Source organism: Pantoea sp. KPR_PJ (assembly GCF_041386365.1).
Taxonomy (GTDB): domain Bacteria; phylum Pseudomonadota; class Gammaproteobacteria; order Enterobacterales; family Enterobacteriaceae; genus Pantoea.
In genome coordinates, this window is record NZ_JABMIK010000002.1 from 1 (window position 1) to 461,373 (window position 461,373).

The window sequence follows — 461,373 nt, forward strand, 5'->3', positions numbered from 1 at the left end:
CCGAGCGGCCAAAGGGAGCAGACTGTAAATCTGCCGTCACAGACTTCGAAGGTTCGAATCCTTCTCCCACCACCATCCTTGCATATATATCCTGATCGCCTCCCTGACTTTCTCTTTTCCGTGACGATATAAAGAAGAATGAGAAGCACCGCCCCAGGGTTCGGGTCGAGCATAGCGAGACAGCAGGCACTCTCCCCTCCCCCATGACTTTTTCATAAAAACTCGCTACCATCCGGCGCAACATTTGCGAACAGTGGTCTGTGCCATGAAATTTGTTTCATTTAACATCAACGGGTTGCGCGCCCGTCCTCACCAGCTTGAAGCCTTGGTCGCACAGCATCAGCCTGATGTGATCGGTCTTCAGGAAACCAAAGTTCACGACGATATGTTTCCTCTCGAAGAGGTGGCTAAGCTCGGCTATAACGTCTTCTACCATGGTCAGAAAGGCCATTACGGCGTGGCGCTTCTGACAAAAGCAGAGCCTGTCTCTGTACGGCGCGGTTTTCCCGGCGATGATGAAGATGCGCAACGTCGGCTGATCATGGCGGAAATTCCTAGCCCAATAGGTGATATCACCGTGATTAACGGCTACTTTCCTCAGGGAGAAAGCCGCGACCATCCCACTAAATTCCCGGCAAAGGAAAAGTTTTACCGCGACCTGCAGGACTATCTGGAACAGAGCCTGCCTGCGGATAAACCCGTATTAATCATGGGCGATATGAATATCAGCAGCACCGATCTGGATATTGGCATTGGGGAAGAGAGCCGCAAGCGCTGGCTGCGTACCGGCAAGTGCTCTTTCCTGCCGGAAGAGCGCGAGTGGATGGATCGCCTGCTGCAGTGGGGGCTGGTCGACACCTTCCGAGCGAAGAACCCCGACATCGACGATCGCTTTTCCTGGTTCGATTATCGCTCAAGGGGCTTCGATGATAACCGCGGGCTACGTATCGATCTTTTGCTGGCCAGCCAGCCGCTGGCTGAACGCTGCGTAGAAACCGGTATCGATTACGGCATACGCAGCATGGAAAAACCCTCCGACCATGCTCCCGTCTGGTCAACCTTCCAGCTGTGACGCTCAGGCGTGGCATTGCGCCACGCCGCTTACTTCACTATTTTCCAGATCAGAGGATGGGTGCCGAGCACCTTTTCGTCACGTGCACACTGCAGTAACACACCCTCAGATTTGACTATGGCGCCCTCGCTGTAGCTGCGATTATCAAAAATACAGCACAGCTGGCAGCCGGGCGCGCTGTTTTGCCCCTGCGTCCAGACGTCAGGTGGCATGTCGACGACCACATCCGCACTGGTGCCCGTGCTGTAACCCTGCTGCTGTGCGTGTTGTGGGCTGGCCAGCGCCGATCCGCTGATTACAGCCGCGACAAACCACAAGCCGGCGCAATAACGCATTATTCACTCTCCTTAACTTTTCGTTTTGTCGTCCGCCTGGGACGCTTTTTCTGCCCTGAAGTGGGCAGACCACGAAAGGCCATCGCGCTGGTCTGCTCACGCGCCTGATGGATAAGTCCCGTTAGCGTGCTGACCAGTGGCTGCATAAATTCATCGTAGCGGCACGCTTTTTCACTGATACGCGTCAAAGTCGATTCCCATTGCGCTGTCATGTCGGGGCGCGCCGCCATTTCTGGCAGCGAGTGAATCAGTGCTCGCCCTGCCTCCGTTGCATTGATATAGCGTCCCTTTTTCACCAGAAAGGCGCGACGAAACAGCAGCTCAATAATGCCCGCGCGCGTGGCCTCTGTCCCTAAACCATCGGTTGCACGCAGCACTTTCTTTAATTCTTTATCCTGCACAAAGCGGGCAATACCGGTCATTGCTGACAGCAGCGTGGCATCGGTAAACGGGCGCGGGGGCTGCGTCTGCTTTGCCAGCACCTCACCGCGTTCGCAAAGTAACTCGTCATCTTTTGCTACCACTGGCAACGGCGTGCCGTCGTTTTCTTCGTCACGCTCTTTGCTACCCAGCAGCGCGCGCCAGCCAGCTTCAGCAAGAAAGCGAGCCCTGGCAACGAATTTTCCGCCAGCAATATCCAGCTCAATCACGCATTTGCGAAAAATGGCGTCAGGGCAGAACTGCATCAGATACTGGCGCGCAATGAGCGCATAGACGTTCTGCTCATTATCCGTCAGGCGCACCGCACTGGCGCGTGCTGTTGGAATAATGGCGTGATGCGCATCAACTTTTTTGTCATCCCAGCAGCGGTTACGACGATCAACACTGAAATCCTCTGGCGGCGTCATCTCGCTGGCGTGCGCCTGAATCGCCTTCAACACAGCATGACGACCGGAAAAATGCTCCTCAGGCAGGTAACGGCAGTCAGAGCGGGGATAGGTAATGAGCTTATGGGTCTCATAGAGCTTCTGACAGGTATCCAGCACCGTTTGCGCGCTGAGCCCGTAACGCTTTGCTGCCTCAATCTGCAGGCTGGAGAGCGAGAATGGCAACGGCGCGCCCTCCCCCTCGCGCTTGTCGTTATAGCTGGTCACCAGAGCAGGCTGACCTGCGATACGGGCAACAACATGGTCTGCCAGCGCCCGGTGCAGCAATCGCCCCTCTTCATCCTGCCAGGGTTCACAGGCATCGCTGGGCACCCAGCTGGCCACGAAGCGTTGCTGGTCAGCGGTCACAATGTGCGCTTTTACTTCGAAATAATCTTTTGGGATGAAGTTTTCAATCTCTTCATCGCGGCGCACGACCAGCCCCAGCACTGGCGTTTGCACGCGCCCTACCGACAGCACACCGTCGTAACCGGCATTGCGGCCCAGCAGCGTCCAGGCACGCGTCATATTGATACCGTAGAGCCAGTCAGCGCGCGCGCGCGCCAGCGCCGAAACGCACAGCGGAATGAACTCACGGTTTTCGCGCAGGCGACTGACCGCGCGCTCAACGGCTTGCGGGTTGAGATCGTTAATCAGACAGCGCTGTACCCGACTGCGTTTTTCCGCTGGCAGCTGTAAATAGTCCAGCACTTCATCCACCAGTAGCTGCCCTTCACGATCCGGGTCGCCTGCGTGTACCACTTCGCTGGCCTGCTTCAGCAGTTTTTCTACCACTTTCAGCTGTTTCGCAACCGAAGGGCGCGGCTGCAGCTGCCATTTTTGCGGGATAATGGGCAGATCGGCCAATGACCAGCGCGCATAGCGGCTGTCATAGCTGTCCGGCTGCGCCTGCTCCAGCAAATGTCCGACACACCACGTCACTATCTGGTCGTCGCCGCAGGCAATAAAACCGTCACCGCGGCGATGAGGTTTGGGTAACACATCGGCAATCGCACGGCCAAGGCTGGGTTTTTCCGCTATAAACAAACGCATGGGTCAGAGAAATCCTTTACTTCAGGGTGAAAGTGCCGCGCGGCTGATGCATCTGCGGCGCAGCGCTATCTTAGTCGTTTCCCGTGAAGGAGGTAAGCACTGGCGGGCGACTTGTGGATCGGTCGCACAAGATCCATTCAACCCGCCAGGGTACCCTAAAAGAGAGGAATAATCTGCTAGAAATAGCTGACAAAAGGTGTGGTGTCGGGAGGGATAACCGTGGTGCTTGATTTAAGCTGCGGCGTGCCAAGGTAGAGAAAGCCGACGATCGCATCCTGCTCGCGGCAGTGAAAGGCGCTGCGCACGCGCGTATTATCGGTCCAGGGACCGCTGCGCCAGATGCCGTTAAAACCCTGTGCCAGTGCCGCCATCTGCATTGCCATTACTGCACATCCTGCCGATACCACCTGCTCCCAGCGAGGCACCTTTGGATGCGCCTCGCAGTGGGCAACAACGGTAATAATCATCGGCGCACGGAACGGTGAGCGCGCCGCTTTATCGATCGCTTTATCATCCAGCTGTGCCTCGCGCGCTGCCTCTTCCAGCAGGGCGCTCAGCCGGTCGCGCCCCTCATTTTCAACAATCACAAAACGCCAGGGCTGCAGGGTGCCGTGATCGGGCGCACGCATACCGGCCCGAATAATGTTCTGCAAGCTTTCACCGGCAGGGGCAGGGTCGGCCAGACGTGAAGCCGAGCGGCGATTGACCAGTAATTCAAGTGCATCCATGATTTTCTCCTGATGTCATAACGCGTTGGCTAATCCTGGCACAGCCTGATCTTTTGTAACAGTCCGCCACGATTTCCTGCTGACATTTATCACGCTGCTCTTTAGGATGAGCACGTCATGGAAGGCGTAGCCGTGCGGCGACCGCTTTCCGCTAGCGAATATGGAGAGTCTAATGCGCACATTGTGGCGAATGATTGCCGGTCTGTTCCGATGGACATGGCGAGTGCTGAATTTTATCAGGGAATTTATTCTTAACCTCTTCCTGATCTTTTTGATTCTGGTGGGCGTCGGCATCTGGCTACAGGTCAGCGGTTCCGGCAACAGTACCCCGGTGCAGCAAGGCGCACTGAAAGTGGATCTGACCGGTGTGCTGGTAGACAAGCCTTCAGTCAGCAACAGGCTGAGTAAGCTGGGCCGTCAGCTGCTGGGGGCAAGCAGCGATCGCCTGCAGGAGAATTCACTGTTTGATGTGGTCGACGCTATCCGTCAGGCAAAAAGTGATAAAAACATTACCGGCATGGTACTGGATTTACGCGATTTTGCCGGTGGCGATCAGCCCTCCCTGCAGTATGTCGGTAAAGCGCTGCGCGAGTTTCGTGACAGTGGCAAGCCTGTTTTTGCACTGGGCGACAGCTACAGCCAGGCACAATATTATCTGGCCAGCTACGCCAGCAAAATTTATCTTTCTCCGCAGGGTACCGTTGATTTGCACGGCTTCGCCACCAACGGCCTCTACTACAAAACCCTGCTGGATAAGCTGAAGGTCAACTCCCACGTCTTCCGCGTCGGCACCTATAAATCGGCGGTTGAACCCTTCCTGCGTGACGATATGTCGCAGGCTGCACGCGACGCCGACAGCCGCTGGGTGGGCCAGCTATGGCAAAACTATCTCAATACCGTGGCAGCTAACCGTCAGATTACGCCTAATCAGCTGTTTCCCGGCGCAGCCGCAATCATCGCTGGTCTCCAGGCGGTAGGGGGCGATACCGCTCAGTATGCGCTGAACAATAAGCTGGTTGATGTGCTGGATAGCCGGGCGGCGGCTGATAAAGAGCTGGTGAAAACGTTCGGCTGGGACAAAGCCAGCAACGATTATCACAGCGTCAGCATCTATGACTACAATGTGAAACAGCCTACACATCAGGATGGCAATATCGCGGTCATTATGGCCAGCGGTGCCATTATGGATGGAGAAGAGACGCCGGGTAATGTCGGTGGCGATACTACGGCATCCCAGATCCGCGATGCACGTCTTGACGCCAAAATCAAAGCGATCATCCTGCGCGTTAACAGCCCTGGCGGCAGCGTAACGGCGTCTGAGGCTATCCGTGAAGAGCTGGCTGCCGCACACGCCGCCGGCAAGCCGGTTGTGGTCTCGATGGGCGGTATGGCCGCTTCAGGAGGATACTGGATTTCCACCCCGGCAGACTACATTGTTGCTAACCCCAGCACCCTTACCGGCTCCATTGGCATCTTTGGTGTTATCAATACGCTGGAGAACAGCCTGGACAGCATTGGCGTACATACCGATGGCGTGGCGACGTCACCGCTGGCGGATGTGGCCTCTACCAAGGCACTGCCAGCGGAAGTGCAGCAGTTGATGCAGCTGACGATTGAAAACGGCTACCGTAACTTTGTTGGCCTGGTCGCTGCCTCTCGTCATAAAACGCCGGAAGAGATCGACGCCATCGCGCAGGGTCACGTCTGGACCGGTACTGATGCCAAAGCTAATGGCCTGGTTGATGCACTGGGCGATTTTGACGATGCAGTTAAAAAAGCGGGCGAGCTGGCGAAAGTGGCCCATCCTGAGCTGACCTGGTATCAGGATCAGCCTGGCGTATTCGATATGCTACTGGGTCAGGTCAGCGCCTCTGCGCAGGCTCTCTTGCCGTCAGCACTAAAAGCCTGGCTTCCGGCCCCCGCAGTTGACATGGCGGAGGCGCTAAAACAGCAGCCCGGTTTGCTGAATACGCTTAACGATCCGCAAAACCGCTACGCATTCTGCCTGAACTGCGGCAAAGTGCGATAAAGCTCGCAGCCCGGTCATCGATCGGGCTGCTTTTCCCCTGCTTTCCCCTTATACTGCGCGTTTTACGGCAAGTCTGAGTTTCTGATGCAAAAGAAAAATATCTATGTTGCCTATACTGGCGGCACCATCGGTATGCAGCGTTCTGCACAAGGTTACATACCGGTTTCAGGTCATCTTCAGCAGCAGCTGGCAAACATGCCTGAATTTCACCGGCCTGAAATGCCGGATTTTACGATTCATGAATACCATCCGCTGATCGACTCATCCGATATGACGCCTGAAGACTGGCAGTCTATCGCTGAAGATATTCGACAAAATTATGATCGGTACGATGGTTTTGTTATCCTGCATGGAACCGATACCATGGCGTTCACCGCCTCGGCATTGTCGTTTATGCTGGAGAATCTGGCAAAGCCGGTTATCGTCACGGGTTCACAGATCCCGCTGGCTGAACTGCGCTCTGATGGTCAGCAGAATCTGCTGAATGCGCTTTACGTCGCGGCAAATTATCCGATTAACGAGGTAACGCTGTTTTTCAATAACCAGCTCTATCGCGGCAACCGGACGACGAAGGCACATGCAGATGGCTTTAACGCGTTTGCATCGCCTAACCTTTCCGCTTTGCTGGAAGCGGGTATTCATATTCGCCGTCTGAACACACCGCCTGCTCCTCAGGGCAACGGTCCGTTAAAGGTGCACACCATTACCCCGCAACCTATCGGCGTCGTGACAATCTACCCCGGCATTTCAGCGGACGTGGTGCGCAACTTTCTGCGTCAGCCGGTAAAAGCCCTGATTCTGCGCTCCTATGGCGTAGGCAACGCGCCACAGAACCGTGAGTTTCTGGCGGAGCTACAGCAGGCCAGCGATCGCGGGATAGTGGTGGTGAATCTCACCCAGTGTATCTCAGGCAAGGTCAATATGGGCGGCTATGCCACCGGTAACGCGCTGGAACATGCGGGCGTGATCAGTGGATTTGACCTCACAGTGGAAGCTGCACTCACCAAGCTTCACTTTTTGCTGAGTCAGGCGCTCTCCTGTGACCAGATTCGCACCAGGATGCAACAAAACCTGCGCGGTGAACTGACTGAAGACTAAAAACGGAGAAACCTGTTATGAAGCAGGCCCTCATCATCATTGATATACAGAACGACTTCTGTCCGGGCGGCCCAATGGCGGTTCATGAAGGCGATATGACCGTACCGGTTGCTAACCGTTACGCCAGAGAATTTCGCGCACGCGGCGAATGCGTGGTAGCGCTACAGGACTGGCATCCTGCCAATCATGGAAGTTTTGCTTCCGTTTCAGGTGAGCCTGTCTATACGCTGGGAGAGCTTAACGGACTGGCGCAAATCTGGTGGCCGGATCACGGTATTCAGGGATCGGCCGGTGCCGAACTGCATCCCGGTCTGGATCGCAGCCTTATCGACGCCATCTTTCATAAAGGTCAGGACGTGGACGTCGACAGCTACAGCGCCTTCTTCGATAATGGCCATCGTCGTAAAACCGAGCTGGACAGCTGGCTTCAGGCGCGCGGCATCACGCATCTGGTGATGCTCGGTATCGCAACGGACTACTGTGTTAAATACAGCGTACTTGACGCGCTGGAGTTAGGCTATCAGGTGACGGTAGTCAGCGAGGGTTGTCGCGGTGTTAATCTGAACCCGGACGACAGTGAGATTGCCTTTGCTCAGATGAAGGCGCAAGGCGCCGTTATCGCGTGAGTAAGACAAGAAAAAGGCCGACATGCTGTCGGCCTTTTTCTTTAGTGCAGATTGATGCGTGTCACCTCTGAATCGATGCCAAACTCTTCCTTTAGCTCTCTTTTCGATTTGGTCACCATCTCTCCCCCTTTGCCAATGGTCATATGCTGGGGAGTCTCGTTATGGCGCGCCTGATATAACATCACCAGCTGCATGCAGTTGTCACGCTGCGCCTGCGTCAGGGCCACGCCATCCGGCCATTTACCGGTCTCCACCGCCGTCGCCAGCCGTTCATACACGTCCGGTGTCATTGCCTCAACCATGGCTTCAAGTTGCTGTTTCATCGCTTACCCCTGCGTTTCTTCGCCCTGCTCATCCGTAAAACTCAGCGAAGCTGAATTAACGCAATAGCGCTCGCCCGTAGGCTGAGGACCGTCCGGAAAAACATGCCCCAGATGCGCGTCGCAGCTGTTACAGCGGATTTCGACACGGTGCATGCCGTGGGAATTATCTTCCAGATAGCGAATAGCCTCATCGCTGACGGGCTGATAAAAGCTTGGCCAGCCGCAGCCCGAGTCATATTTGGTTTCTGAAAGAAACAGTGGCGCATTACAGACCAGACAGTGATAGATACCTTCCTGCTTGTTATGCAAAAGCGCGCCGCTGAAAGGCGGTTCAGTGCCATGATGCTGAGTAACATAACGCTGCATTTCAGACAACTGCGCAATTTTTGCTTCGGATGCGGTTTCTTTAGCCATTTGAGTGGTCCCGGAGAGTGTCATTCTGAAAAAATCGACTAATATTCTAACAAACGAATAACATTAACGGGATTTTTTTCGTGCTCAGTTGTCTGACTTTCCTCTCACAGCGCAGAATTGTGACCCTGATCACCTTTTGCTAATGGTATCCCTTTATATTCAGCAGTCGGGTTTGTGCATGGTTTTAACACGCCTGTTGCGCAAGCGGTTGCGCAACAAATTATTCCTGTTGAGCGGATTGACCTGTCGCAACTATTGACACGATTCCGCTTGACGCCTGGTAAGGTTTTTGTAATTTTACAGCCAACCTTTTATTCACTAACAAATAGCTGGTGGAATATATGACTATCAAAGTAGGTATCAACGGTTTTGGTCGTATCGGCCGTATCGTCTTCCGTGCTGCTCAGCAGCGTTCTGACATCGAAATCGTTGCGATTAACGATCTGTTAGACGCCGACTACATGGCTTACATGCTGAAGTACGATTCAACGCACGGCCGCTTCGACGGCACCGTTGAAGTTCAGGACGGCGCGCTGATCGTTAACGGTAAAAAAATCCGTGTTACCTCTGAGAAAGACCCGGCTAACCTGAAGTGGGATGAAGTAGGTGTTGACGTGGTTGCTGAAGCAACCGGTATCTTCCTGACCGACGAAACCGCACGCAAACACATCACCGCAGGCGCTAAAAAAGTTGTGCTGACTGGCCCGTCTAAAGACGATACGCCGATGTTCGTGCGCGGCGCTAACTTTGACAAATATGCTGGCCAGGACATCGTCTCTAACGCCTCCTGCACCACCAACTGCCTGGCACCGCTGGCAAAAGTTATCAACGACAAATTCGGCATCGTCGAAGGTCTGATGACTACCGTTCACGCAACCACTGCGACCCAGAAAACCGTTGATGGCCCGTCTCACAAAGACTGGCGCGGCGGCCGCGGCGCATCTCAGAACATCATTCCGTCTTCTACCGGCGCAGCAAAAGCGGTCGGCAAAGTTCTGCCAGAGCTGAACGGTAAACTGACCGGTATGGCGTTCCGCGTACCGACCCCGAACGTTTCTGTGGTTGACCTGACCGTTCGTCTGGAAAAAGCAGCATCATACAAAGAGATTTGTGAAGCGATTAAAGCAGCTGCTGAAGGCGAAATGAAAGACGTGCTGGGCTATGTTGAAGATGACGTGGTGTCTACCGACTTCAACGGCGAAGTGCTGACCTCTGTGTTCGATGCTAAAGCAGGCATCGCGCTGAACGATAACTTCGTTAAACTGGTTTCCTGGTACGATAACGAAACTGGCTACTCAAACAAAGTACTCGACCTGATCGCGCTGGTTGCTAAATAAGCACACCGGTTATGACAGGCAACAAGGGCGACTTCGGTCGCCCTTTTTTTCGTGACAACAGGAAGGATTCGGTGATGCAGGATAAAATCTTCTCTCTGCCCGTAGTGAAGCAAATCTCCCCCTATCTGTCGCAGCGACAGCTGGGCGATCTGCCGGTGATTGTGGTAAGCCATCCCCAGCTGCGCGCGGCAGTTACGCTTCAGGGGGCGCATCTTATCGCGTGGCAGCCAAGCGGAGAAAAGCCGGTTATCTGGCTAAGCGAAAAATCACTCTTCTCTGCTGGCAAAGCGATTCGCGGCGGTGTCCCAGTCTGCTGGCCGTGGTTTGGTCCGCAAGGCGAACCGGCGCACGGTTTCGCCCGAAACCAGCCCTGGACACTTTCGGCGCACGATGAGAATGACGAGAGCGTGATGCTGACATTTGTGCTGGAAAGTTCTGCCCAGACAAAAAAACTCTGGCCGCATGATTTCACGCTTTTTGCTCGTTTTCGCCTTGGCAGACACTGTGAAATTGAACTGGAAGCGCACGGCAACTTTAGTGCCACTGGTGCTCTGCACAGCTATTTCCAGGTTGCCGATATTGCGGGTGTAGAGGTAAGCGGTCTGGGCGAGCACTTTATCGATAAAGTTGATAACAACCGCGAAGGCCGCGCAAGCGAAAACCAGACCTATCCGGGTCGCATCGATCGCATTTTTACCCAGCCTGAGGCCTGTTCATTAATCCATGATAAACAGGGGCAGCGCACCATCGAAGTTTACCACCATCACCAGAGTGATGTGGTGACATGGAACCCTGGCGTTGAGCTCTCTTGCAGCATGGCGGATATGCCCAACGACGGTTATAAAACCATGGTCTGTGTGGAAACGGCGCGGATCGCTAAGCCAATGGTGAGTGCAGGCGAAAAACCGGCGCGTCTGGCGACGACTTTCCGCCTGCGGCAGAAAGCGTAGCGACTCTCTGACCTGTCGCCGCTGGGGGCTGTCGTGAATGCATTCTAAACGACATCCAGCGGCTGCTTGCTCTGCGGCGGCGGAAAGGCCCGATTGATCCGGGCCAGCTCATCGTCGCTCAGTCTGATCTGCAGTGCAGCAGCATTCTCTCTGACGTGTGCCTGTGAACTCGCTTTAGGGATGGCAATAATGCCCTCTTTACGTATCACCCAGGCGAGTAGCAACTGCGCTACGCTAATGCCCTTCTGCTGTGCAATCTCCACCAGCGTTACGTGGGTAAAGAGCGTCTGACGCAGCCTGCCCGCTTGTGCCAGTGGACAATAGGCCATTACCGGCATCTGGCGCTGCTGGCATTCAGGCAGCAAATCATACTCGATACCGCGTGAAGCCAGGTGATAGAGAACCTGATTGGTTGCACATTGATTGCCACCCGGCTCGCTCAGAAGCTCCTGCAAATCGTCGACATCAAAATTTGAGACGCCCCAGCGCAGGATTTTGCCCTGCTGCTGAAGTTTCTCCATCGCACGAATCGTCTCTTCCAGTGGCACATTCCCTCGCCAGTGAAGCAGATAGAGATCAAGGCGGTCGGTACCCAGTCGATGCAGGCTGCGCTCACATGCCTCAACCGCATCTACCTCGCCAGCATTCCAGGGATAAACTTTTGAGACCACAAAGGCGCGGTCGCGGCGTCCACGCAGCGCTTCCCCCACGACTTCTTCAGCTCCGCCTTCAGCGTACATTTCTGCTGTATCGATCAGCGTCAGTCCGCAGTCCAGCCCCGCCTGTAGCGCTGCCACCTCTTCCTGACGGCGCAAAGCATCCTCACCCATAAACCAGGTGCCCTGACCTACTGCGGGTAGTGTCACGCTATCGTCAAACGCGATCAGCTTTTCCATCGGTGTGCTCCTGCAACAAATTAGGGCACCATTTTGGTGCTGAGGTTAAAAAATTGCCCGGTCAGCGAATGGATCAGAAGGTATAACTGAACCCTGTCCAGAGCGTCGTCTGACCACTCTTATCAATCATCGGGCTGTCTTTGATTTCACTGTCAAAGCGGGTATAGCGTCCGACCAGGCTGACATTCCACTGTGGCGCAACCTGATAACTCGCGCTTAACTCCACATAGGGAGACCAGCTGTCGTCAGGCTGATAACGGCTGATGCCAGTGCGCGCCGCTTCATGGCTTGATACACCATAGTAGTAGCGGTTCTGATTCGCGCTATTCCACATAGCACCAATGCCTGGCGTCAGGCTAAAGTCGCCAAATTTAAAGCGGTAGAGGTAGGTTAAATCCCAGATAATGCCGTTACTGTTGTTTAGCACATCGCCCAGCAGCGCGGTACGCAGGATGCCCCAGTCAGCCATATGGCTGTAGGTTGCCCCTCCCATCAACGTCATGCGACGCTTGTCGAGACCTTTCATATCGCCCAGGTCATTATCGTCCGGATCGTACTGCTGCGGTGAACCAAGCAGCGTTAAAGAGAGTTGGTTTTCTGGATCCTTCCAGAGGTAATAGCCGCCCTGCAAACTGCGGAACCAGAAATTTTCACCCTCATAGTTGATGACAGGGATCGGCAGATAACGATCCTGCCCTCCCCGGTAGGGAGACTGGGCATAGATCACTGATGCACCAACAGAGAGCGATTCGGCAGCAGCAGTATTAGCGAAAAAAATACAAGGAATAATGGCGGTAAGCGCTTTAAGTTTGAATTGGTTCACAATTAATTTCTTCCATAAATATAAGAATCACCAGGAAGTTTAACGATTTTTGCTCACCGGTTTAACCTTTATCTGAGGTGCATTTCAACGAAGCGGCTGAAGGCGGCACATCTGCCGGATTCTTCTCTCTTTTCCCCTCACGAAACCCAAGACTGGCTTTGCAACAATCTGACTTTGTTATTGATATATCGCCAAATAGTAAAATTATGCGGAGGAAAATTCCTGAATGCCTTCTACAGTTAAAAGTAAGCCGTAAGTATCAGTACGAGCAGAGTAACCACAAGAAGTGTGTATCCCGATAACAATACATCAGGTTGGCATAAGGGTTGCTGTACTCAAATGAGAATATCTTCCGGGAGCTGCAAGAGCCTCTAATTACGCTCCTTTACCTGTGCTAAAAACGAAAGGACGGGCATCGCTATGAATATATTCGATCATTATCGTCAGCGTTATGAAGCTGCCAAGGACGAAGAGTTCACACTGCAGGAATTTCTTGCCATCTGTAAGCAGGATCGCAGTGCATACGCCAACGCCGCAGAGCGACTGTTAATGGCTATTGGTGAGCCAGTAATGGTCGACACTGCTCAGGAGCCACGCCTTTCCAGAATATTCTCTAACCGTGTGATGGGCCGTTATCCGGCCTTTGAAGAGTTCTATGGCATGGAAGAGGCCATTGAACAAATTGTCTCTTATCTGAAGCATGCCGCTCAGGGGCTGGAAGAGAAGAAACAGATTCTCTACCTGCTGGGACCCGTTGGGGGGGGTAAATCCTCGCTAGCGGAACGCCTGAAATCGCTGATGCAGCGCGTGCCTGTTTATGTCCTGAGCGCCGATGGAGAACGCAGCCCGGTCAACGATCATCCACTCTGCCTGTTTAACCCACAGGAAGACGCCAACATTCTTGAAAAAGAATATAACGTGCCGCGTCGTTACCTCGGCACCATCATGTCACCCTGGGCCGCCAAACGCCTGCATGAATTTGGCGGGGATATTACCCGCTTTAAGGTGGTCAAGGTCTGGCCATCGATTCTGGAACAGCTGGCTATCGCTAAAACCGAGCCTGGCGATGAGAACAACCAGGATATTTCTGCGCTGGTCGGTAAAGTGGATATCCGCAAGCTGGAGAATCATGCACAAAACGACCCTGATGCCTATGGCTATTCCGGTGCGCTCTGTCGTGCCAACCAGGGCATCATGGAGTTCGTTGAGATGTTCAAAGCGCCGATTAAGGTGCTGCATCCTCTGCTGACGGCCACTCAGGAGGGGAACTATAACGGTACGGAAGGGATCTCAGCGCTGCCGTTTAACGGCATCATTCTTGCGCACTCCAATGAATCGGAGTGGGTGACGTTCCGCAACAATAAAAACAACGAGGCTTTCCTTGACCGTGTTTACATTGTTAAGGTGCCTTACTGCCTGCGGGTATCCGAAGAGATCAAGATCTACGAAAAACTGCTCAATCACAGCGAACTGGCAACCGCGCCCTGTGCACCGGGTACGCTGGAAACGCTGGCGCGCTTTTCCATCCTGTCGCGCATGAAAGAGCCAGAAAACTCGAGTATCTACTCGAAAATGCGCGTGTATGATGGCGAAAGTCTGAAGGATACCGATCCAAAAGCGAAGTCCTGGCAGGAATATCACGATTATGCGGGCGTGGATGAAGGCATGAACGGCCTCTCAACCCGATTCGCCTTTAAAATCCTGTCGCGTGTCTTTAACTTTGACCATACCGAAGTAGCGGCTAACCCGGTGCATCTCTTCTACGTACTGGAGCAACAGATTGAGCGTGAACAGTTCCCGCAGGATCAGGCAGAGAAGTATCTGGAACACCTGAAAGGCTACCTGATCCCGAAATATGCTGAGTTTATCGGCAAAGAAATTCAGACGGCCTATCTGGAGTCCTATTCTGAATATGGTCAAAACATCTTTGATCGCTATGTGACCTACGCCGACTTCTGGATTCAGGATCAGGAGTATCGCGATCCGGATACCGGCCAGCTGTTCGATCGTGAGTCATTAAATGCTGAACTGGAAAAAATCGAGAAACCGGCCGGGATCAGTAACCCGAAAGATTTCCGAAATGAGATTGTGAACTTTGTGCTGCGTGCACGCGCGCAAAACAATGGTCGCAATCCAAACTGGACCAGCTACGAGAAACTGCGCACCGTAATCGAGAAGAAAATGTTTTCGAATACCGAGGAGCTGCTGCCGGTTATCTCGTTCAATACCAAAACATCCACGGATGAACAGAAAAAACATGATGATTTTGTCGATCGTATGATGGAGAAAGGCTATACCCGCAAACAGGTACGCCTGCTGTGCGAATGGTATCTGCGTGTACGCAAATCGTCATAATCACACCACGTAAGCACGTTGATGCGCAGACATTAACACCGATAAGGTCGGGCAACAGCCCGACCTGCTTACAACGTTTGGGGGAATTTTATGGCCTATTTCATCGATCGGCGACTCAACGGTAAGAACAAAAGCGCAGTCAACCGACAGCGCTTTTTGCGCCGTTATAAGTCGCAAATCAAGCAGTCGATCTCCGAGGCCATCAATAAGCGTTCGGTGACCGACGTCGAAAGTGGCGAATCTGTCTCAATCCCGATAGATGACATTAACGAACCTGTTTTCCACCAGGGGCGCGGCGGCAGTCGCCATCGCGTTCATCCCGGCAACGATCATTTTGTTCAGAATGACCGTGTTGAGCGGCCACAGGGAGGTGGCGGCGGCGGCGGTAGCGGCCAGGGCAACGCCAGTCAGGACGGTGAGGGTCAGGATGAATTTGTTTTTCAAATCTCCAAAGATGAATATCTCGATCTGCTGTTCGAAGACCTGGCTCTGCCTAATTTGCGTAAAAACCAGCATCGCCAGCTTAACGAGTACAAAACGCATCGCGCCGGTTTTACCTCTAATGGGGTGCCTGCCAATATCAGCGTTGTACGCTCGTTGCAAAACTCGCTGGCACGCCGCACCGCCATGACCGCAGGCAAGCGACGCATGATGCATGAGCTTGAAGACGCGTTAAGCGCCGTTGAGAAAGCGGAACCGGCTCAGCTGCTGGAAGAGGAGCGTCTGCGCAAAGAAATTGCCGAGCTGCGCGCGCGGATTGAACGAGTGCCCTTTATCGACACCTTTGATTTGCGCTATAAAAACTTTGAAAAGCGGCCCGAGCCCTCCAGCCAGGCGGTAATGTTCTGTCTGATGGATGTCTCGGGCTCGATGGATCAGGCCACCAAGGATATGGCGAAACGTTTTTATATTCTGCTCTACCTGTTCCTCAGCCGGACCTACAAAAACGTCGACGTAGTCTATATTCGCCACCACACGCAGGCAAAAGAGGTGGATGAGCAGGAGTTCTTCTATTCGCAGGAGACAGGCGGCACCATCGTTTCCAGCGCGCTAAAGCTGATGGATGAGGTGGTGAAGGAGCGTTACGATCCTGCACAGTGGAATATCTATGCTGCGCAGGCCTCGGACGGTGACAACTGGGCAGATGATTCGCCGTTGTGTCACGAAATCCTGGCGAAAAATATCCTGCCGGTCGTGCGTTACTATAGCTATATCGAGATCACCCGACGCGCGCACCAGACCCTGTGGCGCGAGTATGAGCATCTCCAGTCGGTATTTGATAATTTTGCTATCCAGCACATTCGCGAACCCGAAGATATCTATCCGGTATTTCGCGAGCTGTTTCACAAACAGGCGGCAGAAGCCTGAGTTCTCAAGCCGGTCGCTGACCGGCTTTTTTTATCTAATCGCCCGAATATCTGCTAAAATACCCGCCCTAAATCCCCTTGACGAACAACGCCTTTTTTCTGCACATTAAGCCTGAGCTTAAACAAAAAAATCAATTCGTAAGATTTAAGCCTGCGCAAAGATAACCTACTGATTACGCATAGTCTTTTTCCAAATGCACAGTACTTCCTCGCGCCAGCCTTCTATTAAACGTCGTAACCGCAGGAGAGCACATTGAACCACAATATCGTTTACAGTCTTTTTATTATCGGTTCTGTACTGGTTGCGTCGAGCATCTTACTCAGTTCTTTTTCCTCGCGTCTGGGCATTCCCATTCTGGTCATCTTTCTGGCGCTGGGCATGTTGACCGGCGTCGACGGCATTGGCGGCATCGCTTTTGACAACTACCCTGCTGCCTATCTGATTTCAAACCTGGCGCTCGCCATCATTCTGCTGGACGGCGGCATGCGCACAAAAGCCAGCTCATTTAAGGTTGCCCTGGGTCCGGCACTTTCTCTGGCAACGGTAGGGGTGATGATCACCGCGGGTCTGACCGGGCTGGCCGCAGCGTGGCTGTTTCGCCTTAACCTGATGGAAGGTTTCCTGATTGGTGCCATCATCGGTTCTACCGATGCCGCAGCCGTCTTCTCCCTGCTGGGGGATAAAGGGCTGAACGAACGCGTCAGCTCGACGCTGGAGATCGAATCGGGCAGCAACGACCCCATGGCGGTATTCCTGACGATCACGCTAATTGAGATGATACAAAAAGGTCAAACCGGGCTGGACTGGATGTTCCTCGTGCATCTGGTCCAGCAGTTTGGTCTGGGCATCGTACTGGGACTGGGTGGCGGCTGGGCGCTGCAGCAGTTAATCAACCGCATCAGCCTGGCCACCGGCCTCTACCCGCTACTGGCGTTGAGCGGCGGCATTCTGGTTTTTGCTCTGACCACCATGCTGGAGGGCAGCGGTATACTGGCCGTGTATCTGTGCGGCTTTCTGCTGGGCAACAGTCCGATTCGAAACCGCCACGGCATTTTGCAAACGTTTGACGGCATGGCCTGGCTGAGCCAGATAGGCATGTTCATTGTGCTGGGATTGCTGGTAACGCCTTCCGACCTCTGGCATATCGCCGTGCCGGCAATGATCCTGTCGCTGTGGCTGATCCTGGTGGCACGCCCGCTCTCTGTGCTGGTGGGCCTGCTGCCGTTCCGCAGCTTTACCGGACGTGAACGCATCTTTATCAGCTGGGTCGGACTGCGCGGTGCGGTGCCGATTATTCTTGCGGTCTTTCCTATGATGGCCGGACTGGAAAATGCCTCGCTCTATTTCAATATCGCCTTTTTCGTGGTGCTGGTCTCTCTGATGCTCCAGGGGACATCGCTGGGATTTGCTGCCAGGAAAGCCAAAGTGGTTGTTCCGCCAACTGCCTCACCCATCAGCCGCGTCGGGCTGGATATACATCCCGAAAACCCCTGGGAGCAGTTTGTTTATCAGCTCAGCGCCGATAAATGGTGTGTCGGCGCAGCGCTGCGCGACCTGCAGATGCCGCGAGAAACGCGTATCGCCGCGCTGTTCCGTGATAATGCGCTGATGCATCCTAACGCCAATACGCGTCTTAAAGAGGGAGATGTGATCTGCGTGATTGGCCGCGAGCGCGATCTTCCCGCACTGGGCAAAATGTTCAGCCAGTCACCGCCGGTTTCGCTGGATCAACGTTTCTTTGGTGACTTTATCCTGGATGCTGAGGCGCGCCTGCGCGATGTGGCGCAGATTTATGGTCTGGAGCTGGATGACGAAACGAACGATCAGCAGTCGCTGGGCCAGCTCGTCATGAGCATGCTGGGGGGGACACCAGTGGTAGGCGACCATGTGGAGTGGAACCAGCTTACCTGGACAGTGGCAGAGAAAGAGGATAATCGCATCGTAAAAATTGGGGTGCGCGTCGCTGAAGAGCGGGAATAATCCGACGTCTGCTGGCTCGAAATTTCGACGGAAACGACTATGCTCATTATTTAACCCAGAGAGCGGGAGTAAATTATGGGACACGTCGTTAAAATTGGTCGCTATGAAATTATTGATGCCGAACTCGACAGCGATAATATCCAGACCGTCAGCATTCCCTGCCAGACCAATCCCGGCCTGAGTTATCAACTTGATGGCTGGGATCACGATACAAGCGTACCGGCATGGATTGATGGTGAGCCGGTGGATCTGCAAATCGCGCACTATGATAAACAGCAAGACCAGTGGGTATTAAAAAAGCCTGCCTGATGTTCACTTCATTTCCGCCAGCGATCCTCTCTGGCGGTAATTCTGAAAATCACTCTTAAAACATTCACTTATTTAAATGCGCCTCGCCATTTTTTCAATCTTATCAATGAGTTATACTGGTTAAACTTTAGGCAGAATCAGGTTTTTAGGATTTTTTCCGTATTAACGCCGTCATACTTCTCCTGCATACTCTAATTCGTTGCTGCAGATTTTCGTGATAACTATCACGCAATTTTTATATCTCCTCACTGCAGCCCGTATGGCTCTAACGACTGAAAGAACTGGAACCTTCTGTGGGTTTTTCAGTAGTCCACTCCTGAGCGCGTACTTGATTCTGGTCAGGCCATCTTTTACTTAAGAAGAAAGAGAGCAGGTGTTATGGCAAGTACACTGGTAATGAATGATGCAAGCCGCTCATGGAGCGGTACGCGAAAAAATATTCTGGCAAAATTAGCGTTGAGCTTTTCCGATCTCATTGCCCTTAATTTGTCTCTGTTTTTGTCAGCGGCAACGATTCAGGGCATCTGGGGCGATCTGGATGCCTTTATTCCTCCCCATCAAATCGAATATCGTTTTATCGCGCAGTTCGCGCTCTCTGTTTTGTGCACCGCCTATTTTTGGATGCGCATGCGTCACTACACCTACCGCAAACCCTTTTGGTTTGAACTGAAAGAAGTGGTTAAGACCCTGCTTGTGTTCTCGCTGCTGGATTTGGCGTTAATCGCCTTTTCAAAGTGGGATTTCTCGCGCATGGTGTGGGTATTTAGCTGGGGCTACGCGCTGATCCTTCTGCCGCTAATGCGCGCTGTGGTCAAGCGCGCCATCAACCGCGCCGGGCAGTGGCAAAAAGAGACCATCATCATCGGGTCAGGCAAAAATGCCATGGAAGCCTACGCTGCGTTACAGAGCGAGGAGATCCTCGGTTATAACGTGCAGGCGTTCATCAGCACCGACGATGACACTTCTCCTGCATCTGTAAATGGTGTCCCGGTGATTCACCAAAAAGATATCAACTGGCAGACCATCGACCGTGACAATGTCCAGTTCATCGTGGCAACCGAATTTGAACAGCAGGCGGTACGTGATAACTGGCTCAAATACCTGTCCAAAATGAATTGCCGATCAATATCGGTTATTCCCACCCTGCGCGGCGTTCCGCTCTATGGCACCGACATGTCATTTATTTTCAGTCATGAAGTGATGATCCTGCGCGTCAGCAACAGCCTTGCGAAACGCTCTTCCCGCTTCCTGAAGCGCTGCTTCGACGTGGTCGTTGCCTCTCTGCTGCTGCTGTTTCTGGCTCCCGTCTTTGGTCTGCTCTGCTATATGGTGAAACGCGACGGTGGCAATGCGATTTATGGCCATGAGCGTATTGGTCAAAACGGTCAGAAGTTTAAATGTCTGAAATTCCGCTCAATGGTTACCAACTCTAAAGAGGTGCTTGAGCAGTTGCTGGCCACCAGCGCGGAGGCACGTGCGGAGTGGGATAAAGACTTTAAGCTGAAGAAAGATCCGCGCATCACTCGCATTGGCGGCTTCCTGCGTAAAACCAGCCTGGATGAGCTACCGCAGCTGTGGAACGTTATCCGGGGTGAAATGAGCCTGGTGGGACCGCGTCCGGTTATCGAGGCGGAGCTGGAGCGTTACGCCGGCGATGTCGACTACTATCTGATGGCCAAACCGGGTATGACGGGCCTCTGGCAGGTCAGCGGTCGTAATGATATCGACTATGACACACGCGTCTACTTCGACTCCTGGTATGTCAAAAACTGGGCGCTGTGGACCGACATTGCCATTCTGTTCAAAACGGCGGGTGTCGTCCTGCGTCGCGACGGCGCCTATTAGTACTTTCCGATGCCTGCGGTCCTGCGGGCATCGCATTTTCCCCTTTCTTTTTCATCTCTAACTCATTACCCTTCCGGCTTGTTTTAACAGGATGTTTACCTTCTGGTCTTTATGCAAAAATTTACCCTGATATTGCTGAGCCTGGTGCTGCTGGCACCGCTCGGCATCGATCTCTATCTCCCTACGCTGCCGGACATTGCGCTCGGCCTGAATACACCGGTCAGCCTGGTTCAGACTACGATTCCCGTTTTTCTGCTGGTGATGGGGCTGGGTCAGCTGGTGACGGGTCCCCTGGTGGATAACTTTGGGCGCAAACCCATCGCTCTGGCGGGCCTGCTGCTCTACATCACCGGTAGCGCTGTAGCGGCGACCGCCACCAGCTGGCCGCTGTTTCTCTCTGCACGACTTATCCAGGGCTGTGCGGTGTGCTGTAGTGCCGTGGTGGCATTCAGTGGCGTCCGCGATCGACTGCAAGGCGATGATGCCGCTCGCGCCTACGGCTTTCTTAACGGGGCGTTAAACATCGTTCCTGCGCTGGCCCCCCTGCTGGGTGGATTGCTGGCCAGCGCTTTCGACTGGCGAGCGCCCTTCTGGTTTTTGTGCGCCTACGGCCTGCTGATCGCCCTGATCGTGCTGCTGTGGCTGCCAGAGACGCGTCCTGCCAATACGCTGCGGGTCAAGGGCCTGCCGCTGGCGCAATATAGCGCGATCCTGCGCCAGCCGCGCTTTCTCGCTTTTGCCTTCGCGAATGCGGGCGCGCTTGGCATGGTTCTTACCTATGTTTCGCTGGCACCGCATGTGCTGATGACCGAAGGCGGCCTGACGCCGCTGCAGTTCTCCTTCGCCTTTGGTGCGAACGGATTCTGGATTATGCTGGTAAGCGCTTTTGTTAATAAAACCATTCGCAAAGCGGGACGCCCGTTCTGTCTGGCGATGGGGTTTGTCACCATGCTGGCAGGCGCACTGCTGTTACTGGCGGGAATGCAATTATTGCCGGAGAGCATACAGACGCACTGGGCGCTCTATATGCTGCCGGTCGCTGTCTCGGTGGCGGGCCTGGCCTTTACGGTAGGCCCGGCTACCAGCTATGCGCTGGAGCCCTACCAGCAGCAGGCTGGCGTGGCGGCGGCACTACAGGGTTTTATCCAGATGGCGGGGGGTGCGGCGGGCAGCCTGCTGATTGTCATGCTGCCCGTGGCGGAAAAAAGCGCGCTGGCGTTGATGATGCTGGCGGGTGCCACGCTGGCGCTCATTGCCTGGCGCTGTAGCAGAAAAATGCACGGTGCGCTGACCGCGCTTAAATAACCTTGACCGGCACGCGAGGTGCGAGCGCGCACATCAGCTCATAGCCCACCGTGCCGGCAGCTTTGGCCACCTGATCAATTTTCACCTGATTGCCCCACAGCTCGACTTTCGAACCAATGCCCGCCTCAGGGCACGGGGTGAGATCAACCGTGATCATATCCATCGATATTGCCCCCACGACCTGCGTCGTCACGCCATCAACAGCAATGGGTGTGCCGCTCGGTGCATGGCGAGGATAACCATCCGCATAGCCACAGGCCACTACCCCGATGCGTTGCTCCTGGCGTGCCCGATACCGGTAGCCATAACCCACGCCGTCGCCAGGGCTGAGCTGCTGAACAGCAATAATTTCGCTGCCCAGCGTCATAACGGGTTTCAGGCCGGTGCTGGCAATATCCTGCCACTCGCCGCTCGGCGATGCGCCATAAAGGATAATACCGGGACGTACCCAGTCGTAGTGAGCTTCAGGATGCCACAGCGTGCAGGCAGAGTTAGAGAGCGAGCGTGGGATATCCAGCCCTTCCGCCGCACGCGCAATGCGTTGCAGCGGCGCGATCAGCCCGTCCGGATTCTCCGCATCGGCAAAGTGTGCCATCAGGGTAATATCGCCGGTATTGGATAACGCGCGCAGCTTCTGGTAAGCACTGTGCGCCTGTTCCGGGCGGAATCCCAGTCGATTCATTCCGCTGTTAACCTTCAGGTAGATGTCCACCGGAGCGGAAAGCTCTGCTTCCGCCAGTGCTTTAATCTGCCAGTTGCTGTGCACGCTGGTGGTAAGACGATAACGATCAATCAGTTGTAAATCGTCTGGGTGGAAAAACCCTTCCAGCAGCAGGATCGGTTTACGCCATCCGCTGTCGCGCAGCAGGATGGCTTCTTCCATATTGAGCAAGGCAAAACCGTCGGTCTGCGCCAGACTCTCCCAGACGCGAGCCAGGCCGTGCCCATAGGCGTTGGCCTTAACGACCGACCAGATGTGCGCGTCAGGTGCGGCCTGACGGACGACGGCCAGATTATGTGCCAGCGCCTGCCGATCGATAGTGGCGAAAACTGGACGTGACATACTTCCTCTCCCTGAAGGTTAACGCGTGGCATTCGCGTTGCGTAATGGTGATGATGAGGGCGTAAAACCAGGCAGATAGCGGAACACCGACAGATCGTCGGCAGCAATCGCCGGGCTTTTACCGCTCATCACGTCGGCCAGCAGCTGACCGGAGCCGCAGGCCATGGTCCAGCCAAGCGTGCCGTGTCCAGTATTAAGATAGAGATTACTGAGCGGTGTCGGCCCGACAATCGGCGTGCCATCTGGCGTCATTGGACGCAGACCGCTCCAGAAGCTGGCCTGTTCAATATGACCGCCTTCAGGATAAAGATCCCGTACGACCATCTCCAGCGTTTCCCGACGTGCCGGTAACAGTTTGTTGTTAAAACCAACAATTTCGGCCATGCCGCCGACGCGGATGCGGTTGTCGAAGCGCGTCACTGCCACTTTATAGGTCTCATCCAGGATGGTTGAGACCGGGGCCGCATCGGGATTTTTTACCGGGATAGTCAGGGAATAGCCTTTGAGAGGATAAACCGGAATGTCGAGGATATGTTTCAGCAGTGCCGTGGAGTAGGAGCCAAACGCGACCACATAGCTGTCACCTTTGATCACCTCATTACCGCATTTTACGCCATAAATACGGTTACCTTCGCGCAGCAGTTGATCAACGGGCGTGTTAAAGCGAAATACCACGCCCGCGTCCTGCGCCATTTTGGCCAGCTTCTGCGTGAACATCTGGCAGTCGCCGGTCTCATCGTTCGGCAGGCGCAGCCCCCCCGTCAGCTTGTGATGGGTGGCCGCCAGCGCCGGCTCCACGCGCGCCAGTTCACTGGCGTGCAGCAGTTCATAAGGCACGCCCGCGTCGCGCAGCACTTCGATGTCTTTGCTGGCGCTGTCAAACTGCTGCTGGGTGCGGAACAGCTGTAAAGTGCCGCCCTGCCGTCCTTCATAGGCAATGCTTGTCTCTTCGCGCAGCGCTTTGAGGCAGTCGCGACTGTACTCCGCGATACGCACCATACGGCTTTTGTTCTGCTGGTAATGCTGCATATCGCAGTTGCGCAGCATATTCCACATCCATTCCAGCTGAAAACTGCTGCCGTCGAGACGAATGGCCAGGGGCGCATGCCGCTGAAACATCCATTTAACCGCTTTTAGCGGGACACCCGGCGCGGCCCAGGGCGCTGCATAGCCCGGCGAGATTTGCCCCGCATTGCCTGCGCTGGTCTCAAGCGCCGCATCGGGCTGGCGATCCAGTACCGTTACCTGATGTCCCGCGCGGGCCAGATACCATGCGCTTGCCACGCCCACTACACCACTACCCAGAATCACTACGTGCATATCGCCCCCACCGGCAAGTCCAACAGCATAATTCACTAACATCCAGGCCAATATCAGCGCATTAGCACCTGTCGATAAAAGCCCTTACCCAGTTAACGTATTTCACATGTTTTTCACTTTTTCGAACACTAAAATCTTTTGCCAGAGACCAAATCAGTAACTTATGCGCCTTTTATCCCTTTCTTAGCAGTTAATCATAGCGCACCCGGCAATAATCACTTATTTCAGTAGAATAAGCCGACGCCATACAATCCACTTATAAACAGCACTTTATCCTGTTTTTTATGGCCAAAGTCACATATCAGCCCGGCAAACGCTTTTAGCGTTATTTTCAGATGATTTTGTGCCGAATAATTCGTTTGAGTTCCGCTCTCGGATAAGCGACAGTGGGCTATCATTGAAGTGTTCACTCCGTTTTTGGGGTTCTCTTTCTTAGGGATGAGCCTTGAAATTACCGGAAACGGCTGCTCGCATCGGGCAAGCCTGTTTGCAAAACAGAGGTGCGCTATGACGACAATCTTTGACGATCCGATTAAGGACAGCAAACGACTCAACGATGGACCGGACTGGACATTTGAACTCCTCGATGTCTACCTTGCGGAAATTGACCGCGTCGCCAAACTCTACCGACTCGATACCTATCCCCACCAGATTGAAGTGATTACCTCTGAGCAAATGATGGACGCCTACTCCAGCGTGGGGATGCCTATCAACTATGCCCACTGGTCGTTTGGCAAAAAGTTCATTGAAACGGAGCAGCGCTATAAGCACGGCCAGCAGGGACTGGCGTACGAGATTGTTATTAACTCTAATCCCTGTATCGCCTATCTGATGGAAGAGAACACCATGACCATGCAGGCACTGGTCATGGCACACGCCTGTTACGGTCATAACTCCTTTTTCAAAAATAACTATCTGTTCCGCAGCTGGACCGATGCCAGTTCAATCGTCGATTACTTGCTGTTTGCGAAAAAATATATTTCCGACTGCGAAGAGCGCTATGGCGTTGAAGAGGTTGAGCGACTGCTGGACTCCTGTCATGCGCTGATGAATTACGGCGTTGACCGCTATAAACGTCCACAAAAAATTTCGTTGCAGGAGGAGAAGGCACGGCAGAAAAGCCGCGAAGAGTATCTGCAAAGCCAGGTCAACACGCTGTGGCGCACCCTGCCGCGCCGCGAGAAAGAGACCGTGCATGTAGAAGCGGCACGCTACCCGTCCGAACCCCAGGAAAACCTGCTCTATTTTATGGAAAAGAACGCCCCACTGCTGGAGCCCTGGCAGCGTGAGATTTTGCGCATCGTGCGCAAAGTCAGCCAGTATTTTTACCCGCAGAAACAGACGCAGGTGATGAACGAAGGCTGGGCTACCTTCTGGCACTACACCATCCTTAATCATCTTTATGATGAGGGCAAAGTGTCAGAGCGCTTTATGATCGAGTTTCTGCACAGTCATACCAATGTGGTGTTCCAGCCGCCCTATAACAGTCCCTGGTACAATGGCATCAACCCCTATGCGCTGGGTTTTGCGATGTTCCAGGATATTAAACGTATCTGCCAGTCTCCGACGGAAGAAGATCGCTACTGGTTCCCTGATATCGCCGGTTCCGACTGGCTGGAAACGATGCACTTTGCTATGCGTGAATTTAAGGACGAGAGCTTTATCAGCCAGTTCCTTTCGCCCAAGGTTATGCGCGATTTCCGACTGTTTACCGTGCTGGATGATGACCGCAATAACTATCTGGAAATTGCGGCCATCCATGACGAGGCGGGTTACCGTGCTATTCGCCAGCAGCTTTCGGCGCAGTACAACCTCAGTAATCTGGAGCCAAACATCCAGGTCTATAACGTGGACCTGCGCGGCGACCGCTCGCTGACGCTGCGTTACGTGCCACAGAGCCGCACACCGCTCGACAAGAGCCGCCGTGAGGTCATGAAGCACGTGCATCGGCTGTGGGGCTTTGATGTCAATCTTGAGCAGCAAAACGAGGATGGCAGCGTTGAACTACTGGATCGCTGTCCGGCACGCGGAAATGGGCTGTAAGCAGTGAACACAAAAAAACCGGACGCTGTCCGGTTTTTTTTTACATTAGCGTTTGCTGCCGAGATCGTCCGGCATGCTTTTCTGCATGCTGTGCCAAATTTCGCCGCTGCGGCGGCCATATTCACGCACCGCATCCACAATCTTCTCCTGCGCCGGTTCATTGACGCACAGCACCTCAAGTTGCGCATAAAAATTACGCGCCAGCTCACGGGCTTCCGGATTTGAAAAGTAGTAACGGCCCACGCGCGTATAAAGCCCTTTCAGGCCATTCAGGATCAGCCCATAGATTGGGTTACCCGAAGCAAACGCGAGCCCGCGAAACACGCGGTAATCAAGTTCGGTATAGGCGTCTGCCTGATCTTCCACACCCGCCACACTCTCCAGCACCGTGCGCGCTTTATCGGGATGATGACGCAGTGCCCGACTGATAAAAATGGAAGCGATATTGGTGCGCACTGACAGCAGGTTATCAATCAGCACCGGCACGCTGTCATGATCCAGGCGCGCCAGCGTTTCAAGAATGTTCAGACCGGAGGTTTCCCAGAAATCATTTACGCGGGTCGGTTTACCGTGCTGGATAGTCAGCCAGCCATCCCGCGCCAGGCGCTGCAGCACTTCACGCAGCGTTGTACGGGTTACGCCGATTAGTTCAGAAAGCTCACGTTCAGCCGGAAGGATTGACCCAGGAGGAAAGCGGCTATTCCAGATGCTTTCAATAATATACTCTTCAGCAAATCCCGCGGGGCTCTGCGCCTTTATGACCATAGCGATGTTTTCTCGTTGCTTTCTTTGTCGAAATGGCACTCATCATACCAGAGGCCCAGAAGCTGTTATAGCCTGCGCAAGGATTAAAAGCGCGCGCTGGCGCAAAAAACAGCAGCCACGCGCACACCTGTCACCCGCAGTTGCGCCTGCGGGGTTAGCTGATTACTCTTTTGCCCATCCTTTTTTCAAGACAGGGCATCAGCCATGGAGATGACTTTCGGCCAGGCGTTACATCGCAACTTTCTCGGGCAATCACCCGACTGGTATAAAACGCTGATTCTGGCGTTTCTTATTATCAACCCACTGCTTTATTTCTTTGTCAGCCCCTTTCTGGCCGGATGGCTACTGGTTGCCGAATTTATTTTTACCCTCGGTATGGCGCTCAAATGCCATCCGCTGCTGCCGGGGGGATTACTGACACTGGAGGCGATCGCGATTGGCATGACCAGCGCCGGGCAGGTGAAACAGGAGCTGGCCGGAAACCTTGAGGTTCTGCTGCTGCTGATCTTTATGGTGGCCGGTATTTTTTTTATGAAGCAGCTACTGCTGTTCGTCTTTACGCGGCTGCTGCTGTCGCTGCACTCTAAAGTGCTGCTGAGTCTGACCTTCTGTCTTGCTGCCGCCTTTCTCTCCGCGTTTCTGGACGCCTTAACCGTTGTGGCCGTGGTGATTAGCGTCGCCACCGGCTTCTATCAAATCTATCATCGCGTCTCATCGGCATCCGGCTATGCTGCGGAGGAAGGGCGCGCCACGCTGGAGCAATTCCGTGCTTTCCTGCGCAGCCTGATGATGCAGGCAGGCATCGGCACCGCGCTGGGTGGCGTGATGACAATGGTTGGCGAGCCGCAAAACCTGATTATTGCCCATGCAGCAGGCTGGGATTTCATCAGCTTTTTCCTGCGTATGGCCCCGGTTACCGTCCCTGTGTTGCTGTGCGGTATTGTGACCAGTGTACTGGTAGAACGCTTCCGCCTTTTTGGTTACGGTGTCACGTTACCGGATGAGGTGCGGGCTATTTTGCTGGAAAACGATCGTGAAGAGCGCGCAAAGCGCACGCGTCAGGAGCGACAAAAATTGTGGATACAGGCGCTGACGGGTCTCTGGCTCATCGTCGCACTGGCATTGCATCTCGCTGAAGTGGGGTTAATTGGACTTTCGGTGATTATTCTCGCTACCTCGCTGTGCGGCGTCACTGATGAGCACACCATCGGTCAGGCTTTCACCGAAGCGCTGCCTTTTACCGCACTGCTCACCGTGTTTTTTGCCATCGTTGCCATCATCGTCGAGCAGCAGCTTTTTGCCCCGCTTATTACCTTTGTGTTACAGGCCGAACCTCATGCCCAGCTGAGCTGGTACTACATTTTTAATGGCCTGCTCTCTTCGATCTCTGACAACGTATTCGTTGGTTCGGTGTTTATCAATGAGGCAAAACACGCGTTTAGCCAGGGCGCTATCGATTTGCAGCAGTATGAACTGCTGGCTGTTGCCACTAATACCGGCACTAACCTTCCCTCAGTTGCCACGCCAAATGGTCAGGCGGCCTTTCTGTTTCTGCTGACTTCCGCTCTGGCCCCGCTGATTCGGCTCTCATATGGACGTATGGTCTGGATGGCACTTCCCTTTACGCTGGTTATGTCACTGGTAGGTTTTTTTTGCATTCACTGGCTACTGGTGCCCTTTACCGAGATCGTCACACAATGGGGGTGGCTTGCCGCACCTGCTATGTAAATTACTGCCCTGGATCAGCTTAACGGGTTTTTGGCTATGATTTTCACTGGTATCAGGCTGGCACCGACCTGCTTTTGGTTTACACTGCGTGGCATTAATGTTTACAGGGAAAGCAAGATGTTGCGATATCTTAATCAGTCATCCCGCGGCCGTAGCGCCTGGCTTTTGCTGGCGCTGACTGCGCTGGCGCTGGAGCTGGCCGCACTGTGGTTCCAGCACGTTATGGGGTTGAAGCCGTGCGTAATGTGTATTTACGAGCGCTGTGCGCTTTTCGGCGTAATGGGTGCGGGGATAGTCGGCGCTATCGCGCCTAAGACGCCTTTACGCTGGGCAGGAATAGCGATCTGGATTTACAGTGCTTATGAAGGGCTGCGCCTTTCATGGGAACACACCATGATGCAGCTTCATCCCAATCCGTTTACCATCTGCGATTTCGCCGCGCGTTTTCCCGCATGGCTGCCGCTGGATAAATGGCTGCCTTCTGTCTTCGTCGCCAGCGGAGACTGCGCGGAACGAAGCTGGACTTTCCTTACCCTGAGTATGCCACAGTGGATGATCGTGGTATTTGCCGCTTACCTGATCGTGGCGCTGGTCATACTGATTGCGCAACTGTTCAGGCCGAAACGCCGGGATCTCTTCTCTCGCTGAAAAAAAAACAGGCTGCTGACGCAGCCTGTTTCCTTATCCGTTGCGGTCCGGGCGATCGATAATATGATCCTCCCAGTCGCGCACCTCGCTTTCCCGCACGGCGATATAGCGCACCGAAATACGCTGTGCATGCATAGCGGCCTTCGAACCACTCCGCAGCGGGTGCCATACCGGTAACCCTTTTCCTTCCCCCAGCAAACGATAGGCGCAGGTGCGCGGCAGCCAGTCAAAGCGGGTCAGGTTTTCACGGGTCAGTTTGATGCAATCCTCTTCAAGCTCGAAGCGACGCTCGTAGTTGCGACACTGACAGGATTTGATATTGAGTTGATTGCAGGCAACGTTGGTGAAATAGATCTCATCCGTGTCGGCATCCTGCAATTTATTAAGGCAGCACTGGCCGCATCCATCGCATAAGGACTCCCACTCGTCATCGTTCATTTGATCGAGGCGTTTCGTCTGCCAGAAAGGAAGTTCACTCATGATAGCTGCGTCCAGATTAATCACAAAAACCGCACCTTATATCGGGTCAGGCGCGGTGTTGCAAGTTTTACAGCACGCGCGTGCTGATGCCGTGTCCGGCTAGCGACACCTCCAGCGTGTCACCGGCGCGCACTGGCCCCACCCCTTCAGGTGTACCTGTTAACACCACATCGCCTGCACGCAGGGTGAAAAACTGGCTCATGTGGGCGATAAGGGGCAGAATTTTATGGATCATCTCCGAGGTCCTGCCGTGCTGACGTACTTCGCCGTTAACAACCAGTTTTAGTTCGGTATCCTGCGGATCGCCTGGAAACTCTGCTGAGGGAATGAAACCCGACAGCGGGCAGGCGTTATCAAACCCCTTCGATTTTTCCCACGGCTGCCCTGCTTTTTTAAATCCGGCCTGGAGATCGCGTAGCGTCAGATCCAGCGCAACGCCATAGCCAGCAATGGCTTTGGCAACGTGATCCTCGCTGGCCTGTTTTAGCGTAGCGCCAATCAGAACCGCGAGTTCTACCTCATGATGAACCTCACCAAATGCGGAAGGTATCGAAAGCGGCTGGCGCAGGTCGCAAATTGCAGTTTCCGGCTTGATAAAAATGACCGGCTCTGCTGGCGTAGCGCTGCCCATCTCCTTGATGTGTTTCGCATAGTTGCTGCCGACACAGACCACTTTGTTTACCGGAAAATCTAACAAAGCGCCCTGCCAGTTACGATGCTGATACATGCTAATCCCCTGCTTTGATGTGATGTTATGCCAGCCCTGCCGGCGCGTTTGGGTTTGCGATGCAGCGGATCCTTTGTCCGCCCTGTTAGCAATAATAAGATGCTTTAACAAAGATTAGTGTGCGTAAATTGTCAAAAAAGCACCAATATATGCTGCTGGAGCGGTGGATTTATCACCAGGGGCTCAGCAATGCAGAATAATAGCCAGTAAAAGGCGCGATAATCGCGCCATTATTTTACTTCAATCGTTATATATAATTAGACTGAATATGCAGGAAGCACTGAGTATATTTACAGATGAATCTGAATTAATCTTTTTTTGTCGACTCAAGGTGAACTTTCAACAAATTTTCCACTGGCGGTGGGATCTGCAAATAATAACCTTGATCGCTAAGTGCCTGTTTAACTTTATTGATGTCTGCGTTGGCCAGCTTCTCACGGCCGTCGAGCTTTAGCACCATAGCCAGCTGAGGCTTGCCGAAACCGCGCAAAAGCGCTTCAGGGACGCGGCTAAAATCGTCCTTTTTTTCAACATAAAGATAAGTCTGGTCACGGGTCGGGCTTCTGTAGATCACACAAAACATATTTTTTACTCGAATAAACCTGGATGGTGGCTTGCCTGGAAATAACAGTAACTATAACATGCTTGCAGAACTTCGAATATTCACCGGATGGACTGAAATGCTGATTTTATCGACGTTTGTTCGCCGGGAGAGAAAACAGGACTGAGTGGGACAGATGTCGCAAACGCCAATCGAATTCAAAGGTAGCAGTTTTACCCTGTCTGTTGTTCATCTGCACCATCCCGAACCTGAGGTGATTCGCAAGGCACTGCAGGACAAAATTGACCAGGCACCCGACTTTTTGAAAAACGCACCGGTGGTGCTCAACGTCGCAGCGCTAAACGGCAACGTGAACTGGAAGCAGCTCCAGCAGGCGATTGCTGCGACGGGATTACGCATTGTTGGCGTCAGCGGCTGTAAAGACGACGCGCTGAAGCGCATGATTGCGCGCGCCGGGCTACCGGTGCTGGCGGAGGGGAAAGAGAGTAAAAAACGCAGCGAAATGCCCGCACCTGAGGCCCCACCTGCAGCGCCTGTTGAACCCCTGGCCAGTAAAACGCGCATTATTAACACGCCGGTCCGCTCTGGACAGCAAATTTACGCGCGCAATGCCGATCTGATCGTCACCAACAGCGTAAGCGCCGGTGCCGAACTGGTCGCTGACGGCAACATTCATATCTACGGCATGATGCGAGGACGCGCGCTGGCTGGCGCTGGTGGCGATCGCAACAGCCAGATTTTTTGTACCAGCCTGGCAGCAGAGTTGGTCTCAATCGCTGGTGAATACTGGATCATGGATCAAATCCCGGCGGAATTTTTTGGTAAAGCCGCACGCCTGTGTCTCACAGAGGGCGCGCTGACTATCCAGACACTTAATTAGGCCCCTTTTCTTCTGTTAAGGAAATCAATATTTATGGCACGCATTATTGTAGTTACATCCGGTAAAGGGGGCGTTGGCAAGACCACGTCAAGCGCGGCCATCGCCACCGGTTTAGCGCAAAAAGGCAAAAAAACGGTTGTCATCGATTTCGATATCGGCCTGCGTAACCTCGATCTGATCATGGGGTGTGAGCGCCGCGTAGTATACGATTTCGTTAACGTCATTCAGGGTGACGCAACCCTGAATCAGGCTTTGATCAAAGACAAGCGCACCGAGATGCTGCATATCCTGCCCGCTTCACAGACGCGTGATAAAGACGCGCTGACTCGCGAAGGCGTCGAGAAGGTACTGAACGATCTGGCTGCGATGGATTTTGACTTTATCGTCTGTGACTCCCCGGCAGGTATCGAAACAGGCGCGCTGATGGCGCTCTATTTCGCTGACGAGGCGATTATCACCACTAACCCGGAAGTTTCGTCCGTACGCGACTCCGACCGCATTCTCGGCATTATTGCGTCGAAATCGCGCCGCGCCGAAAACAGTCAGGAACCGGTCAAGGAACACCTGCTGTTAACCCGTTATAACCCTGGCCGCGTTAATCGTGGCGATATGCTGAGCATGGAAGATGTGCTTGAGATCCTGCGTATTCCCCTGGTGGGCGTCATCCCGGAAGACCAGTCGGTACTGCGCGCCTCTAACCAGGGCGAACCAGTGATCCTCGACACGAATTCCGATGCCGGCAAAGCCTATGCTGATACCGTAGATCGGTTACTCGGCGAAGAACGTCCCTTCCGCTTTATTGAAGAAGAGAAGAAGGGTTTCCTGAAACGCCTGTTCGGGGGATAAACCATGGCATTACTTGATTTCTTTTTATCCCGGAAGAAGAACACTGCCAACATAGCCAAGGAAAGGCTGCAAATCATCGTGGCAGAACGCAGGAGGGGCGACAGTGAGCCCCACTATCTTCCGCAGCTCAAACGCGACATTCTGGAAGTGATTTGCAAATATGTGAAGATCGATCCAGACATGGTTACCGTGCAGCTCGACCAGAAAGGAGACGATATTTCCATTCTGGAGCTAAACGTAACACTGCCGGAAACGGAAGAAGCAGCCAAATGATCCTGACCGCTTCCTGATGTTCCCCTGCGGCTAAGCAGGGGAACGTTCAGATCAGAGCTGAGCCAGAATAGCGTCGATGCGGGTTTTAAACAGGTCGCCGCGCCAGCCTGCCAGCAATTCCGGCACGCGCGTTTGTGGCTTCAGTCCCCAGTGCTGACTTAATACCTGATTAATCTGGCGACGCGAGGCGAGTAACTCCTGGCTAAATCCGGTCTCCTGACTCACCTCCTGCACCAGCGCTTTTATCGCCTTAAATACCGACTTGTAGTGCGGGTGATCAACCAGATTACCTGGCGGCTGCGGCAGGGACTCATCCGGCAGCGCCTGCGCCTCGGCGACCAGCGCCAGCAGAGTTTTGCCGTGAAAGCGAATCTCATGCCCTGACAATCCCAGATGATCCAGTTCGCCCATTGAACCCGGCATAAAGCGTGCCACCTTCCACAGGTTCTCTTCGCGCACCACAAAATTAACCGCCATATCTTTCTCGCGTGCGAGGGTCAGACGCCATGCTGCCAGCAGCTGTAGTGCAGCCAGCTGGCGGGGGCGTAACTGCCAGGCATTCGTGATATCGCGCCAGGCCTCCTGCGGCTGCAGCACGTCCAGGCGACGCTGGCAGAGTTGTTCGCACTCGCTACGCGCGGCCGCCATGTTGCCTGCCTCATCGGTCATTACCATTAGCTGATGCGCAATGGGTAGCAGATAGTGCACGTCCGCCGCGGCATAGTCGCACTGACGCTGCGTCAGCGGGCGCGCCAGCCAGTCTGTGCGGGATTCACTCTTGTCCAGCACCGTCTGGGTAAAATGCGCCACCATTGCGGCAAAGCCCCACGACAGCGGCTGACCACAGAAGGCGGCCAGAATCTGCGTATCGATCATCGGCTGCGGCAGCACGCCAAAGCGGTGCAGAAAAACCTCAAGGTCCTCTCCACCTGCATGCAGAAACTTCGTTACACGCGTATCGCCTAGCAGGTCGATAAACGGAGTCCAGTCACTGATATTCAGCGGATCGATCAGCACCAGCTGTTCGCCATCAAACAGCTGAATCAGCCCCAGCTGAGGATAGTATGTACGGGTGCGGACAAACTCGGTATCCAGCGCCACGGCCGAATGCTGGCGAGCCTGCTGGCATACCGTAGCCAGTTGGTCATTTTGGTCGATCAGGGAATAGTTCACGTCTTGTCTTCACCGCAACACACTACGCGCGGCGCTCCATATCATCTTCAATAAAAACGCCGGACTATGCCGGCGTTCAACCAGAATCATTGCCACAACTCAGCCTGCGCTGGGTCTGGCTTCATCACGCAGTTCGCGTCGTAAAATTTTGCCTACGTTGCTTTTGGGCAACTCTTCGCGAAACTCGATTATTTTTGGCACCTTGTAGCCTGTTAGCTGACGCCGGCAGTGATCGAGCAGCTCCTCTTTTGTCAGGGAAGGATCTTTTTTCACAATGCAGACCTTTACCGCTTCGCCTGACAGATCGCTGGGTACGCCAATCGCCGCCGCTTCACGCACTTTGGCATGCTGCATCAGGACATCTTCAATCTCATTAGGGTAAACGTTGAAACCCGAGACGATGATCATGTCCTTTTTACGATCGACGATCCGAATAAAGCCTTGCGCGTCAACGGTAACAATATCGCCGCTAAGGAGCCAGCCATTTTTCAGCACCTCAGCAGTAGCATCTGGACGCTGCCAGTAACCCGCCATCACCTGCGGACCGCGAATGCACAATTCCCCTGGCGTGCCCGGCTCAACGTCGTTACCCTGCTCGTCAACCACACGGACATCGGTTGAGGGCACAGGCAGACCGATACTACCGGTATGCTCGGTAATGTCGTAAGGGTTGACAGAGACCAGCGGCGAACACTCCGTCAGTCCATACCCCTCCAGAAGATAATGACCGGTAAGCTTCTCCCAGCGCTCTGCCACCGCTTTTTGTACCGACATACCGCCGCCTGCTGACAGCCGCAGTGTGGAAAAATCAAGCTGGTTAAACTGAGCGTCGTTGAGAAGAGCATTAAAGAGCGTGTTGACGCCGGTTATTGCCGTAAACGGATATTTCGCCAGCGTTTTTACAAACCCGGGAATATCGCGCGGATTGGTGATTAACAGATTCTGGCCACCCAGCTCAAAAAACAGCAGGCCGTTCACCGTCAGGGCAAAAACGTGATAAAGCGGCAGCGCGGTGACGACAAACTCTTTGCCGTCACGCAGCAGCTTGCCATAGGTCGCTTTGGTTTGTTCCAGATTTGCCTGCATATTACGGTGAGTCAGCATCGCACCCTTGGCAACGCCTGTCGTACCGCCGGTATATTGCAGAAACGCGAGATCGTCATTGTTTACATCTGGCCGCTGATAAGGCAGTTCAGCTCCCTGCTGCAGCACATGACGAAGCGACACCGCACCAGGCAGATGGTATTTCGGTACCATCTTTTTAATATATTTAACCACGAAGTTGACCAGCGTGGCCTTCACTGGCTTAAGCTGATCGCCAAGCCGGGTAAGAATAACGTGCTTTACCCCGGTCTCTGCTACCACTTTTTCCAGCGTGTGGGCGAAGTTGGACACGATAACAATCGCACTGGCTCCGCTGTCGTTAAGCTGGTGCTTCAGCTCACGCGGCGTATAGAGCGGATTGACATTAACGACGACCATGCCTGCACGCAGCACGCCGAACAGCGTAACCGGATACTGCAACAGATTGGGCATCATCAGCGCCACGCGGTCGCCTTTTTTCAGTCCCAGCTCGGTCTGAAGATAGGCGGCAAACGCACGGCTTTTTTGCTCAAGCTGACGATAGGTAATGGGCTGCCCCATATTGATAAAGGCGACCTGCTCGCTGTATCGCTGTACGGCCTGCTCAAAGAGGTCGACCAATGAGGTATAACGATCCGCATTAATCTCGGCAGGCACATCCTGCGGATAGCGCTTCAGCCAGACCCTGTTCAAGGCTTCACCTCGATTTTCATATTTTTGTTCCATTGCAGCCTCACCCCGCCCACCTGTTAACAATATTTTAACTCATTGTACCAGTTTCACCGATTTGGCTAAGCGAGGTTGCGAAGCGCATCACTAATTTTTACACGCCTGTTTGCGGCAATAAAATGCCCGGTCGCGACAGCCGCGACCGGGCCAGAAAACGATCAAAAAAACATTACTCGGTCAGGATAGTGTCAACCTGAGCCGGTCCGCTGTTCATGCCCCAGTAGGGATTCGGCCCCCAGTAGCCCCGGTGGTGTCGTGTCGGGCCATAATAAATCCAGGGATCCATTGGCTGAGGCGGCATCGTCACTTGCTGAGTCAGGTGCCAGCGCTGATACCCGCTTACGTCAACCACCACGAAGTTATAGCTTGCCGCGCCAATCGTACCTTTCTCTGTTCCTTTAATGGTGCCCAGCACGGTAACGTACTGGTTATTCACGTCGATCGGGTCAACAAAGTTATTGATATCGGCATAGATGCGTCCCACTGAGGCTGCCCCCAGGCGCGGACGTGCGCTGTCATCCAGCGGCTGCGTGGCAATTTCCAGTCGGGTTTTACCGTTGAGGTTGGTGACCTTAACCACTTTGCCGCCGAAGCGTGACTCCTGGCCAACATAGAGCGCAGGATCGTTCATGACGCGAACCAGATCCTGCTGCGGAAGCGCTGAGCCTCCCTTTATGGCATCCGGCACCGTGACGCAGCCACTGAGTAGCAGCGAACAGGCTAACAAAACACCGGACATCCCTTTGTGACATACAGACATAGGCATTCTCCTGAAAGATGTTTGTTAGACTGGTGCCGTCGCAATAAGTTGCGGGGTTATCAGCGCCCTGGCAACTTTTTCCATGCCACTTCATTACGCAAATAGGTCGGCTCAGCCTGGTCTGGCTGAACGGTGTCGCCGCGCTGCCATGCCTGCTGCGCCAGCGGCAGCATATCTTCCGCCGCGGGCAATTCAACGCCGCTCGCTGTCAGCGTCAGGGCATGCCCCTGCTGCAGCTGCGGCCACGCCTGCCAGCCGGTTCCAGCGGTGAACCACTCGCCTTCCAGCCTCTGCATCCGCGCCAGCGCTGCTTCAGGCGACAGCACGCTTTCGCTGGCCTCGCCCTGCCATACGCCCTGCGCGTCGCGTTGATATTCGGCCCAGTAGACCTCGCCCATGCGCGCATCAATCGCCGCCAGCACGCGCGTTGCGCCCTGCTGGCGCCAGGCCCCCTGCGCCAGTGTCGCCAGCGTCGAAACGCCAATCATCGGCAGCATCGCGCCCAGCGCCAGTCCCTGCGCAATGCCAATGCCAATACGCACGCCGGTAAAACTGCCCGGCCCGCGGCCAAACGCCAGCGCATCGAGCGCCGTCAGTTCTACCTTTTGCTCCCGCAACAGCTCTTCAACCAGCGGTAAAATGCGCTGGGTATGGTCGCGCGGCGCAATCTCAAAACGGGCATCAATTTGCTGCTGGTTAAGCAGCGCGGCTGAACAGGCTTCTGTCGCCGTATCCAGCGCCAAAATTCGGGAAGACATAACAACCTCGGGTCATTCAAAAACGGCGCGCATGTTAGCACAGCCAAAAGAAAATTACTGTTTCGCCTGCTGCGTGAAGGCGATAGCGCGCGCCAGATCGCGGGTGCGCGGTGTAGGCGGCAGGCTGTTCAAAAACAGGGCGCCATAGGGACGCGATACCAGCCGCTGATCGCAAATAACCAGCACGCCCCGATCGTCCGTATCACGAATAAGGCGACCGACTCCCTGCTTAAGGGTAATGACCGCCTCCGGCAGCTGAACGTCACTGAAGGGATCGCCGCCGCGCAGACGGCAATCTTCCATTCGCGCTTTCAGCAGCGGATCTTCTGGTGAGGTAAAAGGCAGTTTATCAATAATCACCAGCGACAGCGCATCGCCGCGCACGTCGACCCCCTCCCAGAAGCTGCTGGTTGCCACCAGCAGCGCGTTACCCGCCTCAGTAAACTGTTTCAGCAGCTGACCTTTGCTGGTTTCGCCCTGCACCAGTACCGGCAACGTCATGCTGGCACGGAACTCCGCCGCCAGCTCACGCATCATCAGATGCGAGGTGCAAAGAAAGAAGCAGCGCCCGTTGTTGGCATCAATGAGCGGCTTCATCATGCGCGCCAGCTGACGCGCGCCACCCGGCCGGTTGGGTTCAGGCAAATTGCGCGGCACACAGAGCAGCGCCTGACGCGCATAGTCAAACGGACTGTTCAGGATCAGCGTTTTTGCCGTGCTGACGCCCAGCCGATCAGCAAAATGGTGCATCTCTTCATTAACGGCCAGCGTCGCAGAGGTAAAGATCCATGCCGCTTTTCGCGCATCCATGACTTCCCGGAAGCGTTCTGAGACAGAGAGTGGCGTAAGGGCAAGCGTAAAATGACGCGAGGTACATTCATACCAGTAGCTGTAGCCCGGTTCATCAATTGCGCGCAGCCGTTTAAGCCTGCCGCGATAGAGCGCCGCACGCTCAAAGGCCGCGTCCAGCAGCGCGGAGCGGCCGAGAGACATTTTGATCACGTCGTAGCAGAGTTCAAGGGCATCATCGAGCAGCGTAAACATACGCTGCACGTTATTGTCAGCAAAGAGCTCGCGCAGGTTGCCGCGATAGCCAGGCTCGCCCAGCGTCAGGCGAAAATCCTGCGCACACTGCGCGAGGCGATCGGCAGATTTTTGCAGCTGTTGAACATCACGCACCTCAGTGCGGTAGGCAATAATGATATCTTTCGCCAGATCGAGCAGCTGTCGGCTGGAGAGCTGCTGGCCGAAATACTGGCTGGCGATATCGGGGATCTGGTGCGCCTCGTCGAAAATCATTACGTCAGCTTCAGGGATCAGTTCCGCAAAGCCGCTCTCTTTGACCACCAGATCGGCCAGAAACAGATGGTGATTGACCACCACGACATCGGCATCCATCGCGCGCTTGCGCGCTTTTACCACAAAGCACTCTTTATAAAGCGGACAATCGCTACCAAGACAGTTATCGTTGGTACTGGTAACCAGTGGCCAGATGGGGCTGTCCTCGGTCACCCCACCGCAGCTGCTGATATCGCCATCAACGGTCTGTGACGACCAGCCGCGCAGGGTCACTAAATCAGTGAGCGCCTGCGCGCTGAGATCGCCACCCGCCATAGCATGCTGTTCCAGCCTCTCCAGGCAGAGGTAGTTGGAGCGCCCTTTCAGCAAGGCTGTTTTACCGGTAAAGTTCAGCGCTTTCGCAATCGTGGGCAGATCGCGGCCGTAAAGCTGGTCCTGCAGCGCTTTTGAACCGGTTGAGACAATCACTTTCTTTCCCGCGCGTAGCGCCGGTGCAAGATAGGCGTAAGTTTTACCCGTTCCGGTTCCTGCTTCTACCACCAGCTCGCCGCCGGCATTGACGGCTTCTTTCACCGCCTGCGCCATTTCACGCTGCGCCTCGCGCGGCCTGAAGCCCGCAATCGCCTGCGCCAGCGCGCCATCTACTGCAAAATCGTCCGCCACACTTCCTCACCCGTTCCGGCAAAAACACTGTAATTATGTCAGTATTCCGTCACTGGCTCCACAACAGATGACAGCGCGCCCCTGCTTGTGCCAGGCTATCAGACAGAAAATAAAGGAGAAATCATGACAATTACCCGTATCGACCCTGAACATCGTATGTCTGAGGCCGTAATTCATAACGACACCGTCTATTACACCAGCGTGCCGGAGAATCTTGACGCCGATGCTGAGGCACAGACCGCTAACGCACTGGCCGTTATTGATGCGCTGCTGACGCGTGTCGGCTCTGATAAGAGCAAAATCCTTGATGCGACTATCTTTCTGGTTGAAAAAGCGGACTTTGCGGCCATGAACCGCGCCTGGGATGCCTGGGTATCACCTGGCAATGCGCCCGTACGCTGTACCGTGCAGGCCGGTCTGATGAACCCGAAATATAAGGTCGAAATTAAAATTATTGCGGCGCTGTAATCGCCGCATCGGGCGTCAGACCTCTTCGTCCTCGTCGTCGAAACGCGCCCGGATCTGCTCACCCTGATGCGTCTGGCGGATCTCCTGCGCGACCTGCGCAATCGCCTGTCCACTGGACATGCCGCCAGCCATCAGCTCCTGGATACGTTCAACCGCCTGCTGCTGCTGCTCATGGGAAAGTGCCGGTAAACCTGTAAACATAATTCACTCCTGATTGTAAGGCGGGCATTATTCCATGCGGAACAAACAGGTGCCAGCCGGGAAAAAATATGCCAGGCTAGCGCCCTCATTGACGTCTGAATCTCGCTGGATAATGGTCTCAACGCTCAGTCTACACTATACCCCGGATGCGCTCAGCGCGCGTTTCGCGCTGCTGTCTCATTTGCCCTGGGCCATGCTGCTCACATCTGGCCACGCCGATCATACGGATAACCGCTTCGATATTTTGACTGCCGATCCTCGCGCGACTCTGCTCACGCAGCACGCTGTCACCACGGTGGCAACAGCCGATGGCGTGCAGCACTCCGGAGACGATCCGCTACAGCTGCTGCAGCAGCAATGCGATGCGCTGGGGTCGTCTCCTGCTCCCCGTGACGATTTGCCCTTTCAGGGCGGCGCGCTTGGCCTGTTTGGTTACGATCTTGGCCGCCGCTTCGAAACGTTACCGCAGCAGGCGGCCGATGACCTCGCCACGCCAGATATGGCCGTCGGGATTTATGACTGGGCGCTGATTGCCGATCATCACTTACAGCGCCTGACGCTGGTATCCCTCGGTGATGTACAGGCACGGCTGCGCTGGCTGATGCAGTGGCCCGATCGCGACGCGGTCCCCTTTCGGCTGACCAGCGACTGGCAATCGAATCTCAGTTACAGCGACTACGCCAGACGCTTTCACGCCGTGCAGGCCTATATACAGGCGGGTGACTGCTATCAGGTTAATCTGGCGCAGCGCTTTCAGGCGAGCTATCAGGGCGATGAATGGCTGGCGTTCTGCCGTCTGAATGCGGCGAACCGCGCCCCGTTTAGCGCATTTTTACGTCTGCCTGACAGCGCTATCCTCAGCCTGTCACCGGAACGCTTTCTGTCGCTGAACGGCGATCGCATTGAAACCCGGCCGATCAAAGGCACGCGGCCGCGCTCAGCAGAGGCGGAAACCGATCGCCTTGAAGCCCTGGCGCTGGCTCACTCCGCAAAAGATCGGGCTGAAAACCTGATGATTGTCGATTTGCTGCGCAATGACATTGGCCGCGTTGCGGTCCCTGGCTCGGTCAGCGTACCAGAACTCTTTGTGGTGGAGCCGTTTCCGGCGGTGCATCATCTGGTCAGCACCATACGCGCCCGCCTGCCAGACACTCTGCACGCCAGCGATCTGCTGCGCGCCTGTTTTCCCGGCGGGTCGATCACCGGTGCGCCAAAAATCCGGGCAATGCAGATCATCGATGAACTGGAACCGCATCGCCGAAACGCCTGGTGCGGCAGCATTGGCTATCTCAGCCTGTGTGGTCGCATGGATACCAGCATTACCATTCGCACGCTGATCGCTGAACGGCAGCAGCTCTTCTGTGCTGCGGGCGGCGGCGTAGTAGCCGACAGCGAACTGGACGCGGAATATCAGGAAACCCTGCATAAACTCAGCCGCATTTTGCCCGCGCTTTCTGGAGAGACCGAATGACGCCGCTCACGCTTGACGCTTTCGTCACCCGTTTTATGCTGCAACAGCCAGAGAAGCCGCAGCGGCGTCCGGCTGGCCGCCAGGCGGCCGTGCTGGTGCCAGTGGTTGCGCGCGACGCGCCCGGCTTACTGCTGACGCGTCGCTCGCGTGAACTGCGCAAGCATGCAGGTCAGGTCGCGTTTCCAGGCGGCATGCAGGATGAGAGCGATATCTCGCTGGTCGCCACCGCGCTGCGCGAGGCGCAGGAAGAGGTGGGCATCGATCCCGCTGAGGTAAAGGTCATTGGTCAACTCGCCCCGGTTACCAGCAGCACCGGTTTTCGCGTTACGCCAGTGGTTGGCATTATCTCTCCGGAGATCAAACTGCAGATTAACCCAGATGAAGTAGAGAGCGCCTTCGAAATGCCGCTGGAAGAAGCGCTGCAATTAAATCGCTATGCTTCGCTGGAGACAGAGCGTGCCGGACTGCGCCATCCGGTCTGGCTGTCGGTCTATCAGGACTACCTGGTCTGGGGCATGACCGCCGGCATTATTCGATCGCTGAGTCAGCAAATCGCGTTCTAGCGCCCGTTTTTATCTTTCAGCTGACATACCATGTCCCGTGGCATTGATAATGCCAGGATAACTATTTCTCGTCTGAATAATTAGTTTATTTCATGCGAAAAGAGACTTATTTCCCCTGCCCGACGATTACTATTAGCGCCATAAACTGCCCCGGCAGTAATAATAATTTATTTGTGAGGAGTGTCGCCTGTGATTAGCGTTTTTGACATGTTCAAAGTGGGCATCGGCCCATCGAGTTCCCATACCGTGGGACCGATGAAAGCAGGTAAGGAGTTTGTCGACCTGCTGACTGAACAGGGCAAACTTCAGGCGGTGACGCGCATCGCTGTGGATGTCTATGGCTCACTGTCACTGACGGGTAAAGGTCACCATACCGATATCGCAATCATTATGGGTCTGGCAGGGGCCTCCCCGGCCACGGTTGATATCGACAGCATTCCCGCTTTTATCCGGGACGTTGAGCAACGCGAACGGTTGCTGCTGGCAAACGGCGCGCATGAAGTCGATTTCCCGCGCGAAGGCGGTATGGTATTTCGCAGCGAAAACCTTTCGCTGCATGAAAACGGCATGCGCCTGCTCGCCTTCGCGGACGATCTGCTGATCCTGAGCAAAACCTACTACTCCGTGGGCGGCGGCTTTATCGTTGACGAAGAGCATTTTGGCCAGTCAGCCCTGGATGAGGTGAGCGTGCCCTGGCCTTTCCACTCAGCTAAAGAGCTGCTGGCGCACTGCCACGAAACCGGCCTGTCCCTTTCCGGGCTGGTGATGAAAAATGAACTGGCGCTGCATTCGCGCGATGAGATCTACGCCTACTTTACGGACGTGTGGCAGACCATGCAGGCCTGTATCGATCGCGGACTGAATACCGAGGGCGTGCTGCCAGGTCCCCTGCGCGTGCCACGTCGTGCTGCGTCGCTGCGGCGCTTGCTGACCTCTTCCTCTAAGCACTCTAACGATCCCATGAACGTGATCGACTGGGTCAATATGTTTGCCCTGGCGGTTAATGAAGAGAATGCTGCGGGCGGACGCGTCGTCACGGCCCCAACGAACGGGGCCTGCGGTATCGTGCCTGCCGTGCTGGCCTATTACGATCACTTTATCGAAACCGTCACGCCCGATATTTTTATTCGCTATTTTCTGGCCTCCGGCGCGATCGGTATCCTTTATAAGATGAATGCCTCGATTTCCGGCGCGGAAGTAGGCTGTCAGGGTGAAGTAGGCGTGGCCTGCTCAATGGCTGCCGCTGGGCTGGCTGAGCTGCTGGGCGGCAGCCCGGAACAGGTTTGCGTCGCGGCCGAGATTGGCATGGAGCACAATCTTGGGCTGACCTGCGATCCGGTGGCGGGTCAGGTGCAGGTGCCCTGCATCGAACGTAACGCTATCGCGTCAGTGAAAGCGATCAACTCGGCCCGTATGGCGCTGCGCCGGACCAGCGAGCCACGCGTGTCGCTCGATAAGGTGATTGAAACCATGTATGAAACCGGTAAAGACATGAACGCCAAGTATCGCGAAACCTCTCGTGGCGGACTGGCCATTAAAGTTCAGTGTGACTAACGCTCTTGCACTGTCTACTTTTCGTTCAGTTGTGGGTGAACAAGTTTTCAGACCTACCTCATCACGCAGAATAACGATAGAGTAAACTTTCACGCGACCTTTTCAGGTCGCGTCGTTTTTTCAGAACCGCTTTTTTATGAAGCATGGCTAAACCTTAGCTGCGCCATGCCGATAACAGTCCCGTTATCCGGGCTTTAATTGAGTATGTGGAAGGTGGTTACTGATGCTTTTGGCCCAGCAATATGTTGGACAGTTTCGCCGTAAGCGATTATTCGTCGCGTTGGTGATCGCCGCTGTGGTGCTGATTCTGACGCTGGCTTTTCGTTTTATCGAAGAAAAATCGCGTATCGAACAGCAGTCGCTCGATTTCGCCGATAACGCTATTCAGCGATTTGACCGTATGTTTTCACCGCTTGACGTGTCGGCGAATAACACGCTGGGGCTGGTTGGCGTGCCCTGCCAAAACGTGCGCTTTCCCCTTATCGAGAAAATATCAGCGCTGCAAACCGTACGGGCAATTTTACTGGTTGATAACGACACCATTTATTGCTCAAGCATCTATGGGCCACGTGCCATTCCCTTTAGCCAGACCTATCCTGAGCTGGCGATTAATAATCAGCGCATGATGCTCTCTACCGATAATTATCTGCTGAAGGGGTCGCCGATTCTGCTGCTGTGGACGCCTAAATCGCTCGATAATCGCTCCGGGATTTTGCAGGTCATAAATATTGAACTCATGAGCACTTACCTGCTGGAACCACAGCTGCCGTGGGTGGAGCGCGCCATCTTTAACGTCGGCGGAGAGAGTCTCGAATATGGCAATCCGCTAATCGAACCCGCGATGCCATCAGACGATGAAGTCAGCTACGATCAGGCTTCACTGCGCTATCCTTTTACCATTACGCTGTATGGCCCTTCCCCGTCCCGGCTGGCCATGGCCACCCTGCCTTCGCAGCTGCCGCTGGCGCTGCTGTTGAGCTTGCTGATTGGCTATATTGTCTGGCTGGCAACGGCAAACCGCATGAGCCTGAGCTGGCAGATCAGCTACGGGATCACCGCAAATGAATTTATGGTCTACTGCCAGCCCTTGATCAACGCGCGGAGCGGTAACTGTGACGGCATTGAACTGCTGCTGCGCTGGCATAATGCGCGTCAGGGCTGGATCCCGCCTGACGTCTTTATTCCGCTGGCGGAACGGCAAAACCTTATCGCACCGCTGACGCGTTTCGTCATCGACAAAGCAGTGGCGCAGCTGCCTAATTTACCGCAGTGCCCGTCGTTCCACGTTGCCATCAACGTGGCCGCCAGCCATTTTCGCGATCGTGCCATCGTCGACGATTTACAACAGCTCTGGTGGCCAGCCCACCCGCTGCCGAAACTGATCGTGGAGCTAACGGAACGCGACGCGCTGCCCGTAGTCGATCAGAATGTCATTGCGCAGCTGCACAGCATTGGCGTGCGGCTGGCGATTGATGATTTTGGCACGGGCCACAGTTCACTCTCTTACCTGAAAGATTTACAGCCGGATGTGTTGAAGATCGACAAGATTTTTACTGCGGCTATTGGCACCGATGCGATTAATGCCACGGTGACTGATATGGTGATCTCTCTGGCGCAGCGGCTGAACATCAGCCTGGTAGCCGAAGGGGTCGAAACCGCTGAGCAGGCCGACTACCTGCGCGAACGCGGTGTGGATCTGTTGCAGGGATATTTTTACGCGCGCCCGATGCCCATTGAGGATTTTCCTGCCTGGCTGATGCAGCATCAGGCCTCCCTGACCGCATAAGCGTCAGTCTTCTGTCTGTGCGTTATGCAGAAGGCAGCCGCTGACAATCAGCGTCTCGCGAAGCAGAAATGACAGAAGCGGCCCTGAGCGATCAGACAATCGCTTCTGCTGTTTTCCTCCTTGCCTGTCCCGGCAAAGTAAAACGGCGCCGCAGCGCCGTTTTTTTACTAGACCTCGTCTTCATCCTCGTGCGGCTTATCTTTGGTGACGCGCACCAGATCGACACGGTAATCGGTCGCCTGAAGAATAGTGAAGTGCAGCGGCGGCAGATCAATAACGTCGCCAGGCAACGGCAACTGCCCTTTCTGGCCGATCAGCAACCCTGCCAGGGACGCATGATCTTCATCTGGATTCACCAGATCGTTTACATCAAACAGCTGCTGTAGCGAATGGAGGTCGGTTCCCCCCTTCACAATCCAGCCATCGCCATCAGCGACAATATCCGGGGTTTCATCTTCATCCGGGAACTCGCCAGCAATAGCTTCCAGCACGTCGAGCGGGGTAATCAGACCCTGCACTACGCCGAACTCATTCGTTACGATAACAAAGCTGCCTTTGGCACGACGCAGCACACCAAGCAAGTTGATCGGGTCCAGCGTCTCCGGGACGACAATAGCCGGCGAGGTGGCGGCAAAGGTTGCCACATCCATACCGTGCTCAATCGCCACCAGCAGCTCCTTCGCGCGCACCACGCCGATTATCTCATCCAGCTCCCCTCGACAGACCGGGAACAGGCTGTGCGGCGTATCCAGTAGCTGAATACGGATCTCATCCAGCGGACGCTCCGCGTCTACCCAGGAGATTTCACCGCGCGGCGTCATAATGCTGCGGATAGAGCGCGAGGCCAGCGTCAGCACGCCATTGATCATATAGCGCTCTTCATCCTTAAAGGCCTCCTGCGGGATAGCCACAGCCAGCGGTGACTCTTCACTGATGGCCGGCTGCGCCGGACGCTGACGCCCGCCCATCAATCGTAAAATTGCCTCGGCGGTTCGCTCGCGCATCGGGCGATGCGCCTGATGACGCATAAAATTGCGGCGCGCAATCTGGTTAAACAGCTCAATCAGGATCGAGAAACCAATCGCTGCATAGAGATAGCCTTTAGGAATATGGAAGCCAAACCCTTCTGCCACCAGCGACAGACCGATCATCAGCAGGAAGCTGAGGCAGAGCACCACAACGGTCGGGTGCGCGTTAACAAAGTTGGTCAACGGCTTAGAGGCCAGCAGCATCACACCCATCGCAATCACCACCGCCGTCATCATCACCGGCAGATGGTTGACCATTCCCACCGCCGTGATAACGGCATCAAGTGAGAAGACCGCATCCAGTACCACAATCTGCATCACCACGGCCCAGAAGCTGGCGTAGCTGCGGTTCCCCTGCTGCTCCAGCTGACGGTTTTCCAGCCTCTCATGCAGCTCCATCGTTGCCTTGAACAGCAGGAAAAGTCCGCCGATCAGCAAAATCAGATCCCGGCCTGAGAAGCTAAAGTCACCTACGCTGAACAGCGGACGCGTCAGCGTGACCATCCACGATATCAGCGACAGCAAACCCAGGCGCATAACCAGCGCCAGCGACAGGCCAATCAGCCGGGCTTTGTCACGCTGCTTCGGCGGCAGTTTGTCGGCAAGAATGGCAATAAACACCAGGTTGTCGATGCCAAGCACGATTTCCAGTACGACAAGCGTTAATAAGCCGGCCCAGATTGAGGGGTCGAAGAGAAATTCCATCATTGACTCCTGAACGAGAGACAGATTGAACGATATCGTGTCAGCATCTTCAGACGTGACAGAGAGGCAATCGGGTGAAATACAGAAACGCCGTCAGGCGTGGGAGAAAGCGCAGCAGCGCGCATCAAAGTGATTAAGCGACGTCGGTGACGATCCATAAAGGTGGGCTGAAACCCGTTACTCCTGAGTAATAAACAGATCGCTAATGTATCAGGACGGTAAAATAGGTCAAAAAATTTTCTTTCATTTACAAATGATTCAACCTTTATCCCTTGGTAAAAAATCACCCTGCTTTCCTGCTGGGCCGTCCGATTACTGACAACCGTCACATAAAATATTTTTTCGCGCACTAAAATAAATCGCGACTCACCGGTTCAGGTAACACGCCTGAAAATGACCTGCTTATACAGATGATTTGACTACGTTGTCAGCGGATAACCGTAGCGATAACGCATAACGTTTCGTCGACTCCAGGCGAATCTCTCTAGCAAACGGAGGTAGCAAGTGACCATTGCAATAGTAATTGGTACACACGGCTGGGCAGCCGAGCAACTGCTGAAAACGGCAGAGATGCTGCTGGGCGAGCAGGATAATGTGGGATGGATCGACTTCGTCCCTGGTGAAAATGCAGAAACACTTATTGAGAAATATCAGACGCAACTGACAAAGCTGGAGACGTCGAAAGGTGTACTGTTTTTAGTGGATACCTGGGGTGGCAGCCCGTTTAATGCAGCCAGCCGCGTCGTACTGGATAAAGAGAATTACGATGTTATCGCCGGGGTTAATATTCCAATGCTTGTCGAAACGCTGATGGCGCGCGACGACGATCCCGACTTTGCCGACCTGGTGGCGATTGCCGTTGAAACTGGCCGGGAAGGCGTTAAGGCACAAAAAACCCCACTCTCCCCGCCGCCTTCCTCCCCTGCCGCGGCACCAGCCGCAACACCGCCCCAGGCCCCGGCTACCCCGCTGGCCCCAGGCGAACATATGAAAATCGGTCTGGCGCGTATCGACGATCGCCTGATTCACGGTCAGGTAGCCACACGCTGGACCAAAGAGACCAATGTTTCGCGCATTATCGTGGTGAGTGATGAGGTAGCAAAGGATCACGTGCGTAAAACGCTGCTGACGCAGGTGGCCCCGCCAGGCGTTACGGCGCACGTGGTGGATGTCGACAAGATGGTTCGGGTGTGGAACAACCCTAAATATGGACGCGACCGCGTCATGCTGCTGTTCACCAACCCGACTGACGTGCTGCGCGTGGTGGAACAGGGCGTGGAGATTAAAACGGTGAATATTGGCGGCATGGCGTTTCGCCAGGGGAAAACCCAGGTCAACAATGCTGTATCGGTCGATGAAAAGGATATTGCTGCGTTCCGCAAGCTGAACGAACGCCATATTGAGCTCGAAGTCCGAAAAGTTTCCAACGATCCAAAACTGAAAATGATGGACCTGATTGCGAAGGTCAACGCGTAAAAAGCTGCCGGCTGCGCCTGTAGGCCAGTTCACGCTATCCTGCTGAGGAGAAGGGATATGATGGAAATAACCTCGCTACAAATTCTTTTAATATTTATCGTGGCCTGTATAGCGGGTATGGGGTCGATTCTGGATGAGTTCCAGTTTCATCGTCCGCTGGTGGCCTGTACCCTGATTGGGGCAGTACTGGGCGATATGAAAACCGGCATCATCATTGGTGGTACGCTGGAGATGATCGCCCTGGGCTGGATGAACATCGGGGCGGCTGTCGCGCCCGATGCGGCACTCGCCTCAATTATTTCCACTATCCTGGTCATTGCCGGAGGCCAGAGCGTCGGTGCCGGTATCGCGCTGGCGATTCCGCTGGCTGCGGCCGGTCAGGTTCTGACGATTATCGTGCGTACGATCACCGTGGCTTTCCAGCACGCAGCTGACAAAGCCGCAGAAAAAGGTAACCTGACAGCAATCTCCTGGATACACGTATCCGCGCTGGTGCTACAGGCGATGCGTATCGCCATTCCCGCGCTGATCGTGGCGATTTCTGTCGGCACCAGCGCCGTTCACACCCTGCTCAGCTCCATTCCTGAGGTCGTCACCAATGGTCTGAATATCGCTGGCGGTATGATTGTCGTGGTGGGCTACGCGATGGTTATCAACATGATGCGCGCGGGCTACCTGATGCCCTTCTTTTACCTGGGTTTTGTCACGGCCGCCTTTACCAGTTTCAATCTGGTCGCGCTGGGGGTTATCGGTGTGGTAATGGCCGTGCTCTATATCCAGCTGGCACCAAAATATAACCGTGTGGCAGGCGCACCTGCGGCGGGCCCGGCAAATAACGATCTCGATAACGAACTCGACTAAGGAACAGGTGACAACATGGTTGATACATCAACAACGCAAAAGAAACTCACCCCGGGTGACGTGCGCGCCGTGTTTCTGCGGTCTAATTTGTTCCAGGGCTCGTGGAACTTTGAGCGTATGCAGGCGCTGGGCTTCTGCTTTTCCATGGTGCCGGTCATTCGTCGTCTCTATCCGGAGAATAACGAAGCGCGCAGACAGGCAATCAAGCGCCATCTGGAATTCTTCAACACGCATCCTTACGTCGCTGCGCCAGTGCTGGGCGTGACGATGGCGATGGAAGAACAGCGCGCTAACGGCGCAGAGATTGATGATGGTGCAATAAACGGGATCAAGGTGGGCCTGATGGGCCCGCTGGCAGGTGTAGGTGACCCTATCTTCTGGGGAACGGTGCGCCCGGTTTTCGCTGCGCTCGGTGCCGGTATCGCAATGAGCGGCAGCCTGCTCGGGCCACTGCTGTTCTTTGTTCTGTTTAACCTGGCGCGTTTGCTGACGCGCTATTATGGCGTGGCCTATGGCTATCGCAAAGGGATTGATATTGTCAGCGACATGGGCGGGGGTTTCCTGCAGAAACTGACGGAAGGGGCGTCCATCCTTGGCCTGTTTGTCATGGGGGCGCTGGTTAATAAGTGGACGCACGTTAATATTCCGCTGGTGGTATCACGTATTACCGATCAGACGGGCAAGACCACTGTGACCACCGTGCAGACCATTCTCGACCAGTTAATGCCAGGCATTGTGCCGCTGTTGTTGACCTTCGCCTGTATGTGGTTACTGCGCCGGAAGGTCAACGCGCTGTGGATTATCGTGGGCTTCTTTGTGATTGGTATTTTTGGCTACTGGATCGGCCTGCTTGGCCTGTAGTCCCCTCTCTGCCGGGCGTGCTGCGCCCGGCAGTTTCTCTTGCTGGAGACAGTGATGACTCTCACGGATGGCCTTATCGCGCTCTGCATCGCCGCGCTGCTGCTCTTTGCCCTCTATGACGAAGCGATCCTGCCGCGCCGTAAAGGGCCGACGCGGCTACGCGTGGCACTACGTCGCAGACATAAAATCGACAGCCTGATTTTCATCGGACTACTGGGCATTTTATTATGGAATAACGTCACGCATCAGGGGCCACAGCTGACCACCACCCTGCTGATGGTACTTTGCTTTTTGGCGTTCTGGCTGTTCTGGCTGCGCCGCCCCACGCTGCTAATGAAAAACGCAGGGATGTTCTACGCGGGCGCCTGGGTCGATTATGCCCGCATTCAGCATATGAATCTTTCTGAAGATGGCGTTCTGGTGATGCAGCTGGAAACGCGCCGCCTGTTGATCGCCGTACAGCAACTTGACGATCTGGAACGCATTTATCATACGCTGATCGAGGCGCGCTAATCGCGTCGCCACAGTGTCAGACGAAAATCAGCATCGCATTCAAAGTTTTTTGACGCCTGAAGTTCCCCCCACACGGAGGGCCTGGCTCGCCAGGCAAAAGGTGTCATCTGCAGCAGCGTTGCTGCGGCCTCCCCGCTCAGGTTCATGGTGTAGCGTAACGACTGGTGACTCTCTTCACTGAAGCCGTCGTAACGCTTCTCTTCCGGTAAGTGGGGCTGCACTTCGCGGTAAATAAGCGCTTTAAACTGTTGCAAATGCCAGGCACCGGGCGTGACGGTCAGCAACACGCCACCGGGCCTGATAACCCGCGTCAGTTCAGCTTCATTGCAGGGCGCATAAATACGTATCACCGCATCCAGCGAGGCATCGGCAAACGGGAGCCGCTGGCTGGATGCCACGCAAAACTGTACATCCGCATAGCGTTTTGCTGCCAGACGAATGGCATTCTTAGCAATATCGAGTCCGTAAACCCGTGCGCCCAGCGCACTGAGGGCCGAGGTGTAGTAACCCTCACCGCAGCCGATATCCAGCAGCGCACTGGCATCGGGCAGCCTCTCACGCAGCAGCGCAACAACACCGTCACGCAGCGGCTGATAGTGGCCAGCCTGCAGGAATTCGCGCCGTGCCTGCATCATCTCTGCGCTGTCGCCAGGCTCACGCGAGCCTTTATGCTGAACGGGCAACAAATTAATATAGCCTTCTTTCGCCTGATCGAACTGATGGCGATTTTCACAGCGCCAGCTGCGGTTTTCCGGCTGCAAAGCGTGGTGGCACAGGGGACAAATCAGCGACATACGGACTCCATTAACAAGACGCGCCGCAGTGTAACCCGTTCGCTGACGTATCGAAAGCGCAATGAAAAAGCCCCGGTCAGATGACCGGGGCTTTACAGATTCGTTTTCAGTGGTGCATGGCACCGAGCTGGCACGAAATCAGATAGCGGTTACGTTGACAGCAGCCGGGCCTTTCTGGCCGTCCTGAATTTCGAACTCAACGCTTTGGCCTTCAGCCAGAGTTTTAAAACCATTGCCCTGGATTGCAGAGAAGTGTACGAACACGTCTTTGCTGCCGTCAGCAGGAGTAATAAAACCAAAACCTTTAGACTCGTTGAACCACTTAACCTGACCTTTAATCTTTGCCATTTTGCAAATTCCTTAGAGTGTTTATTTTGCCCGGAGGCTGACCTACAGAGAAACCAGAGACGTTACTGCATGAGGCACTAATTAAGGTTCGGCAAGGAAGCGGTATTCAACGTCAACGTTTTTACTCGTAACTTCTTTACTGAAGATGCCATACATAAACAGAACTGTACCTCGTTTGACCCACGAATTGTTATCACATATTCGTAAATTAATGGCAAGGCATTTTTAATCGGCCATGGATATAGTGCACAAAATTTGCGAAGCCCAGATGCACTTTGTTCACTTTGGTACATAACCTGACCGTTAGTAGCCTAAAAAGCATTATCCATCAACTTACCAGCGATACGAATAACTGTAGCGGATACTGCATTCCTCGTCCAACCTGTACAGTGTAACAGTTTAATCTGCAGAAAAAGTATTGCATAAATATGGCGTTAATTTTTTCTAACCCAGGCGGCAAAATTTAAACACTAACGTTTTTTTCTTTCACCGGGCGCGATGCAACATCTTTGCCTGGCACCAGCGGCAATTACTTTTGCACCAAAATCAGGAAAAAAAATTCGCTGTGCGCTAAATAAAAGCAGAGCAATATAAATTGCTTATTACCATTTATTCTTTGATTCTGATTAAAACATCTCATGATACTCCAGCGCTGCTACAGGGATTACGCTCGTGCTTTAGGATTTTTCCTGGTCAATATTCTTCAGGCCCCGGCTCTCGCCTATTCTCCACGGCCTAAAGGTGCCCTTATCCTCTCCCCTGCGCTTAATTGCGCGCATTAATTCTGCTGGAGGTTCATCAAGCGATTCATCTGCCAGTTCGAATACTCCCCAGTGAACAGGAATGGTTAAGGGCTGACCGATATGCTGCCACAGCGATACCGCCTGGTCAGGATCCATATGGCTGGTGGCCATGAACCATTTTGGTGCATATGCGCCAATCGGCAATGCTGCCAGGTTAAATGGACCCAGCCGGCGAGCGATCTCGGTCAGATTATCGGAATAACCGCTGTCGCCAGAGAACCAGAAATTCAGCGTCTCGCTGCGAATGACCCACCCACACCACAGCGAGCGATTACGATCGTAGAGCGTGCGCATGCTCCAGTGGCGCGCCGGAACAGCAGTCAGCGTCAGCCCGGCATCATGGTGGCTTTGCCACCAGTCGAGCGGCGTGATATGCCGCGCGCCGCGACGCCTCAACCAGTTTTCCATGCCCAACGGCACCACAAACGTGACCTCAGGAAAACAGCGAATAATACGCTTAACGGTGGCGAGATCGAGGTGATCATAATGATTATGCGAAATCAGCACATAGTCGAGTCGCGGCAGCTGGGGGATGCGCAGCGGTGCGGGCGATTTTCGTTTGGGGCCAGCAAACGGCAACGGTGACGCGCGCGTTGAGAGCGCCGGATCGATCAAGACGTAGCGCTGGTTCAGGCGCAGCAGCATCGCCGCATGGCCCAGCCACCAGACGCGGTCGTCACTGCCGGAAAGATCGGCAGGATGCCACCAGCGCGCGGTAAACTCTTCATAGCCCGCCTGGGGCGGAAAGGGTAAACCCTGCGCCTTACGTGCTTTACGCCAGCGCTCAACATCACCTGGCTGACGCGGGTCGGGCTCAAGATTGCGGAAACCTTCTGGGGTATGGTGCGCCTTACTGGCATCATACCAGGGATTTTGCCAGGCCATGTCGCCTCGTTGCGGTAATAAGGAAGATTAACGTTCCGGGATCAGGCGAATAAAATCGCGCTTCTCTTCAGGGCTCTGCTGATCTTGCGCACTGCTCTGGCTCTCAACCAGCTTACGCAATAGCGTATTCTGTTTTTTCTGCTCATCCAGGAGCTGATTCAACAGCGCAATCTGTTCGCTGGCGCGCACGCTGGCGCGATTCACAAAAAACCAGGCGATCAACGCCATAACAATAATGATTGCCAAAACGCCATAGTTAAACAGCGGAGCGGAGGATGCGGCTAACTCATTCATAACTGCCTCAACATCGAATATCTGTCTGTCGGGACGATTCTACCTGCTGCGAGTAGCGCTGACCAGGCGATGCGTAAGAATGCAGAATTCCCTGAACAGGTCGTTTTAAGCAATCTCTGATCGCTTCGGCAGGCAAAGCGAGGCAAGCTACTCATATTACAGGCAGCAGCAAAATGAGGACAGCTGCGTTGTGTATCACATGGAGACAAAATGAAACTGATTTTCCGGACGATGATTCTGCTTGCTGTGATCTGGGTTGCTATGCTGTTTACCGGCTATGGCGTGCTAACTGGCAGCACAAAAAACGCTGCCGGTCTTGGCCTGCAGTGTAGCTACCTGACGGCGCGAGGTGTGATTACCGCTCAGTATCTGCATACCGACAGTGGGGTAATTGGCGTGACGGGATGTCCACTGCTCAGGAAGAGCGCCGAGGTGATCGATAACTGAATGAAGCGGGCTTCTGCCCGCTTGTACTCAAAATGGGTAGTGGTGGTAGCCCATCTCATCGGACAGAGTGCGTGCCGCACGATGCAGCATGGCAACATAGTCGCTTTTTGCCTCTTCAGAAAAACGAATCGTCGGGAACGAAATGCTCAACCCGGCGATAACCACACCAAAGCGGTCAAAAACCGGCACGGCAATGCAGCGCAGCCCTTCTTCCTGCTCTTCATTATCTTCGCCAAATCCCTGCGCCTTTACCTGGTCCAGCACCTCAAGCAGCGCCTCGCTGCTGGTAAGGGTATTTGCCGTACTGCGCTTGAATTCAACCTCTTTCAGGATGTCATTCACCTCTGCCCGATCGCGCCAGGCAAGCAGCACTTTGCCAATTGCCGTGGTATGAAGCGGATTGCGGCGTCCGATGCGTGAATACATGCGAAGATTGTAGAGAGAGTCAATTTTATGAATGTAGACGATACTGTCCTCTTCCAGCGCCCCAAGGTGAATTGTCTCCTTTGTCAGCCGGGACAGCTCGCGCATCTGCACGTCAGCGCTGCGGATAAGATCCACATTCTGTAACGCTTTCGCACCCAGCTCAAACAGCTTCAGGGTCAAAGAATATTTCTCACTCTCCCCTTCCTGGGTCACATAGCCCAGCGATTTCATGGTCTGTAAAAAGCGATAAACGGTGCTCTTTGACATCATGACGCGCTGTGCCAGTTCCGTAATGCCGTGATCGCGCTCTTCACCAAGCGCCTGCAAAATGCCGAACACCTTCATTACGGAGGAGACGGCATCAGGTTGTTTGTCGTTTTCACTGGCGGCCATAGAGCACCCTTTTTGAAATTGTTTTAATAAAATCGGAACAGAAGACCAATATAGCGCGTCGCCCCGTGCTCTACCATTGCCTGTCACCGCTGAAGAGAAATCATGCATTATTTTCGCTTAAAAACGATGCGTTTTCACAGCGAATTCATTAGCATGGTGATATTCACCCTCTTTATTTATTCAATTATGTCTCCGACCCCTTATCAGGACGGGCTTCCCGTTCCACAGCGTTACGGCGCGATTTTTACCATTGCGCTGGGCATTATGATGGCCGTGCTTGATGGCGCGATCGCTAACGTGGCGCTGCCGACAATAGCGCGCGAACTGCACGCCAGCCCGGCAGAGTCTGTCTGGATTGTTAACGCTTATCAGATTGCGATTGTTGCGTCTCTGCTGTCGCTCTCGTTTCTTGGCGATATGCTGGGTTATCGCCGCGTTTATCAGGTCGGGCTTGGCCTGTTTATTCTTACCTCTCTGTTCTGTGCCCTCTCCTCTTCCCTCTCCATGCTTACGCTGGCACGCGTGCTGCAAGGCTTTGGTGGCGCGGCACTGATGAGCGTGAACACGGCGCTGATCCGCATCATCTATCCACAGCGCTATCTGGGACGCGGCATGGCGATTAACTCGCTGGTGGTGGCGGTCTCCAGCGCCGCCGGGCCAACGGTTGCCGCAGCCATTCTCTCCATCGCCAGCTGGAAATGGTTGTTCCTGATTAACGTGCCGCTGGGCGTGATCGCGCTGTGGCTGGCGCTACGCTTCTTGCCGGATAACAGCCAGAAAGCAAAGTCGCAGAAGTTCGACGTGCCGAGCGCCTTAATGAACGCTCTCTTTTTCGGCCTGCTGATTTACACGCTGACCGGCTTCTCTCAGGGGCAAAACCTTACGCTGGTGCTGGCTGAGGCGATCGTGCTGGTGGTGGTGGGCGGCTTCTTTATCCGTCGACAGCAGCGCATGACGGTTCCCCTGCTGCCTGTGGATCTGCTGCGAATCCCGCTTTTTAGCCTGTCGATCTGCACTTCAATCTGCTCTTTTTGCGCGCAGATGCTGGCGATGGTCTCACTGCCCTTTTTCCTGCAGAACGTGCTGGGCCGCGATGAAGTCGCCACCGGTTTGCTGCTGACGCCCTGGCCGCTGGCGACCATGGTGCTGGCACCGATTGCGGGACGGCTGATTGAGCGCATTCATGCAGGCCTGCTGGGTGGGCTGGGGCTGGCGCTGTTCGCCGCCGGGCTGTTCCTGCTGGCCATGCTGCCAGCGCAGCCACAAAATGCGGATATCATCTGGCGCATGGCGCTGTGCGGTGCCGGATTTGGTCTGTTCCAGTCACCCAATAACCATACCATTATCTCCTCCGCGCCGCGCAATCGCAGCGGCGGTGCCAGCGGGATGCTGGGCACGGCGCGCCTGCTGGGTCAGAGTAGCGGGGCCGCACTGGTGGCGCTGATGTTTAACATGTTTGATCAGAGCGGCACGCACGCCTCGTTGATTCTGGCTGGACTCTTTTCCAGCCTTGCCGCGCTCTTCAGCCTGTCACGTCTGTCGCAGAAGCGCGCCACGGCGCAGTAATAAAAAAGGCGACTCCGGGGAGTCGCCTTTTTATCAGCCTGACGCTTACTTCAGATACTGACCGCTACGCAACGCTTCGATGCGCTTGTCCAGCGGTGGGTGTGACATAAAGAGTTCGCTCAGCGACTTGTTTTTACCGTTGATACAGAACGCCATCATGCTGCTCGGCTCCTGCGGCTCGTAGCTGGTTTTCAGGCGCTGCAGGGCGGCAATCATTTTCTCCCTGCCCACCAGCTTCGCCGAACCTGCGTCAGCGTGGAATTCACGATGGCGTGAGAACCACATAGTGATAATGCTGGCAAGAATACCAAACACCAGCTCCAGCACCGTTGCCACCGCAAAGTAGACCAGTGGATTACCGTTGCTGTTCTCTTCGCCGTCGCGATTGCCTGACAGGAAGCCGGACGCCACCTGCGCGATAATACGCGAGATAAAGATAACGAAGGTGTTCACAATGCCCTGAATCAGCGTCATCGTCACCATATCACCATTGGCGATGTGCGCGATCTCATGCGCCAGCACCGCTTCGGCTTCATCGCGGCTCATGTTTTGCAACAGACCCGTGGAGACCGCGACCAGCGAGGCGTCGCGCCGCGCGCCGGTCGCAAAGGCGTTGATATCTGGCGCATGGTAGATAGCAACCTGCGGCATAGCGATACCCGCCTGCTGTGCCTGCTGGCTCACTGTCTGCATCAGCCAGCGTTCCGTTTCGTTACGGGGTTGTTCAATCACTTCACCACCGACCGAGCGCAATGCCATCCACTTCGACATCAGCAGTGAAACAAACGCACCGCCAAAGCCAAACAGGCCTGCCATAATCATCAGGCCCTGAACACTGCTTGACCGGATCCCTGTCAGGCTGAGGATCAGCCCAAAGACCAACATCACAGCCAGGTTGGTCACCAGGAAAAGAGCAATACGCATCATAAAGGTTAATCTTCCTCAGTTGTTCACGCGCTTGCTGCGCGGATCCCTATCCTAGGGTCATCACGGCGCTTTTCAAGCGACCTTAATCTTTAAGTGCCTAAAAAGACATAACTTTACATTTAGTCATGCTTCCGCTGGCTGCGGCGTTTTCCGCTGCCTGTTTTGCAGACAGCCGCCAGATTACAGGCAAAAAAAAGCACCGCGGTGCGGTGCTTTTTAAACCTCTGACGTTACTGTGCAGCAGGCGCAGAGGAAACGGATTGTGACTTATCCAGCTGGGCCAGATCGTTGGCGATTCTGACCGTCTCATCCAGGTAAGGATCGGGCTCTTTATAATCTTTCGGCAGATCGTCCAGGCTCTTCAGCGGCTTTTTACCTTCCGCCTGATAGCGGGCGTTAATGCGTTCCAGACGCAGCGCATCCTCTTCGTGGTTCTCTTTCTCGCGCTGGGCCAGATTGAGCGACACGATGTTACGCTTCTCTTTCATGGCGTTAAAACGCGCAATATCTTTCATGATGTACTGGAACTCACGATCTTCAGCAATGCGCGCTTCGTGCTGCTTCGTCAGCTGGCCTACCAGCGGCTTCACGTCGCCGGTTTTACTGTAGGTAGCAGCATTAATGCTGTCCCACGGCAGCGCATTATCTTCGAACTTCTCACCGGTTTCCGCCGCTTCCACACCGGTCGGCATCAGCAGATCGGGCGTCACGCCTTTACGCTGTGTGCTGCCGCCATTGATGCGGTAGAACTTCTGGATGGTGTAGGAGACCGAGCCCAGCGCAGGCCACTCCGGACGCAGCATCTGATCGTAGATGCGGTTCAGCGAGCGATACTGCTGAACGGTTCCTTTACCAAAGGTCGGCTCGCCAACAATCAGCGCACGACCGTAATCCTGCATCGCTGCAGCGAAAATCTCAGACGCTGAGGCACTAAAGCGGTCAACCAGCACCACCAGCGGGCCTTTGTAATAGACGACGCCATCGTTATCGCTGTCTTCGCGCACGCGGCCATTATTGTCACGCACCTGCACAACCGGGCCGCTGGGAATAAACAGACCTGAGAGCGACACCGCTTCGGTCAGCGCGCCGCCGCCGTTGGTACGCAGATCGATCACCACGCTGTCAACGTTCTGCTTTTGCAGTTTTTGCAGCTGCACTTTGACATCATCCGTCAGGCCAACGTAGAAGCCCGGGATATCCAGCACGCCCACTTTCTGCTTGCCGACGTTATGTACGCTCATCTTCACCGCGCGGTCTTCCAGGCGGATCTTTTCACGCGTCAGGGTCACCGTACGGGTTTTGGTCCCCTTGCCTGCAGGCAGAATTTCCAGGCGCACCTTGCTGCCTTTCGGCCCTTTGATTTTGGCCACCACATCATCAAGACGCCAGCCAATAACATCTTCCATCGGTTTGCCGGGCTGCCCTACACCCACAATGCGATCGCCCACGCTAATCGCCTTGCTCTTCGCAGCCGGCCCACCGGCTACCATTGAGTTAATCACCGTGTAGTCGTCATCCATTTGCAGGACGGCACCAATGCCTTCCAGCGACAGGCTCATCTCGGTGTTGAACTGTTCGGTATTACGCGGCGACAGATAGCTGGTATGGGGATCAATCTCGTGCGCAAAGGCGTTCATCGCCAGCTGGAATACATCTTCGCTGTTGCTCTGCGCCAGGCGGCGGATAGCGAAGTTGTAGCGCTTGGTCAGCACATCGTGAATTTCTTTATCGTCTTTACCGGTCAGCTTCAGGCTCAGCTGGTCATATTTAACCTTTGCATCCCACAGCGCATTAAGCTCTGCCTGATCTTTTGGCCAGGGCGCTTTAGCACGGTCAATGTCGATGGTGTCGTTGCCGGTAAAGTTCATCGGGCGGTTCAGCACATTGAGCGCGTACTGGTAGCGCTCGAAACGGCGTTTTTGCGCCAGATTATAGAGATCGTAAAACAGATCCAGCTTGCCACTGCGCAGCTCATCGCCGACGGTGGTCTTTTTGTCGGCGAACTGCGCCACATCGGATGCCAGCAGCACGTTATGGCTGTAGTCCAGCATATTCAGATAACGGTCGAAAATCTTCGCTGAAAACGCCTGGTCAAGATCGAACTGACGATAGTGAGAGCGGGTAAAGCGAGAAGTCACGCGTTCGCTGACGGTGGCATCCTGCGGATCTTCGTGAAGCTGGGGGATTTGATCGGCGCGGGTGATGTTCTCTGCGCCAAATGAAGGGCCTGCCAGAAGCAGGCCCATAATCATACCGATTTTTAACAGGGTGTTCATGCCGGGGTCAGCCTCCGTTTCAGAACTGCAAGTGTTCTGCGCGCACAATCATTGCCATGCCGGAAGCGAGCTGGACCCGAACGCCGTCTTTTGACACTTCAAGAACGGTTGCGTCCATTGCACTTTTGCCTGCTTTGACTTTGATATTCTGGCCTGGTTGCAAAGTTGAGGTATCGGTGATGGGTTTCGCCTGCGCAGCCGGACGCGGAGCTGGTTTACGCGCCTGCGCATTCGCACGTGGAGTCTGAGGACGTGCTTTACGCGGCGCATCACCTTCGGCAGGTTTACGTGCGGCAGGACGACGCGGACGGCGTGGTTCTGCGCCCTCTTCACCGGCTTCACGTTTTGCTGCTTTCTGCTGTTCGCGCTGCGCCTGAACGCGCGCTTTCGCCTCTTCGAGCTGCTGACGTGCGTGCTGCACATGCTGTTCATCCAGCACGCCGCAGGCATTGCCATCGAGATCGACACGCGTTGCACCGGCTTTGATGCCGTAGAGATAACGCCAGCTCGAGGTATAGAGACGCAGTGCTGAACGCAGCTGGGTCTTGCTCAGACTCATTTCGCCTTGAACGCGCTCCACCAGATCCTGAAAGATACCGATTTTGAGCGGACGCGCTTCACCTTCGGCGCTAAAGCAGTTTGGAAAACGTTCCGCCAGAAAGGCGATCACTTCTTTACTGCTATTCAACTTGGGTTGATTTTCCATGAAATTTCCTGATTACAACGGGTTTGCCGACCAGAGCAGGCATGAACAGGCGACATTATAATGACAACATCGCCAAATGCCATGCGATCCAGTCGATTAGCTGTGCGTCAGCTGCAAAAATTTTTCGATGTCGCTGTTCGCCAGCACGTCGCAAAGCCCATCGGTCAGTGCAACCAGCCCGGCTTCATCCTCGCTGTCAAAGCGATTAAACACGGTGCTGTCGATATCGAGAACACCTGCTACCATGCCGTTCACTTTCAGAGGAATCACGATCTCGGCATTACTGGCAGCGTCACAGGCAATATGACCGGGAAACGCATGCACGTCATCGACGCGCTGCACCTTATCTTCCGCGATGGCCGTACCGCATACGCCTTTTCCAACCGGAATACGCACACAGGCAATTTTGCCCTGGAACGGCCCGAGCACCAGCGTATTGGCTTCAGTCAGCAGGTAGAAACCCGCCCAGTTCACGCCCTCAAGGCGTTCGTATACTAGCGCGCTGAAATTACCCAATGCAGCAAGAAACGATGTTTCGCCTGCAAGTAAAGCCCGCATATCGCGATTCAGATCGGCATAAAAGGCAGCTTTGTTCATTATTCAACCATTACCATTAACATCAGGACGGCTATGATTAACCGCCCGTTAAAATAAGCACTAAATATCCAACGCCACAAGGTGAATCATAGCGTTAGTTGCTATAACCTTAGATTTTTGTGGATCGAAACGTGGGACCTTTTCAGGACGTCCATCAACGTGAAAACGTTTATTACCCCACGCCGCATCCGGTCACAGCGATAATATTTGGGCGAAACCAGCGTCACCCTATGAAAATTCACGCGATCAGCCAGCCATTGCCTCACGCACGTTATCAGCGTTGTCCGCAATGCGATACCCTTTTTTCCTTACCGGATGTGAAATCGCATCAGTCTGCCTATTGTCCACGCTGCCATGCACAAATTCTCAGCGGGCGCGACTGGTCGATGGGCCGCCTGACGGTGATGGCCGCGATGATACTGGTGCTGATGCCGTTTGCTTTCACCCTGCCGCTGGTCGATATCCGCCTGCTCGGCATGCGTATTAACGCCAGCCTGCTGGGCGGGGTCATTCAGATGGCGGAACAGGGCAATGTGCTGACCGCCTCCATGGTCGCCTTCTGCACTATCGGTGCGCCAGCGGCGCTGGTCGCGGGCATAGGCTATTTGAGCCTGGGTCAACGGCTTGGCATGAATCTGCGACCGGTGTTGTTGATGCTGGAAAAGGTGAAAGAGTGGGTGATGCTCGACATCTACCTGGTCGGCATTGCGGTCGCCTCAATCAAAGTGCAGGACTACGCCTCGCTGGAAACAGGCTACGGGCTGGTCGCGTTTCTGACCGTTACGGTGCTGAGCCTGCTGACGCTGATCCACCTGAATGTTGAGCAACTGTGGGAGCATTTTTATCCGCAAAAACAGTGTGCGTTCCCTAACCCCCGGCTTCAGGTCTGCCTTAACTGCCACCATACCGGCGAGCCGGATAGCCGTGGTCGCTGCCCGCGCTGCCACACGCCGCTCGATTTTCGCCGCCGCCACAGTCTGCAAAAATCCTGGGCGGCGCTAATCGCCTCTGTGGTATTGCTGATACCCGCTAACCTGCTGCCTATTTCCGTGGTCTACGTCAACGGCTCACGCCGTGAAGATACGATTTTTTCTGGGATCCTCGGCCTCGCCTCCGGCAATGTCCCGGTGGCGGCAGTGGTGTTTATCGCCAGTATTCTGGTGCCTTTTACTAAGGTGCTAGTGATGCTTACGCTATTGTTAAGCATCCACTTCCGCTGCGAGCAAGGGCTGAAAACCCGCATTCGCCTGCTACGTGTGGTGACCTGGGTTGGCCGCTGGTCAATGCTGGATCTCTTTGTGATTTCATTAACCATGTCGCTGGTCAATCGCGATCAGCTACTGGCTTTTACCATGGGACCTGCTGCGTTTTACTTTGGCGCAGCGGTTGTCCTGACCATTATGGCCGTTGAGTGGCTCGACAGCCGCCTGCTTTGGGATGCACATGCAACAGGAAACGCCGACTACACCGACTAATGCGACGCTGCGCAGCAAACGTAAGGTCTCGCCCTTCTGGCTTCTGCCGATTATTGCCCTGCTGATCGCGGGCTGGCTGCTCTGGACTAACTTTGAGGAGCGCGGCACGGTGATCACCATCAATTTTCAGACAGCTGACGGGATTGTGCCGGGACGCACACCGATCCGCTATCAGGGCGTGGAGGTCGGTACCGTGCAGAGCATTAATCTGAGCGACAACTATCGCACGATTCAAATCAAGGCCAGCATCAAAAGCGATATGAAAGATGCGCTGCGCGAAAAGACCCAGTTCTGGCTGGTGACGCCGAAGGCATCTCTGGCGGGCGTTTCCGGGCTGGATGCGCTGGTAGGCGGCAACTATATCGGCATGATGCCGGGCAGCGGCGAGCCGCGTGAGAACTTTATTGCGCAGGATACCCAGCCTAAATACCGCGTAAACACAGGCGAGCTACTGATCCATCTGCATGCGCCGGATCTGGGCGCGCTCAATTCCGGTTCACTGGTTTATTACCGCAAAATTCCGGTCGGCCGGGTTTATGACTACAGCATCAATGGCAAGACGGATGGCGTGACGATTGATGTGCTTATCGAACGCCGCTTCAATAACCTGGTAAAGGCTAACAGCCGCTTCTGGAACGTCTCTGGCCTGAAAGCCGACGTCAGCCTGAGCGGAGCAAAGGTCGAGCTGGAGAGCCTGGCGGCGCTGGTCAACGGCGCTATCGCTTTTGATTCGCCAGAAGATTCTCCCCAGGCGAAAACTGACCAGAACTACCGGCTTTATCCCGACCTGGCGCGCAGCCAGCGCGGGGTGGTGATTAGCCTTGACCTGCCCAGTGGCGATAATTTAAAGGCCAACCGCACGCCGCTGATGTATCAGGGGCTGGAGGTGGGTACGCTGACTCAGCTGAACCTGCAAAATGGCGGTAAGGTAACAGGCGAACTGACGCTCGACCCCTCGGTGGTGAACCTGATGCGCAGCGGCACACGCATCGAGATGCGCAGTCCAAAGGTAAGCCTGACCGACACCAATCTCAGCAGCCTGCTGACCGGCAATACGCTTGAGCTGGTGCCGGGCGAAGGTGAGCCGCAGACGCATTTTACCGTGCTGCCGGCCGACAAATCACTGTTGCAAAAACCTGACGTGTTAACGGTAAAACTTAGCGCGCCGGAAAGCTATGGTATCGATGCCGGTCAGCCAGTCATGCTACACGGCATGAAAATTGGCCAGGTGATTTCGCGTGAGCTTAATGAGAAAGGTATCCAGTTTGTTGCGGCAATTGAACCCGACTATCGCAGTCTGGTGCACGGCGACAGCAAATTCATCGTTAACAGCCGCCTCGACGTGAAGTTCGGCCTCGACGGAATGAAGGTGCTGGGTGCCAGCGCACGCGAGTGGGTCGATGGCGGTATCCGCCTAGAGCCTGGTAATAAGGGCGAGGTTAAGCCTGCCTATCCGCTCTTTGCTGATGCCGAAAAAGCGGAAGAAGGGATTATCGGCAACCGCCCCTCCACGACGCTGATGCTGACGGCAACCAGCCTGCCGGACGTGCAGGCTGGTTCGGTAGTGCTTTACCGTAAATATGAGGTGGGTGAAATCGTTGACGTAACGCCGCGCGCCAGCGCGTTCGATATCGCTGTGCATATCAAGCCGGCGTACCGCAAACTTTTGACCAGCGAAAGCGTGTTCTGGGCCGAAGGCGGTGCGCGCGTGCAGCTTAACGGCAGCGGCCTGACCGTGCAGGCGTCACCGCTGAATCGTGCCCTGCGCGGCGCAATCAGCTTCGACAATATGAGCGGCGCCGCGAATGCTAAAGGCAGCAAGCGCACGCTCTATCCGTCAGAAACCGCCGCGCGAGCGGTAGGCAGTCAGATTACGCTGCACACCTATGACGCCAGCAAACTGGCCAGCGGGATGCCTATCCGCTACCTGGGCATTGATATTGGCCAGGTTGAATCGTTATCGCTGAATCAGGATAAGAATCAGGTGGTGGCAAAAGCCGTGCTCTACCCAGAGTATGTGCAGGACTTCGCGCGCAGCGGCAGCCATTTTTCCGTGGTTTCCCCAGAAATTTCCGCAGCGGGCGTTAATCATCTGGAAACCCTGTTGCAGCCTTACATCAATGTCGATCCCGGCAAAGGCCGCCCGGCACGTAATTTTGAGGTTGAGGAGAGCACCATCACGGACTCTCGTTACCTGAACGGTCTGACCATCTATGTGGACGCTACCGAAGCAGGCTCGCTGTCGATCGGTACGCCCGTCCTGTTCCGCGGTGTAGAAGTAGGCACGGTGACCGGCACCTCGCTGGGTAATATGGCGGATCGCGTGCAGGTTGCGCTGCGCATCAGCAAGAAGTATCAGCATCTGGTGCGGAACAACTCGGTATTCTGGCTGGCCTCAGGCTATAACCTGGATTTCGGTCTGATTGGCGGCGTGGTGAAAACCGGGACTTTCCAGCAGTTTATTCGCGGCGGTATTCAGTTTGCCACACCGGCCACGGTGCCGCTGGCACCGCAGGCAGGTGCGGACAAGCATTTCCTGTTGCAGGATGAAGCGCCGAAAAACTGGCGTAGCTGGGGCACGGCCATTCCCGATCCGCAACAGTAATCTTCTGGGGCCGTCTGCAAGCTTTGCAGACGGCCAGTCGAGTCGGGCAAGGCGCGTTACCATACACGCCATCTTCACCGAATAAACGGTGCGGGAGAGGCTCAAAACAGCGGCTTTACCGGCTGGTATGCCGCCTCCTCCCGCGCCGGCGGCTTATCTGTCCGCAACCAATTCGTGCTACACTGCCGCCCTTGTTTCTGACTTAACGTTTCGACTGGAACCTGCCCGTGGCCGACCTTTTCCCCTCTGATTTCCTGACTCTCATGCGCGATGCGCTGCCGGATGATGCCGAACTGCAACGTTTTATCACCATCAGCCAGCAGCCGCTGCGCCGCACGATCCGCGTTAATACGCTGAAAATCAGCGTGGCCGATTTTCTTGCCCAGACGGCAAACTATGGCTGGCGGCTGACGCCGGTTCCCTGGTGTGCAGAAGGTTTCTGGATCGAGCGCGACGACGAAAGCCTGCCGCTGGGCAGCGTGGCCGAGCATCTGAGCGGGCTGTTTTACATTCAGGAAGCGAGTTCTATGCTGCCCGTCAGCGCGCTGTTCGACGGCGCGCCCGACGCTCGCCTGGTGATGGATATGGCCGCCGCCCCCGGTTCGAAAACCACGCAGATCGCGGCGCGCATGAATAACCAGGGCGCGATCCTCGCCAATGAGTTCTCCTCCAGCCGCGTTAAGGTGCTGCATGCCAACATTAGTCGCTGTGGCGTCAGCAACGTGGCGCTCACCCACTTTGACGCTCGCGTCTTTGGGCCCGCTCTGCCGGAACAGTTTGATGCCGTGCTGCTGGATGCCCCCTGTTCCGGTGAAGGCGTGGTGCGAAAAGATCCTGACGCGCTGAAAAACTGGACGCTGGGTAGTACCGAAGCTATCGCCGTGACTCAGCGCGATTTGATCGACAGCGCCTTCCATGCCCTGAAACCGGGCGGCGTGCTGGTTTATTCAACCTGTACGCTAAACCGGGTTGAGAATCAGCAGGTGGTGGCCTGGCTGCTGGCACAGTATCCCCAGGCGGTGGAAATTCTCTCTCTTGACGGCCTGTTTACCGATGCCGCAGCAGCATTGACGCCAGAGGGATTTTTGCATGTGTTCCCGCAGCTTTTCGACAGCGAAGGTTTTTTTGTCGCGCGTCTGCGCAAAACCGCTTCGGTTCCGCCACCTGCTCAGCCGGGCTATAAGCTGGGTAAGCTGCCCTTTACGCCTCTGAATAAAAAACAGACAGCAGAGATAACCAGCGCAGCGGCATCGGTTTGTCTGCGCTGGGGCGCCGAACTGACTCTGTGGCAACGCGATAAGGAGATCTGGCTGTTTCCAGCAGAGATTGCTCCGCTGCTTAACCGCGTGCGCTTCTCGCGTATCGGTCTGAAGCTGGCAGAGACGTTTGCCAGGGGCTATCGCTGGCAGCATGAGGCGGTGGTTGCGCTGGCCAGGCCTGATGCCAGACGGGCGTTTGAGTTAACCGCCGATGACGCGCTGACATGGTATCGCGGCCGGGATATTTTTCCTGACGTGCCGCTTCAGCAGGAGGAAATGATTGTGACCTACCAGCAACAGCCGATTGGGCTGGCAAAGCGCGTAGGCAGCCGGATTAAAAACAGCTATCCCCGCGAACTGGTGCGCGACGGTCGTCTGTTTAGCTGACCCCTACTGTAACTGCACCAGCGTCAGCCGGTTGCCAAAGACCGCACCGGTATCGATATAGTGCAGATTGCCTCTCTCCAGAGGCCTCTGGAGCGGCGTATGACCAAAATAGAAATCGTCTGCGCCCTCTATCCTCTCTCTCTTACCCGACTGCAGCCGGTTAATGCGTTTCCGGCTCCACACCACCTGATGCCAGTCAACCGGTTGCTCCCATGCATAGTGATCTGACGGATAGTCAGCGTGCGCCACAATTACAATGCGATCGGCAAGTTGCAGATGCAGGATCAGCGGCAGGTTGTGCAGCGCTTTAAGCATATGGCGTGCGGTAATCAGCGCAGCCCCCTTAAGCTGATAAAACCATTCCCCCCCGTTTATCATCCACAACATGGTTTCGTGACAACGTAACGCATCAATTGCCATTTCTTCATGATTGCCACGTACACAGCGGAACCACGGCTCCGTTATCAGCGCCAGGCAGCCGCAGCTGTCAGGCCCGCGATCGATTAAATCTCCCACGGAAATCAAAAGATCCTGTTGTTTATCGAACCCCTTTTCCAGCAGCATGGCGTCAAGCTGCGCGCGGCAGCCATGGAGATCACCCACTATCCATATGTTTTGCCAGTTTTCACCGTTAAGATACTGGTAGTGCATTTTAATTCCGTCTGTTAACAACAGGTTTATTTATCTCGGGTTAAAGTATAACCGCTCACAGCTTCAGGGAGGCATGATGAATAGCCGTAAACAATTTCTCAGCATGCTGGTCATCCTCTTTATTGGCAGTTTGCTGCTTCTTGAGTCGCTGGCGCGCCTCGTACATCTGCTTGTGGTTGGCTGAGCACGCTTACCCGAATACTGTCTGTTTGTTTCTCAGAATTTTCGCAAAATTCGCCGCATAAAGCGCCATCTGCTACCGATTACTGTTCAGATATCAGGATGTTTCTGACTGACTAAACTACGCTAATGTGCAGTTTCAGCCCGTCCACGTAGTGGAGCAGATACACACAGCAAAGAGGGATGGCTGATTACCTCTGTCAGGAGAATAAAAAATGATCGCTGATACGCTTAATGACGTGAGTTTTAATCTTGATTCTCTCGAAAACGCAGCATTAGAAATTTGTAAAACCAAAGGTATGTTGGGCATGCTGTTGGCTTCCGTCTCAACAGAGATTCAGGAGTCTTATTTTCAACTGTTACGCGAGTCTGGCTTTGATGACGAGCTCGTCTGGCTGCAGCAGGTACTTGAGACTAAATGAGTCACTCAGTTAACCCCAGCGCCCGCTGGGGTTTTTCATTTCCTGACCCCGCTAAGCCTTTTTTGCTGGCTTCAGGCGTCGATGTAAAAAAAAATTTTTCTGACTCCAGTTTAGTGTGGCACTAAATATATCTTCGACTGGTGATGCCACTGTTCAGATTTCAGCGATCGAGCACCCCGCAGCAACGGCGGTTTTTGCACGGTGTCGGGTCACGCGGCCATCAGGGTTTTAACGCGGGTGGCACGGTGCCGGAAAGCGTTTGCTCGCTCTGCGCGCCAGACCCCGGTCGGGCATAGCCCAGCAGCGGCTCGTCACCCAGCGGCTCCGGTTTTTCTTTCGCACTGAACTGACCTTCACCGTCAAACGAAGGTCCCTCACACCAGCGCCCTTTTGGCAGCGGTTTGTCCAGCGAGGTATTGAGTGCATAGTAGGCGTGCTCATGCGCTTCTTCGGACTGCGGGAAGCTGTTAGGGATGGGCAGTGACGCACTCAGCCCTCCCAGATCCTCAATCACTGCCAGCCACTGCTGCTGGTGCATGGTGTCACGGGCAATCAGGAAGGAGAGAAAATCCTTCATCCCCGTGTCTTCCGTCAGATTATAAAGGCGCGTCGCCAGTACACGACCGGTCGCTTCTGCTGCCACGTTAGAGAGCATATCCGCCGCCACGTTGCCTGAAGCATAGATATGGCTCATATCAAAAGGCACGCCGTTGGCATTGACCGGCAGTGCTGCCAGACCGGATGAAAGAATATGACGCGGGTTCATGCCGCCCAGCACCGCATTGACCACCGGATCGCTGGCGGAGGCTTCCTGACAGGAGAGCGGTGCCCCTTCCAGATTTAGCGCGACCGCGTGCGCCAGCATCTCAATATGCGCCAGCTCTTCGGTCGCGGTGGAGATCAGCAAATCGCGGATACGCGCATCGCCACGTGCGCCCATGGCCTGGAAAAAGTACTGCATTGCCACGCGGATTTCCCCTTCAACGCCCCCGATGGCCTGCTGTAATAACATAGCGAATTCCGGGTCCGGTTTATCAACGCGTACGGGGTATTGCAGTTTTGAAGAGTGATGAAACATAATTATCTCCTGGCGTTTTTACGAGAATAAGCCAGACAAGCCTGGAAGAGCTTTAATAAAAAGAAAAGCGTGGCCGTAAATCATCAGCAAAAATATAAGCGGCAAAAAATCGCAGCTTACCCGAAATATGAACCATTTAGGCTGGATAAAATAATTGCAATTTTTTTTGCCGACCGGCGTTTTGCCCCTGCAACAGTTAACCAGATTGATGAGCTGCTGCAACGCGCTGCTTCAGCCAGCCTACAGATAGTATTTTTCCCGCGATGAGAAAGTCTGGTTTTTAAGCGGACCGTTAAATCGCTGACAGATATCCTGCAGAGGGGCCGTAATGACCACCTGGCCGCATTATTCACCCGATTTGTGCTACCAGTAAACAGGCCAGATGCGGTTGTGATAAAACCAGAAAAAACACTGCCCCTGTTCTCCACTGACGCGGCAAACGCTGGATGAGTGCACGTCGGCGCAGCACCGGACAACAGGCCTGACGTTTCCCGGTCAGGCCTGGCTAACTGCTGGCAGCCGGACGAGTATCAAAGAGTGTGGGCAGAGAATGGTCTTGATGCTCTCTGTTAATTTTTTCCAGCTACATTACGTGCCGGTAATGCGTGCAGGCGATCTCTTTATCCCGGTTTAGGGCTGATTTTACGAACGCCGCTATTTCTACAATATAAAGCGGTCAGGCTGCCTGAAAATTCTGCCCCGCTTTACCCTTCTTACCGGAAGGTCAGTCGCGTTATTAAAATTGTGACGCCTCAATAAAAAATGGTCACGCTCTGACAGACAGAATTTGCCTGGCGCTGACGCAGCATATCGGCAGATAACATTGCTGCATGCGGTTGATTCAGCGAGAACCGTCTGCTGACTGCCGGTCTGAGGGCCCACCGTAGGGGCAGAGGCGAGGAAAAACGTTATTGAAAAAACCGATAAGATATGTAAAAAGTTCTCAGCCACTTTCTGTAAAAAAAGCAGAAATTACTTTTTTCTTTGCCGTAAGGAGATATTCATCTCTCAGGCTAACAGACGATGAAATAGCGAACGAGGCCCCTGAATAATAGTGGCGAGAGACAAAACAAAGAGGAGAGAACATCAGCGCGCGGTGACTTTTACGCTCTCGAAAAAATGAATAAAAAAAGACCGAACACGATTCCTGTATTCGGTCCAGGGAAATGGCTCTTTGAGAGCCGTGCGCTAAAAGTTGGCATTAATGCAGGCGATGACGCCTTGCAACTTAATGTTAGACCACGTCTGTGGAAATGCCAGCGGACGGCACGACCCGGTGGATCCGCAGGATAAGATTGTGATCCTGACGGCATAATCCGCATAAGACGGCGCGAAACTGGATCGCGCCATTCGGCGTATTATTTATCGCACAGCGCCTGGGTGCGATCGATAATCGGCTGCAGGCTCATCATTTGACCAGGGTGCGCTTTATCTTCCGCCTGAATCACTGAGATCGGCTGCGCTTTCACCTGGCCGGACTGCACGCGCGCTTCCGCTTTATCATTGAGCGGATACTGCATCAGCGTGCTGGGATTTATCGCAAACAGTGAACCATCTTTTTCGCAGGTCAGCATCACCTCTTCACGGCTGAATGGCCATGCTGCCTTACCAACTTCAAACCGGCTCACGGTAATAATCTGCGCCGCCAGCGCCTGGCCGCAGACAGTCAACAACAGTACTGCGGGGATCACTTTCTTCAGCAAAATAGCCTACCTTTTTACTCAGTCAAAACGGGTCAAACTCAGGCTGGCGACAGCGTGGCAAAAACGCTGACCAGGCCCACCACCACGCATGCCAGCAGCAGTTCAAGCTGCGTCATGCGGATAAAACAGTGTTGCGCGCCCTTTCCCGCCAGGCGAAACCGCGGCACCAGCAGGTAACGGTTGATCAGAGCAATGCCTGCCATGATGCCCACCAGCACCACCTTGACGGTTAACAGCGCGCTATAGCGCGAGCCAGTCCACTGACCAGGCCAGCCGACAATCAATAGCGTGTTGATAATACCGGTGAAAAGCGCCAGCGCAACGGCCAGATGCCCGTAGCGCGAAAAACGCATCATGGCGCGAATCGCATCGCTGCGACGATCGATCTGCCGTGCCTCACGCATCAGGATCAGTAAAGGCAGCAGCCCGCCTGCCCAGAAGGCCGCCGCGATCAGATGCACGGCATGATTAACTGGCTGCAGTATACCGGACATGCCGTCGTGCATCGCGGCATGTCCGGTGAGCGCCATGCAGCCCAGCTGAAACAGTGCCCCCGACAGCCACACCTGCTGGCGACGCGCGTGACGGAGCACCCCGCCCAGCAGCGTGATGGCGGCAATGCCGGTCTCCCATTGCCACACCGCGCCAAAGCGCGTGGCCAGCACCGCCAGCCAGATGTCACCGCTGAACAGATTGCGCCAGTCACCGCTCATCAGTACCAACTGCACCCCCAGCATCAGCAGCGCGCTCAGCAGCGCCAGCCAGACGCAGATCAGCATCACATGATGCAGCCGCTGCGCCAGCAAGGAGCGATAGCGACGCGGCGCCAGCAGCACGGTATAAAACGCGCTGCCTGCCAGCAGCATGACGGCGGCAAAGTGCAGCGCCCGTAGCAGAATCCACAGTGAGGTCACAGCTTACTTCACGCGAAAGCGGTAGCTACCCTGGGTTTTATGACCGTCAACGGAAAGCACGTGCCAGTTGACCTGATAGTCACCCGCGGCCAGCGGCGCGTTAAGGGGCAGGATCAGTCGGCTGTGCTGCCCGGCATCCAGCTGCGCTTTTCCGATGGCCACTTTCTGTTGTTGTGAATCAAGAAGCGTCACCCCGCTGAAAGCCGGCTCCACCTCTTCAGTAAAACTCAGGGACAGCGTCTGCGGTGAGGCGTCAACCTCGGCGTTTTCAGCCGGCTGTGACGATTTCAGATGAGCGTGCGCCAGCGCCGGCTGGCTCATCAGCCACAGCGAGGCGGAAAGCAGCACAGCCGCGCCTGAAAAAATCGTTCTTTTCTGCATGGGATCATCCTTTTAGCCACCGTATTCACGGCAAACGTGGCGCAAGGATACGCTCAGGCTTTTAAGGTGTCGAGGGCCAGCGATGCTATCCTTTGCCCTTGATTCAGACGGGGATAAGCTATATTTTTGCCACCTGCCTTCAGGAGATCCCCATGAGTCAAAACCTCGCCCAGCTTTCTCAGGAAGAGAAAGATAAAGTCAACGTTGATCTGGCCGCTGCGGGCGTGGCGTTCAAAGAGCGCTACAATATGCCGGTAGTGGCGGAAATGGTTGAGCAGGAACAGCCAGCAGCTCTGCGCGACTGGTTCCGCCAGCGTCTGATGCACTACCGCCAGGCCTCGCTGAACTTCTCTCGCCTGCCCTACGAACCTAAGCAGAAGTAAATCATGCTACGCGTAATTGATACCGAAACCTGCGGTCTGCAAGGCGGCGTAGTCGAAGTGGCATCGGTCGACGTCATTGACGGCCAGATTGTCAATCCTATGAGCGACCTGATCCTGCCGGATCGTCCCATCAGCCGCCAGGCAATGGCAGTGCACCGCATTACTGAAGCGATGGTAGCCGGTAAGCCCACCATTGAAGAGGCAATTGGCCGCTATCATGGCAGCCCCTTTTATGTCGCCCATAACGCCAGCTTTGATCGTCGCATGCTGCCGGAAATGCACGGCGACTGGATCTGCACCATGACGCTGTCGCGTCAGCTCTGGCCGGGCATAAAATATGGTAACCAGGCGCTACGCCACAGCCTCAAGCTGGAGGTTACGCCGCCTGCCGATTTGCACGCTCACCGCGCGTTATACGACTGCTATGTGACCGCCGCGCTGCTGATCCGCATTATGGCAGTATCCGGCTGGAACGCCGCGCAAATGGCACAGCGCTGTCAGCCTGCCAGCGTTGCAGGGGATGTGTTGCCTTTCGGGAAATATCGCGGGGAAACCGTTGCCGCGATTGCGCGTAAAGATCCCCGCTACCTGCGCTGGGTGCTGGAAAACGTACGCGATCTGCGCCCACCGCTGCGGCAGGCGCTGCGTAAATACCTCAGCAACGATCAGTAATCGCGCTGCGGCGGCAGGCTACCCTGCGCCAGCGCGATCAGGAACGTCAGCTCCAGCGCGATCCCCTCATAAGATTTGTAACGGCCTGACTTGCCACCGTGGCCCGAATCCATATCGGTGCAGAGCATAAGCAGATTGTTGTTAGTCTTCAGCGCACGCAGTTTCGCCACCCACTTCGCTGGTTCCCAGTATTGCACCTGTGAATCGTGCAGCCCGGTGGTCACCAGCATATGCGGGTAGGCTTTGGCCGCCACGTTGTCATAGGGGCTGTACTGGCGCATATAACCGTAATAGTCCGCGTCGTTGGGGTTGCCCCACTCGTCATACTCCCCGGTGGTCAACGGAATCGACTCATCAAGCATGGTGGTCACCACATCAACAAAAGGCACCTGCGCCACTACGCCGTGATAAAGCTCGGGTGCCATATTGATCACCGCCCCCATTAACAGCCCGCCCGCACTGCCGCCCATGGCGTAGAGATGTTCAGGCTGGCCAAAGCCTTTTTTCACCAGCGCCTGGGTGACATCGATAAAGTCAGTAAAGCTGTTCATCTTGTTGAACAGCCGCCCGCCATCATACCAGCGCTGCCCCAGCTCGCCGCCGCCGCGTACATTGATCAGCGCATAGACGAACCCGCGATCCAGCAGGCTGAGGCGGCTGACGCTGAAGTCAGCCTCCATATTGCTGCCATAAGCACCATAGCCGTAGACCAGCATAGGATTGTTGCCGCGCTGAAAGTGTTTGCGATGATAGACCAGCGACACCGGCACCTCAGTGCCGTCACGCACCGTGATCCAGTGGTGTTCGCTTTTATAATTGTCCGGGTCAAAGTTACCTACCGCACTCTGCTTAAGGATCCGCCGCTCCCCCGTATCCATATCCAGCTCAAACAGCGTGGTGGGCGTTGTCATTGAGCCATAGCCGTAGCGCAGCTTGCTGGTTTCCGGCGAAGGATTGTATGCCAGCCAGGTAACATAGGTCGGATCGTCAAAGGCAATACCGAAGCCCTCTCCGGTTTTCCAGTGGATTTGTCGCAGGCTGGTCAGACCGCGCTGGCGCTCCTCGACGACCAGCCAGTCGCGAAACAGCTGAAAATCTTCTACTACCACGTGATCGCGCGGCTTTATCAGCGTTTCCCAGCGCGACTCATCCAGCCAGCGCGTGCGGTAGAGTCCAAAGTTTTTTCCTTCTCGGTTCGAGCGGAGATAAAACTGATGATCGTAGTGATCCAGACTGTATTCATGATCTTTGCGGCGCGGCAGAAAGATCTGCGGCGTGGCATCGGGGAAGCCAGCATCAATCAGCAGGATCTCGCTGGTATTGGTGCTGAACAGCGCAATCAGTATGAAGTGCTCGGATGTGGTTTTGTGCACGCTGAGATGGTAGGTATCGTCCTGCTCTTCATAAACCAGCTGGTCATCACTTTGCGGCGTGCCAAGTTCGTGACGCCAGACCTGATAAGGCAGCAGCGTCTGCTCATGCTTGCGCACATAGTAAAGCGTGCGTGAGTCATTGGCCCAGGCAATGCTGGACGAGGCGTTGTTTAACACCTCTGGATACCAGCTGCCCTTCTCCAGACAGCGAAAACGGATACCGTACTGGCGTCGGGACAAAAAATCTTCTGCCAGCGCCATGACGTTATTATCGGGGCTGATGTTAAGCGATCCCATGGTATAGAACTCGCTGTGTGACGCGCGCTGATTGGCATCGAGCAGCAGCGTCCACTCATCCGTCACGGCACGATCAGCGGGCTGGCGATAATAGGCAGCGTATTCGTTGCCACTTTCATAGCGGCTCTGATAGCGATAGCCATTGTGCACATAGGGCACTGAGTGATCCTGTGGCGGCAGGCGGTCGACAATCTCTTTCAACACCCGATTCTGAAGTGGCTGCTGTGTAGCCATGATCTGCTTGCCGTAGTTATTCTCGGCACGCAGGTAGTCCAGCACCTCTTCATTTTCACGTTTGTCGTCGCGTAACCAGTAGTAATTATCTACCCGCGTGTCGCCGTGCAGCGTCATTTCATGCGGAATTTTCTTTGCGATGGGGGCCTGCATGCGGTGTCTCCCTGTTATTCGTCTCCTTTAAGGGTGGCATCAGGTCGCAGGGAAGCCAAATTTTTGTGCGTAACACCTTGTTATTGCGGCCGCGCGAGGCGGCCGCGCTCCCCTTATTCCAGGGTAAGCTGCGCTTTTTTCTCGCGCAGGTCATTCTCAATGCCGTCGCGCACATCCTGCGGGATCTTCAGCGCATCCCCCAGCGCTGTCAGATAGCTACGCTCCATAAAGTGGTCAACGTCAATAGCGGCGCAGCTCAAAAAATAAAGTTCCAGCGCCTCCTCTTCGTTTTTAACGTCGGCGGCCAGCCAGCCGGGATCGAGCGGACGATTGATGGCTTTCTGGATCAGCGCCTCCGCTTTTTCTCCATAGCCCGACTCATGAATGCTGCGCTCAATAGCGGCACGCTCTTGATCGTCAATATGACCATCGCTTTTGGCAGCGAACACCAGCGCCGTAACAAGGCGTTCGGCGCGCTGATCGACCGGTGTCTGAAACTCACCAAATCCCGCTTCATTCTGATGTGTTTCGCGCACGCGCTGCTTGTACTTGTTCCACAACACGGCTCCGGCCGCCGCGCCGCCGCCAATGATTAACGCCTTGCCGCCATATTCGGTCAGCAGCTTGCGCGACTTTTTACTGGCGATCAACATGCCTGCCAGGCCACCCAGCGCCCCGGGTGCCAGCATATCGCTTAACCCTCCGCCGCCGCCGCTGGGGCTTTTCTTTGTCAGCAGTGACTGTAACTGTTGCAAGAGGTTGTTCATTGCCTGCTCCATGAATGGTCGATAAGAGCTTTACTCTGCCCTACCGGACGTCAGAAAACGTCAAGCTGAGAAAAAAGAGGCAAAGCGTCAGATAGTGAGAACGCAAACGTTTTCGTTTATACTGCGCGCGCATTTTGACTACAGGTGGAATTATGACGACTCTTGGAACTGCCCTGCGTCCGGCTGCGACGCGTGTCATGCTGTTAGGCTCAGGTGAGCTGGGTAAAGAAGTGGCGCTGGAGTGCCAGCGGCTCGGTGTGGAAGTGATCGCCGTCGACCGTTATGCCGATGCGCCTGCCATGCATGTGGCGCACCGTAGCCATGTAATTAATATGCTTGACGGTGATGCTCTGGCCGCACTGATCGCGCAGGAAAAGCCTGACTTCGTCGTGCCAGAGATCGAAGCGATCGCCACCGAAAAACTGGTTGAGCTGGAGCAGCAGGGCCAGCGCGTCGTGCCGACTGCGCGCGCCGCACGTCTGACCATGAACCGTGAAGGTATTCGCCGTCTGGCTGCGGAAGAGCTGTCGCTACCTACCTCCAGCTACCGTTTTGCCGACAGCAAGGCCAGCTTCGAAGCGGCGACCGATGAAATCGGTTTTCCCTGTATCGTAAAACCTGTTATGAGCTCCTCCGGCAAAGGCCAGAGTTTTATCCGCGACGCGAGCCAGCTTGAGCGCGCCTGGGAATATGCTCAGCAGGGCGGGCGTGCAGGCGCTGGCCGCGTCATTGTGGAAGGCGTGGTAAACTTTGATTTCGAAATTACGCTGTTGACCGTCAGCGCGGTTGACGGCCTGCACTTCTGCGCCCCTATTGGCCATCGCCAGGAAGATGGCGACTATCGCGAATCCTGGCAGCCGCAGCAGATGAGCGAGCTCGCACTACAGCGCGCGCAGGCGATTGCCGGAGAGGTGGTTAAGGCGCTGGGCGGTTATGGGCTATTCGGCGTTGAGCTGTTTGTCTGCGGCGACGAGGTCATCTTCAGCGAAGTGTCGCCGCGTCCGCATGATACTGGCATGGTCACACTGATTTCGCAGGATCTCTCTGAGTTTGCGCTACACGTGCGCGCCTTCCTGGGTCTGCCAGTCGGCGGCATTCGCCAGTATGGTCCCGCCGCGTCAGCGGTCATTCTGCCGCAGCTGCACAGCCAGAACGTGCAGTTCATCAACGTAGAGGCCGCGCTTGGTGCAGGGCTTCAGCTGCGCCTGTTCGGCAAGCCAGAAATCGCTGGTTCGCGTCGTCTTGGCGTCGCGCTGGCAAGCGGTGAGAGTACAGACGATGCCATTGCACGCGCGATTGCCAGTGCTGCAGCAGTAAAAGTAGAAGGGTAAAAATAAGGCGGTGAGCGCCCTGCCCACCGCCTGCTGTTATTTCGCGCCGTCAACCGCTTCACGTGCCAGACGCGTAATGCGATCCCAGTCGCCCGACTCCAGCGCGTCGTTGGGCACCAGCCAGGACCCGCCAATGCAGAGCACACTTTTCAGCGCCAGATAGTCACGATAGTTGGCCGGTGAAATGCCGCCGGTTGGGCAGAAGCGCACCTGCGGAAAAGGGCCACCGATCGCCTGAAGCGCTTTGACGCCGCCGTTCGCCTCAGCCGGAAAAAATTTAAACTCCCGCAGGCCATAATCCATTCCGGTCATCAGCTCCGATACGGTGCTGATACCCGGGATCAGGGGAACCGGGCCATCTACCGCTGCCTTAAGTAGCGGCTCAGTAATGCCAGGGCTGATAATAAATTGCGCGCCCGCTTCAGTGACTTCCTGTAGCTGCTGAGTGTTAATCACCGTGCCTGCGCCCACGATGGCTTCCGGCACCTCTTTGATCATCAGGCGTAGCGCCTCCATCGCCACAGGGGTGCGCAGCGTCACTTCCAGCACGCGAACGCCGCCGGCTACCAGCGCTTTCGCCATGGGCACCGCATGCTCCAGCTTATTCACTACGATCACCGGTACTACCGGTCCAGTGGTCAGAATCTTTTCAGCACTTGTCTTCCAGTTCTTCATCAGTTCCCCTTGCTTGTCCATACCGGCGAACGCCGCGCGGCGTGCCATCAATGCGTGACTACCATACAGGATTGCATTCTGAATCGTCCATCCGCCTTCGCCTGTTTTTGAAACTGCGGTTCATTTTTCTGTAGCAGCGCACATAAAAAAGCCCGCACGCGGCGGGCTTTTTGAGCACTATTCGAACTCGTTCCAGGAACGGCCATCTCGGGTGATCATCGCCACGGAAGCAACCGGCCCCCAGGTGCCTGCCTGATAAGGCTTGGAAGAGTCACCGTCGGCGGCCCATGCGTCGATAATCGAGTCGACATAGGTCCATGCGGCTTCCACTTCGTCGCGACGCACGAACAGCGCCTGAATGCCGCGCATGGTCTCCAGTAACAGACGCTCATAGGCATCCGCCAGGTGCGACTGGTTAAAGGTTTCGGAGTAGCTCAGATCCAGCTTGGTCGTTTGCAGCTTGTGTTTATGGTCAAGCCCTGGAACCTTGTTGAGGATTTCAATATCTACCCCTTCATCAGGCTGCAGGCGAATCGTCAGTTTGTTCTGCGGCAGCTCAGAGTAGGAGTCTTTAAACAGGTTCATCTCAGGGTTTTTGAAGTAAACCACAACTTCAGAACATTTGGTCGGCAGGCGTTTACCGGTACGCAGGTAAAACGGCACGCCCGCCCAGCGCCAGTTGTCAATGTCGACGCGAATGGCAACAAAGGTTTCGGTCGAGCTCGACTTGTTAGCCCCCTCTTCTTCCAGGTAGCCCGGCACTTTCTTGCCCTGTACGAAGCCAGCGGTGTACTGGCCGCGAACCGTTTTGTCGCGCACGTTAGTCTGGTCGATACGGCGCAGTGAGCGCAGCACTTTCACTTTTTCGTCGCGGATAGCGTCAGCGCTGAGATCGGACGGTGGTGACATGGCGATCATGGTGAGGATTTGCAGCAGGTGGTTCTGGATCATATCGCGCATCTGACCCGCCTGGTCAAAGTAGCCCCAGCGCCCTTCGATACCCACCTCTTCGGCCACGGTAATCTGTACGTGGTCGATAGTACGGTTGTCCCAGTTGTTGACGAAAATCGAGTTAGCAAAGCGCAGTGCCAGCAGGTTGAGCACCGTCTCTTTACCGAGATAGTGGTCAATACGGAACACCTGACTCTCATCAAAGAACTCACCTACCGCATCGTTAATCTCTTTCGAGGTCTCCAGTGAGGTACCGAGCGGCTTCTCCATCACCACGCGCGCCGGTTTTGCATTTAGCTTCGCGGAGCCCAGACCTTTACAGATTGCGCCGAAGGTACTTGGTGGCATTGCAAAATAGTTGATGGTGGTGCGCTTTGTCTGGTCAAGCATCTTGCCCAGCTTAGGGAAATGGGTGGTATCGTTAACGTCGAGGTTGCAGAAGTCGAGACGGTTGCTGAGTTTGTCCCACAGCGCTTCGTCAATCTTCTCCTTCATAAAGGTTTCCAGCGCTTCACGTACCACTTTGGTATAGGCTGCTTTATCCCATTCAGCGCGGCCTACGCCAATAATGCGCGTTTCCTCATGGATCTGGCCCGCTTTTTCCAGCTGATACAGTGAAGGCAACAGTTTCCGGCGTGCAAGATCGCCTTTGGCACCGAATATCACCAGATCGCATGCCTGGGCTGTTTGTGTTACCGCCATTTTCCTCTCCTCGTTGCAGGATGATCCGGCTGGAGTTTTCATCCTCATCCACCGGGTCCATGTTGTAATTTTCTTTCAGCACAATGTACTTATTTCAGGAGGTCAGGTAAACCGACTCTGTGCTGGTCCGCAGAGTTAACTCTGTACGGAATAAGGCGTGCTGGTGTGTTACGGCGTGCGTTTTTTATCCGTTAAGTGTTGCTGCCTGTGTCAGGCAAAACCTGGCCCGGCGCAAAGTATGACAACATTTCTCGCTGCGGATTTATCCGCACTTGCGCGGAGTCATGGCACGCAGGGTATATTCAGGCTTTTATGCCCGCAGCGCCAGCCATTGCAGGCATCGACAAAAGTGATAACGGTCATCATGTTATGAATATGCTGGAAAAAATTGAGGCGCAGCTGGCTGCACTCAGCAAATCGGAAAGGAAAGTCGCCGTGCAGATCCTTGCCGCACCGCAGGAAGCGATCCATTCCAGTATCGCTCGGCTGGCGCGCGCGGCTGATGTCAGTGAACCCACGGTTAACCGCTTTTGTCATCGGATCAGCACGCGTGGCTTTCCCGATTTTAAGCTACAGCTGGCGCAGAGTCTGGCAAAAGGGCCAGGCTGGGCGAGTCGCGACGTTAAAGAGAATGACAATGTGGAGGATTACAGCCACAAGATATTCGATTCGGCGCTGGCAGGTCTGGAACGCGTGCGCAACCAGCTTGATTTAGCGCTGATGCAGCGGGCAGTAAAAGCGCTGTCGCAGGCACATAAAGTAGCGTTCTTTGGGCTGGGCGCCTCCGCGGTGGTGGCGCATGACGCCTTTGATAAATTTCTGCGTTTTGATCTACCGGTTGTCTGGTCTGAAGATATTGTGATCCAGCGCATGAGTTGTATAAATAGTCATTGGAACGACGTGATTGTTTTAATTTCACATACTGGCCGCACAAAAAGTATGGTAGAACTGGCTCGCCTTGCGAGTGTAAACGGTTCCACCGTGATAGCCATTACGTCCCCTGCTTCGCCACTGGCTGCCATGGCCACACTCGCCATAACGCTTAACGTTCCGGAAGATACCGATGTCTACCTGCCGATGGTTTCCCGTCTGACGCAACTGACCGTTATTGATGTACTGGCGACCGGATTTATCCTCGAACGCGGTGGGGCCTTCCAGGAGAACCTGAAGCGGGTAAAAGCGGCCTTAAAAAATTCACGTTTCGATAAACACACCACCACGGAAAGCAGAACACAGCAAAAAAATTAACATCACATTCACAATGTGAGTCGTATCACAGGCTGTCCTTCAGTTAGAATAATAACCACGCCCTGTCCACTTTAGGGGATACGCAAATTTGTCAACGGAGTCCTTCATGTCAAGACGTCTCAGAAGAACCAAAATCGTTACAACCCTCGGCCCGGCTACAGACCGCGATAACAATCTGGAAAAAATCATTGCCGCAGGCGCAAACGTTGTGCGACTCAACTTCTCGCACGGTACACCGGAAGATCATCAGCTGCGCGCAAACAAAGTCCGCGAAATTGCGGCGAAACTGGGCCGTCACGTTGCCATTCTTGGCGACCTTCAGGGCCCTAAAATTCGTGTCTCAACCTTCAAAGAAGGCAAGGTTTTCCTTAACGTGGGCGACCGTTTTCTGCTCGATGCCAGCCTGAGCAAGGGCGAAGGTGATAAAGAGCGCGTCGGCATTGATTATAAAGGCCTGCCGGAAGATGTGGTGCCGGGCGACATTCTGCTGCTGGACGATGGGCGAGTACAGCTTAAGGTGCTGGAAGTTCAGGGCATGAAAGTGTTTACCGAAGTGACCGTTGGCGGCCCGCTCTCCAACAATAAAGGTATCAACAAACTGGGCGGCGGCCTCTCAGCTGAGGCGTTAACCGAAAAGGATAAAGCGGACATTATTACCGCTGCGAAAATTGGCGTTGACTATCTGGCCGTCTCGTTCCCGCGCAGCGGCGAGGATATGAACTACGCACGCCGCCTGGCTCGCGAAGCGGGCTGCGAAGCGCAGCTGGTGGCGAAAGTGGAACGTGCTGAAGCGGTGGCGACACAGGAAGCGATGGATGACATTATTCTCGCGTCTGATGTGGTAATGGTTGCGCGCGGCGATCTCGGCGTTGAAATTGGCGATCCTGAGCTGGTCGGCATCCAGAAGGCGCTGATCCGCCGCGCGCGTCAGTTGAACCGCACTATCATCACCGCTACGCAGATGATGGAGTCAATGATCACTAACCCGATGCCTACGCGTGCGGAAGTCATGGATGTGGCTAACGCCGTGCTCGACGGCACCGACGCTGTGATGCTGTCGGCGGAAACCGCTGCGGGCCAGTACCCGGCAGAAACCGTCTCGGCCATGGCGAAAGTCTGTCTGGGTGCAGAGAAGATCCCGAGCGTTAACGTCTCTAAACACCGCCTGGAAGTCACTTTCGATAATATCGAAGAGGCGATAGCGATGTCGGCAATGTATGCGGCCAACCATCTTCAGGGCGTGACCGCTATCATTACCATGACCGAGTCTGGCCGTACGCCGCTGATGACGTCGCGTATTACGTCGGGCCTGCCGATTTTTGCTATGTCACGTCACGAGCGCACGCTGAACCTGACCGCGCTCTATCGTGGCGTGACGCCGGTATTTTTCAACAGTGATAACGATGGCGTGGTGGCGGCGCACGACGCCATCAACCTGCTGCGCGACAAAGGTTTCCTTGTCTCTGGCGACCTGGTCATTGTCACCCAGGGTGACGTAATGGGCGCCACTGGCACCACTAACACCAGCCGGGTGCTGCGCGTCGACTAACGCCGCGTCGCGTCTCTGCTGTTTCGCTGTAAAAACGCGACTGCCTGGCGGTCGCGTTTTTCTTTTTTTTAAGGAGTCTGGATGCCCCGCTATCAACCCGTCAGTAAGCTGACAGCGCGTTTGCTGCTGTTTCCGCTGGCGCTGGTGCTGTTTGAATTTGCTACCTATATCGCCCACGACATGATCCAGCCCGGTATGCTGCTGGTGACGCAAGAGTTTAACGTCGGACCTGAGTGGGTTTCTACCTCACTGACCGCCTATCTGCTCGGCGGCGTGGTGTTGCAGTGGCTGCTTGGTCCGCTCTCTGATAAATATGGCCGTCGCCCGGTGATGTTGGGCGGCATTCTCTTTTTTATCCTTGCCTGCGTGCTTACCAGCTGGGTGGGTTCCATCGAAGAGTTTGTGGTGCTGCGCTTTATTCAGGGCATTAGCCTCTGTTTTATTGGCGCAGTCAGCTATGCCGCCGTTCAGGAGGCGTTTGATGAGGCGCTGGCGGTGCGCGTGATGGCGCTAATGGCCAATGTCGCGCTGCTGGCACCGCTGGCGGGTCCACTGGCGGGAGCAGCCTGGCTTACCCTGGCTGGCTGGCGCAGCATGTTCTGGCTGTTCGCCCTGCTCAGTGCTTTTGCCTTTTTGATTCTGTGGCGCGTGATGCCGGAGACCGCGGGCGATCGCAGTCACTCGATTGCGCTACCGCAGCTGGCGCGCACCTATCGGCAGCTGATCCGGGACCGGATGGTCATGCTGGGGTCATTTGCGATTGGGCTGGTATTTATCCCGGTACTGACCTGGGTGGCGCTTTCGCCGGTGATCCTGATGCATGAGGAACAGCTGTCGCGCCTGCAGTATGCACTGCTCCAGCTTCCGGTCTTTCTGGCCATGATTATCGGCAACATTACGCTGGGCAAACTGGCCGGGCGCGTGCCGATTGAGCAGCCGGTCAGATTTGCCGCCTGGCCCATTCTTATCGGATTGAGCGTTGCCCTGCTGGCGAATCTCCTCAACAGCCACAGCTATCTGCTGCTCACTGCCGGATTGAGTCTTTATGCCTTTGGCGCGGGTATGGTGAATGCCGGGCTTTATCGTCTGACCCTCTATGCCAGCGACGCGGGTAAAGGCAGCGTGGCGGCAATGCTGGGGATGATCAGTATTCTGACGCTGGCCGTGGGCATTGAACTGGCAAAAAGCGGCTACTTCAGCGGTGGCACGCTTTGGTTCAGCCTGATCAATTTTATCAGCGGCGTGTTGTGGTTTGTGCTGATAACGCTGTTTCTGCGCGAACGCAAACGGCGTGCGCAGGTGACGGCGCTCTCCTGAGCCGGCGTGAAAGTCGCCGCACCCTGCTAAACAGAAAGGGCCGCAATGGCGGCCCTTTTACTACTTACGCGGATAGAGTTCTTTGCGCTTATAGGGCTCAATATCCCCCTCTTTGCGCGTCTTGAGCAGTTTTAAAATCCAGGTGTACTGTTCAGGATGGGGGCGCACAAACACTTCTACCTCTTCGTTCATGCGGCGCGCCAGCGTAGTGTCATCGGCCTCCAGCAGATCGTCCATGGGTGGACGCACGTAGATTTCCAGCCTGTGCGTCTCGCTGTTGTATACCGGAAAAAGCGGCACCACGCGGGCGCGGCATACCTTCATCAGGCGACCCACTGCGGGCAGCGTTGCTTTATAGGTTGCGAAGAAATCGACAAACTCGCTGTGCTCGGCCCCGTGATCCTGGTCAGGCAGATAGTAACCCCAGTAGCCCTGACGTACCGAACTGATAAAGGGTTTGATGCCATCATTACGCGCGTGCATTCGTCCACCAAAACGGCGTCGCACGGTATTCCAGACGTAATCGAGCAGCGGATCGCTCTGATTGTGGAACATCGCGGCCATCATCTGCCCCTCTGAGGCGAGCAGCATGGCGGGAATATCTACCGCCCAGCCGTGAGGCACCAGAAAAATAACATTCTGCTTTTCCGCCTGCATCTGATCGATGATTTCGCGGCCATGCCACTCGACGCGCTGGCGGATACGGGCCGGATCGCGCATACCCAGTTCAGCCATCATGGTCATTGCCTGCGGCGCGGTCGCGAACATGCGGTCGACAATATCGCTGCGCTCTGTTTCGCTTAGCTCCGGCAAACAGTAATAAAGATTGATCAGCGCACGACGACGGGCACCCTTAGCCAGTTTCCCTGCCATTTTTCCCAGACCACCCAGCAGCGGATCGCGTACGCGGGCGGGCAGCATCGCCATACCAGCCAGTGCGCCGATGGCCAGCCAGCTTCCCCAGTATTTGGGTTTCAGGAAAGAACGTTCAAAAACGGGAATAAATTCAATATGCTTTTTTTTCGGGTTTTCCATGCACACGCCTCAATCAATGACGCGCTAATGATAGTGGCGGCAGGCAAATTTGCAATCCCTGCGGCAGCGCCGAAAAAAAACCGACGCACAAGGCGTCGGTTTCAGGAACCCGTTTCGGCTCAGTTTACTGGAAACTCAGCTGCGGCAGACTGGATTTCACCTGCGCCATATAATCACTGCGATCTTTGCCGGTCAGACCTTCCATCCGCGGCAGTTTCGCCGTCAGCGGGTTAACGGCCTGATTATTAATCCAGATTTCAAAGTGCAAATGCGGGCCGGTAGAGCGACCGGTGTTGCCCGACAGCGCAATGCGATCGCCACGCTTCACTTTCTCGCCCGGCTTGACCAGCACTTTTTTCAGGTGCATATAACGCGTCATATACTGGCGACCGTGGCGAATTGCGACATAATTGCCTGCCGCCCCGCCGTTTTTCGCGACCACCACTTCGCCATCGCCGACAGCCAGCACCGGGGTGCCTACCGGCAGCGCAAAGTCGACGCCTTTGTGCGGCGCAATACGGCCCGTGACGGGATTAAGACGACGCGGATTAAAGTTAGAGGAGACGCGATACTGCTTTACGGTTGGGAAACGCATAAACCCGCGTGCCAGGCCAGAACCGTTGCGATCGTAGAACTTGCCGTCTTCGGCACGGAAGGCGTAATAATCTTTGCCGCCGGAGCGCAGACGCACGCCGAGCAGCTGGCTCTGGGCGCTCTTGCCGTCGAGCATTTCGCGTGACATCAGCACGCTGAACTGATCGCCGGCGCGCAGTTTACGAAAATCCATCTGCCACTGTAGCGCTTTGATGACGGCGCTGGCTTCGTTGCCGGTCAGACCGGCGCGCTGGGCGCTGGCGGCAAAACTGCCGCGGACTTCACCTTTAAGCACCCTGTTCTGCCACTCGCCTTTTTGCATCTCCGACTGCATGGTAAACGCGCCATTGTTGCCGCGCTGGTAGGTACGCGTTTCTCGGCGGTTGATTTCCCATGTGAGAGACTGCAGGCCACCGTCATCGGTCAGGGTCCAGCTCAGCTGCTGGCCAACCTGCAGATTGCGCAGCGCTTTATCGCTGCTTACCAGCGCGTTGATATCGCCCATCTCAATGCCATATTGATTCAGGGCACTGCTCAGCGTGTCGCCAGCGGAAACGGTATATTCGTGCGTCCCGGCTACGTCCGGCACATCCTGGTCGATATCGTCCGCAGGCAGCTCTTCTTCCGGTTCGGTGGTGGTTTGATCGATGGGTTCACTGGCTTCAGGCAGCAATGTACGCAGCTGGTTTTTATCCAGTTCGATGCTTTTAACGATCGGCATCGCATCGTCGGCAGGGTGATAGACATAGGGCCGCCATACAGCGACGGCCAGTGTAACCACGGTTAATGACCCCAGCATAACGCGGTGGGGGCGCGGCAAATTATTAAATGCGAGGGCGACAGAGCGGGCTATCTGCTGCACTTTTACCTATTCCTCATGCTCCATTCAGGCAGCTCGCATACTGGCCTGACAGCTGTGAAAGGAATTTCACGTAGCTGTCCTGACTAAGGCTGATATTTGTTCCCAGCGGATCGAGCGTACCTTTACGTACCCTGGTTCCACGGGCAACCGCATCGATGACGGCTGGCCTGAATTGTGGCTCAGCAAAGACGCAAACGGCCTTTTGCTCAACCAACTGTGTTCGTATTTGATGCAGGCGCTGTGCGCCCGGCTGAATTTCGGGGTTTACGGTAAAATGCCCGCTGGGCGAGAGGCCGTAGTGTTTCTCAAAATACGTGTAAGCGTCATGAAAAACGAAATACCCTTTGTTGCTGACCGGCGCAAGCTGCGCACCAATGTGCTTGTCGGTATCTGCCAGTTCGCGCTCGAACTGCTGTAGATTAGCGTCAAGTTTGGCTTTGCTTTCGGGCATAAGTTCCAATAATTTTCCATGGATTGCAACCGCCGCCAGCCTTGAGATTTGTGGTGACATCCACAGGTGCATATTAAATTCACCGTGATGATGGTGATGTGCCTCCTCATCATGGGCTTCCGCACTTTCATCTGCCTGCTCGCCATCGTGGTGATCGTCGTCGTCAGCTCCCTTCAGCAGCAGTGGCTTAACCTGCTGCATGGCCGCGATTTCAAGATTTTTTTGCGCCGGTAAATCTGCCGCAGGCTTGCTCATGAAGGCTTCCATTTCAGGGCCGACCCATACGACTAAGTCCGCGTTTTTAATGCGTTTTATATCTGAAGGGCGCAGCGCGTAATCGTGCTCTGACGCCCCATCCGGCAGCAGGATATCGACGGGCGTGACGCCGTCGGCAATTGCGGCTGCAATAAAGCCCAGAGGCTTAACGGAAGCGAGGACGTTTGCTTGCGCAGGAAGGGCAAGAGAGGTAGTTAGTGCTAACGCAGTAAGGGTAAAAATTTGGCTCTGTTTAATGTGTAACATAATGCGTCATTCCATCGTGACCTTGTGATGGGATGTGATATTATAACATTCGAAATTCAGTGCAACCTGTAAATAACATGTCATCACTTGTCACGCTTGAAAATATCTCAGTGCAATTTGCACGACGACCTGTGCTGTCGGGCATCAGCCTGAAGCTGATGCCCGGACGCATACTTACGCTGCTTGGACCTAACGGCGCCGGAAAATCGACGCTGGTGCGCGTGGTGCTGGGCCTGCTGGCGCCGACGTCCGGTCAGGTGCAGCGCAATAGCGGGCTGCGCATCGGCTACGTGCCGCAAAAGCTGCATATCGATCCTACGCTGCCCGTAACCGTTGAGCGCTTTATGCTGCTGACGCGTGGTGCCAGGCGCGCCGAGGTACTGCCTGCGCTAAAGCGCGTGCAGGCGGGCCACCTGCTGAAAGCCCCACTGCAAAAACTGTCAGGCGGTGAAACACAGCGTGTGCTGCTGGCGCGCGCCCTGCTTAACCAGCCGCAGCTGCTGGTGCTGGATGAGCCAACCCAGGGCGTCGACGTTAACGGCCAGGTCGCGCTCTACGATCTGATTGACCAGCTGCGCCACGAGCTGAACTGCGGCGTTCTGATGGTGTCCCATGACCTGCATCTGGTAATGGCGAAAACCGACGAGGTGCTCTGCCTCAACCACCATATTTGCTGTTCTGGCACCCCGGAAGCGGTATCGCAGCATCCGGAGTTTATTGCGATGTTTGGTTCGCGCGGCGCACAGCAGCTGGCCATCTATCGCCATAACCATAATCATCGTCACGACCTACAGGGACGTATCGTTTTACGCAGAGGACAGGGTCCATCATGATTGAGTTGTTACTACCGGGCTGGCTGGGCGGTGTCATGCTGGCGCTGGCCGCGGGTCCGCTGGGTTCGTTTGTCGTCTGGCGTAAAATGTCCTACTTCGGTGATACGCTGGCGCACGCTTCGCTACTTGGCGTTGCCTTTGGTCTGCTGCTCAATGTTAATCCCTACTATGCGGTGATCCTGGTGACCGTCTGCCTGGCGCTGGGTCTGGTATTTCTGGAGCGCCGCCCTCATCTGGCGATCGATACCCTGTTGGGCATTATGGCGCACAGCGCGCTGTCGCTCGGCCTGGTGGTGGTCAGCCTGATGTCGAACGTGCGCGTGGATCTCATGGCCTATCTGTTCGGCGATTTGCTGGCGGTTACTCCAGCGGATTTGTGGGTGATGGGAGCAGGGGTGATGGTGGTGCTGGCGGTGATGGCGTGGCAGTGGCGCGCGCTGCTTTCGATGACCATCAGCCCGGAACTGGCACAGGTTGATGGGGTCAATATTCAGCGCACCCGGCTGATCCTGATGCTGGTAACGGCGCTGACCATTGGCGTCGCGATGAAATTCGTGGGCGCGCTGATTATCACCTCGCTGCTGATTATTCCCGCTGCAACGGCGCGCCGCTTTTCGCGATCCCCCGAACAGATGGCGGGACTGGCGGTCATTGTCGGTATCATTGCCGTATCGGGCGGACTCACCTTTTCTGCCTTCTATGACACGCCCGCTGGCCCGTCGGTGGTGCTGTGCGCCGCGCTGCTGTTTATCCTGAGTATGGCGCGTAAGCCCGCCGTCTGATTACTCGTCGCGCGCCATACCAAAGTGGCGATAGGCATGCTGCGTGGCCATCCGGCCGCGCGGCGTGCGCTGAATAAAGCCTTGCTGGATCAGGAAAGGCTCAATCACATCCTCAATGGTCTCCCGCTCCTCGCCAATAGCCGCCGCCAGGTTATCCAGTCCCACCGGCCCGCCAGTGAACTTATCGATAATTGCCAGCAGCAGCTTGCGGTCCATATAGTCAAAGCCTTCACTGTCGACGTTGAGCATGTCGAGCGCGCTGGCAGCCACATTACCGCTCATCTCACCGTTCGCCCGCACTTCAGCAAAGTCGCGCACGCGACGCAGCAGTCGGTTAGCGATACGCGGCGTACCGCGTGAGCGCTGCGCCACTTCCAGTGCGCCTTCGTCACTCAGCGGCAGGCCCAGGCAGGCTGCGCTACGGCTGACGATATGCTGAAGGTCAGGCACGTTATAAAACTCCAGACGCTGCACGATGCCAAAACGATCGCGCAGCGGCGAGGTGAGCGAACCGGCGCGCGTGGTGGCGCCAATCAGGGTAAAGGGCGGCAAATCGAGCTTAATAGAGCGCGCAGCCGGTCCCTCACCAATCATGATATCCAGCTGATAATCCTCCATCGCCGGATAGAGTACCTCTTCAACCACCGGCGACAGGCGATGAATTTCATCAATGAACAGGACGTCATGCGGCTCAAGATTGGTCAGCATCGCGGCCAGATCGCCCGCCTTTTCCAGCACCGGACCAGAGGTGGTGCGCAGATTAACGCCCATTTCGTTAGCGACAATGTTTGCCAGCGTGGTTTTCCCCAGCCCCGGCGGACCGAAAATCAGCAGGTGGTCCAGCGCATCGCCGCGCAGTTTTGCCGCCTGGATGAAAATTTCCATCTGTTCGCGCACCTGCGGCTGCCCCACATACTCAGCGAGCAGCTTAGGGCGGATCGCACGGTCAAGACTCTCTTCTTCGTTATAACTGGCGGCAGAGACCAGACGGTCGGCTTCAATCATGACTTACCTCAAATGGCGGCGCGCAGTGCTTCACGGATCAGGGTTTCGCAGTCTGCGTCAGGCTTGCCAACCTTGCTGATCATGCGGCTGGCTTCCTGCGGTTTATATCCCAGCGCAACCAGTGCCGCAACCGCTTCTGCCTCAGCGTCGTTGCTTTCCGGTTCCGCATTCTGGGTAGTGAGCGTAAAGGCCGTTTCGCCCGAGAAGAGATCGCCGTGCAGCCCCTTGAAGCGATCTTTCATCTCTACCACCAGGCGCTCGGCGGTTTTCTTGCCGACGCCAGGCAGCTTGATCAGCGCTGCGATCTCCTCTTTTTCTACCGCCGTGACGAACTGCTGCGCCGACATGCCGGAGAGGATCGCCAGCGCCAGCTTGGGCCCAACGCCGTTGGTTTTAATCAGCTCGCGAAACAGCGCGCGTTCTTGTTTATTGTTGAAGCCGAACAGCAGCTGTGCATCTTCACGCACCACAAAGTGAGTAAAAATTACCGCTTCGTGGTTGAGTTCAGGCAGCTCATAAAAACAGGTCATTGGCATATGCACTTCATAACCCACGCCGTGCGCTTCAATCAGCACCAGCGGCGGCTGCTTTTCCAGAATGTTGCCCCGTAAACGACCTATCACCTGAACGCTTCCTTAATTGATGAATGTGGCGGGATTTATAACATAAAAAAGGCTGGATGAATATCCAGCCTGAAAGGAGATGCGAAGCGGGTGTCAGCCTGAGCGCAGACGCCCCCGCGTCAGCAACAGTTTGCTGTCGCTGACGCGCGTGGCGTTCTGACTGACGTGGCAGTGCGTGATAGCAATCGCCAGCGCATCGGCGGCATCCGCCTGCGGATTAGCAGGCAGTTTGAGCAGCGTACGCACCATGTGCTGCACCTGGCTCTTCTCTGCCCCGCCGGTGCCGGTAACGGTCTGCTTAACCTGACGCGCGGCGTACTCAAATACCGGCAGATCCTGGTTTACAGCCGCCACGATGGCTGCTCCACGCGCCTGGCCCAGCTTGAGCGCCGAGTCGGCATTTTTCGCCATAAAGACCTGCTCAATGGCGAAATAGTCCGGCGAAAACTGAGTGATGATTTCGCTAACGCCAGCGTAGATAAGCTTCAGCCGCGCCGGTAACTCTGTGGTGTTAGTACGAATACAGCCGCTGCCCAGATAGGTGAGCTGGCGGCCGGTCTGACGGATTACACCGTAGCCGGTCACGCGCGAGCCGGGGTCAATGCCCAGAATTATCGCCATGCCCTGTCTCCGGTGGGTAGAGCAAACAAAAACGCCATTACAGCGTTTCCGCCACCTCATCAGAAATCTCGCCGTTATGGTAGACTTCCTGCACGTCGTCGCAGTCTTCCAGCATGTCGATCAGGCGCAGCAGCTTCGGCGCGGTTTCGGCATCCAGTTCAGCTTTGGTTGACGGGATCATCGAGACTTCAGCGGTATCCGCTTTCAGCCCTGCCGCTTCCAGCGCGTCACGCACCGTGCCCAGCTCTTCCCAGGCGGTAAAGACGTCAATGGCACCGTCATCATAGCTGACAACATCTTCCGCGCCCGCTTCCAGCGCCGCTTCCATCACGCTGTCTTCATCCTGACCCGGCGCAAAGGAGATAACGCCTTTTTTGCTGAACAGGTAAGAAACAGAGCCGTCGGTGCCAAGGTTGCCGCCGGTTTTGGTGAAGGCGTGACGCACTTCACCCACGGTACGGTTGCGGTTGTCGCTCAGGCACTCGACCATGACGGCGGAACCACCCGGACCGTAACCTTCGTAGATGATGGTTTCCATGTTGGAATCATCTTCGCCGCCCACACCGCGCGCAATAGCGCGGTTCATGGTGTCGCGCGTCATGTTGTTGGACAGGGCTTTGTCCATTGCCGCGCGCAGACGCGGGTTAGAGCCGGCATCGCCGCCGCCAAGTTTGGCCGCGGTAACCAGCTCACGAATAATTTTGGTGAAAATTTTGCCGCGCTTAGCGTCCTGAGCCGCTTTGCGGTGCTTGGTATTCGCCCATTTACTATGACCAGCCATCTTGCATATTCTCCGATCTTTGACCTCGCACGGGCTATCTTGCTGGCGATCTCGCCTGTCGGCAGCGCTTGCTCCCTGACGTACCCTGGTACGCTCCGGTTGCTGCGCGCTGGCGGCAGCCGACCTCACCGTGCCGATAACGCCCGGCGTATTGAGTTTGGTGGTGCCATTCTGTCAGATTGCACCCGGTTTTATGATTCAGACTGCCGTCGGAACAGACGCGACAGGCAGCTAAACAAATTCTTCAATCGCCTGGCGGTTACTCCAGGACTTGGTCAGGGCTGCTGCAGCGGCGGGATCGAGCCAGCGCGCGGCGAGATGCTCGCTGAGCGCCGGCTGGCGTTCTGCGGGCAGCGCCAGTCGGAACCAGTGTTCGCGATTGTGCGTCACGCCCGGCGCGTAGCGATGGCGGTAATGCGGAAAGATCTCAAACTCGATCTCTTTCTGGCAGTCCACCAGCGCCAGTTGCTCGCCCGCCACATCGATGGCCAGCTCTTCCAGCACTTCACGCTGCGCCGCCTGACGCGGCGTTTCGCCCGCTTCCAGACTGCCGGTCACGGATTGCCAGAAGCTCTCATCATCACGCCGTTGCAGCATTAACACCCGGCCGGTGTCCTGGGCGAAAATGACCACCAGAACCGATACCGGGTGTTTATAGCCCATTATTGATTCTCTGACTTTTCTTTTTTCGGTGCGATCTGAATGCCCAGATCTGCCAGCGCAGCCGGATTGGCTTCGCTTGGCGCTTCGGTCATCAGACAGGCCGCCGCGGTGGTTTTCGGGAAGGCAATCACGTCACGGATGTTCTCGGTGCCGGTCAGCAGCATGGTCAGACGATCCAGACCAAACGCCAGGCCCGCATGCGGCGGCGTACCATATTTCAGGGCATCAAGCAGGAAGCCAAACTTTTCGCGCTGCTCGTGCTCGTCGATGCCCAGAATGGAGAATACCGCCTGCTGCATTTTTCCGCTGTGGATACGCACAGAGCCGCCACCCACTTCATAACCGTTAATCACCATATCGTAGGCGTTTGCCACCGCGCTGATCGGATCGGCCGCCAGCTCTTCCGCAGACATCTCTTTTGGTGAAGTAAACGGATGGTGCATCGCAGCCAGACCGCCTTCTTCATCCTCTTCAAACATCGGGAAATCGATCACCCACAACGGTGCCCAGGCCTTCTCATCGGTAATGTTCAGGTCACGGCCCACTTTCAGGCGCAGCGCGCCCAGCGCATCTGCCACCACTCTGGCCCGGTCAGCACCGAAGAAAATCAGGTCACCGTCGGCCGCGCCGGTACGGGTCAGGATCGCTTCCACGATCTCAGCATTAAGGAACTTGGCAACCGGACTCTGGACGCCATTGAAGCCCTCAGCGCGCGCGTTCACCTTCATCCACGCCAGCCCTTTCGCGCCGTAGATCTCAACAAATTTGCCGTACTCGTCGATCTGCTTGCGGCTCAGCTGGGCACCGCCCGGCACGCGCAGCGCGGCAACGCGGCCTTTGGCATCGTTGGCCGGACCAGCAAACACCTGGAATTCGACGTTTTTCAGCAGGTCAGCCACGTCCACCAGCTCCATGGGGTTACGCAGATCGGGCTTGTCGGAACCGTAGCGACGCATCGCTTCTGCAAAGGTCATCTGCGGGAACACGCCTAAATCAACCCCCTTCACTGCCATCCACAGCTCGCGGATCATGCGTTCGTTAATCTCACGCACCTGTGGCGCGGTGAGGAACGAGGTTTCGATATCAATCTGAGTGAACTCTGGCTGACGATCGGCACGCAGGTCTTCATCGCGGAAACACTTAACGATCTGATAGTAGCGATCGAAACCTGACATCATCAGTAGCTGCTTGAACAGCTGGGGCGACTGCGGCAGCGCATAGAATTTGCCTTTGTGAACGCGGCTTGGCACCAGATAGTCGCGCGCGCCTTCTGGCGTGGCTTTAGTCAGCATCGGCGTTTCGATGTCGAGGAAGCCTTCGTTGTCCATAAAGCGGCGCACGAAGCTGGAGATTTTCGCGCGGGTCTTCAGGCGCTGGGCCATTTCCGGGCGACGCAGATCCAGATAGCGGTATTTCAGACGCGCTTCTTCGCTGTTAACCTGGTTAGAGTCGAGCGGCAGCGGCTCGGCGCGGTTGATGATGGTCAGCGCCTCGGCAAAAACTTCGACGTCGCCGGTGGCCATCTCAGCGTTTTTGTTTTTCTCGTCGCGCGCGCGGACGGTGCCTGTGATCTGAATGCAGAATTCGTTGCGCAGCTCAGATGCCAGCTGAAAAGCCTCCTGACGATCGGGATCAAAGAACACCTGCACGATGCCTTCACGATCGCGCATGTCGATAAAAATCAGGCTTCCCAGATCGCGACGGCGGTTGACCCAGCCGCAAAGAGTGACTTGCTGACCCACATGAGACAGATTGAGCTGTCCGCAATATTCTGAACGCATAACGTATCCTTTTAACTTCGCCGCTGCTGCCTGGCAGCATCAGGCCGCGTAACCATTTGAGATGCTGCCGCAAAAAAGGCGGCCATTATAATGGAAAAAGGCAGGCACGATAAGTAGAGCCGCGCCAAACCCCCTATTTCATTGCCGCTTTTTCGTCCCCGGGGTAAACAGGCTACCCTGTAAAACAACATCAACGGTTAAGGAGAAGGTGTGACGCTTCGTATTGGACTGCCGCAGTGGCAGCATCCGCACTGGAAACGCTGGGGTATTGAAAGCCTGGCTGATTATGCCCGCCTGTTCCACTGCGTGGAGGGCAACACCACGCTCTATGCGCTGCCAGCACCGGAAACCGTGCAGCGCTGGCGTGATATGACGCACGATGATTTTCGCTTCTGCTTTAAATTTCCCCAGACCATCAGCCATCAGGCGCAACTGCAACAGACGGACGACCTGCTGAGCGACTTTTTGCGCCTGCTCGACCCGCTGGCTGACCGCATTGGCCAGTACTGGCTACAGCTGCCTGCCGCATTCTCACCGGCACAGCTGCCCGATCTCTGGCGCTTCCTGGATACGCTGCCGGGCCGCTTCAGCTATGGCGTTGAAGTGCGCCACGCTGCGTTTTTTGCCAAAGGTGAGGCCGAGCGTGCGCTTAATCAGGGCCTGCAACAGCGCGGTGTCAATCGTGTGGTGTTAGACAGCCGCCCGGTTCACGCCTCTACCTCGCAAAGCCCGGCCGCGCGGCATGCGCGTCAGCAAAAGCCGCGCGTGCCGCCACATGCCCTTCGCACCGGCTCGCGCCCCATGGTGCGTTTTGTGGGCAGCGACGATGTTGATGAGAGCGAGCGATTTTTTCAGGTCTGGCGCGAAAAACTGGCACAATGGCAGGCAGAAAGCGATCCGCTGTTGTTTATCCACACGCCAGACATGGGCCAGGTCTTCCCGCTGGTGCGCCGTCTGTGGCCGCAGCTGCAGGCCATTGACGCCGGTATTGGCAGTGGACCCGCCTGGCCTCAGCAGGAGTCGCTGTTCTGACAGACGAGGATAAAGATGATTAGTGCATTATATGTGGTACTGGGCGTGTTGATAATAATGAAGTTTGCGCTGGACGTGGTGCGCTTTCGCCGTCACTACCGGGTCGCCTTTGGCGACGGCGGATTTCACGATCTGCGGGTGGCGATACGTATTCACGGCAACGCCGTTGAGACCATTCCGCTGGCGCTGCTGCTGTTGGTGATGATGGAGATGAACGGCGCAGATATCTGGATGGTGCACCTGACCGCACTGCTCTTTTTTTTGGGGCGCGTTATTCATGCCCAGGGGCTGCGCCGTAGCGCGCTGGCCGGCCGCAAATACGGCATGATGCTCACCCTGTTTGCGCTGTGCGGCATGGCGGTATTTAATCTTATCTATCTCCCCTGGGATCTGGTGTTAACGCTGCATTAACCGGCCGCGGGCGTAAAGGATGCAGCCCGCCGCACTTTCTGCCAGAATAGCGCCCTTTCCGATGTCTTTCCGGATTTACTATGTCTGACCGCGATACGCTATTTTCCGCGCCCATTGATAAACTGGGCGACTGGACCTTTGACGAGCGCGTGGCTGAAGTCTTCCCCGATATGATTCAGCGCTCCGTGCCCGGCTACTCAAACATTATTTCGATGATCGGCATGCTGGCCGAGCGCTTTGTCACGCCTGAAAGCCAGGTGTACGATCTGGGCTGCTCGCTTGGGGCCGCCACGCTTTCGGTTCGCCGCAATATCCGGGTGCCCGGCTGCACCATCATTGCCGTGGATAACTCGCCGGCGATGGTCGAGCGCTGCCGCCGCCACATCGATGCCTTTCGCGCCGATACCCCGGTAAAGGTCATTGAGGCCGACATCCGCAATATCGCCATCGAGAACGCCTCGCTGGTGGTGCTTAACTTTACGCTACAGTTCCTCGATCCCCCTGCCCGCCTGCAACTGCTGGAGAAGATCTGGCAGGGTCTGCGGCCTGGCGGCGCGTTAGTGCTCTCTGAGAAGTTCAGCTTTGAGGACGCCGAGGTTGGCGAACTGTTGTTCAACATGCACCATGACTTCAAACGCGCCAATGGTTACAGCGAGCTGGAAATTAGCCAGAAGCGCAGCATGCTGGAGAATGTGATGCTGACTGACAGCGTGGAGGCGCATAAGGCGCGGCTGAAACAGGCGGGCTTTGCCCATGCGGAACTCTGGTTCCAGTGCTTTAACTTTGGTTCGCTGGTGGCGTTAAAATGATTGAGTTTGGCCGTTTTTATCAGCACATTGCCACCGGACCGCTCGCCAGCTGGCTGGAGGTTCTGCCTGCGCAGATTGCCGCCTGGCAGAAAGAAAACCTGCACGGCCTGTTCCGTAACTGGGAAAAGTCGGTGGACCATCTGCCGCTTTTGCAGCCGCAGCATCTGGACCTGCTCCACAGCGTCAGCGCCCAGCGCGACGATCTCAGCGAGCGGCAGCGTCAGGGCATTGAAAAATTGCTGCGCAACCTGATGCCGTGGCGTAAAGGCCCCTATTCGCTCTACGGCACGGAGATCGATACCGAATGGCGCTCTGACTGGAAGTGGCAGCGCGTTGTGCCACATATTTCGTCACTGGCGGGTCGTACGGTGCTGGATGTCGGCTGCGGCAGCGGTTACCACATGTGGCGCATGGTCGGCGCGGGTGCGCAACTGGTGGTCGGCATCGATCCCATGCAGCTCTTTCTCTGCCAGTTCGAAGCGGTACGTAAACTGCTGGGCGATGACCGCCGCGCGCACCTGCTGCCGCTCGGCATTGAGCAGTTGCCGATGCTACAGGCGTTCGACACCGTATTTTCAATGGGCGTGCTCTACCATCGCCGATCGCCGCTGGACCATCTGCTGCAACTGAAAAATCAGCTGGTGAGCGGAGGCGAGCTGGTGCTGGAAACGCTGGTAATCGCGGGCGATGAACAGGATGTTCTGGTGCCAGGCGAACGCTACGCGCAGATGCGGAACGTTTACTTTATTCCCTCGGCGCTGGCGCTTAAAAGCTGGCTGGAGAAATGCGGCTTTGTTGACGTGAAAATTGTGGATTATGCGCTGACGTCAACCGAAGAGCAGCGCCGCACCAGCTGGATGACCAGCGAATCGCTGGCTGAGTTCCTCGATCCGCAAGACAGCAGTAAAACGGTGGAAGGCTACCCTGCGCCGCTGCGCGCGGTGCTGGTCGCCACGAAACCCTGATGCTTAGCGGCGAGAGAGCGCCAGCTTCGCCGCAAAGCTGATAAATACCATGCCCGTCAGGCGGTCCATGATTTTGAGCACCGCCGGACGGCGCAGGTGAGCAGCAAAATAGTGGCTACCGCCGATTAATACTCCATTCCATAGCAGGCCAATGGCAATATGCATCAGCGCCAGCAGCGTGCACCAGAGCGGCACAGAGGCACCCGCTGGAATAAACTGCGGCAGAAACGTGACGTAAAAGACGCCCATTTTAGGGTTGAGCAGGTTGCCAAACAGGCCCCGGTTAAAGCAGCTCAGGTAGCTTTGCGGTGCCGTTTCGCGGCTTGTCTCCTCCTGGGTCTGCGCGCGTGGATAAAGCAGCAGTTTCAGACCCAGGTAGAGCAGATAGCCGGCACCCGCCCATTTTAACAGGTTGTAGGCCAGCTCCGACGCCAGCAGCAGCGCGCCGAGGCCAAACCCCACCGTCACGCCCCATATCAGGCAGCCGAAATTAATGCCAAGCGCCGTCACGCTGCCGCGTCGCCAGCCCTGAACGGCGGCGGTTCGCAGCACCAGCGCGGTATCAAAACCCGGCGTCAGGGTAAGAAGGGTGATAGCGAACAGAAAAGAAAACAGTAAAGTAGCCGTCATGATCATCTCCCTGAAAGTCGAGCGCTTACCCTGGCAAATGTTGCCCTGATTAACAATCGCTATTCCGCTTCCGCGGCACGATCCCAGTACTGATATTGATAGGCAGCGCTGAGATGGCGTTCAATGGTGCCTTTATCAAAGACCTCTGTTTCATGCAGATAACTCAAGGTGCAGTTGCCCACCTCATCCCACAGCTGACACTCGTCAACTGAACGCAAGGTGCTGACCGGGGTCGTCGACGTTCCGTGCAGCCGCCACTCTCGGGCACGGTTGTCATAGGTATAGCGATCTTTGCTGCGCGCCGTTATGGCGCTGATAACCTGCCCTTGCGGATTCCAGCGCCAGCTGCTTTCGCCATTGGTCAGCGCATCGGTACCGCGAGAGACGCTTTTCGCCAGCCGCAGCTGGGCGTCATAGCGATAGGTGGTGTCAGTAAAGCCGCTTTTGCCCATGCTGGTAAATTTATCGGACGCCGTCACGATGTTACCGTGCCGGCCAGTCAGCCAGTTAATGGTGCCCTGACGGTTGTCGACCACCTGCTCCTGCCCCTCTTTCAGCACCTTGACGCTATAAGCGTATTCCGCTACCCAGCCTCCCTGCACGCGTGCAATATGCTGCTCCATGCTCAACGTGACATTGTGCTCTTTTTTGTCAAAGGTGACATCAGCGACCAGCAGGATACCGCAGGCATCAAACTGACCCAGCACGCGCTTCTGCGAATCGACATCTTTACCAAACTCGCCGGCAATGACCTGGCGCACCGCCCCCTTCGCGGCACCCCCCAGCATTATCCAGCTGTTGCTGCTGGCTACCGCTTTGCTGTACGGGCCGCAGCTCGCCGCCAGCAGTGCCGGGCTGACCAGCCACGAACCCAATGCAACCGCCGCCATCAGAGCGCGTTTCATGATTTAACTCCCAGAGATCTCAATAACCTGAGTGTAACTGCACTGGCGGGATCTGGCGCGGGAATGCCGAAAAATGGACAAAAAATACCCCAGCAAGATGGCTGGGGTTTGGTACTTGCAAACATCACGTCATAAGGCGTGCTGCGCGGCAAAATCTCTGGTGATTCAGGCTACCCTGACGGTATTGAGCTGCATCACGCTTTTCATGGCTTCCACCACATCACTATCCACGCAGTAGCGGCTGAACTCATCCATTTCGGCGTCGGAACACATGGAAACACCGGCTTTTCGGTAGCGCATCGGTGAGGTCACGAGGCGGCTGGCAGAGCTGTGAACCTCGCAAAGTCCACTGTCCAGGAACTTTTGCAGGTTGCTGAGGCGTACGCCAGCACCAGCCATAATGATTGGACCTTCGCTCTGTTCATTAAGTTCCTTTAATAATGCAATTCCGTTTTCCGCGCTCTGCTGCTGGCCCGAAGTCAGGATGCGGGCCACGCCGAGCGCCGTTAACTCTTCCAGCGCACGGTTCGGGCTATGGCAGAGATCAAAGGCACGATGAAACGTCACCTGCAAACCGTCGCACAGCGCCATAATCTGCCTCATACGGGCCCGGTCAATATGGGCATCCTCATCCAGCATCCCCACCACCAGCCCCGGAAAGCCCATGTCACGAATTCTCGCCACGTCAGATTTCATGATTTCAAACTCCCGCGCGGTGTAGCAAAAATCACCGCCGCGCGGTCGGACAATAGGATGAACGGGAATGGATATTTCACGCCGTGCCGCCTCCAGAGCGCCGACAGACGGAGTCAGTCCACCTTCACGCGGTGCCGCGCATAGCTCCACGCGATCGGCACCCGCCTGCTGCGCAGTCATGGCGCAATCCACGCCGTAGCAGCAAATCTCCAGTAGTGTCATTACTTCCTCCGTTACATGACGTCTGGCTCGACACAGGACTATCAGTTAGTCTGGCAATGAAAATCAGTTTACGTGGAAAACAGAACATGGCATTTAATTTTGACCAACGGATAGACCGCTGTCACAGCGATAGTCTTAAATGGAACAAATACAGTGACCGGGACGTGCTTCCACTGTGGGTGGCAGACACTGATTTTCGTTCACCCGACTGCATCATCGACGCCATTAAAACCCGCGCCGATCATGGTGTTTTTGGCTATGGCAGCCGCCCCACAGGACTGATTGACGCGGCGATTGCGCGCTTTGAGCAGCGCTACCAGTGGAAGGTAGAGCCTGAGTGGATTGTGGTACTGCCTGGCGTGGTAAGCGGGCTGAACCTGGCGATGCGCACTTTTACCCAACCTGGTGAACGATCCCTGTCTCCCTCTCCCATTTATCCGCCGTTTCGCGGTGCCGCAAAGCTGGCAGAGCGTGATCAGATCCACCTGCCGTTAACGCTTCAGTCAGGACGCTGGCTGGCGGACTTCAGCCAGGTGGAATCGCAGCTTAACGGCAGTGAGCGCTTGCTGTTGCTCTGCAATCCGCAAAACCCTGGCGGTACGGTCTACCGGCGCGACGAGCTTGAAGCGCAGCTGGCATTTGCCCGCCGGCATGATTTGATCGTCTGTTCTGATGAGATCCACTGCGATCTGCTGCTGGAGCCGGGGCTGAGGCACATTCCCTTCGCCAGCCTGAGCGAAGATGCCGCGCAGCGCAGCATTACGCTGATTTCGCCGTCGAAAAGCTTCAATATTGCCGGACTTGGCGCATCGCTGGCGATTATTCCTGATGCAACACTACGCGCGCGTTTTAAACAGGCGCGCTACGGTATTGTCCCCGACGTCGATATTCTGGCACTGGTGGCCGCTGAAGCCGCCTGGCGCGACGGCGAGGCATGGTTGCAGGCGCAGCTCGATTATCTGCGCATCAGTCGCGATCGCCTCCACGCCGCCGTCAATGCTCTGCCGGGATTATCGATGGTGCTGCCTGAAGCGACCTATTTAGGCTGGATAGACTGCCGCGAACTGGCGGTGGCCAGCCCGGCGCTCTATTTTGAAAAGCATGGGCTGGGTTTTTCACCAGGACGCGATTTCGGCGACGATGGTTTTGTGCGTTTCAATTTCGGCTGCACGCACGCCACGCTGGACGAGGCGATCACACGACTGCGCGCAGCGGTTTCCGCTCGCGCTTAGCACCGCTCGCTGGCGACGATCTCCTCCAGTCGCCACGGGTGAAATTTAATCGTGGTCTGTCCGTCAGTCACCGCCAGGGTTGGATTGGGCAGTCGCTCGTTCTCACCCTGTGGCGAACTGGTTTTAAAGGAGAGACCGGGCTGCGTCAGCGCCTCGTCACTGAGCAACGCCATTGCACGCACGCCCAGCGTCTCGGGCGCGCCACGCAGCACAATCTCCACATGCTCGAACCCCTCATGAGGGTAGCGCTTCTCCCCCGGCCAGGGCAACTCGACCACGTCCAGCGCCACGCCATTGAGCCGCAGAGGCTGATGCAGTTTGAACAGGCAGACAGGCCTGCCGTTAATCATGGCCTGAGAAAACTGCGTGCCGATTTTTGCCAGTCCTTGCTGCCAGCGTTCAGCCGTGGTGTTTTGATGGCAGCGCACCGCAATGTGATCGACTTCGTGCGTGGATAAGTTTAATCCCAGGCGTTCAGCAAAAAGCTGTAACGAAGTAGCAAAGCGCGCCAGATCGCACTCCAGATCCTGTAATTCGGGGGGAAATCTGGTTTCAGACGCCATAAAACCTCTCAGGTAGTTTACTGTTTTTAATCAAAGAAATGTCGCGCCAGCGCTGAATCCGGCGCGATATAATGATAGGAATCATCCGATTTGCCCGTTATTTTGTCAAAAAACCGCTAAAACACTTCTTTTAATTCGGATTTATCCCCTCTTCAGGTCCACTGCATGCTGGATGAAAAGGTGGTAAATATTTGATCTAAATCAACTTCATTAGTACAATAAGATAAATCTTATTTGGCTCCCAAATGATTGCAGCCACTCCCCCTTTCTTATAAATTTGACCTAACACATCTACAAGGAATGGCTTTATGTTTATGCTCATTGTTGTCGCAGTCCTGATCGCACTGATGGGATTTGCAATTTCCCGCCACTGGAAGGTGCGAGAAGACAAAAGCGTTAAAAACCCACGCCGCCATCTTCGCCGTCGTTAATTTCTCCTCCGGGAAACCGGCCTGACGCCGTTTCCCCGCTTCTCCCTGCGCGGCGAGTGCTGACGCAAGGTGACATTTCACGTATACTTCTCCTCTTCTTTTTTTCCATTCTGCGCGGCCTCCGGGCGCACTGGCAGAAGGATGACAACGGCTCGCTGTCCGGCAGACGAGCCTTTTAGCACATGAAGGTAACGCGGTGAATATTCAGGCTCTTCTTTCCGAAAAAGTCAGTCAGGCGATGATTTTAGCCGGTGCAGCGGCAGACTGTGAACCCCAGGTTCGTCAGTCCGCTAAGATCCAGTTTGGGGATTATCAGGCAAACGGCATTATGGCCGTCGCGAAAAAGCTGGGTCAGGCTCCGCGACAGCTGGCTGAAAACGTCCTCACCCATCTTGACCTGAACGGGATTGCCAGCAAAGTTGAGATCGCAGGCCCGGGCTTTATCAATATCTTCCTGGATCGCGACTGGCTGGCTGCGCAGGCGAAACAGGCGCTGACGCTGCCGCGTCTGGGCGTCGCTGCCGTAGAGCCGCAAACCATTGTTGTTGACTACTCTGCGCCCAACGTGGCGAAAGAGATGCACGTGGGTCACGTTCGCTCTACCATCATTGGCGATGCCGCAGTACGCACGCTTGAGTTTCTCGGCCATAAGGTTATTCGCGCTAACCACGTGGGCGACTGGGGAACGCAGTTCGGCATGCTGATCGCCTACCTGGAAAAGCAGCAAAACGAGCATCATGAAGAGATCGCGCTGGCCGATCTTGAAGCTTTCTATCGTGAAGCAAAACGCACTTATGACGAAGATGAGGCTTTTGCCGAGCGCGCGCGCGCCTATGTCGTGAAGCTTCAGGGCGGTGACGAATATTGCCGCACCATGTGGAAAAAGCTGGTCGATATCACCATGGGCCAGAACCAGAAGGTTTATGATCGTCTGAACGTGACCCTGACCCGCAACGACGTGATGGGTGAAAGCCTCTATAACGATATGCTGCCGGGCATCGTTGCTGACCTGCGAGCCAAAGGGCTGGCGGTCACCAGTGAAGGCGCAACCGTTGTGTTCCTCGACGAATTCCAGAACAAGGAAGGCGAGCCGATGGGCGTCATCATTCAGAAGAAAGATGGCGGCTACCTCTACACCACCACCGACATTGCCTGCGCTAAATACCGCTATGAAACCTTGAACGCCGATCGCGTGCTCTATTACATCGACTCTCGTCAGCATCAGCACCTGCAACAGGCGTGGACCATCGTGCGCAAAGCGGGCTATGTGCCGGAGTCAGTGCCGCTGGAGCACCACGCCTTCGGCATGATGCTGGGCAAAGATGGCCGTCCATTTAAAACCCGCAGCGGTGGCACCATTAAGCTGACCGACCTGCTGGAAGAGGCGCACGATCGCGCGCTGACGCTGGTGCGTGAGAAGAACCCCGAGATGAGCGAAGCCGAGCTGCAGCAGCTGGCGGAAGTGGTCGGCATCGGCGCGGTAAAATATGCCGATCTGTCAAAAAGCCGCACCACAGATTACATTTTCGACTGGGACAACATGCTGGCATTTGAAGGCAACACCGCACCCTACATGCAGTATGCCTACACGCGCGTGCTTTCCGTCTTTCGTAAAGCGGGCGTCGACGTCGACAGCATTGATGCGCCGCTGATGATTACTGAGGATCGCGAAGCGCAGCTGGCAACGCGCCTGTTGCAGTTCGAAGAGACCATTACTCAGGTAGCTCGTGATGGTACGCCGCACGTCATGTGTGCTTACCTGTACGATTTGGCCGGTCTGTTCTCTGGCTTCTATGAGCACTGCCCAATCCTCAGCGCGGACAATGAGGCGACGCGTCAGAGCCGCCTGCAGCTGGCTGCACTGACGGCAAAAACGCTGAAGCAGGGTCTGGACACCTTAGGCATCAAGACCGTCGAGCGTATGTAACAGACAAAACCCCGCGGACGCGGGGTTTTTTATTTCAGGCGGTGAAACCGCCCGCGTTATTCCAGACATGGCTCAACGAGAACATACGCGCCTGGCCATGCAGCCGCAGGGAGTTTTGCGCTTCCAGCCGGGTTAGCCGATCGTTACGCCTCTGTGCGCGTTCGCCATTTTTAGTTCTGATAGTTCACCATGACTTCGCTACTCAGCACCCGCAGGCCGGGTGGCAGCGCGCCCCTGCCCGCTACGCCAAAGAGCATGTAGAGCGTCTCGCCCGCATTGAGATGCGCCAGCTCACGCGTCGCGCCGCTGCCTCCCTCTAGCGTGGCGCAACGCTGCACGCCGCACAGCCTGACCTGTAGCCCGGACGGGACCGGTCCGGTCAGCTGATAGCGCCAGTTAATGACGCTGACTGCACCCGCCGTGCCCGGCGGCGCGACAAGCGGCTTTGATTTCATCCAGCTGCCGCGATGGCTGAGTGCCGGGCCGCTGGCGCTGGCATGCCATGCGCCTGACGCGGCATGAAGCGGCAGCGATACCATCAGCAGCAGCGTGACCATTCCACCTTTCACTACTTGCCTCCAATAGTAGCCGTCATACGGATATTGCGGTTATCGGTCAGCTCCATATTAGAGAGCACCACCAGCTGCGACAGATTGCGACGCAGGAAACGTGCCAGCAGCGCGCGCAGCGGATGGTTAACCAGCAGCACCGGCGGCGCACCCAGCATCTCCTGGCGCTGGAGCGCGGCCTGCGACTGCTCCAGCAGCCTGTCAGCCAGGCCAGGCTCCAGACCGCCTCCCCCCTGTAACGCCTGTAACAGCAGACGCTCCAGCGTGGTATCCAGACCGATTACCTGCACTTCGCCGTTGCCCGGGAACCACTGTTGCGTAATCGCACGGCCCAGCGCCACCCGCACGACGCTGGTCAGCTCCTGCGGATCGCTTTGTACCGGCGCATGTTCCGCCAGCGTTTCAATAATGGTGCGCATGTCGCGAATAGAGACGCGCTCCGTCAGCAGGTTTTGCAGCACTTTATGCAGCGTGGTCAGGGAGATTACGCCCGGCACCAGATCTTCCGTCAGCTTTGGCATCTCCTGGCTTACGCGATCAAGCAGCTGCTGTGCTTCCTGGCGACCAAACAGCTCGCTGGCGTATTGCCCAATCAGGTGGTTGAGGTGCGTCGCCACAACGGTGCTCGCCTCAACCACGGTAAAGCCCTGAATTTGCGCCTGCTCTTTCAGTGCGCTGTCGATCCAGATCGCCGCAAGTCCAAATGCCGGATCAACCGTTGCTTCGCCCGGCAGCGTGCCCGCCGCCGTGCCGGGGTTAATGGCCATCCAGCGGCCAGGATAGGCATCGCCGCTGCCAATCTCCACGCCTTTCATCAGGATCCGGTAGCGCGCCGGCGGCAGCTCCATGTTGTCGCGGATGTGCACCACCGGCGGCAGAAAGCCGACATCCTGCGCCACTTTCTTACGAATGCTGCGGATACGTCCCAGCAGCTCGCCGTTTTGAGTACTGTCGACCATGGGGATCAGGCGATAGCCGACTTCCATGCCGAGCGTGTCCTCAAGCTGCACGTCGGTCCAGGAGGCTTCGGTGTTGGCTGGCGTATCGGCAGGTTTGATCAGGCTGCTGCTGGCGGCTTCCGGTTTGTTCTTCGCGTCCATTTCACGGCCGCGCATCCACCAGGCCAGGCCCAGCAGCGCGCCGGTAAAGAGCAGGAATACAAAGTTCGGCATCCCCGGCACCAGGCCCAGCAGACCCAGCACGCCTGCGCTCAGCAGCATCACGCGGGGGTTTCTGAACAGCTGACTCACCATCTGTTCGCCGACATCCTGATCGGTGCCCACACGGGTCACAATGACGCCCGCAGCGGTAGAGATCACCAGCGCCGGAATCTGCGCCACCAGACCGTCACCAATGGTCAGCAACGTGTAGGTCTCACCGGCATGGCCAATATCCATGCCGTGCTGTACGACCCCCACCAGCAGGCCGCCGATAACGTTGATCACCATGATAATGATGCCGGCGATGGCATCACCGCGAACGAACTTGCTGGCACCGTCCATTGAGCCGTAGAAATCAGCTTCCTGGGTAACTTCATTACGTCGCTTTTTCGCTTCCTCTTCACCTATTAAACCGGCGTTAAGGTCGGCGTCGATCGCCATCTGTTTGCCCGGCATGCCGTCGAGCACAAAGCGCGCGCCAACTTCTGCGATACGCCCCGCTCCTTTGGTGATAACCATAAAGTTAATCACCACCAGGATGACAAACACCACAATACCGATAGCGAAATTACCGCCCACAAGAAAGTGGCCAAAGGCTTCTACTACGTGACCGGCTGCGCCTGCCCCTGTATGGCCCTCCATCAGAATAATACGCGTGGAGGCGACGTTCAGCGCCAGCCGCAGCAGCGTGGAAAAGAGCAGAATGGTTGGAAAGGCGGCAAACTCAAGCGTACGCTGAGTGAACATCGCCACCAGCAGCACCATGATTGAGAGCGCAATATTAAAGGTGAACAACAGATCGAGGATAAAGGCGGGCAGCGGCAGCACCATCATCGACAGGATCATCATGATCAATACGGGACCGGCAAGCACCTGCCATTGCGTATCTTTCAGGTTGTTGGGTAAACGCAGTTTTGCGGCCAGGTTAGCCATCGTTTTGCTTCTCTCCTGCAAAGTCCAGTTCTGCCGGAACCGGCAGGTTTTTTGGTTTGTTTGGTATCAGGCCGCCTTCACGCTTCCAGCGACGTAGCTGCCAGACCCAGGCCAGCACTTCCGCCACCGCCGCGTAGAGTGCGCCGGGGATCTGCTGTCCAATCTCGGTATGCCGATAGAGGGCACGCGCCAGCGGCGGCGCCTCCAGCAGCGGAATACGGTGCTCAGCGGCAATTTCACGTATCTTCAGGGCAATGTCGCCCGCGCCTTTCGCCACCACTTTCGGCGCGCTCATTTTCTTATCGTTATATTGCAGAGCCACCGAGTAGTGTGTCGGGTTGGTGACAATCACATCGGCTTTAGGTATATCGGCCATCATGCGGCGGCGGGCGGCGGCACGCATGGCCTGACGAATACGCCCTTTTACGTGCGGGTCCCCCTCCTGCTGCTTGAATTCGTCGCGGATCTCCTGACGTGACATGCGCAGCTTTTTGAAATGGCTGTAGAGCTGCCAGAACACGTCGTACCCCACCATGGGGATCAGGCCGAGGATCACCAGCGCGGAGCAGGCGGCAATCATCTCCAGCCCGTGCATCAGCGCGTTGATCGGCGACTGACTAATCAGGCGCAGCATTTCTGGCCAGTGTGACCAGATGTACCAGCCGCCCACGCTGCCTACCAGCAACGCCTTGAGGATGCTCTTGAACAGCTCAGTCCAGGCCTGAGCGGCAAACATGCGCGAAAATCCCGGCAGCGGATTGAGCTTTTTGAAATCCAGCTTGATCGCTTTGCCGCTCAGCACAATTCCGCCCAGCAGCATGGGGGCTGCGATTGCCACCAGCACCAGCCCGCCCAGCAGCGGCAGCAGTGCCATTACCGCCTGACCGATCAGGCTGCTGATATGACCAATAATGAGCTTGCTGTCGTTGACCATACTGTGATCAAAGCGCAGCCCGGAGGCCACCATCGCCGCCAGCTGGCGCGCCATCAGCGAGCCACCCAGCCAGATAATCATCAGTCCCGCCAGCAGCATCAAAACCGAGGTCAGCTCGCGGGAACGCGGGATCTGCCCCTCTTCACGCGCTTTTTCAAGTCGGTGGGGGGTGGGCGATTCTGTTTTGTCCTCGTCGCTCTCTTCAGCCACGACAAACCTCAGTGGAAGGGAATTCTGAGCACAGGATGCCAAACTATGAAGGGGTTAAAGCGAGGATTAAGCGGAGAAAAAGCGAGTTAATTTCGCCATAAGGCAAACGCAGAACGATCGGGTAGCGGATCGCTACCCGATCGGGGCGGTAAACCGGGGTCAGAAGCCCAGGCTGTCCAGCAGGTCATCGACCTGATCCTGATTCGCCACCACGCCCGGTGCATCGGCATGGATCTGCGGACCGTTCAGCAGGCTGGTGCCCTCCTGACGCCTCTCAGCGCTCACTTCTGGCATGTTTTCCAGCAGCACCATCAGCAGCTGACGCTCAATCTCCTGGATCACATCCATCATGCGCTTGATAACCTGACCGGTGAGGTCCTGGAAATCCTGCGCCATCATAATTTCAAGCAGCTGTTTGTTCGTGAAGGACGTATGCCCAGGCACGGCGGTGAGGAATTCGCGCGTATCCGTCACCAACTCACGCGCATCGGCCAGTTCAATCGGGTTTTCAAACCATTGGTCCCAGCGCCCTTTTAGCTGCGTGGCTCCGGCTTCCATTTTATCCTGATGCGGTTGCGCCGCTTCAACGCAGTTTAACGCGCGTTCAGCCGCCTGCGCCGTCATCTGCACCACATAGTCCAGACGGTCGCGGGCATCAGGGATCGCTTCCGCCGCATCGGCAATGGCTTTATCCAGACCCAGTTCGCGCAGACTGTCGCGCAGCATGCGCGTCAGCGAGCCAATGCGAGCAATGATATCGTGTGCCGAGACATCCTCAGTTGGTTTCGGAAGGTCGCTCATCACATCTCCTTACATGCCCAGTTTTTCGAAGATCTTGCCCAGTTTCTCTTCCAGCGTAGCGGCGGTAAATGGCTTAACCACGTAGCCACTGGCACCGGCCTGCGCGGCCGCAATAATGTTCTCTTTCTTCGCTTCCGCCGTTACCATCAGTACCGGCAGCTTGCCCAGCGCCGCGTCAGCGCGAATGGTTTGCAGCAGCTGCAGGCCATCCATATTCGGCATGTTCCAGTCAGAAATCACGAAGTCGAAACCACCCGCCTTCAGCTTGCCGAGGGCGTCTACGCCATCCTCTGCTTCTTCGACGTTATTGAAGCCCAGCTCTTTCAGCAGGTTACGCACGATACGACGCATCGTGTTGAAGTCGTCCACCACCAAAAAGCGCAAGTTTTTATCAGCCATAATTACTCCTGTGTTATCTCGCCCGGCAGGACGGGCCTGTTAAATACGCAGTGCCTGTCCGGCGCTAATTTTTGCCAGCATATGCTGGCTGATGTTGCCTAAATCCAGAACTTCACTCACCCCGCCGCTGGCGATCGCTTCGCGCGGCATACCAAAGACCACGCAGGAGGCTTCACTCTGCGCGATGGTCCAGGCACCAGCGCGATGCATGTCCAGCATCCCCGCTGCGCCATCGTTACCCATGCCGGTGAGGATCACGCCAACGGCGTTTCGTCCCGCATTCACCGCCACCGATTTAAACAGCACATCCACCGAAGGTTTATGGCGGTTCACCGGCGGTCCCTCATTGAGTTTCACCACATAGTTCGCCCCGCTGCGCCCCAGCTCCATATGCATCGCACCCGGCGCGATATAGGCATGCCCCGGCAGAATACGCTCGCCATCTTCTGCCTCCTTCACCGTAATCTGACAGAGCTTGTTGAGACGCTCGGCGAAGGATTTGGTAAAGCCCGGCGGCATATGCTGGGTGATCATCAGCGCCGGACTGGTCGGCGGCAGCGGCTGTAACACGTGGCGAATCGCTTCGGTGCCGCCCGTGGAGGAGCCGATAGCAATCAGCTTTTCACTGCTGAGCAGCGGCCCCGCCTTCAGCGCCACTGGCGCAGGCACTGACGGGCGCGCGTGCAGTTGCGCACGGGCTGCGGCGCGGATCTTGTCGGCGATCATCTGGCTGTAGGCCAGCATTCCTTCCCGGATGCCGAGCTGCGGCTTGGTGACAAAATCCACCGCCCCCAGCTCCAGCGCGCGCAGGGTGATCTCTGAGCCTTTTCCGGTCAGCGACGACACCATCACGACCGGCATCGGCCGCAGTCGCATCAGCTTCTCCAGAAAGTCGAGGCCATCCATGCGTGGCATTTCAACATCCAGCGTCAGCACCTGCGGGTTGTATTGTTTGATTAAATCACGCGCGACCAGCGGATCGGGCGCGGTTGCAACCATCTCCATGTCGGGATGGCTGTTGATGATTTCGGTCATCAGCTGTCGCATCAGCGCGGAATCATCCACGCACATTACGGTGATTTTGCTCATCATCTTTCCTTCGTCAGTCCATAGACGGTTTGCCCGCGCAGCCAGAACTCTTTGCTGATCTGGCTGAAGTTTTCTGAGTGACCGGCAAACAGCAGACCGCCCGGCTTCAGCAGGGGAACAAAACGGCGCAGAATCTTCTCCTGGGTCTCTTTATCGAAATAGATCATTACGTTGCGGCAAAAAATCGCATCGAAGGGCCCCGGCAGCGGCCACTCGTTCGCCAGCAGATTGAGCTGGGCAAAACTGACGCTGTTCGCGAGCTCAGGACGCACGCGCACCATGCCGGTATGGGGACCGGTGCCGCGCAGAAAGAAACGTTGCAGCTGCTGCGGCGACAGGGTGCGCAGCTCCTCCTGGCGATAGACGCCGGAGACCGCTTTTTCCAGCACCTGGGTGTCGATGTCGCTGGCGTGCACCTGAAATTTGCCCGGCCCGGCCCCCAGCGTTTCCGCCAGGGTCATAGCGATTGAGTAGGGCTCCTCGCCGGTCGAGGCCGCTGAACACCAGACGCTAAAGCTCCCGGCACGCTTGCGCGCATGCTCCGCCAGAATCGGAAAGTGATGCGCCTCGCGGAAAAATGCCGTCAGGTTAGTTGTCAGCGCATTGATAAATGCCTGCCACTCTGCGCTGTTGGCATCGTTTTCCAGCAGTGCCAGATAACGACCAAAATCGTCAATGTTCAGCGTGCGCAGGCGGCGTACCAGGCGGTTGTAAACCATTTCGCGCTTATGGTCGGCCAGCACAATGCCAGCACGCTGATAGATCAGCTGACTGATACGACGAAAGTGTGTATCCGAGAGCGGCAGGCGCTGCACCATCTGTGAGAGCAGCGTTGTCGCGTCGGTTTGATCCAGTAACGTCGATTTCTTCATTTCAGGTCACCTGGCACTCTATTTAACTCGTTAAATTCTGCTGCTGTGCCGGGCGGCGCTGCGCTGCCGCCGCCCGGCTCTCCAGGCGATTAAAAGGTTTCCCAGTTGTCGTCATTGCGGACGACAGGGGCACGGGAGGCCGTTACCGGCGCATCCAGATGCGGATTTTTCACTGCCATAGTTCTGTTAACGGCCTCAGCGACAAATTCTTTACCGATATTGAACACAGAAACGGCCTGTTTCAGTCGGCTGGCCTGATCTTCCAGCGATGCCGCCGCCGATGCGGACTCTTCCACCAGCGCAGCATTCTGCTGCGTGACGCGATCCATCTCGGTTACAGCCAGACCGACCTGGTCGATGCCGCGGCTCTGCTCGTCTGACGCCGAGGCGATTTCGCCCATAATGTCGGTAACGCGCGTTACCGCATTAACGATATCGGTCATGGTCTCGCCCGCGCTCTCCACCAGCACAGAACCGGTATCTACGCGCGCCACCGAATCTTCAATCAGCGCCTTGATCTCTCTCGCTGCTTGCGCACTGCGCTGCGCCAGGCTGCGGACTTCGCCTGCCACCACGGCAAAGCCGCGGCCCTGCTCACCGGCACGCGCCGCTTCCACCGCCGCGTTTAGCGCCAGGATGTTGGTCTGGAACGCAATCCCGTCGATCACGCTGGTGATGTCAGCAATCTTCTTCGAGCTGCCTGCGATCTCGCTCATGGTTTTCACCACGCCGTCGACCACTTTGCCGCCCTGCTGCGCGGTTTCGGACGCGTTCAGCGCCAGCTGTGACGCCTGACGGGCATTTTCGGCATTCTGCTTCACGGTCGCGGTAAGCTGCTCCATGCTGGCTGCGGTCTGCTCCAGCGAGGCAGCCTGCTGCTCGGTGCGGGAAGAGAGGTCGTTATTGCCCACGGCGATTTCGCTGGCACCGGTGTAGATAGCGTCTGCGCCGTCGCGCACGGTAGAGACGGTACGCATCAGTTCCTGCTGCATATGCTGTAGCGCCTCAAGCAGGTCACCCAGCTCATTGCGCACGGTGAAGGCGATTGGCTGCGTCAGGTCGCCGCGTGCAATATGACGGATATGCTCAATGCTCTGCTTCAGCGGGCCGATCAGCGAGCGGCGCATCACCGTCCAGACCAGCAGGCTGACCAGCAGCGTGATAAGCACCATGCTGATTGCCATGAAAATAGCGTGTTCATAGGCGGTGTTATTGGCGTCGATGCCCTGTTTCGCCAGCACCTGGTTGTAGTTCAGCCAGGCGGTGTAATCCTTTTCAAACTTATCCTGCAGACCCTGCGTAGGCTGGTCGACAAAGCCCTTAAAGTTACCCGCGCCGAGAAACGCCACCAGTTCGACCAGTGCGTCACGATAGGCTTTGTAGTTGGCCTGAAGCGTCAGCACGTTCTCTGCGGTTTTACCCTTTTCCGACAGGTTGGCGTTAAAGTCGGCAAATCCGCGATCGGCTACCTTCAGCTCCTCTGTGGCCAGCGTCATCAGCTCGGCCACGGTTGCGCCAGAGCCCGCCTGCTGGCTGTCCAGCAGATAACGGATCCCGGCGCGGTTCAGCGTATTGCGCGCCTGAACCAGGGAAACCCATGAGGTGCCCATCGCCTGCTGCAGCGTCGCAAGTTTCTGATTATAGGCAAAATTTTCTTTGTCGGCTTTCACCGTGTTAAAAAAAACGCCTCCGGAAAAGAGCTGTAGCAGGACAAACAGCACCAGCACACTCAACAGACCGGAGACAACGCGTACTCGATTAAACATAAACACCTCATTGGTTGGCATATCGTTTTATTTATCGGCGCCAGTAAAGAGATCTTTATCTGTTCAGAAAGGGGTTGGACCAGCGACACGCATGCAGCGGCAGGAGGAACAGCGAAAAGGATACGGAAAAGTAAACAACAAGCCCCTTCGCCCGCGTCCCTGCGGGCATCGACATGAACGTCAGAACGTTTCCCAGTTATCGCCATCCGCCGACACGGCCAGCGTTTTTTTCATCGGGGCGGCGGGTAACGAACGCGCGGGCAGATGCTGCGCCTGCGCGCCGCGTGGAATATTGAACAAGGAAACCGATTCGCTGAGACGGCTCGCCTGGGCTTCCAGCGAGGCGGCCGCCGATGCGGACTCTTCCACCAGCGCAGCGTTCTGCTGCGTGACGCGATCCATTTCGGTAACGGCCTCGCCCACCTGGTCAATGCCGCGGCTCTGCTCGTCCGACGCCGAGGCGATTTCACCCATGATGTCGGTGACGCGCGTGACCGCACCGACAATGTCGCCCATGGTTTCGCCTGCGCTCCCGACCAGACGCGAACCGGCATCGACGCGGTTGACGGAGTCGTCAATCAGCGACTTAATCTCTTTTGCCGCCTGTGCGCTGCGCTGCGCCAGGCTGCGCACTTCGCCAGCGACGACGGCAAAGCCGCGTCCCTGCTCACCGGCACGCGCCGCTTCCACCGCTGCGTTCAGCGCCAGGATATTGGTCTGGAAGGCAATGCCGTCGATCACGCTGGTGATGTCGGCAATCTTTTTCGAGCTGCCCGCAATGTCGCTCATGGTTTTCACCACGCTCTCCACCACCCTGCCGCCCTTCTGCGCGGTTTCCGACGCGCTCAGCGCCAGCTGCGACGCCTGGCGGGCGTTTTCTGCGTTCTGCTTCACGGTCGCGGTAAGCTGCTCCATGCTGGCCGCCGTCTGCTCCAGCGAGGCCGCCTGCTCTTCGGTGCGCGCTGAAAGGTCGTTGTTGCCTGCGGCAATCTCGCTGGCTCCGCTCAGGATGGCGTCGGAACCGTCGCGCACGTTGCTGACGGTGCGCACCAGCGCCTGCTGCATCTCCTCCAGACCCTGGGCGAGCTGACTCATCTCATTGCGCCCTTCTACCGCAATCGGCCGGGTAAGATCCCCGGCGGCAATGGTACGAATGTGCATCAGCAGCTGATGCAGCGGCTGAATCAGCACCAGACGCAGGCCGAACCAGCAGGCAACCACCACGCCGATCACCAGCAGGGCCACCGCCGCCAGCAGCCAGATCATGAGTGTGTAAGCGCGCTGATTCTGCGCCGCACCCTGCTCAGCCAGCAGGGTCTGCCTGGCCCGCCATTCGCTATAGGCAGCCTGCATACTGGTTTGCGTCTGTTCGATATTGAAACGGAACATGCCTTCCAGATCGCGTGCCTTGAGACGATCCAGCATGCCGGTCAGACCGTCGTGATAGAGGGTATACTGGGCCTCCAGCCGATCGCGCAGCGCCACGTCCATTCCCGGCGTGGCGGGCAGGTCGTAATAGATTTTAAAGTCGCGTTCAGCCTGCGCCAGCTGCTGTTCAGTCTGTTTAATCAGCTCATTAAGGTGGCCGCCGTTGATCTCGGCAGCGGTACTGCTTTGCAGACGCAGCATGCCGCGGTTAAGAGTGATACGCGTCTGGTTCAGCGCAATCCAGGCATCGGTCATTGCCGTGACGTTACTGGTCGAGATCTTTGCCAGCGCAAAGGCATCTTTATCTTTTTGCAGGGCGGACCAGAACAGCCCTCCCGACGTCAGCTGTAGCAGGCTGAAGATAGCCAGCACGGCGATCAGGCTGGTCACCACTTTGATGCGTTTCAACATATATTCTCCCCAGAAGTCATTTAAAAACGTGCAGCCTCTCTATCGGCGTGACTTCAGTGGAACTGAGCATTTTTAACTGTTTTTACAGTTATGTAGCTATTGAAAGCAGAAATTTACATGACGCAACCAGGCCGGACATGACGTCCGGCCGTAACAGTGTGGCTTCAGGTTCAGAACGTTTCCCAGTGCGCGTCACTGGCGGGCACGGTCAGCGCCCTGCGCGGCGCGGCGGCGACCTGGCTCAGCGCCGGTGCGGCGATCTGTACATGACGCGTGCCGCCAGCGGCCGCGGCGCGCGGGATCGTGAATACGGCAACCGACTGGCTCAGGCGACGCGCCTGCGATTCCAGCGACGCCGCAGCGGCAGCTGACTCTTCTACCAGTGAGGCGTTCTGCTGCGTCACGCGATCCATTTCGGTAACGGCCTCGCCCACCTGGTCAATGCCGCGGCTCTGCTCGTCCGACGCCGAGGCGATTTCACCCATGATGTCGGTGACGCGCGTGACCGCACCGACAATGTCGCCCATGGTTTCGCCCGCGCTCCCGACCAGACGCGAACCCGCATCGACGCGGTTGACGGAGTCGTCAATCAGCGACTTGATCTCTTTTGCCGCCTGCGCGCTGCGCTGCGCCAGGTTGCGCACTTCGCCAGCGACGACGGCAAAGCCGCGTCCCTGCTCACCGGCACGCGCCGCTTCCACCGCTGCGTTCAGCGCCAGGATATTGGTCTGGAAGGCAATGCCGTCGATCACGCTGGTGATGTCGGCAATCTTTTTCGAGCTGCCCGCAATGTCGCTCATGGTTTTCACCACGCTCTCCACCACCCTGCCGCCCTTCTGCGCGGTTTCCGACGCGCTCAGCGCCAGCTGCGACGCCTGGCGGGCGTTTTCTGCGTTCTGCTTCACGGTCGCGGTAAGCTGCTCCATGCTGGCCGCCGTCTGCTCCAGCGAGGCCGCCTGCTCTTCGGTGCGCGCTGAAAGGTCGTTGTTGCCTGCGGCAATCTCGCTGGCTCCGCTCAGGATGGCGTCGGAACCGTCGCGCACGTTGCTGACGGTATGCACCAGCGCCTGCTGCATCTCATGCAGGCTGGCCGCCAGCTGGCTCATTTCGTTGCGGCCGGCGACCTGAATCGTCTGGGTCAGGTCGCCCTGCGCAATCTGCTGAATATGGGCAATATTGTTATTCAGCGGAGTAATCAGCACGCGACGCAGCCCGATCCAGCAGAGCACGATCGTGACGGCCACCAGCGCCATGAGGGTGCCCAGAATCCATACCATACGCGTATAGGCGCTGGCATTTTTCTCCACGCCGATCTGCGTGAGTTGTGCCTGGTTAGCGCGCCAGTTGGTATAAACATTCAGGAAGGCACTCTGACTCGGCGCCACCGGCACATGGCCGGCTTCGTTCAGATCGTTGGCGACCAGCGCTGTCTGCATCTGGCTCAGTGCGCTGGCGTAGGCTGTATAGGCCTGCATAAGCTGCCCGTTTAACACCGCGTTTTGCCCCGGTGTATCCGGGATTTTTTTAAACAGCTCAAAGTTTGTTGCCGCCGCTTGCTGAAACGTTGCGCTGTCGGTAAACAGCGAGGCAATGTCGGGCGCTTTGCCATCCAGCTTGCTGTTAGCGATGCGCAGCTGGACGCGCGTCAGCACCACGCGGCTCTGATTGAGGCTCATATAGGCGTCGTTCAGCGCCTGCAAATTCTTGCTGGCAAGCTGGGAAACGCTGAAGCTGGTTTTATCCTCGCTTAACGCCGAGAAAAACACGGCCCCTGAAAACGCCTGGAACAGGCCAAACAACAGTAAAACCAGCAGTAAACTGGTGACTACGCGAATTTTGGTTAACATAGTGGACTCTGAAAGATTAGGGGGATAAAGCAGGATGGTTATCGGCGGGAAGCAGAATTAATTTAGCGTTCAGAAGCGGAAAATATTATCTTTCTTTTTGAATTTAAAGGAAAAAGTAACGAGCCGCTTTCGCGACTCGTTACCGCAGAAGATTATGCGCTGCGCAGCGTATCCATCAGCGCCATCTCTTCACTGCTCAGCAGTTTCTCAATGTCGACCAGGATCAGCATGCGTTCGCCCAGCGCGCCCAGACCGGTGAGGTACTCGGTCGACATCGTAACCGCAAATTCCGGTGCCGGGCGGATCTGATCCTGCGTCAGCGACAGTACGTCAGAGACGCCGTCAACCACGATGCCCACGACGCGCTGCTCCAGGTTGAGCACGATCACGACAGTGTTATCGTTGTACTCTACGTCCGGCTGAGAAAACTTCACGCGCAGATCGATAATCGGCACGATGACGCCGCGCAGGTTGGTAACGCCCTTGATAAACTCCGGCGTGTTGGCGATGCGCGTGACCTGATCGTAGCCGCGGATCTCCTGCACCTTGAGAATATCGATACCGTATTCTTCGTCACCCAGCGTAAATACCAGGAACTCCTGGCCGACGGTTTCGCCAGCAATTTTGGTCACGGTTGCCATTCCAGTCATGTTTCTACCCTTTTGTTATGAGTCAGGCGGCCGCGCCGGCCACACGTTTTTCACGGTTGAGTGATTGCAGCGCCGACACGTCGACAATCAGTGCGACACTGCCGTCGCCGAGGATGGTGGCGGCAGAGATGCCGGGCACCTTGCGATAGTTGCTCTCCAGGTTCTTTACGACCACCTGGTGCTGACCAATCAGCTGATCGACCAGCAGCGCATAACGCTTGCCCGCGCTTTGCAGGATCACCACGATGCCCTGCGTGGCTTCGGTTTTCGCGCCCTGCACGTCAAAAACGTTCCAGAGTTCGACCAGCGGCAGGTATTCGCCGCGGACTTCCAGCACGCACTCCCCGCCAGCCAGCGGCTTCAGCTCTTCGCTGCGCGGCTGCAACGACTCCATCACGGCATTAAGCGGCAGAATGAACACTTCATCCGCTACACGCACCGACATGCCATCCAGAATCGCCAGCGTCAGCGGCAGCAGAATACGGATAGTGGTGCCTTTGCCTTGCTTCGAGGCAATCTCCACATGGCCGCCCATTTCCTGGATGTTTCGCTTCACCACATCCATGCCTACGCCCCGACCCGAAACGTCGGTAACCTGCTCAGCGGTAGAGAAGCCTGGGGCGAAAATCAGCATTCCGACCTCTTCGTCGGTCATATTTTCGCTGACCGGCAGGCCAGATGAGAGCGCTTTTGCGAGAATACGCTCGCGGTTCAGGCCAGCGCCATCATCAGAAACTTCGATACAGATATTGCCGCCCTGATGTTCCGCCGACAGCGTCAGGTTACCCGTGGCAACTTTGCCTGCCGCCAGGCGTTTTTCCGGCGACTCGATGCCGTGGTCCAGACTGTTACGCACCAGGTGCGTTAACGGATCGATAATGCGTTCAATCAGGCTTTTGTCGAGCTCGGTGGAACTGCCGAGCAGCGTCAACTCCACCTCTTTACCCAGCTTGCTGGCCAGATCGCGTACCAGGCGCGGGAAGCGACTAAAGACATACTCCATTGGCATCATACGAATCGACATCACCGACTCTTGCAGATCGCGTGCGTTGCGCTCCAGCTGTCCCATGCTGTTCAGCAGATCGCCATGCGCAACAGGATCAAGCTCACCGGAGCGCTGTGCCAGCATGGACTGAGTGATCACCAGCTCGCCCACCAGGTTGATAAGCTGATCGACCTTCTCTACCGCTACGCGAATGCTGCTGGATTCGCTGGTTTTTGCCGGTGCAGCGGCGCGTTTGGTCTCGCGCTTCGTCACTGGCAGTTCGCTCACGCTGGCGCTCTGCACCGGCGCAGCTTCGACGGCAGGCACGGCTTCAGCGGCCGGTTCTGCCGTCGCGGCCCCCGCTTCCGGGAAGCGAATCTGTGACTCTTCAATGACGAAGCAAAGCACCGCCACGATGTCATCTTTACTGACGCCATCAATGCTGGCTTCCAGTGAATTACTGCCCTTTACCACATTGCTCAGGCTGCCAAGATTGCCCAGCTCTTCCTGCAGCAGATCGACCTCTTTCTCTTTCAGGCCGACGAGCTGCACGCGCAGGCCACTGCTCACCGGCGCGGCTTCAACGACCGGCGCGGCAAGCGGCGCGGTGATCGGTAGCCCTTTCGCCTCTAACGCCAGCTGGCGCAGCGCCTCGCAAATGTAGGTAAAACTTTCCGCGTTCGGCTCTTGCGCGGTTTTATAGGCATCGAGCTGTTCCTGCATAATATCTTTGGTTTCCAAAAACAGGTTGATGATGTCGGTGCTGAGCTGCATCTCGCCGCGACGAGCACCATCCAGAATGTTTTCCAGAATATGAGTAGTTTCCTGTAATACCGTAAAGCCAAAGGTTCCGGCACCGCCTTTTATAGAATGGGCGGCACGGAAGATGGCGTTTAGCTGCTCGGCGTCAGGTTCCTGGGGATCGAGTCCCAGCAGGTGCTGCTCCATATCGGCTAACAGCTCATCGGCCTCATCGAAAAACGTCTGGTAAAAATCGCTGATGTCCATGCTCACGGGATCACCTCGGCTGTGAGGGGGCTGCTGTGTTTACCGGGCTGCTGCTGACAGGCACAGGCGGCGCGGTAATCTTTTCAATGGCCGCCGGATCGCTCACCTGTACGGCGTCGCTCTCGGCGTTCTCTTTTTCAATCGCTGCTTCGGTGTCGTGGTTCAATACCAGCAGGCTGATACGGCGGTTAACGGCATCGTTGCCGCCGCGGTTTTTTAGTTTCATGGTGTCGGCCATACCCACCACGCGCAGCACTTTGCTGCCGTCGAGGCCGCCAATGACCAGCTCGCGGCGCGAGGCGTTAGCGCGATCGGCGGAGAGTTCCCAGTTGCTGTAGCCGCGATCGCCGCTGGCATACTGAAAGTCGTCAGTGTGCCCCGCCAGGCTGATGCGATTGGGAAGATCGTTCAGCACCGGAGCAATCGCGCGCAGAATGTCGCGCATATAGGGCTCAACCTCGGCGCTGCCGGTTTTGAACATCGGCCGGTTCTGACTGTCGATGATCTGAATGCGCAGCCCCTCCTCCACCATGTTGATAATCAGGTGCGGGCGCAGTGTTTTCAGGCGCGGATCGGCCTCAATGAGCTGATCCAGCTTTTCGCGCAGGCGATTCAGGCGAATATCGTCCAGCTTGCGCTTCTGCGCATCCATATCGACGACTTTCTTCACCTCACCTTTGATGCGCGTTGCATCATCGCCACCGCCAGGGATAGGGCTTTCACTGTCGCTGCTGCGCTTGCCGCCGGTCAGAGCGACCTTCAGCGGCGTTTTAAAATATTCTGCAATTTGCACCAGCTCCTGCGGGCTGGAGATGGAGATCAGCCACATCACCATAAAGAAGGCCATCATTGCCGTCATAAAGTCGGCATAGGCAATTTTCCAGGAGCCGTGGCTTCCCTCGTGGCCTTTATGCTTGCGCTTTTTGACCACAATTATGGGACGGTTGCTGTTCTTCATGCATTTTCGTCCGAGGTCTGTTTCGCGGGATTCTTCGCGTTACGAACATGCTCCTCCAGTTCGCTGAACGAGGGACGCTCGGTCGAATAGAGCGTCTTGCGGCCAAACTCTACCGCGATTTGCGGCGCGTAGCCGTTCAGACTGGAGAGCAGCGTCACCTTGATGCACTGCATCATTTTGGTGGTTTCTGAACACTTCTGGCGCAGCACCGACGCCAGCGGTGAGATAAAGCCATACGCCAGCAGGATACCGAGGAAGGTGCCCACCATCGCATGGGCGACCAGCGCACCCAGTTCGGCGGCCGGACGATCGGCCGAGGCCAGCGCATGCACCACGCCCATAACGGCTGCGACGATGCCGAAAGCGGGCAGGCCATCACCAATGGCGGATAAACTTTGCGCTGGCACTTCACACTCGTGTTCGTAGGTCTCGATCTCTTCATCCATCAGCGCCTCAATTTCAAAGGCGTTCATGTTGCCGCTGACCATCAGACGCAGATAATCGGTAATGAAATCCACCAGCTGTTTATCGGCGAGAATGCGCGGATAATTAGCAAATATTTCGCTCTGTGCCGGATCTTCAATATCGCGCTCCAGCGACAACATGCCCTGCTGGCGTGATTTGGCCATCAGTCGATAGAGCAGCGCCATCAAATCCATATAGAGGGCTTTGTTATATTTTGAACCGCGCATCAGCTTTGGCAGCGCCTTTAACGTCTTTTTAATCGACTTGCCGTTGTTGCCGACTAAAAAAGCGCCAATTGCGGCACCGCCGATAATTAACAGCTCTGAAGGCTGATAAAGCGCGCCAAGATGGCCACCCACCATCATATATCCACCCAACACGGATGCGACAACGACGATATAACCCAATAAGATCAGCACAAGAACATCCTTACGTCCGTAACGTGTTGGTGGAAGTTAAGCCAGAGAGCCGCAGGCGTTATTCAAATCGTGGGCAAAAAAAAAGCAGCGGGGGTGACCCGCTGCTGGATGGCTTTCCACGATGGGAACAAACTTAAACGGCGCGTTTAACCTGTTCATCCAGCAGTTGTGGAAAGGTATCGGCAGAATCTGCAGAAAGTTTACGTCTTTTTACCGCGCGTGATGGCGGCTGGCACAGGCTGCAAACGAAGCTGCCCGCCGGCTGATGCGCATGATTAATGAAACTGCCGTTGCAGCATCGGCAGTCAGCCAGTTCCAGCATCCCACTTTCAACGAATCGCACCAGGGTCCATGCACGCGTTAGCGCCAACAGCGGGCCCTCGTCCGATTGCGGACACTGCTCAAGGTAGAGACGGTAGGCTTTGATCACCGCATCCACACCTGTCGCCATGCCGGTTTTCAGCATAAACTGCCAGGCGTTACAGAACATGGAAGCGTGAATATTTTGCTCCCAGGTCATAAACCAGTCGGTGGAAAACGGCAGCATCCCTTTCGGCGGTGGGCTACCACGCAGTTCTTTATAGAGCTTGATTAAGCGACCGCGGCTCAACTGAGTTTCGCTTTCCAGCATTTGCAAACGCGCACCCAAGGTAATTAACTCCATGGCGAGCTGAATATCACGCGCTTCCTGGACAATGCTTTTTTCGGACATTTACATCGCCCTCTTTTTCGCCGGCACTTCTTCTTTAGAAACGTTACGCAGTAAACGGCTGGATAATAAAATACCGGTGTGGATTTGCTGAAGATCATCCACGCGAGATTCCTGCGTCAGGCGATTAATCGTCTCGTGATCGTTAAAGCGAAACTGGCAAACCAGCTGATTGGTTTCCGCTAACTTTACCATTTCTGGCAAGGTTAATTGCGATAATGCGTTCGCCATCTCTTCGTCAATTCCGAGGCGAAACATTGCAGAAGCTTTTTCCTGGTTAATTAAGCGCTGCGCAAGCAGTAAATAAGACAGATTGATATCATAAATATGTTTTAGTAAATCAGTTGTACCCATTTTTCCATCCTGACAAACGCGACGTAATTTCATCGCAGAAAAAAGTTCTGCGCTTCTGGTTGCTGGTTGGTAATTCTAAAGATGGCAAAAATTTACAGCCAAAAACCAAACGTACTCTGAAGTCAGCTTCATGACCCTGGGGATAACCCTTTTGCACCAGTGAAACCTCAGGACCATTCTTTTTTTTATTTATTGCGATCTTCCGTGACGTTTTTTTACTTTTTTTAAGACTATTCCTAAAACAACGCAAATCTATCCCGTCTGATTTCCACATACAACGACAGAGGCGCGAAATTTTAGATAAAGTGTGATCTACATCACACTTTTAAGGCAAATTTTTTCGCAAACCCTTCAGCGATGCTTTTACTTTGTCTGTTTATTAACCATTTCTGCTTGATGACTCGCCTGTTTCGTCCTAAAAAGGGGCTTATTAGCCTGTAACAAATGATGTCTCTCTGGTCATTGCGGCGGGTTGATCTTTTATTTTTAACATTGCCTTTATTGCCCTATATGGACCTGATACAAGCGACAGATTCAGCATAATATGCTGAAATAAAGCCACCCTATTCGTTTTTAAATTAATTACTTAGGGCAAATTTTTCCTGGAGGGCGTAAGCGAAGCGTTAAGAAGGCAAAGGAAGAATTGACGCCTTTTAGCAACGTAGCGTTAATGCTTTAGCGTGGTTGTCAGGTGAGGGTCAAAAGGTGTAACAGGCAATTACATAAGAAAAATAAATGAATGGAGAATTTGACAGTTTTGGGATTCAGCACTATCGGCAGCGCAGCGTCAGACTTTAGGCTTTCGCGCACAAAAAGGGCGATTTTTGTTACGAACGTTGAATAATGCGGCAGTTCAGCCATTGGCATGAGGTGAGATCAGACAGAGAAAGCGTTAGCCATGCTGGACAGATGTCGCTTTCTCAAGAAAAGCCAGGCGGCGACCACCGGGCGTGGTCGCCGTTTCGATCAGGCAAGCTTTGGAAAGGTCGCGACTTTATTAACGGTGCCATGGTCGTCGCTACGCGGCGCAATAGCCCACAAGTCTTTCAAAAAGCTCTCACGCCAGTGGGTAATGTCGTGCTTACGCAGCACCGCCATCATATCGTTGTAGCGTGAAATTCGCTCCGTACGGGACATGGTCAGCGCCTTGTTAAGTGCGGCAGCCACTTCGTCACGGTCATAAGGATTGACGATCAGCGCAGAGGTCAGCTCATTCGCAGCACCGGCGAAACGTGACAGCACCAGCACGCCCGGATCGTCCGGGTCCTGTGCCGCGATATACTCCTTGGCGACCAGGTTCATACCGTCACGCAGCGGCGTGATCAGTCCGACATCGGTTAAACGAAAAATCTTCATCAGCAGACGACGATCAAAATGCTGATTAAGATAGTAGAGCGGCGTCCAGCCCAGCGTGCCATATTTGCCATTAATGCGTCCCGCCTCGGTCTCCAGCTGATGTCGGATATCCTGGTACGCCTGCACGTCACCGCGCGAGGTCGGCGCAATCTGCGAATAGCGGATTTTACCGCGATGCTCCGGATAGTTTTCCAGCAGCGCTTCATACGCCAGAAAACGCTCTGGCAACCCTTTCGAGTAGTCGAGACGCTCACAGGCGATAATGTTTTTCGCGTCACCCAGCTCGCGCTTCATCGCCGCCATTTTTGGCGGGAGCGGGCCTTCCGCCATCTCTTTGATGCTGTCTGGCTCAATACCGATCGGATAAACCTCGGTCATAAAGGTATTGCCGAAGGCGCGATGTTTTTTCTCACCTTTGTTTTGCAGCTGCGTCAGCTGGCTCAGGCTGTCAAGGAAAGCCACACGATCGGATTCGGTCTGAAAGCCCATCAGATCGTATTCGCACAGCATCTCCAGCAGCTCTTTATGCGGCGGCAGCGCGTTGAAAATTTCCGGCGTCGGGAACGGGATGTGCAGGAAGAAACCGATGCGGTTACTGATGCCCTCTTTACGTAGCGCGGCGGCAAAAGGCAGCAGATGATAGTCGTGGATCCAGAGAGTGTCATCAGGCTTCAGCAGCGGCTTCAGCCGTTTCGCCAGCATCTCGTTGACGCGGCAATACCCTTCCCAGGCTTCACGCTGGAACTGCACCAGGTCAAGGCGATAGTGAAAAGCGGGCCAGATAACGGTATTAGAAAACTGGCAGTAATAGAGATCATAATCGTTCTGGCTCAGCGGCAGCGCGGCGTAAGAGATGCCGTCATGCTCAACCTGCTGGAGCTCATCTTCCTCTTCCCCGGAAAATTCACTGATTTCCCCGTTCCAGCCAAACCACAGGCCTCCGGTGGTTTTTAACGCATCAAGGATGCCGACGGCGAGGCCGCCTGCGCTGGCTTTTTTCCCATCAGGAATGGCGATTCGGTTAGATACGACCACTAAACGACTCATAACCTTTACTCCTTACCGACGTTGTCTTGCTTTATTTGTAATAGTAATCGTTCCAGCCAGGCATAAACTGCCTCGACATCTGGCAGACGATAGCGCGCCTGACTGGAGCCTTGTCCGATCTTTACGGAGATGCCCTGCATGGCATTGACCGCAAGAAATCCCTTCTCGTCCGTCAGATCGTCTCCAACAAATACCGGAATACGTCCGGTAAAAGGTGTCTCCCGCATAAAGGCGCGCACTGCTTCGCCTTTATCAACTCCCTGCGGTTTAATCTCCACTACGCACTTACCCGGCTGAAGCGCCAGCGCGGGAAAACGTTTTACAGCCTGTTCAGCTAAATCAAGCACATCCTGTTCATGCTGCATGGCCTGGCGGTAATGCAGCGCGAAGGCCATCCCTTTGGTTTCCAGCAGGGTACCTGGCCACTGCGCCATCGCCTGCTGTAGCTGTTGCTGTAGCGCGTCAGCTACCTCAGCATCCAGGCTGATCTGATGCATCTTGCCCTGTGCATCGCGGCGCTCAGCACCGTGTACGCCCGCTGCGGGCGCAGTCAGCGGCGCGGCCAGCGCGTCAAGCTGGCTAACCGGTCGACCGGAAACCAGCGCCAGCGCGCCATGGCAGAGGGAAGCGAGTTCTTGCAGCTGCTGGCGCACCTTTTCAGGAATAAAAACGGCGTCCGGCTGCGACTGAATAGCGGCAAGCGTGCCGTCTACGTCAAAAAAGAAGGCATAAAGACCGCCGCTTAGCGCAGGAAGCGAGGCATGTTCATTCGCCGCTTGGGTCACTTGTCTTCTCCTGTGGTTGATCCGGGCGCGTGCGATTTGCGGCTTGTCAGGTCAGAGGCCTGGCTCGGCAACGCGCCATTAAGGGATGTTTTCATCAAGAGAAAGGCTGTGGGAGCGGCAGCCTGAGCGACTGTACGCGGGTCAAAATGCGGAACAAAAACTGCGGATACCAGCATGTTACATCGGGTAAAACGCTACAGCGTTTTAAAACCACCACAGACCTGTCAACCTGGCTGAAAACATCGTCGCGATTAAGTGTAGACGGCATTGCGACTTTTGCCAGTCAATGCGGGTTTTTTAGCGTATTGGCAGCAGATTATTCTGCGTTTGCCGCTACGATAACCTGCTGCCGACCCCCTGCGGCACAAGGGCTGACAGCGTTAAGGGAAGCGGCGAAAAAAACCGGCCAGCCTGACAGCCCAAAAGCGTCAGCAACGCTTGCCCTCTCCTCGCGACGTGGGCTGTATACTGGGGCAATGGAGCATAAAACAGGAGCGCAGCATGTTTCAGGTATCCGATACGCCAGACGGCGAAATCATTGACGTTATCTCCGTTCAGTCTCAGGTGATGTACGGCAGCGTTGGCAACAGCATTGCCGTGCCTGCATTACGCCGTCATGGGTTACAGGTCGTGGCGGTGCCCACCGTGTTGCTGAGCAATACGCCCCACTATGCCAGCTGCTACGGCGGCGAAATTCCGCAGACCTGGTTTGAGGGCTACCTGACCGCTCTGGCGGATCGTAACCTCGACGTCACGGCGCGCGCGACAATACTGGGCTATCTGAAATCAACGGACAAAGCGACTACGCTGGCACGCTGGCTGCGGCAGATGCGCGAGAAAAACCCACAGATGCCGGTGATTATTGATCCGGTGCTGGGCGATGACGACAGCGGCTTCTATGTCGATCCCGCGCTGACCAGGCACTATCGCGAGCAGCTGGCGCCGCTTGCAACCGGCCTTACGCCAAATCGCTTTGAACTGGGCTGCCTCTGCAATGCACAGCTTGAGAGTGATACAGAGATTGTCGATGCCGCGCGTTCACTGTTAAACACGCAGACCCGGTGGGTTGTTGTCACCAGCGCCACCCGTGACGACGCCCGTCAAAGCATGCAGGTATTTTGCATCACCGCCGATGAGACATTTATTGCTGAGCATCCGCGCTATGACGATCCCCCGAAAGGTACGGGCGACCTTTTTACCGCGGAACTGACCGCTGGCCTGATGCGCGGCGCAACGCTCAGTCAGGCGGTAGATCAGGCCAGCCGCTTTGCACAGCAGTCGGTGCTGGTTACCCGTACCCTGGGACGACGGGAGTTACAGCTGGCCGCTGCTGGCCCCCTGTAAAAACCCCCGGGCTTCCTTTATGGTAAAGCGACCTCTACCTGTCTTAGCAGAGACTCTTCAATGTACAACCACACCTGTAAAATCGTTGGCGTGCTCAGTGATGACTTTAGCCACCCTGACACTGCCGCCCGGCTCAGTGAAGTTAACCGCCAGCTCAGCGCACGCGGCTGTGCTGCGCTGCTGGTTGATACCGCTGCGGAAGATCGCGCCAGGTCGCTGCTGCCGCTGCTGAGCGCCGCCCTTCACCTTTCCGGCAGCTTTACTCCCGCCTTTCGCACGGCCGCAACGTCCATTCCGCTTATCGCTCTGGCAGAGCTTCAGTCAGACGGCTTTGCTGCCGGTGCTGAAGTGGGTCAGTTACTGCTGGCGCAGGGCCACCAGCGTATCGGCTATCTGCATCAGGCCGTCGGCAGCGATCCTGCACGCGTGGATGGCCTGAGCAGCGCGCTGGCGACCGCAGAGAGAGTGCTGCATCAGCAGCTGGTTGCCGGAAAAGGCCAGGACCGGGAGAGCGGCTATCAGGCGATGCTGGGCTACCTGAAACGTGCGCGCGCGTCGGAACGTATTCAGGCGCTGTTTTGCGATAACGATCTGCTGGCGTTTGGGGCGCTACAGGCGGTGCGGGACTTCGGTCAGGGCGCGCATGTGGCCGTTGTTGGCTTCGGCGACAGCGACGAGGCTGCCGCGTCAACCTGGCATCTGACCAGCTGGGCACAGCCGCGCGCGTTGCAGATCGCGGAAGCGCTAAACCGCCTGTTGCTGAACCGTAAGGACGAGCGCGGTGCCTGGCAGCAGGGTGAACTGCGGGTGCGCCACTCCCATCATGGTAAAGCGGTGCCGGGCGAGATGGCCCAGTGCGGCTGCGCGATCCGTCACTGATAACAGACCCGCGCTGCGCGGGCCTGTGTTTAACGAAAGCTATTTACGCGCCAGCGTTATGCCGTTAGTTTTATTCAGCGTAATCTGCGCGTTGTACTCTTTTGGCAGTCGGCGAGCCTGATAGAATACCCGGTGCCAGTAAGGATTGGTGAGGGCGGAGCGTATCACCCCCTGGCTTACAGAGGCGTGGAAAAAGTGCTGGTCGGTATCGTAGAAGCCAACATGCATGCCGCCGCCAATGCGGAAAAAGACCAGATCGCCCGGCTGTAAATCGCGCGGCGCAATGCGTTTCCCCATCTTCAACAGTTCAGTGGTCGTTACGCGATCCATCGGCAGGTTAAAACGATCTTTTAACGTGCGCCAGACAAAACCCGAGCAGTCAACGCCAGAGAGTTCAGTCCCGCCCCACTGATACTGTGTGCCGTGCCACGTGTGCATTTGATCGTGCAGCGCCGCTACCACCGGGATCAAATCGGGCTGATCGCCGAGGCTCTGCTCATCGATCTGGGTGTGATTTTGTGCGGATGTGTCACTGGAATGGCGGGAACAGCCGCCGAGTAAAAAGGCAGACGCTAACACAAGCGTCAGCAGCGGTCGCAGAGTCTTCATCGTGTGGGGTGAAACCCTTAACAGGTGGCGTGGTAGAGGACTTATAGCCTAATTCCGACCTTCACTAAACCTGCCCTGCGGCCGCTTTACGATAATTTACAAAAGAAGCGCTGCTCGCCAGTTTTTCGTTGATTTTATAACAAATAATGGCGCTCAGCGTGCTGCTGTCAGCGATTCAATAACGTGGGTCAGATGCTGAATCACCTGCTGGGCCGCACGCGAAAGCTGTCGTGCGGGTGCGCAGCAGAGCGCCAGCGTCAAAGGGCGAACGCTGCTGTCGCGAAGCGGCACAAAGCAGAGCGTTCCGCGATCCACCTCATCCATTACGTCCAGCAGACTCAGTATGCTGATACCGCTGCCCTGCCTGATCAGGGATTTTATCAATCGTATGTCATTACAGGTGATGACATTTTCCGGCTGCAGGCTGTGTCGGCGATAAAGCATCTCAACTCGCTCGTGGACCACCAGCGGTGCGCCCGCCACAATATGTCGCTCTGCGCTGAGCTGACCGGCAGAGAGCGTGGTGTGGTTACCGAGCGCATGGCCGGCGGGCAGCACCACACCAATCGGTAGTTCGGCAAAGGCCATTACGCTCAGCCCCGCCTGCCCCTGTGGATCCAGCATCAGCCCGGCATCCAGCTCCGCCAGTCGTACCTGCTCACCAATCTGCGTGCTGTCGTGTACGCTGAGATCGAGCCGTAGCCAGGGGTGCGACTGCGCGATGTGCGACAGCGCATCGGCAATCGCCCCTTCGTTCAGCGCCTGAATCAGGCCAAGACTCACGTGCCCGCGCCGCAATCCCTGAATCTCATCAAACCGCTGACGGGTTCGCTGATATTCGCGCTGCCAGCGCCGCACATCATCAAGCAGCAGCTCACCGGCACTGGTCAGGCGCATACCGTCGGGCAGGCGTTCAAACAGCCGCATACCCAGCTCCTCTTCTGCCTGCAAAATCTGTCGGTTTATTGCCGAAGCGGAAACGTGCAGCTGCTCGGCAGCCTTACGCAAACTGCCACTGCGCGCCACCTCAAGAAAGTAGTGAGAAAACCGTGAAAAAGGGAGCATGTTTGACCTGTTCTGTTTTACGCAACACATCGCTGAAAAAACGATGATGGATCGCCGCGCCCTGCTCTGTCCACAATGTTCTCATCCTGTTGCTATTGAAGAAGAGTTACTGCTATGAAACAGCCCTCGCCTCCTGCTCACTGCACTTTTGAACCCGACGACTGGCTGCGTCTGGCACGCTGCTGGCATCCGGTCGCGCGCCTGTGCGACGTTGGTGCTGCCCCTGCCAAAGCGGTACTGCTGGATGAACAGCTGGTGATCTATCGTATTAACGATCAGATCGTGGTGGCAAAAGATGTCTGTCCGCATCGCGGCGTGCCGCTGACGCTCGGCTTTAACGATGAGCACGGCATTATCTGCCCTTACCACGGGCTGCGCTTTGGCGAAGATGGCCGCTGTAACCGCATTCCCTCCAGCCCGGATCAGCCGATACCTGCCAAACTCAACCTGATCAACTTCCCGGTGGAGGTACGTTTCGGACTGGTCTGGGTTTGTCTGGCTCCGGATGCGGAAAACCCTGCTCCGCTGCCAACCATGCCCCACTGGCACGACGACGGTTTTCAGCAAATTACCTGCCCGCCCTTTGACGTCGCAGGATTTGCCGGACGCCAGGTGGAGGGCTTTCTTGACGTCGCCCATTTTGCCTGGGTGCACACTGAAACGTTCGCCGACGCCAGCAATCAGGCGGTGCCGCCCTATAACCCGGTGGAGACCGACTATGGCTTTGCGGTGGACTACTGGAGCTCGGTCTCTAACTACGCGGCGGGCTCCGATCGGCAGGCACCGGAAGGCTTCCAGTGGCTGCGCCATTTTGAGATGCATCTGCCCTTTACCGCAACGCTGACGGTCCATTTTCCCGATGATGCCCGTCTGGTGATTATGAACGCGGCCTCGCCGGTCTCGGCGCGTAAAACGCGGATGTTTGCGCCGATTGCGCGCAATTTCGATCTGCATATTTCAGTAGAGGAAGTACACGCCTTTAACCACCGGGTATTTGAGGAAGATCGGCTGATGGTGGAAACCCAGATGCCGGAGCGTCTGCCGCTCGATTTGACGCTGGAGGCCCATATTCCTGCCGACCGCAGCTCCATCGCCTACCGTCGCGGCCTGAAGAAACAGGGCTACGGCGAATTTTTCCTGGTATAGAGGGCAGAAGAGATGACGACCTTTACGGTGACTGTTGACGGGCTGTCGCGCCAGGGGCGACACGCCATTGCCGTGAGCCTGGTACGTGAAGACGGCGAACCGCTGCCGCGCTGGGAGGCGGGTGCGCACATTGATCTGCATCTGGGCAACGGACTGATACGGCAATATTCGCTTACCGGCTCGCCCGCACGGCAGGATCGCTATCTGATTTGCGTTGCCCTGGCTGTCGCGTCACGCGGTGGTTCACGTGCGGTCCACCAGCAGCTGCGTCTTGGCCAGCGGCTGACCGTTTCCACGCCGCGCAATCTGTTTCCGCTGGTAGCCGCGCAGCGCGTCGTGCTTGTCGCTGCCGGTATCGGCCTGACGCCACTGCTGGCTATGGCGGAACAGCTGGAGGCTGACGGCGTGCCGTTTTCCCTGCACTACTATGTGAAGCAGCGTGAAGATGCTGCCTTCGCCCGTCGGCTACTGCATCCTTTCCGACATGGCTATAGCGAGCTTTTGTGCAGCGCCGATGGCAACAGCCCGCGCCAGCATTTGCCTGAGGCGATGCGCTCACCGACGCGCGACACTCATCTCTATCTGTGCGGCCCGCAGGGCTTTATGACGCATATGCAGCAGCAGGCGAAGTCGCTGGGCTGGCAGGCCGGGCAGGTACATTCAGAGGCATTTGCGGCGGCGCTACCGCCTGTGCAGGCAGAGAGTGAGAGCTTTGTGGTCACGCTGGCCTCGTCCGGTGCCAGCTGGCCCGTCCCTGCCGACAAAACCATTGCCCGCGTGCTGCTGGAGAACGGCGTCGATGTGCCGCTGTCGTGTGAAATGGGACTGTGTGGTGCCTGCCTGACGCCGGTGCTCTCGGGCGAAGCCGATCACCGCGATACCGTTCAGTCAGAGGCGGAAAAGTCCGCTCCGCTTCAGCATATTGCGCTGTGCTGCTCGCGCAGCCGCAGTAAAGCGCTGGTAATTGACCTGTAGCTTCTACACTTAATGGTATCGCCCCGATACAAGGAGATGCCATGAGTCAACGTTTGCACAAAACCGCCTTTCCGGTTAGCAAGGCGCGTAAATATCTTGAGCCCGGGCCGGTGCTGCTGCTCAGTTCGCAGTTTGAAGGGCACAGCGACATCATGACGCTTGGCTGGCATACGGTGCTGGAGTTCTCGCCGTCGCTGGTGGGCTGCATGATTTCCGGCATGAACCACAGTCATGCGCTGATTCGTGACAGCGGTCAGTGTGTGCTTAACGTCCCCTCCGCCGATTTAATTGATAAGGTCGTGGCAATCGGTAACAGTCACGGCGACAGGCTCGACAAGTTCGATGCGTTCAGTCTGACCCCCGAACCGGCCAGCGTGGTCAACGCGCCGCTTATCGCGGAATGCTTCGCCAGCTTTGAGTGTCAGCTTTATGACGACTCAATGGTCAATAACTACAACCTCTTTATCTTTGAAATCGTTAAGGCGCACGTCGCCGACGAGCCTGAATTTCCCCCCACGCTGCACTATACGGGCGAAGGCCGTTTCACCATCATGAGCGACCGGTTACTGGATCGCAGCGGCCAGTTTAAACCTGAGATGCTGATTTAGGCCACGGGCGTTGATTCTCACCTGCGGCGGGTTGAAAAGCGGCAGCGCCATCCCTACTCTCTCTTTTCACGACCTCGACAGGAGTTAAGCATTATGGCAATCGAATACGCAGTGATCGCAGGCGGCTGTTTCTGGTGTACCGAAGCGGTATTCAAAGATGTGATCGGCGTGGAGTCGGTTGAAAGCGGCTATACCGGCGGCGCGCGCCCTCACCCGACCTATGAGCAGGTATGCAGTGGCGCAACCGGTCATGCAGAAGCGATTCGCGTGGGTTTCGATCCGGAAAAAGTCAGCTACGGTGACCTGCTGGACATCAGTTTTGCGACTCACGATCCTACCCAGCTTAATCGCCAGGGCAACGATATCGGTACTCAGTACCGTTCAGCGATCTTTCCGGCCACGCCAGAGCAGGAGGCGGAAGCCGTCGCGGCCATTGCGCGCGCGCAGCAAGATCATCAGGACCCGGTGGTCACCACCATTGAGCCGCTGAAAGAGTGGTATCCGGCCGAGGCCTACCATCAGGATTACTGGGATGGCGCGGGCCAGCGCAACGGTTACTGCCTGGCGGTGATCCCACCCAAATTACAGAAGCTGCGCAAAAGCTTCGCTAACCGGGTCAAGAGCTAATAGCCTGGCAGCGCGTCGCCCGCTGTCGCGCGCCGATCTCAGCCCCACGTAAGTGGGGCTTTTTTTATCAGGCGGCCGAGCGGTTGCGTTTTAACCCAATCAGCGTCGGGAAGATAAACAGCGACTGTCCCAGACCCCGGTTAGTTACCGACCATACCGCAACCGAACAGAGCGAACAGATACCGACGATGGCCACCGGATAGAGACAGGCCCAGAGCAGAGAGAACCAGGCGTGCTCAAACAGGTGATGACGCTGGGCGAAAAGGATCGCCGACATGCCAAAGAACTCGATAAAAATGCGGTGGATGACATAGATCTGTAGCGTATTGCGCCCCACCCAGTTCAGGAAGCTCATGCGAAAGTGCTGATTAAGCCAGCGGCAGGCCGCCACGCTCACCAGTATCGCAATCACACACATAAACAGGCTTTTATCCAGACCCATAATGACATGAATACCGGCCAGCGCCGCCAGCACGGCCCAGGGAACAAGGTTTTCGCGACGCCATTCACTGAGGCGCAGCATCGCGGAACTCCAGAACACCCCCAGCAGGAAGAACAGGAAATATTGCGCAACGCTTTGCGGTCCCCAAAAAGGAATAATTTTCTCAACCGCAAGGTAATTCAGCGCAACCGCCACCACCAGCAGGGCCACTTTATACTGGCGGAAAATTTTGGCGCAGAGGAAATATAAGCCCAGCCCGTAGAGATACCAGGAGGTGCTCATGGCCATAAAGGTGAGTTTCAAAAACTCAAACAGTGAGCCGGCATAGGCAGCGTTCAGGTTCTGAGAAATGCGCTGGCCGGTTATTTCGGTAGAGATACCGACAATTGACCACCACTGAATAAATCCCCACAGAATATAGAGGTAAAACAGATTGGTAATGCGACTGGTAAACACACGTTTCCAGGGACGGTTAAGTATTCCGTTGGTTGCCAGTAGCCCGGAGACAAAGAAAAAGGCGGGCATACGCAGCGGTGATAATACGGTATTAAACTGCACCCATATTTCAGCCGGAAGCCAGCCGGCAGAGAGGTACTTCAGCGTCCCTTCAAAGCCCGGCAGCACGGTGTGATAGAGCACCACCAGTAATATACAGGCTCCCTTAAGGGTATTTATCCACAATATTTCATCGGGTTTAGTCTCGCTCATAACCGGACTCCTGCTGTGTAGGTCAGAAATTCAAAACGAAAAGAGAGATTTGAAGTGACGTTTTTAGGATTATCCAGCGATTATTCTCGATTCCCCTGCCGCTGACTCTAGCGAAACTCTTAAAAGTTTTGCGCTGGCCCTGAATGAACAAGGCTTTACACGATTCGGCATTTCTTTACGTTCAGACCACATCGCACCTTTTTTAGTTTGCTGTTAATCACTAAGGAAAGAAAGCAACAAATTATGACAGGACTTTCCCGGAAAAATAAATAGGAGTAAAACCGCCTCACCAAAACCACAAATTGATATACCCCACCAATTTATTTTAACCCTCTGCCCCAAATGGTTTAAGGAATAATAAAAAATTATGATAAGCGAAAAAAAGCAATAAATAATGGCGCTGTCAAAGAGGCCGAAAATAAATAGCGCTGGCGGTTGACGGCGTATGCGCCTGCTTGTTGCCTGCATCTCCCGCACCAGCCGTAATACAAGACGGAGATCCTTCGATGCGTTACCAGCAGGAGAGCCGCGGTGCAGCGGCCCGCGGACTCCGCAGCCGCGGGCAGAGAAACAGCGTGCGCTCTGGCCTGTAATTCGATAGTGGCCCTGCCAGCAGCGAAATCGTCTTCCACAGCGCCACGCCACACAGCGGCATCCGCAGCACGCTGGCCCAGTCAGACGCCCTGCGGCCAGACCAGCCGTACTGCAACGCCAGCTTTCGCCTGTCGAGTGCCAGCAGTGTGCTAAAAATGCGACACAGCGCGCAGAGTTACCGCCTGCTGCGGGCCACGCCAGGCCAGGCCAGCGCCTGTTAAACCGCTGACAGCGCACACGCCAGAACAGGGTACGCGATACGATAGTCAGCAGGCAGGCGCAAGGATTTTTGTTGCTTCTGGTAAAGGTAAAGCGCCCCCGGAGAGGCGCTGGCATTACGGGTTGAGGAATTTGTCGAGGAACTGACGCGTGCGCGCCTGCTGTGGGTTGCTGAACAGCGCTTTCGCTGCGCCCTGCTCTACAATACGCCCCTGATCCATGAAGATGGCACGGTCTGCCACGTCACGCGCAAAACCCATTTCATGGGTGACGATGACCATGGTGCGTTTCTCCTCTGCCAGGGCGCGAATAGTGCTGAGCACCTCGCCGACCAGCTCAGGGTCGAGCGCCGAGGTAGGCTCGTCAAACAGGATCACTTCCGGACGCATTGCCAGCGCACGGGCGATAGCCACGCGCTGCTGCTGACCGCCAGAAAGCCGACGCGGGAAACTGCTCTCTTTGCCCGTCAGACCGACCTTCTCCAGTAGCGCCCTGGCGCGCGACTCCGCTTCTCCTTTCGGCTCGCCTTTGACTATCACCGGCCCTTCAATGATATTTTCCAGCACCGAGCGATGCGGAAACAGATTGAAGTTCTGGAAGACAAAACCAACCTGCTGGCGCAGCTTACGCACCTGCTCCTTCTGCCTGGTCTGCGCCAGCCTGGCGTCGATAGCGACCGCCCCTACCTTGATGGTGCCGCTGTCCGGCGTTTCCAGCAGGTTGATGCAGCGCAGAAGCGTGGTTTTGCCCGATCCGCTGGGGCCGATGATCGCCACGACTTCACCTGATGCCACTTCCAGATCGATACCGTGCAGCACCGTCTGGCCGTTAAAGGTCTTCACCAGTTTGCTGATTTCAATGGCGCTCATTTCGCCTCCTCATCCTGACGGTTGACGTGCCTTTCCAGCCGGTTTTGCAGCGCCGACAGCACCGTTGCCATCACCCAGTAGATGAGCGATGCCGCCAGATACATGGTGAACACCTCCAGCGTGCGTGAGGTGATCAGCTGCGCCTGACGGAACAGCTCTGGCACCTGGATGGTGGCAGCCAGCGAGGTGTCTTTAACCAGGCTGATAAAGCTGTTGCCGAGCGGCGGCAGCGCAGTACGTGCCGCCTGTGGCAGGATCACCCGGCGCAGCGTCTGCCAGCGGGTCATGCCGATACTCGCGGCCGCTTCCCACTGTCCCCGCTCAATCGCGGCAATAGCGCCACGCAGCGACTCCGAGGCGTAAGCAGCCGTATTCAGCGACAGACCGATCATGGCGGAGGGCACAGGATCCAGCTCAATACCGAACTGCGGCAGGCCATAGTAGATCATAAACAACTGGGCGATCAGCGGCGTGCCGCGAAACACCGAGACGTAGAATCGCGACAGCAGCGCGATCGGCCAGAAGTGTGACAGCCGCATTAACGCCAGCACGAAGCCGAGCACCAGGCCAAAGAACATCCCGCCGATGCTCAGCTGCAGCGTAAAGATCGCGCCTTTCAGTAAAAAAGGTGCTGAGTCCAGCACCAGCTTGAGGCTTTCCTGCATTACCTGGTCACATCCGCGCCAAACCATTTTTCAGACAGTCTGGTCAGTGAACCGTCTTTCTGCATCGCAGCAATCGCCTGATTGATAGCGTTCAGCAGATCCTCATTGCCTTTACGCAGCGCCACACCCGCTTCCAGCCGCGAGAACGGCGCGCCAGCAACGGCCATGGTATCACCGGTTTTCTTCACCAGATCCAGCGCAGCCAGACGATCCACCAGGATCGCATCCAGACGATTTGAGCGCAGATCCTGATATTTAGTCGGATCATCATCGTAGGTGCGGATATCCACGCCCTTCACGTTGTCGCGCAGCCACTGCTCATAGTTGGAGCCCAAACCTACACCCACTTTTTTACCGGCCAGATCCTCGGGTTTGGTAATGGAACCCGCTTTGGCTTTCAGCGTCAGCGCCTGCACGCCAGAGATGGTGTACGGCGTGGAGAAGTCATACTTTTTCTTACGCTCGTCAGAGATGGTGACCTGATTGATCACCACATCGATACGCTTTGAGTCCAGCGAGGCCAGCATGCCGTCCCATTTGGTCGGCTGCAGTTTGGCTTTGACACCCAGATGCTGTGCCAGCTGCTGGGCGAATTCAACTTCAAAGCCGGTCAGTTTGCCGTTTTCATCCTGAAAGCTAAACGGTGGATAGGTGCCTTCCAGACCGACGCGCAGCTCACCTTTATCTTTTACCTGCTTAAGCAGATCTTCAGCTGCGTGCGTCCTGATGTTGACACCGGCAAGCAGTGCCACCGCCATCACGCTCATCGCCAGATGGCGACCAACACGAGAAAAATTCATATTTACCCCATTTATTAGTATGTGATGTGTGTGTTTACAGGCGTCACAGCCGTGGTGCCTGGTCTGGCTAAATAACTCGCGAAGTATAAACGTTTTTTTTCTGCCTGCTCAGACCGAAGGATGATAAGCAAATAACGCCGGTGCCCCACCAGTATGCACAAACAGCAGCGGCCCTTCACGACGAAAACGGTTCTGGCTGATGCCGTCCAGCAGGCCAGCCATCGCTTTGCCAGTGTAAACCGGATCGAGCAGAATGCCTTCCAGCCGCGCCAGCAGTTTGACTGCCTCCATGCCCTCTTCGTTTGGCTCACCGTAGCGCGGCGCAAAGTAGTCATCCCACAGCGTAACCGGCGCGCTGCTGGTCACTTCCAGCCTGCTAATCAGCTGCTGCCGCAGGCTGTCAACGACCGGCATCTGCTGCTCCACGCTGCGCGAGACGGTAACGCCGACCAGCTCGGTATTGGGCAGTAACTGCTCCAGCCCGACCGCCAGGCCGGCGTGGGTACCGGCGCTGCCGGATGCCACCACGACGGCGGCGAAATCGACCACGCCCTCGCACTGGTGCGCAATTTCCTGGGCACACTCAATATAGCCCAGGGCGCCAAGCCAGTTTGATCCGCCGACCGGTACAATGTAGGGGCGAAAACCCTGCGCCTCCAGGCGCTCCGCCTGCTCGGCCAGCTGTGCCGCAGGATTCGATAGCCCCTCCACCAGCACGGTTTCACAGTCAAAGAGATCCAGCAGCAGCCGGTTACCGTTACTGAGGTAGTTTTCTGCCTGGGTGCCAATAGGATTTTCCAGTAGCGCAACGCACTTAAGACCGAGTTTAGCCGCCACGGCGGCAGTCTGGCGCACATGGTTAGACTGAATGGCACCGGCGGTCAGCAGGACGTCAGCGCCCTCGCGCAGCGCGTCAGCGGCCAGAAACTCCAGCTTTCGCAGCTTGTTGCCGCCCATGGCAATCGGCGTGACATCGTCACGTTTTATAAAGATATCCCGGCCAAGATAGTCGGAAAGACGCGGCAAATGCTCCAGGGGCGTCGGTGCACCCAGCAGTTCAAGACGGGGAAACTGATGAAGAAGATGTAAAGACAATGTGGCCTCCGGGGCTGTCACAGTAATCTCTACAGTGTTACAGAAGTTGCGTCAGGGATCATCTGCGGCAACAGGGAAAAGACGAGGTTGCGGCGAAGGATGCGATCGCCGCGTGATTTTTAGCGGCAGGCAGCCTGACCGCACGGCTCTCTGGCTGTCACACCCGGACCGACGATCGCTGAACCGTCCCTGCTGTTGCAGAGACGTCCAGATGAGCTGCGCCCACGTGCTAGCTGCGCTGCCACCCCAAAAACTGGTCATATTTACGCAGCGCGATGCGGTAGTTGTTATTACCGGCATCGGGCAGATCTTGCGCCAGGCACTCGTGCCAGCTGTTGCCGCTTAAGCGATCAGCCGGGAAATTTTTAGCCTTAAGCATATCGTCCAGGCGACGCAGCCGAACCACATATTCGCGGATCGTGCTGTGGCTCATTTCCGTCTGCTCAAACAGGTATTGTTTGAATGCCATAATGTCGAAGTAATTAGGATGCGTATTGCAAAAAATATCACTGCAAAAACGGCACAGCGCAGTCAGTTCTGGCTGTAATTTCAACCACAGTGGCTCATCAATCATCTGGTCCATGCGCGCAATGGCCTCTTTGTTGATGATCTGACCGCGAAAGACCAACGCCATGCGGTCCAGCACTTTGCCACAGTGTGAACAGTGGCTTTGGCTATGTTTGTAGTCTTTAAGATAACGGCTTAAAGGTCTGGCTTTGGATTTGGCTCCCATTGCTGAGTCCCCGGTTTTATTATTTTTAGTCGCCAGGAACTGAGACCCTCAGCGCGCTCCCGTAAGTCGGGCACGCAGGCGTTTGATGGCCTGACTGTGCAGTTGACTGACGCGTGATTCCCCCACGTCGAGCACCGCTCCAATCTCTTTCAGGTTCAGTTCTTCCTGGTAGTACAGTGTCAGCACCATTTTTTCGCGATCGGGTAAGGCTTCGATCGCGTCAATGACGCGTTCACGCAGATTCCCTTCCAGCAACTGATGCAGCGGATTAGCTTCTTCGTGCCCTTCCGTGACCAGCTCCGCACTGTCGCCGTGTTCTTCCCGATACTCGTCGTAGGAGAAAAGCTGGCTGTTATTGGTATCGAGCAGGATCTGCCGATACTCCTCCATTGAAACATTCAGCCGGTCAGCGACCTCCTGCTCGGTGGCCGCACGCCCCATCATCTGTTCGACCTGATGCATTGCACCTGCCACCTCGCGCGCGTTGCGGCGCACGCTGCGCGGTGCCCAGTCGCGGCTGCGAAGCTCATCCAGCATTGCGCCACGGATGCGCTGCACGGCGTAAGTGGTGAATGCTGTCCCCTGCAGCGCGTCGTAACGCTCCACAGCATTCAGCAAGCCAATGCCACCGGCCTGCAGCAGATCGTCAAGCTCAACGCTGGCTGGCAGACGCACCTGCAGACGCAATGCTTCGTGGCGCACCAGCGGGACGTAGCGCTGCCAGAGCGAATGTTTATCCATCACGCCTTCGGCGGTATAGAAATCGTTCACGTTGACTACCCTGCGTTAATGAAGTTATCGGCAGGATTATCCAATTCTGTAGGGGGATCGATTGGCTGAATAGGCGGGCAAAAGCGAGGTTATTTCATTTTTGTTATGTCAGAGAGCGGTTTGTTCCGCTCTCTGAACAGCGTTTAGCCGCTTACGCGCAGACGCTGCCGCGTGGCAGGCGGCACACGGTCCCAGAGGGCGCAGATCTGCCCGTCCAGAGAAGCATAATGATCAAACACCTTTTCCCCCAGTTTTTCACGGTCAAAGCGCAGACGCCCCTCTGGAAGCTCAATGAAAAGTAAACTGTTATCAAACAGGGCATGCAGATCTTTGCGCAGGCAGAGGCCATTATCTGTACTGTTATCGCGGAAATAGCTGCCATCGGCGCTCTTTGCTGAATCAATATGGGCTGCATCAATCCAGCAGGAGGCCACCTGCTCGCTCAACGGCAAACCGGTGATCACACAGGCGCCATAGCGCTGTCGCACACGGCTGGAAAAGAGGTGCTGCTGGGTACGCACCCAGACCTCACGCCTGACGCGCCTGCCTGCCTCTTCCGCCGCCTCCACAGGCCGCGCGGCGGGAGCAAGCTGAAGCACAAACTCTATGCTGCGCGGCGATTCCAGCACCGGCACCAGACCGTTAAAAAGCTGCCAGCGCACCTCACCTGACCGGTTATCCGGCTTCAGTCGATACCCCTTCGCGGCCAGCTGCATCTTTAATGCGTGACTGTGAGGAGAGAGCAGCTCCGCTACCTGCATCTCCCCTTCCACAATCCAGCTGTCGCCTGTGAGCGGCTTGCGAAATACCCAGAACGAAGCGTGCAACTGCCGGGCATGACTGAGCCGATCAAAGTAATGCCTGTAGTCATTGTCACCTGCGATAAAGAGAAACTCATCCAGATCGCCGTTGATGCGATCGTGGGCGAAGAGCGCCCGCACCCGCGTCGCCTCATTACCGCGCGAGGGATTCAGCATTCCGCCTGTAGTCAGGCCGGCTTCATCCGGGTTATGCCTACGCCAGCGCAGCGCAATCTCACTGAACGGCAGCGTCTCGCCTTGTTGAAACATTTGTCTTCCTTACTGATTAGTGTCCGGCGCTGGCCAGATAGATCCGTGTTTTTTCTGGCACCCGGTGCCAGAGTTTGCAAATTTGCCCATCGAGCAAGGCGTAGTCCTGTTGCAGCGTCGCCTCTTCCATTGCCTGTTGCTGAAAACTGACCTGCCCGGTTTGGGCATCGATCTTCAGTAATTTACTGATAAACAGGCGCTGCAAATCGCTGCGCAGAAAGAGGCCATTATCCGCGCTGTTATCGCTAATCAGCCCCTCTTCGTTTTCTGCCTGCGAGATGTAGCAGGTTTCCACCCAGGGAAAGGAGGCGTTATCTGCCACACGCGTGCCGGTAATCACGCAGCCGCCGTAGCGAGCCTTGACCGCTGCCAGAAACTCCGCCTGACTGGCGCGCTGTAGCACGCTGGCTTTAACGCGCCGTCCCACCTCCATCCCCGGCATCACTGCCGTCGGGACGGTATGCTGCGGCGTGCTCAGTACCACCATAAACTGAATGCGGCGCGAGTTCGGAAAGCAGGGCTGCGACTGCGGATCGAAGAGCTGCCAGTAGGCATCCTGCTCATCCTCACGCATCAGCACCAGCTGATAGCCACGGCTGGCAAGCAGCTGGTGTGCGGTGGGCGAACGGGGATCGATCATCGCGTAAACCCGGCTTTCGCCTGTTACCTGCCAGAGGTTGTCGCGCTGCGTCGCTTTGCTGCGGCGAAAACAGGCGAAAGAAGCCTGCGTTTTCATGTAGTGCTCAAAACGGCGCAGGTAGTTCTTACGCTCGTTATCGTCAGAGATAAAGAGCAGATCCTCCAGCGGGCTGTTGCTCTCCTCGCTGGCAAAGACCGCGCGGATGCGCAGCGTGCGATAGCTGGTAGAGGGGCTGAGCAACCCGCGCACGGTCAGCGCTTTTTCATCGGGATGCTGCTGCGCATAGCGCAACGCAATCTCTTCAAAAGTGAGCTGCTGACCCGGTAACAAGTCATAGTTGAAGCGCATAAACACTCCAGAAATAAAAGCAATCAGGCAAAAAGCGTGGTGGTGTTGTAAAAGGTTATCGGCAGGCTGGCGGGGATCTGTAACAGTATGGGATCAACATCGGCGCGCAATGGCGCCAAATCAATAGCTGTACGCCTGTGCACCTACAGCTATGGCTGTTGTTGTTACGTCAGCAGATAAATCAATGAAAGGTCGTCATTGACCTTACCCTTGTCTATCTCGTCAAGAAAGGCCTGCTCTGACAGGCGATCGTGTTTTGTCAGTGAGTGATAGCTGTAGATAATATTGATCATATCATCTTCAGTCATCGCGCCCTGCTGTTCAGCGCAGGCAGCCAGGAGAGACTTTACTAAAAACCATTCGGCGGTCAGAAAATAGAGGCTGGCCAGATTGCCGGGCGTATTAAGAGCAGGAAAGCCGTCGCTATAGAGGCGGTATTGCATATAGTTACGCATAATATGGGGACGTTCGACCAGCCAGGGTAACACGTTTTCTTTCCAGACGCGGTCGAGGCGCTGCATAAATGCATGAACATCACCTTCATCCTGCATGTCGGTGAGCATCGCATATAAGCGATCAGCGTAGCGCTCCCATGTTGCTCCCCCCCGGGCAGCCCGTTTCTGCCTGAGATAAGCCAGCAGGCGAAGCAGTAACTGCCACTGTAGCCGATAGTCTGGCTTAATGTTGTCGAGGCACGTCTGGATCTCGCCGCTCTCAAATGCGTGTATAACCGAGAGCGCGTAGGCTTCAGTTTTCGCATACTTCTCCGGATCGTTTTCCTGCTTATCCAGACAGAGAAACAGCTGTGCAATCCCGTATAACCCCTGCTGCACATGAGGGCCGCAGCTGAGCAGAATATGGCTACAGAGCAGATTAATAAAGCGTGTTTCCTGATTTAGCGCCGGTGCAGAAAAACCGCGCGCGCGCAGCAGGGTACGTTCTCTGAGCAACATCGCATCGCTGTTCAGCAACAGGTTTTTCACCGCCTCTGGGCAGGATAACGTCAGCGTCTGCCTGACTTCATAGCGGGTGACTTTTTTTATTCGGGGATAATTAGCGCAGGTAGGACTTAATTCACTGGCTCCCAGCACGGAATGAATACGACATAACCTTTCCTCATCCATAAAGGCACAGTCGCCCTGTTGCGAAAAACGTATTTTGCCCCAGTGAGCGTAGCTCTTTTTCGTTTTAATAATATTGTCTTTCGCAATGGCCCTGATGTCAGGATGTTTGCTGTTTAAATAATTTTTAACTGTCGGCTTGTCCAGAATGATATTCCAGCCTTTACAGCAGTGTTCACGACACGCGCTGCCAGTACATTTGAAGTCGTTAAAAAAAACGGGTTCGAGCAGTGAAACCTCTTTCATAACCTTCCCTGCCGTTGCTCAAGGTGTAAAAAACCAACCGGCAGAGCATAGCAAACTTCCTCTGTGCGCTATGGTTGCAGCAGCAGACACTCATGCAGGTTTTTCGGGGCATAAAAAAACCCCGCCGGAGCGGGGTTGTCAGGCTGTTCACCCGAGGGCGATTAGCCCTGCAGCAGAGACAGAACCTGCTGCGGAACCTGGTTAGCTTTCGCCAACACGGAGTTACCCGCCTGCTGGATGATCTGTGCTTTAGACATGTTTGAAACTTCGGTCGCGTAGTCAGCATCCTGAATACGAGACTGGGCTTCAGACAGGTTGGTGGTGGTGTTGTTCAGGTTGGTTACCGCTGAATCCAGACGGTTCTGAATCGCACCCAGTGAAGAACGGAACTTGTCGATGCTGCTGATAGCTGCGTCCAGAGCCGCCAGCGGATCAGAGGTCGCAGTACCTTCGCTGGTTGCGTCAGTTGTCAGTTTACCGTCAGCGGTAACGTTTACTGCCGCACCAATAGTCGGAGAGTAATCTTTGTTAGTGTCAGTCGCAGACGCATAACTTGCTACGGTTACCGCGCCGTTATCTTTGTTAACGGCATAAGATACGGTGTAGCTAGCGACGTTAGTAATAGCACCTTTATCATCCTGATACGTTGCGTCAGATGATTTACCAGTTGCATCGAAGGCCAGCGTTTTATTCATCACGCCAGAATTCATTGTAATGGAAGATGTTGCGGATTTAGTTGCAGCCACAACCACATCAGAGCTTACTGTTGCTTTGTAAGAAACGATGCCAGACGCAGCAGGAGTACCACCTGCTGCAACGGTATAGTCGGTGCCCTTAAAGCTCAGAGATGCACCGTCGGCATTTTCACTCGCAATTTTAAGCAGTGAAGTCATGTCTGCAGCAGTGGTGCCGGTTGCATTGTTTGTCGTCAGGTTGCCACTATCATCTACATATGCAGCCTTGCCACCGATGGTGATGTTGCCTGATGAATCAGTGTCGAAGTTAACTGTGCCAGTTTTAGTAGTATAAGTACCACTTTCAGTTTTACCTGGATCTGCTTTCAGGCTAGCAGCTAATGCATCACGATTACTTGTTTTATCCGTCTCAGTAGCGCCAGCAGTAGTTTTAGTGGTGCTGAAGTTACCAGCTTTGGCATCATAAGTGTAAGTCGCACCGCCAACAGTCACTGTATCACCCGTAGACAGCTTGCTGATTGCCGCGTCAGTGGTCAGTGCCTTATTGGTGGTGGTCAGGTCATAATTGCCTGTGGTTGTGTTTAGCGTTGCGCCAGCTGAGTTCAGGTCACTAACAGTTGCAGCTTTGTTAGTGATGGTTCCGCTGCCGTTTACGTTAAAGCCGTTCAGACCCAGAGTTGAAGAGTCAATTTTCTTCAGGTCGATAGAGATGGTCTGGCCATCGTTGGCGCCAACCTGGATTTTCATGGTGCCGTCTTTTGCCAGCACGTTCACGCCGTTGAACTGGGTCTGACCTGATACGCGGTCAATTTCGTCCAGACGGGATTTGATTTCGTCCTGGATGGAGTCCAGGTCAGACTGGCTGTTGGTGCCGTTCTGAGACTGTACGGTCAGTTCACGTACACGCTGTAAGTTGTTGTTGATTTCAGACAGTGCGCCTTCGGTGGTCTGCGCAGCAGAGATACCGTCGTTAGCGTTACGTGCAGCCTGGGTCAGGCCATTGATGTTAGAAGTAAAGCGGTTGGCAATCGCCTGACCAGCAGCGTCATCTTTTGCGCTGTTGATACGAAGACCAGAAGAGAGACGCTCAATTGAGGTAGACAGAGCAGACTGGTTTTTGTTGATGTTGTTCTGAGTGATCAGCGAGAGGCTGTTGGTATTAATGACTTGGGCCATGATAAATATTCCTGTTAATCAAGTCTTTCGGTTAAGGTGTGGGCTTCAACCCGCCGGCTTCAGCGCCGTCAAAGTTGTTATCGTCTGCCCTTAAACAACCTTTAGAATTTTTTTAGGACCAGGCGGGATTTTTTTCCTTCAACCTGTCACGCTTACCTTTATCGCCATCAGCCGCCACTTCTTTAGTCTTTATTCACCGCTTTTCTAGCGACAGAAATACCCCCCTCTCTGTGCGCTATTCGCGTTATCACACGTGCATCAATAACTTTAAACTTTTCTCATTCGCCGCCGATAACCCCGGTATTCATTCTCCGTGTCGACATGATAAGGAAACAAGCATGGCAAGCATCTCTACCCTGGGTGTCGGTTCAGGCCTGGACTTAAGCAGTATTCTTGACAGTATGCAGACGGCAGAAAAAGCCGCTCTAAAACCTATTTCTGCCCAGCAAAGCTCTTTTACTGCAAAGCTGAGTGCCTATTCCACGTTGAAAAGTGCCCTGACGACCTTTCAGACGGCCAATACCAAGCTCAATAGTGCGGACCTGTTCACCGCAACAACGGCGACCAGCAGCTCCAGCGCCTTTAACGCCACGACCTCTGGCAGCACTGTGGCCGGTAAATACAGCATTAGCGTGTCGCATCTGGCGCAGGCGCAAACGCTGACGTCAGATATCGTAAAAAGCAACAGCACTGCACTGGGTGACAGCGCAGCCAGCAGTCGCACCATGAGCATTACGTTAAAAGACGGTTCCAGCAAAGACATTACTCTGTCCAGTGAACAAACATCGCTAACCGGGATGCGCGATGCCATTAACGGCGCAGACGCCGGGGTGACCGCCAGCATTATTAAGGTTTCAGACGGCAGCTATCGTCTCTCCATTACCTCAAGCGAAACGGGATCAGCTAACGCTGTCAGTACGATTAAGGTGACAGGCGATGATACGCTGCAAGGCATTGTTGGCTACGACGCCAGCACCAGCAGTAATGGAATGACCGAAAGCGTCGCTGCGCAAAATGCGAAGCTAACGGTCAACAACGTTGATGTTGAGAGCAGCAGTAACACCATTAGCGATGCGCTGGAAGGCATTACCCTCAACCTGAACGATACGACCACTGGCAACCAGACGCTGACAATCACGAACGACACTTCAAAAGCGAAAACGGCGATAACCGACTGGGTGTCTGCTTACAATACGTTGCAGGACACCTTTTCGAGCCTGACGAAATATACCGCTGTTGATGTAGGCTCAGATTCGCAGAGTAGCAGCAATGGCGCCCTTCTCGGCGACAGCACGCTGCGCACCATCCAGAGCCAGCTAAAAAGCATGCTGACTAACACCGCCAGCTCTTCAACCTTTAAAACGCTGGCACAGATAGGGGTCACCTCCGATCCCACCACGGGCGAGCTGGAGCTGGATGCTGACAAGCTCAGCAGCAGCCTGACATCCAACATGTCCGGCGTAAAAGAGATGATTATTGGCGACGGCAAAACCACCGGGATTGCGACCAGGGTTGCCAGCAACCTGACCAGCTGGCTCTCCAGCACCGGCATCGTCCAGTCGGCCACCGACGGCGTGAGCAAAACGCTGAATAATCTCACCGATCAGTACAACAAGGTGAACGATCGCATTAATAATACGATTGCGCGCCTCAAAACCCAGTTTACGCAGCTGGATGTGGTGATGAGCTCACTTAACCAGACCAGCAGCTACCTGACACAGCAGTTTGAGTCGTCAAGCAGCTCCAGCTCCAAAAACTGATTTTAATAAGGAGTGATGATGTATACCGCAAACGGTACCCAGGCTTACGCGAAGATCGGCGTTGAAAGCGCCGTGATGAGCGCCAGCCAGCAGCAGCTTATCAATATGCTGTTTGATGGTGCGCTCAGTGCGCTGATTCGTGCCCGTCTTTTTATGCAGGACGGCAATATTGAGGGCAAGGGCCTTTCCCTGTCTAAAGCCATTAACATAATCGAAAACGGGCTCAAGCAGGGTCTCAATGAAGAGAGCGGCGATGAGCTCACCACCAACCTGCTATCGCTTTACGCCTACATGGTGCGGCGGCTTCTGCAGGCAAATATTCGTAATGACGTGGAGGCCATTGTTGAGGTCGAAGCGCTACTGCGCAATATTGCTGATGCCTGGAAAGAAGTGGCTTCGCCTCAACAACTGATTCAGGACGCCGTTTAATGATACTTGCACCGCAGCTGATTGCCATTTACCAGCAGTTACTCGATCTCAGCCAGCAAATGCTGCGTCTCGCCACTCAGGGCGAGTGGGATGATTTGATCAAAAAGGAAGTGGATTACGTCAGCGCGGTGCAACGGCTGGCGCGAACAACCGAAGCCGCCTCACCTTCCGCGCAGGCACAGGAGCAATTGCGTCCCGTGCTGCGCCATATTCTTGATAATGAAGGTGAAGTGAAGCGCCTGCTACAGGAGCGCATGAACGAGCTGGCTACGCTGGTTAACCAGAATACGCGCCAGCAATCAGTGCTCAGCGCCTATGGTAAACAAGGCAGCGTGATGGTACCCATGGAAAACTCACCACTTCCCTGATCCTGAAACGCACCGCGTCAGTGAAAATAATTTTTCTGCCGGTGCGTCTTTTTTCTACCGTGCTCCATACTTGCTTTTCCTTACCGCTGGAGCGCAGCAGATGCAAAATCCAACTTTATTGCAATTCTTTCACTGGTATTACCCGGACGGCGGCAAACTCTGGCCTGAAGTGGCAGAAAAAGCGGCCTGGCTGAGTGAAATTGGCATTACGATGGCCTGGCTCCCCCCTGCCTATAAAGGCGAATCGGGCGGCTATTCCGTCGGTTATGACAGCTATGATCTCTTTGACCTGGGAGAGTTTGACCAGAAAGGGAGTGTCGCCACCAAATATGGTGATAAACAGCAGCTTCTGGCAGCCGCGGATGCCCTGCGCAGCCATAATCTGGGTCTGCTACTGGATGTGGTGGTAAACCATAAAATGGGCGCAGATGAGAAAGAGCATATCCGCGTTAACCGCGTTAATCCTGACAACCGGGATGAGATAAGCGAAGAGGTCATCGAGTGTGAAGCCTGGACGCGCTTCCGTTTTCCCGCGCGCGCGGGCGAATACTCAAAATTTATCTGGGACTATAAATGCTTTAGCGGCGTTGACCATATCGAAAACCCGGATGAAAACGGCGTCTTCAAAATTGTGAATGATTACACTGCCGATGGCTGGAACGATCAGGTCGACAGTGAGCTGGGTAACTTCGACTACCTGATGGGCGCGAATATCGACTTTCGCAACAATGCCGTGCGCGAAGAGTTAAAATACTGGGCGCGCTGGGTTCGGGAACAGGTGCCCTGCACCGGCTTTCGCCTTGATGCAGTAAAACATATCCCGGCCTGGTTCTATAAAGAGTGGATCGACCATATTCAGGAGGTCGCTGACGAACCGATGTTTATCGTCGCCGAATACTGGTCGTTCGAGACCGACAAACTGCTGGAGTATATCCAGCAGGTCGACGGCAAAACCATGCTATTCGACGCGCCCTTGCATATGAACTTTCATCAGGCGTCAACCCAGGGCAGCGACTACGATCTCAGCCAGATCTTCGCTAACTCACTGGTACAGGCCGATCCCTGGCACGCCGTCACTATCGTTGCCAACCACGATACCCAGCCGCTACAGTCGCTGGAAGCGCCAGTCGAAGCCTGGTTCAAACCGCTCGCCTATGCGCTGATTCTGCTGCGCGAACAAGGCATCCCGACAGTATTTTATCCCGATCTGTTTGGGGCAAGCTATGAAGACGAAGGGGGTGACGGCGAGACACACCGCGTAGAGATGCCTGCTATCGCAGAGCTGGAGCCGTTGATTCGCGCACGTCAGTCTTACGGCTGGGGGGCGCAAACAGACTATTTCGATCATCCCAACTGTGTGGCATTCAGCCGCAGCGGCACCGCTGAGCAGCCCGGCTGCATCGTCATCATGTCAAACGGTGAGGAAGGTGAGAAAAGCGTGGCGATGGGCGAAGGCTTCGCGGGTAAAGCATGGCGCGACTATCTGGGCCACCGCGATGAAACGCTGACCGCAGATGACCAGGGCACGGTAACGGTGCGCTGCAACGGCGGCAGCGTTAGCGTCTGGGTCATCGCTGAGTAATGCGTAACGCCTTATTCCATCATCGCTGGTGGAATAAGGCATAAAGATTACTGCTTTTCTTCGTTCGCCCGGGTAATGGCGGACTTCAGGATTTCCGGCTCAATATTTTGAATAACGGCTGCGTTTGGCTGCTTCGTCACTTCCTCCAGCGCCTGCTGGCACTCCACCGTCGGACGTTCAACTTTGCGCAGCGTCAGACCGTCGTAGTGCAGCTCACCTTCATCCAGTTCCAGCGGCATCACGCGCGACTGACGATTAACGTTAACGTAGTCGCCACCAAGCAGCGTGAGTTTGCCCGGTTTGGCAATGACACGCATCCACTGGCGACAATCAAGCGTGCTGCCGTCAGCGTTAACGATCAGGCTCCCCAGCGCTTTATCGCTGCGTAATCCACTTTGTGGCCCCACCGTTTGCCAGTTACCCTGCAGGCTGGCGGGTGCTGGCGTTTGCACCGCATCCTGATAACTGTTGATTTGCGCACAGCCAGCCAGCGCCAGCGTGACCATCAGCATCCACTTTTTCATCTTTAATCCCTGAGATCGGTTCAATGGCGGCTAAGTTATAATTTTTCGCCTGCTTTCCGCAAGCTATCTCCGTCTGCGTTCGCGTTCCGTCCCCCATTTTTTTCCTCTTCACATGCCGGACAGAGATCCCTGACAAGGCCAGGGCGGTAAGTTACACTGGCGCGCTGCACCACTGCACTGATTCAGGAAACGTTATGAAAACGCCAGAAGCTTATTACGCGCAGGCGCGCGACATGTTTTTTACCGCCCATGCTGATTTCCAGGCCGCACTTGATGAGCTGACCGAAAGCGACGCCCGTCACGCCAATATGTCATTGCGTCAGCTGCGTGAATGGCACGCTGAACGCATTTATGCGGCCTTTCTGCGTCAGAAAAACCTCGACGGGATGATTTTCTCTATCCAGCTGGCAGAGCCTGACAAAGCCGTTGCCGCCGAAGCCATTGAAAATTACCTAAAATCTCATGCCGAGTCGCTGGGAATGACCTGGGAAGAGTTCTGCATCAAGAATGAACTTTGAGCGGCAAAATGTGAGCACACCTCCAACCAGTGAAATAAATCAGGATAAAATTGTACAACACACGAATAGTTGTATAACTTTAACCTACGACTTTGGTCGTGATTGTCCTTGAACGAATGGTGCGCTTGCACCGCCTCTGGAGGTGTTTGCTGGATTTCCACCTCCAGAGGTTTAATTTTTTCTACGTTATCATTCCCTTACTCCAGATCACCTCTTCCTGCCGTCCGATTTCCTCTTTCAGCATGACTTTGCGTCTTTCGCCGAAAAAAAAGCGTTTGCCCGCGTTGAGGTACTTGTCACTGGTTGTATTTACAGTATGATGTGCCAGCGAACTTCTTCCCTGTATGGAATAACAGTATGTTTGTGGAATTGATTTACGATAAGCGTAATGTCGCCGGCCTGCCTGGCGCGCGCGAAATGATTTTACGTGAGCTGGAAAAACGCGTGCAGCGGGTCTTTCCGGACATTGAGGTGCGTGTTAAGCCCATGGAGCGTAACGCTATCGAAACCGATATGAGCAAGAATGAAAAAGCGACGCTGGCACGCATCATTGAAGAGATGTTTGAAGAAGCAGAAATGTGGCTGGTGGCCGACTGATGCGACGGCCACCGGATGGAGCAGGATTACTTTTCCTGCTCGCTGTGGTTGATGGCAATTTCCATATCCTGGATCGCGGACTCTAAATCTTCCAGCAGCGTGCCCTGTTTGTTGAGCAGTGCGTCAATGCGTCCGGCAAACTCTTCATCTTTATATTCGCCAGCATCAAACGCGAGCCAGTGACTGGAGAGCGTTTCAGTATTGGTCTGCGCATAGTGGCGCATCTCTTTCAGCTGCGAGGTGACATCGCGCAGGTAGTCAGTTTTGCTTTTCGTTTCGACTGAATCACTCATACTGTTTTCCTTTTGCTGTTTTAACCAATGAATATCTCGCGTGAATGATTAAAGATAGTCGCTTATAACGAAGCCGCACCAGGAATATTCGGAAGTGTTACACGCTGATGCCCCGCATCAGACCGTAATAAAGAAGGAGACGTCCTGTCTCCTGTCTGGCTACTGCACCTTTCAGCGCAATTACAGATATTTGCGTGCCAGGGTGAACAGCTCGTCCCGGGCGGCATCACCGAGATGCTTAATGCCCTGCTGCACGAAATCAAACGCGGTTCTGAAATCTTTTACACCTGCGCTAAGGTCGTTTTGCACGCTTTGCGCCTCAGGCTGGGCTGCGGGTTCAGGTGCTTCACTTATAGATGCAGCGACTGGTGCCTCGCTTGCAGACTCAGCGACTGGTGCCTCGCTTGCAGACTCAGCGACTGATGCCTCGCTTGCAGACTCAGCGACTGGTGCCTCGCTTGCAGATACAGCGACTGGTGCCTCGCTTGCAGACTCAGCGACTGGCGCCTCGCTTGCAGACTCAGCGACTGGTGCCTCACTCGCAGACTCAGCGACTGATGCCTCGCTTGCAGACTCAGCGACTGGTGCCTCGCTTGCAGACTCAGCGACTGGTGCTCCACTGGCAGATGCAGCGACTGGTGGCTCACTTGCAGGCGCAGACAGCGGTGCGGGCGGCTCGTCAGCATTGCTGACCGAACTGGCCCCCCCGGCAGGGGCATCCGCCAGGGATGCCTGCGCCTCGGGCTGCGCCGGGGCTGCGGACGGTATCTCGGCCTGCACCCCGGTTTCAGCAGGCTGCTCTGCCGCCGACGCATCGCTCCCGGCAGGCTGCTGCGCATCAGGGCGATCGTCCCCGGCCTGAGCAACAGGCGGCACCTCTTCGGGAGTCTCAGAAGCAGACGGCGGTGGCATGTGCTGCGCCGTTGCATCTGCTGCCACATGCGTCTCTCCTGGCGTTTCCTCTGACGTTGCGGGTGCCACTGTCGAGGGCGAAGATAAGCGCTGCAGCTGCGGATCGGTCGGTACATTGCTGTCCGGTATAGCAAATTGCGGTAGCGCGGCGTCACCAGTCTGAGCGGTTGCGTTAATCATGCTGGTATCAGTCATAGCAGACTCCTTAGTGATGATAAACGATCGGAGGGCGTGATAGCCTTTCCCAATCAGGTTAAAAATTCGCATAAGGCTCTCCTCTTACTGCTTTACAGGGGGCTCATCCTGTATCACTACCCGCTTCACCTTGTCGGCGGTCTGCTCGGCAGTCCGATCGGGTAAGGCATCCAGCTTGTGCTGTAGCGCAGTGACCTGCTGTGCCAGCTTATCTACCTTGGCTTCACGCCTGGCAGCGGCATCGAGCGAAGCATGACGGATCTCTTCTACGCGGCGATTAGCAGCGCTATTTACGTAGAGGAACAAAATGGTCATCAGAATGCAGAGCAGTGACATGCCCAGCATCAACACGCCCAGCATCACTTTGCGTTTATGTCTCAACGGTCTGACTTCACTGTGAATCTCTGCCATCGCTGCGATCCTCCAAAGTAGTAATCAGTTTGTCGATTTCGTTGCGAAATTTGCTGTTATGGTCGGCGTCAGTCATCACCACCAGAATGCCGAGCGCGTTTTTGATTAAGCGCAGATCGGTTTCCAGAGTGGATATCCGGCGCAGATTGGCGTCATGGCGCGTGCGCAGATCATCATTTTCCTGTCGGAGCAAGGCATTACTCTCTTTCAGCAACAAGACCTGCTCTTTATAACTGGTTATGATTTCACCACCTGCGCGATTGCTGGTAACAATTGACGCGATACCTGCAATCAGCGGCTTCCAGAAAAGCGCGGCAGCGCCGCCGCCAAGCACTAACGCGCCAACACTGGTAATCAAACTACTCTCCATGCCTCACCTCGTAGCCTCAGGGGTAATCGCTGTTGACGACAGGCGTAAAACGCTAAGCGCCTTCCTCGCCGAAACTTAAGATTGCTTAAATTAACAGCTTAAGTATACTTAAGTCTGGCTCTCAGGAGATGTCAAGACAATGCAAAAAGAATCCACGGGTGAACGCATCCGCCTTCGCCGTAAATCACTGAATCTCACTCAAAAAGCAGTGGCCGAAAAAATTTCGGTCTCCCATGTTGCAATATCTCAATGGGAAAAAGAGGAGACGCTGCCGCGCGGTGAAAATCTGCTGCGACTGGCGGAAGCGTTAGGTTGCGCACCGGCATGGCTTGTTGACGGTGAAGGACCGATTTTAACTGTACACAGCCAGGCACAGGCAGGCATGCCGGTGCTGGCGAGAGAACAACTGTCTGGCTGGCTGGCGGATGCCTCGCAGATTGAGATTGCTGAACGCGTGCAGACCGAGCAGCCCTGCTCTGCCACCAGCTTTGCGTTCAGGCTCTGGGATAATGCGCTGTCGCCACAGTGTTTGCGAGGTGATTTGCTGATTATCGATCCCGACCTGTCACCGCTGCCAGGCGATCTGGTACTGGCATTGATGGAGGGTGAGGATTTTATCATGCGTAAATACCGCGCACGCGGTATTGACCGTTTTGAGCTTGTCCCGCTCAATGAAGACTATCCGCTGCTCTGTTCGTCGCAGCAGACGCTGGCAATTAAGGGCGTGCTTATTGAATGGCGCCGCTATCGTGATGCAACGAAGCAGTGACAGTTAGGGATTTACTTATTGTTCCTGCGGTTGTCAGCTAAACAGTCGGGTCTTGATCAACCTGTGGGTTATTCCACGTAACGATTTTCACCCGCCATGTGCGGGTCTTTTATTGCGTAATAAGAATTTCCTGTGACCCACAGCTATTTATTCATTCCCATGTAACCAGTCGAGTGAGACTATGACCCTGCGCTTTGCGCATACCCAATACGTAATGTGTACGAGAGTTCTGCTTTAACGAACTTGCCCGCTTTCGGCGGGCAATTTTTTAGCGAAAATGCCAGAGTAAAGCCGTCCGCAGACGGCTTTGACGCTAAGGATTCGGATCGTCATCCTCCGGGAACTCCGCGTCTTCGGGCAGATCCTCTTCATCCTCACCGGGAATGTCCTCTACGCTGCCTGGCACCTGACCGTCATCTGGAATCGGATCGATATCATCGGGACGTTCTGACATATACACCTCCGTTTACCCCATTTGGGTACATAACCAGTTTAGCGCAGTGCCTGTTGATATCGGTCCATGAATGGTTGAAACGTGAGCAAAGCGCGAAAGTGCAAAGATTGTAACGTTGCCGTTTGGCTTATCAGACAAGGCCTGTTCTGACGCAAGCCTTTATTTACGTCAGTAAATGTAGAGTTTTATTGACAGATCGCGGATTAGCTTCTTGAATTAAATAAAAGCAAACCTGACGTAATAATATAAGGAATATGATTATGACTGAACTGTTACATATTATCTCGGTAAGTGCGATTGTGGCTGGCATCTATTTGATTGAGTAGATAAACAATAACCAGAAGCATACGTCTCACGTTAATTCACCAGGTAATGGATTTATTTCCTGAAAGGGTAGCGTTAGCTGTTCATTAGCCATCGTCACTGAATGTTATTAGTACAAAATCAGGGGAGCCGCCTGTATTGCACCGGCCCACCCTGTCTGTTCAGAGATTAGTGGTGCAACATTTCGTCAACGACCTGCTCTTGCGTCAGCTGATAAGGATAATAGGTCGGCCAGTTATCCATCTCTTTTAACAATGCCTGTTGCGAGATATTGCCGGTGAAAATGTGGAAGTGGCTCGATTTACGCGGAGCGATAATATGGTCGCTGAACTGCACATATTTTGGGGCTTTGCTGCTGGCGTCACGGCACTCAAACAGATAGCGCACCCCTTTTTTGCCGGATGTATAATTTAAAATCTGGTGTCCTGCATAATTGTAGTGGCATGATGCCATGCTACTGCCCCGATAAAATGTAATCACGCCATTTTCAATTTCCAGCCGATTTATCTCTGTCGCATAACCCTTGCGATAATACTCTTTGATCTGCTGGACCGTCTTATGCCCGTCTCTCGCAGCTTTTTTCTGAAAGACAGGGTCAAGCTTGCCTTGCTGAAGTAAAGGGTAAACGGATTCCCATACGCCATCCCAGTCAGCAAGGGTACGATCCTTGACGTTCATATCATCAAATACGCCTTCTGCCGCCTTTTGCTCAATTTCTGACAAAGCAGGACCATGCGAATGGTGCCCATGTGCCATTACCTGGCCGCAGCACGCCATCACACTCAGAGCCAGTAACATCTTTCTTGTCGTCAACATCTTACCCTCCATGAAAACAGGCGGAAAATGTTATGATATAACATTTCTTATTGCAAGATGTGTGCGACAACCTCTTACGGTGTAAAGCGCTCAGACAGCGTTATTTCGCTGGCTGTGAGAGAGCACATTTTACGTTGCGTAATGCTTCAAGCTGCGAGAGGCGTGATTTCGCTTTCTCGCTGGCATTATGCCTGGCCAGGCCATTGCCAATACCAAAATCGCCCAAAAATCCCATTACGGTGCGGTAGTCAAAGCGACTGGTTTGTTTGATCTCCTGTTGAATAGCATGTGTTCTGGCGATCTCAAAATTAAGCGCCTGGCAGTTAAGGGTGACCGCCTCTTCGTTAGTGACTTCGGGTGCTTGTGGATACTGTTTGGTAGCGCATGCTGTCAAGCAAAGTGAAATTGCTGTCAATTTGCAGGCATTAGAAAAAGCACAAGGAATTGTAAGAAAACGGATTGTTAACATCAGGTTGAGAGATCCATAATTTTTGCCCAGCATCCAAAAGTAAGCTAGCTTGCATCTGCAGATTAATGTGAAGTAAACATTGGCCCTACTATAGTTCCTGCTCAAAACTGTCAATGGCATGAAAAGAGGTTGCTTTTAAGCTCAATTTCTCTTATCCAACTGAGTTGCCTTACTGAAAATTATTGTAAACAATCTTATTTATACAAGTCTAATTACATTCCAGGGATCACCTGCAATTTATAATAAAATTAAGTCACTATAAAATGAAATTTTAAAAAAACGCTCCACCAAAATTGTGATTAACACAACCATTCTTTTCTAATTTACTAATTAGAAAAGCAGAAAAAGCATTGATATCTTAACAAATACACTTACTAAAATAGTTTATCACTTCAGGTGCCTTTTTTACGATAACTCACTGTATGAAAATAGAAATTTAGTAAGAGATGGGATTTTACAAGTAGAAGGTTTCATTTCGGAGCAATAATGACGTGTACAGTAATTGCCTGAAAGGGTGCTTAACGCCCATGAGAAGAGATTAAAAATTAAGATGCTGCCTTATCAAAAAATAAACTAACAGCTTTTTAAATAAACATGATACTTTTGGGAAATCCGGAATTAAAAATTAGATTCCTTTAGATTGTCGCTTTCCAGATCATTTAACAAACAATCTTGTGCCTGCTCTAATAAAAACAGTGAAATTTTAATCACTGCATGTGTTGCAATCGATTATTTTAACAAATTACTTTTATTAGAGCGAGGGAGAAACTTTAGGAAGTTCTAATGGTAAATGCAGACCGAAAATCCTGATTCTGTAGCGCCTTTTTGGGAGAACAAAAAACTTAACTCTATCCTGTGCAGCCCGGAAAGCATCCCATCATTCTTTGAGGCTATTTTTTGGAATTGAACGAGTTTCTCTTAGAAGATGGCTGACTAAATCATCGAGAACAGGCGAGGCGACATGACTTTGTTGTCGAGATTTTGCTACCTCTATAGCTGCACGAACAGAAGCAATGCTATTCCGTTGGATAGCATAATCTTGTGAAGGCATTGTCCCGTGAAACCAGAATTGAACGTTCATTACATGTCCTTTTTGTAAATTTCCCTTACATATTACACATAAGAACATTCCGATTGAAGTGAATTTTTTTCACGCCTGACTAATTCTTAATCTGAAGTTGCTAAATGTGATCGGCGACGGAGATGCTATCAATCATGATATAATTATAAAAATAAACTATTACTGACACAACTAAACCGCAAAGTTACTATAAGAGTTGTGCAACATAACGATGTGTTATTAACTGTCAGATATGAACTGATATTTTACATGGTGAGCTTAATCCTTGTTAAAGATGAGCCGCTTATAATTGGTTATGACAAAGATAGAGCAGCGTGTCGTTGCCACGGTTAATCTCGTGGGCAGCCTCGTTATAACGCTCTTGCAGCTCATCTACTGTCACGCCGCTCATCGAAGTCCGATTGTTGAAATCGACCTCTTTGTCAAAGCTAATGTTCTACTGACGAGCTGCGTTCTTCAGGGATGATTCGCCAGTCCACATTCGACCTTCTCAAGGCTGACGCAGGCTTATATCCCGAATCAAGGAAACCGATAGCATCATCCGACATATCGCCGATAGTCAGCACACGGTCGTTGTGCAGATCGTTGAATATCAGCTCATCTTTAAAACCGTATTCGCACCATGTGCGCTCATGTTTCGCATTCAGCCTTATGCCGAGATTAAATGCCATGGCGCTCGCACAGACAAACCTGCTGTCATTCAGCGCGTGATTGACGGCGAGCGTCAGTTTGTCAGTCATAGTTTGTTCGTAGCTGGGATCCAGGTAATAAAAAAGGCTACGCTAGCAGCCTTTAGTTTTCTTATTAGAAAATGAATTTTAATGTAAGGATCCTGTCGCAAAAGACTATGAGACCCTCAGCATTTAATTTTCCATCCAAATAAAGCCGGTGGTTTTCCAGGATACACGTCCAATACAAGACCACGGTTTTATTAGCATGCAGCAAATCTTCCGTCATAATCCATACATTATTACCTCCAGAAAGTAAATTATTGCGTTTTATTTCATTATCTTTGTATTCTTTACGCAACTCTTCTGAGGCTAATCTGCCAGGCGACTGTAATAAAAGATATTTATAGTCAGAAATCGATAGTTTGAAAGCCATTTTAGCTTTTAATTCATCCTGCTTTTTCCACCTAAACACTGCCCATACAGCGATAATTGCAGCCGCAGCAGGAGCAATAGCAGAGGCAGCTGACCAAAATGTTGACCAACTTATATCACACATAAAATATCCTTTTACTCAAAAAGGCTATGTTACGCTATCAATTAAGTATGTTCTTTATCGATTTCTTTGCAGACGCTTGGGGATCAGTATTCCTATCGTCTGAAGTTTGCGCTTAATGTGCCCATTAAGAACATAGCGGATGCCCTCCCAGCAGTGCTCATCACCATAAGCCAGCTTAGGCAGTACCTCACCAGTAAAGCGATCAGTTTTGTATAACCCTATACGGACATCACGCGCAACGTTCTAGCATCGTGGGTGGATAATGATCTCATCAACGCCGCAAAGGTGGGCAATGCCATCCTTAATGCTGCCCTGCCACCTCTCAGCAGTTGAGATGTTGAAGCCCTGCAGTGAGATAGCTGATCGTTTCAAATCGTGCAGAGCCTGCTTTAGTAGGCCATTCACGAGAGCCGGGTATTGTGTCGTAAAGCGCTTATCAGTGATGCTGCCGTCGCGTTCTGGGTTCCATGTTGCCCATATTTCAGAGTCATCCTCTCCGACAGTTGGGTCAAGCTTTTGCCATGCGATTTCACTGACAGTCTCGGCCTCATCAACCGAGCCCTGCAAGATGCGTGCTTTCGACTTTATACTGTCGAGATTATGCCGCAGTCCTGCAAAGGCGTACGTCACCAATTTGTCGATAGCGCGGATGTAATTCTCGCCCGTATCAAAGTTGGAAGCCAGCCACGGCACTAACAGGATTGCCTGCTTAACCTCCTGCATGCTCGATGCTTCAAGCAAGTTCATAGATGCACGCGCGCAGAAAATTACGCCGCTCTCCCCATTCATCATCGCCTGATATGCCTCAGGAGTGTTATCAGGGCAAAAGCGCGCGTTTTGGCGCTGTCTCATCCGCCATATAAGCAACGGCAGCGTTTGTGTGAAGAGGTGAAAAGTGGAGCAAGCCTGGCTGATATGGGAAGTTGACAGCTTCACTTATGGTTTTGGCTCAACAGAGAGAAGCTGAATTGTCGTCGGCTTAGTTGCCATGCTGCTATCAGATGATTTGTGATCGATTTCCTGACTGACTTTGTCGCCGTATTTCTCCGGGTTCATGCGGGCTAATGCCCACTTGCGCGTATCGATGCGCAGCCGTGCTTTACCTACTGCAGCGGCCTCTTCGGCAACACTGTCGGCTGTGTCGAATATCTCCTCGAAAATTGCCTCAGTGCGCGTCTCGGTTGCTTTCGCGTATGGGTCGTAAAACTCGTCATGTTGAGTCAGCCAGCGTTATACGGTGGCCTTGTTCGGCATATCCTGGCGCTCACAAACTTTACGCAGGCTGTCACCATCGGCAAGCAGTGAACAGATGTCAGCAGCTACCTTTGGTAGATAATCAGAAGAACGACCATTTTCAGCTTAGGTCGCCATGCGCTCTCACCTCTCTTGCAAGAGACAAAAAATCTCCACAGGTATTAACCACTACAAGAGAAGCGACACATTTCCGTGTTGCCCATTGTTAAACTAACCCTTAAGGAGAACATTGTGAAATTAGAAATGAAACTGGCATTGATTGATTCGGCTAACGCCTTTGCACCAACCATCCAGGAAATTATTATTTGGCTTCTACGTCGCTAACCGGCAGATGCTCCATCATCAGCACATCATCCGGCACGAGGTATACCCATGTCCCCTCTTCCTGAGCAGTACTTATGAAGCTGCCTGGGTCCTCAAGCATGACTCATCCCTCTCTGGATCTGTTGCATATAAGCCATTAAGATAATCCAGGACTTTTACTAAAGGAATGATATGAAGCATTTGTTCATCATCTTAGGCGCATTCGCATTGAGCGCTTGTTCCAACACCCCTGTTCCAACAAACCAGGCAAATGAAGTAACAGGCTCTAAGCTATTAACCACCATATATTCATCCCCAACTGACAATACAGGCACGCTTATAGTCAAGCGTGATTCTGGAAAAATGGGGAGCTTGTGTACTGTTCACGTATTTATTGACGGCATCCCGCTGGCTAACCTTGAGTCAGAAGAAAAAGTAACTTTCCACTTGTCTCCTGGTAACCATATCCTTAGCGCAAACCCCAAAGGTGCTTGCCCCGGCGGTCTTAGTGAGCTAACTACGGATGTGACTGCCAAGAAAACGCAGGTTTTTAGGGCTAGCTTTGCAAGCGCTGGTGATTTTAGTTTATCGCCCACAGCCTTCTAATGTACTTCGTCAGCGAGATGACTCTGCCAGCCTTAATTTGCCGCTCGCTCAGTGATGCCAACATAACTTACGCCATGCTTCTCAAATACAGTGCGTATGGAAAAGGAACCAGCCTGGGAAGCCAATGTGATGGCCTCTCAGTCTGGTTTTGCCATAGTTACTCTAAGAAAAACCGCCCAGAGGTGGTTAATGTGAATTTACAGACCAATCAATGGCATTTCAGGCAGATCGCTTTTAAAGCCCTGGGCTGTTTTATGATCCACCACAATGGTTACCTGGATAAAATTACACTCATGAAAAGTGCAGTTAATGAATTTTAATACTCCATTCAAATGCACGCCCTTGATATTCTGCGGTAGAGCGACCAACTCTCCACAATAATTAAAGCTGGAATTTGATATACCTCCTGAACCGCCAACCATGATAGCCATCGGTCCTACAAGCGTGCATCTTCTAAAAGTCTTATGCATTTGATTATCATTACATGGCAACCTTAGCTCTTCAAGATTTATGACCTTTCCTTCAAAATTTTCAGCCAGAGGATTAACTTTATCTGATGATACTGTCAATTTAGAGAAGTATTCTTCTTTTGCTTTTTTTGACAACGTGCTTTGATGCAAAAGTCTCAGGACGTAGAAGAGGGTTACTATAAACATAAATATTATCAAATATCCTAAAACGCCTGACCTGGCTAAATAAGGTTGAGCTTTTGATAACCAAACCGTCACTGTTGTACCGCTTACAACAGCCACTAGCGTAAAAATCTTTTCCAAAATTGAATAAGTTGAATCAAATTTCTTTAAACCGCCACTCAAAGAGTTCCTCATCTTTTCTCCCTATACGCTGCTTTTTAATTTGACAATTTTTACCCTGGCCAGATGGAGTATGGAAAGCACTTTTTATTGAATAGAAAGATGCAAGCTTTTACGGCGTGGAAAATCTGCGTTTTGGCCTGGGAGGATACAGACCCAGAAGCGAAGACAATAACCGTTTCGCGAAACCTGACGCCGCAGGGTCTGTTCACCCCGCCGAAAACGGAAGCGGGCAACAGGGCAATAAGCATGATCGATGCAGCTGCAAAGATTCTCCGCAATCAGCGTGAGCTGACCAGAATGTATCCTCAGACACCCTTCACTTTTCATACAAGGGAGTATGGTGAGCGGATCGAGGACCAGAAAACATTCGTCTTCAACGCCAGCCTGGATTCAGTAAACGGAAGGTCAGGCGCTTACTATTCAGCAGAATCGCTAGGTCAGACAGGGAACAGTGCATTAAGGCGTGCAGGCCTTCGTCACCGAAAAGCATATCAGTCGAGGCATACGTTCGCATGCCAGGCGTTGTCGGCAGGCGTATACCCGAACGACGTTGCCGCGCAAAGGGGTCATTCAGATGCGCAGATGGTGTATCAGGTATACGGATCCTGGATGAAGGAAAATGATGAAGCACAAAGGAGCCTGCTCAACGAGAAACTGAACGAGTTTGTGCCATCCCTGCCCTGCACCAAGATCCCCTCCAGCCAGCCCCCCCGTAGCCTGCTCAGGTCGGCGCGGTATGCCTCTGCCCCGTCACCGGGGCTTTTTTATGTAATTTTTCTTAATTTATTGCGAATTTATGTATGCTCGCTTAACATCTCGGCATATCAGATTGCATAAAAGCGTCAAGTTATATGCATAAAATATTTTTCCTGAGGACATCTCATTGAATGACGTAAAAAAGCTGGATGCGCTAACTTCACTGCGCTTCTTTGCTGCCGCTATGATAGTGATTGGACACTCCCATCCTCTCTTCGGATCGCTGGGTATCGCTACTCACTACTCCCTGTCTCAGGGTGTATCCTTTTTCTTTACTCTCAGCGGATTTATCCTCGCATATAACTACAAATCACTGCCTGACTTTCAGTCTGCGAAGCGCTTCCTCGTAAATAGATTTGCACGAATCTGGCCCTTGCATTTTGTGACCATGCTAATATGGATAGCGCTAATCACTCCTTCAATGACCCATGAATTTGCAAATACAAATGATGGAATTCACAAGCTAATTTTAAACTTATTTTTGATTCAGTCATGGTCATTTACAGCACCAAACGTTTTATCTTTTAACGGTGTTGCGTGGAGTATATCTACCGAGGCATTTTTCTACGTTACGCTATGTTTCATTTTGATGAACAAAAAAGTGAACATGCCGTTCGCAATCATTATTTTTTCCTTTGTTGCTTATTCATTCATTTTTATATCTACCAAGGCTGGAATTTCGAATGACGATGGCGGGCCAGGTATCACTATGTTCGGCGCGTTATATGCAAACCCTCTAGTTAGGATTATTGAATTTCTTTTCGGCGTTCTTTGCTTTAGCATTTACCAGTCGTTAAGCAAAAGGCTGGACCAGATTCCTTCAATCATCTGGTTCGCTATAGAAATCCTGATGTTCGCGTTAATCATCAGATTACTTCAGGAAGTTGCTGCCCCAACCAAAATCTATAATAGCTGGGGTCCGGGTGCCGCCTACTACGTTTATAAAGAAGGTATCTGGCTTTTTTGGGGCGCTCTTATCATCATTTTCTCTAAAAGCACTGGCCTAATCTCTAAGCTGCTTTCCTTCAGGCCTATTGTGTTTCTTGGAGAAGCAAGCTTTGCCCTATACCTGTGTCACGCAATCATTATTAATATGGCGTACAAGTATCCGAATTTTTTTAAATCATTCGGAGCGTTTGACGCCCTGGCATTTTGGGCAATCTGTATTGCGTCAGCTTCTGCATTGCATATTTTTGTTGAGAACCCCTGCCGAAAACTAATTGTTGGCAAATTCGGACGTAAATCAAAACCAGTCGAAGTGGCGGGAGGGCGAGTTTAATATGTTTCTTATAAAGTGTCTCGTAAGGCTGGCCGCTGCAATAAGCCTTGTTTATATGATAGGGATGTTTGCGCGTGATGATGTTAAGCAGGGCATGCTCATAACAGAGATAGCGATGATTGCAATCTGGGTAAGCTCAGAAATAAGCTGGAAAAAGAAAGGAAAATGAAAAAGGCCGCGAAAGCGGCCTTTTTACTTTATGGCGTTCTGTAATATCCGCTCACCCTCATAACTACTGGTGCAACAAGGTTAGCCAGTGATCTGGAGTTGTCGAAATTTAGCATTCTGACATTGTTACTATCAGTCTGAATTAAGCCAAGAAGCATTTTACCAGCACCAACATTGTCACCGCTACTTTCTGTTCTGCCGATGATGTTAGCTATTGCTCCAGGTTTTGCAGGATAAGGTATTGTGAATATTGGGTTTCCCGCATTATTAACAGTCGTAATACGGATTGTAGCTTCGAAGAATATCGTATCTCCCTTTTTATTGAAAGTTGCTGTCACACTACCTGTAGGCGTCCCATCCTGACCAGAAAGAACTGGGTTCCAGATTTGAACAATTTCAGGCTTATTGTCATATATATCAACGTTGTAACATGTTGATGCATCATAGGCTGCCGGAATGTTGGTGCCGATATTTTTCGCACCAGCAATGACAAGCTTGCTGTTACCCGTCTTACCTATATACATGGATCGGTTAAGGCTGTTGTCCAGTGGCGCTCCATTAAATACCGGATTTATCACGTGGACATTACCAATCGTGGCGTTAGGATACAGATGGACGCCATCACTGGTGATGTTTCTGAACGTCGCAGACTTAATCATCAAATCAGTGAATGTTGCCGCACCCGCCACGCTTGTATCAAGACACATAACCCCATATTTATCGGAGTTATAAAAATAATCCGAATCCATTTCTAGGTTATACACATTGGCAATCTGCACACAGTTTGCAGGTACGATAAGAGATGGCGTGGCAGGTGCGCCGCTTATCAGACAGCGCCTCTCCTGGGTGGCCCACTCCAACTGCGAACAATGGCGCGGGCGCCGGAACGAGCGGCAGGCAGGGAGGAATGAACCTTCAGTCAGAGGCTCAACTGACAGGATGGCCAACGCCGCAGGTTTCGATGATAACCAATTGCACCAACGTTCAGATGAGCGGAGACGGGCGACAAACACCCAACAAGATAGGATGGGCTGCGTCGTTAGCGGGCTGGCCAACTCCTATGGCGGGGACTCCGGCACAAAACGGCAACAGCGCATCAGGGAATACGGACAGCAGCAGGAAAACAACAGCTCTATGTGGCGCTCAAATTCAGGGATCGGGAATCGACGTGAAAAAACCGATGCCGGAACCTCAGCTTCTAACGGCTTCTGGCGAGATGCTGACTGGCTCTTCTGCAGGGATGGAAAGTGGCGGCCAGTTGAACCCGGCACATTCCCGCTGGTTAATGGCGCTGCCCAAAGAGTGGGACGACTGCGCGCCTACGGGAACACTATCAACACGGAAGTCGCTAAAGGCTTCATAGAGGCATATATGGAGATAGATGATGCGTAACTATCCGATGCCGGTTGTGCCGGCAGAGTTGAGAGAGCCGCGGATCCGCTTCCTGTCCGACCGGGAAGCACGCATTGAATTTTCGCTGGAGATGTACTCGCAACTGCATGACCTGGGTGAAGCTATCGCGCTGGCAGCACTCACATAGGAAGCGGAGGCACCATGCTTATCGGCTTCGTCATCGTAATTGTCTCTGCCCTTCCCGCTCCGGTGTCGGAGCGTATCTACCCAACCATTGAAGCCTGCGAGCAGGTAAAGGCCCGGCTGCATGAGCGCCGGCCCTTGGTGCAATTAGAGTGCGCCGAGGTGCGACGGTAGCTGACTTATTCTTTATTGCGCTTATTTCTTTTTTCAGAATCAAACTGCTCTTTTTTTATTCCAACTTCTCGGCCCCAGATGTAACCAACAAACAAAGCAGCAACCACCATGAACTGTAAGAAGTGATACTCCCAGGTAGATATTCCAATCATAGAATTAGCCTGTAATAGATGATATTTTCAGCAGCACAATATCTAATGATATTATCTAAAGGCATTTTTAATGCCACACAATCTCGCAGCACGCAGTAAAGAAGAGCGCGATAAGGTCAACGTCGATCTGGCCGCATCAGGCGCCGCCTACAAAGAGCGCATGAACATGCCGGTTATCGCTATGGAAGTGGAATTGCAGCAGCCGGAAGAGATGCGGGAATATTTCCGCGAACGGTTGCAGCACTACAGGAACGCCTCGCTGCAGTTCCCGCGCGGCACTGACCCGGTTTATCAGAAAGAGGATAAGGTTTGAGTTGGCATCACGAAGATTATATAGACCTTATCTCAGCAGCAGGAACTTTTGGTGCCGCTGTAATAGCAATGATTTCAGCAATTCAAAGTCATAAAAGCGCGAAAGAATCAAGGCTGCTACAGAAGGACTTAATGGCTCGACAGGAAGAATTGCATAATTTCGAGAGAGAGAAGCATCTTTACGAATTGCTGCAGGCCGATGCGGAAAGAGCTAACGATAATGCGAGGCAAGGATATCCTTCTGAACTTAGTTTTTCTAAAGCATCGAATGTAGCTCATTCTCTGGCTTCTGCCAGAAGCAGAATCTTAGAGGTATCGGCCGATGATAAAAAGCTCACTTCAAAATACATAAGGTACTTCCGCGATCAGCTTACAGAGGAAGTTAATGCCTATATGTCTGACATGGTGCCGGCTTCAATAGACCCGGAAGAGCCAACCATGGAGCAAATAGAGGTAAGTTCATTATGGACGGCAAGTAGAAGATTTTTTGAGTTTAGATATTGTGATGATGAAGACCTTAGTGACGAAGAAGATTAACAGAAACCTGCTCCGGCAGGTTTTTTTACGCCCAAAGGAAACCAAAATGCATATTGAAATCGGTGACAAATACACAATCGAAGGCGGCGCGAACGACTTCATTCTGTACGTGAAAAACGTCGTTAAGCATGGCAAAACAGCCGGGCAGGAAACGCAGCAGCGACTCGGATACTACTCGAAATTAGAGCACCTCATCCGCGCACTGATTAACCACGAAATCCGCACCGGCGAAGCCAAGACCCTGCAGGAAATGCAGGAACAGATTAGTTACATATCTATCTGGTGTGAGAAGGCATTCACGGAGGTGGCAGCATGAACTTTCCAGACCCAGCAGATGAAGCCGCAGAACGCGAGCAGCAGTTGATTGAGATTGTCCTGGCTAACCGGCCCAAGCCCACGATGACCTACACCGGCCTTTGCCATAACGGCGATTGCGGAGAGAAGACCACGAAGGGTTTCTTCTGCTGCAGCGAGTGCCGGGAAGACTATGAGCGCATTGAGCGAGCTAAGCAGCAACGCAAGGTGGCATGACAGCAGTTGCAGAGAACGTGCTAAGGGCCGTAGCGCGTAAGTGCAGGAGCGAAATCATCAGCGCCATAGAAGGCAGGCCCAAGAAAGAGCACGACCGCATCATTACCACCCTTCTCGACAAACACGCAAAATCAATCACCGCCCTGCCGCCTATACGTTTCCAGCAAAGCGCTGGCTTAGCTATTACGTGCGGCAGGTGGATAAGGAGATAAGACAGTGAAAACTGCCTACATAACCAAGTACGCCCTTACCTTCGGAATTTATAGCACCAAGGGCGAAGTAAGTGGCGACATGTTTATTCAGAAAGCCCGAGAGAATGGAAGGCTTGGCCAGTATTTTCATGGCTATGAGTGGCACCTGAGCAAAGAAGAAGCCCTTGCGCATGCAGAGGAGATGAGGATTCGGAAGCTGACATCTCTGGATAAGCAGGCAAAGAAAATTTCTCAACTCAAGTTCGATATCAAGTAACCCCCACCCACCCTATTCACTATCGCGCTCTAACAGGTCAGATCAAATCAGCCTGTTTTTTGGTGATTTCCACACCTATGCGATTGATAAATATAGTTAATCAAGGGTGATCAAAGTGAACATATGCAAGAACGCTTACGACCACCCAACTGTATGTTTTAAAAAGATAATTACCAAAACCTTCCATTTTTACGATCGCGCTCTGCGTGAGGAGTTGGTATGCCTGAAGTTAGCATATTGGATATGTGCTGTGGCTCGCGCATGTTCTGGATGGATAAGCAGGATGACCGCGCGGTGTTTACTGACCGACGCGCTGAGCAGCATGTTTTATGTGACGGACGCACACTGCAGATTAGCCCGGATATCATCGCTGATTTTCGCGCGCTACCGTTCTCTGACAATACCTTCGCTCAGGTCGTGTTTGACCCGCCTCATCTGCAGCACGCAGGTGAAAACAGCTGGATGCGTAAAAAGTACGGCGCTCTGGATAAAACAACGTGGCCAGACGATATACGTGCCGGATTTGCGGAAGCATTCAGGGTATTGCGGCCACACGGCACGCTGATATTTAAATGGAACGAGACGCAGATTCCTGTCAGCAAAGTGATCGCACTTACCGACCAGAAGCCAACCATATGGCAGCGTACTGGCAAAGGCGACAAGACGCACTGGGTTCTCTTTCTGAAGCCTGCAACATGAACGCCATCCACGACATATCCCCGGCGAGTTCCTCATATGGCTCGCCTTTTTAATTTGCATCGTGCTGGCTCTGTGCTGGCCGTATAAGGAGTAGGTATGGAAAACGTTGTGCAGTTGATGCCGAGCAAATGGGTATCTGAAGCTGTGCTGATGACCATCACTGGCATGAAGAAAAATACCATCAAAACGGCTCGTGAAGTGTCATGGATGGAGGGACGTGAATATAAGCACGTCTCCCCCGATGGTGCGCCGCGGGATAACAGCATGTGCTTTTATGACTGGAAGGCGATCGAGAAGTGGATTGATAACCAGCCGGCAGCGATTCCGCGACGTAAATCTGCTTAAATGCAGATCCCTTTCAACAGGAGACAGGAAAATGTCTGGATATCCAACAGGCGTGGCCCCCAACAAAAACCATCTTCGGATCTGGTTCATGTATGAGGGGCAAAGACGGTGGGAGGCGCTCGGTGTACCCGACACGCCGAAGAACAGGAAGATGGCCGGCGAGCTGCGCAGCAACATCGTGTACCGCATAAAGACAGGGACATTTGATTACCGAAGCCAGTTTCCCGACTCGCCGCTGTTTAAGAACGAGATAGAGTCTTCGAAACCAGTAGCAATAAGGGATGTGGCGGATTTATGGCTAAAACTGAAAAAACCAGACTGGGCGAACAGCTCGTATGTGACGACCGAGCGTCGGGTGAGGGTCACACTGGACAACATCGGGAACAGCCGGGACATCAGGTCAATAATGCAGAAGGATCTGCTTAAACTGCGTATCGAACTACTGAACGGAAGTTATTTTACCGGCAGGAAGATGAATATAGAGAAGAAAGGCAGGACGGCGGCCACGGTCAATTCCAGCATGTCCGATCTGAAAGCCATCTTCGCCTTTGCTCACGGCAACGGATATATAGAGGCAAACCCGATGACTGGAATCAAACCTCTTAAAAAGTCCAACAAGCGGCCGGACCCAATCACGCGCGAAGAGTTTCCACGCCTCATAGCGGGGTGCTCTACCCGGCAGAACGCCAACATGTGGTCGCTGGCGATCCTGACAGGAATGCGCCACGGGGAAATCTGCGCGCTTGCCTGGGAGGATATAGACCTCGAAGCGAAGACTATAACCGTGTCACGAAACCTGACGCCGCAGGGTCTGTTCACACCGCCGAAGACGGAAGCGGGCAACAGAGTCATATGCATGATCGATGCCGCAGTAGAAGTTCTCCGCAACCAGCGCGAGCTGACAAGAATGTATCCTCAGACACCGTTCGCCTTTCATACCAGGGAGTATGGTGAGCGGCTCGAGGACCAGAAAACATTCGTGTTCAACGCCAGTCTTGATTCAGTAAACGGCAGGTCAGGCGCTTACTATTCAACAGAGTCGCTAGGCCAGATATGGAACGGTGCATTAAGGCGTGCAGGCCTTCGTCACCGAAAAGCATATCAGTCCAGGCACACGTTCGCATGCTGGGCGTTATCGGCAGGCGCCAACCCGAACTATGTCGCCGCGCAAATGGGTCACTCCGATGCGCAGATGGTCTATCGGGTTTATGGTGCCTGGATGTCAGAGAACAACACGGACCAGCTATCACTCATCAACACGAAAATGAGCGATATTGTGCTACATACGTGCTTCGCTAAAGTGGCAGTATAGTTATTTCTAGTATTATCAGCAAGTTACCCGCTTAAACCTGCATATTCATAATATCTGTATACGCCGATACCAGCTTGTTCCGCACCTGAATTCCCATCTGCATCGAGACAGAAGACTTCTGCATATCCACCATCACATCGTTCAGCGCGATGCCTGGCTTGCCCATTTCAAAATCCTGCGCCTGGGCGCGCGCGGTGTTCTGCGTGTCGCTGATTTTATCCAGCGCGGCTTTCATGGTGGCGGCGAAATCAACCGGCTGGGTTGTTTCACTGCTTCTGTTGCTGGCCTGCAGTGACGTCAGCTGGAGCTGCTGTAAAACACCATCAATTGCCTGAATGGACATGCTGTTACCTCATCGGGAGTCATAGAACAGATTTCAACGCCCAAAAAGTTAACACGTTGTCAATGAGACAAAGGCGCTAAATAACTGCAAAAAACCCGGCTTTTTCGCCCATCGAATTTTTCGTTTAAGAAAATAATGCCATGCATTGAAGTGGAGTTTCTTTTTTTACGCAGTGTCAGGGAGTCTGTTTTGTCACAACAACCCACCCGGTCAATTATGTCAGGCAGGAATCGGTCATGAATGCGAGTGCAGCCGCCACACAGGATCCAGCAAAAAAAGGCTTCAGTGACCTTATCGCTCGCCTGCGCGCCAATCCGCGTGTTCCCCTTATCGTTGCCGCCGCCGCCGCTATCGCCATCGTGATGGCGCTGGTGCTCTGGGCGAAAACGCCGGATTACAGCGTGTTGTATAACAATCTCTCTGATGAAGATGGCGGCGCGATTGTTACCCAGCTCACCCAGATGAATGTTCCCTATCGGTTTGCCGATAACGGCGGTGCGCTGATGGTGCCGGCGGAAAAAGTACATGAACTGCGTCTGCGTCTGGCACAGCAAGGGCTGCCTAAAGGCGGCTCGGTGGGTTTTGAACTGCTGGATAAAGAGAAATTCGGCATCAGCCAGTTCAGCGAGCAGGTGAACTACCAGCGTGCGCTGGAAGGTGAACTGGCGCGCACCATTGAAACACTGGGCCCGGTAAAAACCGCGCGCGTGCATCTGGCGATGCCTAAGCCGACGCTGTTCGTGCGCGAGCAGAAATCGCCTTCTGCTTCAGTCACCCTGAATTTGCAGCCTGGCCGCGCCCTGGATGAAGGGCAAATCCAGGCCATCGTCCATATGGTCTCCAGCAGCGTGGCAGGTTTGCCCGCGGGCAACGTCACCGTGGTGGATCAGAGCGGTCGCCTGCTGACGCGTTCCGACAGCGAAGGCCGCGATCTCAACGATGCGCAGCTGAAGTACACTGCGGAAGTGGAAGCGCGCTACCAGCAGCGTATTGAAGCAATCCTGAACCCGATTCTGGGCCAGGGCAACGTGCATGCGCAGGTCACCGCTCAGATCAACTTCGACAAAAGCGAACAGACCGACGAGAAGTATCAGCCCAACGGCAATCCGAACAACTCAGCGGTGCGCTCGCGCCAGACCAGCACCAGCGATCAGACCGGCAGCCCTTATCCCGGCGGCGTGCCGGGTGCTCTCTCTAACCAGCCCGCGCCTGCTAACACCGCCCCGATTAATGCACCCAATGGTCAAAACGGTCAGAACGCGCAAAACGGCCAGCAGAATGGTGCTAACAACGGCAGCACCACCAGCACGGCGAACAGCAGCGTACCGACTAACTCGCGTCGCGACGATACGGTGAACTACGAACTGGACCGCACTATTCGCCATACCAAAGTGAACGTGGGCGACGTGCAGCGCCTCTCTGTTGCCGTGGTCGTCAACTACCGCAGCGACGACAAAGGCAAGGCCATCGCGCTGAATGAACAGCAACTGAAACAGGTTGAAGATCTGACGCGTGAAGCGATGGGCTACTCACAGCCGCGCGGCGACAGCGTCAACGTGGTTAACTCCGAGTTCACCGTCAGTGACTCAGGCAACGGCGACCTGCCCTTCTGGCAGCAGCAGTCGTTCTTCGATCAGATGATGAATATCGGCAAATGGCTGCTGATCGCCCTGGTTGCCTTCATCCTCTACCGCAAAATGGTGCGTCCGCAGCTGATGCGTAAACGCGAAGCGGAAAAAGCAGCGCTGGCTGCTGCCGAACAGCGTGCCGCCGCCGAGCAAGAGGAAGTGGCCTACAGCGTTCAGCTCAGCAAAGATGAACAGGATGCCGAACGTAAGTCTACCAACCGCATGAGCGCCGAGGTGATGAGCCAGCGCATCCGCGATATGTCCGAGAACGATCCGCGCGTCGTCGCGCTGGTTATCCGCGAATGGATGAGTAAAGAACTATGAGCCTGACCGGAACTGAAAAAAGCGCCATTCTGATGATGACCATCGGCGAAGAACGCGCCGCCGAGGTGTTCAAACACCTCAACCAGCGTGAAGTGCAGCACCTGAGCGCCGCGATGGCAAACATGCGCCAGGTGTCGCACAAGCAGCTCACCGAAATCCTGCGTGAGTTTGAGACCGACGCTGAGCAGTTCGCGGCGCTCAGCCTTAACTCCAATGAGTACCTGCGTTCCGTGCTGACGAAAGCGCTGGGCGAAGAGCGCGCGGCCAGTCTGCTGGAAGACATCCTCGAATCCCGCGAGACCACCAGCGGGATGGAAACGCTCAACTTTATGGAGCCGCAGGCGGCCGCCGATCTTATCCGCGACGAACATCCGCAGATCATTGCCACTATTCTGGTGCACCTCAAGCGTAGTCAGGCGGCCGATATTCTGGCGCTGTTTGACGAGCGCCTCCGTCACGATGTGATGCTGCGTATCGCCACCTTCGGCGGCGTGCAGCCTGCGGCGCTGGCGGAGCTGACCGAAGTGCTCAACGGGCTGCTTGATGGCACCAACCTCAAGCGTGCGAAGATGGGCGGCGTGAGAACCGCAGCCGAGATTATCAACCTGATGAAAACGCAGCAGGAAGAGGCGGTTATCGAAGCGGTACGCGACTTTGATGGTGAGCTGGCACAGAAAATTATCGATGAGATGTTCCTGTTCGAGAACCTGGTGGAAGTGGACGACCGCAGCATCCAGCGTCTGTTGCAGGAAGTGGAGTCCGAGCAGCTGCTGGTGGCGCTGAAAGGTGCCGAGCAGCCGCTGCGCGAGAAGTTCCTCAAAAATATGTCGGCGCGCGCCGCCGATATCCTGCGCGACGACCTTGCCAACCGTGGCCCGGTGCGTATGTCGGCAGTGGAAAACGAACAGAAAGCGATCCTGCTTATCGTCCGTCGACTGGCGGAGTCGGGCGAGATGGTGATTGGCGGCGGCGAGGAAACCTATGTCTGATGCTTTTTCCGCCCGTCCGTGGCAGCTGTGGCAGCCTGAAGATTTAGGTCGCAGCGACGAGCCGGAACCGACACTGACGGCCGAGCCAGAGCCCGCGCTGTTTGAATCAGACGTGGACGAGCAGCAGCTGCAGTTTGAGCGCATGCAGCAGCAGGCGCGCAAAGAGTCGCAGGCTCAGGGCTATAACGAAGGCCATCAGCAGGGGGTCGCGGAGGGCCAGAAAGCGGGCTATGACGCGGGCTACCAGCAGGGGATGGCCGATGCCCAGCAGCAGCAGGCACCGCTACAGGCACGCATGCAGCAGCTGGTCACCGAGTTCCAGCATTCGCTGGAAGCGCTCGACAGCGTGATTGCCGCGCGCCTGATGCAGCTGGCGCTGGAAGCGGCGCGCCAGGTTGTCGGTCAGGCCACCACGGTAGATGGCAGTGCGCTGCTGCGTCAAATTCAGCAGCTGTTGCAGCAGGAGCCGATGTTCAGCGGCAAGCCACAGCTGCGCGTCCATCCTGACGATCTGCAACGCATTGAGCAGACGCTGGGTCCAACGCTCGATCTGCACGGCTGGCGTTTACTGGCTGACAGTACTCTGCATCCTGGCGGTTGCAAACTCAGCGCTGAAGATGGCGATCTTGATGCCAGCGTGGCGACGCGCTGGCAGGAACTGTGCCGCCTTGCTGCACCAGGAGAGTTTTAATGACCTCCAGACTCTCCCGCTGGCTGGGCGCGCTTGACGCCTTTGAAACCCGCATCGCCCAGGTGCAGCCGGTGCGACGCTACGGCCGTCTGACGCGTGCCACGGGCCTGGTGCTGGAAGCAACCGGATTGCAGTTGCCGCTTGGCGCGACCTGCGTGATTGAGCGCAACGACGGAAAAAACCTGACCGAAGTCGAAAGCGAAGTGGTCGGCTTTAACGGCCAGAAACTCTTTCTGATGCCGCTGGAAGAGATCGACAACATTTTGCCAGGCGCACGCGTCTATGCGCGCGACAGTGGCCACAGCGGTAAACAGTTGCTGCTCGGCCCTGAACTGCTTGGCCGCGTACTCGACGGCAGCGGTAAACCGCTCGACGGTCTGCCCTCGCCCGACACCGGCTACCGTGCGCCGCTGATTACGCCCCCGTTTAACCCGCTACAGCGTACGCCCATCACGGACGTGCTGGATACCGGCGTGCGTGCCATTAACGCCCTGCTCACCGTTGGCCGCGGCCAGCGTATGGGCCTGTTCGCCGGTTCCGGCGTGGGCAAGAGCGTGCTGCTCGGCATGATGGCGCGCTACACCCAGGCCGATGTAATTGTGGTCGGGCTGATCGGTGAGCGTGGCCGCGAAGTAAAAGACTTTATCGAAAATATTCTTGGTGCCGAAGGCCGCGCACGATCGGTGGTGATTGCTGCGCCTGCTGACGTCTCGCCGCTGCTGCGTATGCAGGGCGCGGCCTACGCCACGCGCATCGCCGAAGATTTCCGCGATCGTGGTCAGCATGTGCTGCTGATCATGGATTCCCTGACGCGCTACGCCATGGCACAGCGTGAGATTGCACTGGCTATCGGCGAGCCGCCCGCCACCAAGGGTTATCCCCCCTCGGTGTTTGCCAAACTGCCGGCGCTGGTTGAACGCGCTGGTAATGGCACGCACGGCGGCGGCTCTGTTACTGCTTTTTATACCGTTCTGACAGAGGGCGACGATCAGCAGGATCCCATTGCCGACTCGGCGCGCGCCATCCTGGACGGCCATATCGTGCTGTCGCGCCGTCTGGCTGAAGCGGGCCACTATCCGGCAATCGATATTGAGGCCTCCATCAGTCGCGCCATGACCGCACTCATTGATGATGAACACTACGCGCGGGTGCGCCAGTTTAAACAGCTGCTCTCCAGCTACCAGCGCAACCGCGATCTGGTCAGCGTGGGCGCCTACGCCGCGGGCAGCGATCCGATGCTGGATAAGGCAATCCGTCTCTATCCGCAGATGGAAGCCTTTTTGCATCAGGGCATTTTTGAACGTAGCCACTACGACGACGCCTGCCTGCACCTGCACGCACTGTTCGGCTAGCGGCGGAGGAGTCAGCGATGAAAAGCGCCAGTGCCATCGACACGCTGCGCGATTTAGCGGAGCAGGATCTGGAAAAGGCGGTGATTCACCTCGGCGATATGCGCCGCGGCGTGAGTCAGGCCAGCGAGCAGCTCACCATGCTGCTTGACTATCAGGACGAGTACCGTAACAAGCTCAATAACGACATGTCCGGCGGCATTGCTACCACGCGCTGGACCAACTATCACCAGTTTATTCAGACGCTGGAAAAAGCGATTGAGCAGCACCGCGCCCAGCTCAATCAGTGGAACCAGCGGCTTGAGCAGGCGCTGGCGAACTGGCGTGACAAACAGCAGCGTCTCAACGCCTACCAGACGCTGATCAGCCGCGCGGCAGACAGCGCATTACATATGGAAAACCGTCTCGATCAGAAACGGATGGATGAATACGCCCAACGGGCCGCATTGAGGAAAGGCGAATGATTACGCTGCCACATGTTGTCACCCGCGCCAGCGCGCAAGGTGATCCAGTCAGTTCAGATTCTGCTGACATTCTGCACAGCGTTAAATCGCTGCCGCACGATTTTTTGACCGAACTGGGCAACCAGCTGCTGACGCTGGCGAAACAGCAGGGAACCCGTATCCAGCCCGCTGAAAGTGCAGAAGAAAGTCCCGGTGAGGCGGCCCCTGCAGGCCCGCTTAACGCGCTGCTGGCCGCTTTTGAAAAAGCTGCCCCCCTGGATGGGTGCCTGACGCCGGAAAATATTAAAGCCGCCACCAAATCAGCCGATGATAAAGAAAAAGAGCGCGTGGCAACCGTCAACAGCAGCGACGCACAAACCCTACAGGCCCTGTTTGCCATGCTGCCGGTGACGCCAGCGGCGCAAAACAGCGTGACAGCACCGGCCAGCCCGGCGACAGCCAGCGGGGAAGCGCGTCGCAGCATGCTGACCACACTAAGCCAGGCGATGAGCAGTTCGCTGACGTATGGCGCGCCACAACAGGCGGAGAGTCCGCTCCAGGGTGACGCAACAAAAGCCGCTGCTGCGCTGCTGACCGCCATGCCGGGCGCTGCAGCAGGCAACACCGGCAGCGCACCGCTGACGCTGGACAGCCATTTCCAGCAGGTAGTCAGCAGTTTCAGCAAACCGGATGAGAAAACCGCATCCCTGACGCAGGCTGACAGCACCACGCTAACCAGTGCGCCGCTCAGCAGCAGCACGGCCCCGCTGATGATGCAGACCGCATCGGCCACCACCAGCACGCCGTCAACGCCGATGCTGAACGCCCAGCTGGGCAGCGATGAGTGGCAGCAGGCGCTAAGCCAGCAGATTGTGATGTTCAGCCGCAACGGCCAGCAAAACGCTGAACTGCGGCTGCATCCGGAAGATCTGGGCGCTATCCAGATAAGCCTGAAGCTGGATAACGACCAGGCGCAGATCAGTATGGCCTCCAGCCACAGCCACGTCAGGGCCGCGCTGGAAGCCGCCCTTCCCCAGCTGCGCACCGCGCTGGCGGAAAGCGGCATCAACCTGGGTCAGAGTCAGGTAAGCAGTGACAGCTTCGCGCAGAGCCAGGGCTTCCCGCAGCAGCAACAGCAGGAGGCACGCCGCGACGGACAGCACGGCACCTTCTCTCTCCTCCAGGATGACGATAGCGAAATCACGCCGATCGCCGTTCCTGCCGCCCTACAGGCGCGCATCCTCGGCACCGGCACTGTCGATACCTTTGCCTGACAGCGACAAACGTTGAAGGTAAGCGTAAAACCCGCGTCTTTTCTTCCCATTGTTTGACTTAAGACGCGGGATAATCTGTCCAGCAAACCGAGAGGTTTGCCCAACATTCACAGGAAGTTACTGCAAAAATGTCTGATAACGCGAAAGCAAAAGGCCGCAAACGTTCACTCTTAATTCCGGTGTTACTGATCGTAACGCTGGCCGCTTGTAGCGTGGCAGGCTATGCAGTCTGGCGAATGATGAATAAACACGAGAGCGATAAACCGGAAGCGGCAAAAGTCGAACCGCCGCCCGCGCCCGTCTTCTTCGCGCTTGATACCTTTACGGTCAACCTGGTCAATCCCGACAACGATCCTGACCGCGTGCTGTACGTCGGCTTTACCCTGCGTCTGCCGGATGAGGATACCCGTCGTCGGTTAAATGATTATCTGCCGGAAGTGCGTAGCCGTTTACTGCTGCTGCTCTCACGTCAGAGCGCCGCCGCGCTGGCGACGGAACCGGGTAAGCAGGCGCTGATTGAACAGATTAAGCAGGTGCTGTCACCGCCGCTGGTGAAAGGACAGCCTGCACAGGTGGTAACCGATGTGCTGTTTACTGCCTTCATTTTGAGGTAAATCAATGGGCGATAGCATTCTCTCCCAGGCTGAGATTGACGCGCTGCTCAACGGCGACAGTGACAGCGCGGTAGATGAAAAGAGTCAAAGCGGGCCGGAAGGCAATATTCGCCCCTATGACCCTAACACCCAGCGTCGCGTGGTGCGCGAGCGCCTGCAGGCGCTGGAGATTATTAACGAGCGTTTCGCCCGTCATTTTCGTATGGCGCTGTTTAACCTGCTGCGCCGCAGCCCGGATATCAGCGTCGGTGCGATTAAGATTCAGCCGTATCATGAGTTCGCCCGCAACCTGCCGGTGCCAACCAACCTGAACCTGATCCACCTGAAACCGCTGCGCGGCACGGCACTGGTGGTGTTTTCGCCCAGCCTGGTGTTTATCGCCGTGGATAACCTGTTTGGGGGCGATGGCCGCTTTCCGACAAAGGTGGAAGGCCGTGAGTTTACCCATACCGAACAGCGCGTCATCCGCCGCATGTTAAAGCTGGCGCTGGAAGGCTACAGCGACGCGTGGAAGGCGATTTATCCGCTGGAAGTAGAGTATGTGCGCTCAGAGATGCAGGTGAAGTTTACCAATATCACCACCTCTCCGAACGACATCGTGGTTAACACGCCGTTTCAGGTAGAGATTGGTAACCTGGTCGGCGAGTTCAATATCTGTATTCCTTTTTCGATGATTGAACCGCTGCGCGAACTGCTGGTTAACCCGCCGCTGGAAAACTCCCGCACGGAAGATAACCACTGGCGCGAAAACCTGGTGAAGCAGGTACAGCATTCGGAACTGGAACTGATTGCCCACTTCGCCGAGACCTCGCTGCGTCTGTCACGCATTTTGCAGCTCAAGCCCGGTGACGTGCTGCCCATTGAGAAGCCGGAACGCATTATCGCGCACGTCGATGGCGTGCCGGTGTTGACCAGCCAGTACGGCACCATGCACGGCCAGTATGCCCTGCGTGTTGAGCATTTGATTAACCCGATTTTGAATTCGCTGAATGAGGAACAGCCCAATGAGTGACAGCAATAAACCGTCCGACGACATCTCCGCGGACGATCTGTGGGCTGAGGCGATGAATGAGCAGGCCGTGTCCAGCGCGCCGCAGGCTGACGACGTGTTTAAAACGTTCGAAACCAGCGCCGCTGCCGGTTCGCTGCAGGACATCGATCTGATTATGGATATTCCGGTCAAGCTCACGGTTGAACTGGGCCGCACCAAGATGACCATTAAAGAGCTGCTGCGCCTGACGCAGGGATCGGTGGTCTCACTGGATGGCCTGGCGGGTGAGCCGCTGGATATTCTGATCAACGGCTACCTGATTGCCCAGGGCGAAGTGGTCGTGGTTAACGATAAGTATGGCGTGCGTATCACTGACATTATCACGCCCTCTGAACGCATGCGTCGCCTGAGCCGTTGAGCATGATGAATAGCCAGTCCCACACGCTGCAATCCGCCGCGCCGGCGGCACCGGTCATCTCTACCGGTTCCGCATTGACCCAGGTCAGCAGCGTGCTGGCCGCGATCGTCCTGCTGATCTTCGTCTGTGCCTGGCTGGCGCGCCGTCTTGGCTTTGCGCCGAAAACGGTGAGCAATCAGGCGCTGAAGGTCAGCGCCAGCGTTCAGGTTGGCCAGCGCGAGCGCGTGGTGATTGTCGATACCGCCGAGGCACGCCTGGTGCTGGGCGTGACGGCAGCGCAGATTACCCATCTGCACACGCTACCGCTGCCGCCCGACGCGCCCGCGCCAGCGTCCGCAGCACCGCAAGATTTTCGTCAGCTGTTACAGAACCTGGTCAAACGTCCCGGAAAACCTCAATGATGCGTCGACTGCTTTCTTTTCTGCTGCTGGTGCTGGCACCCGCCGCACACGCCCAGCTTCCGGGTCTGGTCAGCCACGCCATGGCTGACGGCGGACAGAGCTGGTCGCTGCCGGTACAGACGCTGGTTTTCATTACTTCACTGACCTTTATTCCGGCCGTGCTGCTAATGATGACCAGCTTTACCCGCATCATTATCGTCTTTGGTCTGCTGCGCAATGCGCTGGGCACCCCCTCAGCCCCGCCGAATCAGGTGATGCTCGGCCTGGCGCTGTTTTTAACCTTCTTTATTATGGCGCCCACCTTCGACAAGATTTACGACGAAGCCTATTTGCCGTTTAGTCAGGACAAGATCAGCATGGATGTCGCGCTGGAGAAAGGTGCGCAACCGCTGCGTGACTTTATGCTGCGCCAGACGCGTGAAGCTGATCTGGCCCTGTTTGCCCGACTGGCTAACAGCCCGGCGATCGAGGGGCCAGAAGCCGTGCCGATGCGCATTCTGCTTCCGGCTTACGTTACCAGCGAGCTGAAAACCGCCTTTCAGATTGGCTTTACCGTTTTTATTCCGTTTTTGATTATCGATCTGGTGGTGGCGAGCGTGTTGATGGCGCTGGGGATGATGATGGTGCCTCCGGCCACTATCTCGCTGCCTTTCAAACTGATGCTGTTTGTTCTGGTGGATGGCTGGCAGCTGCTGGTCGGATCACTCGCACAAAGCTTCTATTCCTGATTATTCCGATTCCCTGGAGAACACGATGACGCCAGAATCCGTAATGGTGATGGGCCAGGAAGCCATGCGCGTTGCGCTGATGCTTGCCGCACCGCTGCTGCTGGCAGCGCTGGTAAGCGGTTTAATTATCAGTCTGCTGCAGGCCGCTACCCAGGTTAACGAACAGACGCTCTCTTTTATTCCCAAGATTCTGGCGGTTGCGACCACCGCCGTGATTGCGGGTCCCTGGATGCTGAGCCTGGTGCTGGATTATATCCGCACCCTGTTCACAAACCTGCCCTATATCATCGGCTGATGGTTACCCTCGACAGCAGCCAACTGGTGCACTGGGTCAGCCAGTTTTTCTGGCCGCTCGCACGCATGCTGGCGTTGTTCGCTACCGCGCCGCTGTTAAGCGAACGCGCCATCAGCAAGCGCGTAAAAGTAGGTCTTGCCGGGCTGATTACCTGGTTAATGTTACCGACGCTGCCTGCCGTTGAGGTCACACTTTTTTCTCCGGCTGGCTTCTGGCTGCTGCTGCAACAGATGCTGATTGGGATTGCGCTGGGGTTGACCATGCAGCTGGCCTTTGCTGCGGTGCGTCTTTCAGGAGAAGTAATCGGCTTACAGATGGGGTTGTCGTTCGCCACCTTTTTTGATCCAGGCAGCCGACTCAACATGCCGGTACTGGCCCGATTTCTCGATATGCTGGCGATGCTGCTGTTCCTGACTTTTAACGGTCACCTGTGGTTGATTTCTTTACTGGCGGACAGTTTTCACACGTTACCCATCAGCGGGCAGCCGCTTAATGCCAATGCCTTTAACGCGCTGGTCAAAGCAGGGGGATTAATTTTCCTTAATGGCATGATGTTAGCGCTACCCTTAATCGTTTTACTGCTACTGGTAAACCTGGTACTGGGTTTGTTAAACCGTGTTACACCACAGCTGTCGATTTTTGCCGTAGGCTTCCCGATTACCTTAACAGTGGGTATTTTAACCATGGGGCTAATGATGCCGCTGGTTGCGCCCTTCTGTGAGCACCTGTTCAGTGAAGTCTTCGATTTGCTTGCTCAGTTCCTCTCAGAACTGTCCCACCCCTGAAGATTAAGTATCTTACTATCTTGCTTAAGTGATACTTAAGCCACCTAAAACATTCTGTGCATTTTTCAAACCAGTTTTTCCAGAAATCAACTAAGGAAATTCTGATAAGTGAGCGCTGGCTCTGAAAATTATTCTTATTAAACCCGGCATCAAGTATTTTATTTCTCAGATTCCGGCTGCAACTAACTCGGTGGAATCGTTGACGAAATCGGCAACAGATTGTTTTGTAACAAAAAAAATCCTTTAACGATTTTTCTTGTCAGGACCTTCTTTTTCCGGCATTGTCAACACTCGCTAAAACGTCACACTTTCGTGAACTAAATGTTTTTAAGAATCGTCCTATCAGCATTGACAGTGTTATGCGCGATAGTGACGAAGCTCTCAAAACAGGGTGTTATGCACGCTTATTGCAAACCGCCAGCGATTCCCGCTATCACTGGAGGGATAAATGACGTTAAGGCAGCACAAAAAATAACTTTGCAGAAACGGGTCAGGGAAGAATACTTTTGGCAGGCGTATGGCCTGTCGCCAGACTGCTGAGCAGAATAAAAAAGTGTCTTAGAAATCTCTCTCGTACCGCAACGCGTAATTCATCGTTGATTTAAACGGATAACAAATTGGTGAGGGTCGCTAAACATGCCAACGATTATTATGGATTCATGCAACTACACACGCCTGGGATTATCGGACTATATGTCCTGTAAAGGAGTCAAAAAGAAAAATATCTTTTCTGTCTCCGATATTGATCAACTACAGCAGCGCTGCGAACAGTTAAAACCTGGCGTAGTGTTTATTAACGAAGAATGTTTCATACATGAATCGGATTCCAGCGACCGCATCCGAAACATTATTACACAGCACCCTGAAACACTCTTTTTTATCTTTATGGCAATATCTAATATCCATTTTGAGGAATACCTCTACGTTCGTAAGAACTTGATTATTACGTCAAAATCGATAAAAACAACGACGCTTGATTCGCTACTCAGCACATATTTGCAGAAAAAACTTAACGCCTCGACGCGTATTTCATCGGGACTGGATGTTCACCCGCTGACATTAAGCCAGACGGAATCAAATATGCTGAAAATGTGGATGTCAGGACATGATACCATTCAAATTTCAGACAAGATGCAAATAAAAGCCAAGACCGTTTCGTCACACAAGGGAAATATCAAGCGTAAGATTAAAACCCACAATAAACAGGTTATTTACCATGTGGTGCGCTTAACGGATAATGTTACTTCTGGTATCTATGTCAATGTAAGATAATCACTTCCAGAAAGAACCGGCCGATCAGGCCGGTTTTTTTTCGCCATTTTTGCGAGCGAGATCGCACTCACTTCCCTAACCCTTTCCTGTTCTTTGCCGATGTTAGCCTCATAACCCCGACATGAGAGCAAGGATATGAATAACTCACTGGATTCTTCTGCGTCGTTCAAGGCTGGCCTGTGGCGCAACCTGCGTCTGGTTCCGCTTTTCAGCATGATTTTTGGCGGCATCCTGCTGCTGTTTGCCCTCTGTATTGCACTGGCCAGCTACTTCCTTATCCAGAGTAACCAGTCTTTAAAAGATGCGACCGATGAAATTCAGGTTCGCATGGGCATCTCAAACAGCTCCAACCATCTGCGCACCGCGCGTCTTTATATTATCCAGGCCGGTGCAGCCGCCCGTATAGGCGAAATGGATGAATTCAAAGCCAACATTGCGGCGACGGAAAAGCGTATACAGCAGGCAAAAGAGGGTTTCAGGATCTATCTGGATCGCAAGGTAAAAACGCCTGAAGACATGGCGCTCGACGCCCCGCTCACGACACGCTTCAATGACTATATTGAAAAAGGCCTGATACCGATGATCAATGCCGGTAAACAGGGCAGCTTTGAGGGCATTATTGCGCAGGAGACCGACGTGACCCGCAGGCTTGATAACGCCTACAATGAGATACTGTTACAGGCGATAAAGCTTCGCACCCTGCGTGCCGACGCTATTAATGCGAGGGCAGAGCATCAGTCGCGCATCGGCTTTATTGCTATGGCCGTCGCCTTTGCCGCCGCGCTGCTGCTGACCCTGCTGACATTCGTTTTTCTGCGCCGGGTGATTATTCAGCCGCTGCGTCAGTCAGTCACGCGTATTGAACGTATCGCCCAGGGCGATCTCACTGCGCCGCCTCAGCCCTGTGGGCGTAGCGAAATTGGTACGCTGTTACACAACTTGCAGCTTATGCAGGAGTCTCTGGTGAAAACCGTCGGCACGGTACGCGAAGGCGCGGTGGCCATCTACCAGGGATCGGGCGAAATCTCGGCAGGCAATAGCGATCTCTCTTCCCGCACAGAACAGCAGGCTGCCGCGCTGGAGCAGACTGCGGCCAGTATGGAACAGCTCACCGCGACGGTAAAACAGAATGCTGAGAATGCGCATCATGCCAGCCAGCTGGCGGCGGATGCGTCAGGTAAAGCCCGCGGCGGCGGCGAACTGGTGGGCGGCGTGGTGAAAACCATGACCAACATCTCCGGCAGTTCGAAAAAAATCGCGGAGATTACCAATGTGATAAACAGCATTGCTTTCCAGACCAATATTCTGGCGTTGAATGCGGCAGTCGAAGCGGCACGTGCCGGTGAACAGGGCCGCGGGTTCGCCGTGGTCGCCAGCGAAGTGCGAAGCCTGGCACAGCGGAGCGCTCAGGCAGCAAAAGAGATTGAGTCGCTGATTGCAGAGTCGGTAAATCTGATTAAGGAGGGTTCTCATCAGGTAGGCGAAGCGGGCGAAACGATGGGTGAGATTGTGGAGGCCGTTCGTCGCGTGACGGATATTATGGCGGAAATTGCCGCCGCTTCAGATGAGCAAAGTCGGGGCATTCAGCAGGTAAGCCAGGCGGTGACGGAAATGGATAACGTCACCCAGCAGAACGCCTCGCTGGTGGAAGAGGCATCAGCCGCGGCGGCATCGCTGGAAGATCAGGCAGGCAAACTGACGCAGGCGGTGGCGGCCTTCCGCTTGCAGGATGCACCCGCGCGCCCGGCGGCTGCATCCACGTCGGCCCTGCGTACCCCGCTTCAGACGCCGCGTCCAGCGCTGGCAGCCGCACGTCATGATAACTGGGAGACTTTTTAGGTAAAGCCCCTCCCTCACGCGTCTGGACGGTTTTCAGCGACGGCGTAGCCGCCAGAGAAAAAGGAGCCTGCTGGCTCCTTTTCTGTTCCTGCCTGCTGGCTTTCCGCTCTGGTTACAGCCGTGCCGGGGCGCTGTCCGACTGCCAGTGTCGCGGTTATTCCGCCTGGTAAGGCTCAACAAAGACGCCTTCCGGGTGATCGCCTTCATTGAAAAACCAGATGCCCAGCGGATAATCTTCCAGCGACACCAGATACATAATCCCTTCGTTAAAGGGTTCAACGGCGAGGATGGTACCGAGGCGGCGCGGGCCGCCATCGGTCTTAACGGTAACGCGGTCATTGACCTTCATGCACGTTTCTCCTGATGAGTTTCCTGCGCATCAGTGTAAACGAAGAGGTCCCTCTCAGCGACGCGCAATAACCCAAACGGCATGCACGATGCCCGGAATATAACCGCACAGCGTCAACAGGATATTCAGCCAGAACGCGCCGCCAAAGCCGACCTGCAGGAATACACCCAGCGGGGGTAAAAGAATCGCAATGATAATGCGTAACAGATCCATGATCTCTCCTTGTTGCGTTATGTTTTAACCGTGTGACTAACTATAGACGATGGCACTGATTACAAAGGGAAAATCAGGTAAATTTAGGTAAGCAGTCACTTTTTCACTTTCTTAACGTTCCGCAACAAGCATTCTGACAGACCTCTCTTCTATACTCTTCTCACTGCATCACCCCCAAAGGTGCAGTCAACTTAGAAAGTAACAAGGATTTTGCCCGCGCAGCGCGGGCTTTTTTTCATTACCCTGCTTTCCCTCTCCTCCCTTCCCACTCTTCCCTGAGAGCTATACTTACGTGATCCGTCGCACTCTGCGGCTGGAGGGCAGGACCATCCTTTTTTGCTAAAAGGAGAACGAAGATGACTCCTACAGACGATCGCGGCGTAGCTGCTCAGCAGAGCGAAAAACCCGACGTTGATCTCCTGCTGGATACGCTCGAGCGCAACAGGCTGGAAACGGTGCCAAATGCCACGGAAGCAGATAACAGCCGCCATCTCAGTACCGGCGGCCGTGCCTGGGGAAGCAGTATTGAACTGGCCGATGAGTATGAGCTTGATATTCGCGACTGCAGTTGTAATGAGATGAACCGCTAAACCTGAAACAAAAAAACCCGGCAGGGAGAGCCGGGTAAATATCGCTAAGTTCGTTACATCAGGAAATTCTTGACACTCTGGCAGAGTACGCCTGTATGGCGTCAATACAAGCATTCATCATGCACAAGCCTGCAACTTATTTAGCTAAAGCAGCGCAGATGTTACCGGTAATGGCCCGTGCGGAGCGGCCTGGCCAGACGCACTCTTTGTGCACTTCTCATGCGGTTGCCGCTGCGTTTTAAGAATAATCCTGGAAATGCGGCGCGGCGGGTGAAAAGCAGGCGTAATACGCATTCAACTATAATACTGAAAACCCGCCAGTTAATGTCGCAAGGAGCCTGTTATGCCCAGTTTGCAACAGCCGCTGTTAATCATCACCGATCTTGATGGTTCCCTGCTCGACCACCACACCTATCGCTGGGATCCCGCCGCTGACTGGCTGGATGAGCTGCAACGCCATCAGGTACCAGTGGTGCTCTGTTCCAGTAAAACGGCCGCAGAAATGCTGCCGCTGCAAAAAAAGCTCGGTCTGACGAGCCTGCCTTTTATTGCTGAGAACGGTGCCGTCGTGCAGCACTCTGCCGAGCGGCGCCTCCGCCTCCCTTCAGACAGTCCTGACTACGCCAGCCTGTGCCAGAGGCTGGGCGACTTACAGCGCCACTTTCGCTTTCAGGGCTTCCACGACTTTAGCGATCCTCAGGTTGCCGCCATGACTGGCCTGAGCGAGAGCGACGCTGCGCTGGCTCGTCAGCGGGAAGCCAGTGAAGTCATAGTCTGGCGCGACGATGAGGCGCGGCTGGATCCCTTTCGTGATGCCCTTTCTCAGCAAGGACTCCAGCTGACGCAGGGCGGCCGTTTCTGGCACGTAATGCCCGCAGGCAGCGGCAAAGGCGAAGCGCTGCGCTGGCTGCTTAAACAATATGAAAACCCACCCACAACGGTCGGACTTGGCGACGGTCCCAATGATGCGCCCATGCTCGACGCGGTAGATTATGCTGTGGTGATTAAGGGCTACAGCAAAACGCCGGTTACCCTGACCAGAGCGGATACGCAGCGCGTTTACCCGACGGCACATCACGGCCCGGAAGGCTGGAAAGAAGGCCTCGACTATTTTCTGACCCCATAAGACCAGGCCGCCCCCACAATTCATAAAAGGATAGCGCGATGAGTGATTTTTATCAGAATGGCGTGATTACCAATTTCCACAATTTAACTAATCGCAGCGTTGAATCGCTGGAAAAAGAGATGGTGCGCTTCGCGCGTAAACGCAAAATGGGGCTGATTTTACCTTCGCTCTTCTCCGAGCTGGAAGGTCCGGCACTGAGTCACATTGTCGATGAACTGGCTAAAGTCCCCTATCTTGATGAAATTGTAATTGGCCTGGATCGCGCCGATCGCGATCAGTTTCTCTTTGCGCGCGAGTTTTTTTCGCGCCTGCCACAGCGGCATCGCATCTTATGGAATGATGGCCCGCGCCTGAAAGCTATCGACGCCGAACTGGACAAAGAGGGGCTGTCCCCCTCGCAGCCGGGTAAGGGGCGGAACGTCTGGTTCTGCACGGGATATACCCTTGCGTCAGATCGCACCCAGTGTGTGGCGCTGCACGACTGCGATATCGTTACCTACGAGCGCGGCATGCTGGCGCGCCTGCTCTATCCGCTCGCTAACCCTGCCTTCCAGTATGAATTCTGCAAAGGCTTCTATGCGCGCGTAGCCGATGGCAAGCTCAACGGCCGCGTCGGACGTCTGCTGGTCGGTCCGCTGCTGCGCTCGCTGCAAAAGGTCTATGGTCATTCAGAGTATCTCGACTATCTCTCCAGCTTTCGCTACCCGCTCTCCGGCGAGTTTGCGATGCGTACCCATGTGCTTAACGGCATTAAGATCCCTGGCGACTGGGGGCTGGAGATCGGCGTGCTGTCAGAAATTTACCGCAACTACACCACGCGTCAGACCTGTCAGGTGGAGATTGCCCATCATTACGATCACAAACATCAGCCGCTGGCGGAGGATGACGGCACTGGCGGCCTGAAACGAATGAGCGGCGATATTGTCCAGTCGCTGCTGCGTAAACTGGCCACAATGGGCGTGCCGCTGACCAGCGACTCTTTCCGCGTACTGAAAGCAACCTACTACCGCAACGCGCTGGATGTCATGGAAATTTACAACCATGAAGCCGCGATGAACGGGCTGAAGTTTGACCAGCATACTGAGGAAGCAGCGGTAGAGATGTTTACTCAGGCAATCCTTGAGGCGGGCCAGGCTTTTATTGAACGGCCTAACGACAAACCCTTTATTCCGAGCTGGAGCCGCGTACAGTCCGCTTTTCCTGACATTCTGCAACGCATTTACCAGGCGGTAGAAGAGGATAATGACGGTAACGTTTAGCCCGCAGAGATAACCCGGTTGCGGCCACGACTTTTCGCCAGATAGAGTCGTCGGTCCGCTTCCGCATGCAGACGCTGCACCTGGTAATCCTGCTGCTCTTCGCTGCTGGCAATACCTGCAGAGAGGGTCACGCGAAACGCGCGGCTGGCGCTGACCAGAATGGTTTTGTCCGCCAGCCGTTGACGCATCCGCTCCGCCACGTTTTCAGCCTCTGCCAGTGACGTTTCCGGCAGCACCACGCAAAACTCCTCCCCTCCCACGCGGCCGGCCACATCATTTCGTCGCACCGTCTGGGCAATAATGGCAGCGACACGCATCAGTGCCTGATCGCCCGCCTGATGTCCCCAGGTGTCGTTGACCGATTTAAAATGATCGATATCGAGCTGAATCACCGCCAGCGGCGCGCTGAGTTGCTGGCAGCGAGCGGCTTCGGCCCTGAAGCGTTCAAAGAAGGCGCTGCGGTTAAGCAGCCGCGTCAGGCCGTCATAGCTGGCGCGATATTCAAGCCGGGCGGAAAGATCGCTCAGACGTTGCACCAGACGCACAATGACCTGATGTGCCAGCACCAACAGCAGGACAAAGAGCAGCCACATAGTGAGCATAAACAGCATGGCGCGCCCTAAATCCTGCCGCAGCCCCTGCGCCAGGGTTTGCTGATTCAGCAGGTAACCATCCACGTTTTTCAGCCTGCTCCAGCTGATAAACTGATTTTCCAGCCGCAGCGCGCCCTGTGGCTGGCGCGCCATCTGTGCATGCAGCTGCCGCTGAGCGCGCGCGCTTAAGGCTTTGCTGCCTGCTGCATTCAGGGAGGCAACAGGCTGCTGCATGTTGTCCAGCAGCAGCACGCTGCCCTGTAAGGCGCTGTGGCGCATTTTACTGAGCAGCGCGGCAATACGCGGCTGGGTAAAGTCCATTGCCAGCGCGCCATACCAGTAATCGTTGCTGATAACAGGCGTGCTGACCGTCAGCATCGGGCCTTCATCCTCCGCGCCCTGATAGACGCCAGACCAGTGAAGCGGTGAAGGCTGAGGTTGCGTTGCCATGTTTCTGAACCAGGGGCGCAGCACCATGGTCGCGTAGCTTTGAGAAAGTGTGGTCAGGTCATGAGGCGGGCGCGAGCTGATATAAAAACCGGCGCGTGAGGTGTACCAGAAGCGCGAATGAAAATCTGTCTCTGCATCGCTGAACTGCATGATGAAGCTAAACTCCACTGCCGCGCGCAGTTCATCATCAAGCCGGGCCGGATCGCGCTGTAGCAGCGTATCCTTCGCCAGCCAGCTGTCGCTGACGCCGTTAATCGGCATGCTGCGAGGCAGATCCAGCCGCAGTTGCCAGGCAGGCTGATACCGCAGCCGCTGAAAATCGTTTAACACCTGTCGGGCGTGCTCCGCCTCAAGCGGATGCGCCAGCGCGTAAGTAAACATGCGGCGGTAGTAGATGATGCCGTCCAGGCTCTCCTGAAACTGCCTTTCCAGCCCGTTCTGCATATCCACCAGTGCGGCGCGCTGCCTGTCTTCATAATTGATTTTAAGGGTCTGCAGCTCACGCCAGGTTAAAAAAGAGGAAAAGAGAAAAACGGCCAGAAACAGAAGGTGAACACGCAGCACAGGACGTAACGTACGGACAGAAAGCGGCAAAACAGCCATCAGCGACGATGCTCCAAATGACAGGGATGGAGCGAGTATAGCAGGCGGGCAGAATGAAAAAATGCGTGAAATCACGGGGGATGAACTTGCGCATCCCCGCTGAAGGGAGCTTAGCTGGCGAGTGGCGTCTCGCGGGATAAATGGCTCAGCTCATCCTGATGGAACGCTTCGCGTCGCACAGCATAACCGTCATACCAGCGGCACTCGACCATGCCACTGGCATAGCCCGTTACCACCATGGCAGGCCCGCCCTCTTTATGCTGAACTTCATCGCTAACCGTAAAGCCCATGTTTCGCCCTCCTTTTTGCCGTTAACAGAACCTTTTTATCTATAGCAGCCATCCGGACATCCTGCCTGTTAACACATGCAAAAAAAGCGCAAATTCAGACTAAAACAGCAAGAAATGTTGAAAATAAAAAAAGCGGATAAAAATTCTTATCCGCTTTTAGTCTCTGAAGGGCTGAAATCAGATTTTGCACCCTTCACAGTCGGCTTCATCGCCTAAGTCGTCAGGCACTTCGTTGACTTTTTCTGCCGCTTTCGCTTCTGCCTGCTCCAGCTGCGCATCAATATCAAATTCAAACATATCGTCGTTCATGGCTTATCCTCCAGACGTCACATCATATGGCAGTGCGCTTTATACCGATTTCCCGCGCAGTTTAGCAATCAGATTCACTACCAACAGCACAATCGACCCAACGATAAAGCCGATGACCAGGCTGGCACCATTGCTCAACAGGCTCGCCAGCAGCCCGCTCATATCACCGGTGATGTGTTCAATCAGATGGTGCAGCGGTGTCAACCCATGAACAATAATGCCTCCGCCGACCAGGAACATGGCCAGGGTGCCAACCACCGATAAAATTTTCATTAGCCAGGGCGCAAACCCAAGCAGAAAGCGGCCAGTACCCTGAGCCAGCGCAGAAGATTTCTCGTTGAGCCAGTAGCCTAAATCATCAATTTTCACAATGGCGGCAACAATACCGTAGACGCCAATCGTGACCAGAATAGCGATACCGGCAAGGATCAGCACCTGATTCAGCAGCGGCGCATCAGACACAATGCCGAGCGTGATGGCCACAATTTCGGCGGAGAGGATAAAGTCCGTGCGCACCGCACCCTTGACCTTGTTCTTCTCAAACTCACGCGGATCCTGCTGTGCCAGTTTGTCCAGCCGCTGCTGGCGCGCTTCCGGGCTTTTTTGCTGCTTGTCATGCTGCAGGCTGTGCAGCACTTTCTCCACCCCTTCGTAGCAGAGATAGGCACCGCCGAGCATCAGCAACGGCGTGATCAGCCAGGGAGCAAACGCAGAGATCAGTAGCGCCATCGGCACCAGAATCAGTTTATTAAGAAACGAGCCTTTGGCAACACCCCAGACCACCGGGAGCTCGCGATTCGCTTTTACGCCTGTAACCTGCTGCGCATTCAGCGAGAGATCGTCGCCCAGCACGCCTGCCGTTTTTTTTGCCGCCACTTTACCCATGACGGAGATGTCATCCAGAAGTGTCGCAATATCATCTAATAGTGTCAGTAAGCTGGATCCTGCCAAAATCTCTTCCTTATTCCGGTTCGTTATGTTGACAACAGGGACAGCGCTCCAGCGTCGCGGCGGTAATCTCAGCGATGCCGTCGCACTCCCACTCGACACGGACCGCGCCTTTCAGCTCGCCTGCATGCAGGTATTTGCTGACCGGGCTTTCCGTCATGCCGGTAATCTCCTCCGTAGCGACCAGGGTATCACCCACATAGATGCGCGCCGTCGCCTGCGTATTAACCATGCGTTCGTCACGCAGTTGATAAAGGCGTTTTACCGTCAGTTTTATACTGCTCATACAGAACTCCCGATCGCGAAGGAAGGCGAAATCTAACCCGGTATGGCCTGCAAAGGCAAGGCAGCCTCAGCGTGGACGATAGTGCTGAATGCCGTTGTGATCGATTTCAGCACTTTGATCCATCACCAGCAGCCACTCCTCTACCCGCTCCTGCAAATCGTTATCGCTGAGCCGCAGCTTATTGCGTAGCGCACACTCCCAGATTATCAGCACCTTCCAGCCGCTCTCCTGTAACTGGCGCACATAGCGATTGTCACGCTCGACGTTGCTGTTGATTTTGCCCGTCCAGAACTCCGTACGCGTGGCCGGTACTTTAAAAAGATAGCAGTGATGGTGATGCCAGAAGCAACCATGCACAAAGATAATGGCCTGCTGCTCCGTGAGTACAAAATCGGGGCGACCCGGTAAGTTTTTATCCTGTACGCGATAGACGAAACCGCGATCTTTAAGCAGCTGCGCAACCCGCAGTTCAATTGCGGTATCTTGCTGGCGTATTGCCCGCATATTTTTGCTGCGCGTTGCGCTGGAGTGTACATCAGCCATGGCGTCTCCTTTGAGGCTTCATCTATCAACTTTAGCCTGACTCACTAAAAGCGAAAGTTACCGCTGCGGTTAAGCACGCGTTCACTCAGCCTGCAAAGGTGAGTTCTGCACGCGCAGCGTGCCTGACGCATCGCCCGCCAATTTCTTCGTAGCCGCAGGAGTGTTAGCATAGCCCGCTCACTGTTAAGGAAAAACGCATGCTTGCTGATGACGCTACCGCTCTGTCGGAACCCGCTTCTCCCCTGATCTCTGCTGACAGCGCCCACGCTGACCTGATGCAACAGGTGCTGGCTATCTACGCCGCGCGCGATTTAGCAGCCAAACTACATCAGGCAGGTTTCCGCGACTGGACGCCGCAGCAGCTGACGCGGCTGCGTCAAAACAAGCGCGCACTCCCACCGCTGAGCGATGGCGAACTGACGCTGTTGCGCAGCCTGCTGCCGCAGCGTCCTGCACATTACGACGATCCGCTGTTTCGCTTTATCGACCTGTTTGCCGGTATCGGCGGTATTCGCCGCGGTTTTGACGCGATCGGCGGCAAGTGCGTTTTCACCAGCGAGTGGAACAAAGAGGCGATACGCACTTATAAGGCGAATCACTACAGCGACCCCCAGGAACACCGTTTCAACACCGATATCCGGCAGATCACCCAGCCCGCCGACCTCAGTGATGAAGCGGATATCTATCGCCATATCGATGCTGAGATCCCTGACCATCAGGTGCTGTTGGCGGGTTTCCCTTGCCAGCCTTTTTCGCTGGCAGGCGTCAGCAAAAAGAATGCGCTGGGCCGCGCGCACGGCTTCGAGTGTGAGGCGCAGGGCACGTTGTTTTTCGACGTGGCGCGCATTATTGCCGCAAAAAAACCGCCAGTCTTCGTGCTGGAAAACGTTAAAAATTTAAAGAGTCACGATAAAGGGCGCACCTTCGCCATTATCATGGCGACGCTGGACGAGCTGGGTTATGACGTTGCCGATGCTGCGGCCAGCATGCCAGATGCAAAAATTATCGACGCGCGTCACTTCCTGCCGCAGCACCGCGAGCGCATTGTGCTGGTCGGGATTCGCCGTGATTATGCATTCAGCAAATCGCTTTCGCTGCGCCAAATCCAGCAGTTCTACCCGGCAACCGTGCCGAGTCTGCAAAGCCTGCTGGAGCCCGAGCCAGAGGAAAAATACATTCTCTCAACGCAGCTATGGCGCTATCTCTATAACTATGCCAAAAAGCATAAGGCAAAGGGCAACGGCTTTGGCTTTGGCCTGAACGATCCGCTTAAGGCTGACGTCTGCGTGCGGACCTTGTCGGCGCGCTACTACAAAGACGGTTCGGAGATCCTTATCGATCGCGGCTGGGATACAGCCCTGGGCGAAACGGACTTCAGCAATGCCGCCAATATTGCCCGGCGTCCGCGCCGACTCTCACCGCGAGAATGCGCACGCCTGATGGGTTTCGAAGCACCCGGTGAACACCGTTTTCGCATTCCGGTTTCCGATACACAGGCCTATAAACAGTTTGGTAATTCGGTGGTGGTGCCGGTGTTTGCCGCCGTGGCGCAACTGCTGCTGCCTTTTATCCAGCAGATTAATCGCCGGTAACAGAGCCAGCATTGAGCTTGGTCACGCGCCTGATGCTGTTTTACACGAATGCGCCTTACGGTCACTGTGCTGTCACGCTACCAGCGCATACTCGCGTTTATTTCAGGGTTGCACCGGGCCCGCTCTTCTCACGCTTATTTAGGGTTTCCCACGCAGCCCGCCCGGATTTCCCGGCGGGCTCCGCAGCCTGCACCGTGACGCGGACGAGCGCCATACGTCGCTTTAGCCTGACGCTGGCCTGAGTACACAGCAGGCAGCAAGACTGGCACAGAGCGTACAGCCGTTTCACCGTAATCCGCCTCAGCGCTCGCCCATAAAAAAACCCGTCTTGCGACGGGTCGGGTTTATTTCTTCTTTTTGCCCTGCTTCTTCAGCAGCGCGCGGAGTTGTTTGACCTCATCCGCTGAAAACATGTTTGACGCGGTCTCCTGCGTATCCTGATTATCGACCGCAGAAGCGGCAGGCGCCTGAAGACTCTCCTGCAGGCGCTGAACAATCTCCTGACTCACAGAGATCTGATTGTCTGCCGCCAGCTGTTTAATGTGTTCCTTAAGTGCCGCATCCATTTTAATCGTCAGATTTACCGTATCGGTCATACCTACACTCCCGTTGTTATTTTTTCACAACCTAACGGAAGTAACTTTCGTTTAACATACTGTCATAAAAATTTAATATTGACCGCGAGCCGACGTAAAGTCGCGCAGCACTGACTCATCAAAGCTGGTCAGATTACCCTGTAGCTCTGCGCAGAGCTTGGCCATGTAGTGCACCAGAAAATCGGCGTTGTGCTGTGCCAGTGCCCTGCCCGCTTCCGTTTGCATTGTGTCCGGCAGCCGCAGCAGCTTTTTCTGGAAATGATCGAGCGTCCAGTTAACATCGTTTAGTTCGCGCATCTTGCCCAGCGGATCGTCATTATCGAACAGCGGCCGGTTCAGCGCGCCCGCGGTGTAAAAGACGCGCGCCAGTCCGATTGCGCCCAGCGATTCAAGCCGATCGGCATCCTGCACAATTTTTGCCTCCAGCGATTCAGGCGTAATCGCTGCGCTGAAGCTGTGGGATTTAACCGCATGGGTGACTCGCGGAATCAGCGCAGCGGGAAAATCGGGAAAATCCTGCGTCAGGATGCGCGCCGTCTCTTCCGCTGCATAGGTCGAGGCGAGGTGGCGTTCGGGATGGTTTTTCGGCAGATTAACCACGTCATGGAAATAGCAGGCTGTCATGACCACCAGCGGGTTAGCATCGCTGCCCGCCATAATGCGCTGGGCGCTCATCCAGACGCGGCGCAGGTGCGCAATATCGTGCGCTTTATCGTCATGAACCCAGTTGATCTGAAACCAGCTTTCAAAGCGCGTTTGCCAGAGTGAGAGCGACATGGCTTTTCTCCCTGTTAAGGTTTGGCTACGAGCCTCTGCAGGCCGTATACAGTGGGACGCCATCTTACCGAGTGGCTGATGACAACTTTTTGACACAGGGTGAATTAACTGCGCTGTCATAAAACCGGCCCAGAAATAAATGAGACCGGGATCAAGTTATAGCGTTTATTCAAGCTATTTCCCAGACCTTAACAAACTTTCAGCATTTCCCCATAGAATTTATCTTAAGTGAAACTTATTAATATTTCTGTACCCGCAGCGGCAGCGAGCCGGGTGCATCTCGCCCTTACCGGGCAGAGCCCTTTATCCCCGACTTGAAAATTTTTGCTTTGTGAAGGTGAAAAAATCTGAAAAGGTTTTCAATACGGCCGATATAACGTACTGTATCCGGGCTATACCAGGTAAGGAACCACTTCATAGACTCGGTCTGGTGCGGTTTTTGCATTTTCGCTTTTTGTTAACGCAAACGTGCCGCGTTACCTCAATGTTGAAGGTGACAAATAATTAAGCAGATTGATATAAAACCACCACGCCTGCGCGCAGGCACAAGGCAGCTGTATTACGCGTATCAACCGGGTTCTATTTATATTCAGAGGTAATCCATGAAAGAACGGCCGATTCTTTTTTCCGAACAGCGGGTTCGAGCCCTGTTAGTTGGCCAGCAAACCCAGACCCGGCGCATCATGAAAACGCAGGCTTTTGGCCCGGGCCAGGATCATCATGAAGGCGTACACGCTTTTGACGTTAACGCTAACCACCTGCATGGCTACAAACTGATGTCGATGTCAGATATCAGTCAGCACTGCCCCTATGGCAAGCCGGGCGATATTTTATGGGTGCGTGAAACCTGGCGCGGTCCTATCGTGCCGGAGAACGACCTGGCAGAGTATGAACGCGATCCGGCCCCGTTTCGGTTGCCCGCCTTTTGTCAGTATCGTGCTGACAACAACGAGCTGGGCCATCATGCGCAGGGCGGACCCGAAGCAGACCAGTTCGGCTGGCAGACCGCCATTCATATGCCACGCTGGGCCAGCCGCATCAATCTCTGCATTACCGCCGTGCGCGCCGAGAAGATTCAGGATATCAGCGAAGATGACATCATGGCGGAAGGGGTGCAGACCGACTCACACTTTCTGAACAACTTTTTCACCATGAACATGAATGCGGAATCGCCCAAAGAGGCCTACCGCAAAGCCTGGCAAAAGCAGTATGGCGCGACCAGCTGGGAGGTGAATCCCTGGGTCTGGGTCATTGAATTTAGGCGTGTCGAGCGCGATTAATATCGCTTTGCGGACTGTATCACAGACAAATTGCAGGCTAAGCGGTTGAATAGACAGCTTTCACCCCTGTAGCCAGATTAAGGTGCCAGCGCCCGCTTCGGATGCTGGCATTTTTTCTGGCGCGTCAGGCTAGCGCGGATAACTCGTCAGGAAGTATAGCGATGTTCAAATGGCCGTGGAAAAACGATAACCGCACCTCTCTTGCTGACTTGCCCTGGCGACAGGGTCTGGCACAGCCCGTCTTCAGCTGGCTGGATGAAGAGGAACAGCAGGCGCTGACAGCGATGGCGCAACGCTTTCTCCAGCAGAAAAAGCTGGTGCCGCTGGAGAATGTCGAACTGGATGCGTTACGCAGCGTGCGTATCGCTCTGCTCTTCTGCCTGCCGGTGCTGAAGCTGGGCCTGGAGTGGCTCGATGGTTTTCACGATGTACTGATCTATCCAGAGCCGTTTGAAGTCGCCGACAGCTGGGAGGATGAACAGGGGCTGGTTCATCACGCCGCTGCACTCCACGCCGGGCAGAGCTGGACACAGGGCCCGATTGTACTTAACTGGCTGGATCTTCAGGATGCATTTGACCTCTCCGGCTATAACCTGGTGATCCATGAAGTCGCGCATAAGCTGGATGCGCGCGGCCGTGGCTATACCAGCGGCATTCCGGTGATCGCCCTGCGTGACGTGGCGCAGTGGGAAAAAGATCTGCGTGCCACCATGGAGGAGATTGAAAATGAGGTCGAACTGGTGGGGGAACAGGCGGCCACCATCGATCCCTATGCTGCCAGCGATCCGGCGGAGTGCTTTGCCGTCCTTTCCGAATACTTTTTTACCGCGCCGCAGTTGCTCTACGAGCGCTTTCCGGTCATGTATCACCATCTGAGCCAGTTTTATCGCCAGCATCCGCTACCGCGTTTTGAGCAAAATTTACCCCACCCTGCTTAATCTGCGAACGCATTGCTGCAAAGCTAGCCAGTTGAATGATAATGTGTTTTCTGCTGTTGACAGCTCAGGGCACTGCCATTAATATGCGCCCCATCGAAACGATTCCTCTGTAGTTCAGTCGGTAGAACGGCGGACTGTTAATCCGTATGTCACTGGTTCGAGTCCAGTCAGAGGAGCCATATTAAAGAAGCCCGCTCAGGGAAACCTGAGCGGGCTTTTTGCTTTACGCTGTCTGCCGGACAATCTTTCAGGATGTCACCGATTATCATCCTGAAGGATTTCCCGGTAACGGTCTGACGGTTACCGCGTCAAATTATTGCTACCCCACCGGTGACCGCAATCGTCGCCCCGGAAATATAGCTTGCTTCATCGCTGGCCAGCATTACATAGGCGGGTGCCAGCTCAGCCGGCTGTCCCATACGCGCCATCGGCACCTGACTGCCAAAGCTCTCTACCTGCTCCGGTGGCATAGTGGCCGGGATCAGCGGCGTCCAGATGGGGCCGGGTGCGACGGCATTGGCGCGAATCCCCCTCTCTGCCAGCAGCGCAGCCAGACCGCCGGAAAAGTTGACGATGGCCGCTTTGGTCGCGGAGTAGGCCAGCAGTTTTGGCTTCGGCTGATCGGCATTAATCGAAGCGGTATTGATAATCGACCCGCCCGCTGGCATGTGCGGCACCGCCGCCTTACAGATGTAGAACATGGCGTAGAGGTTGGTTTTCATGGTGCGATCAAACTCATCGTCGTCCGTCTCTTCCAGCGAGTTGCGCGTCATCTGGAATGCGGCGTTATTCACCACGATGTCAATTTTGCCAAAGCGCTCAACCGTCTGCGCGACAATGCTGCGGCAATGTTCTGCCTCAGTGACGTCGCCTGCGATCAGCAGGGCCTGCTGGCCCGCCTTTTCTATCCAGTCGGCCGTCTCTCTGGCATCCTGATGTTCATCCAGGTAGGAGCTCACCACGTCTGCCCCTTCCCGTGCATAGGCGATAGCAACGGCGCGGCCTATCCCGGAGTCTCCCCCGGTGATAATGGCGGTTTTCCCCTTCAGGCGACCCGATCCCTGATAGCTGGTTTCACCATGATCCGGTTTTGGCTCCATTTGCAGAAACGTGCCGGGCCACTTCTGCTGCTGCGCCTGATCAGGCTGTTGTGGACGGTCTGTCATACGCTCTCCCCCGTTGAGTGACGGTTTTACTGTCGACTATGGCGCTGAACGGTTATCAGCACGAGCAATAAGTGTAGCAGTCACAGCAAAATCGCAAGCCTCAGATTTAAGCGTAACGGATTGAAGAAAAAAGAGTTTCATACCCGAATGCCTGCGCAGTGCGCCTGGCGCAGGCTTGCTCTCTGGATAAGCGAATCGGTTACAGTAGATCGTCCCAGTTCATAAGCAGCTTCGCGGGCAGCGACTGCGCCAGCAGCGACTCATCGGGCGTCCAGCTCTCCCAGTGGCGGAATGCGGCGAAGTTCAGACCGGTCAGCGACTCCAGCGCGCTAACCGTAACGCGATACTCATCCACATCAGGCCGCGGCGTCACCAACGGATGCGGCAGCACGCGGCGCGGCTCATCCAGCAGATCCGCCTGACTGACCAGCAGCGCGGTTGCCTGCGGCTGGCCTGTTTTGCCAATACGCAGTACCACCTTCCAGAACATCAGCGGCACCTTCCACTCCGCATACTGCCGCCACTGATCGTTCAGCACCGGCCCGGTCAGGACGCTGATCTTGCGCTTCGAGGCCAGCACGCCTGATTCCAGAATGTAACGCTCAACGCCCTGCCAGTATTTCAGGCTCTGATTAAAGCGAAAATGCTGCGGGGAGCAGTTGGTAAAATGGAAGGTGTCCTTGTTGGCGCGTACCGCTTCTGCTGCTGTTCCCCAGGTAGGATCGCTGCGTCGGGTGAGATGTCCACGATCGAACCAGCGGCTGTACTCGCTGTAAAAGCGCTGTCCGGTGACGTAGCGGCTGTCGATACGGCTCTCGTCCACCCAGCGATCCGCCTCCTCCAGCAGCGATGGCTGACCGCTGGCACGGTCAATGGCCAGATAACGTGCGCCGTCGATATTGGTGGCTGTGAAAAAGGCGAGACGGCGCTCGGCGTTCATCAGCAGCGAGAAATGCTCATAGTCGAGCTGCGCCTCTGCTCCCGCTCTTCCATCGCGTAGCGGCGCAACCTCGGCCGCACGCGGGGAAATGATTGTCGCCAGATCAACAGGTGCACCCGCAAGAAAATCACGCTGAAAGCCGTCCCGGTTGCTGTAGTGGGTATCGGGTGAGGTCGCGCCAGGTGAGAAGGTGGCGGCGCCCGCAGTCAGAGCCTGCATTAACTGCGCCTGCTGCGCCTCTGGCAGCGACGGCAACGTCCCCTTTAGCCAGTCGATAATGGCGCTGATGCGAATGCCTTCATTGACCCAGCCGCTGTCGCTGTCGACGCCGCCGTGATGCAGCGCTATCAGCTGCCAGCCGTCATTAAAGACAGGTGCGCCAGAGGAACCGCCGTCGGTATCAGCCGCGTAGTGCAGTAGCTGCTGGTGGCGTGCCAGCAGCGCATTATTGCGCAGGGTAAGCTGCTGTGGCGCACCGCCGGGATGATGGATAAGGTTGAGGCTGATGCCCAGCGCATGCTTGTCATTACGATCGTTAAGCGCAATCGGCTGGGGAAATTCGCCGCTGCCAGCGACGGGTTCGCCCAGCGCCACCAGCGTACAGTCCAGGTCACTGGTGGGGCTGGTCAGAAAGAAGCGTTGCGCATCCAGTGTCCAGGTGATGCCGTCATCCAGTTCACCGCTTTCCGTCCGCCGCCAGCCGAACTGCACCGTTACGCGTCCCTGTTCCAGCGGCTCCGGCAGCAGGTGATGGTTGGTCACAAAAAGCCCGCCGTGCGTAAGAAACCCGCTGCCTTTTGGCACACCATCTTCCCGTAGCAGCCCTACGCCGCGTGCGTTATCCAGACCCTGCTGTAAAAAAGCGACCGGCAGCAGATCGTTGCTGTCGCCCACGATCACCCCCTGCCGCAGATGCTGCTGAAAAGCATAGCGCCGGGCGCGGTCGGGATTGGGCTCAGCCGGATTGCCCTGCGCCAGCGCAAGGCGGGTCTGCTCGCGCTGCTGTGCGGTCAACGCCAGCCGCGACTTAATCAGCGCAGCACGCTCCTGGTCGATCATTTGCGTCTCCATGATAAAAAGGACTCTGCCCTGTTAAGCATAGCCGCTGTCGCTGAAGGCTTCCCGCCCTCAGGCCTCTGTCGGGCACGCACGACACGAACCCAACAGGCATAAAAAAGCCCGCGTCACTGTGCGCGGGCTTGAGTAATAACAGGGACCGCTACTTTTCATGATAGCGGTGCACGGAAGGATAATATTCAAAGCCGTAAAGCTGGCTGACCGGGATCAGCAGGTCAGGCGCCAGACTGGCCTCGGTCTCAGGATACTCCGTGCTCACAGGGGCAAGGAGAGCATCGAATCGCTTTTTCCACAGTTGCAGTAGTGCTGTCACTAGTCAGGCCCTCATCATGTCAGGACCTCAGTTAAGCGCGTTCACCGCCACAACTGAACCATGAATTTTTGCAGTGCAATCCCGGAAAACAGATAACTCCGGCGTGGTCACGGCTGCTGTTTCACCATCATCTTGCGATAGTTATCCAGCCACTTGCCACTCTTCAGTCGCCACCAGAAGCAGACGCCGCGTACTGCCCAGTCCAGAAACATCCCAAGCCAGACGCCGACGACGCCCATACCGAGCATGATCCCCAGCACGTAGCCGACGACCACGCGCGCGCCCCACATGCTGAACATCGAGACATACATGGTATAGCGCGCATCGCGTGCGCCTTTTAAGCCTGCAGGCAGCACCCAGGAGGCCGCCCAGATCGGCATAAAGGCGGCGTTCAGCCAGATAAGATGCTGCGTCACGCTAATGACGTCAGGATCGCGGGTGTAAAAGCGCGCCAGCACCCCGGAGAGCGGCACGGTCATAAAGGCCAGTGCACAGAGGCAGAGGCTTGCCAGCCAGAACACGTGCCTGATCTGCCGTTCTGCCTGATAGACCTGATTTCGCCCCAGACGCGTCCCGGTGATAATGGTCGAGGCTGATCCCAGCGCATTGCCCGGCAGGTTAATCAGTGAGGCGATAGAAAACGCAATGAAGTTACCGGCAATGGCGTCAGTGCCCATGCCCGCCACAAATACCTGCGTCAGCAGTTTACCGCCGTTGAACAGCACCGACTCAATACTCGCCGGTACGCCGATCCCCAGCACCTCCATTAAAATTTTGCGATCCCAGCGGCGGAAATAGCTCGGCAGACTGATTTTTAACGAAGCGTTAAAGCCGATCATCAGCACGTAGATAACGCCGATGGCACCGATATAGCGTGAGATGGTCAGCCCCAGCCCTGCGCCGATAAAGCCCAGGCCATCCCAGGAAAAGGCGCCATAGATCAACACGCTGCTGATAACGATATTAAGAATATTCATTCCGCCGTTAATCAGCATCGGGATTTTGGTATTGCCCGCTCCGCGCAGTGCGCCGCTGCCGATCAGCGCAATCGCCGCCGCCGGATAGCTCCAGGCCGACACCTGCAAATAGCTCAGCGCCAGCTCTTTCACTTTTGGCTCTGCGCCACCGGCAATGAGATCGATGATCAGATGTCCCCACAGCTCGATAGCAAACACCAGCAGCAGTGACAGCACCGTCATCAGCGCCAGCGACTGGCGCGTGGCGGCGCGGGCGCGCTTGCCGTTGCGCTTCGCCAGACTAAAGGCCACCACCACCGTAGTACCCAGATCGATAGCGGCAAAGAAAGAGATAATGATGATGTTGAAACTGTCTGCCAGCCCAACGCCCGCCATCGCCTCTTTGCCCAGCCAGCTCACCAGGAATGTGCTCAGGACACCCATCAGCATCACGCAGAGGTTTTCGATAAAGATGGGCACTGCCAGTGGCGTGATCTCACGCCAGAACAGCGTGCGATAGAAGCGACGTTTGGGATACCACGCCGTGCGCTTTATCGCCTGCATCATTGCTACGCCAGGATTTTGCAAGGGAATAACCAAATCAGAACAGATTGGACAGGAGTTCTAATGATGAGTGCGCTTAGCGGTTTATGCAAAGCGTTTCCCTGATTTTTCAATCATTATTACACTCTTTTATCGCCGTTTACCGTAGCGGCGGCTGCACCGCCCAGATAGGCGCTGCGCACGTCTTCATTATCCAGCAATTCCCGGCCGCTGCCGCTGAGCCGGATCTCCCCGTTCACCATCACATAGCCGCGGTCGGCGAGCGCCAGCGCGTGACGGGCATTTTGCTCCACGAGAAACAGCGTCATGCCCTGTCGGGTCAGCTCGCGCAGAATGGCAAAAATCTGTTTGACGACAATAGGCGCAAGTCCAAGGCTCGGCTCATCAAGCAGCAGCAGTCTGGGACGACTCATCAGCGCGCGGGCTATCGCCAGCATCTGCTGCTCGCCCCCGGACAGGGTCATCGCCCGCTGTTTACGCCGCTCCAGCAGGCGCGGGAACAGCGCGTACATGCGCGCCAGATCGCTTTTCTGATGTTCACTGCCGATGGCGATGGTGCCCATCTGCAAATTCTCCTCCACCGTCATATCGGCGAAAATGCGTCGGCCCTCCGGTGCCTGGGCAATGCCGCTGGCGGCAATAAAATGGGTGGAGCGATGGCTGATCGGCTCCCCCTGAAAATAGATTTCACCCTGTGCAATGCGCGGCTGACCAAAAATCGACATCAGCAGCGTCGATTTTCCTGCGCCGTTAGCACCGATTAGCGCGACGGTTTCGCCCGGATAGACGCTGAGTGATACCTTTTTCAGCGCCTGCACCGGACCGTAAAAGAGATCGACCGCCTCAAAGGTTAACATTGGCTCAGCCATGAAGTTCCTCCTCCTCTGCGCCCAGATAGGCGGCAATCACGCGCGGGTCCTGCTGTATCTGCCGCGGCGTGCCCTGTGCGATAACGTCGCCGTGATCGAGCACCACGATATGATCAGAGATCGCCATGACCATCGGCATATCGTGCTCAATCAGCAGCACGCTAATGCGGTGATCGGCGCGCAGGCGATGCAGTATCGCGCTCAGCGCCTCGGTTTCAACCGGATTGAGTCCCGCGGCGGGTTCATCCAGACAGATCAGCTCGGGCTGAGTGCACATGGCACGCGCAATCTCCAGCCGTCGCTGCTGACCATAGGAGAGCGTGCCCGCCAGCCGGTTAGCGGTGGCGGCGAGGTCGACCATCTCCAGCCAGTAAAAGGCGCGATCCAGCGCGCGATTTTCCGCCTCGCGATAGCTTCGGGTGTTGAACACACCCGCCAGCAGGTTTCGGTTTGCCAGCATATGCTGCGCCACCAGCAGATTCTCAATCACTGACATCTCACGGAACAGGCGGATATTCTGGAAAGTCCGCGCCAGTCCGGCGCGGTTCACCAGGTGCGCGCCGCCGAACATTTTGTACCAGATACGTGAGCCAAGCTGTGCAGGCCGCAGCCAGTCCTGCGGCTCAATTTTCTGCCCGAGTATCTGGATGACGTCGGTGCTGCGAGCCTGGGCATTGAGCAGGATACGTCCGCCGCTGGCGCGGTAAAACCCGGTCAGGCAGTTAAAGACGGTGGTTTTTCCCGCGCCGTTGGGGCCGATCAGCGACGTGACCGAGCCACGCTGCACGCGCAGACTCACGTCATTCAGTGCCCTGATGCCGCCAAAGCGCATCATCAGGTGTTCCACCTGGAGGATGGCATCATTCATGGCGTACTCCTTTGCGCGGTACCACGCCGACACGACTGGTGCGCACCAGGCCGCGCGGTCGCCAGATCATCATTACCACCATCAGTATGCCAAACAGCAGCACGCGGTATTCAGCGAAGCTGCGCAGCAGCTCAGGTGCTACCGTCAACACAAATGCCGCCAGCACCACGCCGAGCGTCGATCCCATTCCGCCCAGTACGACAATCGCCAGGATCAGCGCCGATTCAAAAAAGGTAAACGAAGTGGGATTAACAAAGCCCTGATAGCTGGCAAAAAAGACGCCTGCGATGCCCGCAGTGGAAGCGCCCAGCATAAACGCCGACAGCTTGACCAGCACATGGTTAAGGCCCATTGCACGGCAGGCGATCTCATCTTCGCGCAACGCTTCCCATGCGCGGCCGACCGGCATACGCGTCAGGCGGTGCTTGATAAACAACACCAGCGCGACGACCAGAACCAGTACGACATAGAGAAAGATAAACTTCATATTGGGGTTATAGTCGAGGTGGAAAAATTCGTGGTACGGCACGCCGCCTTCGCGCGCGCGGCGGCCAAACTCCAGCCCAAGAAAGGTAGGCGACGGCACAGACACGCCGTTCGGCCCGCCGGTAAAACTCAGCCAGTTGGTCAGCACCAGACGAATAATTTCGCCAAAGCCGAGCGTCACAATCGCCAGATAGTCGCCGTGCATGCGCAGTACCGGAAAACCGAGCAGCGCACCGGCCAGTGCCGCCAGCAGCGCAGCCAGCGGCAGCATGCTCCAGAAGCCCAGCCCAAGATACTGATAGCCAAGCGCCAGCCCGTAGGCACCGATGGCGTAAAAAGCCACGTAACCGAGATCGAGCAGTCCCGCCAGGCCGACAACGATATTCAGGCCCAGCCCAAGCAGAACGTAGATCAGGCCGAGGATTGCCACGGTCAGCAAATATTTGCTGGAAAGAAAAGGAAAAGCGAGCGCCACGACCAGCAGCAGCGGCAGGATCCAGCGCAGCCGCGAACGGTATCCCGGCTCGCGCACGTAGACGCCATCATCGGCGCCCTCAAAGCGTCTTAGCAGCGTTTGCCCACCCGCCGTTTGCAGAAACAGGCTAAGCAGCAGCCGCCCCACCATGACGATCGCAACCAGCAGCGCCACGCGCATCGGTGCCAGATCAAAGCGGTAACCTTTTAGCACGACGCCCACTACCGGCCCGAATACCACCAGCGCTATCAGCCCGGCCAGCAGCGTATCGCGTAGCGCCTGACGAATCTTCAGAGAGTCACTCATCGTTGCGCCCTCATACTTTTGCCACCAGCGGACGGCCAAGTAATCCCTGCGGCCGGAAGATTAAAATCACCACCAGCAGCGCGAACGAGAAAACGTCTTTGTAGTCAGAGTTGACCAGCCCGGCGAACTGCGCTTCCGCTACGCCAAGCAGCAGTCCACCCAGCATCGCGCCAGGCAGCGATCCGATGCCACCCAGCACCGCCGCCGTAAAGGCTTTGATACCGATGATAAAGCCAGCATAAAAATCAAAGGTGCCGTAGTTCATCGTCACCAGGACGCCCGCCAGTCCAGCCATTGCCGCACCGATAACAAACACCAGTGAGATGACCCGATCGGTATTGATGCCGAGAATGGCCGCCATGCGTCGATCCTGCTGCACCGCACGACAGATGCGCCCCAGCCGGGTGTACTGGATAATCCAGGTCAGCAGCGCCATACCGCAAAAGGCCGCCACCAGGATAAAGACCTTAGTCCAGGTGATCTGCACGATGCCGCCGTCAAATTCGACGCGCAGTACACCGGTAAGCAGCGTGGGCACCCCCTGCTGATTGGGTCCCTGACTCAGCTGGACGTAGTTTTGCAGGATCAGCGACATCCCGATGGCAGAGATCAAGGGCGCGAGGCGGGTTGAATGACGCAGCGGTCGGTAGGCGATGCGCTCAATCGTCCAGCCATACACCGCCGTCACTACCACGGTGAAAAGCAGCGTGCCGAAAATCAGCAGCGGGAAAGAGTGCACACCAAAAAAGGAGAGCAGCGCCAGGCCGATGGCGCAGAGATAGGCGGAAATCATATAGACCTCGCCGTGGGCGAAATTGATCATGCCGATAATGCCGTAAACCATGGTGTAGCCGATGGCAATCAGCCCGTAAACCGCGCCCAGCGTCAGGCCGTTGATCAGTTGCTGAAGTAAGAAGGCATCCATAATAAAGTCTCTGCGCAACGCGGGCCGTGCAGCGGCGACCCGCAGAGGAAAGCCCCGCCGCGCGGGGCAGCCAGGGGGCTTACAGCTGGTGGTATTTGCCTTTATCGTCCCACTGATAAATGACGTAATCAGAGACTTTCAAATCGCCTTTACTGTCCCAGGCTTTTTTACCCATAACGGTGGGCACATCGTGTGATTTCAGCCACTCACTTGCCTTTTCGTTGTCTTTGCCTGCGCCTTTATAGGCGGCAGCCAGCGCCTGGACAGAGGCATAAGCGTAGAGCGTATAGCCTTCCGGTTCGAAACCGCCCTGACGGAATTTTTCAATGACCGCTTTGCCGTCGGGGATCTGGCGGGGATCGTTACCAAAGGTCATATAAATGCCATTGGTATACTGCGGCCCGCCTGCGGCAGTCACCAGTTCCTGCGTCACAATGCAGTCGCCAGAGAAGAAATCAGCTTTTACCCCCTGCTCGCGCATCTGGCGCACCAGCGGTCCCGCTTCCGGATGGCAGCCGCCGAAGTAGACCACGTCGGGACTGGCCTGCGCGATTTTTGTCACCAGCGCGTTGAAGTCTTTTTCGCCGCGCGACAGCCCCTCATACATCACCTCTTTCACGCCGCGCGTCTCCAGCGCCGCTTTGGTTGCGTCGGCCAGCCCCTGACCATAGGTGTCTTTATCGTGGATCACCGCAACCTTTTTCGCCTTCAACTTGTCGATCATAAAATTGGCCGCAATTGCCCCCTGCTGATCGTCGCGACCGCACATGCGAAACAGGGTTTTCATGCCGCGCTCGGTAATCTGTGGGTTAGTGGAGCCTGGCGTGATCGACAGCACGCCCGCATCGTCGTAGACCTCTGACGCAGGCATGGTGCTGGATGAGCAAAAATGGCCGACAACGGCCATCACTTTGTCCTGATCGACCAGGCGGTTTGCCACCGCCACCGCCTGCTTCGGCTCGCAGGCGTCATCGCCCTGAACCAGCACAATTTTTTCACCGTTAATGCCCCCGGCGGCATTGATATCTTCAGCCGCCTGTGACGCCCCTTTCCAGTACTGCGCACCATAGGTGGCATTCGGCCCGGAAAATGGCCCGGCGACGCCGATTTTGATCTCTGCCTGCGCACTGAGCGCGGCGCTGAAACAGCCTGCAATCACGACGTTTAATGACAACTTGATCATTTTCTGAGACATGCTGTCTATCCTCAACACAGTTAGTTTGCGTTTGCCCGACCACGGCGCAGGAGTAATACATGTTGTTTTTCAGGTTCAGGAAAGTCATGTGCGGCTGCGACAGCCGACATGTATCGCAAGCAAGAACCTCGCCAGAACGGATCAGATAGCAAGATTTCGCTGAAGGAAGGTGGCAACGCCAGCGACAGCGCACGACGTCACCTTCTGGTTCATTTAAACGTAGGCGGGGATTGGCAACACGCCAGCACCCTGTTGGTGCATAATGCGGTTGATCACAGATTCTTGCCCTGCGACAGCGGCAAACCCGCTAAGCTGTGGGTGAGGTCACTTATTACCAGGAGAGCGAATGCCTACACAACGGAAAAGCCTTAACCGCCAGCAGGCGCTGGACGAACTTGAACGCCTGTACGACGACGCCGTGAATGCCCTGCGCGCCGCCATTAAAGTTTATACGGAACAAGGTGAGTTACCCGATGCCGCCGCTCGCCATGAAGGGTTATTTGTTTACCCTGAGTTGCGCATTACCTGGCGCGGTGAAGGCCCGCAGCAGAATCGCACCCGTGCCTGGGGACGCTTTACCCATACCGGCAGCTACAGCACCACCATTACGCGCCCGGCGCTGCTGCGCCACTACCTGAGCGAACAGCTGGCGATGCTGGAAAAAGAGTATGAGGTGGAAATTCAGGTGGGGCCATCCAGCCAGGAGATCCCCTATCCTTACGTTATTGATGGTTCCGATCTGTCGCTCGATCGCACCATGAGCGCCAGCATTGCGCGACATTTTCCAACCACAGAGCTGTCACAAATTGGTGACGAGACCGCCGACGGCCTGTTTAATCCAGACGCCATTTTCCCGCTGTCGCATTTTGACGCGCTGCGCACCGACTTCTCTCTGGCACGCCTGCGCCACTATACCGGCACCTCGGTCGAGCATTTCCAGCCCTTTGTGCTGTTCACCAACTACACGCGCTATGTTGATGAATTTGTGCGCTGGGCCACCGAGCAGGTGCGCGATCCCAATAGCGATTATGACAGCCTGGCCTGCGCAGGCGGTGCGGTGATAACCGTCGATACGGCTGAAGACGATGCAGCTATGCTGGATCTGGCGTGGAAAAAGCACCAGATGCCAGCGTGGCACCTTACGTCGCCAGGGCGACGCGGCATTACCCTGGTGAATATCGGCGTTGGCCCGTCCAACGCCAAAACGATTTGCGATCACCTGGCGGTCATGCGCCCTCACGCCTGGCTAATGATTGGACACTGCGGCGGCCTGCGCGAAAGCCAGCGCATCGGCGATTATGTGCTGGCCCACGCCTACCTGCGTGACGATCATGTGCTCGACAGCGTGTTGCCACCCGATATTCCGGTGCCGAGCATTGCCGAGGTGCAGCGTGCACTCTATGACGCCACTAAAGCGGTGAGCAATATGCCGGGAGAAGAGGTCAAACAGCGACTGCGTACCGGCACCGTGGTCACCACAGACGATCGTAACTGGGAGCTGCGCTACTCCGCTTCGGCGCTGCGTTTTAACCTGAGCCGTGCGGTCGCGGTTGATATGGAGAGCGCCACCATTGCCGCGCAGGGTTACCGCTTCCGCGTTCCTTATGGCACGCTGCTGTGCGTATCGGACAAGCCACTGCACGGTGAAATTAAGCTGCCGGGCCAGGCGAACCGCTTCTATGAGGGGGCTATCTCTGAGCATCTGCAAATAGGGATCTGCGCGGTAGAACTGCTGCGCGCCGAGGGTGACAAGCTGCATTCACGCAAGCTGCGTACCTTTAACGAGCCGCCGTTCCGCTAACCGGCAAAATCACGGGATAACGTTTCCGTGTATTTTCGTCACCCGATGCAGTAAAGCGGGATCCACTCCCGCTTTACCAGGTCAGATGCAAAAAGCGGGAGCCGCTCCCGCTTTACCAGGTCAGATGCAAAAAGCGGGAGCCGCTCCCGCTTGACTATCTCAACAGCCAGAACTCTCTCGCTACCCAGCCAAGTACGGCTAACACCGCTGGCACCAGCAGCGTCCAGGTAATACGATCGTTGAGATGATCAAACTTGTCATCAATACGCACAAACTTTTCATCTATACGCTGGAACCTGTCATCTATGCGCTCGAACTTTTCATCCATGCGCTCGAGCCTGACATCTATGCGCTCAAACTTTTCATCCATGCGCTCGAGCCTGACATCTATGCGCTCAAACTTTTCATCCATACGATCGAACCTTTGATCTATACGCTCAAATTTTTCATCGCTATGTCCATCCCTGTCGTCATTGCGTTTTAAGGCCTCATCAAGACGCACATTTATCGCATTAATCCTTCCGGCCTGTTCACTATTCTGCTTTTCAATCCGGGCAAACCCCTCCAGCATTTCGCAGCGCAGTTTAAACTGCCCTGTCCACAGCGCTTCCACATCTCTCTTCGTCGCAAAATGCTGCGCGCGTTCGGTCAGCACAGCCAGTTCCGTTTTAATCTGATGGGTATTCTGCTCAAGCCGATCAACACGTTGGGTGAGCCGTTCCATGGGATTACCTCCTGACAGCTGAAGAGGGAGTAAAAGCGGGGGCTGATAGCGGGGTTCATAATGTGATGCCTGTTCCATGAGGATCTGCTCCCTGGCGCGTTATCCATTCTGTTGCTGACGCCTGCCCGCACCGTTGGAAATTTAACCAGCTTTTCGCTCAGATAACATTCCACGTTTCGCTAATTTGTCAAAAATTAGCCAGCAGATTGCGCAGCCGCGTTGCTTCTGAGTGACATCATCGCCGCAGCAGGAACGCGTTAACACCTTTTCTGACACATTCTGGAAGCCAGTACGCAATCCTTTCTGAAGAAACACGAAATGCGCGCAAGCGATATCGCCTGACGCGCAGAGACAGGAGCAAGGGGGCGCAGCCTGTCGCTGCGCCAGCGGAAGGGATCAGGCGCTCAGCCAGCCAAGCTTGATGACGAACAAAATTGAGAGGATAACCAGCGCCGCGTTAATTTCTCTGGTGCGACCACTCAGCAGTTTCACCACGGTCCAGGTAATAAAACCGAAGGCAATTCCGTTGGCGATTGAGTAGGTCAGCGGCATTGTCAGCGCGGTGACGGTAACCGGCGCCGCGGTCGTCACATCTTTCCAGTCGATTTCAGCCAGACCAGAGGCCATCAGCACCGCAACAAACAGCAGCGCCGGAGCAGTGGCATAGACCGGCACACTCCCCGCCAGCGGCGAGAAAAACAGCGCCAGCAGGAACAGAATCGCAACAACAATGGCGGTCAATCCGGTTCGTCCGCCTGCACTCACCCCAGCGGCCGATTCCACATAGCTGGTGGTGGTTGAGGTGCCCAGCAGCGAGCCAAACAGCGCAGCAGCACTGTCTGCTACCAGCGCGCGACCCATTTTCGGGATGTTGCCCTGCTCATCGGCCAGGCCAGCGCGTTTGGTTACGCCCAGCAGCGTGCCGGTGTTGTCGAATACGTCGACAAACAGAAACGCAAAGATCACGCTGACCAGGCCGACATTAAACGCCCCGGCAATATCCAGCTGCATAAAGGTGGGGGCAATCGAGGGGGGAGCAGAAAAGACGCCGGCAAAAGGCGACAGGCCGATACCCATTGAGATAAAGGTGATCAGCAGAATGCCGATCAATACTGCACCGGTGACGCGACGGGCTTCCAGCGCGACAATCACCACAAAGCCGAGCAGCGCCAGCAGGGGGCCGGGCTTCGTGAGATCACCCAGTCCCACCAGGGTCGCCGGGTTATCCACCACAATGCCAGCGCCTTCCAGCGCAATCAGCGCGAGAAACAGCCCAATACCGGCGGCAATACCCGCACGCAGGGGCAGCGGAATGCTGGCAATAATCCACTCGCGGATTTTAAAAATCGACAGCGCAAAAAAGATTACCGCGGAGAGAAATACCGCACCCAGTGCAATCTGCCAGGTGTAGCCCATGTGCAGCACAACGGTGTAGGTAAAAAAGGCGTTAAGGCCCATACCTGGCGCCAGTGCAATAGGATAGTTGGCAATCAGCCCCATTAACACCGAACCGATCGCGGCGGCCAGGCAGGTGGCCACGAAGACAGCGCCTTTATCCATTCCGGTCGCGCCCAGAATGCTGGGATTGACAAAGAGAATGTAGGCCATCGCCAGGAAGGTGGTAATGCCCGCAACCACTTCGGTTCGAACCGTTGTGTTGTGCGCTTTTAGCTTGAACAGTTTTTCTAACATCATCATCTCTCAAGAGCGGAGACGGCACGAATGCGCGTTCTCACTTGCCAGTGTGGGTTACATGCTGATTATTGTGTTACTCACGCGCAGCGGGCCGCTGCATGCTGACGGCCGCTGACGTAACGCCCTGTTTCTGCGTCAGACCTGAACAGATAGCAAGCACTGTGCCACACTCAGACGCAATCGTTTACTTCGCCAGCCCTGGCAATTTCTAAGAGAAATCTGAACCAAATCGAGGCGCGATTATGGTGCATTGCCCCGATGCTGCGCAATCGTTTTCATCTGCGCTGATCGCTCATTAAAATTCTGCGTTACCGCACGCTTCAGCAATCGCAACCGCGATATCGCTCACGTTTCCGTTGCGCGGCAGCGCGGCACAAATCGCCCCGTGTACAATCTTGTTAACCTTTTATTAACTTTGAGGTCGTGCGGTATGAAACCCGCCATTCTGGTTATCGACGATGATAAAGCTGTCTGTGAACTGCTGCAGGATGTGCTGAGCGAACAACAGTTTTGCGTTTACTGCTGTCACTACGGGCGAGATGCACCGGCACTACTGGCACAGTATCCCGATATTGCGCTGGTAATGCTGGATATGATGCTGCCAGACACCAACGGCCTGCTGGTTTTGCAACAGCTACAGCGTCAGCGTCCGGATCTGCTGGTCATGATGCTGACGGGAATGGGCTCTGAAGCAGAGATGGTGGTTGGACTGGAAATGGGTGCGGATGATTACATAGCCAAGCCGTTTAACCCGCGCGTGGTGGTGGCCAGAGCGCGCGCGGCGCTGCGGCGCGGCGGGCGTGTACCCCAGCCGGAGGCCGCAAACCCCTGCTGGCGCTTTAATGGCTGGCAGCTGGATGAGTCACGCTGCCAGCTGTTTAATCCGCAGCATGAACCGGTTCCGTTGACACAGGGCGAGTATGCGCTGCTGCGTGCGCTGCTGCGCCACGCACGCAAGGTGCTGACGCGCGATCAGCTGCTGGAGCTGACGCACGGTGAAAGCCTTGACGTGTTTGACCGCACCATCGACGTGCTGATCATGCGCCTGCGCCGCAAAATTGAAACCCACCCGCACCAGCCGGAGCTGATCCGCACCATACGAGGGCTCGGCTATGTCTTTTCCGCTGATGTCGTACGACCGGAAACGGTCCGGCTGTCAGCCTGAACAGGCCGCAGCCGAACCGCCCGGGACTATTTCACCGTCCAGCCTTTGTAGCTGCCAACGTTGTTGCGATCGATCAGCGTAACCGGGATCAGGACCGGCTTATCGGGGGCCGGTTTGCCCTGTAAAATGTCATAGCCAATCTCGACCGCTTTCGCCGCCATTACCTGGGGATCCTGCGCGGGCGTGGCAACAAACAGCGAGTTCTTACGCTTCAGGGCCTCTTCGCCATCGGGAGATCCATCGACGCCAACAATAAAGAATTCGTTACGCTGCGCCTGTTTCGCTGCCAGATCGGCACCGATCGCGGTTGGATCGTTAATAGCAAATACCGCATCCACTTTTGGGTTGGCTGACAGCAGCCCGGTCATCACCTCCAGCCCGCCTTCGCGGCTGCCTTTCGCATTCTGATTCCAGGAGAGCAGCTTGATCTCGGGATGGCGCTTCAGCTCGGTCATGCAACCCTCCACACGGTTCTGCACGGCGGAGACTGGCGGCCCGTTAATGATCAGCACATTGCCCTTCTCTTTCAGGCGATCGGAAATATATTTACAGGCAATCTCACCCGCCTGGGTGTTGTCTGAGGTAATGGTTGCGTTGGCTCCGTCAGCCGCCACGTCCACTGCCACGACCACGATCCCGGCGTCACGCGCACGTTTTACCGCAGGCGCGATGCCTTTGGAGTCCGCAGCGTTAAGGATAATCATGTCGACCTTTGCCGCAATAAAGTTGTCGATTTGCGCTACCTGCTGGCCGAGATCGTAGCCGCTGGAGACCAGCGTCACGTTGACCTTATCCCCCGCCAGCTCGTGCGCCTTCATCTCTGCGCCCTTGGTAATCTGCACGAAAAACGGATTGGCGAGATCGCCGACGGTGACGCCGATAGATTTAAGCTCTTTTGCCTGGGCGACAGAGGCGCTGAACAGCGTCGCCGCCAGCAGCCCGGTTACAATCGGATTGAAACGCATAGACCTTCTCCTGCTGTTATTAAAATCGCCAACGGCTGAATGGCGGAGGGTAAAGAAGCGATGTGCCGCGATCAGGAGACGTGATGCCGGGTGCGATATTTGTCGATCAGCACCGCAATAATAATCACCGCGCCCTTGATCACCAGCTGCCAGAAATAGGAGACCCCCATCAGCGTCATGCCGTTATTGAGCGTGGCAATGATCAGCGCGCCAATCAGCGTGCCGGTAATGGTGCCGATACCGCCGACAAAGCTGGTGCCGCCAAGGATGACTGCGGCAATCGCGTCAAGCTCATAGCCCACGCCGAGGTTGCCGTTGGCGCTATAGAGGCGTGACGCTGACATCAGCCCGCCCAGTCCCGATAACAGCCCGCTCATGGCATAGACAAACAGCAGCACAGCGCTAACCTTGATGCCGGTCAGCCGCGCCGCCTGCATGTTGCCGCCAACCGCATAGATGTGCACACCCAGCGTGGTGCGGCGCAGAATAAACCAGCAGATGGCAATGACCGCAAAGGCGATAACAATCAGCCAGGGGACCGGCCCGAGATAGCCGTTACCTATCCACTCAAAGCTGATATCGGAGTTAATCACCGTCGTGCCGTTCGCCAGCAGGTAGGCGGCCCCGCGCAGCGCCGTATAGGTACCAAGCGTCACGATAAAAGGCGGCAGTCCCGCCCAGGCGACCAGGATGCCGTTAAACAGCCCCATGACCAGTCCCGCCCCCAGCGCCATGGGAATAGTCATGCTGGCGAGCATGGGATCGAGTGACGCCACCATGGCAACCACCGCCGTGGTGCCCAGCATGGAGCCCACCGACAGATCGATCCCGCCGGTAAGGATCACAAACGTCATGCCAGCCGCCAGCACAATATTGATCGACGCCTGCCGGGTAATATTCAGCAAATTGGCCTCGGTGAAGAAATTGGGCGCAATCACGCCAAACACCACCACAATCAGCACCAGAATGGGCAGAATGCCAACGGTTTGCAGCAGATCGGCCATCAGCGCCCGTTTAACGGTGGGCGACTTTGCGCCCGTGCTCTCTGTCGTCACAGTTTTCTCCTTATCGCTCTTCAGGTGACGCAACGTGTGCCCCGGTGGCCAGCGTCATAATATTTTCCTGGCTGATTCTGGCCTGCTCCAGCTCGCCTGCGAGGGTGCCTTCCCGCATGACATACACCCGGTCGCTCATGCCAACAATTTCTGGCAGCTCGCTGGAGATCATCAGGATTGCCACACCCTGCTGTGCCATCTGGTTCATCATGCGATAGATCTCACTTTTTGCGCCGACGTCGACGCCGCGCGTCGGCTCATCAAGGATCAAAATGCGTGGGCCAATAGAGACCCAGCGTGAGATCAAAAGCTTCTGCTGATTGCCGCCGGAAAGCCCGCCGGCACGGACCTGCGCATGAGGGACGCGGATATTGAGCGTGGCGATGGCGTCGCGGGCAATTTTCTGCCCTTTCCGACGGTTCAGCAGGCCATAGCTGGCGTCGCGCTCCAGCGTCGCCATCACAATATTCTCCTGCGCCGCCATCTCCAGAAACAGCCCCTGCTCTTTACGGTTTTCCGTCAGGAAACCGATGCCGCGCGCGATGGCGTCACGCGGTGACTGAATGGTGACCTTCTGACCGTCAATCCAGATCTCTCCCCCGGTCGGTTTACGCACGCCGAAAATGAGCTGCGCCAGTTCGCTGCGCCCTGCGCCAACCAGCCCGGCCAGCCCCACGATCTCTCCGGCGCGCACCGCCAGGCTACTGGGGCGCACCTTGCCGCCGTCAGTCAGGTGATTCACCGCCAGCCGGATCTCGCCAAAAGGAATGGTGCGATCTTTATTAAACAGGTCGCTGAGTGAACGTCCCACCATCATACGCACCAGTTCACTGGCGTTCAGGTTGTCCCGGGTCAGGCTGCCCACATACTGCCCGTCGCGCAGCACGCTGACGCGGTCTGAGAGCTCGTAGACCTCTGCCATACGGTGGCTGATATAAATGATCGCCATCCCTTCTGCGCGCAGGCGCTTAATCAGTGCGAACAGCTGTTCAGTCTCGCGATTGCTCAGCGCTGCGGTGGGCTCATCCATTACCAGAATGCGGCTGTTGCGATGCAGCGCACGCGCGATCTCCACCTGCTGCTGCTCTGCAATGCTAAGGCGACTGACGCGGTCAGTGGCGTTGAACTGTGCGCCGAGTCGGTCAATCACCTGCTGCGCCTCATCAGCCATCTGGCGGCGGCGTATCAGCCCGCCGCGCGCGATTTCACTGCCGAGAAAAATGTTTTCCGCCACCGTTAAGTTGGGCGCAAGATTGATCTCCTGATAAATCAGGGTAATACCCGCCGCCAGCGCCTCTTTCGGCCCCCTGATGTTATAGGGCTGCCCGTCGATCAGGATCTCACCGCTGGTCGCGCTGTAGGCACCCGCGAGGATCTTCATCAGCGTACTTTTCCCGGCGCCGTTTTCGCCCATTAGCGCATGAATTTCACCGGGATAGACCGTGAGATCGACGCCTTTGAGCGCATAGAACTGACCAAATCGCCGCTTGATATCGCGCATTTGCAGAATCGGGGTGGCTGTCATGGGTCGCTCCAGATAACCGTGGTAATGGCTGAGTAAAGCAATGCCAGATAAATGGAAAATGTCAGAGCCCGTTCATATTTGTCATAAACGACGCCAGACTGCGCCCTATACTCGCCTCATCACGGCGGGCGCGGAGGCGTGGAATGCGGCATGAACATCCCTGGCAGGCGGGCGCACGCGGTCGCCTGCTGCTGTTCAACCTGCTGGTCGTCTGCGTCACGCTGATGGTGAGCGCGGTGGCAATTCTGGGCTTTCGCCACGCCGGACGGATCCAGGAGCAGGCGCAGGCGCAAACTCTGGCCGATATGCGCGCCAGCCTGGCACTGGCACGCGATACCGCCAGCGTGGCGACGGCAGCCGTACGGCTGTCGCAGGTGGTGGGTGCGCTGGAATATCAGAGCGAATCGCAGCGCCTTGAGCAGAATCAGCAGGCACTGCAGCACTCGGTGGCGCTGCTTGCCTCTGCGCCGCTGGCCTCCCGCCAGCCCGAACAGGTGGCGCGCATTCGCGCGCGCAGTCTGATGCTGGAGCAGACCATCACCCGACTGCTGATTAACGGTCATCAGCGCCATCTCCAGCGTAACGCCCTGCTCAGCGGCCTGTGGCAGTCACAGCTGCTGCTGGAGCATATCAACCGCCTCGCCCTCAATGGCCGCCCCGTGGCATCGCTGCGCCAGCAGACCGGGCACCTGATTAACGCGGCGATCCGCACGCCATCACCGATTGCCGTGGTCGATCAGCTACAGCAGGTGATGACGGCCTGGCGACCTGACTCAGGCAATGCGGTGCTGGATAACACCATTTCACGGCTGATCGCAACGCAACAGTCACTGATCCCGCTGGCGGATCGGCTGGCCGAAAACGATCTGGCTATCGCTTATGCCACCTACCGCATCAAGGCGCTGGTGGCGATGCTCAATGACGACATTACCGCCTGCGTCCAGCAGGTGGCGCAGCAGAGTGAGATGCGCAGCGCCGCAACCCACCGCGAACTCAACTCGGTGATCCTGTTTATTGCCCTGTTCGCCCTGCTGGCGCTGGCAATCACCGGCTATGCCGGGATCTATATCTATCGCAACCTCGGCTCGAGCCTGACCGCGATTGCCGATGCCATGACGCGGCTGGCGCAGGGTGAAAAACAGGTCCGGGTGCCTGGCCTGCAGCGCCGCGATGAGCTGGGCGATCTGGCGCGCGCCTTTAACGTCTTTGCGCGTAATACCGCTTCGCTGGCGCACACCTCGCGTCTGCTTAAAGAGAAAAGCAGCCAGCTTGAATCCACCTTTCTGGCGATGCGTGACGGCTTTGCCCTGTTTGATAACGGTGGCGAACTGGTGGTATGGAATGCACAGTATCCGCAGCTGCTCGGCCTGCCAGATCAGGCGCTGCATCGCGGCCTGCACTATCGCCAGCTGCTACAGCGCGTCGGCGTGAAGTTACAGGATCCCGGGGAGCCGCAGGAGGTACGGCTGGCAGATGGGCGCACGCTTGAGCTGCGCTTCAGCCCGGTGCCGCGCCGGGGTATTGTGAATACCGTGCTGGAGCGCACCGCGCGCAAAGCGCTGGAGGAGGCGCTGGTGCACAGCCAGAAAATGAAAGCGGTTGGCCAGCTGACCGGCGGCATTGCTCACGATTTTAATAATCTGCTGGCGGTGATCATTGGCAGTCTTGCGCTGACGCAAGGCCAGCTGCCGCCCGGAACGCTGGCAAACCGTATCGATCGGGCGCGGCAGGCGGCCGATCGCGCTGCCCTGCTGACCCAGCGGCTGCTGGCTTTTTCGCGCAAGCAGTCGCTGCATCCGCGTGCCGTGTCAGTGGTAAAGCTGGTAGACGATCTGCAAGGTCTGTTACAGCACTCGCTGCTGCCCGGCCAGCATCTGGTGACGGAGACGCAACCGCCCGGCTGGCTTGCCTGGATTGACGCCAGCCAGCTGGAGAACGCGCTGATGAACCTGGTGGTTAACGCGCGTGATGCGATGCAGCAGCAGCCCGGCGAGATCCGCCTGCGCATCAGCAATCAGCAGCGGAACGGGCGCGAACGGGTGGTGATTGAGGTCATCGACAACGGCTGTGGCATGACGACCGAGGTGCAGGCACAGGTGTTTGAGCCCTTTTTTACCACCAAAGAAACCGGCAGCGGTAGCGGACTGGGCCTGTCGATGGTCTATGGTTTTGTGCGTCAGTCGGGCGGGCAGATTGAAATTGACACCGCACCTGGCGCGGGTGCAACCGTGCGTCTGCTGTTGCCGCGTGCGCCGGAGCACGCAGTCACGCCCGTTTCCGCACCGCCGGTCGCTCCGCCCGCCCCGCGCGATAAGCTGATACTGGTGCTGGATGATGACGCGGCGGTGCGCCAGACGCTTTGCGAGCACCTGCACCAGCTTGGCTACGTGACGCTGGAGTGCACCAGCGGGGAAGAGGCGCTGACGCTACTGCGCCAGACGCCTGATATCGATCTGTTGATCAGCGATCTGATGCTGCCTGGCACGCTCAATGGCGCGGATGTTATCCGTCAGGCACAGCAACAGTGGCCGCATCTGGCGACGCTGCTGATCAGCGGCCAGGATCTGCGTCTTCAGCCGGTGGCGCTGCCCCTGTGCGAACGGCTGGCCAAGCCCTGGCAAAGCGCGCAGCTTGCAGCGGCGCTGGGCCGCGCCTGGCAGCGCAGCGAACGCCTCAGTCGCGCACGGCAGGCTGCCGGGGTGGCACCGCCTTCCCGCTAATATTGCACTTGCGCAGGCGGCTGGGGAACTCATCCATGATCGTCACCGCCCTCACCAGCATCAGCCCCCTTTCCGCCGGGGAAAGCCGCGAGAAGCGTGGTGAAAAATGTGCGCTTGCCCGTGCTGCGCCAGCGCCGTGGCGCTGCGCTGCTGCCGCACGGCAGGCCACTGCTGGCGTTGCGTTGTGCTTTCCATCAGTGCTCCAGGGTCAGTTCCGTTATGTCGCCGCGCGTCAGGCTGACGGCGTACTCTGCCAGCGTACCGTCGCGGGTTTTATTGAGGGTACGCACGCAGAGCAGCGGCGCGTGCAGGCCCGTGTCCAGCAGGCGGCACTCTTTAGCCTGAGCGCGGCGCGTGCTAATACGCGTCTGGCTGCGCATCAGCTGATGGCCGCCCTGCCTCATCAGTAAGTCGTGCAGCGAACCGCTGCTGACGTGCTGTAGCGTGGGCCACCCGCACAGATTCGGCAAGCGCCGCAATAAATCCGGCTGTGTGGTGGGTACTATGCTGAGGGTTACAGATGGCAGCAGGGTGACTGCGTCATGACACGCCCATGAAACTGCCGCGTTCAGATGCACAGCCTCAGGGCGCGTTTTATTAGCACAACTAAAGGGTCGGAGCCGTGTCGCCGGGAAGTGAAGCGTGCGGCTGGCAGCGGCTTCGCTTCAGAGCCTGTGCCGTGCAGGAGAGAGGATTTCTGCTAGCTTAATAACTGAACATCCTTGTTACGTGATAAATGAAAATGATTAACAGCGTGAAACTTTCTGCCGGCTTTCGTCGCAGTTTTATCCGCGAAGTCCTGCTGCCGCTTATGGCAATCCTGCTGCTGACCTTTGCCGGGGCGGGCACTGCCCTTTTTCTTGGCACGACGCTGACCAACCAGGAGGCGAAAGCCCAGCAGCAGCGCATGATCGAGGCCTCATTCAGCCAGAGCCTGGCGGAACATCAGCGCCAGCTACTTAGCATGTCACGCTGGGCTCCCCTGGCGTCGCATCTTACCACCTCCCCCTCCGACCGGCGCTGGCTCAATGACAACGTCGGCCGCTGGCTGTATGAGATGTTTGGCCATCAGCTGATTATGGTGCTGGATGAAACCGGGCTTCCGATGCAGGTCTGGCGTGAAGGGCAGCCGCTGACCGCTCCTGCAGAAGATCCTACGGTGCAGGCGGTATTAGCCAGTGCGCTGCTGCGAGGCCAGTCGCAGCAGGAGGAGGCAGATTATGCGCGCGTTGAGGGGCGTGCGGCGGCGCTGGCAATCGGGGATGTTACGCGCGAAGCGACACGTCTTAAGCTGGTCAGCCTGAAATTTCTCGACGATGGCTACCTTGCCGGGCTGGCCGAGCGCAGCCAGCTCAAGGGATTGCACTTTTCTGACCTCAGCGCCGTAGCCGATACCCCCGCACGCTTTCTGCTGACCTCGCGACAGGGCGAGGAGGTAGGCTATATCAACTGGGACCCGATGCGTCCCGGCGCGCAAATGCTCCGCGCCATCGCCCCCTCAACCGGTATCGCGGTACTGATCGTTATGCTGCTGTGTCTCTATATGCTGCGCCGCCTCTGGACATCGTCACGTGATCTGTCGCAGTCGATGATCAGGCTGGGTGCCAGTGAAGCCCAGGCGATGCACCTGGCCTTCCACGACGTGCTGACCGGCCTGCCCAACCGCGCGCTGGTTGAAGAACGGCTGACGCAGGCGCTGGCGCTGGCGACGCGTCATGAGCAGCGGGTGGCGCTGCTGCTGATCGACCTCGACCGCTTTAAAAATATCAATGATACCTACGGCCACCACGCGGGTGACGAGCTGATTATCGCCGTCGCCCATCGTCTCTCTACGCTGCTGCGCCCCAGCGACACCGTCGGACGCATTGGCGGCGATGAATTTATTGTTGTCATGCCAGAAGTGGAAAATATCGGTCAGGTACAGGCGCTGGCGCAGCGCATTCTCGACGCGCTTAGCCAGCCCTATGCGCTTTCCGGCGGCGAAGTCTGGAGCGGTGCCAGCATCGGCCTGGTGTTAGCCCCCAAAGACGGGCTGGATCGCCAGGAGCTGGTGCGTAAAGCTGACATCGCGCTTTATGAGGCAAAAAGCAGCGGACGCGGCAAATACCGCCAGTTTGAGCGGGTTATGGATGAATCGATCCGCACGCGTCAGAACATCGCTGCCGATCTGCGCGTGGCGCTACAGGACTACCGGGGACTGGCAGTGTGGTATCAGCCGTTGATGGATATCGAGGGCAAAAATATGGTGGGCGTGGAGGCGCTGTTGCGCTGGAACCATCCCACGCGCGGCGCGGTCCCTCCCGCTGACTTTATCGCCATCGCGGAAGAGACCGGGCTGATTATCCCGCTGGGCGAATGGGTGCTGCGTGAAGCCTGCGCGATCCAGCAGCGCTTTCCCGCGCTGATGGTGGCCGTTAACGTCTCACCGGTGCAGTTTCGCGCCACCGGTTTTGTTACGCGTATGGTGGAGATTGTGCGTGAAAGCGGTGGCGATCCGCAGCATATCGAGCTGGAGATCACCGAAGGGGTATTGATTGAGGATGAGCATGAAGCGCGCGCCATTATTATCGCCCTGCGCGAGGCCGGTTTCCGTATCGCGCTGGACGATTTTGGCACCGGTTACTCCAGTCTGAACTACCTCAGCACCTTCCCGGTCGACAAGATTAAAATTGACCGTTCATTTACTCAGTCGCTGGGCGTGGCGGAGAACTCCGTGGCGATCATTGAGTCAGTGGTGAAGCTGGGCCATGCCATGGGGCTGACGGTGACGGCCGAAGGGGTAGAGACGCCCGGTCAGATGAGCGCGCTGGCCGACGCAGGGTGCAACCAGCTTCAGGGCTATCTCTTTAGCCAGGCGCTGCCGTTTGAGCGCCTGGGCGACTGGATGCGCTGATTAAGGGCAGCACTGAGTGCCCAGGCGCCGCCTCTCCTATTCCGGAAAGTCGGTCTCGACAGCGGTTTGCTTCCAGGCTTCGATCTGCGCCAGGCGCGCTTTCAGCTTCGCCGTAACCGCATCATAGCCCCATGCTCCCAGCACCAGATGACGTGGAGGCGTGGCGTGCTCAGTAATGGCGATCATCGCCTGCGCCGCGCGCGCCGGATCGCCCTTCTGCGTGCCGCTGTTCTCTGAGGTTGCCTTCATGCGCGCCGCAGCAGTTTCTGCATACTCCGGCAGCCTGCTCGGCGTCTGATGCAGTGAGCGGCCAGCCCAGTCGGTACGGAACGGACCCGGCTCGACGCAGGTGACGTGGATGCCCAGCGAGGCGGTTTCCAGTGCCAGCGCATCGGACCAGCCCTCCACCGCGTGCTTGCTGGCCGAATAATAGCCGGAGCTGGCGAAGCCGATAAGGCCCGCCACCGAGGTGATATTAATAATATGGCCGCGACGCTGCTGGCGCATAACAGGCAGCACCGCACGCGTCAGGGCAAACAGGCCAAAAACGTTTGCATCAAACTGATCGCGGATCGCCTGCTCTTCCGCCTCTTCCACCGAGCTCTGATAGCCATAACCGGCGTTATTGACCAGCACGTCGAGGGTGCCAAATTTCTCCAGCGCTGCCTTTACCGCGCTGTCGATACTCTCTGCCCGGGTGACGTCAAGCGTCACCGCCAGCGCATTGCTGTGGCCCGCGACCAGATCGGCCACTTTGGCGGTATCGCGCGCCGTCACCACTACGTTAAAGCCGCGCGCTATCGTCTGCTGCGCCAGCTCGCGACCAAAACCTGTTGAACAGCCTGAAATAAACCACACCGGATTGTTATCTGTCGCCATGGGTTGCTCCAACATAATGGGTGGTAAATCACCTGAGCCCGGCGCTGACCGCCCGGGGAAAGTGAAGGATAAGGGTAGTGGCCCGCTGGCGGACCACTTAACGCTGAGTGCGCCCTACTTTTTATGCAGCAGCTGGCTGGCGGTATCGCTGATTATCTGCGCCGCGCCGCGATCCCCTTTTGCCATAGCACTCATAAAGGCTTTCGCCTGTTTAAAGGTGATGTGCGGCGGCAGCGGGGCCACTTCAGGATCGGTTTTCACCTCCAGGACCACCGGACGATCGGCACTGAGTGCGCGTCGCCACGCGTCCGCCAGCACGTCCGGGTTATCGACAAAGATGCCCTGTAAGCCCAGCGATTCCGCAAACTGCGCGTAACGCACATCTGGCAGCTGCTGCGTCGCCTCAAAGCGCGCGTTGCCCTCCATGACGCGCTGCTCCCAGGTAACCTGGTTGAGGTCCTGGTTATTGAAGACGCAAACGATAAGGCGTGGATCGGCCCACTGCTGCCAGTATTTTTGAATAGTGATCAGCTCCGCCATATTGTTCATCTGCATTGCGCCATCTCCGACCAGCGCCACCACCGGTTTGTCTGGCTGAGCAAATTTGGCGGCAATGGCGTAGGGCACCGCTGCTCCCATACAGGCCAGCCCGCCAGAGAGTGAGGCGCGCTGGCCCTGCCTGACGCGGTAGTCGCGGGCAAACCAGTTAGCACAGGAGCCGGAATCGGAGGTCACGATGGCATTATCCGGCAGCTGCGGCGACATCTCCCAGACCACGCGCTGGGGGTTAACCGGATTCGCGGGGGCATGAGCGCGTTCTTCCATCACCTGCCACCAGTCACGCACCTGCACCGCAATCTCCTCCTGCCAGCCGCGATCCACTTTATGCTCCAGCAGCGGCAGCAGGGCGCGCAGCGTTTCCGCCGCGTCGCCGTGCAGATTCACTTCGCACGGGTAGCGCAGGCCGAGCATTGCTGGATCAATATCAATCTGCACCGCACGCGCCTTGCCCTCCTCCGGCAGGAACTCTGTCCAGGGGAAACCGCTGCCGATCATCAGCAGGGTGTCGCAATGCTTCATCATCTCCGAGGAGGGTTTGGTGCCGAGCAGGCCGATAGCGCCGGTGACAAAAGGCGCATCGTCCGGCAGCACATCTTTGCCGAGCAGCGCCTTGGCGACGCCCGCCGCCAGCACGTTGGCGGTCTGCACCACCTCTACCGCTGCACCGCGCGCGCCCGCACCAATTAAAATAGCAACCTTTTTGCCGGCGTTAAGCACGTCGGCGGCCCGCTGCAAATCCGCCTCGTAAGGCACCATTCTGGGGCGCTGATAGCCGGGGCCAGAGTGGGTAAAACCGTGCAGGTGTTTGGGGGCTTCCCACGGCTCATCCTGGATATCTTTTGGCACGATGACCACTGCCACGCCGTTCTGCGCTTTGGCAATGCGTACGCCGCGGTCGATTAAGTGACGCACCTGCGCTGGCGCTGCCGCCTCCTGCACAAAGCTGGCGACGTCGGCAAACACGCGGTCGAGGTTCATCTCCTGCTGATAGCTGGCACCGCGCGCGGTTGCCTCTGCCTGCCCGGCAATCGCCAGTACCGGCGCGTGATCCATTTTGGCATCATAAAGACCGGTAAGCAGATGGGTTGCGCCCGGGCCGCCGGTAGAGAGGCAAACGCCCAGCTCGCCGGTAAATTTGGCATGTCCGGCCGCCATAAAGGCCGCCATCTCTTCGTGGCGCACCTGGATAAATTCAATGCCGTCGCCCTTCTCATTAGCACGCTGAATGGCGCCCAGTACCCCGTTAATGCCGTCACCGGGATAGCCGTAAATACGCGTTACGCCCCACTCTTTCAGCCGCTGCACAATGAAATCGCTGGTTTTCATGCTCATCGTTGTCGCCTCCTTAAAATGCCGTGTCAGAGAGTAAGGGTAGACGACAATCTGGCTTCTCCGTCGACCAGTGCGTGACGGGCAGCCGCGCAGCCGCCCGTCACGCCTGCCGAGGCAAACGCCGAGCGGTTGCGGTTGCGCACGATCGGCAGGGTTTCGTAAGACGCGATCGCAAAGGCCATTTCCGTTGCCAGCCTCCGTCGATGATAACGTCACACAGCCAGCCGGACCGGGTGTAATCCGTCATCAGTCGGGCAAAACCGAACTGCGCCCTGCCGCTTACCGATTAAACGGCAGTGAAGCGGCAACGGCCCGCGCGCTCCGGGTACGCCTGCCCTTTTGCCCGGCAGGATTGCCCGACAAGCGGAAAGGGATCCATGCAGATTGCGCGGACGCCGTCAGATGGCGAGGGTAGCGGCGTTGCGCTGCCAGGCCGTGCCGGCAATCATCAGTGAGGCCATCAGTTGCTTCTGGTCACGCGAATGGATAGTAAGGGCAGTGCCCTGTCGGACACGGCCAAAAGGCAGGCATTTACCGCACGGATGCGGCGAAAAAAGCACAAATAAAATTTTATGCTGCAGGGAAAGCGCAGCGCGCCTGGCGATAAAAAGCCCCGTAACAGGGCTGCACCCTCAGCGTGGCGACTCAGGCCGGGGCACTACAGCGCACTCAGCACATCATTTTGCCGGGTAATCAGCGAGCGCAGCGGCACGCTGCTTTTCATCACGGGGGATTTGATGACGATATAGCTGAAATATTTATCGATGCCGATCTGCGCATCCAGCATCTTCTCAATCACTTCCTGATAGTGCTCAATGCTGCGGGTGATAAAGCGCAGCAGATAGTCGTAGCCTCCGGTGATCAGGTGGCACTCCATCAGCTCATCCACGTCGCGCAGCGCGCTTTCAAACTTCATAAAATCTTCCCGGCGATGGCCTGAAAGAGTGACTTCCGTAAAAACCGTGACCGAATCGGTGATTTTGGTGAGATTGATATGGGCTTCATAGCCGGTGATAAAGCCCGCCTGCTCAAGGCGTTTAACACGTTGCAGACAGGGGCTGGGTGAAAGTCCCACGGCATCGGCGAGATTCACATTGCTGATGCGGCCATCTTTTTGCAGTTGCACCAGGATGTTGATATCAATGCGGTCAAGTTTCATTAAGCCGTTCATATCACCCCTCATCGTTAACCCATTGTGCAGGACGTGCTGATGGTATAACACGCTTCACGCCGACAACGCCAGCGTTACCGCGTGTGCTATCCACCAGGTAAAATGATAATTATTCCAGCAATATCAATGAGGAAGATGACGTTAGCCCAGACGACCGGTGGCACGCGCCAGCGCAATGTCAAAGATGTGCAGCGCCTCCTCCAGCTGTGAATCGGTGGTAACCAGGGGCGCCAGGAAGCGCACCACGTTACGCTGAACACCGCACTTGATCAGCAGCAGCCCCTCCTGACAGGCGCTGTCGAGGATCTTCTGCGTCAGCGCAGCGTCCGGCCTGCCGGTTTCAAAATCGAGGATCTCCACTGCCAGCATAAAGCCGAGGCCGCGCACGTCGCCAATGCAGGCGTACTTCTCCGCCAGCTGCTGCAGGCGCGCATGCAGCTGCTCGCCCAGCGCGCTGGCGCGAGCCAGCAGACGATCATGCTCCAGCAGATCGAGTACGGCCAGCGCGGCGGCACAGGCCAGTGCATTACCGCCATAGGTGCCGCCCAGCCCGCCTGGCGTCGGCGCATCCATGATCGCCGCTTTGCCCACCACGCCGGAGATCGGCAGGCCGCCGCCAAGACTTTTCGCCACCGTGACCAGGTCAGGTTTGATGTTGAAATGCTGAAAAGCAAACATCTTGCCGGTGCGGCCAAAACCGGTCTGCACTTCATCGCAGATGAGCAGAATACCGTGCTGCCCGGTGATGCGGCGCAGCGCCTGCATAAACGCCGGACCGGCAGGCAGAAAGCCGCCGTCACCCTGTACCGGCTCAATAATGATGGCCGCCACGCGTTCCGGCGCGATCTGCACGGCAAACAGCTGATCCAGCGCCTTCAGGCAGTCGACTTCCGAAACGCCATGCAGCGGATTCGGGAACGGCAGGCGATAGATATCGGACGGGAAAGGACCAAAGTTCTGCTTGTAGGGCTGACTCATGCCGGTCAGGGTTACGCCAAGCAGCGTGCGACCGTGAAACGCACCGTCGAAGGCGATCACGCCAGGGCGACCGGTGTAGGAGCGCGCAATTTTAATCGCGTTCTCTACCGCTTCCGCACCGCTGGTAAAAAAGACACTTTTACAGGGTTCACCCCCGCCGACCAGTCGGTTGAGGCGCTGCGCCAGCTCGATATAGCCCGGATAGGCGGCCACCTGGAAACAGGCGTGCGAAACCCGTCCGAGCTGGCGCGTTACCGCATTCACTACCGCCGGGTGATTATGTCCCACGTTCAGCACGCCGATCCCACCGACAAAGTCGAGATAGCGATTGCCCTCAACGTCCCAGACTTCGCTGCCTGATGCCCGTTCAATCACCAGCGGATGTGCGGTGACAACCCCGCGCGGCACATGCTGCTCGCGCGCATCCAGCAGTAAACTGTTATCGGAATACGTCTGCTGTCCGGCCATGACATTCTGCATTTTCATACCTCGTCCACGTAGCGTTCGGTTGGCTCAAGTATCGCAACCCGTTGGTTAAGCTTGCTGCCGTTATGGGTAGTGCGGCGGCATTTCCTGTCAAAATTGTCGTTCTTTCAGCAGGGAAATTTCTTACGTCCGTGCCCGTCGGGCGATCGCCGTTAATACCCGGAACGATCGGATCGCGGTTAACGTTGCAGGCGGCGTGGTGCAGCGGCGGGGAGGACGCGGAGTGGCGTCTCAGTGTTCTCCTCCGCTGCCGGGCTAACGGTGCGCACGATGCCGGTCATTGATGCCTCCGCCGGGATCATATTGTGTGAAAAGCTGCCCTGCATGCGCGTTACGCTCAGCAGCCCCGGCTCACAGGCATCAAGGGAACGCGCACGATCTCGCTGGTGCGCTGCTCCTGATAGCGCAGTTCAGGCCGGGTATGCCGCGCGCGCCGCAGCGCAATAAGAGCGCCACTGCTGATCAGTAACCTCGCGCACGGTCGATCAGGCCAGTCATTGGCTCGCCACGCTGATAGCGGCGCAGATTTTCCAGCAGCGCGGCGGCGGCGCTGATGGTTTGCGTCTGGCTGGCAATGTGCGGTGTCAGCCAGATGGCAGGGTGATGCCAGAAGCGATGGGACGGCGGCAGCGGTTCGGGATCGGTAACGTCAATTACCGCGGCGCTCAGCAGACCGCCGTCGAGCGCCGCCAGCAGATCCTCATGGTGAAGCTGTGCGCCGCGTCCCGCCTGCACCAGCGCTGCGCCGGGAGGCAACTGGCTGAAAAGGTCGCGGTTCAGCAGGCCGTGCGTCTCCGGCGTTAAGGGCAGCAGGCAGACCAGAATGTCGCTGCGCGCCAGAAATGCGTCTCGCTGCTCTGCGCCATAAAAGCAGGCAACGCCGTTGAGCGCGCGCGGGGTGCGGCTCCAGCCTGCACAGTCAAAGCCGAGCGACACCAGCTGAGTGAGCGCCGCCTGGCCTAGCTCACCCAGTCCCATCACGCCGACGCGCCGCGTGGCGGCAGGCCTGACGCTGTGCGGCTGCCATCGCGCTTCGCGCTGCTGTTGCAGGTAGCGCGGCATATCGCGGTGAAGAGCGAGCACCGCAAAGGTGACATATTCCACCATGCCCTGCGTCAGACCCGGCTCAATCATGCGCACGACCGGTAACCCGGGCGGCAAGGTGGTGAGGTCAAACTGGTCCGCGCCCGCCCCCACTGACATCAGCAGTTTCAGGTTGGGAAAGGTCGCCATCATGTTTTCCGGCGGCTGCCAGGCGATTACTATCTCTGTCTTCTGCGGATCGCCGGTTTCCGGCCAGAGATAGAGCTGAATATCAGGCGCATGCTGCGCCAGCCACGCCTGCCACAGCGCACCGCGTTGTGGGTCCGATTTATAGAGGATCTGCATCAGGCCATCGCCTGGGTCATCAGGCCAAACGCCTGCAATCCGCCCGCTGGCGGCGTCCAGGGGGTGCCGCGCACCATGGTGGTGGGGTTATCGACCTGCTTCAGCCCCAGGGTGGCAAGCCAGGATGACAGCGGCAGCGCGGCATCAGTATCAATACGCACAAACTCGCCGCGCAGCCCCTGCATAAGCGAGGCGACCAGCGCCTGCGCCACCGGCAAATCCCGCGCGATAATCGGGCCTATCGCCCAGCCGTATCCAAAGCGACGCAGGCTGGCAAAGCCATAAATCTGCTGCTGCTCATCAGCCAGCAGCACGGTCTGATGCTGGCTGATAAGATGCGCAATCAGCTGCGGACGCAGCATGCCGTGTGCCTGCCGATCGAGCGCGGTAAGGGTGGCGATCTCCTGCGGCTGTGCGCGGCGCAGCGTTAAGCCTGCTGGGATCGCCACCGGCGGCACCGTTTCCAGCGCGCGCGTCTGGTGCTGATGGATCTGCCCGAGGGTGACAAAGCCGAGCTTTTCATACAGTCCTTTACCCATTTCAGTGGCGTGCAGCCGGACGTTGTAGTCAGGCACTTTTTCCAGCAGGGTCAGCATCAGCTGTTTGCCCAGCCCGCGTCCCTGCTGCTGGCTATCAACAATCACCAGCCCGATAGTGGCAGCGCGATCGCCCCAGCGCCAGAGCACTGCGCTGCCCAGCAACTTGCCCTGCTCCTCGATCACCACGCCCTCACCCAGCGACAGCGCCTGCTGCCAGTCCTCAGGGCGGTGTGGCCATTTCAGCTGCTGCGTCAGGTGATAGCCCTGTTGCAGATCCTGCGCGGTCATCGCGCGAAAAATAAGACTCATGCGGTGCTCCTTACATCATGTCAGGCGTTTCATTTGTGCCGCCGTTGGTCAGACGGCGGTAGCCACAGGGGTCGGGTCAACACCGTGTGTCGCGGTTCGGCGAGGGACAAACCGGTGCGGTAGCCCTACTCTGCCCTGAGGATCTCTTCATGTTCATCCAGCCATCCTTGCCGCAGCTCCGGCACGGCACGCTTCAGCCGTTCAAAGTAGAGCTCGCTGGTCGGCTTGTCATAATCTTCCCGCGCCAGCTGGGTCACGATACGGCCTGACTTCATCACCACAATCTGGTCGCATACTGCGCGCACCGCATGCATATCGTGACTGATAAAGAGCACCGACAGGCCCAGCTCACGCCGCAGCTCGCCGATCAGATCGAGCACCGCTGCCGCCACCACGGTATCCAGCGCCGAGGTCACCTCATCACACAGGATAAGATCCGGCTCCGCTGCCAGCGCGCGTGCCAGACTGACGCGCTGCTTCTGACCGCCAGAGAGCGCCCATGGACGTCGCCACAGCACGCTGCGCGGCAATTTCACCAGATCGAGCAGCTGGTGCAGCCGCTGAGTCAGCGCCTGACCACGCAGGCCGTGAAACAGCATCAGCGGCCGCGACAAAATTCGCTCGACGCTGTGCGCCGGATTGAGCGCGGTATCCGCCATCTGAAACACATACTGAATGCGGCGCAGTTCATTGTCAGGCCGTTTGTGCATATCGCCCGCAATATAGTGGCCATTAAAAAGGATATGGCCGTTACAGGGGGCGTTAAGCCCGGCGATGGCGTGTGCCAGCGTGGTTTTGCCCGATCCCGACTCACCGATAATGCCGATCGCCTGCCCTCGCCAGAGTTGCAGATGTATATCCTCAAGGATGCGGGTCTTCGGCTGACCGTCTTTGCCGCGTGGGCCGTAGCCTGCGGCGAGATCGCGCACCTCCAGCAGCGGCTGTTGCGCCGCACGGGTCGCTGCCCGCCACGGGCTGGGGCGCGCCTGCTGCTGCGCGGCATTCATAAGCTGGCGCGTGTAGTCTGCCTGAGGCGCGCCAATCAGCCGCTCGGTGGTACCATACTCCGCGATCTGGCCGCGCAGCAGCACCAGAATGCGGTCCGCCATCTGCGCCACCACGGCAAGATCGTGGCTGACGTAGATGGCCGTGACGCCGCGCTGTGCCACCACGCGGCGGAAGGCTTTCAGCACCTCCACCTGCGTTGTGACGTCGAGCGCCGTGGTCGGCTCGTCCAGGATCACGACATCAGGATCGCCGATCAGCGCCATTGCCGTCATCAGACGCTGTAGCTGACCGCCGGAAACCTGGTGCGGCCAGCGGTCGCCTATGGTGTCGGGGTTGGGCAGCGCCAGCTCGCGGAACAGCGCCACCGCCCTGGCCTTTGCCGCTTTGCGCGTCAGGGTGCCATGAATGACCACAGGTTCGATCACCTGGTCGATAATCTTCATGCCGGGGTTAAACGAGGCCGCCGCGCTCTGGGCGATATAGGCCACTTTGTTGCCGCGGAACGCGCGCAGCTGCTGCGGGCTGAGGCTGTTCACGTCCACGCCCGCTACGTGAATATTGCCTTCGGCGATACGGCAGCCGTGACGCGCATAGCCCATCAGCGCCATCGCAATGGTGGTTTTGCCGGAGCCCGATTCGCCAATCAGCGCCAGCACCTCGCCTTTCTGCACGGTAAAACGAATATCTGATACCAGATTGATCGGGTCGCCCTGGTCACTCTGCGCCGTGACGCGCAGCTTTTCCACCGAGATCACCGGCATAGCGGTATGTGGCATCACATTCATACGCCCTCCTCTGCCAGCGTCAGCGGACGCATCTGTTGCAGACTGTCGATAAACAGGTTGGCACCGATGGTCAGGCTGGCAATGGCCAGCGCCGGCATCAGCACCGCAGGCGAGCCGTCAAACAGCCCCTGAATGTTCTCGCGAACCAGCGTGCCCCAGTCTGCATAGGGCGGCTGTACGCCGAGGCCGAGAAAGCTCAGCCCGCTCAGCAGCAGGACGATATAGACAAAGCGCAGGCCAAAATCCGCCAGCATCGGATGGACCATATTGGGCAGGATGTCATGGAGGGCGATATACCAGCGGCTTTCACCCCGCAGCCGCGAGGCACGCACGTAATCGCTGTTGCGCAGGCTGCCCGCCAGGGCAAAGGCGATGCGAAACGCGCCCGGCCAGAAGGTAAAGATGGCGGTCAGCAGCAGCATCGGCAGTGACGAGCCAAACACCGCCACGATCATCAGCGACAGCACCTTACCCGGCAGCACCAGCATGGCATCGTTGACGCGGCCCAGGATCGCCTCCAGCCAGCGCCCTGTCACTGCCGCCAGCAGCGCCAGCAGCGTGCCGATCAGGCTGGCCCCAATGGCCGCCCCCAGCCCTAACCCAATTGAGAACTTCGCGCCATACAGGATGCGGCTGAGAATATCGCGCCCCAGCGCGTCGGTGCCGAGCCAGTTGTCGGCGGTAAAGCCGCCAGAGAGCGGGCCGCCGCCAATGTCCTCAATATTGTGCGGTGCCAGCTGGCTGCCAAACATCGCCATCAGCAGCCAGAACATCGATACCAGCAGGCCCAGCCGCCCGGCGATCGACAGCGACTGGAAGAAACGGACGGGAAGTAATCGGTTCATGCGCTTCTCCATTTCGGGTTAAAGGCGATGGTAAGCACGTCAGCCAGCAGCAGCAGTACCAGGTAGCAAGCGGCAAACAGCATCACGCAGAACTGCACCACCGGCAGGTCGCGGTTGCTCACCGCATCCACCAGCTGGCTGGCGAGGCCGGGATAGCTGAAAATGGTTTCAATAATGATCACACCGCCAAACAGGTAGGAGAGGCTGAGAGAGATAGCGTTAGCAATCGGGCCGACCGCGTTAGGTAAGGCGTGGCGCAGCACGGCACGCAGCGGCGAGACGCCCTTCAGTAAAGCCATTTCCAGGTAGGGGCTATTGAGCTGGTCAATAATGGCGGCGCGTGTCATGCGCGCCATCTGTGCCACCAGCACGCAGCAGAGCGTCAGCACCGGCAGCGCGTAGGCCTTCAGGTAGCTGACCAGATCCATGTCCGGCGAACCAAAGGACATCGCTGAGACCCAGTGCAGCTTCACGGCAAAGATCAGTACCGCCAGCGTCGCCACCAGAAACTCCGGCACCGCCACCATCGCCATGGTGGTGACCACCAGCGCACGGTCCAGCAGCGAGCCGCGCGTCATCGCGGCGGCGATGCCGATAATCAGTGCCAGCGGTACGCAGATCAGCGTGGCGATCGCCGCCAGTTCAAAGGTGGCCGGCACGCGCTGCGCCACCAGCCGGGTGACCGGCAGATGACTGGCAAAGGAGGTGCCAAAATCGCCCTGTAGCATCCCGCCCAGCCAGTTGACATAGCGCAGCAGCAGCGGCTGATCCAGCCCGAGCTGCGCGCGCAGCGCCGCTACCGTTTCCGGCGTGGCGTTTTGCCCGAGGATCATCTGCGCCGCATCGCCAGGTAGCAGGCTGGTGATAAAGAACACCACCGCCGAGACAATAAGTAAGGTCAGGATGCCCGCGCCGATGCGACGGGCAATCAGGAACATCATGTATCGGTTCATCGGCGTTCTCCCGTATCAAGAGGGTCAGGCTGAGAGCCAGGCGAATTTGTGAAAGCGATAGCCCATCATCATGCCGGATGGCCAGGCTTCGACGCCCTTCACCTTTTTGCTGAAGCCGTCGGTGGAGCTGATAAAGGTCGGAATAAGGGTGCCGCAGTGGTCATAGATCAGCGTCTGCATATCGCCATACATCTGCTTGCGCTTCGCCTGGTCGCGCTCTCCGCGTGCCGCCATCACCAGCTGGTCGAACTGTGGGTTTTTCCAGCCCGACTCGTTGTTGGGCGCGCCGGAGAGATAGAACTGTGAGAAGAGCATATCGAGCGTCGGGCGCGGGTTAATGGAGCCATATCCCACCGGATCTTTGGTCCAGTGCGTTGACCAGTAGCCGTCATAGGGCACCCGACGCACCTTGACGTTGATGCCAGCATTGCGCGAGACCTGCTGGATCAGCTGCCCCCCCTCCACCGCCCCTTCGATGTTAGGGGTGGTAATGATCTCCACCGTCGCGCCCTTCATTCCCGCCTTTTCGATATGGAAGCGGGCCCTTTCAACGTCAAGCGGACGCGGTTTCAGATCGGCGTTATAGAGCGGATGCCACGGTGGCACTGGCGTGTCATTGCTGACATCGCCATACCCCTGCAAGACGGTTTTCACCAGCATGTCGCGCGGCTGCAGATATTTCAGCGCCAGCACAAAATCTTCGTTGCTGCCCGGCTTGATGTCGGTGCGCACAATCAGGTTGGTGTACATACCCGATTTGCTCTCCAGCACGCCAAAATCGCTGCTGGCCTTAATGCGCTTGCAGTCACTGGCGCTCAGCGTAGCGACAATATGCAGGTCGCCCGACATCAGCGCGTTGACGCGCGCCGCCTGATCGGTCACGCCCAGCAGCTCAACCTCATCGAGATGCGGCAGCCCCGGTTTGAAATAGTGAGGGTTTTTCGTACCGACCGAACGCACGCCTGGCGTGAACTCTTTGCAGATATAGGGCCCGGTGCCTGTCCCCCTGGAGAAATCTTTCGTGCCGTCCTGCACGATAAGAAACGGCGGTGCGGCAAGGATATAGGGCAGATCAAAGTTCGCCTGGCTCAGCACCAGCTGCACTTCGTTGTCATTGACCGCGCGGAGGGTGGCGAACTGCTCGGCAATTTTAAAGGCGTTAGAGGCCACCGCCGCATCTTTGTGGCGGCTGAGGGAATAGACCACATCTTTTGCGGTCAGCGGCTTACCGTCGTGGAACGTGACGCCGCTGCGCAGCTTGATCTGCCAGGTGACGCCGTCGCTGGAGTCGAGCGATGCCGCCAGCGCGGGCAGCGCTTTCAGATCCTTATCCAGCTCGGTAAGGCCGTTATAAAACATGCACTGGCGCGTATAGTCGCCGCTATTGTTGGCTTTGGCGGGATCCAGGGTATCAGTGGCGGAGGCATTAGACATCGCAGCGCGTATCTTGCCGCCTTTGACCGGCGTGTCGGCGGCGACGGCCAGCCGGGGAAACGCCATGATACCGCTGCTCATTACCGCTCCGGCGGAGAGCATTTTCATCAGAGCGCGGCGTGACAGCGTGCCTTCGGTCAGCATGCGCGTCAGCGCGTTGTTATCATTTTTACTCATCTGCGAGCCCTCAATAAGCGTTTAAAGTCAGCCCCTGCAATGCAAGCATTAAGAGAAACGATCTTTGGCTTTGTAATAGAGCCCGGCCAGCGGTAAAAACCACGGCTTGCCGTGATAGCCGGGCAGTGCGGGCCAGGCGTCGCGCTGCCAGGGATTGCGGTTAGCTTTCTCCGCGATCAAATCGGCCATCACGGCCCCCATCCATACCGACATCTGCGTGCCGTGGCCGCTGTAACCCATGGCGTAGAAAACGCCGTCGTGCTCGCCCGCGTGCGGCAGACGATCGGCGGACATATCCACCATCCCCCCCCAGCAGTAGTCGATACGCGCCTGCGCCAGCGTCGGAAACAGGCTGGCCAGCGTGCTCTGGAGGATCTCGCCGCTGCGTGAGTCAGACGTCGGGTTGCTGACCGCAAAGCGCGCGCGGCCGCCAAACACCAGCCGACGGTCAGCGGTGGTACGAAAGTAGTTACCGAGGTTGAGCGAGGTAACATAGGTGCGATCCTGCGGCAGTACCTCGCGCAGCTGCGCCTCGCCCAGCGGTTCCGTCACCACGATAAAGCTGCCGACCGGCACAATGCGGCGCTGGAACCAGCGGAAAGGCCCAGCGTTGGAGCAGCCGGTTGCCATCAATACTTTGTCGGCCAGAATCTCGCCCTGAGCGGTCTGCACGCGATGGCGATAGCCGTTGAGCCGCGTCAGGCCGGTCACGGCGTGAAACGGGAAGATTTTTGCGCCGCTGCGCGCCGCCGCTTCCGCCAGGCCTGTGCCAAACTTGCCCATGTGCATCTGGCCGCCGCGCTTTTGCAGCAGGCCGCCGTGGAAGGCATCGCTTCCTACCTCGCGGCGGATTGCCGCGCTGTCGAGCAGTTCGATCGTCGGGTCAACGGTGCGGCGCATCAGCGCGTACGCCTCGCGCAGCCCGGCAACATGCGACGCCTTGCTGGCGAGCTTGAGCTTGCCACACAGGCGGAAATCGCAGTCGATCTGCTCCTCATGCACCAGCTGTTCGACATAGCTCACCGCATCGTCGTAGGCGCGGTAGAAGCGCGTTGCTTTCTCGATGCCCTGGCTCGCCACCAGCGAGGCAAAGTTTTGTGCCACGCCGGTGTTGCAGTGGCCACCATTGCGCGCCGAGGCCTGACTCATCATCTCGCCGCCCTCCAGCAGCACGACGTCAAGGCCGCTGCGCGCCAGGCTCAGCGCCGCCGAGACGCCGGTAAAGCCGCCGCCAATCACCACTACGTCGGCACGCGACGGCAGCGCGGTCTGCGCCGCACCGTGAAACCGCGGCGCAGTGGCCTGCCAGAACGATTCGAGTTTCATCGCACACTCCTCAGAGTCCAACCACGGCGGGCAGCTCGCCGATAGTGCTGATTTCGGTGTAGCCGTAGTAAGGATTTGCCGGTTCATGTCCGCGGTTAACCCAGACTTTGTGCGTAATGCCGAGATCGTGCGCCGTCATCAGGTCATAGCGGAAGCTGGAGGAGACATGCAGGATTTCATCCGGGCGGCAGTCGAGCTGTTGCAACATATACTCAAAACCTTTCATCTGCGGCTTATAGGCCCCTGCCTCTTCAGCGGTAATCGCCAGATGGATGGGGGCCCCCAGACGCGGAATATGGTGCGCCAGTAGATCTTTCATCGAGTTGCTGAGCAGCACCAGCGGAAACGCCGTTGCCAGCTTTGCCAGTCCGGCGGGCACGTCAGGATGCGGCCCCCAGCTGGCGCAGTCGGTATAGATAAAGTCGCTGTCCGCCTTGTTCCACTCGATGCGCCACTTTTTGCAGGTGCGCTGTATCGCATTACTTACCACATCGTAATAGGGCTTCCACGCACCCAGCACTTCATCCAGTCGGTAACGGGCAAAATCCGTCGTGAATGCCTGCAGCCTGTCAGCCGCTACGCGATCGCTGAAGCAGCGAGCCGCCGCGCCCGCCATGTCAAAGTTAATCAGCGTGCCGTAACAGTCAAAGGTAATGAATTTCGGTTTAAACAGAGCCATGACGCGACCTCGTTTCTGTCTGGGAGAATTAAAAATCGATAAGTACGCTTTTCTGACGCTGGCAGGCCTGAAACGCCTGCCGCCCCAAATCCTTGCCGATGCCGGAGCCGAGAAAGCCGCCGGTGGGGATAATGAAATCGCCGGAGCGACCGTAGCGGTTGATCCAGACCGTGCCGGCGTCGATTGCCCGTATGGCGCGCAGCGCGCGCGGCAGATTCAGGGTATGCACCCCTGCGCACAGGCCGTAGATATCATGCGCCGCCAGCTGTAGCCCCTCCTCCTCGCTGTCGAAGGTCTGCACCGTCAGCACCGGCCCAAAGATCTCCTGCTGCACCGCCGGACTCTCCTGCGTCAGATTGCACAGTAGCGTCGGCTGCCAGAACCAGCCGTCGTCGGTATCACTGAACCGTTCGCCGCCTGCCAGCACCTCTGCGCCCTGTGCTTTGGCAGCGGCGATCACCGAGGCAACTTTGTTGCCCTGCCGCTCATCAATCAGCGGCGCGTAGCGGCTCTTGCTGTGCCAGGTGACACCCGGCTGCACGTCGCGGCACAGGGCAGTAAGGCGATCCAGCAGCGGCGCAGCGATGGCGCGCTGCACAATCAGGCGCGTGCCCGCTACGCAGGCCTGCCCGCCGTTAGCGGTAAACCCGCGCAGGATGCGCTGGGCGACGACCTCAATGTCGCCCGCGTCATCAAACACCAGCTGCGGGCTTTTGCCCCCCAGCTCCAGCGTCACGGGCTTCATGCCGTGCTGCGCAATGTCGCTCATAATACGCGCCCCGGTGACGGTCGAACCGGTAAACGACACTTTACGCACCAGCGGATGGGTTACCAGCGCGTGCCCCGTCACCGCGCCACTGCCCTGTACAATATTGAGTATGCCTGCCGGCAAGCCAGCGTCGACCGCCAGCTCGGCCATGCGCACGCTAGAAAAAGGCGTCAGTTCAGAGGGTTTCAGCACCACGGCATTGCCTGCTGCCAGCGCCGGGCCGCATTTCCACGACGCCATCGACAGCGGAAAATTCCACGGCGTAATGGCGCCAATAACGCCCCAGGGTTCGGCAATCAACATGCCGAGGCTGCTGTCGCGAGTGGGAAAAAGGTCACCGCTGTATTTATCAGCGCACTCGGCATAGAAGCGAATGGCTTCAGCGGTGAACGGAATTTCATGCTGCATAACGTCGCTGATGGGACGCGTTGAGCCGAGCGCCTCCAGTTGCGCCAGCAGGCTGTCCTGCTCAATGAGATCGGCCCAGCGGCGCAGCACGCGGCCGCGATCGCGCGGCGCGCAGCCTGCCCAGCCGCTGGTTTTCAGCGCGTGATGCGCAACCTGCACCGCGCGATCCACGTCGGCGGTTTCGGCTTCGTGCAGCACGGCATAGACCTTGCCGTCTGACGGGCGCTTAACGGCAAATGCCGCGCCCTGGGTCTGGAAGGAATGACCATCAATATAATGACCAACCGGAAGCGAGACTTTTTCAGGGTCGAAACTTAACATGGATAAATCCTTATTTGTTACACCCGTCAACCGCAAGGGAATTAGCGCGTTAGCAGCACTGATATTCCAGGATAATAAGCGCATGCAAAAAGGTAATGCAGAAAGTATGCCAGTCGGACAAAAAATAAAAATGCGTTTAAAACGGCGCAAAAAAATTTTCTGCCGTATTGCCACCAGAAATTTTGCGTATTTGCCGCACAAATAAGCAGATGATTTAGCTGATAAAATTATTGCATTGCGCTGGTGCAGCGCGTGCGAAACTTGCACTAAAATGGCGATAAGCGGGAAAATATGATGCAGCGCACGCAATAAAAAACGTTGGTTGAATGGCGACAAATGCCTGCTTTAAAAAAGTAAAAACGATGAGAATTAATTCAGGCTGCCAATATAAATGTTTTTGTTTCAGATACTCTGCAATACCCTGACGCGATCCTTCGCGCCCTGTTCCCGATAATGTCACGCCGCTAATGAGATCGCCCCGGTGTAATCCCCCATGCCAGCTTCCTGCAATTCCGCCACGCGCCATGCACGACGGTTATTTTCAGTGAAGAAACAGGCGCTCAGGCCAAATGGCGTATCGGTCGCCTCTGCCTCCTCGTGGAAGATAAACAGGGGTGCCACCAGGCCAAAGGTCTCTTCATAGGCGACAAGGAGAAAAGCACGAACGATCATTTGTGGCGAGCGGTCGATGACGCTTTCATCCGGACGCTGATGAAATCAGATGCGAAACTGACGTCGGCACTGGCGCGCAACGCGGCTGCCGGTCTGCCGCCAGTTGACGTGGCGGCGAATCAGGACCGGCTGCTTTATCTGCTGGCGCGCATGATAAACGTCTCGCGCATGTATGAAATCGGCACGCTCGGCGATAACAGCACGCTGTGGCTGGCGCGAGCCCTGCCGCAAAACGGTAAGATCGTTATGCTGGAGTTTTCGCCTCAGCATGCGCAGGTGGCGCGCGAGAATGTTGCCGCAGCGGGCACAGAGCATCAGATTGCGCTGCGGGTCGGCGCGGCGCTGGAGAGCCAGCCCGCCTGAAAGGCCCGTTCGATATGATCTTTATGGATGCCGATAGACGCAATAATCTGCACCGGGCGCTCTGGCTGGCACGCGTCAGCAGCGTGATTATGGGCGATATCGTGGTGCGTAGCGGACAGATTGCAGATCCGCACGCTACCGGTGAGCACCTGCAGGGGCTGCGGCGCTGTCTGCGCGAAACTGGTGGCAGCCTCCCTCTGACGGCCACCTCGCTGTAACCCCCCTGGCAGCAAAGGCCGGGAGGGTCTGCAGCTGGCTATCGTTGAATCGCTGCCAGATTAAATTTCGAAGTCGATAACCGGCTCTTCTTCATTCTGGTAAGAGAGCGCCTGACGCTTGATCTCTTCCAGCGATAGGTTGGCGTTACACAGTTCCATAAACTGCCAGACATAGTTGCGTTGCAGCTGACCACGCTTCAGGCCAAGCCAGACCGTGTTGGCATCAAACAGATGGCGCGCATCAATACGTACCAGTGCATCATCCTGCTCTGTTTCACACGCCTGATCGGCCAGAATGCCGACGCCCAGCCCCAGCTCAACGTAGGTTTTCACCACATCAGAGTCCTGCGCGCTCAGTACAATGTCTGGCTTCAGGCCCGCGCCCTGAAAGGCACGGTCAACGCGAGAGCGACCGGTGATGCCCTGACGATAGGTAATCAGCGGATAGCGGCTCAGGGTGCTGAGCGTCACTGGCTGCTGCTGCACCAGTTCATGCTCGCGGGGCACCAGCAGCGCATGGTGCCAGCTAAACCACGGGAAGGCGGCCAGGCTGCCGTTGTTGACCAGCAGCTCACTGGCGATGCCAACATCCGCCTCCCCCGCCAGCAGCATGGCAACAATCTCCTGCGGCGATCCCTGATTCAGTTCCAGGCGTACATTGGGATAGAGCTGGCGGAACGCCTTGATCACCCGCGGCAGGCTGTAACGGGCCTGGGTGTGCGTGGTGGCAATCGTCAGAATACCGCTGGTTTCGTTGGTGAATACGTCCGCCAGGCGACGCACTTTTCCCGCCTCGTCGAGGATACGCTCGGCGATGGTCAACAGTGCTTTCCCCGGTTCCGTCATGCCCAGCAGGCGCTTGCCGCGACGGATAAAAATCTCTACCCCTAGCTCATCTTCCAGATCGCGAATATGACGACTGACGCCCGACTGCGAGGTAAATAGCGTGTTTGCCACTTCCGTCAGATTGAAATCGCAGCGCGCGGCCTCACGGATGATTTTAAGTTGCTGGAAATTCACGATATTTACCTCCCTTTACGAAATTGTTAACCTCGATGGTAAGAAGGTTTATAGATAACAACAAATAATAAAAAATTCCCTTTTATGCGTATGAGGAATATAAACAGGGGCGCGTGAATTATTTACCCTGCGGACTACGCCCTGACAGGGAGAGGTAAACACGTCAAAGCAAACCTGACGCCGCCTTAACTACGCTCAGTCGGCAGTGGTGCCGTAAGCGAAGCTGGCCTGCGTGGGCTTCAGAGAGGTTGAGGCAGCCAGAGGACAACACGTGGCGCGGGTTTTCAGGGAGCGGCAGAGCGGCCCTGCGGGCCGCTACTCCGCTATCATCCCACCAGCAACAAAGGACGCTCTTCCATCTGCGGCCTGTTGAGCAGCGACAGCAGAATATCTTTTACCGCCTGCGCAGACGGTGAGAGCGGCAGGCGGGCCGACACGTTCAGCGACAGCGGCAGGTTGAGCGCCGGGCTGTTGATACGCGCCATCCACGCCTGCGTGGAGCCAACCAGTGAACGCGCGGCGGACTCCGGCAGTACTGTTACGCCCATACCGCTGGCCACTGCCGCCGTCAGCATCGACAGCGATTCAATCTCACCGATAATGCGTGCACTCAGACGACGCAGCGAAAACGCTTCATCGACGCGTTTGCGCACCGCGCTGTAGTCACGCGGCAGGAACAGGTTCATCTGCGCGACCTCTGCCAGATCCACTGACAGACCGGGACAGTCCGTCGCGCCGACCAGATAGAGCTCTTCTTTCATCAGCGGCAAACTGGTGATGCCTGCCGTTGGCGCACGATCGTAAAGGACGGCCATATCCAGCTGGCCGCTCATCACCTTCTCATTCAGCGAGCTGCCGCTGTTCTCGTGCAGGTAGACCAGAACGTCCGGGTGCTGCTCACGCACCGTTTGCAGCAGCGGCATCGTCAGCGAAGAGGCTGCGGTACCCGGCGCAAGGCCAATTGAGACCTGACCGTTCAGCGTCTGTCCGGCATTAATGACCGCCGTCTGCGCCTGCTCACACTGGCGTAAAATGGTGCGTGCGTGCGCATAGAGAATTTTACCGGCTTCGGTCGGCGTCACGCCGCGCTTGGTACGCACCAGCAGCTGCTGGTCCAGTTCGTTCTCCAGCGTGGCGACCTGTTGACTGAGCGCAGGTTGCGCAATGTGCAGCACTTCTGCCGCCCGCGTCAGACTGCCAATATCGACGATTTTCACAAAGTACTTCAGTCGTCTTAAATTCATCATGCCTCCGTCACTTTCCCCGAATGCCACTCATAACTGCGCGTGTGGCCGATTGGCCTGCTGAGATAAGATTGCAATTAGCAGGCCAGTTTTCTTTTCTGCCTTACCGGTGCGCCAGGCGAACATGCTAACAACGCGAAAAATAAGCGTTTCTGATTACTCATTAAGAGTTAATAAGCGGTGGGAATAGGGCTGCTACCGGTGAGGATAAATCCCATGCACTGCGGCGGTGCATGTGCTGCGTGTCAGACGTGCATAAAAGTGATGACCGGGGGTGAAAAAAGAGGACTTTATCGTGCAGGATGCGGGAAAAAACGGTTATCCAGCAGGAAAACTTATTCTGCGCCTGCCCGGCACCAGCGTGCGGGCAGGCTACAGCAGTCAGCGTTTTTTACGGTTGCGGTGCATGTCGATCGATACGGCCGCGACGATAATAATGCCTTTAATAATGTCCTGTACGTAGGCGTCTACGCCCACAAAGGTAAAACCACTTTTGATCAGTCCGAGAATCACCGCGCCAATCAGCGTACCGGTTATACGCCCGACACCCCCCATCAGGCTGCTGCCGCCGATAACCGCGGCGGCAATGGCATCCAGCTCATATCCGGTGCCCATGCTTGACTGCCCGCTGCTGACGCGCGCCGCCAGCACCACGCCTGCCAGGCCAGAGAGCGCACCAGCAATGGTGTAGACAATCACCAGATATTTATTGACGTTAATGCCTGACACCTTCGCTGACGTCATATTGCCGCCGATAGCATAGACATATTTTCCGTAGCGGGTGTGCTTCAGGGCAATATGAAATACCAGCGCCACGACCAGGAAAATGATCACCGGCATCGCGCCCTGACCGATAGAGGTAAAGCCGTCGGAGAGAAAGCTGATGGGATTACCCTGGGTATAATATTGTGCAAGACCGCGTGCCGATACCATCATGCCCAGCGTGGCAATAAAGGGCGGAATACCGGTGCGGGTGATCAGCAGACCGTTCACCAGGCCGCACAGCAGCCCGACGCAAATTCCCGCGCCGATGGGCACCACGGCAGGCAGATTGACCAGCGACGGAAACATCGGTGACAGACTGTCAGAGGTTTGCGCCAGGCTGGCAGCCACTACCGCCGTCAGCGCAATCACCGAGCCGGAGGAGAGGTCGATGCCGGTGGTAATGATGACCTGCGTGACCCCTACGGCAATCACGCCGATAATCGCCACCTGTAGCACAATGAGGATAAGCCGGTTGGTATTCAACAAAAATGACTGGTCACGCACGTACCAGCCAGCCATTTCAAAGATCAGCGCAATGCCGACCATCACAATAAAGATGCCGGTATCCTTCGGCAGCTTATGCCGCAGATTACCGAAGAATGACGAGGATTCGTTTGCCGGAGTGGCAGTCACTTTAACGTTGCTCATAGTTGTCTCGCGCCTCATTCGGATGCCAGCGACAAAATGGTTTCCTGATCGGCCTCTTCTTTATCGAGGATGCCGGTAATACGCCCCTGATGCATGACCATTACGCGGTCGCTCATGCCGAGGATTTCCGGCAGTTCCGACGACACCATAATGATGGCCACGCCACGGTTGGCCAGCTCAGAGATCAGACGGTAAATTTCGGCTTTTGCCCCGACGTCGATGCCGCGCGTCGGCTCGTCGAGGATCAGTATCTTGGGCTGTGCCAGCAGCCAGCGGGCGATCAGCACCTTCTGCTGGTTACCACCGCTGAGGTTGTTGATGATCTGATCCATGGTCGGCGTTTTAATATTCAGCCGCCGGATCTGCTCCATGCAGTCCTGCGCCATCTTAACGTGGCTGACAAAGCCGCTTTTACTGCTGTATTCCGGCATGTTGACAATGCTCATGTTCTCCATCACCGACAGCACCAGAAACAGTCCCGACTTTTTCCTGTCTTCCGTTAAGAAGGCCATCCCTTTCTCAATGGCGGCAGACGGGGAATCAATCTTCACCGGCACGCCATCAATCAATACGTCACCGCTGTCGATGCTCTCCATGCCGAACAGGCTTTCCATGACTTCACTGCGGCCTGCACCCACCAGGCCGGCCACGCCAAGGATCTCGCCGCGCCGCAGGCTAAAGCTGACGTCCTGAAAGCGATCTTTGCTGGTGAGGTTGCGCACCGTCAGCACCTCTTCTCCAATCGCGTTGTTAAATTTGGGGAAGAGCTGGGTCAGTTCGCGTCCAACCATCTGCGTAATCAGCGACTGACGGGTAAACTGAGCGGTGTGGTTGCTGCCAACCCAGCTGCCGTCGCGGAAGATGCTGATTTCATCGGTGATGGCAAATATCTCATCCATTTTGTGGCTGATATAGATGATGGCTTTGCCCTGCGCGCGCAGGTCGCGAATGATGGTAAACAGGTGCGCCACTTCGCTCTCTGTCAGCGCGGAGGTGGGCTCATCCATAATCACAACATCGGCGTTCCAGGAGACCGCTTTGGCGATCTCAACCATCTGCTGTGCGGCGATGCTGAGATCCCCCACCAGACGATCGGCTTTCAGGCGAATATTAAGCTGATCCAGCAGCGTCTGCGTCTGCTGATTAAGCTTGCCGTGATCGACAAAGCCATATTTCATCGGCTCGCGTCCCAGCCAGATGTTTTCGGCCACGGTCATGTAGGGAACCAGGTTAAGCTCCTGATGAATCATGGAAATGCCGGAACGCAATGCGTCCATCGTGTCCTGAAACTGCACCGGCTCCCCTTTAATGCGGATGGTGCCCCGATCGGGACGATACATCCCGATCAGGCACTTCATTAAAGTGGATTTGCCCGCGCCATTTTCGCCCATCAAGGCATGTACCGATCCCGGACGCACGCGCAGCGAAACGTTATCGAGTGCTTTAACACCAGGAAAGAACTTGCTGATGCCTTCGGCTTCAAGCGCAAAAGCGGTCATACATCACCTCCATACGGCTGAGTCGGGATGGGTCATTTCTGGTTACGGTTAACGAACTGCTCCATATTGTCTTTGGTGATCAGCTGGTAGGGGATGTCGATGATTTTCTGCACTTTTTCACCCTTCGCCAGTTTAACCGCGGCCTGAACCGCCCCTTCACCCTGCCCCTTCGCATCCTGGAACACTGTGGCAACCATCTTGCCGTTCTTCAGCATCTGAAGCGCATCAGGGGTGCCGTCGACGCCAGCGATCAGGATATGGTTGGGGTTTTTGCCCAGCGCCTGCAGTGCGCCGATAGCCATCTCATCGTTGTTAGAGGCGATAGCCTGAATGTCATCCCCGGCGGTCATCCAGTTGCTTACCACGTCCACCGCATCGTTGCGGGTAAACTTAGCGGTCTGCTTCTGAACTACCTTAATGCCTGGATTTTTAGCGACCACGGCCTCAACGCCTTTGGTGCGATCGCGCGTGGATTCATTCGCCAGATCGCCCATCAGAATGGCAACATTGCCTTTGCCGTTCATCGCTTTGGCCAGCGCTTCCATTTGCAGGCGGCCAGCCAGCTCAGAGTCAGAGCCGACATAGGCCATTTTGTCGGTCAGCTCCGCCTGCGGTCGGCGGTTAACGAAAATCAGCGGAATGCCCGCTTTGGTGGCTTGATCCATAATGGGCTTCACGGCGTTGGTATCGACCGGGTTGACGATAATGGCGTCAACGCCCTGCCCAATAAAGTTTTGTACCTGTTGCAGCTGCTGCGAGACGTCCCCTTTGGCATCTTCCATCTGTCCCTTTACCCCCTCTTTCTGCATCTCTTTTTGCATTGCGGTGCGCAGAATGGTGAGGAAGTTATCGTCAAACAGCGCCATTGATACGCCAACGGAGAGATCTTTTGCCATAGCAGCGGCGGGTAACATGCAGGCTAACAGTGTGACGGCGAGTGTTTTTTTGATGTTCATGGGTAACCCTTCTTGTCGTTAACTTGCCGACGCTGCTGATACTGCGAATGAAAAATATTTTTTACATTCATTCAACGTTGCGGGCGGATTCAGGTCGGTTAGTAGAGGTAACGGCTGGTCGTTCGTACTTTTCTGTGACCCACTCCTCCTTTTTACAATCAATTGTTTTCAAAACAAATATTTTTAAAATCACGTTCCACTTTTAACAAGTTGTTTCGCCCGTGATGATAAGCAGTTTATTTGTTCCATAAATGTTCTTTTTGAAATTTTTATCATAAAAGCACTGAAACGCCTGTTTTAACATCAGCAAATAACAAAAATTTGACACGCATCTAACATCTGTCGGGAAATGCGTTTAAAGTGAGATCCTGTTGGCAGTTTGAAATCTCGCCAGATGTGTTGAAAAAGCCGCAACCCGCTGCTTTTGCGAGCATTCAAACCAAAAAAGTGAAATCGTGCTTTGACAAGCCCGACCGGCGTCGCTAATATTCGCCCCGTTCCAACGATTCCTCTGTAGTTCAGTCGGTAGAACGGCGGACTGTTAATCCGTATGTCACTGGTTCGAGTCCAGTCAGAGGAGCCAAATTTAAAAAGCCCGCTCAGGGAAACCTGAGCGGGCTTTTGGCTTTTGGCTTTTGGCAAAGTGGCGATAAGCGCAGGCGGCAGCGCCTCACCACAGCCTTATGTATGTTGTAATTAAAAAGCACTCCCCCGCTGCCGCCACGCTTGATCCAGAGCGGCGGGCCACCCAGCAGCGTTGTCAGATTGTGTAGCGGCGCCAGCGGCGTGGGAAAATGGCCCAGCGAAAGACGCGGAAAACGGACCAGAGGCATAGCCCCCGACGGTGTAAACAGAGATTTACCGCCGCTCCACGCCCGTAACCGGCTGATGTTTAACTGAAAAAGGGCTATCCACTGCGGGAAATCGCCCAGGTCCGCTAGTGCCGTTTATCAATGCGCATCACCAGCCGGTCGCCCAGCCACTGAATGCCGCACACCAGCATGATTAACACCGCAATCACCGCCACCATCATCGCCGTATCAAAGCGCTGATAGCCATAGCGAATAGCGAGATCGCCCAGCCCGCCAGCGCCAATCGCCCCCGCCATCGCCGACGCGCCAGTCAGCGCCACCAGCGTCACGACAAAACCGGCCAGAATGCCCGGCAGCGCTTCGGGGATCAGCACGTCCCAGACGATGCGCAGCTTGCTGGCCCCCATGGCGCGGACCGCATCAATCAGCCCGCGATCGACATCGCGCAGCGACACTTCCGCGACGCGCGCAAAATAGGGTGTGGCGGTGATCGACAGCGGAACGATGGCCGCCCAGGTGCCCAGCGAGGTACCCACCAGAAAGCGAGTAAAAGGGATCAGCGCCACCAGCAGGATAATAAACGGCAGCGAACGAAAGCCGTTGATAATCAGGCCAAGTACGCGGTTAACGGCGCGATGTTCGGCGATACCGCCTGGGCTGGTCATCACCAGAATCAGGCCGAGCGGCAGTCCGGCGATAAGCGAAAACAGCCCGGAGATCGCTGTCATCATCACCGTTTCCCACAGCGCGTTAAGCAGCAGATCAATCATCACTGGCGACATAGCCCACCTTTTCTACCTGCGCCTGCTGCTGCTGCAGCCAGGCAAGAACCCGTTGCTCATCGGCGCTGTTGCTGGCCGGAATCGCAATAAAAAAGCGCACTACCGCGTAGTGCTGAATGTGGTCGATGCCGCCCTGAATCAGGCGAAATGCACCGGGCAAAGCGCAGGCAAAACGCGTCAGCAGCTCACCCTGCGCCTCCTGCCCGGCGAAGTGGACGAGGTAGATGGCGTCACCCTGCTTTTGCTGGCTAAGACGGGCGGCAAGGGCGTCGGGCAGCTGCGGCAGCAGGCCGCGCAGCAGCGTGCGCGTCAGCTGAGCCTGAGGATGCGCAAAGACCTGCCATACCGGCCCCTGCTCAATAATTTCCCCGGCGTCGAGCACCGCCACGTGATGCGCCACCGATTTGATTACCTCCATTTCATGGGTGATGAGCAAAATGGTGATGCCGAGCCGCTGATTCAGCGATTTCAGCAGCGCGAGGATCGCGCGGGTTGTTTCAGGATCGAGCGCCGAGGTCGCCTCGTCACACAGCAGCAGCGCCGGGCTGGCCGCCAGCGCGCGCGCAATCCCCACGCGCTGCTTTTGGCCGCCCGACAGCGCCGCGGGGTACTGGTGCGCCTTATCAGCCAGCCCAACCAGCTCCAGCAGCTCTGCCACGCGCCCGGCGCGCTGCGCCTTTGGCATACCGGCAATCTTCAGCGGCAGCGCCACGTTCTGCGCCACGGTTTTCGCCGACAGCAGATTGAAGTGCTGGAACACCATGCCGACGCGGCTGCGGACTTTTTGCAGCTGTTTTTCCGACAAACCGCTAATCTGCTGCCCTTCAATCTCTATCGCGCCCTCATCGGGCTGCTCCAGCCCGTTAAGGCAGCGGATCAGCGTCGATTTGCCCGCCCCGCTGCGGCCGATAATGCCCAGGATTTCGCCCTTGCGCACCGTCAGCGACACGGCCTTTAGCGCCTGCGTCTGGCCAAAGCGGCGCGACACGTTTTGCAGTCGCACCACGCTGTCGCCGCTGGCGGCAACGTCCTGCGCGGATCCTGCCAGGCCGCGCAATACCGCCTGGCCTGGCACCGCGATCTCTGAAAATACCGTCATGCGCGTTATCCTTACCAGGCGGTCAGACCGGTGCCTTTATAGACCCGATCAAACACGTGCTTCACCGCGTCGTTCTGATAGGCGGCCACCAGGGTTTTCACCCACGGCGCATCGACGTGCTCTTTTTTCACCGCGATAAAGTTGTTGTAGGGGTTATCTTTGACCGGCTCCTGCGCAATACGATCCTGTCTGGTCAGGCCGCTTTTCAGCGCCCAGTCGGTATTGACCACGGCGGCATCGAGATCGGGCACGGAGCGACCGATAATGCCGGAGTCCAGCTCTTTGATCTGCACCTGACGCGGGTTATCGGTAATGTCGGCGGTGGTCGCCGCAATACCCGCGCCCGGACGAAGTTTTATCACGCCCTGCTGCTCAAGCAGCACCAGGCCGCGCGCTTCGTTGGAGGGATCGTTTGGCACGCCGATCACCGCGCCTTTTTTTAGCCCGGCTGCGGACTTTACCTTTTTTGAGTAGAGGCCGATCGGCCATACCGCGGTGTCACCAACGCGCACGATGTCATAGTGGTTCACTTTGATCTGGTTGTTGAGGAAGGGCTGATGCTGGAAGGCGTTGGCGTCAACGTCACCATTCTGCAACGCTTCATTTGGCTGGTTATAGTCATTAAAGACCACGGTTTTCACCGTCAGCCCTTTTGCCGCAGCCTGCCTGATAACCTCGCGCCAGACATCTTCATCCTCGCCGCTCATGATGCCGACTTTGACAGTGGTTTTATCGGCGGCGTGAGCGGCCGCAAAAGGAGCCAGTACCGTACCGGCCAGCAGCAGCGCGGCGGTGGTAATGGATAACACTCTTTTTTTAGTCACGGCCACGCGTGTGTGCATAAATTTTCTTCCTAAAAGTGATAGTCGCTAACGTCACAGTTCACTGTCGCAATGACAGACAGCCGCAGTATACGCAGTTGCTTATATTCACATTATGATTTTTACGGGAATACTATTCCTGAAAAGCATATAAACGCCTTGCCGCTCGCGTCGCCAGACCTGACCAGCGGGCTGTGATACCATGCTGGTTTGATTTTTCCTGTTACCGAACACTATGTCCGATACCACGCCAAAACGTAAAAATGACCCTGAGGGGCTAAAAAAGCGCATTCTTGCCGGTGCGCTGACCACCTTTGCTGAATTTGGCATGCAGGGCGCGCGTCTGGAGCAGATCGCTGAGAATGCACAAACCACCAAGCGCATGGTGGTCTACCACTTTGGCAGCAAAGAGAAGCTCTACATAGAGGTACTGGAGCAGGTCTACCAGGCGATCCGTCAGCACGAGAGTGGTCTGAATCTGTCCGCCATGGATCCGGAGCTGGCAATAAGCAAACTGGTTGAGGCCAGCTTCGACTATCACGTTTCCCATCCCGATTTTATGCGCCTGGTCTGCACCGAAAACCTGCTGCGCGGGCGCTATATCACTCAGTCGCCGCGCATTAAGGCGCTGAACCGCAGCGCGCTGGACGTGCTGGAGGCGATCCTGACGCGCGGCCAGCAGCAGGGTCTCTTTATTCGTGAAATAGAGACCATTGACGTGCACCGCCTGATCAGCAGTATCTGCGTGCACCACGTCTCTAACCGCTATACCTTCAACGCCCTGTTCAGCCCTGACAACAGCGAGGAAGAGAGTATTCGCCGCAACCGCCAGCTGGCGGTGACGGCGACGCTGCGTTACATCCGTAAAACGGTTTAAGGGAAGCGACAATTCTGTCATGGGCTACGCTTAACGGACATCCTTTCACAGACCTCAACACAGGAACGCAGTCGTGAGCAGAGACGTCGAACGTTACCCCTTACGCAACACTACCCTCAGCGCCGAGGACGACACGCTGTGGAACTGGGCGCAGAACGCCCGCGTTGGCAGCCGCCAGCAGTTACATCAGCCGCGCAGCGAGGCAGAACTTCAACAGCTGTTACGTGACACTCAGGGTCGCGTGCGGGTAGTGGGCAGTCGTCTGTCTCCGGGCCGGATGCTGAGCGTTGGTCGCGACGACGTCCTGGTCGACATCAGCGCCCTTTCCGGCATGCTGGCGCAGGATGCACAGAGCATTACCGTTGGCGCAGGCACCACCCTCAACGATCTCTATATTCAGCTCACCGCGATGGATCGGATGCTGGCCGCCTCTCCCGGCGTGATTGCAGTACAGAAGCTGGCGGGCGCGATGGCCACCGGCACGCACGGCCAGGGGCTGCATCAAAGCTCGCTGGCGGACGAGGCGCTGCGGATCCGCATGGTGCTGGCTGACGGTTCGCTACGCGAATTTACGCGTGGCGAGCCCGATTTTCCGGCCGCGCAGGTGACGCTCGGCGCCCTTGGCATTGTCACCGCCGTGACGCTGCGCACCCAGCCTTTCCGCATTTACACCTGTTACAAGAACGCGGTATCCGCAGATAACCTTGAACAGGATCTGCTGCGCTGGAATGAAGAACATGCGCTGAGCAAAGCCTGGTGGTTCGTTGATGACAACCTGATGCACGTCTGGAACGCCAATGAAGCGAGCGCGCAGGAAACCGCCGAATGGCAGGCCAACGGCCGCGAGGTGGTGAAGCACGCCGACCAGGGCGACGACAGCCTGAACAGCACCATCGATCAGACGCTGGAGCAGATGCACCGCGACACGCAGATCCACGGCAAAGGTGGCAAGCAGTTTCGCACCGTGTCGCGCTTCCGTGATTTTACCGACGTCACTGGCGATATTTATCAGCTCTTCTGCCGCGGCATTGCCGTACCGCAGATTAACGTTGAAATTGGCGTGCCGCTTTCCCGCACGCCTGCCGTGATCGGCAAAATCAAACGCTGGTACGCCGCCGAGCGGCCGCACATGCACTACCCGATTATTCTGCGCTGTACCGGTGCGTCTGACGCCTGGCTCAGCCCGGCTTATGGCGAGCCCACCTGCTTCTTTGGCTTTGTGGTCTATTACGCCGACGACGGCTCCCTGTCGCAGGATGGCCTGCACTTTCTTACCGAAGTGGAAAAACTGCTGGCAGAGGAAGGCGGTCGCCCGCACTGGGGGAAATATTATGACGCTGGCCGCTACATCTGGCGCGACGTCTATCCCCACTGGGATGCGTTCCGCGCGCTGCGCAGCACGCTGGATCCACAGGGCCGCTTCAGCAACGATTATCTGACCGCACTTTTTGACTGACTTTTACAGGGAGAGAACCATGTTTGCATGGGTTACGCTGCTGACGCAGCCCGATTATCTGGTGGGCGTAAAGGCGCTACACCGTTCGCTGAAGCAGAGCGGCACGCGCTGGCCGCTTGTCGTGATGACCACCGACGCCATCCCGCTGGCGGACCGCGAAGCATTACAGGCTGAAGGCTGTCGGGTACATCCGGTTGATCCTCTCTATCCCAACAGCGAACTGGAACCCTATTACGCCTCAGCGCAGTTTGGTGAAGTCTGGACCAAACTGCGTGCCTGGCAGCTGACGGACTTTGAACGCGTGGTGTTTCTCGATGCCGATATGCTGGTGCTGCAAAATATGGATGAGCTGTTTACGCTCGATCTGGGCGATAACCAGCTTGCCGCCTGTCACGCCTGTCGCTGCAACCCAAACCAGATCGCCTCCTATCCTGCCAGCTGGCAGCCGGAAAACTGCCATTATACCTGGCAGGATCGCGGTGAGCCTGCCCCCACCCTGCTGGATAACTACCTGAACGGCGGTTTTCTGCTGCTGAAACCAGACGATGCGGTCTTTGCGGCGCTGGCAGACCGCATTGCCGCCATTATCGATCTGAAGGCGTACCCCTTCTCGGAACAGGATCTGCTGAATGAGGCGTTTGCCGGACGCTGGCTGCCGCTCTCATACGTCTATAACGCGCTGAAAACGTTGCCGTTCCAGCACAGCCGCATGTGGAATGAGAGCGAGGTGAAAAACCTGCACTTTATTCTGGCGAAACCCTGGAAGCGCGATCTCCGGCAGCCAGAAAGTGAACGCGATCGCTACTATGCGCTGGATAAGCTGTGGTGGGAAAAAGCCACAGGTTGATGTTACAGGCGCGGCGGTAACCGGCCGCGCACGTCCTCATACCGCCTGCCAGCGCCGCTCGGTAGCGGACACCGCAATCGCGTCCAGTACCTTCTGCACCTGCAACCCTTCAGCAAAATCGGGCCACAGGCGATCGCCTGCCGCAATACCGTTAATCAGGTCACGAATCTCCACCGTTTTTTGATCGTTAAAGCCGATGCCGTGTCCGGCCGAGACACAAAAATGCGCATAGTCCGGATGGGCCGGGCCGGTCAGAATAGTTTTAAACCCCTGCCGCCCCACCGGTTCGTCGTGCAGGTAAAGCTCCAGCTCTGCCATACGCTCCTGGGTGTAGCGCAAGGTGCCTTTCGTACCCGTGACGACGTAGGTCAGCCCCATCTTGCTGCCGCAGGCGATACGCGACGTTTCAATGACGCCGTGCGCGCCGTTGCGAAAGCGCAGCAGCGCGCTGGCCTGGTCTTCATTCTCGACTGGCAACTGGCGGCCGGGATCTTTTGCGTCGGGACGCACTTTGATCACCGTCATCATGTCACCGCTCACCTCTTCAATCTCACCGACCAGATAGTGCGCCATATTGACGATATGCGCGGCAAGATCGCCCAGCGCGCCGAGCCCCGCCAGCGCCTTCTGACAGTGCCAGTCGAGCGGCGTCTGGGGATTTGCCAGATAATCTTCGTTGTGGGTGCCGTAGAAGTGCACCACCTCACCGATTTCGCCGCGCGCAATAATTTCCTTCGCCAGCTGGCTGGTGGGGTTCTTCATATAGTTAAAGCCCACCAGGGTTTTTACCCCGGCGGCCTGGGCCGCCTGCACCATCTCTTCCGCATCGGCCACCGACAGCGACAGCGGCTTTTCCGAATAGACATGCTTGCCGTGGCGGATCGCCTCCAGTGCCATCTCTTTATGCAAAAAGTTCGGCGCGCAGATGTCCACGACGTCAATGGCGGGGTCGCGCACCAGCTCGCGCCAGTCGCCGGTTGAGCGGGCAAAACCAAAGGCGGCGGCCTGCTTTTCCGCCAGCGCTGAATTGACCTCCGCCAGCATCTCTCGCACGATTTCGCCTTTCAGCGGGAAAACCGTAGGCGCCTGCGCGTAGGCGATGGCGTGGCAACGCCCAATATAGCCGCTGCCGATCATGCCAATCCTGACTTTCTTCATTGCCTGCCCCTGATTTCATTATTGACCTGATACGGAATATACGTTCCGTAAAATGCGCAGACAAACGGCAGCGCAAGGAAGTGTGAGCCACGTTGAAATCTTTATTAAACCACCAGATACTGCCTGCGCGCTGAGCAAACCTGAGCGATAAGCAGATGAAATTTTTTATTTCATCATTACGTGTAGAGAAAATATTTTTTCATCTTCTTCAGGCGGGTTAAGGATCGGGCGCACAGCGTGCTGGCGCTTATTTCAGCAGTTAAACACTTTTGTGAAAAAGGGCTTTGACAAGGTCACCCCGGGTCGATAATATGCGCCCCGTTCAAGCGATTCCTCTGTAGTTCAGTCGGTAGAACGGCGGACTGTTAATCCGTATGTCACTGGTTCGAGTCCAGTCAGAGGAGCCAAATTTAGAAAAGCCCGCTCAGGGAAACCTGAGCGGGCTTTTTGTTTGGGTTGCTAAACGTATGCCCCCTGCGCCTTGCTGGCCGCCTTTCGCAACCACCGCCGCTAGCCGTGCCTTTCTCCCGGCTCACCCTGCGTTAATCTCCGAATCGACGGCACCAGACAGGTTCCTGCCGTTGCCACCAGCACCGCCGCCGCGCAGGTTACCAGCACCGCGCTGCCGCCAAACCGCATCGCCAGCGGCCCGGCGGCCAGCTCGCCCAGCGGAATGGTGATAAAAGATCCCATCGCGTCCCAGGCATAGACGCGCGCCAGCCGGTCGCGCGGAATATGGGTTTGCAGCGCCTGCGCCCAGACCACGCCGAACTGGCCAAATCCCATACCCGCCACGCCGAACGCGCCCATCAGCCAGACGGCGGGCGCACCACCTGCCAGCAGCAAAATGGGCAGAACGCAGAGCGCCACCAGCATCACGCCGATCAACATTGCGCGCTGCGGACGCCAGCGTACGGCAATCAGGGAACCCACAATCAGACCAACGCTCTGCGCCGCAATCATCATCCCCCAGCGGACACGGCCAAAGGTGCTGTCAGCCATGACCGGCCCCAGTACCATCACCATGCCGGTAAAGGCGGCATTGACCACGGCAAACTGCGCAACCACCGCCCAGACCCAGGTCCGGGACGTAAACTCCCGCCAGCCGTCGCGCAAATCGTGCCACAGCGTATGTTGCGATCCCACAGGCTGAACGTCGGTTCGTACGGATAAATAAAGGGGCGCAGCGAGAGCAAAACCCAGGGCATCAACCGCCAGCCCCCAGCCTGCGCCAACCGTACTGGTAAGGATACCGCCCAGTGATGCGCCGATAATGGTTCCGGCATAGACGCCCGACTGAATAAAGGCATTTGCCTGCCGCAGCCTGGATGCCGGAACAGTTTGCGGCACCAGCGCGGAAGAGGCCGGCAGCGCCACTCCTGCGGCTGCGCCGTTCACCGCGCTCAGCAGGGCTAAACTGTTTGTTGTGGCGACGCTCTCCAGCACCTGCCAGGCGACCACGCCCTGCGACAGCGCGGCCACCGCAGAGGAGAGCAGCAGCACCCGATTGCGCGGGTAGCGATCGGCCAGCACGCCACCAAACAGCAGGAACAGCACGTTAAACAGCGATCGCGCGGCAACCACGATGCCCAAATCGGCGGCGGACCCGCCCATATCCAGCACGGCAAACGCCAGCGCCACCGGGGCCACACTGTTGCCGAGTACCGTGAGCGTCCGGGCAAAAAAGAGATGCCGAAACGGGACCGACTGAAAAACATGGCGTAGCGTTTGTGCGTTCATCGACATCTCTGCCTGCCCGACAGCGTGGTTCCTGTCATCCTCATCCTGCCTCCCTGACCGTCTCTCTCCTGAAAGCGAAATAATAATGGCAGTTGAACGCGCTGCACAGATGAAACCCGGGATTTGTCATGGCAGTCAGGGTATCCTTGCCCCGTTTTGCCACACAAAGAGACCGATTTATGGCCGGGACCAGGGATATAAAAAGCGACATTCTGGCGGCGACGCTGACGGTGATTGTCAATGAGGGCGTGCGCGGCACCACCTATCGCCGGGTGGCAGATCTGGCGGGCCTCTCGCCCGGCACCCTCACCTACCACTTCCCGCAGATCGACCTGCTGCTGATGGGCGCGTTCAGCTATAGGATGGATACCCTATCCGGGGCGTTCCGCCAGCGCATGCAGCGCGCGACCGATCGCGCGGACGCCTGCGAAGCGGTGGTGGATTTGATCTGCGGCGACGTCTGGGCCAGCCAGCGCCATCTTATCCTCAGCTTTGAGCTCTATTCGCTGGCGGCGCGCAAAGCGCCGTTTCGTCAGCTGCTACAGCTGTGGATGTCGCGCAGCCGCGCCTCGCTGCACCTCTGCTTTCCCATGGAGACCGCCTGCGCGCTGGACGCGCTCATTGAGGGCTTCACCATCCATAATTTGCTTAACGATGTGCCGATGAGCCGCGACGCCATTCTGCGCACGGTGCAGAAAATAGCTGACCCAACCCCGCAATAAAATTTCGCCTCTCGCCTTCGCGCCGCGCCATTTTGTATTATTCTCTCGTACATTCGTACGACAGACGGGAGGGGTGATGACGCGCCAACAGCAATCTCGCGGTAAGTGGGCCATCTTCGGCCTGATGTTTATTCCCGGCTTTACCTGGGCCTCCTGGGTAAGCCGCACCCCTTTCATGCGCGATACGCTGCACGCCTCAACCGAGCTGATGGGCATGATCCTGTTTGGCTTCTCCTGCGGCTCGATGTGTGGCGTGCTGCTGGCCGGTAAGCTGATTGCCCAGCTCGGCACGCAGCGGGTAATGCGCTACGGCATGTTTTTGCTGCTGGGCGGGCTGGTGCTGATGGCGCTGAGCCTGACGCTGGCGAGCGCGCTGGGCGTGTTTGCCAGCCTGACGCTGCTGGGCGGCGGCACCGCGCTGATGGATGTGGTGATTAATGTTGAAGGTGCCGCATTCGAACGCGCACTGGGCCGCTCCATCATGACCACGATCCACGGTTTCTTCAGTCTGGGCACGCTGGCGGGGGCGCTGGCCGGGCTGATGATGACCGCCAGCGACATCAGCACCAGCGTCCACTTTACCGCCGTGCTGCTGGCCGATCTGCTGATTATCGCCGTCACGCTGCGCCATTTGCCCGCCACCAGTGACAACGAACGCAGCGAGCAGGCGCATCACGGCAGCTTTATCGCTCAGGTCCGGCATGAACTGCGCGATCGCCAGCTGCTGATCCTTGGCATAGTGATTCTGGCAATGGCGCTGGCGGAAGGCTCTGCTAACGACTGGCTACCGCTGCTGATGATCGATGGCCATAACCTCAACCCTGCGCAGGGCACGCTGGTCTATGCCGGTTTTACCGCAGGCATGACGCTGGGGCGTTTTCTTGGGGGCTATGTGGTGGATCGTATCGGCCGTGTCTGGATGCTGCGCGCCAGCGCCTTTTCTGCTGCGCTCGGCCTGACGCTGGTGATCTTCTCCGACACCCCGTGGCTGGCCGCCGCCGCCGTGCTCTTCTGGGGCACGGGTGCCGCGCTCGGGTTCCCGCTGACGGTCTCGGCAGCGGGTGACGGCCATAACAGCGCAGTTCGCGTCACCATCGCCGCAACGCTCGGCTATATGGCTTTTCTGGTGGGGCCGCCGGGCCTGGGCTTTATTGGCGAACACGCCGGGCTGCGCATGGCGATGCTGCCGGTACTGGCGCTGGTGCTGCTGGCGCTGTGCTGCGCCGGGTCGGCGGGCAGCCGGAAGGTGCCTGAAGCGGAACAGTCAGCTTAGCGGGTTGCACAGCCCGCCAGCAACGCCACGGTGAGTGGAAGAGAAATGAAAAAAAACGGCGGCCAAGGCCGCCGTTTTCACGCTTAGCGCCAGCCCAGCTCCGGCGCGACATATTTCAGAATCGCCTCAATCACGTGGGCGTTGTACTCGACGCCCAGCTGGTTCGGCACCGTCAGCAGCAGGGTGTCTGCTTCCGCAATCGCTTCATCCTCAGCCAGCTGCTTAATCAGCTTCTCCGGCTCTGCTGCATAGCTGCGGCCAAAGATGGCGCGCGTTTTCTCGTCGAGGAAGCCGACGGAATCCTGCTCCTGACCGCTGCGGCCAAAGTAGGCGCGGTCCATATCGTTCACCAGCGCAAAGATGCTGCGGCTGACCGAGACGCGCGGCTCGCGCGTATGCCCCGCCGCTTTCCAGGCTTCGCGGTAGGCGCGGATCTGTTTTGCCTGCTGAACGTGGAACGGCTCGCCGGTTTCGTCATCCTTCAGGGTAGAACTTTGCAGGTTCATGCCCATTTTCGCCGCCCATTCTGCGGTGGCGTTGGAGCCGGAACCCCACCAGATACGCTCGCGCAGCCCTGCCGAGAACGGCTCCAGGCGCAGCAGGCCCGGCGGGTTCGGGAACATCGGCTGCGGATTCGGTTTGGCAAAACCTTCGCCACGCAGCACATCCATAAAGACTTCAGTGTGGCGACGGCCCATATCGGCGTCGGTTTCGCCCTCCTGCGGCGCATAGCCGAAGTAACGATAGCCCTCAATGACCTGCTCCGGCGAGCCGCGGCTGATGCCGAGCTGCAGGCGACCATTGGCAATCAGATCCGCTGCACCAGCATCCTCCGCCATGTAGAGCGGATTTTCATAGCGCATGTCGATGACGCCGGTGCCGATTTCGATTTTGCTGGTGCGTGCGCCGACGGCTGCCAGCAGCGGGAACGGCGAGCTGAGCTGGCGGGCAAAGTGGTGCACGCGGAAGTAAGCGCCGTCTGCACCCAGTTCCTCTGCGGCGACCGCAAGATCGATGGACTGCAACAGGACATCCTGCGCCGAACGGGTGGCGGACTGTGAGGACGGGGTCCAGTGACCAAAGGATAAGAAGCCAATCTTTTTCATTGTTCAGTTCCTTGCGCGGCAGGTTTTGCCCTGCGTAAGTGATAAGTTTCGATAAGCAAAGGTTACGTCAGCCGCGCCCGTACTGATAGCCAATAGTTTTCAACCGTATCATCAAGTTTTTCGACATAAGTAAGTCGCACAGGATCTTTCTCTTTTTTAATGCCTTCGCGCATGTTGTGCTGAATTCCGTCAACTGTGGCAGGTTGCTATGACAAGAGGATCGTCCGACTGGCTTCATGCGCAGCAGCGCGCGCGCATCCATCAGTGGCAGAGAAGCTGGCTGTGGCGCAGCGAACTGCCGACCTGGCTGCTGCTGATAACCATTTACGGCGGCTGGTTCGCCACGCTGGCGCACTGGCGGACGCTGGGCCTCTGGCCCGCCACAGGTTTGCTGATCCTCTTCACCAGCTGGTATCTGTCGCTACAGCATGAGCTGATCCACGGCCACCCGACGCGCTTTCCGCGTCTGAATCAGCTCTTCGGCACGCTGCCGCTGGCGGTGTGGTATCCCTACGGGCTTTATCGTGATTCGCATCTGGCGCACCACCGCAACCACAGCCTGACCGATCCCGATAAGGATCCTGAAACCTGGTATCTGTCGCCCGCGCGCTGGGCGCAGCTGCGGCCCTGGCAGCGCCAGGGGATCCACCTGCGCAATACCTTTCCCGGCCGCCTGCTGCTGGGGCCGCTGCTCGATATTTACGCGGCGCTTCAGTCGCTGCTGCGGGCGGTATGGCGCGCTGAGTGGCGCGCTATCGCCATGTGGGCGATCCATCTGGCGCTGCTGGCGGGCCTGTTTCTCTGGATGGCGCGCCAGGGCTTTTCGCCGCTCCTGTTTGTGCTGGCGGTAAGCTATCCCGCGCTGATGCTGACCAAGGTGCGCTCCTTCTACGAACACCGCGCCGATGCCGATCCGCTGGCGCGATCGGTCAATAACGAGGCGGGCTGGGCGTGGCGCCTGCTGTTTCTTAATCTTAACTATCACGCGGTGCATCACGACCTGCCCGGCCTGCCGTGGTATGGTCTGCGCAGGGTCTATCTGCTGTGGCGCGATGACTATTACCAGCGCAACCGGGGTTTTCGCGCGGCAGGCTACGGCGAATGGGCCAGGCGCTTCGCCACCACGCCCGTTAACGTTAACGCCCATCCGGGCAGACAACAGGATCGCCCGCATGAAACGGCTTTCGCTACCGATGTACGACATCCACCGTCCGCACACCCAGGCGCTAACGGCAACGCTGGCGCAGCTGTCAGGGGCGGATGTTGAATGGCCAGAGGATTTGCTGGCGCACTGGCGCGCCGGCGATCTGCTGCTGAGCCAGACCTGCGGCTATCCGCTGATGACGCAGCTGCCTGATGTGCAGCTGGTCGGGGCGTTTGAGCTTAGCGCGCCGGGCTGTCGCGGCGCGTGCTACCGCAGCTGGCTGGTGGCGCGCGAGGAAGATGAAAACAGCGCGCTGGCCGATTTCCGCGGCCGCCGCGCGGTGGCTAACAGCCTCGACTCCCACTCCGGCTATAACGCGCTGCGCTACCTTATCGCGCCGCTGGCGCAGAGAGGACGCTTTTTCAGCACCGCCCATTTAAGCGGCAGCCACCGCCGGTCGCTGGCGAATCTGCGCGACGGGAGAGCGGATATTGCGGCGATTGACTGTGTCACCTGGGCGCTGCTGCGGCGTTATGCCGCGCACGAGCTGGCGGGGCTGGCAATTGTCGGCGAAACGCCGCTCTGCCCCGCGCCGCCGCTGATTACGTCTGCGCAGACGGATGCCAGGACGCTGGCGACGCTGCGCCGCGTACTGGCGCAGTTTGTTAAGAAGAAAGCGGCGCGCGACAGCTTTATTACCGGCTTTACCGTGCCGGATCGCGCGGCGTATCAGCAGATAATTAGCTGGGAGGAGCAGGCCGCCGCGCTCGGCGTGACGGCACTGTGATTCAGGCGACCTGCTGGCGGCGCCCGGCAAACTGGTTTTCCGGCTCGGCCAGCCCGAGATTTTCGCGCAGCGTCGCGCCTTCATACGCCTGACGATAGATGCCGCGCGCCTGCAACAGCGGGATCACCTGTGCGACAAAATCGTCGAACGCCGTCGGCGTGCCGCCGCGCACCACAAAACCGTCAGCCGCCCCGCTGAGGAACCACTCCGCCAGGCCGTCCGCCACCTGCTGCGCGGTGCCGAGGAAGGTCGGACGCGGTGTCGCCTCTTCAAGTGCCGCCTGGCGCAGCGTCAGGCCGCGCGCACGCGCATTGCGCTTAATGGCGTCGGTGGTGCTGCGAAAGCTATTTTCGCCAAGATCGCCAATCTCCGGGAACGGCGCGTCGACATCGTACTGGCTGAAGTCATGGTGTTCGAAGTAGCGGCCGAGATACGCCAGCGCCTTTTCGAGCGTGACCAGTTCCGCAGTCTGCTGATAGCGGCGCTCCGCGTCGGCCTGGCTGTCGCCAATAATGACGCTGATGCCCTGAAACACGCGAATATCGTCGGCGCTCCGGCCGCGCGCCACCAGCCGACGGCGCACGTCTTCGCGAAACTCGCGCGCCTGCTCCGGCGAGTTCTGTCGGGTATATATCGCGTCGGCGGCCTCAGCGGCAAAGGCTTTGCCCGCTTCCGACGCGCCCGCCTGGAACACCACCGGACGGCCCTGCGGCGAACGGCCAACGTTAAGCGGCCCCTGCACCGAGAAGTATTTGCCTTTATGGTTCAGCGTGTGCAGCTTGTCGGCGTCGAAGAACTGGCCGCTCGCCTTGTCGCGCACAAATGCGTCCGCCTCCCACGAGTCCCACAGCCCTTTCACCACGTCAAGATATTCGCTGGCGACGCGATAGCGCTCGTCATGCTCTGGATGGCTGGCGCGTGAGAAATTCTTCGCCGAGCCTTCTAGCGGCGAGGTCACCACGTTCCAGCCAGCGCGGCCGCCGCTGAGGTGATCGAGGCTGGCGAACTGGCGCGCCACGGTAAATGGCTCGCTGTAGGAGGTAGAGAGTGTCGCCACCAGCCCAATATTTTTGGTGACCAGCGACAGCGCCGACAGCAGCGTAATCGGCTCGAAGCGGTTAAGAAAATGGGGAATCGACTGCGGCGTAATGTAGAGGCCGTCAGCAACGAACAGAAAGTCGATTTTCGCCTGCTCCGCCTTGCGCGCCAGATCCAGGACGTAATCAACGTTGATGCTGGCATCGGCCACCGCGTCGGGGTGACGCCAGGCGGACATATTGCCGGATGCGCCCTGAATAATAGCGCCCAGCCGCAGCTGGCGTTGTGTCTGACTCATTGTTATCTCCTTTATGCGACGGCGGGCCGCCAGGCGGGAAGCACTGGCAAGGCCTGTAACAGTTTTTGCGTCCAGGGATGCTGCGGCGCGTCGAACACCTGACGCAGATCGCCGCTCTCGACCACCTGACCGTTTTGCATCACCAGCACGCGATCGGCGAGATGCTGGATAACGCCGAGGTCGTGAGAAATAAACAGCAGTGCGGTGCCGTGCTCGGCCTGCATATCGGCCAGCAGATCCAGCACCTGCGCCTGCACTGACACGTCGAGCGCGCTGACTGGCTCATCCGCCACCAGCAGCGCAGGATTGGGCGCAAAGGCGCGCGCGATGGCGACGCGCTGGCGCTGGCCGCCGGAGAGCTGCTGCGGATAGCGGTCGAGGAAACGGTCGCCGAGCTGCACCTCATCCAGCAGCTGACGCACGCGCTGGCGACGCGCATCGCCGAAAATGCCCGCGCTGTCGAGGCTTTCGCCAATAATCTTCTCCACGGTGTAGCGCGGATCGAAGGAGCTATACGGGTCCTGAGCAATCAGCTGCAGGCGCGCCCGTCGTGCGCGGCGCGCCTTCTCATGGAGACGATCCCAGCGACTGCCCTCCAGCAGCAGCGTGCCGCTGTCCGGCTCGGTCAGCCCCATCACCACTTTCACCAGCGAGGTTTTGCCCGAGCCAGATTCGCCCACCACGCCGAGGGTTTCGCCCGAATGCAGGCGGAAGTGAATATTGTTCAATACCTGACGATCGCCGTAGGTCTTGTTGAGACCGATCGCCTCCAGCAGCGGCGCGTTGCCGGGCTGCGGACGCGGCGGCAGCGGCGTTGGCTCGGTCGCGCTCAGGCGCAGGCCGCGCGTGGCGGGCGTCGGCACCGCGTGCAGCAGCCGCTGCGTCCAGGGATGCTGCGGCTGTGCCAGCAGCAGCTCACTGCGGCCCTGCTCCACGACTTCGCCGTCGCGCATCACCAGCACGCGATCCGCCAGCTCAGACACCACCGCCAGATCGTGGCTGATCAGCAGCAACGCGTGACCGTCGCGGCGTCGCTGCGCCAGCAGCTGCAGGATCTGCCGCTGCACCGTCATATCAAGCGCCGTGGTCGGCTCATCGGCAATCAGCAGCGCCGGGCTGGCCGCCAGCGCGGCGGCGATCAAGGCGCGCTGGCGCTGCCCGCCGGAAAGCTGGTGCGGGTAGCGCGCCAGCCGGCTTTCCGCGTCGCTAATGCCTGCGGCCTGCAACAGCCGGATACTTTGCGCCTCCAGCGCGCCGCGCTGTCCGGCGGCGCGAAGCGCATCCGCCAGCTGCTGCCCGATACGGCGCAGCGGATCGAGCGAAACCAGCGCGTCCTGTAATACGTAGCCGATGCGTCGCCCGCGCAGCGCGCGCCACGCCTCGCGCCCGGCCTGGCGCATATCGCGCCCGTCGATAACAAAGCGATCGGCGCTGAGCGTCGCCCCTTCTGGCAACAGCCCAGAGAGGCTGCGCGCCGTCAGGGTTTTGCCGGAGCCGGACTCCCCTACCAGCGCCACCGATTCGCCCGGCTGCACCTGCAGGTCGAGGTTTTTCACCACGTAGTGCGGGCCAAAACGGATCGAGAGATTCTGAATGTCGATAACCGGGTTCATGCTTCGCCTCCTTCAAAACGCGCCTGCCAGTAGCGGCCCAGCGTGTTGACGGCGATCACCGTCAGGGTGATAAACAGGCCGGGCCAAACGGCGATCCACCAGGCGTTGCGCAGATAGTTACGTCCTTCCGCCAGCATCAGCCCCCATTCCGCGGTCGGCGGCTGCGGCCCCATGCCGAGAAAGCTCAGCCCGGCGGCGCCGATAATGGCGGTGCCCAGCCCCAGCGTCGCCAGCGCAGGTACCTGCGCAATGGCGTGCGGCAGAATATGGCGCAGGATCAGCGTGGAGCGCGACAGGCCGAAGGTGCGCGCCTGCTCAACGTAGCCGGAGGTCATCACGCGCCAGGTTTGCGCGCGCACCACGCGGGCAAAGCGCGGCACCGACGCCACCCCGAGCGCGATAATCAAATTGCTGGTGCCTGGCCCGGTAAAGGCGATCAGCATCAGCGCCAGCAGCAGATCGGGAAAGGCGGAGATCACGTCTACCGCGCGGCTCAGCAGCTCGTCGACGATGCCGCGGGCGAGCGCGGCGGCCAGCCCCAGCAGCGTGCCGAACAGCACCGCCAGCGCCATCGCCGCCACGCTGATCAGCAGCGAATAGCGGCTGCCGTAGATCACTCGCGTCAGCAGGTCGCGTCCAAGCTGATCGGTCCCAAGCCAGTGCTGTGCAGACGGCGGTAGCTGAGCGTTGAGCGGGTCGGCCAGCAGCGGATCGCTGTGCGCCAGCCACTGCGGGGCGACCACCGCCAGTAGCAGCAGAAACAGAAAGCCGATCGCTGCCCATACCGCGGCGGGCAGCGCAAAGGAAACACGTTGCAGAATGGCTTGCATTATTGGTTCTCCCCACGCAGGCGCGGATCGATCCACAGCGCCAGAATGTCCACCAGCGTGCTCATCACCACGTAGATCAACGCCGATAAAATGGCGACCGCCAGCACCACCGGCAGATCTTTCGCCAGCACCGCGTCGACCGTCAGCTTGCCAAGTCCGGGCCGGCCAAACACCTGCTCAGTGATCACCGCACCGCTCAGCAGGCCGCCCACCAGCCAGCCGGTCAGGGTGACGGCGGGCAAGGCGGCATGGCGCAGCGCGTGGCGCAAACGAATAGTGGTTTCGCCGACGCCCCAGGCGCGCAGCGTCAGAGTAAAGGGAGCATCCAGCGCGCGCTCCAGCTCGCGCCGTAGCAGCTGGGCCACCACCGCGCCCTGCGCCAGTCCCAGCGCCAGCGCAGGCAGCACCAGCGCCGAGAGCGTGCGGTCGCCCGCCACCGGGAACCAGCGCAGCGTAAAGCTGAAAACAAACAGCAGCACGATGCCCATCCAGAACGACGGCGTCGAAGCCAGCAGCAGCTCCACCGCGTTGGCCGCGCGGCGGCCCCAACGGCGATGCGCGGTGCTGACCGCCACCGCCACGGCGAAGAGAATGCTCACCAGCAGCGCCGCCAGCGTCAGCTTGATGGTGGGCCACAGCTGCGTTGCCAGCAGATGGCTCACCTCGGTATTAAGGATGTAGGAGCGCCCGAAATCGCCGTGCAGCACGCGCCATAAATAGTGCAGATATTGCAGCCACAAAGGTTCGTTCAGCCCCCATTCGGCGCGGATCGCCGCCTCAATGGCCGCCGTGCGCACCTGTTCGCCAATCAGCAGGCTCACAATGTCGCCCGGCGCCAGATGCACGCCGAGAAACGCCAGCGTAACGGCCGCCCACAGCACCAGCACGCCGCCAGACAGCCGCCCGGCAATGCGCCGCGCCAGCGCATTGCGCCAGAATGAGGGCGTCGGCTTACGCGGCGCGCGGGTTGCGATGCTCTCCAGACTCATCCTCGCCTCCTGTTAGTGTTCGCTAAGCCAGACGTCGTAAACGCTTTCCGGCATCTGTTTGTAGCTGCGGAAGCCGTAGCCGTGCACGTAGCTGGCCGTGGCAAGCTGGTCTTCCGGCTCGTAGAGCGGCAGCGCCAGCGCAAGCTCGGTCAGCGCCCGCGTTTGCAGATCGCTATAGGCCTGACGGCGCTGGGCGATATCCAGCGTGCCGGCGGCCTTATCGAGCAGCGCGTTGATCTGCGCATCGTTAACGCGGCTGTAGTTGATAGCGCCGCCCTGTTTGATCGGCCGGTAGTGGTTTTCTATATCGACGCCGTCGGTAGGCGTATTGGAGTTGGCGATGGTGCCGAACTTGCCGCTGGCGCGCACCTCGGTGTAGGTGCCGGAATCGACATAGTTGAGTTTCAGGTCGACGCCGAGCCGCTGGCGCGCCTGCGCCTGAATCGCCTGCAGCAGCACGTCGCGCTGGTCGCGCACCGTTGCCTGCGCCTGGATCAGCTCGATGCGCAGCCGCTGGCCCGCTTTGGTGCGGAATCCTTCGCTGTCGCGCGCGCTCCAGCCCGCCTCATCCAGCAGCCTGTTGGCGGCGTCTGGCTGATTGCCATATTTGCCCTCCAGCGCCTTGTCATACAGCGGATCGACCGGCGAGGTGATGCCCCACGCGCGGGTGCGTTCGCCGCGATAGACCGATTTCAGCAGCGGATCGATCTCCAGCCCCTGCAGCAGCGCCTGGCGCACGCGCACATCCTGCGTCGGGCCATAGTCGACGTTAAGGAACAGCGAATATGGCGTGCCGGTATTGAGCGCGTGCTGGTAGGTGAAGTCGCCGTTGTCTTTAAATTCGCCCGCGTCGTTGCCGGAGATGCCTTCGATGGCGTCCACCTGTCCGGAGAGCAGCGCGCCGGTGCGCACCGAAGATTCCGGCAGGAACCGGTAGGTGACGCGCTCAAGATAGGCCGGTCCCTGGTGCTTCGCCGTGGCGGGCGCCCAGCGGTAGTTCGGGTTTCGCACGAAGGTGACCTGCTGCCCCTTCTCGTAGCTGTCAAGAATAAACGGCCCGGTGCCTGCAATCTCTTTGCCGCCCGACTTGAGCTGCGTCGACTGCCAGCTGGCGGGCGCAAGGATCTGCAGCCCGGCGGCGAACGACAGGAACGGCGAATAGGTGGCGTTGAGATTAATCACCACAGTGGTGTCGTCCGGCGTCTCAATGCTGGCGATATGGGTGCCCATCAGACACAGGCTGGTGCCCGCGCAATATCGGGCATCCTGGGTATGGCGGAAATTCTCCGCTACCGCCTGGGCGTTCAGCTTTTCGCCGTTGGAGAAGGTGACGTCGTGGCGCAGCGTAAAGCGCAGCGTTTTGCCGTCCGGGCTGATCTGATAGCTCTCCGCCAGCCAGGGCACAAAGCTGCCGTCGGGGCGGCGCGCCAGCAGCGATTCCCAGAAATTACGCAGGGTGATCTCTGCTTTGTCCTGGCCGTTGAGCTGCGGGTTAAAGGTGGTAGGTTCGGTCTCGACGCCAACCGTCAAACTGCCGCCGCTGTGCGGCGCGTCAGCGGCCAGCAGAGGTGATGCGCTTCCCAACAGAGAGGTGAAACCCAGCGCCAGGGTAAAAATCTTTTTCATATTGTCCTTATTAAATGCAGGTGCGTTTTATTATAAAAATCAGGCCGAGCGAGCAATTTCGGTGGCGACTTCAGGCTGAAATTCCTTTTTCAGAAACACCAGCGCTTCACCCAGCGGATTAGTGCGATGATAAAAAGGCTGATAGCCGCGGCGCTGATATAATTCACTCAGCCACGGATGTTTGACTGCGGTGGCCAGATAAACGCCCGGCGCTTTTAACGTCTCTTTTAATAAATGATCCTCCGCCCAGCTGATTATTTCGCGGCCATAGCCCTGGCCTTTAAAATCGGGATCGACGGCGAACCAGTGAATAAACGGCAGCTGCGACGGCGCGTTCGCCTCCTGAGTCCAGGGAAAGCGCACCGTCACCGTGGCAACCGCCCGCTGCCACTTGCGCAACACCAGCACGGTTTCGCGCTCGATGGTCTGACGCACCTGGCTCACGTTGCCCTGCGTAATGGTGAAATGGATATCCTGCTCCAGCAGCGAGGCGTAGGCGCGCTGCAGCAGGGCGAAGATCTCTTCTGCATCGTCGGATTTTGCCACCTGAACGGACTGACTCATATTTTCGCTCTCTCGATTAATTACCGGGAAATTATTAAAATCCGGCGCGAAGAATGTAAACCGACAATAATGACAATCGTTTTGTTGAATATGGGAATCCGCCCCGGCATGGCGCGGGAATAATTGCGCCAGGCGCATATTGAAATAACAACTTTATCTAAGCCTGGCGTGAATTAACGATCGCTTAGCCAGACCTCATAGGCGTTTTCCGGCATCTGCTTAAAGCTGCGGAAGCCATAGCCGTGGACATAGCGCGCGGCGGCGATCTGATCTTCCGGCTGATAGAGCGGCACCGCCAGCGCCAGCTGGCGCAGCGCGCGGTTTTGCAGTTCGCTGTAAGCCTGACGGCGCTGCGCGACGTCCAGCGTGCTGGCGGCTTTATCCAGCAGCGCGTTGATCTGCGCATCATTGACCCGGCTGTAGTTGATCGCCCCGCCCTGGCTGATGGGCCGGTAGTGATTTTCAATATCGATACCGTCGGTTTCGGTATTGGAGTTGGCAATCGCGCCGAACCTGCCGCTGTTGCGCACCTCGGCATAGGTGCCGGAATCGACGTAGCGCAGCCTGAAATCAACGCCAAGCCGCTGCCGCGCCTGCGCCTGAATCGCCTGCAGCAGCACGTCGCGCTGGTCGCGCACCGTCGCCTGCGCCTGGATTACCTCAATGCTCAGCCGCTGGCCCGCTTTACTGCGAAAACCTTCGCTGTCGCGCGTGGCCCAGCCCGCCTCGTCCAGCAGCCGGTTAGCGGCCTCCGGCTGGTTGCCATATTTGCCCTCCAGCGCCTTGTCGTAGAGCGGTTCAACCGGCGAGGTAATGCCCCAGCCGCGTGTGCGTTCGCCGCGATAGACCGATTTCAGCAGCGGATCGATATCAAGCCCGCTGACGATCGCCTGACGCACGCGGACATCCTGCGTCGGGCCATAGTCGACGTTGAGATAGAGCGAGTACGGCGTACCGGTATTGAGCGCATGCTGAAAGGTGAAGTCACCGTTGTCTTTAAATTCGCCCGCGTCGTTGCCGGAGATGCCCTCAATGGCGTCGAGCTGGCCGGAGAGCAGCGCGCCGGTGCGCACCGAGGATTCCGGCAAAAAGCGATAGGTGACGCGATCGAGATACGCCGGCCCCTGATGTTTTGCCGTGGCGGGCGCCCAGCGATAGTGCGGGTTGCGCACGAAGGTCACCTGCTGGCCCTTCTCATAGCTGTCGAGAATAAAGGGGCCGGTGCCGGCTATCTCCTTGCCGCCTGACTTGAGCTGCGCCGACCGCCAGCTGGCGGGCGCGAGGATCTCCAGCGCGGCGGCGAACGAGAGAAACGGCGTGTAGCCCTGCTTCAGGGTGATCACCACCGTAAAGTCGTCTGGCGTTTCGATGCTGCTGATGCGCCCCCCCATCATGCACAGGCTGGTTCCCGCGCAATATCGCGCATCCTGGGTATGGCGGAAATTCTCCGCCACCGCCTGCGCATCCAGCTTTTCGCCGTTGGAAAAGAGCACGTCGCGGCGCAGCGTAAAGCGATACTGGCTGCCGTCCGGGCTGGCCTGATAGCTCTGCGCCAGCCAGGGAACGAAGCTGCCGTCGGGCTGGCGCGCCAGCAGCGACTCCCAGACGTTGCGCAGCGTGACATCGGCCTTGGCCTGTCCGTTGAGCTGCGGGTTAAAGGTATTGGGTTCGGTTTCAACGCCGACGGTAAAGCTGCCGCCCGCTCGCGGCGTTTCGGCAGCGGAGACGGCGGCGACGTGGCCCAGCAGGCAGATCGCGCCCAGCGCGCGGTGCAGAGAATTGGCGTTCATAGTGTCCTTGTCCGCAAGAGTAGAAAGGTGCGCGCCAGCGACGCGCGCAAAGAGTCGAGCCGCGAAATGATTAAACGTCCGAAAAGGGGAAGTAAAACGAGAATAGTGACAATGGTTTGGCGCGAGGCGGGATTAGGGAAAGATGGCGTCCCTGCCATCATAGTTTAGCGGCTTAGTGGCGCGCGGCAATCACCGCGTCGGCTACCTGACGCGGCGCCTGCGCGTAGTGGGCAAACTCCATGCTATAGGTGGCACGCCCCTGCGTCAGCGAGCGCAGCGCAGTCGAGTAGCCAAACATCTCCGCCAGCGGCACTTCGGCGCGGATAATCCGGCCGCCAAAATGCTCATCCATGCCCTGCACCTGCCCGCGACGTGAAGAGAGATCGCCCATAATACCGCCCGCGTACTCTTCCGGCGTTTCCACTTCCACCTTCATCACCGGCTCCAGCAGCACGGGATCGGCCAGCTTTGCGGCGGCGCGGAAGCCGAGGATGGCCGCCATGCGGAACGCCATTTCTGAGGAGTCGACATCATGGTAGGAGCCGAAAGTCAGCGTCGCTTTCAGGTCAACGATGGGGTAGCCTGCCACCACCCCGGTATTGAGCGCCTCGCGGATCCCTTTCTCAACCGACGGGATATATTCGCGCGGCACCACCCCACCTTTGGTGGCGTCTTCGAAGACAAAGCCGCCGCCTGGCTCCAGTGGTTCCAGCGTCAGCACCACGTGGCCATACTGTCCTTTCCCGCCCGACTGCCGCACAAATTTTCCTTCCACGTCGCGCACCGTTTTACGCAGCGTCTCGCGGTAGGTCACCTGCGGCCGACCGATGTTCGCCTCGACGCCGAATTCGCGCTTCAGGCGGTCAACGATGATCTCCAGATGCAGCTCACCCATGCCGGAAATAATCGCCTGTCCAGACTCCTCGTCGGTGTGCAGGTGGAACGAGGGATCTTCCGCCGCCAGCCGCTGGAGGGCCAGACTCATCTTCTCCTGGTCGCCTTTAGTTTTTGGCTCAATGGAGAGTGAAATCACCGGGTCGGGGAACGCCATACGCTCCAGCGTGATAATGGCGCCGGGATCGCACAGCGTCTCGCCAGTGGTCACCTCTTTCAGCCCAACGCAGGCGGCGATGTCCCCGGCGCGAATCTCCTCGATCTCGTGGCGTGCATTCGCGTGCATCTGCACAATGCGGCCGATGCGCTCTTTTTTGCCCTTCACCGCATTCCAGACGCTGTCGCCTTTGCGCAGCACGCCGGAATAGACGCGCACAAAGGTAAGCTGACCGACAAAGGGATCGCTCATCAGCTTAAACGCCAGGGCTGAAAACGGCTCGTCGTCACCCGGATGCCGCTCCGCCTCATTGCCCGCTTCATCCACGCCTTTAATAGCGGGGATGTCAGCGGGCGACGGCATCAGTTCAATCACCGCATCCAGCATGCGCTGCACCCCTTTGTTCTTAAAGGCGCTGCCGCACAGCATCGGCTGGATCTCGTTACGCAGCGTGCGCTGACGCAGTCCGGCAATAATCTGATCGTGTGTGAGATCGCCGCTCTCCAGCCAGGCCTCCGTCAGTGCATCGCTCGCCTCGGCGGCGGCCGAGACCATTTTTTCACGCCAGACGGTTGCCAGCGTCAGCAGCGCGTCGGGAATGGGCGCGTAGCTGAAGGTCATGCCCTGCGACGCCTCATCCCAGTAAATCGCCTGCATTTTCAGCAGATCCACCACGCCGCTAAAGTGCTCTTCCGCGCCGATGGGAATGGCGATCGGCACCGGGTTTGCGCCGAGGCGATCCTGCATCATCTGCACCACGCGAAAGAAGTCTGCGCCCTGGCGGTCCATTTTGTTGACGAACGCCAGGCGTGGCACATGATATTTACTGGCCTGACGCCAGACCGTTTCCGACTGCGGCTGCACGCCGCCGACGGCGTCATAGACCATAACCGCACCATCCAGCACGCGCATAGAGCGCTCGACCTCAATAGTGAAGTCAACGTGTCCCGGGGTGTCGATAATATTGATGCGGTGCGGCGTAAAGCTGCCGTCCATGCCGGACCAGAAGCAGCTCACCGCCGCCGAGGTGATGGTGATGCCGCGCTCCTGCTCCTGCGCCATCCAGTCGGTCGTTGCGGCGCCATCGTGCACTTCACCCAGCTTGTGGCTCATTCCGGTGTAAAAAAGAATGCGCTCGGTGGTGGTGGTCTTGCCGGCATCAATGTGCGCGGAGATGCCGATGTTGCGGTAACGCTCAACGGGAAGTGTTCGGGGCATGATGCGTCCTTAGTCTGTAGACTGTCAGGGCGGCGGGCAGGATTGTCCGCCATCGTGAAACAGCTTAGGCTAACTGTACGACAATATACGAACAGTTTGAGCTATAATTGTACAATAACAGCGATCGTAGAACAGGAATATCATGCTGGAAAATCATCCGCAGCCGCACGACATCAGACTGGAAAACGTGCTGTTTGCGCTCGGTAATCCGATTCGCCTGGCGGTGTTGCAGTCGCTGGCAGAGCATGGCGAGCAGAGCTGCAATGCGTTGCGCGGCGAGGTTGCCAAATCGACCATGACTCATCACTGGCGCGTGCTGCGCGACAGCGGTGTGATCTGGCAGCGGCCCGTCGGGCGGGAAAATCTGATTTCGCTGCGCCGCGACTGCCTGGAACAGCGCTTTCCCGGCCTGCTGGCGGCGCTGCTGGCGGCGCTGGCGCGCGGCTGAGTAACGTAACGCTGGCAACCGCTGCCGCCAGGTTTTAAGGTAACGATCTCAATGGCTAACGGAAAATCGAGATTATGCGCATTCTTATCGTAGGTGCCGGCGCAACCGGCGGCTATTTCGGCGCGCGCCTGGCGCAGGCTGGACGTGATGTCACTTTTCTGGTGCGCGAGCGCCGTTTTCAGCAGCTAAAGGAGAACGGGCTGGTGCTGCGAACCCCGCAGGGGGTGGAGAAACTGCAGCCGCAGCTGGCGCAGGCGGGCTCGCTGGCGGGGGTGTACGATCTGATTATCCTGACGGTCAAGAGTTTTGGCCTGGCGCAGGCGCTGGAGGACATCGCACCTGCCATCGGCGAACAAACGCTGATCATGCCTGTGCTGAACGGCATGCGTCATATCGACACCCTGCGCGAACGCTTTGGTGACAAGGTGATTGGCGGACTGGTAAAAATCAACGCTACGCTGGGTGAACAGGGTGAGATCGTGCAGATGACCCCCCTGCATCAGATCTACTACGGCGCGCTGGACGGTAATAACGACGCGCGCCTGCAGCGCGTGGATGAGTCGCTGCGCGCGGCCAGCGTTGACACCATTTTTTCCGACAACATTATCGGCGAGCTGTGGGAGAAGTGGCTGCTGCTGAGCACGCTCGGCGCGGTCTGCTGTCTGGCGCGGGGTGACACACAGCAGGTGTTGACCTCAGCCGGCGGTGAAGCGCTGCTGCGTGACCTTTTCAGCGAAGTGCTGGCGACCATCACGGCCGATGGCTATCAGCCGCGTCCGGCGGTCACGGCAAAAATCTTCGCGCTGCTCAATAACCCGGCAACGCCGATGACTTCCTCTATGTACCGCGATCTGTCACAGGGTTATGAGATTGAGGCGGAGCAGGTGATTGGCGATCTGGTACGGCGTGCTGCGCAACATGGCGTCAGCGTACCGCTGCTTAACGCGGTCAACGTTAATCTCCAGGTCTACCTCAGGGGGCGTTGATTATCGCTCTGCTGCCAGCCGATCCTGTCTGGCAGGCAGCGACATCAGGCGGTGCCCGGCGGCAATAAGGTTAAGATCCTGAACAGCCTTGTTGGGTAAGCCGCCTGTCACCTGCGGGTCAGAGGGAACGCAGGCGTGACAGAACAGCCTGACACGCCAAAATTTTGCTACACTGGCCGCCTCTGTCCTGTGGAGAAATCAATGACTTCTCGCGCCATTACGCTTGACGACGTCGCCCGCCTTGCTGGCGTCTCCTATCAGACCGTTTCTCGTGTGCTGAACCACTCGCCGCAGGTATCGCCGCGCACCCGGGCGAAAGTGGAAGCAGCCATGCAGCAGCTTAACTACGTGCCAAACCGTGTGGCGCAGCAACTGGCGGGCAAAGCCACACGCACGCTGGGACTGGCCACCAGCGATCTGGCGCTGATGGCCCCGGCGCAAATTGCCTCAGCGATCCAGCAGCGCGCCAGCCGCGCCGGGTATCATCTGGTCATTGCGATGCACAGCCATAACAGTGCGGCGGATACCGTTAATGAACTGCTGGCGCAGCGTGTAGATGCGCTGATGATTAACCTGCCGCTGGCGGCCAGTGACGCCGAGCAGATCCTGACCCTGTGCGGCAGCAAACCGGTGCTGTTTATGGACGTGGCACCTGAAGCGGCGGTCCCGCAGTGCCAGTTCTCGAATGCACAGGGTGCACGCGCCGCGGTGGAACATCTGGTCGCGCTGGGGCATCGACAGATTGGTCTGCTCAACGGGCCGCCACAGGCGATCTCTGCCCGGATCCGCGAAGCGGCGTGGCGAGAGGCGCTGGCGGCGCACCAGCTGACGCCTGTCTGCGTATTGCAGGGTGACTGGAGCGCGCAGTCTGGCTATCAGGCGATGCTGCAACAGTTGCCGCATCGCCTGCCGCAGGCGCTGCTGGTGGCGAATGACCAGATGGCGCTGGGCGCGATGCGTGCGCTGCATCAGCACGGCGTGGCCATTCCCGCCCAGATCTCTGTTACCGGCTATGATGACACGGCAGAAAGCGCCTGGTATCAGCCGCCGCTGACCACGGTGCGTCAGGATCTGCACGCGCTGGGTGAAGAGAGTGTCGAGAGGCTGCTGGCGCAGTTAGAGGATCGCCCACCGCCGCAGAAACGGCTGGAACCGGTACTGGTGCTGCGCGAAACCACCGCCGCGCCGGGCACGCTCTCGCCCAGCCTGGCGACGCTGGCACAGCAGCTTCAGCATATTGCGCGCCAGCTGGAAAGCCGCTGAAAAGATTTTCAGGCAAAAAAAAACCCACGCTCTGGCGTGGGTTTCAGTGATTTGACGCGCTATCAGTGCCCTTTCGGCTCGCCCATTGATTTCAGTTTTTTCGACAGATCGCGGCGCTCTTTCGACAGATCGGCGTTTTTGATGATGTACTCATCGACGCGGTCTTCGTAGTCAGAACGCATAGAGGCGATAATTTCCTGAATCGCTTCAATGCTCATGCCCGGTTTAATGTACTCGCTCAGGTTGTCCAGCAGCAGGACACGCTTCTGGTTATCGCGGATTTTCTTTTCGTTATCCGTGATTTCACGCTGCAGTTTGTTTTTACGACGGAACATACGCACAAACTCCAGTACGTCCTGAAATGATTGCTTGGCATTTTCCATGGTGGCACCTTTTATTGGGCCTGCTTACGCAGGGAGTAGAGTCATAACCTTCAGCTTAGCGGTTCGCCAGCCGGGGCGACAATTGTCGCCGCTAAAATCGGACTGGCGCTTATCTTAGCGCAAAGATTATGGCTTTCACATTAAGTCATTGTACCTGGTGATTATTTGCGCAGCGCCAGACGAAGCAGATCGGTCATGCGCTCCAGCTGCTTCGCCAGCTCCAGGCTCAACCAGACATAGCCGTAGATGGGCGTCTCCTCCAGACGTTCGCTGCCCGCTTCAGCAATCAGCTGCTTCAGCTCGCGGGTAATTTCTGTCAGCTCGTGGCTACTGGCTACGACGTCGTCGGTTTCCCCGCGCAGCGCCAGCACCGACAGCGCATGCAGCGTTTTCTCCGTCATCTGCTGCGTGCGGCGCAGCGTTGGCGCGTTGACCATGAGCAGGTGGCTCTCGCGCGAGGCCCACCAGGCTTCGATCTGCATCTCGACCGTATTGACCATGTTGCGGTTAATGGTCTGAATCGCTTCAAACACCGATTTCGGAATGCGCGTCTCTTTGCTGGCGGGCACCAACAGCGCGCGCATTTTGACGACGCTGGTCAGCAGTTTGCCCACCGGTTTTTTCAGGCGGGGTTTTTCAATCAGATTGGGGGAAAAACCAGCGTGGTAAATTTTGGCCATTTCAGCCAGCGCGTCCGATAGCTGGATACGCCAGTGGGTATAGGCGCGCTGCGCCCAGATCGCGCTGAAGAGCAGCGCCAGCAGCGAGCCGAGAATCACATCGCCGCCGCGCCACAGCGCCACGGTAAAGTCACCCGCTGGCGCACCCACCACGACGCTGAGCGTAATGCCAATAAGCAGCGCCATATAGGGATGTTTGCCCAGCGTCAGATAGCCGCATACCATCATGACGATGCCGCACCAGACGAGCATCACCGGCAGCGACATCAGCTCCAGCTTCAGGGCAATCAGGCCCGATATCGATCCGGCAAAGGTGCCGCAAATGCGCTGTATGGCGCGCGGAAAAACGTTGCCCCAGGTAGAAATCGGCCCCATCACCACGACCAGCGTAATCAGCGGCCAGGTGCCTTCGGGTATTCCGGTCAGGCGCACCAGCAAAAAGGTCAGCACAAAGGCGATGGCGATGCGCACACCATGCACGCTGCGATAGTGGCGATATAACCAAAACTCTATCTTCGATATGGGCTTATCAGGGCGCAAAATGGTTTTCCGGCTATGGATCATAAAGTGCGTTATTTTATCCCATGACGTTGCTAAGGCTTAATGGCGCTTCTACATTTCAATACAGTTTTGACACCTTCTTACAATTATCAACACTGGCTTTACAAGCCTTATAAATCACAAAAACAACCACATCACCACTTCTTTAAATTTCGTTTGTTTGATAACACGACTAAAGGAAGCAACATGAAAAAAAGAGCCAAAACGCTGCCGGGCGTCACGCGACGGCAGGTGCTGACCTGGTCTACGCTGGGGATCGCTGCCACCGTGACCCAGGCGGCTGATGCCGTCTCTCTGAAAGGCTCTCCCGGCTGGACCCCCTTCGCCGATAACCCGCCCGAAACCTTTGACCAGCCCGGCTGGCTCTTTTTTACCGATGATGAAGCCCACACCATTGAAGCGATTGTTGACCGGCTGATCCCCGCCGATGAGCTCAGCGTCGGCGGCAAAGAGGCAGGCTGCGCGCGGTTTATCGATCGCCAGCTGCACGGCTTTTACGGCACCTTTGAGCGCCTTTATATGGACGGCCCGTTTCAGAAAGGTACGCCCGAGCAAGGTGACCAGTCGCCGCTGGTGCCTCAGCAGCGCTACCGCCAGGGCATTGCGGCGCTGAACCGCTACGTGCAGCAGACTTCACAAAAATCTTTTACAGCGTTAACTCCCGAGCAACAGGACGCGCTGCTGGCCGCCATGGAAGCGGGCAAGGTCCATTTTGACGGCGTTGATGCCCAGTCACTGTTTATCGAGGTGCTCAATAACACCATGGAAGGCTTCTTTGCCGATCCCATTTACGGCGGCAACCGGGATATGGCGTCGTGGAAAATGCTGGGCTTTCCCGGCGCGCGCTATGACTACCGCCCCTATATCGAACGTCACAACGAAGATCTGCACCTTGAACCGCTCAGCATTGGACAGTGGAAAGCAAAGGATAAGCCATGAAAAAACTACCTAAAACGGATGTCGTGGTGATTGGCCTCGGCTGGGCGGGATCGATTATTGCCAATGAGCTGGCCGATGAAGGGCTGGAAGTGATCGGCATTGAGCGCGGCCCGTGGCGCGATACCGCACGCGACTTCAATATCGGGACTGTTACCGACGAACTACGCTATGTTATGCGCGAAGAGTTGATGCTGCGTACGCGCCAGAATACCTGCACCATGCGCAATAACCCGTCGCAGACCGCACTGCCGATGCGTACCTGGGGATCGTTCCATCCCGGCAACGGCACCGGCGGCGCAGGCAACCACTGGGCGGGCATTACCTTTCGCTTTCAGCCACACGAGTTTCAGCTGAAAAGCCACCTGACCGAACGCTATGGCGCCGATGCCCTGCCCGATGAGCTGGTGTTGCAGGACTGGGGCACGACCTGGGAAGAGATGGAGCCGCACTATATGCAGTTTGAGCGCGTGGCGGGAACCTCTGGCTATGCGGGCAATCTGAACGGCGAGAAGCGCGCGGGCGGTAACCCGTTTGAAGGGCCACGCAGCGGCGAGTATCCCACGCCACCGCTGCGCCAGCCCTATGGCCCCACGCTGTTTGCTCAGGCGGCAAAAGAGATGGGCTATCAGCCTTTTCCCGTTCCCTCTTCACTGGTTTCGGAAGCCTATACCAACCCCTATGGCGTGACGATGGGGCCCTGCACCTTCTGCGGCTTCTGTACCAATTACGGTTGCGCCAACTACTCCAAGGCCAGCGCCATTACCACAATATTGCCCGCGCTGATGCGCAAAGAGAATTTTACCGCTTACACCAACTGCGAAGTGCTGGAGGTGCTGACCGACTCCACCGGCAAAAAGGCCACCGGCGTCACCTATATCGACTCCTCCGGCGATAAATGGGAACAGCCTGCCGACCTGGTGATTGTCGCGGCCTTTACCTTTGAAAACGTGCGGCTGATGCTGCTCTCTAAGATTGGTGAAGCCTACGATCCGGTCACGAACAGAGGCACAACCGGTCGCAACTACGCCTATCAGACCGCGAATAACGTCACGCTGTTTTTCGACGACAAGAATTTCAATCCCTTTATCGGCGCAGGCGCGGTCGGCATGGGTATCGACGAATTCAACAATGATAACTTTGACCATAGCGGGCTGGGCTTTTTGGGAGGAGGCAGCATCCGCGTCACGCCAATTGGCGCGGCGCCGATCGGCTATCGTCCGCTGCCGCCCGGCACGCCTAAGTGGGGATCGAAATGGAAGCGCGCGCTGAAAGATAATTATCTCAGCACCATGTCGATTGGCTGCGAGGCGAGCAGCTATACCACGCGTACTAACTATCTTTCGCTCGATCCCAACTATACCGATCCGCACGGACGTCCGCTGCTGCGCATCACCTTTGACTTTGCGCAGAACGACCTGAAGATGGCGCAGTACTGCACCGGCAAAGTTGCTGAGATTGCCAAATCGATGAATCCTCGCGAGATGATTGTGAAACCGATGACCGGCCACTGGAGCAGCGTGCCCTATCAGTCCTCACACGTTGTGGGCGGATTTGTCATGGGGGCCGATCCCAGCACGAGTTCGGTGAACAAACATCTTCAGGTCTGGGACGTTCCGAACCTGTTTGTCGTCGGCGCATCAGCCTTCCCGCAGAACCCCGGCTATAACCCGACCGGCACCGTAGGCGCGCTGGCGTTCAAGGCGGCCCACGCGATCCGCACCTGGTATCTGCAACGTCCCGGGGAGATGATTACCGCATGAAAACGCTGAATGCTCTCTCTGCCGCGCTGCTGCTGGCTGCCAGCTTCAGCAGCCAGGCCCAGCCGGAATACGATCAGTATGCCCGTGGCAGCTACATCGCCACGCTGGGTGACTGCACCGCCTGCCACACCACCGATTCCCGACAGCCCTATGCAGGCGGGGTAAAAATTAATACGCCGTTTGGCGTGCTGGCTGGCGCAAACATCACGCCGGATCGCGAAACCGGCATTGGTAACTGGAGCTACGACGATTTCCGGCGCGCCATGACCGAAGGCATCGGCCACGGCGGCAAGCGGCTCTATGGCGCGATGCCGTTTACCGCCTACACCAAAATGTCTGAGCAGGATCTCGCCGATCTCTGGGCCTGGATGCAAACGCTACAGCCGATCCATCATGAAGTGGAGACCAACCAGCTCCCCTTCCCGTTCAATATCCGCACCAGCCTGATAGCCTGGAACTGGCTGAACTTTGATAAGGGAACCTTTGTCCCTGATCCCGCTCAGTCAGCAGAGTGGAATCGCGGTGCTTATCTGGTGCAGGGGCTGGGCCACTGCGGCACCTGCCACACCTCGAAAAACTTTCTTGGTGGCGACAAAAACAGCCGTTTCCTGAGCGGCAGCGAGGTAGAAGGCTGGTACGCGCCTAGTCTCAGCGCAGATGCCCATACGGGTCTGGGCAAATGGTCGCAGGAGGATATTGTCAGCTATCTGCGCACCGGGGTTAACCGTTATGACATCGCCTCCGGTCCGATGGCGGACGCCGTTCGCCACTCGACGCAGTACTGGCGCGACGAGGATCTGAAAGCGGTGGCCACCTTCCTGAAAGCGGGTAAAACTCATGATGAAGCGGTGCCGCAGCCGCTGGCCGCCAGCGATGACCGCATGAAGCTCGGCGCACAGATTTATGAGGCGAAGTGCTCTGCCTGCCATAGCCCTGGCGGGCGCGGCGAGAAGAATATCTTCCCGCAGCTGGCCTCCAACCCGCTGATCAATCAGCCAGACGCAATCTCGCTGATCCGTGTAGTGAGTGCGGGCAGCCGCGGCGTCGATACTGACGCGCGCCCTACCGCCCCCGCAATGCCTGCTTTCGCGGGCGTGCTGGATGATGAGCAGATCGCTGCGGTGCTGACCTTTATACGCAACAGCTGGGGCAACGCCGCCGCGCCGGTATCGGCGAGCGACGTGAAAAAGGTGAAAGAGGAACTGAAGTAAGTGTACAGGCGGCACGGAGGCCGCCTGTCTGCATCAGAATTTCTGTTTCAGATAGTCCTGAACACGGGTGATCACACCCGCTTTTTCCACTGCGTTCAGCGCCACCAGCGGATAGCTCGCCAGCTGTTTATCTTTGTCGATCACCTGAATCTCACCGATGATTTCATTGGCCTTCAGCGGCGCTTCGAGATCTTTGCGGTTGATTACATATTTTGCCTTCACGTTCTGGATTTCGCTACGCGGCAGCGACAGGAAGACGTCGTCTGCGGTACCCACTTCAACGCTGTGCGGGCTACCGTACCAGACATTTTCTGTGCCAATTTTTTTACCGGCGTGGAACAGCTGCACGGTATCAAAGGTGTTCTGCCCCCAGACCAGCAGCTTGCGCGCCTGTTCTTCACGCCCTTTCGGGCTTTTGCCGCCCATAACTACCGCGATCAGACGATGCTGGCCGACCACGTTAGAGGCGATGATATTGAAGCCCGCCGTTTCGGTATGGCCGGTTTTCAGGCCGTCGACGTGCAGATTGTTGTCCCACAGCAGCCCGTTGCGGTTGTTCTGGGTGATGCCGTTCCAGGTAAGGGTTTTCTCGCTGTACATGGCGTAGAAATCGGGTTCGCCATTAATAATGGCGCGCGACAGCTTCGCCATATCCCGCGCGGAGGAGAACTGGCCCGGTGCGTCAAGGCCGTGCACGGTCTCGAAGTGCGTATTAGTCAGGCCCAGCTTCTGTACGTACTGATTCATCATATTGACGAAATTCTGCTGACTGCCCGCCACATAGTCAGCCAGCGCCACGCAGGCGTCGTTGCCGGAGTCGATGATGACGCCGCGGCTGAGGTCGCGTACGGTAATTTTGTCGCCAGGCTTAATAAACATCAGCGAAGAGCCTTTAAAGACCGGATTGCCCGCCGCCCAGGCGTCTTTGCCGACGGGGACAATATCGTCACGGGTGATCTTTTTTGCGTCAATGGCGCGATCGACCACATAGCCGGTCATCAGCTTGGTCAGGCTGGCAGGGTTACGGCGCTCGTCTGGATTGCCGGCGGTCAGCACCTGTCCAGTGGTGGCGTCCATGAGTACCCAGGAGGCGGCATCGATCGACGGTGGCGTCAGGGGAAACGGCATATCGTCGGCCTGGGCCAGCGAAGCCAAAAAGAGAGTTGCGGTTACAGTGATCAACAGACGCCTTTTCAACACTTCATCCTCAAGGTTACGGGGAAAACAGCGGCTCGTTTTACGGCAAAAGGCATAAACAGGTTTGATTAAATTGAAAAAAAATGTGATCGCCTGCGGAGCAAGTCGCAAAACGGTCTCTTTTCGCTTTTCCTGCTTACGCGGCATCACGCATTCTTACCTGAAATATCGTTGTCTTAATTCAACGCTTTCATTGCGCTCTTGCCCCGGTTGAAGAGAGGTTATGGTGGATATAACCCCCCCTCAATGGCACCAGCAGGTGCTTTTGAATAGTAAAGTGTGACGCTTTTGCGGGAGCATAGCTGGATGCTGGTTCGCGTAAGCGGAAGCTCCTCCGATAAACAGTGATGTGAGTAAACATGAGGGTAACCCCGTCAGGCTTAACATTACCCTGCCGCAGCTCCTGCTGACGCGTCCCGACCGCTTTGTGGCATCCTGTAAAGCGTCTGGCTCCAGAAACGGTTTTTAGCTGAAATCGCGCATCGCGCGCGGGCACAAGTCTGAGCCGCCACCCGTTTTACAGCCCCGGCGCGCGCGCCTTTCATTACCGACCTGCCTCAGACGCCGGTATGGTTGTGACCAGCGACGCAAGCGACTATGCTGTGCGTTGTTTTCTCAGTACAGGATATGCTCGTGCCCGCCTCTGAACGCACTTTTCTCTTTCACGATTACGAGACCTTCGGCAAAAGTCCGTCGCTGGATCGCCCGGCGCAGTTTGCCGCGCTGCGCACCGACAGCGATTTTAACCCTGTCGGCGAGCCGCAGATTTTCTACTGTCGTCCTGCCGATGATTACCTGCCACAGCCGGAAGCGGTAATGATCACCGGCATTACGCCACAGGTCGCGCGCGCGCGCGGCGTATCGGAAGCGGAGTTCGCCGCCCGGATCTATGCGCTCTTTACCGAAGAGCAAACCTGCATAGTGGGCTACAACAATGTGCGCTTCGATGACGAGGTCACGCGCAATATCTTCTACCGCAACTTTTTTGATCCCTACGGCTGGAGCTGGCAGAACGGCAATTCGCGCTGGGATCTGCTTGATGTGATGCGCGCCTGCTACGCGCTGCGTCCCGACGGCATTGTCTGGCCGGAAAATGAGGACGGCTTTCCCAGCTTTAAACTGGAGCATCTCACCAAAGCCAACGGTGTCGCACACGAGAACGCGCACGATGCGATGTCTGACGTTCACGCCACGCTGGCGATGGCGAAGCTGGTGAAAGAGAAACAGCCGAAGCTGTTTGAGTTCCTGTTTACGCATCGCAATAAAAACAAGCTGATGACGCTAATCGACATTCCGCAGATGAAGCCGCTGGTGCACGTCTCCGGCATGTTCGGCGCGGCCCGCGGCAATACCAGCTGGGTCGTGCCGCTGGCGTGGCATCCGGATAATCGAAACGCGCTGATCGTGGCCGATCTGGCCGGTGATATGACGCCATTGCTTGAGCTGGACGCGGATGCGCTGCGCGAGCGGCTCTACACGCGTAAAAGCGATCTGGCTGACGACGAAGCAGCCGTGCCGATTAAGCTGGTGCATATCAACAAGTGCCCGGTACTGGCGCCCGCCAACACGCTGCGCCCGGAAGACGCCGCGCGTCTGGGTATCGATCGTGAAGGCTGCCTGGCGAATCTGGCGCTGTTGCGTCAGCATGCCGAAGTACGTGAAAAAGTGGTCACCCTGTTCGCCGAGGCTGAGCCCTTTACCGCGCCGGACGATGTCGACGCCCGGCTTTACGACGGATTCTTTAGCGATGCCGACCGTGCAAATATGAATATCCTGCGCCAGACCGCGCCCGCGAATCTGCCCGCCATGGACCTTGCTTTCCAGGATGAACGGGTGGCGAAGCTGCTGTTCCGCTATCGCGCACGCAACTTTCCAGGCACGCTGGATGATGCCGAGCAGCAGCGCTGGCTGCAGCACCGTCGCGACGTCTTAAACGCGGAGCGCGTGCAGGCGTTTTTACTGGAGCTGGAGTCGCTGGCAAGCCTGTACGAAGGGGATGCAGATAAGATGGCGCAGTTGAAAGCGCTTTATCTCTACGCGCAGGAGCTGGTTTCTTAATAACCAGATCGCTGCTTTTTTGCTCTTCACTCAGGGCCAAAGAAGTGCCAGAATCGGGCAAGGACGCCCGATATATCACAAGGAAAGGAGATCGCTATGTGTGCTGCTGTATCAAAATCTGCCAAAAACTGTGTTGCTTTTCTGACCCCCCTGCTTGTCATCTGGCTGTTACATCACTCTTCTCTTCCGCTACGATGCATGTCAGCCAGGCCAGCCAACGCCGCCATTTTTTGCTGACCATTCTGGGCATGCGTCAATTTCTGCTGACGCTCTGGCACGTTATCCACTGGTATCAAAACGGTCCGCGCGCAGATAAAAAGCCGCCTGAAGACGGCTCCTGGGTGCGTCGGCAGTGCCACGTGCACGGTCAGCATCACCCCCGCCATCGGCAGGCCAAACTTCAGCGGCGACACGCGCGCCACTTTGGTAAAGCCATAAATCAGCGGGATCACAATGATAAAGCCCACCTCAAAGAATACCGGAATATCGAGGATAAAGGCCGCCATGGTCAGGGCCGCAACGGTATGCCTGATGCCAAGACTTTTACTGAAACGCTGAGCCAGCGACTCTGCGCCGCCTGAAGCCTCAATCACCGCGCCGAGCATCGCCCCCAGCACAATGATAATCGCAATATGACCAAGCAGGCCGCCCATGCCGCTCATGATGGTTTCCATAATCTTTTCAGCCGGAATGCCCGTCGCGATAGCGACCAGCAGACTGACGATAAGCAGGGCCACGAAGGGGTGAACTTTGGCTTTAATGACCAGCAGCAGCAGGATAACCAAGGTGACGGTGAAACAGACGGTCAGCGACGTCAGCAGCAAGCGCGTGCTGCTGAGCGACAGCTCGAAGTACAACAAGATTGCGACTTTCCTGGCGCTGCCGCTGCGCTGTTTCGACACCATTATTACCGATGCACAGCTCAGCGCCGCGGGACGCCGCGCGCTCAGTGAAGGCAGCTGGGAACTGGTGCTGGCGGAGTAAGCGACGCGCCGCGCATAAAAAAAGGGTGAGGCTTACGCCCCACCCTTTTTTCATCGCCAGCGAATCAGACTTCTTCGCTGTACTGCGGCACCGGATGACGGAAGCTGCGGGTAACAAACGCGAGGTAGATAATCCCCACGGCAGCCCAAATCAGGCCCAGCACCATTGAGCTCTCTTCCAGGTTGATCCACAGTGCGCCCACCGTCAGCGCGCCGAGCACCGGCAGCACCAGATAGTTGATATGGTCGCGCAGCGTACGGTTACGCTTTTCGCGGATCCAGAACTGAGCGATCACCGACAGGTTAACGAAGGTGAACGCCACCAGCGCACCGAAGTTGACCAGCGCGGTTGCCGTCACCAGGTCAAAGTGGATAGCCATCAGCGCCACGGCACCGACCAGCAGCACGTTCAGCGACGGGGTACGCCATTTCGGATGGATATAGCCGAAGAAACGCTCCGGGAACACGCCATCACGGCCCATCACATACATCAGGCGCGATACGCCTGCATGCGCCGCCATACCGGAAGCCAGTACGGTCACCACAGAGAAGATCAGAATGCCGAACTGCAGCACATGCCCTGCGACGTACAGCATGATTTCAGGCTGTGACGAATCCGGATCCTTAAAGCGTGAAATATCCGGAAAATAGAGCTGCAGGAAGTACGATGACACGATAAAGATCAGGCCACCAATCAGCGCGGTCAGGAAAATGGCGCGCGGAATTGTGCGCTCTGCGTCCTGCGTCTCCTCAGAGAGTGAGCTGATGCCATCAAAGCCAAGGAACGAGAAGCAGAGGATCGTCGCGCCGGTAATCATTGGCACCACGTGCGCGTCAGCAGACCAGAACGGCTGGGTGCTGGTGAGCGTCCCCGCGCCTTCGCCGTGCGCCACGCCATAGATCACCATGCCGGTAATACCAATCATCACCACAACCTGCAGCACCACGATCACGCTGTTAAAATTGGCTACCGTTTTGATGCCGCGCAGGTTTGACAGCGTCATGAACGCCACCAGCAGCACCACGAAAATCCATGACGGAATGCCAGGGATCAGCGCTTCAAAGTAGTTTTTCGCCAGCAGAATGTTGATCATCGGCATGAACAGGTAGTCCAGCAGCGATGACCAGCCGACCATAAAGCCGACGTGCGGGCTGATTGCCTTCTGTGCATAGGTATAAGCGGAGCCCGCAGATGGGAAGCGGCGTACCAGCTTACCGTAGCTCAGAGCGGTAAACAGAATCGCAATCAGCGCAAAGGCGTAGGCGGTAGCAACGTGCCCGCTGGTCAGACCCGAAACGATACCGAACGTATCAAACAGGGTCATCGGCTGCATGTAGGCAAGGCCAATCATAACGACCGGGAGCAGAGTCAGTGTTTTTTTCAGGTGTGCACGCTGCGGTGCTGAGGTATCAATCGACATGTTTCAGACCTCCCTGCGCTGCAACCAGACCGGTTTGCATCACGGGAGTGAGGAAGGTGGCATTGAGTGCCAGCGCGGCGCCGTAGTCATCACGGAAACGAGAACCAGCGCGAGCTGGTTGAATGAATAACATCCCCATCTTTGTATCCTCAGTTCTTACGCTTACGCGTTTTTAACGTGTATCTGTCCGGGCGTGCCCGGCCTCATGCGAGTCGGTTAGGTATATGCAAAAAAAATAACCGAGGCTCTGATAAGCATCGGTTATATTCGTATTTTTGCAGGCCGCGTATTCTGCCCCAAAAGCACGGCAAAAAACAAGGCCTGCGGCCTGGGCTAACCACTTTTTTTCATGCGTTTTTAAGCATCCAGTCAATTTCCGTCGCGGTAACCAGCCGCTCGAACTGCATCAGTTCATGACGCTTGCAGCTGTGCCAGACCGCGCCGAAGCGCTCACCCAGTAGTTTTTGTAATGGATAGCTGCTTTCGAACTCATACAGCGCATCGCTCTGGCGCACCGGCAGCGGAATGCCATCCGCCTCGTGGCCGTTGCCCTGAACCGGCTGCGGCAGCGGCAGCGCGGTGTCCAGCCCGTGCAGGATGCCCGCCAGAATAGCCGACATCACCAGGTAGGGGTTGGCATCCGCGCCCGCTACTCGATACTCTACGCGGTGGTTATCCACGTCCCCACAGGGGATGCGCAGCGCGACGGTGCGGTTATTATGACCCCAGGAGGCGCGCATCGGCACGTAGGCTTCCGGTACAAAACGCCGATAGGCGTTAACGTTGGGCGCCAGCAGCGCCATCGACGCCGGCATTAAATCGAGCATCCCCGCCAGCGCCCGTTTCAGCAGCGGCGAATCGCTGCCGTCGTCGGTGGCAAAGGCATTATGATCCGCGGCGTCCAGCATACTGATATGCACATGCATGCCGCTGCCTGCATATTCTTCATAAGGTTTCGCCATAAATGTAGCGGTCATACCGTGATTTTCAGCGACCTGCCGGATGAGCCTTTTCAGCTGTACCGCGTGATCACAGGCGCTCAGCACGTCGCGCGTATGGTGCAGGTTGATTTCGAACTGCCCGGGCGACGCTTCCGCCAGCGCGCCGTCAGCAGGAATATTCTGCTGACGGGCCAGCGCGTCGATATCGCGCAGGACATCGCCAAAATGGTCAAGGTTGTCGACCGAGTAGACCTGGCTCTGCATATTGCGCTCATTGCTGCCCGGCGCGCAGGGCGGCTGAATATAGCCTTCGGCGTCGCGGGTTTTGTCTACCAGATAGAACTCCAGCTCTACCGCTACCACCGGAAAGAGTCCTCGGTTGCGCAGCTGCTGCCACAGCCGGTTCAGGACATTGCGGGGTTCAACGTCAAAGGGAGTGCCATCTTGGTTACACATGGTCAGCAGGAGCTGAGCAATGCGCTGGGGAGCGGAAGCAGAGGGAACTAAGGTGCCAGGGACCGGCATGCAGAGGTTGTCAGGTTCGCCAAGAGATTGTCCAAGTCCGGCCTCTTCGACGGTGTTGCCGAGAATATCCATAGCGAAAACTGAGGCCGGGAAATAACACCCTTTTTCCAGCTTCGCCAGCGCGCTGACCGGGATCCGTTTACCGCGGAAAACTCCATTTAAATCGTTTAATAAAATATCGACGTATTGCGTTTCCGGATGGCGTTCCAGCCAGTTTTTCACCTCTAGCTGGAACGCGCTGGTTCGTCTCTCTTCACTGTGACGCGTGAAGTCTTCTACTTCCACGAGGTTCGTCATATCCCACCCGCCTTCTACCGTTAGTTGGTTTGCGCAATGCTCAAAATAACAGCCACTCCTCTAACATAGCGCCAACACAAAAAGTGTGCAAATGTAACAAATCTGTTTGAGAAACAATCAGCGCATTGCTAGATTGAAAAAATATTGCACAGTTTTACCCGCAGCCTGCCCGATCGGTGAATTTTTTGAACAGCGAGTCGAGGAATAAGATGGGCAATATTTTTAACAATCCCTTGATTGGCGTGGTGATGTGTCAGATTGACAGTGGTGGTCACCCTGCCCAGTCGGTCCATAACAAATATCTGGCGGCGATCGCCCAGGCCGGGGGCGTGCCTCTGGCCCTGCCCCATCAGCTGTGCGCCACCCCTTCTCTGTTAGAACAGGCGCTGGCGGTGCTCGACGGCATTTTGCTAACCGGCAGCCCGAGCAATATCGAACCCTGGCACTATGGCGAAGAGGGCAATGAGCCGCATGCCGATCCGGGCCGCGACCGCCTCGCCTTCGCGGTTATTACCTGGGCAACCCCCCGCAAGATGCCGCTGCTGGGTATCTGTCGCGGATTACAGGAGCTGGTGGTGGTCAACGGCGGCGCACTGTGGCGCGATCTTGATCAGCAAAAGAGGCTGCTGCCGCATCACACAGCGATGACTCAGCCGCTCGGCGTGCAGTATGCCCCTGCCCATGATGTTTTTCCCGAGCCGGGTGGCCTGCTGGCGACGCTGCTGGGCGACGATGCGCCGCTGGCGGTGAACTCACTGCACCATCAGGGCATCCGCGAGCCGGGCCCGCAGCTGCGCGTTGAGGCGCGTGCCCCTGACGGTCTGATCGAGGCAGTCAGTCTGCGCCATCATCCCTTTGCCCTTGCGGTGCAGTGGCACCCGGAATGGCAGCCCGAACACAACGACGCCTCGCGCGCGCTTTTCGCGGGGTTTATCCACGCCGCCCAGCACTACCAAAAGGAAAAAACACCATGAACGATGCCGCTCTGGCCCCCGGAAGACGCTTATCGCAGATCCGGCAAGAGTTGGGATTGTCTCAGCGCCGCGCCGCTGAACTGTCAGGTTTAACCCACAGCGCCATCAGCACCATAGAACAGGACAAAGTCAGCCCGGCGGTCAGCACATTACAAAAGCTGTTAAAGGTTTATGGCCTGTCGCTGTCTGAGTTTTTTTCTGAGCCTAAACATCACGATGCGCCCAAAGTGATTGTCCGGCCCGACGATCTGGTAGAGATCGGTAGTCAGGGGGTCTCACTGAAGCTGGTTGACAATGGTCAGGCGACGCGCTCACTGGGTATGCTGCTGGAAATCTATCAGCCCGGGGCCAGCACCGGCGAAAAGCTACGCCATCCCGGCGAAGAGATCGGCACGCTGCTGGAGGGAGAAATTACGCTGGTGGTGAACGGGCAATGTTTTCACCTGAACGCGGGCGAAAGTTATGTAATTGATACCGGGCTGCCGCACAGCTTTACTAATCTCTCTGCGCAGCCCTGCCGCATCGTCAGTGCCCATACGCCCGCCAATTTCTGATGGATTCGCATGCAGGAGGTTGTGATGAAACACGTTGAAAGCTACTACGCCGCAACGGCCAACGCCCACGCACCCTGGCCGACGCTGCAGGAGCGTATCCAGTGCGACGTCTGTATCATCGGCGCAGGGTTTACCGGGCTGTCCGCTGCGCTCTTTCTGACGGAGGCGGGCTATGACGTCGTGGTGCTGGAAGCGGCACGCGTCGGCTTCGGTGCCAGCGGCCGCAACGGCGGCCAGGTGGTCAACTCCTATAGCCGCGACGTGGATGTCATTGAGCAGCGCTACGGTAAAGAGAGCGCACGCCTGCTCGGCAGCATGATGTTTGAAGGCGCGGAGATCATTCGCGACCGCATCGATCGCTACGCCATCGCCTGCGACTACCGACCCGGCGGTATTTTTGCCGCGCTTAATCCACGCCAGATGAACCATCTGGTCAAGCAGCAGCAGCTGTGGGAAAAGTACGGCAATGCCGATCTGGAGTTGCTGGACGAACGCGGCATCCGCCGTGAAATCGCCACCGATCGCTATGTTGGCGGCCTGCTGGATCGACGCGGTGGTCACCTGCATCCGCTTAATCTGGCGCTGGGCGAAGCGGAAGCGATTCGTCGCCACGGCGGGCGCATTTATGAGGGATCCGCCGCAACGGCGGTGAAATATGGTGCGCCCAACCGGGTGCAGACCGCACAGGGTGAGGTGAGCGCGACCTTTGTTATTTTTGCCGGTAATGCCTATCTGCCTTCACAGCTGGAGCCGCGTCTGGCGCGCAAAAGCATGGCGTGCGGCTCGCAAATCGTCACCAGCGAGCCGTTGAGCCGCGACCAGGCACTGGCACTACTGCCCAATAATCACTGCGTGGAAGACTGTAACTACTTGCTCGACTATTTCCGTCTGACAGCGGATAACCGGCTGCTCTATGGCGGCGGCGTAGTCTACGGCGCGCGTGAGCCGCAGGACATTGACGCGCTGATCCGCCCTAAACTGCTGCGAACTTTTCCCCAGCTGCGCGATATCACCTTCAGCCACCGCTGGAGCGGCAACTTCCTGCTGACCCTCTCCCGCCTGCCGCAGTTTGGGCGTCTGGAGCATAACGTCTACTTTATGCAGGGCGACAGCGGCCACGGCGTCACCTGCACGCACCTGGCAGGCAAGCTGATTTGCGAGGCGCTACGCGGCGATGCCGAGCGTTTTGATGCCTTTGCGAAACTGCCGCACCTGCCTTTTCCCGGCGGACGGCGCTTCAAGGTGCCGCTGACGGCGATGGGCGCCGCCTGGTACGCGCTACGCGACCGGCTCGGCGTCTAGGCACCGCGCGTTACGCCAGCGGCATCTTCGCCGGATCGTCGTAACAATATTCAAACCCCAGCTCATGACAAATGCGCGAGCCGTCGACCAGTTTGCCCGTTTCGCCTGACGCTGACGGCAGAAAGGTCGGCGGCGTCAGGCCGAGCTGACGCGAAACCTGCGGATAGAAGTCCGCGCGCGCGGGATGCTTCGGCGCGCACAAGTTGTAGATCCGCCCCCCCCTGGGCGTTTGCAGCAGCAGCGTAATCGCGCTGACGACATCATCCAGGTGCACCAGATTGACGCCGTGTGTGCCCCTATCCAGCCCGGTTTTGCCCGCCAGGAAACGCCCGGGATGACGGTCAGGCCCGACCAGTCCCGCGAGACGCAGAATATCGACCTGGGTTCCCGGCAGATCGTGCAGCCAGTTCTCCAGCACCGTCAGGGTTTTGCCGGCCACCGTTTCTGGCTGACGCGGGCTGCTCTCTTTCACCACGCCGCTGCCGCCGCCGTAAACTGAGGTGGAGCTGGTAAAGATAATGCGCGGCACCTGACAGGCCAGCGCCGTATCCACCACGTTCTGCACCGCCTGCATGTACTGTTCACCGCCTTCCACCGTGCGGCTGGCGGGCAGCGTCACCACCAGCGCGTCAACGCGGAACAGCGTCTCCAGATCCTCTGCCTCGCACACCATCTCTGGCGTCAGCTGCAGCTGCACGGCATCGATGCCGCAGCGCCGCGCAGCCTCTACGCCGTCTGGCGTGGTTTTGCTGCCGGTGACCTGCCAGCCGCGTGCGGTTAAGGCAATCCCCAGCGGCATGCCCAGCCAGCCCAGACCTGTAATTGCGACCTTTTTCATCATCCCTCCTGCGCCTGCCTCATTGCCGTTTATCTTAGTGCGGGCAGCCCGTGAACCGCAAAGGTTAAAAAAGGGTTGCGCCGCGTCAATATCTTCGCTAGGTTAATCAGCACGCAAATGAATATTCATTCAGCAACGGAATTAATTATGACACGCGTTCAGTTCAACCATCATCACCACCATCACCCTGACTAGTCTTTCAGGCGATGAGTGCTGGGAGACGTTCAGATCTTCCAGTGGTGCGAACGCAAAGAGAACCCCCGGAAGATCGCCTTCCGGGGGTTTTTTTATGGACTGACGATAACCGCTTTTCAGACAGGAATGAAACAGAGGACAGGACCGATGTTAGATAACAAGCGAATTCGCATAGCTATGCAGAAATCTGGCCGTTTAAGCGATGATTCACGCGAACTGCTGGCGCGCTGCGGCATTAAAATCAACCTGCAGCAGCAGCGCCTGATTGCCTTCGCAGAGAACATGCCGATCGACATTCTGCGCGTGCGCGATGACGATATTCCCGGTCTGGTGATGGACGGTGTGGTCGATCTCGGCATCATTGGCGAAAACGTGCTGGAAGAAGAGCTGCTGACGCGCCGTGCCCAGGGCGAAGATCCGCGCTACTTCACCCTGCGCCGCCTGGATTTTGGTGGCTGCCGCCTGTCGCTGGCGATGCCGGTTGACGAAGAGTACAGCGGCCCACAGTGCCTGAATAATGCCCGCATCGCGACCTCTTACCCTCACCTGCTGAAACAGTATCTCGATAAAAAAGGCCTTAACTTCAAACCCTGCATGCTGAATGGCTCAGTGGAAGTGGCCCCCCGCGCCGGCCTGGCTGACGCCATTTGCGACCTGGTTTCTACCGGCGCGACGCTGGAGGCGAACGGCCTGCGTGAAGTCGAAGTGATCTACCGCTCTAAAGCGGTACTGATCCAGCGCGACGGCGAAATGGCGGCAGAAAAACAGGAGCTGATCGACAAGTTGATGACGCGTATTCAGGGCGTAATCAAAGCGCGCGAATCGAAATACATCATGATGCACGCGCCAAGCGATCGCCTGGAAGAGGTGATTGAGCTGTTGCCCGGTGCCGAGCGCCCCACCGTGCTGCCGCTGGCAGGCGATCAGAGCCGCGTAGCGATGCACATGGTGAGCAGTGAAACCCTGTTCTGGGAAACCATGGAAAAACTGAAAGCGCTCGGGGCCAGCTCGATTCTGGTTCTGCCGATTGAAAAGATGATGGAGTAGATCATGTCTCTGATGACCCCTGTCAGCTGGCAGCAGTGCAGCAGCGAGCAGCAGCAGGCGCTGCTACAGCGTCCGGCCATCGCCGCATCTGAGTCCATCAGCGCCACGGTGCGTGAGGTGCTGGATCAGGTCAAACATAACGGTGATGCGGCGCTGCGTGAATACAGCGCGCGCTTTGATAAGACGCAGGTTGACGCGCTGCGCGTCACGCCCGAGCAGATTGCCGCCGCCAGCGCCCGGCTGAGCGACGGCCTGAAGCAGGCGATGGCCGTTGCGGTCGGCAATATTGAGACCTTCCACAACGCGCAGCAGCTGGCGACGGTAGACGTCGAAACCCAGCCCGGGGTGCGCTGCCAGCAGATTACCCGCCCGGTGCAGTCGGTTGGCCTCTACATTCCCGGCGGTTCTGCCCCGCTGTTCTCGACTGTCCTGATGCTGGCAACGCCGGCACGCATTGCCGGCTGTCGCCGCGTCGTGCTCTGCTCGCCGCCGCCGGTCGCCGATGAGATCCTCTATGCGGCACAGCTGTGTGGCGTGGAAGAGGTGTTTCAGGTGGGAGGCGCACAGGCGATTGCCGCCCTCGCCTTTGGCACCGAAAGCGTTCCCAAAGTGGACAAAATCTTTGGACCGGGCAACGCATACGTCACTGAAGCGAAGCGTCAGGTCAGCCAGCGCCTGGATGGTGCGGCCATTGATATGCCCGCCGGTCCGTCAGAGGTACTGGTGATCGCCGATGAAGGGGCTACGCCCGCCTTTGTTGCCTCCGATCTGCTGTCGCAGGCGGAGCACGGTCCCGATTCACAGGTGATTTTGCTGACGCCATCGCTGGCGCTGGCGCAGGGGGTTGCCGAAGCGGTTGAAGCCCAGCTGGAGACGCTGCCGCGTGCGGCTACCGCGCGTCAGGCGCTGGCCAGCAGCCGACTGATCGTGGCACGCGATCTGGACGAGTGTGTGGCGATTTCAAACCAGTACGGCCCGGAGCACCTGATTATCCAGACACGCCAGCCGCGCGCGCTGGTAGAGGCGATCACCAGCGCCGGATCCGTGTTTCTTGGCGACTGGTCACCGGAGTCCGCAGGCGACTACGCTTCCGGCACCAACCACGTGCTGCCGACCTACGGCTACACCGCCACCAGCTCCAGCCTTGGCCTGGCGGATTTCCAGAAGCGTATGACGGTGCAGGAGCTGACGCCGCAGGGCTTCCTGAACCTCGCGGCCACCATCGAAACCCTGGCTGCCGCTGAGCAGCTCGACGCCCATAAAAACGCCGTTACCCTGCGCGTTGCCGCGCTGAATAAGGAGCAGGCATGAGCCGGAATATTGAAGAGCTGGCGCGCGACAACGTACGCGCCCTGACGCCCTATCAGTCTGCACGCCGTCTGGGCGGCAACGGCGACGTCTGGCTGAATGCCAACGAATTTCCGCTGCCGGTGCCTTTTGAGCTGTCGCAGCAGACGCTGAACCGCTATCCGGAGTGTCAGCCAACGAGAGTGATCGCGCGTTATGCTGCCTACGCCGGGCTGCTACCAGAGCAGGTACTGGTAAGCCGCGGCGCAGATGAGGGCATTGAGCTGGTGATGCGCGCCTTCTGCGAGCCAGGCAAAGATGCCATTCTCTTCTGTCCGCCAACCTACGGTATGTATAGCGTGAGCGCGGAGACTATCGGCATTGAATACCGCACCGTGCCCGCGCGGGAAAACTGGCAGCTTAACCTGCCCGCCATCGCCGACCAGCTCGACGGGGTAAAAGTGGTCTATATGTGTAGCCCCAACAACCCGACCGGCAACCTGATCGATCCCGATGACATCCGCGCGCTGCTGGCGATGACCGCCGGAAAAGCGCTGGTGGTGGCCGATGAGGCCTATATTGAATTCTGCCCGCAGGCGACGCTGAGCGGCTGGCTCCAGACGTATCCGCATCTGGTGATCCTGCGCACCCTGTCGAAGGCGTTTGCGCTGGCTGGCCTGCGCTGCGGCTTTACGCTGGCAAATAAGCCGGTCATCGATCTGCTGATGAAGGTCATTGCGCCCTATCCCCTGGCGACGCCGGTTGCCGATGTCGCCGGTCAGGCGCTGAGCGATCAGGGCATTGCACTGATGCGCCAGCACGTCGCCGAGCTCAACGCCAGCCGCGCCTGGCTGCTGGAGCAGCTGCCGCAGCTCAGCGTGGTTGAGCAGGTTTTTCCCAGCGAGACCAACTATATTCTGGCGCGCTTTACCAATTCGCCTGCGGTATTTAAAACCCTGTGGGATCAGGGCATTATTCTGCGTGACCAGAACAAAAATCCAGGCCTGGCGGGATGTTTACGCATCTCCATCGGCACGCGTGAAGAGTGCGAGCGCCTGATCGCCGCGTTACAGGCTATATCTGTGGAGAAAGCATGAGTCAGAAGACCCTTTTTATCGATCGCGACGGCACCATCATCGCGGAGCCGCCAGAGGATTTTCAGGTTGATCGCCTGGAGAAACTGGCGTTTGAGGCCAATGCGATTCCGGCGCTGCTGGCGCTACAAAACGCGGGCTATCGTCTGGTGATGATCACGAATCAGGATGGGCTGGGCACCTCCAGCTTCCCGCAGGCCGATTTCGATGGTCCGCACAACCTGATGATGCAAATCCTGACCTCTCAGGGCATTCGCTTTGATGACGTGCTGATCTGCCCGCATAAACCGGAAGATAACTGCGAATGCCGCAAGCCGAAAACCAAAATGGTTGAGGCCTGGCTGGCGGAAGGTGCCCTCGATGTGGCCAACAGCTATGTAATTGGCGACCGTCTGACCGATATTCAGCTGGCGCAGAACATGGGTATTGAGGGTATCCGCTTTGGCCGCGAAGGCGAAGACTGGAATGCGATCCAGGCGCGCCTGACCCGACGCGATCGCTATGCGCGAGTGAACCGCAACACCAAAGAGACGCAGATTCAGGTAGAGGTGTGGCTGGATCGCGAAGGCGGCAGCAAAATCAACACCGGCGTCGGCTTCTTTGACCATATGCTGGATCAGATTGCTGTCCACGGTGGCTTTCGCATGAATATTGAGGTGAAAGGCGATCTCTATATTGACGATCACCACACCATTGAAGACACCGGGCTGGCGCTCGGCGAGGCCCTGCTGAAGGCGCTTGGCGACAAGCGCGGCATTGGTCGCTTTGGTTTTATGCTGCCGATGGATGAGTGTCTGGCGCGCTGCGCGCTGGATATCTCCGGCCGTCCACACCTTGAATTCAAGGCAGAGTTTAGCTATCAGCGCGTCGGTGATATGAGTACCGAGATGGTTGAGCACTTCTTCAGCTCGCTCTCCTACGCCATGATGAGCACCCTGCACCTGAAAACCAAAGGCAAGAACGATCACCACCGCGTCGAGAGCCTGTTTAAAGCCTTTGGCCGCACGCTGCGCCAGGCCATCCGCGTTGAGGGCAACACCCTGCCCAGCTCAAAAGGAGTGCTCTGAATGAACGTGGTGATCCTTGATACCGGCTGTGCCAACCTCTCTTCCGTGAAGTGGGCCGTCGAGCGTCTGGGCTACGCGCCTGACGTCAGCCGCGATCCTGACGTGGTGCTGCGCGCCGACAAGCTGTTTCTGCCGGGCGTCGGCACCGCACGAGCGGCGATGGGTCAGCTGGAAGAGCGCGATCTCGTCGACCTGATCAAAGCCTGTACCCAGCCGGTGCTGGGCATTTGCCTTGGTATGCAGTTGCTGGGCAGCAGCAGCGAAGAGAACGGCGGCGTCAACACGCTCGGCATTATCGATGTAGCCTGCGGCCTGATGGATACGCAGGGACTGCCGTTGCCGCATATGGGCTGGAACCAGATCATCGCTCAGGCGGGCAACCACCTGTTTCGCGGCATCGACGAAGAGAGCTACTTCTATTTTGTGCACAGCTATGCGATGCCGGTCAACGCCAGCACCATTGCCCAGTGCGACTACGGCCAGCCGTTTACCGCGGCGGTTCAGAAAGATAACTTCTTCGGCGTCCAGTTTCACCCCGAGCGTTCTGGCAAAGCCGGCGCGCAGCTGCTGAAAAACTTCCTGGAGATGTGATGATTATCCCCGCGTTAGATTTGATTGACGGCAAAGTGGTGCGCCTGCACCAGGGCGATTACGGCCAGCAGCGCGACTACGGCAGCGATCCGCTACCGCGCCTGCAGGACTACGCCAGCCAGGGTGCAACAGTACTGCACCTGGTGGACCTGACCGGCGCGAAAGATCCTGCCGCGCGGCAGATCCCGCTGCTGCAAACCCTGCTTAACGGCGTTGAGGCGGTTGTGCAGGTCGGTGGCGGCATCCGCACGCGTGATGATGTTAAGGCACTGCTGGACGCCGGTGCCAGTCGCGTTGTCGTCGGCTCTACGGCGGTAAAGCAGCCGGAAGCGGTTAAAAAGTGGTTCAGCGAGTTTGGTGCCGAGGCGATCGTGCTGGCGCTGGACGTACGCATCGACGCGGCAAACCGTAAAGAGGTAGCGATCAGCGGCTGGCAGGAAGCCGCAGGCGTGACCCTTGAGGAGGTCATTGCCTGGTTTGAGCCGGTCGGCCTGAAACATGTGCTCTGCACTGATATCTCGCGTGACGGTACGCTGAGTGGCTCCAACGTGGCGCTCTATCAGGAAGTCACCGCGCGCTATCCAGAGATTGCGTTTCAGTCCTCAGGCGGCATTGGCAATATTGAGGATGTGGCGGCACTGCGCGGCACGGGTGTTAAAGGCGTAATTGTCGGACGCGCGCTGCTTGAAGGTAAATTTACGGTCTCGGAGGCTATCGCATGCTGGCAAAACGCATAATTCCCTGTCTTGACGTGCGCGACGGCCAGGTCGTCAAAGGCGTCCAGTTTCGCAATCACGAAATCATTGGCGACATTGTGCCGCTGGCGCAGCGCTATGCGCAGGAAGGCGCAGATGAGCTGGTGTTCTACGATATTACCGCCTCCAGCGACGGTCGCGTGGTGGATAAAAGCTGGGTATCGCGCGTGGCGGAGGTGATTGATATTCCCTTCTGCGTGGCGGGCGGTATCAAAAGCGAAGAGGATGCGGCGCGTATCCTTGAGTTTGGCGCAGATAAAATTTCCATTAACTCACCGGCGCTGGCCGATCCAGAGCTGATTACCCGTCTGGCCGATCGCTTTGGCGTGCAGTGTATCGTCGTAGGCATTGATACCTGGTTCGATGAAGCAACCGGCAAATATCATGTAAATCAGTATACCGGTGACGAAGCGCGCACCCGCGTAACGCAGTGGGAAACCCATGCCTGGGTCGAGGAAGTGCAAAAGCGTGGCGCAGGTGAAATCGTGCTCAATATGATGAACCAGGATGGCGTGCGCAACGGTTACGATCTGGTGCAGCTGAAGAAGATGCGCGATCTCTGTAAGGTTCCGCTGATCGCTTCAGGGGGCGCAGGCACGATGCAGCACTTTCTTGACGCCTTTGAGCAGGCGAACGTCGACGGCGCGCTGGCGGCCTCGGTGTTCCACAAGCAAATTATTAATATCGGCGAGCTGAAAGGCTTTCTGAAAGAGAACGGAGTGGAGATTCGCGCGTGTTAACTGAAGAACAACTGGCTCGCCTCGACTGGCGTAAAACCGAGGGCATGATGCCCGCGATCATCCAGCACCACGTTTCTGGCGAAGTGTTGATGCACGGCTATATGAACCAGGACGCGCTGGCTAAAACCCTGGGCGACGGCAAGGTGACTTTTTATTCGCGCACCAAAAACCGTCTCTGGACCAAAGGTGAGACCTCCGGCCATTTCCTTAACGTGGTGAGCATCACGCCGGACTGTGATAACGATACGCTGCTGGTGCTGGTCGCTCCTGTTGGCCCAACCTGCCACCTCGGCACCTCCAGCTGCTTCTCGCCCGCAGCAACAGACTGGACGTTTCTTTATCAGCTGGAGCAGCTGCTGGCGTCACGCAAAAGTGCCGACCCCGCCAGCTCCTATACGGCGCAGCTCTATGCCAGCGGCACCAAGCGTATCGCGCAGAAGGTGGGTGAAGAAGGGGTCGAGACCGCGCTGGCCGCAACGGTTAACGATCGCCACGAGCTGACCAACGAAGCCTCTGATCTGCTCTATCATCTGCTGGTACTGTTACAGGATCAGGATCTGGACCTCAGTACGGTCATCAACAACCTGCGCGCACGCCACAAATAAGCGCCCCTTCCCTGTGTTGCTCAAAACCCACAGAGAAGGATTTGAGCAACCGGCCTCTCTTTTTACTTCCAGGATGCCGCTATGACCACCCATGAAAAACTGATCGCCCTGCTGGAGCAGCATCAGGCGCGCTACCGGCTGATGACGCATGACGCCACGGGTAAATGTGAAGCGGTAGCGGCCATTCGCGGCACGGCGGTTGGTCAGGGCGCAAAGGCGCTGGTATGCCATGTGAAAGGTAACGGCGTTAAGCAGCATGTGCTGGCTGTGCTGCCCGCCGACCAGCAGGCGGATTTAGCCCGAGTAGCGGAAGCGGTTGGCGGCCGACGCGCCTCGCTCGCCAGTCCGGCAGAGGTTGATATGCTGACCGGCTGCGTGTTCGGCGCTATTCCACCCTTTTCTTTTCATCCCGATCTCAGGCTGGTGGTCGATCCGCTGCTGTTCGAGCGCTTTAGCGAGATCGCCTTTAATGCCGGACGACTCGACAGGTCGATCGTGCTCAACACGGAAGATTATCGTCGCCTCTGCAATGCTAACGTAGTGAAAATAATCCAGTAATTGTCATCGTGAAAACAGGCAGGTACTCTGCTTGATTCAACATCACGATAAAAGAAGACATTATGGCCACTCCTACTCTCTCCTGTCTGCGCACCGCGCTGATAACTGCCGTGCTGGCAGGCTGCGCCTTTGGCGCGCAGGCAAAAATCGAACAGGTGCGCTTTGCCGTCGATCCGACCTATCCGCCGTTTGAATCTAAAACGCCGCAAGGCAAGCTGGTTGGCTTTGATATCGATCTCGGTAACGCGCTGTGTCAGCAGATGCAGGCGAAGTGCGTCTGGGTGGAAAGCCAGTTCGATGGCATGATCCCGGCGCTTAAAGCGCGCAAGTTCGATGCGATCCTCTCTGATATGGGGATTACCGAAGAACGACTGAAACAGATCGACTTCACGGTGCCACTCTATGACACCCATACGCAGCTGATTGCACGCAAAGGTTCTGGTCTGCTGCCTGCCGCCGAGTCGCTGAAAGGAAAAACCGTCGGCGTGGAGCAAGGCACCGTACAGGAGCGCTACGCGCGCGCAAAATGGCAGCCGCACGGCGTGACCGTGGTTCCCTATGGCGATCAGGCCCAGGTCGAGAGCGATCTGATCGCCGGACGTCTGGATGCAGTGTTTACCGATGCGGCGCAGGCAGCGAACGGCTTCCTGAAACATCCGCAGGGCAAAGACTTTGAGCTGGCAGGCCCGATTGTGGAGGACCCGATTATCGGACCCGGCACGGCGATTGGCCTGCGTAAGGGAGATACCGAGCTGAAAACCGCGCTGGATAATGCCTTTGCTGAAATCCAAAAGAACGGCACGTTCGATACCCTTCAGAAGCGCTATTTCGCAACGGACATTTCGGTAAAGCAGTAAGCCCGCGCGCCGTGCATGCTCGTTCGCTTTGATTCGGCACTATACTTTTCTTCATTTCCGGGGTGCGACGTGCGCCCCCTTCAGATGACAGGACAACCAGCGCCCCATGCATCAACAACATCACCCGCTTATCAGCGCCTCGCTGGGCACTCAGCGTGAAATCGTCAGCTTTCACTTCGGCGAAGAAAGATATAAACAGGTCTATATTCAGGCTTCCCTGCACGGCGACGAGATCCCCGGCATGGCAGTGGCCTGGTTTCTTAAACAGAAGCTCATCGCGCTGGAGTCAGCGGGTAAGCTGCGCGCAGGCTTTACGCTGGTGCCGGTTGCCAACCCTCTGGCGCTGAGCCAGCACTGGCATGGCACGCATCTCGGTCGATTCCACTGCGAAACGGGTCAGGACTTTAACCGCCGCTTTCCTGCACTGGGTGATAAGCTGGCCGCCGAGCTGGCTAACTCCCTGACACCAAACGAGGGCGACAACAAGCGTCTGATCCGCGACGCCATTGACCGTCACTATCGCGACGTGATTGCAAAAAACGAACTGGAGGCGCAACGTTTTACTCTGATGCGCATGGCAAGCCAGGCAGACCTGATGATCGACCTGCACTGCGACTGGGAGGCAGTCACCCACCTCTACACGACGCCGCATGCCTGGCCAGATATTGAACCACTGGCGCGCTGGCTGGGCAGTGAAGTGCAACTGCTGGCACAGATTTCAGGGGGAGAGCCGTTTGATGAGGCCTGCTGTGAACCCTGGCGAACGCTGGCGGATCGTTTTGGCGACAAATATCCTATGCCGCGCGGCCTGTTACCGGTGACGCTGGAGTTGCGCGGCGTGCGCGATGTTGATGCCGATCGCGCTGAGCAGGACGCGGATGCAATAATCAATGCGCTGCGCGAAGGCGGATACATTGCAGCAGAACAACCCGCATTCTCAGCGGAAGTCGCTGCGCCGGTGATTGGCGGTGATGAGCTGGCGCTGATTACGGCCGATACCGATGATGTGGCAGGTATGGTGGAAAGCAGCGCAGCAGCAAGCGCTCTGGAAGCGGTAGAGGTATCGGACGCGTCTGGCGTGATTAAGCAACGCCATACCGAAGGCGCAGGTGCGGTCTCCCCTGCCCTGAAACACCCAGCCACGCCGCTTTCTGGCTGTGAATATATTTATTCGCCGGTATCCGGGCTGATCCTGCACCGTAAAAAGCTAGGGGCGGTGATCCGTCCGGGGGAAGTGGTCGCAGAGGTTGTGGATCCGGTTACGGATTTTGTCACGCCGCTGGTGGCAGAGTTTGGTGGGGTGCTCTATGCGCGCCACTGGGCGAAGTTTGCGACGACGGGGATGCTAGTGGTGAGGCTGGCGGGGGAGGATGAGATCAGGAGTGGGGATTTGCTGGTGTAATAAAAAAAGGCTTCCTGATGGAAGCCTTTTTGCTGTTAGTCCAGCCACTCGGTGTGGAATACACCGTCTTTATCAATGCGCTTGTACGTATGCGCACCGAAGTAGTCACGCTGCGCCTGAATCAGGTTAGCAGGCAGCACTTCTGAACGGTAGCTGTCGTAGTAAGCGATAGCGGCAGAGAAAGTTGGCGTTGGGATACCGTTCTGTACCGCATAAGCAACCACATCACGCAGCGCCTGCTGATACTCGTCTGCAATATTTTTGAAGTAAGGTGCCAACAGCAGGTTAGCGATATTAGCGTTTTCGGCATAGGCATCGGTAATCTTCTGCAGGAACTGAGCGCGGATGATGCAGCCAGCACGGAAGATTTTAGCGATTTCCCCGTAGTGCAGATCCCAGTTGTACTGTTCAGAAGCAGCACGCAGCTGTGAGAAGCCCTGAGCATAGGATACGATTTTGCCCAAATAGAGCGCACGACGCACTTTCTCTACGAATTCCGCTTTATCGCCGGTGAACGCCTGCGCCTGCGGGCCGCTCAGCACTTTAGAGGCTGCAACGCGCTGCGTCTTAAGCGAAGACAGGTAGCGAGCGAACACGGATTCTGTAATCAGTGACAATGGCTCGCCGAGATCCAGTGAACTCTGGCTAGTCCATTTACCAGTGCCTTTGTTGGCCGCTTCATCCAGAATCACATCAACCAGGTAGTTACCCTCTTCATCTTTCTTGGTGAAGATATCCTTGGTGATGTCGATCAGGTAGCTACTCAGCTCGCCGTTATTCCATTCGGTAAAGGTTTTCGCCAGCTCTTCATTGCTCAGACCCAGCGCGCCTTTCAGCAGGGCGTAGGCTTCAGCGATCAGCTGCATATCGCCATATTCAATGCCGTTGTGCACCATTTTTACATAGTGACCAGCGCCGTCCGGACCGATGTAGGTTACGCAGGCTTCGCCGTCTTCCGCACGCGCAGCGATTTTGTCCAGAATCGGGGCAACCAGCTCGTAGGCTTCTTTCTGACCGCCTGGCATGATTGATGGGCCTTTCAAGGCCCCCTCTTCACCGCCGGAAACGCCGGTACCGATGAAGTTGAAGCCCTGCTCAGACAGCTCTTTGTTACGACGGATGGTATCTTTATAGAAGGTGTTGCCGCCATCAATCAGGATGTCGCCTTTGTCGAGATGCGGAGTCAGGGAAGCAATCGTTTTATCGGTTGCTTCGCCCGCCTGAACCATCAGCAGGATACGGCGTGGCTTCTCCAGCGACTCAACAAATTCTTCGATGGTGTAATAAGGCGCCAGTTTTTTGCCCTGGTTCTCAGCGATGACTTCATCGGTCTTTTCACGCGAACGGTTGAAGATAGAGACGGTGTAGCCTCGGCTCTCAATGTTGAGAGCCAGGTTGCGGCCCATTACCGCCATACCTACAACGCCGATCTGTTGCTTGGACATTTTTTACTCCTGTCAGGAACCTTCATTCTGCCGCTTAATTAATAGCGTGCATCCAATCAAATTTATACTAACTAAAAGAAACACCAAAGGGTAGTCTCAGAAGCAGCACATTTCCCAGGTAGCATTACCTATCAATCCAATCAGATTTTTCTCACCAGCGCAAAAAGTGTTCATAATGAATGGCACACATAAAACGCTTTTAACTTAAACTTGCACATCCGTATCTTAGAGCCTGAGCAATTAAAAATTATTCTCAAGAAGCCGAACATGAAATTTAAGCTTCAATCTGACTAAATATCCTGCTATAACCTTATAATCTTCCAGAATGAATCGGCTAGTGGGATTTCATCCAGCCAGAAATCAGGGCGTTAACATATTCTTCAGTTGAAAGCGGCACGATCGTGCTATAAACAAAACCAGCTTGCTTATTTTTTATAAAAAGCTTTAATTTATCTACCAGATCGTCAACATCTCCTGGTTTGAAAAGTAAGCCGTTAAAACCATGTTTCACTGCAGCGGATACTCCCGGCAAATCAGAACCAATGACGGGACATTTAGCAGCCTGAGCAGAATAGATTACCAGCGGCGTATTTTCATACCATACTGAAGGCACAACCAGGACGTCGAAATTGCTCATGATGGTATTAATATCTTCATTGGGGAACGTGCCTTTAAAGATAATTTTTTCAGATAATCCGGCAAGACGCTCAAGTTTCAAAACATATTCTGGAAAATCATCTGGATTGCCATATATTTCAAGTTTAACGCTTTTTGAATTAAGTTTTTTAACTGCATCAATAACTATATGGCAACCTTTATGTGGCGCAAGGGTACCAATGAAACCTACCACAACCTCCCCGCCTTTAGGTCGGTGAGATTTATTAGAGCTTACATGCTTCTCAAGATCTATGCCAAATGCTTGCTCAACTAATAATTCCTCTTTAACTCCATACCTGAGAAAAAGATTCTTGATGAATGGATTAGGTGCAAATATTTTATCTAACTTATTTAATGCCTCTACAACATTTTCAGTTCGGGTAGCCAGAGCCCTGACTTCATTGCTCATAGGGTAATGAATAAGCGGATGGTTTTTTGTAAACTTAGATAACTGCTTAAAAAATAATGTAGGCGTAGAGTTAACCAGCATACGACCTAAGCCAGTTTTTTTATCACGAGCAAAGTGCTGGATGCAATTACCTGAATTAAGATCTGGTCCTGAACAATATTTTCCTTCACCTAACATCAGTTGAGCGGTTGGACAGATCATCCAAAAATCGGTAGGTGTAAAATATTGGGGAATATTCTTATCATAGGCATGGTTTATTAATCCTATACCTAGTCGATTCAGGTGAAAATGATGTATAAGATTTGGCCTGTAACTCTGCACTATTGCTTCAAAATGTTTTAAAGCAAGTTTGTTACAGTACCCCACCTCAATCATTGATTGCTGCCCTGCCATCGGCTTATATGCGTGGTGAAAGCGATAAACATGAATATTCTCATACTCATATTCATCAAACCGTTCATCATCACTAAGATCGCTTTCTCCTGGAAATCCAGTGAACACATGAACCTGATGCCCCAGGCTGATAAGTTGTTTAGCAACGGAGAAGGTAAGAACTTCGGTTCCAGCCCGATACTGCGGGAAAAACTGATGAACGGTAAGAAGAATGCGCATTAAATCAACTCAGCCAAACAGCTATTTATTTAGGGAATCTAGCAGCCATTTTGTTGTACGCTCAAGGCCATTTTGCATAGTAATCTGGGGCTGCCAGCCAAGTTCTGCTTTTGCTAGCTCATTACTCAACACATTGATGTCTATATCGAAAGAACGACCCGGTTGGTAATTGACTGCGAGTTTACGTTGCAAAACGTTTTCAATCATGTTTATCAAATCATTCAGACTCGTGCCATGCCCTGAACTAATATTAAAAACTTCTTGTTGGCCCTCGTAAGTTACTGCCTTAGCGAAGGCAGCAGCTACGTCACTAACATGAATATAGTCACGCTGTACGCTTCCGTCTCCCCAAATTTCAATAGGCTGGTTATTCAAAGCCCGATGTAGGAAAACACCCACTGCACCCTGAGCCGTTTCAATACGCTGGCGTTCACCGTATGGATTAGCTACACGCAAAGTCACGGTTTTCAAACCGTGTAGTTTGCTAAACATATGGAGATATTTTTCAATCGCTAATTTTGTAATGCCATAAGAAACCACTGGTTCTGTCGGATGCTTTTCATCAATTGGTATATACTGCGGATCGCCGTATACCGTACCGCCTGATGATATGAATACGATTTTTTTAACATTTAGCTTTACCATAGCATTCAGCATATGCAGGCTTGGCACAATATTAGTTTGTACATCGTATACTGGATCATCATTAGAACTTTTAGGCAGTGTTGTAGAAACAAGGTGAACAACTGCATCAGTTCCTTCAATAGCAGCATTTAGATCATGAATATTACCTAAATCGCCTGTCATCCACTCTACGTTTTCCAGGCCTGTAAATTCTCGATAGGCGGGAACGCGTGGACGCTCAAATATCCGAAGTTGATGACCGTCAGCCAGTAACTTGTCACAGATTGCGGATCCAATAAAACCACCGCCACCAAAAACCACTAATTTCATTATCAACTCCCTAATATGTTACGAACTAACGAAAAAGCCTGTAACTACTCAGTAGTTAAGCAGGCTCGGTATCATTAGTTGATATTCAATAAATGGCGAACGTCTCTTTTGCCATAACTTCGGTGGTTCTTTCGTAATTGGTCGTAAGTGATAGATTGGTTAAATTTTCCGGAGACTCAAGAATTTTCAAGAGTTTATGGTAAAGATCTGTTGCGTTTCCTCTCTGGAAACTATAGCCGTTAACGCCTTCCGTTAAAAATTCAGTCATGCCTTCTACATCAGAAACGACTACTGGTGTATGCGTCGCAAGTGAGTTAAGCAAGACGAGTGGACTGTTTTCATACCAGCGTGAAGGAATAACGAACAAGTCAATATCTGCAAATATATCAGCCATTTTAGACTGTTCAAATGTTCCCATGAACTCTATGCCTTCGACGCCAGTGCTCATCTCATAGAGCTGCTGCATATAAGTTGCAGACTGATTTGTAGGACCAAATATTTTTAGTATAGCTTTATTTTTAGGCAGCCGCTTGAATGCATCTATCAGTAAATCGGTACCTTTATGAGGCGCAATTTGCCCAATAAAAGCGATCACAGGTATATGATTTTTAGGGCGTATCGGTTTAGGTCTACGGTCGATATCTATGCCAAACCAAATTTTATGCATTGGGGTTTTGACATTGTTAGAACTGTAGGCCTTTTCCAAAAACGCGGTAGGCGCGACCGCGCCTTTATAATATGTATTATAAAGATAATTCAGCGTATCCGGCCGTTGAATCAAATCTTCAGCAAGGCCATTGAGCTGTTCGTTTTTCAATAGACCGACTTTACGCGTTGCAATAATACCTTTTGCCAGGACATTCGCCATCGCGGGAACTGCAGCCTTTTTCATCCAGCCATCAGCATAGCCACCTTGTGCGGCTTCTTTCAAATAGCATGCTAAACAGTTGGACCTTGAAGGTGAAGGACCCGCACACAGACTTCCGTCTGCAGCCTCCAGTTTATTATTGAAACAGAATCCAAAAAAGTCTGTGAAGGTTGCATATGTTGGAATATTGAGCTTGCCCGTAACCTCGAGGAGAACTGACGTATGGTTAATCAAATGGGTGACATGGACAATATCTGGCTTCAGTTCATTTAGAACCTCTTCCAGCACCTCTTTCATTTCTACCTGATAGTAGGTCTCTTTAACTCGTGAGTGTGGAATTTGATTTTTATCTATAGAGATGACAGGAATTCCCTGAACATCATAGCGGTTTATCAGGGCTTCCTGTTTTGGCTCACCCTGGAAAACAGCGCTCACAACAGCAACATCATGGCCCCATGAGCGATAATGACTGGCTAAACCCAGCGTATAAGTTTCAGTACCATAAAAGTGGTCCGGGAAGAAACAATGCACAAAAAATACAATCTTCATATTATTTCACTTTGTCATTAACGACATCAGCATACAGATGGCTATATGAGCTAATCATAGCCTGAACTGAGAAATGATCTCTCGCTCTTAGCTGATGTTCTTTACCTAATTGATTTCTCGTCGCATCATTGTCTAGTAATTTAACTGCAATGTCAGAGAGTGCTTCTGCATCTCCAGCGGGCGCAAGCATAGCTTTTGAATTGACAATCTCACTAATGGCGCCAACGTCATAGCCTATAACCGGAACACGCATGTTCATCGCAAATGGGCTAACCTGACCGAAACTCTCTTTCCAGACCGGTGCAATGAATAATGACATACGACGATAAAGGCCCGGTAGTTCATCGTATTTTACATAGCCTGTGAATTCGAAGTTTGCCTCAACACCAGCCGCTTTTACCGCCTCCTGGAAAGGAACTAAAAGACTTCCTCCCCCAACAATCAAAACCTTAGTTTGCGGTCTTTTTTGCACTGTACGTATAAAAGGTTCAATCGCTTTTTCGTTGAGCTTATCACCTTCAAGTCGATAAACCATGCCGATACAATCTTTAGGCACAACTTCACTGTCATTACGCATGAATCTTGTAAAATCTGATCCAGGGTATATTGTCACATGAGCATCATTGTCCTGCCCAAAAACATGTCTGACATAGTCGCTCACGTAGACATATCTGTTTACCGCATCTGAAACATGAGGCGCTATCGGAGTGTTGATGTTTTCAATGACAGGTATACCTAAAATTCGTGCAGCCTCAATAGCTTTGGCATACCAGGGTTCATCAACATCTCCCCAGTAGTGAACATGAATGAAATTCGGTGCATGACGTTGGTAGTACTCGATAAACGGGGCACTATCAACTGGGAAGCGACATTCTTCAATATCAACACCGATGTATGCCGGAGGATCAGGAATGTAACTGGTAATTATTGATTGCTTGTAATCATTCCCAAGGTACTCGATTAAATCCACAACTAGCCTTGAAGAACCACCCGTCATAAAGTTAGCAATCACATGGGCAACTTTAGGCGCGTTTTCTTTAACCAGTGGGACCTGCACTCTATAACCTGTCTCAGCGTTATTTTGTTCAACTTCTACAACAGAAGCTGGGCGAGTTGCATATTTGGCACGCAACCTGGAAACAACAGGAGCAAGTGAACGACGTATACCCAAAGGCGTAGCCAGTGAAGTTAATAAGTAAGAAAGATGTAAAGTCTTTCTGATACTCCAGGGTTGTGCCGCTACATTTCGTAGACGAATTAAACGTGAATTTAATTGTTCGTTAAGGTTTGAAATATTATTAGAGAGCTCGTTTATAAGCATCTCCTTGCGGTTTAGTTCTTTTTGAAGCACATCAAAAGCGGCTTCCCTTTCAGATAATGAATGAGATATCTCTTGGGTGAATGCTTCCTTTTCATTCAGGCTAGCGTTCAATTCATCAATGATTTTTGATTTCGCTTCCAGAGCAGCATTAGCTTCGCTGTTAACTTTATTTAAGTTATCAAGCATTCCCGTATATTCATGAATCAGATTTTCTTTGCTTGCAAGAGTGTTTGATAACTCATTAATGATTTTATTTTTGTTTTCATGAAACCTGTTTAACTCTTGAATAATTTTATCTTTGTATTCGCAGCTGAGTTCGGTTTCCTTCAGAAGCTGGTTTTTAATAACAAGCTCTTTTTCAATGCCCAGAGGCATCGCTTCCTTTTTAGTCAGGGATTCTTGTAACTGACTAATAATGGTTTCCTTTTCTCCCAGCTCAGCCTGTAGCTTAGTCAAGATATTGGTATTGTATTGATTTAAATTGCTAATCTCAGATATAGCAATATCCTTAGCAACTAAAACCTCATTAAGTTTGTTCACTTCCTCACCCAGTACATGAAGTGCATTCAATTTTCTTTCCAGCATTGAAGCCTGAGAATTACGGCTTCTACGCAACTGCAGCCACCACCAGGGTTTATTAGAAAAATCATCAATGTTGACTAAAGCATATGCGCAGGTACTGGCATAATCAAGAATTGAAGCCAGTTCAGGCAAGCCAAACTCTACTGGCTCATTCATATCACCAAGGCTTGAACGCCAGTCTGCGGTCACAGCTTTATTGGCAAGCCGAATTCCCTGACGCCAGAAATTAGACGCAGCACCTTTATCACCGGTATTAATTGCCAGAACGCCCAGTAACAAAAAGGCTTCAATAGTACGATTAGCCAGCAATGGGCTAAAAACCAATGGATCCAGCTCGACGCACTTGAGTAGTGCTTCTTTTGCTTTGTCGTGCTGTCCAGCCTTTAACCATAGCTTGCCGACGACGAAACTTAGAGATACTTTCCAGCGAAATGCATGAGGTGTATCCGTAGACTGGTCGATAAAGCTTTTCGCTTTATTAGTAAATTCCACTATTTCATTGGTATCAACTGATTGCACACTCGAAAGTAATTGGTAGCCAAGCACACATAAAGCAGCGCCAACATCAGCTGAGTTTTCTTGATACTGTCTGGTTACAGTATCGGCTAATTTACTTAATAGTTTTTTATCTTTTAAACGATGGCCAATATCAACTAATCCGCGAATCAACCATGGGTTTTTATAATCTTTTGAAAAGTTTGTTACATTCCAGAATTGGTTATCAAACGTTTTAAATTGTGTTTCGCAATATGGAATATTATCGCCTTCCAGTATGGGTCTCATTCCAACTGCTAGCCACCATTCAGCCTTAGGTGCAGAAACAGATTCCGTATCAGTAGCAATATTGTAAAGTTCCCGTCTGGCTGGTAACCACTGCTTACTACCTAATCCATTTTTATATTGTGTAGCAGACTGAACGACTATTTGCTCAAGCTCAAAATTAATCTTGATTTGATTTCTTAATTTATCGAGATCATAGATGTGCAGATGAAATGGATTAGGATCTTCACCTGTTTCGTCACTCCAGTCATTTGGAACACTGACTATGATTCTTCCTGCTGGGGTGAGTACGCGATGAAACTCTGCAAGTAGTCCTTCCGGGTCAGGAACGTGTTCGAGTGTTTCAAATGAAATGACTACATCAACTGAGTGATCAGGAATGGCCTTGAGAGCTTCAGGAAGCATACCTGTCTGAAAGCTCAAATTTTTTACAGACCCTGCAAAGTTATGATGTGCATAGTCAATAGCATAATCACTACCATCGATTCCGATGGTTTTTTCAGCAGTTGTGCCGCACTGAATTAAATAACTGCCATATCCAAGCCCACAAGCTGCATCAAGAACTGTATCACCCGGCCTGACAAACGTGGCTGCCCATTGATATCTGGCAATATGTGCATCTGAGCGTTCTCCGGCTTCACGCGTCATATCCATATGTAAATCGCGTTCTTCTTTAAGAGCTTCGAGTGGGTAGCGTTTGTATGCTTCGGATGGAATCTTTTCAAGGAGGATAGTAATTTCTTCCCCTTCACGCCCTAGCGATTCGTAACCGTTAATTAGATAATAAGACGGATGCTTTCGGAATCCGGCATTGAAAAATGACATTTCCCACGCACGTCTGTCTTGTATAACAGAAAGATGGTCTTCTCCGTGGGCTATGGTTTGAATGCGCAAATATACAGAGCGACGTGTCACACGATATATTTCTGCAATTGCCTTTGGTAAATCATCGTGTGATAAATTCTCAAGCGAAAAGGTGATGACTGATGTATCGAATGCTTTATCGGGATAGGGCAAATTTAAAATGTTGGCATGTGAAAAACGGCCTTGCATTAATGAATTATTATATTCAGCCGCCTCAACTGTGGATGTTATACCGTATGCATCCATACCAAGAGAGAGCAAAGAATTTACCAGCAATCCTGAATCATCTCCAACATGGAGAAATTTGCTACCGCCACAGGAATTAAGAATTTCATCAGTCAATTCGGATATATTCGTAGTATTCATTTAAATAATCGCTTACATTATTCTGTTAAAAAATGCTTCATAGATAGTGATCAGCCTGGGTGATTATTCAGCTAATTCGCTAATCATGCCCATATCTACTACACCACCAAAGTGATAGGTTTTTGGTTCAATTGTAACAGTGAAGAAAGCTGCTTCATCAATCCAGTGTATCATGCGTTGTTCTGCATAATAGGGCTTACCCTCTTCAGAGATTGAAGCCTGTATTTCATAAAGATTTGGCCCCAGACCACATGTAAATGTGAACTGAACTTTAAAAGTTTGATCTTTGCAAAAACTGCGTTCCCAAAAAACTTCACCATGGGCTTTAACACCACTCCGAATAGAAATATCCTGATTCAAAGTCCCCCAGGAATAGATCTTCACACCTTCCTTATTTCTAATGCGTAATCCGACGTTAAGGTGTTTCAAGTCTGCATGAGATTTGCAATGGACTATAATTCGCACTTCGTCTCTGGGATCGAAATGCGAACAAGGTTCGTTATTTGCATCAAAAACTTCAACCTCAGTAATTTCAGCATCAAGATCACCAAATGAAAAAGTTTTAAGTCTTTCTGAAAAAGGCTTTTCTTCGCCGTCAGACATTATTTCGTCGGTAGAAACAACATTATTTGCTTCAATAACATGTTGCGTTTCTTCACGGTTCTTCCTTGCTTTTTCTTTTAAATGTCTGGCAGTTTCATTGAGCTTAGCAGACTCTATTTCATGTAACGTTTTACGGTATTCAAGCAACGCATCTGCAGATGTTCCTGAGAATTTTATAACACCATGTTCAAGAAAAACTGCTTTATTTGTCATGGTTCGCACCGATTCTTGATCATGCGAAACAAATAATAGTGTTGTACCGTTAGTCCGTAATTTTTCCATGCGTTCAAAGCAGCGCTTTTGAAAAAGCGCATCGCCTACTGCCAACGCTTCATCTACTATTAAAATTTCAGGTTCAACACAAACTTGTACAGCAAATGCAAGACGCACTAACATGCCACTCGAATAAGTTTTCGTTGGCTGCTCGACAAACTCACCAATATCTGCAAAAGCCAGGATTTCATCGAATCTTTCATCAATTTCTTTCCTGGACAAACCAAGAACTGCGCCGTTCATGTAAATATTTTCACGACCAGTGAATTCAGGGTTAAAACCTGAGCCGAGCTCAAGTAGTGCAGCAATTCTACCTTGAGTTTTGACTTGTCCTGAAGTAGGGTTTAATGTCCCACATATTATTTGTAATAGCGTTGATTTACCCGAACCGTTTTGACCAATAATACCAACAGACTCGCCCTTTTTGACTTTAAAGCTAATATCTTTTAAAGCCCAAAACTCTCTAAAATAGGGTTTATCAGATGAACCAACCATACGACGCAATCCTGAAAAAACAGATTGCTTAAGACGGTCTGAAGGACGATCATAAATATGATAACATTTACTGACGTTATTTACTTCGATTGCATAATCAGAGCACATCTGCAAACCCCTTACGCGTTTTCTGAAACCAGGCAAAACCTAACCAGCAAATGACAAATGCAACCACCCAATAAATTGCGATAACTTTAAAGTCTGGGGTTTGGCCCCAATACAACACGTTACGAGTTTGTTCGATAACCGCAGTTAAAGGATTGAGGTACATTAACGTTCTGAAATTATCAGGCAAAATATCTGCTGAATAAAAAACTGGACTCATAAACATAAGGGCTGTGGTCAACAAACCAATAAACTGGCCCACATCTCGCAAGTACACACCCAGAGAAGTGATGAACCAACAAAGTCCTAACGTAATGAACACAAGCGGAATGACAATTAAGGGGAAATAGATAATTGTATAATGGGGTAGCCCGTTAAAAATGAGATAAGCCGCAATCCAAACAAGAAGACTAACTGTTGCATTGAATAATGTAGCAAAAACATTCACAACAGGAAGTATTTCAAGGGGGTACACTACCTTCTTCACATAATTAACGTTACTTAATATTATTGCTGGGGATTTATTAAGGCATTCAGAAAATATATTAAATACTATTAAGCCAGCAAATAAAAGCAGTGCAAACTCTCCTTTAGAAGATGAACCACCATGCCAGCGTGCCTTAAAAACCTCGCTAAAAACGAAAGTATAAACCGTCAGCATAAACAAGGGAGTAAGTATAGACCAGAATATTCCCATAACCGATCCCCGATAACGACTCTGAATTTCACGTTTCGCCGTTGCTTTTATCAGATATCGGTTTCTCCATAAGGAGCCAACCATTTCAACAGGACTAATCGAAAAGCGTTGCATTGAATTGCACCTTCAACTATTACCATTTAATCAGAAAAATTATTCTGACATCACATCCAAGATTAATGACCGAATAAGGATACTCAGTTAACTAGAGCTTTTTGAACAAAGCCGAAACGAATATCCCCACACTATCCATTTTACTTTGTCTGTATAGACCAAGTTTGAAATAGGCACTCATCCTTTTTAAGAAAGATCCAGTGTGGATTTCTTTAAAAAGATAGTATTTTTTTCTATTTTGCACGCTCAGGATATCGATATTCTTGTCGATTGAACGAATGTGCTTTTCATTCCAGTCTTTATATTGCCCCTGGAAAATTTTTTCAAGCCTTAGCAGTTTAGCTTTTAATCCAAGATTGGATCCGATCAAGTTACCTTGATGTTGCCTATAATCCAGGGTTGATTCAATATCATGAAAAACTTTACCACCTGCGCCGCTGATAAGAATATACATCCACCAGTCATGACTTATAACGTCAACTATACCCGCTTTTACAATAATATCGCGTGCAGCTTTATTTATCACCATAGTATTACCGCCTCCAATGCTTTGGATAAGAGCATTACTAAAGGCCGGTTGGCGAGTAAATAATGGTGAATGGCCTATGCTTTTACCTTCACTGTCAATCAGGTGAGTTCTCGTACAATATAATGCCGGGGTTGATGCGGGAATTTTTTCAAACCATTGTAGTGCTTTTTCAAGTTTATTTGTGTGCCATACATCATCCTGATCGCTAAATGCAAAATATTCGCCTTTGATATCATTACATGAAAGCATAGTCAGAAAGTTTTTGACAAAGCCCTGTTCAGGGCCTTTATAGACAGGGATAGTGATTTTGTTCTCAAGACTGAAAGCTTTTATAATCTCAAGAGTGTTATCTTTTGATCCATCATCTGAAACATATAATTTCCAGTGAGGGTAAGATTGAGCTGCTATTGAACTGAGTTGCTCAAGAATATAATCTTGCCCTTGGTATGTCGCCATGAGAATCGCAACTTCTTTGTCTTTTAGTGATAACATTGAAAACCCAGCACTAGATATCTTAAATAAATCAGTCCCAACACCGTCATCACAAACCTGGCGGACTACATTAACCCCAGCATTAGTCAGTTTATTCGAACAATTCGGCCTGCCTGAAACTTAGACCCTCTTTATCTTTTTTTGATAAAGTCATTTCTGGCATTTTAGGCCATGTTATATCTAAGTTGTCATCATTCCAGATAATGCATTTTTCTGAAGCAGGATGGTAATAATTTGTTGTTTTATACAAGAACTGAGCGCGATCGCTTAACGTAATAAAGCCGTGAGCAAATCCCTCAGGGATCCAGAGCTGCCGTTTGTTCTCTGCACTTAGATTAACAGCGACCCAGTGACCAAAAGTAGATGATGATTTTCTTAAATCTACTGCTACATCCAGCACTTCGCCTTCTACACAACGAACAAGTTTGCCTTGTGCATATGGCGCTGATTGATAATGTAAACCACGTAGTACTCCCTTTACTGAAAGGGAGTGATTGTCCTGAACAAAATCCACTTCATATCCGACAGCGTCGGTGAATGCTTTTTTGTTAAAACTTTCAAAAAAGAAGCCGCGCTCATCTCCAAACAAGCGTGGCTCAATAATTTTGACATCTGGGATTTCTGTATCAATTATATTCATGATTATAGTCGTCCTTCCACCAACGCCATCAAATATTTGCCATAGTCATTTTTTAGAAAAGGCTGAGCGAGGGTAGTGAGTTTATCGCGATCGATGAATCCCATGCGGAAAGCGATTTCCTCCGGGCACGCAACTTTGAGACCCTGACGGGATTCCAGCGTATGAATGAAGTTATTAGCTTCCATCAGGCTGGCATGCGTTCCTGTATCGAGCCATGCATGACCACGTCCCATGATAGATACAGACAGCTCCCCTTTTTGCAGATAAAGATTATTAATATCAGTAATCTCTAATTCGCCGCGTGGAGAGGGTTTTAAATTTTTAGCCATTTCCACAACTTGATTATCGTAGAAATACAATCCTGTAACAGCATAATTACTGCGTGGTTCAGTCGGTTTTTCTACCAGAGAAATAGCTTTACCTGATTCGTCAAATTCTACAACGCCATAACGTTCTGGATCGTGAACATGATAAGCAAAAACTGTCGCTCCGTGCTCTTGTTTGCATGCATCTTCAAGCTGTTTATGCAGGTCATGGCCATAAAAAATATTATCACCTAAAATTAATGCGCAGCAGTCTTCCCCAATGAAATCTTCGCCAAGAATGAAAGCTTGTGCCAGCCCATCTGGGCTTTCTTGAACCTTATATTGAATGCTTAAGCCCCACTGCGAACCATCGCCAAGGAGACTTTCGAAACGCGGCGTATCTTGTGGTGTACTGATAATCAAGATATCACGAATGCCTGCTAACATTAGCGTACTAAGTGGATAGTAGATCATAGGCTTATCGTAAATCGGCAGTAGTTGTTTACTTACTGCCATTGTTACAGGGTAAAGACGAGTGCCTGATCCACCAGCCAGAATAATACCTTTGCTTTTTTTCACCACATTCACCATTAAATGTTAAATCCGTTAATATCTATTAGGCGTATAATTCATCCAGCATTCGCTGTACGCCAGTTTCCCATGAAGGTAACGTTAGATTAAATGTCTGCTGAAACTTTGCCGTTGAAAGCCTGGAATTTTGAGGTCGTTGCGCTGCAGTATGAAAAGCAGTTGCAGGCACGGCATCTATTTTCTTGACGGTTAGTGGAACTCCGAGTTTGCGTACGTGTTCGATAACTTTAACTGCATAATCATGCCAGCTGGTTTCGCCTCCGGCTATCAGATGATAGATTCCACTTGTTTCAGATTTTTGTAGCGCTACTCGTAAAGCATGAGCGGTACAATCTGCAATCAAGTCAGCACCAGTAGGCGCGCCAAACTGGTCATTTATCACTGCAAGTTTTTCACGTTCCTGGGCCAGTTTTACCATCGTTTTAGCAAAATTGTTCCCACGAGCTGCGTATACCCAACTAGTACGAAAGATCAAATAGTTTTTGGAGTAGCGCTGAATTAACTCTTCACCAGCCAGTTTACTTGCACCATAAACATTAAGCGGGCCCGTCTGCTCTGTTTCCTTCCACTTATGCGTTCCAGAACCATCGAAAACGTAATCTGTGGAATAATGAATCAATAAGGCCCCCACTTCTTCTGCGGCCTTTGCTAATTCCCCTACGGCACTGGCGTTAACCAGATATGCTTTTTCTTTCTCGCTTTCGGCTTTATCAACTGCTGTCCAGGCGCTGGCATTTACGACAACGGATGGCTTCAACGAACGAATAGTCTGGCCTATCCCCTTGAGATTTTCCAGATCACCACAAAAATCTTGTGAGTGACGATCGAGCGCAATAACTTCACCTAGGGGAGCCAGAGCTCTCTGTAACTCCCAGCCCACTTGACCATTCTTTCCAAACAGGACTATTTTAACTATTTCGTTGTTCATAATTCTGTTCTATCCAGTTCTGATATTCCCCACCTTTGACTCGCGCGACCCATTCGGAGTTGTTCAAATACCACTCAACTGTTTTGCGCAATCCACTTTCGAAGGTTTCCTGTGGCTTCCATCCTAATTCTTTTTCAATTTTGGAAGCATCAATCGCATAACGACGGTCGTGACCCGGGCGATCAGTCGTGTAGGTAATTTGTTCGCTGTATTTACTTGTTTTCGGACACAACTCATCAAGCAGGGCACAGACAGTTTCAACTACCTCTAAATTTTTCTTTTCGTTATGTCCGCCAACATTGTAAGTCGTGCCTGGCTGAGCTTTGGTAACTACGGTATAAAGAGCACGAGCATGATCTTCAACATACAACCAGTCGCGAATCTGATCTCCTTTACCATATACCGGTAGAGGCTTACCTTCGAGTGCATTGCTGATAATAAGTGGGATGAGTTTTTCAGGAAAATGGTAAGGGCCGTAATTATTGGAGCAGTTTGTTATAATAACCGGAAGTTTATAAGTACGTCCCCAGGCGCGTACAAGATGATCGCTCGCCGCTTTTGTCGCTGAGTAGGGACTGCTTGGTGCGTATGGCGTAGACTCTGTAAAGAGGGGAAGTTCTCCACTCATTTCATCTGGGTGCGGTAAATCGCCATATACTTCGTCAGTAGAAATATGATGAAAACGGAAGACTTTCTTACGACTTTCATCAAGAGTAGACCAGTACTGGCGGCATGCCTCAAGAAGGCTGTATGTTCCTACAACATTGGTCTGTACAAATTCAGCAGGACCGCTGATAGAGCGATCGACGTGGCTTTCTGCAGCCAAATGCATGATGGCGTCAGGCTGATGCTTTGATAAAAGCTCTGAAAGAGCATGCTGATCGCAAATATCAAGGCGAACAAACATATAACGTTCATTATCACTGATTTCTTTCAGCGATTCGAGATTTCCCGCATAAGTCAATTTATCAACGTTAACGACAGAGTCTTGCGTGTTCTGAATAATGTGTCGAACAACCGCCGATCCAATAAAACCTGCGCCGCCAGTAATAAGGATTTTCATAACTCTTCTCCGGAAAGAAATTAGGACCAGGCTGAGGTGAAGGGTCACTGAACAAAACGCCAGGATCGCATCTTTACTCGTCCCTGATTAGCCATGCTACCGCCCCTGAGTTACAGCTCCCAGAGTGCTATTATCTTTTAAAGGGTGATTGCACCTGCCTCTCAATGCCAGGCGATGTGCAACACTTTTTCGGGTAAACACAACTTATTGATTATTTAACGAATTATTCATATAAGCTGCGTATACTCTTAATACAAAATTGTACCATTGACTTTGCGGTAAAACGAATAGATTAACAATCAAATACGATTACAAGCCTACTTTATGAACGAAAGCACAACTCTCTATCTCATAACATTGACACTGTCAAATATAAGTTATGAATTTATCGCATTTGTTGATTTATCTTGTTGCAGGATGAACCATCGTATGTTTGTGCGTATATGAGAGGCGGGTAAAAGAAGAAATCAGGTTAGTTCTGAGTGACTGGAGAAAAGATAATACTTTATCTTTACTTGTACTGTGAATCATTCAAATAGTAAGCGCCCTGATTAAAGCTGTTTTCATCAAGGCGCCTGGTCAGTTTAGTTAAACCCGTTCGGGTTCTTACTTTGCCAGTTCCACGTATCACGCATCATCTCTTCGATCCCACGCGACACGCGCCAGTCCAGCTCTCTATCAGCCAGACTTGCATCAGCCCAGAACGCCGCCAGGTCACCATCGCGACGCGGTTTGATCTCATAGGGAATGTGCTTACCGGACGCCGCTTCAAATGCCTTAATCATCTCCAGCACGGAATAACCTTTCCCCGCGCCCAGATTATACGCTTTGTAGCCTTCAACTTTAGGTAAATGGTCCAGCGCTTTCAGATGCCCTTCCGCCAGGTCGACAACGTGGATGTAATCGCGCTGACAGGTGCCGTCTGGCGTTGGGTAATCCCCGCCGAACACGCCCAGCTGCGGCAGGCGACCAATCGCCACCTGGGCGATATAAGGCAGCAGGTTATTGGGAATACCGCTCGGATCTTCGCCAATCTCGCCCGATTCGTGTGCCCCCACCGGATTGAAATAGCGCAGCGCAATGCCTCTGAATTTCGGTTCTGCAAAGGCGAAGTCGCGCATCACAAACTCAATCATCAGCTTAGAGGTGCCGTAAGGGCTGGTGGTGCCGCCAATCGGCGTGGTTTCCACGTAGGGAACCGGCGCATCGGCACCATAGACGGTCGCCGAAGAGCTAAAAATGAAATCATAGACGCCCGCAGCGCGCATCTCTTCCAGCAGCACCACCGTACCCGCGACGTTATTCTCATAATATTCCAGCGGCATGCGGGTAGATTCCCCCACGGCTTTTAACGCCGCAAAGTGAATCACTGCAGAGATGTGATTGCTGGCGAACAGGTCACGCAGGCAGGCGCGATCGCGAATATCTCCGTCGACGAAGACCGCTTTTTTACCTGCCAGCTTTTCAACGCGAGTAACCGCTTCGCGCGAGGCGTTGCACAGGTTATCCAGTACTACAACGTCGTCGCCGCGCTGCAATAACGCCAGCACCGTATGGGAGCCGATGTACCCCGCCCCGCCCGTTACCAAAATAGCCATGTGAGCTCCTGTCAAAGCTGCCGCGTCGGTACGCGGCAAAAGGTGAAGGTTTTATTTTGCCAGAATTTTCTCAATGGCGGCGCGGAAATCCTGACCCATGCCATTACTACGCAGTCCGTAAGAGACAAATGCCTGCATATAGCCGAGCTTACGACCGCAGTCGAAGCTGCGACCCATCAGCAGTGCAGCGTCTACCGGCTTCTTCTGGCTCAGGCTGGCGATAGCATCGGTAAGCTGGATACGGCCCCAGGCGCCTGGTTCGGTACGCTCCAGCTCGCCCCAGATATCGGCAGAGAGCACATAGCGGCCAACCGCGGCCAAATCGGAGTTCAGCGGCGCTGGATCTTCGGGTTTCTCAACGAAGTCAGTAATGGCGCTGACGTCGCCTGGATTATCCAGCGACTGCTCTGTGGTGATCACGGAGTATTCAGAAAGATCGGCAGTCGGCATATGCTGTGCCAGCACCTGGCTGCGGCCGGTCTCTTCAAAACGCGCCACCATAGCGGCAAGGTTATAGCGCAAATGGTCAGCGGTAGAGTCGTCCAGCAGTACGTCCGGCAGCACCACGACGAACGGGTTGTCACCAATCATCGGACGCGCGCACAGGATAGAGTGGCCCAGGCCCAGCGGCTGCGCCTGACGCACGTTCATAATGGTAACGCCCGGCGGGCAGATTGACTGCACTTCGCTCAGCAGCTGACGTTTTACGCGCGCTTCAAGCAGCGCTTCCAGTTCGTACGTGGTATCAAAGTGGTTTTCCACCGCATTTTTGGAAGCATGGGTGACCAGCACGATCTCTTTGATGCCTGCGGCAACGCACTCATCAATGATGTATTGAATCATCGGCTTATCGACGACAGGCAGCATCTCTTTAGGAATTGCTTTCGTCGCCGGGAGCATATGCATACCGAGACCCGCAACCGGGATTACTGCTTTAAGCTTGGTCATATTTTTTCCATTTCATGAAGTGAATACGTGCGGTCGATTATGCAGGATCGGCCAGAACTGCAAGTATAATCTTTATCCGAAAATCCGACACTAAATGCCTGTCATCCCTTAGAAATTCATCTTTTTCCCACTGTTCAGCGACGCCATAAGGTGAGTAAAGACAACGGCTAACTCATGCGAGAAAAGCGTTAACCGCAGCGTGACTCGCAATGGGTTAATGCCAGGCTAAAAAAGACTCGGGCGGCACCCTGGCCGCCCGATAGTATTGCATGCCGATCACAGCCAGCTTTCAAACCATTCCGGCATAACAAACAGGTTGAAATGGTTGACCAGCACCATGAGGGCGATAAACAGAGCCGACACCGAGACCCACTGCCGTGCATAAGGCATAAAGCGGATACCAATAACCGGCTTAATAAAGAACGGATGGGCAAAGGCGGAGATCAGCACCTGTGAGATTGACAGCGTCAACGCCACGTAGAGCACGTTGGGCCAGATAAAGGTTGTTGCCAGCACCGCCAGCACCACCAGGCTTGCGACAATATTCCAGTAGAACTCAACGTTGGTCTGTCCGTTCGCCTGAGAAATCGCGCCAGTGAGTCCCCCCATAGGCCGAAGCATACCGAACAGCAGCATTAGCGGAATAAGATGATAAACCTGCTCATGAGAGGCACCGTAGAGCACGCGTACGATCACCGGTGAAAGAATGCCGATAGCCAGATACATCGCACTGCTGAACAGCATGATGACAAAGGTTCCCTTCAGAAACAGCTTTTTCAGCTGCTCCGGATCCTGCTGTTTCTCGGCAAAACGTGGCAGGGCCAGGCGGTTAATTACCGGTGAGACCAGTTTCAGCGGCTGCAGGATGAGCTCTTTGGCCAGCGAGTAGATGCCAAGCATCTCCGCGCCCATCACTTTGCCGACAATCAGCGCATCGGCCTGCGTGCGCAGCTGATTAATGGTCTGTGAACCCAGCTGGTAGACGCCATAGCGCACCGCCCCGACAAAGGTCGCTTTATCAAACTCCCATGTCGGACGCCATGCCTTTTCGCCAAAGGCGATCATGCAGAGGATGCGGGTAAAGGCGTTGATAAACAGTCCCAGTATCGCGGCGGCCACCGTTAACGAGGTAAAGTAAAGCATCGCCACGGTGCAGAGAAACGCAAACAGCCTGGTGCCCATCTCGATTTTAGCGAGCAGCACCATGCGTTTGGTCTTTATGTAGTGTGCCTGATACTGCGACAGATGCCCCAGCACGAGGAAGTTAAGGCTGGTGAGCATAATCAGCCCCACCAGCTCCGGCAGATGGTAGAACCACGCCACCGGATACGCGACACCGAGCAGAATCAGGCCGGTTACCAGACTCAGCGACACGTTGACCCAGTAGATGGTGCTCTGCTCGCGGCGCGTAATCTGCTGACGGTGGACAAGATAGCTGCTCATGCCCATATCCTGCAGCACGGTTGCCACCGCCAGAATGGCGTTGATGATCGCCAGCAGCCCCAGCTCATGCGCTTCCAGCTTGCGCGCCAGCACGCTGAGTTGCAGCACCTGCAACAGCGCGGCGAACAGGGTACTGCCAAACAGCCAGACCGCCTGTTTTTTCAATCCACTCACACCAGACGCTCCAGCAACTGCGCCAGCTCACCGTAGGCAATATGCTGGTTGAATTCCGTTTCGACTTTGTGCCGCGCCGCCGCCACAACGGGCACGACGTCGACGTCGCCCTGCGACAGTTTGAGCAGCGTATCGGCCAGTGCGTCGGAGTCGTTCTCCGGCACCAGCCAGCCTGAGACGTTATTCTCGATAAGCTCAGGAATGCCGCTATGGAAGGTAGAAACCACCGGCAGACCCACCGCCATCGCCTCCATCAGTGCGACAGGGATCCCTTCCATATCACCATCGGCGGCGGTTTTAGAGGGTAACAGGAAAATATCCGCCTCGCTCAGCGCGGCACGGATCTCCTCCTGTGGCTTGAAGCCTGGCATGGTCACGCAATCCTCCAGACCGGCACGGGCGATATGCTCGCGCATCATCTCATCCTGATCGCCGTTGCCGATAATGGTGAACTCAAACTGACCCCCGCGCTGTTTCAGGATCTCGCTCGCCCTGACGGCGACATCCAGCCCTTTTTTCTCCGTGAGACGCGCCACCGAAACAATACGCAGCGGTGCATGAAACGCCTGGCGCGGCTGGAAGTTAAACTTCTCCGGCTCAATGCCCATGCGCGTCACGTGAATTTTCTCTGGCGGACATCCCATCTCAATCAGCTTGCGCTCCCAGAGATGGCTGATGGGCAGCAGCAGCTCGCTCTGTTCAAAGAGGTTTACATAATCCTGCTTGTGCTCTTCGAGAATATGGTGGCGCGAAATATCCGCGCCGTGGAACACCGTTGCCTGTTTGCCCACCAGGACGCCCAGCTCGCGCAGCTTGTTGGCCAGCGCGCCCGCATAGCCAAAGTGCACCAGAAAGACGTCGGCGGTATAAGGCTGGCTGGTATTGGCCACGATAGAAGGCAGCAGCAGCTTGCTCGACTGCGCCCCATAGCGGCGCACATTAAGCGAGCGGATCAGCGCCGGTTTCGCGACCTTTGGCAGCACCAGCTTTAACCGCTGATTAAGCTTGTCGATATTTGAGACTTTCTCTTCCGGCAGCAAATAGTGCGTACGTGCCGCCAGCTGGTATTCGTCAAACGCGGCATGACGGTTTACCAGATCGCCGGGAAACACAGAGATAATCTCCACGTCATAACCGGCATCAATGAAATGGGTCACCTGGTTCAGCACGAAGGTCTCAGAGGCGACCGGGAAACGCATGGTGAAAAAAGTCAGTTTCATAGCATTACCCCAATACGTTGAGGATCTCTTCTGTGATCCGGTTTCCAACATCCCGCTCGTGTGCAACTGCGGTGTCAACCTGCTGTTTAATGGCGTCATAATTCGCCAGAACATCTTTCACTTTGCCGATCAGCGAGCCATCCATCAGGCTCTTCACATCGGTCGCCATCTGCGGCAGGCCGAGCTGGTTCATCACGCCCATGGATTTGTGTTCATAGTTGATGGCGACGGCCGGAGTGCCAAAGTTCATAGAGATAATCGCGGAGTGCAGACGCGTACCGATGGTGAGATGGCAGTGACCCAGCAGAATGCCCAGCTCCAGGTCGTTAAACTCATCCATGATGACATGGTAATGTTCAGGCTGCTCGACGCTGTCACGCAGCGTCAGCGCCACCATACGATCATCTTTGGCGTAGCTGTCGATGCCGGTACAGGTCGAAAAAGCCACCACCTGATAGCCCTCGGCGATCATGGCGTTAATCACCCGCCCAAAAGCGGCCTCATACTCTTTCTGCGTCACGCCCAGACGTTTATCGAACGGTGCCAGTTCGCGCACCGTAATCGCGATCGTCTTGCGGCTGCTGATGATATTTTGCCAGTGCAGCAGATTGTGGCTCGGCTGCGCCACGCTGCGCGCGCGCACCAGAAAGGCCGTATCCACGCCCGGCGCGACCTTACGCGTTGTCACCCCATCTTTTTTCATCAGATCGAGACTGACTGATTCACGCAGTACCAGGCTGTCAACGCGATCAAAAACAAAACTGGCCAGCGCATTCACGCGCGGGTTCTGAAACGGGCCTACCGAGTGGCCAATCATGTAGAGCGGCTTTTTTGCCATCAGGGCGCAGAGCGCGTGGTCAAACTGCGTGACGCCATAGAGGTCGACAAAGAACGATCCGCCGACCTGAATAATGGCATCGTAGGCCTTCAGGCTGTCGGTAAAGGCGGCCAGATGCGCCGGGACAGCAAAAGATTTGAACACCCCCCCTTTGCCCAGATGCGCCATCATAATGTTCGGCATCAGTCGGTTGGCAACCTTACGCTTTAGCGTGCCGACCAGACCTTTAGCGCCTTTGCTGTTATGTAAAAACAGCGAATCCTGCTTAATATCCTGCTGAAGTAAGTACCCAGAGCTCGTTGGATAACGGCTGATTACATCAATTTCCAGATCGCTACGGGCGGCATTCATCGAATCGATCAGCCCACGCAGAATCGCGCCATCCCCGCGATTCCCACACGTATGGTTACCCACCAATAAAATTTTCATTAACAACTCCGAAAAATTTCTTTTAATTTTTTATCCGGCCTGAAGTGAATGCGATGTGCCGGATAAACAAGCCGCCATGTCCTGAACTGGCAAAGTGAACTCTGTGTTTAAAAAAAAGCCAAAATACAATCAAAAAACAGCTCCGTCAGGTACTGCTCGCGCCCTTCCCTGCGCGCGATAAATCAGACTAACCTTTCACTGCAAAATAGGGCACGGCGCACTGTTCGCCGTTGATCACCATGGAGATAAATCCCTTAGGCTTACTGGTATCCACCTGTTCAGCGCTGAGCGCGCGCGACGCCAGCAGCAGATCGCCCTGCTCGTTGCCGCCGATGCCTGCTTTGCCGTTGTGCAGGCTGAAGCGCTGTGGCGCCACCACATTGCCCGAAGGCGGCGCGGCTTTCTCCATGCGGGCGCTGACGCGTGCGCAACGGCCGGTGACGAAGCGGTCCTTGCTGGTGGTTTTCATCAGCACCACGGCCGAGGGCGTCCAGCCGGCCAGCTTAGCGAAGATACGCACTTCGCTGTCATTCGCCGCCACGTAGCGCACCTCGACGACCGGGTTGCTGCCTTCAGCCGACCAGCTCGCTTCTGCCTTGTTCTTCTTGCGCTGCACATGGATAACCGCGCGGCCACCGGTTGAACGATCGTTCACCGGATTCATCAGCGGCTGGCTGTTGCTGCCATTGCTGAATTCCGACTGGCCAAAGATTTCAATCTCCCAGCTATCGCCTACGTCAGGTGAGTAGAGCGTGCCCAGCTCGAACCAGCTCTGCTGGTCGCTGTTGTTCTCCAGCCGCCAGCGTGAGGTGATGTAGTTGTATTTCAGGCTGCCGTCGATAGCGACGCCGTAAGACTCCACGCGCGTCGATCCCATCTCCCAGACGTTCAGCCAGCGGTCACCCTGATCAGAGTTATCGATCCAGCTACCTGACTGCAGGTTGGTCTGGCGCATATTGAGACGCGAGTTATGCGCGATAAGCGGGTTTCTACAATCCTCCAGGCTCAGCGCATCGATGATCCACTGCCCGTTAGAAATATCGCCCGGGTAATCACAGTGTTCGATCCAGCCGTTGTGAATAATCGACTGGCTACAGCGCGGCAGGTTCAACACCTTGCCGCCCCGGCAGTTTTGCGCGTTAAAGTTGGAGAGCTCAATAGCGGTGCTGTGATCCCAGGCACCGGCTTTGCGGCCTGACCAGCCCGCTTTGATCACATCGCCGGTGCAGCGCGAGGCGTACCACTGGTCGATTTTACAGTCCAGCGTGTCGAGCAGGCTGAGCGCATCGCCGCCCACCGCGTTGAAGCGCAGGCAGGCACCGCGGAAGAACTGTCCACCCTGGCAGGTATTGCGGAACAGCCCCTGCTGGTTAGGATGCTTGTCGGTGTTGCCGTTGAAGATCAGGTTGGAGATCTCTACCCAGCGCGCATTGACGTTAAAGACAAAATCTGACTGGCCGTCTGAGATAAGGGTAGTGGCCGGAAAGTAACCAAAGTTAACCATGGCACCGGAAATGCGGAAAAAGCGGCGGCCTTCGCTGCCGAAGTCGCAGGAGGAGACGAAAAAGGTACCGGCGGGAAACTGCACGCAGATGGGCTGCTGCGCCTGTTCTGACCACTGATACATTGCCTTGATGGCTGGCGCAGCGTCGGTCTTACCATCGGCAATGGCACCGAAATCAAACAGCGACAGACGGTTAAAGTCATCAACCACGCGTCGCCAGGCGAATCCCTCACCGGCAAAATTGACCCCGCCGTCATCGTTTGCGCTCTGGAAACTGCCGACGAATTCACCGCCGCCCACCTCCAGACCTTCATGCCAGCTCTTCAGCTTGACCTTTGCCCCTTCGAACAGCGGGCGGGTTTTGCGCAGCTCTTCAACCGAGGCTATCTCACCAATCAGCTGGTAGCCGCCTGGCTGCGCCAGGCGCTGGCTGAATGCCGCCTGGCCAGGGCGGCTGACGTCAGGGATGGTAAACAGCGTGGTCCCGTCGTTATCTTTTACCGTCATAGAGTGCACCGGATCGGCAATCAGTGCGGCGTTGTCATGAATAAAACGGGCAAAACTGCCTTTGTTCAGCGCAATCGGCTGAGCGATCTGTGACAGCTTTCCGCTGTCGTCACGCAGGAACACCGGGATCTGATTCCCGGCCTGGCTGGCATCGGTACCGGCTTTGCCAATCCATAACTTCCCGTCGAAACCTTGCCAGAACTGCGGCGGCATGGCGTAGAGATTTTCCGGCGTCAGAATCGGCACGTCGCCTTTTGGCACTGCTGAGGGGTCAACCGCCTTCAGCGCGACACCGCTGCTTTTTGCTGCATAGCTGGAAAATGCACTGACGGACAGCGCGGCAACAATGGAGGAGGCTGCGGTCTGCAAGACTTCTCTTCTTTTCATGCATCAAATCCCGTGGTCAATGGGGCCGCGCAATGGGCCATAACAGTGTTCCCTGAGGCACGTTGCAATCAGGCCCGTCCCTTGCCGCTGCTAAACCAGCGCCAGCCAGCTCTGTTTGATTTGCTTACCGTCGAATTTCAGCGCGGTAATTTTTGTTTTCTGGCTCATGGCGTAAAAGAGTGCGTCATCGCTGGCAAGCCGCTCCATGCGCGCCAGGAAGGTCGCTTTGTCGTTCATCGGCACCAGAAAGCCATCTTCACCTTCATTAATGATCTCCTGTGGGCCGGTTGGGCAGTCATACGCCACTACCGGCAGGGACCAGGATTTGGCTTCCAGCAGCACCAGCGGCAGCCCTTCGTAGCGTGACGTCATCAGCGCCATATCGCTGTCGCGGTAGTAGTCATTGATGTTGCTGACGCGGCCAACAAAGTTAACGCTCTGGCTGATACCCAGTGCCGCAGCCTGATCCTCCAGCGCCTGACGCAGCTCGCCATCGCCCGCGATCACCAGCGTCCACTCCGGATGGGTCTGAACAAAGTCACGCCAGATATCCAGCAGCAGATCGAAGCCTTTCTGATGATCGAGACGGCCCACTGCCAGTGCCTGACGACTGCGTGAATGACGCTCAAAAGCTTTGTACACCACCGGATTAGGGATTTGCTTGCTTGGAATGCGCCAGCGAGAGAAGACCTGATGATCTTTATCGGTGAGGACGATGACCCGATCGTAGTAGCGCAGCAGCAGGTATTTGAGGAGTTTGATCGGCTTGCTGAAGGAGTTGATGGCGATATGTTCGCAGGCGTAAGCCTTGAAGCGTTTTTTCTTGCCGGAGAGCAGACTCCAGAAGGCGAACATCACGCTCAAACGCCCCATGCTGATCAAAAACACACTGTCGACATCTTCGGCGTGAATGCGCTTAACGATGCTTTTGATCGGATTACTGTGCCCTTCGAAGCTGACAATCGATTTAGCATGTTCGAAGGGATAGAAGGTTTTACCGCTGCCTTCCAGCGAATAGATGGTGACGTCGTGCGTTTCGCCCAGACACTCCGACATAAAGTTACAGATGTTCTCAGTGCCGGCGTAGGAATAGGCATCTTTGATCACCAGGACGATTTTTTTCATTTAACGCTACCCACCTCAAAAGAGTAAAAAGACAATCCTGTTATCGATGCTTGAGGGTAAACAGCACGCCGTTCACCATATACCAGCCGTAATAGTAATAGATTTTTAAAGGATTGTTTTTATAGATAATTCTTAATAATTCGAGATGCCATTTCGCCGCTTTGTTCTTGTTGCGCGAAAGAGAATCACCTAACTCGTAATAGTTGACGAGAATGCTCTGAATAACGCGCGCCTGCTTGTAACGCGTGAACAGTTCATACAGGAACAGAAAGTCTTCATGCCCTTTACGCTGGAAGAAAATGCCCTGCGGCGGACGGCGAAAGCAGACCGAGGAGAAGCAGACGCGGTACTGCTTCTTCACGAAGTTTTCCTGCTGAAGATAAGGCTTGCTGTAGGTGATATCGTGGTCAGCTTTTTTGGTTTTGTAGTGATATTCGGTGATCACGAAGTCATCGCCCGCCGCGATCGCAGCAGCCTGCTGCGCCAGTTTGTCGACGTGCCATTCATCATCGCTGTCAAGAAACGCAATAATCTCCTCTTTCGCGGCACGCAGCCCGACGTTGCGGGTCTCCGCCGCCCCGAGGTTGACCGCATTGTCGAGAATGGTAATACGCGGGTCTTTACAGTGCTCGCGCACCAGCGCCAGCGAATCGTCGGTGGATTTGTCGTTGATCAGGTAAAGGTGCCAGTCTGGCCAGGTCTGGTTCATCACCGATTGTACGGCGCGTAAGACCGTCTGATGGGCGTTATACATCGGCATCACAATGCCTACGGTGCCAACATGATTCGTCATATTCATACCTGAATAGAAAAGAGTCGTTCCGGGAAAACGCTCCCGCGCCGGGGAGCAAGAAGAAGATCAGGAGACCGCTTTTTCACCGCCGAGGCGTGACCGTAACTTGTCTTTCAGACGGTTAAGGAAATAGGCCTGGTTATCTTTGTTGGTGAGAAAGAAGTAGCGCGCGAAGCTCAGGCTCGCCATCAGCGGTTTGCCGTCCATTTTGTAACGCAGCGGCAGCTTAAAGGCTTTATAGGTGTGAATGTCGCGCCCGGTCAGATGGGGCTTCATCGCATCCAGCCAGAAAAGCGAATATTTCACCGATTCGCCTTTATGTTTGGATCCAAATTTGGTGATCAGATGATAGGTCGCCAGCGGACGTGCAATCATTACAAACTCATAACCAAGACGATCGGCGCGAATGCAGAAGTCGTAGTCCTGATGGCGAATATAGCGGGTATCAAACTGAATGCGGGCGGCATCTTCGCGCTTTAGCACGATGGTGCTGGTCTGAATAAAGCCGTAACAGCCAAACAGGTACTCTGCCACGGTTTCATTCTTGCCTGGCGTCTGCATCGGCATCACCTTCAGGTAGCTGCCGTCCTGATAGATATTGACCTGGCTGTAAATCACAAATTTGCTTTTGCCCTGGGCCTCCAGCTCGTTAATTTTACGTGCGGTTTCCAGCAGCTTGTCGGCATGCCATTCGTCGTCGGCGTCGAGAAAGCTGATGTAGTCGCCGGTTGCCAGTTCAATGCCCTTGTTACGCGCGCCTGCGCCGTTCAGTTTCACCTCAGAGAGCACCAGGTTAATGCCCAGATCCTGATAACGCTCGCTGTTGACCACCTCCGCCAGCGCCGCCGCATCGGCGGATTTGTCGTCAACGATAATCACTTCAAAATTGCGGTAGCTCTGCGCCTTAACGCAATCCAGCGTCGCGATAATCGACTGCGACGCGTTATACGCGGGTATTACAATGGAGAAACGAATGTCCTTCATGCCAGTACCTCTTAAAAACAGGGCTAAAATCTAAAATAAACAGGACTGCAAGCCACATGGCGGCGTCTGGCGCAGTCCCGACAATCAGTAAGGGTTACCGGATCGATCTTGCTTCGCTGGTGATACTTCAGCCGCGACTTTTTTCTTGTTGCTGCTGCCAATAAAGGGTTTTTCGACCCAGAGATAGGTCATCTTCGCGACGTAGAAAGAGACAACGAAAAACAGCGTTGAGATCAGGGTATACACCACCATGTTGTGCGGAACCCAGCTGAGTGGAACCTGCTTGATGAAGTAGAGCACCACACCGTGGATCAGGTAGAGGCTGTAGCTCACCTCGCCGATTGACATCAGGGTTTTATTCTCCAGCATGCCAAACAGGGTGTTACCGCTGCTGATAACGAAAAAGATGGCCGTCAGACAGCAGAGAAAGACCAGATACCACAGCGCATTACTGGTAAAGCCCAGCGCAAACACCGCCAGCAGGAGACAGAGCAGGCTGGCCACGCGCGACTGTTTGAAGCCTGCCAGCCGATCGCGCCAGGTATAGGCAAAATAGCCCATGGCAAAGCCAAGTACCGGACGTGGATCGGTATAGGCTTTTCCCCACAGGCGCAGGGCGACGGCGATACAAAAAATCACGCCAATAGAGCCCAGGATCAGCAGGGTTTTGTGTTTGCCTTTGGTGGCGCGGTTCACCACAAAAATCAGCGGAATTGAGAGATAAAGCAGCCATTCCAGGCGCAGCGTCCACTCCACGCCGGCATTGACGTCAGCAGTCAGAAAGTCGCCCATATGATAGTTACCGACAAACAGCAACCAGAGCACGGCGTCAGTAATACTCTGGGCATTGAGCTGCAGGCCACCCTGCACCAGCCCGACCAGGATAATCACCAGGCCAGAGAACCAGAACATGGGTACAATGCGGCGCACGCGCGATTTCATCAGTTTCCAGGTCAGCTGGCTCGCAGGCATTCCGTCGTTATCCAGCCAGCGGTAGAACAGGAACGCTGAAATCATAAAGAACAGCAGCACGCCAAACTTTCCGGCGTTGACAAAGAAATTGCCCTCGGAAAACCAGACAAAATAGTCTTTATCAAATACCCACTGACCGTCGAGCGAATAGAGGTAGTGAACCAGATGGGAAAAGGCCACGATACTCGCCAACAGCGCGCGCAAGCCGGAGATGCTCTTGATACCGCTGCCGTTATAAATGCCTTTATGGTACGACGTGGCGCGCAGAATAAGCAGCGCCAGACAGAACGACACCACCATGATTAATACATACATGACAACTCCTGAAGCACCGAAGACGAATGGGCGTTAACTGCCGTGCTGCGACAGTTCTTTATCGTAGTGGGCAGTAATCACATCAAAGGTTTGCTGAGCTTTTTGCTGATAAAGCATTTCAGAAGGATGAATACAGTCTGCTGACATGCCGCTCTGCCAGTCGCGCTTCGCTTTAATGGCGCTCCACTGCTTCACAATGGGAACATCCTGAGCCTTTGCCACTTCATTGAGCTGGTAAACATAGGGCCAGACATTCCAGCGTTCGACCTTACCGCAAATCGGGTTCGGCTCCTGGAGCACCACCAGCTTATGATGCGCCTTCGCCTCTTTCACCAGTGCCGTCATGATACGACCGTACTCTTCCGGGCTTTCCAGATGGGTATTTTTATCTTTAAAGAAGAAATGGCGTGCGTCGTTGATCGCGTAGTTAAGCAAAATGAGCTTTGCGTCAGAGTTCGCCATGCGCTCCGTCCAGCCGCTGGGGTCGTCCTGGCCCTTGTTGTAAAGCAGTTCAGCCGCCTGTGCGCCCGGTACGCCGTGATTTTTCACCTCAACGCCGGGGCCATATTTGTTTTGCAGCAGCGTTTGCAGCGTGGCTATCTCGTTGCCCGGCGTGATGATGTTTTTACCGCCTGACGACATGACACCCGCGGTCGTGGAGTCACCGTAGGCGGCGATAACAAATGCGGCCCGCTCGTCTGCAGCCTGTGCAAAACAGGCGGCGGAAAGGATCGCAACAGCAATAAGTGATTTAGTCATGTTACCTCTCAGATTAGTGAAACAGCCTGAATTCCTGAGCAACTTCATAGCCGACAACGGCCTGCTTAAGGGAAATCGTGTTGTAGTAGAGGTAGTAGACAAGGAAGAAAGCGAACATCGCGAACATCGCTGGTTTGAGCATCGGCCTGACCTGATACACCAGCGAGGCCAAAATAATCGGTTCGACCTGCAACAGATAGTTGGAGAGTCGTGCGCCCGACGAGTAGTTATAGAAGAAAATACGGATGCCGCCGCCGATGGCGAAGGTCAGCACCAGCAAATAGTTAAGCCGGTACTGCTGATAGTGATATTTTTTAATCTCGTTACTCAGCAGGAAGTAGACGAAGATAAACACCAGCATAATGTTCTTCAGGTTTGACACGGAGAAAATGCTGCCTTCGCCGGTGTTAGAGGTTTCGTTGCTGTAGCCCTCTGCCCTTTCGCCCAGCGAACCGAGATGCGAGGAAATCAGGGCGATAAAGCTGGTGCCGCCAACCTTTGACGCTGGAATACTCAGCAAAATGATGGCCACCGGCCACCAGCGCGAGTCACGAATAAACAGGAAAGGAATAAGCGTCACCACCATTACCGCGGTGTTATGGCTGAAAAACGACAGCAGGGTAAAGGCCAGCGCCATCCAGTAGCGCTTCAGGTAGATGTACCAGATGACGCCGAGGAACAGCGCTGAACTCAGCCCAAAGCGGATCTGGTTCATATCTTTGTTGATAAAGATATGCGCCGAATAGAGCGCCAGCGCCAGGATCGGATAGGGTGACATCTTTTTAAAGAAGACGGCGTTTACCGATACCGCCAGCAGGCAGAAGACAAAAAGGAAAATATCCGCGTTGTGGGACACCAGGCTGGTCAGCCAGGCCAGAACAAAAATCAGCGGCTCGTAGCGGAAAAAGGCCACGGTTTCGGCAAAGCCGTTGACCTGAATGCGGTTGATAAAGTCGGTGAAAAAGCTGCGGTACTGGTAATCATCCATACCGGTGCCCAGGCCGCGGATACCGCCAAACACCACCAGCGTTGCCGCTGCGATGCAGAGCAGATAGGTCAGGATATGCGTGGTACGTTCGTCTTTTTTTAGCAGGATTTCCACAATCGAAACCAGCAGCAAAAACCCTGATATATACCAATATGGAGCCATGGTGTGATCCTTTCATTCCACACGTTGTCAGTTCAACAGGCTGTCAGGTTATGTGCGGCTACCCGGTAATACGCCTGCCCTGTTGCTGAACCATTCTGTTATGGACGCCCGCCCGGTTATGCGTTTTATGCGTGGCGTCTGGCGCGAAACACAGAATCACCTGTGTAGATCGTTGCGTGTTGTCTTAATGCGACGATAAAAAGGGGCGGTCTCGCCGCCCCGTCATCATCAAACCTTAGCTTTTTGTCGGTTTGCCGTATTCGTACTCGTAGTAGTCGTAGCCATAACCGTAAGCGTTGGCGGCTTTACGTACCACGGCGTTGAGGATCACACCTTTAATCTCAATGCCGTTCTGCGCGAAGCGTTTGTAGCTCACATCCACCTCTTTCGCGGTGTTGGCTTCGAAACGGGCGACCATCAGCGAGGTGCCTGCCAGCTTACCGATAATAGAGGCATCGGTTACGGCCAGAATCGGAGGCGTATCGATCAGCACCAGGTCGTAGTTCTGGCTCGCCCACTCCAGCAGCTCGCCCATACGGCGGTGCATCAGCAGCTCAGACGGGTTCGGTGGAACCTGGCCACGCGGCAGGAAGTCAAAGCCATAAGCGCCACGCTGGATCAGCGCCGACGAGAACTCGGTTTTACCAGACAGAATATTGGAGAGACCCGATTTGTTCTCTGCGCCGATCAGCTCATGGGTGTAACCACGACGCATATCGCCATCGATGAAGAGAACGCGCTGACCCGCTTTCGCCACCAGCGTTGCCAGGTTGGCGCAGATAAAGGTTTTACCAATACCCGGGCTGGCACCGGTGATCATCAGGACGTTGTTTTTCGCTTCCATCATGGCGAAGTGCAGACTGGTACGCAGGCTACGGATCGCTTCGATAGAGAGGTCAGTCGGGTTACCGAGCGCCAGCAGCGTTTCATGCGGGTCGAGCTTCACCTTGTGACCACGACGCGCCAGGGCTTCGGTGTCTTTCTTACGCTGCCACTCAGAGAGCGGGACGCTGGCATAGACGTTCATGCCCAGCTCTTCCAGCTGCTCCGGGTTTTCGATGCCGTGGTGCAACAGCGCTTTCAGCAGAACCAGACCCACAGAGACCACCAGACCAAGCAGCAGGCTGGCCGCGATAATCAGCGTTTTCTTCGGCGCCACCGGCGCGTTAGCCGTTTCAGCGTTATCGATGATGCGAACGTCACCTACGGTGCTGGCTTTGCTGATGCCCAGCTCCTGCTGGCGGTTCAGCAGCTGCATGTAAATCTCCTGCCCTGCCTGCACGTCACGCGTCAGTCGCAGGATCTCCTGCTGCGTTTGCGGCATCTGGGAGATTTTCTTGTTCAGCTGAGCCTGTTCGTTTTCCAGCGTTTTGCGTTTTTCCAGCAGCGCGCGGTAGGTCGGGTGATCCTTGGTGAACAGCTGAGAAACTTCTGCTTCACGGAAGGTCAGCTCATTCAGCTGGCTCTGCACGCTCACTGAGGAGTCAAGCGCTGATTTGGCTTCCAGCGACATATCCACTGACTCATTCTGACGGCGGAAGCTGTTCAGTTTGTTCTCAGCGTCATCCAGCTTGGCGCGCACCTGCGGCAGCTGATTGCGCAGGAACTCAAGGCTCTTCTCCGCCTGCTCTGATTTGCGGTCAACGTTCTGCAGCAGATAGTTGTTAACGATCTGATTCAGCACTTTGCTGATATGCTCGGGATCTTCACCCAGATATTGCAGACCCAGCACGCCGGTGTCTTTACCTTTATCTGCAACGGTCAGATTGGCCAGCACAGAGTTAATCGCCTGCAGCTCATTCAGCTTGGTGACGGTAAAGCTGGTGCCCTCTTCCGCCTGAATGTCGCTTACCAGCATAGCGATATCACCGTGCTGCTCCAGACGACCCACCTGACCTTTAAACAGCTCATCACCATCTTTGGTCACGGTATAAGTAGTCGGACTGTTGACTTCCAGCTCTACGCTGCGCTTGTCAACGGTGCGCGGGATTTCCAGACGTGAAATAGCAATCTGCGCCGGTTTGTTACCCATCAGACGCGACAGGCCTTTCCCGATAATCGGGAAGTATTTCTGCTCAACTACGGTGTCCAGACCGAGATCGCTCACGGTCTTGCCGATCACCATACGGGATTCAAGGATCTGAATTTCCGTGTCTGACTCTGGGGTGGCCGGCAGGATGCCCTGCAGATCGGAGAGCACGGTGCTGCTGTTTTTCTGCTCGACCTGCACCATGGCGTCGGCGCTATAAATCGGGGTTGCAAACAGTGTGTAGAGCGTTCCCACCAGCATAAAGAAGGCGGTTACGGCGACAATGATCCAGCGATGATCGATCAGCTGTCCCAAAAGGTGGCCGAGATCGAATCCTGTCGACTCCTCTCTTGGCGCGGTCATAACCTTATTTTTAATATTCATGGATAATCCCAACTATCGGCTTAGTACGTTGACCCATTTCTGGGTAGCGTTTTCCAGTAACCCGTAAACCTCTTCAAAGGCCTCACGACTCTTTTTGTACGGATCCGCTATTTCCTGTTGGTTGAGCCAGTGCCCAAGCAGCATGGTTTTTCCGCGTGCGGCTGGATCGATGCGATTGACCTGTTCGATATGACGTTTTTCCATCACCAGAATCAGATCGTAATCGCGGCACATACTGGCGGTTAACTGCTGCGCGTGATGCCCCTCCAGCGAGAGGCCATGACGCGCAGCCACCTCGCTGGCGGTTTGATCCGCCGGATACCCCTTCAGGGCACCCAGCCCTGCCGAAGCAATGCGCTTCTCCGGTAACGCGCGCTTCAGTAAGCGCTCTCCGGTTGGAGAGCGGCAGATGTTGCCGACGCAGACCACTAACACGGACGTAATCATGGCTAAACCTAGTTCGACCAGTTGCGGAAACGCAGCGCCGCCTCGCTTGCATCGTTGATGCCGGCGATAGTCGGCAGCAGCTGTGAAATAACACGGTTCCAGCGCGTCAGCGGCGTGGAGGTGACATAGACGATGTCGTAAGGTTCAAGTTGGAATTCGGTACCCATGACCATTGCCGCCGCATCTTTGGTATTCAGCTGATAGATGTTAGCGATCTTGGTGCGGTTAGTGCCGCGAATCGGACGGATAACGAAGACGCCGGTGGCATCGGCCGCAGTCTGATCCATACCCTGCGCATTGCCCAACGCTTCTGCCAGCGTCATGCCGCTACGATCCATCTTCAGCGTAGACTGCTGACGCACCTCACCCATGACAAAGACTTTCAAATCGTCATTGCGCGGTACATAGAGGATGTCGCCTGGATAGAGCAGGTGGTTCTGGCTCAAATCGCCATTCTGCATCAGCGCCTGCAGCGAAATACGCTGCTCAGTGCCGTTGTGCGTCAGTACAACGTTGCGCCAGTCAGCATCTGCCGCCAGCCCGCCAGCGGCGTTAATGGCATCCAGCACCGTCAGCGGAACGTTGGTGATAGGCTGCTGGCCCGACGTAGTCACAGCACCGGTTACATAGGTTTTCTGCGACTTAAAGGAGGCGATGCTGACATCCACCTGCGGACTCTCGATATACTGGGCGAGACGACGTGCGACTTCGCTGCGTACTTCAGTGACCGTGCGGCCCGCTACGCGGACTTTACCGATGTAGGGGTAGAAAATGGTGCCGTCAGAGTGTACCCAGTTGCCGGTGTCGCTGGCGCTGCGGTACTGGCCCGCTGGCGTTGTCAGCTCAGGGTGATCCCAGACGGTGACGTTGATCACGTCGCCAATGCCAATGCGGTATTCATAGTTCTGAATTTCGTTCTGCAGGCCAGGGTTGGCCTGTGCCACCAGCGGCTTCGGTCGCATTTGCTCGACCAGGCGCGGGGTTAACGGGAAGACATTGACATATTTGTCGATGTCATAATTGCTGTCCTGCTGCTCAATGACATCTTTTCCGCTAGTGGAGAGGTGCTGGCCTGGAACAACCGTACACCCTGAGAGAAATGTGGCGGATACCAGCATGGGTATCAATTTCGTTTTGATTGTAATCATTTAGATCTTCGCTATCAGTTATTGATTGATAGAGGCGAAAACGCCGCTGTGTAAGCGCTGAAAAAAAATAAACTTGCCAGCTTAAGCACTGAAAATATCTGTCATTATCACTTGCTCCCTACCTTTTTTTGTTGCTGCCGTTTAACAGGACGAAATAAGCAAATGCGTATTATTGCCTTTTGAGTGAATTAACGGCTTCCTTCAGCCACGATAATGGCAGCTATCACCAATGACGTTGTCAGCTGTGGCGTTTAACATCCGGGAGCGCCCGTCAACCGCTCCCGTTTCGCCTGCTATCAATACGCCCCATCGCGCTTCAGTACGACACCCACCGTTTTAAATAAAATGGCGATATCGTTCCACAGCGACCAGTTTTTTACGTACCACGAATCAAAGTAAACGCGCGTTTCGTAATCAACGTCGTTACGACCGCTGACCTGCCACAGTCCCGTCATGCCGGGTTTTGCCATCAGATAATAATCGACATCGCCTGCATAACGACAAAGTTCATCCTCAATCACCGGACGCGGGCCAACAAGGCTCATGTCACCCCGCACCACGTTCCACAGCTGCGGCAGCTCATCCAGACTGGTTTTACGGATGAAGTGACCAACTTTTGTAATGCGTGGATCGTTTTTCAGTTTGAAATCTTTATCCCACTCGGCACGCGCGACCGGATCTGTGCGCAGTACCTCCTCCAGCACCTCTTTGGAGTTGATGACCATTGAGCGGAATTTCAGACACTTAAACTTACGACCGTTCAGGCCAACGCGTTCATGTCCATAGATGGGTGGACCACCGTCGCGACCGACCATAAAGCCGAGCACCAGCAGCGCAGGCAGCAGCATCAGGATGATCGAAAGCGCACCGACGATATCAAATGCCCGCTTCAGAAAGCGTGACGTGCGCTTTGCCAGATTATTGTTAACGCGCAGGATCATCACTTCATGGCTGAAGATGTAGGCCATATCAGTACCGTAAAGCGGTACGCCGCGCAACGTGGGAATCACTGAAACAGAACGGCAATTGTGCATCGCCAGATTCTTCAGCCACATGTCGCGGTACTGGCTCTGTTCGAACTCTACCGCCACGATAAACTGGGTTTCGCTGTGGGTCAGGTTCCACAGTTCAGATTCATCGCGCAGCACCGGTACGCCGGAGATACTTGCCTGCGGACAGGTCCCGTCAACGTCGTAAAAGGCGATAACGTCAAAGCCCATCACCTCTTCGCTTTGCAGCGCCTGCCAGGCTTCCTGGGCATTTTTGCTGCTACCGATAATGATGGTCTGCTTCTTCCATAGCCCGTAGTGATTAAGCAGGTGTTTCACGACCGCGCGCGACAGCGGGATCAAAATCAGCGCCAGCACCCAGGTTAATACCCAGACGAAACGCGACATTTGCCACTGCGACAGCGCGGTGATCGACAAATCAATAATTGAAAAAATGAGAATGGTACGAAAAACTTCTTTCAGCTCAAACCAGAATGGCTTGCGATAAGTAAAATGACGCAGTCTGACCCAGAACCATCCAACACAAATTACCGACAAGAAAATATGCGTGGCAATTTTTAAGTGGAGATCTTTTTCAGATATATCTGCCAGCGGCGAATCTGACATCATATTAATTATCGCCAGCGCTATAAATAAGGCGGCGTTAAAACAAATTAAGTCCGAGCCGGCCAGCAACAATTTGGTAAAAAGACTTTTAAATGTAATTTCGGTATCGCGCATATTTAACTCTTTATTTTATTTCCTATAATCCGTGACGCCCTGAGCTGTGTAATATTTGAACGAATCAGTTTTTCATCAATAAAGGCGTAACTGAAGGGGGTTACAGGGTGCGTTCACGCCAACTTCCTTAGCAAGGAAACAAGAAAATTGTGAGAAATACCAACAGATTACTCTGACTTAGGCCCAAATGGCGCACTGCTTACTTTCTCAACGGAGAATGCGTTTCAGGAACGCTACCGCCCTTGGCTGTCGCTGCCAATACCGCTTTTGATATCCTGTTTCTCCATTTATCATTCTCGATCTGAATGCCTGAAGCATGTCCGGCGAGCCGGATCACAATTCATAACATTGGGTGCCGAATCTCAAGGCGAATATCAACATAAGCGCAGACTTTTACCAGCACGTTGCTATACTAGTTATTACTGGCTTCTTTACAAGTAGGCCCCGCTATCCCCTGACTATTTTAGGAAAAAGACTACCAGCAATAAGTAATGCGCCCCCTTTTCGGGCAAAACGCAAAGTGCAATACCTCCGCAAAAAATCAGATTAATTCCATGTCACGCCCTGAATAAATGCTCATCTTTAACTTAAGGTGTGCACTAACCGGCTTTCCCTTCGCTTTACCATACGAACATTCTGCTTTACACAATCTTGTCAGTTTGATGCAGCACGATAATTGATTCGTTTCTTTATTCTCTGTTTTCACCTCACTGTTTCGCGCGAAAACAAGGTTGTGCCCCACCCTGCCCTCCACTATCCTCAGATTTCACTGACTTTGATATATTCAGGCGGCTTAGGCATGTTGGAGGTGTTAGCAGATCCCTCACTGTGGGCAGGATTAGTCACGTTAATCGTTCTGGAACTGGTGCTGGGAATCGATAATCTGGTATTTATCGCCATTCTGGTCGAAAAGCTGCCGGACAAGGATCGTGACCGGGCGCGGATTATCGGTTTGCTGCTGGCCTTGCTGTGCCGTCTACTGCTGCTGGCCTCACTTTCCTGGCTGGTGACGCTCACGCAGCCGCTGTTTACGCTGTGGCATCATTCCTTTAGCGCGCGCGATCTGCTGCTTTTGCTGGGCGGGCTGTTTCTGCTTTTCAAGGCGACAACAGAGCTTAATACGCGGCTTGAGGGCCAGGATCACGGGCAGGGTCAACAAAAACGCGGCGCTAAATTCTGGCCAGTGGTCGCGCAAATCGTGGTGCTGGACGCCATTTTTTCCCTTGACGCGGTGATTACCGCCGTCGGCATGGTTAACCAGCTGCCGGTCATGATGACCGCTGTGACCATCGCCATTTTACTGATGCTGCTGGCGAGCAAACCCTTAACGCGCTTTGTTAACAGCCATCCCACCATTGTGATTCTCTGCCTGAGCTTTTTGCTGATGATCGGCTTCAGCCTGGTGGCGGAAGGTCTGGGCTTTGTTATTCCAAAAGGTTATCTCTATGCGGCAATAGGCTTCTCGGTGCTGATCGAAGCCTTTAATCAGCTGGCCCAGTATAACCGCCGACGCGCACTCTCAGCGGGAAGGCCGCTGCGCCAGCGCACGGCAGAAACCGTTTTAAGACTGCTGCGCGGTGAAGCCGACCATGCTGAACTGGATCCGCAGAGCGCCTCCCTGATTGCCGACAGCGACCGTCGGGCGCTGTTCAACCGTCAGGAGCGCGTCATGATTGCGCGCGTACTCGGCTTCGCCCAGCGTCACGTTAACAGCGTGATGACGTCACGTCATGATATTGAGCACATTAACCTGGATGACGATCCGGCAGAAATTATGGCGCGCCTCGACCGCAATCTGCATACGCGAATGCTGATCACCGACCAAAGCAACGAACTGCTGGGCGTGGTGCACGCTATCGATCTGCTGCATCAGTCGCTTCATCAGCAGTCGCTGGACTTGCGCGCCTTAATCCGGCAGCCGCTGGTCTTTCCGGAACGCCTGACGCTGCTCCAGGCGCTGGAGCAGTTTCGCCAGGCCCGTACCCACTTTGCCTTTGTGGTGGATGAGTTTGGTTCTGTGGAAGGGGTGGTTACGCTGAGTGACTTAATGGAAACCATCGCCGGTAATTTGCCGCTAGAGGGCGAAGAGAGGGACGCCCGCTACGATGTGCAGACGCAGGGCGAAAATCAGTGGATCGTCAACGGAAATATTCCGCTGGAGGACCTGGCACCCTATGTCAGGCTGCCGCTGGATGAGCGGCGCAGCTACCACACGCTGGCTGGCCTGCTCATGGACAGCCTGCAACATGTACCTGAAGAGGGAGAAACGTTACAGGTCGGCAGCTATCTGCTGCGCGTACTGCAGGTAGAGAACCATCGCGTGCAGAAAGTAGAGATCCTGCAACACCCGCAGGACCTCGATTATGAGGTGTAACGTTACGGACGAAGGAGCTTTTTCAGGCTGTCGCTGTTTTTGGGCTGGCGATCCAGCCACTGGTTAAGACGCGATTTTGCCTCGTTTTGTAATTGCTGGCGCACAACCTGATCGACCGGCAGGGAGTACTGCACATTCTGCCAGTTGCCGTACATACGTAGCGGAATAGCCTGCTGCGACAAGATGCTGGCCAGGCGGTCATCGCCCTTCCAGCCACTGAGCGTAAGACCAAAGGTCACGTCCAGCTGCTGTTTCAGCATATCGATATCCCCCGCGCCCTCTAAACGTAAGCGGTCGCCTTCGCCCTTGAGATCGGCAAGACGCAGCACGCCATCATTCAGTGCCAGACGCCCATCAAGCTGGCGAATACCCTGTTCGCTGCTCTCGTCACTGCTGACGCGATCGCTGGTGCGCTCTACCGCCCGTCGCACCATCTGTTGCAGGTTGATCTGCGCCATTTTGACGTCAGCCGCCTGAAACTGCGCCTCGCCACGCCACTGCCGCCGGGCAGCATTCAGGGTCAGGCCTTCACCGCTCAGGTTGCCGCTAAGAGAAAGCGTGCCCTGCAAGCTTTGTGGTATCTCCAGCGCGGCGAGGAGCGGCTGAATGGAGACCTTATTGAAAACGGGCTGAAGCGCAACGCGCGTCTCCGGCTGGCGAATATCGACCGTACCCGGTACCGAAAAGGTGCCCTCGCCCAGCTTGCCGTTCAGGGCGCGCAGCGTCATCAGCCCCTGCTGGTTGACAGCATCCAGCACAAAGTTTTGCAACGTCAGGCCGCGCCACACCGCGCTGTCTGCCTTCAGATTAACCGCCACATCCAGAGCGTTAAGCGGGGAATCAGGGTTATTCTGTACGCGCGGCGTGGCAATAACCGGTGCACGTGCCACAGTGGCATGCTGCTCGCCGCTGTTGCTGGGCTGCGGCGCACCCGACATCAGATTGTCGAAATTTAACCGGGTTGCGTGTAGCTGAAGCGCAAACTGCTGCGGTAGCGTGCCGCTTGCCTGACCGGAAAGCACACTGTCGTTAGCGGTCAGCTGCAGCTGCGTCAGGGTAAACTGCTGCGTGTCAGCCTGCCAGCTCCCCTGCCCGCTCAGCGAACCCTGAATGCCCTGCGGCGGAATATTGGCCCCGCCGATGGCATAATTCAGCTCATCAATTTTACCGCTCAGGCGATGCGGATACTGCGCTGCATCAAGCTGACCCTTCAGCGTCAGCGTGGCATTGCGCTGATTGCGCGTCAGGCTGGTAGTGAGGTCGATCTTTGCCTGATGGCGATCGTCCTGATTGAGGTTGAGATTGAAGTTACGAAAGTTATATTCGTCGCCGCCGGGTTGACGCCAGATCAGCAGACTGTCAACAACGCGCAGCTGGCTAATATCAAATGACCAGCCGCTGGCGCGCGTGCTGGCCTCACTGCGTGGAGGCGCAACTGGCGCATTTCGCGGCGGCTGCGCTGCGCTTTCTGGCGTGGCACGCACGACCGCGTTGCGCAGCATCACCTGACTTACGCTAAGTTGATGCGACAGCAGCGGCCAGAGATTCACGTCGAGACGCATGTTTTCCGCCGTAACCAGCGGCTGAGACGCGCCTGGCGCGGTCAGGCTCATGCGTCCGGCGAGGATGCTGAGTTTAGGCCAGACGTGCCAGCGCAGATCGCCACCGACCTCCAGCTGATAACCACTACGCTGTTCAACCTGTTTCACCATATAGGATCGGAAATCGTTTGGGTTGACCAGCAGCACCAGCGCCGTCATGCCCGCAACGATGACCACCAGCAAAATGGCCAGCGTGGTTATCACTCTTTTCATCACATCCCCATTTTCGCGATTTAATCTTTATCGATACGGCTGGCGACAGCGCCCTGCTGTCCGCGATATTTAGCGTCTTCACGACGGTTGTAGGGGCGTGCTGCCGGGCCAGAGAGCGGTTCGAAGCTTAGCGCGCCGATTAGCATCCCGGGACGCAGTGCCAGCGGCAGCTTACCGGAATTATAGAACTCCAGCACAATCCGCCCCTGCCAGCCGGGATCGATGCGGTGCGCGGTCACGTGCACCATCAGCCCCAGCCGCGCCAGCGAAGAGCGGCCATCCAGCCAGCCAACCAGATCGTCCGGTATCGTGACCGATTCAAAGGTGACCGCCAGCGCCAGTTCGCCAGGATGCAGGAAAAAGGCTTCTCCCTCTGGCAGCACAATTTCATCGCTCATCACGCGATCGAGCGCGGCGCTGACTTCATCTTTCGGACCGCTTAAATCAATATAGGCCGCCGTATGGCCGCGGAACGTGCGGAACTGGTTACCCAGGCGCACATCGACGGTAGCACCATTAATACGCTCAACAGGCGGACGCGGATCGATCGCCAGCCTGCCGTCATCCAGCCAGGCTTCTATATCGCGGTCGCATAATCTCATTAATCTGTCTCCATGCTGAAAGTGTAGCGAACAGCCTGATATTCGCGCTTCAGGCTGTTGGCAACGCGTCAGACCCAACGCGTGTTATTCAAAAAACTGATTGATCTTGGCCTTGAGAATATCAATTGCAATGCGGTTTTTCCCGCCGCGCGGCACAATGATGTCGGCGTACTGCTTTGACGGCTCAATAAATTGCAGAAACATCGGGCGCACGGTTTTCTGATACTGACTCATCACAGAGTCCATCGAACGACCGCGCTCGTTAACATCGCGCTTCATGCGGCGCATCAGGCAGATATCCAGCGGCGTGTCGACGAAGATGGAGAAATTCAGCTCCTGGCGCAGACGGGCATCGGTCAGCAGCAGAATGCCTTCCAGAATAATCACCTTTTTCGGTTTCAGGTGAATGCTGTCGCGCGTACGCGTATGTTCGACATAGCTATAGACCGGTAAATCGATATCCTCACCTGCTTTCAGCGCCTGCAGGTGATGCAGCAGCAGATCGTGATCCATTGCGCTGGGATGGTCATAGTTAGTCTTTACCCTCTCTTCCATGGTGAGGTGGCTCTGGTCCTTATAATAGGCATCTTCCGGGATAACCCCGATATGCTCGTCACCGACCTGGTCACGGATTTCACGATAGAGCGTGCTGGCGATTAAACTTTTTCCGGATGCGGAGGCACCGGCAATGCCCACAATCACGCACTGATGAGACTTGTCAGTCATACTTTTTAAAGACCTGATACTGGAGCCTGCGCTGTACGCGGATTAGGCGTTTTGACGCAGGACGAAATGGAGAGGGTTTGGTAGGCGCTAAGTATAGGGATTTCATCCTTTTGATGCCAGAGAAAAGCCGCTTACGGGATTTCAGAATTTCCCCTTTATCAACTGAATCGTTTACCCAGTAAACTAGTGGCTGGTTGAGTATTAACTTATGTGGCTGGCGCAGCAGACGGCAGACGATGACACTGCACTGACGCTGATGAGGAATTTTTCCTGCTGACCCATACGAAAGGAAGTTTATGCACTGGAGAACCCTGACCTATTTTGGCGACAGCATGCTGCTGATCCCGACAGCGGTGATTATCGCGCTGATCCTGCCGTGGAAAAGCGACAACCGTCGCACGGTATGGTACTGGCTGTTGGCATTTGGTCTGGCAGGCCTGCTGGTCAGCCTGTCAAAAATCCTGTTTCTCGGCTTTGGCATCGGCAGCGCCCGTTTCAATTTTACCGGCTTCAGCGGGCATAGTGCGATGTCAGCCACCCTGTGGCCGGTAATGCTGTGGCTGCTTTCGGGACGCTGGTCGAGCCTGTGGCGCGGCTTTGCTATTGGCACAGGCTACGTCATCCCCTTGATGGTAGGATTTTCACGTCTGGTCATTCATGCGCACTCGACCAGTGAAGTCGCCACCGGCCTGATGCTGGGCTTTACCCTTAGCTCGGCTTTTCTGCTCAGCCAGCGGCGCACCGCACTGAAAGGCTTTAGCTTGCCGCAGGTGGGCGTGGCCTGCCTGGTGCCGCTGCTGCTGCTTGGCCACGGTCGGGTTGCCACAACGCAACAGTTTCTTGAACGTTTCTCTGCTGATCTTGCCGGTCTGGAGAAACCCTTCACTCGCGCCGATCTCTTCCGCCAGTAATGTCCCAGCGCCCTTTTGCGACGGAAAAGGGCCAGTCAATTCGTTGAATAACACCCTTTTTTGATTTAACAACCCTATTACGTCAGTGATGTGCTAGCATGCCACAAAGAGAATGACTGGCGCATTTCTCGTCGCTCAGGCGCGGTGCGCGCTGCCGGATTGGTGAATGATTGCTGAACAATTATCCTCACTGGATAAACCGCAGAACCGTTTATTGAGCGCCCTGACAGCAGGGGGGCTCGCCTTTCTGCTGACGCTTTTTTGTCTGGAACTGATTGTCGTCAGCGGGCGCATTTCTCCGCTCTGGTTCGCGACGGCACTGATGACGATAATCGTGTTTCGCGCGCCCTCTCGCCGCGCTCCGCTACTGCTGCTGAGCTGCTTCGCCGGCACCGCGCTGGCCAATGCCCTGGTCATGGGCCCTGAACTGGCAAACCTGATATTCACCCTGATTAATTTGACCCAGGCCCTTGCTGGCGGCGCGCTGCTGCGTCTGCTGCTCAAGCGCGCCATACCGCTCAACTCGCTGCTCGACTGGCTACGCTTTGTGCTGTCCGTCGGCATCATCACCCCACTGCTGGGCGGCCTGCTCGCGCTGTGGGCCTTGCAGATCGGCGACGAGACCAGGCTCTCTTTTTTCTATACCTGGGTCATTTCCGAGGTGATCGGTATGCTGGCGCTTGGCCCGGTGCTGCTGCTTATGCCCTGGCCACTCAGCACGCGAGCCCTGAGCCCGCGCCGCCTGACGGAGTTCGTGTTAACCCTGCTGTTGACCTTTGGCGCTGGCTGGCTGGCGCTGCGTTTTATGCCCTGGCCATTTACCTTTATCGTGGTCATCCTGTTCTGGTGTGCCGTGCGTCTGCCGAAACGTGATGCCTTTTTGCTGTTTCTGCTTAACGCCTGCTTTCTCTCACTGATCATTGCGCTGGGTCTGGTCACGGTAGAGACGCGCAGCGCCTCATCCAGCCACCTCGCTAACTGGCTCCCTTTTTTGCTGGTGCTTATTCCCAGCCATGTAATGGCGCTGGTCATGGACGCGTTTCAGCGCGAGAAACACCATATCAGCGAGAGCGAAACCCGTTTCCGCCACGCGATGGAGTATTCGGCCATCGGTATGGCGCTGGTGTCACCGGAAGGCGTCTGGCTGCAGGTTAATAACTCACTCAGTCAGACGCTGGGGTTTCCCGCCCCGGAACTAAAAAAGCTCAGATTCCAGCAAATCACGCATCCCGACGATCTGGAAAATGACCTGCTCCACGCTGACAAACTGCTGCGCGGCGAGATTGACGCCTACACCATCGAAAAGCGCTACTTCCGTAAAAGCGGTGAAATTGTCTGGGCGCGCCTGACCGTTTCCCTGGTACGAGACAGTAACGGGTGTCCGCTCTACTTTATTGCACAAATTATCGATATCTCTGAGCTGAAGCAGAGCGAGCAGGTCAACCGCCATCTGATGGAGCGCATTACGCTGGCAAATGAAGCGGGTGAAATCGGCGTCTATGAGTGGAACCTGATGAATAATGAAATGGTGTGGGATCGCCGGATGTATGCGCTGTTTGGCCTTTCCGCGCACGAGCAGCCCAGCCGCGAACTGTGGCGCACGCTGATACATCCGGCCGATCGCGATCGGCTCGATCAGGCGTTGCTGAAGTCAACTGAAAATGCTGGCGTGTTCGATATAGAGTATCGCATTCTGCACGCCGACGGCCTGCGGACGCTGCGAACCCAGGCGCGTCGTTTTTTCAGCCCGGACGGGCGTATCGAACGCATGCTGGGTATCTGTCAGGATGTAACCCCGCTGCGTAATCTGACCGACGCGCTTTTTCAGGAAAAAGAACGCATGGCGATTACGCTCGATTCCATTGGTGAAGCAGTGATCAGCACCGACAGCGATATGCGCGTCACCTTTATGAACCCGGTTGCCGAGCAGATGAGCGGCTGGCAGCAGGAAACCGCAGCGGGCAAGCCGTTAAATGAATTGCTGCACATCACCCACGGTCGCCACGGCGAGCCGGTTGAGAATCTGCTGCTGTGTCAGTTGCCCACCGAGAAAACCACGCCAAATCTCGATGATGAACTGGTGCTGCACACGGCAGACGGGCGCGTAGTGGAGATTCACTACAGCATTACCCCGCTGCGCACCCTGGGCGGCGAAGAGATTGGTGCAGTGATGGTGATTCAGGACGTTAGTGAATCGCGCAAAATGATCAAGCGCCTTAGCTATAGCGCTCTGCATGATGCCCTGACGCGTCTGCCAAACCGCGCCAGTTTTGAGCGACAGCTTCAGGGATTATTGAGTGATGCAGTCAGGCGTCAGCAGCAGCACGTACTCGTCTTTATCGATCTGGACAAGTTCAAAGCGGTAAACGACAGTGCCGGTCACGCCGCTGGCGACGCGCTACTGCGCGAACTGGCTGACCTGATGCAGCATTATCTGCGCGGCACCGATTTTCTCGCCCGGTTGGGTGGCGACGAGTTCGCCCTGCTGATGCCGGACTGCCCGATGTCGCTTGCGTGCGACATTGTCGAGCGTCTTGTCGAGGCGGTTAATCACCACGCCTTTGGCTGGCAGGGCCATTTCTATCGGGTAGGCGCCAGCGCCGGGCTGACGCAGATCACCGCAGAGAATAATGTGGCGGCCGAGCTGCTTTCACAGGCCGATATGGCCTGCTACCACGCAAAAAACGCCGGCCGTGGCAGGCTGTCCGTTTACCCGCCGCAGACACGCTGAGCCGCTTGCCAGCCCCGGCAAGCTGCGCTAAAGTCGCCCCTTTTTTTGCGGGAGGGGCAGCAGATGTTCATTGGTTTTGATTACGGTACGGCGAACTGTTCTATAGCAGTGTGCGAAAACGGCGCGCCGCGCCTGCTGACGCTGGAGAAGGGTCAGCGCCTTTTACCATCAATGATTGCCGCACCCACGCGTGAAGCCGTCAGTGAATGGCTTTACCGCCATCACCAGGTCGAGACGCCGGACGCGGAAACCACGGCGCTGTTGCAGCGCGCGCTGCGTTTCAACCGCGAAGAGGATATCGACGTCTCAGCCAGTAGCGTGCAGTTCGGCCTGGCGGCGCTGCAGCACTATATGGTGGATCCGGAAGAAACCTGGTTTGTTAAGTCGCCTAAATCCTTTCTCGGCGCCAGCGGGCTGAAACCGCAACAGATCGCGCTGTTTGAAGATCTGGTCTGCGCCATGATGCGTCATATCCGCGAACAGGGTGAAGCGCAGCTTAATGACACCCTTGACCAGGCCGTCATCGGCCGTCCGATTAACTTCCAGGGACTCGGCGGCAACGATGCCAATGCGCAGGCAGAAGGCATTCTGCTGCGCGCGGCGAAGCGCGCAGGTTTCCGTGACGTAGAGTTTCAGTTTGAACCGGTTGCGGCGGGGCTCGAGTTCGAGGCCACGCTGCAGAAAGAGACACGCGTGCTGGTGGTCGATATCGGCGGGGGAACAACCGACTGCTCAATGCTGCTGATGGGGCCGGAGTGGCGTAAGCTGTCGGACCGCCGCCAGAGCCTGCTGGGCCACAGCGGCTGTCGCGTCGGCGGGAACGACCTTGATATTATGCTGGCGTTTAAAACGCTGATGCCGCTGCTCGGGCTGGGCGGCAAAACGCAGAAAGGCACCGCTTTACCCGCCCTGCCCTGGTGGAATGCGGTCGCAATCAATGACGTCCCGGCGCAGAGCGACTTCTACTCCGCCGCCTGCGGCAAACTGCTGCGCGATCTGGTGCGCGAAGCTGAACAGGGTGACGTGGTATCGCATTTGCTGAAGGTGTGGCAGCAGAAGCTGGGCTATCGACTGGTGCGCGCGGCAGAAGAGAGCAAAATCGCGCTCTCCGAATGCGCCTCTTTTGACGCCAGCCTGGATTTCATCGCGCCGCAGCTGCATAACCGCATCAGCGTTAGCATGCTGGAGGAGGCGATCAATCAGCCGCTGGAACGCATTCTGGAACAGGTGCACCTGGCGCTTGCCAGCTGTGACGCCAGACCAGAGGTGATCTATCTGACCGGCGGCAGCGCGCGGTCGCCGGTACTGCGTGCGGCGCTGCAGCAGGCGCTACCGGAGACGCCAGTGGCCAGCGGCGATGATTTCGGCTCGGTAACAGCCGGTCTGGCGCGCTGGGCAGAGGTGATGTTCCGCTAAAAAAAAGGCGTCCCTCATCTGAGGGGCGCCTTTTTATACCTGAGTGCTGCCGCTGTTTACTGCACCGGGGGTCACCCCTGACGCGGCAGCGTGGCTTTTTGTCTTATTCGCGTTACCCCCGCTCTGCCCTCTGCGGGGGCTTACGCTCGCCGATCAAAAGTTGATATTGGCGCTGATGCCTCCCACAAATGCATCTTTTACTTCGCTCACTGCACCCGGCGCGACGATATATTGCACATTCGGACGCACCTGGAGCCATTTCGCCAGCTTGACGTTGTAGTAAAGCTCGTAGTTATATTCTGAGCCATCCTGAATCGGCAGATAGGTCGGGCTGCTAAAGTCCGTTTCGCCGTTAGCCGCATTCTGCTGGCGCTGCGAGCGCGTAAAGTCGCTGTTGACGTGAATACGCGCGGCGGCAATACCGATTTCATCTTCAGGACGCGCATCAAATGGCCCTGCCCAGGTAAAGGCAATGGACTGGTAGTTGTCGGTTTTCGAGGTCTTGTGATCGTTCATAACGGCCTGAACCGAGACGCCGATACCGCGGCTTGCGTCGCCGCCCTGCGCGGTCAGCTGCTGCTGCAACAGGACATAGCCGCCATAGGCGTGCGCTTTATCCTGGTAGCCGCCGTCGCGCCAGCTGCCATAGACGTTGCCATTGGCCGAGGAGTAGTAGTAGCCGATGCGATAGTTACCCGGTAGCTTGTCCGGACCCAGCGTCGGTTTCCAGCCCAGTTCAACCGGCACCATATTCCCCTCGGAGTTGCTGGTATCCAGGCGGAAGCCGTCCCCGCGATCGTAGTTGGCGCGGTTCTGGTTGTAGAAACCGACCTGGAAGAAAACCTCAGGGGTGAAATTGACCTTCACGCGACCGCCCCACTGCGAAACCGGCCAGTTAAACCAGCGGTCGCCGCGCCAGTTGCCTGCCTGACCACTGCCGAATGCCAGGTTCTGGAACTTACTGTCGAAGTTATCGAAGTCTTCACCAACGGTGACGCGACCCGCCTTCAGGTTAACCACGTCATCAAACAGTCCTTTGCTCAGCCAGAACTGTGTCAGACGCCAGGTTTGTCCGCGGCCATAGACCTCCTGCACCGAAGACAACATCCCAGTGCGTGGATCGGCCACCTGATCGGAGATATTGCGGCCGTTACGATCGGTGATAGTCATCTGGAACTGGGTATCCTGCCAGTCGAGCAGTTTTTCCAGATCGAGGTTAAGGCCAAACGCCCACTGATCGCTGTAGCGCATTGACGTGTTGGTATCCGCGCCGCCGCCGAGGTTAGACGCGCTTTCCATGGTGTAGTTGACGTCAAACTTGACGCCGTCATTTTCCAGCTGCGTTCGCGAGCCGCCCCAGTCGCCAAACATATAGGGCGAATCGGCGCTGAACGCCTCTGCGGCCACAGCAGAGGCACTCAACATAGCAAACATCAGGGAGCCGGCCGCGACACGGCGCAGCGGGAAGCGTTGCACTGCTTTTTCACTGTTCATAATCATTCTTCTTATCTGGATTGGGGTTATGCCACGCAGAGCATAGTGCTGTGAAATATTCAAGTTTTGTAAATATGTGCGTATAGAAAGGCGTTAAGACAGTTTCTTCAAACAATTGTGAAGGGGATCGCTGAACGTAAACGCCAGAATGAAAAACGCATATTCTGGCATGCAAAATATTAACGAGACGTCTACGCGCCTCGTTTTAATGTTACTGGCTGGCCTGTGCCAGGGTTTCAATCTCCTGCGACGTCAACCGCAATCGCATTGCACCTGTCAGATCGTCCAGCTGCGCCAGCGACGTGGCGCTGACTATCGGAGCCGTGATACTCGGCCGTGCGATCTGCCACGCCAGCGCAACCTGGGTCGGCGTCACGCTATGGGCGTGGCTGATCTCGTCCAGCGCGGCAAGGATGTTCAGCCCACGTGGGTTGAGATATTTCTCCACCACACCTTGCCCGCGCGCACTTTTATTCGCATCGGCCGCGCTGCGGTATTTGCCGCTTAAAAAGCCGCTCGCCAGCGAGTAGTAGTTGATGACGCCCAGCCCATGCGCTGTTGCCACCGCCTCCAGTGCTGATTCATACCCCTCGCGATCGTAGAGATTGTACTCAGGTTGCAGGGTGGCGTAGCGCGCCAGCCCGTTCTCCGCGCTAACCGCCAGTGCCTCCTGCAGGCGCGGTGCGCTGTAGTTTGATGCGCCAATGGCGCGCACCTTGCCTTCTCTGATCAGGGAATCAAACGCGGCAAGGGTCTCCGCCAGCGGTGTCTCTTCATCATCGCGATGCGCCTGATAGAGATCGATATAGTCGGTTTGCAGTCGGCGCAGCGAATCCTCGACCGCCTGACGGATATACTGTGGTTTCAGGCCGGTTTTTTCCGGCGACAGCTCCATGCCCACCTTAGTGGCCAGCACAATGCGATCGCGCTTGCCGCTCTTCTTCAGCCAGTTGCCGATAATGGTCTCCGACTCGCCGCCTTTATTGCCCGGTGCCCAGCGCGAGTAAACATCGGCGGTGTCAATAAACCATAATCCTTTCTCGACCAGCGCATCCAGCAAGGAAAACGACTGCTCCTGATCCAGCGTCCAGCCAAATACGTTGCCGCCAAACGTCAGCAACGGCACCTGCATTCCCGTATCGCCGAGCTGACGGGTTTCAACCTGACTCATCATTATCTCCTTTAATCGCTAAAGACCTGTCAAACAGCATAGCAAACGCCAGGCGCCCCCTTTATGCGGCATTCTGCGATAAGTTTGCTCTGAAAGGGATACTTACCTGGCGCTGACAGTTATCCTTAATTCCTTCAACTTTTACCCGCATTGCGGGTCTACACTCTGCTGTTTGCAGGCTAACGCGTTTCAGCCTGCCTTTTGGGGATTTCGCTACTGCTGGAGAGCAACCGATAACATGAACCAACTTTCCTTACTGAAAAAAAGCCTGACTGCGCTGGTGGTGGTGGCTGCCGCCGCAGGCGCTTACTTCTGGTGGCAGCATAAGGCCCAGCCTGACACTCCTCCTCAGGCCAGCGCCCGGCAGCATCCCGGTAAAGGCGCAGGTGAAGGCCACACGCTGGCCCCGGTCCAGGCGGCAACGGCCGTCAGCCAGAGCGTGCCCCATTTTCTGAGTGGGCTCGGTACCGTGACGGCCGCCAACACCGTCACGGTACGCAGCCGCGTCGATGGCGAGCTGATGGCGATTCACTTTCAGGAAGGCCAGCAGGTCAAGGCTGGGCAGCTGCTGGCGGAAATTGATGCGCGTCCTTACCAAGTAGCGTTAACCCAGGCACAGGGACAGCTGGCAAAAGATCAGGCCACGCTGGCTAATGCGCGCCGCGACCTGGCACGCTATGAGAAGCTGGCAAAAACCTCGCTGGTGTCGCAGCAGGAGCTCGATACCCAGCGTTCGCTGGTCAGCGAAACCCAGGGCACCATTAAGGCGGACGAAGGCAGCGTGGCCAGCGCCCAGCTCAATCTCACCTACAGCCGCATCACCTCGCCGATTGACGGACGCGTGGGCCTGAAACAGGTGGATAAAGGCAACTATATTACCAGCGGTGACACCAATGGACTGGTGGTTATCACCCAGACGCATCCTGTCGACGTGCTGTTTAGCCTGGCGGAAAACAACCTGCCAGAAATCATGCAGGCGCAAAAAAGTGGCCAGCCGCTGTTGGTCGAAGCCTGGGATCGCAGTAACCAGACGCTGCTGACGCAGGGCACGCTGCTCAGCATTGATAACCAAATCGACGCCACCACCGGCACCATCAAAATGAAAGCGCGCTTTGATAACCAGGATGACAAACTTTTCCCCAATCAGTTTGTGAATGCGCGACTGAAGGTCAATACCCTGCAGGATGCGATTGTTATTCCTGTCGCCGCCTTGCAGATGGGCAATGAGGGGCACTTCGTCTGGGTAGTAAACAGCGATAACAAAGTCAGCAAAAAAAGCGTTACCGCAGGTCTGCAGGACAGCCATCAGGTGGTCATTACCGCAGGACTGAGTGCAGGCGAACGCGTAGTGACCGATGGTCTGGATCGCCTGACCGAAGGCGCCCAGGTTGAGGTCGTAGCAGCGCAGAGCACCGAACTGAAAAGCGGCGCTGACGCGCAGCCAGCGAAAGGAGCACGCGAGTAATGCAGGTGATGCCTCCCGACGCCAGCGGTGGACCGTCACGTCAGTTTATTCTGCGTCCGGTCGCCACCACGCTGTTAATGATTGCTATTTTGCTGGCGGGTATTCTCGGCTACCGCTTTTTGCCGGTTTCCGCGCTGCCGGAGGTGGACTACCCCACCATTCAGGTCGTTACCCTCTATCCCGGTGCCAGCCCGGATGTTACTACCTCCTCCATTACCGCACCGCTGGAGCGTCAGTTCGGACAGATGTCTGGCCTGAAGCAGATGGCGTCACAGAGCGCGGGCGGGGCATCGGTGATCACCCTGCAGTTTCAGCTAACGCTGCCGCTCGACGTTGCCGAGCAGGAAGTGCAGGCCGCCATCAACTCGGCCACTAACCTGCTGCCGAACGATCTGCCCAATCCGCCGGTTTATAACAAAGTTAACCCGGCCGATCCGCCGATTATGACGCTGGCGGTCACCACTAACAGCATGCCGCTGACGCAGGTGCAGGATATGGTGGAGACGCGCATCGCGCAGAAGATCTCCCAGGTTTCCGGCGTGGGCCTGGTCACCCTCTCGGGCGGTCAGCGTCCGGCGGTGCGCGTCAAGATGAATGCGCAGGCGCTGGCGTCGTTGGGCCTGACCAGCGAGCAGGTACGCACCGCCATCAGCGACGCTAACGTCAACTCGGCAAAAGGGAGCCTGGACGGGCCAGAGCGTGCGATTACCCTCTCCGCCAATGACCAGATGAAATCGGCCGAGGATTATCGCCAGCTGATTGTCAGCTATAACAACGGCGCACCGGTGAGACTGGGCGATGTCGCCACGATTGAACAGGGTGCAGAAAACCGCTGGCTGGGTGCCTGGGCCAATCGCCAGGCCGCGATTGTGCTCAATGTGCAGCGCCAGCCCGGCGCAAATATTATTGCGACCGCTGACAATATCCGCGCCATGCTGCCCTCTCTTACCGCCACGCTGCCAAAATCGGTTAACGTTCAGCTTCTCACCGACCGCACCACCAATATCCGCGCATCGGTCACCGATACCCGGCACGAGCTGATGCTGGCGATCGGCCTGGTAGTAATGATTATTTATCTGTTTCTGCGCAACGTGCCGGCAACGATTATTCCGGCCGTCGCCGTGCCGCTATCGCTGATCGGCACCTTTGCCGTGATGTACTTTCTCGGTTTCTCTATCAACAACCTGACACTGATGGCGCTGACTATCGCCACCGGCTTTGTGGTGGATGATGCGATTGTCGTGATCGAGAACATCACGCGCTATCTGGAGAAAGGGGAAAAGCCACTCACTGCCGCGCTCAAGGGTGCCGGAGAAATTGGCTTCACCATTATCTCCCTCACCTTCTCGCTGATTGCCGTACTGATCCCGCTGCTGTTTATGGGCGACGTGATTGGCCGCCTGTTTCGAGAGTTCGCCGTGACGCTGGCAGTCGCGATATTGATCTCTGCCGTGGTCTCGCTGACGCTGACGCCGATGATGTGCGCGCGCATGCTGAGCGTCGAATCGCTGCGCAAGCAGAACCGCTTTTCCCGCGCCAGCGAGGCGTTTTTTGACCGGATTATTGCGGGCTATGGCCGCTGGCTCAGGCAGGTTCTGGCACATCCCTGGCTGACGCTGTCAGTGGCATGTGGCACGCTGGTGCTCACGGTGCTGCTGTGGATCCTGATCCCTAAAGGCTTTTTTCCACAGCAGGACAATTCCATTATTCAGGGCACACTTCAGGCGCCACAGAGCGCCTCCTATGCCAGTATGGCGGACCGCACGCGCGACGTTGCCTCGCTGATTATGCAAGACCCGGCGGTGCAAAGCATGACCTCCTTTGTGGGCGTCGACGGCACCAATGCCGCGCTGAACAGCGCGCGGCTGCAAATCAATCTCAAACCGCTGGATGAACGTGAAGATCGCATTCCACAAATAGAGCAGCGACTGCAGCAGAAGGTAAGCCAGATCCCCGGCGTAACGCTGTGGCTACAGCCAGTGCAGGATCTTACGATTGATACTCAGGCGGCCCGCACGCCCTATCAGTTCACGCTCCAGTCTGGCTCGCTGGGCGCACTCACCAACTGGGTACCCAAATTGCTGGCGGCGCTGCGCCAGTCGCCAGCGCTGCGCGACATCAGCAGCGACTGGCAGGATCAGGGGCTAGAGGCCTATGTGAATGTTGACCGCGACAGCGCCAGCCGTCTCGGCATCAGCATGGCCGACGTCGATAACGCACTCTATAACGCCTTCGGCCAACGTCTGATTTCCACTATCTATACGCAGGCGAACCAGTACCGCGTGGTGCTGGAGCAGGATAACCGTGCCACGCCAGGTCTTGCCGGTCTGGAGGGCATTCGCCTGACCAGCACCGACGGCGGCATCGTACCGCTGAGCGCGATAGCGAAAATCGAGCAGCGTTACAGTGCGTTAAGCGTGAACCATCTCGATCAGTTCCCCTCGGCAACCTTCTCCTTTAACGTTAACGACGGCTATTCGCTGGAGGATGCGGTCAAGGCCGTCAGCGCAGCGGAAGCGCAGCTGGGTATGCCATCCGAAATGATGACCCGGTTCCAGGGAAGCACGCTGGCGTTTGAGGCGGCGCTGACCAGCACGGTCTGGCTGATCGTAGCGGCCATTGTCGCCATGTATATTGTGCTCGGCGTGCTGTATGAAAGCTTTATTCACCCGATCACCATTCTGTCGACGCTGCCGACCGCAGGCGTGGGCGCGCTACTGGCGCTGATGCTCAGCGGCGGCGAGCTGGATATTGTGGCCATCATCGGCATTATTCTGCTGATTGGTATCGTGAAAAAGAACGCCATCATGATGATCGATTTTGCGCTGGCGGCTGAGCGCGAACAGGGTATGGCACCCTACGACGCCATCTATCAGGCGTGCCTGCTGCGTTTCCGTCCTATCCTGATGACCACGCTGGCGGCACTGCTCGGCGCGCTGCCGCTGATGCTCAGCACCGGCGTTGGCGCCGAGCTGCGCCACCCGCTTGGCATCGCCATGGTGGGTGGGCTTATCCTCAGCCAGGTACTGACGCTGTTCACCACGCCTGTGATCTACCTGCTGTTCGATCGCCTCGGCCGCGCGGCGCGCCGCCGCTTTAGCGGTCGGGAGGCGCAGCAGTGAGGTTCTTTGCGCTGTTTATTCACCGCCCGGTTGCCACCACGCTGCTGACTATTGCCATCGCGCTGGCAGGTGTGCTGGGCTTTCGCCTGCTGCCGGTCGCTCCGCTGCCGCAGGTCGATTTCCCGGTTATCGTTATTTCGGCCTCGCTGCCGGGCGCGTCGCCGGAAACCATGGCGTCGTCGGTTGCGACGCCGCTGGAACGCTCGCTGGGCCGCATTGCGGGCGTCAGCGAGATGACCTCCACCAGTTCCCTTGGCAGCACGCGCATTATTCTGGTGTTCGATTTTGACCGTGACATTAACGGCGCGGCGCGCGACGTGCAGGCGGCGATCAATGCCGCGCAGAGCCTGCTGCCGACCGGGATGCCAGCCCGTCCGACCTACCGCAAGGTCAACCCCTCAGACGCGCCGATTATGATCCTGACGCTGACCTCAGATATCTATAATCCCGGTCAGCTCTACGACTATGCCTCAACTCAGCTGGCGCAGAAGCTGTCGCAAATCGAAGGGGTGGGCGATGTCACGGTTGGTGGCAGTTCGCTGCCAGCGGTACGGGTCGCGCTCAATCCTCAGGCGCTGTTTAATCAGGGCGTGTCGCTGGACGCCGTGCGCGAAGCCATCGCCAATGCCAACCAGCGTCGTCCTCAGGGCGCGCTAGAGGATCGCCAGCAGCGCTGGCAGCTGCGTACCAATGACGAGCTGAAAACCGCCAGCGAATATGCCCCGCTGGTGGTGCATTACAGCAACGGTGCGGCGGTCAGGCTTGGCGATGTCGCCAGCGTGCAGGATTCGGTTGAGGACGTGCGCAATGCCGGGATGGCGGACGGCAAGCCCGCCGTGCTGTTACTGGTACGTAAGACACCGGAAGCCAACGTTATCGACACCGTGGATCGCATTCGTGCTGAAATGCCCGAGCTGCACCAGACCATTCCCGCCGCTATCGATCTGCAGATCACCCAGGACCGCTCTCCAACAATTCGCGCCTCGCTGCACGAGGTTGAGCAGTCGCTGACCATCGCCGTGGTCCTGGTGATCATGGTGGTATTTGTCTTCCTGCGCTCCGGCCGCGCCACGCTGATCCCGGCGGCGGCCGTGCCGGTCTCGCTGATCGGCACGTTCGCCGTGATGTACCTCTGCGGCTTCAGTCTGAATAACCTGTCGCTAATGGCGCTGACTATCGCCACCGGTTTCGTCGTCGATGACGCCATCGTGGTGCTGGAGAATATCGCCCGCCACGTGGAGGCGGGCATGAAGCCGTTGCAGGCTGCGCTGACCGGCGTGCGCGAAGTTGGCTTTACCGTATTGTCGATGAGCCTGTCGCTGATTGCCGTTTTTTTGCCGCTGCTGATGATCGGCGGGTTAATCGGTCGCTTCTTCTCTGAGTTTGCTATCACTCTCTCCGTGGCGATCGCTATCTCGATGGTGGTGTCGCTCACGCTGACGCCCATGATGTGCGCCAGACTGCTGAAGCCGCACCGGGCGCGCAGCCAGCCACGCACTCGCGGCGCTGGCCGTCTGCTACTGGCTATCCAGCAGGGTTACGGCCGCTCGCTGGGCTGGGTACTCAACCACGCCCGCTGGGTACTGCTGCTGCTGTTTGGCACGGTTGCCCTGACGGTCTGGCTGTTTATTCAGGTGCCGAAAACTTTTATGCCCGAGCAGGATACGGGCCGTCTCTCCGGCTTTATCTCTGCCGACCAGAGCATCTCGTTTCAGGCAATACGCCAGAAGCTTCAGGATTTTATGCTGATTGTCAAAGCCGATCCGGCGGTTGAGAGCGTGGTGGGCTTTACCGGCGGCATGCGCACCAACAGCGGGTCCATGTTTATCTCGCTGAAGCCGCTCTCCGAGCGCAGCGAGAGTGCCCAGGCGGTGATTGCCCGGCTGCGCACCAAACTGGCGAAAGAGCCTGGCGCGAACCTCTATCTGAACGCTGTGCAGGATCTGCGCGCGGGTGGCCGTGAATCTAACGCCAGCTACCAGTACTCCCTGCTTTCCGACGATCTCGCCGCGCTGCGTGAATGGGAGCCCAAAATCCGCCAGGCCTTTTCCGCCCTGCCGCAGCTGGCTGACGTCAACTCCGATCAGCAGGATAAGGGCAGCGAGATGGCGCTGATTTACGATCGTGAAAGCATGGCGCGCCTCGGTATCGACGTTTCGCAGGCCAACGCGCTGCTGAATAATGCCTTTGGCCAGCGGCAAATCTCCACTATCTATCAGCCGCTTAATCAGTACAAAGTGGTGATGGAGGTCGATCCGCGCTATACCCAGGACATCAGCGCACTGGACCAGATGTTTGTGATTAACGGCGACGGCAAGGCGATCCCCCTCTCCTGGTTTGCCCGCTGGCAGCCCGCTAACGCACCGCTGTCGGTTAACCATGAGGGACTCTCTGCCGCGTCGACCATCTCGTTTAACCTGCCGCAGGGGGTTTCGCTGTCACAAGCTTCGGCGGCGATCGACCGCACCATGACCGCGATTGGCGTACCCTCCAGCGTACGCGGCAGCTTCGCGGGTACGGCGCAGGTCTTTGAGCAGTCGCAGAGCAGCCAGCTCTGGCTGATGCTGGCCGCCATCGCCGCCGTCTATATCGTGCTGGGCATCCTCTATGAGAGCTATGTCCATCCGCTGACCATCCTCTCAACGCTGCCCTCGGCAGGCGTTGGTGCACTGCTGGCGCTGTCGCTGTTTAATACCCCTTTTAGCCTGATCGCGCTGATCGGTATTTTGCTGCTGATTGGCATCGTGAAAAAGAACGCCATTATGATGGTGGACTTTGCGCTCGATGCGCAGCGCAGCGGCAACCTGAGCGCGCGCGATGCCATTTTCCAGGCCTGTCTGCTGCGTTTTCGCCCCATCCTGATGACCACGCTGGCCGCTTTGTTTGGCGCGCTGCCGCTGGTGATCACCAGCGGTGACGGTGCAGAACTGCGCCAGCCGCTCGGCATCACTATTGCGGGTGGGCTGATTATGAGCCAGCTGCTGACGCTCTATACCACGCCGGTGGTCTATCTATATATGGATAAGCTACGGCGCAAACGCCGCCCTGCCGTCCATTCCGTGGAGAGCTAAGGAGAGAGGACAGATGAACGCCCAAAACGCCACGGTTCGCTGGCAGCTCTGGATTGTTGCTTTCGGCTTCTTTATGCAGACGCTGGACACCACCATCGTTAACACCGCACTGCCCTCAATGGCGCACGACCTGGGCGTCAGCCCGCTGCATATGCACGCGGTGATTGTCTCCTACGTGCTGACGGTGGCGGTCACCCTGCCTCTCAGCGGCTGGCTGGCGGACCGCTTTGGCGTGCGCAATATCTTCTTCAGCGCCATTGTTTTGTTCAGCGTTGGTTCGCTGCTGTGTGCACTCTCCTCAACGCTCGATCAGCTGGTAATGGCGCGCGTGGTGCAGGGCATCGGCGGCGCAATGATGGTGCCGGTTGGCCGTCTGACCGTCATGAAGATTGTGCCGCGCGAGCAGTATATGTCGGCGATGACCTTTGTCACGCTGCCGGGACAGATCGGCCCGCTGGTCGGCCCGGCGCTCGGCGGCGTGCTGGTGGAGTACGCCAGCTGGCACTGGATCTTTCTGATTAATATTCCCGTTGGAATCGTCGGCGCTGTCGCCACGGTGATGCTGATGCCGAACTACTCAATGCAGACGCGCCGCTTCGATTTTCTCGGTTTTCTACTGCTGGCGGCGGGAATGGCGACGCTGACCCTGGCGCTCGACGGCCAGCGCAGCAGTGGCGGCTCTCCGCTGCTGCCCGGCGCAATGATTTTGATCGGTGTCTTTTCACTGCTCTTCTACCTGATGCATGCCCGCCATAACAATAATGCGCTGTTCAGCCTGACGTTGTTTGACAGCCGCATCTACGCTATTGGCCTGCTGGGCAGCTTTTTAGGCCGTATCGGCAGCGGTATGCTGCCCTTTATGACGCCGATTTTTTTACAGGTCGGCATGGGCTTTACCCCTTTTCACGCCGGGCTGATGATGATCCCGATGGTGCTGGGGAATATGGGCATCAAGCGCGTGGTGGTGCGCATCGTTAACCTGTTTGGCTACCGCAATGCGCTGGTCGGCACGACGCTGGGGCTCGCCGCCGTGGTCCTGCTCTTCCCGCTGGTCGCACTGCTGGGCTGGGTCTGGCTGCTGCCGCTGGTGCTGTTGATGCAGGGCATGATCAACGCCCTGCGCTTCTCCTCCATGAATACCCTGACGCTGAAGGATTTGCCGGACGATCTCGCCTCCAGCGGCAACAGCCTGCTGTCGATGATTATGCAGCTGTCGATGAGTATTGGCGTCACAATAGCCGGGCTGCTGCTGGGTGCGTTTGGCCAGGATGCGCTGGGAAACAGTGAGCATACCCACCGCCTGTTTCTTACCGCTTACGCCTGCATGGCGTTGATCATTGCCCTGCCCGCGCTGGTATTCTGGCGCGTTCCCAAAGAGACCAGTCAAAACGTCGATCTGCGACGCCGGAGAAAACCATGAACTCCCCTTTGCGCCTGGGTATCAGCGCCAAACTTTTTTTAGCCATTTTTTCTACCTGCATGCTGGTGCTGATCACCATGCACTGGGGGGTGCGTCTCAGCTTTGAACACGGTTTTGTAGACTATATCAAGCGCGGCAACGAACAGCGGCTCGCTATGCTGGGTGACGCGCTGGCCGACCAGTATGAGCAGCACGGCAACTGGGATTTCCTGCGTCACAACGATCGACTGATCTTCACTATGTTGCGCTCGCTGGAGCAGAATCCCGACAGCAGTAACCAGCTGCCGCCGCACGGCTGGCGCACGCAGTTCTGGGTAATCGACCAGCAGTACAAGGTGCTGGTGGGTCCGCGGGCGCCCGTACCGCAGGAGGGCTCACGACGCAACATCACCACCAGCAACGGCAAAATTGTTGGCTGGGTGGTAGGTTCACCGCCGGAGCGCCTGACGCGCAGCACCGATATTAATTTCGATCATCAGCAAAAACGCACCAGCTGGCTGATTGTCGGCCTGTCCACGCTGCTGGCGGCGCTGGTCACCTGGCTGACGTCGCGCGGTTTGCTGGCACCGGTGAAACGGCTGGTGGCGGGAACACATCATTTGGCGGCGGGTAATTTCGCTACGCGTGTCGAGGTGGGCAGCCATGATGAACTGGGCCAGCTGGCGCATGACTTCAACCGCCTCGCCAGCTCCCTTGAGAAGAACGAAAGTATGCGCCGCGCCTTTATGGCTGATATCTCCCACGAGCTGCGCACGCCGCTGGCGATCCTGCGCGGCGAGCTGGAGGCGATGCAGGATGGCGTGCGCAAGCTGACGCCTGAGGCGATTGGCTCATTGCAGAGCGAAGTCGGCGTGCTCAGCAAGCTGGTGGATGATCTGCACCAGCTGTCGCTCTCCGATGAAGGCGCTCTCGCCTATCGCAAACAGGCGACCGACCTGGTGCAGCTACTGGAGGTGACGGCGGGCAGCTTTAACGAACGCTACCGCAGCCACGGCCTGACGATCGCCCTGCAGATGCCGGATGAAGCGCCCTTTTTTGGCGATCCCGACCGTCTGATGCAGCTGTTCACCAACCTGCTGGAGAACAGCCTGCGCTATACCGATGCGCCAGGCCAGGTTGAGATACGGCTATGGTATGAAGCCCCCTACTGGCAGATGCATTTTGCCGACAGTGCGCCAGGCGTAGACGCCGGTCTGCAGGCGCAGATCTTTGAGCGTTTTTTTCGCACCGAAGGCTCGCGCAACCGCGCCAGTGGCGGCTCAGGTTTAGGGCTGGCGATCTGCAAAAATATTGTCGACGCCCACGGCGGTCACATCGCTGCGGCGCACTCTGATTTAGGTGGACTGAAAATCACGCTACAATTGCGCTATGTTCCCCAGCCGTAACAGACAATGACCCCGGAAAAAAACGCCCCGCTTATTCTGGTAGTGGAAGATGAGCCGAAGCTGGCCCAGCTGATGATCGACTATCTTCAGGCTTCTAACTACCGTACGCACCACATTGCTCACGGCAGCGAGGTGCTTACCTTTGTTCAGCAGACGCCGCCCGACCTGATGTTGCTGGATCTGATGCTGCCCGGCCGTGATGGGCTGACGCTGTGCCGCGAGATACGTCGCTTTTCCGAGCTGCCGATCATCATGGTGACGGCCCGTACCGAAGAGATTGATCGGCTGCTGGGCCTGGAAATTGGCGCAGACGACTATATCTGCAAGCCGTTCAGCCCGCGTGAAGTGGTGGCGCGCGTAAAAACCATTCTGCGCCGCGTCAGGCGGGCACCCGAAGAGACCGAGAACGTTTCGCTGCTGAAAATTGACGAAGCGCGTTTCCAGGCGAGCTGGCGCGACCAGCCGCTGGAGCTGACGCCGGCAGAATTTCGGCTGCTAAAAACCCTGGCGCTGGAGCCGGGAAAGGTCTTCTCACGTGAGCAGCTGCTGAACCATCTTTACGATGACTATCGTGTCGTCACCGACCGCACCATTGACAGCCACATCAAGAATTTGCGGCGCAAGCTGGAAAGCCTGGATGCCGAGCAACCCTTTATCCGCGCCGTCTATGGCATGGGCTATCGCTGGGAGGCGGATCTGTGTCAGTTGATCCAGATCAACTGATTTAGCGCGTTCGCTGCCTACAATTCCGCACCTTTTGCCGGAGCCGTGGCTTCCGCCATAGCTCCGGCACGTGCCGCACCCTGCGACATGCTGACCTGACATCAGTGAGAACACCATGAAACCAGAACTGCTTTCTCCAGCGGGAACGCTGAAGAATATGCGCTACGCCTTCGCCTACGGCGCGGACGCGGTCTATGCCGGCCAGCCCCGCTATAGCCTGCGCGTGCGTAATAACGAATTTACCCACGACAATCTCGCGCGAGGCATTGCCGAAGCGCACGCGCTGGGCAAAAAGTTTTATGTCGTGGTCAATATCGCCCCGCATAACGCCAAGCTGAAAACCTTTATTCGTGACCTGACCCCGGTTATCGAGATGCAGCCGGATGCGCTGATTATGTCCGATCCCGGCCTGATTATGCTGGTGCGCGAAGCGTTTCCGCAGATGCCCATTCATCTCTCCGTGCAGGCCAATGCGGTCAACTGGGCAACGGTTAAATTCTGGCAGCAGATGGGGCTGACGCGCGTGATCCTGTCGCGTGAGCTGTCGCTGGAGGAGATTGCTGAGATCCGTCAGCAGGTGCCGGAGATGGAGATTGAAATCTTTGTGCATGGCGCGCTCTGCATGGCGTACTCAGGCCGCTGCCTGCTGTCGGGCTATATGAACAAGCGCGATCCTAACCAGGGTACCTGCACCAACGCCTGCCGCTGGGAATATAAGGTTGAGGAAGGCCAGCAGGATGAAGCAGGCAATATCGTCGAGGTGCAGCAGGTGACGCCAACGCTGGGATACGGCCAGCCCACCGACAAAGTCTTTCTGCTGGAGGAGAAGATGAAGCCCGGCGAGGTGATGAGCGCCTTTGAGGATGAGCACGGCACCTACATTATGAACTCAAAGGATCTGCGCGCCGTGGCGCACGTAGAGCGGCTGAGCGCCATGGGCGTACATTCGCTGAAAATCGAGGGCCGCACCAAATCTTTTTACTACTGCGCCCGCACCGCGCAGGTCTATCGCCGCGCGATTGATGATGCCGCTGCCGGTAAGCCCTTTGATCCCGAACTGCTGGTCACGCTGGAGGGCCTGGCACATCGCGGCTATACCGAGGGCTTTCTGCGCCGTCACACACACGACAGCTATCAGAACTATGCACAGGGCTATTCGATTTCCGAGCGTCAGCAGTTTGTCGGCGAGTTTACCGGCGAGCGACGCGGTGACTGGGCAGAAGTCGCGGTTAAAAATAAGTTTTTGCCTGGCGACAGCGTAGAAATTATGACGCCTGAAGGGAATATCAACTGCACGCTTGAGGCGATGCAGGATGCGCACGGCGCGGCCATTGAGGTTGCACCGGGTGACGGCCACCGTGTCTGGGTGCCGGTGCCTGCGGATGTTGTCCTGACCTTTGCTCTGCTGCTGCGCAACTTCACCGACGGCAGCACGACGCGCGATCCCCATAGCAAAATTCTCACATCCTGCAAGTAATCGGGGGAAGTTAGAACAGGATCACAGACCGCCGCTGCGTGCTCCTTTATAGTCGCGCCTGCTGCTAACGAGTAAAAATTAATAGCTGTAGTATCAGGAACCACCTCATTCACCCGCCCGGCTCCCCCGTGCGGGTTTTCTTTTTTTGCGCTTTTCTCCCGTGAAATGCCCGCGCTGACTATGCTATAAGCAGAAATCGTCGTAGCTTCTCCAGGAACGGATAATGGAAAAACAACCGCTTACTCTGTTAATTCTTAATGGCAAAGGTGCCGGCAATGAAGATTTACGCGCCGCAATCATGACGCTGCGCGATGAGGGATTGGCTATTGCAGTGCGCGTGACCTGGGAAAAAGGTGACGGTGAACGCTACGTTAATGAGGCGATCGAGCTGGGGGCCGAGACAGTAGTGGCAGGCGGCGGTGATGGCACTATCAACGAAATTGCGACCGCGCTGGCCGCCGTGGCAACAGCGCAGCGGCCGATACTGGGCATTCTTCCCCTTGGCACCGCGAATGATTTCGCCACCAGCGTGGGCATCCCCACCGAGATGGAGCCTGCACTCCGTCTTGCCATTCAGGGCAAGGCGCACATCATCGACCTGGCGCGCGTTAATAAAGATCGCTACTTCATCAATATGGCTACCGGCGGCTTCGGCACGCGCATCACCACGGAAACGCCGGAAAAGCTGAAATCAGCACTGGGCGGGGTCTCCTATTTTATCCACGGCCTGATGCGCATGGATACGCTAAAACCTGACAGCTGCGAAATCACCGGCCCTGATTTTCACTGGCAGGGAGATGCGCTGGCGATTGGCGTGGGCAATGGCCGTCAGGCAGGCGGCGGGCAGCGTCTCTGTCCTGCCGCGTTGATCAACGACGGCCTGCTGGATCTCAGCATTGTCACCGCGCAGGAACTCTTGCCGACGCTGCTGCACTCTTTGACCAGCAACGATGAAAACCCCAATATTGTCACCGCAAAGCTCAAGTCTCTGCACATTGTTTCGCCAAACGAAATGACCTTCAATCTGGATGGTGAGCCGCTTTCAGGCTGCGAGTTTGAGATCGAGGTGATGCCTGACGCGCTGAGCTGTCGACTGCCGCCGCAGTGTGCGTTGTTGGCCTGAGGTAATGCTTCAGGCTGTATGACAGGCGTTTACGCGGGCAAGATGGCCCGCGTTTTAACTTTTATGCAGCCTGTAAAAGCAAATCGGTATTGATTTCCCGCCACAGACCAGGCGCAAAATGCTCTCTGTGATTACCTTCACAACTCTGTCGGCTGAACTTGTATGGTAGTATAAATGCGCGTACTTTTTCAGCATTCACTGCTGATGAAGGGCATAAAAGATGAAAATTGTTAACGCCGAAGTGTTTGTTACCTGCGCAGGCAGAAACTTCGTGACGCTGAAAATCACCACCGATGAAGGGCTTACCGGAGTTGGCGACGCCACGCTTAACGGTCGCGAACTGCCTGTGGCCTCCTACCTAAAAGATCATATCTGCCCGCAGCTGATCGGCCGCGACGCACATCAGATAGAAGATATCTGGCAGTACTTCTACAAAGGCGCGTACTGGCGCCGCGGGCCGGTCACGATGTCGGCAATCTCCGCAGTCGATATGGCGCTTTGGGATATCAAAGGCAAAGCCGCCAGTATGCCGCTCTACCAGCTGCTGGGCGGCGCGTCGCGCACCGGCGTCATGGTTTATTGTCATACCACCGGCCATACCATCGACGAGGTGATAGACGACTACGCGAAGCACAAAGAGATGGGCTTTAAGGCGATCCGCGCCCAGTGCGGCGTGCCGGGCATGAAGACCACTTACGGCATGGCGAAAGGCAAAGGCCTCGCCTATGAGCCGGCAACCAAAGGCAACTGGCCGGAAGAGCAGCTGTGGTCTACCGAAAAATATCTCGACTTTACGCCGAAGCTGTTCGAAGCGATCCGCGACAAGTTTGGCTTCAACGAACATCTGCTGCACGATATGCACCACCGCCTGACGCCGATTGAAGCGGCGCGCTTTGGCAAAAGCGTTGAAGATTACCGCCTGTTCTGGATGGAAGATCCGACGCCTGCGGAAAATCAAGCGTGTTTCCGCCTGATCCGCCAGCATACCGTGACGCCAGTTGCGGTCGGCGAAGTTTTCAACAGCATCTGGGACTGCAAGCAGCTGATTGAAGAGCAGCTAATCGACTATATCCGCACCACCATTACCCACGCGGGTGGCATCACCGGCATGCGTCGCATTGCCGATTTCGCCTCGCTCTATCAGGTCCGCACCGGCTCGCATGGCCCGTCGGATCTCTCACCGGTCTGCATGGCGGCGGCGCTGCACTTTGACCTGTGGGTGCCTAACTTCGGCGTGCAGGAATATATGGGCTTCTCCGAGCAGATGATGGAGCTGTTCGACGCCAGCTGGACGTTCGAAGACGGCTTTATGCACCCGGGCGACAAGCCCGGCCTGGGTATCGAGTTCAACGAGAAGCTGGCGGCGAAATATCCCTATGAGCCCGCCTATCTGCCGGTAGCCCGTCTGGAAGACGGCACGCTGTGGAACTGGTAAGGAGCGCATCATGAAAAGTGTCGTGATTGAACAACCCGGCGAGCTGGTGCTGGCGGAGCGTCCGCTGCCGACGCCCGCAGCGGACGAAGTTCGCGTTAAGGTGAAATACGCCAGCATCTGCGGCTCTGACGTGCATATCTGGCACGGCCATAACCCTTTTGCGAAATATCCGCGCGTCATCGGCCACGAGTTTTTCGGCGTGATTGACGCGGTTGGCGACAATGTCGATGCCAGCCGCATCGGCGAGCGGGTAGCGGTCGATCCCGTGGTGAGCTGCGGTAGCTGTTATCCCTGCTCTGTGGGCCGTCCTAATGTCTGCACCACGCTGAGCGTCATCGGCGTGCACCGCGACGGTGGCTTTAGCGAATTCGCGATTGCGCCGGCCGGTAATGCGTACAGGCTGCCGGCGGCGATCCCGGACAAACTCGCCAGCATGGTAGAGCCTTTCACTATCGCAGCCAATATCACCGCCTTCCTGAAGCCGCAGCCACAGGATGTGGCGCTGATCTATGGCGCCGGACCGATGGGCCTGACGGCAATTCAGGTGCTGAAAGGCGTATTTAAGGTGGCGCAGGTGCTGGTGGTGGATCGTCTGCCGGAACGTCTTGAGCTGGCAAAAGCCAACGGCGCAGATCGGGTATTCAACAACGCCGAGGTGCCGCTGGCAGCTCAGCTGGAAGGCGTGCAGCCGACGCTGATTATCGATGGTGCCTGCCACCCCTCTATTCTGGCAGAAGCGGCGGCGCTCGCCTCGCCCGCCGCCCGTATCGGTCTGCTCGGCTTCTCCGGCGAGCCCTCCAGCATCACCCAGCAAAGCCTGACCAGCAAAGAGCTGTCGCTGTTTACCTCGCGTCTTAACAGCCACCGCTTCCCGCAGGTGATTGAATGGATGGAACAGGGCCTGATCCAGCCGGAAAAACTGGTTACGCACTATTTTTCGCTCGACGAAATCGAACGCGCGATGACGCTGTTCGAAAAAGACCCCCGTACCTGCTGCAAGGTCGTGCTGGCCATGTAGCTGTTGCCCTACCCTCACCGGGGATTCAACCGGCAGCGCGCTGCCGGTGTTATATCACTATAAAAAAGCGTTGGAGCCACTATGTTTAAAAATCTGCGCTGGACAATCGTACTGCTGCTGTTTCTTGTTTACATGATCAATTACCTCGATCGTGTTGCCCTCTCTCTGACCTTACCGCTGGTAGAAAAAGATCTGGCGATCAATGCCGAACAGTTCGGCATGATCTTCGGCAGTTTCTTCTTCGGCTATGCCCTGTTCAACTTTGTTGGCGGCATCGCCACTGACCGCTTCGGCCCCAAAATCGTCCTCGGCATCGCGGTCGGCATGTGGTCGCTGTTCTGCGGCATGACCGCGCTGGCGACAGGCTTCTGGTCGATGCTGATCCTGCGCGTGCTGTTCGGCATGGCGGAAGGCCCTATTTGCGCCTCGGCCAACAAAGCGATTAACGGCTGGTTTCCGAAAAAACAGGCGGCGACCGCAATGGGCCTGCTGAGCGCCGGCTCGCCGCTGGGCGGCGCGATCGCCGGGCCCATTATCGGCTATCTCGCGCTCGCTTTCGGCTGGCGGCCGGCCTTCGTCATCATCTGCCTGATCGGTCTGGTATGGATGGCTATCTGGCTGTTTGTGTCAGCAGACAGCCCGGCGAAGAGCCGGCTCGTTTCCGCCGAGGAGCGCGCGCTGGTCGACCAACTGAAAGCTGAGCAGCCGGGCGAAGAGGCGGATCTGGCGCAGGCGTCGCACGGATTTGGCTACTATCTGCGTCAGCCGGTTATCCTGGTCACCGCTTTCGCCTTCTTCTGCTACAACTATATTCTGTTCTTCTTTCTGAGCTGGTTCCCTGCCTATCTGGTGCAGGCGCACGGCCTGGATATTAAATCAATGTCGATCACCACCATGATCCCGTGGATTGTCGGCTTCGTCGGTCTCGCGCTCGGCGGCTGGATCTCAGACAAGATTTTCAATATTACCGGCAGGTTACTGCTCTCCCGTAAAATTGTGCTGGTGGTCTCACTGTTCGCCGCCGCCGTTTGTGTGGCGCTGGCGGGTACGGTAAAAGAGGTCAACTCTGCGGTAATGATGATGTCGATCTCTATCTTCTTCCTCTACATCACCGGCGCCATCTACTGGGCGATTATTCAGGACGTGGTGCACAAGAGCCGCGTCGGCAGCATCAGCGGCTTTATCCATCTGGTGGGCAGCCTGTCGGGCATTATCGGTCCGATCGTCACCGGCTTTATCGTGCAGCATACCGGCAAGTTTGACAGCGCCTTTGTGCTGGCAGGCGGTGTCGCTGCCGTCGGCGCCTTCCTGGTGCTGTTCGTTATCCGCAGCCCGAAAGCGAGCAATAAGCCGATTTCGGCGTAAGCAGCAGGTTTCACATGACTGAATCACGGGGCGCAGGACGCCCCGTTTGCCATAAGGACGAACTATGTTAGAGATTGATCGCCTTCCCGCCGACGTGCAGCGCCCGCGCTACGATCGCAGCAAACTGAAAACCCGCATGGTGCATATCGGCTTTGGCGCTTTTCATCGCGCGCACCAGGCGCTATGCAGCGACAAGCTGGCGGAACAGGGCAGCGACTGGGGCTACTGTGAAGTTAACCTCAACAGCGGCGAGCTGATCCAGGCGCTGCGCCAGCAGGATCACCTCTATAGCCTGACGGAAATGGCCGACGATTCGCTCAACACGCGGATTATCGGCGTGATTACTTCGGCGCTGCATGGCAAAAGCGACGGCATTGAGGCAGTGATTGCCGCGATGAGCCAGCCGGACGTGGCAATTATCTCGATGACCGTTACCGAGAAAGGCTACTGCCATCATCCCGCCAGCGGCGATCTCAACCCGGACCATCCCGATATTGTGCATGACCTGGCCCATCCCAGTGCGCCGCACTCGCTGCCGGGCCTGATTCTGGCCGCTATCCGCCGCCGCCGCGACGCAGGCCTGCCGCCCTTCAGCGTGATGTCCTGCGACAATATGCCGGAAAACGGCCACGTCACGCGCAACGTGATCGTGCAGCTGGCGCAGCGGCAGGATAGCGCGCTGGCGGACTATATCCAGCAGCATGTCACCTTCCCCTCGACCATGGTCGATCGCATTGTTCCGGCCATGACCGACAGCGCGTTTGCGCAGCTTGCCGAGCGTCTCGGCAGCCGCGATCCGGTGGCGGTGGAAGCGGAACCGTTTTTTCAGTGGGTCATCGAGGATAACTTCGTCAGCGGCCGGCCCGCCTGGGAGCAGGCAGGCGCAGAGCTGGTTAAGGACGTGCTGCCGTTTGAGGAAATGAAGCTGCGTATGCTTAACGGCAGCCACTCGTTTCTGGCTTATCTCGGCTTCCTCTCCGGCTATGAACACATCAGCGACTGCATGGCGGACGCGAACCTGCGCACTGCCGCACGCAGGCTGATGCTGGAGCAACAGGCGCCGACGCTGCGCACCCAGGGTGTGGATCTCACCGCCTACGCCGACTCGCTGATCGCGCGGTATGAAAACCGCGCCATCAGGCATCGTACTTATCAGATAGCGACCGACGGCACGCAGAAGCTGCCGCAGCGCCTGCTCGATAGCGTGCGCTGGCACCTGCGCAACGGCAGCAACTGCGACCTGCTGCTGCTGGGTGTGGCGGGCTGGATGCGCTACGTCGGCGGCGTGGACGAGCAAGGCGCGCCGATCGCGATCCGCGATCCGCTGAAAGCGGAACTGGCGGAACGCGTGGCTACCAGCGACGAAGGCGAAGCGCGCGTGAAGGCGCTGCTGGGCATGAAAGCGGTATTTGGCGAGGATCTGGCGCAGAATGCCGAGGTAGTCGCAACGCTGACGCGCTTCTGGCTGCAGCTGCGCGAGCATGGCGCGCGCGCCACGGTGGCGCAGGTGGTGGGGTCGCCGTAATTGATCAGTATCAAAAGCGCTGGCGCAGTCGCAGCGCGCTGATTAGACTGACACTTTCCCAACGGGCTGGCTGCTGCCAGCCGTGATACGGATATGCCGCATGTCAATCGCCTATACCATCACCACCAGCGAACCGGTTAACCAGCAGATCTATCGTTATCTGCGTAAGGATATCGTGACCTGCGTCATTCAGCCGGGTTCGCTGCTGTCAGAAAAAGAAGTGTCAGCCCGGTTCAATGTGTCGCGTCAGCCGGTGCGCGAAGCCTTTATCAAGCTGGCGGAAGCGGGTCTGGTGCAGGTATTGCCGCAGCGCGGCACCTTCGTGCGTAAAATCTCCGCACGCCGCGTCGCGGACGGCCGATTTATTCGCGAAGCTGTAGAGGTATCAGTGGTAAGGCGCGCGGCGCTGGAGATTGAAGCCAACGCGCTGATGGCGCTCGACCATAATCTGCAGCTGCAAAAACTGGCCGCCGACCGCCACGACAGTCAGGCATTCCTCAGCCTTGACGATGAGTTTCATCGGCTGATTGCCGAGAGCATCAACTGCGCGCTGGCGTGGGAGACGGTAGAGAATATTAAAGCGGCGATGGATCGCGTACGTTTCCTGACGCTGAGCGAAGTCTCTCCGCCAGAAAGCCTGATTGAGCAGCATGAGGAGATCCTGTCAGCGCTGAAGGCCCATGACGCCGACGCAGCCGAAGCCGCGATGCGTCGCCATTTACAGGAGATGATTTTCTCGATTACGCCGATTGCCGAGCGCAACAGCGAATGGTTTGAATCACCGTAGACCGTTGTCAGTCATAAAAGGCCAGCCATCTGCTGGCCTTTTGCGTTCTGTTCTGTCGCCTGTGGATGAGCGCGCGATAAAACGGCCGGGGCGGGATCGGCTCGTCCTCTCGCATACTGAAGCGACTCTGGCCTACCACCAGCGATGAAAATGGTGCACCGGCCCGATCCCCCTGCCCACCTCCAGCGTATCAGCCTGAACCAGCGCCTGCTGTAGCCAGCCTTTCGCCTCGCGCAGGGTCTCCGCCCAGTCTGCACAGCGGGGACGCAGCGCCGCCAGTGCCGCAGAGAGTGAGCAGCCGGTGCCGTGCGTGTGTCGCGTATTCACACGCGGCGCGCTAAAACGCTCGGCACCGCTGCGCGTGATCAGCCAGTCGGGGCTTTCGCGGTCGCTCAGATGGCCACCTTTCATCAGCACCGCCTGACAGCCAAGCGTCAGCAGCGCTTCCCCCTGCTTCAGCATGACCTCTTCATTATGCGCAGGTGCGCACTCAAGCAGCGCCGCCGCTTCCGGCAGATTCGGCGTGATCAGCGAGACCTGCGGCAGCAGCAGCTCGCGCACGCTGGCGATGGCGTCGGGCGACAGCAGCGCATCGCCACTTTTGGCCACCATCACCGTGTCCAGCACCACAAAAGGAATGGCTGCCTGTTTCAGCCTGTGCGCCACAAGCTGCACAATTGCCGTTTCAGCGAGCATACCGATTTTCGCCGTATCGATGCGCACATCGCTTAACACTGAATTGAGCTGAGCATCAACGAACGCCGGCTCAATGCGATAGACCGACTGTACGCCGCAGGTGTTCTGCGCCACCAGCGCGGTAATGACGCTGGTGCCGTAGGCTGCCAGGGCTGAAAAGGCTTTGAGATCGGCCTGGATCCCTGCACCGCCGCTGGGATCGGTACCGGCGATGGTTAAGGCGTTGATACGTTTCATGCGCGCGCCTCCTGTGCCTGCTGCCACAGGGCATCGATAAACAGCGTGGCAAAGGTGCCCGGCGCGTCAGTCTGCGCAGCAGCCCGCTCGCCCGCGCGCGCCATCACGCGACAGGCGCTGGCAACGTTGCTCAGCCGGTCGCCTGGCAGGCTGCAAAACGCGGCCACTACGGCGGAGAGTGCGCAGCCGGTGCCCACCACATGCGTCATCAGCGCGCTGCCGCCCTGCACGCTGAGCGTCTGATGGCCGTCAGTGACGTAATCGACCTCACCGCTGATCGCGACCAGCGTCTGGTGTCGCAGCGCCAGCTCGCGTGCCGCCTCAAGCGCTGCCTCCGACGGATGCTGTGTATCCACGCCGCGTCCGCCTGCGCCCTGCCGCGCCAGCGCGAGAATTTCAGAGGCATTGCCGCGCACGGCGGCAGGCTGTTGCGCCAGCAACCGGTGGCAGAAATCGGTGCGCAACGTCAGGGCGCCGGCCGCAACAGGATCGAGCACCCAGGGTGTCTGAGCGGCGTGCGCCGCCCTTACGGCGGCGAGCATGGCCTCACAACGATCGCGGGTCAGCGTGCCTACGTTGATCAGTAAGGCATCGGCAAGGGTGGCAAACTGGGCCGCTTCTTCATTATCGACCACCATCGCGGGCGAGGCGTGAAGCGCCAGTAAAACGTTGGCGGTAACGTTTTGCACCACCTCATTGGTCATGCAGTGGACAAGCGGCGGCTGATGCACAAAACGGCTAAGAACGGGCGCGAAAGCGGCGTCGGAAAAGGGTTGAGGCGTGTGAATCATCATAACTCCCAACCGGCGAACAAGAAGGCGAATGCGGTCAGGCATCTGACTTCCCTACGCTGGCATTATCCAGATCAGGTAATACGGGTATTTCTCAGCCTTCACAAAGAAGGGCACCCCGAGTCGTGTAGATTACATTTCTTTATTAATTAGTGAGTTATGTAAGCTTACCTGTTTGTATAAGGTTGTTTTTACGAATCTCACTATTGAGCATTGTACCCCAGCCTGTACCCCATTTTGTACCCCACAGGAAAACAAAATGCTTGTTTATTCTTTACCCATGTAAAACGGTTATAGGTAGAATCTATGGACAGAATTAATCATTTTTATCGCCAAATGAAGTTTTGAATCATGTTTAGAAAAATAAAGTAGATGCCCTACTTTATTCATTACTTACCGCTATGTAATTACCTCCAACAGAAATAATCTGTAGAGACAGTAATTAACTGTTATTTTCTCATGAAAAAAGGCTTTTTTGTGACCAATACTAAAATCTGAAAATAAAATCTTATACACATAGGTATTAAAATGAAAGTAAAAGATAATTTAGGAAATGAAATATTATCTAATCTAAAAAGACTGGAAGAATATTATGAAGAAGCCCTGTATTTCAACAATTCCCCACCAGATATGCGTATTGTTGCAACAAAAGGGCTGCAACAATATCTTAGCAAAAGAAAAAAATTATGGAGAATAATAGCTGAAGAAAAGGGAAATACGCACAAACAGAAAGACGCTAAATAAATTAGTCCGTAAAAAAAGAATTACATCAGAAATATCACTGACTTTTGATCAAAATGAAAACAGGATATGTAGCGATATAACCTCAGCACGAATATGTGACATATTAAAAGTGCGATTACCAAAAGAATACATAGAGAAGCTAAGAAATAATAAAATTACGAAATGCAAAACTGGCATGCAAAATTAAAATTTAAGCATTTACACAGCCCCCAGTTAAACAACTACCCCCCTAGAAAAAGCCGATTCACTCGCATGAATCGGCCTTTCTAAATTTATCAACAGGGAGCGCATACAAATGATTAATCCTACATCTATTTACACCAATTTTAAGTATGTATCTGCTGAGTGTGGTTCAGGGAAAACTACTTCATTATGTAATATGATCAATCGGGCACTTAACATAAAAGGTAGTGCTGAAAATTTTATTATCGTACAAAATACACATAAACTCGCTACAGATACAGCTAATAATTTTAATAACTGCAAATTACTGATTAGCGATTTAGTGCCCAGAAATAAAAGACTCATAAATGAAGATCTTGATTCTGGGGAGTCTTTCTTTGTCTGGCGGCACTGGAAAAGCTTGGTGATTTCTTCGCCACTGGTACTGGCTTCTGGTCGGCCGTAATGCTTTCCGTCGCTGGATTGTGCCAGCTACTGGCAAGTACTGCCGCGATAGGCTGGGCTGTTTTGGGTTACGGTACTCTCCGGGCAAAGTACTTACCCTATAAACTCGTTAATAATTATACGGTTCCTGTACTGATCATTGTACTTGCTTTGTGGCAAGTGCCGCCCGCTCCTCAAGCGATGAGGCCAGAGCACAAAAACCTGGTTTCAAGGACGGTAAAGAGTTTCCTGTCGCCCGTGAAAATAATATTTCGAAAGTTGCTGATTACGCCAAATTCGTCGAAGAACAACGAATCAAAGCAGCAGAAAAGGCCGCACAGGATGCCGCTCTTGCCGCCGAAAAAGAACGACAGGCAAAAGAGGAAGATGCTAAGTGTCTCGATGATGCTCATTGCTACGCGTTAAAACATAAAGCAGAAGATTATATTTGTAGGGTAGCTGTAGAAAACTTTGCTCAGCACCAGTTTACATGGACTGACGGAATTACTGAACCCAAATAATCTTCATATAACGGGTATGACAAAGACAAAAAAGTAGTCACTCTTTACAGGCACAGAGCACAAGCTCAAAACGGTTTCGGTGCGTTTAAAAACATAGAGTCTCCTGTACGTTCTATGTTGACACTGGCGAAGTATTAAGTACTAATCTTCAATAGAGAATATTAAAATGAAAAAGGCTTCTATCGTAGTAATATTATTTTATTGTTCTGTTTCGTCAATAGCGTCAGTACCTGACGGCAAAATCGAAAAAACCTTTATTGCTGGCAATGAAGTTATTTGTTTGAAAGAAATTCAGAAGCAGATCCCCCCTTATCTCAGGTCATTTGAAGAAGAAAGCGGGGTTAAGTACAAATACGTTGTTAAATCAGGTCTGTCATACAAAGATACTGTAGGGCTACGGTTACAGATCAACCGTGTGGATTCGGGGCTGAATGTGCGTGTAGCCGATCTTGATTACTACTGTCTACAGGAACGCGGCAGCATGTGCCAGCCAGCGTACATGGTACTTGATCGTTCTCAATGAACAAGGTGTTCAACAAGGTCGCGAAAGTGGCCTTATTTAATGATAGTACTGTACTTTTTTAATTTTTTGAATTTTCTGTAGCACTTCTTACACTGTACAAATAGCGTACATAACCTTACCATTCATGTGACAATAGCCGCTAAAAAAAATAGTTTAAGTACAGGATGTTATGGAACAGGGACTCTATTTTTGCTCCCCCAGTGAAAACCAGTACTACTCAACGCTCCCCTTATGGGGGGTTGCTCGCATTTCTGAAATGGCTAACGGTACGCCGTGGCTCGAACCGCAATGGGTCGGAGGGCATGGTGACGTGCCGGAGGCCTCGCCCTCTACACATCCAGACTTGATGCGACTATCAATAACCTGGTCATGAATCAACGGGATGGTAACGTATGGGCTGTCTAACCATTTACCGATTTCAATGTCACTCAGATGATGCTTGAAAGAAAGGTCAAACAATCAAATTACTGAGTCATGATGATTTTTGGTTTTACAGGTGATGATTTCAGACGTTTGATCAAAATCACCAGGATATACCGTACTGTATACTTCCCTGTTGGATTCCCTGTTAGTGACAATATCGATCAAAACATCAATCCCGCGATTTTAAGTTTTTCAGAAGATTTCTTTGAATCGATAGACGAATACTGGAAAGTACATTTTAACGATTACTGTCAGGACATTCAGCACCTCAATGACATGTCGAAAAATGTTATTGAAACAAGGGCAAGAAAAGCAATATCACAGACCAGTGGCACCGATAAACCGTTACTGACTGCCAGTACTTACGTAAGTGTTATGACTTATTCGGGTAGTGAATGGATTGTTTCGTCGCCTGATGGCGTTGCGTCCTCAAAAGTACATTGAAAAGGGATTTTGTTATGGGAAGGCAAAAGCAACTTGCTAAATTAGGCGATAAAACATCCTTTGGTCAAATCGTCAGTGCTTCGGCAAATATATCTGATGAAGGGGTGAAACTTGCTGTCGATGGCGATATGGCATACTGCAATAACTGCAAGGATTCTTTCCCCATTGTTGCAACATATAAGGGGTGGATTGGTGACGGCAAACTGATTGTCGGAGACGGTGATACCGTACTTTGCAAATGTAAAAATAATGTTGTATTTGCGACCTCTCATTACTCGGGGTGTTCATCACGAGAAAGCAGGACAGCCGCTGTACCATCCAATGTAATCCCTCTTTCAGCCAGTCAGGGGACTCAAGAAGCGATAACAGTCATTCCGGTATTCGCTAAATCAGTACTTCGCGGTACTGGCAATACTGATGCGGGAACAGCAGAGGAGCCACAAACCAGCATTGGCGAAATGAGTTTCTATCAGTCCAGGCCATCACAGCCAGCCCCTGAGCCAGAACAGCACGCACAGGCCGCAAAGAAGAAGAAAACCTCACCGCCGCCGCCAGAACCGCCGAAGAAAAAATCACTGTTTGATAAAGTGACAGGTTTCATCTTTGGTGAAGCTGAAGCAATGCCACTTCCCTCGCCTCCGGTTGTCATGGGGGGTTCAGCAGAAGCAGGAATGGCAGCAGCGGGAGGGGCTACAGTAAAAGCGAATCAGCACGCAGCCAAAGCCCTTACGCATACCATGAAGCACCTTTCAGGCCCGGAAGTCTGGAGCGGCTCGCTTGCGATGAATTTACCATTTGTTGTTATGGGGGCGATTGTTCAGTCAAAACTCAAGGGTGACAAGAGCGATCTGCTAACGCCTGAAAAGTTACTGGAAGTCGCTTACAGCAAGGGAACCGTACCAACCCGAGTACGCTATAACTGGATAACTGACGATAAAACGGGACGATTAAAAGCCGTTGGCTATCATACCAGTACTGAAAGCGGGCGTGATCAGGTACGTGTCCGTATGCTGGAAAAGCAAATAGATGGTAGCTATGAATTTTGGGGCGACGAGCGAAGCGATAAACCGCTGATTACATGGACACCAGCCAGTACGCCGGGATCGCAAAGTAGCTGGAATACAGGCAATAACAGCCCACAAGCGGCTACTGTAACGATTCCAGGGCTTGAAAAGCCTGATATTCAGGGCGTGACTATTACCACAACACGAGTACCGGAAGAGAAGGATTTTCGGGATTATATTTTGGTGTTTCCGGGGAACATACACCTGCCGATCTACATCTACCTCAGTAAACCCCCGGTAGAACTGCTGGAAGTTGAGCTTTATAGTGATTTTAGAGGGCGTTCACGGCAGGGCAAGTATGAGGCTGATCACATGCCTTCCGCCGCTGCGGTAATTGCTCATTACAAACGTCTTTACCCTGATGCAAAAGATACAGAACTGGAAATAATGGCTAAGGACGTTGCTGCAATTGTTGTACCACAGGAAGTACATAGACAGATAAGTGAAACCTTTGGTGGACGCAATAAACCAGAACAGATCTCTCGGGACTCACGTGATTTGAAATCAGCAGTGGAAAGCAATTTTAGTGCCATTGAATCAGCATTGAAAGAGCATGGAGCTACAGAGAAACAGCTGAATGAAGCAAAGGCAAAAATGCATGAATTAAATGAAAGCGTGGGGTTATACGACAAATGACAATAAATGTAGAAGCACTAATCCGTAACTTAGGCAAGACTTATCAGGAGATATTTGATAAGGAATTAATACCATATAAAACTAAGCCCTCGGGTTTTTCTGGTACTGAATTTGTTACATTGAATATGGTTAAAGAAGGTGTGTTGCTTTCGTTTAGACGTGAAGATAAATCCCTCAAAGAGATAACATTAGTTTTGATTGATAGTGAAAAGAAAGATTGGGTATTCCCCAATCGATTACCAACCCCCTTACAACCTCTCATGACCCGCTCATGGGTTCACGATAAGTTAGGTGAGCCTGATAAAGCATTGCCGCCAAGAAAAAGACTACGCAGGGACATTGGTTGGACTGAGCGATATGCATTAGTTGACTTTCATATACCTGTTACATTACAAATTGACTATGAACTCAATGACTATGTCCGCGAATTAGGTTTTATGCCAACCTCAGAAGTTCGTTGGTGATTTACTGTATGCGGCCTCATGTAGGCCGCTTTTTCGTCCTTGGTAAAAATACTGCCCTTAAGATCGCAAAATAATCAAATCCCAGGCATCCCGATTCTTGACAAAAAACCTTAAGTAATTTTTTACTCAGGAAAAAGTAAAGCCAGTATTTTTCTGCACGATTTAAAATACCGTTCGCCTGATCAGGTTTAACCCCGCCGACCAAATGCCGTGTACGCAGATCTCAGTATCGACATTTTAACTAATCCAGTAACGACTAAAAAATGCACGATCAAAAATCTCTTTTTGGTACGCTCTTTTTGTACCTCAGGTGCATTACACACGGACAAAAGAAATGTAACCACATGAATAACGATAAGAATCCTGGCAACCTACGCTGGCATTATCCAGATCAGGTAATACGGGTATTTCTCAGCCTTCACAAAGAAGGGCACCCCGAGTCGAATGTTACGTCAGCAGCACAGGAGAGCCTGCTGGTGAAAGCAATATGCCTACCCATAAAGAGGTAGTACCAGTTAGTGTCCATCAGTATGATCCCGATCAACCGGTAATGGTCAAAAAACGAGCCTAATGCTTCAGTCCCGCACACCGTACGGCGTAATCCTGGCTATCCGCTCAGAGGACCCTGATGAAACTGCTCTCGCTTATCCCACACTGGCATCGCTGGCAGGATGTTGTAATTACTCGCGCCAATGCCGTTGCCCCGAACGGCAGAAGCTATTTCTCCACCCACATTTCTGCTCGCTGCCGAACCTGTGACCAGACGCTTTATCGCGTCTACTACCGCGATATCAGCGATGCGCAGGCACGTCGCTGGCTGGGTTAAACCCTGGCTGAAAGGTTACACTACTGACAACAACATGTTAGGCTGATGTTACCTGATTCAGATAACAGACGTGCCATGCCCAGCTTGCTTGATACGCTTACGCATCAGATTTACCTTTCCGCCCCGCTGTTTATCTTAATTTTTCTTGGCTATGGCCTGACGCGTTTCGGCAAATGGCCCGCCTCCGTCAGCGAAGGCCTGAACCGCTTTGTGTTTAATGTCGCCCTGCCCTGCATGCTGTTTCGTGTGATGAGCGACTTTTACAAGAGCCCACCGGTGGATATCCGACTGCTGCTGGCATTTTTTGGCAGCTGTCTGCTGATTTTTATTCTCGGACGCCTTGTGGCCGCGCGCCTGTTTAAGCTCGACGGCGTGGCGGGAACGGTGTTTGCGCTGGGCGGGATCTTTTCCAATAACGTCATGCTGGGCATTCCGGTCGCCACGGTGCTACTTGGCCCGGAGGCGCTGCCTTCAGTTGCGCTGGTGCTGGTGTTTAACAGTCTTATCCTGTGGACATTGCTGACGCTGTCAGTGGAATGGGCAAAACAGGGCAGCTTTTCACTACATGGCATCGGCCGCACGCTGCTCAGCGTGCTGAAAAATCCGCTGATTGTGGGCATCCTTAGCGGCACCGCCTGGAGTTTTTTAAAGCAGCCTCTGCCGACGATCGCCGCCGAACCGCTGCGTATGCTTGCCGCTATCGCCGCGCCGCTGTCACTGGTGACGCTTGGCATGAGTCTGGCGCACTACCGCGTGCGTGACGGACTGCGCGAAAGCTATACCATCTGTCTGCTGAAGCTGATTTTCCAGCCGATGACCGTCTGGGCAATCGCCTGGCTGGTGGGTTTACCCCCGCTGGAGAGCCGGGTTGTGGTGCTACTGGGATCGATGGCGGTAGGCGTTAATGTCTATCTGATGTCACAGAAATTCAACGTTCTGACCGGTCCGGCAGCGGCCAGTATGCTTTTCTCTACGCTGTTTGCAGCGGTGACAACGCCGGTGTGGATGATGCTGATGTCGCTGGCTGGCTATTAAAAAAAAGCCCCGGAACAGGCGTTCCAGGGCAGTTGCGTGGCTATCGCAAAACTTATTCAGCCGGTTTGGTGCGGATCAGATAGTCAAACGCACTCAGTGAGGCTTTTGCACCCTCACCACTGGCGATGATGATCTGCTTGTAGGGCACCGTGGTGCAGTCACCCGCCGCGAATACCCCTTTCAGGCTGGTTTCGCATTTTGCGTCGATCAGGATCTCGCCCATTTTATTGCGCTCTACCGCGCCTTCCAGCCAGGTGGTGTTAGGCAGCAGGCCGATCTGTACGAAGATACCGCTCAGCGCGATATCGTGCGCCGTCTGGCTGGTACGATCGATATAGGCAAGACCGGTAACTTTGCTGCCGTCGCCTTTTACTTCTGTGGTCTGCGCATTAAGGATCACGTCAACGTTTTTCAGGCTGCGCAGCTTATTCTGCAACACCTGATCGGCGCGCATTTCTCCGGCGAATTCCAGCAGCGTAACGTGTTCAACAATACCCGCCAGATCGATAGCCGCTTCTACGCCGGAGTTACCGCCACCGATGACCGCAACGCGCTTGCCTTTGAACAGCGGACCGTCACAGTGCGGGCAGTAGGTTACCCCTTTGGTGCGATACTGCTCTTCGCCCGGTACGCCCATGTTGCGCCAGCGCGCACCGGTAGCGATGATAATGCTGCGTGATTTCAGCACCGCGCCAGAGGCGGTTTCCACCGCATGCAGACCGCCTTCTTTAGCGGCAGGGATCAGTTTGATGGCGCTCTGGGTATCGATTACGTCCACATCGTAGTCATCAACGTGAGCACGCAGTGAGCCCGCCAGCTTCGCCCCCTCCGTTTTCTGCACGGAGATGTAGTTCTCGATATCGACGGTGTCGAGCACCTGACCACCAAAACGTTCGCCCATCAGACCGGTACGAATGCCTTTACGCGCTGAATAGATAGCTGCGGCAGCACCCGCCGGGCCGCTGCCGACAATCAGTACTTCATAAGCGTCGCGCTTATTCAGCTCTTCCGCCGCGCGTTTCTCTGCGTTGGTGTCGACCTTGCCGACAATCTCCGCCAGGCTCATACGCCCCTGGCCAAACTCTTTACCGTTCAGATAGACCGCCGGCACGCCCATGACGTTGCGCTCGGTGATCTCATTCTGGAACATGCCGCCGTCAATTGCCGTGTGTGAGACGCGCGGGTTGATAATCGCCATCAGGTTCAGCGCCTGAACCACGTCAGGACAGTTGTGGCATGACAGCGAATAATAGGTTTCGAAATGCAGATCGCTGTCCAGCGACGCCACCTGATCCAGCAGGCTCTGCGCCTCTTTGGACGGATGGCCACCGGTTTGCAGCAGCGCCAGCACCAGTGACGTAAATTCATGACCCATCGGCGAGCCAGCAAAGCGCGGGCCGCTGTGCGAGCCAGGGTTAGTAATCAGAAAAGAGGGTTTGCGCACCGGACGATCGTTCTCTTCGCGGAAGCTGACTTTTTCAGACAGGCTGGCGATATCCGTCAGCAAATCACGAATTTCCGCTGATTTGGCCCCCTCGTCCAGGGTAGCGATCAACTCAACAGGCCGGGTTAATTTCTCAAGGTAGGCCTTGAGCTGGGTTTTTAAGTTGGTGTCGAGCATAGTGAGTTCCTGTCAGAAGAAATCGGGTGCCGCAGCACCCGATAGAGAAAGATCGAAAAACCGGTAGGAAAGTTAGATTTTGCCAACCAGGTCCAGAGACGGAGCCAGGGTAGCGTCGCCTTCTTTCCATTTAGCCGGGCACACTTCGCCTGGGTGAGAAGCAACGTACTGTGCTGCTTTCACTTTACGCAGCAGGTCAGACGCGTCACGACCGATGCCTTCAGCAGTGATTTCGATTGCCTGGATGATGCCTTCCGGGTCAACGATGAACGTACCGCGATCGGCCAGGCCCTCTGCTTCACGCATGATTTCGAAGTTGCGGGTCAGCGCGCCAGTCGGGTCACCGATCATCGCGTACTGGATTTTTGCGATGGTTTCAGAAGAACCGTGCCAGGCTTTGTGGGTAAAGTGGGTATCGGTAGAAACGGAGTAGATGTCTACGCCCAGTTTCTGGAATTCTTCGTAGTGGTCAGCCACGTCGCCCAGTTCGGTCGGGCAAACGAAGGTGAAGTCAGCTGGATAAAAGAAGAATACACTCCATTTACCTTCAACGTCTTTCTCGGTTACGTCGATAAATTCGCCGTTTTTGAATGCAGCGTTTTTGAACGGTTTAATCTTGGTATTAATGATAGACATCTGAAGTCCTCCGCTAAAAGATGTGATGCAAGTTACATAATTTTCGGGCCAACTTCTAATATGCAGTCGTTATCAATCAGATAAACGAAAGCTATCAAACGCGACAGGCCGCACCGCTATTGACACCGCACACGCATTCTACACACAAAGCACATTGATTTAACGCGGTTTATCTTTTCTCGCCAGAGCTGCTAATTTTGAAGAAAAGAGGATGCGGGAGAGCAGGCGTGTTAATTCGATCGTTTACCGAGGCCGATCGGCCGTTTCTGAGAACGCTGTTTCTGGCGGTGCGTCGTCATAACTGGCGCTGGCTCGACGACAGCCACTGGCAGCTGGAAGATTTTGACAGCGTTATTCTGGGCGAAACCGTGTGGGTCGCGGAGCTTGACGGGCATCGCGTCGGCTTTGCAGGCGTGCTGGAGAATGACAATTTTTTGCACAGCCTCTATGTCGATCCCGCTTATCAGGGACGCGGTGTCGGCGGCGCGCTGCTGGAAAAGGTGCAGGGACGGTTTAGCAGTACCGGCGCCTTAAAATGTCTGCTGATGAATAAGGCCGCGCAGGCGTTCTATCTCAGGCATGGCTGGAAGATCATTGCGCAGGGTGAAAGCGAGCAGGGAAAATATGTGCTGATGCACTTTCCGCTGGCGCCCTGATGCGACGCCAGCGGACGGCGGTTCTACAGCGCGCGGAAGGCGATGTCGCCCGGGATGACCTCGCCCTGCCAGTAGAGTCGTGCCGCCACGCGGCCTGCCAGCTGGCGATAGAGCGCGGTAAACTCGCTCTCCGGACGACGGATCACCGTTGGCTCGCCATCGTCTAAATCTTCACGCAGGTTAATATGCAGCGGCAGCTGCGCCAGCAGCACTGTCTGATAATCCGCCACCAGCTTCTCAGCGCCGCCGGTGCCAAAGATTGGCTCGTGGAAGCCGCAGTGGCTGCAAATATGCAAACTCATGTTTTCTACGACGCCAAGCACCGGCACGTTCACTTTTTCAAACATCACCATGCCTTTGCGCGCGTCAATTAGCGCAATGTCCTGTGGCGTGGTCACGACGATGGCACCGGTAACCGGCACGCTTTGCGCCAGCGTCAGCTGAATATCGCCCGTGCCCGGCGGCATATCAAGCACCAGATAATCGAGATCGGGCCACAGCGTCTCGCTAAGCAGCTGCATCAGCGCTTTGCTCGCCATCGGCCCACGCCACACCATGGCGTTGTCATCCGTCACCAGATAGCCAATGGAGTTAGTGGCCAGGCCATGAGCCATGATCGGTGCCATATGAGTCCCGTCCGGCGACGTCGGCCGCTCGTGCTCGGTCCCCAGCATGTTGGGCACCGACGGGCCGTAGATATCGGCATCGAGGATGCCGACGCGCGCGCCTTCCGCCGCCAGCGCCAGCGCCATATTGACGGCGGTGCTTGATTTGCCTACGCCGCCTTTGCCTGAGCTGACGGCAATAATATTTTTCACGCCATTGATGCCGGGATGGCCTTTTACGCGCTTCAGCGTGGCGATGTCGTAATGCAGCCGCCAGTCAATCGCACTGGCACCGGTCAGGCGCAGCAGTTCAGCACTGGTTTCAGCTTTTAGCTCTTCAAAGACGCTCGCCCAGGCGAACGGCATGCAAAGTTCGATATGCAGCTTACCATCCAGCTGTGCAACATGATGCAGCGCCTTTAACGTGATGAGATTGTGGTCCAGGGTCGAGTGCTGGAAGCGGCTGAGCACACCGCTGACCACGGCGCGCAGGCCTTCCGGTGAATGTGATGTCCGGGATTGTACTGTCATCCCCCACTCCTTTTTATTTTTTCTGTCGCTGGCTTCAGCGGTAACACAACAATCATATCAGATGTCAGCGTTGACGACGCGACGCCGCCCTTGTGTTTACGCCCGCCAGGGCATGAGTTACCATCTAAGCCCGTTTTTTCAATCAACAGAAAGCTACGCAAACTATGACTCAAGTCGCTAAAAAAATAATGGTAACGTGCGCCCTGCCGTACGCGAACGGATCAATCCATCTCGGCCACATGCTCGAGCATATCCAGGCAGACATTTGGGTGCGTTACCAGCGAATGCGTGGCAATCAGGTTTTCTTTATCTGCGCCGACGACGCGCACGGTACGCCGATTATGCTGAAAGCGCAGCAGTTAGGCATGTCGCCGGAGCAGATGATTGCTGATATGAGTCAGGAACATCAGGTTGATTTCGCCGGCTTCAACATCAGCTATGACAACTATCACTCGACGCACAGCGATGAGAACCGCGTGCTGTCTGAGCTGATTTACACGCGCCTGAAAGAGAACGGTTTCATTAAAAACCGCACCATTTCTCAACTCTACGATCCGGAAAAAGGGATGTTCCTGCCGGATCGTTTTGTGAAAGGCACCTGTCCGAAATGTAAGTCACCGGACCAGTATGGCGACAACTGCGAAGTGTGCGGTGCCACCTACAGTCCGACCGAACTGATTGAGCCGAAATCGGTAGTCTCTGGCGCGACGCCGGAAATGCGCGACTCTGAGCACTTCTTCTTCGATCTGCCCTCATTCAGCGCCATGCTTCAGGCCTGGACTCGTTCTGGCGCGCTTCAGGAGCAGGTAGCAAATAAAATGCAGGAGTGGTTTGAGTCTGGCCTGCAGCAGTGGGATATCTCGCGCGATGCGCCCTACTTCGGCTTTGAGATCCCCGATGCGCCGGGCAAATACTTTTACGTCTGGCTGGATGCGCCCATTGGTTACATGGGTGCGTTCAAGAATCTGTGTGACAAGCGCGGCGACCTGGATTTTGATGAGTTCTGGAAGAAAGATTCAACCACCGAGCTCTACCACTTTATCGGGAAAGATATTGTCTATTTCCACAGCCTGTTCTGGCCAGCCATGCTGGAAGGCAGCCAGTTCCGCAAGCCGAACAACCTGTTTGTTCACGGCTACGTGACAGTGAACGGTGCCAAGATGTCAAAATCGCGCGGCACCTTTATCAAGGCCAGCACCTGGCTTCAGCATCTGGACGCTGACAGCCTGCGCTACTACTACGCCGCTAAGCTCTCTTCACGCATTGACGATATCGACCTTAACCTGGAAGATTTTGTGCAGCGCGTAAATGCTGACATCGTTAATAAGGTGGTGAACCTCGCGTCGCGCAACGCGGGCTTCCTGACTAAACGCTTCGACGGCCAGCTGTCGGCTGAGCTGGCAGATCCGGCGCTTTATCAGACCTTTGTCGACGCCTCAGAGAAGATTGGCGAGGCCTGGGCGACCCGCGAGTTTAGCCGCGCCATTCGTGAAATCATGGCGCTGGCCGATCTGGCCAACCGCTATGTGGATGAGCAGGCACCCTGGGTTGTTGCAAAACAGGAAGGCCGTGACGCTGACCTGCAGGCGATCTGCTCGATGGGCATTAATCTGTTCCGCGTGCTGATGACCTGGCTGAAGCCGGTACTGCCTGCGCTGAGCGAGCGCGCTGAAGCCTTCCTTAACACCGAGCTGAGCTGGGATGCGATTGCACAGCCGCTGCTCAACCATCAGGTTGCGCCGTTCAAGGCGCTCTACGGACGTATTGAAATGACCAAAGTTAATGCGCTGATTGAAGCGTCAAAAGAGGACGCGGCTGCCGCCAGTAAACCGGCTACCGGCCCGCTGGCGGATGCGCCGATTGGCGATACCATTACCATCGACGACTTTGCGAAGGTCGATATGCGCGTAGCGCTGATCGAAAACGCCGAGCTGGTAGAGGGTTCCGATAAGCTGCTGCGCCTGCAGCTCGATCTGGGCGGTGAGAAGCGTCAGATCTTCTCCGGCATTCGCGCGGCCTACCCCGATCCGTCAGTACTGATCGGCAAGATGACCATTATCGTGGCCAACCTTGCGCCGCGTAAAATGCGCTTTGGCGTCTCGGAAGGCATGGTGCTCTCTGCTGGCCCTGGCGGGAAGGATCTGTTTGTGCTCTCCGTTGACAGCGGCGCGCAGCCGGGCATGCCGGTTAAGTAAAGGGCGCAGGCGGGAATTGAGGCGGCCTGGGGTCGCCCTTAAAATCCCGACAGCGTGCCCATCGCGGGTGGCATGGCCCGATCGCAAAAACGCAAAAGACGGCATCCCTGCCCGCTCGTCCTGCGCCATCCCTGGCGCAGGACGCTTTGCTCTTCGGGCCATGCCACCCGCTCGCAAGCTTTCCTGCGGTCATCAGGGGCGACAGCAATGTCGCCCTTTTTTATGCTTTGTCGCGTATGATGTTGTGCAGTAAAAACAGGAGCCTGCTATGTCCACTCTGCTCTCTCTGTGCTGGCGCTACGTGCGCGCCTTCGTCATCATCTATCTCTGCCTCTATGCGGGCAACGCCATCGCCCTGCTGCTGCCGATCACCATTCCCGGCAGTATCCTCGGCATGCTGACGCTGTTCGCGCTGCTGGCTACGCAAATTTTGCCGGTTGACTGGGTCAAGCCGGGCTGCCATCTGTTTATTCGCTATATGGCACTGCTGTTTGTGCCCATCAGCGTCGGCATCATCAACTATACCGACGTACTGAGCGCGCAGTTCGGTCCCATCGTGGTCTCTGTCGTCATCAGCACCTTCCTGGTGCTGACGATTGTCGGCTGGAGCGCCCATAAAATTCATACGCGCAGCGTGCAGGAGAAGCCGAGTGAGTGACATCTGGTGGTCGCTGCCGCTGAGCGTCGGCGCCTTTATGCTGGCGCGCCGCCTGGCGGCGAAGCTGAAAATCTCGATAATCAATCCGCTGCTGGTGGCGATGGCGATCATTATCCCGCTGCTGCTGGTGCTGCAGATCCCCTACGCGCGCTATTTCGCCGGCAGCCAGATCCTTAACCAGCTGCTGCAGCCAGCGGTGGTGGCGCTGGCGCTGCCGCTCTATGAGCAGATGCATCAAATTCGCGCGCGCTGGAAATCGCTGATCGGCGTCTGTTTTATCGGCAGCCTCACGGCGATGGTCTCCGGCACCGCTATCGCGCTGTGGATGGGCGCTACGCCGGAGATCGCCGCCACCATTCTGCCCAAATCCGTTACGACCCCTATCGCCATGGCGGTCTCTGCCTCGCTGCACGGTATCCCCGCCATCAGCGCGATCTGTGTGCTGATTGCAGGCGTGCTTGGCGCGGTATTTGGTCATATGGTGCTCAACCTGTTAGGTATCAAAACCCGTGCCGCGCGCGGACTGGCGATCGGCAATGCTTCCCATGCGCTCGGCACGGCACGCGCAGCGGAAGTTGACTATCAGGAAGGCGCGTTTAGCTCGCTGGCGCTGGTGCTGTGCGGCATCATCACTTCTTTGCTGGCACCCTTTATTTTTCCCCTGCTGCTGCGAATGCTGGGTTAAAACTTTGCGAGAGATCTCGCAAAGTTGAAACGATGCAAATCTGTTGCATTGTCAGAGCGATACAGATCACATATAAACCCTCTGGCGGCAATCGGCCGCCCGATTTCAACGAGGCTATCATGCACCCACGTTTCATCTCCGCCTTCGACGCGTTGCCCGCTGATCTGCAAAGCGCACTGCGTCCGGTTTTAGACGATACGCAGTTTCAGGCGGCGCTGACGCCGGAGCAGGTTGCATCGCTAATGCAGCAGACCCAACTGGACGCCGACGCGCTGGCGCTGGCCTTACTGCCGCTGGCGGCCGCCTGCGCCGTGGCGCCGGTCTCCCGCTTCAACGTCGGTGCTGTGGCACGCGGCGCAAGCGGCTACTGGTATTTCGGTGCCAATATGGAGTTTACTGGCGTCGCGCTCCAGCAAACGGTGCACGCCGAGCAGAGCGCCATCGTTCACGCCTGGCTGCGTGGTGAACGCCGCCTGGAAGCCGTAACCGTCAACTATACGCCGTGCGGCCACTGCCGCCAGTTTATGAATGAGCTCAACAGCGGCACCGACCTGCGCATCAGCCTGCCTGGCCGCCGCGTGTCGACACTGGCCGACTACCTGCCGGATGCGTTTGGCCCGCGCGATCTCAATATCACCAGCCTGCTGTTAGATGACGTGGATCACGGCTATCTGGCACAGGGCGATGCCCTGGCGCTGGCGGCAATCGCGGCTGCCAGCCAGAGCCACGCGCCCTACAGCGGCTCACACAGCGGGATTGCGCTGCGCACCGCCAGCGGGGTCGTGGTCACCGGGCGCTATGCCGAGAATGCCGCCTTTAACCCCAGCCTGCCTCCGCTTCAGGCCGCGCTTATCCTGCTGAATATGCAGGGCGAAGCCTGCGAGAGTATTGAAGCGGCCACGCTGGCCGAAGTGGAAGATGCCACGCTGGATCAGTTCGCCGCGACAAAGGCCACGCTGGAGGCGCTGGGGTGCACCCGGCTCACATGCGTTACGCTGCATAAAGGCTGAGCCACGGCACGCTTTTCAACACTTGCAATAACTTTTATTTACAAAAGCTGTACATCAGCGAGAAATTTCATAGGATCGTGCGCCAGCTACACAAAAAAAGAACGACTGGCGTCTGCGTTTTTGCCAGACAACATTGCAACCGGAGCATCCATTCATGGAACACGAGTACGAAAGTAAACGTCCACTGTACATCCCCTACGCTGGCCCGATCCTGCTGGAATTTCCCCTACTGAACAAAGGCAGTGCCTTCTCTCTGGAAGAGCGCAACGAATTTAACCTCAACGGCCTGCTGCCTGAAGCGGTCGAGAGCATTGAAGAGCAGGCAGAACGCGCCTGGCGTCAGTTCCAGGACTTTAAAAACAACAACGATAAACACGTCTACCTGCGCAATATTCAGGACACAAACGAAACCCTGTTCTATCGCCTGCTCGACAACCATCTCGAAGAGATGATGCCCATTATCTACACCCCGACCGTTGGCGCAGCCTGCGAACATTTTTCCGAGATCTACCGTCGCGCACGCGGCGTTTTCATCTCCTATCCTAACCGCGCCCACATTGAGGACATGCTGCAAAACGCCACCAAGCAGAACGTAAAGGTGATCGTGGTAACCGACGGCGAGCGTATTCTTGGCCTCGGTGATTTAGGTATCGGCGGCATGGGCATTCCCATTGGCAAACTCTCGCTCTACACCGCCTGTGGCGGTATCTCTCCGGCCTATACCCTGCCGGTGGTGCTGGATGCAGGCACTAACAATCAGCAACTGCTGAACGATCCGCTTTATATGGGCTGGCGTCATCCGCGCATCACTGGCGAAGAGTACGACGCCTTTGTTAACGACTTCATCCAGGCGGTAAAACGCCGCTGGCCGAATGTGCTGCTGCAGTTTGAGGACTTCGCGCAGAAAAATGCCATGCCGCTGCTTCAGCGCTACCGTGATGAGATTTGCTGCTTTAACGATGATATCCAGGGCACCGCCGCCGTGACCGTGGGCACCCTGATTGCCGCCAGCCGCGCCGCAGGCAGCCGCCTGTGCGAGCAGAAAGTGGTGTTCCTGGGCGCAGGCTCAGCCGGCTGTGGCATCGCCGAGCAGATCATTGCGCAGATGAAATCGGAAGGATTAAGCGATGATGAGGCACGCGCCCGCGTGCTGATGGTCGATCGCTTTGGCCTGCTGACCGACAAACTGCCTAACCTGCTCGATTTCCAGAGCAAGCTGGTGCAGAAGAGCGAGAATCTGCAAGGGTGGGATACTGCCAGTGACGCCATTTCACTGCTGGATGTCGTGCGCAACGCGCAGCCCGACATTCTGATTGGCGTATCCGGCCAGCCGGGACTCTTTACCGAAGAGATCATTCGTGAAATGCACAAGCACTGCGCGCGCCCCATTGTCATGCCGCTTTCAAACCCGACCTCGCGTGTGGAAGCCACACCGGCAGATATTATCGCCTGGACCGACGGTGCAGCGCTGGTGGCGACCGGCAGCCCCTTCTCGCCGGTGAGCTGGAAAGGTAAAACCTATCCGATCGCACAGTGTAACAACTCCTATATTTTCCCCGGCATTGGCCTTGGCGTGATTGCGGCTGGCGCAACGCGCGTTACCGATTCCATGCTGATGACGGCCAGCCGTGCGCTGGCTGACTGTTCACCACTGGTGAACGAGGGCGAAGGCCCGGTGCTGCCGGAAATCAAAGATATTCAGGGCGTGTCAAAAATCATCGCGATGGAAGTGGGCAAAGCCGCACAGCTGGCGGGGGTGGCAGTAGTCACCTCAGAAGACGTGCTGTCACAGGCGGTTGCCAGTAATTTCTGGCTGCCGCAGTATCGACACTATCGCCGTACCTCCATCTAGCCGACTCTCGCCGGGCCGTTTCAGGCCCGGCTATTGCGCAAAAAGCCATCAGCCAGCCGGCAGCAACTTGCTTCAGCGCAGGTCCTCAAGTAGCCTTGATGCACCGATTTTCCCCTACGTCGAGCGCTTACGCGTATGTTAAAACGCGTTTTTATTGGTTTTCTCTTCATCATCTTACTGATGGTGGCGACTGCGCTCGGCCTGGATCGCTGGATCAGCTGGAAAACGGCCCCGTTCATTTATGAAGATGTCACCTCTTTGCCGCATCGTCAGGTCGGGGTGGTGCTGGGAACCGCGAAATATTACCGCACTGGCGTCTACAATCAGTACTATCTGTACCGCATTCAGGGCGCGCTGAACGCCTATAACAGCGGAAAGGTTAACTACCTGTTGTTAAGCGGCGACAACGCTATGAGCAGCTATAACGAGCCGATGACCATGCGTCGCGACCTGATTAAAGCAGGCGTCGACCCGCAGGATATCGTGCTGGACTATGCGGGCTTCCGCACGCTCGACTCCATTGTGCGCACGCGCAAGGTATTCGATACCAACGACTTCATCATTATTACTCAGCGCTTCCACTGTGAACGCGCGCTGTTTATCGCGCTCCATATGGGCATACAGGCGCAGTGTTTCGCTGTGCCGTCACCGAAAAACATGCTGAGCGTCCGCTTTCGCGAGGTCGGTGCGCGTCTCGGTGCGCTGGCGGATCTCTATATCATGAAGCGTGAGCCGCGCTTTCTTGGCCCCCTGGTGCCGATTCCGGCCGTGCACGAAATACCGGAAGATGCGCAGGGCTATCCTGCGGTGACGCCGGAGCAGCTGCTGGAAAGCGAGCAGAAGATACATCAATAACGTCGCACGCTGTGCGCCAACCTGACCGCAGGTAACCGCGCGCTCATGCCCTGTTGCCCGCGCGGCATAAGCGCCTCCTGCCCTCTTTCTCCTGTGCGCCAGGCAAAAAAAAGAGCGGCCCAGCGGCCGCTCTTTTTCATCTCTCTACTTACTTCTTACGCGAATACTTCAGTGAGTCGAGCGCTACGGCAAAGATGATAATGCCGCCCTTGATAATGTACTGCCAGTAGGGGTTGACGCCGATATAGGTCAGGCCGTAGTTGATAACGGTGAAGATAATTACACCGGTCACCACACCGGCAACCGTACCGACGCCGCCCGCAAAGGAAACGCCACCCACCACGCAGGCTGCGATCGCATCCAGCTCATACATAAAGCCAAGGTTGTTGGTGGCGCTGCCGATACGGCCCGCTTCCAGCAGACCGCCAAAGGCATAGAACACACCGGAAAGCGCATAGACCAGAATCAGGTTGAAGTTAACGTTTACGCCAGAGACTTTTGCCGCTTCCGGGTTGCCGCCGATAGCAAAAATGTTTTTGCCAAAGCGGGTTTTGTTCCACAGGATCCAGACAAACACGATGGCGATAATGGCGTAAAAGGTGATAAACGACAGCTTAAAATCACCAAAGCGGAAAAAGCCCTGGGTAAATTTTGAGAAGCCGCTGTCAAAACCTGCAATCGGCGAGGCGCCAACGAAATCGTAATAGAGCGAGTTAATGCCGTAGACAATAATCATGGTGCCGAGCGTGGTGATAAAGGGCGTCACCTTGAGGTAGGCAATAATCACGCCGTTCAGCAGGCCAATCAAACCACCGATGACACACACCACCAGGATCACCAGCGGAATCGGCACGGTGTCCAGCGTCGGGAACACCTTATTGGCATTCTCCATCGACTGTAGCAGCGTGGCCGCGACTACCGCTGCCAGCCCAACCTGACGGCCTGCCGAAAGGTCAGTGCCCTGGGTGACAATCAGACCCGCCACGCCCAGCGCGATAATAATACGTACTGATGACTGGGTCAGAATATTACTCAGGTTCATCAGGCTTAAAAATGTTGGATCCTGGAAAATAATAATTGCCAGCAGAACCAGCAGAACGACATAAATGCCGCCCTCTTTCAGCCAGGTTAGCGCATTCTTTTTAGTAGTCGCTTTCATGTTAACAGCCCTTGCTTCATTAAAGGTGTAATGACGCTAAACGCAATATTTCGTTCTGCGTGGTTGTTTTGGTTTCTACAATGCCCGCTACCTGACCATTGCTCATTACCAGAATACGATCGGTAATGCCCAGCAGCTCCGGCATTTCGGACGAGATAATAATGATGCCCTTCTCTTTTTTTGCCAGCTCAGCAATCAGCTGATAAATTTCGAACTTTGCCCCAACGTCAATACCGCGCGTGGGTTCATCCAGCATCAATATTTCAGGCTGCGTTAACAACCAGCGACCAATAATTACTTTCTGCTGGTTACCACCAGACAGCGAGCCTATTTGCGTATGGCGCCCAGGGGTTTTTACGCGCATCGCATCAATTACCCACTGGGTATCACTTTTCATGCGCTTATTATCCAGCAATCCCATGCTGTTTTTATATTTCTTGATATTTGAGATTAACGAGTTAAATCCAATATCCAGAAACGCATAAATACCCGTTGAGCGACGCTCCTCGGTGACCAGCGCAAAGCCATGGTTAATCGCTTCGTTGGCGCTGTGATTGTTAATGGCTTTGCCGTGTAGCTTGATGGTACCGCTCACCTTTTCGCGAATACCAAACAGGGTCTCGACGATATCGGTGCGTTTTGCGCCTACCAGTCCGGCAATACCCAGAATCTCCCCTTTTCGCAGATCAAACGAGACGTCACGAATCGACGGCTGTCGCAGCGAGGTTAAATTACGCACCTCCAGAATGGTTTCACCGGGCACATTGGTTTTATCGGGAAAACGCTGATTCAGGGAGCGGCCAACCATCATTGCGATGATCTTATCCATGTCCAGCCCTTCCAGCGACTGGGTAGCAATCCACTGACCGTCGCGCAGAATGGTGATTTCATCGCACAGCTGGAAAATCTCCTCCATCTTGTGCGAGATATAGACAATGCCGCAGCCGCGATCTTTCAGCTTACGGATAATGGTGAACAGATGGTTCACCTCTTTTTCCGTCAGTGAAGAGGTCGGTTCATCCATAATGACGATTTTAGCGTCATAAGAAAAGGCTTTGGCTATTTCGATCATCTGCATCTGCGAAACAGAAAGCTGGGCGACCTTATCGCGCGGATCGATATCAATATCCAGCTCTTCAAATATCGCTTTGGTATCGCGATACATTTTATCCTGATCGACAAAGGGCCCTTTACGCGGGTAGCGACCCAGCCACATATTGTCCATAACGGTGCGCTGTAAAACCAGGTTTAGCTCCTGGTGCACCATTGAAACGCCGTTTTCCAGAGCCTCTTTGGAACTTTTAAAATCAATTTCTTCACCCTGAAACAGGATGCTCCCCGTATCTTTTTTATAAATACCAAACAGGCATTTTAATAATGTTGATTTACCGGCGCCATTTTCACCCATCAGTGCATGAACGGAGTGAGGCCGCACTTTTAAATTGACATTATCTAAGGCTTTAACCCCTGGAAATGATTTTGACACATTCGTCATTTCCAGCAGATATTCACGCTGCGCGGTCGGATTATCACTGGCCATAATTTACCTGGCTAAAAAAAGCGTTGGTCACGTGAAAACAGGGCGCAGCATCGCCGCGCCCGGACAGGATTATTTCTGGAACTGAGACAGGTTCTCTTTATCCACGGCTACATAAGGCACGCGAACAATTTTGTCGCTGATTTTAAAACTGGTGCCTTCGGTAGCGGCTTTGCCGTCCGCCAGGTTCTTGGCGATATCCAGCGTGGCTTTCGCCTGGTTCTCCGCATCATTCAGCACGGTACCGGCCAGCGCACCTGATTTCACCAGCGCCAGGGCTTCCGGCAGTGCATCGACGCCAAACACCGGAATAGAGGTTTTGTTATGCGCCTTCAGCGCTTCAACAGCCCCCATCGCCATGGCATCGTTGTTAGCGATAACCACTTCAATTTTGTTCGCGTTCGGGCCAGAGAGCCACGCGTCCATCTTGTCTTTTGCCTGGGCGGTGTCCCACATAGCAGTATCCATCGCCAGCTGCTGGGTTTTCAGACCGTCCTGATTCAGGGTATCAATCACATATTTGGTGCGCGCTTCGGCATCCGGATGTCCCGGCTCGCCTTTCAGCAGCACATACTGAATCTGGCCGTCTTTGTTCAGATCCCAGTTCGGTGAGGCTTTCCAGTGCTTCTCAATCAGTTTGCCCTGAATAATGCCGGACTCTTTGGAGTCAGTCCCCACGTAGTAGGCTTTATCGTAGCTGGCCAGCACTTTGGCGTTTGGCTCTTTGTTAAAGAACACAATCGGCACGTCGTTGCCGCGCGCCTTGTCGATCACCACCGCGGCCGCTGCCGGATCCACCAGGTTAATTGCCAGCGCCTTCACGCCTTTTGCCATCAGCACGTCAATCTGGTCGTTCTGTTTTGACTGGTCATTCTGCGAGTCATTCATCAGCAGCTGAACGCCGCCAATGCTTTTCGCTTCTTTCTCAATATCCTTGCGCACCATCGACATAAAGTTGTCGTCATATTTATAGATGGTCACGCCGATACGCGTGTCCGCTGCGTGTGTTGTTGCGCCGAACATCATGCTGGCAACTAAGGCGGTAAGCGTGAAAACCTTCTTATTCATGGTATCTCCGGTTTTTTGCAGGGTAGTACTGGCTCCATCGCAGCAGGTGCGAGCGAGCTTTTGGTAAAATATGATTCGGCGAATCACAAAGATGCGGGTGACAACACGCTACCCCGCTGAACCGCCGTCCAGAAACCTGACTTCCGTGTGCAAAAACGCGTCCTGAAGAGCGTGCCAACCTTTTCCTGGATCGCTGAAACAACACCATCAGGCGTTATCACGGCGTTACATAATGTTTCAGTCCAGTAAGACGCTGCCATCATAGTGAGCGGCATGTTAATTAACTGTGAATACAATCACAGATTGAAAACGGTTACATCGCGCTATCGCCTGAATTAGTGACCGACTCCACATTTTGCCGCTGCGCCACTGAATGGCGACGCACCAGGGTGGGCATAAAGATATGCTGAGCGGTGGGGTCCAGCTCACCGGCCGCGCCGCTCAGCGCCAGCTCCGTTGCCAGTTTTGCCATAGAAACAATAGGATAGCGTACTGTCGTAAGCTGCGGATCGGTGTAGCGCGACATAGGGATATCGTCAAAACCGATAACAGAGAAGTGATGCGGCACCTGAATGCCATTGTCTTTCAGCGCGGTAAGCGCACCGGCGGCCATCCCGTCGTTATAGGCGAAGATGGCGCTGAGATGCACATTGCGTCCCAGTAGCTCCACCATGGCGGCTTCGCCGCCCTGCATATCGGGTTCGGCACTGGCGATCCAGCTCTCCTGCGGTCGCATCCCCTGCTCCGCCAGCGCCTGTTCCCAGCCCTCACGCCGCTGCTTCACATCCTCAATCTGATGCACAGAGCAGAGATAGCCGATACGGCTATGTCCCTGCTGCACCAGCATTCGGGTCGCCATTAGCGCGCCTGCGACGTTATCAAGACTGACACAGCGATGGGCAAAGCCCGGCACAATGCGGTTCACCACGACCATGCCGGGCACCTGCTGCATAAAGCCTGCCAGCTCAGCGTCTGAAAGCGTTTTCGCATGTACCACCAGCGCGTTACAGCGTTGCCGGATCAGCACTTCAATAGCATGACGTTCTTTGTCTTCCTGATGCCAGGAGTTGCTGATCAGCACATGTTTGTGCAGGCGCTGCGCAACGGTATCGACGGCCTTAACCAGTGCGCCAAAGAAAGGATCGGACACGTCCATTACCACGACGCCAATGGTATCGCTCACCTGCGTTGCCAGCGCCTGAGCATTGGCATTAGGCCGATAGCCTAGCGACTCTACGGCCTGTAACACCGCATCCCGGGTGTCAGCGGTGACGGCGCTGCTGTTGTTCAGCACGCGTGAGACGGTCGCTACCGACACGCCAGCCAGACGGGCAACATCACGAATCGTTATCATGCAGCAGTTCCACAGAGGAATAAAAGGCATCGCGCCAGGAAATAAACCCGGCGCTATTCTGTCAGGCGCGACAAGGCAGCAGCGTGAATTGCGTCACACTGATGAAAACGGTTACATACAATTATGTAACCTTTGTGATGAATATCATTATCTGAGCGAGGAGCGATGCGATGGGTTACCAGCGGCCAGCCGCGTCAGCCGACGCCACAGCCATTCCAGCGGCCCCTGTGGGAAAAAACGCAGCCAGAGAATTGAGAAGAGAATGTTGACCAGCCAGATCGCCGGAACAAATGCCAACAGCTGCAGGCGATCGAAACGCATAAAGAGGTCAAAACGGTAAAACAGCGTCGTGCAGATCAGCGTCTGCAACAGATAGTTGCTCAGCGCCATGCGGCCCACACACTGTAACGCGTAACTCACACGCCAGCGGGCAATCTGCGGCCAGAAGCCAAGGATCAGCGCTGCATAGCCCAGGCTGATAAACGGGCTGGCTAAATCACGCGGCACCTGCAGGTAAAAGCCACTCCAGCGGAATGACCAGTGCAGCATCCACTGCGACACCACGCCGCACAGCGCGATAGCGTAACCCACCGTCAGCAGCAGCGCGGCACAGCGGCGATAGTGTTGCGTGCTGTAGGCGCCGGTTAGCCAGCCGCAGCGTATAAGAGCGGCTCCCATCATCATCAATCCCGCCAGCTGCCAGCCGTACTGCGACGCCAGCGCCATCAGGCTGGAGGAGAGATGATCGAGGCGGTTATGAATGGCTTCCCAGCCGCCTGTCACTTTCCAGAAGCGTTCATACTCCAGATCGGCGGCGCCAGGCAGCCATGAACCGCTCGGTTCAGGATCGGAAATCGAGCCAAAAATCAGCAGCACGCCGCAGCCCATTAAATAGAGCAGCGCACCGGTGTGAAACAGGCTGCGCGTTGAAGGCACGTCACGCAGCATTCGCCAGACGATCAGGCCAACAATGGCGTAGTCGAGCAGAATGTCCCCTTCCCACATCACCACGGCGTGGAACAGCCCAATTAGCGCCAGCCATGTCAGACGCGCCGACAGCCAGCGACTGCCGCGCGGCAGCTGCAGCTGTAGCCCCGCGCCAAACAGCAGCGCAAACAGGGTAAGGAACTTTAGCTGGGCCAGCGTATCCAGCACTGCCCAGGTCCAGACGTCGCCTGTGCTGGGTTCGCCCTGCCAGGCAGGATTAAGATAGGCGGCAGAAGGCAAGGCAAAACCGACGATATTAAGCAACAAAATGCCCAGAATGGCGCAGCCGCGAATACAATCCAGCGCATGATAGCGTTGCATATCGGTCCCTGTTGAGGTGGCGCACAGCCGCCTGTATCAGCAGGCGGCCGCTAAGCCAAGAATGGTGTTCAGATATGACGCACCGCGCGCAGGAACTCCTGGCGGGTATTCTGGCTCGACTTAAACAGGCCGCCCAGCGACGTTGTGGTGGTGGCGCTGGTGGCATCTTTCACACCGCGCGCTTTAACACAGTAGTGCACCGCGTCAATGGACACTGCAACGTTATTGGTGCCAAGCAGGGTTTGCAGCGCCACCAGTACCTGTTGGGTCAGCCGCTCTTGCACCTGCGGGCGCTGGGCAAAGAACTGCACAATGCGGTTGATCTTTGACAGACCAATAACCTTATCTTTCGGGATATAGGCGACCGTGGCTTTACCGTCGATAATCACAAAGTGGTGTTCGCAGGTGCTGGTCAGCGTGATATCGCGCACCGTGACCATCTCGTCCACTTTCATTTTGTTTTCGATAACGGTGATTTTTGGAAAGTTAGCGTAATCCAGACCGGAAAACACCTCGTCCACATACATTTTGGCGATGCGATGCGGCGTCTCCATCAGGCTGTCATCCTCAAGATCCAGATTCAGCAGCTGCATAACCTCGGTCATGTGGCCAGCGATCAGGCGCTTACGGGTTTCATCATCCATCTCACGCGTTGGCGCGCGTAACGGCGTTTCCAGGCCTCGCGCCAGCAGCGCTTCGTGAACCAGGATAGCTTCCTGACTAAGGGTGCTCATCGTACTCATCTCCGCAGGTGTAACGCCCGCCGGAGAAACCGGCGGGTTCAATTCTGAGCGCATATTGTGAAGCTTTCCGTTGGGGTAATCCAGTAATCAATCCAATCGGCGATAAAAGCTTTTCATGACGATCGCCGCCAGACCAGGCCCCCCCCCGCCACCAGGCCCAGCGCCGCAATCCATAGCGCAGGCTCCAGCCGATGCAGCAAGGCTGTCGACAGCGACGACAGCACCGGACCTGCCAGCTGCCCGACCGCATAGCCGGTAGTAAGCAGTCCGGCCATATAGCGCGTGTGCTGCGGCGCCAGTTCGCGTGCATACGCCAGCGAGAGCTGCACTACGCAGAGAAATCCGCCGCCAACCAGAAGTGCGCCGATCAGCAGACCGCTGAAGCCCGGCAGCCACGCCGCCGCCATCACGCCCAGCGCCTGCGCCCAGAGCACCAGCGAGAGCCGCCGGTGCGTGCTGGAGAAGCCACGCGTTACGATGCCCAGCGCGATACCGAGCATGGCCGCGCCGCCAAAGACAGGCCAGACACACTGGGCGAACGCGCCATCAGGAAAGCGCGACGCCGCCATCTGAGACAGAAAGGTGGCCGGCAAAATGTAGCCGAAGCCCGCCAGGCTGTAGCTCAGCACCAGCCGCCGCAAATCGCCGGTCAGCACCAGCGGCTGAGGAGCCTGATCGGGGCGATGCAGCTCGCCCGTGCGACGCGGCAGGTAGCGGGCGACAGCCGCGACGAGCAGCAGCGCCAGCACCCCATACGCCATCCACGCCAGCGCAGCAGAGGCCTGCAACGCATGCAGTGGCACCGCCAGTAAACCGCTGATAAAAATGCCCGCCCCGGGTCCGGCAAACACCGCTGCCGACAGGCCGGGACGGCCGTGATGATGCAGCTGCTCGCTGCTCCAGGCGGCCACCAGTACCAGCGCCACGCCGCTTGCCCAGCCAGTCAGAAAGCGCACGGCACCGTGAAGCCAGGGGCCACTAACGCAGGCTGACAGCAGCGTCAGGATCACCGCGCCCCAGACGCCGAGTTGCAGGCGCAGCTCAACGTGACGACGCGCGCGCATCGCATCAAAAGAGCCGCACAGATAGCCGAGATAGTTCAGCGCAGCGACCAGGCTGGCGCTGGTCAGCGTCAGCTGGCCATCGTGGATCATCAGCGGGACCTGCGGCGTAAAGGCAAAACGCCCTATTCCCATCACCACCACCAGCGCCAGAAAGGCGCTGAGCGCCACGCGAAAAGCCATTCCCCTACTCCTGCGTTTTTATTATCACTTGCTTATACCATGCCAGCTGATTAAACTCACGAAAACTGAATAATTCACACCAAGTTGTTTACGGGAAGAGAATACATGGATCTTGTCCAGCTACGCATGTTCTGTTCTGTGGCCGAAACCGGTTCGCTGGCCCGCGCCGCGGAACAACTCCATCGCGTTCCCTCTAATCTCACCACGCGACTGCGCCAGCTGGAAGAAGAGATTGGCGTAGATCTGTTTATTCGTGAGAAGCAGCGCATCCGGCTATCGCCGATGGGCCATAATTTTCTCAACTACGCACAGCGTATCCTGGCCCTGAGCGATGAAGCGCTGAGCATGGCGCGCGCAGGTGAACCGGCCGGCAATTTCGCGCTTGGCTCAATGGAAAGTACCGCGGCGACGCGCCTGCCCGGGCTGCTCGCCGCCTATCACCAGCGCTATCCTCAGGTGTCGCTGTCGCTGATCACCAGCACGTCTGGCGAAATTATCGACAAAGTGCGCGAAGGCACGCTGGCCGCCGCGCTGGTGGATGGTCCCGCGCCCTATGACGATCTCAACGGCTGTATTGCCTTTCGTGAAACGTTGACGCTGATCACCAGTCTGGATCACGCCCCTGTCCAGAGCGCACGCGACACGCAAGACGATACGCTGTTTGCTTTCCGCAATAGCTGTTCCTACCGCGTGAAGCTGGAAGCCTGGTATCGCGACAGCGGCGTCGCTCCCGCCAGCGTAATGGAGATCCAGTCCTACCACGCCATGATGGCCTGCGTGGCGGGCGGTGCAGGCGTGGCCATGATCCCAGAGTCAGTGCTGAAGCAGATGCCAGAGCGCGCCCGCGTGCAGGCGCATGAGCTGCCGGTTCAGTACCGCGATACCGCGACCTGGCTGATGTGGCGTCGCGACGCCTTCACGCCTAACGTCGAGGCGTTGAAATATTTGATTATCGATATGTTTGACGACCGTCCGCAGGACGATCGGCTGCTCCATCCGCTACAGGTCGCAGACTGACAGCGGCTTTACGCGCTATTTTTACTGATATCACGACCCATGGACGCGACCGCACTGGCGCGTCCCCACTTGACTGCAAGAGGGATTGCATGAACATGATTAAAACCCGTGCCGCCGTTGCCTGGGCCGCTGGCGAACCGCTGAAAATTGAAGAAGTGGATTTAATGCCGCCGCAGAAAGGCGAAGTGCTGGTGCGCATCGTCGCTACCGGCGTCTGCCATACCGATGCCTACACTCTGTCGGGCAAAGATCCCGAGGGCGTCTTTCCGGCCATTCTGGGTCACGAAGGCGGCGGCGTGGTGGAAGCGGTTGGTGAAGGCGTGACCAGCGTTGCAGTCGGCGACCATGTTATTCCGCTCTACACGCCAGAGTGCGGCAAGTGCAAATTCTGCCTGTCGGGTAAAACCAATCTCTGCCAGGCGATCCGCACCACCCAGGGTAAAGGCCTGATGCCAGATGGCACCACCCGCTTCTTTAAAGACGGCAAGCCGATTTTCCACTACATGGGCACCTCAACCTTCTCGGAGTACACTGTGGTACCTGAGATTTCGCTGGCAAAAATCAGCAAGGAAGCGCCGCTGGAAGAAGTCTGCCTGCTGGGCTGTGGCGTCACGACCGGCATGGGTGCCGTCATGAACACCGCCAAAGTTAAAGAGGGTGACACCGTGGCCATCTTTGGTCTGGGCGGCATCGGCCTGTCGGCAATTATCGGCGCGAAGATGGCGAAAGCCGGACGCATCATCGGTATCGACATTAATACCAGCAAGTTCGACCTGGCACGCAAGCTGGGTGCTACCGATCTGGTGAACCCGAAAGATCATGAAAAGCCTGTTCAGGAAGTCATCGTCGACATGACCGACGGCGGCGTGGACTTCTCCTTTGAGTGCATCGGTAACGTCAACGTGATGCGTTCTGCGCTGGAGTGCTGTCATAAGGGCTGGGGCGAATCGGTGATTATCGGCGTGGCCGGTGCCGGTGAAGAGATCGCTACCCGTCCGTTCCAGCTGGTTACCGGGCGCGTCTGGCGCGGTTCCGCCTTTGGTGGCGTAAAGGGCCGCTCCCAGCTGCCGGGCATCGTGCAGGATTACCTTGATGGTAAGTTTGCCCTGAACGACTTTATTACTCACACCATGCCGCTGGAAGCGATCAACGACGCCTTTGATCTGATGCATGAAGGGAAATCAATCCGTTCGGTCGTGCACTTTAACAAGTAACCGGAGGCACTATGGCATCCATGCTGGAACTGCTGGAAGAACACCGGATGTTTGGCGGCTGGCAGCAACGCTGGCGACATCAGTCAGCCGTGCTGAGCTGTCCGATGACCTTCAGCATCTTTTTGCCGAACCCCAAAGGCGATACGCCGCCGCCTGCGGTCTGGTTCCTGGCAGGCCTGACCTGCACAGATGAGAACTTCACGACCAAAGCCGGAGCGCAGCGCGTCGCGGCGGAGTTGGGTCTGGTGCTGATTATGCCGGACACCAGCCCGCGCGGTGAGGACGTCGCCAACGACGACGGCTACGATCTGGGCCAGGGCGCAGGATTTTACCTCAATGCCACTCAGGCTCCCTGGTCAGCACATTACCGCATGTTTGACTACCTTAGTCAGGAACTGCCTGCGCTGATCGCCGGTAACTTTAAGGTCAGCGAGCGGCAGTCGATTATGGGTCACTCTATGGGCGGGCACGGCGCGCTGATGCTGGCGCTGCGCCTCGGTAACCGCTTTGCCTCGGCGTCGGCGTTTGCGCCTATCGTCAATCCCAGCGATGTCCCCTGGGGCCAGAAAGCGTTCAGCGCCTATCTGGGCGAGGATCGGGCGGCCTGGCGCGAGTATGACAGCTGCGTGCTGATGCGTGAGACGCAGGCGCGCTTGCCGATCCTGATCGATCAGGGCGACAGCGATCAGTTCCTGGCCGATCAGCTTCAGCCAGAGCGGCTGGATGTGGTGGCAAAAGAGGCTGGATTCCCGCTGACGCTGCGCGTACAGCCGGGCTATGACCACAGCTACTACTTCATTGCGACCTTTGTTGAGGATCACCTGCGCTTTCATGCGCAGCATCTGCTGGTATAGGTCACTCAGGGCCGCGATGCGGCCCTTTCTCTTAACTCAGCGCTGCGCCGACCAGCCCGTCAATCATCACCTGCGGCATGCCCTGCGAGCAGTGCTCAATGCGTCCTTTCACGCCGTACACCTGCGCCAGCGTCGCCGGTGTAATCACCTGCTCCGGTGCGCCGTCCGCTATCAGCACGCCCTCTTTCAGCATCAGCGCATGGTGCGCATGCCGTAAGGCGATATTGATGTCGTGCACCACCACCACGGTGACGATATTGCGCTGCGCCGTTTCGCGCCGCACCAGATCCATCACGTGAAACTGATAGTTGAGATCCAGCGCGCTCAATGGCTCATCCAGCAACAGCAGTTCCGGGCGTCGGATCAGCGACTGCGCCAGCCCAACCAGCTGCTTTTGTCCGCCAGAAAGCTGATCGAGATAGCGCATCGCCAGATGCGAAATGCCGAGCTGCTCCAGCAGATACATCACTTCCGCTTCGCTGGCGGCATTATGCAGACCGCCAGAGGCACGCTGCGCCACAATAATCGACTCCAGCACGTGTAAATGCACGCCTGCAGGCAACGACTGCGGCAGGTAGACCACGCGCTGGGCACGACGGGAGAAGGGCTGCTGCATCATCTCTTCGCCGTTCAGCCACAGTTCGCCCTGCCCTTTGTTCAGCCCGGCCAGCGCACGCAGCAGCGTCGATTTGCCGCAGCCGTTCGGCCCCAGCAGCACGGTAATTTTGCCGCGCGGCAGCTGCGCTACGCTGAGATCCTCAATCACTTTGCGCTTTGGATAGCCGGCCGTGAAATGCTTCAGTGTCAGTCCCTGGCTCATACATTCCCCCGATGACGCAGAATAATACTCAGGAAGAACGGCACACCAACCAGCGAGGTCACAATTCCGACCGGAATAATCACGCCGGGGATCAGGTTCTTCGACGCGACAGAGGCCATCGACAGTACCAGTGCCCCCGTCAGAGCGCTGGCGGGCAGGTAGTAGCGGTGATCTTCGCCAAAGATCATGCGAGCAATGTGCGGTGCCACCAGCCCGATAAAGCCGATGGGGCCGACGAAGGCGACCGCGAGCGCGGAGAGAATACTGATGCGCAGCAGCGTTGCCAGACGCAGACGGCGCACGTCAATACCAAAACTTATCGCGCGATCTTCGCCGAGACGCAGCGCGGTTAGCTTCCAGCTGCTAAGCAGGGAGAACGGCAGCAGCAGCGCAAACGCCGCGCTCAGGACGCCCAGCTTCTCCCACGAGGCGCGCGCCAGGCTGCCCATGGTCCAGAATACCAGGCCCTGCAGGGTGTCTTCACTGGCGATAAACTGCATCATCGATACCAGCGCATTAAAGGTAAACACCAGCGCAATACCGAACAGCACCACGCCCGAGGTGGAAACGCGCGTCCAGCGCGTGACACCATCCAGCATCAGCGCGGCAAACAGCGCAAAGACAAACGCATTGGCGGAGATTAGCCACTGATCCGGCACGCCGGGGATGCCAATACCGAGGATAATTGCCAGAGCCGCGCCAAAGGCGGCGGCCGAAGAGACGCCCAGGGTAAAGGGGCTGGCCAGCGGGTTATTAAGGATGGTCTGCATCTCCGCGCCAGCCAGTCCGAGACAGAATCCTACCACCACCGCCATCAGCGCATAGGGTAAACGGATATCCCAGACGATAACGCGCGTGCCGGCGTCAACCGCATCGGGGTGGAGAAGAGACTGCAGCAGCGTTGGCAGCGAAAGCCCGGCCGGGCCAAGGGTAAAGTCCAGCACCAGCGAGGCAACAATCGCCAGCACCAGCACGGCAATCATCAGCATGCGACGACGCAAAACCTGATGATAGCGGCCCATTGCGCCCTGTGCGGGCAGAGTAGAGTCCGTCATAAAAAGCCTGTTCAAGGAGTTCGATCGAAAACGCTGCCACAATAGAGCAGATGATAATAATTATCAATTCTTCAACCAAAACAAAACGGCGCATCAACAAAAAAAGCGCGGCCAGGGCCGCGCTTTTTAGTCGTTCTCACGGCTTACTCTTTGTGCGTCGGGAATTCCATCTCGCTGTATTTCACAAAACGGGTGCCGCGCGTCAGCCTGTAGCCCAGCCAGATCAGCAAGAACAGCGGAATACCAATGTAGGTAGCGGCCACGCCATACCAGTCAATGCTGTCATTCAGGAAGGCCTGATAGTTCTGACCCAGCGTGATGATCAGGCAGAGCACGAAGGCGAAAATCGGACCAAGCGGGAAGAAGCCTGAGCGGTAAGGCAGATCGCTGAGGCTGTGGCCTTGAGCCACATAGCCGCGACGGAACCGGTAGTGGCTGATAGCAATGCCAAGCCAGGCGATAAAGCCGGTCATACCTGAGGTGTTGAGCAGCCACAGGTAAACTTCCTGATTACCAAATTTGGAGGTCAGGAAGCAGAGCCCGGCAACCACCGTGGTTGCCAGCAGAGCATTGCGCGGCACACCGCCTTTTGACAGCTTCGCGAACATGCGCGGCGCTTTACCCTCGCTTGCCAGGTTATAGAGCATACGCGTTGAGGCATACATACCGGAGTTGCCCGCTGACAGCACCGCCGTCAGGATAACCGCATTCATCACCGCAGCGGCCGACAGCAGGCCCGCGTTCTGGAACACCAGCGTAAACGGACTGACGCTGATATCGGTGACGTCGTTGTGCAGCAGCTGAGGATCGGTATAGGGCAGGATCAGGCTGATGATCAGAATGGCGAAAATATAGAACAGCAGGATGCGCCAGAATACCTGACGCACCGCGCGCGGGATGTTCTTTGCCGGATCTTCTGACTCACCCGCTGCGATGCCGATCAGCTCTGTTCCCTGAAAAGAGAAGCCGACAATCATTGCCACACCAATCATGGCGGCAAAACCTCCCGCAAACGGTGCATCGCCCACCTGCCAGTTATGCCAGCCGGCGTGTTCGCTGCCGCGCAGAATGCCCAGGATCATCAGCACGCCGACCACAATAAAGATCACGACGGTGGCGACCTTGATCAGCGAAAACCAGTATTCGGCTTCGCCGAAGCCTTTCACAGAGATAAAGTTCAGCAGGAACATCAGGACCAGGAACAGCGCGCTCCAGATCCAGCCTGGCGTATCGGGGAACCAGTAATTCATGACCAGCTGTGAGGCAACCAGATCGACGGCGATGGTTACCGCCCAGTTGTACCAGTAGTTCCAGCCGAGAGCGAAACCAAAGCCCTCTTCCACATATTTTGACCCGTAGGTGGCGAAGGAGCCGGATACCGGCATAAACGCTGCCAGTTCACCCAGGCTGGTCATCAGGAAATAGACCATCAGGCCAATCAGCGCGTAAGAGAGCAGCGCGCCGCCGGGTCCTGCCTGAGAAATGGTGGCACCTGATGCGACAAAAAGGCCGGTGCCGATCGATCCGCCGATGGCGATCATCGTCAGGTGACGCGCCTTTAACTCACGTCGTAACGCAGGTTGTTGTGTTGTATTTGTGTCGTTATGCATGTGTAAACACTAGGCTCGCTAAAAATGAGGCGCGATTGTAGCAATTCACCCTGCTCTGTATAGCACTGACACCCTGTTATTAGTTACCTTCATGATTGCCGCTGAATTATAAGCAAATACCTGTTAACGCTACTCCCGACAGTAGGAAAGAAAGCGGGTCAGCGCCTTTGAAAGGTGTTTCTGACGATGATGAATTCGATAAAGCGTGCGCGTCAGGCGCGGAAGCGGAACACTGAGCTCGACCAGGGTCCCCGCCTCCAGCAAGTCGGCGATTACGCGGCGTGACAGGCAGCTGATGCCCATATTGTGCCGCACCGCATGCTTAATCGCCTCTGAGTTGCCTAACTCCATGCCCAGCTGAAAGGTAGGCAAATGCGCGAGCAGCAGATAATCGACAATTTCACGCGTGCCGGAGCCGCGCTCGCGCAGTATCCACGGGGCGTTACCCAGACTCTCCAGCGTCACCGGCTGCTGCAGGATCGCCGCGTCCGGCGCGGCAAATACCACCAGCTCATCCTCCAGCCAGGCTTCACTCACCAGCTCAGTCATGTGGCAGGGCCCCTCAATCAGGCCGACGTCAACGCGAAAATCGGCTACCGCGTTGATCACGTCCTGGCTGTTGCCAACGCTCAGCTCCAGCGGCAGGCCGGGAAAGTCGCGACGGTAGGCCGCTATCATGCCCGGCAGCAGATAATTCCCGATGGTGCTGCTGGCACAGATACGAATCGCCCCGTTGTCCTCTTTAAACAGCTGTTCAATTTCACCAGCCTGCTCAAGCAGGCCAATGGCGCGCGGATAGAGCAGACGTCCATGCTCATTCAGTACCAGCCGCTTACCGACGCGGTCAAACAGCTGCACGCCAAGCTGACTCTCCAGGTCTGCCAGCGCCGCGCTCACCGCAGACTGCGAGAGTGACAGCACCTGAGAAGCCTGCGTGGTCGAGCCGCTTTTCAGCACCTCGGTAAACACCTCTATCTGACGTAGCGTGATATGCACGAACTCTCCCTACATTGCATAATGCTTTACGAGATAAAACAGCACGGCCAGCCAGATCAGTACCACCAGAAACAGGCCAAAGCCGCTGACCACTTTCTTGCCCCGCGCGCGCTGCACCTCGGCACGCTCAGCGCTGCTGATGCGCACATCGCGCGGCAGCAGACGCAGTAAAATCAGCACACCGACGGGAATAATAATCGCGTCATCCAGCAGGCCGATGACAGGAATGAAATCGGGGATCAGATCGATGGGGCTCAGCGCATAGGCAACCAGCCCAAACGCCAGCAGCTTAAACCACCAGGGCGTGCGCGGATCGCGGCAGGCAAACCACAGCGTCAGCACATCTTTTTTAATCAGGGCAGCCCAGCGGCGCAAACGGGCAAAGAGCATCTTTTCGCCTTATCGATTTATCTGGTTAATAATAAATATATTATCAATTTCACTTTTAAGCCAGCAGAGCGCATGCTTCTCTTCACAGGAGGAGCACGTTATGGCAGAGCTGAGTTTTCCCAGATTTCCCCTTTTTGTTCAACATCGTTTTGCAGGTTTACTGCTTACGGCGGTGATTGCCGGTGGCGCAGCCTGGCTGGCGCAGCGTCCGCAGCTTAGTGACCTGGGGCTGGGCGCGCTGACGCTGGCGATTATGCTGGGGATAGTAGTGGGTAACAGCCTTTACCCGGCGATGGCGGCGCAGTGCGACGCGGGCGTGCTGCTGGCAAAACAGAAACTGCTGCGACTTGGCATCATTTTATTTGGCTTTCGTATCACGCTACAGCAAATTACGGACGTCGGCCTGAGTGGCGTTTTGACTGACGCGTTAATGCTCAGCTCAACCTTTTTTATCACCTGCCTGGCAGGAATGCGGCTGCTGAAACTTGACCGCGACACGGTCTGGCTGATCGGCGCAGGCAGCAGTATTTGCGGCGCAGCGGCGGTGCTGGCCACCGAGCCGGTGGTGAAAGCCGCTCCCTCAAAAGTGGCCGTCGCGGTAGCGACCGTGGTGCTGTTTGGCACACTGGCGATTGTGATTTATCCGCTTCTCTGGTCACTGGCGCAGGCTTACGTTCCGTCGATCAGCGCTGCGCAGTTTGGTATTTACACGGGTTCTACTGTCCATGAAGTGGCACAGGTGGTCGCGGCCGGACACAGCATTGGCAGCGACGCGGAGAATAGCGCGGTGATCGCCAAAATGCTGCGCGTGATGATGCTCGCCCCTTTTCTGCTTTGCCTGAGCGTCTGGCTGCGCCGCACGCCGCACGCCGCACCGCGCCAGAGGGTCGTTTTTCCCTGGTTCGCGCTGGGCTTTATCGGCGTGGCGCTGTTTAACTCGCTGCACCTGCTGCCCGCGACCTGGGTCGCCCACATTAATCAGCTGGCTAACCTGCTGCTGGCGATGGCGATGGCAGCGCTTGGCCTGTCAACGCGCTTCGGGGCGCTGCGCCAGGCGGGTGTCAAACCGCTGCTGCTGGGGTTGATTGTGTTTATCTGGCTCATCGTGGGGGGCGGTACCCTCAATCTGCTGGTGCAGCATTTCGCGTGCCAGGCGCATCAGGTATGATGCGGGCTTCTTTTAGTTAGCCCTTTTCAGGAGAAGCGGCATGAAATATATCGGCGCACACGTCAGCGCGGCTGGCGGCGTAGATCAGGCAGTGATCCGTGCCCATGAACTGGACGCTACCGCTTTTGCCCTGTTCACCAAAAACCAACGGCAGTGGAAGGCGGCCCCGCTCTCTACTGCCACCATTGATGCGTTCAGAGCCGCCTGCGAGAAGTACCATTTCGGCCCACAGCAGATCCTGCCGCACGACAGTTTTTTGATTAACCTTGGTCATCCGGTGATGGATGCGCTGCAAAAATCGCGTGACGCTTTCGTGGATGAAATGCACCGCGCCGAACAGCTCGGGCTGACGCTGCTTAATTTTCACCCCGGCAGTCACCTGAACCAGATTGAAGAAGAAGCGTGCCTGAAGCGCATCGCGGAGTCGATTAATTACGCGCTGGATAAGACCTCTCAGGTGGTGGCCGTTATTGAGAATACCGCTGGCCAGGGCAGCAATCTCGGCTTTCGCTTTGAACATCTGGCAACCATCATTGAGCATGTCGAAGACAAATCGCGCGTTGGCGTCTGTATTGATACCTGCCATGCCTTTGCGGGCGGCTACGATCTGCGTACGGAAGCGGACTGTGAAGCGACCTTCGCCGCCTTTGAGCGCGTCGTGGGTTTTCAGTATCTGCGTGGTATGCACCTCAATGACGCGAAAAGCGCCTTTGGCAGCCGCGTCGATCGCCACCACAGCCTGGGCGAAGGCAATATCGGCAAGACGGTATTCAGCTGGCTGATGAAAGATACACGTTTTGATGGTATTCCGCTGATTCTGGAAACCATTAACCCGGATATCTGGAAGGATGAGATTGCCTGGCTTAAGTCAGAACAGAAGTGATAAAAAAGGGAGCCATCTGGCTCCCTTTTTATTGGTAATGTGTCCTGAATCAGGCTTTTGCCAGCTCTTCTTCCGGACGTTTCAGGACGGCATACCCCAGCCCTGCTACCGCGGTGCCGACGATGATCGCCACCAGATAACCCAGCACCGGCGTGATGGCGCCAGGGATCAGCAGGACGAACAGGCCGCCGTGCGGTGCCATCAGTTTGGCTCCGATATACATTGAGATAGCACCGGTCAGTGCGCCGCCAACGATACAGCAGGGCAGCACGCGCATCGGGTCACGCGCAGCAAACGGAATCGCACCTTCAGAGATAAAGCAGAGGCCAAGCACCAGCGCCGCTTTACCGCCCTCCTGCTGACCTTTGTTAAACTTACGGCGTGCAACCAGCGTGGCGATACCCATCGCCAGCGGTGGCACCATACCTGCCGCCATAATGGCTGCCATCGGTCCGTAGGTCTGCGAACTCAGCAAGCCCACGCCAAAGGCATATGCCACTTTATTGACCGGGCCGCCCATATCGGTACACATCATGCCGCCCAGGATAGCGCCCAACAGCACCGCATTGGCTGTGCCCATATTTGCCAGCCATGCCGTCAGGCCAGTCATGATTGCCGCAACCGGTTTACCTACCACGTAGATCATCAGCAGACCGGTGATCAGACTGGCAACCAGCGGAATGATCAGGATAGGCTTCAGCGCCTCCATACTCTGCGGCAGCTTGAGTTTGCCACTGATCAACTTCGCCGCATAACCGGCGATGAAACCGGCGATGATACCGCCCAGAAAGCCTGCGTTAATACTGGTGGCAATCATGCCGCCAATCAGACCCGGGGTCAGGCCCGGACGATCGGCAATTGAAAAGGCGATAAATCCTGCCAGCACCGGAACCATCAGCGCAAACGCGCTGCCGCCCCCGATCTGCATCAGCGCTGCTGCCAGGGTGCCCGGCTCTTTAAACGCGGTAATGCCGAAGGCAAAGGAGAGCGCGATGCTCAGGCCACCGGCAACCACCATCGGCAGCATGTAGGAAACGCCGGTCAGCAGGTGACGGTAAGCGCCCGCTTTCTCCTTGTTGTCACCCTGGGACTCACTGCTCTGCGTACCGCCGGTAGCCTTATAAGGTCTGGCCTCTGCCACCGCTTTATCCAGCTCCTGCGCGGTCTTTTTCAGCGCCAGGCCGGTTGAGGTCCGGTACATCGGTTTGCCGGCAAACTTCGCCAGGTCTACCTCGATGTCGGCGGCGACAATCACCAGATCGGCCGCGGCCACCTCCTCCGGGGTAATGGCGTTGCCCGCGCCTACTGAGCCGCGCGTTTCAACTTTCACCCACCAGCCGCGCTTCGTCGCTTCAGCCTGAATCGCCTCTGCAGCCATAAAGGTATGGGCGACGCCCGTTGGACAGGCCGTCACCGCAACGACGCGCTTCTGACCGCCTGACGGCGCGACCGCAGACGCAGCGGCGGCGGCAGGCTGCCAGGGCTGAGCTTCCGTCTTCGCCTGTGTCAGAAACTGCTCCGGTGCGCGCACCGCCTGCTGGAGGTCACCCAGCCAGACTTTTTTGCCGCTCAGCGCGGCGTCGTTCGGCAGCTCACGTCCGGCAACGATCACCAGCTCGGCTTCCGCCGGGTTTTCCGTCAGGGTTAACCCCGCCTGCGCAGCGGCGGCGGCCAGGCGTTGCTGTGCCATATAGGCCGAAGCCAGCCCAATTGAAGGATCTTTTATCAGCAGCGTTTTCATTATCGCTCTCCTGCTGTCAGTTAACGGGTTGTAGGTCGACACGCGCCATCATCGCGGCCAACTGGGTACGATCGGTTACGCCCACGTTGCTCTGGCTGACGGCCATCGCCGCCACTGCCGTCGCAAGACGCAGCGTATGTTCACTGGATTCACGCATCAGCAGACCATAAATCAGGCCGCCAACCATAGAGTCGCCTGCGCCGACGGTGCTGACGACGTCACACACCGGCGGTTTAGCAATCCACTCGCCTGAGGCATTAACCCAGAGCGCGCCTTCTGCGCCCAGCGAAATCACCACGTGGGCGATCCCCTGCTCGCGCAGCTCATGCGCGGCACCGATGACATCCTGAAGCGTGGGCAGCTTGCGGCCAGCCCAGATTTCCAGCTCGCGACGGTTCGGCTTCACCAGCCAGGGAGCCGCCTTCAGGCCGGCTACCAGCGCGTCACGGCTGCTGTCGAAAATAATGCACGGGCACTGGGTACGCAGTTCACTCATCCAGCGGGTAAAGGCGTCCGGCTGCACGCCCGACGGCAGGCTGCCGCTGACGCACACCATGTCAAACTGTCCCAGCCAGCTGAGTGAGTCGCTGCTAAAGCGCTCCCAGTCCTGCTGAGTGACCTCAAAGCCGGAAAAATTAAGATCGGTGACGTCGTTGTTCTGCTCGGTCAGCTTAACGTTGATACGCGTGCGGCCCGGCACCACCTGAAAACGGTTAGCTATGCCCAGCTCACTGAAAAGTTGCTGAAAGCCATCCTGGTTCTCTTTGCCGAGGAAACCGCCCACGGTGACGTCGATGCCCAGGTCCTTCAGCACCTTTGCAACGTTGATACCCTTACCAGCGGCGTGCAGACCGGTGGTTTTCACCAGGTTCACTTCTCCGCGCTCAATCTCCGGGGTATATCCCACCAGATCGTAGGCGGGATTGAGGGTGATCGTTGCTACGCGTCTGCTCATGCTACCCCCTCACCCAGGCCAGAATTGATTGCCTCTTCAATGGCATTGAGCGCCTGCTGTGCATCTTCGCCGCTGGCGGTAAAGCGCAGGCGGTGGCCCTTCTTGACCCCCAGCGCCACCACTTTCATCAGGCTGCGGCCGTTTGCCGGCTTGCCGCTGCCGTCAAGGTTGGTGACGGTAATATCGCTGTTGAACTGCTTGATGATCGTAACCAGCGCGGTTCCCGGACGCGCATGCAGTCCGTGCTCGTTGCGAATGGTAAATTCTGCACTCAGGACATCGGCCTGTTCATCAACTTCGCTGGTCAGCAGGGCATAAACGCCTGCCGCATCCGCCTTCAGCAGACGATCCGCTTTGCCGTTAAGCAGCAGCGCACTCAGGTAGCTCAGCACCTCCAGCGGGCGGTCATCGGTCGCAGAAACCGTAACCAGCAGTGCCACTTTCTCCCCTGCCTGCTCGCCAGGCGTAGCAGCGCGGCTTACCGCAACCGCGCTGCGCAGATTGCCGTGGCGGCTGTCGCTCAGCCAGATGCCCTGTCCCAGGCTGAGCGGCGCGGAGGCCATGACGTCAGCCACAAAGCTGGCGTCTACTGCGCCCGCAGCCTGAAGGCGACCGGCATTCAGCGCCTGAAGCGTTACCAGATCGCTGGCCGCCACGTCTAAGGTAATCAGTGAGGTGTCGAAGCTGAATTCAGCCGCCTGTTTTTCACCCATCAGCAGCGCACGCAGATCCTCTGCTGACGCGGTTTTTAGCTGTTCGGCAATGCTGTCGTCGCTCAGCACATGCGTTAACTGACGCAGCAGCGCGAGATGTTCATCAGATTTCGCGGCGATGCCGATTGCCACATAGGCGATCTGGTCTTCGCCCCAGGCGACACCCTGCGGAAACTGAAACACCTGCACACCGGTTTTTTGCACCAGGTCGCGCGTGTCGGTGGTGCCGTGCGGGATAGCAATGCCGTTGCCCAGAAAGGTGGACGTCTGCTGCTCACGCGCCAGCATGCCATTAACATAGCCTTCCGCCACATTGCCCGCTGCGGTCAGGGCCGCCGCGACCTGACGGATCGCCTCTTCTTTATTTTGTGCGCTGGCTCCGGTGTGGATGGCCTGCAATTCGAGCTGGAACATATTTCTCCTCGCTTACTGAAATTGAATCGTTTCAGCCCAATAGCCGTTATTAGCGCCACTGTGGGGCGCGAGGCGCGGCGCTGCAACGCTGAAACGTTTCAAGGAGTCTGGTACAGCGCCTCAGGCCATGCAAGAAAATGCGTAAAATGCGTAGCAGATCTTTGAGGTTACGCACATTTTTTAATGGCACAGTAAGGCTCACTTTTCGGCAAGCTGAAAGCGTAGCGTTAAGGGAACAGAGCGTAATCCGGAATACGTCAGCAGCGTCAGCTACATCAGGGAGCAGTATCGGCTTCCAGCTGTAACAGGTAGGTCATGGCCTGCTGGCGCGTGGTGCCGCACATATCGCGCGACGGCTGTAAACCGGCACAGACGTGGGGACGCAGCGGTGAGCCAAACAGCTTGCAGCGCTGGTCAGCATCAAGCTGAACGCACGGGGTGTTTGCAGGCTTGCCGTGCGGCATGCCGGGAATGGGCGATGAGATGGACGGCGCGGTACAGCAGGCACCGCACTGACTACGGCATTGCATGATGCGCTCCAGCGAGAAAAGAGCCGCGACAATAGCAGTCCGCGTCCGGGAAAGCCACGGGCAGCACGCATTTTTTCCAGGCGCATATTGCCTGTTTACCCCGGCGCGAGTAACGTGGCGCGCATCAGAATTTTCTTTTACGCGAGAGATGCAATGCCAAGAGCGAATGAGATCAAAAAAGGGATGGCGGTAAGCTGGAACGGCAAGCTGCTGCTGGTCAAAGATATCGATATTCAGAGCCCCAGCGCGCGCGGGGCGGTCACGCTCTACAAGATGCGTTTTACCGATATCCGCACGGGGCTGAAGGTTGAAGAACGCTTTAAAGGCGACGATATTCTTGATGCCATTCAGCTTAGCCGCCGCAGCGTAACTTTCTCTTATATCGATGGCGATGAGTATGTCTTTATGGATGACGAAGACTACACGCCCTACACCTTTAAACAGGATCAGATCGAAGAAGAACTGCTGTTTATTCCTGAAGGCGGCATTCCTGGTATTCAGGTGCTGACGATGGATGGCCAGGTGCTGGCGCTGGAACTGCCGCAAACGGTGGATATGGAGATCGTTGATACCGCGCCAGGGATTAAAGGCGCCTCCGCCAGCGCCCGTACTAAACCGGCAGGCATGAGCACCGGACTGAGCATTCAGGTACCGGAATACCTGAGCAACGGCGACCGCATTCGCATTCATATCGCCGAACGCCGCTATATGGGCCGCGCAGACTAACGCTGAACTTTATGTTATAAAGTAACATTAATGGCCGCTGCTGCGGCCATTTTGTTTAAAGGAGCATAACGATGACGCGCGTAAACCTGATTACTGGCTTTCTTGGCAGTGGCAAAACCACCACTCTGCGGCACCTGCTCGCCAGTAAACCGCCGCAGGAAACCTGGGCGATACTGGTCAATGAATTTGGTGAAATTGGCATTGATGGGGCGTTGCTGAGCCAACAGGGAGCCGCTCTCAGGGAGATTCCGGGCGGCTGCATGTGCTGCGTTAACGGCTTACCCATGCAGGTAGGCGTGAATATGCTGCTAAAGCGCTCCCCTGACCGTTTGCTGATCGAACCCACGGGTCTCGGTCACCCGCGTCAGCTGCTGGAGATGCTGAGCGCCCCGGTTTATCAGCCGCATTTGCAACTCCATGCCACCCTCGCCCTGCTGGATGCGCGCCAGCTTGCCGATCCGCGCGTCACCGCCAGTGAAAACTTTCGCGATCAGCTGGCCGCTGCCGATGTTGTGATTGGCAACAAAAGTGACCGCTGGGAGCGTGAGGATCGCCAGCGCCTGCAGCAGTGGCAGTCCGCCATGCTCAATAACCGCCTCTTTATTACCACACAGTTTGGCGCAGTCGATAAGACTCTGCTCGATTTACCACGCACAAATACACAAGCGCTGCCGCAGCCAGCACATCATCATGCCGTGCGTTCCCGCGACAGCGGCATGGCTGCGCTACGTCTCGAAGGACAGACACGCTGGCGTCGTGCGTTAAACCAGGGCCAGGGTTACGTTGCCTGCGGCTGGATCTTTGACGGCGACACGCTTTTCGACCGCGAAAGGCTACTGGTCTGGGCGCAAATGACGGGGGTTGAACGCATTAAGGGAGTGGTGCGGACGCCAGAGGGTGCGCTACACATTAATGGCCAGGCTGAAGAGATACATAGCGATCTGGTCGCGAAGGCGCCATCTGACAGCCGTATTGAACTGATACACTCACACTCTGTTGACTGGAATCACTTACAGTCTCAGTTGTTGAAGATTCGTTTAAACTAACCAGGTTAGCTTCTGCCGTTATTTTTTTTATTTCAGGTGAATACCATGCGCGCAATTCGTCTTGTCACCATTCTGCTGCTCAACGCGCTTGGCGTTGTTCTGTTTCTCTCCTGGTATCTGCCACCCGACCACGGATTTTGGGCAGGTATCGATAAAGGCATCTTCTTCAGCTTCAACGATCGGATGGTGGATCATCCTGGCTTTGCCCTGCTGGTCGCCATTACTAATTTTCGCGGGTTTGATCTGGTGTCGCTGCTGGCGATGGGTGCACTCTATTTCTTTTACTGGCGTCGTGAGACCCCAGCAGGCCGTCGTCGTATGCTGGGTATCGGCATCACCATGCTGCTCAGCGCGGTGATCCTGAATCAGCTTGGTCATCTGCTGCCAGTGCAGCACAAAAGCCCGACGCTGTTCTTCGAAAACGTGCATCGCGTGAGTGAACTGACCGGTATTCCGGCAAAAGATGCCTCCTCCAACAGCTTCCCGGGCGACCACGGCATGATGCTGATGATCTTTGCCTGTTTTATGTGGCGTTACTTTGGCTTTCGCGCGTTTCTTACTGGCGCTGCCATCGTGGTTATTTTTGCCCTGCCGCGCATCATGGCGGGGGCGCACTGGTTTACGGATATTGCCGTTGGCTCACTTTCGGTGCTGCTGGTGGGATTAAGCTGGGTGCTGCTGACGCCGCTGAGTGACGTTCTCGTTAACTTCTTCTACCGCAAACTTCCCGGTAAACATAAACCGTTAGCGGACGGCCAGGGCTGAGATTAATAAATTGATAAGCGCGGATAAAATAATAGCGATATTCCCATTACTCCGCGCTTAATAAAACCCGCCAAGTATTATTAGCAAGCTAACGACATAGCCTGATAAAGAAAATAATATGATGTTTCCGGCTAACAGAGGGTATTTTTCACTCTCTGTCTTGCCTCGCCACGTCTGGACGTTGCCTGAAGAGAAGAATTGGCCTCATTTGAGACCGTTATTTTAGGGATAACCTTAGAAAATTGAAGATAAAGTGACCAGTGTGTTACAGACTGATTTCACATCAAAAAAACCTATCAATAATTACATAAAACCGCTCGCCACGGCGTCTGTAATCGGTTAACCTCCATTGCGTTGGGGCTTTGGCAGCAGAAAAATGGGGTCTTTTATTTACAAAAATGTGTTTGTTAACACATTTTAGTAATTAAGGAATTGTCTCAGGGCTCCGTGCTTATTAATCTCAATCCGTTTTGTCATCTGGCTGGCGACATTCTGTCGTAAGGACATCGAAGGAATATACGAACAATGGTCAAATCTCAACCAATACTGAGATATATCTGGCGGATTGTGCCCGCAGTAGCGCTGGCAACACTCCTCTCGGCATGCAGCAGTACCAGTCATCACGTTAAAAACGAGAATCATGAAGTTAACAACCAGAATGGTTTTTTACTTCAGGCGTCTCAGGATGAATTTGAAGAAATGGTGCGAAGCGTAGACGTTAAGTCTCGCATCATGGATCAATATGCCAGCTGGAAAGGCGTGCGCTATCGCCTTGGCGGCGATACCAAACGCGGCATCGACTGCTCTGCTTTTGTGCAGCGCACCTTCCGCGATCAGTTTGGCTTAGAACTGCCGCGCTCTACCTCAGAACAGCAGGGAAGTGGCAGCGAGATTTCTCGCAGTAAGCTTCGTCCAGGCGATCTTGTGCTGTTTCGTGCTGGCTCAACTGGTCGACACGTTGGTATCTATCTCGGCAATGATAATTTTGTTCATGCGTCGACCAGCAGTGGCGTCATGATCTCCAGCCTGAATGACAGCTACTGGAAAAAACGTTACCGCGAAGGACGTCGGGTATTAAGCCGTAATCCCAGCTAGTTCCTGCCTTCGATTGTTTCTCAGCCAGAGAAAATAATAAAACGCTGCCTCGGCAGCGTTTTTTCTTTCTGACGCCGCGCCAGAAGAGAGCATCGGCGTAAAAGTGATTATCTTTCATAAGAATAACGAGACATTTCCTGCCGTCTCGTTATATTCTCATGACCTTCGCCAGAGAGCAGTTGTGCACAGTCAATAATAAAAGATAAGACAAGGGGAAAGCACTCCATGCCACTGTCCAGGGCGCTTATGCGCCAGGCCACCTATCCTCGCCGCATCGCCTGGAGTAGTGCGATTTTTGGCGGCGTGTTCTTTGTGGTATTTACTCTGGTTTTGCTGACGTTTACCTGGCACAAGCGACAGCATCAGCATCAGCAACTGATGAACGACAGCCGCAATGCTTTGCAGCAATCGCTGGATGCGCTTGTTACCAGCACCCTGACCCCCCTGCTCGCTTTTACCCACTTCGACTGCCATGCTATCAACCAGGAACTGACCTCCCGCGCTGCTTTTGCGAGCAACCTGCGCGCCATACTTATGGTGCGTGAAGGCTATGCGTTTTGCTCTTCTGCAACCGGCGCCTTTTATCTGCCGCTTAATGCCATTTCTGATCAGACCGATCTCAGTCGTGACCAGGATCTTCGCCTGCTCAGCGGTACGCCGTTACAACCTGACAAGCCCGTGCTGGCACTGTGGCTTCGCAATCCACAAAGCATGCAATCCGGCGTGCTGGCTACGGTGAACCTTGATCTGGTGCCCTATCAGCTTCTGGCATCCGGGCATCCGGAAATTTCCGGTCTCGCGCTGAGGGCGCAAAACAGCGCCCTGACCAGCTGGCAGCCAGGCACCATTGCCACCCACGAACTGCCACAACAACCGCTAATGACGCTGGCGCTTACCGGTTATCCCCTTGAGTTTGTGCTCTATGGCAATACCTTATCGATGCGCGATGTTCAGCTCATTGCCCTGAGCGGAATGTTGCTGTCGCTGATGGTCGGGGGCGGCTGCTGGTTTCTGTTATCTCTGAACCAGCGGCCAGGCAAGGAGATCCTGCTCGGCATCAAGCGAGGTGAATTTCACGTTGAATATCAGCCGCTTATTAGCACCCACAGCGGTCGGGCATACGGCGTGGAGGCACTGCTACGCTGGAACCATCCCAGCGAAGGAATGATCCCACCCGATATGTTTATCAGCTATGCAGAGTCGCTGAACCTGATTATTCCCCTTACGCGCCATCTGTTTGAGCTGGTCGCGCGGGATGCCCACCGGCTCAATCCTTACGTGCCTGTGGGCACCCATATGAGCCTGAACCTTTCCCCTCTTCATCTGGCGTCAGAGAGCTTTCAGCAGGATGTGCTGCGCTGGATCGCTGCTATGCCGGGCAACCACTTTAACTATGTGTTTGAAGTGACCGAGCGCACCATGGTGCGGGATAAAAATGCCGGAGAGATTTTCGCCTGGCTGCGTCAGCACGGTATTCAGATCGCCATTGACGACTTTGGCACTGGCCATAGTGCGCTGATTTACCTGGAAAAGTATCCTTTTGACTATCTGAAAATCGATCGCGGTTTTGTGCAGAGCATCGGCACAAAAACACTGAATTCCCCGGTGCTCGATGCCGTATTGCATCTGGCCAAAAAGCTGGAGCTAAAAACCGTAGCGGAAGGGGTTGAAACCGGTGAACAGGCCGCCTGGCTGGTCAGGCATGGTGTTAACCATATGCAGGGCTATCTTTTCAGCCGTCCGCTGAAACCGGACAGGCTGATTGATTACTACCGCAGCCGTAGCCTGGCGATCCTTGCCGGATGACTGGCCGCAGGGCGGCAAATACTGCTACGCTTGCCTGCGTATCGTTACAGGAGACTGCGAATGTTATGCTGTTTCGCCTGATTGTTCTGTTATTGCTCAGCACCCCGCTGCATGCGGAAACCGTGCGTGAAAGCCGCACCTTTGCCACGCTGGGTGAACCCAAATATGCGGCCAGCTTCAGCCACTTCGACTATGCCAATCCCGCTGCGCCTAAAGGCGGCACGCTCACAATGGCGGTGGTCGGTACCTGGGACAATTTCAACCGCTACGCCTCACGCGGTAATCCTGGCGCTGGTACTGACATCCTGTATGATCGGCTGTTTACCAGCTCAGACGACGAGCCTGGCAGCTACTATCCGCTGATCGCCGAGTCTGCCCGCTACAGCGATACGTTCCGCTGGATGGAGATTCACCTCAACCCACGCGCGCGCTTTCATGACGGCACGCCCATCACCGCACAGGATGTCGCCTTTACCTTCGATAAGTTTATGCGTGAAGGCGTGCCGCAGTTTCGCGTAGTCTACCGCGGCGTCACCTTTACCGCGCTGAACCCTGCCACGGTGCGCATTCAGCTGCCTGAGGCGGACAAAGATCTGATGCTGAGTCTGTTGACGCTGCCGGTGCTGTCACAAACGTTCTGGCAGGATAAAAAATTTAACGAGCCGCTCAGTTCCCCGCCCCTTTCCAGCGGCCCCTACCGCATCAGCCGTTATAAGCCCGGTCAGTATATTGAATACAGCCGGGTCAAAGATTACTGGGCAGCGGATCTGCCAGTAAATCGTGGCAGGTTCAATGTCGATACTCTGCGTTACGACTACTATCTTGACGATAACGTGGCCTTTGAAGCCTTTAAGGCGGGTGCCTTTGATTTGCGTGAGGAGGGCTCAGCAAAAAAATGGGCCACCCAGTATTACGGCCGCAACTTTGATACGCAGCTGATCGTCAAAGAAACGACGCCCAATACGGTTTCAACCAGTACCACCTGGCTTGCCATCAATAATGAAAAAGCGCTGTTTCAGGATCGCCGCGTGCGTCAGGCGCTGACGCTGGCGTTTGACTTCGACTGGATGAACAAGGCGCTGTTTTATGGTGCCTATAAGCGGGTAAGCAGCTACTTTCAGAATACCGAGTATGCAGCGCAAGGGCGACCGGATGCTGCACAGCGGGCGCTGCTGGCCCCGGTTAAGGACAGGCTGCCGCCCGAGCTGTTCACGCAACCTTATTCGCCGCCGCATACCGACGGAAGCGGCTACGATCGCCACAACCTGCTGATGGCGCTCCGCCTGTTGCAAGAGGCTGGCTGGCAGGTGAAAAACCGCCAGCTGGTTAACGGGAAAACCGGCCAGCCGATGCGCATTGAGCTGCTGCTACGCAGCGGTGCCAGCAACGACTGGGCGCTTCCTTACCAGCACAGCCTGTCGCGGCTCGGCATTACCCTGACGCTGCGTGTGGTGGACGCCTCGCAATATCTGCGCCGGCTGCGGCAGGGCGACTACGATATGATCGCCCGGCTTTACCCGGCCATGCCGATTCCCAGCTCCGATCTTCAGGTCAGCTGGCAGTCGGAGTACATCGACTCGTCGTGGAACAGTGCACGGCTGAAAGATCCTGTGGTCGATCGCTTCGTAAAAGCGATTGTCGCACACCAGGGCGATAAGGCGGCCCTGCTGCCGCTCGGCCAGGCGCTGGATCGTATCCTGCTGTGGAATGCGTACATGATCCCGATGTGGTACAGCGCGGAAGATCGCATCGCTTACTGGAACAAATTCTCCCATCCCACCGTGAAGCCCGCATACGCCAGTGGACTGGAGAACTGGTGGTATGACGTGAACAAAGCCGCGCGTTTACCGGCGGAACGACGCTAAGGAGCCTGAAATGGCCGCCTATTTCTTGCGTAGAATGCTGTTAATCATCCCCACGTTGTGGGCGATTATTACGCTCAATTTTTTTATCGTGCAGATCGCGCCCGGAGGGCCTGTCGATCAGGCGCTGGCCAATATTCAGTTTGGCCAGACCACCGGTCTGCCGGGCGGTGGCAGCGGCGAAAGCAGCGCACGCGCCTCCCTCAACCGTGCCACGCCCGGCGACAGTCAGTATCGCGGCGCCCGGGGGCTCGACCCGGAAGTGATTGCCGAGATAAAACAGCGTTACGGCTTCGATAAGCCGATGTGGCAGCGCTACGTTGAGATGCTGTGGAACTATGTGCGCTTCGATTTTGGCGATAGTCTGTTCCGCAGCGCCTCGGTGCTACAGCTGATTAAAGAGAGCCTGCCGGTTTCCATTAGCCTGGGATTGTGGAGCACGCTGATTATCTATCTGGTATCGATCCCGCTCGGCATAAAAAAAGCCGTGCGCAACGGCAGTGCCTTCGATATCTGGAGCAGCACTTTCATTATCATTGGCTATTCGGTGCCTGCTTTTCTGTTCGGCATAATGCTCATTGTGCTGTTCGCCGGTGGCAGCTACCTTGACTGGTTTCCGCTGCGTGGTCTTACCTCGCCGCAGTTTGATACGCTGCCGTGGTATGACAAAGCGCGAGATTACCTGTGGCATATCACCCTGCCGGTGCTGGCGACGGTGATTGGCGGCTTTGCCACGCTGACCATGCTGACCAAAAACAGCTTTCTTGATGAAATCCGCAAGCAGTATGTGGTGACGGCACGCGCCAAGGGGCTGGGGGAACGGCGCATTCTTTATCACCATGTTTTCCGCAACGCCATGCTGCTGGTGATCGCCAGCTTTCCTGCCACCTTTGTCAGCATGTTTTTTACCAGTTCAGTGTTGATCGAGGTGATGTTCTCGCTGAATGGTCTGGGGCTGCTGGGCTATGATGCCACCATCCAGCGCGACTATCCGGTGATGTTCGGCACGCTCTATATATTTACCCTGATCGGCCTGCTGATGAATATTCTCAGTGACCTGACCTACACGCTGGTCGATCCCCGTATTGATTTCGAGGGCCGCTGATGAGCCTGTCTCCCGTTAATCAGCAGCGCTGGCTGCGCTTTCGCCACAACCGACGCGGCTACTGGTCGCTGTGGATTTTTCTGATCATTTTTGTACTTTCGCTTGCGGCAGATTTGCTGGCAAATGAGAAGCCGCTGCTGGTGCATTATCAGCAGCGCTGGTATGTCCCCCTGCTGGTCAGCTACAGCGAGAGCGATTTCGGCGGTCCGCTGCCGACTGCGGCGGATTATCAGGATCCCTGGCTGAAAAAGCAGCTTAACGAGAAAGGGTGGGCGCTGTGGGCACCGATCCGCTTTAGCGACAGCACCATCAACTTCGCCACCTCGCAGCCCTTCCCTTCACCGCCCTCCGCGCAGAACTGGCTCGGCACCGACGCCAGCGGCGGCGACGTGCTGGCACGCCTGCTGTATGGTACCCGCATCTCACTGCTGTTTGGCATTCTGCTGACGCTCTTTTCCAGCGTCATCGGCATCGTGGTGGGTGCCGTTCAGGGCTACTTTGGCGGGCGGGTGGATCTGATCGGCCAGCGTGTAATAGAGGTCTGGTCCGGAATGCCCACACTCTTCCTGCTCATCCTGCTCTCCAGCGTCATCCAGCCCGGTTTCTGGTGGCTGCTGCTGGTAACGGTGATTTTTGGCTGGATGGGGCTGGTCAGCGTGGTGCGCGCTGAGTTCCTGCGCACGCGCAACTTCGATTATATTCGCGCCGCACAGGCGCTGGGCGTCAGCGACGGGCGCATTATGCTGCGGCATATGTTGCCTAATGCGATGGTAGCAACCCTCACCTTTCTGCCCTTTATTCTGTGCGGCTCGATCGCCACGCTGACCTCGCTCGATTTTCTCGGCTTTGGTCTGCCGGTGGGCTCCCCATCGCTGGGGGAACTGCTGTTGCAGGGCAAGAATAACCTTCAGGCTCCCTGGCTGGGACTGGCGGGCTTCTTCACGCTGGCAATCCTGCTGTCGCTGCTGATTTTTATTGGCGAGGCGGTACGCGACGCCTTCGATCCGGCTAAAGGAGGGTAACCATGGCGCTGCTTGATATCCGGCATCTTTCCATCGCCTTTGCGCGCGGCGACGTGGCGCATAAGGTGGTGGAGAACGTTTCACTGCAGATTGAGGCTGGCGAGACTCTGGCACTGGTAGGCGAGTCGGGCTCAGGTAAAAGCGTGACTGCGCTGTCGGTGATGCAGCTGCTGCCAGCACCGCTGGTGCGCTATCCTGCCGGAGAGATCTTATTTAACGGCGCAGATCTGCTGCGCGCCAGCGAACGCAGGCTACGTACCCTTCGCGGTAACCAGATGGCGATGATCTTTCAGGAGCCGATGGTATCGCTTAATCCGCTGCATACCCTTGAAAAGCAGCTTTATGAAGTGCTGTCGCTGCATCGCGGCATGCGACGTGAAGCGGCGCGCGGCGAAATTCTCGACTGCCTTGATCGCGTGGGTATCCGCAATGCGGCTTCGCGGCTACATGACTTCCCCCACCAGCTCTCGGGTGGCGAACGGCAGCGCGTAATGATTGCCATGGCGCTGCTGACCGAACCGGCGCTGCTGATTGCGGACGAGCCGACCACCGCGCTCGACGTAACCGTGCAGGCGCAGATTCTGCGGCTGCTGCGTGAACTGCAGCGTGAGCGCGACATGGCCATGCTGTTTATCACGCACGATCTGGGCATTGTGCGGCAGCTGGCCGATCGCGTGAGCGTCATGCGTCAGGGACGCATCGTCGAACATAATCAGTGTCACACGCTGTTCAGCGCGCCACAGCATGTTTACACGCAGCAACTGCTGGCGGCGGAGCCAGAGGGGCGCGCCGTCCCGCTGCACGCTGATGCGCCCCTGCTGTTGCAGGTGCATAACCTGCGCGTTGGTTTTCCGGTGCGGCGCGGCCTGTTTAAGCGGCAGGTGGCGGAAAAACTGGCGGTGAGCCAGCTCAGCTTTTCGCTGCGGCGCGGTGAAAGCCTGGGGCTGGTGGGGGAATCGGGTTCAGGCAAAAGTACCACCGGGCTGGCGCTGCTGCGGCTGCTCAGCGCGCAGGGCGAAATCTGGTTCGACGGCCAGCCACTGCACAATCTGACGCGCAGAGAACTTCTGCCGCTGCGTCGCCGCATCCAGGTGGTGTTTCAGGATCCCAACTCGTCGCTCAACCCGCGCATGACGGTACAGCAGATTATTGCTGAAGGGCTGGCGGTGCATCGCCCGGATCTGGACGCCGCACAGCAGGAAGCGCGCGTCAGTGCGGTGATGGAGGAAGTGGGACTGGCGGCAGAGAGCCGCCATCGCTACGCGGCGGAATTTTCCGGCGGTCAGCGGCAGCGTATCGCTATTGCCCGCGCCCTGGTGCTGGAACCGCAGCTTATGGTGCTGGATGAACCAACCTCATCACTGGATCGCTCAGTGCAAAAGCAGATCCTGACGCTGTTACGCCGACTCCAGCAGCAGCATCAGCTGGCCTACCTCTTTATCAGCCACGATTTACAGGTGGTGCGCACCCTCTGCCATCAGCTCATCGTACTGCGTCAGGGTGAGGTTGTGGAGCAAGGTGACTGCGAAACGCTGTTTACCGCGCCCGGTGCAGACTATACCCGCGAACTGCTGGCCTCCGCGCAACTCAGTGACCGATGAAGGTTTCAGCGATCGCCACGCCCTGGTTTTTCAGGCAGCAGTTGGTTGCGCTTTCGTCGCTGTGCAGGATAAACAGGCAGGGCGAGCCCTCACATTCTGCCACCTTACATTCGACCTGAATGGCCGCCAGCGCATCCTGCAACTGATGCATAATTTCCCAGGCAGGATGGCCATCGTGACTGATGAGGCGTAGCGCAATAAGATCCTGCTCATTCGCGACGCCCTCTTCCGCGACGATAGCACTGTGAAGATCGCTGGCCCAACGAAAGCGCTGCGGCAGGCGATGCACGATGGAAAGTTGCAGCATAGTTAATTTGTATCCCCAGAACGGTTAACCCTATTTGCGCTAAACGACAGCTTGCTCTCCGTTACCGCCTACAAAAAACGTACGTCAAGGCCAGCCTTCTCGTTTCTAAAAACATGGCGCGCTGGTTAGTTGTTATTTGCGAGTTGGCTCGCATTTTGGCCTATTAGTACCGCGTTCAACGGCAGTTAACAATCATTTTAGACGCAATATCGTTACTTTCTTAATCATTAATATTCACAACTAAGAAACATATTGCCGCAGGCGGCCTGAACGCAACGGGGGAAACACGTTTTTTCCGCCGTGCCGGGGTGAAGCAAACGCAGTCAGCATGCCTGGCACAGACAGGCCCGTGCCTCATTTCTGAGAGACGTTCAGACGGGAACGAAAGGCGGTGAAAAAATCGTAACGGCGTGGTTGTTACGGAACGCTTTATGCGTCAGGCCGCTGATCCTGCTTCTCTGGCAGGGTCAGCGGCCTGAAAAACGATCCGGTTAACTTTTTATTCTGCGGGGGCGGGAGGCGTAATAAAAAAACAGCACAGAGCATGTGGCACACGCAGCGATAGTACCGACCATGGGCCAGGCGCTGGTAAAGCTGGCCAGCGACAGCAACGCCCCTACCAGCGCGCCCACGCCAAATCGCAGCGTCCCCGCCAGCGATGAGGCGGTGCCTGCCATGTAGGGAAACTCATCCAGAATGACCGCCATGGCGTTAGATGACACCATCGACACGCAGCCGATAAACATGGCTACCCCCAGTACCAGCGGAATAAATCCCATATGCAGCGCACTTACCGCCAGCAGCCAGATGCCCATCATAAACTGGATGATTAACCCGGTACGGAACATGACCAGTGGCCCAAAGCGGCGCACCGCGCGACTGTTGATAAGCGTCATCACAAACAGGAACACCACATTCAGCGCAAAATAGTAGCCAAAGTTCTGCGGCGAAACGTGGTTGACCTCGATATAGACGAACGGACCGGCGTTAAGGAAGGTAAAAAGCCCGGCAAAAGAGAAACCGCTCGCCAGCATATAGCTAAAGGCGCGCTTGTGACGAAACAGCGTCACGAAATTCCCCAGCATAGTGCGCAGATGAAAGCGCTGGCGCTGTTCGGGCTTCAGTGTCTCACGGATCTGCGTCATTACCATAAAGGTGGTGATGAGGGCCGCAATCGACAGCGCCCAGAAGATAGCGTGCCAGTTCCACGCCAGCAGCAGCCAGCCACCGATAATCGGTGCCAGCAGCGGCGCGATAGTGGTAATCAGCATGACAAAGGACATCATGCGCGAGAAATCCTCTTTTGAGTAGCTGTCGCGCATCAGGGCATTAATCACTACGCTCGCCGCGGCGGCGGAAAGGCCGTGCAGAAAACGCATGGTGATCAGCTGGTCAATCGACTGCGACAGCGCACAGGCCGCGGCGGCGCAGGCAAAAATCAGCGTGCCGAGCACAATCACCGGCTTGCGACCATAGCTGTCCGCCAGCGGGCCGTAAACCAGCTGGCCGATGGCGAAACCGAGGATATAGAGGTTCAGCGTCATCTGCACGCTGCCCGCCGACACCCCGAATTCGCGGGCAATTTGCGGCATCGCGGGCAGATACATATCAATAGAAAGCGGCATCAACATCGCCAGCAATCCCAGAATGACAACCAGTCCTGCCGCTGAATTTTTTTCCTTGCGCACGACCACTCCGCTATTTTTGTTTTAACTCATCAGGTAAACCAACGCTGGCGATTTCCTCTGCCGTCAGCGGACGATATTCGCCCGGCTCCAGATCCTCATCCAGCATAATGCTGCCGATGCGCTCGCGGTGCAGCTCAACCACGCGGTTGCCGACCGCCGCAAACATGCGTTTTACCTGGTGATAACGTCCCTCGCTAAGCGTAATCAGCACTTCGGTGGGGGTAATCTCTTCCAGTTGGGCAGGTTTGGTCAGCGATTTCTCACCGTGTAGCTGGATGCCCGCGGCGAACTGCTGGGCCACCTCTGCGGCAAGGGGATGCTCCAGCATAACGCGATAGGTTTTCTCACAGTGATGGCGCGGCGAGGTGATACGGTGCGACCACTGGCCGTCATCCGTGAGCAGGACCAGACCGGTGGTATCAATATCCAGCCGTCCTGCGGCATGGAGCTTCCATGCGGTTGGCTCTTCGATAAAGTAGAGGATGGTCGGGTGATCGGGATCGTCCGTCGAGCAGACATAGCCCTGCGGCTTGTTCAGCATAAAGTAGCGCGGCCCGACCTGAAGATACAGCGGATTGCCGTCATACTCCACGTTATGTTCGGGCAGGATTTTGAAAGCGGTGTCACGCACCACTTCGCCGTTAACGGTGACTTTTTGTGCCCGGATTTCGCGGCCTGCAATAGCCCGGCTGACTTCCAGTTGCTGAGAGATGAATTTGTCGAGTCGCATGAATTCGCTTTGCCTGTTACTGCGGAGGGAGACTGAAACGGAATTTTACCCGTTGAAAAAGTGCGGGAAGTATATCCTGAACCAGCGCTGCCGCCCAGAGCCGTTCCTGCGTTTCATCGGGTTTCATGGCATAATCTCAGCCAGTTTCGCAAAAGTGATTGGTCATGGCTTTTACTCTACGTCCCTATCAGCAAGACGCGGTTAACGCGACGCTCAACCATTTTCGTCGTCACGCCGAACCGGCGGTGATTGTGCTGCCCACTGGCGCAGGCAAAAGCCTGGTGATTGCCGAGCTGGCGCGGCTGGCGCGCGGACGCGTGCTGGTGCTGGCGCACGTCAAGGAACTGGTGGAGCAGAATCACAGTAAATACCAGGCGTATGGCCTGGAAGCCGATATTTTTGCCGCCGGTCTGCAGCGCAAAGAGAGCCAGCGCAAGGTCGTCTTCGGCAGCGTACAGTCAGTAGCGCGTAACCTGGCGCAGTTCGACAGCGCGTTTTCACTGGTGATCGTCGATGAGTGTCACCGCATCAGCGATGATGATAACAGCCAGTATCAGCAGGTTTTCAGCCATCTGCGCCAGCACAATCCTCAGCTGCGCCTGCTGGGCCTGACGGCGACGCCCTTCCGCCTCGGCAAAGGCTGGATCTATCATTTCCATTATCACGGTATGGTGCGCGGCGACGAAAAAGCGCTGTTCCGCGACTGCATTTATGAGCTGCCACTGCGCTATATGATCAAGCATGGCTTTCTGGTGCCACCAGAACGGCTGGATATGCCGGTGGTTCAGTATGACTTCAGCCGCCTGACGGCGCAGGCCAGCGGCCTGTTCAGCGAAGCGGATCTCAACCGCGAGCTGAAACAGCAGCAGCGCGTTACCCCGCATATCATCAGCCAGATCCTTGAGTTTGCCGAGGATCGTCGCGGCGTGATGGTGTTTGCCGCCACGGTGGAACACGCGCGCGAGATCCTGGCGCTGCTGCCCGACAACAGCGCGCTGATTTCAGCGGAGACGCCTGCCAGAGAGCGCGATGCCACTATTGCGGCCTTTAAAGCACAGCAGCTGAAGTTTCTGGTTAACGTGGCGGTACTGACCACCGGCTTCGATGCTCCTCATGTCGATCTGATCGCCATTCTGCGCCCGACCGAGTCCGTCAGCCTCTATCAGCAGATCGTCGGGCGCGGGCTGCGTCTGTCGCCAGGTAAAACCAGCTGTTTAATCCTGGACTATGCCGGTAATCCGCACGATCTTTTCACGCCGGAAGTGGGTACGCCCAAAGGCGCCAGTGATAACGAGCCGGTGCAGGTATTCTGTCCTGCCTGCGGTTTCGCCAATACCTTCTGGGGCAAAACCACTGCGGACGGCATGATTATCGAGCACTTTGGCCGCCGCTGTCAGGGTGTGCTGGAGGATGATGAGGGCAATCGCGAGCAGTGCGATTTTCGTTTTCGCTTTAAAAGCTGCCCGGCGTGCGGTGCAGAGAATGATATTGCTGCGCGGCGCTGCCATCAGTGCGACAACATTCTGGTCGATCCTGACGATATGCTGAAGGCCGCGCTGAAGCTTAAGGATGCGCGGATACTGCGCTGTGGTGGCATGACGCTGACCCACGGCCGCGATGATAAAGGCGAATGGCTAAAGGCGACCTATTTTGACGAAGATGGCACCAGCGTCGATGAGCGTTTCCGCCTGAAGTCACCCGCACAGCGCAAGGCGTTCGAGCAGTTGTTCATGCGTCCCCACCAGCGCGCGCCCGGCGTGCCGCTCGGCTGGCAAACCGCGGCCGACGTGGTGGCGCTTCAGCCGCTGCTACGCCATCCGGACTTTGTGGTGGCTCGCGCCAAAGGTCAGTTCTGGCAGGTGCGCGAGAAGCTGTTCGACTACCAGGGCCGCTTCCGCCGCGCCAACGAACTGCGGTGATCTGTGGCACCGGCGGCGGAATCATTTGCCCGCCCCGCCCATTGCGGCTATAATGCCGCCCGCTTTTGCATCCGCATCAGCGTTTGAACAACCCTCCTGCTGCTGGGTCGCCTGTGGCAGGAAATATTAAAGAGATATGCAATGCTTACTATCAATGCAGTAGTACGTAAAGAGCAGGGTAAGGGTGCGAGCCGCCGCCTGCGCGCAGCGAACAAATTCCCGGCCATCATCTACGGTGGTAAAGAAGACGCTGTTTCTGTTGAGCTGGATCATGACGCAGTAATGAACATGCAGGCTAAGCCGGAGTTCTACACCGAGGTTCTGACTATCGTTGTTGACGGTAAAGAAACCAACGTAAAAGTTCAGGCTGTTCAGCGTCACCCGTTCAAGCCAAAACTGCACCACATCGACTTCGTACGCGCGTAAGCGACCACGAACCGATAAAAAAACGCCGCATAATGCGGCGTTTTTTTTTATTTGCTGCTGGTACGGCGCTGTAGCTGATCGCGCAGGTTAGGCGGCGTTCCTTTGATAGTCAGGGTGTCGGTTGCAGGGTCCCAGAAAATCCGTTCGCCGAGCAGCGTGGCGTCAAAGTTGAGCGTCAGGCCACCGCCGCTACCGGCAAATTTCGTCAGCTGACGCAGCGTGCTGCGATCCGCCGGAAAGTGCTCTTCCAGCTCATAGCCCTGCTCCTGCGTAAAGGCCTGGAAGGATTTCTCGCCGAGCGGCGGAAGTTCTTTTGACAACGCCTCCAGCGCAATCTCTTCGCCCGCCTGCAGCTGCTCGTTGCAGTAGCTGTAGACCTGCTGCCGATAGTTTTGCCGCTCGCTCTTGTCGAGGTCCGATTCTGCACAGTAGTCATCTACTGCCTGAAGCAGGCCGCGGTTTTGCGCCTTCGTATCCAGACCGACGCTGGCACCCAGGAAGTCCATAAAGAAATCGGCAACCTTGCGTCCTACCCGACCGCGCAGGAAGGTGAGATAACGGGTAGAGTCCGGCGTCAGCTCCCATTCCGTCAGATCGATACGCGCCACGATATCTGCATGGTTAATGTCGAGGTAGTGAGTGCTGCTGATATCCAGCTGCTCGTTGACGCGCATACTGCTCTGGCTGTTCAGCACCGCCACCAGCAAATACTCAACGGCCAGATAGCGGTAGTGAACAAACAGCACGACGCCGCCCTCTGCAAAAGGATATTTAGCCAGCTCGTCGCGCAGGCGACCGGTCGCGGCGCGGCTGAAGCCGAGGAAGTCATCATTGCCCTTCCGGCAGTTGCGCAGCGCCTCCGCCAGTTCACTCTCTTCATTAAACAGGCCGTAAGCCTTATTTTTCGCGCTGTAGACGCGGTGCAGCTCTTCAACCATGGCCTCTACTGTGGCGTTGGCGGGCAGCAGCGTATCGCGCAGCACCAGTTCAAGCTGGTTCTCGTCGCGTTTGATGAGCTGATGCAGGGCGATCTGGTCGATATCCAGACTCATGATAGACTCTCCTTTTGGTTCAGGCGCGTATTCAAACACTGCCCGCATCGGCTTTCAACTCCGTGCGATTGCCGATCGATGCGCTTTCGATAAAATTGCGGTAAAAACCCTGTCGTTACGGTACTATATCGCCTTTTGAAACGAGATTAGTCGACGATATGCCACAATCATCCCGTTACAGTGACGAACGCGTGGAAAAACTCCTCGCACAACTGGCCCAGGTGCTGCAGAAAGATAACGCACCGACCGACCTTTCCCTGATGGTGCTGGGGAATATGGTGACCAATGTGATCAACAGCGATGTCGCTCCGGCGCAGCGCCGTTCACTGGCCCGATCTTTTGCGGAAGCCCTTCAGGCCTCCGTACGCGACGACAACGCTCATTAATTAGCTGATTTGATCCCATAATATGGTAACCAACCGGCAGCGCTACCGCGAAAAAGTCTCCCAGATGATTAGCTGGGGGCACTGGTTTGCTCTGTTTAATATTTTCTTCGCGTTAATTTTAGGCAGCCGCTATCTGTTGGTTGCCGACTGGCCCGCCTCGCTTGCTGGACGCATCTATGCCTTCAGCAGCTGGCTCGGCCACTTCAGCTTTATTGTGTTCGCCGTTTACCTGCTGGCGATCTTCCCTCTGACCTTTGTGGCGATGTCGCAACGGCTGCTGCGCGTGCTGTCAGCGATTATCGCCACCATCGGGCTGACGTTGATTATGGTGGACAGCGCAGTCTTCAATCGCTTCCACCTGCATCTGAATCCCGTTGTGTGGGAGCTGGTGATTAACCCGGATCAGAGCGAACTGGCGCGCGACTGGCAGCTGATGTTTATCAGCGTGCCGCTGATTTTTCTGGTGGAGATGCTTTTTGCCACCTGGAGCTGGCAGAAGTTGCGCAGCCTCAACCGGCGCTCTTTTGGCAAACCGCTGGCGGCGCTGTTTATCTGTGCTTTTTTCGCCAGCCATCTGCTTTATATCTGGGCAGACGCCAACTTTTACCGTCCGATTACCATGCAGCGCGCCAACCTGCCGCTCTCCTATCCGATGACCGCGCGACGCTTCCTTGAACGTCATGGCCTGCTGGATGCACAGGCGTATCAGCAGCGGCTCATTCAGCAGGGCGATCCGGAAGCGGTGTCGGTGCAGTATCCCCTTAGCGACATTGCTTTCCGCGACGGTGGTACGCGTAATAACCTGCTGGTGATCACTGTAAAAGGACTGAATGGCGGGAATATGGCAGAGACGCTGCCGCAGCTCAGCGAGTTCGCCAGCCAGAACGTGCGCTTTACCCAGCACTACAGCGCCGGTGATATTCCGGAAAAGGGGTTGTTTGGCCTGTTCTACGGCATTTCAGCCAGCTATATGGACGGTGTGCTGGCCGCACGTATGCCTTCAGCGCTGCTCAGTGCGCTCAGTGCACAGGGTTATCAGTTTGGCCTTTTCTCCTCGGAGGGGTTCAACCAGCCGCTCTATCGCCAGGCGCTGTTAACGGATTACACGCTGCCGACCACTGCCCACCAGCCTAATGCCAGTACGGTGACGCAATGGCAGAGCTGGATTAACCGGCAAAACGGCAACGGCACTCCCTGGTTTTCCTGGCTGGCCCTCGACGGCGTGGATCTGGATAACACCCCGGCCAAAGCGCGTCAGCGCAGCTATCAGCGTCAGGCGTCGGCGATCGATGAGCAAATTCATAACGTGCTTGCCACGCTCGAACAGCGGGACCTGCTGAAAAATACCGTGGTGGTGATTACTGCGCAGCAGGGCTTAGCGCTGACCGGCAATCTTGACAGTACGGGTAACCGGGAGAATCTGCGCGTGCCGCTGGTGATCCACTGGCCAGATACGCCCGCGCAAAGCATCGACCGCCTGACCGATCACCAGGATGTGATGGCAACCCTGATGCAGCGTTTGCTCCATGTAAGCACCAGCCCGGTAAACTATTCGCAAGGGGAAGATCTGTTTGCGGCGCAGCGTCGCCATGACTGGGTTGCCAGCAGTGAGAATAATCGTCTGGTGGTCACCACGCCGCAGGTCACGCTGGTGCTCAACAGTAACGGCAGCTATCACGCCTATGATGCACAGGGAAATCCTCTGAAAGATCACAAGCCACAGCTGGCGCTATTGCTGCAGGTTCTGACCGAAGAGAAGCGTTTTATTGCTAACTGATTAATTATGAGGCAGTTAAACTGTCAGTAGCTTGCATTCCGTGGAAGAAACAGTAGACTAAGCCCCACTGTTCGGCACGTAGCGCAGCCTGGTAGCGCACTGTCATGGGGTGTCAGGGGTCGGAGGTTCAAATCCTCTCGTGCCGACCAAAATTCCCTACTAAAGCAGCCTGTTAAGGCTGCTTTTTTTATGCCCGGAATCACGACTCTCCCTCTTCTGCTCCGCTTGCTTTCCCGGTCCGGTTACCAGCGAACCGCGCTGCTGCTGCCAAAGCTCTCCATGCTATGCCAGGCCCATGGTCTATACTTAACGTCGTGTGGGTGAGAAGAGGAGAGTTTATGCATTATATCGAAAAAGACGATCCAACGAACGCGCCGGAATCTGGAGATAAACGTCCCGAGCCGGACAAAAAGTAGTCTCTGCAAGGCCGCAACGGGCGGCCTTTTTGCGGAAACACACCTGGCTGCTCCCCTGAGATTTGCTTTTTACCCCTGATCATTCTGTTACTACACTGGCTCAAGCCGCGCCGTCTGACCGAAAGGCGCTCACAAAATCCGCTGTCCGCTGCATGTTTTCATCTGACTGAAACAAAAGCGTCATAAATAGTCACTATGCTTAAGCCCTCTGATTTTCGAATGGGTATGATCATGGTCATCAAAGCGAAGAGTCTTCAGGACGCAGAAGAACTGCTTTACTCAGGCGTCAGTAAAGTAGAACTGGCTTACAACATTGGCAGCGACGACTTTTTCCGCCTGGCATCACGCTGGTGCGATCGCGGCGCGCGCATTACCCGAGGCCACAACCATTTCATCGTTTCCGTGAAAGGCTTTGCCATCCCGCCTAACGACTAAGCGGTTGCCCCGGCTGCGGCAGGCTGTTTTAATGCCTTTTTGTGCTGCCGTGGAACCGCATGACTTTTCAGATAACCGCCCTGCCGCCGCCAGAAGGCGGCTTCATTCTCGCTCCACAGGTTCGCCACGGGGACGTGCTACTGGCGCAGACGCGCTTTGACCTCAGGCAGTTTGATGAACGGCTGAGTGCACACTGGGGTTTGCCGCTTCCGCCTGCGCTACAGCAGGCGGTAAAAAAACGGCGCGCTGAGTACCTTGCCAGCCGCTGGCTGGCGCGAGAAACCCTGCAGCTCTATGGCATCCCGGACTTTCTGCTCTGCAATCACAACGACCGCTCCCCTGTCTGGCCATCGGGCATTCAGGCGTCGCTGTCGCATACGGAGGGAGCCGTGGCGCTGGCCGTGACCCGACAACCGCTCTGCGTCGGTATCGACATTGAAACCATCATGAGCGAGCACACGGCGGAAGAGACCGCGTCAATGGTGATGAGTGATGAGGAAAACGTGCGGCTGCGCAGGTTGCCGCTGACCTATCCCCAGGCCGCAACGCTGCTGTTTTCATTAAAAGAGAGTCTTTATAAAGCACTCTGGCCACAGCTGCATCAGCCGATGGACTTCCTCCAGGCCAGCCTGCTGACGATCGATGTGCCGACGCATAAAGCCGTACTTTGCCTGGAGCAGACGTTCAGCGCAGATTTCTTTGCCGGGTTGCGGCTGGAGGCGGTGTTTCAACTGGAGGCCGATCGGGTAACGACGCTGTTAACGCATCCGCTGCCTGGCCATAAAAAACCGGCTTAGCAAGGGGGCTAAGCCGGGGTAAACACAAGACGACAGAAAATGTCAGGGAAGCAAAAACCGCGGTTTTTGCTGAGGTTCAGCATAACGCCGATGCGGACGGCGCAGCCAATAAGCCTTTCCGCTAAGCTTTCTCGTCCTGCTGATAAGCCATATTGGTTCGCTGAACCGCATCCAGCGTCGCCATTTCACGTTCACGCCCGGTCAGCTCGCTGAGCTTGCCTTCACGCATCTCAAGCAGCCGATCGGCATGGGTAAAATAGTGATCGTCGTGGCTGATGGCAAAGACGGTTTTGCCTGACGCCTGTAGCCAGGGCAGCAGCTCGCGGTAGAAAATGCGGCGGAAATGCGGGTCCTGATCGGCCGCCCACTCGTCCAGTAACAGCACGTCGCGCTCTTCAGCCGCCGCCAGCAGCAGCGCGACGCGTTTACTCTGCCCTTTTGACAACTGCAGGTTGAGGATTTTATTTCCCTCAATTTTTAGTTTGTCCTGCATTTTCAGGCGCGCCAGCCACGCCTGCACCAGCTTAGGATTAGCCGGCACTCCCTCTCGTCCAATCAGGCGATCAAACAGATGTACATCAGTAAACACCGCAGAAAAATGCTTACGCCAGTGCGCGAGTCCTTCCGCGCCTGTCGGCTTGCCGTCGATCAGCAGCGTGCCGGAGTGCGGCTGATAAAGCCCCGTCAGCAGCATAGCCAGCGTCGACTTGCCGCTGCCGTTGCCGCCAATCAGGAACACCAGCTCGCCGCGTTTTAGCGTCAGGTTGATCGGGCCGACAGCAAAACCATTCTGCCCGTAGTGAAAGGTCACATCGCGCAGCTCCAGCGTTTGCCAGTCAGCCAGCGGCGGCAGCGTGTGGAAACCTGCCTGGTAAGGGGCCAGATCGAACGCGTTTAGCTTGCGAAACGCCACCTGCGCGCTGAGCAGCGTTGGCAGCGCGCCTACCGCCGACAGCAGCGGTGTGCGCAGGAACAGCAGCGTCAGGGAAAAAGTGGCGGCAACGGCAGTATTGGCCCAGCCCAGGCTGTTGGCCATAAAAAACACCATGCCGATTGCGCCAAGCGTCATGATATTTGACCAGTTTACCGCGCTGAGATGATAGGTGTCGGCACGCACAATATGATGGCGGTAAGATTTTGCGTCTTCCTGGTAGACCGTTTCATAAATCAGCTGAGCGCGCTCGCGGTTGAGATGCAGCTCTTTGCGCCCTTCTGTTACGGTCTGGAAGTCGCGGTAAAGAAGATCTTCAACTTCACGCAGTTTCGCCATATGGCGATAGACGCGCGATACCAGCAGCCAGCCGCCCACCAGCGTAACGGCCATCCATAGACTGGAAACCAGCAGCATCTCAGGCGAAAGCCAGGCGAGATAGATCGCCGATCCCAGCGTGATGATAACGCCCTGAATCAGCTCCGGCAGGCGAACAAAGGCAATGGTAATGGCACGGATGTCGCTGGTAAGTCCGGCCAGCAGCTGCGCATTGCCGATCTGTTCCAGCCGCTCAACACGCGTATCGAGAATACGCTTAATAAATTCACCGCGCAGGCGCCAGACAAACTGATGTCCCAGCAGCGTCAGCGCCAGCTGTGCGGCGAGCGTGACCGCCATCAGCAGCACCAGCTGCAACAGAAAGCCGGGCAGAACGGCGAATGAGCTATTGATGGCCGAAATCATTTCGCTGTTGATATAGGCGATCATGGCAATGCCGAGCACGGCGCTGAGCAGCGTCAGCAGGATGACGCCAATAAAAGGCCAGCGAAACTGGCGAAAAACAACGTTAAGCAACGCCATAACAGAGTCCAGCAGTCAGGAAAGCAGCCAGCAGTTTAAAGCGATGCGGAATGATAGCAATAGTTATTCGCAGTCGCGCCGCGCTCAGAAGGCGCGGCGGAAGGTCAGATTGTAGCGAAACGCGCCAGCATGCGGATGCACGCCGGGCTTCAGGGGCAAAATACCGTGGTAACGCAGGCGCGACGGCCCTCCCCAGACCACCACGTCGCCATGCTCCAGCAGCACGCGCTGAGTCGCATCGCCGCGTTCAAAACCGCCGAACTGAAACACCGCGGGCAGCCCCAGCGAGACCGAAACGATCGGCTGACGCAAATCTTTCTCATCCTTGTCCTGATGCAGCGTCAGCTTTGCTCCCGGCGCATAGCGGTTTATCAGGCAGGCATCGGGATTGAAGTGTGGGAATCCCGCCTCATGCGCGCAGTCGAGCGCCAGCTGACGAAACAGGGGCGGCATTGGTGGCCACTTGCGGCCGTTATCTGCATCCTGTTCGGTATACTGATAGCCACGCGAGTCGCTTGACCAGCCAAAATCGCCGCAGTTGGTCATCGCCACCGACATGCGGTGACCGCCAGGGGTGATGCGGTGGTGAAACGGATTTTGCTGCGCGACTGCCAGCAGCGCCGTCAGCAGCGCTGGCGCATCGTCGCGGGCGCGACGGCGCAGAATGACCGCCCCCTCCGCCAGCGGCTCCTGCCACGGCGCGTCCTCACTAAACAGATCCAGCATTATTCCTCCCTACTTCTCTTTATCATCAATAAGAAAAGCGGAAAATTGCGGTGACATCCAGCTGACAAACTTATCACCCTCTTTACTGATCAGGTAGACCGCCAGATGCTGCTGTAGCGCCAGCGTCTTTGCCTTTTCGGTGCCCAGCACCATCAGCCCGGTATCCCAGCCATCCGCTTCCAGCGCCGTGGTGGCAATCACCGTAGCAGAGACCAGCTTGTGCTCAATAGGCCGGCCCGTCGCCGGATCGATAATGTGTGAAAGGCGTTTGCCGTCCAGTTCATAATAGTTGCGATAGCTGCCTGATGTACTGATACCGTGTCCCTGCAAATCGACGCGCGCCTGCACGGCGTTTTCACTGTCGGTCGGTTTCTGGATCGCCACACGCCAGCGCTGCCCCTGAGCGTTTTGCCCCCGGCTCAGTACCGCGCCCCCAACCGATACCAGATAGTTGTTGATCCCCTCGCGCTCCATCAGGCGCGCCAGATGATCGGTGGCATAGCCCTCACCCATGGTGGAGAGATCGACATAGAGTCCGGGAAGATCCTTTTGTAGCCACTGACCTTCTGCCGCCTGAATGACGTGCAGATGTTGCAGGCCGGTTTGCGCTCTTGCGGCGGCAATCTCTGCGTCAGTTGGGATATGCGCAGGTGCCCTGGTCGGCCCAAAGCCCCACAGATTCACCAGCGGCCCGACGGTAATATCCATAGCACCTGCGGTTTTTGCCCCAATGCGCAGCGCTTCGGTGACAATATCCGCCATATCGGCGCTGACGGGCTGCGGTGCGGTGCCCTGATAGCGGTTGAACCGGGAGAGAACCGAATCGGGTTTCCAGGTAGAGAGGGTCTGGTCGTCGGCGTCAAGCTGCTGCTGAATCGCCTGCTGTAACGCCGCTTTACGCGTTGCATCGACGTCAGCCAGGGTGACGCGCCACACCGTGCCCATGGTTTTACCTTCCAGCACCATGCTCTGCCTGGGTACGCTGTTGTCGCAGCCGCTTAAACCCCATGCGGCGGCTATCAATAGCGGAATATTCCTGTATCTCATTTTTCCCTCGTCTGTAATGCTCTATTCCAGCCCGAAATAAAGCATAAATAAGCAGTAAACTAACCAAAACAGGGTTGTATTCGTTATCCGACTGAACACTATCGGGTTCGGCTGCAGCTGATAACAGGAGGCTTCGTTGATCTATCTGATTCTTGCCATCGCCAGCGGACTATTCATCTACAGCATCGGTAAAATTGTGCAGCAGCGGCGACAAAAGCGACTCGAATGGGGCTCAGCGCGCCAGCGTTGAGCACGTCTGCACCAAAAAGCAGCAGCAGTGTAGCAAAACGTCACGAAAATCCGTGGCTGTGAGAGCTACAGAGCTGGCACGAATGCTGCACGATTTATCCCGGGTTTATTTTCGGGAGGTGCAGCATGAGCAAACCATCATCAGAGCTGAGCCGCTGGCAGCAGTGGCTCCGTTTTTCCGCCTTTACCCTGGCAGGCATGAGCTTTGAGGGCAGCGTGCCGCCACAGGTAAAAGCAGCGCCAGCGGCGCACGCCGCGCAAAAGGCTACAGACCCAGCTCGCTAAGCCCCGGATGGTCATCCGGACGTCGGCCGAGCGGCCAGTGAAAAAGACGCTCGCTGGCGGCAATTGGCAGGTCATTAATACAGGCAAAACGCTCTGTCATAAGACCGTCGGCACCAAAGCGCCAGTTTTCGTTGCCATAGCTGCGGAACCAGTTTCCGCTGTCATCGTGCCATTCATAGGCAAAACGTACCGCCAGACGGTCGTTTTGCCACGCCCATAGCTCTTTAATCAGCCGATAATCGAGCTCTTTTGCCCATTTTCGGGTGAGAAACGCCACGGCAGCTTCCCGCCCCTGAAGACATTCGCTGCGGTTGCGCCAGCGCGTCTCCGGGCTATAGACCTGCGACACCCGCCGGGGCTCGCGGCTGTTCCAGGCATCTTCCGCCATACGGACTTTCTCTGTTGCACTCTGTTCATCAAACGGGGGGATCAGCATGGTTCTCTCCAGACATCAGGATGTAAGTAGACAGGTCTGTCTACTTGCTTTACTCTGCAGCATGTAGACAATTCTGTCTACACAAAAAAGAGAGGTCTGATCATGCTGGCTCCGCTCCTGTTTAATCCTGACGCCACTGCGCGAGAACGTCTGCTGACGACCGCGCAACGCCTGTTCTATCAGCAGGGTATTCGCGCCACCGGCATCGACAGCGTGATTGCGGAAGCGCAGATAACGAAAGTGACGTTTTATCGCCATTTTTCCAGCAAAAACCAGCTTATTTTTGCCGTCCTGGAGCAGCGGCATCTGCGCTGGATGCAGGGTTTTCAGCAGGCACTTCAGCACGCTGACAGCATAACGGATGCCCTGCCCGCCGCATTAAAAAGCTGGTTTGATGAGGGGGATTATCGCGGCTGCGCCTTTATCAACGCCAGCGCGGAGCTGGGCGACAGCCTGCCGGAAATCGTCGGGCTGATCAGGCGACATAAGCACGAGATGGCTGAGGCCATTGCGCAGAAGCTGACAGCATCAGCGCGCGACAAAACCGGGCAGATTATGCTGCTGGCGGAAGGGGCTATTGTGCGGGTCCAGCTGGGAGAAGAGGCAGAAAGGGTGATGGCGGATCTACGCAGCGCGCTGGCGGCGGTGCTGCAAACGGGAGCGTAGCCGACAGGCTACGCTCCGTACTGGATTAGAACTGATAAACCAGACCCAGCGCCACGGTATCGTCAGTATTGATACCGGCAGCGTCAGTAAAGTCGTTGTCATCCATCAGGTTGATCTGATAATCAACATAGGTCGACATATTTTTGTTGAAGTAGTAAGTGGCCCCGACATCAACATATTTTTTCAGGTTCTGTTTGCCCCAGTTCTGCACGTCGGTACCGCGTGAGGTCACGAATGCCAGAGAGGGACGCAAGCCGAAATCGAACTGATACTGCGCGACCAGCTCCCAGTTATCCGCTTTATCCGCAAAGCCATACACCGCATCGTCGGTTGAACCGAAGCGCGTTGCGTTATAGGAACGGCTGTACATCGCCGCCAGGTAGATGTTGTTAGCGTCATACTTCAGGCCGCCGGTATAGACCTCCGCCTTGTCGCCGCGACCCAGAATGCCCGGCGCTGCGCCATTCTGATTGTTGGTACGATCAGACTCAAACATGGCCGCACCGATGCCGAAGCCAGAGCCCAAATCGTAAGTCGTACTCAGGCCCCAGCCATCACCGTTCTCGCCCAGTACGCTACGCCCGGACGTTTCGCGGCTCGGATTGTCGTTTTTGCCCTGATACTGAACGGCAAAGTTCCAGCCATCCACCAGGCCAAAGAAGTTGGCATTGCGATAGGTCGCCATGCCATTGCCGCGCTGAAACATAAAATTGTCCGCGCCGTAGGTATCGCCGCCGAACTCTGGCAGAACGTCAGTCCATGCCCCGATGTCATAGGCCACACCGTAGTTACGGCCATAGTCAAAAGAGCCTGCATCACCAAATTTCACACCGGCGAAGCCCACGCGGGTATAACTGTTCGCCGTGCCTTCGCTTTCTGCGGTATTCAGAGCAGCCTGATATTCCCACTGGCCGTAACCCGTCAGCTGATCGGCAATCTGAGTTTCACCCTTGAAGCCAAAACGCAGGTAGGACTGATCGCCGTCATTACCGTCGTTATCAGAAAAATAGTGCAGACCGTCGACTTTACCGAACAGGTCTAATTTATTGCCGTCTTTATTATAGATTTCCGCTGCGCTTGCAGAGCCTGCTGCGACCAGCAATGCAGGGATCATCAGGGAGAGAACGCGACGTTTCATTTTATTGCCCTCTGTTTGTTATGTGCCTTATTTTGCCACTGCAAGCTGAACGCTTAAAATCCAGCCGGCACGCCATTGTTATTTTATAAAGCGCAATAAGCTATCACGAAAATGCTACGAAATTTCCAAAACTGTTTCACAATGCTTAACAGTTATTTCCAGATGTAAATTTTGCGGAACTAATAATCAGCACGCATTGGTAAAATTTATGGCACAGATTATCAATCCCTTTTTTAACTCTTTACTTTCATCGGCTTACAGTGCACTCATTCTCAGCACTGAATGATAAAACATATGCGTCATCCAGGAATACAATAGATCCCGCTATCATCATTTATTTCATTATTACCTTCATTCACCCCGAATGAGATGTTTACCCTAATTCTCGCCGGACCTGTTGGTCCGGCATTTTTTTATCCTGAAATTATCCCCCACCCTTTTCCCAGGCAGACTTCTTTTACCGGATTAAAATAACCTCACCTGCCGCAGGTAGTAATCGCGAATAATCGCACAGAGGGTTAATAAACTGGTCAGCGAAGAGTCCACTTAATTTATCACCGTAATAAAGTATTGCGCGTTTTCAGGCTGAGATATTATCCGTTCCCTGCCGTGATGAGTTCACTGTCAGGCACTAAATATCCAGCTAACGTCATTAACTTATTATTATTGTCATCCGCTCAGCATGCAGGATGAAGCATGCTGTTTTTATCAACGGCCTGGTCTGCCAGCGTCGCCTGTTGCGCTATGTCAGCCTCCAGCGAAAATCAGGCTATCAGAACGCATTGCGTTGCCAGTAATAACCAGGAAAGTTCTGGAAAAAAATTCAGGCCGCGTAAAAGCCGCTAAAATACGCGCGTTACTGGCGACAGGTGATAACTCACGCCCTGACTGCGCGTGTAGCGTCAGCTTTGATGCTACACTTCCTCGCTTTACTACTCATGAATAACATTATGACTGCACTGGACGCCGCCTCTCCCGGAAAACTGCACCGCCGTGTCAGTCTGGGAACACGCATCGTTTTTCTTATTGCCGGCCTCGGCATGTCATCCTGGGCACCTCTGGTTCCTTTTGCCAGTCAGCGACTGGCGCTAACTGGCGCTTCGCTGGGTGGCCTTCTGCTCTGCCTGGGTATGGGATCGCTGGCCGCCATGCCGGTTACCGGATCGCTGGTTGCCCGCTTTGGCTGCCGCAGCGTCATGTTCTTCTCTACGCTGGTTATCCTGGCCATGCTGCCGCTGCTGGCGACGCTGGATAGTCTGTGGATGATGGCCGTAGCGCTCATGGTGTTTGGTGCCGGACTGGGGATGCTCGACGTGGCCATGAACGTGCAGGCGGTTGAAGTCGAAAAAGCCGCAGGCAAGCCGATGATGTCAGGCTTTCACGGTTTCTTCAGCCTTGGCGGCATTCTCGGCGCAGGGGCCATTAGCCTGTTACTCAGCCTCGGCCTGTCACCGCTCACGTCGGTGGCGCTGGTGCTGGTGCTCATGCTTTTGTTACTGCTCTGGGGCCTGCCAACCTTAATGAACGAGCGACTGCATCAGCCCGATCAGCCGTGGCTGGTTGTGCCGCGCGGCTTTGTCGCCTTCCTTGGCCTGCTCTGCTTTATCCTGTTTCTCGCTGAAGGTGCGGTGCTCGACTGGGGCGCGCTGCTGTTGTTGCAGCGTCCTGGGATGTCAACCGCACACGCCGGCCTGGGCTACGCATTGTTCTCCGTGGCCATGACCCTGGGCCGCCTGACCGGGGACAGGGTCATTCACCGCTTTGGTCGCTTTCCGGTCATGCTGGCGGGCGCACTCATCGCCTCAGCGGGTCTGGCGCTGGCGGTGTTTCTGCCCTGGCCGTCGATGGCTCTGCTTGCTTTTCTGCTGGTAGGCTTTGGATTATCCAATACGGTACCGATGTTGTTCAATGCTGTCGGTAATCAACAGGATATGCCGTCAAACCTGGCGATTTCTGCCATGACAACGCTGGGATATGCGGGTATTCTCTCAGGTCCGGCCTTAATCGGATTTATTTCTCAATGGCTGAGCCTCAGCGGTGCCTTTCTGCTCATCGCGCTGCTGCTGTTGGCTGTGGCCGCCAGTGCCCGACTGGTTGCGCGATGATTTCAGGTGCCTGAGACACTATGTTGTATAAGTTTCCGCTGACATCCGGCAATGTCACTCGCTTTTTTGTGATTTTTAATCTGGTGCTGCTACTGGCACTGGGCTTTATGGTGCACAACTCCGTTAATGCCTGGCTCATGGAAAAGCGCTATGTCATGACGGATGTAGCGCGGGCGACGCAAAAACGCATTGATGCTTACCGTTTCGCTACCTGGCAAATCTACGAAAATCTCTCCACCAGCGCGGCAGGCAGCTCGCCTGACAGCAGCCTGCAGGAGACGCGGCTGCGCCCTGACGTTTACTATCTGGAAAAAACGCGCCGCAAAACGGAAGCGTTGATTTTTGGCTCCCACGACAGCAGCACGCTGGATATGACCATGCGTATGTCAAACTATCTCGACACGCTGTGGGGTGCAGAAAATCCTACCTGGTCAATGTATTTCCTCAATGGTCAGGACAACAGCCTGATTATGATTTCGACGCTGCCGCTGAAAGATATGGCAACGCGCTATAAAGAGAGTGCGATCAGCTCACTGGTGGATGGCCGCCGCGCCGAAATGCTGCAGCAGGCGAATGCGCTGGATGAGCGCGAGAGCTTCTCACCGCTGCGCCATTTTTCTTTCCAGAATGACCACTATTTCACGCTGCGTACTACCTTCAACCAGCCGGGCCACCTGGCTACCGTGGTGGCATTTGATTTGCCGATCAACGATTTGATCCCGCAAAACCTGCCGGTTGAGAATTTTGTTCTGCGTCAGGATGCCTCTCTGCCCGCCGCGAGCGATCAGGAAGAGAGCGAAAGCACGCAGGTGGCTATCGTCAATCCTGACCTGGAGATTGCCGCCACGCTACCGAGCACGCCGCTGCAGCTGATTTACCGCGTGCCGCTGACCAGCCTCGTTATCGATACGCTGCACAATCTGCTGTGGCCGCTGCTGATCAATTTGCTGCTGTTCCTGCTCTCTTTCGCGGGCATGACGCTGCTGCGCCAGCAGTCGCTGCGCCCCAGTGAGAACCAGAGCGCTGAGCTCGATTCACTGCGCGTGTTGAATGAAGAGATTGTCGCCAGCCTGCCGGTTGGCCTGTTGGTCTACGATTTTGCCAGCAATCGCACCATTCTGAGTAACAAGATTGCTGAACATCTGCTGCCACACCTGAATCTGCAAAAGATCATCAATATGTCTGACCAGCATCAGGGCGTTCTGCAGGCAACCATCAATAACGAAGTGTATGAGATTCGCCACGCGCGCAGCGTGCTGTCGCCGCATACTCAGCTCTTTTTAATGCGCGATCAGGATCGCGAGCTGCTGGTGAATAAAAAGCTGCAAAAGGCGCAGCAGGTGCTGGATCGCAATCACCAGATGCGGCAGCAGCTTTTGCAAAATCTCGGCCACGCACTGAATCGTCCGCTGGAAAAAGTTGTGGCGCAGCTGGTGCAGCTTAGCCAGCGCGATGAGGATGAAACAATCCTTGACGTGCTGGATGAGAGCCAGAGCCTGGCACGCCTGGTAGACGATATTGTGCTGCTTAACCGGCTGGAAGCACACGACTGGTCGCCAGACGCCAGCGTGTTCAACCTGCAGGAACTGCTGGATGAGCTCGCCCTCGAAAGTCTGCCGCTGCTGCGCCGTAAAGGGCTGTCGCTGGTGGTCAATAATCAGCAGCCCAACGATGAGCAGCGTTTTGGCGATCGTCGCGCGCTGCGGAAAGTGCTCGCTACCCTGATGCACTATGCGCTGACGACCACCCGCTGGGGCAAGATTTCGCTAACGGTGAGCGCTGACGAGGCGCGCCCTGAGCGTTTGCTGATTGAGCTGGTCGATACTGGCGCAGGCCTGACCGTCGACGAGCTGGCAAATGCAGATTTTCCGTTCCTCGGCGAAACCAGCCATGACCGCTATGGCCAGGCCTCCGGCATGGCCTTTTTCCTCTGCAAACAGCTCTGTAAGCAGATGGGCGGTAGCCTGGAAATCATCGCCCGCCCCGATATCGGTACGCGTTACAATATCCAGCTGCCGCTGGCACTGCAGCCAAAGCCGGAAGAGGAAGAGGAAAAACTGCTGGACGGCGTGACGGCGCTTATCGACATTGCCATGGAAGACGTACACAAAATTGTTTGCCGCCATCTCGAGAACTGGGGAGCGCGCTGCCTGACGCCGGAAGAGCGGCTGTCAGGCCAGGAACATGACGTGATGGTCACCGACGATCCTGCCAGGCTGAGCGGTTGGGCGCTGCTGCTGGCCGAAGATGAGCTGGGCCATCATGCGCTGAACGATCGACAGTACCGGGTGAATTTCAATCTCAGTAATGCGCTTCAGGATGCGCTACTGGCCCTGATTGAGAAACAACTGGCGCATGATTCAATGGAGGAGTTTACAGAGGACGAGGAATTAACCCCACTTCTCAGCGGTGGTTACTTCCAGCTGTTCACCGAGACAGTACCGCCTGATGTAAAGAGACTGTATACTGAGTCGGCGGAAAAGGACTACGCCATGCTTGCTCAGACAGCGCATCGCCTGAAGGGCGTGTTTGCCATGCTTAACCTGACGCCAGGCAAACAGCTTTGTGAAGAGTTAGAACAGCACATCAAAGCATGTGACGATTCAAACATTACAAATACCACCAGTGACATTGACGCTTACGTCAATGAACTGCTGCAGCAAGGTAACCAATAAGATGAATAACTTAAATGTAATTATTGCCGATGACCATCCAATTGTTCTTTTCGGTATCCGAAAGTCTCTGGAACAAATTGAATGGGTCAACGTTGTAGGTGAGTTCGAAGACTCAACAGCACTGATCAACAGCCTGTCAAAACTTGATGCCAACGTTTTGATCACCGATCTCTCCATGCCTGGCGAGAAATATGGTGATGGCATCACGCTGATTAAATATATCAAACGTCACTATCCGGACCTGTCGATTATTGTTCTGACCATGAACAATAACCCGGCCATTCTCAGTGCGGTACTGGATCTGGATATTGAAGGCATCGTGCTGAAACAGGGCGCGCCGACCGACCTGCCGAAAGCGCTGGCCGCGCTGCAAAAAGGCAAAAAGTACACGCCGGAAAGCGTGGCGAAGCTGCTGGAGAAAATCAGTGCCGGTGGTTACGGTGACAAACGCCTGTCGCCGAAAGAGAGCGAAGTTCTGCGTCTGTTTGCTGAAGGTTTCCTGGTGACCGAAATTGCCAAGAAACTGAATCGCAGCATCAAAACCATCAGTAGCCAAAAGAAATCGGCGATGATGAAACTGGGCGTCGACAACGACATCGCCCTGCTGAACTATCTCTCCTCTGTCAGCGCCACCCAGGTCGATAAAGAGTAATCCTCTGACAGGCGGCGTCGTCGCGCCGCCTCTCTTCTGCCCTACCCTTCCCGCGTTTTTCTCACCCGCTCCGCGTAGACCGCCAGCGTGGTTTTCAGCACATCCAGCGTCACCGGTTTAGAAAGGCAGTTATCCATGCCCGCTTCCATACAGCGCTGCTTCTCTTCGGCCAGCGCATTGGCCGTAACCCCCACTACCGGGAAGGCGTGGCCCAGCTGGCGCAGACGCTGTGTCAGACGGTAACCATCCATATTTGGCATATTCACGTCGCTCAGCACGATGTCGATTTCGCTGCGGCTGATAACATTCAGCGCATCAACACCGTCCTGTGCGGTTTTCACCCGATAACCCAGCGTGCCAAGCTGTTCTGACAGCAACATACGGTTAATAGGATGATCGTCAACAATCAGGATCATAATATCGTCGTTGCTGATGACCTCTTCCGTTGGCACAGGCAACGTCAGGCTCGCCGCCGTATCGCTCTGGATGTCGATACGGTAGATGCGCGCCAGGAGGGTGGCCAGTTCGTGTGGTGTGGCAGTGCTGTGCACCCAGTGACCCGGTGCGGTTTCGCGTGGCATATCGATATGCTTACCGCAGAAGGTAATCACTGCACGCAGTGGCAGATCGCGGTCCGGCTCATAATCAGTCAGTAAAACGTCGTCGTTGCCCGCTTTACCGGTAAAGCGCTGAACCTGAATGCCCTGCTGACGCAAATCGCGCTCAATAAAGCTGGCGAGATAGTCATTGCGCATATCGATCCACAGCGTTTTTTCACGCAGCCCGTCGAGCAGCGGCGGAGCAGGATGCTGGCCGTTGTAGATGGGAATACGCACAATGAACTGGCTGCCCATACCCGGTTCAGACTCTACTTCAATGTCGCCATCCATCATATTGGTCAGCTTTTCACAAATGGCCAGACCCAGTCCGGTTCCCTGGAAATTACGCTGCACGCCGTTGCCCACCTGGAAGAAGGGGTCGAACAGCCGCGTCACCTCTTTGCCTGGAATGCCAACGCCGGTGTCGCGAATGCGGAACGCCAGATACCCCTCTTTAACATAGGCATGCAGGATAATGCAGCCGGTATGGGTAAACTTAATGGCGTTATTGAGCAGATTCGAGATCACCTGCTGAAGCCGCAGCGGATCGCCATCCAGCGCCAGCGGCACGTCATGCTCGATAAAACAGTAAAGCGTAAGCCGCTTTTTCATTACCAGCGACAGGTAATTACCCGCGATATGGGTTATCACCTCGCGCGGCGAAAACGGCCGTGGTTCAATTTTAAGCTGCTCCGACTCAATTTTAGAGAAGTCGAGAATATCGCTGATGATCTTCAGCAGCAGGCTCGATGAGTTGTTCATCGCCGTCACCAGCGAATCGACCTCTTTCGGCAGCTGTTTGGTCTGCAGCAGATCGAGGTTGCCGATAATACCGTAGAGCGGTGTACGCAACTCATGGCTGACGGTGGCAAGGAACATCGATTTCGACTGGCTCGCCTGTTCCGCCGCCTGCGCCATCTCCTGAAGCGATTGCTCCATTCGCACGCGGGCGGAGACGTCAACCAGTACGCAAATTGCGACGTTTTCATTGCGATAGCGCGAGTGAACAAAGCTGATTTGCAGGTTGGTGTTGGTGCCAGTCAGGACATCGACGAAGTTGACCTGCTGCCCGCCGATAATCTCATTCAGCCGCTGGCGATCTTCCTGCGTCAGCAGTGTCAGATAGTTGTGCGCCAGTTCGTTACTGAGAATATTGGTGCCATCGCGGGTGCGCAGAATACAGATGCCCACCGGCGCAGAGGCCACGATTTTACGGTTGAACTGCTCATGCTCCTCCAGCCGATGTGCATTCTCTTCCGCTGGCAGAAACATGCGGCGTTCAAACAGCCAGGCGAGGGTAAACAGAACAATAGCGCTCAGCACATTCAGCAGCAGCGCATTGATCATCATCAGCTTGAGCTGATCGATTAGCACGCGGGTCGACACCGACCAGACCACGTTAAGATCCGAAGGCGGTAGCGGCTTCTTCAGCACCAGCTGGCGATACCCGTCCAGATAGCCGAACCAGGTCTTGTCGTCTGGCAGCGCCGCCAGCGAAAAACCCACGCCACCGCGCCGCGACGTCAGCAGCGGGCGGTAATTCTCATCGGTAATGGTCGCAACCACCGGCAGGCTGCCGGGCTGAATAAATTCATCCAGTCGGATATTCTGCTCAACGCCTAACAGCGCCTGAAGCTTATTCGCCACATAAACGGGCACCATCATATAAAAGGTGCCCACGCCCGGCTGCGCGCTGGCATTGACCCAGTAAAGCGGATTGCGGCGCTCATCATCATTGCCGTTGCGATAGCGCAACACGCGCTCGCGCAGGGCTTTCAGGCTACGCTCGCGGTCAACGTTGCTGCTGCCAATAGCAAAGTCAGCCAGGCACTGGCTTTCACCGCCAATAAAGAACACGCGGTTAAGCTCATAGGCTGAGGCGAAATTGCTTTTCCAGTAGTTGATGTAGTAGCTAAGAGAATCGAGCGAATTGCGCCAGGTATTGCTCATTGAAGAGCAGTCGCCATCGGAGAAAAGGGGAATAAACTGCGGCAGCGTCGATTTGCCCGGCAGCACGCCGTTCAGCATATCAAGACCGCTACTGGAGCTGGTCAGTCGGTTTTCGGTGATATATTTCAGCTCACGCATCACATCCGCAGAGTGCCGCACATACCATTCCGCCTGTCCGTAATTACTGGCAAACTCTTGCCTTACGCTGTTCTCTTTGTCATGCAGTACGCTGATAATAAAAAACGTGGTTAACACTGCACCCAGCGTCCAGAGCAGCAGCGCCAGCGCACGGAAAAGATAGCGTGAAATACGCAGCGTCGTTCGGAAAGAGACCAGATATTTCAAGGGAAACTCACTACGGCAAGGTTAAGTACGGGCTGGTTTCAGCATGCTCAATACACTAGCTTCAACAGGTCAGAAAAGCCAGTGAGCTTCTGTACTAAACGAGCCGCGCCGCAAAAAGCGACGGCAGGTCGGGTTGCCCTTTCCTGCCGTAAAATTATGCCGCCTTCCATGGCGGCGCTGGCATAACGCCGCGAAGGATTACTCTTCGTCGTCCGCGTCCGGCGCGTCGTCGTCCGTTTCCGCTTCCGGCGCGATATCTTCCTCGCCTTCCGCAACGCTGCCGTCGATAGCGTCCAGCTCTTCCTCTTCTACCGGTTCAGCAACGCGTTGCAGACCCACAACATTCTCATCTTCAGCGGTACGGATCAGGATAACACCCTGGGTGTTACGACCGACGATGCTTACCTCAGAGACGCGGGTGCGCACCAGGGTGCCGGCATCAGTGATCATCATGATCTGATCGCTGTCGACCACCTGCACGGCACCAATTACCGGACCGTTACGTTCAGTCACTTTGATGGAAATAACGCCCTGCGTAGCACGCGAACGGGTCGGGTATTCGCTAATCACGGTACGTTTGCCGTAGCCGTTTTGCGTTACCGTCAGAATGGTGCCTTCTTCGCGTGGAACGATCAACGAGACCACACGATCGCCTTCCGCCAGCTTGATGCCGCGCACGCCCGATGCCGTACGGCCCATGGCGCGAACGGCGCTCTCTGCGAAGCGCACAACTTTACCACCGGCAGAGAAGAGCATCGCCTCATCGTTGCCGTTGGTCAGCGCCACGCCAATCAGCTCATCATCTTCACGCAGGTTCACTGCGATGATGCCCGCGCTGCGTGGACGGCTGAACTCCTGTAGCGCTGTTTTCTTCACGGTACCGCTGGCGGTAGCCATAAAGATATTGAAGCCTTCCGTGTATTCACGCACCGGCAGAATAGCGGTGATGCGCTCATCTGGCTGCAGCGGCAGCAGGTTGACAATCGGACGACCACGTGCGCCACGGCTCGCTTCCGGCAGCTGATAGACCTTCATCCAGTAGAGACGGCCACGGCTGGAGAAGCAGAGAATCGTGTCGTGGGTGTTCGCTACCAGTAGACGATCGATAAAGTCTTCATCTTTGGTGCGCGCTGCCGACTTGCCTTTGCCGCCGCGACGCTGCGCTTCATAATCTGACAGCGGCTGATATTTCACGTAGCCCTGATGCGACAATGTAACGACCACGTCCTGCTGGTTAATCAGATCTTCGATATTGATGTCGGCGCTGTTAGCCGTGATCTCGGTACGACGTTCGTCGCCAAACTGGTCGCGCATGGCAATCAGCTCTTCACGGATCACTTCCATCAGACGCTCGGCGTTCATCAGGATATTCAGCAGCTCGGTAATTTGATCCAGCAGATCTTTATACTCGTCGAGCAGTTTTTCATGCTCAAGGCCAGTAAGCTTCTGCAGGCGCAAATCAAGGATCGCCTGTGCCTGCTGTTCAGTCAGATAGTACTGGTTGTCGCGGATGCCAAACTCTTCGTCCAGCCACTCGGGGCGTGCGGCGTCGTTGCCCGCACGCTCCAGCATGGCAGAGACGTTGCCCAGATCCCACGGCTGTGCGATCAAACCGGCTTTCGCTTCGGCCGGGCTCGGCGCGCGACGGATTAGCTCGATAATCGGGTCGATGTTGGCCAGCGCAATCGCCAGACCTTCAAGGATGTGCGCACGGTCGCGGGCTTTACGCAGTTCAAAAATCGTGCGACGCGTCACCACTTCACGACGATGACGAACAAAGGCTTCCAGAATCTCCTTCAGCGTCATGATCTTTGGCTGGCCCTGATGCAGCGCCACCATGTTGATGCCGAAAGAAACCTGTAGCTGCGTCAGCGAGTAGAGGTTATTGAGTACAACTTCGCCAACCGCATCGCGCTTCACTTCGATCACAATACGCATGCCGTCTTTGTCAGACTCATCGCGCAGCGCGCTAATGCCTTCGACGCGCTTCTCTTTAACCAGCTCGGCAATTTTCTCAATCAGGCGCGCTTTGTTGACCTGATACGGGATCTGGTGCACCACGATGGTTTCGCGGCCCGTTTTGGCATCGGTTTCCACTTCGCCACGCGCGCGAATGTAGATCTTACCGCGTCCGGTACGGTACGCCTCTTCGATACCGCGACGGCCGTTGATGATGGCTGCGGTCGGGAAATCAGGCCCCGGAATATGCTCCATCAATCCTTCGACGCTGATATCTTCGTCGTCAATGTAGGCCAGGCAGCCGTTGATCACTTCCGTCAGGTTGTGCGGCGGAATATTGGTCGCCATCCCGACGGCAATACCGGAAGAACCGTTTACCAGCAGGTTAGGGATCTTGGTTGGCAGAACTTCAGGGATCTGCTCGGTGCCGTCATAGTTCGGAACAAAGTCGACGGTCTCTTTTTCCAGGTCAGCCAGCAGATCGTGGGCGATTCGTGACATGCGCACTTCGGTATAACGCATCGCCGCGGCAGAATCGCCATCGACGGAACCGAAGTTGCCCTGTCCATCCACCAGCATGTAACGCAGGGAGAAAGGCTGAGCCATGCGGACGATGGTGTCGTAGACGGCAGAATCCCCGTGCGGGTGATATTTACCGATAACGTCACCGACCACACGGGCGGATTTCTTATAGGGTTTGTTCCAGTCGTTACCCAGTTCGCTCATCGCGTAGAGTACGCGACGGTGGACAGGCTTCAGGCCGTCACGAACATCGGGTAAGGCTCGGCCAACGATGACCGACATGGCGTAATCGAGGTAGGAGCTTTTTAACTCTTCTTCGATATTGACCGGTGTAATTTCTCTTGCAAGGTCGCTCATGGAGCCGCTTTCCCTCTACATATGCCCGGATTTTAAAGGTGCGAAAGTATATCACACCCCAGCCCGCTGGTGAACGTTAACCACCGTTTTCACGCGCTTTTCCTGTTGCCTGAAAGGTGCGTCCAGGCGCAATAAGCGTTTATACTCAGTCAACATTTTGTCTGGAGTAATGATTCAATGAATGCACAACCGCAGGAAACGCAGCCCAATGTCGATGCGCAGGAAATCGCTAAGTTTGAGGCCGTCGCCTCGCGCTGGTGGGATCTGGAAGGCGAATTTAAACCTCTGCACCGCATTAACCCGCTGCGTCTGGGCTATATCGCGGAGCACAGCAACGGTTTGTTCGGTAAAACCGTGCTCGACGTTGGCTGTGGCGGCGGCATTTTAGCCGAGAGCATGGCGCGCGAAGGGGCGGTAGTGACCGGACTGGACATGGGAGCGGAACCTCTGGCGGTCGCACGTCTGCATGCCCTTGAGAGCGGCGTCACGCTGGACTACGTGCAGCAGACCGTAGAAGCGCATGCGGAAGAGAACGCCGGAAAATATGATGTGGTGACCTGCATGGAAATGCTGGAGCACGTTCCGGACCCGCGCTCGGTGGTGCACGCCTGTGCGCAGCTGGTTAAGCCGGGCGGCGAGGTCTTCTTTTCCACGCTGAATCGCAATCCCAAAGCCTGGCTGCTGGCGGTGTTCGGCGCAGAATATGTGCTGCGCATGGTGCCACGCGGCACCCATGACGTGAAAAAGTTTATTCGTCCCTCTGAGCTGCTCGGCTGGGTCGATGAAACCACCCTGCGTGAACGTCACATCATTGGCCTGCACTACAACCCGCTTACCAACCGCTTCAAACTGGCACCCGGCACCGACGTCAATTATATGGTGCACACGCATCGCGCCGTCTGAGTAATATTACCTGCCTGAAAGCAGGCGGGTAATATTGACGTCTGACTCGCGTTAACCGCTTAAATAAAACTGTGTGCTCATTAACTATTACCATTACAGCACTCAGTCACCAGCCAGGTTAAATACAGACGCGCTTTTCACATCCCGCCCCTGCCTGATAACATTCGTTGGCACATTAAGATAACAATCCTTACTAAAACAGAAGGAAACCACGTCAGTACGTGAGAATAATTAAGATGAAAGATTAATAGCCGATTATTTTTAATTGTTTTAACTGAAATACTGACTTAACCCTCTCTTTAAAAAACATTTAATTTCAATGACAAAAAACAAAAATTCACACCGGTGAAAAACCCAAACTTAATTATTCCTCAGATAAATGTCTAATCTGTTAATAATCGCACACTGGTCTGAAGCGACGGCTTTAACACACTGTGACAGGCTTCAAAAAACCTTCAGCCACAATTCAATATACTAGAATGGTAGAGCTAACTGATTCTCAGTGACATGGCTGTAGATGCCATAGATAAAAAGGGCTGGAGCCTGACACCCCTGGTAATCGTTAAGAACACGCCGTTACGGATAGCACTCTCAATGGCGATTAAGGCTAAAAGCCGCTGGCCAGACAAACAGCGGTTTTAACAATGAACAGGGCAAACGGTGCTGAATAAGTTACCAGCCAGAATAATTACGCGCCGTCGTTTATGACTGAATAAGATTAACTTCATCACTGTTAAGGATAACCATGACGCCTTTTTTATCGCTTTTTTGGGTACTGGCAGGTATCGCGATATTAGTCGTACTGAATCTGAAATATAAATTCCACAACGTCTTCTCTCTGCTAATTGCGGGCATGTTTGTTGCCATCATGGTAGGCATCCCGTCTGATAAAATTGTTGGCGTCGTTCAGCAGGGTATCGGCAGCATCATGGGGCACCTTGCGCTGATCATTATATTCGGCGCGATTATTGGCAAGTTCATGACCGAATCGGGTGCAAGCCAGCAGATAGCGGATACGGTCATCCGCCATTGTGGCACTCGCTTCCTCTCGACCGGGCTGATGTTTATCGGCGTCATATTCGGTATTGCGATGTTCTACGAGGTCGCCTTTCTGATTGCCATGCCGCTGGTGATGAACATTGCTAAAAAAGCGGATATCCCTTACATGAAGCTGGTCATCCCAACGGTGGTCGGTGCCACCATGGGACACAGCCTGTTTCCACCACAGCCGGGGCCGGTCGCCCTCATCAGCGCATTTAACGCGGATATCGTTCAGGTCTATCTTTACGGCGTTGTGGTGATTATCCCTGCCCTGTTTTGCGCTGGCATTTTACTGCCTCGTTTCCTGCCAGGAATCAGCCGTATCCCGCTTAATTCAATGATCAAACCGATAAAAGAGCTGGCACCTGAGGATCTTCCTTCTTTCAGAATCAGTATTCTGATCCCGCTGATACCTGCGGTGCTGATGATTCTGGCGTCAGTGGTCAAGCCCCTGGCCGGTGATGGTGCAGAACTGACACGCGTCTTTAAACTGCTGGGCAGCGCGGAGGTCAGCATGCTGTTCGCCACGCTGGCTGCGATGTGGTTTCTGGGGATTAAACGGGGGATGACCGGCGAAGGGATAACAGAGCACGTCACCAACTCGATTTCGCAAATTTCCAATGTGCTGTTTGTCATCAGCGCCGGCGGCATCCTTAAACAGGTGATCATCGATTCTGATGTAGGTGACAGCATTGTCCAGCTCATGAGCCATGTACCCTTCTCACCTTTTATCATTGCCTGGTTAATCACGGCAGTGATCCGCATTCTTACCGGTCAGGGCGCGGTAGCCGCCATTACCTCAGCAGGCATCGTGGCCCCGATGATCGAGGCCTTTCATCTTAGTCCGGCGCTGATGGTGCTTGCCGTTGCCTGTGGCAGCAACACCATCACGCTGATGTATGACGATGGCTTTTTACTCTTCAAAGAGACCTTTGGTATCTCCATGAAAGACACTTTCAAGACCTGGGGGCTGCTGGAGTTGATCAACTCGGTCGTGGGTCTGGGCATGGTCATCCTGATCAGCCAGCTTAGTTAGTTTTTCCGCCTCTGCCGTGCAGGATTCACGTCAGAGGCAATTCACTTTACTCCGTTCTGTACCAAAGAGAGATTGCTGCTGAAGAACGTACACTGAGGCATTCTGTTATGTGCCAGAGAGTTACGCGGTTCTGGCGGTGAGCCATCAGAAGCCGCAGCAACGGCCTGGCCGGCTCACAGCAACCCGCTAGCGGCTTTTACCCGTTTTTCATCGCTTTTTCTGCGCCCATCTGAGGATTGAATAAGAAATACGCGTCCGATCAAATTAACAAAAAAAAGTGCGATCGGGTTGACAGGGTGTCAGGCCTTATAAGGCGTGGCCTAAGAATTTTCGCCAGAATTACAACCCCTCCCGCCATCATTTTTTGCTCTTGTTAACCCACCGCAAAATACTAAACTATGCCTCCATGTAGTTGCAGGTTTTCCCATTACCCCCTAGATATTGTGTTTATCCACATATTATTCACAATGAATATGCTGTGTATAAACCGGGATTTCTTTTAATTTTTGGATACTCACGCAAAGGTAAAAACGCGACATGAACCAGAGTCTGCTCGTTACTAAACGCGATGGCCGCCAGGAGCGCATTGATCTCGACAAAATTCACCGTGTGCTGGACTGGGCAGCTGAAGGGCTGAACAACGTCTCAGTGTCACAGGTGGAGCTGCGTTCTCATATTCAGTTCTATGATGGCATCAGGACCTCTGACATTCATGAGACCATCATCAAGGCCGCAGCAGACCTTATCTCTCGCGATGCCCCTGACTATCAGTACCTGGCTGCCCGCCTGGCAATCTTCCACCTGCGCAAAAAGGCATATGGCCAGTTTGAGCCACCGAAGCTCTATGACCAGGTAGTAAAAATGGTGGACCTTGGCAAATATGACCGCCACCTGCTGGAAGATTACAGCCCGGAAGAGTTTGCGCAGATGGACGAGTTCCTCGACCACTGGCGCGACATGAACTTCTCCTATGCTGCCGTGAAGCAGCTGGAAGGCAAATATCTGGTGCAGAACCGCGTCTCCGGTGAGATCTACGAGAGCGCGCAGTTCCTCTACATTCTGGTCGCCGCCTGCCTCTTCTCTGGCTATCCGCGCGACACCCGCATGGATTACATCAGACGTTTCTATGATGCGGTTTCGACCTTTAAAATTTCCCTGCCGACGCCCATCATGTCGGGCGTGCGTACCCCGACGCGTCAGTTCAGCTCCTGTGTGCTGATCGAGTGCGGCGACAGCCTGGACTCAATCAACGCCACCTCCAGCGCGATCGTGAAATATGTCTCTCAGCGTGCCGGTATCGGCATCAACGCCGGTCGCATCCGTGCGCTGGGCAGCCCGATCCGCGGCGGTGAAGCATTCCACACCGGCTGTATCCCGTTCTACAAACATTTCCAGACTGCGGTGAAGTCCTGTTCTCAGGGCGGCGTTCGCGGCGGTGCCGCCACGCTGTTCTACCCGATGTGGCATCTGGAAATCGAAAGTCTGCTGGTGCTGAAAAACAACCGTGGTGTTGAAGGCAACCGCGTGCGCCACATGGACTATGGCGTGCAGCTCAACAAACTGATGTACCAGCGCCTGCTGAAAGGGGAAGAGATTACCCTGTTCAGCCCGTCTGACGTCCCGGGTCTGTATGACGCCTTCTTCGCCGATCAGGATGAGTTTGAGCGCCTTTACACCAAATATGAGCAGGATGAGAGCATTCGCAAACAGCGTGTCAAAGCGGTCGATCTCTTCTCTCTGATGATGCAGGAACGCGCCTCAACCGGCCGTATCTACATCCAGAACGTCGACCACTGCAACACCCACAGCCCGTTTGACGCCAGCATTGCGCCGGTTCGCCAGTCTAACCTCTGCCTGGAAATCGCGCTGCCGACCAAGCCGCTGGAAGATGTGAACGACGAGAACGGTGAGATCGCTCTCTGTACGCTCTCCGCGTTCAACCTGGGTGCGATTGACAGCCTCGACGATCTGGAAGAGCTCGCGACCCTGGCGGTGCGTGCGCTTGACGCCCTGCTCGACTACCAGGATTACCCAATCCCGGCGGCGAAGCGTGGCGCGATGGGTCGTCGTACCCTGGGTATCGGCGTGATCAACTACGCTTACTACCTGGCGAAGCACGGTGTGCGCTACTCCGACGGCAGCGCCAATGGCCTGACGCACAAGACCTTTGAAGCCATTCAGTATTACCTGCTGAAAGCCTCAAACGCGCTGGCGAAAGAGCAAGGTGCCTGCCCGTGGTTCAACGAAACCACCTATGCGCAGGGTATCCTGCCTATCGACACCTACAAAAAAGATCTGGACGCGATCAGCAACGAACCGCTGCATCTCGACTGGGAAAGCCTGCGTGAAGAGATCAAAACGCATGGCCTGCGCAACTCGACGCTGTCAGCGCTGATGCCGTCTGAGACCTCATCGCAGATCTCCAATGCCACCAACGGCATTGAGCCGCCACGCGGCCACATCAGCATCAAAGCGTCGAAAGACGGCATCCTGCGTCAGGTCGTGCCGGAGTATGAGCGCCTGAAAGATCAGTATGAGCTGTTGTGGGAAATGCCGAACAACGATGGCTACCTGCAGCTGGTGGGTCTGATGCAGAAATTCATCGACCAGGCGATTTCGTCTAACACCAACTACGATCCCTCCCGCTTTGCCAACGGTAAAGTGCCGATGAAGCAACTGCTGAAAGATCTGCTGACGGCGTACAAGTTCGGCGTGAAAACGCTTTACTACCAGAACACCCGTGACGGTGCAGAAGATGCGCAGGATGATCTGGCACCTTCTATTCAGGATGACGGTTGCGAAAGCGGCGCCTGTAAGATTTAAGGTTGGGCGGGAGCGCGTCTCCCGCCTGCGTTATTTCACGGGGCCGCGCTGCGCCCCGTCTACATTTGGACAGTTTGTATGGCTTACACTACGTTCTCGCAAAATAAAAACAATCAGCTAAAAGAGCCGATGTTCTTTGGTCAGTCCGTCAACGTGGCGCGCTTCGACCAGCAAAAATATGACATCTTTGAAAAGCTGATCGAAAAGCAGCTTTCGTTTTTCTGGCGTCCGGAAGAAGTTGACGTCTCCCGCGACCGCATCGACTATCAGGCGCTGCCGGAGCATGAGAAGCACATCTTTATCAGCAACCTGAAATATCAGACGCTGCTCGACTCCATTCAGGGCCGCAGCCCGAACGTGGCGCTGCTGCCGCTGATCTCTATTCCTGAGCTGGAAACCTGGGTAGAGACCTGGGCGTTCTCTGAGACGATCCACTCGCGCTCTTACACCCATATCATTCGTAATATCGTTAACGATCCGTCTCTGGTGTTTGACGACATCGTGACTAACGAGCAGATCCTCGCGCGTGCGCAGGATATCTCAAAGTACTACGACGATTTGATCGAGATGACCAACTACTGGCATCTGCTGGGTGAAGGCACTCACCAGGTCAACGGTAAAAGCGTGACCGTCAGCGTGCGTGCGCTGAAAAAGCAGCTCTACATCTGTCTGATGAGCGTGAACGCGCTGGAAGCGATCCGCTTCTATGTCAGCTTTGCCTGCTCCTTTGCGTTTGCTGAACGCGAGCTGATGGAAGGCAATGCTAAAATTATCCGCCTGATTGCGCGCGACGAAGCGCTGCACCTGACCGGTACCCAGCATATGCTGAACCTGATGCGCAGCGGTGAAGACGATCCGGAAATGAAAGAGATCGCCGCCGAGTGCCGGGACGAGTGTTTCGATCTGTTCAAAAAAGCAGCGGAACAGGAGAAGGAGTGGGCAGAATATCTGTTCAGCGGCGGATCAATGATCGGCCTGAATAAAGACATTCTTTGCCAGTACATTGAGTACATCACCAATATCCGCATGCAGGCCGTGGGTCTTGATCTGCCGTTCCAGACGCGCTCCAACCCGATTCCATGGATCAACTCCTGGCTGGTGTCTGACAACGTCCAGGTTGCGCCGCAGGAAGTGGAGGTCAGCTCCTATCTGGTGGGTCAGATTGACTCAGAAGTGGGCGAAGACGACTTCAACGACTTCCAGCTATAAGTATGAGCCGTGCCGTTGTTATTCTGCGCAGCTCCGGCCAGCGGCTGGAGTGCGCCGATCATCACCCTAATCTGCTGACCACGCTGGAAGCCCATAACTTACAGGTAGAGTTCCAGTGTCGCGAAGGTTACTGCGGCTCCTGCCGCACACGGCTGGTGAAAGGCGAAGTGCATTATGCCGAAACGCCGCTGGCGTTTGTGCAGCAAGGCGAGATTTTGCCCTGCTGCTGCCTGGCGAAAGGCGAGATTGAAATCGAGCTCTAGCTCACCTCTTTTCTCTGACACAGCGCGCAGCCGTCAGGCGCGGAAGGCAAAAAGCAGCGAGCGAAGCGTTTTGCGCTCGCGCTTTTTTGTTTTTGCGAGTGCGTTTGACCTGCGGTGTGAGTTCACACAGATCAGACGACGCCCCCCCCTGCTTTACAGCTTCACCGACTCCAGCACCTCAATCCAGCCATGACCGGTGCTGACTTCGCTGCCGTGCAGCCAGCGGCGCAGCATGTTCATCGCCATCATCGCCACCACTTTCTGGCGCGTTTCCAGATTATGACGACCGTGGGTAAATTTCACTCGCTGCCCCCAGCTCGCTTCCGGCGTATGCAGCGCCAGCGACACTTCCCCCTCCTCCAGTGAGCCGGTCGACAGCGCCAGCACCGTACCGTGATGCGCCGCCAGCGCACGCGTGCGCTGCACCTGCGCTTCCAGCCGCTCCTGATGCGCCGGAAGACTCTCCGCCGCGCTGAGAGGAACGTCGGCCGCTGCCAGCTGCCAGTTCAGCAGACCAGCAGTGTACTGCTCGCTGAGCGCCAGCCGGAACCCCCGCTCCTTCAGCTCCCGAGCCAGCAGCATGGGCAAGCCCTCAGTGCCCTCAAAAATAGTGCACTCTGCCAGCAGCAGACGTACCTGCTGCCACACCTGCTCCATCGCCACGCGCTGGCTGGCCGGACCGGTGAGCTTAATTTCAATAATCGGCATAGAGGATCGATAGCCCATGACAACCCCTTCCGGCAGCGCCAGCGGCTCCAGCTCGGCGGCAATATCGCTTTCGCCACGACCAAAGGTTGTCAGACGCAGACAGAGCGGCGGTGCCGGCAGCTCAAAATGCTGTTTAAGGCGCGGCAGAATTTGCTGTTCCACCATGACCTTAAATTCTGATGGCACGCCCGGAGTGAAGAAAATCCAGCAGCGATTAAGTCGTAAGGCAAAGCCACAGGCGGTGCCAACGGGATTATCAAGCATCTCTGCCCCGGCAGGGATCTCCGCCTGCTTGCGATTGCTGGGTGCCATCGTGCGGCCACGGCTGGCAAACCACGCCTCCATTTTCTCCAGCCACGCCTGATGCAGCACCAGCTCGACGCCGCTTGCGTTTGCCGCCGCCAGCGCGCTGAGATCGTCGCTGGTGGGACCCAGACCGCCGTTGACGATAAGCACGTCAGCCACCTCACTGCGCGCCTGTAGCGTCTCAATCAGCGACGGCAGTGAATCCCCAACCGTGGTCCGGCTGGTCATCGGCAAACCGTGCTGGAACAGCACATCCGCCAGCCAGGCGGCGTTGGTATCAACGATTTGGCCGTGAAGCACCTCATCCCCTGTAGACAGCATCTCGACTCTAATCACGATTTCATCTCCTTTTGTCCGTCGACTTACTGTAGGAAGCGCGCAGGCCAAACTCAACACTGCCCGGTGCTTTTTGTGGAATACGTGAAATCAGATGACGGGCGTCATTCAGCAGAAAGGAAAAATGCAGGAATAAAACAAACGGCGGGAGAACCCCGCCGTTTTCAGGAGACTACGCCTTAACGACGCGCCAGCAGCAGGCCGAGCACCAGGCCAGCAGCTGCGCCGATGCCAATGCCCTGCCAGGGTTTTTCATGCACATAATCATCTGCGCGGTAGGCGACATTTTTTGCACGATAGTAGTAGCTGTCGGACGCCTGGCTGACGCGAGACTTCACGTCTTCAAGCGCTTGTTCCGCTTTGGTTTTCAGCTCTATATACTTTTGGTCGGCCGGATCGCCTGATGACTTCAACACTTCTTCCAGCGTTTCCGTCAACAGCGCCAAATCATCATCCAGATTGGTGTCAAAAGCTTCTGTCTCTCTAGCCATCTCTTCCTCCGTGTCATTGCAAAGCAGTTCATTAACTATAGCGTCAAAATGGCTGTTTGCAGGATGTCTGCACCAGGATTCTCCTGAGTTTTTCTCAGCTCAGCGCTGTACGAAATTTGTCGGGCTTCTTGATAAATCTGATAAATTTAATGCGGACTGAATTTTTCACACACCAGACTGTCGTACCCTGCTGTTATCTGCGCTTTTGGGTCACGCTGGCGCAGAGCCGAAC

422 protein-coding genes, 4 tRNA genes, 11 pseudogenes, 2 riboswitches and 1 other annotated feature are annotated in these 461,373 nt (G+C 55.8%); of the genes and pseudogenes, 201 read left to right on the plus strand and 236 right to left on the minus strand.

The features are described from left to right. Positions 1–265: 265 nt before the first annotated feature. Positions 266–1,072, plus strand: a complete 807-nt coding sequence (gene xthA, locus HP564_RS04650; RefSeq protein WP_371240703.1) for an exodeoxyribonuclease III — start codon at positions 266–268, stop codon at positions 1,070–1,072. 29 nt (positions 1,073–1,101) lie between these two features. Here xthA and HP564_RS04655 read toward each other — a convergent pair whose 3' ends face one another. The 3 genes from HP564_RS04655 to HP564_RS04665 all read right to left on the minus strand — a co-directional run bounded on the left by HP564_RS04655 (position 1,102) and on the right by HP564_RS04665 (position 4,054). After that, positions 1,102–1,407, minus strand: coding sequence for a DUF1496 domain-containing protein (locus HP564_RS04655; protein WP_371240705.1), 306 nt, complete (start codon positions 1,405–1,407; stop codon positions 1,102–1,104). Further along, positions 1,407–3,326: a DNA topoisomerase III gene (locus tag HP564_RS04660; protein ID WP_371240708.1), complete on the minus strand. Its 1,920-nt coding sequence runs from the start codon at positions 3,324–3,326 to the stop codon at positions 1,407–1,409. Before HP564_RS04660 ends, HP564_RS04655 begins: the two co-directional genes overlap by 1 nt. Before the next feature lie 176 nt (positions 3,327–3,502). Continuing rightward, positions 3,503–4,054, minus strand: coding sequence for an NAD(P)H nitroreductase (locus HP564_RS04665; RefSeq protein ID WP_371240710.1), 552 nt, complete (start codon positions 4,052–4,054; stop codon positions 3,503–3,505). A gap of 172 nt (positions 4,055–4,226) precedes the next feature. On the opposite strand from HP564_RS04665, the gene sppA reads away from it, so the two are divergent. The 3 genes from sppA to pncA all read left to right on the plus strand — a co-directional run bounded on the left by sppA (position 4,227) and on the right by pncA (position 7,807). Continuing rightward, positions 4,227–6,083 (plus strand): signal peptide peptidase SppA, encoded by a 1,857-nt coding sequence (gene sppA, locus HP564_RS04670; protein ID WP_371240712.1) that lies wholly within the window; start codon positions 4,227–4,229, stop codon positions 6,081–6,083. An 84-nt stretch (positions 6,084–6,167) separates the two neighbouring features. After that, a complete protein-coding gene (ansA, locus tag HP564_RS04675) occupies positions 6,168–7,181 on the plus strand; it encodes an asparaginase (protein WP_371240714.1) in 1,014 nt (337 codons plus the stop codon). A gap of 17 nt (positions 7,182–7,198) precedes the next feature. After that, entirely contained in the window at positions 7,199–7,807 is a 609-nt protein-coding gene (gene pncA / locus HP564_RS04680; RefSeq protein WP_371240716.1) for a bifunctional nicotinamidase/pyrazinamidase, read from the plus strand. Positions 7,808–7,848: 41 nt separating this feature from the next. Here the strand turns inward: pncA and HP564_RS04685 are convergent, their stop codons facing one another. Together HP564_RS04685 and msrB are read right to left on the minus strand one after the other, a co-directional pair. Beyond that, positions 7,849–8,130, minus strand: a complete 282-nt coding sequence (locus tag HP564_RS04685) for a YeaC family protein (protein ID WP_371240718.1) — start codon at positions 8,128–8,130, stop codon at positions 7,849–7,851. A 3-nt stretch (positions 8,131–8,133) separates the two neighbouring features. Beyond that, the gene (msrB, locus tag HP564_RS04690) at positions 8,134–8,544 is read right to left on the minus strand and encodes a peptide-methionine (R)-S-oxide reductase MsrB (RefSeq protein ID WP_371240720.1); all 411 of its coding nucleotides are present in this window, start codon (positions 8,542–8,544) and stop codon (positions 8,134–8,136) included. 341 nt (positions 8,545–8,885) lie between these two features. On the opposite strand from msrB, the gene gapA reads away from it, so the two are divergent. Together gapA and HP564_RS04700 are read left to right on the plus strand one after the other, a co-directional pair. Continuing rightward, positions 8,886–9,881, plus strand: coding sequence for a glyceraldehyde-3-phosphate dehydrogenase (gene gapA / locus HP564_RS04695; RefSeq protein ID WP_371240722.1), 996 nt, complete (start codon positions 8,886–8,888; stop codon positions 9,879–9,881). Between the two features lie 74 nt (positions 9,882–9,955). After that, on the plus strand, positions 9,956–10,831 hold the full coding sequence (locus tag HP564_RS04700; RefSeq protein WP_371240725.1) for a D-hexose-6-phosphate mutarotase: 876 nt from the start codon (positions 9,956–9,958) through the stop codon (positions 10,829–10,831). Between the two features lie 44 nt (positions 10,832–10,875). On the opposite strand, the gene HP564_RS04705 is transcribed toward HP564_RS04700, so the two are convergent. Together HP564_RS04705 and HP564_RS04710 are read right to left on the minus strand one after the other, a co-directional pair. Continuing rightward, on the minus strand, positions 10,876–11,727 hold the full coding sequence (locus HP564_RS04705; protein ID WP_371240727.1) for an aldo/keto reductase: 852 nt from the start codon (positions 11,725–11,727) through the stop codon (positions 10,876–10,878). A 73-nt stretch (positions 11,728–11,800) separates the two neighbouring features. Continuing rightward, on the minus strand, positions 11,801–12,550 hold the full coding sequence (locus HP564_RS04710; RefSeq protein ID WP_371240729.1) for a MipA/OmpV family protein: 750 nt from the start codon (positions 12,548–12,550) through the stop codon (positions 11,801–11,803). Between the two features lie 420 nt (positions 12,551–12,970). Here HP564_RS04710 and yeaG point away from each other — a divergent pair, with 420 nt between their 5' ends. The 6 genes from yeaG (at position 12,971) to HP564_RS04740 (ending at position 21,712) form a co-directional block, all read left to right on the plus strand. Continuing rightward, positions 12,971–14,905 carry a protein kinase YeaG gene (yeaG, locus tag HP564_RS04715; protein ID WP_371240731.1) on the plus strand — a complete coding sequence of 645 codons (1,935 nt, stop codon included), beginning with the start codon at positions 12,971–12,973 and terminating at the stop codon, positions 14,903–14,905. Between the two features lie 90 nt (positions 14,906–14,995). Further along, positions 14,996–16,273: a YeaH/YhbH family protein gene (locus HP564_RS04720; protein ID WP_371240733.1), complete on the plus strand. Its 1,278-nt coding sequence runs from the start codon at positions 14,996–14,998 to the stop codon at positions 16,271–16,273. A 252-nt stretch (positions 16,274–16,525) separates the two neighbouring features. Beyond that, entirely contained in the window at positions 16,526–18,253 is a 1,728-nt protein-coding gene (locus HP564_RS04725) for a potassium/proton antiporter (protein WP_371240735.1), read from the plus strand. 75 nt (positions 18,254–18,328) lie between these two features. Beyond that, positions 18,329–18,562 (plus strand): DUF1480 family protein, encoded by a 234-nt coding sequence (locus tag HP564_RS04730; protein ID WP_371240737.1) that lies wholly within the window; start codon positions 18,329–18,331, stop codon positions 18,560–18,562. Positions 18,563–18,940: 378 nt separating this feature from the next. Beyond that, entirely contained in the window at positions 18,941–20,407 is a 1,467-nt protein-coding gene (wbaP, locus tag HP564_RS04735; protein ID WP_371240739.1) for an undecaprenyl-phosphate galactose phosphotransferase WbaP, read from the plus strand. Positions 20,408–20,518: 111 nt separating this feature from the next. Continuing rightward, positions 20,519–21,712, plus strand: a complete 1,194-nt coding sequence (locus HP564_RS04740) for a multidrug effflux MFS transporter (protein ID WP_371240741.1) — start codon at positions 20,519–20,521, stop codon at positions 21,710–21,712. Here the strand turns inward: HP564_RS04740 and dadX are convergent. Both dadX and HP564_RS04750 read right to left on the minus strand, forming a co-directional pair. Further along, a complete protein-coding gene (gene dadX, locus HP564_RS04745) occupies positions 21,705–22,775 on the minus strand; it encodes a catabolic alanine racemase DadX (RefSeq protein ID WP_371240743.1) in 1,071 nt (356 codons plus the stop codon). The two genes, HP564_RS04740 and dadX, sit on opposite strands and share 8 nt — an antisense overlap. Before the next feature lie 18 nt (positions 22,776–22,793). Further along, positions 22,794–24,131, minus strand: coding sequence for a D-amino acid dehydrogenase (locus tag HP564_RS04750; protein ID WP_371240745.1), 1,338 nt, complete (start codon positions 24,129–24,131; stop codon positions 22,794–22,796). A 471-nt stretch (positions 24,132–24,602) separates the two neighbouring features. On the opposite strand from HP564_RS04750, the gene HP564_RS04755 reads away from it, so the two are divergent. Continuing rightward, positions 24,603–26,138, plus strand: coding sequence for a SpoVR family protein (locus tag HP564_RS04755; RefSeq protein WP_371240747.1), 1,536 nt, complete (start codon positions 24,603–24,605; stop codon positions 26,136–26,138). A 45-nt stretch (positions 26,139–26,183) separates the two neighbouring features. On the opposite strand, the gene fadR is transcribed toward HP564_RS04755, so the two are convergent. Continuing rightward, positions 26,184–26,903, minus strand: a complete 720-nt coding sequence (gene fadR / locus HP564_RS04760) for a fatty acid metabolism transcriptional regulator FadR (protein ID WP_371240749.1) — start codon at positions 26,901–26,903, stop codon at positions 26,184–26,186. Between the two features lie 204 nt (positions 26,904–27,107). Here fadR and nhaB point away from each other — a divergent pair, with 204 nt between their 5' ends. After that, on the plus strand, positions 27,108–28,631 hold the full coding sequence (gene nhaB / locus HP564_RS04765) for a sodium/proton antiporter NhaB (protein WP_371240751.1): 1,524 nt from the start codon (positions 27,108–27,110) through the stop codon (positions 28,629–28,631). 117 nt (positions 28,632–28,748) lie between these two features. Continuing rightward, the gene (gene dsbB, locus HP564_RS04770) at positions 28,749–29,279 is read left to right on the plus strand and encodes a disulfide bond formation protein DsbB (RefSeq protein ID WP_371240753.1); all 531 of its coding nucleotides are present in this window, start codon (positions 28,749–28,751) and stop codon (positions 29,277–29,279) included. A 33-nt stretch (positions 29,280–29,312) separates the two neighbouring features. Here dsbB and HP564_RS04775 read toward each other — a convergent pair whose 3' ends face one another. The 3 genes from HP564_RS04775 to HP564_RS04785 form a co-directional block, all read right to left on the minus strand. Further along, a complete protein-coding gene (locus HP564_RS04775; RefSeq protein ID WP_371240755.1) occupies positions 29,313–29,759 on the minus strand; it encodes a YcgN family cysteine cluster protein in 447 nt (148 codons plus the stop codon). A 67-nt stretch (positions 29,760–29,826) separates the two neighbouring features. After that, a complete protein-coding gene (locus tag HP564_RS04780; RefSeq protein WP_371240758.1) occupies positions 29,827–30,486 on the minus strand; it encodes a fumarylacetoacetate hydrolase family protein in 660 nt (219 codons plus the stop codon). A gap of 307 nt (positions 30,487–30,793) precedes the next feature. Beyond that, positions 30,794–31,069: a YcgL domain-containing protein gene (locus tag HP564_RS04785; RefSeq protein ID WP_371240760.1), complete on the minus strand. Its 276-nt coding sequence runs from the start codon at positions 31,067–31,069 to the stop codon at positions 30,794–30,796. Between the two features lie 154 nt (positions 31,070–31,223). On the opposite strand from HP564_RS04785, the gene minC reads away from it, so the two are divergent. From minC to minE, 3 genes are read left to right on the plus strand one after another with little or no spacing between them, the layout of a single operon-like run. After that, entirely contained in the window at positions 31,224–31,928 is a 705-nt protein-coding gene (gene minC, locus HP564_RS04790; RefSeq protein ID WP_371240762.1) for a septum site-determining protein MinC, read from the plus strand. Between the two features lie 33 nt (positions 31,929–31,961). Next, positions 31,962–32,774 carry a septum site-determining protein MinD gene (gene minD, locus HP564_RS04795; protein WP_033746633.1) on the plus strand — a complete coding sequence of 271 codons (813 nt, stop codon included), beginning with the start codon at positions 31,962–31,964 and terminating at the stop codon, positions 32,772–32,774. A 3-nt stretch (positions 32,775–32,777) separates the two neighbouring features. Beyond that, the gene (gene minE / locus HP564_RS04800) at positions 32,778–33,047 is read left to right on the plus strand and encodes a cell division topological specificity factor MinE (protein WP_033746630.1); all 270 of its coding nucleotides are present in this window, start codon (positions 32,778–32,780) and stop codon (positions 33,045–33,047) included. A gap of 51 nt (positions 33,048–33,098) precedes the next feature. Here the strand turns inward: minE and rnd are convergent, their stop codons facing one another. The 5 genes from rnd to HP564_RS04825 form a co-directional block, all read right to left on the minus strand. After that, positions 33,099–34,220 carry a ribonuclease D gene (gene rnd, locus HP564_RS04805; protein ID WP_371240764.1) on the minus strand — a complete coding sequence of 374 codons (1,122 nt, stop codon included), beginning with the start codon at positions 34,218–34,220 and terminating at the stop codon, positions 33,099–33,101. Positions 34,221–34,319: 99 nt separating this feature from the next. Beyond that, a complete protein-coding gene (fadD, locus tag HP564_RS04810; protein ID WP_371240766.1) occupies positions 34,320–35,996 on the minus strand; it encodes a long-chain-fatty-acid--CoA ligase FadD in 1,677 nt (558 codons plus the stop codon). Positions 35,997–36,201: 205 nt separating this feature from the next. Next, positions 36,202–36,792, minus strand: a complete 591-nt coding sequence (locus tag HP564_RS04815) for a Slp family lipoprotein (RefSeq protein WP_371240767.1) — start codon at positions 36,790–36,792, stop codon at positions 36,202–36,204. Between the two features lie 59 nt (positions 36,793–36,851). After that, the gene (gene tsaB, locus HP564_RS04820; protein ID WP_371240769.1) at positions 36,852–37,550 is read right to left on the minus strand and encodes a tRNA (adenosine(37)-N6)-threonylcarbamoyltransferase complex dimerization subunit type 1 TsaB; all 699 of its coding nucleotides are present in this window, start codon (positions 37,548–37,550) and stop codon (positions 36,852–36,854) included. 54 nt (positions 37,551–37,604) lie between these two features. Continuing rightward, positions 37,605–39,512 (minus strand): ATP-dependent DNA helicase, encoded by a 1,908-nt coding sequence (locus HP564_RS04825; protein ID WP_371240771.1) that lies wholly within the window; start codon positions 39,510–39,512, stop codon positions 37,605–37,607. A gap of 123 nt (positions 39,513–39,635) precedes the next feature. Between HP564_RS04825 and HP564_RS04830 the strand changes: the two genes are divergently transcribed. After that, positions 39,636–39,980, plus strand: a complete 345-nt coding sequence (locus HP564_RS04830) for a RidA family protein (RefSeq protein WP_081142588.1) — start codon at positions 39,636–39,638, stop codon at positions 39,978–39,980. A 15-nt stretch (positions 39,981–39,995) separates the two neighbouring features. Here HP564_RS04830 and HP564_RS04835 read toward each other — a convergent pair whose 3' ends face one another. Further along, on the minus strand, positions 39,996–40,181 hold the full coding sequence (locus HP564_RS04835; protein WP_371240773.1) for a YoaH family protein: 186 nt from the start codon (positions 40,179–40,181) through the stop codon (positions 39,996–39,998). A gap of 109 nt (positions 40,182–40,290) precedes the next feature. On the opposite strand from HP564_RS04835, the gene pabB reads away from it, so the two are divergent. From pabB to HP564_RS04855, 4 genes are all read left to right on the plus strand, one after another. Beyond that, positions 40,291–41,652, plus strand: a complete 1,362-nt coding sequence (pabB, locus tag HP564_RS04840; protein ID WP_371241964.1) for an aminodeoxychorismate synthase component 1 — start codon at positions 40,291–40,293, stop codon at positions 41,650–41,652. Next, on the plus strand, positions 41,649–42,215 hold the full coding sequence (locus tag HP564_RS04845; protein ID WP_371240774.1) for a CoA pyrophosphatase: 567 nt from the start codon (positions 41,649–41,651) through the stop codon (positions 42,213–42,215). The genes pabB and HP564_RS04845 overlap by 4 nt, the downstream gene beginning before the upstream one ends. A gap of 189 nt (positions 42,216–42,404) precedes the next feature. Then, a complete protein-coding gene (locus HP564_RS04850) occupies positions 42,405–43,769 on the plus strand; it encodes an L-serine ammonia-lyase (protein ID WP_371240776.1) in 1,365 nt (454 codons plus the stop codon). A 223-nt stretch (positions 43,770–43,992) separates the two neighbouring features. Continuing rightward, positions 43,993–45,555: an EAL domain-containing protein gene (locus HP564_RS04855; protein WP_371240777.1), complete on the plus strand. Its 1,563-nt coding sequence runs from the start codon at positions 43,993–43,995 to the stop codon at positions 45,553–45,555. Between the two features lie 167 nt (positions 45,556–45,722). Here HP564_RS04855 and HP564_RS04860 read toward each other — a convergent pair whose 3' ends face one another. Beyond that, a complete protein-coding gene (locus tag HP564_RS04860) occupies positions 45,723–47,288 on the minus strand; it encodes a transporter associated domain-containing protein (protein WP_371241966.1) in 1,566 nt (521 codons plus the stop codon). 504 nt (positions 47,289–47,792) lie between these two features. Between HP564_RS04860 and manX the strand changes: the two genes are divergently transcribed. Genes manX through HP564_RS04880 form a run of 4 tightly spaced genes read left to right on the plus strand, consistent with a single transcriptional unit; the run spans position 47,793 to position 50,999 of the window. Beyond that, positions 47,793–48,764, plus strand: a complete 972-nt coding sequence (gene manX / locus HP564_RS04865) for a PTS mannose transporter subunit IIAB (protein WP_371240779.1) — start codon at positions 47,793–47,795, stop codon at positions 48,762–48,764. A 60-nt stretch (positions 48,765–48,824) separates the two neighbouring features. Further along, positions 48,825–49,625 carry a PTS mannose/fructose/sorbose transporter subunit IIC gene (locus HP564_RS04870; RefSeq protein WP_371241967.1) on the plus strand — a complete coding sequence of 267 codons (801 nt, stop codon included), beginning with the start codon at positions 48,825–48,827 and terminating at the stop codon, positions 49,623–49,625. A 15-nt stretch (positions 49,626–49,640) separates the two neighbouring features. Next, positions 49,641–50,486 carry a PTS mannose transporter subunit IID gene (locus tag HP564_RS04875; RefSeq protein ID WP_371240781.1) on the plus strand — a complete coding sequence of 282 codons (846 nt, stop codon included), beginning with the start codon at positions 49,641–49,643 and terminating at the stop codon, positions 50,484–50,486. Positions 50,487–50,540: 54 nt separating this feature from the next. After that, a complete protein-coding gene (locus HP564_RS04880) occupies positions 50,541–50,999 on the plus strand; it encodes a DUF986 family protein (RefSeq protein WP_371240784.1) in 459 nt (152 codons plus the stop codon). Here HP564_RS04880 and rlmA read toward each other — a convergent pair. The 5 genes from rlmA to HP564_RS04905 all read right to left on the minus strand — a co-directional run bounded on the left by rlmA (position 50,996) and on the right by HP564_RS04905 (position 54,123). Then, positions 50,996–51,793, minus strand: a complete 798-nt coding sequence (gene rlmA / locus HP564_RS04885) for a 23S rRNA (guanine(745)-N(1))-methyltransferase (protein WP_371240786.1) — start codon at positions 51,791–51,793, stop codon at positions 50,996–50,998. The two genes, HP564_RS04880 and rlmA, sit on opposite strands and share 4 nt — an antisense overlap. A gap of 138 nt (positions 51,794–51,931) precedes the next feature. After that, the gene (cspE, locus tag HP564_RS04890) at positions 51,932–52,141 is read right to left on the minus strand and encodes a transcription antiterminator/RNA stability regulator CspE (RefSeq protein ID WP_003852684.1); all 210 of its coding nucleotides are present in this window, start codon (positions 52,139–52,141) and stop codon (positions 51,932–51,934) included. An 81-nt stretch (positions 52,142–52,222) separates the two neighbouring features. Further along, positions 52,223–52,297 carry a DUF2627 domain-containing protein gene (locus HP564_RS04895; RefSeq protein ID WP_370661853.1) on the minus strand — a complete coding sequence of 25 codons (75 nt, stop codon included), beginning with the start codon at positions 52,295–52,297 and terminating at the stop codon, positions 52,223–52,225. A 521-nt stretch (positions 52,298–52,818) separates the two neighbouring features. Further along, positions 52,819–53,829 (minus strand): MBL fold metallo-hydrolase, encoded by a 1,011-nt coding sequence (locus HP564_RS04900; protein ID WP_371240791.1) that lies wholly within the window; start codon positions 53,827–53,829, stop codon positions 52,819–52,821. A 27-nt stretch (positions 53,830–53,856) separates the two neighbouring features. Next, complete coding sequence (locus tag HP564_RS04905; protein ID WP_371240793.1) at positions 53,857–54,123, minus strand: YebO family protein; 267 nt, start codon at positions 54,121–54,123, stop codon at positions 53,857–53,859. A gap of 210 nt (positions 54,124–54,333) precedes the next feature. Between HP564_RS04905 and HP564_RS04910 the strand changes: the two genes are divergently transcribed. Continuing rightward, positions 54,334–54,570 carry a YobH family protein gene (locus tag HP564_RS04910; protein WP_371240795.1) on the plus strand — a complete coding sequence of 79 codons (237 nt, stop codon included), beginning with the start codon at positions 54,334–54,336 and terminating at the stop codon, positions 54,568–54,570. 27 nt (positions 54,571–54,597) lie between these two features. On the opposite strand, the gene kdgR is transcribed toward HP564_RS04910, so the two are convergent. Beyond that, positions 54,598–55,389, minus strand: coding sequence for a DNA-binding transcriptional regulator KdgR (gene kdgR, locus HP564_RS04915; protein WP_371240797.1), 792 nt, complete (start codon positions 55,387–55,389; stop codon positions 54,598–54,600). A gap of 186 nt (positions 55,390–55,575) precedes the next feature. Between kdgR and HP564_RS04920 the strand changes: the two genes are divergently transcribed. Next, positions 55,576–56,955, plus strand: a complete 1,380-nt coding sequence (locus tag HP564_RS04920) for an MFS transporter (RefSeq protein ID WP_371241969.1) — start codon at positions 55,576–55,578, stop codon at positions 56,953–56,955. A gap of 45 nt (positions 56,956–57,000) precedes the next feature. Here the strand turns inward: HP564_RS04920 and htpX are convergent, their stop codons facing one another. From htpX to HP564_RS04940, 4 genes are all read right to left on the minus strand, one after another. Beyond that, positions 57,001–57,882 (minus strand): protease HtpX, encoded by an 882-nt coding sequence (htpX, locus tag HP564_RS04925; RefSeq protein WP_371240799.1) that lies wholly within the window; start codon positions 57,880–57,882, stop codon positions 57,001–57,003. Between the two features lie 230 nt (positions 57,883–58,112). Continuing rightward, positions 58,113–60,158 (minus strand): carboxy terminal-processing peptidase, encoded by a 2,046-nt coding sequence (gene prc, locus HP564_RS04930; protein WP_371240800.1) that lies wholly within the window; start codon positions 60,156–60,158, stop codon positions 58,113–58,115. 19 nt (positions 60,159–60,177) lie between these two features. Further along, positions 60,178–60,864, minus strand: coding sequence for an RNA chaperone ProQ (gene proQ / locus HP564_RS04935; protein WP_371240802.1), 687 nt, complete (start codon positions 60,862–60,864; stop codon positions 60,178–60,180). Between the two features lie 96 nt (positions 60,865–60,960). Next, positions 60,961–61,461, minus strand: coding sequence for a GAF domain-containing protein (locus HP564_RS04940; protein ID WP_371240804.1), 501 nt, complete (start codon positions 61,459–61,461; stop codon positions 60,961–60,963). 230 nt (positions 61,462–61,691) lie between these two features. Between HP564_RS04940 and yebS the strand changes: the two genes are divergently transcribed. The 3 genes from yebS (at position 61,692) to rsmF (ending at position 67,187) form a co-directional block, all read left to right on the plus strand. Continuing rightward, positions 61,692–62,936 carry a membrane integrity lipid transport subunit YebS gene (gene yebS / locus HP564_RS04945; RefSeq protein ID WP_371240806.1) on the plus strand — a complete coding sequence of 415 codons (1,245 nt, stop codon included), beginning with the start codon at positions 61,692–61,694 and terminating at the stop codon, positions 62,934–62,936. Then, on the plus strand, positions 62,905–65,541 hold the full coding sequence (locus HP564_RS04950) for an MlaD family protein (RefSeq protein ID WP_371240808.1): 2,637 nt from the start codon (positions 62,905–62,907) through the stop codon (positions 65,539–65,541). The genes yebS and HP564_RS04950 overlap by 32 nt, the downstream gene beginning before the upstream one ends. A 221-nt stretch (positions 65,542–65,762) precedes the next feature. Further along, positions 65,763–67,187, plus strand: coding sequence for a 16S rRNA (cytosine(1407)-C(5))-methyltransferase RsmF (rsmF, locus tag HP564_RS04955; RefSeq protein ID WP_371241971.1), 1,425 nt, complete (start codon positions 65,763–65,765; stop codon positions 67,185–67,187). A gap of 3 nt (positions 67,188–67,190) precedes the next feature. On the opposite strand, the gene HP564_RS04960 is transcribed toward rsmF, so the two are convergent. After that, complete coding sequence (locus tag HP564_RS04960) at positions 67,191–67,838, minus strand: metallophosphoesterase (RefSeq protein WP_371240810.1); 648 nt, start codon at positions 67,836–67,838, stop codon at positions 67,191–67,193. 395 nt (positions 67,839–68,233) lie between these two features. On the opposite strand from HP564_RS04960, the gene HP564_RS04965 reads away from it, so the two are divergent. After that, complete coding sequence (locus HP564_RS04965; RefSeq protein WP_371240812.1) at positions 68,234–68,440, plus strand: hypothetical protein; 207 nt, start codon at positions 68,234–68,236, stop codon at positions 68,438–68,440. Positions 68,441–68,660: 220 nt separating this feature from the next. On the opposite strand, the gene HP564_RS04970 is transcribed toward HP564_RS04965, so the two are convergent. Continuing rightward, the gene (locus HP564_RS04970) at positions 68,661–69,518 is read right to left on the minus strand and encodes a manganese catalase family protein (RefSeq protein ID WP_371240814.1); all 858 of its coding nucleotides are present in this window, start codon (positions 69,516–69,518) and stop codon (positions 68,661–68,663) included. A 69-nt stretch (positions 69,519–69,587) separates the two neighbouring features. Here HP564_RS04970 and HP564_RS04975 point away from each other — a divergent pair, with 69 nt between their 5' ends. Then, entirely contained in the window at positions 69,588–69,785 is a 198-nt protein-coding gene (locus HP564_RS04975) for a hypothetical protein (protein WP_371240816.1), read from the plus strand. Between the two features lie 1,091 nt (positions 69,786–70,876). Here the strand turns inward: HP564_RS04975 and HP564_RS04980 are convergent. Genes HP564_RS04980 through copC form a run of 3 tightly spaced genes read right to left on the minus strand, consistent with a single transcriptional unit; the run spans position 70,877 to position 72,516 of the window. Further along, positions 70,877–71,224 (minus strand): YebY family protein, encoded by a 348-nt coding sequence (locus HP564_RS04980; protein ID WP_371241973.1) that lies wholly within the window; start codon positions 71,222–71,224, stop codon positions 70,877–70,879. 35 nt (positions 71,225–71,259) lie between these two features. Next, entirely contained in the window at positions 71,260–72,135 is an 876-nt protein-coding gene (copD, locus tag HP564_RS04985) for a copper homeostasis membrane protein CopD (RefSeq protein ID WP_371240818.1), read from the minus strand. A 3-nt stretch (positions 72,136–72,138) separates the two neighbouring features. Then, entirely contained in the window at positions 72,139–72,516 is a 378-nt protein-coding gene (copC, locus tag HP564_RS04990; protein WP_371240819.1) for a copper homeostasis periplasmic binding protein CopC, read from the minus strand. Positions 72,517–72,668: 152 nt separating this feature from the next. Here copC and HP564_RS04995 point away from each other — a divergent pair, with 152 nt between their 5' ends. Together HP564_RS04995 and exoX are read left to right on the plus strand one after the other, a co-directional pair. After that, positions 72,669–72,899: a DNA polymerase III subunit theta gene (locus HP564_RS04995; protein ID WP_371240821.1), complete on the plus strand. Its 231-nt coding sequence runs from the start codon at positions 72,669–72,671 to the stop codon at positions 72,897–72,899. 3 nt (positions 72,900–72,902) lie between these two features. Next, positions 72,903–73,571, plus strand: a complete 669-nt coding sequence (exoX, locus tag HP564_RS05000) for an exodeoxyribonuclease X (RefSeq protein WP_371240823.1) — start codon at positions 72,903–72,905, stop codon at positions 73,569–73,571. On the opposite strand, the gene HP564_RS05005 is transcribed toward exoX, so the two are convergent. Next, positions 73,565–75,628, minus strand: a complete 2,064-nt coding sequence (locus HP564_RS05005; RefSeq protein ID WP_371240825.1) for a prolyl oligopeptidase family serine peptidase — start codon at positions 75,626–75,628, stop codon at positions 73,565–73,567. The two genes, exoX and HP564_RS05005, sit on opposite strands and share 7 nt — an antisense overlap. A 113-nt stretch (positions 75,629–75,741) precedes the next feature. After that, the gene (locus tag HP564_RS05010) at positions 75,742–76,395 is read right to left on the minus strand and encodes a tellurite resistance TerB family protein (protein ID WP_371240827.1); all 654 of its coding nucleotides are present in this window, start codon (positions 76,393–76,395) and stop codon (positions 75,742–75,744) included. A gap of 152 nt (positions 76,396–76,547) precedes the next feature. Between HP564_RS05010 and purT the strand changes: the two genes are divergently transcribed. Further along, positions 76,548–77,726, plus strand: coding sequence for a formate-dependent phosphoribosylglycinamide formyltransferase (gene purT / locus HP564_RS05015; RefSeq protein ID WP_371240829.1), 1,179 nt, complete (start codon positions 76,548–76,550; stop codon positions 77,724–77,726). Between the two features lie 36 nt (positions 77,727–77,762). Here purT and HP564_RS05020 read toward each other — a convergent pair whose 3' ends face one another. Further along, entirely contained in the window at positions 77,763–78,401 is a 639-nt protein-coding gene (locus tag HP564_RS05020) for a bifunctional 4-hydroxy-2-oxoglutarate aldolase/2-dehydro-3-deoxy-phosphogluconate aldolase (protein ID WP_371240831.1), read from the minus strand. 177 nt (positions 78,402–78,578) lie between these two features. Continuing rightward, positions 78,579–80,054, minus strand: coding sequence for a glucose-6-phosphate dehydrogenase (gene zwf / locus HP564_RS05025; protein ID WP_371240833.1), 1,476 nt, complete (start codon positions 80,052–80,054; stop codon positions 78,579–78,581). Positions 80,055–80,423: 369 nt separating this feature from the next. Here zwf and hexR point away from each other — a divergent pair, with 369 nt between their 5' ends. The 3 genes from hexR (at position 80,424) to HP564_RS05040 (ending at position 84,168) form a co-directional block, all read left to right on the plus strand. Further along, complete coding sequence (hexR, locus tag HP564_RS05030; RefSeq protein ID WP_371241975.1) at positions 80,424–81,302, plus strand: transcriptional regulator HexR; 879 nt, start codon at positions 80,424–80,426, stop codon at positions 81,300–81,302. A 106-nt stretch (positions 81,303–81,408) separates the two neighbouring features. Next, positions 81,409–82,851 carry a pyruvate kinase gene (gene pyk, locus HP564_RS05035; RefSeq protein WP_371240835.1) on the plus strand — a complete coding sequence of 481 codons (1,443 nt, stop codon included), beginning with the start codon at positions 81,409–81,411 and terminating at the stop codon, positions 82,849–82,851. Positions 82,852–82,932: 81 nt separating this feature from the next. After that, positions 82,933–84,168 (plus strand): MFS transporter, encoded by a 1,236-nt coding sequence (locus tag HP564_RS05040; protein WP_371240837.1) that lies wholly within the window; start codon positions 82,933–82,935, stop codon positions 84,166–84,168. 60 nt (positions 84,169–84,228) lie between these two features. Here HP564_RS05040 and lpxM read toward each other — a convergent pair whose 3' ends face one another. The 3 genes from lpxM to znuA form a co-directional block, all read right to left on the minus strand. Then, positions 84,229–85,203 (minus strand): lauroyl-Kdo(2)-lipid IV(A) myristoyltransferase, encoded by a 975-nt coding sequence (lpxM, locus tag HP564_RS05045; protein WP_371240839.1) that lies wholly within the window; start codon positions 85,201–85,203, stop codon positions 84,229–84,231. A 124-nt stretch (positions 85,204–85,327) separates the two neighbouring features. Continuing rightward, positions 85,328–86,659, minus strand: a complete 1,332-nt coding sequence (mepM, locus tag HP564_RS05050) for a murein DD-endopeptidase MepM (protein WP_371240841.1) — start codon at positions 86,657–86,659, stop codon at positions 85,328–85,330. A gap of 13 nt (positions 86,660–86,672) precedes the next feature. Further along, the gene (znuA, locus tag HP564_RS05055) at positions 86,673–87,632 is read right to left on the minus strand and encodes a zinc ABC transporter substrate-binding protein ZnuA (RefSeq protein ID WP_371240843.1); all 960 of its coding nucleotides are present in this window, start codon (positions 87,630–87,632) and stop codon (positions 86,673–86,675) included. 77 nt (positions 87,633–87,709) lie between these two features. On the opposite strand from znuA, the gene znuC reads away from it, so the two are divergent. Together znuC and znuB are read left to right on the plus strand one after the other, a co-directional pair. Then, positions 87,710–88,465 (plus strand): zinc ABC transporter ATP-binding protein ZnuC, encoded by a 756-nt coding sequence (znuC, locus tag HP564_RS05060; RefSeq protein ID WP_371240846.1) that lies wholly within the window; start codon positions 87,710–87,712, stop codon positions 88,463–88,465. Beyond that, a complete protein-coding gene (gene znuB / locus HP564_RS05065; RefSeq protein ID WP_371240848.1) occupies positions 88,462–89,247 on the plus strand; it encodes a zinc ABC transporter permease subunit ZnuB in 786 nt (261 codons plus the stop codon). Before znuC ends, znuB begins: the two co-directional genes overlap by 4 nt. Here znuB and ruvB read toward each other — a convergent pair whose 3' ends face one another. From ruvB to aspS, 6 genes are all read right to left on the minus strand, one after another. Then, positions 89,248–90,252 carry a Holliday junction branch migration DNA helicase RuvB gene (gene ruvB, locus HP564_RS05070; RefSeq protein WP_371240850.1) on the minus strand — a complete coding sequence of 335 codons (1,005 nt, stop codon included), beginning with the start codon at positions 90,250–90,252 and terminating at the stop codon, positions 89,248–89,250. Positions 90,253–90,260: 8 nt separating this feature from the next. Continuing rightward, positions 90,261–90,875 (minus strand): Holliday junction branch migration protein RuvA, encoded by a 615-nt coding sequence (gene ruvA / locus HP564_RS05075; RefSeq protein ID WP_371240852.1) that lies wholly within the window; start codon positions 90,873–90,875, stop codon positions 90,261–90,263. Between the two features lie 93 nt (positions 90,876–90,968). After that, positions 90,969–91,496 (minus strand): crossover junction endodeoxyribonuclease RuvC, encoded by a 528-nt coding sequence (ruvC, locus tag HP564_RS05080; protein ID WP_371240854.1) that lies wholly within the window; start codon positions 91,494–91,496, stop codon positions 90,969–90,971. 37 nt (positions 91,497–91,533) lie between these two features. Continuing rightward, a complete protein-coding gene (locus HP564_RS05085) occupies positions 91,534–92,277 on the minus strand; it encodes a YebC/PmpR family DNA-binding transcriptional regulator (RefSeq protein ID WP_371240856.1) in 744 nt (247 codons plus the stop codon). 231 nt (positions 92,278–92,508) lie between these two features. Beyond that, positions 92,509–92,940, minus strand: a complete 432-nt coding sequence (gene nudB, locus HP564_RS05090) for a dihydroneopterin triphosphate diphosphatase (protein WP_371240858.1) — start codon at positions 92,938–92,940, stop codon at positions 92,509–92,511. Further along, on the minus strand, positions 92,940–94,721 hold the full coding sequence (gene aspS, locus HP564_RS05095) for an aspartate--tRNA ligase (RefSeq protein ID WP_371240860.1): 1,782 nt from the start codon (positions 94,719–94,721) through the stop codon (positions 92,940–92,942). Before aspS ends, nudB begins: the two co-directional genes overlap by 1 nt. Before the next feature lie 210 nt (positions 94,722–94,931). Between aspS and HP564_RS05100 the strand changes: the two genes are divergently transcribed. The 4 genes from HP564_RS05100 to cmoB all read left to right on the plus strand — a co-directional run bounded on the left by HP564_RS05100 (position 94,932) and on the right by cmoB (position 97,938). Then, positions 94,932–95,753 (plus strand): DUF72 domain-containing protein, encoded by an 822-nt coding sequence (locus tag HP564_RS05100; RefSeq protein ID WP_371240863.1) that lies wholly within the window; start codon positions 94,932–94,934, stop codon positions 95,751–95,753. A 15-nt stretch (positions 95,754–95,768) separates the two neighbouring features. Continuing rightward, the gene (locus HP564_RS05105; protein WP_371240865.1) at positions 95,769–96,164 is read left to right on the plus strand and encodes an MAPEG family protein; all 396 of its coding nucleotides are present in this window, start codon (positions 95,769–95,771) and stop codon (positions 96,162–96,164) included. A gap of 80 nt (positions 96,165–96,244) precedes the next feature. Continuing rightward, on the plus strand, positions 96,245–96,973 hold the full coding sequence (cmoA, locus tag HP564_RS05110) for a carboxy-S-adenosyl-L-methionine synthase CmoA (RefSeq protein WP_371240867.1): 729 nt from the start codon (positions 96,245–96,247) through the stop codon (positions 96,971–96,973). Next, the gene (gene cmoB, locus HP564_RS05115) at positions 96,970–97,938 is read left to right on the plus strand and encodes a tRNA 5-methoxyuridine(34)/uridine 5-oxyacetic acid(34) synthase CmoB (RefSeq protein ID WP_371240869.1); all 969 of its coding nucleotides are present in this window, start codon (positions 96,970–96,972) and stop codon (positions 97,936–97,938) included. The genes cmoA and cmoB overlap by 4 nt, the downstream gene beginning before the upstream one ends. A gap of 3 nt (positions 97,939–97,941) precedes the next feature. Here the strand turns inward: cmoB and HP564_RS05120 are convergent, their stop codons facing one another. The 3 genes from HP564_RS05120 to cutC form a co-directional block, all read right to left on the minus strand. Continuing rightward, positions 97,942–98,568 carry a LysE family translocator gene (locus tag HP564_RS05120; protein ID WP_371240871.1) on the minus strand — a complete coding sequence of 209 codons (627 nt, stop codon included), beginning with the start codon at positions 98,566–98,568 and terminating at the stop codon, positions 97,942–97,944. 59 nt (positions 98,569–98,627) lie between these two features. Next, positions 98,628–99,473 (minus strand): hypothetical protein, encoded by an 846-nt coding sequence (locus HP564_RS05125; RefSeq protein ID WP_371240874.1) that lies wholly within the window; start codon positions 99,471–99,473, stop codon positions 98,628–98,630. Positions 99,474–99,638: 165 nt separating this feature from the next. Beyond that, complete coding sequence (cutC, locus tag HP564_RS05130) at positions 99,639–100,391, minus strand: copper homeostasis protein CutC (protein ID WP_371240876.1); 753 nt, start codon at positions 100,389–100,391, stop codon at positions 99,639–99,641. Positions 100,392–100,477: 86 nt separating this feature from the next. Between cutC and HP564_RS05135 the strand changes: the two genes are divergently transcribed. Continuing rightward, on the plus strand, positions 100,478–101,623 hold the full coding sequence (locus HP564_RS05135; protein WP_371240878.1) for a MalY/PatB family protein: 1,146 nt from the start codon (positions 100,478–100,480) through the stop codon (positions 101,621–101,623). Here the strand turns inward: HP564_RS05135 and HP564_RS05140 are convergent. Continuing rightward, positions 101,620–102,150, minus strand: a pseudogene (locus HP564_RS05140) (VOC family protein); the annotation flags it as partial. The gene HP564_RS05135 and the pseudogene HP564_RS05140 sit on opposite strands and share 4 nt — an antisense overlap. Here HP564_RS05140 and HP564_RS05145 point away from each other — a divergent pair. From HP564_RS05145 to argS, 3 genes and pseudogenes are all read left to right on the plus strand, one after another. Then, positions 102,113–102,202: pseudogene (locus tag HP564_RS05145) on the plus strand (hypothetical protein); the annotation flags it as partial. The pseudogenes HP564_RS05140 and HP564_RS05145 sit on opposite strands and share 38 nt — an antisense overlap. Positions 102,203–102,494: 292 nt before the next feature. Continuing rightward, a complete protein-coding gene (locus HP564_RS05150; protein ID WP_255729570.1) occupies positions 102,495–102,617 on the plus strand; it encodes a hypothetical protein in 123 nt (40 codons plus the stop codon). A gap of 196 nt (positions 102,618–102,813) precedes the next feature. Then, on the plus strand, positions 102,814–104,544 hold the full coding sequence (argS, locus tag HP564_RS05155) for an arginine--tRNA ligase (protein WP_371240881.1): 1,731 nt from the start codon (positions 102,814–102,816) through the stop codon (positions 104,542–104,544). 170 nt (positions 104,545–104,714) lie between these two features. Here the strand turns inward: argS and HP564_RS05160 are convergent, their stop codons facing one another. The 18 genes from HP564_RS05160 to otsB all read right to left on the minus strand — a co-directional run bounded on the left by HP564_RS05160 (position 104,715) and on the right by otsB (position 125,699). Continuing rightward, positions 104,715–105,101 (minus strand): flagellar protein FlhE, encoded by a 387-nt coding sequence (locus HP564_RS05160; RefSeq protein ID WP_371241977.1) that lies wholly within the window; start codon positions 105,099–105,101, stop codon positions 104,715–104,717. 11 nt (positions 105,102–105,112) lie between these two features. After that, positions 105,113–107,206 (minus strand): flagellar biosynthesis protein FlhA, encoded by a 2,094-nt coding sequence (gene flhA / locus HP564_RS05165; RefSeq protein ID WP_371240884.1) that lies wholly within the window; start codon positions 107,204–107,206, stop codon positions 105,113–105,115. Continuing rightward, positions 107,199–108,350 carry a flagellar biosynthesis protein FlhB gene (flhB, locus tag HP564_RS05170; protein ID WP_371240886.1) on the minus strand — a complete coding sequence of 384 codons (1,152 nt, stop codon included), beginning with the start codon at positions 108,348–108,350 and terminating at the stop codon, positions 107,199–107,201. The genes flhA and flhB overlap by 8 nt, the downstream gene beginning before the upstream one ends. Before the next feature lie 159 nt (positions 108,351–108,509). Then, complete coding sequence (cheZ, locus tag HP564_RS05175) at positions 108,510–109,151, minus strand: protein phosphatase CheZ (protein ID WP_371240888.1); 642 nt, start codon at positions 109,149–109,151, stop codon at positions 108,510–108,512. A 9-nt stretch (positions 109,152–109,160) separates the two neighbouring features. Further along, complete coding sequence (gene cheY / locus HP564_RS05180; protein WP_371240890.1) at positions 109,161–109,550, minus strand: chemotaxis response regulator CheY; 390 nt, start codon at positions 109,548–109,550, stop codon at positions 109,161–109,163. 39 nt (positions 109,551–109,589) lie between these two features. Further along, entirely contained in the window at positions 109,590–110,639 is a 1,050-nt protein-coding gene (locus HP564_RS05185) for a chemotaxis response regulator protein-glutamate methylesterase (RefSeq protein ID WP_371240892.1), read from the minus strand. Further along, on the minus strand, positions 110,639–111,511 hold the full coding sequence (cheR, locus tag HP564_RS05190) for a protein-glutamate O-methyltransferase CheR (protein ID WP_371240895.1): 873 nt from the start codon (positions 111,509–111,511) through the stop codon (positions 110,639–110,641). Before cheR ends, HP564_RS05185 begins: the two co-directional genes overlap by 1 nt. 89 nt (positions 111,512–111,600) lie before the next feature. Next, positions 111,601–113,277 (minus strand): methyl-accepting chemotaxis protein, encoded by a 1,677-nt coding sequence (locus HP564_RS05195; RefSeq protein WP_371240898.1) that lies wholly within the window; start codon positions 113,275–113,277, stop codon positions 111,601–111,603. Between the two features lie 180 nt (positions 113,278–113,457). After that, positions 113,458–115,116 (minus strand): methyl-accepting chemotaxis protein, encoded by a 1,659-nt coding sequence (locus HP564_RS05200; RefSeq protein ID WP_371240900.1) that lies wholly within the window; start codon positions 115,114–115,116, stop codon positions 113,458–113,460. A gap of 170 nt (positions 115,117–115,286) precedes the next feature. Then, a complete protein-coding gene (locus HP564_RS05205; protein WP_371240902.1) occupies positions 115,287–116,963 on the minus strand; it encodes a methyl-accepting chemotaxis protein in 1,677 nt (558 codons plus the stop codon). Positions 116,964–117,115: 152 nt separating this feature from the next. Continuing rightward, positions 117,116–117,613 (minus strand): chemotaxis protein CheW, encoded by a 498-nt coding sequence (gene cheW, locus HP564_RS05210; protein WP_371240904.1) that lies wholly within the window; start codon positions 117,611–117,613, stop codon positions 117,116–117,118. 22 nt (positions 117,614–117,635) lie between these two features. After that, positions 117,636–119,606 carry a chemotaxis protein CheA gene (cheA, locus tag HP564_RS05215; RefSeq protein ID WP_371241979.1) on the minus strand — a complete coding sequence of 657 codons (1,971 nt, stop codon included), beginning with the start codon at positions 119,604–119,606 and terminating at the stop codon, positions 117,636–117,638. A 10-nt stretch (positions 119,607–119,616) separates the two neighbouring features. Continuing rightward, on the minus strand, positions 119,617–120,564 hold the full coding sequence (gene motB, locus HP564_RS05220) for a flagellar motor protein MotB (protein WP_371240907.1): 948 nt from the start codon (positions 120,562–120,564) through the stop codon (positions 119,617–119,619). Further along, entirely contained in the window at positions 120,561–121,448 is an 888-nt protein-coding gene (motA, locus tag HP564_RS05225) for a flagellar motor stator protein MotA (RefSeq protein ID WP_371240909.1), read from the minus strand. Before motA ends, motB begins: the two co-directional genes overlap by 4 nt. A 133-nt stretch (positions 121,449–121,581) precedes the next feature. After that, on the minus strand, positions 121,582–122,160 hold the full coding sequence (flhC, locus tag HP564_RS05230; RefSeq protein ID WP_371240911.1) for a flagellar transcriptional regulator FlhC: 579 nt from the start codon (positions 122,158–122,160) through the stop codon (positions 121,582–121,584). Next, a complete protein-coding gene (gene flhD, locus HP564_RS05235; protein WP_371240913.1) occupies positions 122,161–122,511 on the minus strand; it encodes a flagellar transcriptional regulator FlhD in 351 nt (116 codons plus the stop codon). It lies immediately after the preceding gene. Positions 122,512–123,477: 966 nt separating this feature from the next. After that, positions 123,478–124,914, minus strand: a complete 1,437-nt coding sequence (gene otsA, locus HP564_RS05240; RefSeq protein ID WP_371240915.1) for an alpha,alpha-trehalose-phosphate synthase — start codon at positions 124,912–124,914, stop codon at positions 123,478–123,480. Positions 124,915–124,919: 5 nt separating this feature from the next. After that, positions 124,920–125,699, minus strand: a complete 780-nt coding sequence (gene otsB / locus HP564_RS05245; protein WP_371240917.1) for a trehalose-phosphatase — start codon at positions 125,697–125,699, stop codon at positions 124,920–124,922. Between the two features lie 501 nt (positions 125,700–126,200). On the opposite strand from otsB, the gene pdxK reads away from it, so the two are divergent. Together pdxK and HP564_RS05255 are read left to right on the plus strand one after the other, a co-directional pair. Beyond that, positions 126,201–127,043, plus strand: coding sequence for a pyridoxine/pyridoxal/pyridoxamine kinase (gene pdxK, locus HP564_RS05250; RefSeq protein ID WP_371240919.1), 843 nt, complete (start codon positions 126,201–126,203; stop codon positions 127,041–127,043). A 60-nt stretch (positions 127,044–127,103) separates the two neighbouring features. Next, positions 127,104–127,922, plus strand: a complete 819-nt coding sequence (locus HP564_RS05255; protein ID WP_371240920.1) for a substrate-binding domain-containing protein — start codon at positions 127,104–127,106, stop codon at positions 127,920–127,922. A 39-nt stretch (positions 127,923–127,961) separates the two neighbouring features. On the opposite strand, the gene HP564_RS05260 is transcribed toward HP564_RS05255, so the two are convergent. Further along, on the minus strand, positions 127,962–128,522 hold the full coding sequence (locus tag HP564_RS05260) for an NlpC/P60 family protein (protein WP_371241981.1): 561 nt from the start codon (positions 128,520–128,522) through the stop codon (positions 127,962–127,964). Between the two features lie 162 nt (positions 128,523–128,684). Further along, positions 128,685–129,596, minus strand: coding sequence for a LysR family transcriptional regulator (locus tag HP564_RS05265; RefSeq protein ID WP_371240922.1), 912 nt, complete (start codon positions 129,594–129,596; stop codon positions 128,685–128,687). 114 nt (positions 129,597–129,710) lie between these two features. On the opposite strand from HP564_RS05265, the gene hpxD reads away from it, so the two are divergent. The 4 genes from hpxD (at position 129,711) to msrA (ending at position 132,952) form a co-directional block, all read left to right on the plus strand. Then, positions 129,711–130,742, plus strand: coding sequence for a molybdenum cofactor-independent xanthine hydroxylase subunit HpxD (gene hpxD, locus HP564_RS05270; RefSeq protein ID WP_371240924.1), 1,032 nt, complete (start codon positions 129,711–129,713; stop codon positions 130,740–130,742). Positions 130,743–130,754: 12 nt separating this feature from the next. Further along, positions 130,755–131,717 carry a 2Fe-2S iron-sulfur cluster-binding protein gene (locus tag HP564_RS05275; protein ID WP_371240926.1) on the plus strand — a complete coding sequence of 321 codons (963 nt, stop codon included), beginning with the start codon at positions 130,755–130,757 and terminating at the stop codon, positions 131,715–131,717. Positions 131,718–131,758: 41 nt separating this feature from the next. Beyond that, complete coding sequence (locus HP564_RS05280; protein WP_371240928.1) at positions 131,759–132,325, plus strand: flavin reductase family protein; 567 nt, start codon at positions 131,759–131,761, stop codon at positions 132,323–132,325. A gap of 93 nt (positions 132,326–132,418) precedes the next feature. Beyond that, on the plus strand, positions 132,419–132,952 hold the full coding sequence (msrA, locus tag HP564_RS05285) for a peptide-methionine (S)-S-oxide reductase MsrA (protein ID WP_371240930.1): 534 nt from the start codon (positions 132,419–132,421) through the stop codon (positions 132,950–132,952). Between the two features lie 67 nt (positions 132,953–133,019). On the opposite strand, the gene HP564_RS05290 is transcribed toward msrA, so the two are convergent. From HP564_RS05290 to HP564_RS05340, 11 genes are all read right to left on the minus strand, one after another. After that, positions 133,020–134,102: an acyltransferase family protein gene (locus HP564_RS05290; RefSeq protein ID WP_371240932.1), complete on the minus strand. Its 1,083-nt coding sequence runs from the start codon at positions 134,100–134,102 to the stop codon at positions 133,020–133,022. Positions 134,103–135,031: 929 nt separating this feature from the next. Then, on the minus strand, positions 135,032–135,784 hold the full coding sequence (gene tcyN, locus HP564_RS05295) for an L-cystine ABC transporter ATP-binding protein TcyN (protein ID WP_371240934.1): 753 nt from the start codon (positions 135,782–135,784) through the stop codon (positions 135,032–135,034). Continuing rightward, on the minus strand, positions 135,781–136,449 hold the full coding sequence (gene tcyL, locus HP564_RS05300) for a cystine ABC transporter permease (protein ID WP_371240936.1): 669 nt from the start codon (positions 136,447–136,449) through the stop codon (positions 135,781–135,783). The genes tcyN and tcyL overlap by 4 nt, the downstream gene beginning before the upstream one ends. Continuing rightward, positions 136,449–137,249, minus strand: a complete 801-nt coding sequence (gene tcyJ / locus HP564_RS05305; protein ID WP_371240937.1) for a cystine ABC transporter substrate-binding protein — start codon at positions 137,247–137,249, stop codon at positions 136,449–136,451. Before tcyJ ends, tcyL begins: the two co-directional genes overlap by 1 nt. A gap of 108 nt (positions 137,250–137,357) precedes the next feature. Continuing rightward, the gene (locus HP564_RS05310; RefSeq protein WP_371240939.1) at positions 137,358–138,344 is read right to left on the minus strand and encodes a D-cysteine desulfhydrase; all 987 of its coding nucleotides are present in this window, start codon (positions 138,342–138,344) and stop codon (positions 137,358–137,360) included. 229 nt (positions 138,345–138,573) lie between these two features. Further along, complete coding sequence (gene fliZ / locus HP564_RS05315; RefSeq protein WP_371240941.1) at positions 138,574–139,077, minus strand: flagella biosynthesis regulatory protein FliZ; 504 nt, start codon at positions 139,075–139,077, stop codon at positions 138,574–138,576. A 48-nt stretch (positions 139,078–139,125) separates the two neighbouring features. Then, entirely contained in the window at positions 139,126–139,848 is a 723-nt protein-coding gene (locus HP564_RS05320) for an RNA polymerase sigma factor FliA (protein ID WP_371240943.1), read from the minus strand. A 143-nt stretch (positions 139,849–139,991) separates the two neighbouring features. Continuing rightward, positions 139,992–140,918, minus strand: coding sequence for an HNH endonuclease (locus HP564_RS05325; protein WP_371240945.1), 927 nt, complete (start codon positions 140,916–140,918; stop codon positions 139,992–139,994). 16 nt (positions 140,919–140,934) lie between these two features. Further along, positions 140,935–141,906, minus strand: coding sequence for an HNH endonuclease signature motif containing protein (locus HP564_RS05330; RefSeq protein WP_371240946.1), 972 nt, complete (start codon positions 141,904–141,906; stop codon positions 140,935–140,937). A gap of 164 nt (positions 141,907–142,070) precedes the next feature. After that, positions 142,071–143,273 carry a flagellin lysine-N-methylase gene (gene fliB, locus HP564_RS05335; RefSeq protein ID WP_371240948.1) on the minus strand — a complete coding sequence of 401 codons (1,203 nt, stop codon included), beginning with the start codon at positions 143,271–143,273 and terminating at the stop codon, positions 142,071–142,073. Positions 143,274–143,434: 161 nt separating this feature from the next. Then, positions 143,435–145,144, minus strand: a complete 1,710-nt coding sequence (locus tag HP564_RS05340) for a FliC/FljB family flagellin (protein WP_371240950.1) — start codon at positions 145,142–145,144, stop codon at positions 143,435–143,437. Positions 145,145–145,482: 338 nt separating this feature from the next. Between HP564_RS05340 and fliD the strand changes: the two genes are divergently transcribed. From fliD to amyA, 4 genes are all read left to right on the plus strand, one after another. Then, positions 145,483–146,904, plus strand: coding sequence for a flagellar filament capping protein FliD (fliD, locus tag HP564_RS05345; RefSeq protein ID WP_371240952.1), 1,422 nt, complete (start codon positions 145,483–145,485; stop codon positions 146,902–146,904). Between the two features lie 18 nt (positions 146,905–146,922). Further along, positions 146,923–147,333 carry a flagellar export chaperone FliS gene (fliS, locus tag HP564_RS05350; RefSeq protein ID WP_371241983.1) on the plus strand — a complete coding sequence of 137 codons (411 nt, stop codon included), beginning with the start codon at positions 146,923–146,925 and terminating at the stop codon, positions 147,331–147,333. Further along, on the plus strand, positions 147,333–147,701 hold the full coding sequence (gene fliT / locus HP564_RS05355; protein WP_371240953.1) for a flagella biosynthesis regulatory protein FliT: 369 nt from the start codon (positions 147,333–147,335) through the stop codon (positions 147,699–147,701). Before fliS ends, fliT begins: the two co-directional genes overlap by 1 nt. Before the next feature lie 100 nt (positions 147,702–147,801). Beyond that, complete coding sequence (gene amyA / locus HP564_RS05360; protein ID WP_371240955.1) at positions 147,802–149,283, plus strand: alpha-amylase; 1,482 nt, start codon at positions 147,802–147,804, stop codon at positions 149,281–149,283. Positions 149,284–149,330: 47 nt separating this feature from the next. Here the strand turns inward: amyA and yedD are convergent, their stop codons facing one another. Then, positions 149,331–149,807 carry a lipoprotein YedD gene (gene yedD / locus HP564_RS05365; protein WP_371240957.1) on the minus strand — a complete coding sequence of 159 codons (477 nt, stop codon included), beginning with the start codon at positions 149,805–149,807 and terminating at the stop codon, positions 149,331–149,333. A 194-nt stretch (positions 149,808–150,001) separates the two neighbouring features. Here yedD and HP564_RS05370 point away from each other — a divergent pair, with 194 nt between their 5' ends. Continuing rightward, on the plus strand, positions 150,002–150,325 hold the full coding sequence (locus tag HP564_RS05370; RefSeq protein WP_371240959.1) for a DUF6388 family protein: 324 nt from the start codon (positions 150,002–150,004) through the stop codon (positions 150,323–150,325). Positions 150,326–150,682: 357 nt separating this feature from the next. Further along, on the plus strand, positions 150,683–150,922 hold the full coding sequence (locus HP564_RS05375) for a DinI-like family protein (RefSeq protein WP_371240961.1): 240 nt from the start codon (positions 150,683–150,685) through the stop codon (positions 150,920–150,922). A gap of 26 nt (positions 150,923–150,948) precedes the next feature. On the opposite strand, the gene HP564_RS05380 is transcribed toward HP564_RS05375, so the two are convergent. The 4 genes from HP564_RS05380 to HP564_RS05395 form a co-directional block, all read right to left on the minus strand. Further along, complete coding sequence (locus tag HP564_RS05380; protein WP_371240962.1) at positions 150,949–151,215, minus strand: hypothetical protein; 267 nt, start codon at positions 151,213–151,215, stop codon at positions 150,949–150,951. Positions 151,216–151,395: 180 nt separating this feature from the next. Continuing rightward, positions 151,396–152,322 (minus strand): hypothetical protein, encoded by a 927-nt coding sequence (locus HP564_RS05385; protein ID WP_371240964.1) that lies wholly within the window; start codon positions 152,320–152,322, stop codon positions 151,396–151,398. A gap of 84 nt (positions 152,323–152,406) precedes the next feature. Then, the gene (locus tag HP564_RS05390; protein WP_371240966.1) at positions 152,407–152,733 is read right to left on the minus strand and encodes a hypothetical protein; all 327 of its coding nucleotides are present in this window, start codon (positions 152,731–152,733) and stop codon (positions 152,407–152,409) included. After that, entirely contained in the window at positions 152,714–153,103 is a 390-nt protein-coding gene (locus HP564_RS05395) for a hypothetical protein (RefSeq protein ID WP_371240968.1), read from the minus strand. Before HP564_RS05395 ends, HP564_RS05390 begins: the two co-directional genes overlap by 20 nt. Before the next feature lie 139 nt (positions 153,104–153,242). Between HP564_RS05395 and HP564_RS05400 the strand changes: the two genes are divergently transcribed. Then, positions 153,243–153,872 (plus strand): helix-turn-helix domain-containing protein, encoded by a 630-nt coding sequence (locus tag HP564_RS05400; protein WP_371240969.1) that lies wholly within the window; start codon positions 153,243–153,245, stop codon positions 153,870–153,872. A 313-nt stretch (positions 153,873–154,185) separates the two neighbouring features. Here HP564_RS05400 and HP564_RS05405 read toward each other — a convergent pair whose 3' ends face one another. From HP564_RS05405 to HP564_RS05445, 9 genes and pseudogenes are all read right to left on the minus strand, one after another. Further along, entirely contained in the window at positions 154,186–154,326 is a 141-nt protein-coding gene (locus tag HP564_RS05405; protein ID WP_371240971.1) for a hypothetical protein, read from the minus strand. A gap of 492 nt (positions 154,327–154,818) precedes the next feature. Next, positions 154,819–155,466 carry a metal-binding protein ZinT gene (gene zinT, locus HP564_RS05410; RefSeq protein WP_371240973.1) on the minus strand — a complete coding sequence of 216 codons (648 nt, stop codon included), beginning with the start codon at positions 155,464–155,466 and terminating at the stop codon, positions 154,819–154,821. Positions 155,467–155,566: 100 nt separating this feature from the next. Beyond that, complete coding sequence (locus tag HP564_RS05415) at positions 155,567–155,935, minus strand: hypothetical protein (RefSeq protein ID WP_371240975.1); 369 nt, start codon at positions 155,933–155,935, stop codon at positions 155,567–155,569. An 877-nt stretch (positions 155,936–156,812) separates the two neighbouring features. Further along, positions 156,813–157,016 carry a hypothetical protein gene (locus HP564_RS05420; protein WP_371240976.1) on the minus strand — a complete coding sequence of 68 codons (204 nt, stop codon included), beginning with the start codon at positions 157,014–157,016 and terminating at the stop codon, positions 156,813–156,815. 307 nt (positions 157,017–157,323) lie between these two features. Then, positions 157,324–157,600, minus strand: a pseudogene (locus HP564_RS05425) (hypothetical protein); the annotation flags it as partial. Between the two features lie 220 nt (positions 157,601–157,820). Continuing rightward, positions 157,821–158,243 (minus strand): hypothetical protein, encoded by a 423-nt coding sequence (locus HP564_RS05430; RefSeq protein ID WP_371240978.1) that lies wholly within the window; start codon positions 158,241–158,243, stop codon positions 157,821–157,823. A gap of 54 nt (positions 158,244–158,297) precedes the next feature. Then, positions 158,298–159,160: pseudogene (locus HP564_RS05435) on the minus strand (phage terminase large subunit). 19 nt (positions 159,161–159,179) lie between these two features. Beyond that, a pseudogene (locus HP564_RS05440) lies at positions 159,180–159,599 on the minus strand (ubiquitin carboxyl-hydrolase); the annotation flags it as partial. 199 nt (positions 159,600–159,798) lie between these two features. Continuing rightward, positions 159,799–159,921, minus strand: coding sequence for a hypothetical protein (locus tag HP564_RS05445; protein WP_371240980.1), 123 nt, complete (start codon positions 159,919–159,921; stop codon positions 159,799–159,801). Positions 159,922–159,992: 71 nt separating this feature from the next. Here HP564_RS05445 and HP564_RS05450 point away from each other — a divergent pair, with 71 nt between their 5' ends. Beyond that, positions 159,993–160,406, plus strand: coding sequence for a hypothetical protein (locus HP564_RS05450; protein ID WP_371240982.1), 414 nt, complete (start codon positions 159,993–159,995; stop codon positions 160,404–160,406). Between the two features lie 197 nt (positions 160,407–160,603). On the opposite strand, the gene HP564_RS05455 is transcribed toward HP564_RS05450, so the two are convergent. After that, a complete protein-coding gene (locus tag HP564_RS05455; RefSeq protein ID WP_371240983.1) occupies positions 160,604–161,233 on the minus strand; it encodes a hypothetical protein in 630 nt (209 codons plus the stop codon). A gap of 87 nt (positions 161,234–161,320) precedes the next feature. Between HP564_RS05455 and HP564_RS05460 the strand changes: the two genes are divergently transcribed. Together HP564_RS05460 and HP564_RS05465 are read left to right on the plus strand one after the other, a co-directional pair. Beyond that, positions 161,321–162,058 (plus strand): hypothetical protein, encoded by a 738-nt coding sequence (locus HP564_RS05460; RefSeq protein ID WP_371240985.1) that lies wholly within the window; start codon positions 161,321–161,323, stop codon positions 162,056–162,058. Between the two features lie 46 nt (positions 162,059–162,104). Continuing rightward, a complete protein-coding gene (locus HP564_RS05465) occupies positions 162,105–163,256 on the plus strand; it encodes an acyltransferase family protein (protein ID WP_371240987.1) in 1,152 nt (383 codons plus the stop codon). 197 nt (positions 163,257–163,453) lie between these two features. Here HP564_RS05465 and HP564_RS05470 read toward each other — a convergent pair whose 3' ends face one another. Continuing rightward, entirely contained in the window at positions 163,454–164,203 is a 750-nt protein-coding gene (locus HP564_RS05470; RefSeq protein ID WP_371240989.1) for a hypothetical protein, read from the minus strand. A 160-nt stretch (positions 164,204–164,363) separates the two neighbouring features. On the opposite strand from HP564_RS05470, the gene HP564_RS05475 reads away from it, so the two are divergent. Together HP564_RS05475 and HP564_RS05480 are read left to right on the plus strand one after the other, a co-directional pair. Further along, positions 164,364–164,816 carry a hypothetical protein gene (locus HP564_RS05475; RefSeq protein WP_371240990.1) on the plus strand — a complete coding sequence of 151 codons (453 nt, stop codon included), beginning with the start codon at positions 164,364–164,366 and terminating at the stop codon, positions 164,814–164,816. Further along, positions 164,806–164,964, plus strand: coding sequence for a hypothetical protein (locus HP564_RS05480; protein WP_371240992.1), 159 nt, complete (start codon positions 164,806–164,808; stop codon positions 164,962–164,964). The genes HP564_RS05475 and HP564_RS05480 overlap by 11 nt, the downstream gene beginning before the upstream one ends. Positions 164,965–165,139: 175 nt before the next feature. On the opposite strand, the gene HP564_RS05485 is transcribed toward HP564_RS05480, so the two are convergent. Next, positions 165,140–165,286, minus strand: a complete 147-nt coding sequence (locus HP564_RS05485; RefSeq protein WP_371240994.1) for a hypothetical protein — start codon at positions 165,284–165,286, stop codon at positions 165,140–165,142. Positions 165,287–165,356: 70 nt separating this feature from the next. On the opposite strand from HP564_RS05485, the gene HP564_RS05490 reads away from it, so the two are divergent. The 8 genes from HP564_RS05490 to HP564_RS05525 all read left to right on the plus strand — a co-directional run bounded on the left by HP564_RS05490 (position 165,357) and on the right by HP564_RS05525 (position 169,490). Next, complete coding sequence (locus tag HP564_RS05490; protein WP_371240995.1) at positions 165,357–165,599, plus strand: DNA polymerase III subunit theta; 243 nt, start codon at positions 165,357–165,359, stop codon at positions 165,597–165,599. After that, on the plus strand, positions 165,596–166,135 hold the full coding sequence (locus tag HP564_RS05495; protein ID WP_371240997.1) for a hypothetical protein: 540 nt from the start codon (positions 165,596–165,598) through the stop codon (positions 166,133–166,135). Before HP564_RS05490 ends, HP564_RS05495 begins: the two co-directional genes overlap by 4 nt. A gap of 46 nt (positions 166,136–166,181) precedes the next feature. Continuing rightward, positions 166,182–166,451 carry a DUF5405 family protein gene (locus HP564_RS05500; RefSeq protein WP_371240999.1) on the plus strand — a complete coding sequence of 90 codons (270 nt, stop codon included), beginning with the start codon at positions 166,182–166,184 and terminating at the stop codon, positions 166,449–166,451. Continuing rightward, entirely contained in the window at positions 166,448–166,666 is a 219-nt protein-coding gene (locus HP564_RS05505) for a hypothetical protein (protein ID WP_371241001.1), read from the plus strand. The genes HP564_RS05500 and HP564_RS05505 overlap by 4 nt, the downstream gene beginning before the upstream one ends. 216 nt (positions 166,667–166,882) lie before the next feature. Further along, the gene (locus tag HP564_RS05510) at positions 166,883–167,134 is read left to right on the plus strand and encodes a hypothetical protein (RefSeq protein ID WP_371241003.1); all 252 of its coding nucleotides are present in this window, start codon (positions 166,883–166,885) and stop codon (positions 167,132–167,134) included. A gap of 219 nt (positions 167,135–167,353) precedes the next feature. Continuing rightward, positions 167,354–167,833: a class I SAM-dependent methyltransferase gene (locus HP564_RS05515; RefSeq protein WP_371241005.1), complete on the plus strand. Its 480-nt coding sequence runs from the start codon at positions 167,354–167,356 to the stop codon at positions 167,831–167,833. A gap of 96 nt (positions 167,834–167,929) precedes the next feature. After that, positions 167,930–168,178, plus strand: a complete 249-nt coding sequence (gene xisR / locus HP564_RS05520; protein WP_371241007.1) for an excisionase family protein — start codon at positions 167,930–167,932, stop codon at positions 168,176–168,178. Positions 168,179–168,209: 31 nt separating this feature from the next. After that, a complete protein-coding gene (locus tag HP564_RS05525; RefSeq protein ID WP_371241009.1) occupies positions 168,210–169,490 on the plus strand; it encodes an Arm DNA-binding domain-containing protein in 1,281 nt (426 codons plus the stop codon). A gap of 31 nt (positions 169,491–169,521) precedes the next feature. On the opposite strand, the gene fliE is transcribed toward HP564_RS05525, so the two are convergent. Continuing rightward, positions 169,522–169,833: a flagellar hook-basal body complex protein FliE gene (gene fliE / locus HP564_RS05530; RefSeq protein ID WP_371241011.1), complete on the minus strand. Its 312-nt coding sequence runs from the start codon at positions 169,831–169,833 to the stop codon at positions 169,522–169,524. A 236-nt stretch (positions 169,834–170,069) separates the two neighbouring features. Between fliE and fliF the strand changes: the two genes are divergently transcribed. From fliF to HP564_RS05605, 15 genes are all read left to right on the plus strand, one after another. Continuing rightward, positions 170,070–171,785, plus strand: a complete 1,716-nt coding sequence (gene fliF, locus HP564_RS05535) for a flagellar basal-body MS-ring/collar protein FliF (protein ID WP_371241013.1) — start codon at positions 170,070–170,072, stop codon at positions 171,783–171,785. Beyond that, a complete protein-coding gene (fliG, locus tag HP564_RS05540; protein WP_371241015.1) occupies positions 171,782–172,774 on the plus strand; it encodes a flagellar motor switch protein FliG in 993 nt (330 codons plus the stop codon). Before fliF ends, fliG begins: the two co-directional genes overlap by 4 nt. Then, positions 172,767–173,465 carry a flagellar assembly protein FliH gene (fliH, locus tag HP564_RS05545; protein WP_371241018.1) on the plus strand — a complete coding sequence of 233 codons (699 nt, stop codon included), beginning with the start codon at positions 172,767–172,769 and terminating at the stop codon, positions 173,463–173,465. Before fliG ends, fliH begins: the two co-directional genes overlap by 8 nt. Next, on the plus strand, positions 173,465–174,817 hold the full coding sequence (gene fliI / locus HP564_RS05550) for a flagellar protein export ATPase FliI (RefSeq protein WP_371241020.1): 1,353 nt from the start codon (positions 173,465–173,467) through the stop codon (positions 174,815–174,817). Before fliH ends, fliI begins: the two co-directional genes overlap by 1 nt. A gap of 17 nt (positions 174,818–174,834) precedes the next feature. After that, positions 174,835–175,278, plus strand: coding sequence for a flagellar export protein FliJ (fliJ, locus tag HP564_RS05555; RefSeq protein WP_371241022.1), 444 nt, complete (start codon positions 174,835–174,837; stop codon positions 175,276–175,278). Beyond that, positions 175,275–176,531 (plus strand): flagellar hook-length control protein FliK, encoded by a 1,257-nt coding sequence (locus HP564_RS05560; RefSeq protein ID WP_371241024.1) that lies wholly within the window; start codon positions 175,275–175,277, stop codon positions 176,529–176,531. Before fliJ ends, HP564_RS05560 begins: the two co-directional genes overlap by 4 nt. A gap of 128 nt (positions 176,532–176,659) precedes the next feature. Then, entirely contained in the window at positions 176,660–177,145 is a 486-nt protein-coding gene (gene fliL / locus HP564_RS05565; protein ID WP_371241026.1) for a flagellar basal body-associated protein FliL, read from the plus strand. Between the two features lie 4 nt (positions 177,146–177,149). Then, positions 177,150–178,157 (plus strand): flagellar motor switch protein FliM, encoded by a 1,008-nt coding sequence (gene fliM / locus HP564_RS05570; protein ID WP_371241028.1) that lies wholly within the window; start codon positions 177,150–177,152, stop codon positions 178,155–178,157. Continuing rightward, the gene (fliN, locus tag HP564_RS05575; RefSeq protein ID WP_371241030.1) at positions 178,150–178,554 is read left to right on the plus strand and encodes a flagellar motor switch protein FliN; all 405 of its coding nucleotides are present in this window, start codon (positions 178,150–178,152) and stop codon (positions 178,552–178,554) included. The genes fliM and fliN overlap by 8 nt, the downstream gene beginning before the upstream one ends. A gap of 5 nt (positions 178,555–178,559) precedes the next feature. Beyond that, on the plus strand, positions 178,560–178,955 hold the full coding sequence (gene fliO / locus HP564_RS05580; RefSeq protein ID WP_371241984.1) for a flagellar biosynthetic protein FliO: 396 nt from the start codon (positions 178,560–178,562) through the stop codon (positions 178,953–178,955). Further along, positions 178,955–179,683 (plus strand): flagellar type III secretion system pore protein FliP, encoded by a 729-nt coding sequence (gene fliP / locus HP564_RS05585; protein WP_371241986.1) that lies wholly within the window; start codon positions 178,955–178,957, stop codon positions 179,681–179,683. The genes fliO and fliP overlap by 1 nt, the downstream gene beginning before the upstream one ends. A gap of 25 nt (positions 179,684–179,708) precedes the next feature. Further along, positions 179,709–179,978: a flagellar biosynthesis protein FliQ gene (gene fliQ, locus HP564_RS05590; protein WP_123799736.1), complete on the plus strand. Its 270-nt coding sequence runs from the start codon at positions 179,709–179,711 to the stop codon at positions 179,976–179,978. Further along, on the plus strand, positions 179,978–180,763 hold the full coding sequence (gene fliR, locus HP564_RS05595; RefSeq protein ID WP_371241033.1) for a flagellar biosynthetic protein FliR: 786 nt from the start codon (positions 179,978–179,980) through the stop codon (positions 180,761–180,763). Before fliQ ends, fliR begins: the two co-directional genes overlap by 1 nt. A 636-nt stretch (positions 180,764–181,399) precedes the next feature. Beyond that, positions 181,400–182,035 (plus strand): transcriptional regulator RcsA, encoded by a 636-nt coding sequence (rcsA, locus tag HP564_RS05600; protein WP_371241035.1) that lies wholly within the window; start codon positions 181,400–181,402, stop codon positions 182,033–182,035. A 135-nt stretch (positions 182,036–182,170) separates the two neighbouring features. Then, the gene (locus HP564_RS05605) at positions 182,171–183,874 is read left to right on the plus strand and encodes a methyl-accepting chemotaxis protein (protein ID WP_371241037.1); all 1,704 of its coding nucleotides are present in this window, start codon (positions 182,171–182,173) and stop codon (positions 183,872–183,874) included. A 154-nt stretch (positions 183,875–184,028) separates the two neighbouring features. Here the strand turns inward: HP564_RS05605 and dsrB are convergent, their stop codons facing one another. After that, positions 184,029–184,223, minus strand: coding sequence for a protein DsrB (gene dsrB / locus HP564_RS05610; protein WP_371241039.1), 195 nt, complete (start codon positions 184,221–184,223; stop codon positions 184,029–184,031). A gap of 54 nt (positions 184,224–184,277) precedes the next feature. After that, positions 184,278–184,436 carry a YqaE/Pmp3 family membrane protein gene (locus tag HP564_RS05615; protein ID WP_371241041.1) on the minus strand — a complete coding sequence of 53 codons (159 nt, stop codon included), beginning with the start codon at positions 184,434–184,436 and terminating at the stop codon, positions 184,278–184,280. A 356-nt stretch (positions 184,437–184,792) separates the two neighbouring features. On the opposite strand from HP564_RS05615, the gene HP564_RS05620 reads away from it, so the two are divergent. The 3 genes from HP564_RS05620 (at position 184,793) to HP564_RS05630 (ending at position 187,411) form a co-directional block, all read left to right on the plus strand. Beyond that, the gene (locus HP564_RS05620; protein ID WP_371241043.1) at positions 184,793–185,026 is read left to right on the plus strand and encodes a DUF2525 domain-containing protein; all 234 of its coding nucleotides are present in this window, start codon (positions 184,793–184,795) and stop codon (positions 185,024–185,026) included. 343 nt (positions 185,027–185,369) lie between these two features. Then, entirely contained in the window at positions 185,370–186,152 is a 783-nt protein-coding gene (locus tag HP564_RS05625) for a mannosyl-3-phosphoglycerate phosphatase-related protein (RefSeq protein ID WP_371241045.1), read from the plus strand. Between the two features lie 38 nt (positions 186,153–186,190). Beyond that, complete coding sequence (locus HP564_RS05630) at positions 186,191–187,411, plus strand: glycosyl transferase (protein WP_371241046.1); 1,221 nt, start codon at positions 186,191–186,193, stop codon at positions 187,409–187,411. Here the strand turns inward: HP564_RS05630 and dgcQ are convergent. From dgcQ to HP564_RS05660, 6 genes are all read right to left on the minus strand, one after another. Continuing rightward, on the minus strand, positions 187,408–189,057 hold the full coding sequence (dgcQ, locus tag HP564_RS05635; RefSeq protein WP_371241048.1) for a cellulose biosynthesis regulator diguanylate cyclase DgcQ: 1,650 nt from the start codon (positions 189,055–189,057) through the stop codon (positions 187,408–187,410). The genes HP564_RS05630 and dgcQ overlap by 4 nt on opposite strands. Positions 189,058–189,167: 110 nt before the next feature. Next, positions 189,168–189,347 (minus strand): YodC family protein, encoded by a 180-nt coding sequence (locus HP564_RS05640; protein WP_371241050.1) that lies wholly within the window; start codon positions 189,345–189,347, stop codon positions 189,168–189,170. Positions 189,348–189,524: 177 nt separating this feature from the next. Further along, complete coding sequence (locus HP564_RS05645; protein WP_255351574.1) at positions 189,525–189,656, minus strand: hypothetical protein; 132 nt, start codon at positions 189,654–189,656, stop codon at positions 189,525–189,527. Between the two features lie 39 nt (positions 189,657–189,695). Further along, entirely contained in the window at positions 189,696–190,607 is a 912-nt protein-coding gene (locus tag HP564_RS05650; RefSeq protein WP_371241052.1) for a DUF808 domain-containing protein, read from the minus strand. A gap of 10 nt (positions 190,608–190,617) precedes the next feature. Continuing rightward, a complete protein-coding gene (locus HP564_RS05655; RefSeq protein WP_371241054.1) occupies positions 190,618–190,890 on the minus strand; it encodes a hypothetical protein in 273 nt (90 codons plus the stop codon). A gap of 66 nt (positions 190,891–190,956) precedes the next feature. Continuing rightward, complete coding sequence (locus tag HP564_RS05660; protein ID WP_371241056.1) at positions 190,957–191,433, minus strand: very short patch repair endonuclease; 477 nt, start codon at positions 191,431–191,433, stop codon at positions 190,957–190,959. Positions 191,434–191,630: 197 nt separating this feature from the next. Here HP564_RS05660 and dcm point away from each other — a divergent pair, with 197 nt between their 5' ends. Further along, on the plus strand, positions 191,631–193,025 hold the full coding sequence (dcm, locus tag HP564_RS05665; RefSeq protein ID WP_371241058.1) for a DNA (cytosine-5-)-methyltransferase: 1,395 nt from the start codon (positions 191,631–191,633) through the stop codon (positions 193,023–193,025). A 344-nt stretch (positions 193,026–193,369) separates the two neighbouring features. On the opposite strand, the gene HP564_RS05670 is transcribed toward dcm, so the two are convergent. Then, positions 193,370–193,621 (minus strand): Arc family DNA-binding protein, encoded by a 252-nt coding sequence (locus tag HP564_RS05670; protein WP_371241060.1) that lies wholly within the window; start codon positions 193,619–193,621, stop codon positions 193,370–193,372. 72 nt (positions 193,622–193,693) lie between these two features. Continuing rightward, entirely contained in the window at positions 193,694–194,398 is a 705-nt protein-coding gene (locus HP564_RS05675) for a phosphohydrolase (protein WP_371241062.1), read from the minus strand. A 602-nt stretch (positions 194,399–195,000) separates the two neighbouring features. Between HP564_RS05675 and HP564_RS05680 the strand changes: the two genes are divergently transcribed. From HP564_RS05680 to HP564_RS05690, 3 genes are all read left to right on the plus strand, one after another. Continuing rightward, positions 195,001–195,678 (plus strand): hypothetical protein, encoded by a 678-nt coding sequence (locus HP564_RS05680; RefSeq protein ID WP_371241064.1) that lies wholly within the window; start codon positions 195,001–195,003, stop codon positions 195,676–195,678. Positions 195,679–195,839: 161 nt separating this feature from the next. Continuing rightward, complete coding sequence (gene mtfA / locus HP564_RS05685; protein WP_371241066.1) at positions 195,840–196,616, plus strand: DgsA anti-repressor MtfA; 777 nt, start codon at positions 195,840–195,842, stop codon at positions 196,614–196,616. A 103-nt stretch (positions 196,617–196,719) separates the two neighbouring features. After that, positions 196,720–196,795 (plus strand) — tRNA-Asn (locus tag HP564_RS05690). A gap of 129 nt (positions 196,796–196,924) precedes the next feature. On the opposite strand, the gene HP564_RS05695 is transcribed toward HP564_RS05690, so the two are convergent. The 8 genes from HP564_RS05695 to HP564_RS05730 form a co-directional block, all read right to left on the minus strand. Then, positions 196,925–197,782 (minus strand): glucose 1-dehydrogenase, encoded by an 858-nt coding sequence (locus HP564_RS05695; protein ID WP_371241068.1) that lies wholly within the window; start codon positions 197,780–197,782, stop codon positions 196,925–196,927. A 199-nt stretch (positions 197,783–197,981) separates the two neighbouring features. Next, positions 197,982–199,781, minus strand: coding sequence for a DNA/RNA non-specific endonuclease (locus tag HP564_RS05700; RefSeq protein WP_371241070.1), 1,800 nt, complete (start codon positions 199,779–199,781; stop codon positions 197,982–197,984). A gap of 438 nt (positions 199,782–200,219) precedes the next feature. Beyond that, positions 200,220–201,632 carry an EmmdR/YeeO family multidrug/toxin efflux MATE transporter gene (locus HP564_RS05705; protein ID WP_371241988.1) on the minus strand — a complete coding sequence of 471 codons (1,413 nt, stop codon included), beginning with the start codon at positions 201,630–201,632 and terminating at the stop codon, positions 200,220–200,222. Positions 201,633–201,751: 119 nt separating this feature from the next. Beyond that, on the minus strand, positions 201,752–202,501 hold the full coding sequence (locus tag HP564_RS05710) for an ABC transporter ATP-binding protein (RefSeq protein WP_371241072.1): 750 nt from the start codon (positions 202,499–202,501) through the stop codon (positions 201,752–201,754). After that, positions 202,494–203,369: an ABC transporter ATP-binding protein gene (locus tag HP564_RS05715; protein ID WP_371241074.1), complete on the minus strand. Its 876-nt coding sequence runs from the start codon at positions 203,367–203,369 to the stop codon at positions 202,494–202,496. The genes HP564_RS05710 and HP564_RS05715 overlap by 8 nt, the downstream gene beginning before the upstream one ends. Continuing rightward, positions 203,362–204,636, minus strand: a complete 1,275-nt coding sequence (gene livM, locus HP564_RS05720) for a high-affinity branched-chain amino acid ABC transporter permease LivM (protein WP_371241076.1) — start codon at positions 204,634–204,636, stop codon at positions 203,362–203,364. The genes HP564_RS05715 and livM overlap by 8 nt, the downstream gene beginning before the upstream one ends. A gap of 10 nt (positions 204,637–204,646) precedes the next feature. Then, positions 204,647–205,561 (minus strand): branched-chain amino acid ABC transporter permease LivH, encoded by a 915-nt coding sequence (locus HP564_RS05725; RefSeq protein WP_371241078.1) that lies wholly within the window; start codon positions 205,559–205,561, stop codon positions 204,647–204,649. A 79-nt stretch (positions 205,562–205,640) separates the two neighbouring features. Continuing rightward, positions 205,641–206,756 (minus strand): branched-chain amino acid ABC transporter substrate-binding protein, encoded by a 1,116-nt coding sequence (locus HP564_RS05730; protein WP_371241079.1) that lies wholly within the window; start codon positions 206,754–206,756, stop codon positions 205,641–205,643. Positions 206,757–207,102: 346 nt separating this feature from the next. Here HP564_RS05730 and HP564_RS05735 point away from each other — a divergent pair, with 346 nt between their 5' ends. Further along, positions 207,103–208,557 (plus strand): AMP nucleosidase, encoded by a 1,455-nt coding sequence (locus HP564_RS05735; RefSeq protein WP_371241081.1) that lies wholly within the window; start codon positions 207,103–207,105, stop codon positions 208,555–208,557. A gap of 154 nt (positions 208,558–208,711) precedes the next feature. Here HP564_RS05735 and HP564_RS05740 read toward each other — a convergent pair whose 3' ends face one another. Together HP564_RS05740 and HP564_RS05745 are read right to left on the minus strand one after the other, a co-directional pair. After that, positions 208,712–209,281: a hypothetical protein gene (locus HP564_RS05740; RefSeq protein WP_371241083.1), complete on the minus strand. Its 570-nt coding sequence runs from the start codon at positions 209,279–209,281 to the stop codon at positions 208,712–208,714. Between the two features lie 396 nt (positions 209,282–209,677). Then, a complete protein-coding gene (locus tag HP564_RS05745) occupies positions 209,678–210,976 on the minus strand; it encodes an NCS2 family permease (RefSeq protein WP_371241085.1) in 1,299 nt (432 codons plus the stop codon). A 430-nt stretch (positions 210,977–211,406) separates the two neighbouring features. On the opposite strand from HP564_RS05745, the gene HP564_RS05750 reads away from it, so the two are divergent. Beyond that, positions 211,407–212,141, plus strand: coding sequence for a winged helix-turn-helix domain-containing protein (locus HP564_RS05750; RefSeq protein WP_371241087.1), 735 nt, complete (start codon positions 211,407–211,409; stop codon positions 212,139–212,141). A 26-nt stretch (positions 212,142–212,167) separates the two neighbouring features. Here the strand turns inward: HP564_RS05750 and HP564_RS05755 are convergent, their stop codons facing one another. The 3 genes from HP564_RS05755 to HP564_RS05765 form a co-directional block, all read right to left on the minus strand. Then, positions 212,168–213,106, minus strand: a complete 939-nt coding sequence (locus HP564_RS05755) for an ABC transporter substrate-binding protein (protein ID WP_371241089.1) — start codon at positions 213,104–213,106, stop codon at positions 212,168–212,170. A gap of 71 nt (positions 213,107–213,177) precedes the next feature. Continuing rightward, the gene (locus tag HP564_RS05760; RefSeq protein ID WP_371241990.1) at positions 213,178–214,110 is read right to left on the minus strand and encodes a ribose ABC transporter permease; all 933 of its coding nucleotides are present in this window, start codon (positions 214,108–214,110) and stop codon (positions 213,178–213,180) included. 61 nt (positions 214,111–214,171) lie between these two features. Continuing rightward, positions 214,172–215,686 carry a sugar ABC transporter ATP-binding protein gene (locus HP564_RS05765; protein WP_371241091.1) on the minus strand — a complete coding sequence of 505 codons (1,515 nt, stop codon included), beginning with the start codon at positions 215,684–215,686 and terminating at the stop codon, positions 214,172–214,174. A 143-nt stretch (positions 215,687–215,829) separates the two neighbouring features. Between HP564_RS05765 and HP564_RS05770 the strand changes: the two genes are divergently transcribed. Beyond that, complete coding sequence (locus HP564_RS05770) at positions 215,830–218,406, plus strand: ATP-binding protein (protein WP_371241093.1); 2,577 nt, start codon at positions 215,830–215,832, stop codon at positions 218,404–218,406. 60 nt (positions 218,407–218,466) lie between these two features. Here the strand turns inward: HP564_RS05770 and HP564_RS05775 are convergent, their stop codons facing one another. Both HP564_RS05775 and HP564_RS05780 read right to left on the minus strand, forming a co-directional pair. Next, positions 218,467–218,601: a hypothetical protein gene (locus tag HP564_RS05775; RefSeq protein WP_371241095.1), complete on the minus strand. Its 135-nt coding sequence runs from the start codon at positions 218,599–218,601 to the stop codon at positions 218,467–218,469. Further along, positions 218,601–218,876: pseudogene (locus HP564_RS05780) on the minus strand (UTRA domain-containing protein); the annotation flags it as partial. The pseudogene HP564_RS05780 and the gene HP564_RS05775, both read right to left, overlap by 1 nt. 272 nt (positions 218,877–219,148) lie before the next feature. On the opposite strand from HP564_RS05780, the gene HP564_RS05785 reads away from it, so the two are divergent. Further along, positions 219,149–221,299, plus strand: coding sequence for a putative bifunctional diguanylate cyclase/phosphodiesterase (locus HP564_RS05785; protein WP_371241992.1), 2,151 nt, complete (start codon positions 219,149–219,151; stop codon positions 221,297–221,299). A 36-nt stretch (positions 221,300–221,335) separates the two neighbouring features. On the opposite strand, the gene HP564_RS05790 is transcribed toward HP564_RS05785, so the two are convergent. The 14 genes and pseudogenes from HP564_RS05790 to HP564_RS05855 all read right to left on the minus strand — a co-directional run bounded on the left by HP564_RS05790 (position 221,336) and on the right by HP564_RS05855 (position 237,648). Then, complete coding sequence (locus tag HP564_RS05790) at positions 221,336–222,178, minus strand: oxidoreductase (protein ID WP_371241097.1); 843 nt, start codon at positions 222,176–222,178, stop codon at positions 221,336–221,338. 114 nt (positions 222,179–222,292) lie between these two features. After that, on the minus strand, positions 222,293–224,071 hold the full coding sequence (locus HP564_RS05795; RefSeq protein WP_371241099.1) for a thiamine pyrophosphate-requiring protein: 1,779 nt from the start codon (positions 224,069–224,071) through the stop codon (positions 222,293–222,295). A gap of 658 nt (positions 224,072–224,729) precedes the next feature. Beyond that, complete coding sequence (locus HP564_RS05800) at positions 224,730–225,242, minus strand: Lrp/AsnC family transcriptional regulator (protein WP_081140041.1); 513 nt, start codon at positions 225,240–225,242, stop codon at positions 224,730–224,732. 141 nt (positions 225,243–225,383) lie between these two features. Beyond that, positions 225,384–226,700, minus strand: coding sequence for a 4-aminobutyrate--2-oxoglutarate transaminase (gene gabT, locus HP564_RS05805; protein ID WP_371241994.1), 1,317 nt, complete (start codon positions 226,698–226,700; stop codon positions 225,384–225,386). Positions 226,701–226,924: 224 nt separating this feature from the next. Beyond that, positions 226,925–227,080, minus strand: a pseudogene (locus HP564_RS05810) (amidohydrolase); the annotation flags it as partial. 88 nt (positions 227,081–227,168) lie between these two features. Then, entirely contained in the window at positions 227,169–228,095 is a 927-nt protein-coding gene (locus HP564_RS05815) for a 2-hydroxyacid dehydrogenase (RefSeq protein ID WP_371241102.1), read from the minus strand. Further along, a complete protein-coding gene (locus tag HP564_RS05820; RefSeq protein WP_371241104.1) occupies positions 228,095–228,943 on the minus strand; it encodes a GNAT family N-acetyltransferase in 849 nt (282 codons plus the stop codon). Before HP564_RS05820 ends, HP564_RS05815 begins: the two co-directional genes overlap by 1 nt. A gap of 125 nt (positions 228,944–229,068) precedes the next feature. Beyond that, positions 229,069–230,736, minus strand: a complete 1,668-nt coding sequence (locus HP564_RS05825; protein ID WP_371241106.1) for an ABC transporter ATP-binding protein — start codon at positions 230,734–230,736, stop codon at positions 229,069–229,071. Then, a complete protein-coding gene (locus tag HP564_RS05830; protein ID WP_371241108.1) occupies positions 230,733–231,581 on the minus strand; it encodes an ABC transporter permease in 849 nt (282 codons plus the stop codon). The genes HP564_RS05825 and HP564_RS05830 overlap by 4 nt, the downstream gene beginning before the upstream one ends. Beyond that, a complete protein-coding gene (locus tag HP564_RS05835) occupies positions 231,578–232,534 on the minus strand; it encodes an ABC transporter permease (RefSeq protein WP_371241110.1) in 957 nt (318 codons plus the stop codon). The genes HP564_RS05830 and HP564_RS05835 overlap by 4 nt, the downstream gene beginning before the upstream one ends. Before the next feature lie 24 nt (positions 232,535–232,558). Then, entirely contained in the window at positions 232,559–234,145 is a 1,587-nt protein-coding gene (locus tag HP564_RS05840; RefSeq protein WP_371241112.1) for an ABC transporter substrate-binding protein, read from the minus strand. Positions 234,146–234,193: 48 nt separating this feature from the next. Next, positions 234,194–235,471, minus strand: coding sequence for an NAD(P)/FAD-dependent oxidoreductase (locus HP564_RS05845; protein WP_371241114.1), 1,278 nt, complete (start codon positions 235,469–235,471; stop codon positions 234,194–234,196). Between the two features lie 10 nt (positions 235,472–235,481). Next, positions 235,482–236,150, minus strand: a complete 669-nt coding sequence (locus HP564_RS05850) for a haloacid dehalogenase type II (RefSeq protein ID WP_371241116.1) — start codon at positions 236,148–236,150, stop codon at positions 235,482–235,484. Positions 236,151–236,178: 28 nt separating this feature from the next. Further along, positions 236,179–237,648: an aldehyde dehydrogenase gene (locus HP564_RS05855; protein WP_371241118.1), complete on the minus strand. Its 1,470-nt coding sequence runs from the start codon at positions 237,646–237,648 to the stop codon at positions 236,179–236,181. Between HP564_RS05855 and HP564_RS05860 the strand changes: the two genes are divergently transcribed. Next, positions 237,647–237,853 carry a hypothetical protein gene (locus HP564_RS05860; RefSeq protein ID WP_371241120.1) on the plus strand — a complete coding sequence of 69 codons (207 nt, stop codon included), beginning with the start codon at positions 237,647–237,649 and terminating at the stop codon, positions 237,851–237,853. The two genes, HP564_RS05855 and HP564_RS05860, sit on opposite strands and share 2 nt — an antisense overlap. Positions 237,854–238,042: 189 nt before the next feature. On the opposite strand, the pseudogene HP564_RS05865 reads toward HP564_RS05860, so the two are convergent. After that, positions 238,043–238,293: pseudogene (locus HP564_RS05865) on the minus strand (aldehyde dehydrogenase family protein); the annotation flags it as partial. 66 nt (positions 238,294–238,359) lie between these two features. Between HP564_RS05865 and HP564_RS05870 the strand changes: the two are divergent. After that, complete coding sequence (locus HP564_RS05870; protein WP_371241122.1) at positions 238,360–238,683, plus strand: O-methyltransferase; 324 nt, start codon at positions 238,360–238,362, stop codon at positions 238,681–238,683. Between the two features lie 23 nt (positions 238,684–238,706). Beyond that, positions 238,707–238,901 carry a hypothetical protein gene (locus HP564_RS05875; RefSeq protein WP_371241124.1) on the plus strand — a complete coding sequence of 65 codons (195 nt, stop codon included), beginning with the start codon at positions 238,707–238,709 and terminating at the stop codon, positions 238,899–238,901. A 60-nt stretch (positions 238,902–238,961) separates the two neighbouring features. Here the strand turns inward: HP564_RS05875 and cbl are convergent, their stop codons facing one another. The 5 genes from cbl to HP564_RS05900 all read right to left on the minus strand — a co-directional run bounded on the left by cbl (position 238,962) and on the right by HP564_RS05900 (position 245,033). Further along, positions 238,962–239,921: an HTH-type transcriptional regulator Cbl gene (gene cbl, locus HP564_RS05880; protein ID WP_371241126.1), complete on the minus strand. Its 960-nt coding sequence runs from the start codon at positions 239,919–239,921 to the stop codon at positions 238,962–238,964. Positions 239,922–240,247: 326 nt separating this feature from the next. Further along, the gene (nac, locus tag HP564_RS05885; RefSeq protein WP_371241996.1) at positions 240,248–241,165 is read right to left on the minus strand and encodes a nitrogen assimilation transcriptional regulator NAC; all 918 of its coding nucleotides are present in this window, start codon (positions 241,163–241,165) and stop codon (positions 240,248–240,250) included. Between the two features lie 381 nt (positions 241,166–241,546). Continuing rightward, the gene (locus tag HP564_RS05890) at positions 241,547–242,578 is read right to left on the minus strand and encodes an ABC transporter permease (protein ID WP_371241128.1); all 1,032 of its coding nucleotides are present in this window, start codon (positions 242,576–242,578) and stop codon (positions 241,547–241,549) included. Positions 242,579–242,592: 14 nt separating this feature from the next. Beyond that, the gene (locus HP564_RS05895; RefSeq protein WP_371241130.1) at positions 242,593–244,077 is read right to left on the minus strand and encodes a sugar ABC transporter ATP-binding protein; all 1,485 of its coding nucleotides are present in this window, start codon (positions 244,075–244,077) and stop codon (positions 242,593–242,595) included. A gap of 32 nt (positions 244,078–244,109) precedes the next feature. Continuing rightward, positions 244,110–245,033: a sugar ABC transporter substrate-binding protein gene (locus HP564_RS05900; RefSeq protein ID WP_371241132.1), complete on the minus strand. Its 924-nt coding sequence runs from the start codon at positions 245,031–245,033 to the stop codon at positions 244,110–244,112. 507 nt (positions 245,034–245,540) lie between these two features. On the opposite strand from HP564_RS05900, the gene HP564_RS05905 reads away from it, so the two are divergent. Next, positions 245,541–245,616, plus strand: a tRNA-Asn gene (locus HP564_RS05905). Between the two features lie 121 nt (positions 245,617–245,737). Here HP564_RS05905 and HP564_RS05910 read toward each other — a convergent pair. The 4 genes and pseudogenes from HP564_RS05910 to HP564_RS05925 form a co-directional block, all read right to left on the minus strand. Next, a pseudogene (locus HP564_RS05910) lies at positions 245,738–245,866 on the minus strand (D-cysteine desulfhydrase); the annotation flags it as partial. Positions 245,867–245,970: 104 nt separating this feature from the next. Next, on the minus strand, positions 245,971–246,627 hold the full coding sequence (locus HP564_RS05915) for a methionine ABC transporter permease (RefSeq protein WP_371241134.1): 657 nt from the start codon (positions 246,625–246,627) through the stop codon (positions 245,971–245,973). After that, positions 246,608–247,726 (minus strand): methionine ABC transporter ATP-binding protein, encoded by a 1,119-nt coding sequence (locus HP564_RS05920; RefSeq protein WP_371241135.1) that lies wholly within the window; start codon positions 247,724–247,726, stop codon positions 246,608–246,610. Before HP564_RS05920 ends, HP564_RS05915 begins: the two co-directional genes overlap by 20 nt. A gap of 11 nt (positions 247,727–247,737) precedes the next feature. Continuing rightward, complete coding sequence (locus HP564_RS05925) at positions 247,738–248,568, minus strand: MetQ/NlpA family ABC transporter substrate-binding protein (RefSeq protein WP_371241137.1); 831 nt, start codon at positions 248,566–248,568, stop codon at positions 247,738–247,740. Between the two features lie 214 nt (positions 248,569–248,782). Between HP564_RS05925 and HP564_RS05930 the strand changes: the two genes are divergently transcribed. From HP564_RS05930 to HP564_RS05940, 3 genes are all read left to right on the plus strand, one after another. Continuing rightward, positions 248,783–249,424: a TetR family transcriptional regulator gene (locus HP564_RS05930; protein ID WP_371241139.1), complete on the plus strand. Its 642-nt coding sequence runs from the start codon at positions 248,783–248,785 to the stop codon at positions 249,422–249,424. A 73-nt stretch (positions 249,425–249,497) separates the two neighbouring features. Next, positions 249,498–250,880, plus strand: coding sequence for a D-arabinono-1,4-lactone oxidase (locus HP564_RS05935; RefSeq protein ID WP_371241141.1), 1,383 nt, complete (start codon positions 249,498–249,500; stop codon positions 250,878–250,880). 19 nt (positions 250,881–250,899) lie between these two features. Next, positions 250,900–251,727, plus strand: coding sequence for a glycosyltransferase family 8 protein (locus tag HP564_RS05940; RefSeq protein ID WP_371241143.1), 828 nt, complete (start codon positions 250,900–250,902; stop codon positions 251,725–251,727). Positions 251,728–251,763: 36 nt separating this feature from the next. Here the strand turns inward: HP564_RS05940 and HP564_RS05945 are convergent, their stop codons facing one another. Beyond that, positions 251,764–252,885 carry a Gfo/Idh/MocA family protein gene (locus tag HP564_RS05945; RefSeq protein WP_371241145.1) on the minus strand — a complete coding sequence of 374 codons (1,122 nt, stop codon included), beginning with the start codon at positions 252,883–252,885 and terminating at the stop codon, positions 251,764–251,766. A gap of 331 nt (positions 252,886–253,216) precedes the next feature. Here HP564_RS05945 and HP564_RS05950 point away from each other — a divergent pair. Further along, positions 253,217–253,292 (plus strand) — tRNA-Asn (locus HP564_RS05950). Between the two features lie 103 nt (positions 253,293–253,395). Here the strand turns inward: HP564_RS05950 and HP564_RS05955 are convergent. Continuing rightward, positions 253,396–254,748 carry an MFS transporter gene (locus HP564_RS05955; RefSeq protein ID WP_371241998.1) on the minus strand — a complete coding sequence of 451 codons (1,353 nt, stop codon included), beginning with the start codon at positions 254,746–254,748 and terminating at the stop codon, positions 253,396–253,398. 56 nt (positions 254,749–254,804) lie between these two features. Between HP564_RS05955 and HP564_RS05960 the strand changes: the two genes are divergently transcribed. Further along, complete coding sequence (locus tag HP564_RS05960) at positions 254,805–255,347, plus strand: TetR/AcrR family transcriptional regulator (RefSeq protein ID WP_371241147.1); 543 nt, start codon at positions 254,805–254,807, stop codon at positions 255,345–255,347. A gap of 76 nt (positions 255,348–255,423) precedes the next feature. After that, on the plus strand, positions 255,424–256,620 hold the full coding sequence (locus HP564_RS05965) for an MFS transporter (RefSeq protein ID WP_371241149.1): 1,197 nt from the start codon (positions 255,424–255,426) through the stop codon (positions 256,618–256,620). An 83-nt stretch (positions 256,621–256,703) separates the two neighbouring features. Here the strand turns inward: HP564_RS05965 and HP564_RS05970 are convergent, their stop codons facing one another. Next, positions 256,704–257,726, minus strand: a complete 1,023-nt coding sequence (locus HP564_RS05970) for an LLM class flavin-dependent oxidoreductase (protein WP_371241151.1) — start codon at positions 257,724–257,726, stop codon at positions 256,704–256,706. 208 nt (positions 257,727–257,934) lie between these two features. Here HP564_RS05970 and HP564_RS05975 point away from each other — a divergent pair, with 208 nt between their 5' ends. Beyond that, positions 257,935–258,993: a fatty acid desaturase gene (locus HP564_RS05975; RefSeq protein ID WP_371241153.1), complete on the plus strand. Its 1,059-nt coding sequence runs from the start codon at positions 257,935–257,937 to the stop codon at positions 258,991–258,993. Next, a complete protein-coding gene (locus HP564_RS05980; protein WP_371241155.1) occupies positions 258,899–259,657 on the plus strand; it encodes a phosphate/phosphite/phosphonate ABC transporter substrate-binding protein in 759 nt (252 codons plus the stop codon). Before HP564_RS05975 ends, HP564_RS05980 begins: the two co-directional genes overlap by 95 nt. Position 259,658: 1 nt before the next feature. Here the strand turns inward: HP564_RS05980 and HP564_RS05985 are convergent, their stop codons facing one another. From HP564_RS05985 to fusA, 8 genes are all read right to left on the minus strand, one after another. Further along, positions 259,659–260,993, minus strand: a complete 1,335-nt coding sequence (locus tag HP564_RS05985) for an LLM class flavin-dependent oxidoreductase (RefSeq protein WP_103796813.1) — start codon at positions 260,991–260,993, stop codon at positions 259,659–259,661. A gap of 11 nt (positions 260,994–261,004) precedes the next feature. Beyond that, a complete protein-coding gene (locus tag HP564_RS05990; protein WP_103796812.1) occupies positions 261,005–262,606 on the minus strand; it encodes an ABC transporter ATP-binding protein in 1,602 nt (533 codons plus the stop codon). After that, entirely contained in the window at positions 262,603–263,436 is an 834-nt protein-coding gene (locus HP564_RS05995; protein ID WP_103796811.1) for an ABC transporter permease, read from the minus strand. Before HP564_RS05995 ends, HP564_RS05990 begins: the two co-directional genes overlap by 4 nt. Then, entirely contained in the window at positions 263,436–264,425 is a 990-nt protein-coding gene (locus tag HP564_RS06000) for an ABC transporter permease (RefSeq protein ID WP_239313921.1), read from the minus strand. Before HP564_RS06000 ends, HP564_RS05995 begins: the two co-directional genes overlap by 1 nt. A 12-nt stretch (positions 264,426–264,437) precedes the next feature. Beyond that, positions 264,438–266,051 (minus strand): ABC transporter substrate-binding protein, encoded by a 1,614-nt coding sequence (locus HP564_RS06005; protein WP_239313918.1) that lies wholly within the window; start codon positions 266,049–266,051, stop codon positions 264,438–264,440. 39 nt (positions 266,052–266,090) lie between these two features. Next, a complete protein-coding gene (locus tag HP564_RS06010) occupies positions 266,091–266,615 on the minus strand; it encodes a GNAT family N-acetyltransferase (RefSeq protein WP_103796808.1) in 525 nt (174 codons plus the stop codon). Positions 266,616–266,788: 173 nt separating this feature from the next. Further along, positions 266,789–268,405 carry an ABC transporter substrate-binding protein gene (locus HP564_RS06015; protein WP_371241160.1) on the minus strand — a complete coding sequence of 539 codons (1,617 nt, stop codon included), beginning with the start codon at positions 268,403–268,405 and terminating at the stop codon, positions 266,789–266,791. Between the two features lie 172 nt (positions 268,406–268,577). Further along, positions 268,578–270,674 carry an elongation factor G gene (gene fusA / locus HP564_RS06020; protein WP_371241162.1) on the minus strand — a complete coding sequence of 699 codons (2,097 nt, stop codon included), beginning with the start codon at positions 270,672–270,674 and terminating at the stop codon, positions 268,578–268,580. Between the two features lie 142 nt (positions 270,675–270,816). Between fusA and HP564_RS06025 the strand changes: the two genes are divergently transcribed. The 3 genes from HP564_RS06025 to HP564_RS06035 all read left to right on the plus strand — a co-directional run bounded on the left by HP564_RS06025 (position 270,817) and on the right by HP564_RS06035 (position 273,371). Beyond that, positions 270,817–271,122 carry an ArsR/SmtB family transcription factor gene (locus HP564_RS06025; RefSeq protein WP_371241164.1) on the plus strand — a complete coding sequence of 102 codons (306 nt, stop codon included), beginning with the start codon at positions 270,817–270,819 and terminating at the stop codon, positions 271,120–271,122. 74 nt (positions 271,123–271,196) lie between these two features. Beyond that, entirely contained in the window at positions 271,197–272,108 is a 912-nt protein-coding gene (locus HP564_RS06030; protein WP_371241166.1) for a ketopantoate reductase family protein, read from the plus strand. A gap of 201 nt (positions 272,109–272,309) precedes the next feature. Beyond that, positions 272,310–273,371, plus strand: coding sequence for a LacI family DNA-binding transcriptional regulator (locus HP564_RS06035; protein ID WP_371241168.1), 1,062 nt, complete (start codon positions 272,310–272,312; stop codon positions 273,369–273,371). A gap of 62 nt (positions 273,372–273,433) precedes the next feature. On the opposite strand, the gene HP564_RS06040 is transcribed toward HP564_RS06035, so the two are convergent. Then, positions 273,434–273,754 (minus strand): DUF496 family protein, encoded by a 321-nt coding sequence (locus HP564_RS06040; RefSeq protein ID WP_371241170.1) that lies wholly within the window; start codon positions 273,752–273,754, stop codon positions 273,434–273,436. Between the two features lie 161 nt (positions 273,755–273,915). Further along, positions 273,916–274,974, minus strand: a complete 1,059-nt coding sequence (locus tag HP564_RS06045; protein WP_371241172.1) for an FUSC family protein — start codon at positions 274,972–274,974, stop codon at positions 273,916–273,918. 207 nt (positions 274,975–275,181) lie between these two features. Here HP564_RS06045 and HP564_RS06050 point away from each other — a divergent pair, with 207 nt between their 5' ends. Genes HP564_RS06050 through HP564_RS06060 form a run of 3 tightly spaced genes read left to right on the plus strand, consistent with a single transcriptional unit; the run spans position 275,182 to position 278,905 of the window. Beyond that, a complete protein-coding gene (locus HP564_RS06050; protein ID WP_371241174.1) occupies positions 275,182–275,934 on the plus strand; it encodes a gluconate 2-dehydrogenase subunit 3 family protein in 753 nt (250 codons plus the stop codon). Next, a complete protein-coding gene (locus HP564_RS06055; RefSeq protein WP_371241176.1) occupies positions 275,931–277,694 on the plus strand; it encodes a GMC family oxidoreductase in 1,764 nt (587 codons plus the stop codon). Before HP564_RS06050 ends, HP564_RS06055 begins: the two co-directional genes overlap by 4 nt. Next, positions 277,691–278,905: a cytochrome c gene (locus HP564_RS06060; RefSeq protein WP_371241178.1), complete on the plus strand. Its 1,215-nt coding sequence runs from the start codon at positions 277,691–277,693 to the stop codon at positions 278,903–278,905. Before HP564_RS06055 ends, HP564_RS06060 begins: the two co-directional genes overlap by 4 nt. A 33-nt stretch (positions 278,906–278,938) precedes the next feature. On the opposite strand, the gene dacD is transcribed toward HP564_RS06060, so the two are convergent. Continuing rightward, complete coding sequence (gene dacD, locus HP564_RS06065; RefSeq protein WP_371242000.1) at positions 278,939–280,102, minus strand: serine-type D-Ala-D-Ala carboxypeptidase DacD; 1,164 nt, start codon at positions 280,100–280,102, stop codon at positions 278,939–278,941. A 627-nt stretch (positions 280,103–280,729) separates the two neighbouring features. On the opposite strand from dacD, the gene sbcB reads away from it, so the two are divergent. Then, positions 280,730–282,160, plus strand: a complete 1,431-nt coding sequence (gene sbcB / locus HP564_RS06070; RefSeq protein ID WP_371241180.1) for an exodeoxyribonuclease I — start codon at positions 280,730–280,732, stop codon at positions 282,158–282,160. A gap of 332 nt (positions 282,161–282,492) precedes the next feature. Here sbcB and HP564_RS06075 read toward each other — a convergent pair. Beyond that, positions 282,493–283,005, minus strand: a pseudogene (locus HP564_RS06075) (transporter); the annotation flags it as partial. Between HP564_RS06075 and HP564_RS06080 the strand changes: the two are divergent. Beyond that, positions 282,944–283,144: pseudogene (locus HP564_RS06080) on the plus strand (DeoR family transcriptional regulator); the annotation flags it as partial. The pseudogenes HP564_RS06075 and HP564_RS06080 overlap by 62 nt on opposite strands. A gap of 64 nt (positions 283,145–283,208) precedes the next feature. Here HP564_RS06080 and HP564_RS06085 read toward each other — a convergent pair. From HP564_RS06085 to HP564_RS06095, 3 genes are all read right to left on the minus strand, one after another. After that, positions 283,209–284,564 (minus strand): APC family permease, encoded by a 1,356-nt coding sequence (locus HP564_RS06085; protein ID WP_371241182.1) that lies wholly within the window; start codon positions 284,562–284,564, stop codon positions 283,209–283,211. Next, on the minus strand, positions 284,554–284,697 hold the full coding sequence (locus HP564_RS06090; RefSeq protein ID WP_371241184.1) for a hypothetical protein: 144 nt from the start codon (positions 284,695–284,697) through the stop codon (positions 284,554–284,556). Before HP564_RS06090 ends, HP564_RS06085 begins: the two co-directional genes overlap by 11 nt. 214 nt (positions 284,698–284,911) lie before the next feature. Next, positions 284,912–286,327 carry a glutamine synthetase family protein gene (locus tag HP564_RS06095; protein ID WP_371241186.1) on the minus strand — a complete coding sequence of 472 codons (1,416 nt, stop codon included), beginning with the start codon at positions 286,325–286,327 and terminating at the stop codon, positions 284,912–284,914. Positions 286,328–286,536: 209 nt separating this feature from the next. Here HP564_RS06095 and puuD point away from each other — a divergent pair, with 209 nt between their 5' ends. From puuD to HP564_RS06110, 3 genes are read left to right on the plus strand one after another with little or no spacing between them, the layout of a single operon-like run. Further along, complete coding sequence (gene puuD / locus HP564_RS06100; RefSeq protein WP_371241188.1) at positions 286,537–287,301, plus strand: gamma-glutamyl-gamma-aminobutyrate hydrolase; 765 nt, start codon at positions 286,537–286,539, stop codon at positions 287,299–287,301. Next, entirely contained in the window at positions 287,298–287,855 is a 558-nt protein-coding gene (gene puuR / locus HP564_RS06105) for an HTH-type transcriptional regulator PuuR (RefSeq protein WP_371241190.1), read from the plus strand. Before puuD ends, puuR begins: the two co-directional genes overlap by 4 nt. Before the next feature lie 24 nt (positions 287,856–287,879). After that, positions 287,880–289,157, plus strand: a complete 1,278-nt coding sequence (locus tag HP564_RS06110) for an NAD(P)/FAD-dependent oxidoreductase (protein ID WP_371241192.1) — start codon at positions 287,880–287,882, stop codon at positions 289,155–289,157. A gap of 10 nt (positions 289,158–289,167) precedes the next feature. On the opposite strand, the gene HP564_RS06115 is transcribed toward HP564_RS06110, so the two are convergent. Continuing rightward, complete coding sequence (locus HP564_RS06115) at positions 289,168–289,995, minus strand: SDR family oxidoreductase (RefSeq protein WP_371241193.1); 828 nt, start codon at positions 289,993–289,995, stop codon at positions 289,168–289,170. A 147-nt stretch (positions 289,996–290,142) separates the two neighbouring features. Between HP564_RS06115 and hisL the strand changes: the two genes are divergently transcribed. The 12 genes from hisL (at position 290,143) to HP564_RS06175 (ending at position 300,193) form a co-directional block, all read left to right on the plus strand. Next, complete coding sequence (gene hisL / locus HP564_RS06120; protein WP_100396937.1) at positions 290,143–290,190, plus strand: his operon leader peptide; 48 nt, start codon at positions 290,143–290,145, stop codon at positions 290,188–290,190. Beyond that, positions 290,166–290,286 (plus strand) — a sequence feature (His leader region). (Overlaps the previous gene by 25 nt.) A 51-nt stretch (positions 290,287–290,337) precedes the next feature. Further along, a complete protein-coding gene (gene hisG / locus HP564_RS06125) occupies positions 290,338–291,237 on the plus strand; it encodes an ATP phosphoribosyltransferase (protein WP_371241194.1) in 900 nt (299 codons plus the stop codon). A gap of 12 nt (positions 291,238–291,249) precedes the next feature. Further along, a complete protein-coding gene (gene hisD / locus HP564_RS06130) occupies positions 291,250–292,548 on the plus strand; it encodes a histidinol dehydrogenase (protein WP_371242002.1) in 1,299 nt (432 codons plus the stop codon). Beyond that, positions 292,545–293,621 (plus strand): histidinol-phosphate transaminase, encoded by a 1,077-nt coding sequence (gene hisC, locus HP564_RS06135; protein WP_371241195.1) that lies wholly within the window; start codon positions 292,545–292,547, stop codon positions 293,619–293,621. The genes hisD and hisC overlap by 4 nt, the downstream gene beginning before the upstream one ends. Then, entirely contained in the window at positions 293,618–294,685 is a 1,068-nt protein-coding gene (gene hisB, locus HP564_RS06140; protein WP_371241197.1) for a bifunctional histidinol-phosphatase/imidazoleglycerol-phosphate dehydratase HisB, read from the plus strand. Before hisC ends, hisB begins: the two co-directional genes overlap by 4 nt. Then, positions 294,686–295,276 carry an imidazole glycerol phosphate synthase subunit HisH gene (hisH, locus tag HP564_RS06145; protein ID WP_371241198.1) on the plus strand — a complete coding sequence of 197 codons (591 nt, stop codon included), beginning with the start codon at positions 294,686–294,688 and terminating at the stop codon, positions 295,274–295,276. Next, positions 295,276–296,013, plus strand: coding sequence for a 1-(5-phosphoribosyl)-5-[(5-phosphoribosylamino)methylideneamino]imidazole-4-carboxamide isomerase (gene hisA, locus HP564_RS06150; protein WP_371241200.1), 738 nt, complete (start codon positions 295,276–295,278; stop codon positions 296,011–296,013). The genes hisH and hisA overlap by 1 nt, the downstream gene beginning before the upstream one ends. Beyond that, the gene (gene hisF / locus HP564_RS06155; RefSeq protein ID WP_371241202.1) at positions 295,995–296,771 is read left to right on the plus strand and encodes an imidazole glycerol phosphate synthase subunit HisF; all 777 of its coding nucleotides are present in this window, start codon (positions 295,995–295,997) and stop codon (positions 296,769–296,771) included. Before hisA ends, hisF begins: the two co-directional genes overlap by 19 nt. Then, positions 296,765–297,376, plus strand: coding sequence for a bifunctional phosphoribosyl-AMP cyclohydrolase/phosphoribosyl-ATP diphosphatase HisIE (gene hisIE / locus HP564_RS06160; RefSeq protein WP_371241203.1), 612 nt, complete (start codon positions 296,765–296,767; stop codon positions 297,374–297,376). Before hisF ends, hisIE begins: the two co-directional genes overlap by 7 nt. Before the next feature lie 81 nt (positions 297,377–297,457). Continuing rightward, positions 297,458–297,934, plus strand: a complete 477-nt coding sequence (locus tag HP564_RS06165; protein ID WP_371241204.1) for a YbaK/prolyl-tRNA synthetase associated domain-containing protein — start codon at positions 297,458–297,460, stop codon at positions 297,932–297,934. A 62-nt stretch (positions 297,935–297,996) separates the two neighbouring features. Next, on the plus strand, positions 297,997–298,791 hold the full coding sequence (locus HP564_RS06170) for an ABC transporter substrate-binding protein (protein WP_371241206.1): 795 nt from the start codon (positions 297,997–297,999) through the stop codon (positions 298,789–298,791). 106 nt (positions 298,792–298,897) lie between these two features. Continuing rightward, the gene (locus HP564_RS06175) at positions 298,898–300,193 is read left to right on the plus strand and encodes a succinylglutamate desuccinylase/aspartoacylase family protein (RefSeq protein ID WP_371241207.1); all 1,296 of its coding nucleotides are present in this window, start codon (positions 298,898–298,900) and stop codon (positions 300,191–300,193) included. Between the two features lie 35 nt (positions 300,194–300,228). Here the strand turns inward: HP564_RS06175 and gndA are convergent, their stop codons facing one another. The 28 genes from gndA to wbaP (HP564_RS06315) all read right to left on the minus strand — a co-directional run bounded on the left by gndA (position 300,229) and on the right by wbaP (HP564_RS06315) (position 337,319). Next, positions 300,229–301,638, minus strand: coding sequence for an NADP-dependent phosphogluconate dehydrogenase (gndA, locus tag HP564_RS06180; RefSeq protein ID WP_371241209.1), 1,410 nt, complete (start codon positions 301,636–301,638; stop codon positions 300,229–300,231). A gap of 334 nt (positions 301,639–301,972) precedes the next feature. Next, complete coding sequence (locus tag HP564_RS06185) at positions 301,973–303,316, minus strand: glycosyltransferase (RefSeq protein WP_371241211.1); 1,344 nt, start codon at positions 303,314–303,316, stop codon at positions 301,973–301,975. Positions 303,317–303,337: 21 nt separating this feature from the next. Then, on the minus strand, positions 303,338–304,270 hold the full coding sequence (locus HP564_RS06190; RefSeq protein WP_371241213.1) for an NAD-dependent epimerase/dehydratase family protein: 933 nt from the start codon (positions 304,268–304,270) through the stop codon (positions 303,338–303,340). A gap of 85 nt (positions 304,271–304,355) precedes the next feature. Next, positions 304,356–305,687 carry a glycosyltransferase family 4 protein gene (locus tag HP564_RS06195; protein WP_371241215.1) on the minus strand — a complete coding sequence of 444 codons (1,332 nt, stop codon included), beginning with the start codon at positions 305,685–305,687 and terminating at the stop codon, positions 304,356–304,358. Between the two features lies 1 nt (position 305,688). Beyond that, positions 305,689–309,600: a methyltransferase domain-containing protein gene (locus HP564_RS06200; RefSeq protein ID WP_371241217.1), complete on the minus strand. Its 3,912-nt coding sequence runs from the start codon at positions 309,598–309,600 to the stop codon at positions 305,689–305,691. A 63-nt stretch (positions 309,601–309,663) separates the two neighbouring features. Then, a complete protein-coding gene (locus HP564_RS06205) occupies positions 309,664–311,079 on the minus strand; it encodes an ABC transporter ATP-binding protein (protein WP_371241219.1) in 1,416 nt (471 codons plus the stop codon). Beyond that, positions 311,069–311,887, minus strand: coding sequence for an ABC transporter permease (locus tag HP564_RS06210; RefSeq protein WP_371241221.1), 819 nt, complete (start codon positions 311,885–311,887; stop codon positions 311,069–311,071). Before HP564_RS06210 ends, HP564_RS06205 begins: the two co-directional genes overlap by 11 nt. Before the next feature lie 91 nt (positions 311,888–311,978). After that, positions 311,979–312,908, minus strand: coding sequence for a glycosyltransferase family 2 protein (locus tag HP564_RS06215; RefSeq protein WP_371241223.1), 930 nt, complete (start codon positions 312,906–312,908; stop codon positions 311,979–311,981). A 91-nt stretch (positions 312,909–312,999) separates the two neighbouring features. Beyond that, positions 313,000–313,548: a dTDP-4-dehydrorhamnose 3,5-epimerase gene (rfbC, locus tag HP564_RS06220; RefSeq protein WP_371241224.1), complete on the minus strand. Its 549-nt coding sequence runs from the start codon at positions 313,546–313,548 to the stop codon at positions 313,000–313,002. 2 nt (positions 313,549–313,550) lie between these two features. Further along, positions 313,551–314,432, minus strand: coding sequence for a glucose-1-phosphate thymidylyltransferase RfbA (rfbA, locus tag HP564_RS06225; protein WP_371241226.1), 882 nt, complete (start codon positions 314,430–314,432; stop codon positions 313,551–313,553). Between the two features lie 37 nt (positions 314,433–314,469). Beyond that, positions 314,470–315,372 carry a dTDP-4-dehydrorhamnose reductase gene (rfbD, locus tag HP564_RS06230; RefSeq protein WP_371241228.1) on the minus strand — a complete coding sequence of 301 codons (903 nt, stop codon included), beginning with the start codon at positions 315,370–315,372 and terminating at the stop codon, positions 314,470–314,472. Beyond that, positions 315,353–316,435, minus strand: a complete 1,083-nt coding sequence (rfbB, locus tag HP564_RS06235; protein ID WP_371241230.1) for a dTDP-glucose 4,6-dehydratase — start codon at positions 316,433–316,435, stop codon at positions 315,353–315,355. The genes rfbD and rfbB overlap by 20 nt, the downstream gene beginning before the upstream one ends. 584 nt (positions 316,436–317,019) lie before the next feature. Beyond that, positions 317,020–318,033 (minus strand): UDP-glucose 4-epimerase GalE, encoded by a 1,014-nt coding sequence (gene galE, locus HP564_RS06240; protein ID WP_371241231.1) that lies wholly within the window; start codon positions 318,031–318,033, stop codon positions 317,020–317,022. Positions 318,034–318,084: 51 nt separating this feature from the next. Further along, complete coding sequence (gene galF / locus HP564_RS06245) at positions 318,085–318,981, minus strand: UTP--glucose-1-phosphate uridylyltransferase GalF (protein ID WP_371241233.1); 897 nt, start codon at positions 318,979–318,981, stop codon at positions 318,085–318,087. 276 nt (positions 318,982–319,257) lie between these two features. Continuing rightward, the gene (locus HP564_RS06250) at positions 319,258–320,598 is read right to left on the minus strand and encodes a lipopolysaccharide biosynthesis protein (protein ID WP_371241235.1); all 1,341 of its coding nucleotides are present in this window, start codon (positions 320,596–320,598) and stop codon (positions 319,258–319,260) included. Next, complete coding sequence (locus tag HP564_RS06255; protein ID WP_371241237.1) at positions 320,595–321,818, minus strand: glycosyltransferase; 1,224 nt, start codon at positions 321,816–321,818, stop codon at positions 320,595–320,597. Before HP564_RS06255 ends, HP564_RS06250 begins: the two co-directional genes overlap by 4 nt. A gap of 4 nt (positions 321,819–321,822) precedes the next feature. Further along, complete coding sequence (gene wcaK / locus HP564_RS06260) at positions 321,823–323,085, minus strand: colanic acid biosynthesis pyruvyl transferase WcaK (protein WP_371241239.1); 1,263 nt, start codon at positions 323,083–323,085, stop codon at positions 321,823–321,825. A gap of 187 nt (positions 323,086–323,272) precedes the next feature. Continuing rightward, the gene (locus tag HP564_RS06265; RefSeq protein ID WP_371241241.1) at positions 323,273–325,483 is read right to left on the minus strand and encodes a phage tailspike protein; all 2,211 of its coding nucleotides are present in this window, start codon (positions 325,481–325,483) and stop codon (positions 323,273–323,275) included. 90 nt (positions 325,484–325,573) lie between these two features. Next, entirely contained in the window at positions 325,574–326,608 is a 1,035-nt protein-coding gene (locus tag HP564_RS06270; protein WP_371241243.1) for a glycosyltransferase, read from the minus strand. A 40-nt stretch (positions 326,609–326,648) separates the two neighbouring features. Next, positions 326,649–327,401 carry a glycosyltransferase family 2 protein gene (locus HP564_RS06275; RefSeq protein ID WP_371241245.1) on the minus strand — a complete coding sequence of 251 codons (753 nt, stop codon included), beginning with the start codon at positions 327,399–327,401 and terminating at the stop codon, positions 326,649–326,651. 66 nt (positions 327,402–327,467) lie between these two features. After that, a complete protein-coding gene (locus tag HP564_RS06280; RefSeq protein ID WP_371241246.1) occupies positions 327,468–328,385 on the minus strand; it encodes a glycosyltransferase family 2 protein in 918 nt (305 codons plus the stop codon). Positions 328,386–328,469: 84 nt separating this feature from the next. Beyond that, positions 328,470–329,672, minus strand: a complete 1,203-nt coding sequence (locus tag HP564_RS06285) for an acyltransferase family protein (protein WP_371241248.1) — start codon at positions 329,670–329,672, stop codon at positions 328,470–328,472. A 33-nt stretch (positions 329,673–329,705) separates the two neighbouring features. Then, on the minus strand, positions 329,706–330,431 hold the full coding sequence (locus tag HP564_RS06290) for an SGNH/GDSL hydrolase family protein (RefSeq protein WP_371241250.1): 726 nt from the start codon (positions 330,429–330,431) through the stop codon (positions 329,706–329,708). Between the two features lie 13 nt (positions 330,432–330,444). Then, entirely contained in the window at positions 330,445–331,581 is a 1,137-nt protein-coding gene (locus HP564_RS06295; protein ID WP_371241252.1) for an EpsG family protein, read from the minus strand. A 235-nt stretch (positions 331,582–331,816) separates the two neighbouring features. Next, positions 331,817–333,994 carry a tyrosine-protein kinase Wzc gene (wzc, locus tag HP564_RS06300; RefSeq protein ID WP_371241254.1) on the minus strand — a complete coding sequence of 726 codons (2,178 nt, stop codon included), beginning with the start codon at positions 333,992–333,994 and terminating at the stop codon, positions 331,817–331,819. Between the two features lie 12 nt (positions 333,995–334,006). Continuing rightward, complete coding sequence (locus HP564_RS06305) at positions 334,007–334,441, minus strand: protein tyrosine phosphatase (RefSeq protein WP_123801168.1); 435 nt, start codon at positions 334,439–334,441, stop codon at positions 334,007–334,009. A gap of 8 nt (positions 334,442–334,449) precedes the next feature. After that, positions 334,450–335,589: a polysaccharide export protein gene (locus HP564_RS06310; protein ID WP_371241257.1), complete on the minus strand. Its 1,140-nt coding sequence runs from the start codon at positions 335,587–335,589 to the stop codon at positions 334,450–334,452. A gap of 296 nt (positions 335,590–335,885) precedes the next feature. Further along, complete coding sequence (gene wbaP / locus HP564_RS06315; protein WP_371241259.1) at positions 335,886–337,319, minus strand: undecaprenyl-phosphate galactose phosphotransferase WbaP; 1,434 nt, start codon at positions 337,317–337,319, stop codon at positions 335,886–335,888. A 799-nt stretch (positions 337,320–338,118) separates the two neighbouring features. Between wbaP (HP564_RS06315) and HP564_RS06320 the strand changes: the two genes are divergently transcribed. After that, positions 338,119–339,693, plus strand: a complete 1,575-nt coding sequence (locus tag HP564_RS06320) for a TerC family protein (RefSeq protein WP_371241261.1) — start codon at positions 338,119–338,121, stop codon at positions 339,691–339,693. Between the two features lie 2 nt (positions 339,694–339,695). Here the strand turns inward: HP564_RS06320 and asmA are convergent, their stop codons facing one another. The 3 genes from asmA to udk form a co-directional block, all read right to left on the minus strand. Further along, the gene (gene asmA / locus HP564_RS06325; protein ID WP_371241263.1) at positions 339,696–341,507 is read right to left on the minus strand and encodes an outer membrane assembly protein AsmA; all 1,812 of its coding nucleotides are present in this window, start codon (positions 341,505–341,507) and stop codon (positions 339,696–339,698) included. 20 nt (positions 341,508–341,527) lie between these two features. After that, entirely contained in the window at positions 341,528–342,109 is a 582-nt protein-coding gene (gene dcd, locus HP564_RS06330) for a dCTP deaminase (protein WP_371241265.1), read from the minus strand. Between the two features lie 84 nt (positions 342,110–342,193). Next, complete coding sequence (udk, locus tag HP564_RS06335; protein ID WP_371241267.1) at positions 342,194–342,835, minus strand: uridine kinase; 642 nt, start codon at positions 342,833–342,835, stop codon at positions 342,194–342,196. A gap of 296 nt (positions 342,836–343,131) precedes the next feature. Between udk and HP564_RS06340 the strand changes: the two genes are divergently transcribed. The 3 genes from HP564_RS06340 (at position 343,132) to yegD (ending at position 347,893) form a co-directional block, all read left to right on the plus strand. Continuing rightward, positions 343,132–343,746, plus strand: a complete 615-nt coding sequence (locus tag HP564_RS06340) for a phosphatase PAP2 family protein (protein WP_371241269.1) — start codon at positions 343,132–343,134, stop codon at positions 343,744–343,746. Between the two features lie 166 nt (positions 343,747–343,912). Continuing rightward, positions 343,913–346,477, plus strand: coding sequence for a diguanylate cyclase (locus HP564_RS06345; RefSeq protein ID WP_371241271.1), 2,565 nt, complete (start codon positions 343,913–343,915; stop codon positions 346,475–346,477). Positions 346,478–346,540: 63 nt separating this feature from the next. Further along, positions 346,541–347,893, plus strand: a complete 1,353-nt coding sequence (gene yegD / locus HP564_RS06350; protein ID WP_371241273.1) for a molecular chaperone — start codon at positions 346,541–346,543, stop codon at positions 347,891–347,893. Positions 347,894–348,046: 153 nt separating this feature from the next. On the opposite strand, the gene HP564_RS06355 is transcribed toward yegD, so the two are convergent. Together HP564_RS06355 and HP564_RS06360 are read right to left on the minus strand one after the other, a co-directional pair. Further along, positions 348,047–349,393 (minus strand): carbohydrate porin, encoded by a 1,347-nt coding sequence (locus HP564_RS06355; protein WP_371241275.1) that lies wholly within the window; start codon positions 349,391–349,393, stop codon positions 348,047–348,049. A 205-nt stretch (positions 349,394–349,598) separates the two neighbouring features. After that, complete coding sequence (locus HP564_RS06360) at positions 349,599–350,558, minus strand: aldo/keto reductase (RefSeq protein ID WP_371241277.1); 960 nt, start codon at positions 350,556–350,558, stop codon at positions 349,599–349,601. 238 nt (positions 350,559–350,796) lie between these two features. Here HP564_RS06360 and HP564_RS06365 point away from each other — a divergent pair, with 238 nt between their 5' ends. The 13 genes from HP564_RS06365 (at position 350,797) to HP564_RS06425 (ending at position 370,474) form a co-directional block, all read left to right on the plus strand. Further along, on the plus strand, positions 350,797–352,023 hold the full coding sequence (locus tag HP564_RS06365; RefSeq protein ID WP_371241279.1) for an MdtA/MuxA family multidrug efflux RND transporter periplasmic adaptor subunit: 1,227 nt from the start codon (positions 350,797–350,799) through the stop codon (positions 352,021–352,023). Beyond that, positions 352,023–355,145, plus strand: a complete 3,123-nt coding sequence (locus HP564_RS06370; protein WP_371241281.1) for an MdtB/MuxB family multidrug efflux RND transporter permease subunit — start codon at positions 352,023–352,025, stop codon at positions 355,143–355,145. The genes HP564_RS06365 and HP564_RS06370 overlap by 1 nt, the downstream gene beginning before the upstream one ends. After that, positions 355,142–358,216, plus strand: a complete 3,075-nt coding sequence (gene mdtC / locus HP564_RS06375; RefSeq protein ID WP_371241283.1) for a multidrug efflux RND transporter permease subunit MdtC — start codon at positions 355,142–355,144, stop codon at positions 358,214–358,216. Before HP564_RS06370 ends, mdtC begins: the two co-directional genes overlap by 4 nt. A 13-nt stretch (positions 358,217–358,229) precedes the next feature. Beyond that, positions 358,230–359,636, plus strand: coding sequence for a multidrug transporter subunit MdtD (mdtD, locus tag HP564_RS06380; RefSeq protein WP_371241285.1), 1,407 nt, complete (start codon positions 358,230–358,232; stop codon positions 359,634–359,636). After that, complete coding sequence (gene baeS / locus HP564_RS06385) at positions 359,633–361,021, plus strand: two-component system sensor histidine kinase BaeS (protein WP_371241287.1); 1,389 nt, start codon at positions 359,633–359,635, stop codon at positions 361,019–361,021. Before mdtD ends, baeS begins: the two co-directional genes overlap by 4 nt. 6 nt (positions 361,022–361,027) lie before the next feature. Continuing rightward, positions 361,028–361,744: a two-component system response regulator BaeR gene (gene baeR / locus HP564_RS06390; protein WP_371241289.1), complete on the plus strand. Its 717-nt coding sequence runs from the start codon at positions 361,028–361,030 to the stop codon at positions 361,742–361,744. Positions 361,745–361,859: 115 nt separating this feature from the next. Then, complete coding sequence (yegQ, locus tag HP564_RS06395; RefSeq protein ID WP_371241291.1) at positions 361,860–363,221, plus strand: tRNA 5-hydroxyuridine modification protein YegQ; 1,362 nt, start codon at positions 361,860–361,862, stop codon at positions 363,219–363,221. 223 nt (positions 363,222–363,444) lie between these two features. Further along, positions 363,445–364,344 (plus strand): lipid kinase YegS, encoded by a 900-nt coding sequence (yegS, locus tag HP564_RS06400; RefSeq protein WP_371241293.1) that lies wholly within the window; start codon positions 363,445–363,447, stop codon positions 364,342–364,344. A 220-nt stretch (positions 364,345–364,564) separates the two neighbouring features. Then, positions 364,565–365,779: a D-mannonate dehydratase ManD gene (manD, locus tag HP564_RS06405; RefSeq protein WP_371241295.1), complete on the plus strand. Its 1,215-nt coding sequence runs from the start codon at positions 364,565–364,567 to the stop codon at positions 365,777–365,779. A gap of 10 nt (positions 365,780–365,789) precedes the next feature. After that, positions 365,790–366,797: a Zn-dependent oxidoreductase gene (locus HP564_RS06410; RefSeq protein WP_371241297.1), complete on the plus strand. Its 1,008-nt coding sequence runs from the start codon at positions 365,790–365,792 to the stop codon at positions 366,795–366,797. An 81-nt stretch (positions 366,798–366,878) separates the two neighbouring features. Next, complete coding sequence (locus HP564_RS06415) at positions 366,879–368,162, plus strand: MFS transporter (protein WP_371241299.1); 1,284 nt, start codon at positions 366,879–366,881, stop codon at positions 368,160–368,162. A gap of 64 nt (positions 368,163–368,226) precedes the next feature. Next, positions 368,227–369,687, plus strand: a complete 1,461-nt coding sequence (locus HP564_RS06420) for a mannitol dehydrogenase family protein (protein WP_371241301.1) — start codon at positions 368,227–368,229, stop codon at positions 369,685–369,687. Between the two features lie 100 nt (positions 369,688–369,787). Then, complete coding sequence (locus tag HP564_RS06425; protein ID WP_371241303.1) at positions 369,788–370,474, plus strand: GntR family transcriptional regulator; 687 nt, start codon at positions 369,788–369,790, stop codon at positions 370,472–370,474. Positions 370,475–370,606: 132 nt separating this feature from the next. Here HP564_RS06425 and thiD read toward each other — a convergent pair whose 3' ends face one another. Both thiD and thiM read right to left on the minus strand, forming a co-directional pair. Continuing rightward, positions 370,607–371,407: a bifunctional hydroxymethylpyrimidine kinase/phosphomethylpyrimidine kinase gene (gene thiD, locus HP564_RS06430; protein WP_371241305.1), complete on the minus strand. Its 801-nt coding sequence runs from the start codon at positions 371,405–371,407 to the stop codon at positions 370,607–370,609. Continuing rightward, positions 371,404–372,198 (minus strand): hydroxyethylthiazole kinase, encoded by a 795-nt coding sequence (gene thiM / locus HP564_RS06435; protein WP_371242004.1) that lies wholly within the window; start codon positions 372,196–372,198, stop codon positions 371,404–371,406. Before thiM ends, thiD begins: the two co-directional genes overlap by 4 nt. 34 nt (positions 372,199–372,232) lie before the next feature. Then, a riboswitch (TPP riboswitch) is annotated at positions 372,233–372,329 on the minus strand. Positions 372,330–372,726: 397 nt separating this feature from the next. Here thiM and HP564_RS06440 point away from each other — a divergent pair. The 9 genes from HP564_RS06440 to HP564_RS06480 all read left to right on the plus strand — a co-directional run bounded on the left by HP564_RS06440 (position 372,727) and on the right by HP564_RS06480 (position 379,484). Beyond that, positions 372,727–372,942, plus strand: a complete 216-nt coding sequence (locus HP564_RS06440; protein ID WP_371241307.1) for a hypothetical protein — start codon at positions 372,727–372,729, stop codon at positions 372,940–372,942. Between the two features lie 295 nt (positions 372,943–373,237). After that, positions 373,238–373,570: a DEAD/DEAH box helicase family protein gene (locus HP564_RS06445; RefSeq protein ID WP_371241309.1), complete on the plus strand. Its 333-nt coding sequence runs from the start codon at positions 373,238–373,240 to the stop codon at positions 373,568–373,570. A 151-nt stretch (positions 373,571–373,721) separates the two neighbouring features. After that, the gene (locus tag HP564_RS06450) at positions 373,722–374,069 is read left to right on the plus strand and encodes a hypothetical protein (RefSeq protein WP_371241311.1); all 348 of its coding nucleotides are present in this window, start codon (positions 373,722–373,724) and stop codon (positions 374,067–374,069) included. Positions 374,070–374,235: 166 nt separating this feature from the next. Then, positions 374,236–374,592 carry a hypothetical protein gene (locus HP564_RS06455; protein WP_371241312.1) on the plus strand — a complete coding sequence of 119 codons (357 nt, stop codon included), beginning with the start codon at positions 374,236–374,238 and terminating at the stop codon, positions 374,590–374,592. A gap of 474 nt (positions 374,593–375,066) precedes the next feature. Continuing rightward, complete coding sequence (locus tag HP564_RS06460; protein ID WP_371241314.1) at positions 375,067–375,459, plus strand: hypothetical protein; 393 nt, start codon at positions 375,067–375,069, stop codon at positions 375,457–375,459. Positions 375,460–375,473: 14 nt separating this feature from the next. Then, positions 375,474–377,159 (plus strand): S-type pyocin domain-containing protein, encoded by a 1,686-nt coding sequence (locus HP564_RS06465; RefSeq protein WP_371241315.1) that lies wholly within the window; start codon positions 375,474–375,476, stop codon positions 377,157–377,159. Further along, positions 377,156–377,623 carry a DUF6392 family protein gene (locus HP564_RS06470; protein WP_371241317.1) on the plus strand — a complete coding sequence of 156 codons (468 nt, stop codon included), beginning with the start codon at positions 377,156–377,158 and terminating at the stop codon, positions 377,621–377,623. Before HP564_RS06465 ends, HP564_RS06470 begins: the two co-directional genes overlap by 4 nt. A 352-nt stretch (positions 377,624–377,975) precedes the next feature. Beyond that, positions 377,976–378,071: riboswitch (TPP riboswitch) on the minus strand. Between the two features lie 180 nt (positions 378,072–378,251). Then, on the plus strand, positions 378,252–378,449 hold the full coding sequence (locus HP564_RS06475) for a hypothetical protein (protein ID WP_371241319.1): 198 nt from the start codon (positions 378,252–378,254) through the stop codon (positions 378,447–378,449). Positions 378,450–378,524: 75 nt separating this feature from the next. Continuing rightward, the gene (locus tag HP564_RS06480; protein WP_371241320.1) at positions 378,525–379,484 is read left to right on the plus strand and encodes an AEC family transporter; all 960 of its coding nucleotides are present in this window, start codon (positions 378,525–378,527) and stop codon (positions 379,482–379,484) included. A 52-nt stretch (positions 379,485–379,536) separates the two neighbouring features. Here HP564_RS06480 and ahpF read toward each other — a convergent pair whose 3' ends face one another. Continuing rightward, positions 379,537–381,105, minus strand: coding sequence for an alkyl hydroperoxide reductase subunit F (gene ahpF, locus HP564_RS06485; RefSeq protein ID WP_371241322.1), 1,569 nt, complete (start codon positions 381,103–381,105; stop codon positions 379,537–379,539). Between the two features lie 72 nt (positions 381,106–381,177). Continuing rightward, the gene (ahpC, locus tag HP564_RS06490; protein WP_033750273.1) at positions 381,178–381,741 is read right to left on the minus strand and encodes an alkyl hydroperoxide reductase subunit C; all 564 of its coding nucleotides are present in this window, start codon (positions 381,739–381,741) and stop codon (positions 381,178–381,180) included. A 227-nt stretch (positions 381,742–381,968) separates the two neighbouring features. Between ahpC and HP564_RS06495 the strand changes: the two genes are divergently transcribed. After that, positions 381,969–382,397 (plus strand): GNAT family N-acetyltransferase, encoded by a 429-nt coding sequence (locus HP564_RS06495; protein WP_371241323.1) that lies wholly within the window; start codon positions 381,969–381,971, stop codon positions 382,395–382,397. A gap of 23 nt (positions 382,398–382,420) precedes the next feature. On the opposite strand, the gene apbC is transcribed toward HP564_RS06495, so the two are convergent. Next, positions 382,421–383,533 carry an iron-sulfur cluster carrier protein ApbC gene (gene apbC / locus HP564_RS06500; RefSeq protein ID WP_371241324.1) on the minus strand — a complete coding sequence of 371 codons (1,113 nt, stop codon included), beginning with the start codon at positions 383,531–383,533 and terminating at the stop codon, positions 382,421–382,423. Positions 383,534–383,697: 164 nt separating this feature from the next. Between apbC and metG the strand changes: the two genes are divergently transcribed. The 6 genes from metG to sanA all read left to right on the plus strand — a co-directional run bounded on the left by metG (position 383,698) and on the right by sanA (position 390,788). Further along, entirely contained in the window at positions 383,698–385,728 is a 2,031-nt protein-coding gene (gene metG, locus HP564_RS06505; RefSeq protein WP_371241326.1) for a methionine--tRNA ligase, read from the plus strand. A 268-nt stretch (positions 385,729–385,996) separates the two neighbouring features. Continuing rightward, complete coding sequence (locus tag HP564_RS06510; protein ID WP_371241327.1) at positions 385,997–386,386, plus strand: CidA/LrgA family protein; 390 nt, start codon at positions 385,997–385,999, stop codon at positions 386,384–386,386. Continuing rightward, a complete protein-coding gene (locus HP564_RS06515) occupies positions 386,379–387,071 on the plus strand; it encodes a CidB/LrgB family autolysis modulator (RefSeq protein WP_371241329.1) in 693 nt (230 codons plus the stop codon). The genes HP564_RS06510 and HP564_RS06515 overlap by 8 nt, the downstream gene beginning before the upstream one ends. A 119-nt stretch (positions 387,072–387,190) precedes the next feature. Continuing rightward, positions 387,191–388,081 carry a cytidine deaminase gene (cdd, locus tag HP564_RS06520; RefSeq protein ID WP_371241331.1) on the plus strand — a complete coding sequence of 297 codons (891 nt, stop codon included), beginning with the start codon at positions 387,191–387,193 and terminating at the stop codon, positions 388,079–388,081. Between the two features lie 154 nt (positions 388,082–388,235). After that, the gene (locus tag HP564_RS06525; RefSeq protein ID WP_371241333.1) at positions 388,236–389,933 is read left to right on the plus strand and encodes an NAD-dependent malic enzyme; all 1,698 of its coding nucleotides are present in this window, start codon (positions 388,236–388,238) and stop codon (positions 389,931–389,933) included. Positions 389,934–390,068: 135 nt separating this feature from the next. Then, positions 390,069–390,788: an outer membrane permeability protein SanA gene (sanA, locus tag HP564_RS06530; RefSeq protein ID WP_371241335.1), complete on the plus strand. Its 720-nt coding sequence runs from the start codon at positions 390,069–390,071 to the stop codon at positions 390,786–390,788. 148 nt (positions 390,789–390,936) lie between these two features. Here sanA and mglC read toward each other — a convergent pair whose 3' ends face one another. The 7 genes from mglC to HP564_RS06565 form a co-directional block, all read right to left on the minus strand. Next, positions 390,937–391,947, minus strand: coding sequence for a galactose/methyl galactoside ABC transporter permease MglC (mglC, locus tag HP564_RS06535; protein ID WP_371241337.1), 1,011 nt, complete (start codon positions 391,945–391,947; stop codon positions 390,937–390,939). A gap of 19 nt (positions 391,948–391,966) precedes the next feature. Continuing rightward, positions 391,967–393,487, minus strand: a complete 1,521-nt coding sequence (gene mglA / locus HP564_RS06540; protein WP_371241339.1) for a galactose/methyl galactoside ABC transporter ATP-binding protein MglA — start codon at positions 393,485–393,487, stop codon at positions 391,967–391,969. Between the two features lie 69 nt (positions 393,488–393,556). Further along, positions 393,557–394,552, minus strand: a complete 996-nt coding sequence (gene mglB, locus HP564_RS06545; RefSeq protein ID WP_371241341.1) for a galactose/glucose ABC transporter substrate-binding protein MglB — start codon at positions 394,550–394,552, stop codon at positions 393,557–393,559. Positions 394,553–394,865: 313 nt separating this feature from the next. Next, positions 394,866–395,906 carry an HTH-type transcriptional regulator GalS gene (gene galS, locus HP564_RS06550; RefSeq protein WP_371241343.1) on the minus strand — a complete coding sequence of 347 codons (1,041 nt, stop codon included), beginning with the start codon at positions 395,904–395,906 and terminating at the stop codon, positions 394,866–394,868. A 147-nt stretch (positions 395,907–396,053) separates the two neighbouring features. After that, positions 396,054–397,214 (minus strand): DUF418 domain-containing protein YeiB, encoded by a 1,161-nt coding sequence (yeiB, locus tag HP564_RS06555; RefSeq protein ID WP_371241345.1) that lies wholly within the window; start codon positions 397,212–397,214, stop codon positions 396,054–396,056. 68 nt (positions 397,215–397,282) lie between these two features. Then, on the minus strand, positions 397,283–397,948 hold the full coding sequence (gene folE / locus HP564_RS06560; protein ID WP_120453189.1) for a GTP cyclohydrolase I FolE: 666 nt from the start codon (positions 397,946–397,948) through the stop codon (positions 397,283–397,285). Positions 397,949–398,070: 122 nt separating this feature from the next. Then, a complete protein-coding gene (locus tag HP564_RS06565; RefSeq protein ID WP_371241347.1) occupies positions 398,071–399,201 on the minus strand; it encodes a YbfB/YjiJ family MFS transporter in 1,131 nt (376 codons plus the stop codon). A 105-nt stretch (positions 399,202–399,306) separates the two neighbouring features. Here HP564_RS06565 and HP564_RS06570 point away from each other — a divergent pair, with 105 nt between their 5' ends. The 3 genes from HP564_RS06570 to fghA all read left to right on the plus strand — a co-directional run bounded on the left by HP564_RS06570 (position 399,307) and on the right by fghA (position 402,286). Further along, positions 399,307–400,218 (plus strand): LysR family transcriptional regulator, encoded by a 912-nt coding sequence (locus tag HP564_RS06570; RefSeq protein WP_371241349.1) that lies wholly within the window; start codon positions 399,307–399,309, stop codon positions 400,216–400,218. Positions 400,219–400,307: 89 nt separating this feature from the next. Continuing rightward, the gene (locus HP564_RS06575; protein ID WP_371241351.1) at positions 400,308–401,432 is read left to right on the plus strand and encodes an S-(hydroxymethyl)glutathione dehydrogenase/class III alcohol dehydrogenase; all 1,125 of its coding nucleotides are present in this window, start codon (positions 400,308–400,310) and stop codon (positions 401,430–401,432) included. Positions 401,433–401,443: 11 nt separating this feature from the next. Continuing rightward, entirely contained in the window at positions 401,444–402,286 is an 843-nt protein-coding gene (gene fghA, locus HP564_RS06580) for an S-formylglutathione hydrolase (protein ID WP_371241353.1), read from the plus strand. 31 nt (positions 402,287–402,317) lie between these two features. Here fghA and HP564_RS06585 read toward each other — a convergent pair whose 3' ends face one another. The 5 genes from HP564_RS06585 to HP564_RS06605 form a co-directional block, all read right to left on the minus strand. Beyond that, positions 402,318–403,106, minus strand: coding sequence for an ABC transporter ATP-binding protein (locus HP564_RS06585; RefSeq protein WP_371241354.1), 789 nt, complete (start codon positions 403,104–403,106; stop codon positions 402,318–402,320). Beyond that, positions 403,103–404,161: a FecCD family ABC transporter permease gene (locus HP564_RS06590; protein ID WP_371241356.1), complete on the minus strand. Its 1,059-nt coding sequence runs from the start codon at positions 404,159–404,161 to the stop codon at positions 403,103–403,105. Before HP564_RS06590 ends, HP564_RS06585 begins: the two co-directional genes overlap by 4 nt. 143 nt (positions 404,162–404,304) lie before the next feature. Further along, entirely contained in the window at positions 404,305–405,771 is a 1,467-nt protein-coding gene (locus tag HP564_RS06595) for an amino acid permease (protein WP_371241357.1), read from the minus strand. 129 nt (positions 405,772–405,900) lie between these two features. Beyond that, on the minus strand, positions 405,901–406,767 hold the full coding sequence (gene yieE / locus HP564_RS06600; protein WP_371241359.1) for a DNA-binding transcriptional regulator YeiE: 867 nt from the start codon (positions 406,765–406,767) through the stop codon (positions 405,901–405,903). Positions 406,768–406,776: 9 nt separating this feature from the next. Next, the gene (locus tag HP564_RS06605) at positions 406,777–407,157 is read right to left on the minus strand and encodes a YkvA family protein (RefSeq protein ID WP_371241361.1); all 381 of its coding nucleotides are present in this window, start codon (positions 407,155–407,157) and stop codon (positions 406,777–406,779) included. A gap of 100 nt (positions 407,158–407,257) precedes the next feature. On the opposite strand from HP564_RS06605, the gene HP564_RS06610 reads away from it, so the two are divergent. After that, a complete protein-coding gene (locus HP564_RS06610; RefSeq protein ID WP_371241363.1) occupies positions 407,258–408,325 on the plus strand; it encodes a YeiH family putative sulfate export transporter in 1,068 nt (355 codons plus the stop codon). Positions 408,326–408,365: 40 nt separating this feature from the next. Beyond that, entirely contained in the window at positions 408,366–409,208 is an 843-nt protein-coding gene (gene nfo, locus HP564_RS06615; protein WP_371241365.1) for a deoxyribonuclease IV, read from the plus strand. 49 nt (positions 409,209–409,257) lie between these two features. Here nfo and fruA read toward each other — a convergent pair whose 3' ends face one another. The 4 genes from fruA to HP564_RS06635 all read right to left on the minus strand — a co-directional run bounded on the left by fruA (position 409,258) and on the right by HP564_RS06635 (position 413,561). Beyond that, positions 409,258–410,949, minus strand: coding sequence for a PTS fructose transporter subunit IIBC (gene fruA / locus HP564_RS06620; protein WP_371241367.1), 1,692 nt, complete (start codon positions 410,947–410,949; stop codon positions 409,258–409,260). Positions 410,950–410,965: 16 nt separating this feature from the next. Then, positions 410,966–411,904 carry a 1-phosphofructokinase gene (fruK, locus tag HP564_RS06625; protein WP_371241369.1) on the minus strand — a complete coding sequence of 313 codons (939 nt, stop codon included), beginning with the start codon at positions 411,902–411,904 and terminating at the stop codon, positions 410,966–410,968. Then, on the minus strand, positions 411,901–413,031 hold the full coding sequence (gene fruB / locus HP564_RS06630; protein ID WP_371241371.1) for a fused PTS fructose transporter subunit IIA/HPr protein: 1,131 nt from the start codon (positions 413,029–413,031) through the stop codon (positions 411,901–411,903). Before fruB ends, fruK begins: the two co-directional genes overlap by 4 nt. A 275-nt stretch (positions 413,032–413,306) precedes the next feature. Further along, positions 413,307–413,561 (minus strand): YkgJ family cysteine cluster protein, encoded by a 255-nt coding sequence (locus HP564_RS06635; RefSeq protein ID WP_371241373.1) that lies wholly within the window; start codon positions 413,559–413,561, stop codon positions 413,307–413,309. A 153-nt stretch (positions 413,562–413,714) separates the two neighbouring features. On the opposite strand from HP564_RS06635, the gene yeiP reads away from it, so the two are divergent. The 9 genes from yeiP (at position 413,715) to yejF (ending at position 424,589) form a co-directional block, all read left to right on the plus strand. Continuing rightward, a complete protein-coding gene (gene yeiP, locus HP564_RS06640) occupies positions 413,715–414,287 on the plus strand; it encodes an elongation factor P-like protein YeiP (protein WP_371241375.1) in 573 nt (190 codons plus the stop codon). A 71-nt stretch (positions 414,288–414,358) separates the two neighbouring features. Continuing rightward, positions 414,359–415,333: a GTP-binding protein gene (locus tag HP564_RS06645; protein ID WP_371241377.1), complete on the plus strand. Its 975-nt coding sequence runs from the start codon at positions 414,359–414,361 to the stop codon at positions 415,331–415,333. A 45-nt stretch (positions 415,334–415,378) separates the two neighbouring features. Then, positions 415,379–416,098 (plus strand): phosphatase PAP2 family protein, encoded by a 720-nt coding sequence (locus HP564_RS06650; protein WP_371241379.1) that lies wholly within the window; start codon positions 415,379–415,381, stop codon positions 416,096–416,098. Between the two features lie 525 nt (positions 416,099–416,623). Further along, complete coding sequence (mepS, locus tag HP564_RS06655) at positions 416,624–417,193, plus strand: bifunctional murein DD-endopeptidase/murein LD-carboxypeptidase (RefSeq protein WP_371241381.1); 570 nt, start codon at positions 416,624–416,626, stop codon at positions 417,191–417,193. Positions 417,194–417,418: 225 nt separating this feature from the next. Continuing rightward, complete coding sequence (locus HP564_RS06660; RefSeq protein WP_371241383.1) at positions 417,419–418,999, plus strand: cyclic di-GMP phosphodiesterase; 1,581 nt, start codon at positions 417,419–417,421, stop codon at positions 418,997–418,999. Between the two features lie 65 nt (positions 419,000–419,064). Further along, entirely contained in the window at positions 419,065–420,864 is a 1,800-nt protein-coding gene (locus HP564_RS06665) for an extracellular solute-binding protein (protein ID WP_371241385.1), read from the plus strand. Positions 420,865–420,874: 10 nt separating this feature from the next. Beyond that, positions 420,875–421,966, plus strand: a complete 1,092-nt coding sequence (locus HP564_RS06670) for a microcin C ABC transporter permease YejB (protein WP_371241387.1) — start codon at positions 420,875–420,877, stop codon at positions 421,964–421,966. Further along, the gene (locus HP564_RS06675; RefSeq protein ID WP_371241389.1) at positions 421,966–422,988 is read left to right on the plus strand and encodes an ABC transporter permease; all 1,023 of its coding nucleotides are present in this window, start codon (positions 421,966–421,968) and stop codon (positions 422,986–422,988) included. The genes HP564_RS06670 and HP564_RS06675 overlap by 1 nt, the downstream gene beginning before the upstream one ends. A gap of 2 nt (positions 422,989–422,990) precedes the next feature. Beyond that, positions 422,991–424,589 (plus strand): microcin C ABC transporter ATP-binding protein YejF, encoded by a 1,599-nt coding sequence (gene yejF, locus HP564_RS06680; protein WP_371241391.1) that lies wholly within the window; start codon positions 422,991–422,993, stop codon positions 424,587–424,589. On the opposite strand, the gene HP564_RS06685 is transcribed toward yejF, so the two are convergent. The 3 genes from HP564_RS06685 to rsuA form a co-directional block, all read right to left on the minus strand. Beyond that, positions 424,576–424,896 carry a hypothetical protein gene (locus HP564_RS06685; protein WP_123801233.1) on the minus strand — a complete coding sequence of 107 codons (321 nt, stop codon included), beginning with the start codon at positions 424,894–424,896 and terminating at the stop codon, positions 424,576–424,578. The two genes, yejF and HP564_RS06685, sit on opposite strands and share 14 nt — an antisense overlap. A 491-nt stretch (positions 424,897–425,387) precedes the next feature. Beyond that, complete coding sequence (locus tag HP564_RS06690) at positions 425,388–426,584, minus strand: Bcr/CflA family multidrug efflux MFS transporter (protein WP_371241393.1); 1,197 nt, start codon at positions 426,582–426,584, stop codon at positions 425,388–425,390. 10 nt (positions 426,585–426,594) lie between these two features. After that, positions 426,595–427,314 carry a 16S rRNA pseudouridine(516) synthase RsuA gene (rsuA, locus tag HP564_RS06695; protein ID WP_371241395.1) on the minus strand — a complete coding sequence of 240 codons (720 nt, stop codon included), beginning with the start codon at positions 427,312–427,314 and terminating at the stop codon, positions 426,595–426,597. Positions 427,315–427,478: 164 nt separating this feature from the next. On the opposite strand from rsuA, the gene HP564_RS06700 reads away from it, so the two are divergent. Both HP564_RS06700 and rplY read left to right on the plus strand, forming a co-directional pair. Next, positions 427,479–429,233, plus strand: coding sequence for a DEAD/DEAH box helicase (locus HP564_RS06700; RefSeq protein ID WP_371241397.1), 1,755 nt, complete (start codon positions 427,479–427,481; stop codon positions 429,231–429,233). A gap of 141 nt (positions 429,234–429,374) precedes the next feature. Further along, entirely contained in the window at positions 429,375–429,659 is a 285-nt protein-coding gene (gene rplY, locus HP564_RS06705) for a 50S ribosomal protein L25 (RefSeq protein WP_371241399.1), read from the plus strand. Between the two features lie 47 nt (positions 429,660–429,706). On the opposite strand, the gene yejK is transcribed toward rplY, so the two are convergent. Beyond that, positions 429,707–430,711 carry a nucleoid-associated protein YejK gene (gene yejK, locus HP564_RS06710; protein WP_371241400.1) on the minus strand — a complete coding sequence of 335 codons (1,005 nt, stop codon included), beginning with the start codon at positions 430,709–430,711 and terminating at the stop codon, positions 429,707–429,709. A gap of 158 nt (positions 430,712–430,869) precedes the next feature. On the opposite strand from yejK, the gene HP564_RS06715 reads away from it, so the two are divergent. The 5 genes from HP564_RS06715 to HP564_RS06735 all read left to right on the plus strand — a co-directional run bounded on the left by HP564_RS06715 (position 430,870) and on the right by HP564_RS06735 (position 434,522). Beyond that, entirely contained in the window at positions 430,870–431,097 is a 228-nt protein-coding gene (locus tag HP564_RS06715) for a YejL family protein (RefSeq protein WP_033750387.1), read from the plus strand. Between the two features lie 22 nt (positions 431,098–431,119). Continuing rightward, positions 431,120–432,874, plus strand: a complete 1,755-nt coding sequence (yejM, locus tag HP564_RS06720; RefSeq protein WP_371241401.1) for an LPS biosynthesis-modulating metalloenzyme YejM — start codon at positions 431,120–431,122, stop codon at positions 432,872–432,874. A gap of 72 nt (positions 432,875–432,946) precedes the next feature. After that, positions 432,947–433,023 (plus strand) — tRNA-Pro (locus tag HP564_RS06725). Between the two features lie 498 nt (positions 433,024–433,521). Further along, entirely contained in the window at positions 433,522–433,725 is a 204-nt protein-coding gene (locus tag HP564_RS06730) for a hypothetical protein (protein ID WP_371242006.1), read from the plus strand. 59 nt (positions 433,726–433,784) lie between these two features. Continuing rightward, a complete protein-coding gene (locus HP564_RS06735; RefSeq protein ID WP_371241403.1) occupies positions 433,785–434,522 on the plus strand; it encodes a 4'-phosphopantetheinyl transferase in 738 nt (245 codons plus the stop codon). Between the two features lie 121 nt (positions 434,523–434,643). On the opposite strand, the gene HP564_RS06740 is transcribed toward HP564_RS06735, so the two are convergent. From HP564_RS06740 to apbE, 3 genes are all read right to left on the minus strand, one after another. Beyond that, the gene (locus HP564_RS06740) at positions 434,644–436,314 is read right to left on the minus strand and encodes a multidrug ABC transporter permease/ATP-binding protein (protein WP_371241404.1); all 1,671 of its coding nucleotides are present in this window, start codon (positions 436,312–436,314) and stop codon (positions 434,644–434,646) included. Between the two features lie 84 nt (positions 436,315–436,398). After that, the gene (gene alkB, locus HP564_RS06745; RefSeq protein WP_371241405.1) at positions 436,399–437,040 is read right to left on the minus strand and encodes a DNA oxidative demethylase AlkB; all 642 of its coding nucleotides are present in this window, start codon (positions 437,038–437,040) and stop codon (positions 436,399–436,401) included. Positions 437,041–437,049: 9 nt separating this feature from the next. Next, positions 437,050–438,087: an FAD:protein FMN transferase ApbE gene (gene apbE, locus HP564_RS06750; protein ID WP_371241407.1), complete on the minus strand. Its 1,038-nt coding sequence runs from the start codon at positions 438,085–438,087 to the stop codon at positions 437,050–437,052. A 375-nt stretch (positions 438,088–438,462) separates the two neighbouring features. Between apbE and HP564_RS06755 the strand changes: the two genes are divergently transcribed. After that, positions 438,463–438,621 carry a hypothetical protein gene (locus HP564_RS06755; RefSeq protein WP_371241408.1) on the plus strand — a complete coding sequence of 53 codons (159 nt, stop codon included), beginning with the start codon at positions 438,463–438,465 and terminating at the stop codon, positions 438,619–438,621. On the opposite strand, the gene HP564_RS06760 is transcribed toward HP564_RS06755, so the two are convergent. Next, positions 438,602–439,057 carry a DUF1348 family protein gene (locus tag HP564_RS06760; protein WP_371241409.1) on the minus strand — a complete coding sequence of 152 codons (456 nt, stop codon included), beginning with the start codon at positions 439,055–439,057 and terminating at the stop codon, positions 438,602–438,604. The genes HP564_RS06755 and HP564_RS06760 overlap by 20 nt on opposite strands. Positions 439,058–439,159: 102 nt before the next feature. Between HP564_RS06760 and HP564_RS06765 the strand changes: the two genes are divergently transcribed. Further along, positions 439,160–439,723, plus strand: coding sequence for a TetR/AcrR family transcriptional regulator (locus tag HP564_RS06765; protein WP_371241411.1), 564 nt, complete (start codon positions 439,160–439,162; stop codon positions 439,721–439,723). A 25-nt stretch (positions 439,724–439,748) separates the two neighbouring features. On the opposite strand, the gene ompC is transcribed toward HP564_RS06765, so the two are convergent. Continuing rightward, a complete protein-coding gene (gene ompC / locus HP564_RS06770) occupies positions 439,749–440,861 on the minus strand; it encodes a porin OmpC (RefSeq protein WP_371241413.1) in 1,113 nt (370 codons plus the stop codon). A gap of 950 nt (positions 440,862–441,811) precedes the next feature. On the opposite strand from ompC, the gene HP564_RS06775 reads away from it, so the two are divergent. The 3 genes from HP564_RS06775 to rcsB are packed head-to-tail and all read left to right on the plus strand — an operon-like array spanning position 441,812 to position 446,293. Then, positions 441,812–442,966, plus strand: coding sequence for an MFS transporter (locus HP564_RS06775; RefSeq protein WP_371241414.1), 1,155 nt, complete (start codon positions 441,812–441,814; stop codon positions 442,964–442,966). Between the two features lie 20 nt (positions 442,967–442,986). After that, positions 442,987–445,641: a phosphotransferase RcsD gene (rcsD, locus tag HP564_RS06780; protein WP_371241416.1), complete on the plus strand. Its 2,655-nt coding sequence runs from the start codon at positions 442,987–442,989 to the stop codon at positions 445,639–445,641. A gap of 1 nt (position 445,642) precedes the next feature. Next, positions 445,643–446,293 carry a response regulator transcription factor RcsB gene (rcsB, locus tag HP564_RS06785; protein ID WP_013509853.1) on the plus strand — a complete coding sequence of 217 codons (651 nt, stop codon included), beginning with the start codon at positions 445,643–445,645 and terminating at the stop codon, positions 446,291–446,293. A gap of 41 nt (positions 446,294–446,334) precedes the next feature. On the opposite strand, the gene rcsC is transcribed toward rcsB, so the two are convergent. Further along, entirely contained in the window at positions 446,335–449,187 is a 2,853-nt protein-coding gene (gene rcsC, locus HP564_RS06790; protein ID WP_371241418.1) for a two-component system sensor histidine kinase RcsC, read from the minus strand. A gap of 198 nt (positions 449,188–449,385) precedes the next feature. Continuing rightward, positions 449,386–452,025: a DNA topoisomerase (ATP-hydrolyzing) subunit A gene (gene gyrA / locus HP564_RS06795; protein ID WP_371241420.1), complete on the minus strand. Its 2,640-nt coding sequence runs from the start codon at positions 452,023–452,025 to the stop codon at positions 449,386–449,388. Positions 452,026–452,202: 177 nt separating this feature from the next. On the opposite strand from gyrA, the gene ubiG reads away from it, so the two are divergent. The 5 genes from ubiG to yfaE all read left to right on the plus strand — a co-directional run bounded on the left by ubiG (position 452,203) and on the right by yfaE (position 459,300). After that, positions 452,203–452,928 carry a bifunctional 2-polyprenyl-6-hydroxyphenol methylase/3-demethylubiquinol 3-O-methyltransferase UbiG gene (gene ubiG, locus HP564_RS06800; protein ID WP_371241422.1) on the plus strand — a complete coding sequence of 242 codons (726 nt, stop codon included), beginning with the start codon at positions 452,203–452,205 and terminating at the stop codon, positions 452,926–452,928. 745 nt (positions 452,929–453,673) lie between these two features. Next, positions 453,674–455,005, plus strand: a complete 1,332-nt coding sequence (locus HP564_RS06805) for a gluconate:H+ symporter (protein ID WP_371241424.1) — start codon at positions 453,674–453,676, stop codon at positions 455,003–455,005. A 537-nt stretch (positions 455,006–455,542) separates the two neighbouring features. Then, positions 455,543–457,828, plus strand: coding sequence for a class 1a ribonucleoside-diphosphate reductase subunit alpha (nrdA, locus tag HP564_RS06810; protein WP_371241426.1), 2,286 nt, complete (start codon positions 455,543–455,545; stop codon positions 457,826–457,828). Between the two features lie 78 nt (positions 457,829–457,906). Beyond that, positions 457,907–459,037 (plus strand): class Ia ribonucleoside-diphosphate reductase subunit beta, encoded by a 1,131-nt coding sequence (gene nrdB / locus HP564_RS06815; protein WP_371241429.1) that lies wholly within the window; start codon positions 457,907–457,909, stop codon positions 459,035–459,037. A 2-nt stretch (positions 459,038–459,039) separates the two neighbouring features. Continuing rightward, positions 459,040–459,300, plus strand: coding sequence for a class I ribonucleotide reductase maintenance protein YfaE (gene yfaE, locus HP564_RS06820; protein WP_371241430.1), 261 nt, complete (start codon positions 459,040–459,042; stop codon positions 459,298–459,300). 153 nt (positions 459,301–459,453) lie between these two features. Here yfaE and HP564_RS06825 read toward each other — a convergent pair whose 3' ends face one another. Next, positions 459,454–460,650, minus strand: coding sequence for a nicotinamide mononucleotide deamidase-related protein YfaY (locus tag HP564_RS06825; protein ID WP_371241432.1), 1,197 nt, complete (start codon positions 460,648–460,650; stop codon positions 459,454–459,456). Positions 460,651–460,829: 179 nt separating this feature from the next. After that, positions 460,830–461,141, minus strand: a complete 312-nt coding sequence (gene elaB, locus HP564_RS06830; protein ID WP_371241434.1) for a stress response protein ElaB — start codon at positions 461,139–461,141, stop codon at positions 460,830–460,832. Positions 461,142–461,373 lie beyond the last annotated feature (232 nt).

What these genes read in the sequence shown, in the direction of transcription:
- HP564_RS06675 (WP_371241389.1), top strand. Translation starts at nt 421,966, where the DNA reads ATGAGCCTGTCTCCCGTTAATCAGCAGCGCTGGCTGCGCTTTCGCCAC.
- galS (WP_371241343.1), bottom strand. Translation starts at nt 395,906, where the DNA reads ATGATAACGATTCGTGATGTTGCCCGTCTGGCTGGCGTGTCGGTAGCG.
- HP564_RS04665 (WP_371240710.1), bottom strand. Translation starts at nt 4,054, where the DNA reads ATGGATGCACTTGAATTACTGGTCAATCGCCGCTCGGCTTCACGTCTG.
- cdd (WP_371241331.1), top strand. Translation starts at nt 387,191, where the DNA reads ATGCACCCACGTTTCATCTCCGCCTTCGACGCGTTGCCCGCTGATCTG.
- HP564_RS05730 (WP_371241079.1), bottom strand. Translation starts at nt 206,756, where the DNA reads ATGTCTCAGAAAATGATCAAGTTGTCATTAAACGTCGTGATTGCAGGC.
- fghA (WP_371241353.1), top strand. Translation starts at nt 401,444, where the DNA reads ATGGCATCCATGCTGGAACTGCTGGAAGAACACCGGATGTTTGGCGGC.
- HP564_RS05010 (WP_371240827.1), bottom strand. Translation starts at nt 76,395, where the DNA reads ATGAACAACCTCTTGCAACAGTTACAGTCACTGCTGACAAAGAAAAGC.
- HP564_RS05835 (WP_371241110.1), bottom strand. Translation starts at nt 232,534, where the DNA reads ATGAACCGATACATGATGTTCCTGATTGCCCGTCGCATCGGCGCGGGC.
- HP564_RS06275 (WP_371241245.1), bottom strand. Translation starts at nt 327,401, where the DNA reads ATGACGAATCATGTTGGCACCGTAGGCATTGTGATGCCGATGTATAAC.
- HP564_RS05975 (WP_371241153.1), top strand. Translation starts at nt 257,935, where the DNA reads ATGACAAGAGGATCGTCCGACTGGCTTCATGCGCAGCAGCGCGCGCGC.
- rfbD (WP_371241228.1), bottom strand. Translation starts at nt 315,372, where the DNA reads ATGAACAACGAAATAGTTAAAATAGTCCTGTTTGGAAAGAATGGTCAA.
- cheA (WP_371241979.1), bottom strand. Translation starts at nt 119,606, where the DNA reads ATGGACATCAGCGATTTTTACCAGACGTTTTTCGATGAGGCCGATGAG.
- nrdA (WP_371241426.1), top strand. Translation starts at nt 455,543, where the DNA reads ATGAACCAGAGTCTGCTCGTTACTAAACGCGATGGCCGCCAGGAGCGC.
- rsuA (WP_371241395.1), bottom strand. Translation starts at nt 427,314, where the DNA reads ATGCGACTCGACAAATTCATCTCTCAGCAACTGGAAGTCAGCCGGGCT.
- HP564_RS05625 (WP_371241045.1), top strand. Translation starts at nt 185,370, where the DNA reads ATGCCCAGTTTGCAACAGCCGCTGTTAATCATCACCGATCTTGATGGT.
- HP564_RS06295 (WP_371241252.1), bottom strand. Translation starts at nt 331,581, where the DNA reads ATGGCTCCATATTGGTATATATCAGGGTTTTTGCTGCTGGTTTCGATT.
- HP564_RS05845 (WP_371241114.1), bottom strand. Translation starts at nt 235,471, where the DNA reads ATGAAACTCGAATCGTTCTGGCAGGCCACTGCGCCGCGGTTTCACGGT.
- HP564_RS05785 (WP_371241992.1), top strand. Translation starts at nt 219,149, where the DNA reads ATGATTAACAGCGTGAAACTTTCTGCCGGCTTTCGTCGCAGTTTTATC.
- HP564_RS06290 (WP_371241250.1), bottom strand. Translation starts at nt 330,431, where the DNA reads ATGACTAAATCACTTATTGCTGTTGCGATCCTTTCCGCCGCCTGTTTT.
- fliQ (WP_123799736.1), top strand. Translation starts at nt 179,709, where the DNA reads ATGACGCCAGAATCCGTAATGGTGATGGGCCAGGAAGCCATGCGCGTT.
- minC (WP_371240762.1), top strand. Translation starts at nt 31,224, where the DNA reads ATGTCGCAAACGCCAATCGAATTCAAAGGTAGCAGTTTTACCCTGTCT.
- HP564_RS05850 (WP_371241116.1), bottom strand. Translation starts at nt 236,150, where the DNA reads ATGGCTCTGTTTAAACCGAAATTCATTACCTTTGACTGTTACGGCACG.
- HP564_RS05830 (WP_371241108.1), bottom strand. Translation starts at nt 231,581, where the DNA reads ATGAACCGATTACTTCCCGTCCGTTTCTTCCAGTCGCTGTCGATCGCC.
- metG (WP_371241326.1), top strand. Translation starts at nt 383,698, where the DNA reads ATGACTCAAGTCGCTAAAAAAATAATGGTAACGTGCGCCCTGCCGTAC.
- cheY (WP_371240890.1), bottom strand. Translation starts at nt 109,550, where the DNA reads ATGGCTGATAAAAACTTGCGCTTTTTGGTGGTGGACGACTTCAACACG.
- HP564_RS05900 (WP_371241132.1), bottom strand. Translation starts at nt 245,033, where the DNA reads ATGAACATCAAAAAAACACTCGCCGTCACACTGTTAGCCTGCATGTTA.
- HP564_RS05375 (WP_371240961.1), top strand. Translation starts at nt 150,683, where the DNA reads ATGTTTGTGGAATTGATTTACGATAAGCGTAATGTCGCCGGCCTGCCT.
- cheZ (WP_371240888.1), bottom strand. Translation starts at nt 109,151, where the DNA reads ATGAGCGACCTTCCGAAACCAACTGAGGATGTCTCGGCACACGATATC.
- rfbB (WP_371241230.1), bottom strand. Translation starts at nt 316,435, where the DNA reads ATGAAAATCCTTATTACTGGCGGCGCAGGTTTTATTGGATCGGCGGTT.
- HP564_RS05005 (WP_371240825.1), bottom strand. Translation starts at nt 75,628, where the DNA reads ATGCAGGCCCCCATCGCAAAGAAAATTCCGCATGAAATGACGCTGCAC.
- HP564_RS06410 (WP_371241297.1), top strand. Translation starts at nt 365,790, where the DNA reads ATGAAAAGTGTCGTGATTGAACAACCCGGCGAGCTGGTGCTGGCGGAG.
- mglC (WP_371241337.1), bottom strand. Translation starts at nt 391,947, where the DNA reads ATGAAAGCGACTACTAAAAAGAATGCGCTAACCTGGCTGAAAGAGGGC.
- wbaP (WP_371240739.1), top strand. Translation starts at nt 18,941, where the DNA reads ATGGCAAGTACACTGGTAATGAATGATGCAAGCCGCTCATGGAGCGGT.
- HP564_RS05275 (WP_371240926.1), top strand. Translation starts at nt 130,755, where the DNA reads ATGACGACCTTTACGGTGACTGTTGACGGGCTGTCGCGCCAGGGGCGA.
- fliZ (WP_371240941.1), bottom strand. Translation starts at nt 139,077, where the DNA reads ATGGGAGCCAAATCCAAAGCCAGACCTTTAAGCCGTTATCTTAAAGAC.
- elaB (WP_371241434.1), bottom strand. Translation starts at nt 461,141, where the DNA reads ATGGCTAGAGAGACAGAAGCTTTTGACACCAATCTGGATGATGATTTG.
- fliB (WP_371240948.1), bottom strand. Translation starts at nt 143,273, where the DNA reads ATGAAAGAGGTTTCACTGCTCGAACCCGTTTTTTTTAACGACTTCAAA.
- HP564_RS06095 (WP_371241186.1), bottom strand. Translation starts at nt 286,327, where the DNA reads ATGACGAACCTCGTGGAAGTAGAAGACTTCACGCGTCACAGTGAAGAG.
- HP564_RS06015 (WP_371241160.1), bottom strand. Translation starts at nt 268,405, where the DNA reads ATGAACGCCAATTCTCTGCACCGCGCGCTGGGCGCGATCTGCCTGCTG.
- yejM (WP_371241401.1), top strand. Translation starts at nt 431,120, where the DNA reads ATGGTAACCAACCGGCAGCGCTACCGCGAAAAAGTCTCCCAGATGATT.
- fliF (WP_371241013.1), top strand. Translation starts at nt 170,070, where the DNA reads ATGAATGCGAGTGCAGCCGCCACACAGGATCCAGCAAAAAAAGGCTTC.
- HP564_RS05640 (WP_371241050.1), bottom strand. Translation starts at nt 189,347, where the DNA reads ATGGGCTTTACGGTTAGCGATGAAGTTCAGCATAAAGAGGGCGGGCCT.
- HP564_RS05135 (WP_371240878.1), top strand. Translation starts at nt 100,478, where the DNA reads ATGGCATTTAATTTTGACCAACGGATAGACCGCTGTCACAGCGATAGT.
- HP564_RS06355 (WP_371241275.1), bottom strand. Translation starts at nt 349,393, where the DNA reads ATGATTATGAACAGTGAAAAAGCAGTGCAACGCTTCCCGCTGCGCCGT.
- sbcB (WP_371241180.1), top strand. Translation starts at nt 280,730, where the DNA reads ATGCTCGTGCCCGCCTCTGAACGCACTTTTCTCTTTCACGATTACGAG.
- fliL (WP_371241026.1), top strand. Translation starts at nt 176,660, where the DNA reads ATGTCTGATAACGCGAAAGCAAAAGGCCGCAAACGTTCACTCTTAATT.
- yejF (WP_371241391.1), top strand. Translation starts at nt 422,991, where the DNA reads ATGGCGCTGCTTGATATCCGGCATCTTTCCATCGCCTTTGCGCGCGGC.
- dadX (WP_371240743.1), bottom strand. Translation starts at nt 22,775, where the DNA reads ATGTCACGTCCAGTTTTCGCCACTATCGATCGGCAGGCGCTGGCACAT.
- HP564_RS05745 (WP_371241085.1), bottom strand. Translation starts at nt 210,976, where the DNA reads ATGATGTTAGAAAAACTGTTCAAGCTAAAAGCGCACAACACAACGGTT.
- dsbB (WP_371240753.1), top strand. Translation starts at nt 28,749, where the DNA reads ATGTTGCGATATCTTAATCAGTCATCCCGCGGCCGTAGCGCCTGGCTT.
- HP564_RS04705 (WP_371240727.1), bottom strand. Translation starts at nt 11,727, where the DNA reads ATGGAAAAGCTGATCGCGTTTGACGATAGCGTGACACTACCCGCAGTA.
- HP564_RS05445 (WP_371240980.1), bottom strand. Translation starts at nt 159,921, where the DNA reads ATGCTTGAGGACCCAGGCAGCTTCATAAGTACTGCTCAGGAAGAGGGG.
- HP564_RS06650 (WP_371241379.1), top strand. Translation starts at nt 415,379, where the DNA reads ATGCGCGCAATTCGTCTTGTCACCATTCTGCTGCTCAACGCGCTTGGC.
- HP564_RS05255 (WP_371240920.1), top strand. Translation starts at nt 127,104, where the DNA reads ATGTACAACCACACCTGTAAAATCGTTGGCGTGCTCAGTGATGACTTT.
- hisD (WP_371242002.1), top strand. Translation starts at nt 291,250, where the DNA reads ATGACCCCTGTCAGCTGGCAGCAGTGCAGCAGCGAGCAGCAGCAGGCG.
- HP564_RS05750 (WP_371241087.1), top strand. Translation starts at nt 211,407, where the DNA reads ATGAAACCCGCCATTCTGGTTATCGACGATGATAAAGCTGTCTGTGAA.
- HP564_RS05870 (WP_371241122.1), top strand. Translation starts at nt 238,360, where the DNA reads ATGAAATCAGATGCGAAACTGACGTCGGCACTGGCGCGCAACGCGGCT.
- HP564_RS05860 (WP_371241120.1), top strand. Translation starts at nt 237,647, where the DNA reads ATGGATAAATCCTTATTTGTTACACCCGTCAACCGCAAGGGAATTAGC.
- thiM (WP_371242004.1), bottom strand. Translation starts at nt 372,198, where the DNA reads ATGATTCACACGCCTCAACCCTTTTCCGACGCCGCTTTCGCGCCCGTT.
- copC (WP_371240819.1), bottom strand. Translation starts at nt 72,516, where the DNA reads ATGCAGAAAAGAACGATTTTTTCAGGCGCGGCTGTGCTGCTTTCCGCC.
- otsA (WP_371240915.1), bottom strand. Translation starts at nt 124,914, where the DNA reads ATGAGTCGTTTAGTGGTCGTATCTAACCGAATCGCCATTCCTGATGGG.
- yeiP (WP_371241375.1), top strand. Translation starts at nt 413,715, where the DNA reads ATGCCAAGAGCGAATGAGATCAAAAAAGGGATGGCGGTAAGCTGGAAC.
- HP564_RS05120 (WP_371240871.1), bottom strand. Translation starts at nt 98,568, where the DNA reads ATGACGGCTACTTTACTGTTTTCTTTTCTGTTCGCTATCACCCTTCTT.
- HP564_RS06465 (WP_371241315.1), top strand. Translation starts at nt 375,474, where the DNA reads ATGGGAAGGCAAAAGCAACTTGCTAAATTAGGCGATAAAACATCCTTT.
- yegS (WP_371241293.1), top strand. Translation starts at nt 363,445, where the DNA reads ATGGAAAAACAACCGCTTACTCTGTTAATTCTTAATGGCAAAGGTGCC.
- HP564_RS05475 (WP_371240990.1), top strand. Translation starts at nt 164,364, where the DNA reads ATGGCCAACGCCGCAGGTTTCGATGATAACCAATTGCACCAACGTTCA.
- HP564_RS06255 (WP_371241237.1), bottom strand. Translation starts at nt 321,818, where the DNA reads ATGAAACTGACTTTTTTCACCATGCGTTTCCCGGTCGCCTCTGAGACC.
- HP564_RS05765 (WP_371241091.1), bottom strand. Translation starts at nt 215,686, where the DNA reads ATGACAGCCACCCCGATTCTGCAAATGCGCGATATCAAGCGGCGATTT.
- fliM (WP_371241028.1), top strand. Translation starts at nt 177,150, where the DNA reads ATGGGCGATAGCATTCTCTCCCAGGCTGAGATTGACGCGCTGCTCAAC.
- fliE (WP_371241011.1), bottom strand. Translation starts at nt 169,833, where the DNA reads ATGTCCATTCAGGCAATTGATGGTGTTTTACAGCAGCTCCAGCTGACG.
- ompC (WP_371241413.1), bottom strand. Translation starts at nt 440,861, where the DNA reads ATGAAACGTCGCGTTCTCTCCCTGATGATCCCTGCATTGCTGGTCGCA.
- sanA (WP_371241335.1), top strand. Translation starts at nt 390,069, where the DNA reads ATGTTAAAACGCGTTTTTATTGGTTTTCTCTTCATCATCTTACTGATG.
- HP564_RS04685 (WP_371240718.1), bottom strand. Translation starts at nt 8,130, where the DNA reads ATGAAACAGCAACTTGAAGCCATGGTTGAGGCAATGACACCGGACGTG.
- msrA (WP_371240930.1), top strand. Translation starts at nt 132,419, where the DNA reads ATGGCAATCGAATACGCAGTGATCGCAGGCGGCTGTTTCTGGTGTACC.
- HP564_RS06185 (WP_371241211.1), bottom strand. Translation starts at nt 303,316, where the DNA reads ATGCGCATTCTTCTTACCGTTCATCAGTTTTTCCCGCAGTATCGGGCT.
- HP564_RS06215 (WP_371241223.1), bottom strand. Translation starts at nt 312,908, where the DNA reads ATGTTATCACTAAAAGACAAAGAAGTTGCGATTCTCATGGCGACATAC.
- HP564_RS05995 (WP_103796811.1), bottom strand. Translation starts at nt 263,436, where the DNA reads ATGCAAGCCATTCTGCAACGTGTTTCCTTTGCGCTGCCCGCCGCGGTA.
- HP564_RS04905 (WP_371240793.1), bottom strand. Translation starts at nt 54,123, where the DNA reads ATGAATGAGTTAGCCGCATCCTCCGCTCCGCTGTTTAACTATGGCGTT.
- HP564_RS06040 (WP_371241170.1), bottom strand. Translation starts at nt 273,754, where the DNA reads ATGGAAAATGCCAAGCAATCATTTCAGGACGTACTGGAGTTTGTGCGT.
- HP564_RS06665 (WP_371241385.1), top strand. Translation starts at nt 419,065, where the DNA reads ATGCTGTTTCGCCTGATTGTTCTGTTATTGCTCAGCACCCCGCTGCAT.
- HP564_RS04730 (WP_371240737.1), top strand. Translation starts at nt 18,329, where the DNA reads ATGGGACACGTCGTTAAAATTGGTCGCTATGAAATTATTGATGCCGAA.
- HP564_RS05700 (WP_371241070.1), bottom strand. Translation starts at nt 199,781, where the DNA reads ATGATCGACCAGGAGCGTGCTGCGCTGATTAAGTCGCGGCTGGCGTTG.
- HP564_RS05460 (WP_371240985.1), top strand. Translation starts at nt 161,321, where the DNA reads ATGCAAGCTTTTACGGCGTGGAAAATCTGCGTTTTGGCCTGGGAGGAT.
- nrdB (WP_371241429.1), top strand. Translation starts at nt 457,907, where the DNA reads ATGGCTTACACTACGTTCTCGCAAAATAAAAACAATCAGCTAAAAGAG.
- HP564_RS06525 (WP_371241333.1), top strand. Translation starts at nt 388,236, where the DNA reads ATGGAACACGAGTACGAAAGTAAACGTCCACTGTACATCCCCTACGCT.
- hisC (WP_371241195.1), top strand. Translation starts at nt 292,545, where the DNA reads ATGAGCCGGAATATTGAAGAGCTGGCGCGCGACAACGTACGCGCCCTG.
- hisF (WP_371241202.1), top strand. Translation starts at nt 295,995, where the DNA reads ATGCTGGCAAAACGCATAATTCCCTGTCTTGACGTGCGCGACGGCCAG.
- rlmA (WP_371240786.1), bottom strand. Translation starts at nt 51,793, where the DNA reads ATGTCGCTGATTTGTCCCCTGTGCCACCACGCTTTGCAGCCGGAAAAC.
- HP564_RS05710 (WP_371241072.1), bottom strand. Translation starts at nt 202,501, where the DNA reads ATGGCTGAGCCAATGTTAACCTTTGAGGCGGTCGATCTCTTTTACGGT.
- HP564_RS05325 (WP_371240945.1), bottom strand. Translation starts at nt 140,918, where the DNA reads ATGTTTCAACAAGGCGAGACGCTGCCGTTCAGTGAGATTGCGCTGCGC.
- HP564_RS04870 (WP_371241967.1), top strand. Translation starts at nt 48,825, where the DNA reads ATGGAAATAACCTCGCTACAAATTCTTTTAATATTTATCGTGGCCTGT.
- nudB (WP_371240858.1), bottom strand. Translation starts at nt 92,940, where the DNA reads ATGGGCTATAAACACCCGGTATCGGTTCTGGTGGTCATTTTCGCCCAG.
- HP564_RS06030 (WP_371241166.1), top strand. Translation starts at nt 271,197, where the DNA reads ATGCGCATTCTTATCGTAGGTGCCGGCGCAACCGGCGGCTATTTCGGC.
- HP564_RS06660 (WP_371241383.1), top strand. Translation starts at nt 417,419, where the DNA reads ATGCCACTGTCCAGGGCGCTTATGCGCCAGGCCACCTATCCTCGCCGC.
- HP564_RS06460 (WP_371241314.1), top strand. Translation starts at nt 375,067, where the DNA reads ATGATGATTTTTGGTTTTACAGGTGATGATTTCAGACGTTTGATCAAA.
- msrB (WP_371240720.1), bottom strand. Translation starts at nt 8,544, where the DNA reads ATGGCTAAAGAAACCGCATCCGAAGCAAAAATTGCGCAGTTGTCTGAA.
- HP564_RS05815 (WP_371241102.1), bottom strand. Translation starts at nt 228,095, where the DNA reads ATGCAGATCCTCTATAAATCGGACCCACAACGCGGTGCGCTGTGGCAG.
- lpxM (WP_371240839.1), bottom strand. Translation starts at nt 85,203, where the DNA reads ATGGAAAACCCGAAAAAAAAGCATATTGAATTTATTCCCGTTTTTGAA.
- yeiB (WP_371241345.1), bottom strand. Translation starts at nt 397,214, where the DNA reads ATGCAACGCTATCATGCGCTGGATTGTATTCGCGGCTGCGCCATTCTG.
- HP564_RS06280 (WP_371241246.1), bottom strand. Translation starts at nt 328,385, where the DNA reads ATGAAGGACATTCGTTTCTCCATTGTAATACCCGCGTATAACGCGTCG.
- HP564_RS06205 (WP_371241219.1), bottom strand. Translation starts at nt 311,079, where the DNA reads ATGTGCTCTGATTATGCAATCGAAGTAAATAACGTCAGTAAATGTTAT.
- motB (WP_371240907.1), bottom strand. Translation starts at nt 120,564, where the DNA reads ATGAAGAACAGCAACCGTCCCATAATTGTGGTCAAAAAGCGCAAGCAT.
- HP564_RS05455 (WP_371240983.1), bottom strand. Translation starts at nt 161,233, where the DNA reads ATGAGGAACTCTTTGAGTGGCGGTTTAAAGAAATTTGATTCAACTTAT.
- HP564_RS05840 (WP_371241112.1), bottom strand. Translation starts at nt 234,145, where the DNA reads ATGAGTAAAAATGATAACAACGCGCTGACGCGCATGCTGACCGAAGGC.
- ahpC (WP_033750273.1), bottom strand. Translation starts at nt 381,741, where the DNA reads ATGTCTATCATTAATACCAAGATTAAACCGTTCAAAAACGCTGCATTC.
- HP564_RS06165 (WP_371241204.1), top strand. Translation starts at nt 297,458, where the DNA reads ATGACCACCCATGAAAAACTGATCGCCCTGCTGGAGCAGCATCAGGCG.
- HP564_RS06765 (WP_371241411.1), top strand. Translation starts at nt 439,160, where the DNA reads ATGCTGGCTCCGCTCCTGTTTAATCCTGACGCCACTGCGCGAGAACGT.
- apbE (WP_371241407.1), bottom strand. Translation starts at nt 438,087, where the DNA reads ATGAGATACAGGAATATTCCGCTATTGATAGCCGCCGCATGGGGTTTA.
- HP564_RS05895 (WP_371241130.1), bottom strand. Translation starts at nt 244,077, where the DNA reads ATGACCGCTTTTGCGCTTGAAGCCGAAGGCATCAGCAAGTTCTTTCCT.
- tcyN (WP_371240934.1), bottom strand. Translation starts at nt 135,784, where the DNA reads ATGAGCGCCATTGAAATCAGCAAACTGGTGAAGACCTTTAACGGCCAG.
- yfaE (WP_371241430.1), top strand. Translation starts at nt 459,040, where the DNA reads ATGAGCCGTGCCGTTGTTATTCTGCGCAGCTCCGGCCAGCGGCTGGAG.
- HP564_RS04720 (WP_371240733.1), top strand. Translation starts at nt 14,996, where the DNA reads ATGGCCTATTTCATCGATCGGCGACTCAACGGTAAGAACAAAAGCGCA.
- rcsD (WP_371241416.1), top strand. Translation starts at nt 442,987, where the DNA reads ATGTTGTATAAGTTTCCGCTGACATCCGGCAATGTCACTCGCTTTTTT.
- HP564_RS05380 (WP_371240962.1), bottom strand. Translation starts at nt 151,215, where the DNA reads ATGAGTGATTCAGTCGAAACGAAAAGCAAAACTGACTACCTGCGCGAT.
- HP564_RS05680 (WP_371241064.1), top strand. Translation starts at nt 195,001, where the DNA reads ATGAAAGAACGGCCGATTCTTTTTTCCGAACAGCGGGTTCGAGCCCTG.
- fruB (WP_371241371.1), bottom strand. Translation starts at nt 413,031, where the DNA reads ATGTTCCAGCTCGAATTGCAGGCCATCCACACCGGAGCCAGCGCACAA.
- fliJ (WP_371241022.1), top strand. Translation starts at nt 174,835, where the DNA reads ATGAAAAGCGCCAGTGCCATCGACACGCTGCGCGATTTAGCGGAGCAG.
- HP564_RS05525 (WP_371241009.1), top strand. Translation starts at nt 168,210, where the DNA reads ATGTCTGGATATCCAACAGGCGTGGCCCCCAACAAAAACCATCTTCGG.
- xthA (WP_371240703.1), top strand. Translation starts at nt 266, where the DNA reads ATGAAATTTGTTTCATTTAACATCAACGGGTTGCGCGCCCGTCCTCAC.
- HP564_RS05560 (WP_371241024.1), top strand. Translation starts at nt 175,275, where the DNA reads ATGATTACGCTGCCACATGTTGTCACCCGCGCCAGCGCGCAAGGTGAT.
- mglA (WP_371241339.1), bottom strand. Translation starts at nt 393,487, where the DNA reads ATGGCCAGTGATAATCCGACCGCGCAGCGTGAATATCTGCTGGAAATG.
- proQ (WP_371240802.1), bottom strand. Translation starts at nt 60,864, where the DNA reads ATGGAAAATCAACCCAAGTTGAATAGCAGTAAAGAAGTGATCGCCTTT.
- HP564_RS06740 (WP_371241404.1), bottom strand. Translation starts at nt 436,314, where the DNA reads ATGGCGTTGCTTAACGTTGTTTTTCGCCAGTTTCGCTGGCCTTTTATT.
- HP564_RS05990 (WP_103796812.1), bottom strand. Translation starts at nt 262,606, where the DNA reads ATGAACCCGGTTATCGACATTCAGAATCTCTCGATCCGTTTTGGCCCG.
- prc (WP_371240800.1), bottom strand. Translation starts at nt 60,158, where the DNA reads ATGAACACCCTGTTAAAAATCGGTATGATTATGGGCCTGCTTCTGGCA.
- dcm (WP_371241058.1), top strand. Translation starts at nt 191,631, where the DNA reads ATGCTTGCTGATGACGCTACCGCTCTGTCGGAACCCGCTTCTCCCCTG.
- HP564_RS05385 (WP_371240964.1), bottom strand. Translation starts at nt 152,322, where the DNA reads ATGACTGATACCAGCATGATTAACGCAACCGCTCAGACTGGTGACGCC.
- HP564_RS04755 (WP_371240747.1), top strand. Translation starts at nt 24,603, where the DNA reads ATGACGACAATCTTTGACGATCCGATTAAGGACAGCAAACGACTCAAC.
- minE (WP_033746630.1), top strand. Translation starts at nt 32,778, where the DNA reads ATGGCATTACTTGATTTCTTTTTATCCCGGAAGAAGAACACTGCCAAC.
- HP564_RS06605 (WP_371241361.1), bottom strand. Translation starts at nt 407,157, where the DNA reads ATGCTCTTTGCCCGTTTGCGCCGCTGGGCTGCCCTGATTAAAAAAGAT.
- HP564_RS06445 (WP_371241309.1), top strand. Translation starts at nt 373,238, where the DNA reads ATGATTAATCCTACATCTATTTACACCAATTTTAAGTATGTATCTGCT.
- HP564_RS06775 (WP_371241414.1), top strand. Translation starts at nt 441,812, where the DNA reads ATGACTGCACTGGACGCCGCCTCTCCCGGAAAACTGCACCGCCGTGTC.
- HP564_RS05890 (WP_371241128.1), bottom strand. Translation starts at nt 242,578, where the DNA reads ATGAGCAACGTTAAAGTGACTGCCACTCCGGCAAACGAATCCTCGTCA.
- HP564_RS06170 (WP_371241206.1), top strand. Translation starts at nt 297,997, where the DNA reads ATGGCCACTCCTACTCTCTCCTGTCTGCGCACCGCGCTGATAACTGCC.
- HP564_RS05770 (WP_371241093.1), top strand. Translation starts at nt 215,830, where the DNA reads ATGCGGCATGAACATCCCTGGCAGGCGGGCGCACGCGGTCGCCTGCTG.
- HP564_RS05205 (WP_371240902.1), bottom strand. Translation starts at nt 116,963, where the DNA reads ATGTTAACCAAAATTCGCGTAGTCACCAGTTTACTGCTGGTTTTACTG.
- HP564_RS05150 (WP_255729570.1), top strand. Translation starts at nt 102,495, where the DNA reads ATGTTTATGCTCATTGTTGTCGCAGTCCTGATCGCACTGATGGGATTT.
- HP564_RS04740 (WP_371240741.1), top strand. Translation starts at nt 20,519, where the DNA reads ATGCAAAAATTTACCCTGATATTGCTGAGCCTGGTGCTGCTGGCACCG.
- HP564_RS06635 (WP_371241373.1), bottom strand. Translation starts at nt 413,561, where the DNA reads ATGCAATGCCGTAGTCAGTGCGGTGCCTGCTGTACCGCGCCGTCCATC.
- apbC (WP_371241324.1), bottom strand. Translation starts at nt 383,533, where the DNA reads ATGACAGTACAATCCCGGACATCACATTCACCGGAAGGCCTGCGCGCC.
- exoX (WP_371240823.1), top strand. Translation starts at nt 72,903, where the DNA reads ATGCTACGCGTAATTGATACCGAAACCTGCGGTCTGCAAGGCGGCGTA.
- HP564_RS06210 (WP_371241221.1), bottom strand. Translation starts at nt 311,887, where the DNA reads ATGCAACGCTTTTCGATTAGTCCTGTTGAAATGGTTGGCTCCTTATGG.
- mdtD (WP_371241285.1), top strand. Translation starts at nt 358,230, where the DNA reads ATGAACGCCCAAAACGCCACGGTTCGCTGGCAGCTCTGGATTGTTGCT.
- HP564_RS04880 (WP_371240784.1), top strand. Translation starts at nt 50,541, where the DNA reads ATGACTCTCACGGATGGCCTTATCGCGCTCTGCATCGCCGCGCTGCTG.
- HP564_RS04940 (WP_371240804.1), bottom strand. Translation starts at nt 61,461, where the DNA reads ATGAACAAAGCTGCCTTTTATGCCGATCTGAATCGCGATATGCGGGCT.
- yegD (WP_371241273.1), top strand. Translation starts at nt 346,541, where the DNA reads ATGTTCATTGGTTTTGATTACGGTACGGCGAACTGTTCTATAGCAGTG.
- HP564_RS05505 (WP_371241001.1), top strand. Translation starts at nt 166,448, where the DNA reads ATGAACTTTCCAGACCCAGCAGATGAAGCCGCAGAACGCGAGCAGCAG.
- HP564_RS06000 (WP_239313921.1), bottom strand. Translation starts at nt 264,425, where the DNA reads ATGAGTCTGGAGAGCATCGCAACCCGCGCGCCGCGTAAGCCGACGCCC.
- HP564_RS05395 (WP_371240968.1), bottom strand. Translation starts at nt 153,103, where the DNA reads ATGGAGAGTAGTTTGATTACCAGTGTTGGCGCGTTAGTGCTTGGCGGC.
- HP564_RS05340 (WP_371240950.1), bottom strand. Translation starts at nt 145,144, where the DNA reads ATGGCCCAAGTCATTAATACCAACAGCCTCTCGCTGATCACTCAGAAC.
- HP564_RS05945 (WP_371241145.1), bottom strand. Translation starts at nt 252,885, where the DNA reads ATGAAGAAAGTCAGGATTGGCATGATCGGCAGCGGCTATATTGGGCGT.
- HP564_RS06310 (WP_371241257.1), bottom strand. Translation starts at nt 335,589, where the DNA reads ATGATTACAATCAAAACGAAATTGATACCCATGCTGGTATCCGCCACA.
- baeS (WP_371241287.1), top strand. Translation starts at nt 359,633, where the DNA reads ATGAACTCCCCTTTGCGCCTGGGTATCAGCGCCAAACTTTTTTTAGCC.
- dcd (WP_371241265.1), bottom strand. Translation starts at nt 342,109, where the DNA reads ATGAGATTATGCGACCGCGATATAGAAGCCTGGCTGGATGACGGCAGG.
- HP564_RS06285 (WP_371241248.1), bottom strand. Translation starts at nt 329,672, where the DNA reads ATGTATGTATTAATCATGGTGGTGTCGTTCTGTCTGGCGCTGCTTATT.
- fliN (WP_371241030.1), top strand. Translation starts at nt 178,150, where the DNA reads ATGAGTGACAGCAATAAACCGTCCGACGACATCTCCGCGGACGATCTG.
- nac (WP_371241996.1), bottom strand. Translation starts at nt 241,165, where the DNA reads ATGAATTTAAGACGACTGAAGTACTTTGTGAAAATCGTCGATATTGGC.
- HP564_RS05040 (WP_371240837.1), top strand. Translation starts at nt 82,933, where the DNA reads ATGCCCCGCTATCAACCCGTCAGTAAGCTGACAGCGCGTTTGCTGCTG.
- ruvC (WP_371240854.1), bottom strand. Translation starts at nt 91,496, where the DNA reads ATGGCGATAATTCTGGGCATTGACCCCGGCTCGCGCGTGACCGGCTAC.
- HP564_RS05795 (WP_371241099.1), bottom strand. Translation starts at nt 224,071, where the DNA reads ATGAGCATGAAAACCAGCGATTTCATTGTGCAGCGGCTGAAAGAGTGG.
- HP564_RS06480 (WP_371241320.1), top strand. Translation starts at nt 378,525, where the DNA reads ATGCCCAGCTTGCTTGATACGCTTACGCATCAGATTTACCTTTCCGCC.
- thiD (WP_371241305.1), bottom strand. Translation starts at nt 371,407, where the DNA reads ATGAAACGTATCAACGCCTTAACCATCGCCGGTACCGATCCCAGCGGC.
- HP564_RS05670 (WP_371241060.1), bottom strand. Translation starts at nt 193,621, where the DNA reads ATGACCGATACGGTAAATCTGACGATTAAAATGGATGCGGCACTTAAG.
- HP564_RS06005 (WP_239313918.1), bottom strand. Translation starts at nt 266,051, where the DNA reads ATGAAAAAGATTTTTACCCTGGCGCTGGGTTTCACCTCTCTGTTGGGA.
- HP564_RS06085 (WP_371241182.1), bottom strand. Translation starts at nt 284,564, where the DNA reads ATGTCGATTGATACCTCAGCACCGCAGCGTGCACACCTGAAAAAAACA.
- HP564_RS06305 (WP_123801168.1), bottom strand. Translation starts at nt 334,441, where the DNA reads ATGATTACGTCCGTGTTAGTGGTCTGCGTCGGCAACATCTGCCGCTCT.
- HP564_RS05675 (WP_371241062.1), bottom strand. Translation starts at nt 194,398, where the DNA reads ATGTCGCTCTCACTCTGGCAAACGCGCTTTGAAAGCTGGTTTCAGATC.
- HP564_RS05615 (WP_371241041.1), bottom strand. Translation starts at nt 184,436, where the DNA reads ATGGATCTGTTACGCATTATCATTGCGATTCTTTTACCCCCGCTGGGT.
- aspS (WP_371240860.1), bottom strand. Translation starts at nt 94,721, where the DNA reads ATGCGTTCAGAATATTGCGGACAGCTCAATCTGTCTCATGTGGGTCAG.
- wbaP (WP_371241259.1), bottom strand. Translation starts at nt 337,319, where the DNA reads ATGCGCGATACCGAAATTACATTTAAAAGTCTTTTTACCAAATTGTTG.
- HP564_RS05500 (WP_371240999.1), top strand. Translation starts at nt 166,182, where the DNA reads ATGCATATTGAAATCGGTGACAAATACACAATCGAAGGCGGCGCGAAC.
- HP564_RS04830 (WP_081142588.1), top strand. Translation starts at nt 39,636, where the DNA reads ATGACAATTACCCGTATCGACCCTGAACATCGTATGTCTGAGGCCGTA.
- zinT (WP_371240973.1), bottom strand. Translation starts at nt 155,466, where the DNA reads ATGTTGACGACAAGAAAGATGTTACTGGCTCTGAGTGTGATGGCGTGC.
- HP564_RS06475 (WP_371241319.1), top strand. Translation starts at nt 378,252, where the DNA reads ATGAAACTGCTCTCGCTTATCCCACACTGGCATCGCTGGCAGGATGTT.
- purT (WP_371240829.1), top strand. Translation starts at nt 76,548, where the DNA reads ATGACGACTCTTGGAACTGCCCTGCGTCCGGCTGCGACGCGTGTCATG.
- nhaB (WP_371240751.1), top strand. Translation starts at nt 27,108, where the DNA reads ATGGAGATGACTTTCGGCCAGGCGTTACATCGCAACTTTCTCGGGCAA.
- wcaK (WP_371241239.1), bottom strand. Translation starts at nt 323,085, where the DNA reads ATGAAAATTTTATTGGTGGGTAACCATACGTGTGGGAATCGCGGGGAT.
- HP564_RS04780 (WP_371240758.1), bottom strand. Translation starts at nt 30,486, where the DNA reads ATGTATCAGCATCGTAACTGGCAGGGCGCTTTGTTAGATTTTCCGGTA.
- HP564_RS06370 (WP_371241281.1), top strand. Translation starts at nt 352,023, where the DNA reads ATGCAGGTGATGCCTCCCGACGCCAGCGGTGGACCGTCACGTCAGTTT.
- HP564_RS05405 (WP_371240971.1), bottom strand. Translation starts at nt 154,326, where the DNA reads ATGTCAGAACGTCCCGATGATATCGATCCGATTCCAGATGACGGTCAG.
- HP564_RS05330 (WP_371240946.1), bottom strand. Translation starts at nt 141,906, where the DNA reads ATGCGCTTCAACTATGACTTGTTACCGGGTCAGCAGCTCACTTTTGAA.
- tcyJ (WP_371240937.1), bottom strand. Translation starts at nt 137,249, where the DNA reads ATGAATTTTTCTCGTGTTGGTCGCCATCTGGCGATGAGCGTGATGGCG.
- HP564_RS06510 (WP_371241327.1), top strand. Translation starts at nt 385,997, where the DNA reads ATGTCCACTCTGCTCTCTCTGTGCTGGCGCTACGTGCGCGCCTTCGTC.
- HP564_RS05960 (WP_371241147.1), top strand. Translation starts at nt 254,805, where the DNA reads ATGGCCGGGACCAGGGATATAAAAAGCGACATTCTGGCGGCGACGCTG.
- folE (WP_120453189.1), bottom strand. Translation starts at nt 397,948, where the DNA reads ATGAGCACCCTTAGTCAGGAAGCTATCCTGGTTCACGAAGCGCTGCTG.
- HP564_RS06670 (WP_371241387.1), top strand. Translation starts at nt 420,875, where the DNA reads ATGGCCGCCTATTTCTTGCGTAGAATGCTGTTAATCATCCCCACGTTG.
- HP564_RS04960 (WP_371240810.1), bottom strand. Translation starts at nt 67,838, where the DNA reads ATGCACTACCAGTATCTTAACGGTGAAAACTGGCAAAACATATGGATA.
- HP564_RS05940 (WP_371241143.1), top strand. Translation starts at nt 250,900, where the DNA reads ATGTTTGCATGGGTTACGCTGCTGACGCAGCCCGATTATCTGGTGGGC.
- puuD (WP_371241188.1), top strand. Translation starts at nt 286,537, where the DNA reads ATGGGCAATATTTTTAACAATCCCTTGATTGGCGTGGTGATGTGTCAG.
- HP564_RS04950 (WP_371240808.1), top strand. Translation starts at nt 62,905, where the DNA reads ATGCAACAGGAAACGCCGACTACACCGACTAATGCGACGCTGCGCAGC.
- HP564_RS05450 (WP_371240982.1), top strand. Translation starts at nt 159,993, where the DNA reads ATGAAGCATTTGTTCATCATCTTAGGCGCATTCGCATTGAGCGCTTGT.
- HP564_RS05660 (WP_371241056.1), bottom strand. Translation starts at nt 191,433, where the DNA reads ATGGCTGATGTACACTCCAGCGCAACGCGCAGCAAAAATATGCGGGCA.
- udk (WP_371241267.1), bottom strand. Translation starts at nt 342,835, where the DNA reads ATGACTGACAAGTCTCATCAGTGCGTGATTGTGGGCATTGCCGGTGCC.
- hpxD (WP_371240924.1), top strand. Translation starts at nt 129,711, where the DNA reads ATGAAACAGCCCTCGCCTCCTGCTCACTGCACTTTTGAACCCGACGAC.
- HP564_RS05755 (WP_371241089.1), bottom strand. Translation starts at nt 213,106, where the DNA reads ATGCGTTTCAATCCGATTGTAACCGGGCTGCTGGCGGCGACGCTGTTC.
- gndA (WP_371241209.1), bottom strand. Translation starts at nt 301,638, where the DNA reads ATGTCCAAGCAACAGATCGGCGTTGTAGGTATGGCGGTAATGGGCCGC.
- puuR (WP_371241190.1), top strand. Translation starts at nt 287,298, where the DNA reads ATGAACGATGCCGCTCTGGCCCCCGGAAGACGCTTATCGCAGATCCGG.
- HP564_RS05185 (WP_371240892.1), bottom strand. Translation starts at nt 110,639, where the DNA reads ATGAGCAAAATCACCGTAATGTGCGTGGATGATTCCGCGCTGATGCGA.
- HP564_RS04995 (WP_371240821.1), top strand. Translation starts at nt 72,669, where the DNA reads ATGAGTCAAAACCTCGCCCAGCTTTCTCAGGAAGAGAAAGATAAAGTC.
- HP564_RS06050 (WP_371241174.1), top strand. Translation starts at nt 275,182, where the DNA reads ATGAAAAAAAGAGCCAAAACGCTGCCGGGCGTCACGCGACGGCAGGTG.
- galE (WP_371241231.1), bottom strand. Translation starts at nt 318,033, where the DNA reads ATGGCTATTTTGGTAACGGGCGGGGCGGGGTACATCGGCTCCCATACG.
- gabT (WP_371241994.1), bottom strand. Translation starts at nt 226,700, where the DNA reads ATGCAGAATGTCATGGCCGGACAGCAGACGTATTCCGATAACAGTTTA.
- HP564_RS06175 (WP_371241207.1), top strand. Translation starts at nt 298,898, where the DNA reads ATGCATCAACAACATCACCCGCTTATCAGCGCCTCGCTGGGCACTCAG.
- HP564_RS06700 (WP_371241397.1), top strand. Translation starts at nt 427,479, where the DNA reads ATGGCTTTTACTCTACGTCCCTATCAGCAAGACGCGGTTAACGCGACG.
- HP564_RS05370 (WP_371240959.1), top strand. Translation starts at nt 150,002, where the DNA reads ATGAAAACGCCAGAAGCTTATTACGCGCAGGCGCGCGACATGTTTTTT.
- HP564_RS05490 (WP_371240995.1), top strand. Translation starts at nt 165,357, where the DNA reads ATGCCACACAATCTCGCAGCACGCAGTAAAGAAGAGCGCGATAAGGTC.
- HP564_RS04835 (WP_371240773.1), bottom strand. Translation starts at nt 40,181, where the DNA reads ATGTTTACAGGTTTACCGGCACTTTCCCATGAGCAGCAGCAGCAGGCG.
- mglB (WP_371241341.1), bottom strand. Translation starts at nt 394,552, where the DNA reads ATGAATAAGAAGGTTTTCACGCTTACCGCCTTAGTTGCCAGCATGATG.
- hisH (WP_371241198.1), top strand. Translation starts at nt 294,686, where the DNA reads ATGAACGTGGTGATCCTTGATACCGGCTGTGCCAACCTCTCTTCCGTG.
- kdgR (WP_371240797.1), bottom strand. Translation starts at nt 55,389, where the DNA reads ATGGCCGCCAGTGAAAACGACAAACAACCTGATGCCGTCTCCTCCGTA.
- zwf (WP_371240833.1), bottom strand. Translation starts at nt 80,054, where the DNA reads ATGGCGGTAACACAAACAGCCCAGGCATGCGATCTGGTGATATTCGGT.
- HP564_RS06265 (WP_371241241.1), bottom strand. Translation starts at nt 325,483, where the DNA reads ATGAAAAGAAGAGAAGTCTTGCAGACCGCAGCCTCCTCCATTGTTGCC.
- mepS (WP_371241381.1), top strand. Translation starts at nt 416,624, where the DNA reads ATGGTCAAATCTCAACCAATACTGAGATATATCTGGCGGATTGTGCCC.
- pdxK (WP_371240919.1), top strand. Translation starts at nt 126,201, where the DNA reads ATGTTTCAGGTATCCGATACGCCAGACGGCGAAATCATTGACGTTATC.
- HP564_RS06115 (WP_371241193.1), bottom strand. Translation starts at nt 289,995, where the DNA reads ATGAAAAAGGTCGCAATTACAGGTCTGGGCTGGCTGGGCATGCCGCTG.
- HP564_RS05280 (WP_371240928.1), top strand. Translation starts at nt 131,759, where the DNA reads ATGAGTCAACGTTTGCACAAAACCGCCTTTCCGGTTAGCAAGGCGCGT.
- HP564_RS06610 (WP_371241363.1), top strand. Translation starts at nt 407,258, where the DNA reads ATGGCAGAGCTGAGTTTTCCCAGATTTCCCCTTTTTGTTCAACATCGT.
- manD (WP_371241295.1), top strand. Translation starts at nt 364,565, where the DNA reads ATGAAAATTGTTAACGCCGAAGTGTTTGTTACCTGCGCAGGCAGAAAC.
- HP564_RS06415 (WP_371241299.1), top strand. Translation starts at nt 366,879, where the DNA reads ATGTTTAAAAATCTGCGCTGGACAATCGTACTGCTGCTGTTTCTTGTT.
- HP564_RS05620 (WP_371241043.1), top strand. Translation starts at nt 184,793, where the DNA reads ATGACTCCTACAGACGATCGCGGCGTAGCTGCTCAGCAGAGCGAAAAA.
- HP564_RS05125 (WP_371240874.1), bottom strand. Translation starts at nt 99,473, where the DNA reads ATGAAACGCGCTCTGATGGCGGCGGTTGCATTGGGTTCGTGGCTGGTC.
- HP564_RS04660 (WP_371240708.1), bottom strand. Translation starts at nt 3,326, where the DNA reads ATGCGTTTGTTTATAGCGGAAAAACCCAGCCTTGGCCGTGCGATTGCC.
- HP564_RS05420 (WP_371240976.1), bottom strand. Translation starts at nt 157,016, where the DNA reads ATGAACGTTCAATTCTGGTTTCACGGGACAATGCCTTCACAAGATTAT.
- gapA (WP_371240722.1), top strand. Translation starts at nt 8,886, where the DNA reads ATGACTATCAAAGTAGGTATCAACGGTTTTGGTCGTATCGGCCGTATC.
- cheR (WP_371240895.1), bottom strand. Translation starts at nt 111,511, where the DNA reads ATGAAGAAATCGACGTTACTGGATCAAACCGACGCGACAACGCTGCTC.
- fliR (WP_371241033.1), top strand. Translation starts at nt 179,978, where the DNA reads ATGGTTACCCTCGACAGCAGCCAACTGGTGCACTGGGTCAGCCAGTTT.
- HP564_RS04910 (WP_371240795.1), top strand. Translation starts at nt 54,334, where the DNA reads ATGAAACTGATTTTCCGGACGATGATTCTGCTTGCTGTGATCTGGGTT.
- HP564_RS05415 (WP_371240975.1), bottom strand. Translation starts at nt 155,935, where the DNA reads ATGTTAACAATCCGTTTTCTTACAATTCCTTGTGCTTTTTCTAATGCC.
- HP564_RS06195 (WP_371241215.1), bottom strand. Translation starts at nt 305,687, where the DNA reads ATGAAGATTGTATTTTTTGTGCATTGTTTCTTCCCGGACCACTTTTAT.
- HP564_RS04815 (WP_371240767.1), bottom strand. Translation starts at nt 36,792, where the DNA reads ATGTCTGTATGTCACAAAGGGATGTCCGGTGTTTTGTTAGCCTGTTCG.
- HP564_RS05920 (WP_371241135.1), bottom strand. Translation starts at nt 247,726, where the DNA reads ATGACGGTATTTTCAGAGATCGCGGTGCCAGGCCAGGCGGTATTGCGC.
- fruK (WP_371241369.1), bottom strand. Translation starts at nt 411,904, where the DNA reads ATGAGCAGACGCGTAGCAACGATCACCCTCAATCCCGCCTACGATCTG.
- sppA (WP_371240712.1), top strand. Translation starts at nt 4,227, where the DNA reads ATGCGCACATTGTGGCGAATGATTGCCGGTCTGTTCCGATGGACATGG.
- amyA (WP_371240955.1), top strand. Translation starts at nt 147,802, where the DNA reads ATGCAAAATCCAACTTTATTGCAATTCTTTCACTGGTATTACCCGGAC.
- fliS (WP_371241983.1), top strand. Translation starts at nt 146,923, where the DNA reads ATGTATACCGCAAACGGTACCCAGGCTTACGCGAAGATCGGCGTTGAA.
- HP564_RS05645 (WP_255351574.1), bottom strand. Translation starts at nt 189,656, where the DNA reads ATGAACGACGATATGTTTGAATTTGATATTGATGCGCAGCTGGAGCAG.
- cspE (WP_003852684.1), bottom strand. Translation starts at nt 52,141, where the DNA reads ATGGCAAAGATTAAAGGTCAGGTTAAGTGGTTCAACGAGTCTAAAGGT.
- HP564_RS06010 (WP_103796808.1), bottom strand. Translation starts at nt 266,615, where the DNA reads ATGAGTCAGTCCGTTCAGGTGGCAAAATCCGACGATGCAGAAGAGATC.
- HP564_RS06190 (WP_371241213.1), bottom strand. Translation starts at nt 304,270, where the DNA reads ATGAAATTAGTGGTTTTTGGTGGCGGTGGTTTTATTGGATCCGCAATC.
- HP564_RS06755 (WP_371241408.1), top strand. Translation starts at nt 438,463, where the DNA reads ATGAGCAAACCATCATCAGAGCTGAGCCGCTGGCAGCAGTGGCTCCGT.
- htpX (WP_371240799.1), bottom strand. Translation starts at nt 57,882, where the DNA reads ATGATGCGTATTGCTCTTTTCCTGGTGACCAACCTGGCTGTGATGTTG.
- HP564_RS05915 (WP_371241134.1), bottom strand. Translation starts at nt 246,627, where the DNA reads ATGTCGCCAGTGATGATTGATCTGCTGCTTAACGCGCTGTGGGAAACG.
- HP564_RS05800 (WP_081140041.1), bottom strand. Translation starts at nt 225,242, where the DNA reads ATGAACGGCTTAATGAAACTTGACCGCATTGATATCAACATCCTGGTG.
- HP564_RS05790 (WP_371241097.1), bottom strand. Translation starts at nt 222,178, where the DNA reads ATGGCGACAGATAACAATCCGGTGTGGTTTATTTCAGGCTGTTCAACA.
- HP564_RS05655 (WP_371241054.1), bottom strand. Translation starts at nt 190,890, where the DNA reads ATGAGCAGTATAAAACTGACGGTAAAACGCCTTTATCAACTGCGTGAC.
- fliP (WP_371241986.1), top strand. Translation starts at nt 178,955, where the DNA reads ATGCGTCGACTGCTTTCTTTTCTGCTGCTGGTGCTGGCACCCGCCGCA.
- HP564_RS05515 (WP_371241005.1), top strand. Translation starts at nt 167,354, where the DNA reads ATGCCTGAAGTTAGCATATTGGATATGTGCTGTGGCTCGCGCATGTTC.
- HP564_RS06035 (WP_371241168.1), top strand. Translation starts at nt 272,310, where the DNA reads ATGACTTCTCGCGCCATTACGCTTGACGACGTCGCCCGCCTTGCTGGC.
- hisG (WP_371241194.1), top strand. Translation starts at nt 290,338, where the DNA reads ATGTTAGATAACAAGCGAATTCGCATAGCTATGCAGAAATCTGGCCGT.
- hisB (WP_371241197.1), top strand. Translation starts at nt 293,618, where the DNA reads ATGAGTCAGAAGACCCTTTTTATCGATCGCGACGGCACCATCATCGCG.
- HP564_RS05200 (WP_371240900.1), bottom strand. Translation starts at nt 115,116, where the DNA reads ATGTTGAAACGCATCAAAGTGGTGACCAGCCTGATCGCCGTGCTGGCT.
- HP564_RS05480 (WP_371240992.1), top strand. Translation starts at nt 164,806, where the DNA reads ATGATGCGTAACTATCCGATGCCGGTTGTGCCGGCAGAGTTGAGAGAG.
- HP564_RS06025 (WP_371241164.1), top strand. Translation starts at nt 270,817, where the DNA reads ATGCTGGAAAATCATCCGCAGCCGCACGACATCAGACTGGAAAACGTG.
- HP564_RS04655 (WP_371240705.1), bottom strand. Translation starts at nt 1,407, where the DNA reads ATGCGTTATTGCGCCGGCTTGTGGTTTGTCGCGGCTGTAATCAGCGGA.
- HP564_RS06645 (WP_371241377.1), top strand. Translation starts at nt 414,359, where the DNA reads ATGACGCGCGTAAACCTGATTACTGGCTTTCTTGGCAGTGGCAAAACC.
- HP564_RS04875 (WP_371240781.1), top strand. Translation starts at nt 49,641, where the DNA reads ATGGTTGATACATCAACAACGCAAAAGAAACTCACCCCGGGTGACGTG.
- galF (WP_371241233.1), bottom strand. Translation starts at nt 318,981, where the DNA reads ATGACCAAGCTTAAAGCAGTAATCCCGGTTGCGGGTCTCGGTATGCAT.
- HP564_RS05760 (WP_371241990.1), bottom strand. Translation starts at nt 214,110, where the DNA reads ATGGCCGATCTGCTGCAAACCGTTGGCATTCTGCCCATTCTGGTGCTG.
- HP564_RS05195 (WP_371240898.1), bottom strand. Translation starts at nt 113,277, where the DNA reads ATGTTTAATCGAGTACGCGTTGTCTCCGGTCTGTTGAGTGTGCTGGTG.
- dsrB (WP_371241039.1), bottom strand. Translation starts at nt 184,223, where the DNA reads ATGAAGGTCAATGACCGCGTTACCGTTAAGACCGATGGCGGCCCGCGC.
- HP564_RS06685 (WP_123801233.1), bottom strand. Translation starts at nt 424,896, where the DNA reads ATGCTGCAACTTTCCATCGTGCATCGCCTGCCGCAGCGCTTTCGTTGG.
- HP564_RS06570 (WP_371241349.1), top strand. Translation starts at nt 399,307, where the DNA reads ATGGATCTTGTCCAGCTACGCATGTTCTGTTCTGTGGCCGAAACCGGT.
- HP564_RS06730 (WP_371242006.1), top strand. Translation starts at nt 433,522, where the DNA reads ATGGTCATCAAAGCGAAGAGTCTTCAGGACGCAGAAGAACTGCTTTAC.
- HP564_RS06760 (WP_371241409.1), bottom strand. Translation starts at nt 439,057, where the DNA reads ATGCTGATCCCCCCGTTTGATGAACAGAGTGCAACAGAGAAAGTCCGT.
- HP564_RS05875 (WP_371241124.1), top strand. Translation starts at nt 238,707, where the DNA reads ATGGATGCCGATAGACGCAATAATCTGCACCGGGCGCTCTGGCTGGCA.
- HP564_RS05630 (WP_371241046.1), top strand. Translation starts at nt 186,191, where the DNA reads ATGAGTGATTTTTATCAGAATGGCGTGATTACCAATTTCCACAATTTA.
- HP564_RS05705 (WP_371241988.1), bottom strand. Translation starts at nt 201,632, where the DNA reads ATGCAGGCGATAAAGCGCACGGCGTGGTATCCCAAACGTCGCTTCTAT.
- HP564_RS05160 (WP_371241977.1), bottom strand. Translation starts at nt 105,101, where the DNA reads ATGGTCACGCTGCTGCTGATGGTATCGCTGCCGCTTCATGCCGCGTCA.
- HP564_RS04845 (WP_371240774.1), top strand. Translation starts at nt 41,649, where the DNA reads ATGACGCCGCTCACGCTTGACGCTTTCGTCACCCGTTTTATGCTGCAA.
- HP564_RS06365 (WP_371241279.1), top strand. Translation starts at nt 350,797, where the DNA reads ATGAACCAACTTTCCTTACTGAAAAAAAGCCTGACTGCGCTGGTGGTG.
- fliI (WP_371241020.1), top strand. Translation starts at nt 173,465, where the DNA reads ATGACCTCCAGACTCTCCCGCTGGCTGGGCGCGCTTGACGCCTTTGAA.
- HP564_RS04785 (WP_371240760.1), bottom strand. Translation starts at nt 31,069, where the DNA reads ATGTTTTGTGTGATCTACAGAAGCCCGACCCGTGACCAGACTTATCTT.
- HP564_RS06565 (WP_371241347.1), bottom strand. Translation starts at nt 399,201, where the DNA reads ATGGCTTTTCGCGTGGCGCTCAGCGCCTTTCTGGCGCTGGTGGTGGTG.
- fliT (WP_371240953.1), top strand. Translation starts at nt 147,333, where the DNA reads ATGATACTTGCACCGCAGCTGATTGCCATTTACCAGCAGTTACTCGAT.
- HP564_RS05390 (WP_371240966.1), bottom strand. Translation starts at nt 152,733, where the DNA reads ATGGCAGAGATTCACAGTGAAGTCAGACCGTTGAGACATAAACGCAAA.
- fadR (WP_371240749.1), bottom strand. Translation starts at nt 26,903, where the DNA reads ATGGTCATAAAGGCGCAGAGCCCCGCGGGATTTGCTGAAGAGTATATT.
- HP564_RS06585 (WP_371241354.1), bottom strand. Translation starts at nt 403,106, where the DNA reads ATGAGCCAGGGACTGACACTGAAGCATTTCACGGCCGGCTATCCAAAG.
- HP564_RS05820 (WP_371241104.1), bottom strand. Translation starts at nt 228,943, where the DNA reads ATGAGTCTTATTTTTCGCGCGATGACCGCGCAGGATCTGCAACAGGGC.
- HP564_RS05930 (WP_371241139.1), top strand. Translation starts at nt 248,783, where the DNA reads ATGTCCGATACCACGCCAAAACGTAAAAATGACCCTGAGGGGCTAAAA.
- alkB (WP_371241405.1), bottom strand. Translation starts at nt 437,040, where the DNA reads ATGCTGGATCTGTTTAGTGAGGACGCGCCGTGGCAGGAGCCGCTGGCG.
- HP564_RS06470 (WP_371241317.1), top strand. Translation starts at nt 377,156, where the DNA reads ATGACAATAAATGTAGAAGCACTAATCCGTAACTTAGGCAAGACTTAT.
- znuA (WP_371240843.1), bottom strand. Translation starts at nt 87,632, where the DNA reads ATGTTACACATTAAACAGAGCCAAATTTTTACCCTTACTGCGTTAGCA.
- cmoB (WP_371240869.1), top strand. Translation starts at nt 96,970, where the DNA reads ATGATTGAGTTTGGCCGTTTTTATCAGCACATTGCCACCGGACCGCTC.
- HP564_RS05985 (WP_103796813.1), bottom strand. Translation starts at nt 260,993, where the DNA reads ATGAGTCAGACACAACGCCAGCTGCGGCTGGGCGCTATTATTCAGGGC.
- livM (WP_371241076.1), bottom strand. Translation starts at nt 204,636, where the DNA reads ATGAGTGACTCTCTGAAGATTCGTCAGGCGCTACGCGATACGCTGCTG.
- rcsB (WP_013509853.1), top strand. Translation starts at nt 445,643, where the DNA reads ATGAATAACTTAAATGTAATTATTGCCGATGACCATCCAATTGTTCTT.
- yebS (WP_371240806.1), top strand. Translation starts at nt 61,692, where the DNA reads ATGAAAATTCACGCGATCAGCCAGCCATTGCCTCACGCACGTTATCAG.
- HP564_RS05485 (WP_371240994.1), bottom strand. Translation starts at nt 165,286, where the DNA reads ATGATTGGAATATCTACCTGGGAGTATCACTTCTTACAGTTCATGGTG.
- HP564_RS06345 (WP_371241271.1), top strand. Translation starts at nt 343,913, where the DNA reads ATGATTGCTGAACAATTATCCTCACTGGATAAACCGCAGAACCGTTTA.
- fliH (WP_371241018.1), top strand. Translation starts at nt 172,767, where the DNA reads ATGTCTGATGCTTTTTCCGCCCGTCCGTGGCAGCTGTGGCAGCCTGAA.
- HP564_RS04775 (WP_371240755.1), bottom strand. Translation starts at nt 29,759, where the DNA reads ATGAGTGAACTTCCTTTCTGGCAGACGAAACGCCTCGATCAAATGAAC.
- HP564_RS05970 (WP_371241151.1), bottom strand. Translation starts at nt 257,726, where the DNA reads ATGAAAAAGATTGGCTTCTTATCCTTTGGTCACTGGACCCCGTCCTCA.
- yejK (WP_371241400.1), bottom strand. Translation starts at nt 430,711, where the DNA reads ATGAGTCTGGATATCGACCAGATCGCCCTGCATCAGCTCATCAAACGC.
- ruvB (WP_371240850.1), bottom strand. Translation starts at nt 90,252, where the DNA reads ATGATTGAAGCCGACCGTCTGGTCTCTGCCGCCAGTTATAACGAAGAA.
- HP564_RS05400 (WP_371240969.1), top strand. Translation starts at nt 153,243, where the DNA reads ATGCAAAAAGAATCCACGGGTGAACGCATCCGCCTTCGCCGTAAATCA.
- nfo (WP_371241365.1), top strand. Translation starts at nt 408,366, where the DNA reads ATGAAATATATCGGCGCACACGTCAGCGCGGCTGGCGGCGTAGATCAG.
- fliG (WP_371241015.1), top strand. Translation starts at nt 171,782, where the DNA reads ATGAGCCTGACCGGAACTGAAAAAAGCGCCATTCTGATGATGACCATC.
- fruA (WP_371241367.1), bottom strand. Translation starts at nt 410,949, where the DNA reads ATGAAAACGCTGCTGATAAAAGATCCTTCAATTGGGCTGGCTTCGGCC.
- HP564_RS06055 (WP_371241176.1), top strand. Translation starts at nt 275,931, where the DNA reads ATGAAAAAACTACCTAAAACGGATGTCGTGGTGATTGGCCTCGGCTGG.
- HP564_RS06110 (WP_371241192.1), top strand. Translation starts at nt 287,880, where the DNA reads ATGAAACACGTTGAAAGCTACTACGCCGCAACGGCCAACGCCCACGCA.
- HP564_RS04860 (WP_371241966.1), bottom strand. Translation starts at nt 47,288, where the DNA reads ATGGAATTTCTCTTCGACCCCTCAATCTGGGCCGGCTTATTAACGCTT.
- HP564_RS04970 (WP_371240814.1), bottom strand. Translation starts at nt 69,518, where the DNA reads ATGTTTCATCACTCTTCAAAACTGCAATACCCCGTACGCGTTGATAAA.
- HP564_RS05265 (WP_371240922.1), bottom strand. Translation starts at nt 129,596, where the DNA reads ATGCTCCCTTTTTCACGGTTTTCTCACTACTTTCTTGAGGTGGCGCGC.
- znuB (WP_371240848.1), top strand. Translation starts at nt 88,462, where the DNA reads ATGATTGAGTTGTTACTACCGGGCTGGCTGGGCGGTGTCATGCTGGCG.
- HP564_RS05020 (WP_371240831.1), bottom strand. Translation starts at nt 78,401, where the DNA reads ATGAAGAACTGGAAGACAAGTGCTGAAAAGATTCTGACCACTGGACCG.
- fliD (WP_371240952.1), top strand. Translation starts at nt 145,483, where the DNA reads ATGGCAAGCATCTCTACCCTGGGTGTCGGTTCAGGCCTGGACTTAAGC.
- HP564_RS05605 (WP_371241037.1), top strand. Translation starts at nt 182,171, where the DNA reads ATGAATAACTCACTGGATTCTTCTGCGTCGTTCAAGGCTGGCCTGTGG.
- HP564_RS06590 (WP_371241356.1), bottom strand. Translation starts at nt 404,161, where the DNA reads ATGACGGACTCTACTCTGCCCGCACAGGGCGCAATGGGCCGCTATCAT.
- HP564_RS06200 (WP_371241217.1), bottom strand. Translation starts at nt 309,600, where the DNA reads ATGAATACTACGAATATATCCGAATTGACTGATGAAATTCTTAATTCC.
- dgcQ (WP_371241048.1), bottom strand. Translation starts at nt 189,057, where the DNA reads ATGGCTGTTTTGCCGCTTTCTGTCCGTACGTTACGTCCTGTGCTGCGT.
- HP564_RS05725 (WP_371241078.1), bottom strand. Translation starts at nt 205,561, where the DNA reads ATGGATGCCTTCTTACTTCAGCAACTGATCAACGGCCTGACGCTGGGC.
- HP564_RS06715 (WP_033750387.1), top strand. Translation starts at nt 430,870, where the DNA reads ATGCCACAATCATCCCGTTACAGTGACGAACGCGTGGAAAAACTCCTC.
- HP564_RS06735 (WP_371241403.1), top strand. Translation starts at nt 433,785, where the DNA reads ATGACTTTTCAGATAACCGCCCTGCCGCCGCCAGAAGGCGGCTTCATT.
- ahpF (WP_371241322.1), bottom strand. Translation starts at nt 381,105, where the DNA reads ATGCTCGACACCAACTTAAAAACCCAGCTCAAGGCCTACCTTGAGAAA.
- asmA (WP_371241263.1), bottom strand. Translation starts at nt 341,507, where the DNA reads ATGAAAAGAGTGATAACCACGCTGGCCATTTTGCTGGTGGTCATCGTT.
- rplY (WP_371241399.1), top strand. Translation starts at nt 429,375, where the DNA reads ATGCTTACTATCAATGCAGTAGTACGTAAAGAGCAGGGTAAGGGTGCG.
- tcyL (WP_371240936.1), bottom strand. Translation starts at nt 136,449, where the DNA reads ATGCAGGAAAGCCTCAAGCTGGTGCTGGACTCAGCACCTTTTTTACTG.
- HP564_RS05740 (WP_371241083.1), bottom strand. Translation starts at nt 209,281, where the DNA reads ATGGAACGGCTCACCCAACGTGTTGATCGGCTTGAGCAGAATACCCAT.
- HP564_RS05105 (WP_371240865.1), top strand. Translation starts at nt 95,769, where the DNA reads ATGATTAGTGCATTATATGTGGTACTGGGCGTGTTGATAATAATGAAG.
- yeaG (WP_371240731.1), top strand. Translation starts at nt 12,971, where the DNA reads ATGAATATATTCGATCATTATCGTCAGCGTTATGAAGCTGCCAAGGAC.
- znuC (WP_371240846.1), top strand. Translation starts at nt 87,710, where the DNA reads ATGTCATCACTTGTCACGCTTGAAAATATCTCAGTGCAATTTGCACGA.
- fliO (WP_371241984.1), top strand. Translation starts at nt 178,560, where the DNA reads ATGAATAGCCAGTCCCACACGCTGCAATCCGCCGCGCCGGCGGCACCG.
- HP564_RS06320 (WP_371241261.1), top strand. Translation starts at nt 338,119, where the DNA reads ATGTTGGAGGTGTTAGCAGATCCCTCACTGTGGGCAGGATTAGTCACG.
- cheW (WP_371240904.1), bottom strand. Translation starts at nt 117,613, where the DNA reads ATGACTGGAATGGCAACCGTGACCAAAATTGCTGGCGAAACCGTCGGC.
- HP564_RS06270 (WP_371241243.1), bottom strand. Translation starts at nt 326,608, where the DNA reads ATGAAAAAAATCGTCCTGGTGATCAAAGATGCCTATTCCTACGCCGGC.
- gyrA (WP_371241420.1), bottom strand. Translation starts at nt 452,025, where the DNA reads ATGAGCGACCTTGCAAGAGAAATTACACCGGTCAATATCGAAGAAGAG.
- HP564_RS06440 (WP_371241307.1), top strand. Translation starts at nt 372,727, where the DNA reads ATGAAAGTAAAAGATAATTTAGGAAATGAAATATTATCTAATCTAAAA.
- HP564_RS04855 (WP_371240777.1), top strand. Translation starts at nt 43,993, where the DNA reads ATGCTTTTGGCCCAGCAATATGTTGGACAGTTTCGCCGTAAGCGATTA.
- HP564_RS04900 (WP_371240791.1), bottom strand. Translation starts at nt 53,829, where the DNA reads ATGGCCTGGCAAAATCCCTGGTATGATGCCAGTAAGGCGCACCATACC.
- HP564_RS05430 (WP_371240978.1), bottom strand. Translation starts at nt 158,243, where the DNA reads ATGTGTGATATAAGTTGGTCAACATTTTGGTCAGCTGCCTCTGCTATT.
- HP564_RS04920 (WP_371241969.1), top strand. Translation starts at nt 55,576, where the DNA reads ATGTCTCCGACCCCTTATCAGGACGGGCTTCCCGTTCCACAGCGTTAC.
- yedD (WP_371240957.1), bottom strand. Translation starts at nt 149,807, where the DNA reads ATGAAAAAGTGGATGCTGATGGTCACGCTGGCGCTGGCTGGCTGTGCG.
- wzc (WP_371241254.1), bottom strand. Translation starts at nt 333,994, where the DNA reads ATGAATATTAAAAATAAGGTTATGACCGCGCCAAGAGAGGAGTCGACA.
- HP564_RS05715 (WP_371241074.1), bottom strand. Translation starts at nt 203,369, where the DNA reads ATGAATGATGCCATCCTCCAGGTGGAACACCTGATGATGCGCTTTGGC.
- hexR (WP_371241975.1), top strand. Translation starts at nt 80,424, where the DNA reads ATGAATATGCTGGAAAAAATTGAGGCGCAGCTGGCTGCACTCAGCAAA.
- HP564_RS05085 (WP_371240856.1), bottom strand. Translation starts at nt 92,277, where the DNA reads ATGGCTGGTCATAGTAAATGGGCGAATACCAAGCACCGCAAAGCGGCT.
- baeR (WP_371241289.1), top strand. Translation starts at nt 361,028, where the DNA reads ATGACCCCGGAAAAAAACGCCCCGCTTATTCTGGTAGTGGAAGATGAG.
- HP564_RS06575 (WP_371241351.1), top strand. Translation starts at nt 400,308, where the DNA reads ATGAACATGATTAAAACCCGTGCCGCCGTTGCCTGGGCCGCTGGCGAA.
- HP564_RS06090 (WP_371241184.1), bottom strand. Translation starts at nt 284,697, where the DNA reads ATGTTATTCATTCAACCAGCTCGCGCTGGTTCTCGTTTCCGTGATGAC.
- HP564_RS05980 (WP_371241155.1), top strand. Translation starts at nt 258,899, where the DNA reads ATGAAACGGCTTTCGCTACCGATGTACGACATCCACCGTCCGCACACC.
- pncA (WP_371240716.1), top strand. Translation starts at nt 7,199, where the DNA reads ATGAAGCAGGCCCTCATCATCATTGATATACAGAACGACTTCTGTCCG.
- flhA (WP_371240884.1), bottom strand. Translation starts at nt 107,206, where the DNA reads ATGGCTAACCTGGCCGCAAAACTGCGTTTACCCAACAACCTGAAAGAT.
- flhC (WP_371240911.1), bottom strand. Translation starts at nt 122,160, where the DNA reads ATGTCCGAAAAAAGCATTGTCCAGGAAGCGCGTGATATTCAGCTCGCC.
- rcsA (WP_371241035.1), top strand. Translation starts at nt 181,400, where the DNA reads ATGCCAACGATTATTATGGATTCATGCAACTACACACGCCTGGGATTA.
- HP564_RS06360 (WP_371241277.1), bottom strand. Translation starts at nt 350,558, where the DNA reads ATGAGTCAGGTTGAAACCCGTCAGCTCGGCGATACGGGAATGCAGGTG.
- HP564_RS06425 (WP_371241303.1), top strand. Translation starts at nt 369,788, where the DNA reads ATGTCAATCGCCTATACCATCACCACCAGCGAACCGGTTAACCAGCAG.
- HP564_RS05775 (WP_371241095.1), bottom strand. Translation starts at nt 218,601, where the DNA reads ATGGAAAGCACAACGCAACGCCAGCAGTGGCCTGCCGTGCGGCAGCAG.
- HP564_RS05825 (WP_371241106.1), bottom strand. Translation starts at nt 230,736, where the DNA reads ATGAATGTGATGCCACATACCGCTATGCCGGTGATCTCGGTGGAAAAG.
- ansA (WP_371240714.1), top strand. Translation starts at nt 6,168, where the DNA reads ATGCAAAAGAAAAATATCTATGTTGCCTATACTGGCGGCACCATCGGT.
- ubiG (WP_371241422.1), top strand. Translation starts at nt 452,203, where the DNA reads ATGAATGCACAACCGCAGGAAACGCAGCCCAATGTCGATGCGCAGGAA.
- HP564_RS05290 (WP_371240932.1), bottom strand. Translation starts at nt 134,102, where the DNA reads ATGAGCGAGACTAAACCCGATGAAATATTGTGGATAAATACCCTTAAG.
- cmoA (WP_371240867.1), top strand. Translation starts at nt 96,245, where the DNA reads ATGTCTGACCGCGATACGCTATTTTCCGCGCCCATTGATAAACTGGGC.
- HP564_RS06060 (WP_371241178.1), top strand. Translation starts at nt 277,691, where the DNA reads ATGAAAACGCTGAATGCTCTCTCTGCCGCGCTGCTGCTGGCTGCCAGC.
- HP564_RS05965 (WP_371241149.1), top strand. Translation starts at nt 255,424, where the DNA reads ATGACGCGCCAACAGCAATCTCGCGGTAAGTGGGCCATCTTCGGCCTG.
- hisA (WP_371241200.1), top strand. Translation starts at nt 295,276, where the DNA reads ATGATTATCCCCGCGTTAGATTTGATTGACGGCAAAGTGGTGCGCCTG.
- HP564_RS06420 (WP_371241301.1), top strand. Translation starts at nt 368,227, where the DNA reads ATGTTAGAGATTGATCGCCTTCCCGCCGACGTGCAGCGCCCGCGCTAC.
- HP564_RS05925 (WP_371241137.1), bottom strand. Translation starts at nt 248,568, where the DNA reads ATGCACACACGCGTGGCCGTGACTAAAAAAAGAGTGTTATCCATTACC.
- minD (WP_033746633.1), top strand. Translation starts at nt 31,962, where the DNA reads ATGGCACGCATTATTGTAGTTACATCCGGTAAAGGGGGCGTTGGCAAG.
- HP564_RS06340 (WP_371241269.1), top strand. Translation starts at nt 343,132, where the DNA reads ATGCACTGGAGAACCCTGACCTATTTTGGCGACAGCATGCTGCTGATC.
- HP564_RS04965 (WP_371240812.1), top strand. Translation starts at nt 68,234, where the DNA reads ATGATCGCTGATACGCTTAATGACGTGAGTTTTAATCTTGATTCTCTC.
- xisR (WP_371241007.1), top strand. Translation starts at nt 167,930, where the DNA reads ATGGAAAACGTTGTGCAGTTGATGCCGAGCAAATGGGTATCTGAAGCT.
- yegQ (WP_371241291.1), top strand. Translation starts at nt 361,860, where the DNA reads ATGAAACCAGAACTGCTTTCTCCAGCGGGAACGCTGAAGAATATGCGC.
- cutC (WP_371240876.1), bottom strand. Translation starts at nt 100,391, where the DNA reads ATGACACTACTGGAGATTTGCTGCTACGGCGTGGATTGCGCCATGACT.
- tsaB (WP_371240769.1), bottom strand. Translation starts at nt 37,550, where the DNA reads ATGTCTTCCCGAATTTTGGCGCTGGATACGGCGACAGAAGCCTGTTCA.
- HP564_RS06455 (WP_371241312.1), top strand. Translation starts at nt 374,236, where the DNA reads ATGAAAAAGGCTTCTATCGTAGTAATATTATTTTATTGTTCTGTTTCG.
- fusA (WP_371241162.1), bottom strand. Translation starts at nt 270,674, where the DNA reads ATGCCCCGAACACTTCCCGTTGAGCGTTACCGCAACATCGGCATCTCC.
- pyk (WP_371240835.1), top strand. Translation starts at nt 81,409, where the DNA reads ATGTCAAGACGTCTCAGAAGAACCAAAATCGTTACAACCCTCGGCCCG.
- HP564_RS05855 (WP_371241118.1), bottom strand. Translation starts at nt 237,648, where the DNA reads ATGTTAAGTTTCGACCCTGAAAAAGTCTCGCTTCCGGTTGGTCATTAT.
- HP564_RS06805 (WP_371241424.1), top strand. Translation starts at nt 453,674, where the DNA reads ATGACGCCTTTTTTATCGCTTTTTTGGGTACTGGCAGGTATCGCGATA.
- HP564_RS06595 (WP_371241357.1), bottom strand. Translation starts at nt 405,771, where the DNA reads ATGCATAACGACACAAATACAACACAACAACCTGCGTTACGACGTGAG.
- flhD (WP_371240913.1), bottom strand. Translation starts at nt 122,511, where the DNA reads ATGGGTACAACTGATTTACTAAAACATATTTATGATATCAATCTGTCT.
- rfbC (WP_371241224.1), bottom strand. Translation starts at nt 313,548, where the DNA reads ATGAATATAATTGATACAGAAATCCCAGATGTCAAAATTATTGAGCCA.
- mtfA (WP_371241066.1), top strand. Translation starts at nt 195,840, where the DNA reads ATGTTCAAATGGCCGTGGAAAAACGATAACCGCACCTCTCTTGCTGAC.
- HP564_RS04700 (WP_371240725.1), top strand. Translation starts at nt 9,956, where the DNA reads ATGCAGGATAAAATCTTCTCTCTGCCCGTAGTGAAGCAAATCTCCCCC.
- HP564_RS05735 (WP_371241081.1), top strand. Translation starts at nt 207,103, where the DNA reads ATGCCTACACAACGGAAAAGCCTTAACCGCCAGCAGGCGCTGGACGAA.
- HP564_RS05695 (WP_371241068.1), bottom strand. Translation starts at nt 197,782, where the DNA reads ATGACAGACCGTCCACAACAGCCTGATCAGGCGCAGCAGCAGAAGTGG.